Origin of the sequence: Streptomyces sp. GMY02 (assembly GCF_019056675.1) — a bacterium.
Classification (GTDB): domain Bacteria; phylum Actinomycetota; class Actinomycetes; order Streptomycetales; family Streptomycetaceae; genus Streptomyces; species Streptomyces odonnellii.
In genome coordinates, this window is sequence record NZ_CP077658.1 from 5,809,358 (window position 1) to 6,268,349 (window position 458,992).

415 protein-coding genes, 4 tRNA genes, 7 other RNA genes and 8 pseudogenes (2 of these 434 cut by a window edge) are annotated in these 458,992 nt (G+C 70.4%); 223 read left to right on the plus strand and 211 right to left on the minus strand.

Going from position 1 to position 458,992, the window contains the following annotated elements; translation table 11 throughout:
- On the plus strand, positions 1-329 hold the end of the coding sequence (dusB, locus tag KQY30_RS24580) for a tRNA dihydrouridine synthase DusB (protein WP_217308682.1). It extends 841 nt beyond the left edge of the window; 329 of the gene's 1,170 nt are visible here — the last part of the coding sequence; the start codon falls outside the window, past its left edge; its stop codon occupies positions 327-329.
- A gap of 9 nt (positions 330-338) precedes the next feature.
- Here the strand turns inward: dusB and KQY30_RS24585 are convergent, their stop codons facing one another.
- The gene (locus KQY30_RS24585) at positions 339-1,121 is read right to left on the minus strand and encodes a GntR family transcriptional regulator (RefSeq protein WP_217308683.1); all 783 of its coding nucleotides are present in this window, start codon (positions 1,119-1,121) and stop codon (positions 339-341) included.
- A gap of 332 nt (positions 1,122-1,453) precedes the next feature.
- Here KQY30_RS24585 and KQY30_RS24590 point away from each other — a divergent pair, with 332 nt between their 5' ends.
- The 7 genes from KQY30_RS24590 to KQY30_RS24620 all read left to right on the plus strand — a co-directional run bounded on the left by KQY30_RS24590 (position 1,454) and on the right by KQY30_RS24620 (position 10,909).
- Positions 1,454-2,575 (plus strand): ABC transporter substrate-binding protein, encoded by a 1,122-nt coding sequence (locus KQY30_RS24590; protein WP_254407681.1) that lies wholly within the window; start codon positions 1,454-1,456, stop codon positions 2,573-2,575.
- The gene (locus KQY30_RS24595) at positions 2,575-3,486 is read left to right on the plus strand and encodes an ABC transporter permease subunit (RefSeq protein ID WP_217308685.1); all 912 of its coding nucleotides are present in this window, start codon (positions 2,575-2,577) and stop codon (positions 3,484-3,486) included. The genes KQY30_RS24590 and KQY30_RS24595 overlap by 1 nt, the downstream gene beginning before the upstream one ends.
- Positions 3,474-4,445, plus strand: a complete 972-nt coding sequence (locus KQY30_RS24600) for an ABC transporter permease (protein WP_217308686.1) — start codon at positions 3,474-3,476, stop codon at positions 4,443-4,445. The genes KQY30_RS24595 and KQY30_RS24600 overlap by 13 nt, the downstream gene beginning before the upstream one ends.
- A 6-nt stretch (positions 4,446-4,451) precedes the next feature.
- Positions 4,452-5,591, plus strand: coding sequence for an ABC transporter ATP-binding protein (locus tag KQY30_RS24605; RefSeq protein ID WP_217308687.1), 1,140 nt, complete (start codon positions 4,452-4,454; stop codon positions 5,589-5,591).
- The gene (locus KQY30_RS24610) at positions 5,588-6,322 is read left to right on the plus strand and encodes an HAD family phosphatase (RefSeq protein ID WP_302185337.1); all 735 of its coding nucleotides are present in this window, start codon (positions 5,588-5,590) and stop codon (positions 6,320-6,322) included. Before KQY30_RS24605 ends, KQY30_RS24610 begins: the two co-directional genes overlap by 4 nt.
- Before the next feature lie 341 nt (positions 6,323-6,663).
- A complete protein-coding gene (gene ppdK / locus KQY30_RS24615; protein WP_217308688.1) occupies positions 6,664-9,390 on the plus strand; it encodes a pyruvate, phosphate dikinase in 2,727 nt (908 codons plus the stop codon).
- A gap of 466 nt (positions 9,391-9,856) precedes the next feature.
- Positions 9,857-10,909, plus strand: coding sequence for a helix-turn-helix transcriptional regulator (locus tag KQY30_RS24620; RefSeq protein WP_217308689.1), 1,053 nt, complete (start codon positions 9,857-9,859; stop codon positions 10,907-10,909).
- Here the strand turns inward: KQY30_RS24620 and KQY30_RS24625 are convergent.
- On the minus strand, positions 10,879-12,036 hold the full coding sequence (locus KQY30_RS24625; protein ID WP_217308690.1) for an alkaline phosphatase PhoX: 1,158 nt from the start codon (positions 12,034-12,036) through the stop codon (positions 10,879-10,881). The two genes, KQY30_RS24620 and KQY30_RS24625, sit on opposite strands and share 31 nt — an antisense overlap.
- 321 nt (positions 12,037-12,357) lie before the next feature.
- On the opposite strand from KQY30_RS24625, the gene KQY30_RS24630 reads away from it, so the two are divergent.
- Positions 12,358-13,779 carry an endo-1,4-beta-xylanase gene (locus tag KQY30_RS24630; RefSeq protein WP_217308691.1) on the plus strand — a complete coding sequence of 474 codons (1,422 nt, stop codon included), beginning with the start codon at positions 12,358-12,360 and terminating at the stop codon, positions 13,777-13,779.
- On the opposite strand, the gene nirD is transcribed toward KQY30_RS24630, so the two are convergent.
- The 3 genes and pseudogenes from nirD to KQY30_RS24645 all read right to left on the minus strand — a co-directional run bounded on the left by nirD (position 13,769) and on the right by KQY30_RS24645 (position 18,458).
- Positions 13,769-14,191 carry a nitrite reductase small subunit NirD gene (gene nirD, locus KQY30_RS24635; protein ID WP_217311300.1) on the minus strand — a complete coding sequence of 141 codons (423 nt, stop codon included), beginning with the start codon at positions 14,189-14,191 and terminating at the stop codon, positions 13,769-13,771. The genes KQY30_RS24630 and nirD overlap by 11 nt on opposite strands.
- Positions 14,192-14,298: 107 nt before the next feature.
- Positions 14,299-16,801 (minus strand): annotated as a pseudogene (gene nirB / locus KQY30_RS24640) (nitrite reductase large subunit NirB).
- Positions 16,802-16,928: 127 nt separating this feature from the next.
- Positions 16,929-18,458, minus strand: coding sequence for an NAD(P)/FAD-dependent oxidoreductase (locus KQY30_RS24645; RefSeq protein ID WP_217308692.1), 1,530 nt, complete (start codon positions 18,456-18,458; stop codon positions 16,929-16,931).
- Between the two features lie 220 nt (positions 18,459-18,678).
- On the opposite strand from KQY30_RS24645, the gene KQY30_RS24650 reads away from it, so the two are divergent.
- Complete coding sequence (locus KQY30_RS24650) at positions 18,679-19,458, plus strand: TSUP family transporter (RefSeq protein WP_217308693.1); 780 nt, start codon at positions 18,679-18,681, stop codon at positions 19,456-19,458.
- A gap of 53 nt (positions 19,459-19,511) precedes the next feature.
- Here the strand turns inward: KQY30_RS24650 and KQY30_RS24655 are convergent, their stop codons facing one another.
- On the minus strand, positions 19,512-20,348 hold the full coding sequence (locus KQY30_RS24655; RefSeq protein WP_254407312.1) for a class F sortase: 837 nt from the start codon (positions 20,346-20,348) through the stop codon (positions 19,512-19,514).
- A gap of 253 nt (positions 20,349-20,601) precedes the next feature.
- Positions 20,602-21,498, minus strand: coding sequence for an aminotransferase class IV (locus KQY30_RS24660; RefSeq protein ID WP_217308694.1), 897 nt, complete (start codon positions 21,496-21,498; stop codon positions 20,602-20,604).
- 127 nt (positions 21,499-21,625) lie between these two features.
- Here KQY30_RS24660 and KQY30_RS24665 point away from each other — a divergent pair, with 127 nt between their 5' ends.
- The 3 genes from KQY30_RS24665 to KQY30_RS24675 all read left to right on the plus strand — a co-directional run bounded on the left by KQY30_RS24665 (position 21,626) and on the right by KQY30_RS24675 (position 23,513).
- Complete coding sequence (locus tag KQY30_RS24665; protein WP_254407682.1) at positions 21,626-22,270, plus strand: NADPH-dependent FMN reductase; 645 nt, start codon at positions 21,626-21,628, stop codon at positions 22,268-22,270.
- Between the two features lie 329 nt (positions 22,271-22,599).
- Positions 22,600-22,896, plus strand: coding sequence for a divalent-cation tolerance protein CutA (cutA, locus tag KQY30_RS24670; protein ID WP_217311303.1), 297 nt, complete (start codon positions 22,600-22,602; stop codon positions 22,894-22,896).
- A gap of 110 nt (positions 22,897-23,006) precedes the next feature.
- Entirely contained in the window at positions 23,007-23,513 is a 507-nt protein-coding gene (locus KQY30_RS24675) for a gamma-glutamylcyclotransferase family protein (RefSeq protein ID WP_254407313.1), read from the plus strand.
- Here the strand turns inward: KQY30_RS24675 and KQY30_RS24680 are convergent.
- The 7 genes from KQY30_RS24680 to KQY30_RS24710 form a co-directional block, all read right to left on the minus strand.
- Complete coding sequence (locus KQY30_RS24680) at positions 23,422-25,725, minus strand: molybdopterin oxidoreductase family protein (protein WP_302185370.1); 2,304 nt, start codon at positions 25,723-25,725, stop codon at positions 23,422-23,424. The genes KQY30_RS24675 and KQY30_RS24680 overlap by 92 nt on opposite strands.
- Before the next feature lie 208 nt (positions 25,726-25,933).
- Complete coding sequence (locus KQY30_RS24685; RefSeq protein WP_254407683.1) at positions 25,934-26,653, minus strand: vancomycin high temperature exclusion protein; 720 nt, start codon at positions 26,651-26,653, stop codon at positions 25,934-25,936.
- A gap of 140 nt (positions 26,654-26,793) precedes the next feature.
- Complete coding sequence (locus KQY30_RS24690; RefSeq protein WP_217308698.1) at positions 26,794-28,596, minus strand: hypothetical protein; 1,803 nt, start codon at positions 28,594-28,596, stop codon at positions 26,794-26,796.
- Positions 28,593-32,234: a DUF5682 family protein gene (locus tag KQY30_RS24695; RefSeq protein ID WP_217311304.1), complete on the minus strand. Its 3,642-nt coding sequence runs from the start codon at positions 32,232-32,234 to the stop codon at positions 28,593-28,595. Before KQY30_RS24695 ends, KQY30_RS24690 begins: the two co-directional genes overlap by 4 nt.
- Positions 32,235-32,331: 97 nt before the next feature.
- The gene (locus tag KQY30_RS24700; RefSeq protein WP_217308699.1) at positions 32,332-33,537 is read right to left on the minus strand and encodes an AAA family ATPase; all 1,206 of its coding nucleotides are present in this window, start codon (positions 33,535-33,537) and stop codon (positions 32,332-32,334) included.
- Positions 33,538-33,566: 29 nt separating this feature from the next.
- The gene (locus KQY30_RS24705) at positions 33,567-38,651 is read right to left on the minus strand and encodes a hypothetical protein (protein ID WP_217308700.1); all 5,085 of its coding nucleotides are present in this window, start codon (positions 38,649-38,651) and stop codon (positions 33,567-33,569) included.
- On the minus strand, positions 38,648-39,550 hold the full coding sequence (locus tag KQY30_RS24710; RefSeq protein ID WP_217308701.1) for a DUF4132 domain-containing protein: 903 nt from the start codon (positions 39,548-39,550) through the stop codon (positions 38,648-38,650). Before KQY30_RS24710 ends, KQY30_RS24705 begins: the two co-directional genes overlap by 4 nt.
- A 150-nt stretch (positions 39,551-39,700) precedes the next feature.
- On the opposite strand from KQY30_RS24710, the gene KQY30_RS24715 reads away from it, so the two are divergent.
- From KQY30_RS24715 to KQY30_RS24735, 5 genes are all read left to right on the plus strand, one after another.
- A complete protein-coding gene (locus tag KQY30_RS24715) occupies positions 39,701-40,630 on the plus strand; it encodes a sirohydrochlorin chelatase (RefSeq protein WP_217308702.1) in 930 nt (309 codons plus the stop codon).
- Positions 40,631-40,781: 151 nt separating this feature from the next.
- The gene (locus KQY30_RS24720) at positions 40,782-42,077 is read left to right on the plus strand and encodes a deoxyguanosinetriphosphate triphosphohydrolase (protein WP_217308703.1); all 1,296 of its coding nucleotides are present in this window, start codon (positions 40,782-40,784) and stop codon (positions 42,075-42,077) included.
- Between the two features lie 341 nt (positions 42,078-42,418).
- Entirely contained in the window at positions 42,419-43,732 is a 1,314-nt protein-coding gene (locus KQY30_RS24725) for an NAD(P)/FAD-dependent oxidoreductase (protein WP_217308704.1), read from the plus strand.
- A gap of 66 nt (positions 43,733-43,798) precedes the next feature.
- Complete coding sequence (dnaG, locus tag KQY30_RS24730) at positions 43,799-45,751, plus strand: DNA primase (protein WP_217308705.1); 1,953 nt, start codon at positions 43,799-43,801, stop codon at positions 45,749-45,751.
- Between the two features lie 496 nt (positions 45,752-46,247).
- Positions 46,248-47,423, plus strand: coding sequence for an RNA polymerase sigma factor (locus KQY30_RS24735; RefSeq protein WP_217311305.1), 1,176 nt, complete (start codon positions 46,248-46,250; stop codon positions 47,421-47,423).
- Between the two features lie 132 nt (positions 47,424-47,555).
- Here KQY30_RS24735 and KQY30_RS24740 read toward each other — a convergent pair whose 3' ends face one another.
- The 4 genes from KQY30_RS24740 to KQY30_RS24755 all read right to left on the minus strand — a co-directional run bounded on the left by KQY30_RS24740 (position 47,556) and on the right by KQY30_RS24755 (position 53,467).
- Positions 47,556-49,484, minus strand: a complete 1,929-nt coding sequence (locus tag KQY30_RS24740) for an ABC transporter ATP-binding protein (protein ID WP_217308706.1) — start codon at positions 49,482-49,484, stop codon at positions 47,556-47,558.
- On the minus strand, positions 49,484-51,217 hold the full coding sequence (locus KQY30_RS24745; protein ID WP_217308707.1) for an ABC transporter ATP-binding protein: 1,734 nt from the start codon (positions 51,215-51,217) through the stop codon (positions 49,484-49,486). The genes KQY30_RS24740 and KQY30_RS24745 overlap by 1 nt, the downstream gene beginning before the upstream one ends.
- Before the next feature lie 375 nt (positions 51,218-51,592).
- Entirely contained in the window at positions 51,593-53,032 is a 1,440-nt protein-coding gene (locus KQY30_RS24750) for an FGGY family carbohydrate kinase (protein ID WP_217308708.1), read from the minus strand.
- A gap of 135 nt (positions 53,033-53,167) precedes the next feature.
- A complete protein-coding gene (locus KQY30_RS24755) occupies positions 53,168-53,467 on the minus strand; it encodes a hypothetical protein (protein WP_046505919.1) in 300 nt (99 codons plus the stop codon).
- 185 nt (positions 53,468-53,652) lie between these two features.
- On the opposite strand from KQY30_RS24755, the gene KQY30_RS24760 reads away from it, so the two are divergent.
- The 3 genes from KQY30_RS24760 to KQY30_RS24770 all read left to right on the plus strand — a co-directional run bounded on the left by KQY30_RS24760 (position 53,653) and on the right by KQY30_RS24770 (position 54,068).
- A tRNA-Asn gene (locus KQY30_RS24760) sits at positions 53,653-53,725 on the plus strand.
- A 5-nt stretch (positions 53,726-53,730) separates the two neighbouring features.
- A tRNA-Asn gene (locus tag KQY30_RS24765) sits at positions 53,731-53,803 on the plus strand.
- Between the two features lie 191 nt (positions 53,804-53,994).
- Positions 53,995-54,068: transfer RNA gene (locus tag KQY30_RS24770), tRNA-Ile, on the plus strand.
- A gap of 74 nt (positions 54,069-54,142) precedes the next feature.
- Here the strand turns inward: KQY30_RS24770 and KQY30_RS24775 are convergent.
- Both KQY30_RS24775 and KQY30_RS24780 read right to left on the minus strand, forming a co-directional pair.
- Positions 54,143-55,714, minus strand: coding sequence for a tyrosine recombinase XerC (locus KQY30_RS24775; RefSeq protein WP_217311306.1), 1,572 nt, complete (start codon positions 55,712-55,714; stop codon positions 54,143-54,145).
- A gap of 26 nt (positions 55,715-55,740) precedes the next feature.
- Positions 55,741-56,685: a helix-turn-helix transcriptional regulator gene (locus KQY30_RS24780; protein WP_217308709.1), complete on the minus strand. Its 945-nt coding sequence runs from the start codon at positions 56,683-56,685 to the stop codon at positions 55,741-55,743.
- A gap of 217 nt (positions 56,686-56,902) precedes the next feature.
- Here KQY30_RS24780 and KQY30_RS24785 point away from each other — a divergent pair, with 217 nt between their 5' ends.
- From KQY30_RS24785 to KQY30_RS25055, 57 genes and pseudogenes are all read left to right on the plus strand, one after another.
- Positions 56,903-57,097, plus strand: a complete 195-nt coding sequence (locus KQY30_RS24785; RefSeq protein WP_217308710.1) for a helix-turn-helix domain-containing protein — start codon at positions 56,903-56,905, stop codon at positions 57,095-57,097.
- Entirely contained in the window at positions 57,094-57,393 is a 300-nt protein-coding gene (locus tag KQY30_RS24790; RefSeq protein WP_217308711.1) for a DNA-binding protein, read from the plus strand. The genes KQY30_RS24785 and KQY30_RS24790 overlap by 4 nt, the downstream gene beginning before the upstream one ends.
- A gap of 80 nt (positions 57,394-57,473) precedes the next feature.
- Entirely contained in the window at positions 57,474-58,526 is a 1,053-nt protein-coding gene (locus tag KQY30_RS24795) for a hypothetical protein (protein WP_217308712.1), read from the plus strand.
- A 336-nt stretch (positions 58,527-58,862) separates the two neighbouring features.
- Positions 58,863-59,492 carry a hypothetical protein gene (locus tag KQY30_RS24800; RefSeq protein WP_217308713.1) on the plus strand — a complete coding sequence of 210 codons (630 nt, stop codon included), beginning with the start codon at positions 58,863-58,865 and terminating at the stop codon, positions 59,490-59,492.
- Positions 59,489-59,755, plus strand: a complete 267-nt coding sequence (locus KQY30_RS24805) for a hypothetical protein (RefSeq protein WP_217308714.1) — start codon at positions 59,489-59,491, stop codon at positions 59,753-59,755. Before KQY30_RS24800 ends, KQY30_RS24805 begins: the two co-directional genes overlap by 4 nt.
- Positions 59,756-59,851: 96 nt before the next feature.
- Positions 59,852-60,151, plus strand: coding sequence for a hypothetical protein (locus tag KQY30_RS24810; RefSeq protein ID WP_217308715.1), 300 nt, complete (start codon positions 59,852-59,854; stop codon positions 60,149-60,151).
- Positions 60,148-62,226: a bifunctional DNA primase/polymerase gene (locus KQY30_RS24815; RefSeq protein ID WP_217308716.1), complete on the plus strand. Its 2,079-nt coding sequence runs from the start codon at positions 60,148-60,150 to the stop codon at positions 62,224-62,226. Before KQY30_RS24810 ends, KQY30_RS24815 begins: the two co-directional genes overlap by 4 nt.
- A 219-nt stretch (positions 62,227-62,445) precedes the next feature.
- A complete protein-coding gene (locus KQY30_RS24820) occupies positions 62,446-62,862 on the plus strand; it encodes a hypothetical protein (RefSeq protein ID WP_217308717.1) in 417 nt (138 codons plus the stop codon).
- A 38-nt stretch (positions 62,863-62,900) separates the two neighbouring features.
- The gene (locus KQY30_RS24825; protein WP_217308718.1) at positions 62,901-63,392 is read left to right on the plus strand and encodes a single-stranded DNA-binding protein; all 492 of its coding nucleotides are present in this window, start codon (positions 62,901-62,903) and stop codon (positions 63,390-63,392) included.
- Positions 63,393-63,685: 293 nt separating this feature from the next.
- Positions 63,686-63,814, plus strand: coding sequence for a hypothetical protein (locus KQY30_RS37190; RefSeq protein ID WP_302185338.1), 129 nt, complete (start codon positions 63,686-63,688; stop codon positions 63,812-63,814).
- A gap of 65 nt (positions 63,815-63,879) precedes the next feature.
- Positions 63,880-64,068, plus strand: coding sequence for a hypothetical protein (locus tag KQY30_RS24830; RefSeq protein WP_217308719.1), 189 nt, complete (start codon positions 63,880-63,882; stop codon positions 64,066-64,068).
- Positions 64,061-64,747, plus strand: a complete 687-nt coding sequence (locus KQY30_RS24835; RefSeq protein ID WP_217308720.1) for a hypothetical protein — start codon at positions 64,061-64,063, stop codon at positions 64,745-64,747. The genes KQY30_RS24830 and KQY30_RS24835 overlap by 8 nt, the downstream gene beginning before the upstream one ends.
- A 47-nt stretch (positions 64,748-64,794) precedes the next feature.
- Positions 64,795-65,040 carry a hypothetical protein gene (locus KQY30_RS24840; RefSeq protein ID WP_217308721.1) on the plus strand — a complete coding sequence of 82 codons (246 nt, stop codon included), beginning with the start codon at positions 64,795-64,797 and terminating at the stop codon, positions 65,038-65,040.
- Between the two features lie 113 nt (positions 65,041-65,153).
- A complete protein-coding gene (locus KQY30_RS37195) occupies positions 65,154-65,534 on the plus strand; it encodes a hypothetical protein (protein ID WP_217311545.1) in 381 nt (126 codons plus the stop codon).
- Entirely contained in the window at positions 65,531-65,812 is a 282-nt protein-coding gene (locus KQY30_RS24850; RefSeq protein WP_217308722.1) for a hypothetical protein, read from the plus strand. The genes KQY30_RS37195 and KQY30_RS24850 overlap by 4 nt, the downstream gene beginning before the upstream one ends.
- Positions 65,809-66,033 (plus strand): hypothetical protein, encoded by a 225-nt coding sequence (locus tag KQY30_RS24855; protein ID WP_217308723.1) that lies wholly within the window; start codon positions 65,809-65,811, stop codon positions 66,031-66,033. The genes KQY30_RS24850 and KQY30_RS24855 overlap by 4 nt, the downstream gene beginning before the upstream one ends.
- A complete protein-coding gene (locus KQY30_RS24860; RefSeq protein WP_217308724.1) occupies positions 66,030-66,410 on the plus strand; it encodes a hypothetical protein in 381 nt (126 codons plus the stop codon). The genes KQY30_RS24855 and KQY30_RS24860 overlap by 4 nt, the downstream gene beginning before the upstream one ends.
- The gene (locus KQY30_RS24865) at positions 66,407-66,727 is read left to right on the plus strand and encodes a hypothetical protein (protein WP_217308725.1); all 321 of its coding nucleotides are present in this window, start codon (positions 66,407-66,409) and stop codon (positions 66,725-66,727) included. Before KQY30_RS24860 ends, KQY30_RS24865 begins: the two co-directional genes overlap by 4 nt.
- 79 nt (positions 66,728-66,806) lie before the next feature.
- On the plus strand, positions 66,807-66,959 hold the full coding sequence (locus KQY30_RS24870) for a hypothetical protein (protein WP_217308726.1): 153 nt from the start codon (positions 66,807-66,809) through the stop codon (positions 66,957-66,959).
- A 10-nt stretch (positions 66,960-66,969) separates the two neighbouring features.
- Positions 66,970-67,293: a hypothetical protein gene (locus KQY30_RS24875; RefSeq protein ID WP_217308727.1), complete on the plus strand. Its 324-nt coding sequence runs from the start codon at positions 66,970-66,972 to the stop codon at positions 67,291-67,293.
- Positions 67,290-68,048 carry a hypothetical protein gene (locus KQY30_RS24880; protein WP_217308728.1) on the plus strand — a complete coding sequence of 253 codons (759 nt, stop codon included), beginning with the start codon at positions 67,290-67,292 and terminating at the stop codon, positions 68,046-68,048. Before KQY30_RS24875 ends, KQY30_RS24880 begins: the two co-directional genes overlap by 4 nt.
- 148 nt (positions 68,049-68,196) lie before the next feature.
- Complete coding sequence (locus KQY30_RS24885) at positions 68,197-68,694, plus strand: hypothetical protein (RefSeq protein ID WP_217308729.1); 498 nt, start codon at positions 68,197-68,199, stop codon at positions 68,692-68,694.
- 480 nt (positions 68,695-69,174) lie between these two features.
- A complete protein-coding gene (locus KQY30_RS24890; RefSeq protein ID WP_217308730.1) occupies positions 69,175-69,753 on the plus strand; it encodes a DUF4352 domain-containing protein in 579 nt (192 codons plus the stop codon).
- Between the two features lie 15 nt (positions 69,754-69,768).
- Positions 69,769-70,041 carry an HNH endonuclease signature motif containing protein gene (locus tag KQY30_RS24895; RefSeq protein ID WP_217308731.1) on the plus strand — a complete coding sequence of 91 codons (273 nt, stop codon included), beginning with the start codon at positions 69,769-69,771 and terminating at the stop codon, positions 70,039-70,041.
- 26 nt (positions 70,042-70,067) lie between these two features.
- Positions 70,068-70,343, plus strand: coding sequence for a hypothetical protein (locus KQY30_RS24900; protein ID WP_217308732.1), 276 nt, complete (start codon positions 70,068-70,070; stop codon positions 70,341-70,343).
- A 26-nt stretch (positions 70,344-70,369) separates the two neighbouring features.
- On the plus strand, positions 70,370-70,807 hold the full coding sequence (locus tag KQY30_RS24905) for a hypothetical protein (protein WP_217308733.1): 438 nt from the start codon (positions 70,370-70,372) through the stop codon (positions 70,805-70,807).
- Positions 70,808-71,016: 209 nt separating this feature from the next.
- Positions 71,017-71,298, plus strand: coding sequence for a hypothetical protein (locus KQY30_RS24910; protein WP_217308734.1), 282 nt, complete (start codon positions 71,017-71,019; stop codon positions 71,296-71,298).
- A complete protein-coding gene (locus tag KQY30_RS24915) occupies positions 71,291-72,772 on the plus strand; it encodes a terminase (RefSeq protein WP_217308735.1) in 1,482 nt (493 codons plus the stop codon). The genes KQY30_RS24910 and KQY30_RS24915 overlap by 8 nt, the downstream gene beginning before the upstream one ends.
- Positions 72,754-72,972, plus strand: a complete 219-nt coding sequence (locus KQY30_RS24920) for a hypothetical protein (RefSeq protein ID WP_217308736.1) — start codon at positions 72,754-72,756, stop codon at positions 72,970-72,972. The genes KQY30_RS24915 and KQY30_RS24920 overlap by 19 nt, the downstream gene beginning before the upstream one ends.
- Positions 72,969-74,303 (plus strand): phage portal protein, encoded by a 1,335-nt coding sequence (locus KQY30_RS24925; protein WP_217308737.1) that lies wholly within the window; start codon positions 72,969-72,971, stop codon positions 74,301-74,303. Before KQY30_RS24920 ends, KQY30_RS24925 begins: the two co-directional genes overlap by 4 nt.
- Positions 74,304-74,305: 2 nt before the next feature.
- Positions 74,306-74,806 (plus strand): annotated as a pseudogene (locus KQY30_RS37485) (HK97 family phage prohead protease); the annotation flags it as partial.
- A 307-nt stretch (positions 74,807-75,113) separates the two neighbouring features.
- Positions 75,114-76,577 carry a phage major capsid protein gene (locus KQY30_RS24935; protein WP_217308738.1) on the plus strand — a complete coding sequence of 488 codons (1,464 nt, stop codon included), beginning with the start codon at positions 75,114-75,116 and terminating at the stop codon, positions 76,575-76,577.
- 69 nt (positions 76,578-76,646) lie between these two features.
- On the plus strand, positions 76,647-76,991 hold the full coding sequence (locus tag KQY30_RS24940; RefSeq protein WP_217308739.1) for a hypothetical protein: 345 nt from the start codon (positions 76,647-76,649) through the stop codon (positions 76,989-76,991).
- A complete protein-coding gene (locus KQY30_RS24945) occupies positions 76,988-77,410 on the plus strand; it encodes a hypothetical protein (protein WP_217308740.1) in 423 nt (140 codons plus the stop codon). Before KQY30_RS24940 ends, KQY30_RS24945 begins: the two co-directional genes overlap by 4 nt.
- A gap of 13 nt (positions 77,411-77,423) precedes the next feature.
- Positions 77,424-77,978 (plus strand): head-tail connector protein, encoded by a 555-nt coding sequence (locus KQY30_RS24950; RefSeq protein WP_217308741.1) that lies wholly within the window; start codon positions 77,424-77,426, stop codon positions 77,976-77,978.
- Positions 77,978-78,442: a hypothetical protein gene (locus tag KQY30_RS24955; protein WP_217308742.1), complete on the plus strand. Its 465-nt coding sequence runs from the start codon at positions 77,978-77,980 to the stop codon at positions 78,440-78,442. Before KQY30_RS24950 ends, KQY30_RS24955 begins: the two co-directional genes overlap by 1 nt.
- Positions 78,443-78,471: 29 nt before the next feature.
- Positions 78,472-78,696 (plus strand): hypothetical protein, encoded by a 225-nt coding sequence (locus tag KQY30_RS24960; RefSeq protein WP_217308743.1) that lies wholly within the window; start codon positions 78,472-78,474, stop codon positions 78,694-78,696.
- A gap of 3 nt (positions 78,697-78,699) precedes the next feature.
- Positions 78,700-79,689, plus strand: coding sequence for a phage tail tube protein (locus tag KQY30_RS24965; RefSeq protein ID WP_217308744.1), 990 nt, complete (start codon positions 78,700-78,702; stop codon positions 79,687-79,689).
- Between the two features lie 13 nt (positions 79,690-79,702).
- Positions 79,703-80,221 (plus strand): hypothetical protein, encoded by a 519-nt coding sequence (locus KQY30_RS24970; protein ID WP_217308745.1) that lies wholly within the window; start codon positions 79,703-79,705, stop codon positions 80,219-80,221.
- Positions 80,222-80,243: 22 nt separating this feature from the next.
- Positions 80,244-80,696 carry a hypothetical protein gene (locus KQY30_RS24975; protein WP_217308746.1) on the plus strand — a complete coding sequence of 151 codons (453 nt, stop codon included), beginning with the start codon at positions 80,244-80,246 and terminating at the stop codon, positions 80,694-80,696.
- A 463-nt stretch (positions 80,697-81,159) separates the two neighbouring features.
- A complete protein-coding gene (locus tag KQY30_RS36690; protein ID WP_254407317.1) occupies positions 81,160-86,523 on the plus strand; it encodes a LamG domain-containing protein in 5,364 nt (1,787 codons plus the stop codon).
- Positions 86,524-86,532: 9 nt separating this feature from the next.
- On the plus strand, positions 86,533-87,024 hold the full coding sequence (locus tag KQY30_RS24985) for a hypothetical protein (protein ID WP_217308747.1): 492 nt from the start codon (positions 86,533-86,535) through the stop codon (positions 87,022-87,024).
- Positions 87,021-87,524, plus strand: coding sequence for a hypothetical protein (locus tag KQY30_RS24990; RefSeq protein WP_217308748.1), 504 nt, complete (start codon positions 87,021-87,023; stop codon positions 87,522-87,524). Before KQY30_RS24985 ends, KQY30_RS24990 begins: the two co-directional genes overlap by 4 nt.
- A 64-nt stretch (positions 87,525-87,588) precedes the next feature.
- Positions 87,589-87,885, plus strand: coding sequence for a hypothetical protein (locus KQY30_RS24995; RefSeq protein WP_217308749.1), 297 nt, complete (start codon positions 87,589-87,591; stop codon positions 87,883-87,885).
- Positions 87,885-88,775 (plus strand): peptidoglycan-binding protein, encoded by an 891-nt coding sequence (locus KQY30_RS25000; protein WP_217308750.1) that lies wholly within the window; start codon positions 87,885-87,887, stop codon positions 88,773-88,775. The genes KQY30_RS24995 and KQY30_RS25000 overlap by 1 nt, the downstream gene beginning before the upstream one ends.
- Positions 88,776-88,834: 59 nt before the next feature.
- The gene (locus tag KQY30_RS25005) at positions 88,835-89,092 is read left to right on the plus strand and encodes a hypothetical protein (RefSeq protein WP_217308751.1); all 258 of its coding nucleotides are present in this window, start codon (positions 88,835-88,837) and stop codon (positions 89,090-89,092) included.
- Positions 89,093-89,479, plus strand: a complete 387-nt coding sequence (locus KQY30_RS25010) for a hypothetical protein (protein ID WP_217308752.1) — start codon at positions 89,093-89,095, stop codon at positions 89,477-89,479. It abuts the gene before it with no gap.
- Positions 89,480-89,618: 139 nt separating this feature from the next.
- Positions 89,619-89,846, plus strand: coding sequence for a hypothetical protein (locus KQY30_RS25015; protein ID WP_217308753.1), 228 nt, complete (start codon positions 89,619-89,621; stop codon positions 89,844-89,846).
- A 40-nt stretch (positions 89,847-89,886) separates the two neighbouring features.
- Positions 89,887-90,345 (plus strand): DUF6879 family protein, encoded by a 459-nt coding sequence (locus KQY30_RS25020; RefSeq protein WP_254407684.1) that lies wholly within the window; start codon positions 89,887-89,889, stop codon positions 90,343-90,345.
- Positions 90,346-90,360: 15 nt separating this feature from the next.
- Positions 90,361-91,209, plus strand: coding sequence for a helix-turn-helix transcriptional regulator (locus KQY30_RS25025; RefSeq protein ID WP_217308755.1), 849 nt, complete (start codon positions 90,361-90,363; stop codon positions 91,207-91,209).
- Between the two features lie 320 nt (positions 91,210-91,529).
- A complete protein-coding gene (locus tag KQY30_RS25030) occupies positions 91,530-91,745 on the plus strand; it encodes a hypothetical protein (protein ID WP_217308756.1) in 216 nt (71 codons plus the stop codon).
- 754 nt (positions 91,746-92,499) lie between these two features.
- Positions 92,500-92,859: pseudogene (locus KQY30_RS36695) on the plus strand (DUF6010 family protein); the annotation flags it as partial.
- A gap of 139 nt (positions 92,860-92,998) precedes the next feature.
- Positions 92,999-93,229 (plus strand): hypothetical protein, encoded by a 231-nt coding sequence (locus tag KQY30_RS25035; RefSeq protein WP_217308757.1) that lies wholly within the window; start codon positions 92,999-93,001, stop codon positions 93,227-93,229.
- A gap of 191 nt (positions 93,230-93,420) precedes the next feature.
- A complete protein-coding gene (locus tag KQY30_RS37200; RefSeq protein ID WP_217308758.1) occupies positions 93,421-96,111 on the plus strand; it encodes an NACHT domain-containing NTPase in 2,691 nt (896 codons plus the stop codon).
- 162 nt (positions 96,112-96,273) lie between these two features.
- Positions 96,274-96,888 carry a hypothetical protein gene (locus KQY30_RS25045; RefSeq protein WP_217308759.1) on the plus strand — a complete coding sequence of 205 codons (615 nt, stop codon included), beginning with the start codon at positions 96,274-96,276 and terminating at the stop codon, positions 96,886-96,888.
- Positions 96,889-97,078: 190 nt separating this feature from the next.
- On the plus strand, positions 97,079-98,491 hold the full coding sequence (locus tag KQY30_RS25050) for a tannase/feruloyl esterase family alpha/beta hydrolase (protein ID WP_217308760.1): 1,413 nt from the start codon (positions 97,079-97,081) through the stop codon (positions 98,489-98,491).
- A 51-nt stretch (positions 98,492-98,542) separates the two neighbouring features.
- Entirely contained in the window at positions 98,543-99,367 is an 825-nt protein-coding gene (locus KQY30_RS25055; protein ID WP_217308761.1) for a hypothetical protein, read from the plus strand.
- 9 nt (positions 99,368-99,376) lie between these two features.
- Here KQY30_RS25055 and KQY30_RS25060 read toward each other — a convergent pair whose 3' ends face one another.
- The 3 genes from KQY30_RS25060 to KQY30_RS25070 form a co-directional block, all read right to left on the minus strand.
- The gene (locus KQY30_RS25060) at positions 99,377-100,951 is read right to left on the minus strand and encodes a GAF domain-containing protein (RefSeq protein WP_254407685.1); all 1,575 of its coding nucleotides are present in this window, start codon (positions 100,949-100,951) and stop codon (positions 99,377-99,379) included.
- A 751-nt stretch (positions 100,952-101,702) separates the two neighbouring features.
- The gene (locus KQY30_RS25065; protein ID WP_217308763.1) at positions 101,703-102,746 is read right to left on the minus strand and encodes a rod shape-determining protein; all 1,044 of its coding nucleotides are present in this window, start codon (positions 102,744-102,746) and stop codon (positions 101,703-101,705) included.
- A gap of 174 nt (positions 102,747-102,920) precedes the next feature.
- The gene (locus KQY30_RS25070) at positions 102,921-103,532 is read right to left on the minus strand and encodes a hypothetical protein (protein ID WP_217308764.1); all 612 of its coding nucleotides are present in this window, start codon (positions 103,530-103,532) and stop codon (positions 102,921-102,923) included.
- 439 nt (positions 103,533-103,971) lie between these two features.
- Here KQY30_RS25070 and KQY30_RS25075 point away from each other — a divergent pair, with 439 nt between their 5' ends.
- A complete protein-coding gene (locus KQY30_RS25075) occupies positions 103,972-104,751 on the plus strand; it encodes a hypothetical protein (protein WP_217308765.1) in 780 nt (259 codons plus the stop codon).
- 123 nt (positions 104,752-104,874) lie between these two features.
- Here the strand turns inward: KQY30_RS25075 and KQY30_RS25080 are convergent, their stop codons facing one another.
- A complete protein-coding gene (locus tag KQY30_RS25080; RefSeq protein ID WP_217308766.1) occupies positions 104,875-105,312 on the minus strand; it encodes a MarR family winged helix-turn-helix transcriptional regulator in 438 nt (145 codons plus the stop codon).
- Positions 105,313-105,488: 176 nt separating this feature from the next.
- On the opposite strand from KQY30_RS25080, the gene KQY30_RS25085 reads away from it, so the two are divergent.
- The gene (locus KQY30_RS25085) at positions 105,489-105,917 is read left to right on the plus strand and encodes an organic hydroperoxide resistance protein (RefSeq protein ID WP_217308767.1); all 429 of its coding nucleotides are present in this window, start codon (positions 105,489-105,491) and stop codon (positions 105,915-105,917) included.
- Positions 105,918-106,114: 197 nt separating this feature from the next.
- Here KQY30_RS25085 and KQY30_RS25090 read toward each other — a convergent pair whose 3' ends face one another.
- On the minus strand, positions 106,115-108,685 hold the full coding sequence (locus tag KQY30_RS25090; protein ID WP_217308768.1) for a M14 family zinc carboxypeptidase: 2,571 nt from the start codon (positions 108,683-108,685) through the stop codon (positions 106,115-106,117).
- Between the two features lie 146 nt (positions 108,686-108,831).
- On the opposite strand from KQY30_RS25090, the gene KQY30_RS25095 reads away from it, so the two are divergent.
- Positions 108,832-109,623 carry an EI24 domain-containing protein gene (locus KQY30_RS25095; protein WP_217308769.1) on the plus strand — a complete coding sequence of 264 codons (792 nt, stop codon included), beginning with the start codon at positions 108,832-108,834 and terminating at the stop codon, positions 109,621-109,623.
- A 43-nt stretch (positions 109,624-109,666) separates the two neighbouring features.
- Here the strand turns inward: KQY30_RS25095 and KQY30_RS25100 are convergent, their stop codons facing one another.
- The 3 genes from KQY30_RS25100 to KQY30_RS25110 all read right to left on the minus strand — a co-directional run bounded on the left by KQY30_RS25100 (position 109,667) and on the right by KQY30_RS25110 (position 113,139).
- On the minus strand, positions 109,667-110,968 hold the full coding sequence (locus KQY30_RS25100) for a pyroglutamyl peptidase (RefSeq protein WP_217308770.1): 1,302 nt from the start codon (positions 110,966-110,968) through the stop codon (positions 109,667-109,669).
- 104 nt (positions 110,969-111,072) lie between these two features.
- Positions 111,073-112,044 (minus strand): aldose epimerase family protein, encoded by a 972-nt coding sequence (locus KQY30_RS25105; RefSeq protein ID WP_217311308.1) that lies wholly within the window; start codon positions 112,042-112,044, stop codon positions 111,073-111,075.
- 132 nt (positions 112,045-112,176) lie between these two features.
- Positions 112,177-113,139, minus strand: coding sequence for an SGNH/GDSL hydrolase family protein (locus KQY30_RS25110; RefSeq protein ID WP_217308771.1), 963 nt, complete (start codon positions 113,137-113,139; stop codon positions 112,177-112,179).
- Positions 113,140-113,507: 368 nt separating this feature from the next.
- Here KQY30_RS25110 and KQY30_RS25115 point away from each other — a divergent pair, with 368 nt between their 5' ends.
- Together KQY30_RS25115 and KQY30_RS25120 are read left to right on the plus strand one after the other, a co-directional pair.
- Positions 113,508-114,002 carry a DUF3145 domain-containing protein gene (locus KQY30_RS25115; protein WP_046502808.1) on the plus strand — a complete coding sequence of 165 codons (495 nt, stop codon included), beginning with the start codon at positions 113,508-113,510 and terminating at the stop codon, positions 114,000-114,002.
- Positions 114,003-114,101: 99 nt separating this feature from the next.
- The gene (locus KQY30_RS25120) at positions 114,102-114,977 is read left to right on the plus strand and encodes an NAD(P)-dependent oxidoreductase (RefSeq protein ID WP_217308772.1); all 876 of its coding nucleotides are present in this window, start codon (positions 114,102-114,104) and stop codon (positions 114,975-114,977) included.
- A gap of 186 nt (positions 114,978-115,163) precedes the next feature.
- Here the strand turns inward: KQY30_RS25120 and fabF are convergent, their stop codons facing one another.
- The 5 genes from fabF to KQY30_RS25145 form a co-directional block, all read right to left on the minus strand.
- On the minus strand, positions 115,164-116,426 hold the full coding sequence (fabF, locus tag KQY30_RS25125; protein ID WP_217308773.1) for a beta-ketoacyl-ACP synthase II: 1,263 nt from the start codon (positions 116,424-116,426) through the stop codon (positions 115,164-115,166).
- 87 nt (positions 116,427-116,513) lie between these two features.
- Entirely contained in the window at positions 116,514-116,765 is a 252-nt protein-coding gene (locus tag KQY30_RS25130; RefSeq protein WP_046502803.1) for an acyl carrier protein, read from the minus strand.
- A gap of 66 nt (positions 116,766-116,831) precedes the next feature.
- Positions 116,832-117,833, minus strand: a complete 1,002-nt coding sequence (locus KQY30_RS25135) for a ketoacyl-ACP synthase III (RefSeq protein WP_046502801.1) — start codon at positions 117,831-117,833, stop codon at positions 116,832-116,834.
- 12 nt (positions 117,834-117,845) lie between these two features.
- Positions 117,846-118,787: an ACP S-malonyltransferase gene (locus KQY30_RS25140; protein WP_217308774.1), complete on the minus strand. Its 942-nt coding sequence runs from the start codon at positions 118,785-118,787 to the stop codon at positions 117,846-117,848.
- Between the two features lie 89 nt (positions 118,788-118,876).
- Positions 118,877-120,076: a CdaR family transcriptional regulator gene (locus KQY30_RS25145; RefSeq protein ID WP_217308775.1), complete on the minus strand. Its 1,200-nt coding sequence runs from the start codon at positions 120,074-120,076 to the stop codon at positions 118,877-118,879.
- Between the two features lie 39 nt (positions 120,077-120,115).
- On the opposite strand from KQY30_RS25145, the gene KQY30_RS25150 reads away from it, so the two are divergent.
- A complete protein-coding gene (locus KQY30_RS25150; RefSeq protein ID WP_217308776.1) occupies positions 120,116-120,796 on the plus strand; it encodes a pirin family protein in 681 nt (226 codons plus the stop codon).
- A gap of 49 nt (positions 120,797-120,845) precedes the next feature.
- Here KQY30_RS25150 and KQY30_RS25155 read toward each other — a convergent pair whose 3' ends face one another.
- Entirely contained in the window at positions 120,846-121,670 is an 825-nt protein-coding gene (locus KQY30_RS25155) for a serine hydrolase (RefSeq protein ID WP_217308777.1), read from the minus strand.
- A gap of 19 nt (positions 121,671-121,689) precedes the next feature.
- Positions 121,690-122,160, minus strand: coding sequence for a GNAT family N-acetyltransferase (locus KQY30_RS25160; RefSeq protein WP_217308778.1), 471 nt, complete (start codon positions 122,158-122,160; stop codon positions 121,690-121,692).
- Positions 122,161-122,246: 86 nt separating this feature from the next.
- Between KQY30_RS25160 and KQY30_RS25165 the strand changes: the two genes are divergently transcribed.
- Together KQY30_RS25165 and KQY30_RS25170 are read left to right on the plus strand one after the other, a co-directional pair.
- Positions 122,247-122,711, plus strand: coding sequence for a MerR family transcriptional regulator (locus KQY30_RS25165; protein ID WP_217308779.1), 465 nt, complete (start codon positions 122,247-122,249; stop codon positions 122,709-122,711).
- 6 nt (positions 122,712-122,717) lie between these two features.
- Positions 122,718-123,737: an aldo/keto reductase gene (locus KQY30_RS25170; RefSeq protein WP_217308780.1), complete on the plus strand. Its 1,020-nt coding sequence runs from the start codon at positions 122,718-122,720 to the stop codon at positions 123,735-123,737.
- Positions 123,738-123,873: 136 nt separating this feature from the next.
- On the opposite strand, the gene KQY30_RS25175 is transcribed toward KQY30_RS25170, so the two are convergent.
- The 7 genes from KQY30_RS25175 to KQY30_RS25205 all read right to left on the minus strand — a co-directional run bounded on the left by KQY30_RS25175 (position 123,874) and on the right by KQY30_RS25205 (position 131,986).
- Entirely contained in the window at positions 123,874-125,100 is a 1,227-nt protein-coding gene (locus tag KQY30_RS25175; protein ID WP_217308781.1) for an acyltransferase, read from the minus strand.
- A complete protein-coding gene (locus KQY30_RS25180) occupies positions 125,097-126,275 on the minus strand; it encodes an alpha/beta hydrolase (RefSeq protein WP_217308782.1) in 1,179 nt (392 codons plus the stop codon). The genes KQY30_RS25175 and KQY30_RS25180 overlap by 4 nt, the downstream gene beginning before the upstream one ends.
- Positions 126,276-126,507: 232 nt before the next feature.
- On the minus strand, positions 126,508-127,191 hold the full coding sequence (locus KQY30_RS25185; protein ID WP_217308783.1) for a response regulator transcription factor: 684 nt from the start codon (positions 127,189-127,191) through the stop codon (positions 126,508-126,510).
- Positions 127,188-128,606 carry a sensor histidine kinase gene (locus KQY30_RS25190; RefSeq protein WP_217308784.1) on the minus strand — a complete coding sequence of 473 codons (1,419 nt, stop codon included), beginning with the start codon at positions 128,604-128,606 and terminating at the stop codon, positions 127,188-127,190. The genes KQY30_RS25185 and KQY30_RS25190 overlap by 4 nt, the downstream gene beginning before the upstream one ends.
- Positions 128,607-128,725: 119 nt before the next feature.
- Positions 128,726-129,640: a DUF4429 domain-containing protein gene (locus KQY30_RS25195; protein ID WP_217308785.1), complete on the minus strand. Its 915-nt coding sequence runs from the start codon at positions 129,638-129,640 to the stop codon at positions 128,726-128,728.
- A 156-nt stretch (positions 129,641-129,796) separates the two neighbouring features.
- Positions 129,797-131,023 carry an alpha/beta hydrolase gene (locus KQY30_RS25200; protein ID WP_217308786.1) on the minus strand — a complete coding sequence of 409 codons (1,227 nt, stop codon included), beginning with the start codon at positions 131,021-131,023 and terminating at the stop codon, positions 129,797-129,799.
- A gap of 273 nt (positions 131,024-131,296) precedes the next feature.
- On the minus strand, positions 131,297-131,986 hold the full coding sequence (locus KQY30_RS25205; RefSeq protein ID WP_217311309.1) for a TetR/AcrR family transcriptional regulator: 690 nt from the start codon (positions 131,984-131,986) through the stop codon (positions 131,297-131,299).
- A 166-nt stretch (positions 131,987-132,152) separates the two neighbouring features.
- Between KQY30_RS25205 and KQY30_RS25210 the strand changes: the two genes are divergently transcribed.
- Positions 132,153-133,757 carry an MFS transporter gene (locus KQY30_RS25210; protein ID WP_217308787.1) on the plus strand — a complete coding sequence of 535 codons (1,605 nt, stop codon included), beginning with the start codon at positions 132,153-132,155 and terminating at the stop codon, positions 133,755-133,757.
- A 184-nt stretch (positions 133,758-133,941) separates the two neighbouring features.
- The gene (locus KQY30_RS25215; protein ID WP_217308788.1) at positions 133,942-134,319 is read left to right on the plus strand and encodes a peptidase inhibitor family I36 protein; all 378 of its coding nucleotides are present in this window, start codon (positions 133,942-133,944) and stop codon (positions 134,317-134,319) included.
- A gap of 116 nt (positions 134,320-134,435) precedes the next feature.
- Here KQY30_RS25215 and aceE (KQY30_RS25220) read toward each other — a convergent pair whose 3' ends face one another.
- Positions 134,436-137,180 (minus strand): pyruvate dehydrogenase (acetyl-transferring), homodimeric type, encoded by a 2,745-nt coding sequence (gene aceE, locus KQY30_RS25220; RefSeq protein WP_217308789.1) that lies wholly within the window; start codon positions 137,178-137,180, stop codon positions 134,436-134,438.
- 541 nt (positions 137,181-137,721) lie between these two features.
- Between aceE (KQY30_RS25220) and KQY30_RS25225 the strand changes: the two genes are divergently transcribed.
- The 6 genes from KQY30_RS25225 (at position 137,722) to KQY30_RS25250 (ending at position 142,711) form a co-directional block, all read left to right on the plus strand.
- Positions 137,722-138,159, plus strand: a complete 438-nt coding sequence (locus tag KQY30_RS25225) for a DUF3052 domain-containing protein (RefSeq protein WP_066944466.1) — start codon at positions 137,722-137,724, stop codon at positions 138,157-138,159.
- Between the two features lie 380 nt (positions 138,160-138,539).
- Entirely contained in the window at positions 138,540-139,052 is a 513-nt protein-coding gene (locus KQY30_RS25230; protein ID WP_217308790.1) for a peroxiredoxin, read from the plus strand.
- A 152-nt stretch (positions 139,053-139,204) separates the two neighbouring features.
- A complete protein-coding gene (locus KQY30_RS25235; RefSeq protein ID WP_217308791.1) occupies positions 139,205-139,780 on the plus strand; it encodes a TerD family protein in 576 nt (191 codons plus the stop codon).
- Positions 139,781-139,995: 215 nt separating this feature from the next.
- Complete coding sequence (locus KQY30_RS25240) at positions 139,996-140,571, plus strand: TerD family protein (protein WP_046502757.1); 576 nt, start codon at positions 139,996-139,998, stop codon at positions 140,569-140,571.
- A 51-nt stretch (positions 140,572-140,622) separates the two neighbouring features.
- A complete protein-coding gene (locus tag KQY30_RS25245; protein WP_046502755.1) occupies positions 140,623-141,762 on the plus strand; it encodes a DUF475 domain-containing protein in 1,140 nt (379 codons plus the stop codon).
- 211 nt (positions 141,763-141,973) lie between these two features.
- Positions 141,974-142,711 carry a Tellurium resistance gene (locus KQY30_RS25250; protein WP_217308792.1) on the plus strand — a complete coding sequence of 246 codons (738 nt, stop codon included), beginning with the start codon at positions 141,974-141,976 and terminating at the stop codon, positions 142,709-142,711.
- An 85-nt stretch (positions 142,712-142,796) separates the two neighbouring features.
- On the opposite strand, the gene KQY30_RS25255 is transcribed toward KQY30_RS25250, so the two are convergent.
- Positions 142,797-143,690: a TerD family protein gene (locus KQY30_RS25255; protein WP_217308793.1), complete on the minus strand. Its 894-nt coding sequence runs from the start codon at positions 143,688-143,690 to the stop codon at positions 142,797-142,799.
- A gap of 218 nt (positions 143,691-143,908) precedes the next feature.
- On the opposite strand from KQY30_RS25255, the gene KQY30_RS25260 reads away from it, so the two are divergent.
- The 3 genes from KQY30_RS25260 (at position 143,909) to KQY30_RS25270 (ending at position 148,895) form a co-directional block, all read left to right on the plus strand.
- Positions 143,909-145,072: an HpcH/HpaI aldolase/citrate lyase family protein gene (locus KQY30_RS25260; protein WP_217308794.1), complete on the plus strand. Its 1,164-nt coding sequence runs from the start codon at positions 143,909-143,911 to the stop codon at positions 145,070-145,072.
- Between the two features lie 161 nt (positions 145,073-145,233).
- Complete coding sequence (locus KQY30_RS25265) at positions 145,234-147,948, plus strand: phosphoribosyltransferase (protein ID WP_217308795.1); 2,715 nt, start codon at positions 145,234-145,236, stop codon at positions 147,946-147,948.
- Between the two features lie 203 nt (positions 147,949-148,151).
- Positions 148,152-148,895: an HAD family hydrolase gene (locus KQY30_RS25270; RefSeq protein ID WP_367997486.1), complete on the plus strand. Its 744-nt coding sequence runs from the start codon at positions 148,152-148,154 to the stop codon at positions 148,893-148,895.
- Positions 148,896-148,998: 103 nt separating this feature from the next.
- On the opposite strand, the gene KQY30_RS25275 is transcribed toward KQY30_RS25270, so the two are convergent.
- The 4 genes from KQY30_RS25275 to KQY30_RS25290 all read right to left on the minus strand — a co-directional run bounded on the left by KQY30_RS25275 (position 148,999) and on the right by KQY30_RS25290 (position 152,477).
- The gene (locus tag KQY30_RS25275) at positions 148,999-149,226 is read right to left on the minus strand and encodes a zinc ribbon domain-containing protein (protein ID WP_217308797.1); all 228 of its coding nucleotides are present in this window, start codon (positions 149,224-149,226) and stop codon (positions 148,999-149,001) included.
- 33 nt (positions 149,227-149,259) lie between these two features.
- Complete coding sequence (locus KQY30_RS25280) at positions 149,260-149,952, minus strand: DUF4383 domain-containing protein (RefSeq protein WP_217308798.1); 693 nt, start codon at positions 149,950-149,952, stop codon at positions 149,260-149,262.
- Positions 149,953-150,129: 177 nt separating this feature from the next.
- Positions 150,130-151,464, minus strand: a complete 1,335-nt coding sequence (locus KQY30_RS25285) for a hypothetical protein (RefSeq protein WP_254407318.1) — start codon at positions 151,462-151,464, stop codon at positions 150,130-150,132.
- A 221-nt stretch (positions 151,465-151,685) separates the two neighbouring features.
- Positions 151,686-152,477, minus strand: coding sequence for a DUF4097 family beta strand repeat-containing protein (locus KQY30_RS25290; RefSeq protein WP_254407319.1), 792 nt, complete (start codon positions 152,475-152,477; stop codon positions 151,686-151,688).
- Between the two features lie 187 nt (positions 152,478-152,664).
- Here KQY30_RS25290 and KQY30_RS25295 point away from each other — a divergent pair.
- Together KQY30_RS25295 and KQY30_RS25300 are read left to right on the plus strand one after the other, a co-directional pair.
- A tRNA-Val gene (locus KQY30_RS25295) sits at positions 152,665-152,736 on the plus strand.
- 300 nt (positions 152,737-153,036) lie between these two features.
- On the plus strand, positions 153,037-154,098 hold the full coding sequence (locus tag KQY30_RS25300) for an HNH endonuclease (protein ID WP_217308800.1): 1,062 nt from the start codon (positions 153,037-153,039) through the stop codon (positions 154,096-154,098).
- A gap of 17 nt (positions 154,099-154,115) precedes the next feature.
- Here KQY30_RS25300 and KQY30_RS25305 read toward each other — a convergent pair whose 3' ends face one another.
- The gene (locus KQY30_RS25305) at positions 154,116-155,222 is read right to left on the minus strand and encodes a winged helix DNA-binding domain-containing protein (protein WP_217308801.1); all 1,107 of its coding nucleotides are present in this window, start codon (positions 155,220-155,222) and stop codon (positions 154,116-154,118) included.
- 20 nt (positions 155,223-155,242) lie between these two features.
- On the minus strand, positions 155,243-155,668 hold the full coding sequence (locus KQY30_RS25310; RefSeq protein ID WP_217308802.1) for a VOC family protein: 426 nt from the start codon (positions 155,666-155,668) through the stop codon (positions 155,243-155,245).
- 189 nt (positions 155,669-155,857) lie between these two features.
- Between KQY30_RS25310 and KQY30_RS25315 the strand changes: the two genes are divergently transcribed.
- The gene (locus KQY30_RS25315) at positions 155,858-156,877 is read left to right on the plus strand and encodes a YafY family protein (protein ID WP_217308803.1); all 1,020 of its coding nucleotides are present in this window, start codon (positions 155,858-155,860) and stop codon (positions 156,875-156,877) included.
- A gap of 245 nt (positions 156,878-157,122) precedes the next feature.
- Here the strand turns inward: KQY30_RS25315 and KQY30_RS25320 are convergent, their stop codons facing one another.
- Together KQY30_RS25320 and KQY30_RS25325 are read right to left on the minus strand one after the other, a co-directional pair.
- The gene (locus KQY30_RS25320; RefSeq protein WP_217308804.1) at positions 157,123-159,765 is read right to left on the minus strand and encodes a SpoIIE family protein phosphatase/ATP-binding protein; all 2,643 of its coding nucleotides are present in this window, start codon (positions 159,763-159,765) and stop codon (positions 157,123-157,125) included.
- Between the two features lie 766 nt (positions 159,766-160,531).
- Positions 160,532-161,650 carry an XdhC/CoxI family protein gene (locus KQY30_RS25325; RefSeq protein WP_217308805.1) on the minus strand — a complete coding sequence of 373 codons (1,119 nt, stop codon included), beginning with the start codon at positions 161,648-161,650 and terminating at the stop codon, positions 160,532-160,534.
- Positions 161,651-162,158: 508 nt separating this feature from the next.
- On the opposite strand from KQY30_RS25325, the gene KQY30_RS25330 reads away from it, so the two are divergent.
- The 7 genes from KQY30_RS25330 to KQY30_RS25360 are packed head-to-tail and all read left to right on the plus strand — an operon-like array spanning position 162,159 to position 170,088.
- Complete coding sequence (locus KQY30_RS25330; RefSeq protein ID WP_217308806.1) at positions 162,159-163,214, plus strand: xanthine dehydrogenase family protein subunit M; 1,056 nt, start codon at positions 162,159-162,161, stop codon at positions 163,212-163,214.
- 2 nt (positions 163,215-163,216) lie between these two features.
- On the plus strand, positions 163,217-163,744 hold the full coding sequence (locus tag KQY30_RS25335) for a (2Fe-2S)-binding protein (RefSeq protein WP_217308807.1): 528 nt from the start codon (positions 163,217-163,219) through the stop codon (positions 163,742-163,744).
- Positions 163,741-166,131 carry an aerobic carbon-monoxide dehydrogenase large subunit gene (locus KQY30_RS25340; RefSeq protein WP_217308808.1) on the plus strand — a complete coding sequence of 797 codons (2,391 nt, stop codon included), beginning with the start codon at positions 163,741-163,743 and terminating at the stop codon, positions 166,129-166,131. The genes KQY30_RS25335 and KQY30_RS25340 overlap by 4 nt, the downstream gene beginning before the upstream one ends.
- A complete protein-coding gene (locus KQY30_RS25345) occupies positions 166,092-167,183 on the plus strand; it encodes an XdhC family protein (protein ID WP_302185339.1) in 1,092 nt (363 codons plus the stop codon). The genes KQY30_RS25340 and KQY30_RS25345 overlap by 40 nt, the downstream gene beginning before the upstream one ends.
- Positions 167,180-168,070, plus strand: a complete 891-nt coding sequence (locus KQY30_RS25350) for a MoxR family ATPase (protein ID WP_217308809.1) — start codon at positions 167,180-167,182, stop codon at positions 168,068-168,070. Before KQY30_RS25345 ends, KQY30_RS25350 begins: the two co-directional genes overlap by 4 nt.
- A 46-nt stretch (positions 168,071-168,116) precedes the next feature.
- On the plus strand, positions 168,117-168,839 hold the full coding sequence (locus tag KQY30_RS25355; protein ID WP_217308810.1) for an SRPBCC family protein: 723 nt from the start codon (positions 168,117-168,119) through the stop codon (positions 168,837-168,839).
- Positions 168,826-170,088 carry a VWA domain-containing protein gene (locus KQY30_RS25360; RefSeq protein ID WP_217308811.1) on the plus strand — a complete coding sequence of 421 codons (1,263 nt, stop codon included), beginning with the start codon at positions 168,826-168,828 and terminating at the stop codon, positions 170,086-170,088. The genes KQY30_RS25355 and KQY30_RS25360 overlap by 14 nt, the downstream gene beginning before the upstream one ends.
- A gap of 64 nt (positions 170,089-170,152) precedes the next feature.
- Here KQY30_RS25360 and KQY30_RS25365 read toward each other — a convergent pair whose 3' ends face one another.
- The 5 genes from KQY30_RS25365 to KQY30_RS25385 form a co-directional block, all read right to left on the minus strand.
- The gene (locus KQY30_RS25365; protein WP_217308812.1) at positions 170,153-171,112 is read right to left on the minus strand and encodes a LysR family transcriptional regulator; all 960 of its coding nucleotides are present in this window, start codon (positions 171,110-171,112) and stop codon (positions 170,153-170,155) included.
- 185 nt (positions 171,113-171,297) lie between these two features.
- Positions 171,298-173,751, minus strand: coding sequence for a beta-glucosidase (locus KQY30_RS25370; RefSeq protein WP_217311312.1), 2,454 nt, complete (start codon positions 173,749-173,751; stop codon positions 171,298-171,300).
- A 62-nt stretch (positions 173,752-173,813) separates the two neighbouring features.
- A complete protein-coding gene (locus tag KQY30_RS25375) occupies positions 173,814-174,683 on the minus strand; it encodes a carbohydrate ABC transporter permease (protein WP_217308813.1) in 870 nt (289 codons plus the stop codon).
- The gene (locus KQY30_RS25380) at positions 174,680-175,534 is read right to left on the minus strand and encodes a carbohydrate ABC transporter permease (protein ID WP_217308814.1); all 855 of its coding nucleotides are present in this window, start codon (positions 175,532-175,534) and stop codon (positions 174,680-174,682) included. The genes KQY30_RS25375 and KQY30_RS25380 overlap by 4 nt, the downstream gene beginning before the upstream one ends.
- A 112-nt stretch (positions 175,535-175,646) precedes the next feature.
- Positions 175,647-176,990, minus strand: a complete 1,344-nt coding sequence (locus tag KQY30_RS25385; RefSeq protein WP_254407320.1) for an ABC transporter substrate-binding protein — start codon at positions 176,988-176,990, stop codon at positions 175,647-175,649.
- Positions 176,991-177,149: 159 nt separating this feature from the next.
- On the opposite strand from KQY30_RS25385, the gene KQY30_RS25390 reads away from it, so the two are divergent.
- Together KQY30_RS25390 and KQY30_RS25395 are read left to right on the plus strand one after the other, a co-directional pair.
- The gene (locus KQY30_RS25390) at positions 177,150-178,202 is read left to right on the plus strand and encodes a LacI family DNA-binding transcriptional regulator (RefSeq protein WP_217308815.1); all 1,053 of its coding nucleotides are present in this window, start codon (positions 177,150-177,152) and stop codon (positions 178,200-178,202) included.
- A 97-nt stretch (positions 178,203-178,299) separates the two neighbouring features.
- On the plus strand, positions 178,300-178,542 hold the full coding sequence (locus KQY30_RS25395; protein ID WP_217308816.1) for a DUF2277 domain-containing protein: 243 nt from the start codon (positions 178,300-178,302) through the stop codon (positions 178,540-178,542).
- A gap of 10 nt (positions 178,543-178,552) precedes the next feature.
- On the opposite strand, the gene KQY30_RS25400 is transcribed toward KQY30_RS25395, so the two are convergent.
- The 5 genes from KQY30_RS25400 to KQY30_RS25420 form a co-directional block, all read right to left on the minus strand.
- Positions 178,553-179,221 (minus strand): DedA family protein, encoded by a 669-nt coding sequence (locus tag KQY30_RS25400; RefSeq protein WP_217308817.1) that lies wholly within the window; start codon positions 179,219-179,221, stop codon positions 178,553-178,555.
- A gap of 276 nt (positions 179,222-179,497) precedes the next feature.
- On the minus strand, positions 179,498-179,944 hold the full coding sequence (locus KQY30_RS25405; protein ID WP_217308818.1) for a DoxX family protein: 447 nt from the start codon (positions 179,942-179,944) through the stop codon (positions 179,498-179,500).
- A 67-nt stretch (positions 179,945-180,011) separates the two neighbouring features.
- On the minus strand, positions 180,012-182,027 hold the full coding sequence (locus tag KQY30_RS25410; protein WP_217308819.1) for an FAD/NAD(P)-binding protein: 2,016 nt from the start codon (positions 182,025-182,027) through the stop codon (positions 180,012-180,014).
- A gap of 181 nt (positions 182,028-182,208) precedes the next feature.
- Positions 182,209-183,945 (minus strand): alkaline phosphatase D family protein, encoded by a 1,737-nt coding sequence (locus tag KQY30_RS25415; RefSeq protein WP_217308820.1) that lies wholly within the window; start codon positions 183,943-183,945, stop codon positions 182,209-182,211.
- A gap of 192 nt (positions 183,946-184,137) precedes the next feature.
- Positions 184,138-184,791 carry an HNH endonuclease family protein gene (locus tag KQY30_RS25420; protein WP_217308821.1) on the minus strand — a complete coding sequence of 218 codons (654 nt, stop codon included), beginning with the start codon at positions 184,789-184,791 and terminating at the stop codon, positions 184,138-184,140.
- Between the two features lie 481 nt (positions 184,792-185,272).
- On the opposite strand from KQY30_RS25420, the gene KQY30_RS25425 reads away from it, so the two are divergent.
- Positions 185,273-185,935 carry a PH domain-containing protein gene (locus KQY30_RS25425; RefSeq protein ID WP_217308822.1) on the plus strand — a complete coding sequence of 221 codons (663 nt, stop codon included), beginning with the start codon at positions 185,273-185,275 and terminating at the stop codon, positions 185,933-185,935.
- 71 nt (positions 185,936-186,006) lie between these two features.
- A complete protein-coding gene (locus KQY30_RS25430) occupies positions 186,007-186,744 on the plus strand; it encodes an ABC transporter permease (RefSeq protein WP_217308823.1) in 738 nt (245 codons plus the stop codon).
- A 192-nt stretch (positions 186,745-186,936) separates the two neighbouring features.
- Here the strand turns inward: KQY30_RS25430 and KQY30_RS25435 are convergent, their stop codons facing one another.
- Both KQY30_RS25435 and KQY30_RS25440 read right to left on the minus strand, forming a co-directional pair.
- Complete coding sequence (locus KQY30_RS25435) at positions 186,937-187,623, minus strand: HAD-IA family hydrolase (RefSeq protein ID WP_217308824.1); 687 nt, start codon at positions 187,621-187,623, stop codon at positions 186,937-186,939.
- Positions 187,624-187,776: 153 nt separating this feature from the next.
- Positions 187,777-189,036, minus strand: a complete 1,260-nt coding sequence (locus KQY30_RS25440) for a peptidoglycan-binding protein (protein ID WP_254407321.1) — start codon at positions 189,034-189,036, stop codon at positions 187,777-187,779.
- A gap of 207 nt (positions 189,037-189,243) precedes the next feature.
- Here KQY30_RS25440 and KQY30_RS25445 point away from each other — a divergent pair, with 207 nt between their 5' ends.
- Positions 189,244-191,295: an MFS transporter gene (locus tag KQY30_RS25445; RefSeq protein ID WP_217308825.1), complete on the plus strand. Its 2,052-nt coding sequence runs from the start codon at positions 189,244-189,246 to the stop codon at positions 191,293-191,295.
- 104 nt (positions 191,296-191,399) lie between these two features.
- Here KQY30_RS25445 and KQY30_RS25450 read toward each other — a convergent pair whose 3' ends face one another.
- Positions 191,400-191,921 carry a GNAT family N-acetyltransferase gene (locus KQY30_RS25450; RefSeq protein WP_217308826.1) on the minus strand — a complete coding sequence of 174 codons (522 nt, stop codon included), beginning with the start codon at positions 191,919-191,921 and terminating at the stop codon, positions 191,400-191,402.
- A gap of 100 nt (positions 191,922-192,021) precedes the next feature.
- Positions 192,022-192,690 (minus strand): O-methyltransferase, encoded by a 669-nt coding sequence (locus KQY30_RS25455; RefSeq protein WP_217311315.1) that lies wholly within the window; start codon positions 192,688-192,690, stop codon positions 192,022-192,024.
- A gap of 399 nt (positions 192,691-193,089) precedes the next feature.
- Between KQY30_RS25455 and KQY30_RS25460 the strand changes: the two genes are divergently transcribed.
- The gene (locus tag KQY30_RS25460; RefSeq protein ID WP_217308827.1) at positions 193,090-195,150 is read left to right on the plus strand and encodes a bifunctional glycosyltransferase 87/phosphatase PAP2 family protein; all 2,061 of its coding nucleotides are present in this window, start codon (positions 193,090-193,092) and stop codon (positions 195,148-195,150) included.
- 8 nt (positions 195,151-195,158) lie between these two features.
- Here the strand turns inward: KQY30_RS25460 and KQY30_RS25465 are convergent, their stop codons facing one another.
- Genes KQY30_RS25465 through KQY30_RS25485 form a run of 5 tightly spaced genes read right to left on the minus strand, consistent with a single transcriptional unit; the run spans position 195,159 to position 201,385 of the window.
- The gene (locus KQY30_RS25465; RefSeq protein ID WP_217308828.1) at positions 195,159-196,055 is read right to left on the minus strand and encodes an ECF transporter S component; all 897 of its coding nucleotides are present in this window, start codon (positions 196,053-196,055) and stop codon (positions 195,159-195,161) included.
- On the minus strand, positions 196,052-198,082 hold the full coding sequence (locus KQY30_RS25470) for an ATP-binding cassette domain-containing protein (protein WP_217308829.1): 2,031 nt from the start codon (positions 198,080-198,082) through the stop codon (positions 196,052-196,054). Before KQY30_RS25470 ends, KQY30_RS25465 begins: the two co-directional genes overlap by 4 nt.
- The gene (locus tag KQY30_RS25475; protein ID WP_254407322.1) at positions 198,079-199,287 is read right to left on the minus strand and encodes an energy-coupling factor transporter transmembrane protein EcfT; all 1,209 of its coding nucleotides are present in this window, start codon (positions 199,285-199,287) and stop codon (positions 198,079-198,081) included. Before KQY30_RS25475 ends, KQY30_RS25470 begins: the two co-directional genes overlap by 4 nt.
- Positions 199,288-199,328: 41 nt before the next feature.
- Positions 199,329-200,063, minus strand: coding sequence for an SCO2322 family protein (locus KQY30_RS25480; protein ID WP_217308830.1), 735 nt, complete (start codon positions 200,061-200,063; stop codon positions 199,329-199,331).
- Positions 200,060-201,385 (minus strand): prenyltransferase/squalene oxidase repeat-containing protein, encoded by a 1,326-nt coding sequence (locus tag KQY30_RS25485; RefSeq protein WP_217308831.1) that lies wholly within the window; start codon positions 201,383-201,385, stop codon positions 200,060-200,062. The genes KQY30_RS25480 and KQY30_RS25485 overlap by 4 nt, the downstream gene beginning before the upstream one ends.
- Positions 201,386-202,175: 790 nt before the next feature.
- Between KQY30_RS25485 and KQY30_RS25490 the strand changes: the two genes are divergently transcribed.
- Positions 202,176-204,596: a lamin tail domain-containing protein gene (locus KQY30_RS25490; protein ID WP_254407687.1), complete on the plus strand. Its 2,421-nt coding sequence runs from the start codon at positions 202,176-202,178 to the stop codon at positions 204,594-204,596.
- Between the two features lie 239 nt (positions 204,597-204,835).
- Here KQY30_RS25490 and KQY30_RS25495 read toward each other — a convergent pair whose 3' ends face one another.
- On the minus strand, positions 204,836-205,459 hold the full coding sequence (locus KQY30_RS25495) for a TetR family transcriptional regulator (protein ID WP_217308833.1): 624 nt from the start codon (positions 205,457-205,459) through the stop codon (positions 204,836-204,838).
- 232 nt (positions 205,460-205,691) lie between these two features.
- On the opposite strand from KQY30_RS25495, the gene KQY30_RS25500 reads away from it, so the two are divergent.
- The 4 genes from KQY30_RS25500 to KQY30_RS25515 all read left to right on the plus strand — a co-directional run bounded on the left by KQY30_RS25500 (position 205,692) and on the right by KQY30_RS25515 (position 210,069).
- Positions 205,692-207,173 (plus strand): glycosyltransferase family 4 protein, encoded by a 1,482-nt coding sequence (locus tag KQY30_RS25500; protein WP_217308834.1) that lies wholly within the window; start codon positions 205,692-205,694, stop codon positions 207,171-207,173.
- 184 nt (positions 207,174-207,357) lie between these two features.
- On the plus strand, positions 207,358-208,092 hold the full coding sequence (locus KQY30_RS25505) for a class I SAM-dependent methyltransferase (RefSeq protein ID WP_217308835.1): 735 nt from the start codon (positions 207,358-207,360) through the stop codon (positions 208,090-208,092).
- A complete protein-coding gene (locus KQY30_RS25510) occupies positions 208,089-209,252 on the plus strand; it encodes a prenyltransferase (protein WP_217308836.1) in 1,164 nt (387 codons plus the stop codon). The genes KQY30_RS25505 and KQY30_RS25510 overlap by 4 nt, the downstream gene beginning before the upstream one ends.
- Positions 209,253-209,274: 22 nt before the next feature.
- A complete protein-coding gene (locus KQY30_RS25515; RefSeq protein ID WP_217308837.1) occupies positions 209,275-210,069 on the plus strand; it encodes a maleylpyruvate isomerase family mycothiol-dependent enzyme in 795 nt (264 codons plus the stop codon).
- A gap of 305 nt (positions 210,070-210,374) precedes the next feature.
- On the opposite strand, the gene KQY30_RS25520 is transcribed toward KQY30_RS25515, so the two are convergent.
- The 4 genes from KQY30_RS25520 to KQY30_RS25535 all read right to left on the minus strand — a co-directional run bounded on the left by KQY30_RS25520 (position 210,375) and on the right by KQY30_RS25535 (position 215,195).
- Positions 210,375-211,202: a DUF5336 domain-containing protein gene (locus KQY30_RS25520; protein WP_217308838.1), complete on the minus strand. Its 828-nt coding sequence runs from the start codon at positions 211,200-211,202 to the stop codon at positions 210,375-210,377.
- Between the two features lie 249 nt (positions 211,203-211,451).
- Complete coding sequence (locus tag KQY30_RS25525; protein WP_217308839.1) at positions 211,452-212,414, minus strand: N-acetylmuramoyl-L-alanine amidase; 963 nt, start codon at positions 212,412-212,414, stop codon at positions 211,452-211,454.
- Positions 212,415-212,514: 100 nt separating this feature from the next.
- Positions 212,515-213,186 carry a class I SAM-dependent methyltransferase gene (locus tag KQY30_RS25530; protein WP_217308840.1) on the minus strand — a complete coding sequence of 224 codons (672 nt, stop codon included), beginning with the start codon at positions 213,184-213,186 and terminating at the stop codon, positions 212,515-212,517.
- Between the two features lie 143 nt (positions 213,187-213,329).
- Entirely contained in the window at positions 213,330-215,195 is a 1,866-nt protein-coding gene (locus KQY30_RS25535; protein WP_217308841.1) for an MFS transporter, read from the minus strand.
- Positions 215,196-215,493: 298 nt separating this feature from the next.
- Here KQY30_RS25535 and KQY30_RS25540 point away from each other — a divergent pair, with 298 nt between their 5' ends.
- The gene (locus KQY30_RS25540; protein WP_254407688.1) at positions 215,494-216,900 is read left to right on the plus strand and encodes an MFS transporter; all 1,407 of its coding nucleotides are present in this window, start codon (positions 215,494-215,496) and stop codon (positions 216,898-216,900) included.
- A 54-nt stretch (positions 216,901-216,954) separates the two neighbouring features.
- Here the strand turns inward: KQY30_RS25540 and KQY30_RS25545 are convergent, their stop codons facing one another.
- The 6 genes from KQY30_RS25545 to KQY30_RS25570 form a co-directional block, all read right to left on the minus strand.
- Positions 216,955-217,587 (minus strand): response regulator transcription factor, encoded by a 633-nt coding sequence (locus KQY30_RS25545; protein WP_046502702.1) that lies wholly within the window; start codon positions 217,585-217,587, stop codon positions 216,955-216,957.
- Positions 217,588-217,687: 100 nt separating this feature from the next.
- Positions 217,688-218,848, minus strand: a complete 1,161-nt coding sequence (locus tag KQY30_RS25550) for a sensor histidine kinase (protein ID WP_254407689.1) — start codon at positions 218,846-218,848, stop codon at positions 217,688-217,690.
- Between the two features lie 182 nt (positions 218,849-219,030).
- The gene (locus tag KQY30_RS25555; protein WP_217311317.1) at positions 219,031-219,762 is read right to left on the minus strand and encodes an ABC transporter permease; all 732 of its coding nucleotides are present in this window, start codon (positions 219,760-219,762) and stop codon (positions 219,031-219,033) included.
- A 47-nt stretch (positions 219,763-219,809) separates the two neighbouring features.
- Positions 219,810-220,805, minus strand: a complete 996-nt coding sequence (locus KQY30_RS25560) for an ABC transporter ATP-binding protein (RefSeq protein WP_217308844.1) — start codon at positions 220,803-220,805, stop codon at positions 219,810-219,812.
- Positions 220,806-220,990: 185 nt separating this feature from the next.
- Positions 220,991-221,170, minus strand: a complete 180-nt coding sequence (locus KQY30_RS25565) for a hypothetical protein (protein WP_217308845.1) — start codon at positions 221,168-221,170, stop codon at positions 220,991-220,993.
- Positions 221,171-221,319: 149 nt separating this feature from the next.
- A complete protein-coding gene (locus tag KQY30_RS25570; protein ID WP_217308846.1) occupies positions 221,320-222,582 on the minus strand; it encodes a hypothetical protein in 1,263 nt (420 codons plus the stop codon).
- Positions 222,583-222,860: 278 nt separating this feature from the next.
- Here KQY30_RS25570 and KQY30_RS25575 point away from each other — a divergent pair, with 278 nt between their 5' ends.
- From KQY30_RS25575 to KQY30_RS25590, 4 genes are all read left to right on the plus strand, one after another.
- Positions 222,861-223,937, plus strand: a complete 1,077-nt coding sequence (locus KQY30_RS25575) for an ABC transporter substrate-binding protein (RefSeq protein WP_217308847.1) — start codon at positions 222,861-222,863, stop codon at positions 223,935-223,937.
- 339 nt (positions 223,938-224,276) lie between these two features.
- Positions 224,277-225,116: a Nif3-like dinuclear metal center hexameric protein gene (locus KQY30_RS25580; protein WP_217311318.1), complete on the plus strand. Its 840-nt coding sequence runs from the start codon at positions 224,277-224,279 to the stop codon at positions 225,114-225,116.
- On the plus strand, positions 225,113-225,856 hold the full coding sequence (locus KQY30_RS25585) for a zinc ribbon domain-containing protein (protein WP_217311319.1): 744 nt from the start codon (positions 225,113-225,115) through the stop codon (positions 225,854-225,856). The genes KQY30_RS25580 and KQY30_RS25585 overlap by 4 nt, the downstream gene beginning before the upstream one ends.
- Positions 225,856-227,418 (plus strand): bifunctional RNase H/acid phosphatase, encoded by a 1,563-nt coding sequence (locus tag KQY30_RS25590; RefSeq protein WP_217308848.1) that lies wholly within the window; start codon positions 225,856-225,858, stop codon positions 227,416-227,418. Before KQY30_RS25585 ends, KQY30_RS25590 begins: the two co-directional genes overlap by 1 nt.
- A gap of 265 nt (positions 227,419-227,683) precedes the next feature.
- On the opposite strand, the gene eda is transcribed toward KQY30_RS25590, so the two are convergent.
- Both eda and yaaA read right to left on the minus strand, forming a co-directional pair.
- Positions 227,684-228,307, minus strand: a complete 624-nt coding sequence (gene eda, locus KQY30_RS25595) for a bifunctional 4-hydroxy-2-oxoglutarate aldolase/2-dehydro-3-deoxy-phosphogluconate aldolase (protein ID WP_217308849.1) — start codon at positions 228,305-228,307, stop codon at positions 227,684-227,686.
- Positions 228,308-228,377: 70 nt separating this feature from the next.
- Positions 228,378-229,184 carry a peroxide stress protein YaaA gene (yaaA, locus tag KQY30_RS25600; protein WP_217308850.1) on the minus strand — a complete coding sequence of 269 codons (807 nt, stop codon included), beginning with the start codon at positions 229,182-229,184 and terminating at the stop codon, positions 228,378-228,380.
- A gap of 108 nt (positions 229,185-229,292) precedes the next feature.
- Here yaaA and rnpB point away from each other — a divergent pair.
- Positions 229,293-229,695, plus strand: an RNA gene (rnpB, locus tag KQY30_RS25605) — RNase P RNA component class A.
- Positions 229,696-230,683: 988 nt separating this feature from the next.
- Here rnpB and KQY30_RS25610 read toward each other — a convergent pair.
- From KQY30_RS25610 to KQY30_RS25650, 9 genes are all read right to left on the minus strand, one after another.
- Positions 230,684-231,100 carry an NUDIX domain-containing protein gene (locus KQY30_RS25610; RefSeq protein ID WP_254407323.1) on the minus strand — a complete coding sequence of 139 codons (417 nt, stop codon included), beginning with the start codon at positions 231,098-231,100 and terminating at the stop codon, positions 230,684-230,686.
- Positions 231,101-231,183: 83 nt separating this feature from the next.
- Positions 231,184-231,510 (minus strand): hypothetical protein, encoded by a 327-nt coding sequence (locus KQY30_RS25615; RefSeq protein ID WP_217308851.1) that lies wholly within the window; start codon positions 231,508-231,510, stop codon positions 231,184-231,186.
- A gap of 51 nt (positions 231,511-231,561) precedes the next feature.
- A complete protein-coding gene (locus KQY30_RS25620) occupies positions 231,562-232,896 on the minus strand; it encodes a UDP-glucose/GDP-mannose dehydrogenase family protein (protein ID WP_217308852.1) in 1,335 nt (444 codons plus the stop codon).
- A 98-nt stretch (positions 232,897-232,994) separates the two neighbouring features.
- Entirely contained in the window at positions 232,995-234,221 is a 1,227-nt protein-coding gene (locus KQY30_RS25625) for a hypothetical protein (RefSeq protein WP_217308853.1), read from the minus strand.
- Between the two features lie 129 nt (positions 234,222-234,350).
- Complete coding sequence (locus tag KQY30_RS25630) at positions 234,351-234,890, minus strand: NUDIX domain-containing protein (protein WP_217308854.1); 540 nt, start codon at positions 234,888-234,890, stop codon at positions 234,351-234,353.
- A 3-nt stretch (positions 234,891-234,893) separates the two neighbouring features.
- Entirely contained in the window at positions 234,894-235,358 is a 465-nt protein-coding gene (locus KQY30_RS25635; protein ID WP_217308855.1) for an ATP-binding protein, read from the minus strand.
- 128 nt (positions 235,359-235,486) lie between these two features.
- Positions 235,487-236,335: a helix-turn-helix transcriptional regulator gene (locus tag KQY30_RS25640; protein WP_217308856.1), complete on the minus strand. Its 849-nt coding sequence runs from the start codon at positions 236,333-236,335 to the stop codon at positions 235,487-235,489.
- A 21-nt stretch (positions 236,336-236,356) separates the two neighbouring features.
- Positions 236,357-236,881 (minus strand): DUF6879 family protein, encoded by a 525-nt coding sequence (locus KQY30_RS25645; RefSeq protein WP_217308857.1) that lies wholly within the window; start codon positions 236,879-236,881, stop codon positions 236,357-236,359.
- Entirely contained in the window at positions 236,862-237,095 is a 234-nt protein-coding gene (locus KQY30_RS25650) for a hypothetical protein (protein WP_217308858.1), read from the minus strand. The genes KQY30_RS25645 and KQY30_RS25650 overlap by 20 nt, the downstream gene beginning before the upstream one ends.
- A gap of 212 nt (positions 237,096-237,307) precedes the next feature.
- Here KQY30_RS25650 and KQY30_RS25655 point away from each other — a divergent pair, with 212 nt between their 5' ends.
- Complete coding sequence (locus KQY30_RS25655) at positions 237,308-238,486, plus strand: helix-turn-helix domain-containing protein (RefSeq protein ID WP_217308859.1); 1,179 nt, start codon at positions 237,308-237,310, stop codon at positions 238,484-238,486.
- Here the strand turns inward: KQY30_RS25655 and KQY30_RS25660 are convergent.
- From KQY30_RS25660 to KQY30_RS25730, 15 genes are all read right to left on the minus strand, one after another.
- Entirely contained in the window at positions 238,476-238,904 is a 429-nt protein-coding gene (locus KQY30_RS25660; RefSeq protein WP_217308860.1) for a hypothetical protein, read from the minus strand. The two genes, KQY30_RS25655 and KQY30_RS25660, sit on opposite strands and share 11 nt — an antisense overlap.
- A complete protein-coding gene (locus KQY30_RS25665; protein WP_217308861.1) occupies positions 238,901-239,248 on the minus strand; it encodes a hypothetical protein in 348 nt (115 codons plus the stop codon). Before KQY30_RS25665 ends, KQY30_RS25660 begins: the two co-directional genes overlap by 4 nt.
- Positions 239,245-240,441 carry a hypothetical protein gene (locus KQY30_RS25670; RefSeq protein ID WP_217308862.1) on the minus strand — a complete coding sequence of 399 codons (1,197 nt, stop codon included), beginning with the start codon at positions 240,439-240,441 and terminating at the stop codon, positions 239,245-239,247. The genes KQY30_RS25665 and KQY30_RS25670 overlap by 4 nt, the downstream gene beginning before the upstream one ends.
- Positions 240,438-240,656: a hypothetical protein gene (locus KQY30_RS25675; protein ID WP_217308863.1), complete on the minus strand. Its 219-nt coding sequence runs from the start codon at positions 240,654-240,656 to the stop codon at positions 240,438-240,440. Before KQY30_RS25675 ends, KQY30_RS25670 begins: the two co-directional genes overlap by 4 nt.
- Positions 240,653-241,003 carry a hypothetical protein gene (locus KQY30_RS25680; protein ID WP_217308864.1) on the minus strand — a complete coding sequence of 117 codons (351 nt, stop codon included), beginning with the start codon at positions 241,001-241,003 and terminating at the stop codon, positions 240,653-240,655. Before KQY30_RS25680 ends, KQY30_RS25675 begins: the two co-directional genes overlap by 4 nt.
- Positions 241,000-241,467, minus strand: coding sequence for a toprim domain-containing protein (locus KQY30_RS25685; RefSeq protein WP_217308865.1), 468 nt, complete (start codon positions 241,465-241,467; stop codon positions 241,000-241,002). The genes KQY30_RS25680 and KQY30_RS25685 overlap by 4 nt, the downstream gene beginning before the upstream one ends.
- Before the next feature lie 31 nt (positions 241,468-241,498).
- Positions 241,499-241,804: a CHC2 zinc finger domain-containing protein gene (locus KQY30_RS25690; protein ID WP_217311321.1), complete on the minus strand. Its 306-nt coding sequence runs from the start codon at positions 241,802-241,804 to the stop codon at positions 241,499-241,501.
- 196 nt (positions 241,805-242,000) lie between these two features.
- Positions 242,001-242,147: a hypothetical protein gene (locus KQY30_RS25695; protein ID WP_217308866.1), complete on the minus strand. Its 147-nt coding sequence runs from the start codon at positions 242,145-242,147 to the stop codon at positions 242,001-242,003.
- A complete protein-coding gene (locus KQY30_RS25700; protein WP_217308867.1) occupies positions 242,144-242,524 on the minus strand; it encodes a hypothetical protein in 381 nt (126 codons plus the stop codon). The genes KQY30_RS25695 and KQY30_RS25700 overlap by 4 nt, the downstream gene beginning before the upstream one ends.
- A gap of 12 nt (positions 242,525-242,536) precedes the next feature.
- On the minus strand, positions 242,537-243,400 hold the full coding sequence (locus KQY30_RS25705) for an AAA family ATPase (protein WP_217308868.1): 864 nt from the start codon (positions 243,398-243,400) through the stop codon (positions 242,537-242,539).
- A 69-nt stretch (positions 243,401-243,469) separates the two neighbouring features.
- Complete coding sequence (locus KQY30_RS25710) at positions 243,470-243,892, minus strand: hypothetical protein (protein WP_254407324.1); 423 nt, start codon at positions 243,890-243,892, stop codon at positions 243,470-243,472.
- A 133-nt stretch (positions 243,893-244,025) separates the two neighbouring features.
- On the minus strand, positions 244,026-244,475 hold the full coding sequence (locus KQY30_RS25715; protein WP_217308870.1) for a hypothetical protein: 450 nt from the start codon (positions 244,473-244,475) through the stop codon (positions 244,026-244,028).
- A 75-nt stretch (positions 244,476-244,550) separates the two neighbouring features.
- Positions 244,551-245,288: a hypothetical protein gene (locus KQY30_RS25720; RefSeq protein WP_254407325.1), complete on the minus strand. Its 738-nt coding sequence runs from the start codon at positions 245,286-245,288 to the stop codon at positions 244,551-244,553.
- 202 nt (positions 245,289-245,490) lie between these two features.
- Positions 245,491-245,757, minus strand: a complete 267-nt coding sequence (locus KQY30_RS25725) for a hypothetical protein (RefSeq protein ID WP_217308871.1) — start codon at positions 245,755-245,757, stop codon at positions 245,491-245,493.
- Between the two features lie 245 nt (positions 245,758-246,002).
- On the minus strand, positions 246,003-246,473 hold the full coding sequence (locus KQY30_RS25730) for a cytochrome P450 (protein ID WP_217308872.1): 471 nt from the start codon (positions 246,471-246,473) through the stop codon (positions 246,003-246,005).
- Between the two features lie 123 nt (positions 246,474-246,596).
- Here KQY30_RS25730 and KQY30_RS25735 point away from each other — a divergent pair, with 123 nt between their 5' ends.
- Complete coding sequence (locus KQY30_RS25735) at positions 246,597-246,950, plus strand: hypothetical protein (RefSeq protein WP_217308873.1); 354 nt, start codon at positions 246,597-246,599, stop codon at positions 246,948-246,950.
- A gap of 46 nt (positions 246,951-246,996) precedes the next feature.
- Here the strand turns inward: KQY30_RS25735 and KQY30_RS25740 are convergent, their stop codons facing one another.
- The 14 genes from KQY30_RS25740 to KQY30_RS25805 form a co-directional block, all read right to left on the minus strand.
- Positions 246,997-247,206: a hypothetical protein gene (locus tag KQY30_RS25740; protein ID WP_217308874.1), complete on the minus strand. Its 210-nt coding sequence runs from the start codon at positions 247,204-247,206 to the stop codon at positions 246,997-246,999.
- Positions 247,203-248,006, minus strand: coding sequence for a CHAP domain-containing protein (locus tag KQY30_RS25745; protein ID WP_217308875.1), 804 nt, complete (start codon positions 248,004-248,006; stop codon positions 247,203-247,205). Before KQY30_RS25745 ends, KQY30_RS25740 begins: the two co-directional genes overlap by 4 nt.
- A gap of 66 nt (positions 248,007-248,072) precedes the next feature.
- On the minus strand, positions 248,073-248,408 hold the full coding sequence (locus tag KQY30_RS25750) for a DUF2746 domain-containing protein (RefSeq protein ID WP_217308876.1): 336 nt from the start codon (positions 248,406-248,408) through the stop codon (positions 248,073-248,075).
- Positions 248,405-249,655 carry a tail fiber domain-containing protein gene (locus tag KQY30_RS25755; RefSeq protein WP_217308877.1) on the minus strand — a complete coding sequence of 417 codons (1,251 nt, stop codon included), beginning with the start codon at positions 249,653-249,655 and terminating at the stop codon, positions 248,405-248,407. Before KQY30_RS25755 ends, KQY30_RS25750 begins: the two co-directional genes overlap by 4 nt.
- 78 nt (positions 249,656-249,733) lie before the next feature.
- Positions 249,734-251,692, minus strand: a complete 1,959-nt coding sequence (locus tag KQY30_RS36710) for a siphovirus ReqiPepy6 Gp37-like family protein (protein ID WP_367997487.1) — start codon at positions 251,690-251,692, stop codon at positions 249,734-249,736.
- 1 nt (position 251,693) lies between these two features.
- The gene (locus KQY30_RS25765) at positions 251,694-252,248 is read right to left on the minus strand and encodes a hypothetical protein (RefSeq protein WP_367997437.1); all 555 of its coding nucleotides are present in this window, start codon (positions 252,246-252,248) and stop codon (positions 251,694-251,696) included.
- A 288-nt stretch (positions 252,249-252,536) separates the two neighbouring features.
- Positions 252,537-255,848: a hypothetical protein gene (locus tag KQY30_RS25770; protein ID WP_217308878.1), complete on the minus strand. Its 3,312-nt coding sequence runs from the start codon at positions 255,846-255,848 to the stop codon at positions 252,537-252,539.
- A gap of 3 nt (positions 255,849-255,851) precedes the next feature.
- On the minus strand, positions 255,852-256,160 hold the full coding sequence (locus tag KQY30_RS25775; RefSeq protein ID WP_217308879.1) for a hypothetical protein: 309 nt from the start codon (positions 256,158-256,160) through the stop codon (positions 255,852-255,854).
- A gap of 65 nt (positions 256,161-256,225) precedes the next feature.
- Entirely contained in the window at positions 256,226-256,564 is a 339-nt protein-coding gene (locus KQY30_RS25780) for a phage tail assembly protein (RefSeq protein WP_217308880.1), read from the minus strand.
- A gap of 51 nt (positions 256,565-256,615) precedes the next feature.
- Positions 256,616-257,356 (minus strand): hypothetical protein, encoded by a 741-nt coding sequence (locus KQY30_RS25785; protein WP_217308881.1) that lies wholly within the window; start codon positions 257,354-257,356, stop codon positions 256,616-256,618.
- Positions 257,357-257,429: 73 nt separating this feature from the next.
- Positions 257,430-257,930, minus strand: a complete 501-nt coding sequence (locus tag KQY30_RS25790) for a hypothetical protein (RefSeq protein ID WP_217308882.1) — start codon at positions 257,928-257,930, stop codon at positions 257,430-257,432.
- Positions 257,930-258,289 (minus strand): DUF5403 family protein, encoded by a 360-nt coding sequence (locus KQY30_RS25795; protein ID WP_254407327.1) that lies wholly within the window; start codon positions 258,287-258,289, stop codon positions 257,930-257,932. The genes KQY30_RS25790 and KQY30_RS25795 overlap by 1 nt, the downstream gene beginning before the upstream one ends.
- Before the next feature lie 8 nt (positions 258,290-258,297).
- Positions 258,298-258,633, minus strand: coding sequence for a phage head-tail adapter protein (locus KQY30_RS25800; RefSeq protein WP_217308884.1), 336 nt, complete (start codon positions 258,631-258,633; stop codon positions 258,298-258,300).
- On the minus strand, positions 258,630-259,073 hold the full coding sequence (locus KQY30_RS25805) for a hypothetical protein (protein ID WP_217308885.1): 444 nt from the start codon (positions 259,071-259,073) through the stop codon (positions 258,630-258,632). The genes KQY30_RS25800 and KQY30_RS25805 overlap by 4 nt, the downstream gene beginning before the upstream one ends.
- A gap of 52 nt (positions 259,074-259,125) precedes the next feature.
- On the opposite strand from KQY30_RS25805, the gene KQY30_RS25810 reads away from it, so the two are divergent.
- Entirely contained in the window at positions 259,126-260,253 is a 1,128-nt protein-coding gene (locus tag KQY30_RS25810) for an ATP-binding protein (protein ID WP_217308886.1), read from the plus strand.
- Positions 260,254-260,275: 22 nt separating this feature from the next.
- On the opposite strand, the gene KQY30_RS25815 is transcribed toward KQY30_RS25810, so the two are convergent.
- From KQY30_RS25815 to KQY30_RS25840, 6 genes are all read right to left on the minus strand, one after another.
- A complete protein-coding gene (locus KQY30_RS25815; RefSeq protein ID WP_217308887.1) occupies positions 260,276-261,295 on the minus strand; it encodes a P22 phage major capsid protein family protein in 1,020 nt (339 codons plus the stop codon).
- Positions 261,296-261,829: 534 nt separating this feature from the next.
- Complete coding sequence (locus KQY30_RS25820) at positions 261,830-262,186, minus strand: hypothetical protein (protein ID WP_254407328.1); 357 nt, start codon at positions 262,184-262,186, stop codon at positions 261,830-261,832.
- Between the two features lie 147 nt (positions 262,187-262,333).
- Positions 262,334-263,452: a hypothetical protein gene (locus tag KQY30_RS25825; RefSeq protein WP_217308888.1), complete on the minus strand. Its 1,119-nt coding sequence runs from the start codon at positions 263,450-263,452 to the stop codon at positions 262,334-262,336.
- On the minus strand, positions 263,449-264,882 hold the full coding sequence (locus KQY30_RS25830; protein ID WP_217308889.1) for a phage portal protein: 1,434 nt from the start codon (positions 264,880-264,882) through the stop codon (positions 263,449-263,451). The genes KQY30_RS25825 and KQY30_RS25830 overlap by 4 nt, the downstream gene beginning before the upstream one ends.
- Positions 264,883-264,917: 35 nt before the next feature.
- Entirely contained in the window at positions 264,918-266,489 is a 1,572-nt protein-coding gene (locus KQY30_RS25835) for a terminase (RefSeq protein WP_254407329.1), read from the minus strand.
- Positions 266,490-266,960: 471 nt separating this feature from the next.
- Complete coding sequence (locus KQY30_RS25840) at positions 266,961-267,386, minus strand: hypothetical protein (RefSeq protein ID WP_217308890.1); 426 nt, start codon at positions 267,384-267,386, stop codon at positions 266,961-266,963.
- Positions 267,387-267,421: 35 nt separating this feature from the next.
- On the opposite strand from KQY30_RS25840, the gene KQY30_RS25845 reads away from it, so the two are divergent.
- From KQY30_RS25845 to KQY30_RS25855, 3 genes are all read left to right on the plus strand, one after another.
- Positions 267,422-268,027 carry a hypothetical protein gene (locus tag KQY30_RS25845; RefSeq protein ID WP_217308891.1) on the plus strand — a complete coding sequence of 202 codons (606 nt, stop codon included), beginning with the start codon at positions 267,422-267,424 and terminating at the stop codon, positions 268,025-268,027.
- Positions 268,028-268,652: 625 nt separating this feature from the next.
- Positions 268,653-269,627 (plus strand): helix-turn-helix domain-containing protein, encoded by a 975-nt coding sequence (locus KQY30_RS25850; protein WP_217308892.1) that lies wholly within the window; start codon positions 268,653-268,655, stop codon positions 269,625-269,627.
- Positions 269,628-269,665: 38 nt separating this feature from the next.
- Positions 269,666-270,472, plus strand: a complete 807-nt coding sequence (locus KQY30_RS25855) for a hypothetical protein (RefSeq protein WP_217308893.1) — start codon at positions 269,666-269,668, stop codon at positions 270,470-270,472.
- A gap of 1,824 nt (positions 270,473-272,296) precedes the next feature.
- Here the strand turns inward: KQY30_RS25855 and KQY30_RS25860 are convergent.
- On the minus strand, positions 272,297-272,521 hold the full coding sequence (locus KQY30_RS25860; RefSeq protein WP_217308894.1) for a hypothetical protein: 225 nt from the start codon (positions 272,519-272,521) through the stop codon (positions 272,297-272,299).
- A gap of 97 nt (positions 272,522-272,618) precedes the next feature.
- Here KQY30_RS25860 and KQY30_RS25865 point away from each other — a divergent pair, with 97 nt between their 5' ends.
- The 27 genes from KQY30_RS25865 (at position 272,619) to KQY30_RS25995 (ending at position 284,557) form a co-directional block, all read left to right on the plus strand.
- Complete coding sequence (locus KQY30_RS25865) at positions 272,619-272,885, plus strand: hypothetical protein (RefSeq protein ID WP_217308895.1); 267 nt, start codon at positions 272,619-272,621, stop codon at positions 272,883-272,885.
- Positions 272,886-272,903: 18 nt separating this feature from the next.
- An RNA gene (locus tag KQY30_RS25870) (hammerhead ribozyme type II) lies at positions 272,904-272,992 on the plus strand.
- 21 nt (positions 272,993-273,013) lie between these two features.
- Positions 273,014-273,796: a hypothetical protein gene (locus KQY30_RS25875; RefSeq protein WP_217308896.1), complete on the plus strand. Its 783-nt coding sequence runs from the start codon at positions 273,014-273,016 to the stop codon at positions 273,794-273,796.
- Between the two features lie 5 nt (positions 273,797-273,801).
- Positions 273,802-273,863: hammerhead ribozyme type II (locus KQY30_RS25880), an RNA gene on the plus strand.
- 16 nt (positions 273,864-273,879) lie between these two features.
- Complete coding sequence (locus KQY30_RS25885) at positions 273,880-274,347, plus strand: hypothetical protein (RefSeq protein ID WP_217308897.1); 468 nt, start codon at positions 273,880-273,882, stop codon at positions 274,345-274,347.
- A gap of 16 nt (positions 274,348-274,363) precedes the next feature.
- On the plus strand, positions 274,364-274,684 hold the full coding sequence (locus KQY30_RS25890; protein ID WP_217308898.1) for a hypothetical protein: 321 nt from the start codon (positions 274,364-274,366) through the stop codon (positions 274,682-274,684).
- 5 nt (positions 274,685-274,689) lie between these two features.
- Positions 274,690-274,756, plus strand: an RNA gene (locus KQY30_RS25895) — hammerhead ribozyme type II.
- Between the two features lie 19 nt (positions 274,757-274,775).
- Positions 274,776-275,522, plus strand: a complete 747-nt coding sequence (locus KQY30_RS25900; protein ID WP_217308899.1) for a DUF2786 domain-containing protein — start codon at positions 274,776-274,778, stop codon at positions 275,520-275,522.
- On the plus strand, positions 275,519-275,773 hold the full coding sequence (locus KQY30_RS25905; RefSeq protein ID WP_217308900.1) for a hypothetical protein: 255 nt from the start codon (positions 275,519-275,521) through the stop codon (positions 275,771-275,773). Before KQY30_RS25900 ends, KQY30_RS25905 begins: the two co-directional genes overlap by 4 nt.
- Positions 275,770-276,177, plus strand: a complete 408-nt coding sequence (locus KQY30_RS25910; RefSeq protein ID WP_217308901.1) for a hypothetical protein — start codon at positions 275,770-275,772, stop codon at positions 276,175-276,177. Before KQY30_RS25905 ends, KQY30_RS25910 begins: the two co-directional genes overlap by 4 nt.
- Before the next feature lie 11 nt (positions 276,178-276,188).
- An RNA gene (locus tag KQY30_RS25915) (hammerhead ribozyme type II) lies at positions 276,189-276,253 on the plus strand.
- 16 nt (positions 276,254-276,269) lie between these two features.
- Positions 276,270-276,812, plus strand: a complete 543-nt coding sequence (locus KQY30_RS25920; RefSeq protein WP_217308902.1) for an antirestriction protein ArdA — start codon at positions 276,270-276,272, stop codon at positions 276,810-276,812.
- Complete coding sequence (locus KQY30_RS25925) at positions 276,809-277,132, plus strand: hypothetical protein (RefSeq protein ID WP_217308903.1); 324 nt, start codon at positions 276,809-276,811, stop codon at positions 277,130-277,132. The genes KQY30_RS25920 and KQY30_RS25925 overlap by 4 nt, the downstream gene beginning before the upstream one ends.
- Positions 277,133-277,190: 58 nt before the next feature.
- Positions 277,191-277,258, plus strand: an RNA gene (locus tag KQY30_RS25930) — hammerhead ribozyme type II.
- Positions 277,259-277,276: 18 nt separating this feature from the next.
- The gene (locus KQY30_RS25935; RefSeq protein ID WP_217308904.1) at positions 277,277-277,510 is read left to right on the plus strand and encodes a hypothetical protein; all 234 of its coding nucleotides are present in this window, start codon (positions 277,277-277,279) and stop codon (positions 277,508-277,510) included.
- The gene (locus tag KQY30_RS25940) at positions 277,510-278,793 is read left to right on the plus strand and encodes a DNA cytosine methyltransferase (protein ID WP_217308905.1); all 1,284 of its coding nucleotides are present in this window, start codon (positions 277,510-277,512) and stop codon (positions 278,791-278,793) included. Before KQY30_RS25935 ends, KQY30_RS25940 begins: the two co-directional genes overlap by 1 nt.
- Positions 278,794-278,819: 26 nt before the next feature.
- The gene (locus KQY30_RS25945; RefSeq protein ID WP_217308906.1) at positions 278,820-279,389 is read left to right on the plus strand and encodes a hypothetical protein; all 570 of its coding nucleotides are present in this window, start codon (positions 278,820-278,822) and stop codon (positions 279,387-279,389) included.
- Entirely contained in the window at positions 279,386-279,709 is a 324-nt protein-coding gene (locus KQY30_RS25950; RefSeq protein ID WP_217308907.1) for a hypothetical protein, read from the plus strand. Before KQY30_RS25945 ends, KQY30_RS25950 begins: the two co-directional genes overlap by 4 nt.
- A gap of 5 nt (positions 279,710-279,714) precedes the next feature.
- Positions 279,715-279,781, plus strand: an RNA gene (locus tag KQY30_RS25955) — hammerhead ribozyme type II.
- A 14-nt stretch (positions 279,782-279,795) separates the two neighbouring features.
- Entirely contained in the window at positions 279,796-280,680 is an 885-nt protein-coding gene (locus KQY30_RS25960) for a hypothetical protein (protein WP_217308908.1), read from the plus strand.
- Positions 280,681-281,045: 365 nt separating this feature from the next.
- On the plus strand, positions 281,046-281,609 hold the full coding sequence (locus KQY30_RS25965) for a hypothetical protein (protein ID WP_217308909.1): 564 nt from the start codon (positions 281,046-281,048) through the stop codon (positions 281,607-281,609).
- 57 nt (positions 281,610-281,666) lie between these two features.
- On the plus strand, positions 281,667-282,134 hold the full coding sequence (locus KQY30_RS25970) for a hypothetical protein (RefSeq protein ID WP_217308910.1): 468 nt from the start codon (positions 281,667-281,669) through the stop codon (positions 282,132-282,134).
- Positions 282,131-282,559 (plus strand): hypothetical protein, encoded by a 429-nt coding sequence (locus KQY30_RS25975; RefSeq protein WP_217308911.1) that lies wholly within the window; start codon positions 282,131-282,133, stop codon positions 282,557-282,559. The genes KQY30_RS25970 and KQY30_RS25975 overlap by 4 nt, the downstream gene beginning before the upstream one ends.
- Before the next feature lie 14 nt (positions 282,560-282,573).
- The gene (locus KQY30_RS25980; protein WP_217308912.1) at positions 282,574-282,810 is read left to right on the plus strand and encodes a hypothetical protein; all 237 of its coding nucleotides are present in this window, start codon (positions 282,574-282,576) and stop codon (positions 282,808-282,810) included.
- A complete protein-coding gene (locus tag KQY30_RS25985; RefSeq protein ID WP_217308913.1) occupies positions 282,810-283,106 on the plus strand; it encodes a hypothetical protein in 297 nt (98 codons plus the stop codon). The genes KQY30_RS25980 and KQY30_RS25985 overlap by 1 nt, the downstream gene beginning before the upstream one ends.
- Positions 283,100-283,270, plus strand: a complete 171-nt coding sequence (locus KQY30_RS25990; RefSeq protein WP_254407330.1) for a helix-turn-helix domain-containing protein — start codon at positions 283,100-283,102, stop codon at positions 283,268-283,270. The genes KQY30_RS25985 and KQY30_RS25990 overlap by 7 nt, the downstream gene beginning before the upstream one ends.
- A gap of 213 nt (positions 283,271-283,483) precedes the next feature.
- A complete protein-coding gene (locus KQY30_RS25995) occupies positions 283,484-284,557 on the plus strand; it encodes a site-specific integrase (protein ID WP_217308914.1) in 1,074 nt (357 codons plus the stop codon).
- Between the two features lie 464 nt (positions 284,558-285,021).
- Here KQY30_RS25995 and KQY30_RS26000 read toward each other — a convergent pair whose 3' ends face one another.
- The 3 genes from KQY30_RS26000 to KQY30_RS26010 form a co-directional block, all read right to left on the minus strand.
- A complete protein-coding gene (locus KQY30_RS26000; RefSeq protein WP_217308915.1) occupies positions 285,022-290,526 on the minus strand; it encodes an Ig-like domain-containing protein in 5,505 nt (1,834 codons plus the stop codon).
- A gap of 326 nt (positions 290,527-290,852) precedes the next feature.
- Entirely contained in the window at positions 290,853-291,005 is a 153-nt protein-coding gene (locus tag KQY30_RS26005; RefSeq protein WP_217308916.1) for a hypothetical protein, read from the minus strand.
- 34 nt (positions 291,006-291,039) lie between these two features.
- Positions 291,040-291,327: a DUF1360 domain-containing protein gene (locus KQY30_RS26010; protein ID WP_254407331.1), complete on the minus strand. Its 288-nt coding sequence runs from the start codon at positions 291,325-291,327 to the stop codon at positions 291,040-291,042.
- A 138-nt stretch (positions 291,328-291,465) separates the two neighbouring features.
- Between KQY30_RS26010 and KQY30_RS37205 the strand changes: the two genes are divergently transcribed.
- Positions 291,466-291,597, plus strand: coding sequence for a hypothetical protein (locus tag KQY30_RS37205; protein WP_302185341.1), 132 nt, complete (start codon positions 291,466-291,468; stop codon positions 291,595-291,597).
- Between the two features lie 791 nt (positions 291,598-292,388).
- Here the strand turns inward: KQY30_RS37205 and KQY30_RS26015 are convergent.
- Positions 292,389-293,498, minus strand: a complete 1,110-nt coding sequence (locus tag KQY30_RS26015) for an IS630 family transposase (RefSeq protein ID WP_217308917.1) — start codon at positions 293,496-293,498, stop codon at positions 292,389-292,391.
- Positions 293,499-293,862: 364 nt separating this feature from the next.
- Positions 293,863-294,258, minus strand: coding sequence for a cupin domain-containing protein (locus KQY30_RS26020; RefSeq protein ID WP_217308918.1), 396 nt, complete (start codon positions 294,256-294,258; stop codon positions 293,863-293,865).
- A 52-nt stretch (positions 294,259-294,310) separates the two neighbouring features.
- Between KQY30_RS26020 and KQY30_RS26025 the strand changes: the two genes are divergently transcribed.
- Positions 294,311-295,303, plus strand: a complete 993-nt coding sequence (locus KQY30_RS26025; RefSeq protein ID WP_217308919.1) for a GlxA family transcriptional regulator — start codon at positions 294,311-294,313, stop codon at positions 295,301-295,303.
- Between the two features lie 418 nt (positions 295,304-295,721).
- On the opposite strand, the gene merB is transcribed toward KQY30_RS26025, so the two are convergent.
- Positions 295,722-296,423, minus strand: coding sequence for an organomercurial lyase (gene merB / locus KQY30_RS26030; RefSeq protein ID WP_217308920.1), 702 nt, complete (start codon positions 296,421-296,423; stop codon positions 295,722-295,724).
- Between the two features lie 294 nt (positions 296,424-296,717).
- On the opposite strand from merB, the gene KQY30_RS26035 reads away from it, so the two are divergent.
- Positions 296,718-297,368, plus strand: coding sequence for a dihydrofolate reductase family protein (locus KQY30_RS26035; protein WP_217308921.1), 651 nt, complete (start codon positions 296,718-296,720; stop codon positions 297,366-297,368).
- Between the two features lie 79 nt (positions 297,369-297,447).
- Here KQY30_RS26035 and KQY30_RS26040 read toward each other — a convergent pair whose 3' ends face one another.
- The 3 genes from KQY30_RS26040 to KQY30_RS26050 form a co-directional block, all read right to left on the minus strand.
- A complete protein-coding gene (locus KQY30_RS26040; RefSeq protein WP_217311328.1) occupies positions 297,448-298,590 on the minus strand; it encodes a Cmx/CmrA family chloramphenicol efflux MFS transporter in 1,143 nt (380 codons plus the stop codon).
- Positions 298,591-298,847: 257 nt separating this feature from the next.
- Entirely contained in the window at positions 298,848-299,408 is a 561-nt protein-coding gene (locus tag KQY30_RS26045; RefSeq protein ID WP_217308922.1) for a precorrin-3B C(17)-methyltransferase, read from the minus strand.
- A gap of 7 nt (positions 299,409-299,415) precedes the next feature.
- Positions 299,416-300,612, minus strand: a complete 1,197-nt coding sequence (locus tag KQY30_RS26050) for an MFS transporter (RefSeq protein ID WP_217311329.1) — start codon at positions 300,610-300,612, stop codon at positions 299,416-299,418.
- A gap of 178 nt (positions 300,613-300,790) precedes the next feature.
- Between KQY30_RS26050 and KQY30_RS26055 the strand changes: the two genes are divergently transcribed.
- Positions 300,791-301,549 carry a DeoR/GlpR family DNA-binding transcription regulator gene (locus tag KQY30_RS26055; protein ID WP_217308923.1) on the plus strand — a complete coding sequence of 253 codons (759 nt, stop codon included), beginning with the start codon at positions 300,791-300,793 and terminating at the stop codon, positions 301,547-301,549.
- A 197-nt stretch (positions 301,550-301,746) separates the two neighbouring features.
- Positions 301,747-302,193 carry an SRPBCC family protein gene (locus KQY30_RS26060; RefSeq protein ID WP_217308924.1) on the plus strand — a complete coding sequence of 149 codons (447 nt, stop codon included), beginning with the start codon at positions 301,747-301,749 and terminating at the stop codon, positions 302,191-302,193.
- Between the two features lie 126 nt (positions 302,194-302,319).
- Here the strand turns inward: KQY30_RS26060 and KQY30_RS26065 are convergent, their stop codons facing one another.
- A complete protein-coding gene (locus KQY30_RS26065) occupies positions 302,320-304,137 on the minus strand; it encodes a lysyl oxidase family protein (protein WP_217308925.1) in 1,818 nt (605 codons plus the stop codon).
- Positions 304,138-304,371: 234 nt separating this feature from the next.
- Between KQY30_RS26065 and KQY30_RS26070 the strand changes: the two are divergent.
- Positions 304,372-305,366: pseudogene (locus KQY30_RS26070) on the plus strand (aldo/keto reductase).
- 138 nt (positions 305,367-305,504) lie between these two features.
- On the opposite strand, the gene KQY30_RS26075 reads toward KQY30_RS26070, so the two are convergent.
- The 4 genes from KQY30_RS26075 to KQY30_RS26090 all read right to left on the minus strand — a co-directional run bounded on the left by KQY30_RS26075 (position 305,505) and on the right by KQY30_RS26090 (position 308,474).
- Complete coding sequence (locus KQY30_RS26075) at positions 305,505-306,077, minus strand: dihydrofolate reductase family protein (protein WP_217308926.1); 573 nt, start codon at positions 306,075-306,077, stop codon at positions 305,505-305,507.
- A 136-nt stretch (positions 306,078-306,213) separates the two neighbouring features.
- Positions 306,214-306,558 (minus strand): DUF397 domain-containing protein, encoded by a 345-nt coding sequence (locus tag KQY30_RS26080; RefSeq protein WP_217308927.1) that lies wholly within the window; start codon positions 306,556-306,558, stop codon positions 306,214-306,216.
- The gene (locus KQY30_RS26085) at positions 306,518-307,366 is read right to left on the minus strand and encodes a helix-turn-helix transcriptional regulator (protein ID WP_217308928.1); all 849 of its coding nucleotides are present in this window, start codon (positions 307,364-307,366) and stop codon (positions 306,518-306,520) included. The genes KQY30_RS26080 and KQY30_RS26085 overlap by 41 nt, the downstream gene beginning before the upstream one ends.
- Positions 307,367-307,535: 169 nt before the next feature.
- Positions 307,536-308,474: a PhzF family phenazine biosynthesis protein gene (locus KQY30_RS26090; protein ID WP_217308929.1), complete on the minus strand. Its 939-nt coding sequence runs from the start codon at positions 308,472-308,474 to the stop codon at positions 307,536-307,538.
- An 83-nt stretch (positions 308,475-308,557) separates the two neighbouring features.
- Between KQY30_RS26090 and KQY30_RS26095 the strand changes: the two genes are divergently transcribed.
- Entirely contained in the window at positions 308,558-309,220 is a 663-nt protein-coding gene (locus KQY30_RS26095; protein ID WP_217308930.1) for a hypothetical protein, read from the plus strand.
- An 82-nt stretch (positions 309,221-309,302) separates the two neighbouring features.
- The gene (locus KQY30_RS26100; RefSeq protein ID WP_217308931.1) at positions 309,303-309,476 is read left to right on the plus strand and encodes a hypothetical protein; all 174 of its coding nucleotides are present in this window, start codon (positions 309,303-309,305) and stop codon (positions 309,474-309,476) included.
- Positions 309,477-309,576: 100 nt separating this feature from the next.
- Here KQY30_RS26100 and KQY30_RS26105 read toward each other — a convergent pair whose 3' ends face one another.
- The gene (locus tag KQY30_RS26105) at positions 309,577-310,431 is read right to left on the minus strand and encodes an SDR family oxidoreductase (protein ID WP_254407332.1); all 855 of its coding nucleotides are present in this window, start codon (positions 310,429-310,431) and stop codon (positions 309,577-309,579) included.
- A gap of 168 nt (positions 310,432-310,599) precedes the next feature.
- Here KQY30_RS26105 and KQY30_RS26110 point away from each other — a divergent pair.
- The 4 genes and pseudogenes from KQY30_RS26110 to KQY30_RS26125 all read left to right on the plus strand — a co-directional run bounded on the left by KQY30_RS26110 (position 310,600) and on the right by KQY30_RS26125 (position 315,298).
- Positions 310,600-312,239, plus strand: a pseudogene (locus tag KQY30_RS26110) (alkaline phosphatase).
- 378 nt (positions 312,240-312,617) lie between these two features.
- Positions 312,618-313,322, plus strand: a complete 705-nt coding sequence (locus KQY30_RS26115) for a VanZ family protein (protein ID WP_217308932.1) — start codon at positions 312,618-312,620, stop codon at positions 313,320-313,322.
- Positions 313,323-313,446: 124 nt separating this feature from the next.
- Complete coding sequence (locus tag KQY30_RS26120) at positions 313,447-314,205, plus strand: response regulator transcription factor (protein WP_217308933.1); 759 nt, start codon at positions 313,447-313,449, stop codon at positions 314,203-314,205.
- Positions 314,198-315,298, plus strand: a complete 1,101-nt coding sequence (locus KQY30_RS26125) for a HAMP domain-containing sensor histidine kinase (protein ID WP_217308934.1) — start codon at positions 314,198-314,200, stop codon at positions 315,296-315,298. Before KQY30_RS26120 ends, KQY30_RS26125 begins: the two co-directional genes overlap by 8 nt.
- Before the next feature lie 56 nt (positions 315,299-315,354).
- Here the strand turns inward: KQY30_RS26125 and KQY30_RS26130 are convergent, their stop codons facing one another.
- Together KQY30_RS26130 and KQY30_RS26135 are read right to left on the minus strand one after the other, a co-directional pair.
- Complete coding sequence (locus KQY30_RS26130; RefSeq protein WP_217308935.1) at positions 315,355-316,146, minus strand: class I SAM-dependent methyltransferase; 792 nt, start codon at positions 316,144-316,146, stop codon at positions 315,355-315,357.
- Positions 316,147-316,224: 78 nt separating this feature from the next.
- Positions 316,225-317,403 carry a Cmx/CmrA family chloramphenicol efflux MFS transporter gene (locus tag KQY30_RS26135; RefSeq protein ID WP_217308936.1) on the minus strand — a complete coding sequence of 393 codons (1,179 nt, stop codon included), beginning with the start codon at positions 317,401-317,403 and terminating at the stop codon, positions 316,225-316,227.
- A gap of 353 nt (positions 317,404-317,756) precedes the next feature.
- Between KQY30_RS26135 and KQY30_RS26140 the strand changes: the two genes are divergently transcribed.
- A complete protein-coding gene (locus KQY30_RS26140) occupies positions 317,757-318,443 on the plus strand; it encodes a class I SAM-dependent methyltransferase (protein ID WP_217308937.1) in 687 nt (228 codons plus the stop codon).
- 199 nt (positions 318,444-318,642) lie between these two features.
- Positions 318,643-319,128 (plus strand): ricin-type beta-trefoil lectin domain protein, encoded by a 486-nt coding sequence (locus KQY30_RS26145; protein WP_217308938.1) that lies wholly within the window; start codon positions 318,643-318,645, stop codon positions 319,126-319,128.
- Between the two features lie 152 nt (positions 319,129-319,280).
- Here the strand turns inward: KQY30_RS26145 and KQY30_RS26150 are convergent, their stop codons facing one another.
- Positions 319,281-320,297, minus strand: coding sequence for a Gfo/Idh/MocA family protein (locus KQY30_RS26150; RefSeq protein WP_217308939.1), 1,017 nt, complete (start codon positions 320,295-320,297; stop codon positions 319,281-319,283).
- A gap of 79 nt (positions 320,298-320,376) precedes the next feature.
- Here KQY30_RS26150 and KQY30_RS26155 point away from each other — a divergent pair, with 79 nt between their 5' ends.
- Complete coding sequence (locus KQY30_RS26155) at positions 320,377-321,771, plus strand: Bcr/CflA family multidrug efflux MFS transporter (protein ID WP_217308940.1); 1,395 nt, start codon at positions 320,377-320,379, stop codon at positions 321,769-321,771.
- Between the two features lie 120 nt (positions 321,772-321,891).
- On the opposite strand, the gene KQY30_RS26160 is transcribed toward KQY30_RS26155, so the two are convergent.
- Positions 321,892-323,214, minus strand: coding sequence for a hypothetical protein (locus KQY30_RS26160; protein WP_254407333.1), 1,323 nt, complete (start codon positions 323,212-323,214; stop codon positions 321,892-321,894).
- 191 nt (positions 323,215-323,405) lie between these two features.
- Between KQY30_RS26160 and KQY30_RS26165 the strand changes: the two genes are divergently transcribed.
- Both KQY30_RS26165 and KQY30_RS26170 read left to right on the plus strand, forming a co-directional pair.
- The gene (locus tag KQY30_RS26165) at positions 323,406-324,494 is read left to right on the plus strand and encodes a small ribosomal subunit Rsm22 family protein (protein ID WP_217308941.1); all 1,089 of its coding nucleotides are present in this window, start codon (positions 323,406-323,408) and stop codon (positions 324,492-324,494) included.
- Between the two features lie 314 nt (positions 324,495-324,808).
- A complete protein-coding gene (locus KQY30_RS26170; protein ID WP_217308942.1) occupies positions 324,809-325,558 on the plus strand; it encodes a bifunctional DNA primase/polymerase in 750 nt (249 codons plus the stop codon).
- Positions 325,559-325,598: 40 nt separating this feature from the next.
- Here KQY30_RS26170 and KQY30_RS26175 read toward each other — a convergent pair whose 3' ends face one another.
- From KQY30_RS26175 to KQY30_RS26205, 7 genes are all read right to left on the minus strand, one after another.
- Entirely contained in the window at positions 325,599-326,543 is a 945-nt protein-coding gene (locus tag KQY30_RS26175; RefSeq protein WP_217311332.1) for a hypothetical protein, read from the minus strand.
- Complete coding sequence (gene efeU / locus KQY30_RS26180; RefSeq protein WP_217308943.1) at positions 326,464-327,447, minus strand: iron uptake transporter permease EfeU; 984 nt, start codon at positions 327,445-327,447, stop codon at positions 326,464-326,466. Before efeU ends, KQY30_RS26175 begins: the two co-directional genes overlap by 80 nt.
- A 21-nt stretch (positions 327,448-327,468) precedes the next feature.
- Positions 327,469-328,830 (minus strand): iron uptake transporter deferrochelatase/peroxidase subunit, encoded by a 1,362-nt coding sequence (gene efeB, locus KQY30_RS26185; protein WP_217308944.1) that lies wholly within the window; start codon positions 328,828-328,830, stop codon positions 327,469-327,471.
- A gap of 10 nt (positions 328,831-328,840) precedes the next feature.
- Complete coding sequence (gene efeO, locus KQY30_RS26190) at positions 328,841-329,986, minus strand: iron uptake system protein EfeO (protein ID WP_217308945.1); 1,146 nt, start codon at positions 329,984-329,986, stop codon at positions 328,841-328,843.
- A 285-nt stretch (positions 329,987-330,271) separates the two neighbouring features.
- Positions 330,272-331,102, minus strand: a complete 831-nt coding sequence (locus KQY30_RS26195) for a heme ABC transporter ATP-binding protein (RefSeq protein ID WP_217308946.1) — start codon at positions 331,100-331,102, stop codon at positions 330,272-330,274.
- Positions 331,103-331,178: 76 nt separating this feature from the next.
- The gene (locus tag KQY30_RS26200; protein WP_254407691.1) at positions 331,179-332,207 is read right to left on the minus strand and encodes an iron ABC transporter permease; all 1,029 of its coding nucleotides are present in this window, start codon (positions 332,205-332,207) and stop codon (positions 331,179-331,181) included.
- A gap of 103 nt (positions 332,208-332,310) precedes the next feature.
- Positions 332,311-333,363, minus strand: a complete 1,053-nt coding sequence (locus KQY30_RS26205; protein WP_254407334.1) for a hemin ABC transporter substrate-binding protein — start codon at positions 333,361-333,363, stop codon at positions 332,311-332,313.
- Between the two features lie 137 nt (positions 333,364-333,500).
- Between KQY30_RS26205 and KQY30_RS26210 the strand changes: the two genes are divergently transcribed.
- The 3 genes from KQY30_RS26210 (at position 333,501) to KQY30_RS26220 (ending at position 337,642) form a co-directional block, all read left to right on the plus strand.
- Positions 333,501-335,090, plus strand: coding sequence for an HtaA domain-containing protein (locus KQY30_RS26210; RefSeq protein WP_217308948.1), 1,590 nt, complete (start codon positions 333,501-333,503; stop codon positions 335,088-335,090).
- Between the two features lie 82 nt (positions 335,091-335,172).
- Positions 335,173-336,825, plus strand: coding sequence for an HtaA domain-containing protein (locus KQY30_RS26215; RefSeq protein ID WP_217308949.1), 1,653 nt, complete (start codon positions 335,173-335,175; stop codon positions 336,823-336,825).
- A 148-nt stretch (positions 336,826-336,973) separates the two neighbouring features.
- Positions 336,974-337,642: a PhzF family phenazine biosynthesis protein gene (locus KQY30_RS26220; protein ID WP_217308950.1), complete on the plus strand. Its 669-nt coding sequence runs from the start codon at positions 336,974-336,976 to the stop codon at positions 337,640-337,642.
- 84 nt (positions 337,643-337,726) lie between these two features.
- Here the strand turns inward: KQY30_RS26220 and KQY30_RS26225 are convergent.
- Both KQY30_RS26225 and map read right to left on the minus strand, forming a co-directional pair.
- Positions 337,727-338,371 (minus strand): annotated as a pseudogene (locus KQY30_RS26225) (heme oxygenase (biliverdin-producing)); the annotation flags it as partial.
- Positions 338,372-338,604: 233 nt separating this feature from the next.
- A complete protein-coding gene (gene map, locus KQY30_RS26230; RefSeq protein WP_217308952.1) occupies positions 338,605-339,342 on the minus strand; it encodes a type I methionyl aminopeptidase in 738 nt (245 codons plus the stop codon).
- Positions 339,343-339,519: 177 nt separating this feature from the next.
- On the opposite strand from map, the gene KQY30_RS26235 reads away from it, so the two are divergent.
- Positions 339,520-339,750 carry a hypothetical protein gene (locus tag KQY30_RS26235; protein WP_217308953.1) on the plus strand — a complete coding sequence of 77 codons (231 nt, stop codon included), beginning with the start codon at positions 339,520-339,522 and terminating at the stop codon, positions 339,748-339,750.
- Positions 339,751-339,976: 226 nt separating this feature from the next.
- Here KQY30_RS26235 and KQY30_RS26240 read toward each other — a convergent pair whose 3' ends face one another.
- The gene (locus KQY30_RS26240; protein WP_217311333.1) at positions 339,977-341,251 is read right to left on the minus strand and encodes an MFS transporter; all 1,275 of its coding nucleotides are present in this window, start codon (positions 341,249-341,251) and stop codon (positions 339,977-339,979) included.
- A 191-nt stretch (positions 341,252-341,442) separates the two neighbouring features.
- A complete protein-coding gene (locus tag KQY30_RS26245; RefSeq protein ID WP_217308954.1) occupies positions 341,443-342,048 on the minus strand; it encodes a hypothetical protein in 606 nt (201 codons plus the stop codon).
- Positions 342,049-342,142: 94 nt separating this feature from the next.
- Here KQY30_RS26245 and npdG point away from each other — a divergent pair, with 94 nt between their 5' ends.
- Positions 342,143-342,865 carry an NADPH-dependent F420 reductase gene (npdG, locus tag KQY30_RS26250; RefSeq protein WP_217308955.1) on the plus strand — a complete coding sequence of 241 codons (723 nt, stop codon included), beginning with the start codon at positions 342,143-342,145 and terminating at the stop codon, positions 342,863-342,865.
- A 182-nt stretch (positions 342,866-343,047) separates the two neighbouring features.
- Complete coding sequence (locus KQY30_RS26255; RefSeq protein WP_217308956.1) at positions 343,048-343,254, plus strand: hypothetical protein; 207 nt, start codon at positions 343,048-343,050, stop codon at positions 343,252-343,254.
- Positions 343,255-343,285: 31 nt separating this feature from the next.
- Here KQY30_RS26255 and KQY30_RS26260 read toward each other — a convergent pair whose 3' ends face one another.
- The gene (locus KQY30_RS26260; protein ID WP_217308957.1) at positions 343,286-344,092 is read right to left on the minus strand and encodes a site-2 protease family protein; all 807 of its coding nucleotides are present in this window, start codon (positions 344,090-344,092) and stop codon (positions 343,286-343,288) included.
- Between the two features lie 316 nt (positions 344,093-344,408).
- Here KQY30_RS26260 and KQY30_RS26265 point away from each other — a divergent pair, with 316 nt between their 5' ends.
- Complete coding sequence (locus KQY30_RS26265) at positions 344,409-347,954, plus strand: BTAD domain-containing putative transcriptional regulator (RefSeq protein WP_217308958.1); 3,546 nt, start codon at positions 344,409-344,411, stop codon at positions 347,952-347,954.
- 92 nt (positions 347,955-348,046) lie between these two features.
- Here KQY30_RS26265 and KQY30_RS26270 read toward each other — a convergent pair whose 3' ends face one another.
- From KQY30_RS26270 to panB, 3 genes are all read right to left on the minus strand, one after another.
- Positions 348,047-348,901 (minus strand): ABC transporter permease, encoded by an 855-nt coding sequence (locus tag KQY30_RS26270; RefSeq protein ID WP_217308959.1) that lies wholly within the window; start codon positions 348,899-348,901, stop codon positions 348,047-348,049.
- A complete protein-coding gene (locus KQY30_RS26275; RefSeq protein WP_217308960.1) occupies positions 348,898-349,923 on the minus strand; it encodes an ATP-binding cassette domain-containing protein in 1,026 nt (341 codons plus the stop codon). Before KQY30_RS26275 ends, KQY30_RS26270 begins: the two co-directional genes overlap by 4 nt.
- A gap of 254 nt (positions 349,924-350,177) precedes the next feature.
- The gene (panB, locus tag KQY30_RS26280) at positions 350,178-351,053 is read right to left on the minus strand and encodes a 3-methyl-2-oxobutanoate hydroxymethyltransferase (RefSeq protein ID WP_217308961.1); all 876 of its coding nucleotides are present in this window, start codon (positions 351,051-351,053) and stop codon (positions 350,178-350,180) included.
- Between the two features lie 250 nt (positions 351,054-351,303).
- Here panB and KQY30_RS26285 point away from each other — a divergent pair, with 250 nt between their 5' ends.
- The 4 genes from KQY30_RS26285 (at position 351,304) to KQY30_RS26300 (ending at position 356,806) form a co-directional block, all read left to right on the plus strand.
- Positions 351,304-352,950, plus strand: a complete 1,647-nt coding sequence (locus tag KQY30_RS26285; RefSeq protein ID WP_217308962.1) for an MFS transporter — start codon at positions 351,304-351,306, stop codon at positions 352,948-352,950.
- Between the two features lie 307 nt (positions 352,951-353,257).
- Complete coding sequence (locus KQY30_RS26290) at positions 353,258-353,863, plus strand: TetR/AcrR family transcriptional regulator (protein WP_217311334.1); 606 nt, start codon at positions 353,258-353,260, stop codon at positions 353,861-353,863.
- A 456-nt stretch (positions 353,864-354,319) separates the two neighbouring features.
- Positions 354,320-355,345 (plus strand): endonuclease/exonuclease/phosphatase family protein, encoded by a 1,026-nt coding sequence (locus KQY30_RS26295; protein ID WP_217308963.1) that lies wholly within the window; start codon positions 354,320-354,322, stop codon positions 355,343-355,345.
- 225 nt (positions 355,346-355,570) lie between these two features.
- Entirely contained in the window at positions 355,571-356,806 is a 1,236-nt protein-coding gene (locus KQY30_RS26300) for an MFS transporter (RefSeq protein WP_217308964.1), read from the plus strand.
- A gap of 241 nt (positions 356,807-357,047) precedes the next feature.
- Here the strand turns inward: KQY30_RS26300 and KQY30_RS26305 are convergent, their stop codons facing one another.
- Positions 357,048-357,743: a TetR/AcrR family transcriptional regulator gene (locus tag KQY30_RS26305; protein ID WP_217308965.1), complete on the minus strand. Its 696-nt coding sequence runs from the start codon at positions 357,741-357,743 to the stop codon at positions 357,048-357,050.
- A gap of 151 nt (positions 357,744-357,894) precedes the next feature.
- Here KQY30_RS26305 and KQY30_RS26310 point away from each other — a divergent pair, with 151 nt between their 5' ends.
- Positions 357,895-358,464, plus strand: a complete 570-nt coding sequence (locus tag KQY30_RS26310) for a hypothetical protein (RefSeq protein ID WP_217308966.1) — start codon at positions 357,895-357,897, stop codon at positions 358,462-358,464.
- Positions 358,465-359,198: 734 nt separating this feature from the next.
- Here the strand turns inward: KQY30_RS26310 and KQY30_RS26315 are convergent.
- The 5 genes from KQY30_RS26315 to KQY30_RS26335 all read right to left on the minus strand — a co-directional run bounded on the left by KQY30_RS26315 (position 359,199) and on the right by KQY30_RS26335 (position 364,144).
- Positions 359,199-360,989, minus strand: a complete 1,791-nt coding sequence (locus KQY30_RS26315; RefSeq protein ID WP_217308967.1) for an NAD+ synthase — start codon at positions 360,987-360,989, stop codon at positions 359,199-359,201.
- Positions 360,990-361,427: 438 nt separating this feature from the next.
- Entirely contained in the window at positions 361,428-361,853 is a 426-nt protein-coding gene (locus KQY30_RS26320; RefSeq protein WP_217308968.1) for a CBS domain-containing protein, read from the minus strand.
- 210 nt (positions 361,854-362,063) lie between these two features.
- Entirely contained in the window at positions 362,064-362,846 is a 783-nt protein-coding gene (locus KQY30_RS26325) for a DUF305 domain-containing protein (RefSeq protein WP_217308969.1), read from the minus strand.
- Between the two features lie 5 nt (positions 362,847-362,851).
- Entirely contained in the window at positions 362,852-363,499 is a 648-nt protein-coding gene (locus tag KQY30_RS26330; RefSeq protein ID WP_217308970.1) for a DUF3105 domain-containing protein, read from the minus strand.
- Positions 363,500-363,685: 186 nt separating this feature from the next.
- On the minus strand, positions 363,686-364,144 hold the full coding sequence (locus KQY30_RS26335; protein WP_217308971.1) for a hypothetical protein: 459 nt from the start codon (positions 364,142-364,144) through the stop codon (positions 363,686-363,688).
- A gap of 279 nt (positions 364,145-364,423) precedes the next feature.
- Between KQY30_RS26335 and KQY30_RS26340 the strand changes: the two genes are divergently transcribed.
- Both KQY30_RS26340 and glnA (KQY30_RS26345) read left to right on the plus strand, forming a co-directional pair.
- Complete coding sequence (locus KQY30_RS26340; RefSeq protein ID WP_254407693.1) at positions 364,424-364,936, plus strand: MarR family winged helix-turn-helix transcriptional regulator; 513 nt, start codon at positions 364,424-364,426, stop codon at positions 364,934-364,936.
- Between the two features lie 236 nt (positions 364,937-365,172).
- On the plus strand, positions 365,173-366,534 hold the full coding sequence (glnA, locus tag KQY30_RS26345) for a type I glutamate--ammonia ligase (protein WP_217308973.1): 1,362 nt from the start codon (positions 365,173-365,175) through the stop codon (positions 366,532-366,534).
- A 77-nt stretch (positions 366,535-366,611) separates the two neighbouring features.
- Here the strand turns inward: glnA (KQY30_RS26345) and KQY30_RS26350 are convergent, their stop codons facing one another.
- On the minus strand, positions 366,612-367,478 hold the full coding sequence (locus KQY30_RS26350) for a GNAT family N-acetyltransferase (protein ID WP_217308974.1): 867 nt from the start codon (positions 367,476-367,478) through the stop codon (positions 366,612-366,614).
- 204 nt (positions 367,479-367,682) lie between these two features.
- On the opposite strand from KQY30_RS26350, the gene KQY30_RS26355 reads away from it, so the two are divergent.
- Complete coding sequence (locus tag KQY30_RS26355) at positions 367,683-370,742, plus strand: bifunctional [glutamine synthetase] adenylyltransferase/[glutamine synthetase]-adenylyl-L-tyrosine phosphorylase (RefSeq protein WP_217308975.1); 3,060 nt, start codon at positions 367,683-367,685, stop codon at positions 370,740-370,742.
- Here KQY30_RS26355 and KQY30_RS26360 read toward each other — a convergent pair.
- Together KQY30_RS26360 and KQY30_RS26365 are read right to left on the minus strand one after the other, a co-directional pair.
- Complete coding sequence (locus KQY30_RS26360) at positions 370,727-371,758, minus strand: phosphatase PAP2 family protein (RefSeq protein WP_217308976.1); 1,032 nt, start codon at positions 371,756-371,758, stop codon at positions 370,727-370,729. The genes KQY30_RS26355 and KQY30_RS26360 overlap by 16 nt on opposite strands.
- Before the next feature lie 106 nt (positions 371,759-371,864).
- Positions 371,865-372,920, minus strand: a complete 1,056-nt coding sequence (locus KQY30_RS26365; RefSeq protein WP_217308977.1) for a LacI family DNA-binding transcriptional regulator — start codon at positions 372,918-372,920, stop codon at positions 371,865-371,867.
- A gap of 326 nt (positions 372,921-373,246) precedes the next feature.
- On the opposite strand from KQY30_RS26365, the gene KQY30_RS26370 reads away from it, so the two are divergent.
- The 6 genes and pseudogenes from KQY30_RS26370 to KQY30_RS26395 all read left to right on the plus strand — a co-directional run bounded on the left by KQY30_RS26370 (position 373,247) and on the right by KQY30_RS26395 (position 380,667).
- Complete coding sequence (locus KQY30_RS26370; RefSeq protein ID WP_217308978.1) at positions 373,247-374,521, plus strand: extracellular solute-binding protein; 1,275 nt, start codon at positions 373,247-373,249, stop codon at positions 374,519-374,521.
- A 104-nt stretch (positions 374,522-374,625) separates the two neighbouring features.
- Positions 374,626-375,627 (plus strand): carbohydrate ABC transporter permease, encoded by a 1,002-nt coding sequence (locus KQY30_RS26375; RefSeq protein ID WP_217308979.1) that lies wholly within the window; start codon positions 374,626-374,628, stop codon positions 375,625-375,627.
- 2 nt (positions 375,628-375,629) lie between these two features.
- On the plus strand, positions 375,630-376,517 hold the full coding sequence (locus KQY30_RS26380; protein ID WP_217311335.1) for a sugar ABC transporter permease: 888 nt from the start codon (positions 375,630-375,632) through the stop codon (positions 376,515-376,517).
- Positions 376,518-376,635: 118 nt separating this feature from the next.
- Positions 376,636-378,312, plus strand: a complete 1,677-nt coding sequence (locus KQY30_RS26385; RefSeq protein ID WP_217308980.1) for a glycoside hydrolase family 13 protein — start codon at positions 376,636-376,638, stop codon at positions 378,310-378,312.
- A 149-nt stretch (positions 378,313-378,461) separates the two neighbouring features.
- Positions 378,462-379,847 (plus strand): annotated as a pseudogene (locus KQY30_RS26390) (alpha-amylase family protein); the annotation flags it as partial.
- A gap of 148 nt (positions 379,848-379,995) precedes the next feature.
- On the plus strand, positions 379,996-380,667 hold the full coding sequence (locus KQY30_RS26395; RefSeq protein WP_217308981.1) for a DUF4230 domain-containing protein: 672 nt from the start codon (positions 379,996-379,998) through the stop codon (positions 380,665-380,667).
- A gap of 62 nt (positions 380,668-380,729) precedes the next feature.
- On the opposite strand, the gene KQY30_RS26400 is transcribed toward KQY30_RS26395, so the two are convergent.
- Complete coding sequence (locus KQY30_RS26400; RefSeq protein WP_217308982.1) at positions 380,730-381,425, minus strand: TetR/AcrR family transcriptional regulator; 696 nt, start codon at positions 381,423-381,425, stop codon at positions 380,730-380,732.
- 52 nt (positions 381,426-381,477) lie between these two features.
- On the opposite strand from KQY30_RS26400, the gene KQY30_RS26405 reads away from it, so the two are divergent.
- Entirely contained in the window at positions 381,478-381,804 is a 327-nt protein-coding gene (locus KQY30_RS26405; RefSeq protein ID WP_254407335.1) for a hypothetical protein, read from the plus strand.
- A gap of 110 nt (positions 381,805-381,914) precedes the next feature.
- Here KQY30_RS26405 and KQY30_RS26410 read toward each other — a convergent pair whose 3' ends face one another.
- Positions 381,915-383,882: a hypothetical protein gene (locus KQY30_RS26410; protein ID WP_217311337.1), complete on the minus strand. Its 1,968-nt coding sequence runs from the start codon at positions 383,880-383,882 to the stop codon at positions 381,915-381,917.
- Between the two features lie 319 nt (positions 383,883-384,201).
- On the opposite strand from KQY30_RS26410, the gene KQY30_RS26415 reads away from it, so the two are divergent.
- Positions 384,202-384,555, plus strand: a complete 354-nt coding sequence (locus tag KQY30_RS26415) for a hypothetical protein (protein WP_254407694.1) — start codon at positions 384,202-384,204, stop codon at positions 384,553-384,555.
- Between the two features lie 56 nt (positions 384,556-384,611).
- Here KQY30_RS26415 and KQY30_RS26420 read toward each other — a convergent pair whose 3' ends face one another.
- The 3 genes from KQY30_RS26420 to KQY30_RS26430 all read right to left on the minus strand — a co-directional run bounded on the left by KQY30_RS26420 (position 384,612) and on the right by KQY30_RS26430 (position 388,243).
- Positions 384,612-386,153, minus strand: coding sequence for a DUF1996 domain-containing protein (locus tag KQY30_RS26420; protein WP_217308984.1), 1,542 nt, complete (start codon positions 386,151-386,153; stop codon positions 384,612-384,614).
- A gap of 189 nt (positions 386,154-386,342) precedes the next feature.
- A complete protein-coding gene (locus tag KQY30_RS26425) occupies positions 386,343-386,996 on the minus strand; it encodes a response regulator transcription factor (protein ID WP_217308985.1) in 654 nt (217 codons plus the stop codon).
- Positions 386,981-388,243 carry a sensor domain-containing protein gene (locus KQY30_RS26430; RefSeq protein WP_217308986.1) on the minus strand — a complete coding sequence of 421 codons (1,263 nt, stop codon included), beginning with the start codon at positions 388,241-388,243 and terminating at the stop codon, positions 386,981-386,983. The genes KQY30_RS26425 and KQY30_RS26430 overlap by 16 nt, the downstream gene beginning before the upstream one ends.
- A gap of 253 nt (positions 388,244-388,496) precedes the next feature.
- On the opposite strand from KQY30_RS26430, the pseudogene KQY30_RS26435 reads away from it, so the two are divergent.
- Both KQY30_RS26435 and KQY30_RS26440 read left to right on the plus strand, forming a co-directional pair.
- Positions 388,497-390,684 (plus strand): annotated as a pseudogene (locus tag KQY30_RS26435) (MMPL family transporter).
- Positions 390,685-390,947: 263 nt separating this feature from the next.
- Positions 390,948-391,409, plus strand: a complete 462-nt coding sequence (locus KQY30_RS26440) for a DUF4259 domain-containing protein (protein WP_217308987.1) — start codon at positions 390,948-390,950, stop codon at positions 391,407-391,409.
- A gap of 157 nt (positions 391,410-391,566) precedes the next feature.
- Here KQY30_RS26440 and KQY30_RS26445 read toward each other — a convergent pair whose 3' ends face one another.
- The gene (locus KQY30_RS26445) at positions 391,567-392,553 is read right to left on the minus strand and encodes an SDR family oxidoreductase (protein ID WP_217308988.1); all 987 of its coding nucleotides are present in this window, start codon (positions 392,551-392,553) and stop codon (positions 391,567-391,569) included.
- Positions 392,554-392,683: 130 nt separating this feature from the next.
- On the opposite strand from KQY30_RS26445, the gene KQY30_RS26450 reads away from it, so the two are divergent.
- Both KQY30_RS26450 and KQY30_RS26455 read left to right on the plus strand, forming a co-directional pair.
- Positions 392,684-393,487, plus strand: a complete 804-nt coding sequence (locus tag KQY30_RS26450) for a hypothetical protein (RefSeq protein ID WP_217308989.1) — start codon at positions 392,684-392,686, stop codon at positions 393,485-393,487.
- Positions 393,488-393,543: 56 nt separating this feature from the next.
- The gene (locus tag KQY30_RS26455) at positions 393,544-395,064 is read left to right on the plus strand and encodes a PepSY domain-containing protein (protein ID WP_217308990.1); all 1,521 of its coding nucleotides are present in this window, start codon (positions 393,544-393,546) and stop codon (positions 395,062-395,064) included.
- A gap of 115 nt (positions 395,065-395,179) precedes the next feature.
- Here the strand turns inward: KQY30_RS26455 and KQY30_RS26460 are convergent, their stop codons facing one another.
- Positions 395,180-395,860 carry a winged helix-turn-helix domain-containing protein gene (locus KQY30_RS26460; RefSeq protein WP_217308991.1) on the minus strand — a complete coding sequence of 227 codons (681 nt, stop codon included), beginning with the start codon at positions 395,858-395,860 and terminating at the stop codon, positions 395,180-395,182.
- 512 nt (positions 395,861-396,372) lie between these two features.
- Positions 396,373-397,392 carry a glutamine synthetase gene (gene glnII / locus KQY30_RS26465; RefSeq protein WP_217308992.1) on the minus strand — a complete coding sequence of 340 codons (1,020 nt, stop codon included), beginning with the start codon at positions 397,390-397,392 and terminating at the stop codon, positions 396,373-396,375.
- A gap of 414 nt (positions 397,393-397,806) precedes the next feature.
- Between glnII and KQY30_RS26470 the strand changes: the two genes are divergently transcribed.
- Positions 397,807-398,721, plus strand: a complete 915-nt coding sequence (locus KQY30_RS26470; RefSeq protein ID WP_217308993.1) for a Gfo/Idh/MocA family protein — start codon at positions 397,807-397,809, stop codon at positions 398,719-398,721.
- A gap of 55 nt (positions 398,722-398,776) precedes the next feature.
- On the opposite strand, the gene KQY30_RS26475 is transcribed toward KQY30_RS26470, so the two are convergent.
- A complete protein-coding gene (locus KQY30_RS26475) occupies positions 398,777-399,499 on the minus strand; it encodes a septal ring lytic transglycosylase RlpA family protein (RefSeq protein ID WP_217308994.1) in 723 nt (240 codons plus the stop codon).
- A gap of 239 nt (positions 399,500-399,738) precedes the next feature.
- On the opposite strand from KQY30_RS26475, the gene KQY30_RS26480 reads away from it, so the two are divergent.
- Entirely contained in the window at positions 399,739-400,014 is a 276-nt protein-coding gene (locus KQY30_RS26480; RefSeq protein ID WP_046501478.1) for a hypothetical protein, read from the plus strand.
- Between the two features lie 231 nt (positions 400,015-400,245).
- Here the strand turns inward: KQY30_RS26480 and KQY30_RS26485 are convergent, their stop codons facing one another.
- The 3 genes from KQY30_RS26485 to glnA (KQY30_RS26495) all read right to left on the minus strand — a co-directional run bounded on the left by KQY30_RS26485 (position 400,246) and on the right by glnA (KQY30_RS26495) (position 404,778).
- Positions 400,246-401,991 (minus strand): SMI1/KNR4 family protein, encoded by a 1,746-nt coding sequence (locus tag KQY30_RS26485; RefSeq protein ID WP_217308995.1) that lies wholly within the window; start codon positions 401,989-401,991, stop codon positions 400,246-400,248.
- 214 nt (positions 401,992-402,205) lie between these two features.
- On the minus strand, positions 402,206-403,090 hold the full coding sequence (locus tag KQY30_RS26490) for a prohibitin family protein (protein ID WP_217308996.1): 885 nt from the start codon (positions 403,088-403,090) through the stop codon (positions 402,206-402,208).
- Positions 403,091-403,368: 278 nt separating this feature from the next.
- Entirely contained in the window at positions 403,369-404,778 is a 1,410-nt protein-coding gene (gene glnA, locus KQY30_RS26495) for a type I glutamate--ammonia ligase (protein WP_217308997.1), read from the minus strand.
- A gap of 267 nt (positions 404,779-405,045) precedes the next feature.
- Between glnA (KQY30_RS26495) and KQY30_RS26500 the strand changes: the two genes are divergently transcribed.
- On the plus strand, positions 405,046-405,513 hold the full coding sequence (locus KQY30_RS26500; RefSeq protein WP_217308998.1) for an RDD family protein: 468 nt from the start codon (positions 405,046-405,048) through the stop codon (positions 405,511-405,513).
- A gap of 101 nt (positions 405,514-405,614) precedes the next feature.
- On the opposite strand, the gene KQY30_RS26505 is transcribed toward KQY30_RS26500, so the two are convergent.
- The 4 genes from KQY30_RS26505 to lipB all read right to left on the minus strand — a co-directional run bounded on the left by KQY30_RS26505 (position 405,615) and on the right by lipB (position 408,983).
- Positions 405,615-406,313 carry a DUF4191 domain-containing protein gene (locus tag KQY30_RS26505; RefSeq protein WP_046501468.1) on the minus strand — a complete coding sequence of 233 codons (699 nt, stop codon included), beginning with the start codon at positions 406,311-406,313 and terminating at the stop codon, positions 405,615-405,617.
- A gap of 9 nt (positions 406,314-406,322) precedes the next feature.
- Positions 406,323-406,538, minus strand: a complete 216-nt coding sequence (locus KQY30_RS26510) for a hypothetical protein (protein ID WP_217311338.1) — start codon at positions 406,536-406,538, stop codon at positions 406,323-406,325.
- Between the two features lie 440 nt (positions 406,539-406,978).
- Entirely contained in the window at positions 406,979-407,944 is a 966-nt protein-coding gene (lipA, locus tag KQY30_RS26515) for a lipoyl synthase (RefSeq protein ID WP_217308999.1), read from the minus strand.
- A gap of 247 nt (positions 407,945-408,191) precedes the next feature.
- A complete protein-coding gene (gene lipB / locus KQY30_RS26520; RefSeq protein WP_217309000.1) occupies positions 408,192-408,983 on the minus strand; it encodes a lipoyl(octanoyl) transferase LipB in 792 nt (263 codons plus the stop codon).
- 295 nt (positions 408,984-409,278) lie between these two features.
- Between lipB and KQY30_RS26525 the strand changes: the two genes are divergently transcribed.
- Entirely contained in the window at positions 409,279-410,802 is a 1,524-nt protein-coding gene (locus KQY30_RS26525; RefSeq protein WP_217309001.1) for a regulator, read from the plus strand.
- Positions 410,803-410,921: 119 nt separating this feature from the next.
- Here KQY30_RS26525 and KQY30_RS26530 read toward each other — a convergent pair whose 3' ends face one another.
- Positions 410,922-412,283, minus strand: coding sequence for an NAD(P)/FAD-dependent oxidoreductase (locus KQY30_RS26530; RefSeq protein WP_217309002.1), 1,362 nt, complete (start codon positions 412,281-412,283; stop codon positions 410,922-410,924).
- 168 nt (positions 412,284-412,451) lie between these two features.
- Positions 412,452-413,336 (minus strand): TIGR01777 family oxidoreductase, encoded by an 885-nt coding sequence (locus KQY30_RS26535; RefSeq protein ID WP_217309003.1) that lies wholly within the window; start codon positions 413,334-413,336, stop codon positions 412,452-412,454.
- 42 nt (positions 413,337-413,378) lie between these two features.
- On the opposite strand from KQY30_RS26535, the gene KQY30_RS26540 reads away from it, so the two are divergent.
- Complete coding sequence (locus KQY30_RS26540) at positions 413,379-413,927, plus strand: GNAT family N-acetyltransferase (protein WP_217309004.1); 549 nt, start codon at positions 413,379-413,381, stop codon at positions 413,925-413,927.
- A 294-nt stretch (positions 413,928-414,221) separates the two neighbouring features.
- On the opposite strand, the gene KQY30_RS26545 is transcribed toward KQY30_RS26540, so the two are convergent.
- Together KQY30_RS26545 and KQY30_RS26550 are read right to left on the minus strand one after the other, a co-directional pair.
- Positions 414,222-414,770 (minus strand): DUF4240 domain-containing protein, encoded by a 549-nt coding sequence (locus KQY30_RS26545; protein ID WP_217311339.1) that lies wholly within the window; start codon positions 414,768-414,770, stop codon positions 414,222-414,224.
- An 87-nt stretch (positions 414,771-414,857) separates the two neighbouring features.
- Positions 414,858-415,730 (minus strand): winged helix-turn-helix domain-containing protein, encoded by an 873-nt coding sequence (locus KQY30_RS26550; protein WP_254407696.1) that lies wholly within the window; start codon positions 415,728-415,730, stop codon positions 414,858-414,860.
- Positions 415,731-416,004: 274 nt separating this feature from the next.
- On the opposite strand from KQY30_RS26550, the gene KQY30_RS26555 reads away from it, so the two are divergent.
- Positions 416,005-416,220, plus strand: coding sequence for a hypothetical protein (locus tag KQY30_RS26555; RefSeq protein WP_217309006.1), 216 nt, complete (start codon positions 416,005-416,007; stop codon positions 416,218-416,220).
- A 28-nt stretch (positions 416,221-416,248) separates the two neighbouring features.
- Here KQY30_RS26555 and KQY30_RS26560 read toward each other — a convergent pair whose 3' ends face one another.
- On the minus strand, positions 416,249-417,187 hold the full coding sequence (locus KQY30_RS26560) for a winged helix-turn-helix domain-containing protein (RefSeq protein ID WP_217309007.1): 939 nt from the start codon (positions 417,185-417,187) through the stop codon (positions 416,249-416,251).
- Between the two features lie 206 nt (positions 417,188-417,393).
- On the minus strand, positions 417,394-418,359 hold the full coding sequence (locus KQY30_RS26565; protein ID WP_217309008.1) for a YafY family protein: 966 nt from the start codon (positions 418,357-418,359) through the stop codon (positions 417,394-417,396).
- 166 nt (positions 418,360-418,525) lie between these two features.
- Between KQY30_RS26565 and KQY30_RS26570 the strand changes: the two genes are divergently transcribed.
- Positions 418,526-418,927 carry a DUF6221 family protein gene (locus KQY30_RS26570; protein WP_046501449.1) on the plus strand — a complete coding sequence of 134 codons (402 nt, stop codon included), beginning with the start codon at positions 418,526-418,528 and terminating at the stop codon, positions 418,925-418,927.
- Between the two features lie 110 nt (positions 418,928-419,037).
- On the opposite strand, the gene aceE (KQY30_RS26575) is transcribed toward KQY30_RS26570, so the two are convergent.
- From aceE (KQY30_RS26575) to KQY30_RS26615, 9 genes are all read right to left on the minus strand, one after another.
- Positions 419,038-421,710, minus strand: coding sequence for a pyruvate dehydrogenase (acetyl-transferring), homodimeric type (gene aceE, locus KQY30_RS26575; protein WP_217309009.1), 2,673 nt, complete (start codon positions 421,708-421,710; stop codon positions 419,038-419,040).
- Positions 421,711-421,925: 215 nt separating this feature from the next.
- Positions 421,926-422,549, minus strand: coding sequence for a GntR family transcriptional regulator (locus KQY30_RS26580; protein ID WP_217309010.1), 624 nt, complete (start codon positions 422,547-422,549; stop codon positions 421,926-421,928).
- Between the two features lie 132 nt (positions 422,550-422,681).
- A complete protein-coding gene (gene sucB / locus KQY30_RS26585) occupies positions 422,682-424,484 on the minus strand; it encodes a 2-oxoglutarate dehydrogenase, E2 component, dihydrolipoamide succinyltransferase (protein ID WP_217309011.1) in 1,803 nt (600 codons plus the stop codon).
- 56 nt (positions 424,485-424,540) lie between these two features.
- The gene (lpdA, locus tag KQY30_RS26590) at positions 424,541-425,929 is read right to left on the minus strand and encodes a dihydrolipoyl dehydrogenase (protein ID WP_217309012.1); all 1,389 of its coding nucleotides are present in this window, start codon (positions 425,927-425,929) and stop codon (positions 424,541-424,543) included.
- Between the two features lie 399 nt (positions 425,930-426,328).
- Positions 426,329-427,873 (minus strand): leucyl aminopeptidase, encoded by a 1,545-nt coding sequence (locus KQY30_RS26595; protein ID WP_217309013.1) that lies wholly within the window; start codon positions 427,871-427,873, stop codon positions 426,329-426,331.
- 161 nt (positions 427,874-428,034) lie between these two features.
- Positions 428,035-428,790, minus strand: a complete 756-nt coding sequence (locus tag KQY30_RS26600) for an adenosylcobinamide-GDP ribazoletransferase (protein ID WP_254407697.1) — start codon at positions 428,788-428,790, stop codon at positions 428,035-428,037.
- Positions 428,791-428,925: 135 nt separating this feature from the next.
- Positions 428,926-430,701, minus strand: coding sequence for a phosphatidylglycerol lysyltransferase domain-containing protein (locus tag KQY30_RS26605; RefSeq protein ID WP_217309015.1), 1,776 nt, complete (start codon positions 430,699-430,701; stop codon positions 428,926-428,928).
- 86 nt (positions 430,702-430,787) lie between these two features.
- The gene (locus KQY30_RS26610; RefSeq protein ID WP_217311340.1) at positions 430,788-431,891 is read right to left on the minus strand and encodes a nicotinate-nucleotide--dimethylbenzimidazole phosphoribosyltransferase; all 1,104 of its coding nucleotides are present in this window, start codon (positions 431,889-431,891) and stop codon (positions 430,788-430,790) included.
- Positions 431,892-432,029: 138 nt separating this feature from the next.
- Positions 432,030-433,238 carry a bifunctional adenosylcobinamide kinase/adenosylcobinamide-phosphate guanylyltransferase gene (locus KQY30_RS26615; RefSeq protein ID WP_217309016.1) on the minus strand — a complete coding sequence of 403 codons (1,209 nt, stop codon included), beginning with the start codon at positions 433,236-433,238 and terminating at the stop codon, positions 432,030-432,032.
- A gap of 92 nt (positions 433,239-433,330) precedes the next feature.
- On the opposite strand from KQY30_RS26615, the gene KQY30_RS26620 reads away from it, so the two are divergent.
- Positions 433,331-433,540, plus strand: a complete 210-nt coding sequence (locus tag KQY30_RS26620; protein ID WP_217309017.1) for a hypothetical protein — start codon at positions 433,331-433,333, stop codon at positions 433,538-433,540.
- A gap of 223 nt (positions 433,541-433,763) precedes the next feature.
- Here the strand turns inward: KQY30_RS26620 and KQY30_RS26625 are convergent, their stop codons facing one another.
- The 4 genes from KQY30_RS26625 to KQY30_RS26640 form a co-directional block, all read right to left on the minus strand.
- Entirely contained in the window at positions 433,764-434,852 is a 1,089-nt protein-coding gene (locus tag KQY30_RS26625; protein WP_217309018.1) for a S1C family serine protease, read from the minus strand.
- 196 nt (positions 434,853-435,048) lie between these two features.
- A complete protein-coding gene (locus KQY30_RS26630) occupies positions 435,049-436,758 on the minus strand; it encodes an ABC transporter ATP-binding protein (RefSeq protein ID WP_254407698.1) in 1,710 nt (569 codons plus the stop codon).
- Between the two features lie 225 nt (positions 436,759-436,983).
- Positions 436,984-437,718, minus strand: a complete 735-nt coding sequence (locus KQY30_RS26635; RefSeq protein ID WP_217309020.1) for a bifunctional 2-polyprenyl-6-hydroxyphenol methylase/3-demethylubiquinol 3-O-methyltransferase UbiG — start codon at positions 437,716-437,718, stop codon at positions 436,984-436,986.
- Between the two features lie 59 nt (positions 437,719-437,777).
- Positions 437,778-438,374 carry a DUF3043 domain-containing protein gene (locus tag KQY30_RS26640; RefSeq protein ID WP_217309021.1) on the minus strand — a complete coding sequence of 199 codons (597 nt, stop codon included), beginning with the start codon at positions 438,372-438,374 and terminating at the stop codon, positions 437,778-437,780.
- 294 nt (positions 438,375-438,668) lie between these two features.
- On the opposite strand from KQY30_RS26640, the gene KQY30_RS26645 reads away from it, so the two are divergent.
- The 8 genes from KQY30_RS26645 (at position 438,669) to KQY30_RS37210 (ending at position 447,720) form a co-directional block, all read left to right on the plus strand.
- Positions 438,669-439,448 carry a PspA/IM30 family protein gene (locus KQY30_RS26645; RefSeq protein WP_217309022.1) on the plus strand — a complete coding sequence of 260 codons (780 nt, stop codon included), beginning with the start codon at positions 438,669-438,671 and terminating at the stop codon, positions 439,446-439,448.
- Between the two features lie 20 nt (positions 439,449-439,468).
- Positions 439,469-439,750, plus strand: coding sequence for a hypothetical protein (locus KQY30_RS26650; protein ID WP_217309023.1), 282 nt, complete (start codon positions 439,469-439,471; stop codon positions 439,748-439,750).
- 177 nt (positions 439,751-439,927) lie between these two features.
- The gene (locus KQY30_RS26655; RefSeq protein ID WP_217309024.1) at positions 439,928-441,262 is read left to right on the plus strand and encodes a sensor histidine kinase; all 1,335 of its coding nucleotides are present in this window, start codon (positions 439,928-439,930) and stop codon (positions 441,260-441,262) included.
- A complete protein-coding gene (locus KQY30_RS26660; protein WP_217309025.1) occupies positions 441,259-441,945 on the plus strand; it encodes a response regulator transcription factor in 687 nt (228 codons plus the stop codon). The genes KQY30_RS26655 and KQY30_RS26660 overlap by 4 nt, the downstream gene beginning before the upstream one ends.
- Positions 441,946-442,227: 282 nt before the next feature.
- Positions 442,228-445,380: an efflux RND transporter permease subunit gene (locus KQY30_RS26665; RefSeq protein ID WP_217309026.1), complete on the plus strand. Its 3,153-nt coding sequence runs from the start codon at positions 442,228-442,230 to the stop codon at positions 445,378-445,380.
- A 227-nt stretch (positions 445,381-445,607) separates the two neighbouring features.
- Positions 445,608-446,687 carry a glycerophosphodiester phosphodiesterase family protein gene (locus KQY30_RS26670; RefSeq protein ID WP_217309027.1) on the plus strand — a complete coding sequence of 360 codons (1,080 nt, stop codon included), beginning with the start codon at positions 445,608-445,610 and terminating at the stop codon, positions 446,685-446,687.
- 403 nt (positions 446,688-447,090) lie between these two features.
- On the plus strand, positions 447,091-447,552 hold the full coding sequence (locus tag KQY30_RS26675) for an SMI1/KNR4 family protein (protein WP_217309028.1): 462 nt from the start codon (positions 447,091-447,093) through the stop codon (positions 447,550-447,552).
- A 42-nt stretch (positions 447,553-447,594) separates the two neighbouring features.
- Positions 447,595-447,720: a hypothetical protein gene (locus KQY30_RS37210; RefSeq protein ID WP_302185342.1), complete on the plus strand. Its 126-nt coding sequence runs from the start codon at positions 447,595-447,597 to the stop codon at positions 447,718-447,720.
- Positions 447,721-447,823: 103 nt separating this feature from the next.
- Here the strand turns inward: KQY30_RS37210 and nadA are convergent, their stop codons facing one another.
- Positions 447,824-449,011, minus strand: coding sequence for a quinolinate synthase NadA (gene nadA, locus KQY30_RS26680; protein WP_217311341.1), 1,188 nt, complete (start codon positions 449,009-449,011; stop codon positions 447,824-447,826).
- Positions 449,012-449,357: 346 nt separating this feature from the next.
- On the opposite strand from nadA, the gene KQY30_RS26685 reads away from it, so the two are divergent.
- Complete coding sequence (locus tag KQY30_RS26685; protein WP_046496510.1) at positions 449,358-449,714, plus strand: iron-sulfur cluster assembly accessory protein; 357 nt, start codon at positions 449,358-449,360, stop codon at positions 449,712-449,714.
- A gap of 218 nt (positions 449,715-449,932) precedes the next feature.
- On the opposite strand, the gene KQY30_RS26690 is transcribed toward KQY30_RS26685, so the two are convergent.
- Positions 449,933-451,462, minus strand: a complete 1,530-nt coding sequence (locus KQY30_RS26690) for a hypothetical protein (protein ID WP_217309029.1) — start codon at positions 451,460-451,462, stop codon at positions 449,933-449,935.
- A gap of 207 nt (positions 451,463-451,669) precedes the next feature.
- Here KQY30_RS26690 and KQY30_RS26695 point away from each other — a divergent pair, with 207 nt between their 5' ends.
- Positions 451,670-452,656 carry a carbohydrate kinase family protein gene (locus KQY30_RS26695; protein ID WP_217309030.1) on the plus strand — a complete coding sequence of 329 codons (987 nt, stop codon included), beginning with the start codon at positions 451,670-451,672 and terminating at the stop codon, positions 452,654-452,656.
- Positions 452,657-452,695: 39 nt separating this feature from the next.
- On the opposite strand, the gene KQY30_RS26700 is transcribed toward KQY30_RS26695, so the two are convergent.
- Positions 452,696-454,081 carry a cysteine desulfurase/sulfurtransferase TusA family protein gene (locus tag KQY30_RS26700; protein ID WP_217309031.1) on the minus strand — a complete coding sequence of 462 codons (1,386 nt, stop codon included), beginning with the start codon at positions 454,079-454,081 and terminating at the stop codon, positions 452,696-452,698.
- 224 nt (positions 454,082-454,305) lie between these two features.
- On the opposite strand from KQY30_RS26700, the gene coxB reads away from it, so the two are divergent.
- From coxB to KQY30_RS26720, 4 genes are all read left to right on the plus strand, one after another.
- On the plus strand, positions 454,306-455,268 hold the full coding sequence (gene coxB / locus KQY30_RS26705) for a cytochrome c oxidase subunit II (RefSeq protein ID WP_217309032.1): 963 nt from the start codon (positions 454,306-454,308) through the stop codon (positions 455,266-455,268).
- Entirely contained in the window at positions 455,265-457,001 is a 1,737-nt protein-coding gene (ctaD, locus tag KQY30_RS26710) for a cytochrome c oxidase subunit I (protein ID WP_217309033.1), read from the plus strand. The genes coxB and ctaD overlap by 4 nt, the downstream gene beginning before the upstream one ends.
- Complete coding sequence (locus tag KQY30_RS26715) at positions 456,998-457,396, plus strand: cytochrome c oxidase subunit 4 (protein ID WP_217309034.1); 399 nt, start codon at positions 456,998-457,000, stop codon at positions 457,394-457,396. Before ctaD ends, KQY30_RS26715 begins: the two co-directional genes overlap by 4 nt.
- A gap of 112 nt (positions 457,397-457,508) precedes the next feature.
- Positions 457,509-458,756, plus strand: a complete 1,248-nt coding sequence (locus tag KQY30_RS26720) for an Ig-like domain-containing protein (protein ID WP_217309035.1) — start codon at positions 457,509-457,511, stop codon at positions 458,754-458,756.
- 159 nt (positions 458,757-458,915) lie between these two features.
- Here the strand turns inward: KQY30_RS26720 and KQY30_RS26725 are convergent, their stop codons facing one another.
- Positions 458,916-458,992: the 3' end of a hypothetical protein gene (locus KQY30_RS26725; protein WP_217309036.1), read on the minus strand. The gene runs 325 nt beyond the window's last position; only the last 77 of its 402 coding nucleotides appear in the window; its start codon lies beyond the right edge, outside the window; the stop codon is at positions 458,916-458,918.

A 458,992-nucleotide genomic window follows, 5' to 3' on the forward strand; every position in this document is an offset into this window, starting at 1 on the left:
TGCGGCGCCATGCCGAGCTGCTGGGGGAGTGGCTCGGGAACGAGGCGCGCGGGGTGATCGACTTCCGTAAGCATGTGGCCTGGTATCTGAAGGGGTTCTCGGTCGGCTCGGGGCCGCGCAAGGAGCTGGCGGTCGCCTCGTCCCTCGCCGAACTGGACACGCTGCTGTCCCGTCTCGACCTCGACCAGCCGTGGCCGGAGGGCGCGGACGGGCCGCGCGGCCGTACGTCGGGCAACAACCGGGTCGTCCTGCCGGACGGCTGGCTGAAGGACCCGTACGACAGCTCCTGCGTCGGCGCGGACGCCGAACTGGACACCTCGGGGGGCTGATCGCTCCCGCTATTCCGGCTGTTCCGGGCGGGGCGGCTGCGGTGTCACCTCCGGGCCCGCGTGCCGCTCCAGCGGGGTGGCCGCCGCCGAGTTGCTGACGCTGAACGCCACACTGCCCGCGCGGTAGCGGTCGTCCGTCCACTCGATCGGGCGGCCCGCGGCCGTGTACGTGAGATGGCGCTGCCGCAGCAGAGGGCTGCCGCGGCGGACGCGGAGCAGCCGGGCGTCCTCGCTGCCCGCCGCGACGGCGTCGATGAGGTGCTCGCCGTAGTGCGCCACGATGTCCGCGTTCTCGGCGATGCTGTCCATGATCGATACGACATCGTCGGGCAGGGCGCGTACGACCGGTGCGACCCAGTCCGTGTACGCGGTCCGCTCGACCATGACCGGTTCCCCGTCCAGCCGCCGCACACGGACGACGTACAGCACCTCGCTGTCCGGGGCGACCCCCAGCCTCGACGACTCCTCCGCCGTGGCGGCCCGTGACGTACGGCTCAGTATCCGGCTGGAGACCTCGCACCCCAGCGCCTGCGCCCACTGCGCGAAGCTGTTGAGCTGCTGGAAGCTGTGGCGGCGCTCCTGGCGCAGGACCACCCGGCGCGCCCCCTGCCGCGAGCCGATCAGGCCGTCCGAGGCCAGCAGCCCCACCGCCTGCCGTACCGTCCCGCGCGACACCGACCAACGGGCCGCCAGATCGCTCTCCGAGGGCAGCCGGGCGCCGACCGGATACTCGCCGCCCAGAATCGACTTCCGCAGCGCCTCCGCGATCTCCAGATACCGCGAACTGCCCACGCCTGCCCCCATTGAATTCCGGAACTGTGCACAGGTGCGCTTATCCGCCGCGGACCCGGCCCTCACTCTAACCGCACGTCCCACCAGGTGTCCGGACCCAGGGATGCCCTATTGAGCGTCAATTCTTCCCGAAATCCTCCTGGAAAGGGTGTGCTGACCAGCTAGTTGCAAGGGCTGGTCTTCCTCGGGCCGTGCCGCCGCCGCCATCATTCGTTCACTGCGGAGTCATTTGGACCGGGCGAACTGATGCCAGCTTGTATGAACAAGTGACACCCTCTCTTCGCTCCGGGAGACACCGCGTGACCCGACTCCGCGCCCGCACCAACGGCCGGCTGGCAGCCGCCCTGGCGCTCAGTACCGCAGCCCTCACCGTGCTCACCGCCTGTGGTGCGGCACCCGAGGAATCCGCCGACACCGCCGACTCCGCGGCCGCCACCTCCGCCGCCGACTTCGGCGGGATGAAGGACCTGGTGGCCGCAGCCGAGAAGGAGGGCGAGCTGAACGCGATCGCCCTTCCGCCGGACTGGGCGAACTACGGCGAGGTCATCAAGGCGTTCGAAGCCAAGTACAAGATCAAGGTCAACAGCGAGAACCCGGACGGTTCCAGCTCCGACGAGATCGCCGCAGTCAAGTCCCGCAAGGGCCAGGACCGCGCCCCCGACGTCCTCGACCTGGGTATCGCCTTCGCCCGCAGCGGCGCCGCCGAGAACCTCTTCGCGCCGTACAAGGTCGAGGCCTGGGACAAGATCCCCGACTCGCAGAAGGAGAAGGACGGCCGCTGGTTCAACGACTACGGCGGCTATGTCTCCATCGGCTGCGACGCCTCCCGTATCAAGACCTGCCCCGAGACCTTCGCCGATCTGCTCAAGCCCGAGTACAAGGGCAAGGTGGCGCTCAACGGCAACCCCACCAAGTCCGGTTCGGCCTTCGGCGGCGTGTACGCGGCGTCCCTCGCCAACAAGGGCTCCTTCGCCGACATCCAGCCCGGTATCGACTTCTTCGGCAAGCTGAAGAAGAGCGGCAACTTCATCCCTGTCGAGTCCACCCCGGCCACGGTCGAGAAGGGCGAGACGCCCATCTCGATCGACTGGGACTACCTCAACGCCAGCTACGCCGACCAGTTCAAGAGCAAGGGCGTGGACTGGAAGGTCGCCATCCCGAGCGACGGCGTCTACGCGCAGTACTACTCGCAGGCCATCAACAAGGACGCGCCGCACCCCGCCGCCGCCCGGCTGTGGATGGAGTTCCTGTACAGCGCCGAGGGCCAGAACCTCTGGCTCAAGGGGTACGCGCGGCCCGTGCTGCTGCCCGCCATGACCACGGACGGCACCGCCGACAAGACCTTCGTCGGCAAGCTGCCCAAGGTCGAGGGCACCCCGGCCTTCCCCGAGTCGGCCGAACTGGACAAGGCCAACGCCACCCTCGCCGAGAACTGGGACAAGGCCGTCTCCTGATGACCGCCCCCACGTCCGTCCCCACCCCGCTCGCAGCGGTGGGCGCCGCCGACGGCAGTCGCCGTCGGCGGCGGGCGTCACGCGCCTGGCTCGGCGCCCTCCCGCTGCTCGTGTTCGCCGGACTCTGCTTCGGACTCCCGGTCGGCGCCCTGCTGTACGGGGCCGTCACCCGGGACGATCCGGCCACCGGCGCCACCTCCCTGACCGGCGAGCACCTCCAGCGCTCGCTCCAGGGCCCCTATCTGACCTCCATCCTCGGCAGTGTCGAACTCTCCGCGCTGACGGCCGTGATCGGCACCGTGCTCGGGATGCTGATCGCGCAGGCCGTCGTCACCTCGCGGGGCGGCGCGCTCCGCAACGGGGTGCTGACCGCCTCCGGTGTGCTGGCCAACTTCGGCGGTATCCCGCTGGCGTTCGCGTTCGTCGCCACCCTCGGCATCTCCGGGGTGGTCACCCAGCTCGCCCATCTCGACGGGCTCGGCTGGAACCTGTACTCCTTCACCGGACTCACCCTGATCTACCTCTACTTCCTGGTGCCGCTGATGGTGCTCGTCAGCGTGCCCGCGCTGGACGGTCTGCGCCCGCAGTGGCGGGAGGCCGCACAGAACGCGGGTGCCACCACCTGGCAGTTCTGGCGCCATGTCGGACTGCCGGTCCTCGCGCCCTCGCTGCTGGGCGGGTTCGTGCTGCTCTTCGGCAGCGCCTTCGCCGCGCACGCCACCGCCGCCGCGCTGGTCGGCGGCTCGGTCCCGCTGGTCACCCTGAAGATCGCGGACGCGCTCTCCGGCAACGTACTGGTCGGTCAGGAGAATGTGGCGCTCGCGCTGAGCCTCGACATGATCGTGATTGCCGGCCTGGTCATGGCGGTCTATCTGCCCCTCCAGCGACGGAGCACCCGATGGCTGCACTGACCCCCACCGCGCCCCCGGCCGCCCCCGCGGCCCCCCGTAGGACAGGGGACGTCAGGGCCGCGCGCACCCGCCGCCGGCCGCGTGTCTGGCGTGGCGTCGTCCTGTTCGTGGCCGGGCTGTACTTCCTCGTACCGCTGCTGTCCTCGTTCGTCTTCACGGTCCGCGTCCCCGGACAGGGCCTCACCTTCTCGGCGTACACCGGAATCCTGTCCGCCGAGGGCTTCACCCGGAGCCTGCTGCTCTCGCTCGGGCTCGCCGCCGCCACCATCCTGCTCTCCCTGCTGCTCACCGTGCCGGCGCTGGTGGCGGTACGGCTTGGCGCGCCGAAGCTGGCCCCGCTGGTCGAGATCGTCTGCATGCTGCCGCTGGTGGTGCCGCCGATCGCGCTGGTCACCGGGGTGACCACGGTGCTGCGCTGGGGACCGGAGCACTTCTCCCGCACCCCGCTCTACCAGACGTTCCTCGCGGTGCAGAACGAGTCGTTCCCGATTGTGCTGGTGCTCGCCTACACGGTGCTGGCGCTGCCGTTCGTCTACCGCTCGCTGGACGCCGGGCTGCGTGCCATCGATGTACCGACGCTGGTGGAGGCCGCACGCAACTGCGGTGCGAGCAGGCCGTATGTGATCCTGCGGGTCATCCTGCCCAATCTGCGCTCCGCGCTGGCCGGTGCCTCCTTCCTCACCCTGGCGCTGGTCCTGGGCGAGTTCACCATCGCCTCGCTGCTCGGCTTCCAGCCCTTCGCCGTGTGGATCGTCACCGTCTCGGGTGCGGAGGCGCGGATGTCGGTGGCGGTGTCCCTGCTCAGCCTGCTGATCACCTGGGTGCTGCTGCTGGTTCTGTCGCGGGCGGGCGCGCGTACCTCGGCCACCACTCCGGCCCCTCCGGCCACCCCCGCCCCGTCCACCGCTCCGGCCCCCGCGGCCTCTTCCGTCTCCGGCAACGTATCCGCCAAGGAGTAGTCCCCCATGTCATCCACCTCCACAGCGACCGCGGAGCGGCCGGAGCCGGCCGCGGCCGGCGGCGCCCGGGTCGAATTCCGGGGCCTGCGCCGGGCCTTCGGCCCCACCGTCGCCCTCGACGGCCTCGACCTGACGGCCGAGCCCGGCGAACTCCTCGCCCTGCTCGGCCCCTCCGGCTGCGGCAAGACCACGGCGCTGCGCGTCCTCGCCGGCTTCGAGCACCCTGACTCGGGCGAGGTGCTGGTGGACGGCGAGGACATCACCCGGGTCCCGGCCAACCGGCGCGACGCGGGCATGGTCTTCCAGTCGTACAGCCTCTTCCCGCACCTCAACGCCCGCGACAACGTGGCCTTCGGGCTGCGTGTACGGAAGGTGTCCGCCGAGGAGCGGCGCGCCCGTGCCTCCGAACTCCTCGATCTGGTCGGCCTGCCCGCCCATGGCGACCGCTTCCCGCACCAGATGTCCGGCGGCCAGCAGCAGCGGGTGGCGCTGGCCCGCGCGCTGGCGCTGCGCCCGCGCGTCCTGCTGCTCGACGAGCCGCTCTCGGCGCTCGACGCCAAGGTCCGGCTCACCCTGCGCGAGGAGATCAGGCGTCTCCAGCTCTCCCTCGGCATCACCACCATTTTTGTCACCCACGACCAGGAGGAGGCACTCTCCATGGCCGACCGGGTGGCGGTGCTCAACGCGGGCAGGCTGGAGCAGTGCGCGCCGCCCGCCGAGCTGTACGAGCGCCCCGCCACGGCCTTCGTCGCCGAGTTCGTCGGCGCGATGAACCGGCTGCCGGGGCGCCTCACCGACGGCGGTCTGGTCGCGGTCGCGGGCAGCGAACTGCCCGTGGACGGCGAGATCCCGGCCGGCCGCGAGGTGGAGGCGCTGATCCGTCCCGAGAACATCACAGCCACCGCCGATCCGGCGGGTACGGCCACGGTCGTCTCGGCGTCCTTCTTCGGCTCGGTGACCCGGGTCCTGCTCGATCTGCCCGGCGGCGGCTCGGTCAAGTCGGACGTACCGTCCCGGGACGCCGGTGAGCTGGTGCCCGGGGTGCGCGCGAGGGTGGAGCCCGCGCGGCGTCCGGTCCTCGTGGTGCCCGCCGCCGGTTCCGCCGGTGCCTCTGCCGCTGTTCCGGCCGCCGGCCAGGGCGCGTGAGGACGCCCGCGGCGGTCCTCTTCGACATGGACGGCACGCTCGTCGACACCGAGGTGCTGTGGTGGGAGTCGGCGGAGGAGGTCGCGGCCGGCCTCGGCCACCGGCTCTCCGCCGCGGACGCGCCCGAGGTCGTCGGCCGCGCGGTCGCCGATACGGCCGCTCATCTGGTCCGGGTCGCGGGCGGCGGCCATGCCGGTGCGGTCGCGGCCGAGCTGGCCGGGTCCTTCTTCCGGCGGGTGGAGGCGGGTGCGCCGCTGCGCCCGGGCGCCCGTTCGCTGCTGGCCGGGCTGGAGCGCGCCGGGGTGCCGTTCGCCCTGGTCAGCGCCTCGCCGCGGGCCGTGGTGGACTCGGTGGTGGCGGGCTCGCTGGCCGATGCCGGCTTCGCCTTCACGCTCTCGGCCGACGACACCGTACGGACCAAGCCGCACCCCGATCCCTATCTGGCGGCGGCCGAGCGGCTGGGGGTGCCGCCCGGAGCGTGTGTCGCGGTGGAGGACTCGCCGGACGGCACCGCCTCGGCCCAGGCGGCGGGGTGCGCGGTGCTGGTGGTGCCGTCGCTGCTGCCGGTGGAGCCGGCGCCCGGCCGGTATTTCGCACTGAGCCTGGAGGAGGTCGATCTCGCGGTGCTGAGCGGCTGCGCTCCCGGCGCGTGTGACGGCCGGGTTACGGGAACCGCGACCGGGTCCGGAGAGCGTCCGGATCCTGGAATCACGGAGCCGGTCGGGGCGTGATTCTCGCCACGTTTGATCGGCGTATAGCTCACATGAGCGACTTGTGAGTGCATGCATCTCTGGAAGGGGTGGCGCGGCGCGCCACCCTCTTCGTGTTCATCTCCTGAACTCAGACGTCGATGTCCTAGCTCAGATGAGCATGGCGCGTCATGGGCAGGTCATGTCCGCTTCGAGGCGTGAAGACGCCATCGTGAATGGGTCCGGCCGGTGCCACTTTCGATCTGCTGGCGGATGGGTGGTTAAGACCGTATGACAGGCAAGTGGACGTACCGAGGTACCTTCGAAATGGGTATGTTCCTCGCCGTCAGGGCAGCCACCGCGTCTTCGAGGAGTCGAGACCCGTGCCGGAAAAGAATGATCCACACTCAGACTCAGCCGAGAAATTCGTCTATGACTTCACCGAGGGCAACAAGGATCTCAAGGACCTCCTCGGCGGCAAGGGTGCCAATCTCGCCGAGATGACCAACCTCGGGCTGCCTGTCCCGCCGGGCTTCACCATCACCACCCGGGCCTGCAACATCTACCTCGACAGCGGCAAGGAACCGGCGTCCCTGCGCGACGAGGTGAGCGCCCATCTCGACGCGCTCGAACGGAAGATGGCCAAGAAGCTCGGCCAGCACGACGACCCGCTGCTCGTCTCCGTACGCTCCGGCGCCAAGTTCTCCATGCCCGGCATGATGGAGACCGTCCTCAACGTCGGGCTCTCGGACGCCTCGGTGGCCGGGCTCGCCGCCCAGGCCGGGGACGAGCGCTTCGCGTGGGACTCGTACCGCAGGCTCATCCAGATGTTCGGCAGGACCGTCCTCGGTGTCGACGGCCGGCTCTTCGAAGACGCGCTGGAGGAGGCCAAGCAGGCCAAACAGGCCGCCACCGACGTGGACTTGGAGGTCGGCGACCTCAAGAAGCTGGTCAAGCACTTCAAGAAGATCGTCTCCCGGGAGGCGGGACGCGACTTCCCGCAGGACCCGCGCGAGCAGATGGATCTCGCGATCCGCGCGGTCTTCGAGTCCTGGAACACCGACCGCGCCCGGCTCTACCGCCGCCAGGAACGCATCCCCGGCGATCTCGGCACCGCCGTCAGCGTCTGCTCCATGGTCTTCGGCAACCTCGGCCCCGACTCCGGCACGGGCGTCGCCTTCACCCGCGACCCCGCCAGCGGCCAGCAGGGCGTCTACGGCGACTACCTGCAGAACGCCCAGGGAGAGGATGTCGTCGCGGGCATCCGCAACACCGTCGCCCTCGCCGAGCTGGAGACCATCGACAAGAAGTCGTACGACCGGCTCATGGGCATCATGGAGACCCTGGAGACGCACTACCGCGATCTGTGCGACATCGAATTCACCATCGAGCGCGGCCAGTTGTGGATGCTCCAGACCCGGGTCGGCAAGCGCACCGCGGGCGCCGCCTTCCGGATCGCCACACAGCTCGTCGACCAGGGGCTGATCGGTGAGGCCGAGGCGCTCCAGCGGGTCAACGGCGCCCAGCTCGCCCAGCTCATGTTCCCGCGCTTCGACGAGGACGCCAAGCGCGAGCTGCTCGGGCGCGGGATCGCCGCCTCGCCGGGCGCGGCGGTCGGCAAGGCGGTCTTCGACTCGTACACCGCCATCAAGTGGTCGCGCTCCGGCGAGCAGGTCATCCTCATCCGCCGCGAGACCAACCCCGACGACCTGGACGGAATGATCGCCGCCGAGGGCATCCTGACGTCACGCGGCGGCAAGACCTCGCACGCCGCCGTCGTCGCCCGCGGCATGGGCAAGACCTGTGTCTGCGGCGCCGAGGAACTGGAGGTCGACACCAAGGCGCGCCGGATGACCGTCAACGGCACGGTCGTCGAGGAGGGCGACGTCGTCTCCATCGACGGCTCGACCGGCAAGGTCTACCGCGGTGAGGTCCCCGTCGTACCGTCGCCCGTCGTCGAGTACTTCGAGGGCCGGATGCACGCGGGCGCCGACGACGCCGACGAACTGGTCCAGGCCGTGCACCGGATGATGGCGTATGCGGACCGCCGCCGCAGGCTGCGGGTGCGCGCCAACGCCGACAACGTCGAGGACGCCCTGCGCGCCCGCCGCTTCGGCGCCCAGGGCATCGGCCTGTGCCGTACGGAGCACATGTTCCTGGGCGAGCGCCGCGAGATGGTCGAGAAGCTGATCCTCGCCAACACGGACGCCGAGCGCGAAGCGGCGCTCGGCGCGCTGCTGCCGCTCCAGAAGCGGGACTTCATCGAGCTGTTCGAGGCGATGGACGGGCTGCCGGTGACGGTCCGTCTGCTCGACCCGCCGCTGCACGAGTTCCTGCCCGACATCACCGAACTGTCGGTACGGGTCGCTCTCGCCGAGGCGCGCAAGGACCACAACGAGAACGATCTGCGTCTTCTCCAGGCCGTGCACAAGCTCCATGAGCAGAATCCGATGCTCGGGCTGCGCGGGGTACGGCTCGGCCTGGTCATCCCCGGTCTGTTCGCCATGCAGGTACGGGCCATCGCCGAGGCCGCCGCGGAGCGCAGGAACGCCAAGGGCGACCCGCGCGCCGAGATCATGATCCCGCTGGTCGGTACGGTCCAGGAACTGGAGATCGTCAGGGACGAGGCCCAGCAGGTCATCGCCGAGGTCGAGGCCGCCACCGGCACCGAACTCAAGCTGGCGCTCGGCACGATGATCGAGCTGCCGCGCGCGGCGCTGACCGCCGGACAGATCGCGGAGGCCGCGGAGTTCTTCTCCTTCGGTACGAACGACCTCACCCAGACCGTCTGGGGCTTCTCCCGGGACGACGTGGAGGCGAGCTTCTTCACGGCGTATCTGGAGAAGGGCATCTTCGGGGTGTCGCCGTTCGAGACGATCGACCGGGACGGTGTGGGCTCGCTGGTACGGAGCGCCGCGGAGGCGGGCCGCGCCACCCGGCCGGGGCTGAAGCTGGGCATCTGCGGTGAGCACGGCGGCGACCCGGAGTCGGTGCACTTCTTCCACGAGGTGGGCCTGGACTACGTCTCCTGCTCGCCGTTCCGTATCCCGGTGGCACGGCTGGAGGCGGGGCGCGCGGCGGCGGCCTCGGCCGGCAGTGACTCGCGGTAAGGCCTGATCCGCGCGGGGTCCGTCGCCGCCCAGGACCCCGGAGCGTACCCGCCGGTCCATCCCGACCCTCACCGGCCCGGCGGGCGGCTCCGGAAGAGGACGAAGGGGCGGGCGCCCTGTGCGGGGGCGCCCGCCCCTTCGTTCTGCCCCTGCTTTTGAATTGCGTTACGGGCTAACGCGGTGGAGCGCGGCCGGCGGATCCCCACCCACCGGCCGCGCTCCCTTTCCACGAGTCGGACACGGAGCCGCTGCCCCGGCCGGCCGCCGCCGAGCGCGCAAAGCCCCCCACGGCCTTCGCCGCGCCTATTCGGCCGTCCGGGATTCCTGCCCGACGCGGTACAGCCTTTCGGCTCGGACCCGGTGGCCGCGACGCGTTTCAACTGTGGCTGAAACACCGTGGTAACGGCCTGTGATGACATGCATACTCGGTGCGGGGGAAACGCTGGCGCAACAGGTGGGGGTGTCGATGCTGCGTATTCATTTTACCGGGAAGGACCTCGGCGGTGTCCGGATGGCCGCCGGTCCCGATCCGCTCTGGGAAACGATTCTCAGCTTTCATCGAATAAGGGATCGGCGGGGCCCACTTGTCTTCGGAGAATGGCGTGAGGAAACCCGGGCCCGGCTGAAAGGCGGGAAAGGCGAAACGGCTCTGCTCTCCGCGCTCGTTCCGCCGCGCGGCTATTTTCCGGATTTCCTGACGCCGATGGAGGGGCGGCTCGGCATGGACACGGGCCTCGAAGCGATACGCGCCACTCCGCCCGAGCGGGTCCGCGCCGAACTGGCGCTGCTGGCCGTCGAACGGGCCCGGCCGTCCCGGCCGTTACGAGGACAGCCGCCGGGCAAGCCGCCCATCGAGCCGTCGGCAGCGTGGCCGGACGGCACGCCGCCGCTTCCCGCGCTCGTCGAGGCCCTCCGTACGTACCACCGCGCCGCGATCGAACCGTACTGGCCGCACATCCGGGCCAGGACCGAGGCGGACCGCGCACTGCGCGGCCGGGCGCTGCTCGACGGCGGCGCCGACGAACTGCTGTCGACCCTGCCCCCGATGCTGCGCTGGCGTTCCCCCGTGCTGGAGGCCGACTACCCGGTCGACCGCGAACTGCGCCTGGACGGCCGGGGACTGCTGCTCCAGCCGTCGTTCTTCTGCCGCGGCACTCCGGTCGTCCACCGGGACCCGACGCTGCCGCCGGTCCTGGTCTACCCGGTCACCCACGCCGACCCGCCCGCCGTCACGGACCGCTCTGGGCCCTCGCTGGGACGGCTCGTGGGGCACACCCGGTCCGCGGTCCTGCGGGCCATCGAACACGGCTCGACCACCAGTGAACTGGCCCGCAGGACCGGGGTGTCGCTCGCCTCGGCCAGCCAGCACGCCTGTGTGCTGCGCGAGGCGGGTCTCGTCGTGACGCTGCGCCACGGCAACGCCGTGCTGCACACGCTCACCCCGCTGGGCGCCGCCCTGCTGAGGGGCGGCGCCACTGTGGACGGGTTCTACGCGCGGAACGGCCCGGTCACCTCGTAGGTGATGCCGCCCGACGAACTGCCGCTGGTGCCCCGCTGGCTGGAGAAGTAGAGGCGCTTGCCGTCGGGGGAGAAGGCCGGTCCGGTGATCTCGGAGCCGGACTGGCCGCCGATCCGCAGGAACGGCGCCACCACGTCGTCCGGGGTGATGACGCAGATCTCCATGTTCCCGCCGTCCTCGGCGACGAAGAGATCGCCGGACGAGGAACCGGTGACATTGTCGACCCCGGTCAGCGGCGCGGAACCGGACACCAGCGAGTCGTCGTAGGCCAGCTCGATGGTCCCCGCGGCCACGTTGTACTGCCAGACCCGGTTGTCGCCCTTGGTGGTGAACCAGCAGGTGTTGTCGGCGTAGTAGCAGCCCTCGCCGCCGTTGAACCGCTTCGCGCCGGACACCTGGTTGCGGGTGGCCGTCGAGGCGCCGCTCGGGTCGGGGACCGTCGCCCAGCTCACCGGGCCGCTGGTGGCCGAGCCGGCGACCAGCACCTCCAGCCTGCCCGACGTCAGATCGCCCCAGGTGGTGGGCGTGAAGCGGTAGAAGCAGCCGTCGGTGGTGTCCTCGGTGAGGTAGATGGTCCTGCGGACCGGGTCGGCCGCCGCCGCCTCGTGCTTGAAGCGGCCGAGGGCCTCCCGCCGTACCGCCGCCTTCGCGCCCCACGGGTCGGTCTCGTACACGTACCCGCGGTCCACCTCCTCGCAGGAGAGCCAGGTGTTCCAGGGCGTCTTGCCGCCCGCGCAGTTCTGGCGGGTGCCGGAGAGGATCCGGTACGCGGCGGTGATCGCGCCGGTCGAGGAGAAGCGGATCGCGCTCGCGCCGCCCGAGGGGTCGATCTCCGAGTTGGAGACATAGATCCAGCCGGTGCCGTCGGCGTAGCAGGCGCCGCCGTCCGGTGCGCTGTGCCAGGTGTACGAGGTGCCGGGGACCTGCTGTCCGGACCGGGCGACGATCCGGCTGGTGAATCCGGCGGGCAGACGGATGTTGTTGGCGTCCGCCGTGCCGAGTGCTCCATAGGGGCCCGCTCCGGGCTGGGCGGGGGCGGCGTAGGCCGCGCCGCGCCACAAGGTGCCGCCGAGGGCGGCCGCCGACGTGCCGATGACCGCTCCGCGCAGGAAACTGCGACGTTCCACTGGTCGCTCCATGGGGGTGTGGAGACCGCCCCGCGGCGCCGGCCGACGGCGCGGGGTCGCACGGCGTAGCAGCCTAGGGGCCCTGCGTGGCCGGTGGCTGAACGGCTGGTGAGACGGAGCCGTCCGCCCCGCCCCCTGCCGCCCGCCGCCGTTTGTTTCCGCCCGGTGTCGGTTCCGTTGACGAACACCCGGACCGCCTCTACCTTCCCAACAGCGCTCTCGAAAGTTTCTGTGAACTTTCCGAAATCACGTGAGAGAGGGACGATCGTGAGGAAACGTAGCGTCTTATCAAGAGCAGTATCCCGGGCGGGATCCAGAGCGGTGGGATCCCGGACCGCCGCGTCCCGGGTCGCGTCGCTGATCTCCGTACTGGCCGCGACCGCCGTCGCCCTGGTCGGACTCGCCGCCCCCGCGCAGGCCGCGGAACCGGTCCTGCGCGACCTCGCCTCGGCGAAGGGCGTCTACTACGGGACCGCCGTCACCGGCTCCAAGCTGAGCGGTACGTACGGATCCATCACCGGCGCCCAGTTCGATTCCATCACCCCCGCCAACGAGATGAAGTGGGGCTCCGTCGAACCGACGCGGGGCACCTTCAACTGGGCGGGCGCCGACCGGGTGGTGGACTTCGCCGAGGCCAACGGCCAGCAGGTGCGCGGCCACACCCTGGTCTGGCACAGCCAGATGCCCAACTGGCTGGCCAACGGCAACTTCAGCAACACCGAACTGCGTACGATCATGACCGACCACGTCACCACCGAGGTCGCCCGCTACCGGGGCCGTATCCACCACTGGGACGTCGTCAACGAGCCGCTCAACGAAGACGGCACCATGCGGACCAGCAAGTTCTACAACCAGCTCGGCGAGTCCTACATCGCCGACGCCTTCCGGGCCGCCCGCGCCGCCGACCCCGCCGCCAAGCTCTACATCAACGACTACAACACCGACGGCACGGGCCCCAAGAGCAACGGGATGTACTCCCTGGTCCAGCGGCTCAAGGCACAGGGCGTGCCGATCGACGGCGTCGGCTTCCAGGGCCATCTCATCCTCGGCCAGGTGCCGTCCACGCTGCGGGCCAATCTCCAGCGCTTCGCCGACCTCGGTGTGGAGGTGGCGATCACGGAGCTGGACATCCGGATCGCGCTGCCCGCCTCCGACGCCGAACTCGCCCAGCAGAAGGCCGAGTACAAGGCCGTTACCAGCGCCTGTCTGGCCGTGGCGCGCTGCGCGGGCGTGACCGTCTGGGGCTTCACCGACTCGGACTCCTGGATTCCGGACGTCTTCCCCGGCGAGGGCGCGGCCACGCCGTACGACGAGTCCTTCCGGCCCAAGCCGGCGTACTACGGGATCGCGGAGGCGCTCGGCTGGACCGATGACGGCGGCGACCCCGGTGACCCGGGCGACCCGGGTGATCCCGGCCCCACCACCGGGTGTGCGGTGAGCTATGCCGTCCAGAGCCAGTGGAACACCGGCTTCACCGCCAATGTGACGGTCAGGAACACCGGTTCCACCGCGCTCAACGGCTGGACCCTGCGCTGGACCTGGCCCTCCGGCCAGAGCGTGACCCAGGCCTGGAACGCGACCGTCACCCAGTCCGGCGCGCAGGCCACCGCCGTGAACGCCGCCCACAACGCGGCGATCCCGGCCGGCGGTTCGGCGAACTTCGGGTTCAACGGAGCCTGGAGCGGCGGCAATACCGCGCCGGGCGCCTTCACTCTGAACGGGGCGGCCTGCGCTACGTCGTAACCGCGCCGGTCCGTGGCGCGGCGGGGAGCGGTACGTGCCCGGGCGCTGCCGCCCGCCGTGCCCGCACGCGTACCTCATAGGTCTGGACGGCGGCCTCGTCGTCGTCCAGACAGCGGCCCGTCAGCAGGTCGAAACGCTGCTTGAGCAGCGGGGACGCGACAAAGGTCCGGCCCTCGTGGGTGCCGATCAGACCCCGGGACAGGACATGCGCGCCCGAGAACGGATCGCGGTTGCCGATCGCGTACGGGCGCCCCGACCGGTCCAGGAACACCGCGGCCTGGCGCCCGTCGGGCAGCAGCGCGGCGACTCCGCGGCCGGGGGTGAGGGCCGACAGCGCGCAGACGGTGAACCACTGGCCGTCGAGCCGGAGTTCCAGGGTGGTGTCCGTGTCCGAGTCCGAGCCCGTGTCCATGTGCGTGTTCGGCAGGTTGGCCATGTCCATGCCCGTGTTGGGCAGATTGGCGGTGTCCGTGTCCGTGTCCGTGTTCGGCAGGTTGGCGGTTCCGTTCGTGGTCCGGCTCATCGCGCGCTCACCGGTTCCAGCGTGAGGACCGTCAGATCCGGCTTGACCTGCTCGCGCTCCGGTACGAACTTCACGGACGGGTCAGGCACATCCGGCGCGTTGACGAAGGAGACGAACCGCCGCAGCCGGTCCGGGTCGTTGACGGTCTCCGCCCATTCGTCGCGGTAGCCCGCCACATGCGCCTCCATCAGCCGCTCCAGCTCCGCGCACAGCCCCAGCGAGTCATGGACCACCACGTCCCGCACATGGTCCAGGCCCCCCTCGATCCGCTCCAGCCAGGCCGAAGTCCGCTCCAGCCGGTCCGCCGTACGGATGTAGAACATCAGGAACCGGTCGATCAGCCGCACCAGACCGTCGTCCGTCAGATCCTGCGCAAGCAGATCGGCGTGGCGCGGATCGGTGCCGCCGTTCCCGCCGACGTACAGGTTCCAGCCGTTCGCCGTGGCGATCACCCCGAAGTCCTTGCCGCGCGCCTCCGCGCACTCCCGCGCGCACCCCGACACCGCCGACTTGAGCTTGTGCGGCGAGCGCAGGCCCCGGTAGCGCAGCTCCAGCGCGATGGCCATCCGTACCGAGTCCTGCACGCCGTACCGGCACCAGGTCTGCCCCACACAGGACTTGACCGTCCGCAGCGACTTGCCGTACGCGTGTCCCGACTCGAATCCGGCGTCGACCAGCCGTGCCCAGATGCTCGGGAGCTGGTCCACGCGGGCGCCGAAGAGATCGATCCGCTGACCGCCGGTGATCTTGGTGTAGAGGCCGAAGTCCCTGGCCACCTCGCCGATCACAATCAGCTTCTCCGGGGTGATCTCCCCGCCGGGAATCCGGGGCACGACCGAGTACGACCCATTGCGCTGGATATTCGCCAGGAAATGATCGTTGGTGTCCTGGAGTGCGGCCTGTTCGCCGTCCAGGACATAGCCGCTCACCCCCAGCTCGGGCGCGAGCGACGCCAGGACCGAGGCGACCGTCGGCTTGCAGATCTCACAGCCGTCCCCGCCGCGCGCCCCCTCCGCGCCGTGCGAGTCGAGCAGTGCGGCGTACGAGGTGACACGCAGGGTGCGGACGATTTCGTACAGCTCGCTCCGGGTGTACGGGAAGCAGCCGCACAGCCCCTTGGCGCCCGGGGCCGAGGGGGAGGAGCCGGCCGATGACCTTGACGCAACTGCCGCAGCCCGTCCCGGCCTTGGTGCACCGCTTGACCTCGGCGAGATCCGAACAGGCGCTGATCGCACCTTTGGTGACGTTGTGGCAGCTACAGATCACCGCACTGTCCGGCAGCGCCTCCGGGCCGAGCGCCGCCGGTGCCCCGGCGCCCGCGGGCAGCACCAGCCGCTCGGGAGGCACCGGCGGTACGGAGCCGGTGAGCGGGCGGAGCGTGCCGTACGCGTCGGCGTCGCCGACCAGGATCCCGCCGAGCAGCGTGCCGTCCGGGTCCATCACCAGCCGCTTGTACACCCCGGAGCGGGAATCCGCGTATACGACATCGAGCGAACCGGCCGCCGCGCCCCGGGCGTCGCCGAACGACGCCACATCCACCCCGAGCAGCTTCAGCTTCGCCGACTGATCGGCACCGGTAAAGGCGGGCCCTGTCTCCCCGGTCTCCCCGGCCAGCACCCGGGCCACCGTCGAGGCCATCTCGTACCCGGGCGCGACCAGCCCGTACACCCGGCCGTCCGCCGCCAGCGCACACTCGCCGATCGCGAAGACCGCCGGATCGGAGGTACGGCACTGCTCATCGACCGCGATTCCGCCGCGCTCGCCGATCCGCAGACCGGCCTCGCGGGCGAGCTGGTCCCTGGGCCGTACACCGGCCGAGAAGACCACCAGATCGGTGGCGACGACCGAACCGTCCGACAGCGCCATCCCGCTGACCGCGCCTTCGGAGTCCGTCAGCACTTCCTGGGTGCCCACGCCCGTGTGGACGGCCAGCCCCATGGACTCGATGGTGCGCAGCAGGGCCGCGCCACCGCCGTCGTCGAGCTGGACGGGCATCAGCCGCGGCGCGAACTCCACGATGTGCGTGTCGAGTCCGAGCCCCTGGAGCGCGCCCGCCGCCTCAAGACCGAGCAGCCCGCCGCCGACGACCGCCCCGGTACGGGCGCTCCGCGCGTACTCCTCGATGGCGAGCAGGTCCTCGATGGTGCGGTAGACGAAACAGCCGGTGGCGTCCTTGCCGGGCACGGGCGGTACGAAGGGGTACGAGCCGGTGGCGAGGACCAGCGTGTCGTACGCGACGGTACGTCCGGTCCGCGAGGTGACCGTGCGCGCGGCGCGGTCGACGGCCACGGCCGGGTCGCCGAGCAGCAGCTCGATACCGTGGCGCGCCATGAAGTCCGGCTCGACGAGGCTGAGTTCGTCGGGGGTACGACCGGAGAAGTACGAGGTCAGTCGGACCCGGTCATAGGCGGGCCGGGGCTCCTCGCCGAGGACCACCACCCGGGCCCGTTCGGTCACGCCCCGCTCGGCCAGGGCCTCCAGGAAGCGCTGGGCGACCATGCCGTGGCCTACGACCACGATGGTGGGGGTGGGGGCGGCCGGGGGCCTGGGGGCGGTGCCTGGCGTGGGGGTGGGCGTCGGCGTGGGGCCGGGGGCGTGTGCGGGGCTGGGGGCGGGCGCGGCCATCTCAGGAGCCTCCATCGGGGGTGAGCAGGTGGAGCGGCGCGGTGGCGGACGGCAGGACCTCGTCGGCCTCCCAGGCACGGGCGAGGGCCCCGACGGCGCCGAGATCGCCGAGCAGCACCCCGCCGACGAGACGGTCGCCGCGTACGACGACTTTGCGGTGGGCGCGCCGGGTGGTGTCGGTGAGCTGGACGACATCGTCGCCGGGACGGGGGGTGGTCTCACCGAAGACGGCGAGGTCGAGGGCGGTGCTTGTACGGGGGGCGGGGGCGGGGGCCGTACCCGGGGCGTTGGCTGTTCCGAGGGCGTGGGCCGTCACGGAAGGCGTTCGCGCCGGGGCCAGCGTGAGGCGGGTGAGGGCGCGGGTGCCGGTGTAGTGGGCCCCGGCCGATGGCGGTGGTGATGCCGATGCCGATGCCGGTGACGCTGTGGCCGGCGGCGCCGAGGCCGGTGATGCCGTGGTCAGGGACCGGGCCAGGGCATCGGCCTGTTCGAGGGCCGGTCCGGCGAGCGCGTACACCCGGCCCATGTGCTCCGCACAGTCCCCGATGGCACGGATCCATGGATCGGAGGTCCGCAGCTCGTCGTCGACCACGATGCCGTCGTGGACCAACAGCCCGGCGCTCCGGGCCAGCCCGACGCGGGGCCGTACGCCACAGGCCAGGACGGTCAGATCGACGTCGAGGGACGGCCCGCCGGTCAGATCGACGTCGAGGGTCCGTCCGCCGGTCGGCTCGTGGTCCGGCTGGTGGTCGGGCTGGTGGTCCGATGCGGAGGAAGGTCCGGCCGCCGGTCCAGGGGCCTTTTCGGTAGTCGTCTCGGGGGCTGCTTCGGGGTCTGTTTCCGGGGCCAGACGCAGGGTCGTGCGGCTGGAGGCGTGGGCTCCGGGCGGCGGTACGCGGACTCCTCGTACCCGGCAGCCGGTCCGTACCTCCACCCCCTGTTCCGCGAGGTGTTCCCGTACCAACGCGCTCGCGGAGAGGTCGAGCTGGCGCTCCATGAGGCGCTCGCCCCGGTGGAGGAGCACCACCTCCGCGCCCCGCCCGGCCAGCGCCGAGGCCACCGACACGCCGAGCAGCCCGCCGCCGATCACGGCCACGCGCGCTCCTGGACGTACGGCCGAGGCAATCGCCAGACAGTCGTCCAACGTACGGAACGGCCGTACGACGTCGGGCAGTCGGCCCGGCTCTCCGCCGCCGGGCAGTCCGGGCAGCGACGGGAGCACCGGGCGCGAACCGGTCGCCAGGACCAGCGTGCCGTACCGGGTGATCTGTCCGTCGGCACAGTGGACCGTCCGCGCGGCCCGGTCGATACGGACCACCCGCGCCCCGCGCCGTACCGGCGTGTGCGGCAGGGCGATCACTTCGGGTCCGTACCGTCCGGCGAGGACCTCGGCGAGCAGCACCCGGTTGTACGGGGCGTGCCGCTCCTCGCCGAGCACGGTCACATCCGCGCCGAGCTGCCGGGCGCGGGCCGCGAGCCGAGTGCCCGCGAGTCCGGCGCCGATCACCACGATGTCCGGGGTCGGGGTCATGGCAGGAAGCCTGCGGGGAGGCTGTTACCCGTTCGCATCCCCGCCGTTTCCCGCACGGAACGCTGCCCTCAGCGCGGCGTTCGCGGGGCTGTGAGGCTTCCGTGGCCCTGAGATCCCGGGCCTGCGAGGGGTGGGCGGACCAGGTGGCGGGGGCGAGTGAAGGCGGAGGCGGGCGAAGGCGGGGGCGGCGCGGACTGCGGCGGTCTATAGAGTCGCGATCGTGCCTGACATATCGCTGACCATGCTCGTTCTGCTCTGTGTCGCCGCCGGCGCGGCCGGCTGGATCGACGCTGTCGTGGGCGGTGGCGGGCTGCTGCTCCTGCCGGCCATGCTGCTCGGCCTCCCGCACCTCCCCGCCGCGCAGATCCTGGGCACCAACAAGGCGGTCGCGATCGTCGGTACCTCGGGCGCGGCGGTGACCTATCTGCGGAAGGCTCCGGTCGACGCGGGGACGGCGGTACGGATCGGACTCGCGGCCCTTGCCGGCTCGATGGCCGGAGCCTTCTTCGCGGCCGGGATCAGCAGTGAGGTGCTGCGGCCGGTGATCATGGTGGTGCTGCTGGGGGTGGCGGGCTTCGTTCTGCTGCGGCCGTCCTTCGGCCGGGTACACCCCGGCGGCCCGGTCACCCGGGCGCGTACCGTCCTGGCGATCGTGCTGGTCGGCGGCGGGATCGGTTTCTACGACGGGCTGTTCGGACCCGGCACCGGAACGTTTCTGGTGCTGGCCCTCACCGCCGTACTCCACCTCGATCTGGTCACGGCCTCCGCCACGGCGAAGATCGTGAACGTCTGCACCAACGGCGGGGCGCTGGCGATGTTCGCCTACCAGGGCACGGTGATGTGGAAACTCGCCGCGCTGTTGGCGGTGTTCAATCTGGCGGGCGGGATGGCCGGGGCGCGGATGGCGCTGAAGAAGGGGAGCGAGTTTGTGCGGGGGGTTCTGCTGGTGGTGGTGTTCTCGCTGGTCGCGAAGCTGGCGTTCGACCAGTGGAGCGGGTGAGGGGACAGCGGGTGAGGGGGCAGTCGGCGAGGGAGCGGCGGGTGAGGGGGTGGCTATTTCACATGGGTGAGATGCGCGGTCGCCACGATGTTGCTCCGGTAGCCGGTCGTCTTCGAGGAGCCGCCGCCGCAGGTGATCACCCGTAGCTCCGGGCGATCGGCGGATCCGTACGCCCTGCGCTTGGGGAAGTCGGTGCTCCCGTACGCCTCCAGGGCGTCGACCGAGAAGACGGCGGTACGCCCGTCCGCACGCGCCACTTCTATCCGGTGGCCCCTTCGGAGGGTGCTCAGCTTGTGGAAGACGGCGGGGCCGCGCGCGCTGTCGACATGGCCGGCGATGACCGCGGTGCCCTTCGCACCGGGGGAGGGGCCGTCCTTGTACCAGCCCGCGACATTGCGGATGCCGGGCGGCGGTACGTCCAGGCTGCCGTCGCGTCCCAGGCCCACCCCGAGGAGCGGGGCGTCGACCTGGATGTCGGGTATGCGGAGGGCGACGGGGGCGGCGGACGAGAGCGGGGCGGTGGCGGGCGCGACGAAGTGAGCGGAGTCGGAGTCGCGGTGGCCGGTACTGGAGCCGGGACCGGGGCCCGAGCCCGGGCCGGTTCCGCGGTGGCTTGAACGGGTGTCGGTGTCGCCGTGGCCGGAGCCGGTGTCGCCGAAGGCCTTCGAGGCGGACGGCACGGGCGTGGTGACCGGCTTGACCGGTTTGGAGCCGTTTCCCATCAGCCAGACGCCGATGCAGAGGGCCACGGCTATGGTCCAGCCCGAGCTGCCCCGGTGCCTGCTGCAGTAATAGCCGTAACCCTGCTGGTAGTTGTAGCCGTATTTGCTGTCGTAGTCGTAGTCGCAGGTGTCCTTGCAGCGCCGGCGGGCACCGCGGTAGAAGCTCATGAATCCAATCCTCCGGAAAGGCGTCCCGAGGGGTGAGGGAGATCTCGGGGGAGCGCGGTTCTTCGTCCTCTCAGAGATAACGGGCCCCACGGTGCGTACGCCTGCTGATGGGCGATCAGAAGCGTCGGCCCGGTTCAGAGCATCGCGCGGGCGGCCCGGCGTTGTCGCAGGTCACGGCTGTTGACGGCGGGTGACCGGGGCTGATTGTGCGCCGCGTGCCGAACGGGTGACGGACAGATGCGGGCATCGGTGGTCAGATGTCGTCCCACTCCACGCCCTCGTACACCTCTGTCACCGTCTTCAGCAGCTCCGCGTCCCCCGGGAAGACCGTTTCGTCGATCCGGCCCACCGGTGCGATTCCCTGCGAGTTGGTGACAAAGGCCGTCCGGAACAGCGGCAGGTCCGCCAGTGTGACCGCGCGCCGGACCGAGGAGATCCCGGCGGCCGGGAGGCGCGGTTCCAGCAGGGCCATGGTGACGCCGGTCAGGGCGGGGGCGTCCGGCCAGACCACGGAAGCGCCGTCCCAGAAGCCGATATTCGCGATCGCCCCTTCCGACACCACCCCGCCGGGACCGGTGAGCAGCGCGTCGGTGAAACCGGCGACCCGTGCGACCCGGCCGTAGTGGATCTGGGCGAAGCCGCCGAGATGCTTGATGTGCGGGACCGGGCGCTGGTACGGAACGGACATCATGCTCCTCGGCCGACGGTCCAGGACCGCCGGTGGCCGTACCGTCACCATCAGGCTCGGGTCACCCGCACCGGTCGGTCCGCCCGGCCCGGGCACGCCGTTTGCTTCGTCCCGCCAGTGGACATACACCCGGGCCGAGGCGTCCCGTACTCCGTCGAGCGCGTGCCGGAGCGCGGCCCGTACCCGCTCGCCGTCCAGACCGGCGCCGAACAGTTCGCGGGTCGCCGCGTCGAGGCGGGCGAGATGGAGGTCCATGCCGCGCGTCCGGCCGTCTCTGATCTGTAGGGCGGTGAAGTGCCCGTAGGTGTCGAGCGCGCGAAGGCGCAGGTCGGCCTCGGTGGCGGGGCGACCGTCGACCTCGATCAGCAGCCCGGGGCTGGTGCTCGGCGCGGTGCTCGGACTGGTGCCGGGTGCCAGGTCAGATGCGGGGTCGGGTGTGGGGGCCGATGCGGTTGTCGTCATGTTCATCACCGTACGACGCTGTGCCGAGTGCCCGACTTGACCTCAACTTTGGTTGATGTTCGACCCTCTCCATATGGACACCACGGACACCACCACCAACGTCACGACGAACACGAACACGAACGTCATGGCACCGGAAGCCACGACTTCCCCGGACCCCGGAACTTCATCGGGCCCCGGGACTTCATCGAGCCGCGAACCACTGAGGCTGGCCGTCATCCTGGGCAGCAACCGCCAGGGCCGCTTCGGACCTGTCGTCTCCCGCTGGTTCGTCGGCCGGGCCGCCGAGCGCCCGGACTTTATCACCGAACTGGTCGATCTGGCCGATACGGATCTGCCGACCGCCCTCTCCTCCCGCCCCGGCCCCGCCGTCAGGGCCGAACTCGCCAAGGTCACCGAGCGACTGGCCGCCGCCGATGCCTTTGTGGTGGTCACCCCCGAGTACAACCACTCCTTTCCCGCCTCCCTCAAAGCGCTGATCGACTGGCACTACACCGAATGGCAGGCCAAGCCCGTCGGCTTCGTCTCGTACGGCGGGATCTCGGGCGGGCTGCGCGCGGTCGAGCAGTTGCGCCAGGTCTTCGCCGAACTGCACGCCGTCACGGTCCGGGACACCGTCTCCTTCCACATGGCGGGCACGCACTTCGACGACCAGGGGCGGCACAAGGACCCTGCCCAGGCCGACGCGGCGGCCAAGTCGATGCTCGACCAGCTCGGCTGGTGGGGGCTGGCGCTGCGGGACGCCAAGTCGGTCCGGCCGTACGGTTCTTGAGGCGGCTGCCGGGACCGCGAACGGGACGGGCAGGGCGGGGCGGGACTGGGCGGGACGGGGTAGCGCGGGGCGGACCGGATCGGATCGGGCTTCGATGGGCTGGCTGGTGCGGTAGGCGGGCGGCTGACGGCCGGTGGCGGCCGGGCGGTGGTGCGGCCGGGGTGCGTACGGTGCTGTACTACCGCGCGGCAGGGACATACCGCCCCGCCGCGCGATCCGCCCGTACCGCCCGTCCCGCCAACGCTCGTACCGCCGCCCGCACCACCACCCGCATCGCGCCTTGAAGGAGCCCGCCCGTGATCCCTGCCGAGTATCTGACCGTGCTGACCATGATCGACAGCGCCACCAAGGCCCAGGAGATCGCCCGGGGAGTGATCGGGGCCCGCCTCGCCGCGTGCGCGCAGATCTCCGGGCCGGTCATCTCCGTCTACCGCTGGGAGGGCGTGGTCGAGACCGCCGAGGAGTGGCAGATCCTCTTCAAGACCACCGGTTCCCGCTACGAGGCCCTGGAGGCGCATCTCAAGGTCGTCCATGACTACGACACCCCGGAGATCATCGCCACACCGGTGGTGCGCGGCAGCGCGGACTATCTGACCTGGGTCACCGAGGAGACCGTCGCACGATGAGAGCGGGCAGCGAGAGCCCGGGGCCGGGGAGAGGGCAGGGTACGGGTAGCGGGCAGGGGGCGGAGCCGAGTCGGGAGCTGGGGCCTGGGCCGGGGACGGCGCCGGAGGCAGTGGGCGAGGGGGAGCTGCCCTTCTTCGTGTACGGCACGCTCCGGCCGGGCGAGCCCAACCACGACCTGTGTCTGCGCGGTCGTACCTCCCGCGAGGTACCGGCCCGTCTGGAGGGAGCCGTGCTGTACGACGGCCCCGGCTACCCGTACGCCGTCGAGGCCCCAGGAACGGTCCTCGGTGACCTGATCACCGCCAGGCCCGGCGCGTACGCCGAACTCCTCACCGTGCTCGACGAACTGGAGGACTACCTCGCCCCCGGTCACCCGCGGAATCTGTATGAACGCGTGGCCCGGGAGGTTCGGGCGGCCGACGGCACCCCGGTCCGGGCCTGGGTGTATTTCGCGGCGGCCCGGGTCGCCCGTGAACTGCGGGCGCGAGGGCGGCTGATCGTGAGCGGTGACTGGCTCGCCCACGTCACTCCGTACGCTTCCGGTCGCCGGGACCACCCGGGCCGCCCGGCCGGTCCACCTGCTCCGCCCGCTCCACCCGGACCGCGCACACTTTGAACTCCGGCATGCGCGAGGCCGGGTCGAGGGCGGGGTTGGTGAGCGTGTTCGCCCGTCCCTCGCCCGGCCAGTGGAACGGCATGAACACCGTGTCCGGCCGGATCCCCTCCGTGATCCGCGCGGGCGCCACCGCCCGGCCGCGCCGTGAGGTCACGGCGAGCAGATCGCCCTCCACCGCCCCCAGCCGCGCCGCGAGCCGGGGATGCAGCTCCACGAACGGCCCAGGCGCGGCGGCGTTCAACTCGTCCACCCGCCTGGTCTGCGCCCCGGACTGATACTGCGCCACCACGCGTCCGGTCGTCAGTACCACCGGATACGCCTCGTCGGTCTCCTCCGCCGGCGGCCGGTGCACCACCGGTATGAACCGTGCTCGCCCGTCCTCGGTCGCGAACCGTTCGAGAAAGAGCCGGGGCGTACCGGGGTGCGGACCGGCGTCGGCGCCGGTGCCGGTGCCTGGGGCTGCGCCTGGACCGGTTCCTGCGCCCGGGTCCGTGACGCCGGCGGCAGGACCTGTCCCCGGGCCCGGACCGGGGCCTGGGCCCTCCGGCGACGGGCATGGCCAGAACACCCCGTCCTCCTCCGCTATCCGGCGGTAGGTGATGCCCGAGTAGTCCGCAGGACCGCCCGCCGACGCGTGGCGCAGCTCCTCGAACACCTCCTCCGGGTCCGCCGGGAAACCCTTCTCATGACCCAGCAGACCGGCCAGCCCCCGCAGCACCTCCAGATCGCTCCGTACCCCCGCCGGGGGTGCCACCGCCCGGCGCCGCAGCAGCACCCTGCCCTCCAGACTGGTCGTCGTGCCCGTCTCCTCCGCCCACTGGGCCACCGGCAGCACAACATCCGCGAGCGCCGCCGTCTCCGAGAGCACCACATCCGCGACGGCCAGGAAGTCCAGCGAGCGCAGCCGCCCCTCGACATGGGCCGCGCGGGGCGCGGAGACCACCGGGTTCGAACCCAACAGCAGCAGTGACCTCACCTCCGTACCGAGCGCGTCGAGCAGTTCGTACGCGCTGCGTCCCGGGCCAGGGAGTGTCTCGGGGGCGACGCCCCACACCCGCGCCACATGCGCCCGCGCCGCCGGATCGTCCAACTTCCGATACCCCGGCAACTGGTCGGCCTTCTGACCGTGTTCGCGTCCGCCCTGGCCATTGCCCTGGCCCGTGAGCGAGCCGAAACCGGACAGCGGCCGGCCCGCCCGCCCCGTCGCGAGACAGAGGTTGATCCACGCGCCCACGGTGTCCGTGCCCTTGGCCTGCTGCTCGGGTCCGCGCGCGGTGAGGACCATCCCCGACGGCGCGTCGCAGAACAGCGCCACGGCGTCCCGCAGTTCGGGCACCCCGACGCCGGTGATCCGCTCCACCAGCTCCGGCCAGTGCGCCATCGCCCCGGCCCTCGCCTCCTCCCAGCCGGTCGTACGCTCCCGGATGAACTCCTCGTCCGTACGCCCCTGCGCCACCACCAGATGCAGCAGCCCCAGCGCGAGCGCCAGATCCGTGCCGGGCCGTGGCGCGAGATGGAGATCCGCCTGCTCGGCGGTCTTCGTACGGCGCGGATCCACCACGATCAGCCTGCCCCCGCGCTCCCGCAGCTCCGTCAGATACCGCAGTGCGGGCGGCATGGTCTCCGCGAGATTCGACCCGACGAGGATCACGCAGCCCGTGCGCGGGATGTCCACCAGCGGAAACGGCAGCCCACGGTCGAGACCGAAAGCCCTCTGATGCGCGGCGGCGGCCGACGACATACAGAAGCGGCCGTTGTAGTCGATCTGCGACGTGCCGAGCACGACCCGTGCGAACTTCCCGAGCGCGTAGGCCTTCTCATTGGTGAGCCCGCCGCCCCCGAACACCCCGACCGAGTCCGCCCCATGGGCTGCCCTCGTACGGGCCAGCCCGTTGGCGACGGCCCGCAGCGCCTCGTCCCACCCGGCCGGTTCGAGTCTGCCGGTGGCGGGACGCCTGATCAGCGGCTCGGTCAGCCGGACCCGGGAGGAGAGCACCGCGGTCGCGGTACGGCCCTTTCCGCAGAGTGCTCCCCGGTTCACGGGAAAGTCCGGGCGCTCCACCACCTCCAGTCCGCCGTTCATCACCTCCGCTCCATCGGGGCCCGCCACTCCGGTGGTGGGCCGCAGATTCATTCCGCACTGGAGCGCGCAGTACGGGCAGTGGGTCGGGACGGTTGCAGATACAGCGGATACAGCAGTTACAGGAGACAGCAGGGAAACCGGCACGGGACCTGGGACGGCGCTGGCGTCGGGCATGGGCCCAGAGTGCGGCGAGGGTGTTACGCGAATGCCCGCACCCGGTTACACGGCCGGTACGCCCACCTCAGCCCCGCGCTGTCGCCGCAGTGAGGACGCCCACCGCGCCGTGCTCGCCGGTGATTGGGTGGCCAGGTGGCCCAGTGGCCCGGCGGCCAGGTGGTCAGCGGGCGCGGACCGTGGTGAGTGCCTCCGTCACTCCCGTCTCGGCCGGCCCGAGGAAAGTGGGATCCGGCCGCAGGACCGCCTCGGCCGCCGCCTTGCCCGCCGCGAACATCTCCCGTATCCCGCCGTAGTACCACGTCACGTCACGCCGCTCACTGACCCCGACCCCGTACGACTCGACCCCCGCCGACCGGCAGAGCGCCACCGCCCGCCGCACATGGAAGCCCTGCGTCACCAGCACCGCGCGCTCGACCCCGAATATCTTTCTGGCCCGTACGCACGAGTCCCAGGTGTCAAATCCGGCGTAATCGCTGACTATTCGGTCGTCCGGCACGCCCTGCCCGACGAGATAGGTCCGCATCGCGTCCGGCTCGTCGTACTCCTTGCGGCTGTTGTCCCCGGTGACCAGCACGACCTTCACCTTGCCCGTGCGGTACAACTCCGCCGCCGCGTCGAGGCGGTGCGCGAGATACGGGCTCGGCCGGCCGGACCGCAGCCCGGCACCGAAGACCACAGCGACATCCCCGGCCGGGACATCGGCGACCGTACGCACCCGGCTGTCCGCGACCGCGTGCATCCAGGTCACCGGCATCAGCCCCAGCACACAGCCGAGCATCACCGCCTGCACGGCACGCCGCCGCCCGCGCCGGGTGCTGGGCCACCTCGGCCGCCATGGCCCGGCCGGCAGGTCCGTCAGCCGCAGCAGCCGCGCCGACATGCGCAGCCTCAGCACACGCAGGCGAGGCGCACGCGGCCCCGGCACCCGCGGGTGTGACAGCTTCGGCAGTGGCATGGTCGGTCCCCCTGATCGGATCTCGCTTTTCTCTCCCCTTTCTCCGCAACGATCGGCGGCGCCGATCAGTTCGCGGATATGTCCGGTGTCCAGGCGGCCAGCAGCAGCGACTCGGCCGCCGCCGACGCGTACACCGCCGCCGCCAGCCAGGCCAGGGCGAACCCCTCGGGATCGGCGGGCAGCAGCCGCCCGAGGACATCGTGGCGCCGGTCCGCCGCCGCCTCCGCCAGGGCCCGCACCCGCTCCGCGCCCGTGGCGAGGCCCACCGCCCGCAGCCTGCGCGGCAGTTCACCGTCCGCCGAGACGGCGGTCACCGCCCGGCCGCCCGCCACCGCGCGGTCCACCGTCCCGCGCAGCAGCTCCAGTTCGACCGGGAGCGCGGGCGGCGCGGCGGCCACTGGCAGGCCCGGAGGCGCGGCCGGTCCCTGATCCGGGGCGGGTACGGCCGGGAAGTGCGACCGGTTGAGCCGCCGCAGCCCCAGATCCGCCCGGACCGGCTCCCCGTCATGACCCGTCCAGGACGCCGCGAGCACCCGCACCCGGTCGGGCCGGTCCGGCACGAGCCGGGCGATCAGCCGCAGCGCCTGCCCGGGCCGTCCCGCGAGCAGCCGGAGATTCTCGGCGTACGGGAGTTCAGGCCGCTCGTCCGGCGCCGACAGCCGCAGCGTGGGGCCGCCCGACACGGCGAAGCCCGCGCCGGTGCACACCCCGTCCAGGAACAGCAGATCGCCGCCCGCTGCCCGGGCATCGGCGGGCTCGGCGAACCAGCGCAGCGCCGCCGCCAGTTGCGCGGCGGGCGCCCGCTCCCAGAGCGCGGCGAGCGGTGCCTCGTACCACCCCGCCCCCGTGGCCCGTACGGAACGGACCTGCGCGCCGCCACCGATCCGGCCGTCCGGTGAGACCGTCGGCGCCGTGAGGATCACCCCGCCACCGTCCCCCAACTCCCGCAGCGGAAGCGCACACCCGCCCGGCACCGGCGTACCCGACGCCTGAAGCGCCCGCTCCGGTCCGCCGGGCGCGACATCCGAGACCGTACGGAGCGTGCCGTCCGGCACGACGGCGTACACCGTGGCACCCGCGTACCCGGAGGTGGTCACCACCGGCTCGGTGAACAGCCCGTACAACCGGAGCGGTCCCTCCGGCCGGTAGCTCCTGCGCGCGGGGGAGAGCGCCTCTGCCGGCCGGCGCACCAGATCCAGCAGCTCCGCCAGCTCCGCGGAGAGCGCCGGCAACCGGAACGCCGGGCCGTCGGAACGCGCCTCGGCCAACTGCGCCGCGATCCGGACGGCGGTCGCGGCAGGGCGGTACAGCCCGGCCAGCCGCGCCGAGTGCGCGGCATGGAGCAGCTCCGCGCGATGCACGGCCCCGGAACCGGCAACACCCGCGACAAGAATCGCCGTCACAGCGGCCCGCAGGGCGTCGAGCGCGGTGGACTGGGCGGGCGTGAGGACGGGCTCGCCGGGAGCGTCAGGCGCGACGGCGCCAGGATCAGCGTCCTGGGGAGCAGTGGCCCGGTCCTTCGGCTCGTCCGCTGTTTCCTCCGCCTCCGCTGCCCCTTCGGGCGCTTCTTCCAGTGCGAGGGGAGCACTGGAGAGAACGGCCGCGCGGTGCAGACAGGCCGGAGCCAGCAGACAACTGCACACCGCGTCGTCCGCGCTGGCCACGATCCCGGCGGTGACCTTGAGCGTCACCGCCGTGTCGTCCGCGACCCGTACCAGCACACCGTCCGGATACGTCTCCACCGGCCAGCCGGCGGCCTTGGCCACCGCTCCGTCCACCCGCTTGCGCAGCCGCGCGGGCAGCAGATCGAGCGCGGCGGCGGCCACCTCGGCGGTCACCGGCGGCAGTACCGCCGTGGCATCGGTCATCGGTGCGCACCTCCCACGCGTTCGCCGACCCAGCGGGCCAGCTCCAGGGGGCTCAACGCCGCGACCGGCATCCCCGCCCCCACCAACTGGCCCGCCACACCGGCCGAATAGCGCGGCCGTCCCTCGTCGTCCAGCGAGGCGCAGCCCAGTACATGACACCCGGCGTCGACCAGCGCCCGCACCTCCGAGAGCAGCGGGGAGACCGGACCACCCTCCTCGAAGTCACTGATCAGCACGACCAGCGTGCGGGACGGTACGGTCACCAGGCCCCGGGCGTGGCGCAGCCCGCGCGCGATGTTCGTACCGCCGCCGACCCGGACCTCGAGCAGCAGCCCCAGCGGATCGTCCACCTGGTCCGTGAGGTCGAGCACCTCGGTGGAGAACGCCACGAAGTGGGTGCTCACCGCGGGCACTCCGGCCAGTACGGAGGCGGTGAGCGCGGCCCAGATCGTCGAGGCCTCCATCGACCCCGACACATCGACGACCAGGACCAGCCGCCAGTCGGCCGCCTTGCGGGCACGCGTACGGAACACGGGCCGCTCGGGCAGGACCGTCACCGAGCCGTTGTCCGGATCGCGGCGGGCAGTCGCCAGATTCGCGCGCAGCGTACGGGCGAGATCCAGCGGGCCGCCGGGGCGGCGGGTGGGACGCGGATGGGAGAGCCCGGTGAGCGCGGGGCGCATCCGGTTGGCCAGCGCCTCGGTCAGCTCGGCCACCAGCCGGGCCACCAGGGGCCGCAGCCGGGCGAGCTGATGCTCGGGAAGACCGCCGGCGTACGAGAGGACCGTACGCAGCAGCTCCACGGACGGCCGCGCCGAGGCCGGGTCCAGCTCCAGGGCGGCGTCGATCCGGCCCGTGTCGGCGGCAGCGGCGAGCACCTCCTCGCGCACGCCGGGCCCGAACAGCGCGGTCAGCTCCTCCGACCAGGCCCGGACATCGGGATACGACGGCCCGTCCCCGCCCCTGGACCCGCCGGTGTCCCGCTCCTCGCCCTGCGATCCCTCGCCGTGCCCGTATCCGTACAGCTCGTCCAGCGCCCCGGCCAGCCGGGCCGCCCGCCCGCTCAGCCCCCGCCCTCGCCCGAGCAGCAACCGCCACCGCTCGCCGGGGGCAAGACCCTCGGGTACGGCGCGGTCCTGGGCGACGGGCGCGGCCGTCTGTCCGGCTCCGGTCTGCGCACGGCCGGCCGGAGCGGTGGCTGTGACCGGCCTCATGGCCCTGTCATGAGCGCTGTCCGCGGCCCCGGCCTGTGGCATGTGCGAGGTGTCGGGCGACCGTGCCAGGCCCCGTGCCGCCAGGGCCTCCCGGCCCGCCAGATTCGCCGAGGCGAGGAGGGCCAGGGCCGCCGGGTCCGACAGGGAGGCCGGGAGCGCGCCGGCGGCGAGGCCGGTGCGGTCCTCGACCATGGCGAGCAGACGGGACCGGGCGGCGGGCGAGAGGGTGTCGAAACCCGCGCGCAGGGCGGGCAGCCGGTCCAGGAACGGACGGTCCGGAAGGGCCTCGATCCGCTCCAGCAGCGGGTCGAGCGCGGGGCCCGTCTCCAGCAGCGGGCCCGCCGCCAGCAGTGCCCCGCTCAGGAAACCGGCCAGGTCGGCACGGAACTCGGGCGTCGTCGCGCCGTCCACACGGGACGCCAGCCGGGTGCCGAACTCCCCCGTGTCCCGCTGCCCCAGCAGCACCCGCGCCGCCCCGGCCGCGCCCCGGATCAGGGCGGTCCCCTCCGCGTCGAGCCGGGCCAGCGCGTCAGCCAGCCGCAGGCCCCCGCCGAGCGCCGACGACGCCCTGTCCGCCAGCGAGACCAGCGCCCGCGCGTCCGCGGGGTCCGTGGAACCGGCGAGCCCGTCCAGCGCGCGGATCCCGGCCGCGGCCAGCTCCTCGTACGCCGCGTCGAGCGCGGCCCGCTCCCACTCCGGGGGCAGCCCCGGCAGATGCCCCGAGCCGATCCGGTCCAACAGGGCCAGGCCCGCCAGCAGTTCGGGCAGGGTGCCGGAGGCGGGCAGCAGCCCGGCGGCCTCGGCGAGCCGCTCGGCGGCGAGCGCGGGCAGTCCGCAGCGCGCCGCCTCCTCCAGTCCCGCGAGGACCTCGGCGGCCGTGGGCCCGCCGGCCCGGCGCTCCGTCGCCCACCGCCGGCGGAGCACCCCGGCCGCCGCCTGATCGAGCGTCACCCCGTGAACGCCCGCCACATCGAGCATCGCCGCCGTCGACGGAGACCAGGCCACGGCCCACCGAGTGGACAGCGGAGCGGCGTCGCCCACGCCCGCCACATCGGTCTCCTCGCCGTACGGCACTCGGCACACGGCCAGCCTGCGCAGACACAGCTCCCTGCGCCGGTCCAGATCGGCGCGGTGCGCGTCGAGGCGCAGCTCCCGGCGCTCGGGAGCGGCCGGAGTGGGCAGCGACAGGGCGCCGAGCAGGGCCTCGACGGCCGGTCCGAGCCCCGAGCGCGGCGTGCCGGGCGCGAGCCGGCCCTGCCGCGCTCCGACCAGGACCTTCTCCATCGCGGCGGCCACGACCCGGCCCCGCCCGAACAACTGCCCCTGGGTGAGCACGGTCTGCGCCGCCTCCGCCAGCTCCCCGCGCCCGGCCGCCGGCAGCCCGCGCAGCGCGGCCAGATCCCTGGCGACCCGTACGACCTCCCGGGCATCGGCCGGGCCGCTCGGATGCCCCTCGTCCCGTACCGCCGCGCAGATCCGTACCGCGGTCGCCGTCAGCAGCTCGTCCAGCAGCACCGGATCGCCCGCGGCGCGATGCACCCCCCGCTGCCACTCGGGGTCCTTGATCCCGGCCGGATATCCCGACCGCTCGTCCAGCAGCGCGTACGAATAGGGCACCAGCGAGGTGACCATCGCCTCACCGGCCGCATCCGCCCTGGACCTGCGACCGTTCCGGCCCACCGGGTGCGGTTCGGTCGCGGCCAACCCGTCCGCGGCTTCGTCCGCCGTCGCGCCCGGCAGCAGCGCGGGCGCGTGGAACGCGCCGATCAGCGCCGCCGCGCGGCGGCCCCCGTACGCGGCCAGCGCACGGCGCATGTTCGCCTCGCGGCGCAGGTCGTACGGGTCGACCGCGCCCGTGTCGGTCCGCAGCGCCCAGCCGACCAGCAGCGCGGCACGGCGCAGGGCCTCCGGACCCGAGCCGGGGGCGGCCGCCTCGACCAGGCGGTCCCACAGATCGTCCCCGGGCCGCCCGCCGGCCCGCGCCCGCAGCGCGGCGCCGAGCGCCCCGCCCGTCGAGCCCTCCCGTTCCCGTGCCGCCGGCCCCGGTGGCGCGGACGCGTCCTCCCGGGCCGCCAGCGGCAGATCGAACGGTACGACCTCCACCCCCGCGTCCCGCGCCCAGCGGATCGCCGCCAGCTCCGGCGAGAACTCGGCGAACGGCAGGAACACCAGACCGCCCGACGCGTCCCCCCGGCTGCCCGCCAGAGCGACCGGCGGCACCGTCTCCGGGTCGGCGAGATACGGCAGCCAGGGAGCGAACTCCTCCGGCAGCTCGATGAACAGCACCTCCGGCGCCGCCTCCGCCAGCATCGCCGGTACGGCCGCGGCCAGCGCCGGCGAGTGATGCCGTACCCCGATCAGATACGGCTCCCGGCACCCCGCGAGCCCGGCCAGCGCCTCCTCGACCGCCCCTTCGCCCGGCATGCCCGCGAGGGCTCCGGCATCCGGGACGACAACCGCGTCCGGAGCGTCCTGCGCGGATACGATGCCCGGCGCGTCCAAGGCCGCCACGGCGCCCCGCTCATCCCAGCTCATGGCGCAGCTCCCACAGCGTCCGCCAGAGCGGGGCACCCGCCTCCGCCCGGCGGCGCACCGGACCGTCCCAGTAGCCCAACAGCCGTGCGTGGTCCGCCGGATCGTCCTTGCGCACCGTGCCGAGCAGATGGCCGGGCAGCGTACGGACGACATCCCGCCCGTCGCTGAGATACGCCGCGCCCAGCGCCATCGAGGTGGCCACATGGACCGCCTCCGCCGTCGACATCACCGTCGAGGGGCGCTCGATCTCCCAGCCCTCCGCGCTCCGGCCGGTCCGCAGATCCCGGAACGCCGTGACCAGTGCCTGGAGCACCGTGTCGTCGACCGAGAACACGGCTCCACCGCGCGCCAGAGCCGCCGTCGCCTGGCCGCGCACCAGGGCGGTCTCCGCGTCGATGTCGTCGATCGGGCCGACCGTCTCGAAGTTGAACCGCCGCTTCAGGGCGGCGGACATCTCGGAGACGCCCTTGTCTCTGAGGTTGGCGGTCGCGATCAGGGTGAAGCCGGGAGAGGCGTGCATCGTGCCGTCACCGCCCTCCGGGCCTTCGGCGCCCGCCAGTTCGGGTACGGACATCCGGCGCTCGGAGAGGAGCGAGACAAGAGAGTCCTGCACCTCGGGCAGACAGCGGGTGATCTCCTCGATCCGGGCGACCGCCCCGCGGGTCATGGCCGTGAGCACCGGGGAGGGCACCAGGGCCTCCCGGCTGGGCCCCTTGGCGAGGAGCATCGCGTAGTTCCAGCCGTACCGGAGCTGGTCCTCCGTGGTGCCCGCGGTGCCCTGCACGGTGAGCGTGCTCGTACCGCACACCGCCGCCGACAGCAGCTCCGAGAGCATCGACTTGGCGGTGCCCGGCTCACCGACGAGCAACAGCCCGCGCTCGCCCGCCAGCGTCACCACACACCGCTCCACCAAGGCGCGGTCGCCCACGAACTTCCGCGATATCACCAGCTCCTCACCGTCCGGCGCGCGCAGCGGCCCGCCGTCGGTGCCACAGACGAAGAGCACCACGGCACGCGGTGTGAGCCGCCAGCTCGGCGGGCGGGGGCCGCGGTCGTACGACTCCAGAAACGCCAGCTCCGTCGCGTACCGGTCCTCCGGCAGCTCAAGCTGCCGTCCGGGCCGCACCGCCGCCCCCGCGCCGGTCTCTGTCGCTTCTGTCGCTTCCGTCGATGAACTCTGATCCGCTGCCATGTCCGCTGTCCCCGTTCCTGTCTCCGTCGTCATCGCCTGCCTCCTCGGCCGCCGCGGCCCCGGAACTCCTCGAACCCCGGTGCGTCGCCCGCCACGACCCGCTGCCACGCGGCCCGGTACAGCCCGGGCACCGGCCGGTCCGGCACCACGAAGCCCGGCCGGCCCCAGGGCACCAGCTCCGTCTTCCAGCTCTCCGACGGCAGCCTCGGTGTCTGCTGCTCCAGCCAGCCGCCGGGCAGGAAGAGCGTCCGCCCGGCCCGTGCCCGCTTGGCCTCCACCACCAGGTCGGTGGCGGCCAGTTCGGCCCGGGCCTTCTTCAGCCGGGCCGGCTTCCACCCCGTCCACGCGGCCTGGTGACGGTCGGTCGGGTCGGGCAGCGCGAGCAGCATCAGATAGAGCGCCGCCGCATCCTCCGACAGCCCGAACCGCTTCGCCGACTCGGCCACCAGCTCCGGGACGCTGTGGAGCGGATTCTGCGGTGCTCCCGGCGGGCCGTCCGCCGACACCAACTCCATGAACTCCTCGCTCAGCAGCGCCCGCAGCGCCTCCAGCGCCGGACCCGGGCCCGCCGTCGCCACCAGCAGCTTCAGATCCGGATGGTCCGGACCCCACTCGCCGGCCTCGTCCGAGCCGCCCGTCGGCAGCAGGGCCGAGGGCCGTACCCAGACCGAGTCCCAGTCCCGCCCGTACCGGGTCGGCGTCAGCACCAGCACCGGCGACAGCTCGACGATCTCCTTCTCGCCGCCCCCGCGCTTGGGCGTCAGCCCGTATGTCTCACGGAGCCGCGGTGACACGGCGTCGTACGCGGAGTCCCGGTCGACCCCCAGGTCGAGCAGCAGCCCGGGATCGGCCAGCCGCTCCCGCAGCATCCGCACCGTCATCGGCAGGACCGCGCGCAGCGGGTCGCCGTACGGCAGCCGGTACGCAAGCCAGCGCAGCGAGCCGACCACCGAGTTGAGCGAGGACCCGGTCGGCGCCAGGCGCGGATCCGCCGTCTCCAGCACGCCGTCGGCCATGCGCTGTTCGGTACGGCCCGTGAGCTGCGGTTGCCACTCGGGGTTGAGCGCGTCGTTCACGGCGGCGCCTGAGCCCTGCTCGGCCACCATCTGCCGGATCAGCCAGGGCGGGGTGGGCCGGCGCTTGCCGCGCGCCGCCGTCCAGGCGCCCACCAGCGGCTCCATCGCGAAGCCCGTGGTCCACAGATCCGCCACCCGCTCCGGCTCGCCGGGCAGCAGCAGGGCGGTGAACGCCCGCCGCTCCTGGACGCTCAGCGCGGTCAGCGTGCCGGCCGCCACCTGTGTCTCCGCGCTCTTGGCGCCCAGCGGCTCCAGATACTCGGCGACCAGCGCATCCCGGTCCGGGGAGTGGTCCAGCCCGGGGGAGCCGAGATGGAACAGTGCCCCGGCCGCCGGGGTGATCCCGACCCGCTCCGCGAAGTCCACCGCCCGCTCCGGCCGGTACGGCAGCGGCCCGCGCTCCCGTACCAGCTCCACCAGCCGCCGTACCGCCGGTGCCCGCACCGGGTCGTCCCCCGTGCCCAGCACCTCGGACTCGGTGATCAGGGTCCCGTCCCAGCCGCCGAACACCCCGGCCGGGTCGTACTCGACGCACTCCCAGTCCGCGTCGTCGTCCTCCACCCCCGCTTGGTCGAGGATCAGCAGCCGCCGGGCCCCCGCGTGCCGCGTCCCGCCGGTGAGCTCGGCCTCGGCGGAGCCGGGAATCCGCAGCTCCAGTAGGCGCAGCCGTCCGCGCGGGTCGATCAGGAGCGCGTCGCCGTTGCCGTCACTCCCACCGTCGGGCGTCCGCACCGCCAGCGCCGAGTCGAGGAACTCCAGGAGCGCGGTCCGGTGCTGGTCGGAGGTGACGGGGGAGGCGGCGCGCAGCGCGAGCGCCGCCATGCCGGCCCCGCACACGTTCATCCAATTCCCGCTCGCCTCCCGGAGAGCGACGGGTCCCGGAACGGCGTCCGCCGCCAGCACGCGGCTCAGCACCCGCATCTGTTCGAGGACCAGCGCGCTCTGCTTCGACGGCTGGTGGTAGTAGTAATACCGGTGCGTCTGACGGTTGAAGCCATGGAACGCCCTGCCCAGGACGCCGTCGAAGGCATGCTGGACCTTCGGTTCCGCGGGGTTCGAGCCCTGCTGGGCCTCTGCGGCCCGTTCGGCGAGGGTGCCGATCCGCCGGGCGTGGCGAGCCGCCTCGGCCAGTACTCCGGCGACCCCCGCCACCAGACGTGTATGAGTGATCTCCGGCAGCAGCTCGCGCACGGCCGCCTTCGCCGTCTTCCCCCCGGCAACGGCGGCCAGCAGCTTCCGGGCGTCCTCCTCGGTCACCGCGCGCAGCGCGGCGGAACCCCGCTCGTCACGCGGCCGCAGCGCGTGCCAGTAGGCCAGCGGCGCCACCAGCGGAGTGCCCTCCGCGTACACGCCACCGTGGCTGCCTTCCTCAACCTGCGCCAGGTGAAGGCCCTCCGCGTCGTGCAGGGCGAGCGAGGCCGCGAATCCGCGCGACTCCCGCAGGTGCAGCGCGGCCCCGCCGGGCAGCCGCAGCGGCGGTACGGGGAGACCGGAGCTGAAATGCTCCATCCGCGCGCCCGGCGGCACCGGCACGGCCGGACTGCGGCTTCCGTCCACCGAACAGGCCGTGAGCGTCCGCTCCTCGGGGTCATATGTCACCCACCAGCCGAGCAGTCCGTCCTTGGTACCGAACGGCGAGGATTCCAGGCCCGGTTGTACGGGAAGGAGCCGGCAGGCCCGCTCCAGCAGCCGTACTTCGCTGCCGGCCGGAACCGATTCCAGCGCCGAGTCGAAGAAGGCGGGCACCGAAATCCGGCCCCTGCGGGCCGACTCCGGGTCGTACTCCCACCACTGGTTCTCGTGCAGCACCCAGACGGAGATGCCGTCGGAGGCGACCTGGCGGCGCTCCCCGGCGAACGAGGTGTCCCCGGCGTACATCGGCCGGCCGCCGTAGCACCGGCCGCCGTCCGGCAGTTCGAGCGACGGCGTCTGGGCGTCGGTCCAGTGGTCGCGCAGCTCGCCCGCGGGCTTGAACACTTCGCCGGGACGGCCCGACCACAGAGCACGCCGCTCGTCCCCCAGACCGCTGGCGATCAGCCACTGGCCGCCCGCGTACCGGACCGTGGTCGTGTCCCAGGTCTGGGTCGGCTTCACCGGCAGGGGCAGGGTCCGCTGGTCGGTCACGGCGGTGGGCCCGACCGCCGCGACCTGGGTGTCGATCCGGACGAGCAGGGACGGCCAGGCGTCCCGTACCCGGTACCACTTCTCGTTGTGGTGGTAACGCTGCCCCGACGCCGCCCGGTTGACCTTGCCGAGTCCCGGCAGCGCCTCCTCCAGCGCGGGCCAGCCCAGCTCGTCGAGCAGACCCGCCCGCAGCGTCCTCGCCAGGGCGGGGGCGGGTGAGACCGCCGTGATCCTGGCCACCGCGTCGGGCGCCGTGGCCAGTACGGACGGCGCGGAGAACCGGGCCAGCCGCTCCAGCAGCCTGTCCATGCCGGGCAGTCCGAGGGGCCCCGACAGATCCTCGGCACGCTCCTCCAGCCAGCCCACCAGCGCACTGCGCAGAGCGGGGTGTTCGAGAACCTGGCTGAGCCGTTCGGCGGCGTCGCCGCCCTCGGCGAGCCTCTCCACGCCCATACGGACCAGCGGGGTGAACCGGGGGTCGGCGGCCAGCGCGGCCAGATCCCTGCGCCCCTCCTGCTCGTCGCCGAGCCAGTCGTCCAGATCCAGGCCCCGGCTCGCCTCGGGCGGATCGGCGACCGGCACTCCCCAGGCCAGACAGGCGTCCAGCAGATCCAGATCGGCCGTGACGCGCCAGCCGTGGCCGCCGAGCAGCCGTACGGGGGTGCCGTCGCCCACCAGCCGGTCCACCAGCCGCTCCACCAGGGCCAGTTCGGCGGCGAGCCGCTTGGAGGAACCCCAGCCGCGCTGCCGGTGCCTGGCCCAGGACGACAGCCACTCGGCCGCCGGAACCGTCCCGTCCACCAGCAGCTCCACCGCCCCGCACCGGTCAAGCAGGGCCAGCCAGGAGGCGTCGAACTGCTCCGGATGGTCGCCGCCCGCGGCCGGAAGCAGGGCCAGCAGCCGCTCCCGCACCGCCGGGTCGTCCGCCGCGATGGCGCTCAGCGCGGGCAGCGCCGACTTCCAGAAGCTCGCCGCCGCGCGGTTCATCGGCCCGGTGTGGATGATCTCCGCGAGCAGCGCCTGTTCCTCGGCCGCCGCGTCCAGGCCCGCGCTCTTCGCGAGGCGCCGCAGATCCTCCAGCATGCCCGCGTACGGGGCGAGCCCGGCCGCGCACCGCTCCAGCGAGACCGCCTTGAACTGTTCGTACGCCTCCTCGGCCGACAGCCGCTCGGTCAGCCCCTTGGCGTGCTCGCGCAGGGACTTGCCGGTCAGCGCTCCGGCCCCGGCGAACTCCAGGAAGACCTCGCGCAGCCGGTCCTCGTCCACCGCGAGCGCGTGCCGCTGCTCGGCAGCCCGTGCCTTGCCGAAGAACACGGACGCCTGCTGACGGGACTCGACCGCCAGGAAGAGCCGCGCCACCTGTTCGTAGAAGGTGGGCAGAAAATGCGGTACGGAACGGTCGAGGCGCTCGCCGATCTCGTCGAACCCCTCCTTCGCCAGACCCGGCTTGGTGGGGACGAGCCGGGCGAGCCGCTCCATCTCCTTGACCACGGCGAGCGCGTGATGCCCGTTCTCCGGGTCGTGCACCAGGGCCCAGGCGGGGAAGCCCAGCGACTGCCGCTTGACCCGGCCGACCTCGACCGCCTCCGCCGCGCCGAACCCCAGATACTCCAGGGCGAGATCCTCCGCCGCCCCGATAGCGCCGGGCACCAGCCGGACCACCGTCCGCTCGTCCAGGGCGGGATGGGCGTACGCGCGCGCCGTCAGCACATCGCCCCCGGCCCCCGCGGTGTCCCCGGAACCTCCAGCACTCCCGCGACCCGCAGCGCCGGCAGCCGCAGCGCTCTCGGCGCCACCGAGCGGCAGCACCGCGCCCGTCTCCAGCAGATCCCGCTCCCGGGCCTTCGCCGCCCGGGTCTCCCCGTCCCGCACTTCCGTGTCCGGCAGCGTGCCGCCCACCAGTCGACCGTTCACCGCGCCCCCTCCTCGTCGTTCTCGACCACACGGCCCGCGTACACCAGCGCGGCCATCCGCTCGCCCTCCGACCAGGCGACCGGCCCCACTTCGGCGAGCGGCAGTCGCCGCCCCGCCCCGTCACGCCACTCCAGCGAACCGGTCAGCGTCTCCCCGTCCGGATAGTCGTCCCCCACCCAGTACGCCGCCTCGACCTGCCGGCCCTCCTCCACCAGCGGGCAGACCGCATAGCCGCCGCGCACCCGGTAACCGAGTGAGACCGCCCGGGTCGTGGCATGCCGGAGCTGCGCGAACTTCCCATTGGCGTACGCACGCCAGTCCTGCGCCGCCGCGCTCCCGGGCGCGTCCGCGGCCGGCGCCGGCCGCCGCCACACCTCGCGGAACAACTGCTCGGCGCCCTGCTCCACACCCAGCTCGGCCGCGAACTCCCGCAGTTCCCCCAGGTCTTCGAGCAGCACCGGATGGGGTATCAGCACCGTCTCCACGGCGGCCGGGTCCAGCCGCACCGAGTCCCCGTCCAGATCGACGATCCCCAGCCCGCGCACCGGATCCGCGTCCCGCAGAAAACCCGCCCGCGCCGAGTCCGCCGAGCCGTCCCCGGCCACCGGCGCCACCACCAGATCCCGCAGCGCCGACTGCCACGCGGCGTCCGGCCACACCCGCGCCAGCAGTGCCACCGGCACCGGCAGCGAACGCACCAGCCAGGTGTCCACCTGCTCGCGGCACTCCCGCTCGTGCCGCTCCAGCCACTCGGCCAACTGCCGCAGCCGTACCACCTCGGCGTCGTCCTTGAGCTTCGACGGCACCTGTTTCAATGTGCGGCCCGCGGCATTGCGACACAGCACCCGCGTGCCGTCCAGCGCGACGGCATACCCGCCCGACGTCTCGATCCAGCCCATGGCAGGACCCCTCCCCGACCTTCCGGTTCCGAACGCTCATCACAGTAGGTGACGGGTCTGACAACGCTCGTCCGAAGCCTGTGAGGCTGTGGAAAACCTCCGTCACGGCCGCGCAACGGCCCGGCAACCGGGGCCCGGCAGGATCGCCCCATGACCATCCACGACCGGCCCGCGAACGACTTCGACAACCATGGATCCGCAGGTCCCAGCCTTGTCGTCGTCGCTCACGGCAGCCGCGATCCGCGCACCCGGGCGACCATCGCCACGCTCCTCGACCGGGTCCGCGAACTGCGCCCCGGTGTGGATGTACGCCTCGGACATCTCGGCATCGATGAGCCCCTGCTCTCCGACACCCTCGTCGGCCTGGGCACCGGCCGCGCCGTCCTCGTACCGCTGCTTCTGAGCCGTGGCACCCACATCAAGCGGGATCTGCCGGCCGCCCTGGCGTCCGCGCCCCGGCTCCACACCCGGATCGCCGCGCCGCTCGGCCCGCACCCCCTGTTGGTAGAGGTGCTCTACGCGCGATTGGCCGAAGCGGGCTGGCGAATGGACGCCACAAGCGAAAGCCGCGGTTCCGCCGACGCTCCGGCGGGTGCGGGTGCGGGTGCCGGTGCGGCCGCCGCTGCCGGTGGAGGCACGGGTACAGGCACGGGCACAGGTACAGGATCCGGTACGGGTTCCGCCGCCCGTACGAGACGAGGCGGCGCCGCGGTCGTCCTCGCCGCCGCCGGATCGCTCGACCCGGAATCCGCCGCGGACACCCGGCGTACCGCCGCGCTGCTCAGCGAGCGGCTCGGCGGTGTGCCGGTCGTCCCCGCCTACGCGTCCGCCGCCTCGCCGACCGTCCGCGAAGCCGTCCGCGCCCTTGCCGCCCGGGGTCACCACCGGACCGCTGTCGCCTCGTACTTCACCGCCCCCGGCCACTTCGCGACCCGCAGCGCCGCCGCCGCGCCCTGGATCGCCGCCGCCCCACTGGGCGCCCACCCGGCGATGGCCCGGCTGCTGCTCCACCGCTACGACCAGGCGCGGGACGCCCCGTACGACACGGCCCACCGCGACCTGGCCTCCGTCCGGGCCTGAGCCCAACAATCGAAGCCCGCACGCCGGCCGGCCCAACCTCCCGCACATCCCCCAATCCATCACCTTCCGCCACCTTTCTCACCAGTCCCGGGTAACCGCCTCGCTGCCCCTCGGACCCCCGTACGCCACCCGCTCCGGTTACCTTCGGTGCATGGCAGGCACAGCGGGCACATCGGGCACCTATGACGGAACGGCAACCGAACGCTGGGCACCCGAGCCCGACAAGCGTCCGGGCCGCACCGCCTTCCAGCGCGACCGCGCGCGCGTGCTGCACTCCGCGGCACTGCGCCGGCTCGCGGGCAAGACCCAGGTGGTCACCCCCGGATCGCGGAGCCAGGAGTGGGACGCCAGCCCGCGGACCCGGCTGACCCACTCCCTGGAGTGCGCGCAGGTCGGCCGTGAACTGGGCGCCGCGCTCGGCTGCGACCCGGATCTCGTCGAAGCGGCCTGTCTCGCTCATGACATGGGCCATCCGCCCTTCGGCCACAACGGTGAACAGGCCCTCAACGACTTTGCCGCGGACTGCGGCGGCTTCGAGGGCAACGCGCAGTCGCTGCGTCTGCTCACCCGGATCGAGCCCAAACGGTTCGTCCGCTTCGAGGAAACGGGCGACCTGGTCAGCGTCGGCCTCAATCTGACCCGCGCCACCCTGGACGCCGCCACCAAATACCCCTGGCCGCGCGGCGCCCACCCCACCCGGCCGGGCTCGCTGAAGTTCGGGGTGTACGAGGACGACCTGCCTGTCTTCGGCTGGGCACGCAAGGGCGCCCCGGGGGACCGTATCTGCTTCGAGGCGCAGGTCATGGACTGGTCCGACGATGTCGCGTACTCGGTCCACGACTTCGAGGACGGTCTGCACGCCGGCCATGTCGACCCCGCCGCGCTCTCCTCCGAGACGGAACGGCGTGGGATCTGGGCGGTGGCGATCGGACGTTATGTGCCACGGGACACCGATCCGGGGGAACTGTCCGCCGCGCTCGACCGCCTGATGGACCAGGAGTGGTGGCCGCGCGGTTATGACGGCTCCGCCGTCGCGCAGTCCCGCCTCAAGGACGCCACCAGCCAGCTCATCGGCCGGTTCTGTCTGGCCGCCGAGGCGGCGACGCGCGAGGCGTACGGTACGGGGCCGCTCACCCGGTACGGCGCGGAACTGGTCGTCCCGCGCGCGGCACGTCTGGAGTGCGCGGTCCTCAAGGCCGTCGCCGACCGCTATGTCATGCAGCGTGCCGAGCAGGAAGCGCTCCGCGCCGACCAGCGGATCGTGCTGGCGGAGCTGGCGGAGGCGCTCACCGCCCGCGCTCCGGAGGGCCTCGATCCGCAGTTCCGGGCGCTGTTCGAATCGGCCGGGGACGACCGGGCGCGCAAGCGGGTCATCGTCGACCAGATCGCGTCGCTCACCGACGCCTCGGCCCGCTCCCTGCACACGGGACTCACCGGCCGCGCCTGACGGACCTGCGTGCCTGACGGACCTGCGCGCCTGAAGGACCTGCGTGCCCGAAGGACCCGCGCGCCCGACAGCCGTGACGTGACGGACCTGGCAGAACCGAATCGGCCCGCTCCGCCCAGCCCCGTGCCCGCGCGCATCCCACGCGGCTCCCGCGCATCATGGACGGGTGACGCTCGTGGCCGGGCGACATGCGCCCCTCATGCCTCACCGCTCCAGGTCCGCGCCTGTACGAAGGTAGCCGGATCACGCAGTGATACATGCCCGTGGAGCGCTCCCTCTTTCGCCATCACGCTCCGTGCGGGAGGCTCGCAGATGGCGGCAGCGCGAAGAGGAGGCATCAAGTGGTCGACGCACATCAGACTTTTGTCATCGTCGGCGGTGGGCTGGCCGGGGCGAAAGCCGCGGAAACCCTTCGTTCGGAGGGTTTCACCGGCCGGGTGATCCTCATCGGCGACGAGCGCGACCACCCGTATGAACGTCCGCCGCTCTCCAAGGGGTATCTCACCGGCAAGGAGGGCAGGGACAGCGTCTTCGTGCACGAGCGCGCCTGGTACGCGCAGGCCGAGATCGAGCTGCACCTCGGCCAGACCGTCACCTCCATCGACCGCGATCTGCGGTGCGTGCACCTCGGCGACGGCACCTCCGTGCGGTACGACAAACTGCTCCTGACGACCGGCGCCGAACCGCGCCGGCTCGACATCCCCGGCACCGATCTCGCCGGAGTCCACCATCTGCGCCGGCTCGCCCACGCGGACCGGCTGCGCCGCACGCTGGCCGCCCTGGGCCGCGACAACGGCCATCTCGTGATCGCCGGCGCGGGCTGGATCGGTCTGGAGGTCGCGGCCGCCGCGCGCGGTTACGGCGCCGAGGTCACCGTCGTCGAGACCGCGCCGACCCCGCTCCACCATGTGATCGGCCCCGAGCTCGGGCAGCTCTTCACCGAACTGCACCAGGAGCACGGCGTACGGTTCCACTTCGGCGTCCGGCTCACCGAGATCACCGGCCAGGACGGCATGGTCCTGTCGGCCCGTACGGACGACGGCGAGGAACACCCCGCCCACGACGTGCTCGCCGCCATCGGCGCCGCCCCGCGCACCGCCCTCGCCGAGGCCGCCGGTCTCGATCTCGCCGACCGCGCCCTGGGCGGCGGTATCGCCGTGGACACCGCCCTGCGCACCTCCGACCCGGACATCTACGCGGCCGGTGATGTGGCCGCCCTGCCGGTCACCGGCTGGGGCGGGACGCTGTCCGTACCGCGCGTACGGGTCGAGCACTGGGCCAACGCACTCAACGGAGGCCCGGCCGCCGCCCGCGCCATGCTCGGCCAGGACGTCAGCTACGACCGCGTCCCCTACTTCTTCTCCGACCAGTACGACCTGGGCCTGGAGTACTCGGGATGGGCGCCGCCCGGCTCGTACGACCAGGTGGTGGTGCGCGGCGATGCCGGAAAGCGCGAGTTCATCGCGTTCTGGCTGAAGGACCGCAAGGTGCTCGCCGGGATGAACGTCAACGTCTGGGACGTCACCGAGGACATCCAGCGGCTGGTCCGCTCCGACGAGCCGCAGGACCCGGACGCCCTGGCCGACCCGGCCGTCCCGCTCGGATCCCTCGGTTCGCCCGGAGTCGGCGGGCAGGGCCGCACCCACCACGGCTGACCGGCGTCACCCCACGGCTGACCGGCATCGACCGGTCCGGCCCGTACGCCCCCGTAGTATTCACGCGTGGCAGGCAGGATCAATGATGACGACGTGAAGGCGGTGCGGGACGCCGTCCCGATCGACGCCGTCGTGTCCGACTACCTCCAGCTACGCAGCGCGGGCGGCGGCAATCTCAAGGGGCTCTGCCCCTTCCACGACGAGAAGTCCCCCTCCTTCCAGGTGAGTCCGGGCAAGGGTCTCTTCCACTGCTTCGGCTGCCAGGAGGGCGGGGACACCATCGCCTTCGTCATGAAGATCGACCATCTCTCGTTCTCCGAGACGGTCGAGCGGCTCGCCGCGCGCGCGGGCATCACCCTCCGGTACGAGGAGGGCGGCTACAACCCGGCGAGCCAGCGCGGCGAGCGCACCCGGCTGGTCGAGGCGCACAAGATCGCCGCGCAGTTCTACGCGGAGCAGCTCGGCGGCCCGGAGGCCGAGATCGGCCGTACGTTCCTGGCGGAGCGCGGCTTCGACCAGGCGGCGGCCGAGCACTTCGGTGTCGGCTACAGCCCGGCCGGCTGGGACCATCTCACCCGCTATCTGCGCGGCAGGGGCTTCACCGACAAGGAACTGCTGCTCTCGGGGCTCTCCCAGGACGGCCGCCGTGGCCCGATCGACCGCTTCCGCGGCCGGCTGATGTGGCCCATCCGCGATATCTCGGGCGAGGTGGTCGGCTTCGGCGCGCGCAAGCTCCGCGAGGACGACAACGGCCCGAAGTATCTGAACACCCCCGAGACCCCGATCTACAAGAAGTCCCAGGTGCTGTACGGGGTCGACCTGGCCAAGAAGGACATCGCCAAGTCCAGCCGGGCCGTGGTCGTCGAGGGCTACACCGATGTGATGGCCTGTCATCTCGCCGGGGTCACCACCGCCATCGCGACGTGTGGCACGGCCTTCGGCGGCGAGCACATCAAGATCCTCCGACGGCTGCTGATGGACAACGGCAGCGCCCGGGTGATCTTCACGTTCGACGGGGACGCGGCCGGCCAGAAGGCCGCGCTGCGCGCCTTCGAGGACGACCAGAAGTTCGCCGCCGAGACCTATATCGCCATCGCCCCCGACAACATGGACCCGTGCGACCTGCGGCTCGCCAAGGGCGACGAAGCCGTACAGGACCTGGTCGAACCGCGTACGCCGCTGTTCGAGTTCGCGATCCGCCAGATCGTCTCGCGGTACGACCTGGAGACCCCGGCGGGGCGCGCGGCGGCGCTGGACGAGGCCGCGCCGATCGTGGCGCGGATCAAGAACGGCGCGTCGCAGCACGAGGTCGCGGTCCAGCTCGCGGGGATCCTCGGGATCCTGGACACCCAGTTCGTGGTCGCGCGCGTGGCCCGGGTCGCGCGCTGGGCGCGCGACCGCGGCGGCAGGGGGCCGGCGCAGGGGCCGGGCGCGCGCTCCGGAGCGCAGACGCCCGAGAACCGGTCACAGCCGGGTGCGGCGGGACCCGGCGCGTACGGCCCCGGGTCCGCGGGACCGGCCGTGTCCGGGCCCGCGCTCAATCTGCGCAGCCCCGCCCACCGCACCGAGCGCGAGCTGCTGAAGCTCGCGCTCCAGCGGCCCGAACTGGTCTCCCCGGCCTTCGACGCGTACGGCGAGGACGAGTTCACCGCCCCGCCGTACGCCGCCGTACGCCGTGCCATAGCGGAGGCCGGCGGCGCCGAACAGGGATTGGCGTCCGCGCCGGAGTATCTGGCCCGGGTCCGCGAGGCCGCGCCGAACGACGCGGTGCGCGCCATGGTCACCGAGCTGGCGGTCGAGGTGTTCCACGGCAAGTCGATCGACGAGATCTACGCGGGCGAGCAGCTCGTACAGGTACGGCTGCGCGCCGTCGACCGGCGCGTCCGCGAGGTGACCGGCACACTGACCCGGCTCGGCACGCAGGCGGCGCCGGACCACCTCGCCGCCGTACAGAACGAGCTGTGGGTGCTCCAGCAGTACGGCCAGTCGCTCCGCGCCCAGGGCGCCGCCGCGCTCTGACGGGCGTGTCGGCAAGGCCGTGTCCGGTGGGGCAAGGCCGTGTCCGGCGGGCACCTCACCGTCGGCGCGTTCGCGCACTTACGCACCCCTGCGCACCCCCCTCGTACACCCTTCGCCCCCCTTGCGCGCCCCCCTCGGTAACGGCACGGTTACGCACGGGACGCAGAAAGTCATCGCACGCCCCTCGTGACAGCCATGTGTCGTACCCCACACTGGGGTGCGGTGCCTGAGTTCTTCCGGAGCGCGGCCGGCCTGCCGACGGTGGGCGCCTCACCCCCGCGGATCCGCTCATTGTGTACGGGACGGAGCAGGGCCCGGCCGCCTCCGTCCCGCTGCCGTACGCCCCCCGAACCGGCAGCGATCACCTTGGAGGTCGCCCCCCGTGCAGACCCAGACCCCGACTCCCACCCTGACCGTGCCACCGGACGTGCCCCCGAAGACGCCGCAGCAGGCGGTCCCGGACCTGGCCCCGGACCTGGTTCCGGCCGGGTTCGCGGTGGGCGTTCCGCCCCAGAGCCGCGCGGCGCACCACCCGGAGACGGCCGAGGCAGCCGCCCCGGATCCGCTCAGCGAGGGTGAAGGCCTTCTCCATGAACGCGAAGAACGCGAAAGCCCCCTGAGAGACGAATCGTTCCGCGAGCGCGAAGACTCCCTCCGCGAACACCCCCTCCGCGAAGAGCCCGTCCGCGAAGACCTCGTGGAACTGCCCGAGGAGAGCCCTCCGCCCCCGCCGCGCGGCAGCGCACGCGCCGACACCGGCGGCCCCTCCTCCGACCTCTTCCGCCAGTACCTGCGCGAGATTGGCCGCGTACCGCTGCTCACCGCCGTCGAGGAGGTGGACCTCGCCCGCCGTGTCGAGGCCGGTCTCTTCGCCGAGGAGAAGCTCAGCGGTGCCGCCGACCTGGACTCGCGGCTCGCCGTCGACCTGGACCGGCTCGTGGTTCTCGGCAGAATGGCCAAGCGCCGGCTGATCGAGGCGAATCTGCGGCTCGTCGTCTCGGTGGCCAAGCGCTATGTGGGCCGGGGCCTGACCATGCTCGATCTCGTCCAGGAGGGAAATCTGGGCCTGATCAGGGCGGTTGAGAAGTTCGACTACGCCCGCGGCTACAAGTTCTCGACATACGCGACCTGGTGGATCCGGCAGGCCATGTCCCGGGCACTCGCCGACCAGGCCCGTACGATCCGCGTCCCGGTCCATGTCGTCGAGCTGATCAACCGCGTGGTGCGGGTCCAGCGGCGGATGCTCCAGGAGCGCGGCTACGAACCGACCCCCGAAGAGGTCGCCGCCCAGCTCGACCTCACCGCCGAGCGGGTCACCGAGGTGCTGCGGCTCGCCCAGGAACCCGTCTCCCTGCATGCCCCGGTGGGCGAGGAGGACGATGTCGCGCTCGGCGATCTGATCGAGGACGGCGACGCCGCGTCCCCGGTCGAGTCCGCCGCCTTCCTGCTGCTGCGCGAGCACCTGGAGGCGGTGCTCTCCACCCTCGGCGAACGCGAACGCAAGGTGGTCCAGTTGCGGTACGGACTCGCCGACGGGCGGCCCCGCACCCTGGAGGAGATCGGCAGGCTCTTCGGTGTGACGCGGGAGCGGATACGGCAGATAGAGTCCAAGACCCTCAGCCGGCTCCGCGACCACGCCTTCGCCGACCAGCTCCGCGGCTACCTGGACTGAACAGCCGGAAGACCCGGGCTCCGAAGGGCCGAAAGGACCCCGAGGGCCGAAAGCCGGGCGCCGCGCCCCCGGAGGGACGCGGCGCCCGGTATCGCGTAAGCCCGCCTCGGCCGGCCTGCTCAGTCGACCTTGTCAGTCGACCTCCGCCACCGCCTGCGCGAATTGCGCCGCGTACAGGCGCGCGTACGCACCCTCCGCCGCCAGCAGCTCGTCATGCGTGCCCTGTTCGACGATCGAGCCGTTCTCCATCACCAGAATCACATCCGCGTCCCGGATCGTGGACAGCCGGTGCGCGATCACAAAGCTGGTCCTGCCGTGCGCCAGCCGCGCCATCGCCTTCTGGATCAGTACTTCGGTACGGGTGTCCACCGAACTGGTCGCCTCGTCGAGCACCAGGATCACGGGGTCGGACAGGAACGCCCGCGCGATGGTTATCAGTTGCTTCTCGCCGGCGCTGACCCCCGAGCCCTCGTCGTCGATCACCGTGTCGTACCCGTCGGGGAGCGTACGGACGAACCGGTCGGCGTGGGCCGCCCGCGCCGCCTCCTCGATCTCTTCCCGGGTGACCTCGCGCGCCGCGCCGTACGCGATGTTCTCCGCGATGGTGCCGCCGAAGAGCCAGGTGTCCTGGAGCACCATGCCTATCCCGGACCGCAGTTCGGCGCGCGAGATCCTGGATATGTCCATGTCGTCCAGGGTGATCCGGCCGCCGGTCACCTCGTAGAACCGCATCAGCAGATTGACCAGCGTGGTCTTGCCCGCGCCGGTCGGGCCGACGATCGCGACCGTCTGGCCCGGCTCCACCGACAGCGACAGATCGTCGATCAGCGGCTTTTCCGGCTCGTACCGGAACGAGAGGTGCTCGATCTCCACCCGTCCCCGCTGCTTGCGCAGCCGCTCGACGGACGGCGCGTCGGGCTCCTGCTCCACCGCGTCCAGCAACTCGAAGATCCGCTCGGCGGAAGCGACTCCGGACTGCACCAGGTTGGCCATCGAGGCGACCTGCGTCAGCGGCATCGAGAACTGCCGCGAATACTGGATGAACGCCTGCACATCACCGATCGACAGCGTGCCGGACGCGACCCGCAGCCCGCCCACGACCGCGATCAGCACATAGTTGATGTTGGAGATGAAGAGCATCAGCGGCTGCATGATCCCGCTGTTGAACTGCGCCTTGAAACCCGCCTCGTAGAGCTGGTCGTTCTGCTCGCGGAACAGCTCGGCCGACTCGTCCTGCCGCCCGAAGACCTTCACCAGCGCGTGGCCGGTGTACATCTCCTCGATATGGGCGTTGAGCGTGCCGGTGACCTTCCACTGCTGCACGAACTGCGGCTGCGACCGCTTGCCGACCTTCGCCGCGACGAACACCGACAGCGGTACGGTCACCAGTGCGACCAGCGCCAGCAGGGGCGAGATCCAGAACATCATCACCAGCACACCGACGATCGTCAGCAGCGAGTTGATGAGCTGGCCCATGGTCTGCTGCATGGTCTGCGAGATGTTGTCGACATCGTTGGTCACACGGCTGAGCACCTCGCCGCGCGGCTGCTGGTCGAAGTACGACAGCGGCAGCCGCGAAAGCTTCGCCTGGACGTCCTCGCGCATCCGGTACACCGTGTTGTTGATGATCCGGATGGAGAGCCGCGTCGACACCAGCATCAGCAGCCCGGCCGCCACATAGATCACCAGGACCACCAGCAGCACCTCGCCGACCGCGCCGAAGTCGATGCCGTGGCCGGGGGTGAAGTCCACCCCCGACAGCAGATCGGCCAGTCCGTCGTCGCCCTTCGCCCGCAGCCCCTCGACGGTCTCCGCCTTGGAGACGCCTGCCGGGGTCTGCCGGCCGATCACCCCCGCGAAGATCAGGTCGGTCGCCCGGCCGAGGATCTTCGGGCCCACCACCGACAGCGCCACGCTCAGCACGATCGTGCCGAACATCCACCAGAGGGTGACCCGCTCCCGGGTGAGCTGCCGCAGCAGCCGCTTTCCGGAGCCCTTGAAGTCCATGGACCGCTGGGTCGGGCCCGCGGCCATCATCATGCGTCCGCCAGGACCGCTCATCAGGCAGCCTCCGCCTCGGTCAACTGGGAGAGCACGATCTCCCGGTATGTCGTGTTCTCCGCCATCAGTTCGTGATGGCGGCCCGCTCCGACGACCCGGCCCTCGTCCAGGACCACGATCCGGTCGGCGTCACGGATCGTGGACACCCGCTGGGCGACGATCAGTACGGTCGCCTCCGCGGTCTCCCGCGCCAGCGCCGCGCGCAGCGCCGCGTCCGTCGCGTAGTCCAGCGCCGAGAACGAGTCGTCGAAGAGATAGATCTCCGGCCGCTGCACCAGCGTCCGCGCGATCGCGAGGCGCTGCCGCTGGCCGCCCGAGACATTCGTACCGCCCTGCGCGATGGGCGCGTTCAGCCCGCCCTCCAGACCGGTGACAAAGTCCCGCGCCTGCGCCACGTCCAGGGCGTGCCACAGCTCCTCGTCGGTCGCGTCGGGATTGCCGTACCGCAGATTGGTCGCGACCGTCCCGGAGAAGAGATACGGCTTCTGCGGCACCAGGCTCACGGTCTTCGCCAGCAGTACGGGATCGATTTCCCGTACGTCCTGCCCGTCGACCAGCACCTGTCCGCCGGTGGCGTCGAACAGCCGTGGTACGAGGCCGAGAAGTGTCGACTTGCCACTGCCCGTCGAGCCGATGACGGCGGTCGTCTCGCCGGGCCTGGCGATCAGGGACACGTCCCGCAGAACGGGCTCCTCGGCACCGGGGAACCGGAACTCCGCGTTCCGAACCTCCAGGTGACCGTGCCGGCGAAGCTCCCGTACCGGGTTCTCCGGCGGTACGACGCTCGACCTGGTGTCCAGCACCTCCTCGATGCGCTCGGCGCACACCTCGGCGCGCGGCACCATCATGAACATGAAGGTGGCCATCATCACGGCCATCACGATCTGCATCAGATACGCGAGGAACGCGGTCAGCGCGCCGATCTCCATCCCGCCGCTGTCGATGCGGTGCGCGCCGAACCAGACGACGGCGATCGACGACAGGTTCACCACCGTCATCACGGTCGGGAACATCAGCGCCATCAGCCGGCCGGTGGACAGGGCGACATCGGTCAGCCCGGTGTTGGCCTCGCGGAAACGGTCCTTCTCGTACTCGTCGCGTACGAACGCCCTGATCACGCGGTTTCCGGTGATCTGCTCGCGCAGCACCCGGTTCACCGTGTCGAGACGGGTCTGCATCGTACGGAACAGCGGCCGCATCCTCTTGACGATGAGGCCGACGGAGACGGCGAGCAGCGGGACGACGGCGAGCAGCACCACGGAGAGCGGTACGTCCTGGCCGAGCGCCATGATGATGCCACCGACACACATGATGGGCGCGGACACCATCAGCGTGAACGACATCAGGACCAGCATCTGCACCTGCTGGACGTCATTGGTGGTACGGGTGATCAGCGACGGGGCACCGAAGTGACCCACCTCACGCGCGGAGAAGCTCTGTACGCGCCCGAAGATGGCGGCCCGTACGTCCCGGCCGAGGGCCGAGGCGGTCCGCGCGCCGTAGTAGACGGCGCCGATGTTGCAGAGCACCTGGACCACACTGACGGCGATCATGATGCCGCCGAACTTCAGGATGTAACCGGAATCACCCTTCACCACACCGCTGTCGATGATGTCGGCGTTGAGAGTGGGCAGATAGAGGGTGGCGCAGGTCTGCAGAAGCTGGAGCGCCACCAGCAGGGCTATGGGTCTTTTGTACGGGGCGAGATGGGCTCGCAGAAGTCGTAGCAGCACGCGCAGTCTCTCGGGGTCGGCGGCGGGACGGGGGCCGCGAGATCGGGGGCAGAGGTCAGCCCCCATCTTGCGGCACGTCCGCCACGGAGCCCCAAGGATTTATGTCCAAGGACGGGTCAAGACAGCGAGCAGCCTGCCGGGCGCACGAAACCCTTCGACCCCGGCGCCCGCGCGCCCCGCCGACTTCCCGCGCCGCGCGACCGGCCGGCTTACCGCGCCCGTGCCACCCACCGGCCTCGCGGGCCGGCGCCCACCCACCAGCCTCCCACGCCTACCTGCGTTCCCATGCCGACGTCGGCGCCCGAGTTCAGGCCCGCGCTCGCGCTCGTGTTGTGGGCCCGCGCCTGCCAGGCTGGCCCGGCTCGGGCCGGGCGCTCAGGCGCCGAAGGCCGCCGGGTGGATCTGTTCGCGGGTGGCCACGTACTGCTGGCGTACCGCCGTGCCGACCGCCGCGTCGTCACCCGGCTCGAAGACCTGGGCCGCCGCGCCCTGCCAGAGCGGCGGGGTGTGCGGGGCGAGTGTGCCGTGCGCCACACCGAGCGCCCACGCCGCCTGCCGTGCCGCGCCGATCGCCGCGTAGTCGGCGGGCTGCGGTACGACGACCTGCGCCCCGAAGATCGCCGGGGCCAGGGCCTGTACGGCGGGCAGCTCGGCGGCGGCCCCCAGCAGGAACACCCGCCGCACCTCGACCCCGCGTCCGCGCAGTACGTCCATCGCGTCGGCGAGCGAGCACAGCATCCCCTCGAACGCCGCCCGCGCGAGATGCTCCGGCTTCATCGACTCGCGCCGCAGCCCGGTCAGCGTGCCCGCAGTGTGCGGGAGCTGGGGGGTCCGCTCGCCCTCCAGATACGGCAGGAACACCAGCCCCGACGAGCCGGGTGTCGACTTCAGCGCCAGCTCGGACAGTTCGGCGAGGTCCTCCGTGCCCAGCAGCTCCGCCGTACCCCGCAGCGCCCTGACGGCGTTCAGCGTGTGCACGACCGGCAGATGCATCCCGGTCGCGTCGGCGAAGGACGTGATCAGCCCGGCCGGATCGGCGAGCGCCTCGTGGTGCACGGCCATCACCGAACCCGACGCCCCGAGCGACACCACCGCGTCCCCGACCGCCACACCAAGACCGAAGGCGGCGGCCATGGTCTCGCCGGTCCCGGCCGAGATCAGCAGCCCCTCGGGCGTCGTCCCCGCCGTGTCCGCCGGTCCGAGCACCTCCGGCAGCTCGGCCTGGCGTCCGAGCGCCAGCTCCACGAGATCCGGCCGGTACGAGCCCGTACGCGCCGACCAGTAGCCGGTCCCCGACGCCTCGCCCCGGTCCGTCGTCCGGCGTGCCGGACGCCCGAGGAGCTGCCAGACCAGCCAGTCGTGCGGCTGGAGCACCAGCGCGGTGCGCTGCGCCGCCTCCGGCTCGGTCCGCGCCATCCACCGCAGCTTGGCGACCACCTGCCCCGACTGCGGTACGGAACCGACCGCCTCGGCCCAGGCCTGCCGCCCGCCCAGCGCCTCGGCCAGATCCGCCGCGGCGACCTGCGCGCGCTTGTCGTTGCCGAGCAGCGCCGGCCGTACGAGATTGCCCTGCTGGTCCAGCGCCACCATGCCGTGCTGCTGCGCCGAGACGCCGATGGCCTGCACACCTTCGAGCAGCCCGCCGGACGCGGCCTCGCCGAGGGAGAGCAGCCAGGCCTGCGGGTCGATCTCGGTGGCCTTCGGGTCGACCGGATGCTGCGCGTAACCCTGCCGCAGCACGGCACCCGTGTCCGCGTCGCAGACCACGACGCGTGTGAACCCGGACGAACTGTCCAACCCGGCGACTATTCCCATGAACCCGATTCTGCCGCACGCGCGACGCGCCGGACGCTGCCGGGACGGCGCGGGGCGCACCGCGGTGTGTACGGCGACGGGGCCCGGCGGGCGAGCCGCCGGGCCCCGGGGGCACGTGTGAGCAGTGGGGGACGGTCAGGTGTTGCTCGTACCCCAGTCGTCCTGCCCGTTCTGGCTGCGCTGCCGCAGCGAGCGCACCCGCTGTGCGACGGAGTCCGGCACCCGGTCTCCCATGACGCCGCTCATCGAGTGGTACGCCTTGCCCGCGACCTCGCGTCCGGTCTGCGCGGCGGTCTCGGCGGCGTTGCGCACGGCCGGGTTCTGGGACACCTCGCGTACCGACTTCTTGAGCTGCTCGTAGCGCTCGCGCCCAGCACGTGTGCCGAGCACGTAACCGCAAGCCAGTCCCGCGATGAATGCGAGGCGGTACCGCATGGCTCCACCCTTCCTAGTGTCCGTCTGTGCCTTCCGCCTACCCGTCGGGGCCCGGGATCACCCGAGCTGACCCGGGTCGATAGCGATTGGCGGAACACCCCCCTGCTTGCGCTAATGTATGTGTCGCAGCGGACGTTCGCCGCCCGGGGGGACCCCGGTAGGTACGTTCGGTGCACACGCAGCAATCCCCTGTAGCTCAATTGGCAGAGCAGCCGGCTGTTAACCGGCAGGTTACTGGTTCGAGTCCAGTCGGGGGAGCGCGATCCCCTGTAGCTCAATTGGCAGAGCATTCGGCTGTTAACCGGAGGGTTGCTGGTTCGAGTCCAGCCGGGGGAGCAGGAGAGCGGGAAGGGCCCTTCGGGGTCCTTTTTCGTCTGTTCTACAACTGTTCTACGACGTTCCCGGAACCGGGTGGGCCGCGCCGAAGTCCTCAAGGTCAGAGCGATGCCGACCATCCGAGGCAGGAGATCGTATGAGCGGCTATGCTGCGGCAGACGGCGCGCACAAATGTGCGCGACGCGCCGTTAGGGGCGGTAGCTCAGCCGGTTAGAGCAGCGGACTCATAATCCGTCGGTCGTGGGTTCGAGTCCCACCCGCCCCACCGGCACGAGTGTTCGAGGAATCGTTCCCACCTGGCATCCGAGCGCCCCACGTGGTTCAGACCACGTGGGGCGCTCAGTCGTCTACAGGGCCTTGCGTGAGCGGTGCGTGAGCGGGTGTGCCGGACGGCCGTTCACGGCGGGCACGGGGGACCACAGCTTCGGCATTCCTCGCAACCTCCTTGTCGACCTGGGGCAGAAGACTGGTGTACGTGTCGGACGTTAGCTGAATCGTTCCGTGCCGGAGCGTTTCCTTGATCGTGTGGATGTCACCTCCACCCGCATGGATCAACGTCGCAGCCACATGGCGTAGATCTCGGAGATTGATCGGAGGCAGATCCGCCTCACGGCACAGCCGGCGGAAGACGTCCGACACCTTCTCGGGGTGCAGCCAGGAACCGTCCTCCTGCACGAACACCTTGCCCGTCTCCGACCACGGCAGCCTCTTCCCGAGCCGCTCCTGCCGTTCGTCCATCTGCCTGACGCGGTGCTCCAGCAGGACCTGCGTGGTGCCGGGCCCGAGCGCGATCAGGGCCTCGCTGTCCTCCGTCTTCGGCTTGCTCTCCATCGGGGTCCAGCCGTCCTGCACGATCGTCTTCGAGACGCGGAGGATCTCGGCTCCGAGGTCGACGTCCGCCCACGCCTGACCGACCGCCTCGCCGCGGCGCAAGCCACGGAAGGCGATCAGGTGAAACAGCGCGTACAGCCGATCCCCTTCGGCATGGTCCAGGAACGCACCGACCTGTTCCGGCGTCCACACCATGACCGCTGACGGCTTCTCACCGGTCTCCCGCCAGCGCTCGACATGCTCAGCCGACCACAGGACCGCCTTCGGGCGCTTGCCAGACTCCAGCTCGACGTGCGCGGCCGGATTGAACGTGAGCAACTGCTGGGCGATGGCGGCGTTCAGCGCGGCGCGTAGGGTCGCGCGGATTCTCTGTTGGGTCGCCGGCCCCGTGATGCGCCGGTACGGGGGCATTGCCGCCAGCTTCGCGCGCTCGGCCTCCAGGCGGGCCGTCTCGGAGGCCGGAGGCCGGGACCGCTTCCCCCAGGTCGCCCGCTGCTCCTGCTCGCGCCGCTGCGCGTTCTCGGCCTCGATCGTTTCGTTCATGTCGTCGATGGCGTCGAAGAACTCGGTCAGATGCCCGACGTTCAGCCGGTCCAGGAGCAGGTGCCCGATGCCGGGTTTGAGGTGCACTTTGATGTGCGAGCCGTACCCGCGCAGGGTGGTCTTGCGCTTCTTCTTCGCGGCGTGCCACTCGTCCAGCCAGTCCCCGACGGTCAGTTGGCTGACGAGTGGTTGCCCCGCGCGGAAGCGGCGACGAGTCTGTTCGAGGTTGGGCAGTGGCGCCTTCTGGTCCTTGCTGACTGTCTCCAGCAGGTCGCCTATGCGGACCTGGCCCTCGGCGTCATCCCCGTCAGGCAGGGCGAGCAGAGCGCGAACCTGGTCCAGGACCTCTTGCGCCTTCTTCGCGGTCTCGTATCCGGACCGGCTGAAGCTGCGCCGGCCGCCGTCGCCGCGCGCGGGCAACTCCTGGCGTACGGCGTACACCCCGTGTCTGCGGCTGGTGAGCTGCGGGCAGGACTTGCCTAGCACTTTTCCTTCGTCGCTGCGACAGTAGCAGCGGCGGTATGTAGAGCCCTTCATGAGAAACCCCTCTAATGGTTGGGCCTTCATTGCCCCGATTGTCTGTCGCTCTCTTCGTAAACGGGATAGGACTGAATGATCAGATCGTCTCCGTTCGCTGCTCGGATGGAATCGATACGCCCGAGCAGGTATTGATAGCTTCGCTCAATATCTCGCTGTACCGCTTCGGCCTGTGTAAGAACAGCCATTGCGACCTGAGCTTGCCGTCGAGCAGCCGCCTCCGCCTGTCTGGCCTGCTCAAGCTGCATGCGGGCACCGTTCACGCGCATGCCCGCCTGGGTCATGCGCTGCTCCATGGCCTTCGCTTCCGTCTGTAGCTCATCGGCAGTGGGGGGAACTTTCATCGCGTCCGGCGCTTCATAAGCGAACCCTGATCCAACAATCCAATCCACTGTGCTGCCCAGAGCTTGGGCGATCAATTCACCCTCGTCTGGCCTCACGATTCGGGTGCCATTCTCCAGACGCTTCAGATCATTGACGGAAAGCTCTCCGCCGATCTCCGCAATCCGCTCCGCAAGCTCCTCGGGTGATACTCCTTGCAATTTGCGATAACGCTTCATCTGTCGCACAAATGCATCGTGTGCCAGCGCGCCAGACTCCAGCAGCTCCGCATTCATGAAGCCCGGCGCCTTGGGTTCGACAGAGCTCACGGCTGCTGGAACTGCCTTCGCGTGCTCTCCTGCAAGGCTGAAGAGGTCGGGCTGTCCGACGACCCATGCTGGATCGGTACCCGAGAGGATCTCTTGCACTGCGTCCGGCGGCCAGCCGAGGGCCTGCGCCACTCGCAAGAGGCCTGTCGGGATCCGTCGGCTCTGCGTCGGGCGCCCGCGCTCGTAGTTGCTGATCGTATTGGGCGAGTTCCCTGATCGGCGGGCAAGTTCTGCCTGGTCCCAGCCTTTGCCGCGCCGCGCCTTCGCGATCTGCTCGCCAAGGGTGGCCCAGTTCTCGACGGGCCAAGCCGTTGTGTCCATGACTCCTCATTTCTACTCAACGCTTAGCAACGTTACTCGCAAGACTGGGGCCGGTTGGTAGCGGACCGCAAGAGGGCACCAACCCCTAACGCTGGGGCTACCGTTGTGGAACTGGCACTGGGTTGCGGCTATCTGTTTGACAGCTCCCAACGTTGCTCATAATGTTGCGTCTTGTCTCGTTGGGGACCACTCCTCAACGGGCGCGCAAGGAGGGGAAATGCCCGATCAGGAAACTCCTGACCTGCTCACCACCAGCGAAGTTGCCGCGTACCTGCGCAAGCCCGTTGCCACCGTGCGCGGATGGCGCTACCGCAAGGTCGGCCCTATTGGGTTCCGTCTGGGCCGTGATGTCGTCTACCGGCGCACCGCTGTCGACGCGTGGCTCGCCGAACGCGAGAGGGCGTCGGTATGACGACATCGCTCACGATTGGCGAGATCTACGCCCGGCCGCCGCTGATGCCTCTGTGGCCCGACTTCGGACGCGGCGTTTGCCGGTTCTCCGAGTCGACCACCTACCTGCTCGCCGCTCAGAAGCGGCTCCCCGTGGAGACCGTCCGTCTCGGGCGTAAGCAGTTCGTCAGGACCGCCGACGTCCTGACCTGGCTCCACCTTCCCGAAAACAGCGAAGCCGCCACGGGTGCAACCGCGACGGCTTCGGACGAGCACAGCAACGAATCCACTGCGAAGAAGACTGGTGAGCACTCGTGAAGACAACGGTACCGCCCGCCGCCGACAGTCGACAGCCGGTCCCCAGTCAGTCCGTCAGCCTCGTTCTCGACGCCGAAATCATGACCGACAGCGACACCGGGCAGCCCATGCTCATCGCCTCCACCAGCCACAACCAACACGACACCCGCGAGATCACCCCCGCCCAGCTCCGCGCCAAGACCGCCGAGGCGCGCGCTCAGCTCACCGCGTTCGACGACCTCGCCGACCGGTACGAGTCCGCCCGGAGCGCCACCGCCGTCGGCGCGGAGATCGCCACTCAGGTGCTGACCGCGCTGCCCGGCCTCGCCGAGCGGATCGACCCGGCGGAGTTCGCCCAACTGACCACCGGCTTGCTCGTCAAGCACGGCCTCGTCCCGCCGCAGACCGTAGTAGAAGCCGCCCCGCCCGCCGTGTGCACGAAGTACGGCTGGTGCAAGGAGCCCGATGGCCACGACGATCTGTGCTGGTCCAAGCTCATCGCACTGCCGAGCGTGGACGGATACGGGGAACACCTGCTTCCGGTCGGCCTCCACGCGGAGGACGGCAAGGCGCCGGTGGTCGGGTTCCTCGACCTGGACCTCACCCCGGCGCAGGCCCGGGAGCGGGTGCGCGAGATCAGCCGCCACCTGGACGAGGTCCTCGCCCTTGCGGACCGTGCTGAGGGACCGCCCGCGCCCGCCAGCAAGGACCTGCTCACCGCTGCCCAGCGGGGCCCGGAGTGGATGGCCAAGCACCTGTGCCCCGACTGGTGCGTCATCAAGCACGGCGCGCCGTACACCTCCGAGACCCACGAAGGGCCGGAGGTCACCGCGCCCTCGCCCATCCCCTTCGCCGACAGGGATCCCGGCGACGGAGAGAGCCTCGTTCTCGCCGCCCGTGTAATCCAGCTCAACCAGGACCCGCACATCTGGGGCGTGAAGACCCAGGTCTGGGTGGACGTCGACCGGCAGACCCTCGAACTCGACGTCGAGGAGACCGACCGGCTGATCGAGCGGCTGGAGCAGTTCCTCCCCCAGCTCCGCGCGGTTCGGGACCACCTCGTAGAGGCGTCCGCCGGGGACTTCCCCGAGGACGAGGCTGCCGTAGCGGAGCGGCTGGCCACTCCGGCGGTTCCCAAGGACGAGCGCGCATGAGCGACTGCCCGACCGGCATCGGCTGGTGCACCGACCACATCAAGCAGGGCGACAACGGCGAGCCCGTACACCAGGGCCCCCGCAGGACCGTGGCCGACCCGGACCAGCCCGGTTCGTCCTTGGTCACCGTTGATCTGTACCAGGACACGGCGTTCGAGGGCCCGGCCAAGGTCTGGCTCAGCTTCTGGGCCCGGCACGAGATGACCCCCGACGACGCCCAGCTCGGCGCCCTGGCTGACCAGCTCATCCAGCTCGGCAACGACATCCACGCCATGCGAGCCGCCCTCAACGACGCGGCCACCCCCTCTCCCGGCCCAGCAGCACGGAGGCAGCAGCGTGAGCGAAAAGCAGCAGATCCGTCTCAGCCTCTCCGAGTCCAAGGGCGCCTTCCCCGGCGGCCCTCGACCGGTGTCCGACGGCGGCACCGTCCACACCGTGCCGTGGGGCAGCATCTGCCCCGGCTGCGACAGGATCCCGGCCGCCGGCCAGCAGATCACAAAGATCTTCCACGCCTGGTGGCACGCCTCCTGCGGCGCCTCCTACCTGCGATCGACCGCGGCGGACGAGGCGTGGCTCGCCCTCGCCCACCAGTTGGAGCGGTCCCCGTCGAAGTTCAACAACGCGGAGACCAAGGCCATCACCCACAACCTGCTGCGTATCGCCGGGCGCAGCTTCACCATCCCCGAGCACGGCCACAACAACCGCGTGCACGGCAGCCGTGCCGTCCTCGCGGCCGTACCCGACGCGGACGCCCAATTTGCAGACGTCGTCAGCGGCTTCGATGAATCGGACCTGTACGCCGCAGTCATGCAGAGCGAGCAGCGGCACCCAGGTGAACAGCCTGTGGTCGTCGGCGCCAGGGCGTGGGAACTCCTCAATGACGAGCAGCGCGAGACGCATCTGCCTGAACTGCTGCACTCCTACGTCGAACTCGTCCGGATCCAGCGCGACGGGGGCCAGCAGTGACCGACCGCAAGCCCGGCGAATGGCCGGTCACCACCACGGTTGATCTGTCCACAGCAGAACCCACACCTGTGGACGAGCAGGGCGAGCAGCACCTGAAGCTCACCGCCGCACGGGCACGCTTCGACCTCGTCCTCGGCAGCGTCCGGGCCGACCTCGAAGAGCAGCCCAGCGAGCGGAGCGTCCGTACCGCCGCGCGCCGCTGGTGCAACGCCATCACCGCGCTCGCCGACGAGACCGCACAGCGACTGAAGAAGACCGGATAGAGGGCCGCGCCGCTCGGGCCTGGCTCCGCCCCCACGGGGCCCGGCCCGAGCGCGCACCACGAACACCCCTACCGGCCCGACAGAAAGCCACCGTTCGTGAGAACCACCGCGGCCCCGGCCGCCACCCTCTTCGACGAGCCGGAGCCCGCCAGCCCGGCCGTCGCCCCCGCGCGCGGCCTCGCCCCGGCCGCCGCGCGGCTCGTCACCACCAGCAGCCCGGACATGAACGACCCCGAGCGGCGCCCTCTGCTGCTCCTTGTCGTCGACTGCACGTACTGCGGCCACCAGCACATCCACCCCGCTGGCCGGACCGGCGAACCCCGGTTCGGGAAGCGCCGCTCGCGCTGCGTCGGCACTCAGGGCGGCGACTACCACTTCCCGGTGGTGCATCAGTGACCGCAACCAAGCAGGCCGCAGCGCTCCCGCCAGTGATCGAGTTCGCGCAGTGGTACGGCAAGCGCGGCTGGCGAGTCCTGCCTCTGCACCACGTAGTCGACGGGCGCTGCACCTGCGGCAACCCGAAGCAGGACGCCAAGCACGACTACAAGCAGGGCGGCAAGCATCCCGTCTACTCCGCGTGGCAGGACAACGCCACCACCAACCCCAGCCAGATCGCCGCATGGTGGGGCGAGCGCCCGCTCGCGAACATCGGGATCGCCACCGGGGAAGCCTCCGGGATCTTCGTCCTCGACGTCGACCCGGACAACGGCGGGTTCGACAGCCTCACCGCTCTGGAGACCGAGCACGGGCCGCTGCCCGAAACCCGGCGCCACGAGACCGGGTCGGGCGGGCTGCATTTCTTCTTCGCCTGGCCCGGCTTCAACCCCCGCAACAGCTCGGGCAAGCTCGGGCCCGGCCTCGACATCCGCGCCGATGGCGGACAGGTCGTCGCCCCGCCGTCGATATCGGTCAAGGGGCCGTATGCACCGCAAGGCGGACCCGACCCCGTCGAGGCGCCCACCTGGCTCCTCGACCTCCTGCGACCGCCGGCCCCGCGGGAACCGCTGCCGCCCGGTACGTACACCGCGCCGGTGGGCAATCAGGACGCGTACACGAACAAGGCCGTGCAGGACGAGTGCGACGCGATCGTCAGCGCCCTGGACGGGATGCAGAACGACACCATCAACCGGGCCGCGTTCAACGTCGGCACCCTCGTCGGGGCGGGGGCGCTCAGCGAGGGCGAGGCGCGCGAGACGCTGCTTTCGGCTGCCCGAGCGGGCAACCACCCCGAAGGCAGAGCCCTCGCCACCATCGAGTCGGGGCTCCGCGCGGGCATGGCCCAGCCCCGGCACCCGTGGCCGCCGGTGTCCCGAACAGAAGACTGGCGGGACTTCTCCACGCTTCTCACGCCAGAGAACGAGCCCCGCGCTGCCTCCGCCCGCGCAGCCCCGGCCGGGGTGCAAGAGCAGAGAGAGACAACCGCGCCGCGCGGGAAATCAGGCGAGGGGCTGACCTCGGAGGAGCACTTCGAAGCCCGACTGCGGGCGCTCGACGAGGAACTCCTCGATACCGAGGACCTCGACCACATCCCCGCTCTCGAACCGATCGTCGAGGACGTCCTCTTCAAGGACACCCTCGCCCGGATCTACGGCGCGTCCGGCACCTTCAAGTCCTTCATGACCCTGGACTTCGCCGCGTGCGTCGGCACCGGCACACCGTGGCACGGGCAGCGCGTCCGACAAGGGGAAGTCATCTATCTGGTTGCCGAGGGCATCAAGGGCATCCGCAAGAGGGTGCGCGCCTGGGAGCAGCACCACGGCACCCGGATGACCGGGGTCAAGTTCCTGCCCCGTCCCGTACAGGCGATGGATCCCGAGTGGCTGGTGCTCATCGAGCTGTGCCGCCGCAGGCGGCCGTCCCTCATCGTCGTCGACACCCAGGCCCGGGTCACGGTCGGCATCGAGGAGAACTCGAACACCGAGATGGGCAAGGTCGTTGACCGCATGGAGCAGTTGCGTGGTTCGTCCGGCGCGTGCGTCCTGCTCGTCCACCACACCGGTCACGACAGCGACCGCGGGCGCGGGGCGACCGCCGTGAAGGGCGCGCTCCAGACCGAGATCGGTGTCGAGCGCAAGGGCAAGGGGCTCCTCGACTCCCAGGTCACCCTGAAGACAGGCAAGCAGAAGGACGACGAGGAGCTGGGCGACGTGGTGTTCGGCCTCCACCAGGTGCTCCTGGACGGGGAGGCGAAGGAGGACGGAACGCCCGTCTCGTCCATCGTCCTCGTCCAGTTGAACCCCGCAGGGGAGCCCCAGGCGCGCACCGGATATCAGGGCCGGGTCGAGGAAGTTGCGGCCGCCCTGGACGCCGCTGGGGTGCCGCCCGGGTACGGCCGGGACCGTCTCCGTGCCGAGTGCACCCGGCTCGGGATCAAGGTGGAGAACGGCCTCTTGACCGACGTCACGAGGCACCGCAAGAACCAGACAAACGCCGCAGATTACCTGTCCGCAAACCTGTCCGGAGTGCCGTAAGGACGCGGACAGCTATTTCGGGCAAATCGCCTGTCCGCAAATCGCGGACAGGTACTAGAGAAACACCAGGTCAGACCTGTCCCGGACAGGTTGCGGACAGGTGCGGACGGGGCAGTACGGACGACCTGTCCGCTCCCGCTCCCCTCCTTTAGGGAGCGGACAGGTCGGACAGCCGGACCGCACTGCCCGCAGACGCAGCCACCCAAGAAAGAGGACATCGTGCCCATTCCCGAAGAATCGCCGACCGGCTTTCACGCCCTCTACTGGACGCGATCCGACTTCGAGGACGGCCGGCCAGGACGCAGGCGCCCGATCCTCGGCTGGGACGAGAGCGGAGAACCGCTCACCGTTGACGAGCACGGCAAGCGGGTTGCCGCTTCATCGCTCCCCGACTTCCACAGCGTTGTGCAGCGTCCACGCATCCTCGCGGCTCTACCCGGCGCTGGGTGGGGAGTCGCGTGGAACGTATCGCCGGAGGGCGACCAGACAGCCATCGCGCCCGTTATCTCGTGGGTCGTCTACAGCGACGGGGCCGTTCTCCCGGTGGCGGATGTCATCGGCGGCGGCCACCTTCAGCCGCTCGATCTGACCGACGGGGATCTCAGGCTCATCCCGCCCATCGATTCCGCAGGCTGACCCGCCACCCGCCCAGAACACCACAGAAGGAGCCCGCCATGGCAGGCGAAACCACCATCACCATCGTCGGCAACCTGGTCGACGATCCCGAACTGCGCTTCACCCCGGCCGGCGCCGCAGTCGCCAAGTTCCGCGTCGCCTCCACGCCGCGCGTCTTCGACAAGCAGGCCAACGAGTGGAAGGACGGCGAAGGCCTGTTCCTCACCTGCTCCGTGTGGCGCCAGGCCGCGGAGAACGTCGCCGAGTCCCTCACCAAGGGCATGCGGGTCATCGTCCAGGGCCGGTTGAAGCAGCGCTCGTACGAGGACCGCGAGGGCGTCAAGCGCACGGTCTTCGAGGTCGACGTGGAGGAGGTCGGCCCGTCGCTGCTGCGTGCCTCGGCGAAGGTCAGCAAGAACCCGGCGGGCGGCGGTCAGCCCCGGGCCGCGCAGGCGCCCGCTGACGACCCGTGGGGTGCGGCCAAGACCGCGGGCGCTGCTGCTCCGGCAGGCGCCGCCGGCCGCAGCTACTCGGACGAACCGCCGTTCTGAGTCAACCACGAAGCTCGGTCCGTCCTACTCGGGCCGAAGCCGTGCCCGTCCCCGACATGCTCGCGGCGTGACACCAGAAGAACGAAGGCGCCTCCTCGGTGACGAAGTGATCGCACAGATCCACGCCCGCGTCGCCGAGGCTCCGCCGCCACCGCCGGAAGTGATCGCGATCCTGCGGCCGATCTTGACCAACCCAGCCGGACGCGTCACCAGGGCAGACGATCGAACACGGACGGACAGCCAGCCCTTCGACGTGCGGGACGACTTCCGTCCGGTACCAGAGGAGATGAACCATGAGCAGCCGCGAGGCACTGATAGGGACCTTCGGGGTCTACGCCGGGATCTTCCTGGTGTTCGCCTTCGAGTACCTCGACCAGCTCGTCGAGCGGGTTCGCGACCGCCGGACCGGACGGGGGCGGTGACCGTGTCAGACGACAAGAAGGGTCAGCAGATTGCGCTGGCCCCTGGCAGCGCGGAAGGTACCCAGATGGTGGGTACCCCGGGCGGTGACCGGCGCGAGCGGTATGCGGCAGCGATCCGGCCCGCCATGCTCATCGGGCTTCAGGGTGCTGACCTCTCCGGCCCGGCCGGCGCCGAGCGCATCAACGCGTGGGTCGACTGGATCGCCGACACCCTCGCGCTGCTCGGCGCGGGGACGGAGGCGGACCGTGGCTGACTGCCTGCTGTGCGAGCGCTCGATGGAGGACGGCTACCTGTGTGTCGGCTGCACGAAGGACACCCGAGTCCATCTGGAGTCCATGCCCGCCTTGTACGACGGCTTGGAGGATCTCCTCGCCCCGTCGTCTGGCAGCCCCACCCTGGGCCGCACGTCCACTGGCGGCTACCCGCCGCTGCCGATCTCCGAGGACGTCCTCGACCAGCGGGGGGAGGACGGGATGGTCAGGCTGCTGGAGAGCTGGTTGGACGCCATCCGGACCGAGCGCGGCTGGCGCGCGGCGGCGCACCCCGGGAGCCCGACCGGCCGGGTGCGCCGTGCGTCCGTCGAGCTGCTTGGGCATCTGCCGTGGGTGGCGGTGTCGTGGCCGGAGGCCGGCACGTTCGCGGCGGAGATCCGGGATCTGGCCGGGTCGGTCGGCTCGATGATCCAGCCGAAGGCGCGCGACAAGCGGATCGGGAACTGTCCGGCGAAGTTCGACGACGGCGGGATCTGCGGTGCGGCCCTGCGTCTGCCCGCAGGCGCCAAGGTCGTGGTGTGTGAGTGGTGCCGGACGACTTATCCGGAGGCTATGTGGCCGGGGCTGAAGGCGCTCATGGATGTGGACGCGAAGGCGAATGTGAAGACCAATTCGCAGACCAATGTGACGGCCAATGTCATTCGGTCGGTGGCGAGTTGACGGCAAGAGCTGGACTATCACACCCCGGGTGTGATAGCTTCCTCTCGATGGACACGAAGCCCTGGCGGGAACGGGTCCGTGGGGAAGACGCGCTGCTGGAACAGCTCGCCGCCCTCACCTCCGAATCCGCCGCACGCAGGGCGGCAGCCCTCGCCGAGGGCGTCGCGGAACTCGGCAGCGTCTACGCCGTGGCGAACGACATCGGCAAGAGCTGGACCGCCGTAGACAAGTCGATCAAGAAGCACGGCAAGAAGAAGGGGCCCGCTGGAACGGGCCCCGACACAACCGCATAACGCAGAGCGGGAGCCGGCCGACAGCTCCCCCGGTGCTGGAACACCGGAGGGGCGCGCGCGTCGCCCGACTCCCTGACCGAAGAACCCCCTGACTCAACCAGGAGGACTCGGCTATGGCCGATCTTGCCCAAGTTGTGCAGCCCTGCACAACTCCGATCAACCTTTCGCGACGCCTGGTAGCCGTCGGCAGCATCACCCGCCGCGACGGACGCACCACCACCGTCCGCGCCACCGAGGCCGGCGTCACCGGCACGATCACCCCCACCGCCCCGACGGACAAGGTGTGGTCGATCCGGGAACTGGACCACCTCTTCCAGACCCACGGCGGCACCGTTACCGTCACCGCCGCTACGGCGACCACCGTCACCCTGACCCTCACCGCCCCCAACGGGCGCGTCGTCAGTACGGACTGGGACCCGGCCGCCGAGCTGCATGGCCTCCGGCTGCCCGTCTACCGCGCGTACATCAAGCGCCACTGTGGCGGTGCCCGGTGAACGACACCCCCACCCCGGCCCCGCCCGGCGGCGACGCCCGCGAGATCCTCCTCAACATCGCCAACCGGCTCGCGTCCGTCCGGCCCACCCACGCGTTCACCGACGGCCGCCGCCTCGCGATGATCCTCACCGCGGTCACCGACCGGCGCGGCTACATGACCGACGCCGCCGACGTACTGGAGGCCGAAGTCCTTCGGTACGCCCCGCCCGTCGACCGCGCCATCACCCGCGGGGAATACGCCCTCCTGCTCCGCAAGGCCGCGGGGGGTGACCGATGAGCACCGTCACCGGCATTCACGACCCGCTCCACAACCCGGAGCGCGACGCCCGCACCTGGACCCCCAGCCTCAGCACCGCGATTGACCGCGCCCGCCGCGAACTCGTCGCGCACGCCGACGCGAACATCCACAGCCACGGCCAGATGCTCACCGCCGCCGTCAGCCTCGACCACGTCCTGCGCGACCTGCTCGCCGCCCTCGACCAAGAGGCCGCCCGATGAGCCACCCGCGCACCGTGACGATCGAGACGCTCGACCACGGGCAGATCACCATCCCCGAGCCCGACTGGTGCACCGGCCACGACGGGCCGCCCCAGTACCGGGTCGACATCACCCACGACGGACCCGACATCCCCTTCAACATGACCACCAGCCGCGGCCAGGTCACTTCCATGATCGCCGCCCTGTCCCAGCACCCCTTCAGCGAACTCCCCCACCCCGGCCGGACCGTCCACATGTGGGTGGAGATCGCGGGCGGCGGCCACCCCTCCAACCCCCAGCAGCTCCGGCAGATCGCCGCCGCGCTCACCTCCCACGCCTTCCACCTCCGCACGCTGGCCAACCAGCTCACAGAACTCCTCGCGGCAGGTGACCGGTGAGCACGCCGCCGCTGCCCGGCAAGGGCCTGTCCGTCAAGGTCGACGCCGAGCTGTATGACGACCTCGCCGTGATCATGAGAGCCGGTATGACCGGCGACCACGGAGGTATGACCGCCTCCGCCGCCGTGAAGCACGCGGTCTCCCTCATCGCCGGTACGTACCGCAACGCCTGGGAGGCCGAGGTCTACCCGCCCGGTGTCGAGCCGCAAATCATCGCCTGCCAGGTCGCCCCGTACGACCCCGCCGTTCACGGTCACACCGGCCCCGACCAGCCCGATCACACCGCCCCGGCCCCGCCCGCCGAGCCCGGCACCTGACCCGTCATACCGCCCGCACCCGCACGTCAGACCGCGAGGCGCGGGCGGTATGACCCGGCACACCCCACGGAGTACCACCGTGCTCGCCTACGCCCTCGGCTGGGCCGTGACCGCCTACCTGGTCATACGCGCCCTCGCGCTCCTCACCCCGCCGGTCATACGCGCCCGGCTCGCCACCTGGGCGATCTACGCCGCGTCCCTCACGACCATCGCCAAGCTCCTCGGCTTCTGAAAGGCCCACCGTGTCCAACAGCCTGACCGCCGCCATCGACACCGCCGCCCGGCACACCATGGCCGCACCGCCCCAGATCGCGCCCGCCCTCGACGTCAACGGCGGCGCCATGGGAGCCCTCATCGTCGGAATCATCATGTGCACGATCATCGTCGTGAAGTGGAAGAACAACGTCTACAAGGACGCCGAGAAGAAGGTCGTCATCACGACCGCCATCGCCGTCGCGCTCCTCGCCGGCAGCGCGGGCGGGATCGTCGCGGACATCTTCGGCACCGTCCAGCAGGTAGGCGGCACCGTCGGCACCACCATCACCCAGACCGGCGTCGGCCGGTGAACCTCCCCCTCGAACCCCTCGCCCGGCCGCTCGGCGAGGGGTCAGTGATCCTGTACGAGCGGATCACGGCCTGGGTCACGTCCCCGAAGTACCGGGCCCTCCCCGACGACGCCCCGAAGAACGCCAAGCCCGAGCTGGACAAGCGGGCCCCGCTCAAACGGCTCGCCCTCCTCGGCGCCGGCGGCTACCTGATCCTCGTCTCCGACTACACCACCTACGCAGTCGCCGCCGGTACGGTCGCCTGGGTCACCGGGGCCTGGGCCATCGGCTACCGCGAACTCCCCGACGACCAGGACGAGGAGGGGCACGTCGACACCGTCACCCCCGAGCCCGAGAAGGGTTTCGCCGACACCGAGACCCCCGAGCCGGTGTCCACCGTGGTGGACACCCCTCCGCCGGACCCCCGCGCGGTCTTCGCCCGCTGGCTCATCCAGACCATCGGCCCACGCACCGGAATCCACCTCTACGAGCTGTACCCCGCCATGCGCCAACTCCCCGGCCACCAGGGGCACGACGACGCCCGGCTCCGGGCCGCCCTCACCACCCTCCGCATCCCCATCACCCGCAGCCTCCGCGTCGGCGACGTAGAAGGCCGCTCCGGGGTCCGCCTCGCCGACCTCGCCCCCCTCCTCCCCCACGACGGAGAGGAACCCCTCTCCACGGATGGAGACGCAGGTCAGACCGCCGATTCTCCAGACGGAGAGCAGCCGGAGAGCGCCGGAGAGCACACCGGAGAGCAGGTGGAGAGCACATGATCCGCCGCCTCATCACCCTCACCGCCGAACTGGCCTACTGCGCCCGCTGCGGCTGGTGGTACCCGCCCCACACCCACTGACCGCGCTGAAACGAAATCCGTAACGAAAAGCCCCCGCCCGTCACTCCGGAGAAGGAGACGATGACTAAATGACCCAAGACGAGGACGACTTCCCGCCCGACTGCGGGGCGGCCACCCCCGAAGAGGAATGCGGGGAGTGCAGGGTTTGCAAAGAGGCCGCCGACCAGACGATCGAGAGCCAGGTCGGGTACGGCGAGATCCCCGACACCGTGGTCCGCGAGGCGCAACGCCTGATGCGCGAAGACGCTGAGGCCCGCGAGGCGAGACGCGGACTGCGCAAAACTTCCACCGGGGTCTTCTGGGTAGGCATCAGCATTCTCTTCGCGGCTTCCGTCATGTATGCCTTCGAGTGGACCGCCAGCTTCCAAGTCGACCCGTCCGACCCCTCAAGCCCTTCGCAGCCGGAGCCACCGGATTTAGTTGCGATCATCACCGCTGTGACTGGTCTGGTCACGGCGATCGGCGGCGCATGCGGCGGCGTAGCGGCTTTGATCCTGGCCAGGAGAACGACACTGCGGAACGGCGCCACCGGGGAAGACGCTCCCGCCACGCCGCCCGCCGAGTGACCACAAGCTCCTGAGCCACACTGGACCCATGTACGTACCGCCCGGCCACCTCACCGCCCACCAGACCGCCAACGCCCTCGGCATCGGCCTCGGCGGCGTCCGCCTGCTCGTCCACCGAGGCCGACTCAAGCGCGCCGGCGGGACCGAACGGCACCCCTACTACGCCAGCAGCGACGTCACCGCCCTCATCGCCGCCCGGCACCCGATCCAACGCCCCTTGACGCGCAGGTCAGAGCCGTGTAACGATCGCTCCGCAGGACTGTGTCCACAACCAGCCTGACACCAACTGCCGGGACAAGGCCGGAACCGGGCAACCGGATCCACCGCCAACAGGCGGCAGCGGCCCCCGGAGACACCACGAAGGCCCCGAACGCCCACCGCGACGGGGCCTTCGCCATGTCACGAACCAGTCACCGCGCGGACGCGCCTCATACCCACGCGCCACGATGGCCTCCTCATCTCACAGTCCTTGGGGGGACCATGCGCACCCGCACCACGACGGCGACCGCCGCCGCGTTACTGCTCGCCACACTCACCGCATGCAGCGACAACGGCCCTACCGTCACGAAGGCCGAAGCAGCGGCCGAGCCGACCCTCACCAGCGCCAGCCCCACGCCCGAGGCCCCACAGCAGACGACGTTCAAGTTCGGCGAGACGGCCAACGTCGAAGACACCAAGGGCATCTCCTTCGCAACCACCGCCTACTCCTACACGCAGCCCGTGAAGGGCCCGCAACCCCCCACCGAAGACCTCGGCGGAGACGTGTGGGCGACCATCGAGGTCAAGGTCTGCAACGTCAAGGGCGAGACAATCTCCGTCAGCCAGTTCCCCTGGTCCCTCGCCTACGCCGACGACACTCGCATCGAAGTCACCGGGCTCAACGGAGGCGACCTCCCCAAGCCCGAGTTCGCCCCCATGGGCGACTCCAAAGTCCGGGTCGGCGACTGCCTACGCGGGAAGATTCCCTTCGCTGTGCCGAGCGACAAGCGGCCCGAACGAATCCTGTACTCCCCGGAATCGCTCGATGACCCACTCGAATGGGCCGTCCCCGCCAAGTAGTTGGAGGTGGCGCCCGTGGCCGGCAACCCCCGAAACGGGCGCCCCTACCGCCGACTGGTCGCCGCGCTGAAAGCCCTCGGCCTCCCCTGCGCCCGCTGCGGCCACAACATCAACCTGAAGCTCAGCTCGCGGCACCCGATGTCGTTCACCCTCGACCACGTCATCCCGCTGTCCAAGGGCGGTTCGCTCCTCGACCCGGCCAACGCTCGCCCCATGCACCGCCGCTGCAACAGCTCCAAGGGCAACCGGACCGGCCCACAGCCGCTCAAGACCTCACGGAGATGGTGACCACGGCCATCGGCGATGATGAGCCCATGACGACCTACCACGGACCCGCCTCGGTCCTCATCGACAACGCCGAGTACGAAGTCACGGCACAGCTCGTGATCACCCTTGATCGGAACCTCAAGGAATGGCACGGCTCCTTGCAGACCGACGGCGAGGAAGCCGCCTGGAACATCTGGGACGCAGACCAGCCGCGACTGAGCATCAACGGTGGTACAGAGGGCGACTTCATCGTGACCAACTACCAGACCGGCTCGAACGAGCTCATCATTCAGGGAAGCGGGCCCGCGCCCTTCGGAGCCTGACGGACCGTAGCTGCGGAGGTGACGCCGTGCTGTACGTCGTCACCGGCCCGCCGACCTCCGGTAAGTCGTCCTGGATCCAGGCCCACGCCAAGCCGACCGACATCGTCATCGACCTCGACCTCATCACCCACGCGCTCTCCGGCCCCGGCGCACCCCAGTGGAACCAGGACCCGGTCCAGCTACGCGTCGCGCACAAAGCACGGTTCGCGGCCATGCACGAGGCGTTCGAGGTACGCGACCAGACCGACGTCTACCTCATCCACACCATGCCCAGCCGTAAGGCACTCGCCCGGTACAAACGCCTCGACGCACGCATCGTCACCGTTGACCCGGGGCGGGAGATCGTGATGCAGCGCATCGACGCCATGCGCGACCCGGACATGCGCAGGGTCGCCACCCGCTGGTACAGCACCCGACCAGCCCGGTCACACCAGGTGATGCCCCAGTCATCACGCGCCTGGTGATCACACAGCGGGCACGGTCACGGGCCTGATCGGCTGCCGGCCGGAGGGGGCCTTCGGCTGACGGGCTGCGGGTAGCGGGCGACCCAAACGCCCTTGTCGCCCGATTTTTTGCGCGGCCATTTTGAAGATCGTTTTCCCCGAAGCTCACTCTTGACCTTAATTGATCTTGGTCACCCTGTGTGACATCACGCTGCGTGACGGGGGTCGGGATGATCATTGCTGCCATCCGCGCCGAACTCGAAAGGCTTGGCGCCGAAAAGTCAACCCCCGGCCTGGCTTCTCTTGCCGAGCGTCTTGCTGAGGCTCTCGACGCGATTCCCGTGGGCGATGCACCGACATCACAGGCTGTCGTCGCGCGGGAGTTGACGGCCGTCATGACGAAGATCCGAGCTCTGGCGCCGGTGGAGTCGAAGGGGGATGCGGTCGATGACATTGCTGAGCAGCGAAAGAAGCGACGCGCTGCCGCCCGCGAGCAGGCCGCTGGTGAGTGACGACAGCGGTCGGGTGTACGGCTGGCAGACGCCGCCGATCGAGAGCGCCCCGCCGACGGCGTCGACTGCGGGTCAGGAGGCTATCGACCTCGCCACGAGGGCTGGTCTGAGGCTGGACCCGTGGCAGCAGCACATTCTGCGCGTGGGCATGGGAGAGAAGCCGGACGGCTCTTGGGCGGCGTTCGAGGTCGCTTTCAACGTCCCCCGCCAGAACGGTAAAGGGGGCGTGATCGAAGCGAGGGAGCTGTGGGGGCTGTTCATCGGCGGCGAGGAACTGATCCTGCACTCGGCGCATGAGTTCAAGACGGCGAAGAACGCCTTCAAACGGATCGAGCGGCTGATCCGGCAAACCCCTGACCTGCACAAACGTGTCAAGACGTACCGGCAGACTGTCGGCGAGGAAGGCATCGAGCTGTACACCGGGCAGTTGCTGCGGTTCATCGCCCGCTCGAAGGGCTCGGGCAGAGGCTTCACCGGTCACTGCAACATGATGGACGAGGACATGATCCTCGGCGACAACGAGATGGACGCCCTGCTGCCGACGATGGCGGCTGTCGAGGATCCGCAGATCTGGTACGCGGGCAGCGCCGGCATCGGTGCCCCGTCCGTGCAGTTGGGCCGCCTGCGGCGCCGGGCACTCTCTGCGATCGAGATCGGCACGCCGGACCCGTCGCTGGCCTACATGGAGTGGTCGATCGACCCGCACGTCGATGAGTGCCCGCAGGACTGCACGGCGCACGACGACGCGGCCTCCGATGAGGCTGTGCTGAAGTCCAACCCGGGTGTCGGTTACCGGCTGACGCTGGAGAAGGTCGCACGGGAGCGGGCCACGCTCAGCGCTGCCGGGTACGCCCGCGAGCGGCTGGGTGTGGGTGAGTACCCCTCGGATACGGCGGACACCTGGCAGGTCATCGGAGAGGACGTCTGGCGGGCTCTGGCGGCTGCGGACTCGCAGACGGAGGGCCCCGTGGCGTTCGCCATCGACATGACGCCCGAGCGGTCCCACACGGCGATCGCGGTGGCCGGAGCGTGGCGTGGGGGCGTGCATGTGGAAATCGCGGAACACCGGCCTGGCACGGGGTGGGTGCTGGACTGGGTGAAGGAGCGGCACACCATGTGGTCGCCGCGGGCCTGGGTCATCGATGCGGGCGGCCCGGCGGGGGCGCTCATCAAGGACATCGAAGATGCCCTGGGAATTGAGGTGGTGCAGCCCAGGGTGCGTGACGTCGCCCAGGCGTGCGGCCAGTTCTTTGACGCGGTTGCCACACAGTCGCTCTCGCACATCGATCAGCCGCCGCTGGCCTCGGCACTCGCTGGTGCCCAGAAGAGGACGTTGGGGGATGCGTGGGCGTGGGCCCGGCGCGGGGTGGGCGTGGACATCAGTCCGCTGGTCGCGGCGACCCTCGCCAAGTGGGGGCTGGGCGTGGAGATCGAGGAAGAGGAGGAGGTGGAGGCGTGGGCGATGTACGGATGAGGCGACTACGGCAGGTGACGGCCCTGACCTGGTCCCGGCTCGGATACGCGGCGGGCTGCCTGACCTCGTTCGCCGGCGTGACCGTCGAGTTCGGCGTGGGCTGGGGGCTGATGACGGCCGGTGCCATCGCCGCGGCGTCGTTCCTCCTCCTGGTCGATGTCGGCGGCGAGGTGACCCGTGCGGGTGGTGATGGCCGGTGAACCTCTTGCAGCGCGCGTTCCGGCGCTTCGACCTGTCCTCGGTCCTCGATGACGCCTCCTGGTCGATCGGCGGCAACACGTACTTCGGGATGGGCCGTCCGGTCGGCGGCGAAGAGCGCTCCTCGGCCTGGGACTTCGAGGCTGCGGTCCGCTTCGCGTACAAGCGCAACGGCCCGGTCTTCGCGTTGATGCTGGTCCGGCAGATGGTGTTCTCGGAGGCGCGGTTCCAGTTCCGGCAGATGCGTAAAGGCCGGCCGGGTGAGCTGTTCGGGACGGATGATCTCGCGATTCTGGAGACGCCATGGCCCAACGGGACGACAGGCGATCTGCTGTCGCGGATGATCCAGGACGCCGACCTGAACGGCAACGCTTTCATCACCGACTACAACCCCGGCCGGCTGAAGCGGCTACGCCCGGACTGGGTCATCATCGTCACCGGCAGTGAGGACGAGCCGCATCTGGCCGGTGACGCCATTGACGGTGACCTCGTGGGATACGGCTACGCCCCACAGGGCAACTGGGACGACCCGGTGTTCCTGCTGCCTCAGCAGGTGGCGCACTTCGCGCCGATCCCGGATCCGGAGTTCCACTACCGGGGCATGTCGTGGCTGACGCCGATCGTCCGGGAGATCACCGGCGATTCCGCGGCGACCACCCACAAGCTGAAGTTCTTCGAGAACGGCGCCACACCGCAGGTCATCGTCTCCTACGACAAGGACCTGAGCCCGGAGAAGTTCGCGAAGTTCAAGGCGGCCATGGACGCCGCCCACCAGGGCGTCGACAACGCGTACCGGACGCTGTACCTGGGCGGCGGCGCGGACGTCACGATCGCGGGCAAGGACCTGGGGCAGATCGACTTCAGGGCCACCCAGGGCGCGGGTGAGACCCGGCTCGCGGCGGCGGCCGGTGTGCCGCCGTCCATCGCGGGGTTCTCGGAGAGTCTGGCCGGGTCGAGCCTGAACTCGGGCAACTACACGGCCGCCAGGCGGCGTTTCGCGGACGCCACGATGCGCCCGCTGTGGCGCGAGGCAGCGGGCGCCCTGGCCACACTGGTCAACGTTCCTGCCGGCGCGGAGCTTTGGTACGACGAGCGCGACATCGCGTTCCTGCGCGAGGACAGCAAGGACGCCGCAGACATCCAGGGCATCAAGTCCCGCACCATCCGGCAGCTCACCGACGCGGGCTTCGAGCCCGCCTCGGTCATCAAGGCCGTAGAAGCAGACGACTTCTCGTTGCTCGTCCACACCGGCCTGTACTCCGTGCAGCTCCAGAAACCCGGCACCGGCCCCGGCACGGCCGCACCCACCCCACCACCCAACGAGGGAGCGTGATCATGGACGCGTTCATTCGCAGCTTCCCGCTGGAGGACATCCGTGTCCGCGCCGGCGGGGACGGCCGCACGGTCGAGGCGTACGCCGCGGTGTTCTCCACTCCCACGGAGATCTACGACCAGGACGGCCACTACAACGAGGACATCGACCGTAGGGCCTTCGACCGGACCCTGACCCAGCTCGCCCCGGCCGGCTCCCGCACGAACTGGCGCGTAGGGGTGCTGTACAACCACGGCCGGACCCTGTTCGGCACTCCCAGCGAGCGCGGGGCGATGCCGATCGGCGCCCCGGTGGAGATCACGGCGGACAGCCGCGGTCTGCTCACGGTCACCCGCTACAACCGCACCGAGCTGGCGGACGAGGTGCTGGAGAACATCCGCGAGGGCTCCATCACCGCGCAGTCGTTCAGCGGCGCGTTCGTCCGCTCCGACCCCGGCAGGCCGCCGCGCGGCGGCTGGCGCCCCGACAGCAACGGCAAGCTGCGCACGGTGCGGCGCCAGGAGATCAAGCTGCGGGAGTACGGGCCGACTCCTTTCCCCGCCTACCCCGACGCCGCCGTGATCGGCATCCGGGCCGAGCAGCTCGTCACGCTCCTGGGCCAGATGCCCGAGGACGAGCGCGAGCGGCTCGCCACCATGCTCCGGACCGGCACCCCCTGGATCCGCCCCCCGCGGGCGATCCGGCGGGCCCGCCGGCCGACGGCGACCCCACCCCGGGCCCCGCCGCCGAGGACCCGCCCGCAAGGCACTCCGCTCGGCAGAAGATCGCGTGGGCCGCCGTCCGCGCCGAGATCAAGGCCAGGAGGGCCCTGTGACCACCACCAAGCGCAAGAAGAAGAGCGAGAAGCTCAAGGAGCAGCACGAGGCGCTCCGCTCCGAGCTGCTGGAGCTGGAGGAGATCGAGGAGCCGACCGACGAGCAGGTGGCCCGGGCAACCGAGCTGCTCGGCCAGATCGACACCACCCGCCAGGCGTACGACGAGCAGGTCGACCACGAGCAGCGGGTGGAGGCCGTGCGCGCGGCGGCGCTCGTCCCGGGCGGCACCGAGCGCGAGCCCGCCGGCGACGGCCCGGCATTCCTGCGCCACCGCGGCAACCCCTACGAGGACCTGGACAAGGTCCGCGGCGCGAACGTCCACGACCGGGGCACCGTGGCCGACCTGCGGACCCGCGCCCTGTACGCGGTCGAGCTGGCTGCCGAGCTGATGCAGGAGGACCAGCAGGAGCGGGCCGAGAAGCTGGTCCGCGCGGACCGGCGCGGCCGGATCGCCCAGCACCTCCTCCTCACCGGCTCGGACGACTACATGCGGGCGTTCGAGGCGCTGCTCACCAACGGCGGCAACCCGGCCCTGCTGGAGGACGACGAGGCCGCGGCGTACAAGCTCGCCGAGGCGCACCGCCGGGCGATGTCCCTCACGGACAGCGCGGGCGGGTTCCTGGTGCCGTTCACCCTGGACCCGACGATCATCCTGACGAACGCCGGGTCGGCGAACCCGTTCCGGCAGGTCTCCACCGTCAAGACCATCACCACCGACTCCTGGAACGGCGTCAGCTCCGCGGGTGTGACCGCCGAGTGGCTCGACGAGGGCAGCGAGGTGTCCGACGGCTCCCCGACGTTCGCGCAGCCGTCCATCACCCCGAAGAAGGCCGGCGCCTACGTCCAGGGCAGCTTCGAGGTGCTGGCCGACTCCGGGTTCGGCACGGAGGTCGGGCCGCTCCTGGCGGACGCCAAGGACCGGCTGGAGGCGGAGGCGTTCGCCACCGGCAACGGCACCACCCGGGCCAAGGGCGTCGTCACCGCCGTGTCGGCCGTCTCCGGGTCGCTCGTGCCCTCGGCCACCACCGACACCTACGCGGTCGCCGACGTGTACGCGGTGGAGCAGGCCCTGCCGCCGCGCCACCGCCTCACCGGGAACCCGTCCTGGATGGCGAACAAGGCGATCATCAACAAGACCCGCCAGTTCGACACCGCGGGCGGCAGCTCGTTCTGGGCGAACCTGGGCATGGGCCAGCCCGAGCAGCTCCTCGCCGCGCCGATCTACGAGGCGTCCGCGATGGACGGCGTCATCAACGCCGGCGCGGACAACTACGCCCTGCTCCTGGGCGACTTCCGCAACTTCTACATCATCGACCGGGTCGGCATGACGATGGTCTACGAGCCGCTCGTCAAGGGCGCCAACGGCCGCCCCAACGGCCAGGCCGGCTGGTTCGCCTACTGGCGCGTCGGATCCGACGTCGTCAACGCGGACGCGTTCCGGCTCCTCAACATCACCTGATCCCCGGCCCGTTTCCGGCGCGGGCAGCACCCTGCTGCCCGCGCCCCGCTGTGTGAGGAGCACACGTTGATGTACCGCGCGAAGGACACGTTCTGGGCGCCGCTCAACCGGCGCATTGTCAAAGGTGACCTGGTCGCCGCCCACGACCCCGTCGTCGAGGGCAGGGAGTCCCTGTTCGAGGCCGTCGTCATCCCCCAGGCCCTGAGCCCCCAGCCCGCCGACGGCGGCACCGGGCCCGAGAACCAGGAGCCGCAGGACCCCGGCACCGACTCGGACCCCGCAGCCGGGTCCGACCCGGACCAGACCGGCCCGGTCGCCGAGCCGCAGGACGAGCCGCTGGCCCCGGCCGCCGCGAAGAAGTCCGCGGCCCGCAAGACCACGGCCGCCAAGAAGCCCCAGGGAGGCGACGCATGAGGCGCACCGTCTACAACCACGTCCGCGCCAAGGCCACCCTGGCGATCACCGCCCGCACCACGGCCGCCAACGGGACGACCGTCGACCGGGCCCTGTCCGGGGCGTCCGGCACCAACGAGTGGCACCAGTCCGCGATGCTGCTGGTGCACACCGGCACGATCACCGACGGCTCGCACGTCATCACCCTGGAAGTCAGCGACAACGGCTCGTCCTGGGCCGCCGCCGCGGCAGCGGACCTGCAAGGCGCGCTGCCCACCCTCGGGACCGCCGACGACGACAAGGTGTTCGAAGTCGGCTACACGGGCACCAAGCGCTACCTGCGCGCGGTCACCACCCCCTCGGGAACCACCACAGGCGGCGTATACGGCGCGACGATCCTGCTCGGCTTCCCCAACACCGCCCCCATCACCCGCACCTGACGAGGGGGCCGACATGGCGCTGCTGACCCTGGCCGATGCGAAGGCCCAGCTCGACATCGTCACCGACGGGCATGATACCGAACTGGCCGCGTATGTCGACGGCGTCACCTCCGCCATCGAGGCGCACGTTGGGCCGGTGGAGAACCGGTCGGTCACCGAGACCCACGACCTCCCCGCGTCGGGGGCCCGGGTGCTGGTGCTGCGCCAGACCCCGGCCGTCTCCCTGACCAGCGTCGTGCCCGTGCTCACGGGCGGAGTCGTCTACGACGTCGCCGGCCTAGACCTCGACCCGTCCACTGGCGAAGTCCGCCTGCTCAACGGCCGCCGCCTGTACGGCCCGCTGCGCTTCGTCTACACCGCCGGCCGGGGAACGGTACCGGCCACGATCAACCTTGCGGCCCGCATCATGCTTCAGCACCTGTGGCAGACGCAGTACGGAGCAGCCCGAGGTGCCGGCCGGGCTGACGACTTCGACGCGACGCAGCCCATACCGGGCTGGGGCTACGCGATCCCGGCCCGGGTGCTCGAACTCCTGGAGCCGTTCAAGCTGCCCCCGGCGGTGGCCTGATGGAAACCTCCCGCGTACCCGCCGCGGTCGACGCGCTGCTGGAGATCCTGCGCGCGGCGCCAGCCCTGGGGGATGTTCTGATCGTGGACGGGCCGCCCTCCACGAACCTCACCGAGCAGCGGCGGATCTACGTCGGCTGGCAGCCAAACGGCGGGGCGTCGGTTGCCCTGACGCAGTCGTTCAACGCGGCGGGGGCCAGAACCCGGGATGAGAACTTCACGATCTCCTGCTACGCGGAGTCCCGCTCCGGCGACAAGGACATGGCGCTACACCGCGGGGGCGTCTTCGAGATCGTCGCGGCGGTGGAGATCGCCCTGCGGGCCACGGATGCGGCACCGGAGGCGCCGACGCTGAACGGCACGGTGCTGTGGGCGCACCTGACCGCCGGGGACCTGATCCAGGACACCGACAACGGCTCGCTGGCCGGGCTCAGCTTCTCCGTGACGTGCCGCGCCCGCATCTGATCCACCCCACCTGAACTGAGGAGTAACCCATGGCGCGCGTGCGCTACATCGGGCCCGAGCCGGTCATCGTGCCGGAGCTCGGGCAGGGCCGGGTTGTCGGCCTGGACGAAGTCGTGACGGTCCCGGACAGCCGCTTCGACGCCTACGTCTGCCAGCCGCAGAAGTGGGAGCCGGTCGAGGAGCCGAAGGACGAACAGCCGCCGGCCGCTGCGCCGGTGAAGGAGACTGCGGCCAAGCCGCTGAAGGAGGGCTGAGGGATGGCGATCGGTTCGGGTCTCGGTGGCCAGCTCGGTATCGCGGCGGAGTCGACCTACGGGACGTTCGTTGCGCCGACGGTGTTCCCGGAGTTCACCAAGGAGTCGCTGGTCTTGAAGAAGACCACGGCGACCAGTGCGGGGGTGGCGGCGGGGCGTCAGCTTGCGTCGGCCTCGCGTCGTGTGGTGACCCAGCGGGAGGGGTCTGGCACGGTGGACATGGAGGTCATGAACAGGCTGATGGGCGTGATCTTCCAGGCGTTCATGGGGACCACCGTCACTCCGGTGCAGCAGGGTGTCACGGCCGCGTACCTCCAGACTCACACCCTCGCGGACGTGTTCGGCAAGTCGCTGACGATCCAGAAGGGCGTGCCGCTCACCACCGGGGTGGTGACCGACAAGACGTTCACCGGCTGCAAGATCATCAGTGCGGAGTTCTCCTGTGAGGTCGGCGGCATGCTGACCGTCAGTCTGGAGATCGATGCGCAGGACGTGGACGAGACGCAGACCCTCGCGGTCGCGTCGTACCCGACGGGTCTGGCGCCGTTCAACTTCGCGCAGATGGGTCTCAAGACTGGAAGCTTCGGGAGCGAGACGGCACGGGACGGGATCCGCAAAGTCACGGTGAAGTTCGAGCGCCCGCAGGCCGTGGACCGCTTCTACGCGAACTCGGCGGCGACGAAGGCGGAGCCGATCTCCAACGACCTGACGAAGATCACGGGCAGCTTGGAGACGGATTACGTCGACACCGTCCTGGACGACCTGCACACCTCGGACGGCGGGACGTCGCTGGTGTGGGAGTTCCTCGGGCCGATCATCGCGAGCACCTACCGGGAGACGTTCCGGATCAAGCTGCCGGTGGTGAAGTTCGACGAGGCGCCGCCATCGGTCGACGGGTTCGAGGTCGTCAAGCCGACTCTGGCGTTCACCGCGCTGTTCGATGGCACGAACCTTCCCGCCATTGAGTACATGTCCACGGACACCACGCTCTGATCGGAGGCGCGCCGTGGCCGGTGACGTCCGCCTCTTGAACACGGGCCAGTTGCTGGAGCTGTCCCGGCGTCTGCGCGCGGCAGGCGGGGCGCCGCTGCGCGCCAACTTCCAGCGCAGGATCCGGCGGGCGGCGGAGCCGCTGCACCGGGATCTGCAAGACGTGATGACGGGGATGACGATCCGGAGTCAGGGGCGTTCGACCCGGCAGGGTGGCCCGTCGCCGACGACGCGTCCGTTGCGGCGGACGATCGCGGAGGCGATCCGGATCAGCGTCCGTACCAGCGGGAATCCGGGTGCCCGGGTGTGGGTCGACAAGGGCCGTCTGCCGCCCGACCTGCAAGACATGCCCAAGGCCATGAACAAAGAACCCAGCGGGCGCGTGCGGCATCCGGTCTTCGACAATCCGAGCCGCTGGGTCAACACCTGGGTGACGCCCTTGTGGTGGACGAACACCATGCGCCGTCACGAGTCCCGGATGCGTGCCGAGGTGCTGCGCATCACCGACGACATACGCCGCCAGCTCGGCGGCTGAACCCCTTTGCGAGGAGAACCCTGTGATCATCGTCTACACGCCCGAGGGCGGCCCGGAGGAGCGGTACGACGTCCGGCAGCTCCGCACGTCCGAGGCAACCCGCGCGGCCGGTGCGATCGGCCTGCGGTGGGCGCAGGTCAAGGCGCTTCTGGCGGAGGACGACCCGGACGCGATGAGGGCGTGCGTGTGGCAGTTCAAGGCCCGCGAGCAGACAGGGCTCCGCTTCGGGTCGTTCGACCCCGGGGTGGAGGACATGGTCACCCGCTGGGACCGTCGCGAGGCCGAGCAGCTCATCGCCGAGGGTCTGAAGACCCCGGAGGAGAAGCCCGGCGAGCGCGCAGAGTTCTTCCGCGTGCTCGTCCGCAACTCGGCTGACCCGGCCGGTACCGAGGCCCTGCTCGCGGAGATGGTCGACGAGGACGGCGGCCCAAAAGCCGCCGCCGACCCGAGCCCGACCTCGCCGACCAGCGACTGACCTACCTCGGGCAGTTCGCCGAGGTTCTCCATCTCACCCCCGATGACGTCGACGCCCTGACGGTCGACGACTTCGAGTGGTTCATCGGCTACCTCGATCGCCGTGAGGCCCAACTGAAGGAGGCGGCGAGCCGTGGCTGAACGTATGAGCTTCATCCTTGACGGCCGCGACCAGCTCTCCCGGGTCTTCGACCGGGCGGCTGACGGCGCGGCCCGGATGCACCGCCGGGTCAGCGCCGCCATGACCAACACCTCCGCAGCGACCGCTCGGTTTGCCCGGAACGTGCGCGGCGACAGCAACCAGATCAACCGCGCCATGAACACGAACACGGCCGCGGTACGGCGGTTCACTGTTGACGCGAACGGACGGCTGCACGATTTGCGCGGCCGGTTCCTGTCCGCCGGACAGGCGGCCCAGCTCATGGGCCGCCAGACGAGCGGCCTGCCTCCCCGCCCTGCGCAACGTGGCCAGTTCCTCGGGGCAGGCGGCGGGTGCGCTCGGTACGGGCGGCGGCGGGCTGGGCTGGGCGCTGGGCATCGTGGCGGCGGTGCTGGGGCTGTCGTTGCTGCCGGCTCTGGGTGCGGTGGTGCCGATGATGGCCGGGGCCGGTGTCGCCGCGGGCACCCTGGCGCTGGGGTTCCGCGGTGTGGGTGACGCGGTTGCTCTGGCGTCGGAGGACAAGAAGGAGTACGCCAAAGCCCTCGCCAAGATGCCCGCGCCAGCACGGGAGTTCACCAAGGCCCTGGTCGGTCTGAAGGGCCAGTTCACGGACTTGGCGCCGAAGATCCAGGCGGCGATGCTGCCTGGCTTCACCCGGGCCGTGAAGGCTGCCGGACCGGTCGTCGACATCCTGGGCAAGTCCATGACGAGCATGGCCGGCGGGTTCGGTGACGCGGCGGACGGGGCCGCCCGGCTGCTGAAGGACTCCGGCTTTCAGAAGGACTTCGCAGCGACGCTGAAGCTCGGCAACGGTTTCGTCCGTGAGTTGACCAGCGGCATCGGCCCGCTAGTGCGGGGCCTGCTCGACTTCGGCGCGGCCTCCGGGCCGACCCTGCGGGCGTTCTCGACTGGGATTTCCGGGCTGCTCGGTAAGGGCGGCGGCGGGCTCGTCGGGATGTTCGATGGGCTGAAGGTCGGGATCTCCGGGAGCGCGAAGTTCCTGGACGGCTTCTTCAAGATGATCAATCAGCTTCTGCCTGCAATCGGCCGATTCTCGGGCGAGGTGGCCCGCGCACTGGGCCCGATGCTGGGTGAGCTCTTCGGTGTGATGGGCGAGCGGACGTCCACCCTGCTGGACACCCTCGGCAAGGGCCTGAAATGGCTGTCCCCTCTGTTCAAAGATCTTGGCTTCGGGATCAAGGCGGTCTCGCAGATCCTGGCCATCACCACGCCGATCATGACCGACATGGCTGCGGCGATCTTCGGTTCGCTCCTGCCCAGCTTCGGCGAGGTGGATAAAGCGAAGGGGCCCTTCCAGCGGCTCTCCGACGCGATCACCCGTAACAAAGGTGAGATCCAGCAGATGGCGCTGGTCTTCGCCAACCTGGTCCTCACCATGGTCGGTGTGGCTGTGGCGAACTTGCCCACGCTGGTCAGCCTCTTCCGGGTCGTCTCGGGCAGCATGGTGGTCGCGCTCGGCGGCATCCTGCACGCCTCGGCGTCCGCGTTCGGCTGGATCCCTGGGGTCGGTGACAAGCTGAAGCGAGCCGACGAGTCGTTCGGCCGGTTCAAGGACAGCTACTTGAGCGGCCTTGCCGCTGCCGAGCAGAAGACCCGCGACTTCGCTCAGAGCACCCTGCCCAAGCTGGAGCAGGGCCGGTTGAAGATGAACATCGACAACTGGAACAGCCAGATCGCCACGGCGAAGTCCCAGTTGAAGACTGTCCCGCCGAACAAGCGGGCGGACCTGCTGGCGCGGATCTCTGATCTTCAGGCGAAGGTCCGCCAGGCGAAGCGGGACATCGCGTCCGTGCAGGGCAAGACCGTCAGCGTGATGGTCCAGTACCGGGCCTCCCACTCCTCCGCATCCGCCTTCGCCAAGAGCATCGGCGGCTATGCGTCGGGCGGCAAGCCGAAGCCGGGCGAGCTGGCGTGGGTGGGTGAGCAGGGCCCGGAGCTGATGCGGTTCGGCGGGGGCGGCACCGAGATCTACGACCACCGCACCTCCATGCAGATGGTGGCCGATGCCCGGTCCGCCGGCCGGGACGCAGGCCTCGGGCTGCGCCGGGGCATGTCCGTGTCGACCGATGAGGTGGGCGCGGGCGGCCGGGCGATGGCGGCCGCGATCCTGAGCGGAATCCGCGACGAGCTGGAGATTGCGAGCCCGAGCAAGAAGACTGCGGCCCTGGCTGCGGACGCGGGCAGGGGCATGATCATTGGGCTGACCGGGTCCAAGGCGAAGATCTCCGCCGTGGCGAAGGATCTGGTCAAGGACATCTGGGCCGCGTGGAAGGGCAGCAAGTCCACCAAGGACTCCAGCCTGGTGGCGATGGTCAACCGCGACACGAACAGGCTCCAGACTCTGGCCACGCGGCGGGACGCGCTCGCCTCGCGGATTGCCGCGGCGAAGAAGTACGCCACGGAGATCCGAGACGCGGCTCGGCAGGGCAACGAGCTGGGGAACCTGGGGCTGGCGCCGGAAGAGGTTACGGCGGGCAGTATCAAGGCCGGGCTGGCGGGCAAGCTCACGCAGGTCAAGCAGTTCGCCAGCTACGTGAAGACCCTGGCGAAGAAGGGCCTGGACCCGGAGCTGCTCCGGCAGATCCTCTCCATGGGCCCGGACGCCGGGTACGCCTACGCGAGCGCGCTGGCCGGCGCGGACAAGGCGACGTTCGCGGCGATCAACAACACGCAGAAGAGTCTCGGTGCGGCCACCAGCGCGCTGGGCGGTCTCGCCGCGGACACCATGTACGACGCGGGGGCGCAGGCCGGCCGCGGCTTCCTGACCGGGCTTACGGCCCAGCAGAAGGCCATCGAGGCCCAGATGTTGAAGATCGCTCAGGGGATGCAGAAGGCGATCAAGAAGGCGTTGGGGATCAAGAGCCCCAGCCGCGTGATGGCCCAGATGGGCCGGTACACCACCGAGGGTCTGGCCGTCGGTATGCGCGAGCGGATGCCCGTCCTGGACACGGCGCTCGCCGCGGTGTCGGCCCGGGTGGCCGCCACCCGGCCGGCGATCGGCGCAGCGGCACTTCCGGCGCGCACAGGCGGCGGGGTCGTCTACGACGTCCACGTCGAGATCCACAACCCGATGGATCCGATGGCTGTCGCTCGGCAGGTGCAGAAGGCCTTGTTGCAGTTGGGGCGGGCCCAGGGCGGCTCCGTGCAACTGAACGTGAGGGGGAGTCTGATGGCGCTCCTGATGGAGGCCGGGTGGGGCGGCCGGATCCAGGACCAGACATCGATCCCGTGGACGGACATCTCCCGTTACGTCGACATGGTCCAGGGGATCCGGATCGACCGGGGTGCGGCCGACGAACTGGCCGAGATCCAGACCGGCACGATGACCGCGGTGCTGGACAATGAGGACGGCCGGTTCACTCCGGGCGCCCCGGGCCCGTATGAGCCGTTCGTCCGCAGGAACGCCCCGATCCGGTTTGCCGTCACCACGACCACTCCGCGCGGCGGGGGGTCCGGGCCGTGGCCGATCGAGCAGTTGGCCGACGACTTCGCTGACGGGGTCGTCGACCCGGTGCTGTGGAGCGGCGGCGCCGCGGGGGTGACCGAGGATCGGGGCATCGTCCGTATCCCGCTGGTGCCGGGTGTCTCCGCCACACTCCAGTCGGCCCGGGACTGGGTACTGACCGGCAGCCAGGTCTCCATCAAGGTCGCCACCCTGCCGACAGCGAACGGCAGTTCGGCGGCGGCGTCCCGGTTCATGGTCATCTCCACCACCAGCGGGACGAGGGTGGGCTTCACCTACAACGCCATCACAGGATCGCTCCGCCTGGTGTCCGAGGTGGGCTTCTCCGACGGGTCCGGTGTCACCCTGACGTACAGCCCCGTCGATCACCTGTGGCTCCGCCTGCGCGAGGACAGCGGGACTCTGTACTGGGAGACGTCGCCTGACGGCACCAACTGGACGGTCGGACGCTCCCTCGCCACCCCGGCCTGGATCACCTCCCAGCTCGTGGCAGTGGACCTGCCCGTCAGCCGGACCGGCGGCACTGCGGGCCACGCCGAGTGGGCCCTGATCGGGCACCGCGTCCGGCCCCGCTTCTACGGCACCCTTAACGACCTGCCTGTGTCCTGGGCAGGGCTTCAGTCCAAGGTCTCCATCACGGCATCCGACCTGTTCAAGCAGCTCGGCCGCCTGCCCGCACTGCTGTCGATGCTCGGCGAGGAGATCCTCACCGCCAGCCAGGTCATCCCCGTTTTCGACATGCTGTCCGCGTACTTCCCCCTCGCCGAACCCGCCGGCGCCACAGCGGCCGGCGACCTGTCCGGCCGCGGCGTGGGCGCGATCGCACAGACCCAGGTCTCCAGCGGCGGCACCCTGGAGTTCGGTACGGACGGGCTGCCCGCCACCGGCGACACCAGCCTCACCCTCACCCCGGCCAGCGCCACCGCCGGCCGGTATCTGACCGGGGACCTGGGCGCGGCCTTCCAGTCCGACAGCAACGTCACCGCCGACCACACCGCGATGCCCCCACTGATCGAGGTGTGGATCCAGACCAGCACGGCCGGTCGGGCGATCCTCGGACTGTGGGAACCCGGGCTGGACCATCAACTCGTCCTCGCCCTCAACGGGTCGGGCGTCCTGACGGTGGAGAGCACGGAGAGCGGCGAGGCCCTCTCGGTCGTCACCACATCCAGCGGCAACCTCGCCGACGGGCAGTGGCACCACATCATCCACGACAACAACGCGAAAACCGTCTGGGTGGACGGCGTCCAGGTCGGCGGGTCCATCGCCGCCGCCACCATGATCAACCATCGGATGCTGCACGTCGGCGGCTACCGGGGCGCACGCCTGTGGTCCGGGCAGATCGCCCATCTCGCGATCTACCACGCCACCGGCCCGGCCGCCGCCTCCATCGCCGACCACTACACCGCCGGCACCACCGGCTACGAGGGAGAGACCGCGGACCTCCGGATCGCCCGGCTCGCCCGGTACGCGGCCGTCGAGTCGGTCACCGTCTGGGGTGTCACCCACGACCCCATCGCCTCCCAGGGCCCTGGCGGCACGGGTGCACTCGCCCGTATGCAGGAGGTCTCGACGACCGAGTCCGCGCGGCTCTTCGCCGAGCGGGACTGGTACGGGCTGGCCTACCAGTCCCGCGATGTGCGCTACAACCCGGACCCGATGTCCGAGGTGTTCACGATCGACTACGCCGACCTGGAGACCGACGGCTTCGGGCTGGCCGACGACGACCAGAAACTCGTCAACAGCATCGAGGCGTCCCGGCCCGGCGGCGCGGTACAGCGGGTGACCGATCCCGCCAGCATCGCGGCGTTCGGGCTGTACCAGCCCAGCCCTCTCAACCTGCTGAAGACCAGCGACAACAGCGTGCTGTCCGCCGCGCATTGGACGGTCTCTCGTTACGCCGATCCCGCGCCCGAGCTGCGGGAGGTGGAGATCGAGGCGTTCACGCTGCCGTTCTACAGCGACATCCTCGACGCCGAAATCTCCGGCTTCTTCAGCGTCTACAACATGCCTGCCCAGACGGTCAGCGAGATGCGCGTCACCGTCGAGGGCTACACCGAGACGATCCGCGAGCAGTCCCACGTGATCACGTTCCGCACGTCTGCCTCCGCCCGGGATTCGGTTTGGGTCCTCGGAGACCCCGTCTACGGGCTGCTCGGGCAGACCACCCGCCTCGCCTACTGAGGAGACCCCTTGACCACCCTTGAAGTTGACCCCGGCCCCGTGCTGCGCGCGGAGACCTACTACCTCCCGCCCGGCCCCCGCCCCGGGCGCCCCGCCCCGGACTGGTCGGGGATCCCCGGCGCCGAGCTGGTGTACCACTGGATCGACTACCGGATGGGCCGCCGCACTCCCATCCCCACCGCGTTCGTGATCGGCGCCCCTCCCGTGTACGCGCGCATCAACCACAACAGGTGGCTGGGCGACTGCGCGAACTGCGGGACCGCCTGCCTTGTCTCGCTGACCGACCTGCGGTACGGCTGCACCGAGTGCAAGCGGGACTGGGTGGAGCTGATCGTCCCCTCCGACCCGGGCGCAGTCGAAGCGGAGATGCTGGCGCTGCCGCTGACCCGCGACCGCAACTGGTGGCACCCCGACGACCCGAACAACCCCTACACCCCCGAGCCCGAACCGGAACCCCCGGCCGAGCCCGAGCCCCCGACAGACCCGGAGCCACAGCCGTGACGTTCAGCCCCCGCACCTGGACGGTCGGCGAGATCGTCACCGACGTCATGCTGAACGAACAGATCCGCGACCAGTTCAACAGCATGTTCGACGCGTGGACCGCCTACACCCCCGCCTGGACCGCAGCCACCACCAACCCCGTCCTCGGCAACGGCAGCATCAACGGCCGCTACATGAAGATCGGCCGCACCTGCCACGTCAACATAGAGCTGACCATGGGCTCCACGACCACCTACGGCTCCGGAATCTGGAACTTCGCCCTGCCGTTCACCGCAGCGGCGGCAGTCGGCTCCCGTATCGGCAACGCCCAGGCAGCCATTCCCGCAGGCTCCCGCGTCCCCGGCCAGACCGTCGTCACCGCCGGCGGCAGCACTTTCTCCACCTTCTTCCCGGCGAGCACGTCCGTGTCCTTCCTCAGCAGCGGCAGCGCGCCGGTTCCCTTCACCTGGGCCAGCACCCACCAGCTCCGCGCCAGCCTCGTCTACGAGACCGCCGCCTGACCCACCCGAACTCCGAGCCCCGAGCCACCCCGGCCGGGGCTCTCGTCATGCCCTGGGAGGGCACATGCCCGAGCACCACCCGCCGTCCGTAGGACGGATAGTCCACTACGTCAGCCACGGCACCCCCATCCACGACGACGGAAGCCAAGCCCACCCCCCGGCCTGCCGCGTTGCCATCATCACCGAGGTACCGGAATACCTGACGGCGGAACCGCTGGACGGCTGCCCGAACGGCACCCAGGGCCAGTGGCTCGCCTCGCTGGCAGTCCTCAATCCCACAGGCGTGCTCTTCAGCCAGAACGTCGCACAGGACGAGAACACCCACACCGGCGGCACCTGGCACTGGCCGGAGCGTGTCTGATGGCCACACCACTGACCGCCGACCGGCTGCTTGCCGAACTTCGGGCTGAAGGCCTGAAGGTCGTCGAGGTCGACGGCTGGCGCACCCGGAACCGCAACCACAAGGGACCGTGGGGACCGGTCCACGGCGTGATGATCCACCACACCGTCACGAAGGGCACCGAGTCCAGCGTCCGCCTGTGCCGGGACGGGCACGCTGCCCTGCCCGGCCCGCTGTGCCACGGCGTCATCGACAAGGACGGCACGGTCTACCTCGTCGGCTACGGCCGCACCAACCACGCCGGGGCGGGGGACGACGACGTCCTGAACGCCGTCATCGCGGAGTCCGCATTGCCCGCGGACAACGAGGCGAACACCGACGGGAACCGCCACTTCTACGGCTTCGAGTGCATCAACATGGGCGATGGGAAGGACCCGTGGCCCGAAGCCCAACTGGAGGCGATCGAGAAGGCCTCGGCCGCGATCTGCCGGGCGCACGGCTGGGATGCGGCATCGGTGATCGGGCACCTCGAATGGCAGCCGGGGAAGGTCGACCCCCGCGGGTTCTCCATGGCGTCCATGCGTGGCCGGATCGACGGCCGCCTCGACGCCCCGGTTCCGGCCAAGCCGAAGCCGCCGGCCAAGCCGAAGCCGCCGGCGAAGCCCGCCCCGCGGCCGGCGTTCCCGGGCCGCGGCTACTTCGGGCCGGGCCAGAACAACTCGTACGTCACCAAGCTCGGGCAGCAGCTCGTGAAGAAGGGGTTCGGCCGCTTCTACAAGGTCGGCCCCGGGCCGCGCTGGGGCGACGCGGACCGCCAGGCGACCGCCGCGTTCCAGCGCTCCCACGCCCAGCTCAAGGGCGACGCGGACGGGCTGCCCGGCCCGCTGACCTGGCACCTCCTCTTCGCCTGACCATGACGTGCGTAACGCACGCCCTGCCCTCCTGACCTGCACGAATGAAAGGCTCCATCATGTCCGACTTTCCTCTGCCCGACGTCGACACCGTCATCAAGTCCGCCCGGACCTACGCGCGTGACTTGACCGAGCGCGTCGCGACGTCCTTCCTCGGCGGTGTCGTGAGCGGCATCGTCGTCACCCAGCCCCTCGACGCCAGCATGTGGTACGCCGCCCTGTCCGGGGGTGTCGCTGCCGTCGTCTCCCTTGCCAAGGGCCTCGCAGCCCGGCTGAAGGACGTCCGCAACTCGGCGTCCCTCGCGAGAGGAGTCTGAGTGGGCAAGACGGGTATCGCGGCCGTCGACGCCGCCGTGGTTTGGTCCGTCGCGGTCGTGGCCATCGTCGGGCTCGTCGGCCTGGTTGGGCGGGGGATTCTCCGGGCGGTGCGCGGAGTGGTCCGGGCAGCAACCCGGGTGGACCAGATCGCGGACGACTGGGCTGGCACTCCCGCGCGCCCCGGCGTCCCGGAGCGGCCGGGGGTGATGGAGCGACTTGGCGGCATCGAGGACCGGACCACCTCCATCGACGACCGAATCACCTCTATCGATGCCAGGCTCACGTCGGTGGAGCACGAGCTGCACCCCAACTCCGGGACGTCCCTGCGCGATGCGGTCGATCGCGTGGACGTCGCCCTGAACGGATCCCCGCCACCACCGCCCTGATACACAGGCGCCCCGTCTCCTTCGGGAGGCGGGGCGCTTTCGTGCGTCCGGAGCCTGCAAGTTCGCGCACACATCTGGCGAAGTATCGGCCCTTCCTCTCAAGCTCGGGCAAGATGCTGTCCCTGAAGAAGGAGCCACCGTGGCACTGCACAAGCTGGGTCAGGACCCCGAGTCCCCTGACGGCAAGTCACCGACGATCTACCTGGACGATGTGACCGGCAACTACGTCCTCCAGGGCTGGAAGGTCCTCGACCCCGAGCGGCTCGCACAGATGGACATCCCCGATCATGAGACCGTGATCGAGTTCCCGAAGCGGATGATGCCGTTCTTCCCGGAGGTGACCGGTGACGGAACCGACCCTCGCTGACCGCCTGCGCTCCTGCCGAAGGTCCGCCGTCCACTTGGAGATGCGCGACGGCTACATGCGCTCAGACCCCCGTTTCATCGCCTGGCAGGACGGCATCCGCAATGACCCGGCGGACCACGACCCGGAGCTACGGCCGTGGCTGGCACTCATCCGGGAGACCGTCGCGCGAGGGGTCGAGGTACGGCGTGCGCGGATCGTGTCGGAGCCGGTGAGCGACTACATCCGGTTCGAGCACCACGTCACCGCACCGAACGTCACCGCAGGCGAGCAAGTCCGGTGGCTGCCCCGGCGCCGCGCATCCGATATCGCCCTGGCCGGGAACGACTTCTGGCTCTTCGACGGCGAACTGGTGGTGTTCCTCCACTTCGACGGGGCTGGCGAGCTGGCGCCCGACGACGAGGAAGTCCGTACCGATGCAGGCGCGGTGAAGCTGTGCGCGGACGCGTTCGAGGCCGTGTGGGATCGCGCCGTCCCGCACGCCGATTACCAGCTCGCCTGATGGTGCCGGGGTTCCATGCCGTCTCCGTCGTCCAGCGTCCAGCAGGCCCGCCAGGCGCTCGGCTTGCGCCTGCGGGAGATCCGTAAGGACGCCGGGCTGACATCGCGCGAACTCGCCCGCCGGATCGGCTGGCACGAGTCGAAGGTCTCACGGTTGGAACACGCCAGAACACCACCGTCGGATGAGGACATCAGGTCTTGGACGCAGCACTGTGGCGTCCGGGACCTGGTGCCCGAGCTGATCGCTACTGCGCGCGGCATCGAGGGGATGTACATCGAGTGGCGGCGCATGGAGCGCGCCGGCCTCAAGCAGGTCCAGGAGTCGGTGGCCCCGCTGTTCGAACGCACCTACCGGTTCCGGTCCTATCAGTCGTGGGTCGTCCCGGGCCTGCTCCAGACGCCTGGCTACACGGCTGCGGTCCTCGGTACGGTCGCCGCCCTCCGGGAGGTCCCCGGTGACCTCGCCGCCGCGGTCGCGGTACGGATGGACAGGCAGCGCATCCTCCACTCGGGCAACCATCGCTTCGCGATGATCGTGGAGGAGTGGGTACTGCGGACGCTGATCGGCGACGTCGACGTCATGGCCGGCCAGCTCGGTCACCTGATCGGTGTGGCGGCCCTGCCTTCGGTCAGCCTCGGGGTCATCCCGCTGGGGCGCCCGCGGGCGCTGGGCTGGCCGGTGGAGTCGTTCACGATGTACGACGACGAGCAGGTGACGGTGGAGCTGGTGTCCGCGCATCTGACGGTCACCCAGCCGCAGGAGGTAGGGGGGTACGCACGGGCCTTCTCCGAACTGTCCGCGCTCGCCGTGTACGGGGCCGAGGCGCGGAGGCTGATCACGGCCGCGATTGATGCTCTCGGCTGAGTCCGTGCAAGTTCGTACACACTCGTTGAAGCGGCAGCGCGCCCCTTCCTACGGTCCTTGACATGGCCAGACAGACGAGCAGCGATACCCAGACCGACACCCCGTCGTACCGCTGGTGCGACTACCACAAGGGGTCGTCTGAGACGGCGCTCTTGGTGCAGATCATTGAGGCTGGCTCGGGGGCCGGCGGCAGTGTGTATGCCTGTGCTCCGTGCCGTGAGCAGCATTGGCTTACTCCCGTGTCCGAGGTCTCGGTGGAGGAGCTGGTTGCGGGTCTCCGGGCGGGTGCCGCGGCCTTCCAGCAGAGAGCCTGACCCTCCGTGCCAGCGACAGCTACCGGGCAGGAGCCCGCACCGGTCCCATGCGCCGAGGCGTCCGTACCGCCCGCGGGCGACCTGACGACGGAGCAGTGGGCGGGCCGGGCCTGCTACGCGTGCGGCCGGCCGCTGACGACCGGCGCGGTATACCGCGGCTGGGCGCGCGGCAGGCTGGGTGCCCACAGTCTCGACGCCGAGGTATGGGCCTGCCCCCAGTGACCCCCGTCGCGGCCGACGCGTCCCCTCCAGGAATCCGGCCGCGGCGGGCCCTACCCACTGAGCTGACGTCAGGAGCCCCGGCCGCACACGCGGCCGGGGCTCTTCTGCGTCCGCTGTTGCCGTCAGCGAAGGGGCTGCGGGACAATGGTGAATGCGCTGGTCAGGGCGCCCGGAGCCACCACAGATTGCGTGAGCGCTGCGTGAGCGGACGTCCCGGAGCGGCGCGGAGTGAGCCGGAGTGGGACGGAGTGGGGGGCCCGAAATGTGGGGCTATTCACCGCGAGCCGGAGTCTCCCGGAGTGAGCCGGAGTGAAACCTACCGACTCATAATCCGTCGGTCGTGGGTTCGAGTCCCACCCGCCCCACCGGCACGGGTTGTCGGAAAAACGATCTGACCTGCGTGAACGTAACCATGGGGGCCGCCGGGTAAACCGTGGCCGCTCTCATTTCACCCTAAGACCAAGATCATGTAGGTCAGCGGTGGCCCGCGTGTCGTGGCGGGGGCGAGGGGGCCGCGAGGACCGTGCGCCCCCCGATTGGCGGCTTCCGGTCCTCGGTCTGTTCTTGTACGGGATCTTGAACGTGGAGATCTTGTACTGGAGATCTTGTGCGCGGGGATCCTGTGCCCGGGATGCCGGAGGACCGTCGGCGGCGGGAACCCGTTGGAACCTGGCGGTCATGGCTCTGGGGGGCGAGCAGACCCCGGCCTAGCGTGAGCGGGCCGTCCCGTCACGCCGCAGGAAAGAGCTCACGCATGCAGTACCTCATACCCATCGGCATCGCCGTCCTCTATGTGGTGCTGATGTCTCTCATCCGCGAACCGCACCGGCGGCGGTTCAACGCCGTCATGGTCGCCGGAGCCGGTGCCGCCTATCTCAGCGGCGGCGGTCTGGGCGGCTGGGAGTTCGCGTTCACCGCGCTCATGACATACGTCGCCTACCGCGGTCTGGACTCATGGACCTTCATCGGCATCGGCTGGCTGCTGCACACCGCCTGGGACATCGTTCACCACCTCAAGGGCAGCCCCCTGATCCCCTTCGCCCACAACTCGTCGCTGGGCTGTGCGATCTGCGACCCGGTCATCGCGCTGTGGTGCCTTTGGGGAGGCCCCGCGGGCGGGGAGATTAAGGGCTTCCGGGGGGTCTCGCACGAAGTGTTCGGCCGATTGGGTGGTAAACGGGGCGAATCGGTGGATACGGGAGGTCGGCGGGGCACGCATGGGGTGTTCGCATCACCTGACGTAGGAGTTTCATATGCGTATCCGTACAGCGCTCGCCGCCACCGCCCTCGCCGCCACCGCCCTGCTGGGTGGCGCCGGTTCGGCGCTGGCTTGCGAAGATCATGACGCGACCGTCGCGGCGGGCGGCTTCCACAAGGAAGGCCACAAGGGTTTCTACGAGAATCTGGGCGGGCCCGCGGGCATCACCCACGCCGGCTCCGCGTCGCACAAGGGAGGCGGCTGGTTCGGCTTCCTGGACGCCTGATCTCCGTACCGCCGCTGATGCACCGCCCCCTGCGCCCCGGCGCCGGGGGCGGTGGCATGTCCGGGGGCCTCACCGCTCAACTCCGGTGGGAAATCACGGCATTGAGTGAATCCTGTGATCGGGTGCCCGACCAGTGTCCTACGCTGACGCGAACGCGGCCGAGTGTGCCGTACGGACATCCCGGGGAGCAGATGGAACCCGCCGTCATCGGGGCGCGTCTCGCGTCGAGTGTGGTGAGCCCGCTGATCAGGAAACTGTTCCTGACCGGCGGCCCCGGCGCCGGGCTGGTCGACAAACCCATCAGGGTTTCCGGACTCGTATCGTTCCGCGGTGAGAAACGCACGCTCTCGGACAAGGACCTGCACAAGATCTCGGAAGAACTGGTCAGACGGGCCGCGCAGTCGACCGGTGTGGAAGACCTGCTGCCCAATTTCGAGAAGCGGGCCGTCGCCAATGCCGTGGCCGATTCCTTACGGGTCATGGGAACGCTCGACATGGACGACGTACAGGCCGTGAAACTCGGCCACCTCGGCCTTTCCCGGCATCTCAGATCCCAGAGCAATACGGCCACCCTCGGACTGTCGAGCGACGCGGTCACCCTGCACGCGAGCGTGATGAACACCGCTTGTCTGCACATTCTGAATTTCTTCACCCAGCGGTCGACCTTCGTGCCCCGCACTCTGCTGGAACAGAGCCGCAGTATCGAAGAACTGACCCTGAAGATCGACTCCTTGATCGCCCGCGCGCCGTCCCCCGCGGACGGGCCCTTCGAGGACCGGTACGCCCGCTACATCGCGGCCAAGCACGGCAGGCTCAGCATCTTCGGCCTCGATCTGTCCGGGTCGCCGGAGTCCTGGCGGCTCGACACCGCGTATCTCAGTCTGGACGCGGCGGGCGACGCCACGAACGCCGTTCCCGCGCTGCTCTCGGCCGACCATGTGCTGGCCGGCCGCAACCGCGTACTGCTGCGCGGGGTCGCCGGCTCGGGCAAGACCACCCTCGTCCAGTGGCTGGCCGTCTCCACGGCACAGAAGTCCCTCGACGAACACCTGCTGTATCTCTACGGACTTGTGCCGTTCGTGCTTCCGCTGCGTACGCTGACCAGGGGCGGCGCGACGCTGCCCACGCCCGACGAGTTCCTGTCCGCGGTGGACTGCCCCATCGCCGGTCTCCAGCCTCCGGGCTGGTTCGACCGGGTGCTGCGGTCGGGCCGCGGGCTCATCCTGATCGACGGGATCGACGAGATCCCGGAGGACGACCGCAGCGACGCCCGCCGCTGGCTGCAGGAACTCATCGGCACCTATCCCGGCAACCGCTGGCTCGTCACGTCCCGGCCTTCGGCCGTACGGGAACACTGGCTGGTCAGCGACGATTTCGCCGAGCTGGATCTCGCGCCCATGAGCCGCGACAATGTCGCCGAGTTCATCAAGAGATGGCACAAGGCGGCCGGAATCAGTGACCAGTACGCCAATGAACTCCTGCGTGCCGTCCGCGCCAAACAGGATCTGGGCAGGCTCGCCACCAATCCGCTGATGTGCGGACTGATCTGCGCGCTCCATCAGGACCGCCGCGGCTATCTCCCCGAGGGCCGCAAGGAGATCTATGACGCGGCGCTTTCCATGCTGCTCTTCCGGCGCGACCGGGAGCGCGGGGTCTACAAGCCCGGCTCCGTTCACATCAGCGAGGCACACCATATCCAGCTCATCCAGAAACTCGCCTACTGGATGATCCGTAACGGCCGTTCAGAGATGGACCGCACCGACGCGGTCGAACTTCTGAGGCAGGCTCTGCCGACCATGCCGAAAGTCGCCGAACAGGGGACGGCGGAGGAAATCTACCGGCATCTGCTCATCCGCAGCGGGCTGTTGCGCGAACCGAGCGCGGATTCCATGGACTTCATCCACCGGACCTTTCAGGACTATCTCGGGGCCAAGGCGGCGGTGGAGGGACTCGACTTCGACTTTCTGATCGCGAACGCCCATCTCGATCAGTGGGAGGACGTCATCAGGATGGCCGTGGCCCACGCGCGGCCGACCGAGCGGACCCGGCTGCTCACCGGTCTGATCCGGCGTGACGACGCCTCGCCCCATGGCATGAACCGGCTCCATCTGCTGGCCGCCGCCTGCCTGGAACACGCGACGGAACTGGATCCGGCGGTACGGGCGGAGGTGCAGCAGCGGGCCGCGGCGCTGATCCCGCCGCGCTCGGCCGACCAGGCGCGTGCGCTGACCGAGGTGGGTCCGGTCGTACTCGATCTGCTGCCGGGGCCGCGGGAGCCGGCGTCCCACGAGGTGCTGCCGCTGAGCGAACAGTCCCGGGCCGAGCGTCAGTCGCTGGTCCACGAGGCGTACTTCACCGTGCTGGCCGCCACGCGTATCGCGACCGACGCCGCGATCACCGTGCTCGCGCAGTACCGCGGCCACCCGGATCTGCGGGTACGGAACGAACTGGTGCGGGCCTGGAGCCGGTTCGACACCGATACGTACGGACAGGAGGTCGTCGCCCATCTCGCGGAGGAGCAGCTCTACTTCCCGGTGTCGAACATGAGGGAGCTGCGGGCGCTGTACAGCTTCGGCGGGCGGTCCCGTATCAAGATCTCCGGCGAGTTCACGACCGCCGACTTCGTCAACGCGTGCCGCACGGACCGGCTCACACATCTGTGGGTGGAGGCGGACATGGGGCGCACCTGGTGGTGGCTGCACAGCTTCCCCAATCTGCGCTCACTCACCATCGAGACCCTGCATCCCCATATCGATGTCAGCACGCTGGCGCAGGTGGTCTCCCTGCGGACGGTCCGGCTGCCGGAGGAGACCGTCACCACCGGCGCGGATTTGCTGCCCCCGTCCATGAAGATCGTGCATGAGCGGCTGAGCGCCGTCTGACGGGCGTTCGACGGCAGTTCCACCGCGTGGGGAGCCTGCGTCCGGCTGTCTGGCGGAAACCATTCCGTGGGTTCGCGGCGTCCCTGTCTTCGCCCGAACCGGAGAGGCTTTCAGGAGCCTCACCATGCTGCTTCACCACGCTGCCCAAGGGGACTTGATCCGATGACGCGCACCCGTACTCGTACCCGCTCCGGTAGACGCACCGGCAGACGCACCCACCCGCTGCGGGCGGTGGCCATGGCGCCCCTGGCCCTGGTCGCGGTCCTCGCGCTCCAGGGGTGCCAGGCGCTGGATGACGAGCCCGACCCGGCTCCGACCACGAGCGATGCCCCGAGCAGCCCGACGGTGCCGGCGGAGCAGCCGCCGGAGGAGCCCGCGGCGAGCCCGGCCGCGAGCCCTTCGAGCGCGGTGGACACCGGCGATCCCTGTGCGATCGTCACGCAGGCGGAGGCCGAGAAGCTGGCCGACTCGAAGCTCAACCCGGCCAAGCCCCTTGCCGAGACGTGCACCTACACCGGTCTGGCCTCCGGTCCCTCGGCCCAGGTGGAGGTCTTCATCGCGGACACCGCGCGGAACTACCTCGACGCCGAACGCGGCATCGGCCACGACCTGAGCCCGCTCTCCGGCATCGGCGAGGAGGCGTATCTGGAGGACGGCTCGGTCTTCTTCCGCACGTCCGAGCAGTGGTTCTCCATACGGCTCGTGCGCTCGGTGCCCCCGGAGGAGACTCGCAAGCCCCTGGAAGACCTGGCGCGTACGGTCGCCGGCCGCCTCTGATCCGGCTGCCCCCACCCCCGGGCCACCAGGACCGGGGGTGGGCGGCGACCAGGACCAGATGTGGGCGGCGACGCCATGTTCCGCGGCTCGGAACTATGGGCCGTCCACATGGTTTGACCCTTGAGGGGCGCTGACGATGTGCGCCATGGCAGTGATGGAGCGTACGGGTCAAGCCAATCGGAGGGGATTCATGCGGGTGAGAACAGGCGTCACCGTGGTGGCCGCCATGGTGCTGGCGGTGGTCACGGCGACCGGGGCAGGGGCCGCGCCGCCCGGGTCCGCGTCCGTGTCCGCGGCATCGGAGAAGGCCGCGGCGTCGGAGAAGAACGGGGCGCCGTGCGGTGGGCGCGAGCGGGTGGCGGTGCCCGGGGCGGAGTTCCAGAGCACGGCCTGTCTGCCGGATCTGACCAGCACGGCCCTCGCCGGTACGCAGTACACCGACTCCACCGACTGGTCGCCGCTCTTCGCGCAGGGCACCAAGAACCCCACCGGTGTGCCCGGTGTCCAGATCGACGGCTACTTCCCCGACTCCTCGCGGCTCAACGCCACCCACGGCTGGAAGCACGACGCCCAGTTCGTGATCCGGCTGCCCGACCGCTGGAACGGCGGGCTCGTGGTGACCGGCGCGCCCGGCACCCGTAAGCAGTACTCGCTCGACCCGCTGATCTCCGACTGGGTGCTGGCCCAGGGGTACGCGTTCGCCTCGACCGACAAGGGCAACAACGGCCCCGACTTCTACACGGACGGCACCCGGCCCGGGGACGCGGTCGTCGAGTGGAACCGCCGTACCACCGAGCTGACGCGCGCCGCCCGCAAGGCCGTCCAGCGCGCGTACGGGCACGCCCCGCGCCGTACGTATATGACCGGAACGTCCAACGGCGGCTATCTGACCCGCTGGCAGCTCGAAAACCATCCCGAGCTGTACGACGGCGGAGTGGACTGGGAGGGCGTGCTCTGGACCGGGGGCGGCCCCAATCTCCTCACCTATCTGCCGACCACGGTCGCGTACCAGGCGGGGCAGGCGGGGGCCGACGAGATGTACGAGGCCGGGTTCGCGCGGGGCAGCGAGTTCCTCTGGCCGTACCACCAGACCGCCTACTGGGGGCTGACGCAGAAGGTCTACCGGGCCGAGTTCGATCCCACGTACGACCCCAACTGCCCCGGTGCCTCGGCCGGTTCGACGACCGCGGAGATCCTCGCGCCCTGCGCCTCGGACGCTTCGTACGACTATGCCTCCCGGCCGCGCTCCGTGCACCGGGCCGTCGAACGCGTCGCGCTGACCGGCAGGATCGGCAAGCCGATGATCACGCTCCAGGGCTCGCTGGACACACTGCTGCCGATCGCCACCGACTCGGACGTCTACACGCGCATGATCAAGGACCAACACCGGGCCGGGCTGCACCGCTACTACACGGTCGAGGGCGGGACGCATGTCGACGGGCTGTACGACAGTTATCCGGACCGGCTGCGTCCGATCCTGCCGTGCTACCGGAGCGCGTTCACGGCGCTGACCCAGTGGGTCGAGCGCGGGGCGGCGCCGCCGTCGAGCCGTACCGTACCGAGGCCCGCCTCCGGGGACGTGGTCAACTCCTGCGTACTGTGAGCCGGGTCCCCCGTCGGAGCCGACGTCCCCTCGATTCCTGTCAGGAGCACCGTGTCCGCGCTGCCGCACCGGCTTCTCTATGTCACCGATCTCGGCTACGAGGCCAAGGGGCGCAGGTACTGCGACGAGGACATCCGGCTCTCCGCCCGGCTGCGCCGCGACTTCGCCGTCGCGCTCTGCCATCCGCTCGACGCGGCGCGGCTGATGGCGTCCTTCGACGCGGTCGTGGTGCGCAACAGCGGGCCGGTGCTGCACTACCAGGAGGCGTACGACGCCTTCCGTGAGCAGGCGCGTGCGGCCGGGACCCGGGTCTACAACCCGCTCACCGGGCGGGCCGACATGACGGGCAAGCGGTATCTGGCGGAGCTGAGCGCCGCCGGATACCCGGTCATACCGACCGTCGAGCGCGCCGAGGACCTCGGGCTGCTGCCGGAGGCGGAGATGTACGTCGTGAAGCCGCGGGCGGGCGCGGACTCGATCGGGATGGAGTTCGTGCCGGGGGAGCGGCTGGCGGACGTCGTCCTCGGCGAGGTGCTGGTGCAGCCGCGGATACCGTTCCGCTACGAGGTCTCGTTCTATTTCGTCGACCGGGACTTCCAGTACGCCCTGTACGCGCCGGACCCCGGGCGGCGGTGGGAGCTGGAACGGTACGAGCCGGGGGCCGCGGATCTGGAGTTCGCGCGCCGGTTCATCGACTGGAACACGCTGGAACACGGCATACAGCGCGTGGACGCCTGCCGTGCGCCGGACGGGGAACTGCTGCTCGTTGAGCTGGAGGACCTCAATCCGTATCTGTCGCTGGACCTGGTGGACGAGGGGACGCGGGAGGCGTTCGCGGTACGGATGACGGCGTCGCTGCGGGATGTGCTGCGATGAGGAAGGTCGTCAGCGGGGGGACTCCCAGGTCAGGGTGGTGTCCCGGGCGCCGTCCTCGCGCAGGCCGTCGTCCCTGACGGTCAGCCGTACGCCCGTCCGGCCGTCCGGCAGCTCCGCCGTCGCGTCGACCTGCACCTCGATCGCCGTCACGCCCTCCCGGCGGTGGGCGGCGGCGAGGGCGCCGCGCAACTGGGCCAGGAGCCGGCGGCCGACCGGTTCGCCGACGAGCGTGTCCACCGGGCCCGTGAAGTGGACGGACGGCCTGAAGCCCAGCAGGACCGCCGCGCCGTCCGTCTCGCGCAGCACCTTGCCCCGTACGCTCGTCGGCGCGTCGGCGGGGGGCTGCTGGAGCGCGAAGATGGTGGTCCGTACCTCCTGGATGGTGGAGTCCAGTTCATCGACGGCGCGGCCCAGCAGTTCGTCCAGGCCGGTCGAGGCAGCACGCCGTCTGGTCGACTCCAGCATCATTTCGGTCGCGAAGAGGCGCTGGACGACCAGATCGTGCAGATCGCGGGCGATCCGGTCGCGGTCCTCGTACACCGCGAGCCGCTCGCGGTTGTGCTGGTGGTCCGCCAGCACGAGCGCGAGCGCGGCCTGCGAGGCGAACTGGGTGGCCAGCAGCCGGTCCACCGCGCTGTACGGACGGCCGCCGTGCCGGCGCGGCAGGGCGAGGGTGCCGATCAGCTTGCCGCCGCTCTGGAGGGGCAGCATCATGCTCGGGCCGAAACGGGACCGTACATGGGTGGTCATCCGGGGGTCGGTCGACGAGTCCTCGATGAAGACGGGCTCGCCGCCGAGGAGTTGGACGAGCACGGGAGAACCGGGCTCGATGACCGTACCGACGATGCCGGCCGGGTCGCCGACCGTGGACGCGGCGACGATCTCCATCCCGCCCTCGTCGGTGGGCTGGAGCACGACACCGGCATGGGCGTCGGCGAGGAGGCGGGCGGACTCGGCGACGGTCATGAGCGCGTCGGCCGCGTTCTCGCCGCGCAGCAGGGCCGTGGTGACGGCGGCGGCGCCCTTGATCCAGCGCTCGCGGCGGCGGGTCGATCCGTACAGACGGGCGTTGCCGATCGCGATACCGGCCTGGGAGGCGAGTACGCCGAGCAGTTCCTGGTCCTGCTCGGTGAAGGGGCCGCTCCGCTTCTCGGCGAGATAGAGGCTGCCCAGGACAACGGTGTCGACCTGGACGGGAACGCCGAGGAAGGAGCGCATCCGGGGGTGGCCGGGGAGGCTGCCGGAGAACCGGGGGTCGGCGGTCAGATCGTCCAGCCTGATCGGCCGCGCGTCCTTGATGAGCGCGCCGAGGAGGCCGCCGCGGCCCTCGGGGAGGTGTCCGATGCGCTTGCGGTCGCTGTCGCTGAGCCCGGCGGTGAACAGCTCGGTGAGCCGGCCGCGCTCGGGGTCGACGACGCCGAGGGCGCCGTAGCGGGCGCCGATGAGTTCGGTGGCGGTGTCGACGATGTGCTGAAGGGCGGGCCGCAGCTCAAGCTCGGTCCCGATGCCGAGGACGGCCTCCAGCAGAGCGGGCAGCAGGGGCTCGGCGGCGATGTCGTCGATGGGGGTGCCGTCGCCGGACACGGGCCTGGCCCGCTCGTTCCGGACGACGGGGCCGGCGTCGCCGGGGTCCGTGGCGGGGTTCCTGGCGGGGTCCGTGGTGGGGTTCACGGCTGGGTCCTTCGCGCTTCCGGGGCCTACGTCGTGGGTCCCTGGGGCGCGGTCTCCGGCCGTGGGGTGTATGTCCTCGGGCTCCGGGCCTCGGTCTCCGGGCGCCGGACCGCGGCCTCCCGCCGCCGGGCTGGCGGCTTGAGCCGCTGATTCTGTGTCGCTGGTGCGCTTGTCCGGCCGCGTCCCGGCCGCCGCCGGGCCTGCGTCGTCGGCTCCGGGCCTTGGGCGTCGGTCTCCGGCCGCTGGGTTTGCGGCTTGGGCTGCCGATCCCGGGTCGCTGTTGCGCTTGTCCGGGCTCACCCCGGCCGCCGGGGCCACGTCGTCGGTCCCTGGGCCCCGGCCTCCGGCCGTCGGGCTTATGCCCTCGGGCCCTCGGTTCTTCTTCCCGGGCTCGGGGGCCATGCGCCCGGAGGACTTGGCGGCCGTGCCGTTTCCGGGCCTTCCGGCTGCCGGTCTCCGGCCCCCGGCCGCAGGCGCTGGATCCGGCCCTGGATCTGGATCGATCCCGGCCGTCGGCCACGCGGCTTCCGCGCCCGCGCCCGGGCCCCGGCCCGGTCCGCCGGGCCCCCGGGCCTCCCCCCTGGCCCCCTCGCGGCTCTCTTTCGTCATCGCAGTGCCTCGCCTGCCCGTGCGCCGTCGGCCGCGGGCCCGCGGGCGTGATCGGTCAGCGGATCACCGGGAGCGGGTTCAGGACCAATGGCTGGATCTTTCCCTCCAGCATGGCACCGAGGCCCAGTACCGCGCAGATGTCGGGGCGTTCCGCGATCGCCACCGGCATGCCCGTCGCGTTGCGGAGCATCTCGTCGAGGCCCGGCATCAGCGCGCTGCCGCCGACCATCGTGATTCCGCCGTCCGCGAGGTCGGCCACCAGATCGGGCGGGCAGTCCCTCAGCACCTTGCCGATGCCGTCGAGCACGGCCGTCAGCGGGGAGTAGATCGCGTCCCGTACCGCCGCGGTGTCCACCAGCACCGAGCGGGCGACGCCGGTCGCCACGTCACGGCCGTGGATCTCGGTGGTGCTGGGGCCGTACGAGGTGAGGCCGTTGTCGCTGAGCGCCACTTGCAGCGGGCGTACGGACTGGCTGGGCAGCAGCAGCTCGTGCTGGTGCCGCAGATGCTGGATCACCGCGTGGTCGATCGCGTTGCCGCCGACCGGGATCCGCTGCGCCGTGACGATCGCCCCTAGCGAGAGCACCGCGACCTGCGTGGTCGCCGCGCCGCACACCATGATCATGGTCGCGGTGGGCTGCTCCACCGGCAGTCCGCAGCCGACAGCGGCGGCGATCAGCGTGTCGACCAGTTCGACCCGGCGCGCCCCCAGGCCGACCAGCGTCTCCACCGCAGCACGCTGGGCGAGCGGGTCGCTGTCGTGCGGCGTGGACGCGGCGGCGCGCAGCCGCGGCTTGCGGCGCAACTGGCGGCGGAGCTTGTCGCCGAGGAGATGACGGAGCATCCGCTGCGCCATCTCGATATCGACGACCGTTCCGCCCGAGACCGGCCGGACAACTCTGATGTAGTCCGGGGTACGGCCCGTCATCTGTTCGGCGAGTGCGCCCACCGCGATGAGCGCGCCCGTGCGGGTGTTCATGGCGGCGACGCTCGGTTCGTCGACCACGAGCCCCGCCCCTTTGACAAAGACCCGGGTCCTGGCGGCCCCCAGGTCGACGGCGATATGGCAACGTCGCAACTGCTCAAGACTGACGGTCACGGCAGGGTCTCCCGAGAGCGCTGATGGGGGTCACCGGCGGCCGCCGGCCCTGTTCGCATCGTGCGGCGGCGGCCCCCGCGGCGCGCGCTGGGCTGCGCCGCTCGGGCGTACGTAGTTGACGCCGTCCCGGGGCGCCTCACCGGTGTGCCGGGCCCCTCCGCCACTGCCCGGTCCTCAGGCGGCGCCCGGGCCGTTCGGCTCCGCGGACCAGTTCTGGAGCAGCCCCCAGGTGAAATCCGCCACGCCGGGACCGCCACCCGGGAGAGTGAACGCCAGCCGCATCCTGGTCGGGGCGGTGCCCTGCATCGGCCGGGCCGGCGGAAACGCCCGCGCGACCTCGTCGACCGTGCAGCACCACGGACGCAGATCCTCCCCGGTGCGCAGTTCCGGGCCGGCTTCCCCGGGTGCCCGCACCAGCCACTCGTTCCAGACCGCCCCGCCCGGCGCCACCATCACCTCGAACCGCAGACCGGGCCAGAGCGGTACGGGCCAGAGCAGGGCGTCGCACTCCAGATCGCCGACGGTCCGACGGAAGGTCAGTTCCGGTTCACCGAGGACGGAACGGTAGCGGGACAGCGCTCCACGGGCGCGGGGCGCGCGCACCATCGCCTGCCAGCGGCGGTTCGCCTCGCGCATCCCGGCCAGGGAGACGCCCAGTTCCTTGCGGGCGTCGTCGACGAGTTCCGGCTGATGGTCGGCCATGCGGCGCAGCAGGACGAGCTGGAAGTCGAGGGGGCCGAACGGGGCGCCGGAGGCACGGGAGGCGTTGGACGTCATACGGGCCATCCTGCCGGGTGCGTGCGTGTGGAGGCGCACATCCGCATGCGCGCACGGACGGGGACGGCGCCGCCCGGACCGGGTCCGAGGCGCCCGCGCGGACCGGGCCGAAGCGAGCCGCGCGGACCGGGCCGAAGCGAGCCGCGCGGACCGGGCCGAGGGCGTGTCTTGTCGATCGGGCAAGATCGGCGAGACACCCCCTCGGCACGTCGCGCGGACACAGTCCGACATGGGGCGGCATGGACCGGCATAGGCGGACCCGCGTGCCGGTCCGGAAGAGGCCGCGAGACTGGATTCCTGGTGCGACACGCCCAGGAAAGGGCAGTTCACACAAGACCCTCACAGGCTCGTCTATGCGCGTCGCCCCTGCCCCGCATAATCTGCGGGGCGCCATGGACTACTGCGACCAGTGCCGACGGCACCTCAACGGAGCACTGGCGTGCGCCGGATGCGGAACCCCCGCCGAGGTGCTGGGGCGCCAAGCACCACCCCCACCCCCGGGCCGCACCACAGCCGCCGCCCGGGACAGGGCGCCGGGGGCGAAGAAGATGACGGAGAGTACGGGGACGGGGACGCACCGGAGGATGAGCTGGTCCTGACCGGCCGCCATCCCGAGCCGCCGGAACCGGCCCGGCGCCGCAAGGCCTCGCGCCGCCGCAAGGCCGCGCCCCGGCCCCGTACCAAACCGCGCCGGGCGCGCAGCAGACGCGGACGCAGGGTGCTGATAGCCACCTTGGGCGTGGTGCTCGCGCTCGCCACGCTGAGTCTGGCCGAACTGGCCATGGAGTCGTCGGACCCGGACCGTGCCACCGCCGTGAAGGAGGAGAAGCCGGTCGACTTCGACGGCGGCCCCGACGACACGGAACGGCCCGCGGTCCCCTCCGACCCCGGGCCCGCGCCGTCCGAGGAGTCCGGCACGGGCGGTACGGGCGGCTCCGCGAGCCCGGGTGCCGGTGGCGCCAGTGGTGCGGCGGGTACGGGGGCGCCCGGCGGCGCCGAGGCGTCCGCGTCCTCCTCGGCGTCGCAGGGCGAGTCGGGGGAGGACCGCCCGGCCCCCTCCGAGTCGGGCTCACCCGGCCCCGGCGGTTCCGCGTCCGGGTCGCCCGGACCGTCGCAGCCCACCGGGAGCCCCACGTCGGGCAGCCCGACGACCACACCGGCCCCGCCGCCACCGCCCGAGCCGGACCCGGAGCCGACCGACAGTTGCTGGCTCTTCATCTGCTTCTGACCCCGGCACCCGAGTTCTGACTCCCGGTACCGGAGTTCTGACCCCGGCACCGGAATTCTCACTTCGGCAATGGAGTTCTGACCCCCGGCCCCCGGGACACACCACCCGCGAGCGGTACGCCCGTTACGCCGTATCCTCGCCCAGCATCCGCCTCAGCAGATCCCTCAGCACCCGCCGCTCCTCCTCCGACAGCCCGGCGAGCGGCTCCCGCGCGAAGACCCCCAGTGAGTCCCGCAGCAGCGCACCGGTCACCCGCCCCCGCTCGGTGACGGCCGCCAGCTTGACCCGCCGGTCGGCCGGGTCCGGGCGGCGTTCCACCAGTTCCCGCGCTTCGAGCCGGTCCACGATGCCGGTGACATTGGACGGCTCGCACTTCAGCTTCTGCGCGATCCGGCGCATGGGCATCGGTTCCAGGGAAAGAAGCGCCAGTACGCGCGCCTGCGCGCCGGTGAGGGAGTGCTTGGCCGCCGCCCGGTCGTACTCCTCGTAGTAGCGGGACACGGCCGCACCGATCAGCTCGATGACGTCGAGGGTCAATGGGTCCGCGCGTGTAGTGGCCATGGTCACGAGCATAACCATTTACTTGACAGCATGAAATATTCAGCGGCATCGTTGTTTCAGTTGCTGAAGTATTTTGGTACCGGAAAAATGATCGTTACTCTGAGCGGATAGGCTCGTCTCAGGCCGTCGCGGTCCGTGGGCGCGAGCCGCGGCGTACAACAGGAGGAACGCACCGCATGAGCATCCAAGAGATCGATGTCCTCTACACCGCCGTCGCCACCGCTGAGAACGGCCGTGACGGCCGGGTCTCCAGCGATGACGGCAAGCTCGACGTCGTCGTCAACCCGCCCAAGGAGCTGGGCGGCAGCGGCGCCGGGACCAACCCCGAGCAGCTCTTCGCCGCCGGTTACAGCGCCTGCTTCCAGGGCGCGCTCGGTGTGGTCGCGCGCAAGGCGAAGGCCGACATCTCCGGCTCCACGGTGACGGCCAAGGTCAGCTTCGGCAAGACCGAGGCCGGCGGTTTCGGCCTCGCGGTCGAGCTGACGGCGTCCATCCCGAATGTGGACGAGGCCACCGCCAAGGATCTGCTGGAGCAGGCGCACCAGGTGTGCCCGTACTCCAACGCGACCCGTGGCAACATCAAGGTCGAGCTGTCGGTCGCCTGACCCGCGATCGCGCGGCGGCACCCTGACAACAGCGCGTACCGCACCACCCGAACGACTTCAGCACCCGAACGACCCCAGCACCTGGACGACTTCAGCGTCTGAACGGTTTCAGCATGTGAACGACCGAGGGCCGGACCCCACTTGGGGCCCGGCCCTCGGGCTCTGAGCGGCAGGGCTCCGGCCAGGAGCCCTACGGCTTACACCGCCGAAGCCAGCAGCGCCCGGCCCACCTGCGCGAACACGCCCTTCGGGTGGTCACGGAAGAGCGGTTCGGTGCCGAACAGCACAACCGGCGCCCCCTGCGCGGACGTTCCGCTCACGATCGAGGCCTTGCCCGCCGCGTCCGTGGGCCCGCCCGTACCGCTGCCGTTCGCCCGCCAGTGGCCCGAGACCAGCGGGTTGCCGCCGCCGTACGACTGGTCGGCCCGCACCCCCGGTCCCAGGTCGGTGAACCAGCGCGGCGAGTAGACGAAGGTGTGCGGCAGCGCGCCGCCGGTGACCGGGCCGCCCGCGTTGGTCACCCGTACCACCCCGTTGGCATCGCCGTTGCCCGCCACCGCCTTGGCCGCGAGCAGGCCCGCCGCCGTATTGAAGGCGGCGCCGGCCGAGCCGAGGCCGACCACTCGGCCGCCCCCGGCGAGGAATCCGTTCAGCGCCTCGCGCGCGGCCGGGTTGAGCCCGCTGTACTGGAGACCGGAGGAGACATACAGCGCATCGGCCGCCGACCAGTCGAAGCCCGCGTTCAGCACCGCGGTCGACACCGGCACCACGTCGAAGCCCATCTCGCCCAGACCGGCCAGCTCCCCGGGCGTCACCGCCGCCGCGACCCGCGTACGGTGCAGCGCGCCGGTGCCCTTCTCCTTCGTCGCCGCGAAGACGACGCCGTACCGGTCGGCGAGGACGACGGCCTGGCGGCGCGCCGACGAGGGCACGATCGCGGAGCCGTCGGCGGCCCGCCGTACGTTCACGCCCTGCGCCAGCAGGGAGTTGAGGGCGGCCAGTTCCCTCGGGTCGTCCAGGCGCAGCCGCAGATCGCCATGGCCCCGACTGCCGCCCGCCACCGACCCGGTGGGCGCCGCGGAATCGACCGTACGACCGGGCACGTGCAGCCCGCCGTTCACCGTCGCCACCTTGTCGACGCTCGCACCCCACAGCAGCCCGAGGCTCCACCCCGAGATGTCGTACATGGTGGAGACGTCCGCGCTGATGTCACGGCCCTCGGACAGGATCACATTGGCGATCCCGCGCTTGGACTGGTGCATGTCGACGACATACGAACCCGCCGGATACGAACGCCCCGCCAGCCGGAAGCCGGCGACCGCCCGCTCCACCCGTACGTCATTGGCGATGAGATGGTCCACCAGTCGGGCCGCCGCGGTCGCGGAGCGCTGGCCCTCGCCCGCCGGGATCACATAGGCCCGCGGGAACGTCGTCGTGTACACGTCCTCAGGACCGATGCCCGGCACCCCCGGCACGGTCTCCTCGGAGACCGGCCGCTGGGCCTCGCCCGCCGCGCCCCGCCGGAAGGTCTCGATCTGGTCGGCGATCAGCGACGCGCGGTGCTCATAGGTGTAGGTGAGGGTCGCGCGCATCGCCGCGCCCGCGACATCGGTGTTGATCGCGGACCGGCGGCGCAGTTCCTCGACCGGGAGCGAATCGTACGACGCGTTGTTGACCCGCATGGGGATCTCGACGGTGTGCGAGGCCACCGCGCCCTGGAACGCCATGTACTGCGGAGTGAAGATCGGCGGCCAGTCGTCCCAGCCCTCCTGCTGGTCGCGGAAGGGGATGACGGGCGGCTCGACACCGTCCTTCTCGGGGGTGTAGCCGAGGTCGTTCACCGCCTTCTCCATGCCGAGGGCGTTGGCGTAGGTGTTCTTCAGGAACAGGTCGTACTCGTAGTTCTCGCCGTGCGGCGGAGTCGTCGGCTCGATTAGCGTGCCATTGACATAGCCGTGCAGATCGAGCATTACGGCCGGCTGCTTGTCGATGGCGATCTGCCGCATCGCGCGCGTCTCGGGCTGTGAGCCGGTGATGAAGTCCCGGTTCAGATCGAAGCTGTTGCCGTTGGCGCGGGTGCCGGCGATCCGGCCGTCCGGATTGGCGGTCACATTGAGATAGATCCGGTTCCTGGCGAGCAGATCGCCGGTCCTGGCGTCCTTCGCCTTCGCCAGCTCCTCGATGAGCTTGAGGGCCGCGTCGGTGCCCTCCCACTCGTTGCCGTGGATGTTGTTGTTGATGAAGACCGGGGTCTTGTACGACGACTTGATCCCGCGGTCCTTGGCGGCGGCCGCGGGGGAGTTCTCGATCAGCTCGCGCATCCGGTCCTGCTCGCGGGCCTCGCGCGCGCTCTCGGGGGCGGTGACGGTGACGAGATACAGCTCATGTCCGCCCGCGGAGCGGCCCGTCACCTCCACACTGACGCGATTGCCCAGCTTCTGGAGGGCGTTGAGGCGGGGTGCGAGCGAGTGGTACGGGGTGAGGCCGAGCTTGATCGCCTTGTCGGCCGGGTTCTCGGGGGGTGTGGTGAGGACGGTACGGCGGGGGTAGCCGCCGTCCTTGTGCGGCGTGGGGGTGGTGAGCGCGGTCAGCGGGGCCGCGCCGAACGCCGTGCCGTCGGCGGACGCCGCTGCCGGGCCGCCCTTCTCCCGCACGGGGTGCGGCACTTGGGCGGTGTGCCCCGGAGCGGCGGTGGCGGGGAGCGGGGCGAGCAGCAGAGCACCGGCCGTAACGGCGGTGGTCAGCAGGACGGGTCTGGGTATCCCCATACGTCTGTACCCTCCGAGCTTTTTGGGAAATGATCAAAAGTGATCACTGGTGGCGAGAATCGATCGGCGCTGATCGGTATGCAGGGTTTACAGGGTGTGCGCCAGAACGACAAGAGGGCGTCCAGCCCGTGGGTAGGGTGAACCCCATGCATGATCTCGGGGCCGGCTTCGGCTACTTGATGAAGGGCCAGCGGTGGGTCGCCCGCCACGGCAAGTGGCTCGGTTTCGGGCTGCTGCCCGGTCTGGTCACCTTGGTGCTGTACGCGGGCGCGCTCGTCGCGCTCTTCTACGGCGCCGACGATCTGACGGCCTGGGCCACCCCCTTCGCCGACGACTGGTCCTCGCCCTGGCTGGGCCTCTTCCGGGGCTTTCTGACCGCGCTGCTCTTCGCTCTCGGGCTCTTCCTCGCGGTGATCACCTTCACCGCCGCGACCCTGCTGATCGGCCAGCCCTTCTACGAGTCGCTCTCCGAGGCGGTCGACCGCGCCGAGGGCGGCGAGGTCCCCGAGTCGGGCCTGCCGCTCTGGCGCGAGCTGCTGATCTCCGCCCGGGACAGCCTGCGGATCCTGGTGCGGGTGACGCTGTACGGAGTGCTGCTCTTCGCACTCGGCTTCATCCCGGTGATCGGGCAGACCGTCATTCCCGTACTCGGCTTCTGTGTGTCCGGCTTCTTCCTGACGGAGGAGCTGACGGCGGTGGCGCTCCAGCGGCGCGGCATCGAGCTGAAGGAGCGGCTCGCGCTGCTCCGGGGCCGCCGGATGCTGGCGCTCGGCTTCGGCGTTCCGCTCACCCTCGCCTTTCTCGTACCGCTCGTGGCCGTGTTCCTGATGCCGGGCGCGGTGGCCGGGGCGACGCTGATGGCCCGCGAACTGGCGGACGTACCGGAGGGCGGCGAGGGTGCGCCCCACACGGGCGCACCCCTCACCCTCGACAAATAGGCGTGGTCCGGCCGTCGGCCGGGCCGAGGAGGCTCCGGCCGGGTCAGGAAGCCCCGGCGGCCACCGCGATGATCGACCTGATCTGGGCGATGATGTCGAGCCGGTTCTGTACGAATTCGGGGTCGGTCACCGTGCCCGTCGCCGGATCGGTGTTCCCCGCCCCGAACTGGAGGACCGGCGTGTGCACATGCCCGCCCGGGATCTCCAGGCCCAGCCGGTCGCGCAGCAGCGTCGCCCGGTAGGCGATCTCATTGGAGAGATAGTCCCCGCCGCCGCCCGCGCGGGCGGCGGAACCGGGCGTGGGCCCGTCGGGCCGTACCACCGGAGCGGTCGCGCCCGCCGGGATCTCGGTCACCGAGGTGTTGTCGTACACCGGGAACCGGCCGGTGTCCGCCGCCGTGATCGCCTGGTACGGCAGGCTGGTCACCGTCCACTGCGGCTGCGACGCGGGATCCGTCACCGGGACCAGCCCCGTCTCCCCGACGTTCTCGTTGTCCCCGAACCCGCCACGCCAGGCGCCGTTGAAGCGCTCGACATCGATCCGGCCCACCCGGCCCTGGCTCACCGTCGTGAAGAGATCGGCCTTCGACAGCGGTCCGCGCAGGGCCCGTTCGACCGTGCCGTCGGCGAAGTCCCGCCAGCGGACCGGGAAGACGGCCGTCTCGATCCTGGCGGGCCCGTCGGCGGTGCTGATGACCGTGCCGTCCAGCGCGAGCGCGGTCGCCCCCGACGGATTGCTGATCCGGATGTCGCGGTCCAGCGTGAACGGGTCGAAGCCCGTCATCACGATCCGCTTGAGGCCCCGGTGGCCCTTCCCGGCGGGGAAGTCCATGGAGTCCTGGCCGCGCGAGGAGCGCTCCAGCTTCCCGATCAGGGCCGAGCGCGCCGCCTCGGTGAGCCGGAACCCCGGCTCCCACGCGCGCAGTTCACGGGTCAGCCCGAGCCGTGCCCAGTACAGAGGCCGGTCGTCGTCCCGGCTCAGATCGCCGAGAGCGGGACCGCGCCCCTGCGCCCGGTCCACCGCCCGCTGCCACAGCCGTGCCCCCTCGCGCCCCACGGTCCGCTCGGCCTCGGCGTACGAGCCGGCGCGGCGCAGCGACCGTACGAACTCCGGTGCCACCGCGTCGAATCCGCTGCGCCGCAGGATCTCCTGCGGCACGGCACCGTCGAGGCGCTGCTCCTCCACGGTGAACGCCGCCGCGGCCGGGGCGGGTTGGGCCGGCCGGGCGCCGGCGAGCGGGGGCGGGGCGGTGAGGACGAGCGTGGCGGCGGTGAGCAGGACAAGCCCTGACAGGTCCGGGCGTATCCGTCCTCGTGTCCATATCCGTACACCTATACGGCTCATGGGCCTCATGAGTCTCACGGGAGTCCTTCCGGTTCGGGTGGCGGAAGTATCGCCTCCGTACCGGCTTCCTAATCCTGACGCCACCGTGGAGGCTCAGGGACGAGTCAGCGCACTCCGAAGCGGTACGTCGTCGCCGAGCGGAACACCTCGCCCGGGCGCAGCACCGTGTCCGGGAACGCGGGACGGTTGGGGGAGTCCGGGAAGTGCTGGGTCTCCAGCGCGATCCCGTCCCCCGGACCGTACGGCCTGCCGTCGAAGTGGTCCCCGGTGTAGAGCTGGAGCCCGGGCTCGGTCGTGGTCACGGTCAGCACCCGCCCCGACGCCGGGTCGTACAGCTCCGCCGCCGGATCGTCCCCGTCCAGCACGAAGTTGTGGTCGTAGCCGATGCCCACCGGGCGCGGCTTGCGGAAGTCGAAACGCGTGCCGTCGACCGGTGCCAGCTCCCCGGTCGGCAGCGCCGCCGCGTCCACGGGGGTGATCCGGCCCGCCGCGATCCGCAGTTCGTGCCCGGCGGCGCTGCCACTGCCCGCGCCGCCCAGATTCCAGTAGGTGTGGTTCGTCAGATTGACCGGCGTCGGGGAGTCCGTGACCGCGCGGTACGAGATCGTCAGCGCCCCGTCCGGCTCCAGCGCGTAGGTCGCCGAGACCTCCAGCCGGCCGGGGAATCCCTCCTCGCCGTCCGGGCTGGTCCGCGACAGCCGTACGCCGTGGTCACCGGCCCGCTCCGCGTTCCAGACCCGCCGGTCGAAGCCCCGCTCACCGCCGTGCAGTGTGTTCGGGCCGTCGTTGGGCACGAGCCGGTGTGTCCGCCCGTCCAGGGTGAACGAAGCGCTCGCGATGCGGTTCGCGTACCGCCCGACCAGCGCCCCGAAGTACGGTCCGCGCGAGCCCAGATAGCCCGCCACATCGGCGAAGCCGAGTGCCACATTGGCGGTCGTCCCGTCCCGCCCGGGGATCTCCACCGACTGCACGACACCGCCGTACGTCAGCAGATCCACCCGGGTCCCGGCGCGCTCCAGGGTCCACCGGTCGACGGGCGTACCGTCGGGGGCCGCACCGACCCGCTCCGTGCTCATGACAGTCACGAACGAGCACCCTACGCCGGAGCGGCGCGGGCGGCTACGGAGCCTCGGCACGGGCCGCCCACCCGCCGGTCACCCACTGCCGTCCCCCGGGCCACCGGCCATTTACTGTCGTCGGGCCACCGGTCACGCGGGCGGGTTCGCGGCGGTGATGTTGCGGTACGCGATCTCCGCGAGCCGGCTCTGCCCGTTCTTGCTCGGATGGAACCAGTCCCAGTGGCTGAGCTGCTCGCCGGTGAAGCGGTAGTCGAAGACGGCGCCGCCGTCGTACCGGCAGCGCAGGTCCTTCGCGCACACCTCGCCGAGCACCTTGTTGTACGCCACGACCCGCTCGTACACCTGGTCCCTGCGGCGCTGCGCGCGCTCGCTCATGTCCTGCGAGTCCCCGAGCATCGACGCGCAGATCCCCAGCTTCCAGATCTGCCGGCCCAGCGGATTGCCCCGCCCGGTCGACCAGAGGCGCTTGAGATCCGGCACGCTCGACACATACACCTGCGCCTTGGGCGCCCCCGCGCGCAACTGGCGCATCGACGCCTCGAACGAGGTCCGGAAGTCGTCGACCGACGTCATCTGCTTCGGCGAGTCACGGCAGGCGTCATTGGCACCGACCATGACCGTGACCAGCTCGGGCGCGTGCTGCGCGGCCTGGGCCATCTGGCCGGGCAGGTCGGACATCCGGGCGCCCGTCATCGCCAGGTTCCAGCTCCGCTGCTGCACCGCGGGCGCGCCGAGCAGCCGCAGTGAGAGACTCCGCACCTCCGCGTCCGTACCGGTCGACCACGACACCTCCGGGCAGTCCGCCAGCACCACACAGGCGTCGAAACCACGGGTGATCGAGTCACCGACCGCGGCCACCGAGGACGGGCTGCGGTCCCAGACGGGGGTGGGGCGCGGGGAGGGGCTGGTGCGCTTGGCGGCGGCGTCGGGCGAGGCACCGCCGAGGGAGTCGCAGCCGGCCAGCAGACCGGTCCCGGCGAGCACCGCGGCGGTGACGGCGGCGAGCCCGGCGCGCGAGCGGCGCCGTGCCGTGCCCGCGCCGGTACGCTCGCGGTCGCCGCGGCGGCCCCGGCTCCGAAGGCTGTTGTGCATATGGCCCCTCCCCGGTGGCTCCTCTGGCGATGTCTGCCGAAGCGTGTCTGTGCCTGTCGGTGCGTGTCTGTTGCCTGTCGGCGCTTGTTGGTGTCTTCGGTGCTCGTTGAAGTTTCGCGTCCTCAGGCTTCCGGCGGCGTCCTGCCGAGTGAAAGCTTCGCGCATATCGGGCCCGGGACCGACCGTACGTCACCCCGGGCACCCCGCCGCACGGTAGTTTTTCCCACGTCGAACCAGAGGCGCCTGATCTCTTCGGCTCCGGTAAATTACATCACGTCACAAGCTGTCCCTTTTGCGGAGTTTCACTCCCGATGCTGTTTACTGAGGCCGCTGGGAATGGCGAACCTCGTCCCACACTGGAGGTCCCGGTGACGACACGTGGAGTTCTGTACATTCACTCCGCACCGCGCGCGATGTGCCCGCACGTCGAATGGGCGGTGGCCGGGGTGCTCGGTCTGCGCGTCCAGCTCGACTGGATCCGCCAGCCGGCCTCGCCCGGCACCTGGCGGGCCGAGGTCTCCTGGAAGGGCCGTCCCGGCACCGCCTCCAAGCTCGCCTCCGCCCTGCGCGGCTGGCAGATGCTCCGTTTCGAGGTGACCGCCGAGCCCTGTCCGACCGCCGAGGGCGAGCGCTACAGCGCCACGCCCGACCTGGGCATCTTCCACGCCGTCACCGGAATGCACGGCGACATCCTGGTCCCCGAGGACCGGCTGCGCGCCGCGCTCGCCCGCGCCCAGCAGGGCGAGACACAGCTTGAGGCGGAGATCGCCAAGCTGCTCGGCAAGCCGTGGGACGACGAGCTGGAACCGTTCCGGTACGCCGGCGAGGGCGCCCCGGTCCGCTGGTTGCACCAGGTCGTTTGAGCGACCGCACCAGGTCCTGTGACCGACCGCACCAGGCTGTGTGAGCGGTTGCACAAGATCGTGTGAGCGCCCGGCACCACTTGGTCCTACGGTGGTCCCATGGCTGATCAACTCGTAGTAGCAGTCCTCGGCACGGGCATCATGGGCACCGCGATGGCCCGCAACCTCTGCCGCACCGGACATGACGTCCGGGTCTGGAACCGTACCCCCGCCAAGGCCGAAGCCCTGGTCTCCGACGGCGCGCGGTTCGCCACGACTCCCGCCGAGGCCGTGACCGGCGCGGATGTCGTCATCACCATGCTGTACGACGGGCCCGCCACCCTGGAAGCCATGACGGCCGCGGGGCCCGGTCTGCGTCCCGGCGCCATCTGGCTCCAGTCCACCACCGCCGGTGTCGAGGCCATCTCCCCGCTGGCCGATCTGGCCCGTCAGCAGGGACTGGTCTTCGTGGACGCGCCCGTGCTCGGGACCAGGGGGCCCGCAGAGAGCGGGCAGTTGCTGGTTCTGGCGGCGGGCCCCGAGGAGGCGCGCGGGCCGCTCGCCTCCGTACTCGACGCCGTCGGCAGCCGTACGGTCTGGCTCGGCGAGGACGGCAGCACCGCGGCGGCCACCCGGCTCAAGCTGGTGTGCAATAGCTGGGCACTGGCGCTCACCTCCGGCACGGCCGAGGCGCTCGCACTCGCCAAGGGACTGGGCGTCGACCCGCGCCACTTCCTGGACGCCGTCTCGGGCGGCGGTCTGGACTGCGGCTATCTGCACGCCAAGGCCAAGGTGATCATGGACGACGACTACGAGCCGAGTTTCACGGTCACCACGGCGGCCAAGGACGCCCGGCTGATCGTCGAGGCGGGTGCGGCGGAGGGCGTACGGCTGGACCTCGCGGAGGCGAGCGCGGAAAGGTTCCGCCGGGCGGAGGAACAGGGCCACGGCGAGGACGACATGGCGGCTTCGTACTTCGCCAGCTTCAAGGGCTGACCCCCGGACCCGGGGCGCCCGGGGCCAGGCATCCGGACCCGGGCACCCTGACACCTGGACCCGGGCGGTCGGACACCCGGACCCGGGCTCCCCGACATCCGGACCCGGCCCCCGGACACACGACCGCCGGACGGGCTCAGTGCGTTGAGTCCGTCCGGCGATCGGGAAGGTGGGGCGGCGTGGCGGTCAGACCGTACGGAGCGCCAGTACGACGTTGTGGCCGCCGAAGCCGAACGAGTTGTTGATCGCCGCGATCGTGCCGGCGGGCAGCTCGCGGGAGGTGTCGCGCACGATGTCCGCGTCGACATCCTCGTCGAGGTCGTCCACATTGATCGTCGGCGGCGCCACCCGGTGGTAGAGCGCGAGGACCGTCGCCACGGTCTCGATACCGCCCGCGCCGCCCAGCAGATGACCCGTCATCGACTTCGTGGCGGAGACGGCGACATGGTCCAGATCGTCGCCCAGGACCCGGCGCAGCGCCTTGACCTCGGCGACATCGCCCTGCGGCGTGGACGTCGCGTGCGCGTTGAGGTGCGCGATCTCGGCGGGCTTGAGGTCGGTGTTGTCGAGCAGGTTCTCCATGGCCTTCGCGATGCCGCGGCCGGTGGGCTCGGGCTGGGCGATGTGGTGGGCGTCGGAGGACAGGCCCTGGCCCAGCACCTCGCAGTAGATCCGCGCACCGCGCGCCGCGGCGTGCTCGGCCGACTCCAGGACGATCACACCCGCGCCCTCGCCGAGGACGAAGCCGTCGCGCGCGGTGTCATAGGGGCGGGAGGCCTTGGTGGGCTCGTCGTTGTTCTTCGACATCGCCATCATGTTGGCGAACGCGGCGACCGGCAGCGGGTGGATGGCCGCTTCCGTGCCACCGGCGACGACCACATCGGCGCGGCCGGTACGGATCATCTCGACGGCGTACCCGATGGCTTCCGCGCCCGACGCGCAGGCCGAGACCGGAGTGTGCACACCCGCGCGGGCGCCCACTTCCAGACTGACATTGGCGGAGGGGCTGTTCGGCATCAGCATCGGCACGGTGTGCGGGGACACCCGGCGCTCGCCGCGCTCCTTCAGCACGTCGTACTGGTCGAGCAGAGTGGTGACGCCGCCGATTCCGGAGGCGATCACGGTGCCGAGGCGGTCGGGGTCGACGGCGGTGTCCTCGCCGGCCTTGGCCGTGTAACCCGCGTCCGCCCATGCCTCCCGGGCCGCGATCAGCGCGAACTGCGCCGAGCGGTCCAGCCTGCGGGCCAGCGGACGGGGCAGTACATCGCCCGGGTCGACCGCCGCCACGGCGGCGATACGGACCGGCAGACCGGCGAACCGCTCGTCTTCGAGCGGGCGGACCCCGGAGCGGCCCGCGAGCAGACCTTCCCAGGTCGATGCGCTGTCGCCACCCAGTGGTGTGGTTGCGCCGATACCGGTGACGACCACGGTGCGATTGGTCGAGCTCACTGGAATTCTTTCTCCACGTGTAGAGGGTGCTGAATTTTTACGGCGCCACCACCGGGTGGCGGATGCCGCGCGATCCGGTCAGGCGGGTCAGGCGGCCTGGTGCTTCGCGATGTAGTCGGCGGCGTCGCCGACCGTCTTCAGGTTCTTGACGTCGTCGTCCGGGATCTTGACGTCGAAGCGCTCTTCGGCGGCGACGACGACCTCGACCATGGACAGCGAGTCGACGTCCAGGTCGTCGGTGAAGGACTTGTCCAACTGGACGTCCTCGACCGGGATACCGGCGATCTCGTTCACGATCTCGGCGAGACCGTCGACGATCTCTTCCAGGGTGGCGGCCATGTGGGCGCTCCTTCGATTGTACGCAGAGGGATATATCGGAACACGCTCCGGAAAGATCCGGTGTGCCTAGGGGAGGGTAACGACCGTCGCGGCATAGACGAGACCCGCCCCGAAGCCAATGACGAGCGCGGTGTCGCCGCTCTTCGCCTGTCCGGTCGCCAGAAGCCGCTCCATGGCGAGCGGGATCGAGGCGGCCGAGGTGTTGCCGGTGGTCTCCACGTCACGGGCGACCGTGACGCTGTCCGGCAGCTTCAGAGTCTTCACCATCGAGTCGATGATCCGCATATTGGCCTGGTGCGGAATGAAGACATCCAGGTCTTCCGAGGTGATTCCGGCCGCGTCCAGCGCCTGCTGGGCGACCTTCGCCATCTCGAAGACGGCCCAGCGGAAGACGGCCTGGCCCTCCTGCGTGATGGCCGGGAACTTCTCCACTGTGCCGTCGCGGTAATCGTCCCACGGCACGGTCTGCTTGATGGTGTCCGACTTGTCGCCCTCCGAGCCCCAGACCGTCGGTCCGATCATCGGCTCCTTGGCGGGGCCGACCACGACCGCGCCCGCGCCGTCGCCGAACAGGAAGGCCGTGGCGCGGTCCTCAAGGTCCGTCAGATCGGAGAGCCGCTCCACCCCGATCACCAGGACATGCTCGGCCGAGCCCTCGACGACCATGCCCTTGGCGAGGGTCAGCCCGTATCCGAAGCCGGCGCAGCCGGCGGAGATGTCGAACGCGGCCGGCTTGCCCGCGCCGATCTTGTCGGCGATCTCGGTCGCGACGGCGGGGGTCTGCTTGAAGTGCGAGACGGTCGAGACCACCACGGCGTCGATCTGCCCCGGGGAGATCCCGGCGTCCGCGATGGCCTTGCCGGACGCCTCGATGGACATCGCGGCGACGGTCTCCTCGGGCGAGGCCCAGTGGCGGGTGGCGATTCCGGAGCGGGAGCGGATCCACTCGTCGGACGAGTCGATCTTTTCGAGGATCACCTCGTTGGGCACGATACGGGTCGGGCGGTAGCCTCCTACGCCCATGATGCGCGCGTACGGGGCGCCCTTGCTGGGCTTGATCTTCGACATGCTCTCTGGCTCCTATTCGGCCGAGGAGGAGTGCTCGGCGATCAGCGTGCGGGCCGCGTCGAGATGGTCCGGGGTCTTCAGCGCGAGGGTCTTCACACCGGGCAGCGCCCGCTTGGCGAGACCGGTGAGGGTCCCGCCGGGGCACAGCTCGATCAGCGCGGTCACACCCCGCTCCTGGAAAGTCTCCATGCACAGGTCCCAGCGGACCGGATTGGCGACCTGACCGACCAGGCGCGTCACGATTTCGGCGCCCGTGCCGACGGCCTGCCCGTCCCGGTTCGAGACGTACGGCACGGCCGGATCGGCGACGTCCAGACCGGCGGTGGCCACTTCGAGCTTGGCGACCGCAGGGGCCATGTGGTGCGTGTGGAACGCCCCGGCGACCTTGAGGGCCACCACCTTGCGTACGCCCTCGGGCTTGTCCGCCTCCAGCGCGGCGAGCTGCTCCATGGTGCCCGCGGCCACCATCTGACCGGCGCCGTTCACATTCGCCGGTGTCAGACCGAGCTTCTCCAGATGGGCGACAGTGATGTCGGGATCCCCGCCGAGAAGGGCCGACATACCGGTCGCGGTGATCGCCGCGGCTTCCGCCATGGCCAGACCACGGGCCCGTACCAGCGCCAACGCCGCGTCGTCGGAGAGCACTCCGGCCAGCGCGGTCGCGGCCAGTTCGCCCACGCTGTGCCCGGCCGTGGCGCCGACCTCGCGCGCCACGTCCCCGGTGGTGGGGAAGAGCTGACGGGCCGACAGCAGCGCGGCGGCGACCAGCAGCGGCTGGGCGACCGCGGTGTCACGGATCTCGTCCGCGTCGGCGTCCGTGCCGTAGTGGACCAGATCCAGGTCGATGGCGGCCGACCAGGCCCGCAGCCGGTCTTCGGCACCGGGCAGTTCGAGCCAGGGAGTCAGGAAGCCGGGCGTCTGAGCGCCTTGGCCGGGAGCGACGAGTACGAGCACTCTCACACTCTCTCTTGTGGACGGGCCGGATAGCCCGTGATGACAAGGACGAAGAACCGTCAGGGGAATTGTTGGAGTACGACAAAAGTCTAGGTCTGGGGGTCTCCGTCGGCCAGACGCCCCAAGATGAGCGCAATCCGCAGGGTGAACGCGGATCGGACATCGGAGGGTGACCATCCGGTGACGTCAGTCACACGTCGGAGCCGGTAGCGCACGGTGTTGGGGTGAACGAAGAGCATCCTGGCCGCACCCTCAAGGCTGCTCGCCTGCTCCAGATAGACACTCAGAGTCTCCAGCAGCGCCGAGCCCGCCTCTTCAAGCGGTCTGTAGATCTCCTCCACCAACTGCTCACGAGCGGCAGGGTCTGAGGCGATGGCACGCTCCGGCAGGAGATCGTCCGCGAGCACCGGACGGGGTGCGTCCTGCCAGGCGAAGCACGCCTTCAGCCCGGCGGCGGCGGCCTGGGCCGACCTGGTGGCGGCCAGCAGATCGGGCACGATCGGGCCCGCGACGACCGGGCCCGCGGCGTACGGGCCGATCAGCGCCTTGGCGACCTGGAGCGGATTGTCGCTGCCGCCCGCGATCACCACGAGCCGGTCGCCGAGGACCCCGGTGAGGACCTGGAGCTTGGCGTGCCGGGCGGCCCGCCGGATCGCCTCGACGGTCAGTTCGCTGTCGCCGTCGGGGGCGGTGCCGAGCAGAACGCAGACATGTTCGGGGGAGTTCCAGCCGAGGGCGGCGGCCCGGGAGACCGCGCCCTCGTCGGCCTCGCCGGAGAGCACCGCGTTCACCACGAGCGATTCCAGCCGGGCGTCCCAGGCGCCGCGGGCCTCGGCGGCCTGCGCGTACACCTGGGCGGTGGCGAAGGCGATCTCCCGCGCGTAGACGAGCAGCGCCTCGCGCAGCGCGGACTCGTCGCCGGGCGCCGCGACCTCCTCGATTGCGGTCTCCATGACCTCGATGGTCGTCCGTACCATCTCGACGGTCTGGCGCAGGGTGATCGCCCTGGTCAGCTCACGCGGCGCGGTGCCGAACACATCGGTGGAGATGGCCTGCGGGGTCTCCGGGTGGCGGAACCACTCGGTGAACGCGGCGATTCCGGCCTGGGCCACCAGCCCGATCCAGGAACGGTTCTCCGGGGGCATCGCGCGGTACCACGGCAGCGTCTCGTCCATGCGGGCGATGGCGTTCGCGGCGAGACGTCCCGAGGACTGCTCCAGCCGGCGCAGTGTCGCCGGATGCGGATGGGGTTCGTTCGAGGGTTCAGGCACGGGACAAGAGTGCCTCATCCCGACAGCACGCCGATGGCTCGGGGCTACCGTTGAGCTGTGATTCTCGTACGGCGCGCAGCGCAGCGGTATGCCGGTGGTGACCCCGGCGCGGGCATCGAGTCCCTGCACGCCTTCTCGTTCGGGCGGTTCTACGATCCGGACAATCTCCGCTTCGGCGCGGTCCTCGCCTGCAACGAGGAGCGGCTCGCGCCGGGGGCCGGGTTCGGTGAACACCCGCACAGCCATACGGAGATCGTCACCTGGGTCGTCGAGGGCGAGCTGACCCACCGCGACTCGGCCGGGCACGCCGCGGTCGTCCGCGCGGGCGATGTCCAGCGGCTCGGCGCGGGCGGCGGGGTGCGGCACGTGGAGCGCAACGACGGCGACCGCCCGCTGGTCTTCGTACAGATGTGGCTCGCACCACTGGAGCCGGGCGGTGAGCCACGGTACGAGATCGTCCGCGGCATCGCCGACTCCACGCCGTACGCCCTCCCACAGGCCGGGGCGATGCTGCATGTACGACGGCTGTGCGACGGCGAGCGCACCGCGGTGCCGGACGCGCGGTTCGTGTACGTGCATGTGGTGCGCGGCGGGATACGGCTCGACGGGCCGGGCGGGGAAGCGAGTGCCGGGGCCGAGCTGAGCCCTGGTGATTCGGCGCGGGTCACGGACGCGGAGGGGCTCGAACTGACCGCGGGTCCGGCGGCGGAGGTGCTGATCTGGGAGATGTCGGGCTGAGCCGCCCCGCAGCCGAGCGCTTTCGTGCCCGACCGGCCCGGTGTTCCGGTCAGGCCGCGGGCGTGCGCAGCTCGGTGAGTATCGCGTCCGTGAAGGGCGGCCACGCCTCCACCGCCCAGGGCCCGAACGCCCGGTCCGCCAGCGCCACACACGCGGCCCCCGCGTCCGGGTCGATCCACAGGAACGTACCGGACTGCCCGAAGTGCCCGAACGTACGCGGCGACGACAACGCGCCCGTCCAGTGCGGGGACTTGGCGTCCCGGATCTCGAAGCCCAGCCCCCAGTCGTTGTTCCTCTGGTGGCCGTAGCCGGGCAGCACACCCGACAGCCCCGGATGCACGACGCTCATCGCCTCCAGCACCGTGCGCGGGTCGAGCAGCCGGGGTGCCTGGACCTCCGCCGCGAACCGCACCAGATCGTCGACCGTCGAGACGGCGTCCCTGGCCGGCGAGCCCTCGAAAGTGGTCGAGGTCATGCCCAGCGGTTCGAACACCGCCTCGCGCAGATAGTCCGCGAAGGGGATCTCGGTGGCCTTGGCCACATGGTCGCCGAGCACCTCGAAGCCCGCGTTGGAGTAGAGCCTGCGCGTACCGGGCGCGCCGGCCGCGCGGTGCTGGTCGAAGGCGAGACCGCTGGTGTGCGCGAGGAGATGGCGAACGGTGGAGCCCTCGGGCCCGGCCGGTTCGTCCAGGTCGACGGCGCCCTCCTCGTACGCCACCAGCACCGCGTACGCGGCGAGCGGCTTGGTCACGGAGGCGAGCGCGAAGCGCCGCGACGTCGGGCCGTACGACCCGGCGACGCTGCCGTCCGCTCGTACGACGGCGGCCGCCGCGGTGGTCACCGGCCAGTTCTCGATCAGCGCCAGGCTCTGCATGGCACAGAGCGTAGAGGACTCAGAAAGTCAGTCTCATGGAGGGATCGGGAGTACGGACGAACCCCAGCGACGCGTACAGCGGCTCGCCCTCCTGGGACGCGTGCAGATCGATCTTCCGTACACCACGCTCCCGGAACCAGCCGAGCAGCGCCTCCATGCACGCCCGCGAATAACCGCGTCGGCGCAGCTCAGGATCGGTGGCGACATTGAAGACATAGCCGAGGGCGCCCGTGGGGTTGCCGGGACCGCCGAGCCGGTACTCGATCGTGCCGGTCGCACAGGCGGCCAGCCCGCCCGGCCGGTCCGGGGTGTCGACGACGAACGCGATCAGGGTGGGATCCGGGTCCGCGAGCCTCTTCCGCAGGGTCTCGGCCGTGGACGCCTGCCAGCCGGTGTCGGGGACCGGCCCGCGGATGGAGTCGAGCATGACCTTGCGGAGTCGGACCAGTTCTTCGGCGTCTGCGGGCACTGCCCGGCGTGCTTGGCTCATGGCCCCGAGTCTCGTCCACTCCGCCACGAAACTCGTATCATTTTCCGCTTGCTTCGAGTGCACTCAAGGGATCTAGCGTTGAACGTATGACGCTGACCGAGAGCAGCCCGGCCGAGACCGATCGTGTGGAGCAGTGCGCCGCGGCGCCGCGGCGGCATCCACGCCCCGACGGCCAGGACCGCTACACGATCAGCGAGGTCGCCGCCTACACCGGACTCACCGCGCACACCCTGCGCTGGTACGAGCGGATCGGTCTGATGCCGCATGTCGACCGCTCGCACACCGGGCAGCGCCGCTTCAGCAACCAGGATCTGAACTGGCTGGCCTTCGTCGGCAAACTGCGGCTGACCGGGATGCCGGTCGCGGACATGGTCCGGTACGCCGAGCTGATCCGGGTGGGCGACGAGACCTTCGAGGAGCGGCAGGAACTGCTGGAGCGTACCCGGCGCGATGTGCTGAACCGGATCGCGGAACTCCAGGACACCGTCGCCGTGCTCGACCACAAGATCGGCTTTTACGCGGACGCCCGCTGGGCGTCGGAGAGGTCCTGAATCCCGATGAGCGAGAACACGATCGACACGGTACGGCTCGGGGCGGGCGGCCCGGAGGTCGGCGTCCAGGGGCTCGGCTGCATGGGCATGAGCTTCGCGTACGGGCCGACGGAGGACCCGGACGAGGCGCGGGCCACCCTGGAACGCGCGCTGGAACTGGGCGTGACGCTGTACGACACGGCGGACGCCTACGGCGCGGGCGAGAACGAGAAGTTCATCGCGCCGTTCGTACGGGCGCACCGCGACGAGATCGTGGTGGCCACCAAGTTCGCGCTGAGCATCGACCCGGCCGACCGCACCAAGCGCGTGATCCGCAACGACCGGCCGTACCTCCGGCAGTGTGTCGAGGGCAGCCTCCAGCGTCTCGGTGTGGACGAGATCGACCTCTATTACATGCACCGGCGCGATGTGAACATCCCGATCGAGGAGACGGTCGGCGCCATGGCCGAGCTGGTGGCCGAGGGGAAGGTCAAGCATCTGGGGCTGAGCGAGGTCACCAGCGGTGAGCTGCGCGCGGCCCAGGCGGTGCACCCGATCGCGGCCCTACAGTCCGAGTGGTCGCTCTTCAGCCGGGACATCGAGGCGAAGGTCGTCCCGGCCGCCGTCGAACTCGGCGTCACGCTCGTGCCGTACTCGCCGCTCGGCCGCGGCTTCCTGACCGGCTCGTTCGTCAACGCCGAACAGGAGCTGGGCGCCGACGACTTCCGCCGCCAGCAGCCCCGCTTCACCGGGGACAACGCCGCCGCGAACGCCGCGCTGCTTGAGCCGGTGCGCAGGATCGCGGAGGCGCGGGAGGCCACGCCAGGGCAGGTCGCGCTCGCTTGGGTGCAGCAGCGGGCGGCGGTGTACGGGCTGCCTGTCGTACCGATTCCGGGGACGCGGAAGCGGAGCCGGGTCGAGGAGAACGTGGCGGCCACGCGGCTGGTGCTGAGCGAGGACGAGCTGCGGGTGCTGGAGCCGATCGCGGGGCAGGTGGCGGGGGGACGGTACGCGGACATGGCGTTCACTTCGGCGGGGCGCGAGTAGCGCGAGTAGTACGTAGCCGGGGCAGCCGCCGTCGGCCGCTGCCCCGGCCGGCGGCTGCCCCGGCCGGGCGGATGCTCGGCCGGGGCTTTCGGCTGTGGCGCCTTGGGCTGTGACGCTTTGGGTCGGCGCGGGCGGCTCATGCCAGGCCGAGGGCGAACACCGCGAAGCCCGCCGCCAGCAGTCCCGCTGCCGCGCGGCGGGCTTTTGTCGTGCGGGTGCCGCTCGCCCAGGGGCCGTCGAAGCGGCGCGCGTACCGCCCGATCAGTACGAGCAGGACGGCGAACAGCGGCATCCAGGCGAGCCTGGCCGCGATCCAGACGAGCGAGTCGGGGGTGGCCGTCAGACCGGGCAGAGTGCCGAGGCCCGTCGCCGTACCGAGGAGGGAGCCGGGCACGGCGGCGGCGAGCATCGCCGTCTGGTGCCAGCACAGGATCGTCATCGCGGAGAGATTGATGACGACGACCGGCGCCCACAGGGCAGGCTTCTTCAGCAGCCGTCCGATCCGGTCCCGCAGCAGGATCGCCGCACCGCTCTGCGCGGCGGCGAGCGCCAGAACCAGCAGGGACGGCGGATGCGAGTTGGTACGGGCCTCGCCCGGGACACCGACCATCGACGCCGGATAGTGGAAGACCACCAGCAGCGCGGCGAACAGCAGCGTGCCGCCGATGAGCAGGACCCGGGCCCCGCGCCGGCCGATTCTCCCCTCGCCCCAGGACACTCCGAGCTGATAGGCGAAGAGCCAGCCCGGCAGGATGTTCACCATGCTCAGCCAGGACGGCATGGTGTCGGCATACGGTCCGTAGCGCAGGAAGTCGACGATCGCGACGGTCGTCAGCAAAGGGACAGCGGCCCAGGCGCCCAGCGTATGTGCGGCGCGCACACAGTACGGAGTGAGCGCGGTGACCACGGTATAGACGCCCACGAACCACAGGGGCTGGATCACCAGTGTCGATCCGGTGTGCAGGGTCGTGGCCGGCACACCGAGCGCGTACAGCACCGGGATCAGCGCCGCCCAGACGGCCGTCACGCCGAGGACTGGCCTGCCCAGCCGCACCACGCGCTGCCGTAGCCAGGCGGCGGTGGTGGAGGTGCGCCTGCGGTACGACAGGACCGAGGCGTAGCCGCCGACCAGGAAGAAGATGCCCAGCATCTGGAGCACCCAGCTCACGGGGGCGAAGCCGCCGAAGGCGGAGAGCGGGCTCGCGTTGTGCAGGGCGCCGCCGCTGTCCAGGGTGAAGCCGCCGAGCAGCCAGTGCCCGGTCGGTACGGCGAGCAGCGCGAGCGCGCGCAGCCCGTCGATCGCGCGGTCGCGGTGGGCGGGGGTCCGTGTCTCGATCTTCGCGATGGTCCCGGCGAGCGTCATCGGGTCCCTCCGGAGGTGGCGGGGGTGAGTGCGACCGGGCTCTGTGTGGTGCGGCGCCATGTGGTGCGGCGCCATGTGGTCCGGGGCCGTATGGCGCGGGGCCGTGTGGTGCGGGCCCATGTCGTCCGGGCCCATGTGGTGCGGCCTTCCGCGATCGCGGCGAAGGCGCGGAGCGAGTCGGTGCCGGGGGCGAAGTAGCCGGCGTGGCCCCGGGCTTCGGTGGCCGGCACCCGGCGGGCGCCGAAGGCGGGACCTGCCGGGTCGGCCCCGTGTCCCAGGCCCGCGAACTCGACGTTCGGGATCCTGGAGATCCAGTCGGAGGAGTTCTTGGTGGCCCAGACGCGCGCCTCGGTGTGGAGATCCACCACAGATCCGGCCCGCATACCGGGTGAGCCGAACACAACGATGTCCGAGGCGTGCACCTCATGGGCGGCGAGCCCGCAGACCACCGAGCCGTAGCTGTGGCAGAACAGCACGGGCTTCGCGGCTCCCACCGCGGCGAGCCCGCGGGTGAACCGCGCCAGCCGCCCGGCCCCCGCCTCCGCGAGATCACCGGTGGCCACGTCAAGACCGACCCCGACCGGGGTCGTGTAACCGACCCAGGCGATCACGGCGGTACGGCCGCCCGTCGCGGCCCGCAGCGAGGCGGCCATCCCGGCCGGGGTGCCGTAGCGGTCCTTCGTACGGTCGAAGGTCCCCGCGTCGATGCCCGAGCCCGGTACGACGACCGACACATGGCGGGCACCGGCCAGATCCCCGTACACCTCGGCGACCTGGCCGCGCCCGCGTGGATCGAAGGCGAGGATCTGCCGGCCGGGTGCCGCGAGCCGCTTGTACCGGGGGTCGCGTTCGGCCCGTACCGCAAGGGAGTTGGCCTCGTACCGCAGCGCGACCGGCACCCCGTCGAGATTGCCGACGACCAGCGGATGGCGGCGCAGGAGCCGCTGCCGCTGACGGGAAGTCAGCTCGGCGAAGAAGCGGGCCACCCGGGCGGGGGAGGCGGTCGCGGGATCGGGGAGCGGGCGCCCGAGCGAGCCGTCCGCGAGCCAGGCGGCACTGCCGGGCGGTGGCCCGGTCACCGGCCGCTGCGCGTTGCCGGAGGCCCAGCCCGCCGTCCCCCCGACCATGGCCGTCGCCAGTGCGACGGCGACCAGGGTCCTCTTGAAGCGCCGCATATGTGTCTCCTTCTGCTGCTCGTCCTCGATCGGGGCGAGCAGGAAGGTAAGGAGACGGTCTGCGCGGGAGCGTCACACCGGGGTGCCAACCAGCGGGTGATACCGGAGTAGGGGTGGTGCTGTTCCGAGGCCGATTCGGTGGCCGTGCCGTGCGGCGCCACGCCGTGGTGCGGTGCCGCGGTGCCGTGCCGTGCGTCGCGTTGGAGTGGAGTGGGGTGGAGTGGTGCGGGGCTCAGGCGGTCGCGTCGCCCGGGGTCACCAGCCCCGACTCGTACGCGAAGATCACCGCCTGCGCGCGGTCGCGCAGTCCGAGCTTGGCCAGGACCCGGCCGATATGGGTCTTCACCGTCTGTTCGGCGACCACAAGACGGCCGGCGATCTCCTGGTTGGACAGGCCCTTCGCGATCAGTTCGAGCACCTCGGTCTCCCGGGGCGTCAGCCCGCGCAGCCGCAGGGCAGGGCCCTTGCGCGGCGCGGGCCGCTGCTGGGCGAAGTCCGCGATCAGCCGCCGGGTCACGGACGGCGCGAGCAGGGCCTCTCCGGCGGCGACGATCCGTACCGCCGCGATCAGATCGGCCGGGGGCGCGTCCTTGAGGAGAAAACCGGAGGCTCCGGCGCGCAGCGCCTCGTACACGTAGTCGTCCACGTCGAAGGTGGTGAGCATCAGCACCCGGGGCCGGTGGATCACCCCGGCGGGCGGGTTCAGCACCTCGCGGGCCGCGGCCAGCCCGTCCATCTCCGGCATCCGGACATCCATCAGGACCACATCCGGGTGGACGGAACGGCTCAGCTCGACACCCCGGCGGCCGTCCGGCGCCTCGCCCGCCACATCGATGTCGGCCTGCGCGGACAGCAGCGCGGCGAACCCCGCGCGCACCATGGCCTGGTCGTCGACGATGATCACGCGGATGGTCAAGGAGTGTCCTTCGCAGCGGTGGGACTTGCGGGGCCGGCGGGACCGGTGATGCCGGTCGTGCCGCTCACGGAACCCGTGGTGGGGCTCACGGAACCCGCGGCGGTGGTGGTGTCGACGGTTAGCGGGAGCCTCGCGGCCACCCGGAAACCGCCGTCGGGCAGCGGCCCGGTGTCCAGGGTGCCGCCGGTCAGCCGTACACGTTCCCGCATACCCACCAGACCGTGCCCGGTCCCCGTGGTCTCCAGCGGTGAAGTGCGGGCGGCGGCCGGTTCGTTGACGACCAGAACGGTCAGCCAGTCACCGTCCGAGGCCACCGAGACCCGGGTCCGCGCGCCGGACGCGTGCCGCACCACATTGGCGAGGGCCTCCTGCACGATCCGGTACGCGGACAGATCCACGGCCGACGGTACGGGGCCCAGCTCGGCCGGCAGCGACAGTTCGGCCGGCACCCCGGCCCGTACCGTCGCCTCCACGAGCTGCTGCACCCGGTCGAGACCGGGCTGGGGCGCCCGCTCGCCGGCCGTGTCCTCCCGGCGCAGCACCGTCAGCAGCCGCCGCATCTCGGCCAGCGACTCCCGCGCGCTCGCCGCGATCGATTCGAACTCCTCCTGGGCCCGCGGCGACAGGTCCGGCAGCCGGTACGGAGCCGAGTCGGCCTGCACGGTGATCACCGACATATGGTGTGCGACCACATCGTGGAGTTCACGGGCGATACGGGTGCGCTCCTCCAGCAGGGTGCGCCGGGCGCGTTCCGTCTCGCTGATGTTCTCCTGCTCGGCGAGCCGCCGCTGCACCTCGCCGCGTTCCCGCAGCACCGCGCCGAGCAGCAGGATGACCCCGCTGAGGACGAAGAGCAGTATCGCGCTTCCGTTACTGCGGTCGGACGCCTCGGCATGCAGCACGAGTCCCGCCAGTCCGGTCGCGCACCATACGGCGATCACGGTGCGCCGGGTCTCGCGCAGCGCGAGCGCGAGCATCAGGAAGAGATAGCCGACGATGACGGGCGGGGTCCATGGCCATATGTCGTACTTCTGCTCGGGCTCCGTCAGCAGGGCCACGGCACCGAGGATGTCCGCGGTGAAGATGATCCACCAGGCTTGCAGCGGCCGGTGCGCCAGCATGAGCAGCGGCGCCGCCTGCGCGACCCCGATCGCTCCGGCGACACCGCCGTTCAGTCCGTACTCGGTGGTGAGGAGGGCGATGGTGCTCGGGACGAGCGCGGCGGTGAGCGCCAGGACGATCCCGTACGGCAGCAGCCGCTGCCAGAGCCGCGGCGCGTCCCCGAACAGGGGCGTCGGCGGATGGGAGGGATGTGCCAGGCCCCGTGCCAGTTCGCGCGCGTTGCGGCGCGCGGCACTGAGCAGACCGTCGGTCTGCGGTGGCGATGGCGGGGGCGGTGGCGACGTGTGGGACATGACCGGGCCAGCCTAGGCAGCCGGTGGCACATGGGCGTCATACCGGGGAGCTGGTAGGAACGTCATACCGAGGTATGAGATCCAGTGTTCCCGGGCAGCGGTGCGGGCCACTGCCCGCGTCACAGCTCCGCCAGCAGTTCCGCCTTCTTCGCCGAGAACTCCTCGTCCGTCACCAGACCCGCCTGGTGCAGCTCGCCGAGGTGCCGGATCCGGTCGGCGACATCCGCCGGGTCGCGGCGCAGGGAGGTCACGGCGGACACCGGCACCGTGGCCCGGTTCGGCGCCGCGTTCTGCACCGCCGCGAGGACGGCCGCCGCGAAGGGGAGGGACTCGTGCACCGGTCCGTAGCCGAGGCCGAAGACGACCGCCGCCGGGTCGTGGTCCGCCTGCGCGGGCTGCGGTTCCGTCCCCGTACTCGTACCCGTACCGGCACCCACCCCGGCCGCGTCCCGCCGCAGCAGCCGCAGATAGCCGTCGAACAGCTCGGGGGAGCGCCACTCGACCCCCAGCAGATCGCCGACCGGGAGGCTCTGGTCACCGGCTTTCCACTTGGTGGTGGACGCGCCCGTCCAGAACCAGCGGAAGGACACCCGGTCCCCGTCGAAATAGGCCTTGCCGTCGAACGCCTTGAAGTGCAGCGGAGGCGCCGGCGCGGCCACCAGATAGCGCTCGGCCGGCTCCTCCGCGTCCCGTACGGACCGGGCCAGCGCGGCGCGCAGCTCATCGGCGTAGTACTCCGCGAGGGTGTCGCGCTCGCCGGGCAGCACCAGCCGGTAGGGGTCGCCGCTCTCCCTGAGCTGTCCGGCCGCGGCCTCCACCAGCGGGTCGGCCCCGGCCCTGGGCACGGCACGCAGCACGACCGTCCCGCGCTTCCCCGGTGTGACCGTCACCGACGACAACGCCTCATGGGGGATACGTCGTTCGCCGAGCGCCTGGAACAGCTTCGGCGTCCTGTTCCCCCGTTCGAAGCGGATGAGCACGGAGTCGCTTTCGAACTCCCAGGTGGCATGAATCCCCGCGAGCACATCACCCATGTGCCTCATCGTAGGCGGCGGGCGCCCGCGCGTCGCCTGCCTCAACGGACGAATTCTACGCGCGTGGGGTGTGCGCCACCGGCGCTTGTCCGATCAAGTGACTGACACCGGATCAGGCGCCCGGGTGGTTTGGCGCACCGCGCATCCGGCCGGATGTCAGGCCTGGCCCGCTCCGCTTCCGGCCGCCTCGGAGATTCCGTTCACACAGTCGGCGTCGCCGTCCGCGCAGCTCACCGTGGTGTACGAACCGACGCCGATCTCCGCGAAGTTGTCGAGGCTCTCCGTCCCCGGTTGGAAGTAGCCGCTGTGTCCGGCGGCGCCGGACGCCGAGAGCACCCGGGCCCCGAAAGCGCGTTCCACCGGGTCCGCGCCGTGCCCGAGACCGCCGACCGCGAGATACGGAACGTCCTGAATCCAGTCGTCGTGGTCCCGCATGGCCCACACCCGGGCGTCGGTACGGAGCTGTCCCGCGTTCCCCACCCGCATCCCGGGGCTGCCCGCGACCGCCACGTCGACGACCCGCGCGGGCAGGGCGCGCGCGGCGACCCCGCACACCACCGAGCCGTAACTGTGGCAGAAGAGCGAGATCCTGGAGGTCCCCGGCAGTGCGCGGGTCAGCGCGGCGAGCCGTACGGCACCCTCCTCGGCGAGCTTGCCGATCGCCGCGTCCATGCCGAGCCCGGCGGGCGAGGTGTAGTCGGCCCAGGCGATCACCGCCGTACGCGCGTCGGGATCGGCGGCGCGCTCCGCGGAGTAGAGCGACTCGGCCATGCCCACCGGCGCCGTGTACCAGCGCTCCGTACGCTCGAAGGTCAGCACGTTCGTGTCGACACCCGGTACCACGACCGAGACCCGCTCGGCGCGTTCGAGATCACCGAGCACCTCCGCGGCCCGGCCCTTGCCCGACGGGTCGAACGCGAGGATCTGCCGGTCGCCGCCGAGCATCGACTCGTACCGGTGCATCCGGCGGCCCGCCTGTCTGCGGCCGTCGCTGGAGAGTCTGCTGTCGTGCATACGGCGCTCCTCCACCGTGCGCGCGCGCATCAGGGCCAGCCGGTTGGCGCGGTAACGCAGCGACACCGGCGCGCCGTTGAGATTGCCGACGACCAGCGGATAGGTGGTGGCGAGGCGTTCCTGCTCGGCGGCGGTCAGGGAGGCGAAGAAGGCGGCGAGCCGCTTCGGTGAGGAACGGGGGCTCGGCAGCTGCCGTACGCCTGTCCGGCCACGCTCCCAGGCGTCGAGCGCGGCCTGGAGGGGCTCGCCGGGACCGCGCTGGCGCTGGACGGCGGTCCAGCCGGTGGTCGACAGCAATACGAACACGACGGCGAGAGCGAGCAGGGCGCGCCATACGTTGAGGGAGGGAGAGGAATCGAAGGAGGTCACTGTTTACCAGACTAGGACGGGCGCGGGAGGCCTCGCGACGTGGGTGACGGGGATCACGGACGGGTGAGGGTTGAACCGAAGGTAACCGCACCGGGCGTACAAGAGAGGCGCACGCTCGGCGCGTTGCGGGCAGATGGCGGACCGTACGGGCATACGGGGGATCAGCTCGCTTACGCGGTCCGGGGGTTCCGGACGGCGCACGCGGGTGATGCGGCGCACGGGCGGACGTACTCGGGTGGACGCACTCGGGCGGACGTACCCGGGCTGGTGTACTCAGGCCGATGTACGAGTCGTACGAGGGGCCGGGCCGCCGGCCGTACCGGGCGTCCGCCAGTTCTCGGTGAGCGCGGGCCGGAGATGGTCGATGCAGCACTCGGACATCGCGCGCAGGGCGTCCAGACCGGTGTCCTGCCCCTTGCCCCAGAGCCGCCCGGTCATCCGCATCACCCCGGTGAACGCGGCGACGATCACCCGGGGCCGTGGATCGGTGTCCACATCGAGCCCCTCGCGGTCGGCGACGAGCCGCGAGAGCCCCTCCTCCAGCTCGACGGAGCGGCGCAGATGGACGGCGAGCAGGGCCGGGGTCGACTCGATCATCCGGTACGTCCGCATGTACAGCTCGACCGGTACGACCGATTCGATGGTCTCGCCGACCGTGGTCCAGGCGGAGGCGACGGCGTTGCGCATGGCCTCCATCGGGCCCTCGGCGGGCGGCCGTACGCGCAGCGCCTCGACGAACTTGCTCTCCACCATCTCCACCACGGCGAGGGCGACGTCTTCCTTGCTGGCGTAGTAGCGGAAGAAGGTGCGCTGCGAGACGTCCACGGCGTGCGTGATCTCGTCGATCGTGGTCTGCTCGTACCCCTGGGCGGTGAACCGTTCGAGTGCCACGCGCAGCAGGGCGTCTCGGGTGCGCTGCTTCTTGAGGGCGCGCAGTCCGGTCGGCTGTTCAGCCGCGGATATCCGCTCCTGCCCGGCGGCTGTGTCCTGCCCGAGGGTCACCGAATGGTCCTCATTCCACCGCTTTCCGCATTTTTCGCCCTGCTCAGCCGATCTGTGAGCTACGTGACAGTTACCAACTTGTGAAATGGTTTGTCAATTGTCAGTGGCTGACATTAGCGTAACCCGTATGACTAGTCAGACCGTCGACAAGGCGCCGCAGAGCCCGGAACACCCGGCGCCAGCGCCAACCAAGGGACTGCGTGGGCATCCCTGGCTGACCCTCTTCTCCGTGGCGATCGGCGTCATGATGGTGGCGCTCGACGGCACCATTGTCGCGATCGCGAACCCTGCCATCCAGAAGGACCTCGGCGCCACTTTCGCCGATGTGCAATGGATCACCAACGGCTACTTCCTCGCCCTCGCCGTGGCCCTGATCACCGCGGGCAAGCTCGGTGACCGCTTCGGCCACCGGCAGACCTTCCTCATCGGCGTCGTGGGCTTCGCCGCGGCCTCGGGCGCCATCGGGCTGTCCGACAGCATCGCCCTGGTGGTCGTCTTCCGAGTGCTCCAGGGCCTCTTCGGCGCGCTGCTGATGCCGGCCGCGCTCGGCCTGCTGCGGGCCACCTTCCCCGCCGAGAAGCTCAACATGGCCATCGGTATCTGGGGCATGGTCATCGGTGCCTCCACCGCGGGCGGCCCGATCCTCGGCGGTGTGCTCGTCGAGCACGTGAGCTGGCAGTCCGTCTTCTTCATCAATGTGCCGGTGGGCGTGATCGCCCTGGTCTTCGGCGTACTGATCCTCAAGGACCACCGGGCCGAGAACGCCCCGAGGTCCTTCGACATCCTCGGCATCGTGCTGCTCTCGGCCGCGATGTTCTGTCTGGTCTGGGCGATCATCAAGGCACCGGTCTGGGGCTGGGGTTCCGGTACGACCTGGCTCTTCATCGGCGTCTCGCTGGCCTGCTTCGCCCTCTTCGCCTTCTGGGAGACCCGGGTCAAGGAGCCGCTCATCCCGCTGGGGCTCTTCCGCTCCGTACCGGTCTCGGCCGGTGTGGTCCTGATGGTGCTGATGGCCATCGCCTTCCTCGGCGGGCTGTTCTTCGTCACCTTCTATCTGCAGAACGTGCACGGCATGGGGGCGGTCGACAGCGGTCTGCGGCTGCTGCCGCTCACCGGCATGATGATCGTCGGCTCGCCGCTGGCGGGGGTGCTGATCACCAAGGTGGGACCGCGGGTCCCGCTGGCCGGCGGTATGGCCCTCACCGCGGCCGCCATGTTCGGCATGTCCACGCTGGGCACCGAGACCGGCACCCTCACCATGTCGGTCTGGTTCGCGCTGCTCGGCCTGGGTCTGGCGCCGGTCATGGTGGGCGCGACCGAGGTCATCGTGGGCAACGCCCCGATGGAGCTGTCCGGAGTGGCCGGCGGGCTCCAGCAGTCCGCCATGCAGATCGGCGGCAGCCTCGGTACGGCCGTCCTGGGCGCCGTCATGGCCTCGAAGGTCTCCAACGACCTGCCGGGCAACTGGTCGGGCGCCGGGCTGCCCCCGCTCACCGGCGCGCAGGCCGACCAGGCGGCCGAGGCGGTCCAGGTCGGCGTCGCTCCCGTGGCGCCGGGCACCCCCGCCGCGATCGCCGAGAAGATCACCGGCGTCGCACACGACACCTTCATGTCCGGCATGAGCCTCGCCTGCCTGGTCGCCGCCGGTGTGGCGACCGTGGCGATCTTTGTCGCGCTGCTGACGAAGCGTGGAGACAACGCGGACGCGGCGGGCGGAGGGGTGCACATCTGAGGTCAGCCCCGGGGTTACCGCGCGTCAACTCAGCACCCGGAACAGCCCTGCCGGAAGGTTCCGGCAGGGCTGTCGCCTATCTGGGTGGACGGTGCCATGGACCCTTCCCCCGGCGCGGCAGCGCAGGCCAGAGTGCTGGTGACCGATATCGCACCACACGGGGACCGAACGGGGACCGATCCATATGCGCAAGATCATGTTCTGTACCGCGGCCGGCGGGATGCTGGCCGTCGCCGCCCTGCTGCCGCAGAGCGCCGCCTCGGCGGCTCCCTCGCCCCGCCTCGGGGCATGCGCCCAGGGCGAGCTGTGCCTCTGGGCGGGCGAGGACTTCCGGGGCACGCGGCACACCTACGAACTGGCCGGCACGGAGATCGGGAGCTGCGTCCCGCTGGCGACCGGCGTCACCGTCCAGTCGCTGGCCAACCGCACCGGCCGCAATGTGACCACCTATCAGTCCGCCGAGTGCGACGAGACGGGGGACTTCGAGACCTACCCGGGCAAGGGCACCTGGGTGCCCGGCTCGCCGTACCGGGTACGGGCCTTCAAACTCTGGGAACGCTGACCGTGCCGTCGGTACCGACCGTGCCGTCGGCCGTGACAAGGGCCGGGCACAGCGGGACCGGCGGTGTTCCCGCCGGTCCCGCCGCCCTCGGGGGCGTCTTCCGGTGGGGGCGGCCGTCAGGCGTCGCCGCCCGCCGTGCCGGGGTCCGCGGCCGACGCGTCCAGCAGCCGGTAGCGGTCCACGGCCTGCTTGAGCACCGAGCGGTCGACCCGGCCGTCCTTCGCCAGCTCGGTCAGTACCCCGAGCACGATCGACTGCGCGTCGATGTGGAAGAAACGGCGGGCCGCGCCGCGCGTGTCGGCGAAGCCGAAGCCGTCCGCGCCCAGCGACTGGTACGAGCCCGGCACCCAGCGCGCGATCTGGTCCGGCACGGACCGCATCCAGTCGGAGACCGCCACGAACGGACCCTCCGCGCCGGAGAGCTTCCGCGTCACATACGGGACGCGCTGCTCCTCCTCCGGGTGGAGCAGGTTGTACCGCTCCACCTCGACGGCCTCGCGGCGCAGCTCGTTCCAGGACGTCGCCGACCAGACGTCGGCCCGTACGTTCCACTCCTCGGCCAGCAGCCGCTGCGCCTCCACCGCCCAGGGCACGGCCACTCCGGACGCCATGATCTGCGCCGGGACCGCGCCCCGGTCGCCGCGCCGGAAGAGGTGGATGCCCTTGAGGATGCCCTCCACGTCGACATCGGCCGGCTCGGCGGGGTGCTGGATCGGCTCGTTGTACACGGTGAGGTAGTAGAAGACGTCCGGGCTCTCGCCGGGCGCGGGCTGTCCGTACATCCGGCGCAGCCCGTCCTTGACGATATGCGCGATCTCGAAGCCGTACGCCGGGTCGTAGGCGACACAGGCCGGATTGGTCGAGGCCAGCAGATGCGAATGGCCGTCCGCGTGCTGGAGGCCCTCACCGGTCAGGGTCGTACGGCCGGCGGTCGCGCCCAGCACAAAACCCCGGGCGAGCTGGTCGGACATCTGCCAGAACTGGTCACCGGTCCGCTGGAAACCGAACATCGAGTAGAAGACATAGACCGGGATCAGCGGCTCGCCATGGGTCGCGTACGCCGAGCCCGCCGCGATCAGCGACGCCGTGCAGCCCGCCTCGGAGATGCCGTCGTGCAGCATCTGCCCGGTCGGCGACTCCTTGTACGCGAGCAGCAGCTCACGGTCCACGGCCTCGTACTGCTGGCCCAGCGGGTTGTAGATCTTCGCGCTCGGGAAGAACGAGTCCATGCCGAAGGTGCGGTACTCGTCGGGGGCGATCAGCACGAACCGCCGGCCGATCTCCTTGTCCCGCATCAGGTCCTTGAGCAGCCGGACGAAGGCCATGGTGCTGGCGATCGCCTGCTGGCCCGAGCCCTTCTTGACCGCCGCGTAGGCCGGGTCCCCGGGGAGGTCCAGCGGCTTCGCCCGGACGATCCGGGTCGGCACATACCCGCCCAGCGACTTGCGCCGGTCGTGCATGTACTGGATCTCCTCCGAGTTCCGGCCCGGGTGGTAGTACGGCGGCGCGCCGTCCTCCAGCTCCCGGTCCGAGATCGGCAGGTGCAGCCGGTCGCGGAAGCCCTTGAGATCGGAGACCGTCAGCTTCTTCATCTGGTGGGTCGCGTTGCGGCCCTCGAAGTTCGGCCCGAGGGTCCAGCCCTTGACCGTCTGCGCCAGGATCACCGTCGGCTGGCCCTTGTGGGCCTTCGCCGCCGCGTACGCCGCGTACACCTTCCGGTGGTCGTGGCCGCCGCGGCCCAGATGCAGGATCTGGTCGTCGGTCATGTGCTCGACCATGGCGCGCAGCCGCTGGTCGTCGCCGAAGAAGTGCTCCCGGATGTACGCGCCGGTCTCGGTGGCGTACGTCTGGAACTGCCCGTCCGGCGTGGTGTTCAGCCGGTTGACCAGCACACCGTCCCGGTCCTGGGCGAGCAGCGGGTCCCAGGAGCGGTCCCAGACCAGCTTGATCACATTCCAGCCGGCGCCCCGGAACTGCGACTCCAGCTCCTGGATGATCTTGCCGTTGCCGCGCACCGGGCCGTCGAGCCGCTGGAGATTGCAGTTCACGACGAAGGTCAGATTGTCCAGGCCCTCCCGGGCGGCGATGGAGAGCTGGCCCAGCGACTCGGGCTCGTCCATCTCGCCGTCGCCGAGGTACGCCCAGACATGCGAGGCGGAGGTGTCGGCGATCCCGCGCGCCTCCATATAGCGGTTCATCCGCGCCTGGTAGATCGCGCCGAGCGGACCGAGGCCCATGGAGACGGTCGGGAACTCCCAGAAGTCCGGCATCAGCCGCGGGTGCGGATAGCTGGACAGCCCGTACGGAGCCTTCGACTTCTCCTGGCGGAACGCGTCGAGCTGCGCCTCGCTCAGCCGGTCCAGCAGAAACGCGCGGGCGTAGATACCGGGGGAGGCATGGCCCTGGAAGAAGATCTGGTCGCCGCCGTCCCCGCGGTCCTTGCCCCGGAAGAAGTGGTTGAAGCCCACGTCGTAGAGGGAGGCGGAGGAGGCGAAGGTGGCGATGTGGCCGCCGACGCCGATCCCGGGGCGCTGCGCCCGCGAGACCATCACGGCCGCGTTCCAGCGGGTCGCGTTGAGGATCTTGCGCTCGATCTCCTCGTTGCCGGGGAAGAACGGCTCGTCCTTGGTGGCGATGGTGTTGACGTAGTCCGTGCTGCGCATCTCGGGCACGGCCACGCGCTTCTCCCGCGCGCGCTCGATCAGCCGGAGCATCAGATAGCGGGCGCGCTCGCGGCCCCGCTCGTCGACAGCGGCGTCGAGCGAGTCGAGCCACTCCTGGGTCTCTTCGGGATCGAAGTCCGGGACCTGGCTGGGCAGGCCGCCAATGATGATCGGATTGCGATCGGATCCGGAAGCCACGCTTGTCCTTCGCTGTTCGGTCGTGTCGTGCCCCTGCACGCATCGATGCGGTGCACGCCGTCGGATGACTGCTGTTACGAGGGCCCGGGCATCCGAGGGTGTCTCACCGGAGCCCCCCAGGGAGTGGGCACGTACGCCGCCTCCATCGTGTACCGCTGGGCAGGAAACGTCATCTCTACCGGGGGGTAACGAGGAATATCCGGAGAATCCCGCCCCGGGCCCGGGCTTCACGCCGGTTCTCGCGTCGGTCAAATCGCAACCTTACGCCCAAGCCGACTATGTGTTTCGTTCGGCCGTTCGGACCTGATTGACGTATGGAACCGGCATAACATGGCGAAGGAGGAGCAAACGTATGGCCCGCGTTACAGGACACGGTGGCGAAGTGGCAGGAGATGCGGTGAAGAGCCCCGGAACGTCACCGTTTCGGCGGTCTCGGCGGCCGGGTACTTGCGCGATCCGCCCCGCCCGTGTGGACTACGGCCAATGCCCCGCGTGCGCGCGGGTCTGAAGCATTTTCCGAAACATGATCAGGAGGCAATCCGTGAGCGCGACCGCGGACCACGCGGAGGAACGGACCAACCTTGCCGCACGGCTGGGGTTCGAACCCGGACAGGTGGTCCAGGAGATCGGCTACGACGACGACGTCGAGCAGGAGCTCCGCGAGTCCATCGAGGCTGTCATCGGCCAGGAGCTCGTCGACGAGGACTACGAGGACGTGGCCGACGCCGTCCTCCTGTGGTTCCGTGACGAGGACGGCGACCTTACGGACGCGCTGGTGGACGCCATCGGTCTGATCGAGGAGGGCGGCGCGGTCTGGCTGCTGACGCCCAAGACCGGCCGTGATGGCTACGTCGAACCGAGCGACATCAACGAGGCCGCCCAGACCGCGGGCCTGTCCCAGACCAAGAGCATCAATGCTGGCAAGGACTGGACCGGCAGCCGGCTCGTCACCCCCAAGGCGGCGAAGTCGAAGCGCTGACCCCGGGCGCCTCACGGAAGGCGCAAGACGCGGCAGCGCACCCAGAGCGGCCTTGAGGGCCCCCGCCGATCTTTCGGCGGGGGCCCCGCGCGTCCCCGTACCGCTCCGGGCCTGTCTTCCCGCGAGCCGGGCGAGACCTTGCGGACACGCCCTAGGCCCTGTCCGGCGGATCTTCGCGGGCCCGGAACGCCTGGCACGGCACCTCGCTGCGTTGTCGGAGTCGTCCAAGTACGTCCAGTACGAGGACGATCCTCCGCCTTGCGATCCACCGCACCAGCCGCCCCGGGCTGATCCACGAAGATCCGCCGGACAGGACCTAAGCTGGGCGGCCTCAGGCGGCACGGCAGAGGCATGGCAGGCGACGCGGAAGGACGTATCCCATGGCGATCGAGGTCGGCGCTCCCGCCCCGGACTTCGAACTGAAGGACAACCACGGGCGGACCGTGCGGCTGTCCGACTTCCGGGCGGCGGAGGGCGGTGCCGGGGCGGACGCCGAGGGCGGTGCCGGCGGCGCGGGCGGCGGGAAGAACGTGGTGCTGCTCTTCTACCCCTTCGCCTTCACCGGGGTCTGCACCGGCGAGCTGCGCGCCCTGCGCGACGCGCTCCCCTCGTTCGCCAACGACGACACCCAACTCCTCGCCGTCTCGAACGACTCCATCCACACCCTGCGCGTCTTCGCCGAGCAGGAGGGCCTCGAATACCCGCTCCTGTCGGACTTCTGGCCGCACGGCGAGATCTCCCGCGCGTACGGCGTCTTCGACGAGGAGAAGGGGTGCGCGGTGCGCGGTACGTTCATCCTGGACAAGCAGGGCGTCGTGCGCTGGACCGTCGTCAACGGCCTGCCGGACGCCAGGGACCTCAACGACTACGTCAAGGCGCTCGCCGCGCTCTGACCGGGTGGCCCCGGGCCGGCCGGGGCGAGCCGGCCGCCCTCTGAACCATCCGAAATCGCCCGGTGGCGGGGAACCGGTCACTAGGATCCAGTCGTTGATCCGATGCAACGCTTCAGGGGCAGCGCCGCCCCGAGAAACCATAGGGAGGACTCGTGGGAGTCAGCCTCAGCAAGGGCGGAAACGTCTCGCTGACCAAGGCCGCGCCCAACCTGACCGCGGTCACCGTGGGTCTGGGCTGGGACGTCCGTACGACCACCGGCAGCGACTTCGACCTCGACGCCAGCGCCCTGCTGACCAACGCCGAGGGCAAGGTCGCCACCGATGGCAACTTCGTCTTCTTCAACAACCTCAGGAGCCCGGACGGGTCCGTCGAGCACACCGGTGACAACCTCACCGGTGAGGGCGAGGGCGACGACGAGGCGATCAAGGTCAATCTGGCCGCGGTCCCCGCCGATGTCGACAAGATCGTCTTCCCCGTCTCGATCTACGAGGCGGAGAGCCGCCAGCAGTCCTTCGGCCAGGTGCGCAACGCGTTCATCCGCGTCGTCAACCAGGCCGACAACAACGAGCTGGCGCGGTACGACCTGAGCGAGGACGCCTCCACGGAGACCGCGATGGTCTTCGGCGAGCTGTACCGCAATGGCGCCGAGTGGAAGTTCCGCGCCATCGGGCAGGGGTACGCCTCCGGTCTGCGCGGCATCGCGCAGGACTTCGGAGTCAACGTCTGAACCGCTCGTCTTTCCGTGTCCGGCGCCGCACACTTCTGTGCGGCGCCGTACGCGTCTCGCATTCGTACGGGGAGGGGTCCGTACGGGTTCGGGCACACCGGCCGTCGCATCGGTACGGATACGAACGGCATGAACAGGGTTTGAAGGGGCAGGACGTCAGGCGCGTCTTGACCTCGCTGTACAGCACCACATCACCTCGGGGAGGACTCACCATCATGGGCGTCACACTCGCCAAGGGAGGCAATGTCTCCCTCTCCAAAGCCGCACCTAACCTCACCCAGGTGCTGGTCGGGCTCGGCTGGGACGCGCGTTCCACCACCGGAGCGCCCTTCGACCTCGACGCCAGCGCCCTGCTGTGCCAGTCGGGCCGGGTGCTCGGCGACGAGTGGTTCATCTTCTACAACAATCTGACGAGCCCGGACGGGTCCGTCGAGCACACCGGTGACAACCTCACCGGTGAGGGCGAGGGCGACGACGAATCCCTGCTGGTCGACCTCTCCAAGGTGCCGGCGCACTGCGACAAGATCGTTTTTCCGGTCTCGATCCATGAGGCCGACAATCGCGGCCAGACATTCGGCCAGGTCAGCAATGCCTTTATCCGGGTCGCCAACCAGGCCGACGGTCAGGAACTGGCGCGGTACGACCTCAGCGAGGACGCCTCCACGGAAACGGCGATGATCTTCGGCGAGCTGTACCGGTATGGCGGCGAGTGGAAGTTCCGGGCCGTGGGACAGGGGTACGCGTCGGGGCTGCGGGGCATCGCTCTAGACTTCGGGGTCAACGTTTCGTAAAGCAGTGCTCTGCGCGGGGGAATACCCGTTAATCACCAGATGGGGTAGCCAGTGATCCTGAAAACCTTCGGCTGGTCGTTCGCCATTACGGCGCTCGGCCTTGCCTTCGCGGCCTGGCAGTGGGGGTGGGAGGCGTTCGGGATCGTACTGATCCTGTCGATCCTTGAGATCTCCCTGTCGTTCGACAACGCGGTTGTCAACGCAGGGGTGTTGAAGAAGATGAATGCCTTCTGGCAGAAGATCTTCCTCACGGTCGGCATCCTCATCGCGGTGTTCGGTATGCGGCTGGTGTTCCCCGTCGTGATCGTCGCCATCAGTGCCAAGGTCGGACCGATCGACGCCGTACAGATCGCGCTCGACGATCCCGACCGGTACGAGGCGCTGGTCACCGACGCCCACCCGGCCATCGCCGCCTTCGGTGGCATGTTCCTGCTGATGATCTTCCTCGACTTCATCTTCGAGGAGCGGGACATCAGGTGGCTGAACTGGCTGGAGCGCCCGCTGGCCAAGCTCGGCAAGGTCGACATGCTGTCGGTCTGCGTCGCGATGATCGTCCTGCTGGTCACGGCGCTCACCTTCGCCACCCACGCGCACACCAGCTCCGGCTACCAGGACAAGTCCGCCACGGTACTGCTCGCCGGTGTCGCGGGTCTGATCACCTATCTCGTGGTCGGCGGGCTCTCGGGCTACTTCGAGAACCGGCTGGAGGAGCAGGAGGAGCAGGAGCAGGAAGAGGAGGAGAAGGCCAAGGCCGAGGGCAAGCAGATCTCCGCGGTCGGTCTGGCCGGCAAGGCCGCCTTCTTCCTCTTCCTCTACCTTGAGGTGCTGGACGCGTCCTTCTCCTTCGACGGGGTCATCGGCGCCTTCGCCATCACCAACCACATCTTCTGGATGGCGCTGGGCCTCGGCATCGGCGCGATGTACGTCCGGTCGCTCACTGTCTATCTGGTCCGCCAGGGCACCCTCGACGACTACGTGTATCTGGAGCACGGCGCGCACTACGCGATCGGTGCGCTGGCCGTGATCCTCCTGATCACCATTGAGCACTCGATCAATGAAGTCATCACAGGTTTGATCGGTGTTGTCCTGATTGCTGCCTCTTTCTTGTCGTCCGTGCGCAGGAACCGGGCGCTGGAAGCAGAGGGCGGCGGCAAGGACCCGGACGACGACAAGGAGCCGCTGCACGTCTGAGGTGGCGCCGTACGTCTGAAGCGTGCTCCGGTGAGCCCTCTGGTGAGCCGGTCCTCCGGGTGTGACCAGGAGGGGTTTTCGGGAACGCTCTGAATGGGGCGGCCGTGAGGCGGAAGCCTGGCGGCCGCCCCATCGTTCGGTGTACTGACGGGCACCGGCGTCGGCCGACGGGGCCGACGGCGGCCGAGTGGAAGACAGGGGTGGGGCGGGCATGGCCTTCTGGGACAATCTGTGGCAGGGAAGGGCGTCGGATTTCGATTCGGGCAGCGCGGGCTCCAACTCCATCGAGCTGACCCGACGGCGTCCTTCGGTGTCGCTCACCAAGCAGGGCGCGGCCACGGGCAATCTGCGGGTCAATCTCTCCTGGCGGATGCGCAGTTCCGACATCGAGGGCCGGTCACGGCAGAGCAGCTCGCTGCTGCGGCATCCCTTCAAGCTCTTCAAGCCCGATGTGGTCCAGGCCCATACCCAGGGCATGGTCAATGTGGACCTCGATCTGGGCTGTATGTACGAGCTGACGGACGGCAGCAAGGGCGTGGTGCAGCCGCTGGGCGGCTTCTTGGGGGACCTCAACGATCCGCCGTACATCAAGCTCAGCGGCGACGACCGGTTCGGCTCGGGCTCCGGCGAGACGATCTATGCCAATCTCGACCACTGGGAAGAGATCAAGCGGCTGCTGTTCTTCGTCTACATCTACGACCAGACGCCGGCCTTTGACCGTACGCACGCGCATGTGACGCTCTACCCGAGCAGCGGGCCGCGGATCGAGATCGAACTCGACGAGGACGCGCCCCAGGCGCGGTCCTGCGCGGTGTTCTCGGTGCAGAACGTCAAGGGCGAGCTGATCGTGCGCCGCGAGGTGAAGTTCGTGTACGGCTTCCAGGCGGAGCTGGACCGGCTGTACGGCTGGGGCCTCCACTGGGGCCGCGGCTACAAGACGAAGACCTGAGCGGGCGGCCATGGGCGGGGGCGGCCGGGACTCAGGGGCTCCGTGGGGCCTTCCGGGAGCCGGTCCGCCCCCGGGGCCGGATCACTCAGGGGCGGATGAACTGCGGTCCCATCGGAGGCAGCCGGAAATTCGGGTCGGGCGCGGGCGCCGCCGCGGCGGCCGGCTGCGGGTAGCCATAGCCGGTCTGGGGCTGCGGCGCCGCCACCGGCTGCGGATAGCCGTAGCCGGTCTGAGCGGCGGCGGGCATCGGCGGATGCGGGTGCGGATAGCCGTACGCGGGGGCCATCGGCTGGGTGGGCGGCTGGGCCGGTGGCGGCGGTACCCGTACGGGCGGCTCGGCGGCCACCGTGGCACCGGGGTCGGACGTGACGGAGGGGGCGGAAGCGGCGGACGGGGAGTCGGCGGCGGGATCGCCGGGGGACTCCTCGCTCTCGTCCACCGAGATTCCGAACGCGGTGGCCAGACCCACCAGACCGGTCGGATATCCCTGGGCGACCGCACGGAATTTCCAGCCGTCCCCGCGCCGGTACAGCTCACCGCAGATGATCGCGGTCTCCTCGCCGGTCTCCGGCCGTACGTCGAAGACGGCCAGCGGCTCGCCGTCGGGCGCGCCCGCGTCGTACAGCAGGATCCGCAGATCGTCGACATGCCCGAAGCTCGCGCCGTCGGAGGAGGCCGCGAGCACCACCTGGTCGACCGAGGCGTCGAGCGCGGCGAGGTCCGCCTCGACCGCATCGGTCAGCTCGTCCCCCGCCTGCTTCTTGGGCAGTCGCCTGACCAGCCCGGACGGATGCCGGGGCTGGTTGTAGAAGACGAAGTCCTCATCGGAGCGCACCCGCCCGTCGGGGCCGAGCAGCAGGGCGGAGGCGTCCACATCCGGGATCCCCGCACCCGGGGACCACCGCAGCACGGCTCGTACGGCCATGGCGTCGAGAGGGACGTTCGAGCCCTTCAGCATCGCGTGCGTCATGCCTGTCATCCTGCCTTCCCGCCACCCGTACGGACAACGTGGGGCGGGTAGATCCCTGCAACTCCATCGAGCGGTACGGCCTCCCCCGGGGGACGGGGGCGAGGACATGGGCGCGAAGCGGACGAGTTACCTGGATTTCATGAACCGTGGGAACTCTTGACACCCGTCCGTACGTACTATTACCGGCCACATGCCCAGCGGCCACATCGGCAGTACGGGGGATTCACATGCGTCATTTCGGGCATATCCCGCCCGCTGCCCGGGAGGGTCTGTTCCATCAGGAGCCGTGCGAGTTCACTTCGGGCTCTCCGGCCCGTCTCCTGGCGGCCGCTCTCGGGGCCACGCTCTACTGCCCGGCCACCCGGCCGCGACTCGCCGACGACGTGGTCAAGCAGACCCGGTGCGGAGTCGTCTCCATGGTGCTCTGCCTGGAGGATTCCATCCATGACTCCGAGGTCGAGGCTGCCGAGGCCAATCTGGTCCGGCAGTTCGCCGATCTTGACGAGCGGGGCGTCGGGACCCCGCTGCTCTTCATCCGGGTCCGGGAGCCTGAGCAGATTCCCGATCTCGCCCGGCGGTTGGGTACCTCGATCCGGCTGCTGTCCGGATTTGTACTGCCGAAGTTCACCGAGGAGCGCGGGACACCGTTCCTGGAGGCGCTCGCGGAGGCGGAGAGCGTGACCGGCCATCTGCTCTATGCGATGCCGGTGCTCGAATCGCCCGAGCTGCTGCATCTGGAGACCAGGACCGAGACGCTCACCGGGATCGCGAATGTCGTCGACAAGTACCGCGACCGGGTGCTGGCGCTGCGCCTCGGCGTCACCGACTTCTGCTCGGCGTACGGACTGCGCAGGTCGCCGGACATGACGGCGTACGACGTGCGCATCGTGGCCGGGGTGATCGCGGATGTGGTCAATGTGCTGGGGCGTGCGGACGGCTCGGGGTTCACGATCACCGGCCCGGTATGGGAGTACTTCCGTCTGCAGGAACGTATGTTCAAGCCCCAGCTCCGGCGGAGCCCCTTCCTCGAAGGCCGCGCGGAGGAGCTTCGTACGGCCCTGATCGAGCACGACCTGGACGGGCTGCTGCGCGAGATCGAGCTCGACCGGGCCAATGGTCTGCTGGGCAAGACCTGCATCCATCCCTCCCATGTGCCGCCCGTGCATGCGTTGTCGGTGGTCAGCCATGAGGAGTTCAGCGACGCGCAGGACATCCTGCGACCGGAGCGGGACGGGGGCGGGGTGCTGCGCTCGGCGTACACGAACAAGATGAACGAGGTGAAGCCTCACCGGGCCTGGGCCGAGCGCACCCTTCAGCGGGCCGAGGTGTTCGGTGTGGCGCGCGAGGACGTCGGGTTCGTTGAGCTGCTCACGGCCGGTCTCGGCGAGTGAGCGGGGCGGAACGGTCCGGGGAGACACGGACACGGGCGGGGGCTTCGGCGGTGCCGGCTGCGTCGGCGGTGTCGTCTGTGCCAGCGGGGTCGTCTGTGTCGGCGGCCGTGTCGCCCGTGCCGGCCGTGTCGGAAGTGTCGTCTGTGTCGTCAGGGGAGAGTGTGTCCGTCGGGACGGAAGAGAACAGCGGGACGGTCTGGTCGGGTACATGGGTCGCCGAGCGGCTCGGTGTGCGGCTCGCGGGTGACGAGAGGCTGCCGGAACTCCTGGGCCTGGCGCTGCGCCGCAATCCCAAACGGGCCCATCTCCTTGTCTCGAATGTGCTGGGCAAACATGTACCGCAGCACCCCCAAGTCGTATACGGGACAGGGCTCCAACTCGGTGAGCGGGTACGGGAACTGCTCGGCCCGGATGTGGCGCGCGCGGTTGTGCTCGGGTACGCGGAGACCGCGACCGGCCTCGGCCACGCGGTCGCCGACGGGGTGCGGGACGCGCCGTACCTCCACTCCACGCGGCGGCCGGTGCCGGGGGTGCCCAGGGCGGGCGGGTTCGAGGAGTCACACTCGCACGCCACCTCGCATCTGCTGCTGCCCGAGGATCCGGCGCTGCTCGCCTCGGCCGGGCCGCTGGTCCTGGTCGACGACGAGTTCTCCACCGGGAACACCGTCCTCAACACCATCCGCGCCCTGCACGCGCGTTATCCGCGCGAGTGGTACGTGATCGTCGCCCTGGTCGACATGCGCTCGGCGGCGGACCGGGGGCGGCTGACGGACTTCGCGGAGGAGATCGGCGCGCGGGTGGATCTGGTGGCGCTGGCGTCGGGGACGGTGGAGCTGCCGGAGGGGGTGCTGGAGAAGGGGCGCGCGCTGGTGGCGGAACAGGAGGGCGAGGCCGCGGGGTCTGCCTTGGCTTCGGCCCCGGCTTTGGCCCCGGCCACGGCTTCGGCCGAAGCGCCGTCCGCCGCGGGACCCGTTCCGGCCGTGGCGGCCGGGATCCCGGCGCAGGCCGGTCCTGCTGGTTCGGACGGTTCGGTTGATTCGCCTGAGCCGGCTGCGGGAGCCGAGCCGGTGCGGGTGGGGCTGGACTGGCCCGGTGGCGTTCCGGACGGTGGGCGGCACGGGTTCACCCCTGCCCATCGGGACCGGCTGGAGTCGGCGCTGCCCGGTATGGCCGCCGCCCTGGCCGAGCGGCTCGACGGCGCCCGGCGCATCCTCGTCCTCGGCTTCGAGGAGCTGATGTACGCACCGCTGCGGCTGGCCGAGGCGCTGGAACAGTTTTGCAGTACGCGTATCTCCGACACGGGTGTTGTCGGCGCCGAGGTGCGTTACTCCACCACCACCCGGTCCCCGGTGCTCGCCGTGGACGACCCCGGATACGCGATACGCAGCCGCCTCGTCTTCCCCGCCCATGACACCGCCGCGTTCCCTGACGGCGACGGCACCGGCGACCGGTACGCCTACAACGTCGCGGGCGGTGGCTTCGACGCCGTCGTCCTCGTCGTCGACTCCCTGGCGGACTCCCCGGAGCTGCGCGCCCCCGGCGGTCTGCTGGCCCAGCTCGCCGCGCACATACCGCGCGTGGTGCTGGCCGTCGTACCCGCGTACGTCCCGTACCTCCCCGGCACCCCCTTGTACAACACGCCTCCGTACAGCAGGCCTTCGTACAGCACTCCTGCGCACGAAACCCTTGCGCACGAAACCCCTCCGCACCACGCCGAACGGCAGGAACCCCCCATGCTGCCCGAACCCCTCCGTGGGCCCGCCTTCTCCTCGTACGCGCCCGAGGACGTGGGCTGGCTCCTCCAGGACCTCTCCGACGTCGAGTTGGAGGCCCCGACCGAGGAACGCGAGGAGGCGATCCAGAGCGGCGGCGCGCACTACGCGGAGTCGCTCCCGGTCGAGTACCAGCCGAGCGCCGAGTACCAGGAGCTGTTCCTCTCCGCCCTGGAGACCTCGGCGGCCCGGATCGCGCGTGCCGTCGGCACCGTCACCGAGACCGTGCTCGCCGAGCGCGGACCCCGGCCCGTGCTGGTCTCCCTGGCCCGGGCCGGCACGCCCGTCGGCGTGCTGATGCGCCGCTGGGCCCAGCGGCGGCACGGTCTGGACCTGCCGCACTACGCCGTCTCCATCGTGCGCGGCCGGGGCATCGACACCAACGCCGTGCGCTGGCTGGCCGCCCACCACGACCCCGCCGATGTCGTCTTCGTCGACGGCTGGACCGGCAAGGGCGCCATCACCCGCGAACTGGCCGACGCGCTCGCCGGGTTCGAGGGCTTCGACCCGGGGATCGCGGTCCTCGCCGACCCGGGCGGCTGTGTACGGACGTATGGCACCCGTGAGGACTTCCTCATCCCGTCCGCCTGCCTCAACTCGACGGTGTCCGGGCTGATTTCGCGTACGGTCCTACGGGCCGACCTGGTCGGACCGTACGACTTCCACGGTGCGAAGCACTACCGCGAACTCGCCGCCGACGATGTCTCGGCGCACTTCCTGGACACCGTCGCGGCCCGCTTCGACGAGGTCGTGGACGCGGTGGACGCCGAGGTCAAGGAGTTGCTCACGGCGGACCGGGCGCCCACGTGGGAGGGCTGGGCGGCGGTCGAGCGGATCAGCGAGGAGTACGGGATCCACGATGTGAACCTGGTCAAGCCGGGAGTCGGCGAGACGACTCGGGTCCTGCTGCGCCGGGTGCCCTGGAAGATCCTCGCGCGGCGCGGCGTGGGGGCCGACCTGGACCACGTACGGCTGCTGGCCGGGCAGCGGGGCGTACCGGTGGAGGAGACGGACGGCCTTCCGTACTCCTGCGTCGGGCTGATCCACCCGAAGTACACCCGGGGCGCGACCGGGGCGGACGGCAGGGCGGTGACCGCGCTGTGAGTGACATTCCGGGTGTGTCAGGTGTGTCAGGTGCGTCAGTGGTTTCGGGGCTTTCCGGTGTGTCGGGGGTTTCCGGTGCTGCGGGTGCCTCCGGTTCTTTGGGGGTCCCTGGTGCCGCGGGGGCTTCCCGCGCGCCGCTCGCACTTGTCGCCAGTGATCTTGACCGTACGCTCATCTACTCGGCCGGTGCGTTGCAGTTGCCGATGCCGGACGCCGAGGCGCCGCGGCTGCTCTGCGTTGAGGTGTACGGGAGCCAGCCGCTGTCGTACATGACCGAGGCGGCGGCGGGGCTGCTGGACCGGCTGGCCCGTACGACCGTTTTCGTACCGACCACCACCCGCACCAGGGAGCAGTACGGGCGGGTCCATCTGCCGGGCCCCGAACCGCGGTTCGCGATCTGCGCCAACGGCGGGCATCTGCTGGTCGACGGTGTGACCGACGAGGGCTGGCGGGCCCGGGTGGGTGCCCGGCTGGCCGACGAGTGCGCCCCTCTCGCCGAGGTCCGCGCCCATCTGCTGTCCGCCGCCGACCCCGCGTGGCTGCTCAAGGAGCGGATCGCGGAGGACCTCTTCGCCTATCTGGTGGTCGACCGCGCGCTGCTGCCCGAGGGCTGGGTGAAGGATCTCGCCGGGTGGGCGGAGGGGCGGGGCTGGGCCGTCTCGCTCCAGGGGCGCAAGATCTACGCCGTACCGCGCCCGCTCACCAAGAGCGCCGCGATGCGCGAGGTCGCCCGCAGGACGGAGGCCGAACTCACCCTCGCCGCCGGGGACTCGCTGCTCGACGCCGATCTGCTGCTGGCCGCGGACCGTGCATGGCGGCCGGGGCACGGCGAACTGGCCGACAGCGGCTGGAGCGCACCGCATGTGGACGTACTGGAGGAGACGGGCGTGGCGGCGGGGGAGGAGATCCTGCGGCGGCTCGCTCTGGCCGCCGACGCCGTGGACTGATCAGGTTTGGTCGCTGCTGGCCGGTTGCGGGCCGGCTCCTGGTTGCCGGCCGGCTGTCGGCTGATCGGCTCCTGATGGGCCGATCAGCGGCTCTTCGGCGGGATCAGTTGCAGCAGCCCCCGCCGCAGCATCCGCCTCCGCCTCCGCCGCTTGGCGCGGCCGGCCCGGGGCTGTTGGCCCTGGCGGTGCCGGCGACCGCGACCGTCGAGAGGAGCTTGACGGTGTCGTCGTGCCCCGCGGGGCACGACGCCGGGGCGGCGGACTCGGCCATCGGGCGGCTCAGCTCGAAGGTGTCACCACAGGAGCGGCAGCGGTACTCGTAGCGAGGCATGAGGCCAGGCTATCCGGTCGGGCGGTCCGGCGGTCATGAGCCGGTGGTGTCCGGCTGGTGTTGTGCCTGTTGTGCCTGCTGTGCTTGTTCTGGCTGCTGGGCCTGCTGAGTGTGCTGCGCGTTGTGGGGGTGGTGGGGGTGCATATGCAGGTGAGGATGCCCGTAACCGTGCCCGTGGGACCGTACGTGTTCGATCTTGGCGCGCACGCGTTCCTCATGTTCCGCCTGTTCCGGGTGGCGGGCGCGCCAGTACGGATTGTCGTGCGGCAGGCTGCCGCTGACTCTCCCGTACATGCCGAAGAACATCAGCATCACCCCGACCACAAAGCTGAACAGCACATTCTGGATATGGAAAGCGAGGATGTTGTAACTGGTGTCCAGTAGCGCCAGATTGACGAATCCGCTGGCGATGAAGAGCACCCCGAGGACCATATTCAGGGTCGAGGCGATATTTCCGCCGACCACCATTCCGGCCAGGAGCAGCAGTCCGACACAGATGGACAGCACGCTCAGCGCACCGTTGGTGTTCAGACCCGCGACCCGGTCGCCGCCGGTGTCGAAGAAACCGATTTTGTCGATCACTCCGAGAATGCCGAAGACGATCAGGATCAGCCCCATCACTCCGGCGCCGATCCGGTAGACCTGGTTCAGCCGGTGGTCGACGGGGAGTTGTTCATCGAGCCTGACACGCCGCCGACGGGGGCGGCGGAGCGCTTGGGTGGCCATGGGCGGCCTCCTTTGGCGTACGGCGATGCGACATGGCGTACGGCGTAACTCCAGCATCCGCCCACCTGGGGCCGGGGACAAATCAGGCGACGGGCGAGGGGCGCCGGACGACGGGCGCCGGACGACGTCGGCGATCGGCCGGGTCGGCCGCTGTGATCGGCCAGCTGCTGTGATCGGTCAGCCGCTGTGGCCCGCTGCCGCGCCGCGTTCCTCGCGGATGTCCGAGACGACCCGGGCCACGGTGTTCCGTACCGCCTCGGTCTCGGTCAGGAAGTGCCAGTAGTCGGGGTGGCGGCCCTCCAGCGCGGCCACCGCCCGCTCCAGCCGGCCCACCGCGTCGTCCAGGGGCCGGGCGTGCCGCGGCTCGGGCGTGTTGCGGCCGGTCATCGCCAGCCGCTGGGCGTCACGGATCGCGAAGCGCGTACGGTCGATCTCCTGCTGGGGGTCCTTCGACACGGCGTTGAGGCGCTGGAGGCGGTCGCCCGCGGCGGAGACCGCCTCGTCCGTACCGTTCAGCAGGGCCCGTGCCGTACTGAGCAAGGACGTCGCGTCCGCCCACCGCTGCTCGTCGCGTGCCGCGCCCGCCTCCTTCAGCTTCTCCTCGGCCTGGCGGACGCTGGTCGCGGCATGGGCGGGGACCTGCTGGAGGTCCTGCCAGCAGGCGGCGGTGAAGCGGCGGCGCAGCTCGCTGAGGACCGGTTCCACGGTGCCCGCGCGGGTGGTCAGGGCCTGGGCGCGGGTACGGAGCGAGACCAGGCGGCGGTCGATCTCCCGGGCGCGCTCGGGCAGCCGCTCGGCCTCGACCCGTACGGCCTCGGCGTCGCGCAGCACCCGGTCGGCGCGTTGCAGGGTCTCGGTGACGCCGTGCTGGCCCGCGCCCTGGTTGAGCTTGGTGAGATCGGGGCCGAGGGCGGCGAGACGGGCGGCGAGATCGTCGGCGCGCAGCCCGGAGGCGCGTGCGGCATCGAGGGCGTTGCTCGCGGCAAGGAGCGCCTGCCGCGCACGCTCCACGGCGGGTGCCAGCCGGGCGAGCTGCGTCTCCGCCTTGTCGAGCAGTGGCCCGAGCCCCTGCTCGAACCGGTCCAGCTCGCCCTTCACCCGGTCCAGGTCGGCCTTGGCCTTGGCCAGCTCGCCGCGGGCCTTGGACGCGACGGACGGTTCCAGATCGTCCCGGTCGAGGTCATGGGCGTCGACGGCGGTGATGTACGTGTGGCTGACCTCGTCGATCCGCCGCCCCAGCGCCGCGAAGTCGGCGACGGCCTTGCGAGCGCCGGGCGAACTGTCCACGGCGGTGATCGTCTCTATGGAGATCCGCAGATCACGCTGGGCGGTGTCCAGCTCGTAGAAGGAGGCCGCGGCGGCGTCCTTGGCGGCCTGGGCGTCGGCCCGCTGACTTTCTGCCCGCCCGCCGAACCAGCGGCGCGTACCGCCGCCCCCGCCGGAGAAGGTGCCGGGCAGCGCCGCGATGAGCAACGGCACAGGCAGCAGCAACAGCGTCACGACATCACGCACATCACGAACACCGCGAACATCACGGGCGGCACTCGCCTTGGTCTGGGCTCTTGCGTGCGGCTGCTCGTGTGTCGCCGTCACATCCCTCTCCCGTACAGAGTCCGCCGTGCCTGGTCCATTCTCCCACCAGGTAAGGACGAACACACGGGTCGGTTAGTTCGCGCTTGAGGCCGCGGCTTCTGCCGGTCCCGCGGGTGCGCCAGGTCTGCTGGACAGCGGACCTAGCTCGCGTTCCGCACGGTGACCTCGCCGTTGTCGCTGCGGGCCTTCACTATGTGGGCGCTGGTGTCGTCGGTCGGTACGGTCACCTCGACGTCGCCGTTCTCGCTGGTCGCGGTCACCGCGTACTTCTCCTTGGACCTGGGCAGGTCGATCACGATCCGGCCGTTGTCACTGGCGGTGTCGACGGAGTCGGGCACGGCGGTCAGCCCGAGGTGCACGGATCCGTTGGCGGCGGTGGCGGCGACGGTCCTGGCGGTGAGGCCCTTCGCGGTGATCGTCCCGTTGTCGCTCTTCAGGTCGACGGGCCCGCTGGAGTTCCGTACGGTGACCGAGCCGTTGTCGGATGTCAGCTTCAGCACGGTGGTGAAGCCGGTGGCGGTGATCTTGCCGTTGTCCCCGTTGACGGTCACCGCGACGCCGCGCGGCACCTTCACCTCGTGCCGCGCCTCGCAGTTGCTCGCCAGGGCGCGGCACTTGACCTTGAGCGTGAGGGTGTCGCCCTTCATCCGCCAGACGCCGTCGGGGCCGCTGCCCGCGAACACCCAGCCGTCGATCTGCCGGGCCACCTCGACGTCCTTCACATCGGCCGGCACCAGCTCGACCACGGAATTCCCGGCGTCGATGGTCAGCGTCTTCCCGCCGAACGGGAATGCCTTCTTCTCCACGGGCGCGTCCGAGGCGTCCGCGTCGGCGCCGCACCCACTGACGGCGAGGGCGAGCAGCAGGACCCCGCCGGCGGCGAGGAGTGTGCGGGTGCGGGTGTTCCGGATACGGATACGGTGTGCGGCCACGGTGATCGTCCCCCAGGGAGTGCGCGTCTCGGCTGTCCTCCTACCGTAGGAACGCGCCCCTCCCAGTCCGATCCGGCCGCCCACCGTCTTACTGGTGGGGCTATCCCCCGTACCCCTCGGCCACCGGCCCTCGCACCTGGGTTTGCGGCCCGGCCCCCTGTGCCATGTACGCTGTTCCCTCGTCAACGGGTGCGTAGCTCAGGGGTAGAGCGCTGCTCTTACAAAGCAGATGTCGGCGGTTCGAAACCGTCCGCGCCCACCGGTAGTAGTGCCACGTCAGAGGCCCCTGCGCAGTTCTGCGTGGGGGTCTTCCTCGTAGCCAGATGCCACATGGAGTCCACATAGAGGCCACATCACCACGGCCCACAGCCGTGCGGCCGTCCGGCCAGCGGTCTGTATGCCGCACATCGAGCACTCGGCGTAGCCGATCTGTGGCCCATTGAGGTGGTAAGGCATGGGGTCGGGAGCGCCGGGCCGGGCGCCTGTTGATCGCTCCCCGCCCAAGTTGCTTCGGTTCGGTGCCGAGGGTGCTGTCAGTGCTCGGCATTACGCTGCCCGTATGCGTAGAGGCGCGATCACACGGGAGTCCGTGCTCAAGGCCCTTGGGGAGCACGACGAGTTGGGGCGTGATGCCTTCCTGGCCAAGTACGGCTTTGGGGAGGCACGGTCCTACGTTCTGGTGCATGAGGGGCGGGAGTACGACTCCAAGGCGGTCGCCGGGGTGGCGCACAAGTGGGGCCAGGGGCGGCCCCTCGCGCCGGACGAGTTCAGCGGGGGGAAAGACCATGCCGCGGCATGGCTCAAGCGAGTGGGTTTCCAGGTCAAGGCCATCAAGGACCCGGATTGGGCCCGCGATGAGATCATTCTCGCCTGCCACCTGGTGATGGAGAACAACTGGAAGGGGTTGGACACACAGGACAGCCGGGTGGTGGAGCTGTCCGCCCTGCTCCAACTGCTTCCCATCCATGCCGAAGCGGAGCGCAACGAGAAGTTCCGCAACTCCAATGGTGTCGCTCGCAAGACGTTTGACATCGCCACCCGGCACCCGGAGTACCAGGGCAAGCCCAACGGTGACGCGCTGGATGCCACGGTGCTGCACGAGTTCCTTGCCCGGCCGGAGGAGATGACCGAGGCCGCGCGACTCATCCGCCAGGGCATCGCGACGGGCGAACTGCAGTCCCTCGCGCCGACCGAGGAAGAGGAGTTCGACGACGACTTCAGCGCGCCCGAAGGGCGATTGCTGATGCGTCGGCACAGAGCGCGTGAACGGAATAAGGGCCTGCGCAAGAAGAAGATCGCTTCTGTTCTTGCGCGCGGCGGACGGCTCGCTTGCGAGGCATGCGGTTTTGACTTCGAGAGGGTCTACGGAGAGCGCGGCGCCGGGTATATCGAGTGCCATCACGTCCTTCCGCTCCATATGGCGGGGGAGGGACGGACCAAGCTCAGCGATCTTGCCCTCATATGTGCCAACTGTCACCGCGTGATCCATCGGCGCGCGCCATGGCCGACCCCTGCGGAGCTGCGGGCCTCCATTGAGCACAAGCATGCGGCTGACAGGCGTGCGGCGGAAGCCTTGGCACGACCGCGCAGGGCGGCTGACGAGCAGATGCCGAGCCCGTGACCTGCGGAAAGATGCTCTTACACACCAAATGTGGGCGGTTTGATCTGTACGCGGTCGCTGTTGTTGTCGGACAGGAACGATGCCAGGTTCTGGGCCTCCTCGGTGACGGCGGTGTGTTCGGCGCGGGTGAAGTCGCGTAGCGGGGTGATCGTCACGGTGTCTGCCTTGGTGGTCCAGGTCGCGGCGGTGCGGCCGTCTACCAGGACTACGCGGGCGCCGGCGACCGACAGGCCGCGGTGAGGGGCGTCGATGATGCGGCCGCGGTCGTGGTAGCCGAGGATCGCGTTGTCGAACGCCGGCAGGAACCGGACCGGGGCCGGTGTGTCGGGGTCGGGGCGTGGTGCGTCGGGCAGGTCGAGCAGTTCGCGGCCCTGCTCGTCGCGGAAGGTGACCAGTTCCCCGCGTATCGCGGCGACCGAGGCCGGCAGTCCGGCGAGGCCGCACCAGGCGCGCAGGTCCGATGAGGACGCGGGGCCGAACGCGGCCAGGTAGCGCCGTACCAGCGCCTGGCCCGCAGGGTCGGAGCCGTCCGGGGCCGGCGGGTCGATCTCGCGCCCCAGCCAGGACGAGAGCGGTACGTTGCGCACCCCCGCCCTGGTGCGCCACAGCCCGCGCGGCGGCAGTTGTGCCATCGGGATGAGGGCGGCGACCAGCATTTCGCCCAGTGCCCGCGGGCCCGGCGCGGGCCAGCGGTCGGCGAGCGCACGCGCGAGTTCGGTCATCGAGCGCGGCTCGCCGTCGGCCATGACCGCCCGGCCCGCCGCGGCGAGTTCGGCGAGGTCCGTCCCGTCGAGCTCGCGGCGGTAGGTCCCGAGCACCCGCTGACGCAGCATGGCGTCGTGGCGGGCCCGCCAGGCGAGGACGTCGTCGGCGGTGACGAGGTGGACGGTGCGGCGCATGAGGTGGGTCCGTACGACGTTCCGCCCGGTCAGCAGGGAGTCCAGCGCCGCCGGGTCGAACGCGCGCAGCCGGGACCAGAGCCCGGTGAACGGTTCCTGCGGTTCCTGTGCCTGGAGGCCGCCGAGGTGTGCGACGGCGTCGAGCACCGGTATGTCGGCGCGGTCGAGAAGCAACTGCCGGGCGAGCGTCGCGCGGTTGAGCGCCCGGGTGCCGAGAACGGTCATCGGGTCGTGTCGTCCCCCGGTCAGGACGCGTCGTACGCGACGGCGACGTCCACGACCCAGGTGACGCCGAACCGGTCCTTCAGCATTCCGTAGAGGGGCGCCCACTGCGCGGGGCCCAGCGGGCGCGGGACGGCCGCGCCGTCGGAGAGCTTCTCCCAGTACGCGGTGACCTCCTCGGCCGTCTCGCCGCGGAGCGAGACGAAGAACGCGTTCTCGCCCTGGTGCCACGGCAGGTGCGAGGGCACGTCGTAGGCCATCACGCCGAAACCGCTGTCGGCGGCGACCTGGCCCCACATCACCTGGTCCGCCTCGGACGGTTCCTGGACGTTTCCGGCGTCCTTGTACGTGACCACGGCCATGTTCCCGCCGAACACGGACTGGTAGAACGCGAGCGCCGCGCGGGCGTCGCCCCGGAAGTTCAGATGGGTCATGGCTTTGACGGACATGGTCGGCTCCCTGTCGCTGGAATCTGTCGTTGGAGTCTTCGGCCTTCTCGGCGTATCGGCCTGCTCGGTGCGTACGCGATTTGTACGCGGTACGTACGCGGTTCGTGCGCCTTGTCGGCCCTGCTCAATGACCACAGTTCCAGGAGTAGCGGCCAGGTTGTGGCCGCTACTCGGGGCAGTATGGGGTTCATGCAGAAGACCTCGGCGCGACTGCTGTCACTCCTCTCGCTCCTCCAGGCACGTCGGGACTGGCCGGGGGCACTGCTGGCCGAGCGGCTGGAGGTCAGCCCGCGCACCGTGCGCCGCGATGTCGACCGGCTGCGCGAACTCGGCTATCCCGTCGTGGCGGCCAAGGGCCCCGACGGCGGGTACCGGCTCGACGCCGGTACGGAGCTGCCTCCGCTGCTGTTCGACGACGAGCAGGCCGTGGCCCTCGCCGTCGCGCTCCAGATCGCCACCACCAGCGGCGCCGGGATCGAGGAAGCGGCGGCGCGTGCGCTGGCCACCGTCCGGCAGGTCATGCCCGCGCGGCTGCGCCGCCGGATCGACACCTTCCAGGTCACCGCCGTCGAGCGGCCCGCGGCCCGGCCGGCGCCGCGGGTCGACAGCGGGGTGCTCATGGCGCTCGGCGCCGCCGTCCACGCGCGCGAGGTGCTGCGCTTCGACTACACCCCCGCGTCTCCGCCCGGAGCCGGTGACGACGAGCCCGCCGTGGCCCCGCCGCGCCGGGTGGAGCCCCACCATCTCGTCACCTGGGGCGGGCGCTGGTACCTCGTCGCCTGGGATCTCGACCGCGAGGACTGGCGTACGTTCCGCGCGGACCGGATCGCGCCGCGTATCCCCACGGGTCCCCGCTTCACCCCGCGCGAACTGCCCGGAGGCGACGTGGCCGCGTTTGTCGCGGGCAGGTTCCAGGGCTCCGAGGGCTCGGACGGCTGGCCGTGCCGCGGTGAGGTGATCCTCGGTCTGCCCGCCGACGCGGTGTCCCGCTATGTGCGCGACGGGGTCGTCGAGGAACTGGGCGCGGAGCGGTGCCGGCTTGTGCTGGGCTCGTGGTCGTGGGTCGGGCTGGCCGCGACGATCGGCAGGTTCGACGCGGAGGTGGAGGTGGTGGGGCCACCGGAGCTGAGGGACGCGTTTGCCGCTTTGGCGCGGCGTTGTGCGGACGCGGTGGTGCGGGTGTCGCCTGCGGCGCGGCCGGGCGTGTGAGCCCGCACCGGACGGGCACGCGGCGGCGGGGCCGGCCGTTCCGTCCTCAATCGCCGGACGGGCTTGTTTTCGCGGGCCGGCGCCGTGTGGGTGCCCCGCGCCCGGGCTTGCGGTTTTGTCCTCAATCGCCGGACGGGCTTGGTTTTGCCCGCCCGACGGGCTTGGTTTGGCCGGCCTGCGCCGTGTGGGTGCCCGGCGCCCGGGGTCGCGGGTTTGTCCTCAATCGCCGGACGGGCTTGAATTCGTCAATCGCTGGGCGGGCTTGAATAATCGCCGGACGGCAGGGACTGTTCCGTCCAGATGACCTTGCCCGCCGTTGTGTATCTCGTACCCCAGCGTTCCGTGAACTGCGCCACCAGGAACAGGCCCCGGCCGCCCTCGTCCGTTGCTTTGGCGTAGCGGAGATGGGGGGACGTGCTGCTGGAGTCGGAGACCTCGCAGATCAGGGTGCGGTCGCGGAGCAGGCGGACGCGGATGGGGCCGGTCGCGTAGCGGATGGCGTTGGTGACCAGCTCGCTGAGGATCAGTTCCGTCGTGTACGCCACCTCGTCCAGGTCCCACTCCGTCAGCCGCCGCAGGACCTCGGCCCGTACCCGCGCGACCTCCGACGGGTGCGGGTGCACCTCCCACTCGGCGATCCGGTCCGGCGGGAGCACGCGCGTACGGGCGACGATCAGCGCGATGTCGTCGCTCGGGCACATCGGCAGCAGCGCGTCGAGCACCGCCGAGCAGATCTCCTCCGGGCCCCGGGCCGGGTGCGCCAGGGCGGTGCGCAGCAGGCCCAGGCCGGCGTCGATCTCGCGGTGACGGTCCTCCACGAGGCCGTCCGTGTACAGCACGAGATGGCTGGCCTCCGGCAGCCGCAGTTCCACCGTCTCGAACGGGAGCCCGCCCAGGCCCAGCGGAGTCCCGGCCGGCAGATCGAGGAACTCCACGCTCCCGTCCGTACCGACCAGCGCGGGCGGTGGATGGCCGGCCCGGGCCATCGAGCAGAGCCGGGTCACCGGATCGTAGATCGCGTACAGACAGGTCGCCCCGGTGACCACCGCGCCGCTGTCCGTGATCCCCTCGTCGTGGTCGGTACGGGCGGCCAGCTCGTCCAGCAGGGAGAGAACCTCGTCGGGCGGCAGATCGAGCGAGGCGAAGTTGTGGACGGCCGTACGCAGCCGGCCCATCGTCGCCGCCGCGAGCAGACCGTGCCCGACGACATCGCCCACGACCAGCGCCACCCGCGCGCCGGGCAGCGGGATGACATCGAACCAGTCGCCGCCGACCCCCGCCTCCGCGGGCAGATACCGGTACGCCACATCGAGGGCGTTCTGCTCCGGCAGCATCTGCGGGAGCAGGCTGCGCTGGAGCGTCTCCGCCATGGTGTGCTCGTGCGTGTAGCGCCGCGCGTTGTCGATGCAGACCGCCGCGTGGTTGGCCAGGTCCTCGGCGAGCGACACATCCTCCTCGTCGAACGGTTCGGGCCGCTCCGAGCGCCAGAAGTTGACGACGCCCAGCAGAACGCCCCGCGCCAGCAGCGGCGCGGTGACCATGGAGTGCACGCCGTACGCGATGACCCCGGCGCTGACCTCGGCGTCCTGGGCCCGCCAGCCGGCGGCCAGACGGAGATCGGGCTCGACCGCGCCTCGTCCGTGCTCCAGGCTCCAGGCCTGCGGGGTGTCCGGACGGAACAGGATGAGGGTGCCCAGCGCGTAGAACGGATGGTCGTCGCGGATGCCGACGACGGCGGTACGGCGTACCTCGGTGCGATTGCTCGTGCTCGCCGGTTCCTCACCGCTCAGGGTGGCCTCCGCCAGGTCCACCGTGACGAAGTCGGCGTAGCGCGGGACCGCCACCCGGGCCAGTTCCTCGGCGGTCCTGGTCACATCGAGGGTGGTGCCGATCTGGACCCCGGCGTCGTACAGCAGCTTGAGGCGTTTCTGTGCCGCCTCCGCCTGACCGGTGAGCGAGCGCAGTTCTGTGGTGTCGCGGAGCGTGGCCACGCTGCCGGGCGGGCCGCCGTCACGGTCCGTGGAACGGTTGTTGACCGCGAGCAGCCGGTCCCCGGTCGACAGCACCTCGTCGGTGGCGACCCGCCCGGAGGCGAGCAGACCGGCCATCTCCGGGTCCAGACCGAGGTCGGTGACATGACGGCCCTCCGGGCGCGCGGGCAGACCGAGGAGCCGGATCGCCTCGTCGTTGGCGAGGACGAGCCGGCCGTCGCCGCCGACGATGAGCACTCCTTCCCGTACGACATGCAGGACCGCGTCGTGATGGTCGTACATGCGCGTCATCTCGATGGGGTCGAGACCATGGGTCTGGCGCCGCACCCGGCGGCTCACCAGCGCCGTGCCGCCGGTGGCCAGGACGAGGGAGGCGCCGGCGGCGCCCAGCAGGAGTGGCACCTCGTGGTTGGCGAGGCTGTTCACCTTGTCGACGGTGATCCCCGCCGACACCAGGCCGGCCACCTTTCCGTGGGAGTCCTTGATCGGCGTCACCGCCCGTACCGAGCGGCCGAGGGTGCCCGGGACGGTCTCGGTTATGGTCCGGCCCTTCAGGGACGGCTCGATGGTGCCGATGAAGTGCTCGCCGATGCGCTCGGGGTTGGGGTGGGTGAGCCGGATCCCCTTGGTGGTCATGACGACGACGAAGTCGACGTCCGAGGCCTTGCGTACCGCCTCGGCGCGTGGCTGGAGAACCGCGGTGGGGTCGGGCGAGCGGATGGCCTGGACGATGCCCGGCGAGTTCGCGAACGACGTGGCGACGGCACGGCAGCGATTGCTCGCCTCGGTGGTGCTGTCGTGCCGGGACAGCACGACGAGCGAGACGAGCGAGGCGCCGATGAGCAGCAGCACTATCACCAGTTGCAGGATGAAGACCTGCCCGGCGACGGTACGCATCCTCAGCCACGACGTGCGGCGCCCCCCGACGGCATACGCGGGGTCAGGCGCTGGAACCTTCCTCGCCACCCGGCTGTGCCGCTCGGGTCGTGAAGCCGCCGACTCCGTGGGCGCCGGTCGGAGTGGGCAGACATGACCCGAGCCCAGGATCGACCCGTATGTCGGGTCATGTACCTACATCTACACCGCCTGTCTTCACAAGGCGAGTGGTCTCGGCGACGGATCGGGGCGCGGATGCGGGGCGGCCGGACATGGCGGGGGCGTGGGGGTGTCCCGCCGATCGAGCGCGGCACGATCGGCGAGACCGGCGAGATCGGCCGAGACACCGGCCAGGCCGCGTACGGTCACGGCGCGGATCCGGGGCGACGATGCCCGGCCCGGATCCCGGGCGCTGTCCCGGGCGCGGATGCCCGGCTCTGATCCCCGGCGCGGCTCTCCGGCCCGGATCCCGGGAGCGGACCTCTGCCCGGACCCGTGGCCCGGGCCCCGGCCCGGATGGCCGGCCCGGATTCCGGGCGCGGTCCCCGGGTGTGGACCTCGGGCGCGGATCCCCGGCGCGGCTCTCCGGCCCGGATCCCGGGAGCGGACCCCTGCCCGGACCCCTGGCCCAGACCCCCGGCCCGGATGGCCAGCTCAGATCCCGGGCGTGGATCCCGGGCCCGGACCCGTGGCCCGGATCCCGGGTGCGGACCTCGGGCGCGGTCCCGGGCTCGGATGCCCGGCCCGGATCCTCGGCCCGGTCCCCGGGTCGGTCCGGCCGTGGAGTTCAGTGGTGGATGGCCAGGTCCATGCCGGTCAGGCGCTCGCCCGTGCCTCCCCAGCGCAGCGCGATGATCTCCGCCATGATCGCCACCGCCGTCTCCTCGGGGGTGCGGGCACCCAGATCCAGGCCGATCGGGGCGGAGAGACGGGCGAGGGCGCTCTCGGGGACGCCTGCCTCGCGCAGCCGTGCCAGCCGGTCCTTGTGGGTACGGCGGCTGCCCATCGCGCCGACATAGCGGGCGGGGGTGAGCAGGGCGCGCTCCAGGAGCGGGACATCGAACTTCGGGTCGTGGGTGAGGACGCAGATCACCGTCGACTCGTCCACCGGATGCTCGTCGAGATAGCGGTGCGGCCACTGCACCACCAGTTCGTCCACGTCCGGGAAGCGCTGCCGGGTGGCGAAGACCGGGCGGGCGTCGCAGACCGTCACGTGGTAGCCGAGGAACTTGCCCATCCTGGCCACCGCGCCCGCGAAGTCGATCGCGCCGAACACCAGCATCCTGGGCGGTGGCGCGAAGGACTGGACGAAGACGGCGAGCTGGTCCATGCGCTGCTCGCCGTGGCGGCCGATGTGGACGACCCCGGTGTGGCCCTGCGCGAGCAGCCCGCGCGCCTGCTCGGTGACCGCCGCGTCGAGCCGGTCGTCGCCCAGGGTGCCCGTGGCCGGCGCCCCGGCGGGGGCATCGGCGGCATCCGGGGTAATCACCAGGTTTCCGCCGAGGGAATCGGTGCCCGACAGGACCGAGGCGACGGCGACCGGACGGCCCCCGGCGATCCGGCCGAGGACGTACGGCAGGCCCGGGAAGTGCTCGTCATCGGCCGGGCGTACGAGGATGCTGACGATCCCGCCGCAGGTCAGCCCGGCCTCCAGCGCTTCGTCGTCGCTCACTCCGTAGGTCTTCAGCTCCGCCTCGCCCGAGTCGAGGACCTCCCGCGCGACCTCGTACACCGCTCCCTCGACACAGCCGCCGGACACACTTCCGTACACCTCGCCGTTCTCCGCGACCGCCATGGCGGCGCCCGGCCGGCGCGGGGCCGACTTCCAGGTCTGTACGACGGTGGCCACCGCGAAGCGGACTCCGGCGGCCTGCCAGGTGGCGATCGATTCCGCGATGTCCCGCACGTGTGCGCTCCCTTCGCCCGGCCGGAACCGGCCCGACCGACGCTGCCCGGCGCGACCGGTGCTGCCCGGCCCGACCGGCGTGGTCCGGCGCGACGGTGCTGCCCGGCCCTACCGGCGCTGCCCGGCCGGAACCGGCCCGACCCCGCGTGGTCCCGCACGGCCCCGCGCCGCTCATGCCGCCCGGTGCCGCCCGGTGGCCACCGGGCCCGGCGCCCGCCGCCCCGCGCCCGCCGCCTCTCGGATCCGCCCTGCCCGCGCAGCTTGCGCAGTGGTCGCGGCCCTGTCAATGGCGACTTAAGCGAACGCTTAACCGCGCCCCGCAACCCCGGATCTCGCCCCGGATCTCGCCCCGGGTCTCACCTGGATCTGGCCCGGATCTCAGCCTGGACCTCACCCGGATCTCGCCGATCCGGGCGACCTAAGCGACACCTTAAGTCGCGGTTGACTTTCCGCATCCCGAAGAGCCCAATGACCGGGCGTCGACCGGACCGACGGAGAGGAATCGCTCATGCAGGTTCCCGCGCCATTCGAGTACGAACGTGCCACCAGCGTCGATCAGGCCATCGGGCTGCTCGACCGGCTGGGCGACACCGCCCGCCTGGTCGCGGGCGGCCACAGCCTGCTTCCGATGATGAAGCTGAGACTCGCCAACTTCGAGTACCTCATCGACATCAACGATCTCGCCGGCGAGCTGGGCCACATCACCGTCGAACCGGAGCGGATCCGGATCGGCGCGCTCACCCGCCACCGCGAGCTGCTGGAGTCCGCGGTGCTCGCCGAGACGTTCCCGATCTTCGCCGACGCCGAGCGGGTGATCGCGGACCCCGTGGTGCGCAACCGCGGCACACTCGGCGGCTCCCTCTGCCAGGCCGATCCGTCCGAGGACCTCTCCGCCGTCTGTACGACCCTCGGCGCGAGCTGTGTGATCCAGGGCGCGGGCGGCCGGCGGGTGGTGACGATGGAGGAGTTCCACCGGGGGCCGTACGAGACGGCCGTCGGCGACGCCGAGATGCTGATCGAGGTGCGCTTCCCGGTCCGGCCGAACGGTTCGAGCGCGTACGAGAAGGTCGAGCGGCGCGCGGGCGACTGGGCGGTGGTCTCGGCGGGCGCGGCGGTCTGGCTGGCGGACAGCGCGAGCACCGCCGGGGAGGCCGGTGCCGACGCCGGAGCGGCGGGTGGCGCCGGCCCGGTCATCGCCGACGCCCGCGTCGGCCTCGCCGCCGTCGGACCCAACACCACCGGACTCCCGGAGATCTCCCGTGCCCTGCGCGGCCTCCCGCCGTCCGAGGAGCTGTACGAGCGGGCCGGCACCATCGCCGCGGCCTCCTGCGAACCGGTCACCGACCGCCGCGGCAGCGCCGACTACAAGCGCCATCTCGCCAAGGAACTGACCGTACGAGCACTGCGCCGCTCCGTCGCCCGCGCCCAGCAGGCCCGTACCAACAGCGGCACGAACAGCGGCACGAACACCAGCACCAGCACCGGCAACGGCAGCACCGACAACGGCACCAACGGCACCGGTCACCGCACCGCACCCGGGAACGGACACCCCCAGGGAGACTGATCATGCAGGTCACCATGACCGTCAACGGCGACGAGGTCACCCGCGAGATCGAGGGCCGCCTCCTGCTCGTCCACTTCCTCCGCGACCATCTCGCGCTCACCGGCACCCACTGGGGCTGCGACACCAGCAACTGCGGCACCTGCGTGGTCTGGATGGACGGCGAGCCCGTCAAGTCCTGTACGGTCCTGGCCGCGATGGCGGGCGGCCATGACATCCGTACGGTCGAGGGCCTGGAGCACGAGGGCCGGCTCGACCCCGTACAGCAGGGCTTCATGGAGTGCCACGGCCTCCAGTGCGGCTTCTGCACGCCCGGGATGATGATGACCGCACGCGCCCTGCTCGACCGTAACAAGGAGCCCTCCGAGCAGGAGATACGGGAAGCCCTCTCCGGCCAGATCTGCCGCTGCACCGGCTATACGACCATCGTCCGCTCCATCCAGTGGGCCGCCGCCGAGGAAGCCGGCACACGCACCGCCCGCAGCGAGACGAGTACCGACCGGACGCCCGCAGCCGCCGGGAGCGAGTCATGACCACCACCGCGCCGCCCGTCACCGAGTTCACCGACAACGACAAGAAGCCCGTCGGCCACGGCCGGATGCTCCGCAAGGAGGACCCGCGCTTCATCCGCGGCAAGGGCCGCTACGTCGACGACGTACAGCTCCCCGGCATGCTCCATCTCGCCGTCCTGCGCTCCCCGATGGCCCACGCCCGGATCGTCGGCGTGGACACCTCGCTCGCGGAGGCGCACCCCAAGGTCAAGCTCGTCGTCACCGGCGCGATGCTCGCCGAGAAGGGACTCGCCTGGATGCCGACCCTCTCCAACGACGTACAGGCCGTCCTCGCCACCGACAAGGTGCGCTTCCAGGGCCAGGAGGTCGCCTTCGTCGTCGCCGAGGACCGGTACGCGGCGCGCGACGTGCTGGAACTGATCGATGTCGAGTACGAGCAGCTCGACCCGGTCGTCGATGTGCGCAGGGCACTGGAACCGGGCGCCCCGGTCATCCGCGACGACCTCGAAGGCAAGACCGACAACCACTGCTTCGACTGGGAGACCGGCGACGAGGCGGCGACCGCGGCCGTCTTCGACCGCGCCGAGGTCGTCGTCAGCCAGGACCTCGTCTATCCGCGGGTGCACCCGGCGCCGATGGAGACCTGCGGCGCGGTCGCCGACTACGACGCGGTCGACGGCAAGCTCACCCTCTGGTCCACCAGCCAGGCGCCGCACGCCCACCGCACGCTCTACGCGATCGTCGCCGGGCTGCCCGAGCACAAGATCCGGGTCATCGCCCCCGACATCGGCGGCGGATTCGGCAACAAGGTGCCGATCTACCCGGGTTATGTGTGCGCGATCGTCGGTTCGCTGCTCACCGGGAAGCCGGTGAAGTGGATGGAGGACCGCTCGGAGAACCTCACCAGCACCGGTTTCGCCCGCGACTACGTCATGCGCGGCGAGATCGCGGCGACCAGGGACGGCAGGATCCTCGCGATCCGTACGCACGTCCTCGCCGACCACGGCGCGTTCAACGGCACGGCCGCGCCCGTGAAGTACCCGGCCGGCTTCTTCGGGGTCTTCACCGGCAGTTACGACATCGAGGCCGCCTACTGCAAGATGACCGCCGTCTACACCAACAAGGCGCCGGGCGGGGTCGCTTACGCCTGCTCGTTCCGCATCACGGAGGCCGTGTACCTGGTCGAGCGGATCGTCGACTGTCTCGCGTACGAACTGGACATGGACCCGGTGGAGCTGCGGCTGCGGAACTTCATCAGGCCCGAGCAGTTCCCGTACCGCACCCGGACGGGCTGGGTGTACGACTCCGGGAACTACGAGCCGACCATGCGGCTGTCCATGGAACTGGCCGGGTACGAGGCGCTCCGCAGCGAGCAGGCCGAGAAGCGGGCACGCGGCGAACTGATGGGCATCGGCGTCTCGTTCTTCACCGAGGCCGTGGGCGCGGGGCCGCGCAAGGACATGGACATCCTCGGGCTGGGCATGGCCGACGGCTGCGAGCTGCGGGTGCATCCGACGGGCAAGGCGGTCCTGCGGATCTCCGTGCAGACCCAGGGGCAGGGGCACGAGACGACGTTCGCGCAGATCGCCGCCGAGGAGATCGGGATCCCGCCCGCCGACATCGAGGTGGTGCACGGGGACACCGACCAGACGCCCTTCGGGCTCGGTACGTACGGCAGCCGTTCCACCCCGGTCTCGGGCGCGGCGGCGGCGCTGGTCGCGCGGAAGGTACGGGACAAGGCGCGGCTGATCGCCTCCGGGATGCTGGAGGTCTCGGTCGCGGACCTGGAGTGGGACAAGGGGTCCTTCCATGTCGCGGGCGATCCGTCGAAGTCGGTGACGATCCAGGACATCGCGATGCGGGCGCACGGCGCGGGGGATCTGCCGGAGGGCGTCGAGGGCGGTCTGGACGCGCAGATCTGCTACAACCCGGAGAATCTCACCTATCCGCACGGCGCGTACATCTGTGTTGTCGACATCGATCCGGGGACGGCGCAGGTGAAGGTCCGGCGGTTCATCGCGGTCGACGACTGCGGGACCAGGATCAACCCGATGATCATCGAGGGCCAGGTGCACCGCGGGCTCACCGACGGCGTCGGGATGGCGCTGATGGAGATGATCGCGTTCGACGAGGACGGCAACTGCCTGGGCGGTTCGCTGATGGACTATCTGCTGCCGACCGCGCTCGAAGTGCCGGAATGGGAGACCGGGTTCACGGTGACGCCCTCGCCGCACCACCCCATCGGCGCGAAGGGGGTCGGCGAGTCGGCGACGGTGGGGTCGCCGCCCGCGGTGGTGAACGCGGTGGTGGACGCGCTGCGGCCGTACGGGGTGCGGCACGCGGACATGCCGCTGACGCCGTCACGGGTGTGGGACGCGATGCGGGGGCGGGCGGAGCCGCCGATCTGAGCGGCAGGTGCTGTGCCGTCGGTGATCGGACGCGGGAACACGAGCAGAAGCAGGGGCAGGAACAGGAACAGGAGCAGGAACAGAAGCAGGGGCAGGAGCCGGGAGTTACGGAGATGCCGATGGGGACGGAGCGGGTGGCGGCCCGCATGCTGGAGCTGTCCGCCGGGCGGGTGCCGTATGTGCACGCGACGGTGGTACGCGCCCAGGTGCCCAGCTCGGCCCATGCCGGTGACGAGGCGATCGTCATGCCCGACGGGTCGATCGACGGCTTCGTGGGCGGGGTGTGCGCCGAGAACTCCGTCCGTACGGCGGCGCTCGGCGCGCTGAACGGCGGCGGGCCCGTGCTGCTGCGGGTGCTGCCGGAGGGCGGGGCGGGGTTTCCCGAGTCGCCGGGGGCGCGGGTGGTGGTGAATCCGTGTCTGTCCGGGGGCGCGCTGGAGATCTTCCTGGACCCGAAACTGCCGCCGCCGCTGATCGAGATCGTGGGCCGGACTCCGGTCGCGGACGGTGTCGCGGCGCTCGCCGAGGTCCTGGGCTACGAGACGGCCCGCTCCCTGCCCGGCGGTCTCTCCGACCATGTGGACGCGGTGATCGTCGCGGGCCACGGCCGCGACGAACCCGCCTCGCTGCGCGCGGCGCTGGACGCGGAGGTCCCGTACATCGCCCTGGTCGCCAGCCGCCGCCGGGGCCGGGCGGTCCTGGACGATCTGTGCCTGTCCCCGGAGGACCGTGCCCGGATCAGCACCCCGGCGGGCCTGGACATCGGCGCCAGAACGGGCCCCGAGGTGGCGCTGTCGATCCTGGCGGAGGTGATCGAGTCGGTACGGAGGGGTACGCGGCGGGCGCCCCGGCTGCCGGACGCCGGGGCGGAGGCGGGAACGGGAGCGGGCGGGCTTCGGGCGGCGGGCTCTCCCCGTACCGTCGTCGATCCCGTGTGCGGGATGGCGGTCGTCGTCATGGACGACACCCCGCGTCTCACCGTCGACGGGGACGACTTCTGGTTCTGCGGCGATCTCTGCCGGGAGCGGTACGCACGGAAGGGGGCCGGATGACGGGCGTGTTCGGGGGCGCCGACGAGGTGCGGCGGCGGCTGGACGAGGTGGACTACCTGGTCGACGAGGGGACCGCGACCGCGCTCTATCTGGCGCTGGCCCTCGACCGACCGCTGCTCGTCGAGGGCGAGCCCGGGGTCGGCAAGACCACCTCGGCGAAGGCACTGGCCCGGGCCATGGGCGCGCCGCTGATCCGGCTCCAGTGCTACGAGGGCCTCACCGCGAGCGAGGCGCTCTACGAGTGGAACTACCAGCGCCAGCTCCTCGCCATCCGGCTCGCCGAGTCGCGCGACGAACGGCTCAGCGACGCCGACCTGTTCACCGAGGAGTTCCTCCAGGACCGGCCGATCCTGCGGGCGATCCGGTACGAGGGACCGGTGCCGCCGGTGCTGCTGATCGACGAGATCGACCGGGCCGACGACGAATTCGAGGCGCTGCTCTTCGAGTTCCTCGGCGAGGCCGCGATCACCGTCCCCGAACTGGGCACCTTCGTGGCCGCCCGCCGCCCGGTGGTCGTCCTGACCTCCAACCGGAGCCGTGAACTGCACGACGCCCTGCGCCGCCGCTGCCTCTACCACTGGATCGACTTCCCGGCCGCCGCACGGGCCGCGGAGATCCTGCGCCGGACGGTCCCCGCGGCCGACGAGCCGCTGATCGCCTCGGCCACCGATTTCGTCGGCCGGGTCAGACGGCTCGACCTCGACAAGGCGCCGGGCATGGCCGAGACCATCGACTGGGTCTCCGCGCTGTCCGCGCTGCGGGCCTCGGAGCTGGTACGCGCCGACATCGTCCGCACCCTCAGCGCCATCGCCAAGAGCCCGGACGACCGCACCACCATCACGGACGCGCTCGACGAACTGGGATACCCGGAACCGGCCTCGGCGTAGCCGCCCCGGCCGGGAACGGACGCCCGGTGTCATCAGGGAGGAACCCATGAAGATCGACAACGAGTTCACCGTCGGAGTGCCGATCGACCGCGCGTGGGAGGCGCTCACCGACCTGGAAGGCATCGCGCCCTGTATGCCCGGGGCACAGCTCACCGGTGTGGACGGGGATGTGTACAGCGGCAAGGTGAAGGTCAAGGTCGGCCCGGTGATCAGCCAGTACACCGGGACGGCTCGGCTCGTCGAGAAGGACGACACGGCGCACCGGGCCAGGATCAGCGCCAAGGGCAAGGACTCGCGGGGCGCGGGGAACGCGTCGGCGCGGATCGACGCGGTGCTGCGGGCGGAGGGCGGTACGACCGTCGTCACCGTGGCGACCGATCTCAACATCACCGGCAAGATCGCCCAGTTCGGCAGCGGAATGATCAAGGAAGTGTCGGTGAAGCTGCTGGACCAGTTCGTCGAGAATCTGGAGGCACGGCTGCACGAACCCGCGGCCCCGGAGCCGGAGGGCGTGCCGGAGCCGGTGGCAGAGCCGGAGCCGGTACGGGAAGCCGTGCCGACGACCGCACCGGCCGCGCCCGTGACCGTACCCGCGCAGGCCGCACCCGTACCGGCCGAGACCGCGCCCGCGCCCCGGCGCCCCGTGGAAGAGGCCGAGCCGCTCGATCTGATGGGGCTGGCGGGCGGGTCGGTGTACAAACGGCTCGCGCCCGTCGCCGTCGCCGCGGTCGTGGCCGCGCTGATCGTCTACTACGTTGTCCGCCGCTGACCGGGCCGCCGTACCCGTACCGCCCCTGCTGCGCGGCATCGACCGGGCCGCGTTCGCGGTGGCACTCGCCGCACGGCTGCGCTCGCGCGGGCTGTCCGTCGGGCTGACGGCGGTCGAGGATTTCGTACGGGCGCTGAAGGCCATGCCCCCGCGCTCGCGGGGCCGGCTCTACTGGACCGCGCGGATCTGCCTCGTACGCGACCATGCCGGGTTGGCGGTCTTCGACCGTGTCTTCGCCGCGGTGTTCGACAGCGCGGTCCTCGGCCTGGACCCGAACGCGCGCCGACGCGGGCCCGCCGGTCCGCCGGGCGAGGACGACGCGCTCGCCTCCGTACCGGCGGGGGCACGGGACGACGAACCGTACGGCTCCGGCGGGCTGCCTTGGGCGATGCTGCCGCGTGCTGTGGCCGCCGGGGACGACGGCGGCGAGCCGGACAGCGCGTCCCCGGCCGTGCCGCAGCGGCTGCCGACCGCGCTGGAGGGGCTGGTCGACGTACCGTTCGAGCGGCTGAGCCCGGAGGAGACCGCGCTGCTCGGGCGGTGGCTGGAGGCGGCGGTACGGAACTGGCCCACACGGCGTTCGCGGCGCCTCACCGCGGGCCGGGGCCGGGGCAGGACCGCGCTGCGGCCGACGCTGGCCCGCTCGCGGCGGACCGGGTGGGAGCCGATGGAGCCGGTACGTCTCGCGCCGGTGCGCACTCCGCGCCGGGTGGTGATGCTCTGCGATGTCAGCCGGTCCATGCAGGCGCAGGCGGTCGCGTATCTGCATCTGATGCGGGCGCTGGCGGTGACCGCCGACGCGGAGGTCTTCGCGTTCGCCACCTCGCTCACCCGGCTGACCGCCGTACTCGGCCACCGGTCCGCCGAGGTCGCGATCGACGAGGCGACGGCGCAGGTCACCGACCGGTTCGGCGGCACCAGGATCGCGACCAGTCTGCGCACACTGCTCGCCTCGCACCACGGCGGGGCGGTGCGCGGGGCGATCGTGATCATCGGCTCGGACGGATGGGACGGGGACGGCCCCGAGGAACTGGCGGCGGCGATGGGGCGTCTGCGGCGGCGGGCGTACCGGGTGATCTGGCTGAACCCGCGGGCGGGGGCGCGGGGCTTCGAGCCGCGGGTGGCGACGATGGCGGCGGCGCTGCCGTACTGCGACATGCTGCTGCCGGCGGACAGCTTCGGCGCGCTGGCGGGCGCCTTGACGCGGATCGCCGGCAGCCGCATTGTCCTCAATCGCCGGGCGGGCTGAGCTCTGCCCTCAATCGCCGGGCGGGCTCAGTTCTGCCCTCAATCGCCGGGCGGGCTTGGATCGATTAGCTCCACAGTGTGACGTGGATCGCCGGCCGGAAGCGGCCCGCCGTCACGCCCGCGCCCCGCAGCATCGCCTGGATCGCCCGCGGTGTCGTCACGAACCGGATCAGTTCCGCCGCCGCCGGAGGCGCTCCGTGCGACAGGGCCAGCACGCTCCACGCCCCCTTCGCCGGCAGCGACGGCCCCGCCAGCCTGGTGAGATCGCCGTCCGCGAGATCCTGGGTGATCGCGAAGGACAGCGCCAGCGCCACCCCCTTGCCGCGCTTCGCCTCCTCCAGCGCCGCCGCGTGGCTCTGGAAGATCCGCTGGTGCTCCTCGTCCACCTGGAGCTGGTGCAGCACGGTCGGGACAAGGCCGATCCGGCCCGCGGCCGACGGGCCGAGGAGCCAGGTCTGCTGTCGCAGCTCGCTCGCGGTGAGGCTCGCGCGCTGCGCGGCGAGCGGATGGTGCGGACCGACGACGGCCACCATCTCGTAGTTGAGGAACGGGGTACGGCTCAGCCCCTCGTCGGCCGTCGCCGGGCGCGGCCCGAGCGCCACATCGACCGCCCGCTCCAGCAGCAGCGTCCCGAACCGCTGCGGGCTGTGCACGCTCAGCTCGACATCCAGGTCGTCGGCGCGGCTCGCGAACAGTTCGATCAGACCGGGCGCCGCGTGCTCGGCGAAGAGGCTCGACGCGGCGACCCGCAGCAGTCTTCGCCCGGAGCCCGCCTGGCTGACTTCGAGGATCGTACGGTCCTGGAGCCCGAGCATCTCCGCCGCCCGGCTGGCGAGGCGCAGACCGCCCGGGGTGAAGGCGATACCGGCGCCGGTACGGGTGAACAGCCGGTCGCCCAGTTCCTTGCGCAGATGCGCGATATGCATCGACACCGCGGCTTCGGACACCGACAGATCCGCCGCCGCGGCCTTGACCGAGCCCAGGCGGACGACCGCGGCGAAGGCCCGGAGCTGGGTCGGCGTCATATCTGCCTCCCAGCGCGACCATGACAACCTGCGAGCTGACGACGTGACGACTGACGACCTGCCCGTCCACCCGCCACGCTATCCCCTGCGCTGTGGGGTGGCCACAGGGACGACAGGCGGACATGACAAAACGCGGACGGCGGCGGACGGGGAACGGGCAGGTCGTCAACGGCAGCACCCAGCGATCAGCCGGCCGCCTTTCCGCCCCCTTCCCGGCCCACCGTGAACCGCGCGTGCAGCTCCCGGGTGTGGTCGACCCGCCGTACCGGACCGGTCAGGGTGGCGGTGGCGGTGAGCCGTACGTCCGTACTGGACGCCCCGAGCCGCAGCTCCAGCTCGCCCGGCTCGACGATCCGCCGCCCGTCCCGCCCGGTGAAGGACGCGAGGTCCGCCGGTACGGTCACCGCGACCGCGGCCCGCTCGCCCGCCTCCAGCGGGATCCGTACGTACCCGATCAGCCGCTGCACCGGCTGTACGACCGAGGCGACCGGATCGTGCAGATAGAGCTGTACGACCTCGGCGCCCGCCCGGTCCCCGGTGTTGCGCACGGTGAAGGACAGCTCCAGCGAGCCGTCCGTACCGGCCGAGCCGCTCGCCACCAGGTCCGACCAGTCGAACGACGTGTACGTCAGACCGTGCCCGAAGGCGAACGCCGGGGTGGGGTCGATGCTGGACACCTCGCTGGCCCGGGCCAGCGGCGCCGCGAGATAGGTGGACGGCTGGGCGCCCGGCAGCCGGGGGACGCTGACCGGCAGCCGGCCCGACGGATTGATCCGGCCGCTGAGCACCCCGGCGACGGCGGGCGTGCCCTCCTGCCCGGGGAAGAAGGACTGCACGATCGCCCCGGCCTCCTCGGCGGCGCGGCCGAGCGCGTACGGGCGGCCGGCCAGCAGGGTCACCACCAGCGGGGTGCCTCTGCCGCCGACCGCGTCGAGCAGGGCGTCGAGGAGCTGCCCCTGCACACCGGGCAGGTCGAGGCTCTCCGCGTCGCAGCCCTCCCCGCTCGTACCGCGTCCGAAGAGCCCGGCGCGGTCGCCGAGGGCGACGATCACCGCGTCCGCCTCGCGGGCCGCCCGTACCGCCTCCGGGAAACCGCCGGTGTCGTACGTGTCGATGCCCGCTCCGGCGACGGTGACGATCTCGGCCCCGGGGAACTCGGCGGTGAGGGCCTCCCGGAGGGTGGGCAGTTCGATACCGGCGGGGGTGTCGGGGTGCTGGGCGCCGACATGCACGGGGAAGGAGTAGCAGCCCAGGACGGCGGTGGGGGTGTCGCCCTGTGGCCCGATCAGCGCGATCCGAAAGCCGTCGGAGGAACCGGAGACACCGGATGAATCCGATGTACCGGATGAACCAGACGAACCGGAGTCGCCGGAGGAGCCGGAGTACCCGCCCACGCCGCCCGGTCCGCCCACGCCGCCCGGTCCGCCCGCGCAGTCTTCCGTACGGGCCCGCGGCACCGCCAGCGGCAGCGTCCCCTCGTTGCGCAGCAGGATCACCGACCGCTCCGCGAGCCGGCGCGAGACGGCCCGGTGCGCGGGGGAGTCCAGATCGACCGTGCCGCGCAGCGCGTCGGCGTCGTACGACGTGCGCCCGTCCAGCACCGGCGGCACCGGGCTCCAGTCCGGGTCGAGCAGCCCCAGCTCCGCCTTCTGGGTCAGCACCCGGAGCAGCGCGCGGTCGATGACCTCCTTCGGCACCTGCCCGGACGCGAGCGCCTCCCGCAGGGGTTCCCCGAAGGTCTTCACCGTGGGGAGTTCGATGTCGACACCCGCCGTCAGGGCCGCCGTCGCGGCTTCGCCCCAGTCGGCCGCCACTCCGTGCAGGGACTTGAGGAAGGCGACACCGAAGTAGTCGGCCACCACTGTGCCCTGGAAGCCCCAGGTGTCCCGGAGCAGCCCGGTCAGCAGCTCCTCGTCGGCCGCGCAGGGCACCCCGTCGGTATCGGTGTAGGCGTGCATGACGGACCGTACGCCGCTCTCCCGTACGGCCATTTCGAACGGCGGGAGCAGCACATCCGCCCGCTCCCTGGCCCCCATGCTCACCGGCGCGAGATTGCGCCCGCCGCGGGAGGCGGAGTAGCCCACGAAGTGCTTGAGGGTCGCGACGATCCCCGCGGACTCCAGGCCCTGGATATAGGCGGTGGCGACGGTGCCCACCAGATACGGGTCCTCGCCGATGGTCTCCTCGACCCGCCCCCAGCGGGCGTCGCGCACCACGTCGAGGACGGGCGCCAGCCCCTGGTGCAGACCGACCGACCGCATGTCGCGGCCGATCGCGCCGCCCATCTCCCGGACCAGATCCGGGTCGAAGGCCGCACCCCAGGACAGCGGGACGGGATAGGTGGTGGCGCCCCAGGCGGCGAAGCCCGCGAGACACTCGTCATGGGCCATGGCCGGTATGCCGAACCGGTTGGCGGCGGCGATCCGTTCCTGAGTGCGCATCAGGGACAGTGCGCCCAGGGCCGGATCGACGGGCACCGTGCCGAACGGCCGGGTGAGCTGGCCGAGTCCGGTGGGGAGAAGCTCGTCGAGCGAGGGCGGACGGTCCATGTCGTGCTGGTGCGGGGCGACTTCGGCGCCGTCGGCGGAGGCCCCCGCCCACAGACCGTAGAGCTGGGCGAGTTTCTCCTCCGCGGTCATGGCGGAGATCAGATGGGCGATACGCTCCGCGCGGTCGCGCTCGGTGATCGCGGTGTGGTGGGTCACTTTCCTCCCACGCCCATCAGCCCCTGGACCAGGGCACGACGGGCGAACAGGTAGACGAGCAGGACCGGCAGCGTGGACAGGACCACGGCCGCCAGCAGCCCGGGGATGTCGATTCCGTACTGGGTCTGGAAGTTGTACAGGCCCAGGGTGAGCACCTTGGTCTCCTCCGACTGGGTCAGTACGAGGGGGAAGAGGAAGCCGTTCCACGCCTGGAGCGCGGAGAACACGACGACGGTCGCGATACCGCTCTTCGACAGCGGGACGACCAACTGGAAGAAGACCCGCCGGGTGCTCGCCCCGTCGATGGCCATGGCCTCGAACAGCTCATCGGTGATGTCCCGCATGGTGCCGGTGAGGATGAGCGTGCAGACGGGCAGGGCGAACGCGGCGGTGGGCAGGATGACCCCGATGAGGTTGTCGTACAGCCCCGCCTTGCTGATCACATAGAACATCGGGACGATCACGGCCTGCGCCGGGATGGCGAGACCGAGCAGGAAGAGCCGGAACACACTGGACGTGGCACGGCCCCGGTTCCGTACGATCGCGAAGGCCAGCGGCGGTACGAGAAGCAGCACGATCCCGACGACGCTCGCCGTGACGACCACGGTGTTGAGGAAGTAGCGGCCGAAGCCGTTGGAGAAGTCCTGTACGTAGTTGGAGAAGGTGAAGGAGCCGGGGAAGGAGAGCGGGCCGCCCTTGCCGTACTCGGCGCGGGACTGGACGCTGGCGCCGAGCATCACGTACAGCGGGAGCGCGACCAGACAGAGCCAGAGCAGAACGCCCAGCCCGGCGAGGTAGTTGGGGGTGCGGCGGCCGATCGGGCGTGTGGAGCTCCGGGTGCGCGCGGTGTGGTGCGTACGGCTCATGACAGGCCGTCCTTCGTCCCGGCCATCTTGTCGTAGCCCGAAACCCGCACCACGACCAGCGAGATGACGGTCGCGACGACGACCAGCAGCAGCGCGATGGCCGCTCCGGCGCCGAAGTCGAAGCTCTTGAAGGCCTTTGTGTACATGTAGTAGGCGCTGATGGTGGTGTCGGTGCCCGGCCCGCCCTGGGTCAGGATCAGTACGGTGTCGAAGGTGGTGAGCCCGCCCACCACCATCAGGATCACGGACGTGATGATCGAGTTGCGGAGCTGCGGCAGCGTGATGTGGAAGAACTGCCGTACGGTCCCCGCCCCGTCGATCGCCGCCGCCTGGTAGAGGACCTCGGGGATTGCCCGGGTCGCCCCCTGGTAGATCAGCGCGTGCAGCGGGGTGAACTGCCAGGCGCTCACCAGCACGAGCACTCCGATCGCCCCGGTGCGGTCGCCCAGCAGATTGCCGTCCCCGAACAGCCAGCGCGCCTGCGCCGGCACCCCGAAGTTGGGATCGAGCAGCGCCCGCCACAGCACGGACACCGCCGTGGCGGACAGCAGCAGCGGTACGAAGAAGACCGCGGACAGCACGGCCCTGTTGCGCTGGGGACCGGCCGCCCAGACCCCGAGCAGAATGCTCAGCGGGGTCTGGACCAGCACGCCGAGCCCGGTGAGCAGCACACTCAGCCAGAGGCTCTTGATCATCACGGGGTCGTGGAACAGCGTGACCCAGTTGTCGAAACCCGCGAACTCCGGGGCGCCGAGACCGCCCCAGCGGGTCAGGGACAGTACGGCGACCAGCACCAGCGGCACGATCGCGAACAGGCCGAAGAACAGCGCGGCGGGCAGGGCCCAGCCCACCCCGGGCCGGCTGACACCCGTCCGTCCGGCCGGACGCTTGCGGGGGCGCCGGCGGCGGCACCGGAGACGGTGCCGGGGGCGGCGGCCATGTCGGTTTTCATGCTCAGGGGCCTCAGGACGTGGTCAGGGCCTGCATGGCCTTGATGAATCCGTCGGCGTCGACCTGCCCGTTGAAGAACTGCTGGACCGCCGTGAGCAGGGGCGTGGCGTTCGTCTGGAGGTACGCCTGGTCCCAGGAGAGCTGGAACGAGGGCGCCTTGTCGACCAGGTCGAACTGGTACTTCAGATACTCCGCGTTGTCCGCCGAGTCCAGGAACGGGGCGGTGTTCGTGGTGGTGGGCAGATTGCCGATGGCGAGCTGCGCCTTGACGAACTCGTCGGAGTACATCAGCTTCAGGAACTCGGCTATGGCGTCGGCGTGCTCGGTCCGCTTGAGCACCGAGTAGAAGTTGTTGGTGTTGCCGACGACGGCCGCCGGATCGCCCTTGCCGCCCTCGACGGTGGGGAAGCTGCTGTAGCCGAGATCCTTCTTCGCGAAGTCGGGGTTGTCGTTCTGGTGGGTCGAGAACTCCCACGAACCCATCAGCTCGAAGCCCGCCTTGCCGGTCGCCAGCAGCGCCGCGGAGCCGCCGTCGGTGAACTTCACGGAGTCGTAGTTGGTGCCGAACGCGCCGGAGTCGACCAGCTCCTTGAGCATGCTCAGCGCCTTCCTGCTGTCGGCGCTCTCCCAGACGCTCTTGTCGCCGGAGAGGGCCTTCTGAAGCAGCTCGGGGCCGGCGATCCGGTCGTACAGGTACTCGAACCACATCAGGGTCGGCCAGCGGTCGCCGCCGCCGAGCGCGATGGGCGTGACGCCCTTCGCCTTCAGCTTGCGGACCGCGTCGAGCAGTTCGTTCCAGGTTTTCGGCGGCTGCACACCGGCGTCCGCGAGCACCGCCTTGTTGTGGAAGAGCAGTACGGGCTGGGTGCCGCGCATGGGGATGCCGTACGCCTTGCCGTCCACCTTGGCCGTGTCGTACACCGACGGCAGGAAGTTCGACTTGAGGCCGCCGAGATCGCCCGGGTTCTTCGCGATCAGGTCGTCGACCGGCAGCAGCAGGTCCGCCTTGACGAAGGGCTGGATGCTGCCGCCGCCCCAGTTGAAGAAGACATCGGGTGCCTGCGGGGTGTTGATGATGGTCTGGAGCTTCTGCTGGTAGTCGGCGCCCGGAACCGTGTCCAGGACCGCCTTCACCTCGGAGGTCTTGTTGAAGGTGTCGACGATCTGCTTCTCCACCTTGTTCGCGGAGTCGCCGTAGACCAGGACATGGAACTCCCCGGCGCCGCCGGCGGAGCTGTCGCCACCGCCGCAGGCCGCGAGGCTCAGCCCCAGGACGAGCGTCACCCCGCCCGCGACGGCTTTCGAGAACGGGCCGCGTGTCATCCGTGCGCGTGTCTTCGCTGCGCTTGTCTTCATCGACAGACCTCTGGACCTTTCGAAAGTATCGGCCACATTGCCGAAAGTATTCTGGCGAGTGACCGTAGAACCCCTCCACGGACCGGTCAACAGCCCGGTCGTCGCGCGACCAAACCGTTACCGACTTGCGGTGACTCCCGGTGGCTTATCCTTCGGTCCATGCGTGATGACAGGAGTGCAGGCCGCGTCACCCTGGCCCAGGTGGCTACGCAAGCCGGGGTTTCGCTCTCGACAGTTTCGAAGGTCCTCAACGGGCGTCCCGATGTCGCGGCGCCGACCCGGGTCAAGGTGGAGGCGCTGCTCGAAGAGCACGGGTACCGGCGCTCGGCGCCCGGCGCGCCCGAGGCACCCCTCATCGAGATCGTCTTCCACGAACTGGACAGCACCTGGTCGATGGAGCTGATCAGAGGCGTGCAGAACATCGCCAAGGAGACCGGGGTGAGCGTGGTCCTCACCGAGACCGGCACCCGGCACTCCCCGGGCGCCGACTGGGTCGAGGGGGTGCTGCGGCGGCGCCCGCTCGGGGTGGTGCTGGTCTTCTCGACGCTTCCGGACGACCTCAAGAAGAAGCTGTGGTCCCGGGCCATCCCGTTCGTCATCATCGACCCGGCGGGCGACCCCGAGCCCGATGTGCCCTCGGTCGGGTCGGCCAACTGGGCGGGCGGGCTCGCCGCCACCCGGCATCTCACCGAGCTGGGCCACCGCAGGATCGCGGTGATCACCGGGCCCGAGGACATGATGTGCTCACTGGCGCGGCTCGACGGCTTCCGCTCGGCGATGAGCATGGCCGGCCTCGACGTCGACCCCGAGCTGGTGCGCTTCGGCGACTTCCATGTCGAGTCGGGCCGTACGCACGCGATGGAACTGCTCAGCGCTCCCGACCGGCCGACCGCGATCTTCGCGGGCAGCGACCTCCAGGCGATGGGGGTGATGGAGGCGGCCCGGGTGCTGGGGCTGCGGATCCCGGCGGACCTGTCGGTGGTCGGGTACGACGACATCCCGCTGGCGCAGTGGTCGAGCCCGGCGCTGACGACGGTGGACCAGCCGCTGGTGGCGATGGCGGAGGAGGCGGCGCGGATGCTGCTGAGGCTGCGGAAGTCGGACCAGGCGGACGCGCGGATCGAGTTCGGGACGAGGCTGGTGGTACGGGACAGCACTGCGCGGCTGACACCGGGGCCGTCGGGGTCCGGCGAGATTGAGGGCGGCGGCTGAGGGGGCGCTTGGGGGTGGTGGGCGCTTGAGGGCGGTGGGCGGTGGGGGCGGTGGCCGGGCCGGGGCCACTGTCGTACCCATGGTTCACACTTGGGGCATGTGCCGAAGCATCAAGACCCTCCGTCCGCCCGTCCTCCCCGAAGAGGCCACCGAGGAGGACATCCGGGCCGCCGCGCTCCAGTACGTGCGCAAGGTCTCCGGCTTCCGTGCGCCCGCCGCGCACAACCGCGAGGTCTTCGACCGGGCCGTCGACGAGATCGCGGAGGCGACCGCGCGGCTGCTCCAGGACATCGAGATACGGGGCGCGGGCCAGGCCCGTACGGCTGCGGGAAGCGCCTGACGCGTGCCGGTCAGGCGGCCGGGGCCGGGGTCCGGTCCGGGCGCTTGACTATGTACGCCGCCAGCGCGCCCGCGGCGAACAGCGCCAGCACGGACACCGCCGTGCCGGTCCAGCTCGCGCCCAGCCACTGGCCGCCGAAGTAGCCGAGGCCCGCGCTGTAGCCCGTCCACGCCACGCCCGCCAGCGCCGACCACGGCAGGAACTCCCGCGCCTTGCGGTGCGCCACGCCCGCGCCGATCGAGACGATCGAGCGTCCCGCCGGGACGAAGCGGGCGAGGACGACGAGGATGCCACCGCTTCCGGCGAGCGCGCTCCCCAGCCGTTCCTGCGCGGTGGCCAGCCGGCGTGAGCGCGCGATGGCCAGGCCGAGCCTGCCGCCGCGCCGGGCGATACGGAACGCGAAGAGATCGCCGAGCACGGAGGCACCGGCCGCGCACAGCATCAGGATGAGCAGCGAGGGCACATCGGCGGGTACTTCGGTCGGCACCTGCGCCACCCGGCCCGCCGCTTCCGCGACGGTCACCTCGGCGACGGTCGTCGAGCCCGCCGCGGCTGTGGCGGCCGCCACCACCAGGACACCACTGGGCAGTACGGGCAGGAACACGTCCAGCAGGACGGAGACCCCCACCACCGCGTAGATCCATGGGCTGCCCGTCAGCGACCCCAGACTCTCCAGCACCTTCTCGACTCTCCCCGCCCGTTCCCCGCACGTGCCTGTGACAGTGCCGCGGTCGCAGGGAAGCGGCAGGGCGGCTGCCGTCGTACAGCGTACGCCTGTGCGGTACGGAGAGTGAGGGCGGGGTCGCACGACGCCGACGTCCGGACCTCGTACGGGGTCGGTCCGGTCGTCGGCGGGCGGGCGTGCCACCGGACTCGCCGGGTGTGCCATCAAACATGGCGGGTGTGCCGCCGGACGGAGCGGGTGTGCCACAAGGCCGTGCCACACGGCTCAGGCTCAGGCGGGTACCGCCGTACGCCGTTCCTGCCCGGTCCGCTCGCCCTCGCCGCCGGAGTCCCGCGAGGAGAACAGCCGGTCCAGCGAGAGCGCGCCGGGGCCGGTGAAGACGATCAGCAGGAACGCCCAGCAGAACATGGCGGCGGGCTCGCCGTTGTTCTGCATGGGGAAGAGGCCCTCGGGCTGGTGCACATTGAAGTAGGCGTACGCCATGGAGCCCGAGGACACCAGTGCCGCCACCCGGGTGCCGAGGCCCAGCAGGACAAGACCGCCGCCGACGAGCTGGATGACCGCGGCGAACCCGCCCGGCCACGAGCCCGCGGAAACGGTGTCCTTGCCGAAGAGGCCGAAGAGCGAGGCGGCTCCGTGGCAGGCGAAGAGCAGCCCGACCACGATACGGAACAGCCCTATGGCGTACGGCTGGGCATGGTTGAGGCGTGTGTACATGGGGGGTAGTACTCCTTCGATCGATTGGTCTGGACCGATGAGAAGCTCCCCCTCACGTTAGGCAGACCTAATCAATGCTTGCAAGTTCAACATTTTGCCGGGGATCATTTCGCGCCGAGTCTTCCGCCGGCTCCTCCGTGACCCTGATGTCCGGAGTGCGCAAGATGGCACGTGCCACCGCGTCGGTGTCCGAGAGCATCACCGAGTCGACGCCCGGCCGCGCTCCCGCCGCGGTCACCCAGTGGACCCCTTCCGTGGGCACCCCGAGGGCGAACCTCCGGGGGTGAGGTTCCCCCTGGCGGCCTATCAGGTGGTACGGACGGCGTGTTACATCCAGGCCGCCGGTTTCGTAACCGCCGACGCGGTGCGGCCGGCACTGACCGGTCTTCAGAAGGCGTGACAGCAGGGGGTCGCAGCTCCGTCTCAGATCCGGTTCCGGCAGCCGGGCCTCGATCAGGGTCGTGGCGCGTACGGCGGAGCCCGGCACATCGGGGGACTCGGCCACGAACGCGCCGTCCACCGCCCGTACGGCCGTGCGCGGCCCGATCACATCGAGCACCCCCGCCTCGATCAGCGCGGCCATCTCCTCGATACGGCGGCGCGGCGGGCCGATGGAGAGGAACGCGTTGAGCGGGGTGTACCAGCGGTCGAGATGGTCGCGCCGGGACGAGCCGGCCAGACCGGCGTGGTCCACGATCTGGCGCACCTCGTTCCGTACGTCCCGCAGCACGTCCAGGGCCGCCTTCACCGGGCCCGCGACATTGCCGAGCGCCGCCTCGGCCGCGTCCCGGCGCAGATGGGCCAGCAGCCAGGCGCGGTGATCGGCCGGGTCGCGGAAGGTCTCGCCGCGGTACGGGCGCGAGATCCGGTCCCAGGACCAGCGGGCGTCCGGGGCGATCCCGGCGGCGTCGAGGACGGCGGACTCCTGGGGGCTGCCGTGCGGGGTGGCGAGGAACCGGTCGAGGAACGCCTCCCGGGTGAGCGGTCCGGTGCCGGCGCCGTCCAGCCCGGTGGCGTAGAAGACCGCCTCGACCTCCTTGGCGACCAGCGGCCATATCTCGTCCAGGAAGTCCGGCGGGTCGCCCTCGTCCGCGCGCTTGCGGAACACCGCGATCACATCGGGCGTCAGCACCAGCGGCAGATGCCGCCCCGACGGCCCCTTCGCGTTGTCCCCGCGCGCCTGGTACGGGACTCCGCGCCGCGAACCCGCGTACAACTGCGGCTCGCGCCCGGACGGGTGGTATACGAGAACGCCCTCGGCGTCCCGCGCGAAGATGCCGCCGCGGCCGGCCGTCAGCAGCGCCATGTGGTCGAAGAAATTGAGACCGAGGCCCCGCAGCAGAACCGGTTCGCCCGGCGCGGCCCCGGACAGATCGACATCCGCGGGGTTGGCGGGCGGCAGATAGCGCAGCCGGTGGCGCTCGGCGTACTGCGCGAGGGTCGCCTGGGTCTGGCCGGAAACCACCGGTAGATGGCCCTGTGCGAGCACCACCGCAGAGAGGCCGGAAATCACGGTGCCATTGTCGAGGACGAGCGTTTGAGAGGGCCGGTACGGGGTGGACGAGCGGGAGGTACCGGTTGAACAGGACGCATCGGTGGGCGAGTTCAGGCCATTCGCGCCATCATCCGTGCCGTCGTCGAGGCGGATGGCGCGGGCCTGGTGGACCTTGACCGTCACATTCTCCGGCGCGTTCTCCACTGTTGTGCGGAACGCCCACTCCAGATAGCGGCCGTAGGCGGCGCGGCTCGGATAGTCGTCGGGGCCGAGCCGCTCCTCAGGACGGCTCGCGGCCCACTCGTGCAGGCTCGGGCCCGGACGTATCGGGCCCGCGCACTCGACGCTGGTGTCGGTGAACACGGTCACCTGCGAGGCCACGGTGTTCATCAGCAGCTCGGCCGGCTGATCCGTACGCCACACAAGACCCGCGCCCGGCGGCGCGGGATCGACGAGATGAACGGTCAGCGGCACGTCCGGCGCCAGCTCGGGCACGGACGCGCAAAGTCTTTCCAGGACCGAGGTGCCGCGGGGACCGGCGCCGACGACGGCGAATGAACGGGACTTGGAGGGCCGTGCATCGGACAAAACTGTGACTCCCGGGGCATGTGGGGTACGGGAAGCGGATGGTCCGCATCATCATGCCGCTGCCGACCCGGCAGCCGAAGCCTTGGGCCCAGGATCACGCCTTGTGTGAATGATCACTGAACGCCTGTCAGGACGCCGCCGGCACCGCGCCGCCCGGGGTCCCGCCGGGCACGGCCGGGGATCAGTCGGTCAGGGTTCGCCTGTCTGTGGTTGTCAATTCGGGTGTGCCTTCGTGGGCTTGGGCCTGGGCGAGGGTCAGTTCGGCTGAACGGCCGTGCAGGGTCAGGGTCATGAGCTGGTTGGCGAACCAGGGGCCGCCTGTTTTGTGCCAGGTCATGGGGGAGGCGGCGAGCCGGCCGTGGCGGGTCAGGGAGTGGCCCAGGCGGCGGGCCGCGCGGCTCCAGCCCAGGCGGAAGCCCAGTTTTATCCAGCCGGGGACGGAGTTGTGGACCGGGGAGCAGGTGAGCTGGAGGATCCTCGCGTCCGGGGCGGTGTCGGCCGGCCAGGTGGGTTCGGCCACATAAGCGTGGTGGACGTCGCCGGACAGTACGGACACCGTCGCCGGGGCTCCCGGTCCGCGGCCGGCCTCCGCGATCAGGGCGGACAGCCGCTCGAACGAGGCGGGGAAGGCGGCCCAGTGCTCCAGATCCGCCGCACGGCGCAGCTTCTCACCGAACCGGGCCCAGCGCGGGCCGCGTTCGCCCCGGCAGAGCGCCGCGTCCCAGGACTCGACGTCGTGGATGAAGGGCGGCAGCAGCCAGGGGAGCGAGGTGCCGATGAGGAGATGGTCGTACGGGCCGGGCTCGGAGACGTACGGGCCCGCCCCGGCCGGAAGCCGCGCCTCCTGGTCCTCCGGTGACCCGGCCGTGGCGCGGCCGTCCATTATCTGGTCGCGCACCCACTGCTCCTCGCTCTTGTCGAGCATCGCGCGGCGCGACTCCTCCAGGACCCGGGCGCCCCGCGAGTCGACCATCAGCAGCCGGGTGCGGCCGAAGTCGCGCCGGTAGCTCCAGCGCACACACGCCGGGTCGCGGTCGGCCTCGGCGGCGAACCGCCGTAGCGGAACGGTTCCGTCGGGTTCCGCCCGTACCGCCGCGTACAGCGGGTCCGCCGCCAGTTCCGCCGGGGAGAGGTTGCCGAGGTGCTGGTAGACCCAGTACGACATCAGCCCGCTGAGCAGCCGCTCCTGCCACCACGGCGTCGCCCGCATGTCCGCGAGCCACGCGGCGCTGGTGTTCCAGTCGTCGACCAGGTCGTGGTCGTCGAAGATCATGCAGCTCGGTACGGTGGAGAGCAGCCACCGAACGTCCGGGTCGCCCCAGGACTCGTCGTACAGATAGGTGTACTCCTCGTAGTCCGCGACCTCGGCGCCCGGCGGTTCGGCCGGATCGCGCCGCTCCGCCAGCCGGGCGCGGGTCGCCTCCGAGGTCTCGTCGGCGTACACCTGGTCGCCGAGGAGCAGCAGGACGTCGGGGCGGGCGGCCCCGGGGTCGGCCGCCAGGTGCTTGGCGAGGGTGCCCAGGGCGTCGGGGCCGACCGGATCGGGCTCGCCCTGCGCGGGCGACGCCCACCGGCAGGACCCGAACGAGACGCGCACCTCTCCGGCTTCGGCGGCGGGGTCCGGGCTGCGGATCAGGCTCGGCGGGAAGGCCGCGAAGGCCGGGTCCTCCGGCGGCCAGACCCGGCGGCCGTCGAGAAGCACGTCGTACGCGGTGGCGGTGCCGGGGGTGAGGCCGGTCACCTGGACGAGCGCGTAGTGGTGGCCGGCGACCTGGAACGTACGGGACGTTCCGTACGCGCCGTCCGCGCACCGGACCTCGGCCTCGGCGGGCCGGTCGGCCTCGACCCACACACTCGCCGTACCGCCGCCGTCGAAGTCCACGTACCGCAGCAGCGGTCCCAGGCGCAGTCCGGTCATGATTGCCCTCCTCCGTCGCACCGTAGGGTACGGAACGGCGGAGGAGGGCGGGGAGGCGGTCCCGGCCGGTGTGGGGGGCGGGGAAGAGCCGGGAGCCGGGCCGGTGGGCCCGCGGTGCGGCGGGCGGTGGCGGCCGGGTGCCGGCCGCCGTCCAGGACGGCGGCCGTCAGCGGCCGGTGTCAGCGGCCGGTGTCAGCAGCCGTTCAGGACGCTGGTGAGCGCGCTCTTCTCGGCCGAGTCGACGCTGAGGTTGTAGTAGTACTTCACCTGGACCCAGGCACGGACGTAGGTGCAGCGGTACGCGGTGCGCGGCGGCAGCCACTCGGCCGGGTCGCGGTCGCTCTTCGACTGGTTCACGTTGTCCGTGACGGCGATGAGCTGCGGGCGGGTGAGGTCGTTGGCGAAGGACTGGCGCTGCGAGGTCGACCAGCTACTGGCGCCGGAGGTCCAGGCCTCGGCGAGCGGCACCATGTGGTCGATGTCGACGTCGGACGCGGCGGTCCAGGTGGCGCCGTCGTACTGGGAGTACCAACTGCCGCTGGTGGCCTGGCAGCTCGAGTTCTGCACGACGTTTGAGCCGTCGCGCTTCAGCACGACCTCGCGGGTGTCGCAGGAGCCGGACTGGGTGATCCAGTGCGGGAACAGGTCACGGCTGTAACCGCTGGTGGAACCCTCCGCCCGGACGGTGAGCTGGCCCAGGTAGCTGCGGGCGGTCGCCGCGCTGACCGGGGTGGGCATGGCCGCCTGCGCCGAGGGCGCGGTGAGCAGGGTGGTGGCGGTGGCGAGGGCGGCCGAAGCGGCGAGGACGGCGATACGGGGCATTCGACGCGCGTAGATACCAGACATGCGAACTCCCTTGAGGTGGGGGGAAGCTGACGGGACCGTGCGGGGGGTGGGGTGTACGGGCCGGGCCGCGCGAGACCGCGCGGGTCCGGCCGCCATCGTGGTCGCGGCGGGTTTCCATGGGGTGGGTGCCAGGTAACAGGGTGGCGACATGAGCACGTCACATCAAGAGGCTATGGCCGCCTGGTAGTTCCTGACTGGTGGGCAAGTCGCCTCAATCGGGGCAAAGTTGACGGCGCGGAGGCGGCTGCGCGCGCGGGGGCGCGGGACGGCGCGCGGGGCGCGGGGCGGCGTCGAGGGTACGGGCGGGGCACGGGGGCGCTTGTTCCGCACCGTTCACGGGCACGAATCTGGTCGGCCTCGGAGGGCGGATCCTATACTCCGGCCCCGGCCGGAAACGGATCCGACGGCGTGGGGGTGGGGGATGGGCGTGCAGAGAGTGCCACGTGAATACAGAGTGCGGTCCGGCAGAACGACCGCGTTGATGGCGACCGCGGGCGTGGGGACGGTGTTCGCCGTGCTGCCGCTGTGGCTCGTCGGCATTCCTGTCTGGGCCTCGGCCGCGGTGACCCTGCTCGTGGTGGGACTTCTGGGCTGGCTCATCCATGCGGCGGGGCAGTTGGCCACCGTGGCCGACCTGAAGGGTATCGAGATCCGCGGGTACTTCGGCCGGCGCCGGATCGCCTGGGAGGACATACAGACCATCGAGGCCGCGCCCAATCCCGGTGCGCTCACACAGAACGACGCTCCTTCGATGATCGTCTACGTGTACTCCAGGGACGGCAAGCGGCGCCTGCTTCCCTACGTCGACGACATCCACGTGAACCTGGCGCGGGAGTACCAACTGCTCCACGAGATCTGGGAGGAGCTGCGCGGCCGGGAGTGGGCGCCCGACGCGGACGCGGCGGTTCACATCGCCCGCAGCCAGGCCCGCCATACGGCGCTGATGTTCGGCATGGTGTGCTCGATGCTCTCGTTCATCCCGCTGATGGTCGTGGCGCTGCTTCCCCTCTTCGTCGATTTTCCCGAGTGGGCGGAGCCGGTGATGAATCCCTTCGTCGTCATGGGCGCGGGGCTGCCCGCGGTCTTCGCCGTCACCGCCTTGCTCTCGTACCGGAAGAACCGGAAGAACCGCCCCGCGGGCTGAGTCCGCGGTGCGTGCGTGCCGGGCGTCGCGGGCCAGGGGAGACTTTGCGGACACGCCCTTAGGCTGGGGGCGTGTTGCTGCGGGTCGATGTCACCTTCTGGGTCGTGCTCGGGCTGCTGCTGGTGGCAGCCGTGGGCGTGGCCGCGTTCGCCCGGCTCGGGCGAGCCCGTGAGATCGCGCTCGCGGGGGTACGGGCCGCGGTCCAGCTCGGTGTGGTCTCGCTGCTGATCGGCTGGGTGATCGGGGCGGTCGCGCCCCTGCTCGGCTTTGTGGTGCTGATGTACGCCGTCGCCGTATGGACCGCGGGGCGGCGGGTCACCCGTAATCGGACCTGGTGGTGGGCCGCCCTGCCGATCGGGGCGGGGGTGGCGCCCGTCATGGCCGCGCTGCTGCTGACCGGCGTCGTACCGCTCAAGGGCATCGCGGTGATCCCGGTCGTCGGCATCCTGATCGGCGGCGCGCTCACCGCGACGGTGCTCAGCGGGCGGCGGGCGCTGGACGACCTGCACGCGCGGCGCGGCGAGGTCGAGGCGGGACTCGCGCTCGGGCTGCCGGAACGGGACGCCCGGATGGAGGTGGCCCGGCCCGCGGCGGCGGACGCGCTGCTGCCGGGCCTGGACCAGACGAGAACGGTGGGCCTGGTCACCCTGCCGGGCGCCTTCGTCGGCATGCTCCTGGGCGGCGCGTCCCCGGTACAGGCGGGCGCGGTCCAGCTCTTCGTGCTGGTGGCGCTGATGGCGGTGCAGGCGGTGGCGGTGGCTACGGTGCTGGAACTGGTCGCGCGGGGAAGGCTGCACCGGGACGAGTGAGACGGCGGGGCGATCGTCCGGTGGGGCATTCGTCCGGTGGGTGCGGGGCTGCCGCCGCCGAAGGGTGCGGTGGTCGTCCGGGGCGGTGGCATCGCGTACGTCTACGAGGGCCCCCGCCGGTGGCGGGCCGGGCCGTGCCGACGCCGCGAGCGTGCCGGGCCCCGCGAGCCCGGCAAGACCGGCGAGACCCCCCTACGACCCCGTGTGCAGGCGGATTTCGCCCGTCGGGAGCGCTTCCACCCGTAGTTCCGTCAGGTCCTGGACATGGATGTCCGGGGTCAGTGCCGCGGCCCGCGGGCCCACGCCCACCACGCGCATGCCCGCCGCGCGGGCCGCCGTGATGCCGGCCTCCGAGTCCTCCAGCGCCACACAGTCCTCCGGTGCGAAGCCCAACTCGGCCGCGCCGAGCAGGAAGCCCTCCGGGTGCGGCTTGCTCGCGGCGACGCTCTCGGCGGTGACGCGGATCTTTGGCATCGGGAGCGCGGCCGCCGTCATCCGGGCCTCGGCCAGGGGGACGTTCGCCGAGGTGACCAGGGCGTGCGGCAGCGCGGCGATGGCCGCCATGAACACGGGCGCGCCGGGGATCGGGACGACGCCCTCGGTGTCCGCGGTCTCCTCGGCCAGCATCCGCTCGTTGTCGGCGAGGTTCAGTTCCATGGGCCGGTCGGGCAGCAGGACGGCCATCGTCGCGTACCCCTGGCGGCCGTGGACCACCTTGAGCGCCTCGTCCGGGTCCAGCCCCTGGCCGACCGCCCAGCGCCGCCAGATGCGCTCCACGGCCGCGTCGGAGTTGACGAGGGTGCCGTCCATGTCGAGAAGGAGGGCGCGGGTGGTCAGGACGGAAACGGACGTCGTCGTGGTGGCGGTGGTGGCCGTCATCGGCGGACTCCAGAGGCGCGGGAGCGGGGCTTACGGAACGGAGCAGGCGGAACAGGGGGCGGGACGAGGCGGGCTGGGCAGACAGAAGCGGCTCCGCCCGCCGGTCAGGGTATACGGGCGGAACCACTTTGTTTCGATACTATACAAAGCGGCTCAGTGGCGTCGACCGCGCCCCCGGGTCTCAGCCTCGAGCGCCCGCCGCGTGTTCGGCCCGTACACGCCCTCCGGGTCGCCCTCGATGCCCCTGTACGACTGGTAGATGCGTACGCCGCGCTCGACGCGGTCGTCGTACTGCCCGTCCGCCTGGCCGTAGAACAGCCGGACCTCCTCCAGCCGGTGCTGCAACTCCACCACCTCGGGTCCCGAGTCCCCGGGCCCGAGCGATCCGCCCTGCGGTGCCTGGGAGGGGCGGCGCGTGGGCGGGGGCGGCGCGGACGAAGGGGTCTTCTCCGGGGTGCTGGACGGGAGCGGCGCGGAGGCCGGCGGCGGGTCGGCCGCGGGCGGTACCTCGCTGGGGGTGGGAGTCGCGGAGGGGGAGGGCGTGGCGCTGGGACTGGGGGAGACGGATCGGGCCGGGGACGCCGAGGACTCCGACGGGCCCGACGCTTCCGCGGCACCCACGGTCGGCAGGTCGCGCGTGCGCTCCGGCAGCGCCTGGTCCTGAGGCTCGTCCCGCGAGAACAGTCCGCCCGCGAACGCCGCCGTCCCGATCACCGCCAGTGCCGCCGCGCCGATCACCAGGGCCCGGTACCGCTTGCGGCGCGGCGCCGGCTGGGGGAAGCTCGCGGGCGGCGGTACGGCCGAACCGGGCACGGGGGCGAGGGGCGGCATCGGGCCCGCGGTACGGAGGACCGGCGGCGGCCCGGCGCTGTCGTCGTCCGCGTCGAGCGTCACGTACGGCCGTACGCGCAGCGGGTTGAAGTCCTCGGCCTCGGCGATCTCTTCGGCGGCGGCGCGCTGGAGGCCCGCCTGCCGGGCGGCCTCGGCCTCGGCGATTCCTTCGGCTCCGGCGCGGGCGGTCGCTTCCGCGGCCCCGGCGCCGGTTGCTCCGGCGGCCCGTGCTCCCGTACCCGCCTTGCCCGAGGGCGCCCCGGCTGCCACGCCGGCCGCCGCGGTGCCCTTCGCCGGCGCCACCGCCCCCGGCGCCACCGCCCGCAGCACCATCGTCGTCTCGGCGTCCTGCCGCGCCTCCCGCGTCCCCGCGTTCTGCCGAGCCTGAGCCTGCGTCTGTGCCTGAGTCTGCGTCTGTGTCCGTGCCTGTGTCTGCGACGGCTGCGCTTCCGCGTCCTGACGCACCTCCGCGTCCGGCCGCTGCCGCTCCGCCGCTTCCTTCCGTACCGCCTCGCACCCGCAGCCGGGTCCGCCTCCGGTGGTGCGCGGCGTACCGCATTCGGGACAGAGCTGTCCGGTCAACGTGGGTCCCCTCCCCTTGAACTGCCGCCGATTATGCAGGCCGTGTGAGAACGGTGATGCGCGCCCCCAATCCCTTCGGTCGCCCTCCGGCGGTCCTCCGACGGTCCTCCGGCAGTCCCATGACAGTCCTCCGGCCGCGCTCGGCGGGCCATAACGGGACACAACGGTCAGGATGGAAACCCCCGGTGGATCCAAGGAGATGTCCCGATGGTTCAGCATGTGAGCACCCCCACCGTGCGTCCGGTCCCAGGTGAGGACCGGAGCCAGCCCACCGTCCTGGTCATCATCGGCGCCCTGCTGCTGGGCCTGCTGCTCGCCTCGCTCGATCAGACCATCGTCTCCACCGCGCTGCCGACCATAGTCAGCGACCTCGGCGGTCTTGAGCATCTGTCCTGGGTGGTCACCGCCTATCTGCTGGCGTCGACCGCCGCCACCCCGCTCTGGGGCAAGCTGGGCGACCAGTACGGCCGCAAGCGGCTCTTCCAGATAGCCATCGTCATATTCCTGGCCGGCTCCGCGCTCTGCGGCACGGCCCAGGACATGCCCCAGCTCATCGCCTTCCGCGCGCTCCAGGGACTGGGCGGCGGCGGGCTGATCGTGCTGTCGATGGCGATCGTCGGCGACATCGTCCCGCCGCGCGAACGCGGCCGGTACCAAGGGCTGTTCGGCGCGGTCTTCGGCGTGACCAGTGTGCTCGGCCCGCTGCTCGGCGGCTTCTTCACCCAGGAACTGAGCTGGCGGTGGGTCTTCTACGTCAATCTGCCGATCGGCGTGGTCGCGCTCGCGGTCATCGCCGCCGTCCTGCGCATACCGGCGCACGCGACCCGGCACACCATCGACTACCCCGGCACCTTCCTGATCGCCTCCGTCGCCACCTGCCTCGTCCTCGTCGCCTCGCTCGGCGGTACGACCTGGGCCTGGGGCTCCGCCGAGATCATCGGCCTCGCCGCGCTCGGCGCCGTACTGCTCCTTCTGTTCATGGAAGTCGAGCGACGTGCGGCCGAACCCGTGCTGCCGCCACGGCTGTTCCGGCTCAGGACCTTCACACTCGTCGCGGTCATCAGTTTTGTCGTCGGCTTCGCGATGTTCGGCGCGATGACGTATCTGCCGACGTTCCTTCAGGTCGTCCAGGGCGTGTCCCCCACCATGTCGGGGGTGCATCTGCTGCCCCTGGTGGCCGGGCTGCTGATCACCTCCACCGTGTCCGGGCATCTCGTCAGCCGGACCGGCCGCTGGAAGGCGATACCCGTGCTCGGCGCGGCCGTCACCGCCGTCGGGCTGCTGCTGCTCCATCGGCTGACGGTCACCAGCGGCACCTGGGAGACCAGTGTGTATCTCTTCGTCTTCGGCGCGGGGCTGGGGCTGGTCATGCAGGTCCTGGTGGTGGTCGTGCAGAACGCCGCCAGCTACCGGGACCTGGGCGTCGCCACCTCGGGCGCGACCTTCTTCCGTTCGATCGGCGCGTCCTTCGGCGTCGCGACATTCGGCACGGTCTTCAGCAATCTGCTCGCCGCCCGGCTGACCCATACCCTGGCCGGCCAGCCGCTGCCGCCCGGCGTCGGCCCTGGCCGGCTGTCCTCCGACCCGCGCGCCATCGAACTGCTGCCGCCCGCGCTGCGCGCCGACGTACTGCGTGCGTTCTCGACGTCCATCACCGATGTCTTCCTCTATGCCGTGCCGGTCGTGGTGCTCGCCTTTGTCGTCGCCTGCTTCCTCAAGGAGGAGCCGTTGCGCGGCTCGGTGACGGCGCCCGAGGTCAGCGCGACCCTGGCGGTCAACCCGGTCGAGCGCTCCTCCCGCGACGAGGTCGCCCGCGCGCTCTCGGTGCTGGGCACGCGTGAGGGCCGCCGCCGTATCTACGAGAAGATCACCGCCAAGGCGGGGTACGACCTGCTCCCCGCGGCCAGTTGGCTGCTGCTGCGCATCCGGCGGCAGGGCTCCGTACGGCCCGGGCTGCTGGTGGAGACCCTGCCCGTACCGCTCAGGTCCGTCACCGACGCGTCCCGGCAGGTGGAGGAGCGCGGCCTGGCCCGGCGCGAGGGCCTCGAACTGACGCTGACCGCGCGGGGAGCCGAGACGGCCGAGGCGCTGGCGAAGGCGCGCGAGGAGTCACTGACGGATCTGCTGGGGGACTGGTGGCAGCCGGACCGGCCGGCGGCGGAGCTGGAGCGGCTCGTACGGGACCTCAACAGCGAGCTGTGCGGTTCCACCGGCGAACGCCCGTCGGCTCCGACCCCGCCGAGGGACCACGCGGCCTGAACCGCGGCGCTCACGGGATCACGGGGCCCGCCGTGTCACGGGGCCCGCGGCATCAAGGGGCCCGTCGCGTCATCGGGGCCCGCCGCGTCACCGCGCTCGTCGCGTCACAGGGCCCGTCGCCCGGTCCGGGCGGGGAGTTCCTTGCCGTACCAGATCTCGCTGTACGGGCCCGGCTCGCCGTACGGCGGGATCTCCCGGAAGCCGTGCTTCGCGTACAGCCCCCGCGCCTCGACCAGGTCGAGCCGGGTGTCGAGTACGAGCCGCCGGGCCCCGAGCCGTACCGCCGCCTCCTCCAGGGCGGCCAGCAGTGCCCCGCCGCCTCCGGTACCGCGTACGGCGGGGCTCACATACACCCGGGTCAGCTCCGCCGTCTCCCCGTCCCCGTCCAGCAGCCGCAGCCCGCCGCAGGCCTCGGCCCGACCGCCGTACCGGCCGACGACGAACTCCCCGGTGGGCGGCACGAGTCGGCCGACCGGGTCGGCCGGGTCGTTCATGAGGCCCTGGTCGATCTCGGCCTCGGTCGCGGGGCGCCCCCAATAACGGCCGGCCACCTCGGCGTAGTAGGCGCGGCGGAGGCGGGAGGCGTCGGGGGAGGCGAAGGGTTCGGGGTGTACGGACCAGGTCATGGCCGTATCGCTATCAGGCGGCGGGGCTTTCCGGCCAGCGGATTACGGGCCCACGAGGATCCGCCGTACAGGGCCCCGTCCGTACCGACGTACCGCCCGCTCAGGCAAGCACCCGCGCCAGCGCGAAACCGTCGTACCCCTTGGTGCCCACCGTCTGGACCGCGGTCGCGGAGAGACGGGGGTTGGCCGCCATCAGCTCGGTCATACGCCGGGTGCCCACCACTGAGGGGTCGTCGCTCGACGCGTCGGTGACGGCTCCGTTCCGTACGACGTTGTCCACGACGATGACGCTGCCGGGGCGGGTCAGCTTCAGCGACCACTCCAGATAGTGCGGATTGTTGCGCTTGTCCGCGTCGATGAACACGAAGTCGAACGGACCCGCGCCCTCGGCCTCCAGCACCGGGAGCGTCTCCAGCGCCGGTCCCGTCCTCACCTCGGCGATCTTGTCGAGCCCGGCCCTGGCGAGGCTGGCGCGGGCGACCTCGGCGTGCGCCGGGTCGTACTCCAGGGAGATCAGCCGGCCGTCGTCGGGCAGCGCGCGGCCGAGCCAGATGGTGCTGTAGCCGCCGAGGGTGCCGATCTCCAGGACTGTACGGGCGCCCTGGATACGGGCGAGGAGGTGCAGCAGTTTGCCTTGGTTCGGGGCGACATTGATGGCGGGCAGGCCGGCCGCGTCGGCGGTGGTGAGCGCCGCGGTGAGCGCTTCGTCGGCGGGGGCGAGCTGATCGGTGAAGTAACGGTCGACCGCGGTCCACTGCTCCTGGGACATGTGCGACATGGGTGCCTCTCGTCCGTACGCGGGTGTGCCGAGTTAGTTTCTGCTGGGAACATACCCCAGTGGCCGGTCGCGGCAATGGCCCCCGGCATACCGGCCGGTGGCCGGAACGTGCCTGTTCCGTCAGCATGTGACCTGCCTGGTGCGGTTACGGCTTCCGCCGCTCCCGGGAGCCGCGGCGCCGTCTCGCGTACCGTCCCCGTAGCCGTCCTAAACCCCGGAGCGAAGGGCATCGGCGCGAAACAGGGGTGACAGTCAGGCGAAGAGGGGGTTGCCTGAGTCTTCCCGAGGGGGCAGTGCGAGGCTCTTGCCCCAGGGACGGCGGTCACAGCCGGCGGACACGGCGGTCACGGCCGGCGGTCCCGGCGGTTTCGGACGGAGGGTCGGCGCGGCGTGGTGAATGCGGAGCACAGTGTGCACGGCGGTGCGGCGGCGGGCGGCGCGCGAACGGGCTTCGGCACGGCCCGCGCGATGCTCTGGCTGCTCGCCGCCGTACTGGCGGTCAGACAGGCGGCGGCCGTCCTGAGACAGCCGCCCGGCCGGCGGCTCACCGATCTGGAGACCTGGATCGGCGAGAACGGCGTGCTGCACATGACGGGCTCGCTGTACGACACCGAGAAGTTCACCGGGACGCCGTTCGCGGGGCTGGTGCTCAAACCGCTGTCGCGCGCGGCCCAGGAGAGCCTCGGCATCGCGTGGACCTTCGGGACGCTGCTGCTGGTCGTCGCTCTCGGCCTGGTCGTCGCCCGCGCGCTCCCGGGCCGGATCTCCCGCCGTACGGGACTGCTCGCCGCGCCCGTCACGATCAGCCTGCTCATGCTGTCCCTGCCCGTGCGCAACAGCTTCTATCTCGGCCAGACCAGCATCATCCCCGTCCTGCTGGTGCTGGTCGGCTGTTTCGTCGTACGCGGCGAACGCGGCTCCGGCGTTCTGGTGGGGATCGGCGCGGCCCTCCAGCCCGCCGTTCTGCTCTTCGCGCCCCTGCTCTGGCTGACGGGCCGCAAGAAGGCGGCCGTCGCGTCGGCGGGGACCTTCGCGGTCTGTACGGCGCTGGCCTGGACGGCACTGCCGGGCGACTCATGGGCGTACTGGGTGCACCATGTCGCGGGAGCGGGTCTCGGCGAGCGCCCCGACAGTCTCGCCAACCAGTCACTGCACGGCGCGCTGCTCCGGCTGGGACTGACCGGCCCGCTGGAGATCGTGCTCTTCGTCGCCCTCGCGGCGGCCGTCGTCTTCTTCGGGCTGCGCCGCGCGGTCCGTTACGCCAGGGACGGGCAGCTTCTGCTCGCGGTGGCGCTGACCGGCTGTGCGGCGATCGCGGTCTCGCCCACCGCCTGGCAGCACCAGCTTCTGTGGGTGCTGCTGGCCCTCGTCGGCCGGGTCGGTACGCGGGCCAGGGACCGGCTGGTGTGGCCGGCGGTGGTGGTGCTGGTGATGACCCTGCCGGGGAAGATGCTGCTGCCGAATCTGGAGGCGCTGTATCCGCTGCGGGACAACGTACCGCTGCTCGCGGCGCTCGCGGCGGCCTGCGCGGTGCCGTTCCTGACCCGCGCCTCGCCGTACTTCGAACAGCCCGTCGCGACCGAGTACGCGCGGCCGGTGCCCGCGCGCTGGCGCCGGATCCCGCTGCTGCCGTTCTGGCGGCGGCTGCTCGGCCGCCCCAATCTGCTGCTCGAACTGCTCGTTATCCGCGTCGGCTACTCCGTCTACTCCCATATCCGGCTCGCCGCGACCGGGGGGCGCGAGGCCGCCGAGGCGCACGGCCGCGAGATCGTCGCCGTCGAACGGGCACTGGGCATCGACATCGAGCACACGCTCAACCACGCGGCCGTGAAGGCGGAGTGGGTGGGGAACTTCCTCAACTTCTACTACACCTCCTTCCACTTCGTGGTGCCGCTGACGATCCTCGGCGTCCTCTACGTACGCCGGCCCGCCGACTACCGCTGGGCCCGTTCCTCGCTCGGCTTCGCCACCGTCCTGGCGCTGCTCGGCTTCTGGCTCTACCCGCTGGCGCCGCCGCGGCTGATGCCGGGGATGGGGTTCATCGACACGGTGCACGGGCCGCAGGATCTGACGAACCCGGACTACGGGGCGCTGACCGCGCTCACCAACCAGTACGCGGCGATGCCCTCGCTGCACTTCGGGTGGTCGCTGTGGTGCGGGCTGGTGATCGTGGTGCTGGCGCCGAAGACCTGGATGAAGCTTCTCGGGCTGCTCCATCCGCTCTTCACGGTCTGCGCGATCGTGGCCACGGCCAACCACTGGGTGCTGGACGCGGTGGGCGGGGCGGCGGTCGTAGGGGCGGGCTTCGGGCTGACGTACGTACTGGCGGGGCCGAGGAAGCTGCTGCCGAAGGCGGCGGAGCGGCCGGATCCGTTCCCGAAGGGCGCGGGTGCGGGTGTTCCTGCCGGCGGTGATGTTCCTGCCGGCGGTGCGATACGGGAGTCGGGGTAGTCCGGCGCTCAGCTCAGCGCGGCGGGCGGCGCGGGCGCATCGGGCCCCTCGGGCGCCGCGGGCGGCTGCGGCTCGGGTGGCTCCGGTGCCTCGAAGACCGGTTCCGCGTCGAACACCGCCCTGCGGGTCGCCCGGCGCAGCGCCTTGAGTACGGTCGCGCCGACCGTCAGTGTCAGTACGACCGTGAGCACGGCCCGGCCCAGGTCCCAGCCCAGCGAGGTCGCCGCACAGTACGCGAGGAAGCGGACCAGGTTCTCGTGCAGCGGGTCGCCCGGGTGGAAGGAGATCCCGGACGAGGGCCCGCCGAGCCCGCCGATGGTGGTCCAGCCCTGGAGGTTGGTGACCGTACCGTACGCGAACGCCGCGCCCGCCCCGTACAGCGCCAGCATCAGCAGCTCGCCGCGCCCGCGCAGCCGGTCGGGCCCCGGCAGCAGCCCCGCGCCCATGGTGAACCAGCCCATCGCCAGCATCTGGAACGGCATCCACGGCCCCACCCCGCCGGTCAGCAGCGCGGACGCGAACAGGGTGACCGAGCCGAGCACGAAGCCGAATCCGGGCCCCAGGACCCGGCCGCTCAGCACCATCAGGAAGAACATCGGCTCCAGTCCGGCCGTGCCCGCCCCGAGCGGGCGCAGCGCCGCGCCCACGGCGGCCAGTACCCCGAGCATCGCCACGGCCTTGGCGTCGAGACCGGAGTCGGCGATCGTCGCGACCACGACCGCGACGAGGAGGGGGAGCAGGGCGGCGAAGAGCCAGGGCGCGTCCTGGGAGTGGGCGAGGCCGGACGCCGGGTCGGCGAGCAGCGGCCAGCCGAAGGCGGCGATCCCGATCGCGGTGACGAGGACGAGGGCGCAGACGGCACGGGGGCCGAGACGTACGGGGCGGGCCCGCCGGGTCGACGTCACTCGGGGGCCTCGCCGTATTCCCGCAGGGCGGCGCGTACCTGATTGACCGTCAGCCACGCGCTCGGCGCCATGACCTTCGCGACCTGGGGTGCGAACGCCGGTGACGACACGACCACGTGGGCCGTCGGGCCGTCCGCGACGATCTCTCCGTCGGCCAGGATGACCACACGGTGGGCCAGTTCGGCGGCCAGTTCGACATCGTGCGTGGCCAGGACGATCGCGTGCCCGTCGGCGGCGAGTGCGCGCAGCACACCGACGAGGCGAGCCTTGGCGGCGTAGTCCAGACCGCGGGTCGGCTCGTCCAGGAGCACCAGGCGGGGCCGCCCGGTCAGTACGACGGCGAGGGCCAGCGCGAGCCGCTGCCCCTCGGACAGATCACGCGGATGCGTCTCGTCCGCCACCTCCGGCAGCAGCTCCCGCACCAGCTCCCGGCAACTGCCCGGCGCGGCGCCCGCGTCGGCGTCCGCCGCGGCGCACTCGGCGGCGACGGTGTCGGCGTACAGCAGATCGCGCGGCTCCTGCGGTACGAGTCCGACCTCGCGGATCAGCTCGCGCGGCGGGGTACGGTGCGGCGCCCGGCCGCTGACGAGCACGGAGCCGGCTGAGGGCGCGACCATCCCGACCATGGTGCCGAGGAGGGTCGACTTCCCGGCCCCGTTGCGCCCCATCAACGCGACGGCCTCCCCGGCGCCGACGGTCAACGACACCTGCCGCAGAGCCTCGACGCGCCCACGCCGAACGGTGAGCCCGGCAACGGCGACGAGGGGCCCGCCCGACCGCGCGGACGGCGCCGCGCCGCCGCCACGCCGCCACAACAGCCGCCCGAACCGGGCCCGCCGGAAGGCAACGCGCGGCTCGGCGCCAGGCGCCACCTTGTCGGGTGCCACGTCGACAGGTGCCTTTCCGGCTGTCGCTACCTCGGCGGGCGCCACCCCGCCCGGGGGTGCCGTGGCGGGTGGGGCCCCGTCACGGGGTGCTTCGCCGGTGGCGGTCTCGCCGGTCGGCGCATCAAAGGAGCTGGCCGGGGCGGATGCCTTCCCGGCGGGCGCCACCCCGTCCGGGGCGGGACCGGCCGGTGCCTTTCCAGCGGGCACCACCTCGGCGGGTGCCACCCCGGCGGGCGATGCGGCATCCGTCGGCGCGTCCTCGGCGGCACGCGCCGCCCCGGCACGCACGGTCGCAGCCGACGGCCTCCCCGGTGTCGGTTCCCGGTTCGCCAGGTGGTCGCGCAGTGCCGTCGCCCTGCGTCTCGCGTCCCGGACCGACAGCGGCAGCGGGTCCCAGGCGTTCAGGCGGCCCAGGGCCACCACCGGGGGGTGTACCGGGGACATCGCCATGATCTCGGTCGGGGTGCCCGCCACCGGGGCCTGGCCGGGGCCCGGGAGCAGGATGACCTGGTCCGCGTACTGGACCACGCGTTCCAGGCGGTGTTCGGCCAGCAGGACCGTTGTGCCCAGGTCGTGGACCAGGCGTTGCAGGACCGCCAGGACCTCTTCCGCCGCCGCGGGGTCCAGCGCCGAGGTCGGTTCGTCGAGGACCAGGACCCTGGGGTGCGGGGTCAGGACCGAGCCGATCGCGACGCGCTGCCGCTGGCCTCCCGAGAGCGTGGCGATCGGGCGGTCGCGGAGGTCGGCCAGGCCCAGCAGGTCGAGCGTCTCCTCGACCCTGCGCCGCATCACATCGGCCGGCAGGCCCAACGACTCCATGCCGTAGGCGAGTTCGTCCTCGACCGTGTCCGTGACGAAATGGGCCAGCGGATCCTGGCCCACCGTGCCGACCAGATCGGCGAGTTCACGCGGCCGGTGGGTACGGGTGTCGCGCCCGCCGACCGTGACCCGGCCGCGCAGGGTGCCGCCGGTGAAGTGCGGGACCAGGCCGGACACCGTACCGAGCAGCGTCGACTTGCCGGAGCCCGACTCGCCCACCAGCAGCACGAGTTCGCCCTCGGGCACCGTGAGGTCGACCCCGCTGACCGCGGGCGCGGCGGCGTCGCCGTACACCACCGACACCTGATCGAACCGGATCACGGACCACTCTCCCCGGCCGGAGGTACGGGCGTGATCCACGCCGGCAGCAGCCCCAGCAGCACCCCCGCCGCCGGCCACAGCGGCAGCGCCGGCGCCGTCAGCGGTACGACACCCGGGTGCAGCGCCCCGGGATCCACCGTGTCCGCGACGGCCATCAGCGTCGCGACCGCCGCGCCCGACCCGGCGACCAGCCACGCGCGTACGCCCCACCGGTCGGGCCGGTAGCGGGTACGGACCGACCGCCGGCCGCCCAGCCACAGCCCGCCCACCGCCGTGGCGAGCCCCGCGGCCAGCAGCGGCAGCCCGTATCCCGCGCCCGCCGTGGCGAGCAGACCGTACGAACCCGCGCAGACACCCAGCAGCCCGCCGAGGGTGAGCGCGGTGGTGGTGTGCCGTACGAGGGGCGGGACTTGGGCCGTACGTCCGTACCCCCGCGCGTCCATCGACGCCGCGACCGCCACCGAACGCTCCAACGCCCCTTCCAGCACCGGCAGTCCGATCCGCAGGAGAGCGCCGAACCCGCCGGCGGGACGGCCGCGCAGTCTGCGGGCGGTGCGCAGCCGGGCCGCGTCGGCGACCATGTTCGGCGCGAAGGTCATGGCCACCACGACCGCGACCCCCGCCTCGTACAGCGCGCCCGGCAGCGACTTGAGCAGCCGGGCCGGATTGGCGAGCGCGTTCGCGGCGCCGACACAGATCAGCAGGGTGGCCAGCTTGGCGCCGTCGTACAGCGCGAAGACGAGCTGTTCGGCGGTCACCCGGCCGCCGATCCGGATCCCCGCCGCCCAGCCGGGCAAGGGCACTTCGGGCAGGGTGAACAGCGGATGCGAACCGGGGACCGGCGAGCCGAGCAGCACCGAGAACAGCAGCCGGACGACCAGGACCGCCAGCCCGAGCCTGACGAACGCGGCGTACGAACGGGCCCAGGGCGCGTCGGTACGGCGGGCCGCCACCACATAGCCCGCCACCCCGACGAGCAGCGCCAGGAGGAGGGGGTTGGCCGTACGGGACGCGGCGGTGGCCAGACCGAGCGCCCAGAGCCACCAGGCCCCGGCGTGCAGGGCGTTGGAGCGGGTGGCCTCGGGCGCGCGCAGCGCGGAGGGACGGCCGGGACGGCTCGCGGTACGGCCCGCCGCACGGAGCGCGGAGGTACGCGGCGCGGTCGTACGCGGCGTGGAGGTTCGCGGCGTCGTGGGCCTGGTCATGGCGTACGGCTCGGGCTCATCGCGGACGCCTCGCGGGCCGGTCATCCGCGCCGGCGACGGGCCCGGCGGAGACCGGCGGCGGCGAGGACGAGAACGGCGGCGGCCCCGGCGACCAGGCCGAGGGAGGGACCGCTGTCGCCCTCGGGCTCGGGATGGGAGCCGGGCTCGGTGGGTGCCGGGGCGCCGGAGGACGTCGCTGCACCGGAGTCCGTGGCAGTGGCGGACGCGTCGGTCCGGGTCGTACTGTCGTCCGCCACCTGCTCTCCGCACCCCGACTCCGGATACCCGGATATCGCGCAGAGCAGGGCGTTGGCGTCGTACCGCAGCGGCTTCGCGACCGCCGCCAGCGCCTCCGCCGCCGTCGCGTCCTCGCCGAGCCGGGCGCACCCGGCGCGGGAAGCGGGCGGGCGCTCGCCGTCCGGGGCGTCGGCGGCCGTGCCGTAGTCCACGACCACGGCGACCCGCTTGCGCCCGGCTTCCCCGGGAGTGGCGCCGCAGACCGCCGTGAAGCCGGACTCGTCGCGCGGCCGGGACGCGTCCGCGCTGTCCGCGCTCACCGCGAAACGGAAGCCCACGACTGTGCCGTCGGCGGGGCGTGCCGTGGCCGGGCCCTGGGTGGCATAGGTCCAGGCGCCGCCGTCGCTCTCCCAGAACGACCAGTAACGGTAGCCCGCCGCCTGGGCGTTCCCGGTCCCCAGGACCAGCGTGGTGCCCAGGACGAACGCGCCGACCAGAGCCGCGTACACCAGCAGCCGGGAGTGCCGCGCGCCGCTCATGGCTGCTCGCTTCTCTTGCGCTCGCTGATCAGGAAGGGCACGCTCGCGCAGACCACCACCGCGATCCCGAGTATCCACAGGATTCCGCCGTCACGACCGCTGTTGCCGACGCTGCCGGTGACCGCCGCCGCGGGGGCGGGCACGGAGGCCATGGCCGTCGGCCTGGGCCCGGTCGCGTTCAGCCGTTCGACGAGGTCGATCCCGCCGAAGTTGCGCGGGTCCGTGCCCGTGGCGTGCGCGGCGAAGATGAGCTGGGCGTAGGCGGCCGGGCCGTTCTCCTGCGCCCAGGCACCCGAATTCTCCTTCAGCCACTCCAGGGCGCCCGAGGCCTGGTCCCCGTATCCGGCGGCCGTCAGCGCGACGACGGCGTCCGCCGTGTTGCCCGTGTCCGGCAGCGGCTCGCTCTCCTCCGCGCCCGGCATCGGCGGCTGGTCGAGATGCCCCTTCGCGGCGAGCGCGGACGCCAGATAGGCGGCGCCGTTCCGGGCGACCCGCTCAGGACCGGGATCGGCCGTCGGCACACAGACCGGCGCGGGGCCCGCCTGTACCGGCCACGCCATCATCCGCTTGCCGAGTCCGCCGAGCACCGCCGCGGCGGTGGCATCGTCATTGGCGGTCAACTCGCCCGCCTTGTCCGGCTGGTACGCGAAGGCCCCCGCGTCCGCGCCCTCCGCCGCGTCGCACGGAATGGCGAGGGCGACCAGCGCGTCGTACGCGTTCCTGCCCTCGGACGACCGGACGGCGCTGGGCCGTACCCCGGAGGTGGTCAGCGCGCCGATCACCAGCGAGGTGGAGTTCGTGTCGGTCGGTGTGCCGGGCAGATAGCCCCAGCCGCCGTCCTTGTTCTGCACGGACCGCAGCCAGCCCAACGCCCTCTCCATGGCGGGCCGTTGACCGCCGAGCGTGGAGAGCGCCTGGACGGCGGCGGCGGTGGCGTTGGAGTCGACCGCCGTCTTCGCGTCGCAGGGGACGGCGGGGTCGGGGCGGTACGCGGGGAACGCGCCGCTGGCGCACTGCTGGCCCTTCAGCCAGGCGACGGCCCGGTCCGCCGGGCGCACCCCGGCCGCGAACTGCGCCGTCATCGCCAGGGACTGGCGCCACACACCGTCGTAGGCGGGGTCCTTCTTGCCGTACAGCCCCGGCGGGAGGGCGGCGGGCGCGGGGGCCGGTACGGAGGGGGACGGCGAGGCGTCGGGGGAGCCGGTGGGGGAGGGGGCCGGGGAGACGGGGACATCGCCTCCCGCCACGGCGGCCGGCGCGAAGGCCACACCGAGCAGGGCGGATACGGCGAGCGCCGCTGCACAGCGGCGAACGGTGGTCATGACGGGCCTCTCCTGCGGGAGCCGGCGCGGGCACACCACCGCCCCTTCCGGCGGGGCCGGCCCGCGCCATGACGGGCCGTTCACCCCTGCCGGTCGCGGCACTGGGCACCGGACTCCGGCTCCGTAATCCTCGACGATGCCGGCCACCGGCGGTTTCCGGTGGCACGAGCCGGTCACGACCGCGTACGAGGCGTTCCGGCTGCGCCACCGGGCGGGGGCGGCTCACGGTTGCGGGTCAGCGCCGGTTTCGCACCGGCTTTCCCCCGTACGGGCATGATGACGACCCGTCCACTCTATCGGCCGCGTACGACGCTCCGGCGCCGGGACCGCCGGGACCGCCGGGACCGCCGGGCGTACGGGCCGGGGGTGCGGACCGGGCTCCCGTACTGCGTCCGGCGGGCGCCCGGTCCGCACCCCGGCCCCCGCGCACCGCGCCCCGGCGCGTACTCGTCCCGTACCCCCTGACCCGCCCCGGCCCCGCACCCCGGGGCGAGTCCGACATCTCCGTATCCGGTGCGCCATGTCGTCCGACGGGCGGGTTAATTCCGGCGAACAGTCGGGAAACACTTGCCCGTTGCGGTGTGGTGCCTCTTGTTGGCAGTGTGTCTACGCGCGTATCTTGAGCCGGCTTTCAGGCTTCTCGTACCACTCCTTCACAGCATGTCCGCCGTACCGTCACGGCTGTACCGCACCCCCCGCGCGAGCACGCACCCGACAGAACCCGTAGCAGAAAGAGCCCATCGTGCCCCAGTCCATACCCCCGGCCCTGCGCGGTCGGCGCGCCCGTCGCATCGCCCTGGCGCTCCCCGTCGGCCTCGTCGGAACGCTTATCGCGCTCCCGTTCACCGCGCAGGCGGCCCCGTCGGCCGATGCCGTGATCGCCGAGGTCTACGGCGGCGGCGGTAACTCCGGCGCTTCCCTCACGAACGACTTCATCGAGCTGGGCAACGCCGGCAGCGGGTCCTTCGACCTCACCGGCTGGTCCGTCCAGTACCTGCCCGGTGCGCCGACCGCCAGCTCCAAGTGGCAGGCCACCCCGCTGTCCGGTGTCATCCCGGCCGGCGGCAGCTACCTCGTGGCGGAGAGCAAGGGCACCGGCGGCGACACCCCGCTGCCCACCCCCGACGCGAGCGGCTCCATCGCGATGTCCGCGACCACCGGCACGGTCGCGCTCGTCCACTCCACCACCCCGCTGACCTGCCTCAACGCCGCCGACTGCGCGGCCGACGGCAGCATCAAGGACCTGGTGGGCTTCGGTACCGCGGCGGTCCGCGAGACCTCGCCGGTCGCCGGCGCGAGCAACACCGCCTCGGTCTCCCGCAACGCGGCCCTCGCCGACACCGACAACAACGGCGCCGACCTGACCGCGGGCGCGCCCTCGCCGCGCAACGCCGCGGGCAGTGGCGGCGAGCCGGGCGACCCCGGTGACCCGGGCGACCCGTCGCCGTCGCCGAGCCCCAGCACCTCGGAGCCGACGCCCGACCCGACCCCGGGCGCGCTGCGGATCCACGACATCCAGGGCAACACCCGGATCTCCCCGCACAACGGCGAGGCCGTCACCAATGTCCCCGGTGTCGTCACCGGCGTACGCTCCACCGGCTCCTCGCGCGGTTTCTGGATCCAGGACCCCAGCCCGGACAACGACCCGGTCACCAGCGAGGGCGTCTTCGTCTTCACCGGCTCGACCACCCCGCAGGTCAAGGTCGGCGACTCGGTGCTGGTCTCCGCGAAGGTCGCCGAGTACTACCCGGGCGGCGCCTCCTCCGGCGCGCAGTCCCTCACCGAGCTGAGCGGCCCGACCACGGTCGTGCTGTCCTCCGGCAACGCGGTGCCCTCAGTCGAGCTGGTCAGCTCCAAGACGCTGCCCAGGGAGTACGCCCCGAGCGCCGGCAGCGAGAGCATCGACTCGCTGACGCTCCAGCCCTCGGTGTACGCCATGGACTGGCTGGAGTCCCGTGAGGGCATGGTCATCCAGGTCGGCGACAGCCGGGTGGTGGGTGCCTCCAACTCGTACGGCGAGACCTGGATCACCACTCACCCCACCAAGAACCCGACCCCGCGCGGCGGTGTGATCTACACCGACTACGACGACCCGAACCCGGGCCGTCTGCTGGTCACCGCGCTGACCGCCGACAAGCCGGCGGCCAATGTGGGCGACACCCTCAAGGGCGCGACCGGTCCGGTCGACTACGGCACGTACGGCGGCTACAGCATCCAGGCAACCACGCTCGGCGCGGTCACCAAGGGCGGTATCCAGCCGGAGGTCGCGGAGAAGGGCGACTCGGACGAGCTGTCGGTCGGCACGTACAACGTCGAGAACCTCGACCCGACGGACCCGCAGGAGAAGTTCGACCGGCTGGCCGAGGGCATCGTCAAGAACCTCGCCTCGCCCGACATCGTGAGCCTGGAGGAGATCCAGGACAACAACGGCGCGAAGAACGACGGTACGGTCGCGGCCGACCAGACCCTCGCCAAGTTCATCGAGGCCATCAAGGCGGCGGGCGGCCCGGCGTACGAGTGGCGCTCGATCGACCCGCAGGACGGGACCGACGGCGGTGAGCCGGGCGGCAACATCCGTACGTCCTTCCTCTACAACCCGCTGCGCGTCACCTTCGTGGACCGCCCGGGCGGCGACGCCACGACCGGCGTCGAGGTCGTCACCTCCGGCGACCGGAAGGACCAGGACATCTCGCTGTCCGTCTCCCCGGGCCGGATCAACCCGGGCTCGGACGCCTGGCGCAGCAGCCGTAAGCCGCTGGTCGGCGAGTTCTGGTTCCGCGGCTCGCAGGTCTTCGTGATCGGCAACCACTTCAACTCGAAGGGCGGGGACCAGCCGGTCCACGGCCGCTTCCAGCCCCCGGTCCTCAGCTCCGAGACCCAGCGCCTGGCCCAGGCCAGGGAGGTCAACGCCTTTGTCTCCGACCTGGTCGACAAGGACAAGAACGCCAAGGTCGTGGTCCTGGGTGACATCAACGACTACCAGTTCTCGGCGCCGCTGGACGTCCTGACGGGCAAGGTCCTCAAGGACCTGATCAACACGCTCCCGAAGAACGAGCGTTACAGCTACGTCTACGACGGCAACTCGCAGACCCTGGACCACATCCTGGTCAGCAAGGGCATCAAGAACCCCGAGTACGACGTGGTCCACATCAACGCGGAGTTCGCCGACCAGGCGAGCGACCACGACCCGCAGGTGGTCCGCTTCAAGTAAGCGCCCCTGAGGGCATTCCCCGCCAGACGTGGCGTGTACGCGGTCCCCTCCCCGGGACCGCGTACACGCCACAGGCATGTCCGGGCTCCGCTGTCTGTGAGCCGTCGTAGGCGCTGATGACGCCGCGTGCCACACCCGCACCGGAGCTGGAAATGGTGTAGATGGCTCCGCCGCTGTCGCCGTTGATGGACGGACCCTCGTAGACGGCGTTTCCGCACTCCCGGGCGGGCCCCGGACCGCTACCGCTCCGGTGGGGGGAGGAGGCGGCAGGCTGTCCGGATGTCCGTTCTGACTTGGGCCGTCGAGGCGCGGCCCGAGAGCCAGGTGATCAGGGCCGCGTGCCAGGTGTGTTCGATGACGCGGATCGCGGAGAGCTGCTCGGGGGTGGGGGGTGTGCGGGACGGGGGCGGGGTCATGGCGTCCACGATGATCGCCGTCGTACGGCGCGAGACCTCGTCGACCTCGCGGCTGACGCTGCGGTCCGCGAACGTCAGGGCGCGGACCATCGCCTCCGCGAGACGCGGGTCGCGCTGGAGGGCGCGGAAGGCGCGCATCAGGGTCTCGGCGACCCGTTCCGCGGGGTCGTCCGCGCTCGGCGGGCGTTTGCGGAGGGTGGCGTGCAGATGATCCAGCCGGTCCTGCATCGTGGCGACCAGCAGATGGATCTTGGACGGGAAGTAGCGGTACAGCGTGCCCAGGGCGACCCCCGCCTCCTCGGCCACCTCGCGCATCTGGACCGCGTCGAAGCCGCCCCGGCAGGCCAGTTGGTGCGTGGCGGCCAGGATGTCCCTGCGGCGGGCCTCCTGACGTACCGTCAGAGCCGGCGCGGGACCTGACACCGCCCGGGCTGCTTCCGCTGTCATCCGTCCGTCCCCAACCCCATCGCGCCGCACCGCCTCCGGACCGCACAGCATGGCAGGGGCCCGCGTCGTGGCGCGAATCACCCGATCCCGCCGGTACAGCCACGCTACTTGCCGGTAAATTCGAAACCTGTGACCGGACAAGTCTGAAACTTGTTCTAGATCGGAGCCGCCGGTTACGCTCCGGCGAAACATGGACCGCGCGGTGAATTCGTGCTGGGAGAAGGGGGCCGGAGTGACCGCTGAGGCCATGGAGGCGGGCACCGGGGACCCAGGCCCCGTCCGCGCCCCGGACAGCGAACGGCCCCTCCGTATCGCCCTCCTCAGCTACAAGGGCAATCCTTTCTGCGGCGGCCAGGGCGTCTATGTCCGCCACCTCTCCCGTGAACTCGCCCGCCTCGGCCACAGCGTGGAGGTGATCGGCGCCCAGCCCTACCCCGTGCTCGACGAGGGCGTGCCGCTCACCGAACTGCCCAGCCTGGACCTCTACCGGCAGCCCGACCCCTTCCGTACGCCGAAGCGCGACGAGTTCCGGGACTGGATAGACACGCTCGAGGTCGCCACGATGTGGACCGGCGGTTTTCCCGAGCCGCTGACCTTCTCGCTGCGTGCCCGGCGCCATCTCGCCGCCCGCGCGGGCCAGTTCGACATCGTCCACGACAACCAGACGCTCGGTTACGGACTTCTCGGCGACCTCGGCGCCCCGCTCGTCACCACCATCCACCACCCCATCACCGTCGACCGGCGGCTCGATCTGGACGCCGCCGAGGACTGGCGCAGACGCGCCTCCGTACGCCGCTGGTACGGCTTCACCCGTATGCAGAAGCGCGTCGCGCGCCGGCTGCCGTCCGTCCTGACCGTCTCCGGCTCCTCGAAGCAGGAGATCACCGAGCATCTCGGGGTACGGCCGGACCGTATCGATGTCGTGCACATCGGCGCCGACACGGAGCTGTTCTCGCCCGACCCGGCGGTGCCGGAGGTCCCGGGCCGTATCGTCACCACGGCCAGCGCGGACGTCCCGCTCAAGGGTCTCGTCCATCTTGTCGAGGCCCTCGCCAAGGTCCGCACCGAGCACCCCGCCGCGCATCTTGTCGTCGTCGGCACGCGCCCCGAGTCGGGGCCGGTGGCGCGGGCGATGGAACGGTACGGGCTCGAAGGCGCCGTCGAGTTCGTCAAGGGCATCTCCGACGCCGAACTGGTCGGGCTGGTGCGGGGCGCGCGGATCGCCTGTGTGCCGTCGCTGTACGAGGGGTTCTCGCTGCCGGCGGCGGAGGCGATGGCCACCGGTACGCCGCTGGTCGCCACCACCGGAGGCGCGATCCCCGAGGTCGCGGGCGCGGACGGGGAGACCTGTCTGGCCGTACCGCCCGGCGACGCGGGCGCGCTGGCCGCCGCGCTGGGGCGGCTGCTGGGGGACGCGGAGCTGCGTGCCCGGTTGGGGGCGGCGGGGCGCGAGCGGGTGCTGAACCGGTTCACCTGGGCGCAGGCCGCGCGGGGGACGGCGGAGCTGTACCGCGAGGCGATCGCCCGCCGGTCGCAGCCGCGGAGCCGGGACCGGGACCGGAGCCGTGACGGGAACGGGAATCAGGGCCGGAGCCGTGCTTGGAATCGGGACCGGTACGAGGACCAGTCCCGGCCCGAGTCCCCGCTGCGTTCGCAGCCCCGGCCGCGGTGCGACGACGCCACTGCCCGGGCGGCCTGCACCGGCGCCCGCTGATGCCTATGCCGTACCGGGCGAGCGCGCCCGCGCCCGCGTTACCCGCCGCGCCGTAACCGCGCCCGCCGTACCCGTACGCCCGTACCCCCGCTCGTACGTCCGTACCCCCACCCGTACCCCGCTCCACACCGACCGCGACCCGAACCGACGGGACCCGAACCGACCGCGAAAGCAGGACGACCCTGTGCTGACCGTGGACTTCACCCGCTTCCCGCTCGCCGCGGGCGACCGCGTGCTCGATCTGGGGTGCGGCGGGGGCCGGCACGCCTTCGAGTGCTACCGGCGCGGGGCCAGGGTCGTGGCGCTCGACCGGAACGGCGACGAGGTCCGCGAAGTCGCCAAGTGGTTCGCCGCGATGCGGGAGGCAGGGGAGGCGCCGGAGGCCGCCACCGCCACCGCCATGCAGGGCGACGCGCTCCAACTCCCCTTCCCCGACGCCTCGTTCGACGTTGTCATCGTCTCCGAGGTGATGGAGCACATACCCGACGACAAGGGAGTGCTCGCCGAGGTGGTCCGGGTGCTGCGGCCCGGCGGACGGATCGCGGTCACCGTTCCGCGGTACGGCCCGGAGAAGGTCTGCTGGGCGCTCTCCGACGCGTACCACCAGGTCGAGGGCGGCCATATCCGGATCTACAAGGCCGACGAACTGCTGGGCAGGATAAGGGAGTCCGGACTCAGGCCGTACGGTACGCACCACGCGCACGCCCTGCACGCGCCGTACTGGTGGCTCAAGTGCGCGTTCGGGGTGGACAACGACAAGGCGCTGCCGGTCCGCGCGTACCACAAGCTGCTGGTCTGGGACATCATGAAAAAACCGGCCGTCACCCGGGTCACCGAGCAGTTGCTGAACCCCGTGGTGGGCAAGAGCCTTGTTGTGTACGCGACGAAGCCGCGCGTTCGCCCGGCGGACGCCAAGTGACCTTGCCGAGCCGTGGGCCCGACGCCACGGAACATCTCGTCCTGCCCGGAGTGCTCACCGCGGAACAGGCCGCGGAGACGGTCGCCGGGATTCTCGCCGTACAGCGGAGGGACGGCGCGATCCCCTGGTTCCGGGGGCACCATCTCGACCCCTGGGACCATGTCGAGGCGGCGATGGCGCTGGACGCGGCGGGCGAACACGGGGCGGCGGCGCGGGCGTACGAATGGCTCGCCCGGCACCAGAACGAGGACGGGTCGTGGTACGCGGCGTACAGCGACGCGGGTGCGGGTGCGGGTGCTGGTTCGGGTGCCGGTGCTGCCGGTGTTGGTGCGGCCTCCGCCGCGGCTGTGGCCACCGCACCGTTGCTCGTCCCCCGCGACCTCGGGCGCGAGTCGAACTTCGTCGCCTACACGGCCGTTGGCGTCTGGCACCACTATCTCGCCACCGGCGACGACGCGTTCCTCGACCGGATGTGGCCCGTCGTGCACGCGGCGATCGAGTTCGTGCTCGTACTCCAGCGGCCCGGCGGCCAGATCGGCTGGAAGCGCGAGGCGGACGGCACGCCCCTCGACGACGCGCTGCTCACCGGGAGTTCGTCCGTGCACCAGGCCCTGCGCTGCGCGCTCGCGATCGCCGAGGAACGCGAGGAGCCGCAGCCCGACTGGGAGTTGGCGGCGGGCGCGCTGGGCCACGCGATCCGCAGCCACCCCGAGCGGTTCCTCGACAAGAGCCGCTACTCGATGGACTGGTACTACCCGGTGCTGGGCGGCGCGGTGACGGGCGCACAGGCCACCGCGCGGATCGAGGCGGGCTGGGACCGCTTCGTCGTGCCGGGGCTGGGCGTGCGCTGCGTGGTGCCCAACCCCTGGGTGACCGGCGGCGAGAGCTGTGAACTCGCCCTGGCGCTCTGGGTGATGGGCGAGTCCGACCGGGCGCTGGAGGTGCTCCAGTCCATCCAGCATCTGCGCGCGGAGGACGGGATGTACTGGACGGGCTATGTCTTCGAGGGCAACCGCGCCGTCTGGCCGGAGGAACGCACCACCTGGACGGCCGGCTCACTGCTGCTGGCGGTGGCCGCGCTGGGCGGCGACGAGGCGACGACGGCGGTGTTCGGCGGCGAACGCCTCCCCCGCGGCCTGGAACCGGACTGCTGCCGCTGACCTCACGGATTAGGGTGCCCGCATGACGCTTCTCGGGCATGACCGCTACTGCGACGAGATCGTGGCGCAGACCGAACGGCTGCGGGCCGTACTCTCCGGCGCCGATCTCTCCGCGCCCGACCTCTCCGTGACCGTGCCGAGCTGCCCCGACTGGACCCTTGGGCAGCTTGTACGGCATCTCGGCGCGGCCCACCGCTGGGTCGAGAAGACCGTACGGATCCGGGCGCGGGAAGAGATTCCCGACGAGGGGGTGCCCGAGTTCGAGGGGCCTGACGACTCCGATCCGGCCGCGCTGGCCGCCTGGCTCACCGAGGGGGCGGAGATGACCGCCGCCACGCTGCGGGCGGCCGGGCCCGCGGCCGAGGTGTGGAGTTGGGGCTGGGAGCGGAACGCCGGATTCTGGGCGCGGCGGATGACCCATGAGACGGTGATCCACCGGGCGGACGCGGCGCTGGCCGCCGGGGGGGCGTACGAGGTCGATCCGGCGGTCGCGGCCGACACGATCGACGAGTTCCTCCAGTGCATGACCTTCGCCCTGGCCGCCGGTGACCCGGAGGCCGCCGAACTGCGCGGCGCCGGCCGCAGCATCCATCTGCACGCGACGGACGTGCCGGACGCCGAGTGGCTGATCGAGTTCGGGGACGACGGGTTCACCTGGCGGCGCGGGCACGAGAAGGCGACGGTCGCGCTCCGGGGCCCGCTCACGGAAGTGCTGCGGGTCTTCTATCGGCGGCTGCCGGCGGACAGCGAACTGGTGGAGGTGCTGGGGGACGCGAAGCTGCTGGACTTCTGGCTGGAGAGGGCGTCGTTCGGCTGAGGCAGGCGGGGCGGGCGTGGCGTGGGGGCATGGCGGGCGGCTGTTTGTTCGTACGGTGTACGGGCCGCCGGTGCGGATGCGGCCCGCTGGTACGGGCATGCGCAGCCGGTGCGGATGCGGGCTCCCGGTGCGGGCACGGGCCGCCCGTACGGCTCGGTCCGCCCGCAGTTGCCCCCGTAAAGCCCGGTCCGCGCACGGACCCTCCGTACCGCCCATCACCCGCACACGACGACGGCCCCCGCCGTAAGGCGAAGGGCCGTCGTCGTGGTGTGAACCCGCGAGCCTGCGCATCGCGGAAAGCGCGCTCAGCCGCGCTGGATGCCCGAGGTGTCCTGGAGCACGCCCCGGCGGCCGTCCTGGGTCTGGGCCACCAGGCCCTGGCCGCGCTGCTCGACCGCGAGGTACCACGTGCCGGGCGCCAGTTCCGCGATCGGCGACGGCGAACCGTCCTCGCCGAACAGCGGACGCGCCACCGGCACCGCGAACCAGAACGGCGCGAAGTCCCCGGCCGGTGCCGCGCCGCCCGCCGGCGGCTGGCCCTGCTGGCCGCCCTGCGGCTGGCCGCCGCCGAACAGACTGCCCTGCCCGCCCTGCGCGCCGAACGGCTGGGCCTGGCCCTGCGTACCGTACGGCTGCTGGCCGCCCGGATATCCGTACCCCTGCTGCGGACCGCCCGGCTGCCCGCCGTACGGCTGCGGCGTCCGCGGCCTCGGCGCCCCGACGAGCGCGCCCTTCAGCGCCGGTACGAGCGGAGTCGCGACGGCCGCGCCGGCCAGTACCAGCGCGGCGATGAAGCCGAGGATCAGACCGCTGCCCGCGTCGATGCCGTCCAGGCCGATCAGCGACCAGAGCGCCGTCCAGGCCGCGAATATCGCGAGCGCCACACCGAACTGCCCGAGGTCGAGCCCCACGATCTTCCGCGGCTGCGGCAGCGCGCGGGCGGCGACGATCAGCCCCGCGGCGATGACCCCGGCCAGGTGGATGCTCATCACGGTGCCCAGCGAGTCCCAGGCGTTCGGGGCCGAGGACCCGAGGACGCTGGAATCGTACAGATTGAGGAACGAGGCGATGAACAGCAACACCGCTGCTCCGATCACCACGCCGTCGCCTCGAGTGAGGGAGCGGATGTTCACGTGAAAAGTCCTTCGCTGTCGTCTCGTCGGGCGGTCGGGGCGGTCGACGCGGCCGCCGGGATGCGGCGGTGCGCGGTGTGAAGCCCGGGGGCGGCTCCGTATCGTACGGATGAATGTATCGTCTGCCCGGTCGGGCCGTCCGCCCGGTATCGGGCCCGGTAGCAGGGCTGTTACGGGTCCGATGGCAAGGCTGTTACCTGGTCAGGGCCGTGGCAGGACCTTCACGATCACTCCATGGATCTCCCATGGTCACTTCATGAGAAATCCCTTGATTCCGTCCGCGAGCCCCTGCGCCGCCTTCTGCCGCCATTCCGCGGTGGTGAGCAGGGCGGCGTCGTGCGAGTCGCGCATGTTGCCACACTCGACAAAGACCTTGGGAACCGTTGACAGGTTGAGTCCGCCGAGATCCTCGCGGACGTCGAGGCCCGTACCGTCGCCGATGTAGTTGGCTGGGGCGCTGCCGGTCTCGCGGGCGAAATTCCCGGCGATCCGCTCGCCGAGTTCGCGGGACGGGCCGACGATGGCGGTGGTGTCGGCCGCCCCGCCCTTGACCAGGGCCGGAAGAATGACATGGAATCCGCGGTTTCCGGACGCCGAACCGTCGGCGTGTACGGAGACGACGGCGTCGGCCTTCGCCTTGTTGCCGATACGGGCGCGCTCGTCGACGCAGGGGCCGAAGGGGCGGTCGGCGTCCTGGGTGAGGGTGACCTTCGCGCCGAGTTCCCGGAGCAGGGTGCGCAGCCGGTGGGAGACATCGAGGGTGAAAGAGGCCTCGGCGTAACCGGAATTGGTTGCGGTGCCGGTGGTGTCGCATTCCTTGCTGGTCGGTCCGATATTCACCGGTTTATTGATTTCGGTGGGATGGTCGCGATTGGTGGGATTGTGCCCGGGGTCGATCACGATGACCTTGCCGGTGAGGGGCCGGTCGGGCGGTGCCGGGGCGCCGGGAGGGCCGGAGTCGGGACCGGTGGAAGGTGTGGCGGAGGGCGTGGCTACGGACGGGGTGGCCGCGGACGGGGTGACGGGAGCGGTGGCCACGGAGGGGGTTCCGGCCGTCGCGGCGGAGGGCGGACCTCCGCTTTCCGGTCCGCTCGTGCCCTGGTAGACGAGCCATCCCGCCAGCGCGCCGGGCACCAGCGCGGCGACCGCGACGGTGAGGGTGCTCCGGCCTGGACGGCGGCGGACGGACTGGGGGCTCTCGTCGTACGACACCTCGGCGATGCTAGTGCCGTGACCGGGGAGTGTTCACCGCTTGCCCGGCCTTCGGCCGTGCTGTGTCCTCAATCGCCGGACGGGCTGCTGTGTTGTGTCCTCAATCGCCGGACGGGCTTTTCAACCCCGTGCGGCGCAGTACGCGGAGGGAGTCGGTCGGGGGGAGTTCCGTGAAGGCGCCGGACGCGAGGGCCCGTACGTACACGCGGTAGGGCGCCTGCCCGCCGTCCGCCGGGTCCGGGAACACGTCGTGGATCACGAGCAGCCCGCCCTCGGCGAGATGCGGCACCCAGCCCTCGTAGTCCCCGGTCGCGTGCTCGTCGGTGTGGCCGCCGTCGATGAAGACCAGCCCGAGCGGGCCGCCCCAGACCTTCGCGACCTGCGGCGAACGGCCGACGACCGCGATCACGTGCTCCTCCAGACCCGCCCGCTGGAGGGTGCGGCGGAAGGCGGGGAGCGTGTCCATCAGGCCGGTGTCCGGGTCGACCAGACCCGGATCGTGGTACTCCCAGCCGGGCTGCTGCTCCTCGCTGCCGCGGTGGTGGTCGACGGTGACCGCGACCGTACCGGCCTCTCGGGCGGCGCCCGCCAGCAGCAGGGTCGAGCGCCCGCAGTACGTGCCCACCTCCAGGAGGGGCAGGCCGAGGGCCGCCGCGTCGGCCGCCGCCGCGTACAGGGCGAGCCCTTCGTGTACGGGCATGAACCCCTTGGCGGCCTCGAAGGCGGCGAGGACATCGGCTGCGGGTACGGTCCCGGCGGTCCCTGCGGGCATGGGCGGCGGCTCTCCTCGGGTCGGGCTGACGCTGACGCTTTTGGTGCTGGTGCTGGTGCTGGTGCTGGTGCTGGTGCTGGTGCTGGTGCAGGTGCAGGTGGTGCTTGTGCCGCTCCGCTGTTCCTGCCCGTGCGGGCCGTCGGTCAGACCGACGGCACCGCGGCCGTCCGCTCCGGCGACGGCGCACTCTCCGTCAGCACCAGATCCGCCTCCACCGGCACCCCGTCGCCCGGATACACCGCCGGGCGCGCGTGCGGCGCGTACCCCGTGGCCGTCCCCGCCAGTACGTAGTGCCCGCCGGCCGGCGGGAGCAGCGCGTACCGGCCGTCCTCGTCGCTGGTGGTGAGCCCCGCCTGCCGGCCCCCGCCGTCGATGAGCGTGACATTGGCCCGCGCCACCGGCGTACCGTCCGCGTCCAGCACCCGCCCCCGGAACCCGCCGGAACCGGCGACGAGCGTGCGCGGCCTGACCCGCTCGTCTGACCCCAAGCCCGAGCCGGAGCCCGAGCCCGAGCCCGCCTCCGAGCCCGCATCCGCCGCAAGAGCCGTGGCAGCCCCGACAGCCGCGGCGGACTTCGCCGGCCGCTGCGACGGCAGGAACACCGCCAGCGCCAGTCCGATGACCACCGCGCCCGTGGCGATGGCGAACGAGATACGGAAGCCGTGCAGCGTGGGCACCGCCACCCCGCCCGAGACGACCGAGGTGTGGGCCAGCACCATGCCGATCACCGCGCTGGACACCGAGGTGCCGATGGAGCGCATCAGGGTGTTCAGACCGTTGGCCGCGCCGGTCTCCGACGGGTCGACGGCACCGATGATCAGGGCCGGGAGCGAGGAGTACGCGAGACCGATGCCCGCGCCGACGACCACCGAGATGACGACGGTCTGCCATGCGGCACTCATCAGGCCGAGCCCCGCCCCGTACCCGACACCGATGACGAGCATGCCGATCATCAGCGAGACCTTGGGGCCGCGCCGGGCGGAGATCCGGGCGTACACCGGCGCGGTCAGCATCATCGCCAGTCCGAGCGGCGCCACGCACAGCCCCGCGACCACCATCGACTGACCGAGACCGTAGCCGGTGGCCTTGGGCAACTGAAGGAGCTGCGGGAGTACGAGGGAGATCGCGTAGAAGGCGACTCCGACCATGATCGAGGCGAGGTTGGTGAGCAGCACCTCACGGCGCGCGGTGGTACGGAGATCGACCAGCGGCGCGGAACTCCGCAGCTCCATGAGGCCCCAGAGCAGCAGGATCACCACGGCCAGACCGAACAGCCCGAGGGTGGTGGCCGAACCCCAGCCCCAGTCGCTGCCCTTGGTGATGGGCAGCAGCAGGGCGACGAGCCCCGCGGACAGCCCGATCGCGCCGAGCCAGTCGAACCGGCCGGTTGCCCGTAGCGAGGACTCCGGTACGAACCGGACGGTGAGCAGCATCGAGAGCACACCGAGCCCCGCCGCGCAGAAGAACAGCGCGTGCCAGTCGGCGTTCTGCGCGACCAACGCCGCGCCGGGCAGGGCGAGTCCGCCGCCCACACCGATCGAGGAACTCATCAGCCCCATCGCGGAGCCGAGGCGCTCGCGCGGCAGTTCGTCGCGCATGATGCCGATACCGAGGGGTATCGCGCCCATGGCGAAGCCCTGGAGGGCCCTGCCGACGATCATGATCACGAGGTCATCGGTGAATCCGCAGATCAGCGAGCCGATCACCATCACCGCGAGGCTGGCGAGCAGCATCCGGCGCTTGCCGAAGAGATCGCCGAGGCGGCCCATGATCGGCGTGGAGATGGCGCCGGCGAGAAGGGTCGCCGTCATGACCCAAGTGGCGTTGGCGGGCGCGGTGTGCAGAAGTTCCGGCAGGTCCTTGATGACGGGGACGAGCAGGGTCTGCATGACCGCGACCGTGATGCCCGCGAAGGCGAGTACGGGGACGATGGCGCCGCCGGGCCCGGCCTTGCCGGTCCGCGGATCCGGGAGCGCCCCGGTGGGCTGGTCGGTCGTCGTTCGTGGCATACGTGCGGCCTCCGGGCAGGAAGTATTCGGGCGAGTTCGGGGTGTGCGTGTGACGGCAGAGGGATACCCACCGGCGGACCGTGCGGGTCGCCAGGTGGGTGCAGTGTGAAACCTTCCCGGCCGTGCGGTTATTCCGGCGGCCGGGAGGGCGCCTTTCTCTGACGGATCGTCATGTCTGTTATGTCCGTTAGGTCGGCAGGGTGGGCGGATAACCCGATGTACGGACCGCTGCTGGGCTGCGACCATGACGCGCATGGTCCGAGCCGCCGACGAAGCCGAGCCCGTTCACATATCCGGGATGTCCGGGGCCGCCCGGCCCCACACCCGTACGCGTACCTGGGCGGTGGTCCTCGCCGCCTGCGCGGGGCAGTTCCTCGTCGTCCTCGATGTGTCCGTGATGAATGTCGCACTGCCCTCGCTGCGCGCGGATCTCGGGCTCTCCGCCACCGGCCTCCAGTGGGTCCTCAACGCCTATTCGATCGCCTTCGCCGGCTTCATGCTGCTCGGCGGCAGGGCGGCGGATCTGTTCGGCAGGAAGCGGATGTTCCTGACCGGGCTCGCGGTCTTCACCCTGGCGTCCGTCGCGGGCGGACTCGCGCAGGAGGGCTGGCAGTTGATCAGCGCCCGCGCCGTACAGGGGCTGGGCGCGGCCGTTCTGGCGCCCGCCACTCTCACGCTGCTGACCTCCGCCGTACCGGCGGGACCCGCCAGGACCCGGGCCGTGGGCACCTGGACGGCGGTCGGCGCGGGCGGCGGGGCGGCCGGCGGGCTGGTCGGCGGCGCGCTCACCGATCTGCTGTCCTGGCGCTGGGTGCTGCTGATCAATGTGCCGGTCGGGGTGCTGCTGCTGGCCGGGGCCGCGGTGTGGCTGGCCGAGAGCCGTACGGACGCGGCGCGGCGGCGCGTCGACCTGCCCGGCGCGATCCTGGTCACGGCCGGTCTGGCGGCGATCGCGTACGGCATCGTGCAGACCGAGGAGCGCGGCTGGGGCGCGGCGGCCACCCTGCTGCCGCTGGCGGGAGGAGTGCTGCTGCTCGGGGTGTTCGTGGTGGTCGAGTCGCGGGCGAGGGTGCCGCTGATGCCGTTGGGGCTGTTCCGGGTACGGAGTGTGTCCGCGGCCAACGCGGCGATGTTCATCAGCGGTTCCGCGTCCTTCGCGGTGTGGTTCTTCATGACGATGTACGCGCAGAACGTGCTGGGGTACGGGCCGCTGGAGGCGGGTCTCGCGCTGGTGCCCAGCTCGCTGAGCATTGTGTTCGGCTCGAAACTGGCGCCCCGGCTGATTCCGGTGACCGGCGCGCGTGCGCTCGCGGTGCTGGGGGCGCTGGTGGCGGTGGCCGGGTTCGGCTGGCAGTCGGCGATGACCGCGGACGGACCGTACTTCTCGGTGATCCTCGGCCCCGGTCTGCTGATCATGACCGGTCTGGGGGTGGCGGGCACCACGCTGGCGGCGCTGGCCACGGCGGGCGCGGAGCCGGGCGACGCCGGTCTGGTCTCCGGCCTGATCAACACTTCGCGGACCATGGGCGGAGCGCTCGGGCTGGCGGTCCTGACCACGGTGGCGGCCTCCCGTACGGCGGGCGGCACCAGCGCGCAGGCGCTGACGGACGGATACGCGCTGGCCTTCAGGACGGGCGGCGCGGTGCTGCTGGCGGGGACACTGCTGATGGCGCTGTGGCTGCCGCGCGGCTCGTCGGAGGCGTGAGGTCGGCTTGTGCGGGTTTGATAGGGGCGCCCAGAGTCGGCTTTGGCGCCGGGCTCAGAGCCAGCCCTGGCGGCGGGCGGCCCGTACCGCCTCCATCCGGTTGCGGGTGCCGGTCTTGCCGATGGCCGACGAGAGGTAGTTCCGTACGGTCGACTCGGACAGCCGCAGCCTGGCCGCGATGTCGGCGACCACCGCGCCGTCCGCCGAGGCGTTCAGTACGTCACGCTCGCGGGCGGTGAGCGGGCTCGGGCCCGCGCTCAGCGCCGCCGCCGCGAGGGCGGGGTCGATGACGGTCTCGCCGGTCAGCACCCGGCGGATCGCGGCGGCCAGTTCCTCCACCGGCCCGTCCTTGACCAGAAAGCCCGCGGCCCCCGCCTCCATGGCGCGGCGCAGATAGCCGGGCCGGCCGAAGGTGGTCAGGATCAGCACCCGGCAGCCGGGCACCTCGTCCCGGAGCAGGGCGGCGGCGTCGAGACCGCTGATCCCGGGCAGTTCGATGTCCAGCAGCGCCACATCGGGGCGCGAGTGGTGCGCGGCGTCCACGATCGCGTCGCCGCTCGCGACCTGCGCGACCACCTCGATGTCCGGCTCCATGCCCAGCAGCAGGGCGAGCGCGCCTCGCAACATCCCCTGGTCCTCGGCGAGAAGGACGCGTACGGACGTGGCCGGCCTGTGGTCCCGGGGCATCTCTGTCACGTGCTCAGGGTAGGGCGGCGGGTGCGGTCGTGATCAGGCGCGATCAGGCGTGATCAGCGCGCGGGAGGGGGCGCGCGGAGTGCCGCTCCGCTCAGGTGCCGACGGTGCCCGCGGTGCCGACGGGGAGGAGGGCGGTGACCTGGAAGCCCCTGCCGCCGGGAGCCTGTGCCGGGCCCGCTTCGAGGGAGCCGCCCGCGGCGGCGAGGCGTTCGGTGAGGCCTTTGAGACCGGTGCCGCCGAAGGCCGGGGTAATGCCGGTACTGGTGCTCGTACCCGTGCCCGCACCAGCATCCCCGCCAGCATCCCCGCCCGTACTCGTACTCGTGCCTGTACTTGTACCGACGCCGTCGTCCGTGACAGTCAGTCTGACCCGCTCCGGCGAGCCGTCCACCGCTATCACGCAGCGGGTCGCGGCGCTGTGCCGTACGGCATTGGTGACGGCCTCCCGTACCACCCAGCCGAGCAGCACCTCCGCCCACGGCTCCAGCGGCGGCCCGGACTGCCGTACGACCGGTTCGATCCCCGCGGCCGCCAGCGCCGAGCGCGCCCGGTCCAGATCCGTGGCGAGGCTGCCCTCGCGATAGCCGGTGACCGCCTCCCGGATCTCGGTCAGCGCCTGTCTGCCGACGGACTCGATGTCGGAGACCTGCGCCATCGCCGCGGCCGGATCGCGCGGCCCCAGCCTGCGCGCGGCCTCCGCCTTGACCACGATCACCGACAGCGTGTGGCCGAGCAGATCGTGCAGATCGCGCGAGAAGCGCAGTCGCTCCCGCTCCACCGCCGAGCGCGCCAGTTCCTGGCGGGTGGCGCGCAGCTCCGTCACCGTCTCGGTGAGCGTGAGGATCGCGGCGGTCACCATCATCGAGATGAAGGTGCCGTACGCCACGGTGATCGCGCCCCAGCCGTCGTGGTACGCGCCGATCGCCCCGGCGGCGGCGGCCAGCGGCACCCCCACCCAGGCGAGGGCGCGCCCGCGCACCACACTGCCGCAGGCCAGGCCGAGGAGCGGGAAGAACAGCAGCCAGCTCCCGCCGTAGAGACCGCCGAGGCCGAACGTCATCAGCCCCATGCCGACGAGCGACCACCTGGTGGCGGCGCTCTTCTGGTGGGCGGGCACGAAGGACCTGAACACCACCGATACGTAAAGGGAGTTGAAGACCAGCAGGCCGATGCCGCCGAACCAGGGGTTGGGGGTCCTGCCCTGTACGAGATTGGAGAAGGAGCCGAGTCCGAGGAGCAGCCAGGGCAGCATGGCATAACCGTTGGGCGGGCCGGGCCGCTCGCAGTCCTTGTCCGGCGCTTCGTGGTCGCGGCTGCCGTAGTCCGGGCTGCCGTACTCCCGGTTTCCTTGGTCCCGGTTTCCTTGGTCCCGGCTGCCGTTGGCGTGTATGTGCCGGGCCTTGGCCCGCTTGCCCCATCCGTCTCTGATCCGTGTCATGCCGTCCTCGCCGACCTGCGGTACGAGACCACAGCGTACGAACCGAACACGAACAGCCAGCCCAGCAGAACGGCCACGGTCAGGGCACCGGGGGCCGAGCCGCGGGTGACGGACCAGCCGAGATCGGCGAACCGGTTGGCCGGGGTGTAGCCGGCCAGCGAGCGCAGCCAGCCGGGGAACAGCTCGACCGGGAACCAGAGCCCGCCCACCACCGCCATGCCCATCAGACAGCCCACGTTCACCACGCCGGTCGTCTGCGCGGTGAACCGGTAGCCGTTGCCGATGCCCAGCAGGGTGAAGGGCAGCGCGCCCGCCCAGAGCAGCACGACCAGCGCGGCCCACTGCCCGGCCGCGAGCCGTACACCATTGATCAGACCGCCCGCCGCGAGCACGGCCAGCAGCGCGGGCAGCACGGTCACGGACCCGGCGAGCGCCCGGCCGAGCACCACCTGCCGGGGCGGTATCGGGGTGATCCGCAACTGGCGGAGCCAGCCGAGCGACTTGTCCTCGGCGATACCGGTACCGGTGCCGACGGCCGAGCTGAGCGCTCCGTACGCGGCCATGCCGACCATGGATGTGATCTCCCAGTCCGCACCGCCGTCCCCGTCCCCCGCGCCGCCCACATTGGTGAACAGCAGATACATCAGGACCGGCATGGCCGTTCCGAAGATCACAAAGCCGGGGTCGCGGAGGGTCCTGCGCACTTCGAGCAGGGCGTAGCGCAGCAGTATGGGCGGTGCGGGCAGTACGGGTGGTACGCGCGGTGCGGGCGTTCTCATCGCGCCACCTCCTCCCGGGTCAGGGCCAGAAAGGCGTCTTCGAGCGTCGCCGGGACCACTTCGAGCCGGCGGACCGCGCCCAGCCGGGCGAGGGCGAGGACCGTGGCGTCGGAGTCGTCGGTACGGAGCAGGGCGCGGCCCCCGCGTACCTCGGCCGAGACGACACCGGGCAGCAGCGGGAGATCTTCGGCGCGGATGGGCAGGTCCTCCCCGCTGTCCTTGATGCCCTCGGTGTACTCGGCGTCGTTGGCGTACTCGGTGTCGTCGGTACGGAGGCCGGCCGCCGAGGCCAGGTCGAAGGAGACGAGATGGCCGCCGACCGTGCCCTTGATCAGTTCGCTGGTGCCGTCGGCGACGATCCGGCCGTGGTCGAGGACGACGATCCGGTCGGCGTAGCTGTCGGCCTCCTCCAGATAGTGGGTGGAGAAGAGCACGGTGTTGCCGCGGTCGGCATAGGCCCGCATGGACGCCCAGAAGGCGCGCCGGGCCTCGACGTCGAGGGCGGCGGTGGGCTCGTCCAGGACGACCAGTTCGGGGCCGCCGGCCAGCGCGACCGCGAACCGGACCCGTTGGGTCTGGCCGCCGGAGAGCTTGTCGACCCGGCGGTCGGCGAGATCGGTGAGCCCGGCGAGCGCGAGCGCCTCGGCGACGGGCAGCGGGCGGGGAAAGGCGCTCGCCACGAACGTGACCAACTCCCTTACGGTCACCCGCCTGATGGGCCGCCCGTCCTGAAGCATCGCCCCCACCCGGCCGGCCGCGACAGCCCGCGCGGGCGGCCCGCCGAACAGCCGCACCGTACCCGCGTCCGGCTCGTCGAGCCCGAGGAGCAGGGCGATGGCGGTGGACTTCCCGGCGCCGTTGCGCCCGAGAAGCGCGACGGTCTCACCCCGCGGAATGCCGAGCCCGACCCCGTCGACGGCCAGAACCGCCCCGAAGGCCTTGCTCACCCCGTCGAAGCTCACGGCAGGCGCGGAGCTTTCCCTGTACGTCATGCCAACGACGGTACGGAGCAGCCCTGTTGCCCGGCAGATGCGGATGTACGAACTCGCCCAGTACAAATGTCCTAGGGCACGGCGCCCCTCCCGGCACCGGCCGCGCACGTCCCCACAGGAAGAGGCCGCCGCGTACAAGCCGCGACGGCCTCTTCTTGTGTGTCAGACCGTGTGCCGGAGACGGCCTAGGCCGCGTTGCTGTGTTCCCCCTCCGCAGGGCGGCGGTGGCGGCCGTGGGCCGGAGACATCGAGTCCTCCGTCGACGCCGCGCCGCCCCGGTGCTTTCCGAGACTGCTCAGCTCGCCCTGGTCGGCGGCCGTCCCCTGCGGGCGCTGCTGGGTCGTGTCGGTTCGAGCTTCAGACATGTGGGAAGTCACCCCGTCGTGATCGCTTCTGTTGTGACGCAGGGCTCCGGCTTTCCCTGTACCGCCCCGGCAGAGTGACGGTCACCGTCCACACATCACAGCCCCCGACAGTGCCCGGTCGGTACGGCCGCGCAGCCCCGGACGAAAGTCTATCCAGGTGCCCCGCGCCCGCTGAGAGGCGCCTGCTGCAAGGGAACCGGCCTGCACATCACAGGAGTTCGGGATGGCGCGGACGGTTCCATCACCAGGGATTCCGTTTGTGAGAGTTCCGCCGACCCGCGCGGCCGTGACGCGACGGGACGGACGGGTTCCAGGGATGCCGCCGAGGTCACCGGCTCGGGAGGCGCCGGGATGCCGGCCACTCCGCACGGCACCTCCCGCGTCGCGTACGGCAGCCGCAGCACACCGTCCCGGGTCCAGAGCCCGGTACCCGCCAACCACCCCCGGGGCACGGGCAGTCGGTGGAGCCGACGGCCCATCGGACGCCACACCCCCAGCCCGGTGCCCGCCGCGCCGTCGATCCGCAGCGCCACCGCGCAGCTCTCGGGCATCAGCACCTGCCCCGGCTGTACGGCGAACGGGGTCACCGCGCAGTCCGGCAGACGCAGGCACTCCGGGAAGCGCACCGGGAGCAGACTGCCCAGCACCCCCCAGCCCAGCCGGTCGTGGCCCGGCGCGTCCGAGCGGATCAGCAACAGCCCGCTGTCGGGGTCGGCCAGCAGCAGCCGGTCATTGCTCTCCTCGGTGATCTGGAGCAGGGGCGTCACCTCGCCACCGCGCCCCAGATCGACGGCGACGGCCTTCACCACACCGTCCCGCTCCCGGTCCAGGGCCAGTATCCGACCCGTACGGTCGAGCCACACGCCCCCCGAACAGCGGCCCGCGATCTCCGCCACCCGCTCGGGTCCGAACGCGCCGCCCGCCACCAGCCAGACCGTGGTGGAGTGCTCGCCGGGGGTCAGGGCGTACGCGCTGCGGCCGTCCGGGGAGGGCGGCAGCAGCGTCAGCCGGTCGCAGGCCAGGGCGCCCACCGGCACCTGGCCCGTACCGGGACCGGTCGGGTAGAGCAGCGAGAAGTCGTGGCGGTCCGCAACCCGGCGGCGGATCAGCACCCGTCCGTCGGCCAGCGGCAGGACATCGGTGCCGGGTTCCTCGGGCTGGTCGAGGGGGAGGGGCACGGCGTACGGTTCCGGGCCGTCGAGGGTCCACCGCTCGGGGAACCAGGCGTCCGCGCCGCCGGTCCCGCCTCCTTCTCCCGCCCCCTCCCCGCCGCTCCCGCTCCCGCTCCTGTTCCCGCCACTTCCGCTTCCGAGCGTCAGTCGCGCCGCGTAGGTCCCGTCCGCCGTGATCGCGAACCCCGTACGCCGTGGCGCTCCGACCTCCGCAGCCGTCTCGATGGCACAGGCCGTCATCGGTTCGTCACCTCCGGCGACGAAGCTAGTTTTCGCACTTCCTGCCGAACAACACGAGGTCGGCCACTTCACCTATATGGGTGGCCATGACGGGATTTGGCGCGAGGTGCGGGGGCGGGTGTGCTGGCCGAGGAGAGGCATGCCTAAAGTTAGGCACACCTAAGTCGGCATCCGGGCCGACATCGGACCCGGTACCGCTTCCGGATCCGGCAGCGGCGACCAGGCCGGTGCCGGGCCAGAGCCGGCACCCCGGCCAGTACCTCTCAGGAGCAATCAAGATGTCCATACGACGCCGTGGCCCAGCCGCAGTACGCCGTGGCACAGCCGCCGTGGTCGCTCTCGCCGCCGCGCTCACCCTCGCGGCCTGCGGCGGCGGCGGTTCCGCCGACTCCGGCAGCGGCTCCGCCTCCTCGGGCGGCGCGGCGGACGGCGCGGGGAAGAAGGCCGCCGTCGCCACCGGCGGCAAGGACTTCGCCGACGCCGCCAGGAAGACGGCCACCTTCGGCACCGACGCCGCCCCCGGCCAGTTCCCGCGCACCATCACCCACGCCATGGGTACGACCGAGCTGAAGGCGCGCCCCGAGCGGGTCGTCGTCCTGGACGTCGGCGAGTTCGACAACGTCGTGTCGCTGGGCGTCGAGCCGGTCGGTTACGCGCCCACCGAGGGCGACGAGGGCATCCCGAGCTATCTGAAGCAGGGCGCGGGCAACCCCAAGGACGTCGGCACCATCAACAGCCTCAACCTGGAGGCGATCGCCGCGCTCAAGCCCGATCTCATCCTGGGCAGCCAGCTCCGCGCCGCCGACAAGTACAAGGAGCTGTCCTCGATCGCCCCGACGGTCTTCTCCATCAGGCCCGGCTTCCCCTGGAAGGAGAACTACCTCCTCAACGCCCAGGCGCTGGACCGTACCGCCGAGGCGAAGGCCGCGCTCGCCGCGTACGACAAGAAGGCGGCGGCCCTCGCCGCGGACCTCGGCCCCGACAAGCCGACCGTCTCGATGGTGCGCTACATGCCGGACAAGCTGCGGCTGTACGCGAAGGCGTCCTTCATCGGCACGATCCTCGACGACGTCGGCCTGCCGCGGCCGAAGAACCAGCAGATCGAGGATCTCGCCGTGGAGATCAGCCCGGAGAAGATCGACGACGCGGACGCCGACTGGATCTTCACCGGGGTGTACGGCGACCCGTCCAAGACCCAGCGGGACACGGCGCGTTCCAACCCGCTCTGGAAGAACCTGAAGGCGGTCAAGGAGGGCCGGGCCAAGGACGTCAAGGACGAGACCTGGTACCTGGGCCTGGGCGTGACGGCGGCGGGCCTGGTCCTGGACGACCTCCGGGGGTACCTGGTCAAGTAGCGTCCTGCGCAGGAGAGTGCGGGGCGGTGTCCGGCAGGCCGGAGCTGCGCGCAGGCGCGGCCCGAGCGGCGAAGAAGCAGGTCGCTGATGGCCGGCGGGGCGTGGCGGCCTGACCGGCTCGCAATCGGCAGGCCCGAGCCGGACGGCTGCCGGGCCGGAGCCGGACGCATGCGCGGCCCGAGCTGGACGGCTGCCGGGCCGGAGGTGGACGTATGCCCGGTCCGAGCTGGACGGTTGCCAGGCCCGAGCTGCGCGCACGCGCGGCCCGAGCCGTGAAGAAGCAGATCGCTCATGGCCGGTGGGGCACGGAGGACAGGTAGCCTTTGCTCCGTGCCCTCCGTGCCCCGACTGTCCGAAGTGATCACCGCCCTCGACGCCCTGTGGCCCCCCGAACGGGCCGAGGACTGGGACGCCGTCGGTACGGTCTGCGGTGACCCGGACGCCACGGTCACCCGGGTCCTCTTCGCCGTAGACCCCGTCCAGGAGATCGCCGACGAGGCCGTCGAACTGGGCGCCGAGCTGATCGTCACCCACCACCCGCTCTATCTGCGCGGTACGACGACGGTCGCCGCCTCCACCTTCAAGGGCCGGGTCGTGCACACCCTCATCAAGCACGACATCGCGCTCCATGTCGCTCACACCAACGCCGACAGCGCCGACCCCGGAGTCTCCGACGCGCTCGCGGGCGCCCTGGACCTGCGGATCGTACGGCCCCTCGTACCGGACCCCACCGATCCGGCGGGACGGCGCGGACTCGGCCGGATCTGCGAACTCGACCACCCCGCCACCCTCCGCGACTTCGCCGCCCGCGTCGCGCACCGGCTGCCCGCCACCGCGCAGGGCGTACGGCTGGCCGGTGACCCGGACGCGCCCATCCGTACGGTCGCGGTCAGCGGCGGTTCCGGCGACGGCCTGTTCGACCAGGTCAGAGCGGCTGGCGTGGACGCGTTCCTGACCGCGGACCTCCGCCACCACCCCGCCTCCGAGGCCACTCAGCACTCCCCGCTGGGACTGGTCGACGCCGCGCACTGGGCCACCGAATGGCCCTGGTGCGAACAGGCCGCCGCCCAGCTCGACGAGATCTCCGACCGCCATGGCTGGGACCTGCGGGTCCATGTCTCGAAGACGGTCACCGACCCCTGGTCCGCCCACCACCATTCTTCAGGAGCCCCCAACTGAACGCCGCGCCCGCCGACCAGATCCGACTCCTCGACGTCCAGGCCCTGGACGTACGACTCTCCCAGCTCGCCCACAAGCGCGGCGCGCTGCCCGAGCACGCCGAGATCGAGTCGCTCACCAAGGACCTCGCGCAGCTCCGCGATCTGCTGGTCGCCGCCACCACCGAGGAGAGCGACACCGCCCGCGAGCAGACCAAGGCGGAGCAGGATGTCGACCAGGTCCGCCAGCGCGCCGTACGCGACCAGCAGCGTCTGGACTCCGGCGCGGTCACCTCGCCCAAGGACCTGGAGAACCTCCAGCGCGAGATCGTCTCGCTCGCCAAGCGCCAGGGCGATCTGGAGGACGTCGTCCTCGAGGTCATGGAGCGCCGTGAGTCCGCGCAGGAGCGGGTCGCCGAGCTGACGGAACGTGTCTCCGCCGTCCAGGCCAAGTCCGACGACGCCGCCGCGCGCCGCGACGCCGCGCTCCAGGAGTTCGACGGGCAGGTCGCGGCCGTCACCAAGGAGCGCGAGGTCATCGCCGCGTCCGTACCGGCCGATCTGCTCAAGCTGTACGAGAAGCTGCGCGTCCAGCAGGGCGGGGTGGGCGCGGCCCGGCTCTACCAGCGCCACTGCGAGGGATGCCGGCTCGAACTGAACATCACCGAGGTCAACGAGGTCAGGGCGGCGGCGCCGGACACGGTGCTGCGCTGCGAGAACTGCCGCCGGATCCTGGTCCGTACCGCCGAATCGGGTCTGTGATGGCACGGGTCGCACGCTTCGTCGTGGAAGCCGACGGCGGTTCCCGGGGCAACCCGGGGCCCGCGGGGTACGGCGCGGTCGTACTCGACCCGGTCACCGGCGAGGCGCTGGCGGAGGCGGCCGAGTACATCGGGATCGCGACGAACAACGTCGCCGAGTACAAGGGGCTGATCGCGGGCCTGAAGGCGGCGAAGGCGCTGGACGCGGACGCGTCGGTGCGGGTCAGGATGGACTCCAAGCTGGTCGTCGAGCAGATGTCCGGGCGCTGGAAGATCAAGCACCCGGACATGAAGCCGCTGGCGGCGGAGGCGGGCCGGATCTTCCCCGCGGGGCAGGTCAGTTACGAGTGGATCCCGCGCGAGAAGAACAAGCACGCGGACCGGCTGGCCAACGAGGCGATGGACGCGGGCCGGAAGGGCAAGCAGTGGGAGCCGTCGTCGTCCACGGCGGCGCTGGACGCGGGAGCGGCGAGATCGGCGGCCCGGGCTTCGGGTGCTTCCGGTGGCGCTTCGGCGGGGGCCTCGGGGGCTTCGGGGGCTTCGCGTACGCCGGGTGACGCCGCGGCGGGCGCGGCGAAGGCCCGGGCGGCACTGTCGGGCGGGCGCGGACGCGAGGCGGACGGGGGTACGGGCTCGGGCGGTACGGGGCGGGGGCAGGGGCGTCCGGCGGGGACGCCGGCGTCCGGTGCGCGGGGTACGTCCGGCGCGTCTGGTACGTCGGCCGGTGCCGGTGCTGGTGCCGGTTACGCCGAGCCGGGTGCGCCCGGTGCGCCCGGTGAGACGGCTGCGACCGGCGGCGACCTGATGACCGTGGCCGAGACCGCGGCGGCCGCCCCGGCCGAGGCGGCCCCCGGCGCGCGGCGCCCCGGAACACCGGCCGAGGCGCCCGGCGCCAAGGCCACCCCCACCGTCGGCTGGGGCGCCTCCGCCGATCTCGGCACCCCCGCCACCTTCGTCCTGCTCCGCCACGGCGAGACCGCCCTCACCCCCGAGAAGCGCTTCTCCGGCAGCGGCGGCAGCGACCCCGAACTGTCCGCCGTGGGCCGCCGCCAGGCCGAGGCGGTCGCCGCCGCACTGGCGGCGCGCGGCACCGTACAGGCCATCGTCACCTCGCCGCTCAGGCGCTGCCGCGAGACGGCGGGCGCCGTCGCGGCCCGGCTCGGCCTCGACGTCACGGTCGAAGAGGGCCTGCGCGAGACGGACTTCGGCGCGTGGGAGGGGCTGACCTTCGCGGAGGTACGGGAGCGCCACCCCGACGACCTCAGCGCCTGGCTCGCCTCACCCACCGTCGCGCCGACGGGCGGCGGCGAGAGTTTCACGGCGGTCGGCCGCCGGGTCAGGGCGGCACGGGACCGGCTGCTGGAGCGGTACCAGGGACGTACGGTCCTGCTCGTCACGCATGTCACCCCGGTGAAGACACTGGTCAGACTGGCGCTGGGGGCACCGCCCGAGTCGCTGTTCCGGATGGAACTGTCGGCGGCCTCGCTGTCGGCGGTGGCGTACTACGCGGACGGCAACGCGTCGGTGCGGCTGCTGAACGACACGTCCCACCTGCGCCACTGACGAGTCTGGGTCGGCGGGGGCGCGGGCGACGCGTCCGGGGCCGACGGGGGGCTCAGACGGCGAGGGGCGCGGGCGACGCGTCCGGGGGCCGGCGCGGGGACTCAGACGTGAGGGCTTCAGGCGACGCGTCCGGGGCCGGCGGAGGGCGCAGATGGTGAGGGCTCAGACGGCGGGGGCTCCGGCGTGCCCCTGCGTGCTCTGCTCAGACAGCGCCGCGTCCGCCGCGCGGTCAGACCGTGCCGCGTACCGCCGCGCGGGTTCGGGCTCATACCGCGCCGCGTACCGCCGACGCCTCGCGGGCCAGCGCCTCCACCCGGTCCCAGTCCTTCGCGGCGAGCGCGTCCCGAGGGATCATCCACGTACCGCCGACGCACCCCACGTTCGGGAGGGCGAGGTACGACGGGGCCTTGGCGGCGGTGATCCCGCCGGTGGGGCAGAAGCGGGCGCGGGGGAGCGGGCTCGCGAGGGACGAGAGGTACGCCGTACCGCCCGCCGCCTCCGCCGGGAAGAACTTCATCTCCGTCACCCCGCGCTCCAGCAGCGCCACCACCTCCGAGACGGTCGAGACCCCCGGCAGGAACGGCACCCCGGAGTCTCGCAGCGCGTTGAGCAGCGTGTCCGTCCACCCGGGGCTGACCAGGAAACGCGCGCCCGCCGATACGGCGTCGGTGACGGCCGCGCCGGTGAGGACGGTACCCGCGCCGACCACCGCGTCCGGCACCCCGGCCGCGATCGCGCGGATCGCGTCCAGCGCGGCCGGGGTCCGCAGGGTCACCTCGATCGCGGGCAGCCCGCCGTTGACCAGGGCGCGGGCGAGGGGCACGGCGTCGGCGGCGTCGTCGAGGACGACAACGGGGACGACGGGGGCGAGGTCGAGCACGGAGGTCATGGCGTCATCCTGCCGTGCGCTCGCTATCCTCCGCAATGAGCGTTGCGCAGGCTGCAACGATTCCACGTACTCAATGGATCTCCGTGACGACCACGTCCAGGGCCCAGGTCCGTCCGGCCCTTCCCGGACCGGTCGCCTCGACCGTATGGCCGAGGTCCCGGAGCGTCTCCACCAGCGCGGCGGGATTCCTCGGCCGGGCGCCGGCCGTCAGCAGATCCCGTACGATCCGGCCCTTGGTCGCCTTGTTGAAGTGGCTCACAACGGACCGTTTCTCGGCGCCGGTCACCGGGTCGGTCTGCGAGTGGAGGACCCGTACGGTCGCCGTACGCGCGGCCAGTTCGCCGGTCGGCCGCCAGGCCGCCGCGTACGCGGACGACCGCAGGTCGAGCACCATTCCGCCGCCCGCCGCCTCGGGCAGTACGGTCTCCATCGGCTCGCGCCAGTACGCGCCCAGCGCGCCGAGCCCCGGCAGCCGGACACCCATGGCGCAGCGGTACGGGGGGATGCGGTCGCCGATCCGTACCGCACCCCAGAGCCCGGAGAACACCAGCAGCGACTTCCCGGCCCTGCGGCGCGCGGCGGTGTCGAGGGTGGCCAGGCCCAGCGCGTCGTACAGCACCCCGGTGTAGATCTCCCCGGCCGGCCGCGTACCGGCGGTCCGCAGCTCCGCGTTCTTCGCGACCTCGCCCCGCAGCCCCTCACTCAGCCCGAGCACCTCGCGTGCCTTCTCCTTGTCACCGGCGCACAGCTCGACCAGCCCGTCGAGCACGGCGGCCCTGGCCGGGGCGAGCCCGGGCAGCGACAGGGATTCGAGCCTGAGCGAAGCACCGCGCCCGGCAGGGGCCTTGCCTTCCGACGGCGGCAACAGCACGAGCACGTGACTTCTCCTCAAGGGGTACGGGGACGGCAGCCTGCGCCAGGGTAGGCGACGCCCACCGAGGTGATCGGGCCCGGCTCCGGCGGGTACCATGACCATTACGGCAGACGAGCCGGGCGGACGGCCGCGTGAAGTCCCCAGGGGCTTCCCGAGGAACGTCCGGGCTCCACACGGCAGGGTGGTGGGTAACGCCCACCCGGGGTGACCCGCGGGACAGTGCCACAGAAAACAGACCGCCAGGGATCTCGGTCCCTGGTAAGGGTGAAACGGTGGTGTAAGAGACCACCAGTGCCCAGGGTGACCTGGGCAGCTAGGTAAACCCCACCCGGAGCAAGGTCAAGAGGGAGCACCTTCGGGCTGCTCCTGCGCGGACGTTCGAGGGCTGCCCGCCCGAGTCCGCGGGTAGACCGCACGAGGCCGACGGCAACGCCGGCCCTAGATGGATGGCCGTCTCCCCGGCCGCCGCAAGGCACCGGGCGAACAGAACCCGGCGTATAGCTCGGCTCGTCTGCCGCACAGACAGTAGAAGCCCCTGATCTGGAAAAACACCAGGTCAGGGGCTTCTGCGTCGTTGAAGTGATCCTTGAGACTGCTCACTCTTTGTGACTGATCCCGGGTGTTTCTGGCTGCTGTGTGGCGATCGTGTGGCGCTGAACGGCCCGCCGGACGCGTCACTGGGGCAGAAGTCTGAGCGCGAATGCAGCCAGGCGCATCGTCCCGTGGTGTCGGCACTTATGCGACTGGAGAACGAGTTTCAAGATCCGAAAAGTCACCCTACCTCCGCTTTAGTTTGAATGATTTACTAAACGGAATCAGTCATTCCAAACCTTCAGGGGGGTACCTGTGTCCGGTCGCCGTAGATCTTCGTCCCGAGCGCTTCACAGGAGTGTGCCGACGACGAAGCGGACGCTACTTCTTGGCCTGGCGGCCACGATGATTGCCACGGGCGGTGCCATAGGCATAGCGGCCAGCGAATCGATGCACGAGGCGAGAGACGGGGCCAGACCCGAGACGTCCGGTAATGATCGTGTCAGTTTGTCGCAGGACCAAATTGATGCTCTGATCGCGGCTGCCGTGCGGAGTGGAATGACTCCGACTGAGGCCCGTACGTACATCATTGAGGGCGCCGCTGGGAAGGCCGGAACTCAAGAGGCTCAGAAGGGTGGAGGGCGCAGTCTGTTGCACCTTGACGAGGACGACGACGGAAAGATCGGCGACGACCTGGTGGATATGATCCCTGGGGCCCCCGACCTGCCTCCAGTCTTCGCGCCCTTCCCGGGCAGCAACGATGACGTGACGCCGCCAAATAGTGGAGCGTTGCCGCCCGGTCCGGCAGGGCCGTGCGACCCTACCGGCGATTTCCCTGCCTGCACGCCCGAGCCCGACCCTTCCGGAGAGCCAATGCAATTCCCGGCTCCCGCGCCATCCGCTGTCCTCGACCCCGTTCCAGCCCCTGAGTCCGTACCGGAGGCCGATCCGGTCTCGGACCAACCTCAGGTTCAGGAAACGGCGGCCGTGAGCTGACGAATGTAGTGCCGGATATGGGGCGGGACCTTCTCCGGAAGCTTGTCCAACGGGAAGAGTCGTAGGGCCTGGCCCTCGCCAAGGACAAGATCACTCTCCCGTCCATCCCAGGTGCCGTAGAACACATGAGGCGGATTCTTTTCCGACCCGTGAGGGACGACTGCGGCTTCTTCGATGGTGTCCGGTGTGATGCCGGCCTCTTCTTCGATCTCCCGGAGTACGGTGTCCATCCAAGATTCGCCCAGCTCCTGTCCGCCACCGAGGAGTGACCAGTACCCGGGCCAGCAAATGTCGGGCTTCTCGTCTCGGAGGTGCAGAAGGATCTCTCCACGGCTGGTGACGATGACAGCGACGCATCCAGGATCCTTCTTCACGGGCTCATCGGTGGTCACGGCAATCCTTCTTCGGTGTGCACGACAACGGCGGCCCCTACCGTAGTGGCAGGTGCCGCCGTGTCTCAGGATTGCGATGTGCTCTAGGCGTTCTCTCGCTTCGCGCGGTCGTAGCCGTAGTCCAGGTACCGCTTCCACACCTCGTCGGCAGTGCCGCCGGGAGAGATGCGATCGAGCGCGACCATCCCCGCCATGATCGCGGCACAGATCTCGTCCTGGACCTCGGGGAGGGTCGCGTTCACAGCCCCGTTGGTACCCCACCCCTTGTACCGCCGGTACAGCTCCGCGGCCTCGTTGGACTCCTCGGAGACCTTTGTGACGAGGAGTAGTTCCTTAACCGGCTCCTCAGCGCCGCTGCGGCGCTCGTCCCGGCTGCGCAGTTCTCGAATCTTGGTCCACAGGTCTGTCATGTGAGTCTCCAATCTCGGGAATGCCCAGCGGGTTTGCCGGGACAGGTGGCGCTACACCTTGGGGAGCTGCTCGGGCCGGCCTAGCTGCCAGACCTCCCAGCCCGCCGCGACCCACGCATCCGAGTCGACGGCGTTGCGTACATCGACAAGAACCTTGCGCTGGACGACTTCGCCGGCCGAAGAGGGGAACTTGGCGTCGTGGGTGAACTGCGGCCACTCGGTGGCCAGTACGACGACTTCGGCCCCTTCAAGAGCCGTCGCTGCGTCACCCGCATATGCGTATTCCGGGTGGAGACGCCGGGCGGCGTCGTTGGACTCGGGGTCATAGATGACTGCGCGGGCGCCAGCTTCGTGCAGACGGCCAGCAAGGCGGAGGGCCGGGGAGTTGCGGACATCACTGGTCCCGGCCTTGAAGGACGCTCCCAAGACGGCGATCCGGGCGCCATCGACCGGGGCACCGTAGGCCCGCTCGACGAGCCTGGTGGCCGCGTCCAGCCGTGAGTGATTGACGTCTTCAACGGCCTGGAGCAAGGCGTGGGCATGCGTGGCACCGAGGTCGCCCACACGCCAGGTAAAGGCCCCGGTGTCCTTGGGCAGGCAGCCCCCGCCGTACCCGATGCCTGGCCGCATCCCGCCATGCCCGATCCGGGGATCGATACCGAGGCCGTAGGCGACGGTGCTCACGTCGGCACCGACGAGTTCACAAACCTCGGCCATGGCGTTGATGTAGGAGATCTTCGTGGCTAGAAAGGCGTTGGCGGCAGACTTCAGCACCTCGGCGGTGGGCGGGTCAGTGACGATCAGTGTCACGTCGTTCCGGGCGAGGATCGGCGCGTACACCTCTTCGATCGCCTTCTGCGCCGCGGATGAGGTGAGGCCGGCAACGATGCGGTCCGGGTACAAGCTGTCCTCTACGGCATGTCCCTCGCGCAGAAACTCGGGGTTCCATACGAGATCGACGCCATCAGCCGCCTCGGCAGTCACGATCTCCTGGAGGCGGGCGACGGTTCCCACGGTCACCGTGGACTTGCCGACGATCGTGCATGGACGCCTGAGCAAGGGGGCAAGCGACCTGACCGCGCCAACAACCTGGTCCACGTCGTAGCCTCGGCCGTCTTCGCGGAGTGGCGTGCCAACCGCGATGAAGTGGAGGTCGGCGAACTCTGCGGCCTCGGCCAGATTGCTGGTGAATCGCAGACGACCTGTGGGGACGTGCTTTGCCAGCAAGTCATCAAGGCCCTTCTCGTAGAAGGCGCCACGTCCACTTTGCAGAATCCGGCACGTCTCCGGGTTCAGTTCGACACCGATAACTTCGTGCCCGAGTTCCGCCATCGCAGCGGCGTGCGGAGCGCCAAGGTGGCCGCAGCCAATCACCGAAACGCGCATTGCTGTCCTGTCTTTGGATTCGTGGGGCGCACTTTGCTCGTGCGCCCCACGACGCTACCGCGCCCCGAACTCCTGTCTGTGCGGCCTCTGTTGGCCGGTCAGACCTTCAGCAGCTCGCACAGGTGCGTCAGGGCCGGGATTGCCTCTTGCCGGACGACGACATCGCCCTCCCTGGCCCCTTCGATGGGGTACGCCTTGAAGACGCCGTTCTCCACCAGCCCTTCTGGATCGACGAAGAAGACCTTCATGCCCCTCGCGCGAGCCCGCGCCTGGACCGCCCTCCGGTCCGCGTGGAGTCCGACGACCAGCAGCGCCTTCGCGTCGTCCAGGAGCGGAACCGGCGGAATCTTCTGGTCGTACCGGCGTACGAACACCTCTTCCAGCCCAGCCCGCGCCGACAGCACGTCAAAGTTGTGGGTGATGACGGGCCCGACCATGTGTCCGGCCTCGTGGAGGGCCTTCAACGACTCATGGGCGGGGGTGGGCCGGGCTACGAAGCACGCCGCGAACATCCGCGTCAGGTCGTGGGCCTTGCTGGGAGCATCCAGGAGCATCTCCTGAACAAGGGTGTCTGCCTGGGGGCTCAGGGTGAACGCGTGAGACTGCGTGAGCGAGTTGTCCTTCCTCTCGGTCACCCGGTAGACCTCGTGGAGGTAGTGCAGGGGTGGTATGCCTGCCTCGATCGACGTGCCGCACCCGACCTCGACTTGGAAGGGCAGGAAATCGAGCAAACCGCTGAGGTCTTCGGCCATGGTTGGAGTGCCGCGCTGCTCCTTGACGCGCATGCCACCGGCCAGCACGTCCCAGGGCAGATTTCGCAGTGCGCGCGGCACCTCGAAGCCCTCGGAAGTGATCTGCACGTCAAGCGAACGGAAGCCCCCGGGCGTCTCCCGGTCCGCCCGCTCGTCCTGTGGGTGGATCTCATGGTCAGCGATGTTGACCACCAGGTCACCCTTGTGCCAGCCGTCCGACCTCTCGCGCCAACGGCCCTCGATGAGCGACGCGTTGATGTCCTTGGCGTACGAGTCGATCTCGCTGGACGGGGCGAGGTGCGATACGAAGAGGTACAGCTCGGACAACACCAGCCGCGGAACCGGGTGGGTGTAATCCAGGTCGTACCCGTACCGATAGTGGACGACTCGACGGCGGCCGGCACTGTCCTTACTCCAGCCCGACTGTTCTGCGTTGGCCGGGTCCTGAGTGCGACGCCAGATGCCTTCCTCGATCGAACGGGGCCGCTCGTGGCGGTTTCCGGCGAAGTGCTTATTCCAGGTCTCCACCTGACGGTCGGACATCTGCTCGATGACGGGGTGGGGAAAAAACACGATCGTTCTCCTCACGGTTGGTGGTGCGAAGTGGAAGAGGCCAGGAGCCTGCGGCGAACTGCCCGGCCCGCTACGCGTTCGGCTGCTCGTACATCGGGAGCCTCATCAGCAGCTCCCGGCGCGGGGGGCTCAAACGGCGCTCCCGAGCCGAGTGGTGATCCGCTCCCGGAGGAGGGGGTTGCCCACGCCCGACAAGGGGAGCCAGGTTGCTTCACCCGTTTCGATCAGGCTGGGCGCAAGCGCACCCGAGTGAGCGCAGAAGAAATAGCGGAAGCCCACGCGTAGTCGGGGTCCGTCCTCCGGGGCGGCTCTCGACACGTCGACTACCAGAGGAGTCGGTTCGCCGGGCATTGTCCACACGTCGTAAACGCCAGCGAATTCCTCCAACACACGAAGGGCTGTCCGACTCAGAGACTCGTCTTCGCTATCTGGGACGCCCTCGGCGAAGGCCCAGCCACCACCATTCCTCAAGACGAGAACACGATCCTGCTCGTCCAAGAGCAGTGCTCCCGCCTTCACCACCGGGCACCGCCCGTTGTGGAGACAGCGCCCCTGCCTCGAATGTTCTATGGCTGCGTCATACAACGGCATCAAGGCCATCGTCTCGCCGGGATGGAGATGCAGGTACTGGTTGAGTTCCTTCACGATTTTGCTGTCTACGACGCTCACGAGTCACGCTCTCGCGACTCTGTCGTGCTGCGTCAACTCGGTGACGTCGTCGAATTCGAACCAGACGAACTTGCCGAACGGGCGGGAGCCAACACCCCACCGAGATGTGAGGGCTTCTACGAGGAAGAGGCCCCTGCCCCCCTCGTCGACGGCGGAAGGGGCCCGAAGCTTGGGCCTCTTGCGTACGGGGTCGTGGCACTCGACTCGGACGTTGAACCGCTCGACTTGGATGGCCAGTTGAAAGCTGCCGTCGCGCGGAGTGCCGTGCTGAATGGCGTTGGTGGCGAGTTCTGAGACGCACACCACGATGTCCTCGATGGTGTCGGCTTGGAGCAGGCCGGCAAGAGCGTGTCGAGTGAAAGCGCGAGCTTCGCTCACGGACTCGTTGCTGGGCTTGAATACTTTGACCGCGCTCACCCCAGCGAGCGCGTCGTCGCGCTGCCGCGGATTCAGCCCCGTGCTTGCCATGGGCGAAGCCATAGGTCCCCTCCGAGTGCTGGAACCCGCGGCCGAGCCGCGAGTCGTCCGATCCGTACCAACGACGCTAGGAAATGGCGAAGTTGAGGGTCCACTCGGTTGCACGTGGTTGCACGATTTCATCCAAGGGCATCGATGGCACGCGTGATACGGGTACGGGCTTCTGGCCCACGCAGGGCATGTTGGGATAGCTGATTGAACGCTCGAAGGTAGGTCTGGATCTCTCCCGGACTACTCACGTTGATCTCTGCCGTCAGAGTCTCAACAGCCACCTGAGCCTCGTCGAAGGCGTAGAACGCCTCCAGCGGCCAGACCGTACGCCGAGCTTCGAAGGGGATGATCCCGAGTGACACGTTCGGCCTGGCCATGACGGACAGAAGCGATCCGAGCTGGGCGGCCATGGCGGCCTCGTCGCAGACGCGGTAGTACAGCACCGTCTCTTCGAGCAGCAGAGCGAAGCGATGCTCCCCCTCAAAGATGACGCGAGAGCGGGCGAGGCGGGCGGCCACTGCCTGCTTGACGTCGTCGGGAGTGCCCTGAAAGGTCGTGATCGAGCGCAACAATCCCGTGGCGTACTCGCCGATCTGGAGCATTCCAGGTACGAGATTCGAGGCGTACACGCGGAAGGTACGGGTGCGCTGATAGAGCGGGGTGGTCTCCTCGTGCACCCGCCGCATGCCGTCACGGTGGAGTTGGCGCCACTCGACGTACATCGATTCGGCAGTACGGGACGCTGCGATGAGGTCGGCGGCCAACTCGGGAACAGAGCACGCGTTGCACCAGGCGCGGATGTCATCGTCCGAGGGCGGCGTGATGCCTCGCGCGATGCGCGAGGACTTCGACTTGTGCCAACCGCAGAGATCAGCCAGCTCCAGCCCCGTCAGGCCGGCATCGAGCATCGCCTGTTTCAGGCGTTCGGCAATCTTCGCGCGAGCTGCCCGAGCTGACGAGAGGGGGGACTTGGACATGAGCTGGCTGATCGTCCGCCGTCAGATGCTGTACTTCTCGTGAGGGATGGCGCGCTCCCACACGTCCTCGAATGCCGTGGCGCATCGGGTGGCGGCAGTCGAGTCTTCGGTCTGGTCGGTCCGGATCCAGCGGCCGGCATCGTCGAAGATGTTGAACTGGACGAGACGCCCATCGAAGAGCCAGAAGTCGTGGTCCGGGAGCACGATGTCCGACGCACTGCCCCTCGGCAGCCAGCGCACCTCTTCGCCTGCGGCTACGTTCGTGAAGGTGAACGAGTGCTCGTAGCGGATGTACTCGCTCGGAGGCTCCGAGATGACGCGAGCGCGGCGGATGAGCACACCCTTGGCGGTCACTTCCTGCACCAGGTCGAGCCAAGGGCGCCACCACGATGCACGGTCGGACGGGTCGAGCCTGTGTCCCTGCTTCCAGGCGTCGAAGCCCGCTGTCTCGTTCCCCATGTCGTAGGTGTCGCGCAACTCCAGATGAACCGCAGTGTGCTCGACAGCACGGAGCAGGTCTGCAAAGCTACTCAAGCTCTGCGACATCAAGCGCCTCCCTGAGAAGCGGGATCATCCGCTTCGGTACTCGGACGATCCCCTCATAAGAGGGCATCGCAACATCCTTATTACAGGTCGCCTCCGTCTGCGAGTCGACCTTCACACCCTGAAACAGCAAGTCCTTGGCGTCCTCGTCCACCCAGACGGCCGGGGAACCGTGGTCCCCGGATTCCGGGTCCTTCCCGACGAACCGTAGTGCCACGCTGACCTCCGATGTCGAGCGGGTTGCAGTCGGTTGCACGGGCGTTGACATGCGGGCCAAGAACGTCAAGGCCAGCAGCATCCCGTGCAACGCGGCTTTACCCGGCGTCACGTTGTTGGGACAGTAAGTGAACTCTCTTTGCGTCAAGATCAGTTCACACAAGACCCGCACAACCGGCCGACGACCCGCCGCAGCCTGGAACAGTGGGAGCCATGGACAGCACACCTGCCGCCGGTGAGAACATCTCGGTACTGCGCAAGGCCCGCGGAATGGGCCAGACGAAACTGGCCCGTCTGTCCGGGATTTCGGTTTCGTATCTGAGCAAGATTGAGAACGGCAACCGCCCGGCGACGCCCCCCGTGGTCGCGGCCCTCGCCAAGCCCCTGCGCGTATCGACCGCACGGATCTACGGGCAGCCCTTTCTCGGCCTCACGGAACAAGCCGATCTGCTCAATGATCTCCGGGACGCTGTTCGACGACACACTCTTCCCAGGGAAGACACTCCGGCCCCCGAGGAGTTGGCGGAGGGACTGCGCAGGGCCGCTCGGCTGCGGTCGGACACGAAGTACCTCGAACTGCTGCGGGAGTTGCCGACACTGCTCGGGCAGGCCACAGCCACAGCACTCGATGCCGGGGGAGACGCACTCGCTTGGGGGCAGCTCGCTGACCTGTACGGCTGCGCATACACAGTGACACATCGCTTTGTGCAGCCCGATTTGGCTGACATCATCGTTGCTCGGCAACAGTGGGCGGCACAAAGGACATGGAACCCTGCCGCCGAGGCAGCCGCCGCCTGGAACGAAGCGGGAACGTACCAGAGTGCCGGTGCATATGAAGACGGCTTGGCGATCGTCGAGCGGGCTCTAGGCCAGTACAGGGGCGGGCGAAGCAGCGGGCCTGAATCGGTCGTCGTTCTTGGATCACTGCATCTGCGTGGGGTTGTGCTCGCCTCGCGGCATCGGGACAAGAATGCGACCGAAGAGCACCTTCGGCACGCCAAGCGATACGCCTCTCAGATTGACGGGGACGTGCTGATGCACAACCTCACCTTTGGCGTGGGCAATACGGCCCTGTACGAACTCGCGGCTCACGTCGAACTGGACCAGCCGAACAAGGCCGTGGAGATGTCGACCACGCTTGTTGAGGAGCCGCCCCCTGGGCTGAAGCCGAACCGGCTCGGGCGACTCTTTATCGACCTTTCGCGGGCCCGGCTGGCGGTGAAGGATGTGTCAGGAGCGGAGGAGGCGCTTAAGGCCGCCTTCCGGGTGTCGCCGCAGATGGCGGAGATTCACCCGATGAGCCGCGAGGTCTTGCGGGTGCTGTTCGTCATGCACCAGCGCGCCCGGCCTGATCTTCTGACCATGGCCGAACGCGCTGGTCTCACCGCGTGAAGGCTGTCGCGAGTTCGCGTGACTCTGAGGCGAGCATGGCGGCAGCCGACTCCAAGGCGTCATAGCTGTCAACGTAGTTCGTGCCATTCAGGTGTGCGGCGAGCTTCCCGATGCCACGCTCGCAGCGGTAGCGCACGGCCCTCCCCGTGACGCCCTGAAGTGCTCCGGACTCGTCGTCCGGTAGGTCCGCGCCGAAGCGCAGAACGAGGGCCTGGCGCTCGCCGATGGAAAGAGGAGCTGTTGCCCAACCCCGCCGGATGTCGGCGAGGTGGGCGAACAACGTTCCCGCGGCCTTTGCGTCGACGCTGCCCTTGGGCATGTCCGCGTCCGGAGCGATGGGGCTGCGGATGCCGTACGCCGCCTCCGGGTCCCACACCGCTGTTAGAAGGTGCTCGACGAGGCGTCGGTCGTAGGTCATAGGCCGCTTCTTTCGACCGCATGCCGGGCAGCCTCGTATGAGATATGCCCAGTTCGGCGCTTCGCCTCCGTCAGCCATCGGTCGCGCAGCCGCTGAGACATCCAGCGGTGCAGCATGCCGGCACCTGCTTCCGCGAGAATGCGACGCACCTCGCTGGCTCGTTCCGCAGTCACCATGACCGCTTCCTGGAAGGCGTCCTCGTACTCCAAGGTCAGGCCGTAGTCCCGGGCGAACCCGCGGGCAACGGCCTGGGCGACGCGCTCGACCTGCGGCTCGGCGAGGACGGACCAGTCGACTGCCGTTGCGGCTTCGGCTGGTTCGACATGACCGAGTTGCGTGGTCATCGGACCACCTCCTTGACCGGCACCTCGCCGTCCTTGGTCACAGCGACGACCAGGCCCGGCGCTCCGGTGGTGCCCCGGGAGTGCCGCCACCAGGTTGATTCGCTCTCCATGGCCGGTGGCTGGATGAAGGTGCGGGGACCGTCCGTGTCGACGAACTCGTGATGCAGGTGCCCAGCGATCAGAAGGTCCGCTTGGTGCATCGCGCTCGCCTTGTTGAATGCCTGGCCCTTCCACCATTCGAAGTGCTTGCCAGGGCGCCACTGGTGGCCGTGGGCGTGGGCCACGACGGTGCCGGAGCAGTCGACGACGACCGTCAGTTCATCCGTGTCGGGCACGTAGCACTCGACGTGGCCGTAGAGGTCCGGATTCAGTTCTAGGGCGTCGCGCACAGAGATCAGGGCTTCGGTGTCGTGGGAGTCGTCGTATCTCGTCACGCCCCGGCCCGCGAAGCGCACCGCCTCGCCGTGGTTGCCTGGCACTGCCGCCATGGTGAGCCTCTGCGCAAGCGGAGCCATGGTCATCGCGCCATGCAGCATCACTCGGCGGGTGAGACGGATCTGTTCGGTAAGGGTGAGCTGGGTCCGCCACGCGTTCGCCCCGCCCTGTGACTGGAAGCCCTCGACGTGATCGCCGAGCCAGGCCAGGTGCACGTGCCCGATGCCGAACCGTCTGCGATAGACCTCCAGCAACTCGGCCGTCTGGTTCAGGCAGTCGATCGTGCGTTGAAGGGTGCCGGCCGGGCCGTCTCCATCGAGCTTGCCGAACTGCATGTCGCCGATCGCGACAACGAGAGTGTGATCGCCCTGGGGCAGCCCGCCCGCAGGCCAGCGAGGCTCGTACACCTCGACGGCTTCGAGCAGCTCGGTGATGTCCGGGCGTTCGTCGTCCGGAGCGATCACGCTGCGGGCGAAGGAGAAGCGAGTGCTCAGCCCGGTCTCCCCGTTGGGCATCGTCCACTCGGAGGAGCGGAAGCCCTTTACCTCCCACTCGGCCGGGTCGAGCCCCTGCGAGCGCAGGACGGTGGCCGCGGTGCCCTTCGGGTTCATCCCGGCCGGACCTCGGACGGTGACCTCGGCAGCGTCCCCGGCCACCTCGATCTGCCGGGTAAAGTCGCGGTCAGGGTCGGTCTGTCGGGCCGGTACGGAGGGGCCCACGGGCTTGGAGAGAAGCTCGTCGAGCAGGGTGTCACTCAAGCGTGGTCGCTCTCTTCCTGGCGCAGTCGGCGCCGGTACGTGCGGATGGTGGATGCGGACACGTGATGCCCGTAGCGGTCGAGGATCCAGACGAGATCCTCGGCGGCCGTACCCTCAAGGAGGTGCCGCTCGAACGCTTCTCGCTCGCGTTCGCCGAGGGCCTCCCAGATCTGCTGAAGTCGGGGTCCCGGATTGCCTGGCAAGGCCCCGCTCACGGGGCCGCCTGGTCGAGCGACTCGACCGCCGCGACGGCGACCGCTGCGAGACGGACCAGGCCGGAGCGGTTGTGCTCCGGGTCGGTCTCGGCGAGCGCGCCGAACGCGGCAGCCAGGACGGCGGAGTCCCAGCCGGAGGTCTCCGCGAGCGTGCGGCTGTGCTCGATGGCACGCCATCGGTTGGACTGGCGCTGGTGATACGCCTGTCCCTTCGCTGGGCGCTCGCCTCCCGCGACCGGCAGGTGCCGGGTGCCGAGCACCTTGCGTGCGGCTTTCACCTCTGCCAGGACGGCCGTGGTCGGATCGGCCTTGCGTGCCGACTGCTTCGTCGGCGTCGTCTCGGTCAACTCACCATCTCCTTGCTCATCAGGCTGTACAGGGTTTCGGCTCCGCCCCGCATATAGGTCTCGGTCACGTCACCGCCGCGCAGGCGGATGCCTTTAGCGCGCCGCAAGGCCCGGCAGATCCTGTTGGTGAGTTCGGCGCCCGAGTCATCGGGGTCGCCCCACACCCAGATCTTCGAGAACCCGGCGAGCATCCGGCGGTGCCGGCCGAGCCAGAGCGCGGCTCCGGGGATGGCGACGGCGTGGAAGCCGACTTTGCGAAGGATGATCCGGTCCAGCTCGCCTTCGGTGACGTGGATTTCCTCACCGGCCGCGTGAATGGAGTCGACGCCGTACATGCGGGGCGGGTCGTCTTTGACGGTGTAGTACTTGCCGTGCCCGAGGGCCCGGTGATCGTGCTCTTCCAGGCAGCGGAACCGGATTGTCAGCGGCTGGCCGTTGCGGTCGAGGTAGGGGATCGAGAGCATCCCCCGGTAGCGGGCGTGACCGGGGGCGGGGTCAGCGACGACGCCAAGCCGGAACGTATCCGCCTCGGCTGGCCCGATCCCGCGAGCGAGAAGGTACCGAGCGGCGTCTGCCGTAAGCGCTGCCTGATAGGTGCTCGTCGCCTCCTCCAGCGTCGCGCACTGCGAGGGCGAGAGAGGCCGCAAGGGATTTCGCTCCGACAAAGGTGGTCGGCTCCTTTTCCATGATCAGTTCGTAGCTGTCTCCGCCCTTGTGGCAGGAGTGGCACTTCCACACCTGCCGGTCGAGGTTGTAGGAGAGTGAGGGGGTGTTGTCCTGGTGCAGGGGGCAGCGGGCCATGCCGTAGGACCGGTGTGGGTTGAAGCCGACCTCGTAGTGTTCGAGCACTGCTTCCAAGGTCGGCCTCGTGCCGTCCTCGTCGTCGAAGGTGCGGCGCCCCGGGTGGCCAAACCTCACGGGAGCATCCAATCCAGGTCGCGCGTGTTGATGTCGAAGAACTCCTCTTTGGCGAGGAGGAGTTCAGCGTCGAATTCGGTCATGCGACCCGCCGGCCCCTGAAGCAGTCGCTCTCGCTGTCCCAGCCCAGCTCGGTCAGACCGTCCGGTTCGTTGGTCTCGTCCAGGAGTTCGGCCAGCTCGCGGGCCAGTCGCCTGTGCTCGGCGATTTCCTCGAAGAGCCTCATGCCGCCTCCGGTGGCAAGTCGAAATACTCCTCGACGGTGGTCAGGACGTACGCCCGGCGCCAGCTCGCTCCCCGGCGGCGGACGATCACGATCACGTCCACGTCCTTCGGCTCCAGGCCACGGTGGAGCGCGAAGTTGTCGCGCTCCCGGACGGCCTCTTTGATGAACGCGCCCGGCTCGAAGGCGGCGTTCTTGGCCTCGATGACCAGGTGTCGGCCGTCGTCCCAGCGCACGACGTGATCGCCCTCGTCGTCCTTGCCGACCAGCCGCAGCCGTTCGATGTCGACCCTGGCCTCTCGGAGCCGGTCGCGGATTTCCGCTTCCCAGTCCGCACCCCTCCGCTTGTTCCTGCGGTTCCGCGCTGCTACGTCGTTCAACTCTTACAATCCTCACTGCCTCAAGGCGTCGAGCGGCGACCACGCGCGGGCCGCGGGCTGGGATGGGAGGCGGGGTTCCAGCTTGGAGAACCTCGTGGTCTCCGGATGGCACCGCAGCGTCGCGTACCGACGCGCGGTCGGGTCACTCGGGCCCATCCTTTGTTTGATCACAGCGATCTTGAATTCGAGCGAAGTCGGGTCGAGCGCGACGGAGAGCGACAGCTCGGGCTTCTCGCTCAGGCCACCCTTCACCTGGTCCCGGCTGGGCGGGGTCCACGGATCGCTCTTGGCTTCCCATGACTTGTCGGATGCGTGATGGAGGACAATGACCGTGGCCTCGGTGGCACGAGCCAGCTCAGCCAGCCCGCTCATCACCGCCATCTGCTCGTTGTAGTCGCTCTCGGCGCCCTCGAAGTCCATCAAGTTGTCAAAGACCAGCACGGCCGGATACGCGTTCCACAGCTCGACGTACGCTTCCAGTTCCTCGTCGACGGCCCGCCAGGTGATCGGCGAGCCGAACGAGAAGGTGATCCGGCTACCACTCAGCGCGTTGAGGTACGTCTCGCGGTACCGGCCGCCCTCGGCCATCCCCGCCTCGACCATCTCGGTCGTGTCGCCGGTCGCCAGGCTCGCGAGTCGGGAGGACGCAGTGAAGGCACTCATGTCAGCGCTGAAGTACAGCGTCGGCAGGTTCATGCTGGCGACCCAGAACAGGGCCAGCCCGGACTTCTGGGTGCCGCTTCGGCCAGCGATCATCACGACTTCGCCGTGCCGGGGCCGGCAGCCGAGGTTGTAGAGCGCGTCGAACGCCTCGACGCGAGGAAGTTCCTTGCCCGACTCCGAGTGCAGAGTCAGGGACCTTGCAGGGGTGAGCACTCCGCGGTGCCTCCTTCCATCGGTGAAGCCGGGGGCGGCCAGGGCGACCGCCCCCGTACTGGCCACTGCTCAGTCGAAGTCGGGAGCGTCCGTCACGGCCGCGTCGACCGCCGCGTCCCGCTGAGAGGCATAGGTGACGACCTGATTGCGAATGCCCGGGTCGGTTATCTGCCTCCAGACCCACGCCGGGTGCGCGCCCGGCTTTGTCGCGGGTACTTGCGCCACGGTGACTAGGACGGCACCGCCGACGACGGTTTCGAGATCGCGGGCAAGAACGGTCTGCTCGATGCGCTGCCCCTTCGAGACCTCGGGCGCGAGCCTTTCGAGCTGTTCCGGGGTCTTGAAGACGGTCACATCACACAGAACTGAGTCCTTCGGTCCGTTGGGCGTCGGCCGCTGCCGGTCGAATGCCTTGACCTCCACGAGAATCGCGACCGCATCGGCTACTTCCTTTGGCTTGAACCAGCCACCGTTAGCGGTTGGGATGTCCATGAGGTTCAGGGGCACTACTGGTCTCCACTCTGTCGGTGAACGGGGTACGGGTGGTGCTGCGCGGGAGCGCGGAGTATGAGCGAGCCCGCTGCGATATAGGCGGCTACAGCCGCACTGAGGATGCGGCGGGCCATTACGAACCCTTGAGGGCCCGACCGCGCGCCTTCCAGACGTCCATGACTGCCTGGTCGCCGAAGGCGGTCTGGTTCGTCGCCCACAGCCGCCGCAGCTCGTCCGTGTTCTTGCAGGCCGCGATCTGCTCAAGTACCGCGCTGACCGTCGACTGCGCGGCGGCTGGGGTCGCCTCTGCCGCCTTCCCCGCGGCGGTGGGCTCCGGGGTGGTCTGGGGCACGATCTGTGCGTTCAGCCCCTTCACCACGGTTGTCGTGCTCTGCGCGATCTGGCCGGCCTCGACGACGAGTTCGTGTAGCGAGAGACTCGCCACACTATTACCATCGAGGCTGAAAAAATCCGTGATGTCCTTGCGGACCTCGACCGGGCTGCCGCGAAATACGGCCCACGAGTCGTCATGGCCCCGGCCGTACTTGATGGTGACGGTGGTAGATCGGCCTTCGTTGGCCACTCGCTGCGCCCCTCTCTGTTCTCGCCGCGCGGACTCTGCGGCCATTGCCACACTATCTCAATCGTCGAGCAGAAGCTAGCGTTGGTTGAACTGAACCAGGGCACCCTTCGCGGATCGCATCCGGCGGAGGTCCAGCGCCAACCGCGCGGCCTCCCAGCCGAGGCGGAGATCCGCCCAGTACAGGGTGCAGCGCGCTTCCCCGGCGGGCAGGTGGATGATGATGCCCCAGTCCTTGTTCACGGCCGGGACGGGGGCGTACGCGGCGGATGCCACGTTGGCCGGCACCACCGACTTCTTCCAGGCCGCGAGCGCCTTCTTGTCACCGTCGTCCACGGGGCACAGCGTGTGGTCGTACAACTCTCCGCGCGAGTAGACGGCGAGCTGGGCTGCCATCTTCAGGCGGCCGTGCCGCACCGATCCGGTCTTCAGGTCGCCGATGAACAGGCCCTCGATGTGCTCTCCGTCGGGGCCGGGCCCGGAGTACCGGAGCATGCGGTCGAACGTGCCCCCCGCTCCGAGTTCATCGACCACGACGAACTGTTCGACCGCCACCACGTCGAAGTCGACGGTCTCCACCTTGTAGGCGGCCATGTCCGCAACGTCGCTCGGCGAGCTGCTGGCGGGCAGCTCCTCGCCTCGGTCGACGTACTCCGACAGGGCGTGCAGGTGAGTGCCTCTCTTCCGCTTCACGCTGGCCCCTGCGAGGTCGGCCGCCTGTTCGGCGAGGGTGTTCAGGCGACGCTTGTCACTCGCGTCGTCCGGGTCGAGTTGCCTCACCATGTCCAGGAGGGCGGGGCGCCTCGCGGTCCCCATCAGTGTCATGCGTTGGCGCCAGTCGGACAATGCCGACTTGTCTTCGATGCAGTCGATGAACGTGGTGGTACGGGTCAGGCTCCGCGGCTTCCCTCCGCCCTTCGGGACGACCAGGGGGCGACCCCATCCGTCGCGGGGGACGCTCGGACTCGGGGTCGGTAGCTCTTTCAGGTCAAGCGGCACTCTCGGTACCTCCGGATGGTCAGGCGATGGACTTCAAGTAGAGACGAATGGAGTCGTCCGGCAGGACTTCCGGCTCACAATCGTCTTGGTCGAGCAGGCTCAGGCCCAGAGCTTCGGCGGCCCGAAGGACTTCGGTGAGGTCCTCCGTCGTGTGGTCGGGGCTCGCCGTGATGTGGAAGTCGAGCTGCTCCTCGTCGACGTAGAGCGTGACACCCGGGCGACAGATCAGCCGAGCAGTCCTCGGCTGGTCGACAGTCCCGGAGTCCGCCCCACGGCCGTGCGTCATGCACTGGCTCCTCTCCCTCACCGACGCGTCCCCAGCCCCGGCGTTCGTTCGATTCCTGTTCCCTAGTTGTCTCGCCTGTCGAGGACGGCAAGGTCAACCCTTTCAAAAACTACCGGAAGCATCCCCTCCGCCTAGTGCCGTATGGGAGGGGTTGACGCTCCGCCTCGGGTACGACGAAGCCCCAGGGATGTCATCCCTGGGGCTGATTTCGGTGCAACGAGAAAGGGCCCCGCAGCGGGGCCCTTTCAGTCTTCCGTCTTCACCTCGGCCGCTTTCCCTTTCGCCTTGAGTTCCTTCGGCGCGCGAATCAGGTCAGTGTCCGTCTCTTCGCGCGGCACGAGAAAGAAACCGGCCTCGGTGTCGGGGTCGTAGTAGACGACCCGGTTCTTCTCTTCCAGCGTCGCCTTCCAGTTGTCGAGGCGTTCTCGCTGGTCAGGCTTAAGTTCGTGCCCCGCTCGACTCCGCGCTTCATAACGCAGCATTGTCAGCGGATACTTCCAACGGTGCTTAGTGTCGACAGCCCACGGAATCAAGTCTGTGTCCCTGGTGATCTGCCGATCGAGTCCCTGGCGGTGTCGAAAGGTTGCCCACATTGAGGTGGTCGTTTCAATGCCGTACTTCTCAAGGTACTTCGCGACAATCCAGGAGTAGGACTTGCCCTCCTCGATCCAGCGGACGGCTTCGCCCGTGTTCTGTACCTTGGACCTGGCCGGCATGTCGTCCTTCCCTTGATGGCGTCGTCAAGCAGCGTGAATGGGATGGTCCGATCACGCTGGCTCTACTGTGCCATGTAAGAGTTGAGCCCGTCAAGCAGAGACCAGTGAGCAGGTGTAAGGGTTGTGCTCGTCGAAGTGAAAGTTCGGGTGTGCGACACGTGCAAGCGTGTCGGGGTGCCCACCAAGAAGTACACCATTACAGACGACGATGGCCGCGCGGGCGAAACCGACCGGTGCATCGACCACGCGGAAGCGTTCGAGGGGGTGCTCACCGAGTCCCGGCCGGAGGACACCCCCGCTTCGCCTGCACCCGCCGCCAAGGCCACGGTGAAGAGGGCCCCGGCGAAGAAGACCGCTGCCAAGAAGGCCCCGGCGAAGAAGGCCCAGGCGAAGAAGTCTGCGTCTCGCGGGCACAGCAAGACGCCGGAGATGACGATCGACGAGATCAACGCCGCCAAGGCGGCCGGCAAGGCGTAACGACGAGAAGCCCCCGCCAGCCAAGCGGGCCAGCGGGGGCTTCGAGCTACTCTGCGTCCTCGGAGTCGTCCGGGACGACCACGCCGAGCGCGGTCAGGAACTGCACGATCACGGCCACCTCGGGCTGGTCAGTGAAGACGACGGCCCCGATGCTGACGAGGACGCCTAGAGCGGCTATGACGGCTCCCACTCTGGTGCGATAGCGCACCGGGAGAGCGTTCACAACGGCCGCGATCGGGCCGCGGATCTTGCTCACTTGCGTCCCGCCTCCTTCTGAAGCTCCTTGAAACCGCTCGGTCCGATCGCAGGGTCGTATGACTTTCCCTTACTCCGGTACTTGGGGTTCTTGTTGTGGAAGCGTCCTACGGCCTTCTGGGTCTCGGGCCCGTACAGATCGGTCACGGAGCCTGGAATCGGGCCGTAACCAGCCTTGATGAGGAGCTGCTGAAGCTCCTTCACCTGCTTGTGCCGAGCACCGGGCTTCACGGCGGATGCCAGTGCGACGATGGCCGAAGCGGGCTTCGCCGGGGCGCTCGGCTTGGCAGGCTTCGGGGCCTGCTTCTTCCATGCCGGGTCAGCGGATGTGATGCCCTCGGCGAAAGCCGGGTAGCCGTATCCGAACACGTATGTATCCCGGCGCTTCCGCTTCTTCAGATAGACGCCGTCACCCTCGGCGGAGCCGTTCGCGTTGGTGTTGCCTTCCACCGTGTAGATGTAGGTGTCGTCGTAGTTGTAGACAAGGCCGGTGTGCGATCCGCCTCCCGAGCCGTAGAAGACCTGGGCCCCCACCGCCGGATATGCGCTGAACCGCTTGCGCTGCTTGAACCAGGCCACCCCGCTCTCGCACGAAGCCGTACGCGGGTACAGGCCAGCGAGGCCGGCCTTCATCGCGCACCACGAAACGAACGTGGCGCACCAGGGCTGGAAGTCACTCCACTCCAGTCCGGGGACCTGATCCGAATACTTCTGGTTGTTGTTCCAGTGGCCGGACTTCTGGCCTTCTCGGTAGCCGTTCTCGGCCTTGGCTATGCCGATGATCTTCTGGGCTTCGCCCATGCTTTTGCTCCTTAGGACACACGAAAGGCCCTGCCACCGTGTGTGGCAGGGCCAATGAGAATGGGGCTAGTTGGCTATGTGCTCGTCCAGTCGTTCGGCGACGGCGAGGCGTTCGGCGCGTTCGTGCGCCAGCTCGGTGCGCAGGGCGGTGATGCTGCGGCTGTGCTCGGCCTGGCCTTCGAGTACGCGGCCGAGGTCCGCGAGGACTCGGTCCAAGTCGTCGCGGAGATTCGTCGAGTGGGTGTTGACGACCTGCTCACGGGCTTCCTGCGCGTGCTCGGCAACTTCGGCGATGGTGCTGCCCTGGCGGCGCAGCAGCTCGACCAGGACGCCGAATCCAGCGGCAACGATCATTCCGCCCGCCGAGACGGCAGCGACTTGAACGGAGGGGTCGAGACTCACTGCCTCAGCTCTTCGACGAGGGCCTCCAAGCGCTCGATCCGCTTCGCCTGGTTTTGGACGACAGGCAGGAGCGCCACCCCGAGGAGGTCGTACCGAAGGGCGTCGACTATGCCGTTCTCGTCTCGGGTGACGATCTCCGGGAGATGCTCGGCGACTTCCTCAGCGATCAGGCCGAACTCGTTCCGCTGATAGTCGTCCGAGCCCTCCTTCGGGCGCCGGTCGTAGATCCGCGGGCGCAGTGCAAGGACGGCCTTGGGGGCGATGCCGTGGTCCCGCACGTTCTGCTTGAACCTGAGCGAGCTGGTGTTCCGCGCGAAGGTTCCGTCCCCCTGCACCCATACGGCGTAGTACGTGCCCGAGCCGCTCACACTGTCGTTGTGAACCCGCTTGGTGCCGTTGGCCCAAGAGATGGTGTCGCCCGCTTCCAGATACGAACCGTGGGAGTGTGAACTCGGCGCGAAGGTAGAGGGGCGGCCCGTGATGGACGACCACGAGTGCGAGTGGGTGACGGGCGGAAAGGTCGTCGGCTTCCCCGATACCGCTCCCCAGTCGTGCGTATGGCTCGATGGCGGAAAGGTCGTCGGTTTGTCGGTGAGATCGCTCCAGCCATGAGAGTGCGCTGCGGGGGCGAAGGCCGTGGGACGGCCGGAGATGTTCGACCACGTAACCGTGGGCGCGAGGTCGGCCCAGGCCGCGCCATCCCAGTACTCCCACGCCTTCGTGGTCCGGTTGAGTCCGAGCTGACTGACGCGAGGAGTGGCCGGCCGAGTGTTCGTGGTCCACGTGCCGACGCGTGAGCCGGAATAGCGTCGCCCCTCAATGATGGCGTCAGCCGCAACGTTCGTGACACCGGGCGAAACTCGGACGAGGCCGAGTGACAACTCGTAGATGCCGGTGTCGGTCTGTGTCACATCGATCGCTTCGCCACCGGCCACCCCCTCCAGAACCGTCAGGGCGATGCTGTTCGCGGTGGGATCGAGCCGGAGCACCACGCGATCCCGGCGCTCCGAGCTGTCGGCTGCCGCGATATCGAGTGGCTCGATGCCCGTGGAGAAGAAGGCGTGCCCGCGCAGAATTGCGAAGCCGGGCTGCACGAAGACCTTCATGCCGGACCCGTCCGCGAAGACTTTGAGATCGGTGCTTTCCGCCGACCCGACGACTCCCGAGTCCTGAAATTCGCGGAAGAGGCGGCTGTACTGGGATTCGGTCGCGGCCTGCCCATCGAAGGGGTACGAGCTTTTTGCCACTAAGCAGTTCCTTTCTGTGGCAACGGAAAAGCCCCCGGCATGCGCGGAGGTCGGTGGAGGGGCGAGGGGTTGGCGGGCTCATGCTGCAAGGGCGACCCAGAAGCGGTTCGGGCCGCCTTCGAACGCAGCGAAGTTGAGCGTGCTCGGGAAGCTCGACACGGAGCCGATCACACCGAACCGGTGGACGTTGTTCAGCCCGAACCGGCCCGGTGGAGCGCTCGCGGCCGAGTCGGCAACGAGCAGTGCGGGGCCGTCGATCGGGCTCGTCGTGTATTTGAACCACCAGGCCACGTAGTAGATGCCCGGAGGCAGTGACACGCTCGCGGTGAGTGGGGCGGCGACCGTGGCGCCCCCGATGTTGTGGACGCCGGGGAGCTTGGTCTCTCCAGTCATGTCGCCGACCAGAGCAACGCGCGTGCCGGCCGAGTTGAAGATGCCTGCGTTGCTGCCCGCCAGAAGGCCGCCTGCGTACCCGAAGACGTGCCAGACGATCTTTGACACCGTGGTGGTGGCGTGGATCGGTACGGCTGTGATGCGGAGCGACCCGGACGAGGGGTACTTGTAGTCGGACATTCCCAAGCCGGGGTCGAATGCCCAGGACTTGAGGCCGAGATCGCTTGGGAGGAACACCTCGGGTAGCTCGGTGAGAGGGACCTTGCCCGCCCCGTCGAGCGAGGCCACGCCATTCGCAGTGCCCCTCGCGGTTGTAGCGATGGCTCCTACCTGCGCGGCGGTGTGCGTGTGCGCAGCAGGCGAAGCGCCGACATCGGCCGCGGTGAGCGTAATGCTCGGCGCACTGAATCCGTTGACGGATTGGATGACACCGGGATCGCCCTTGGGCCCCTGCGGCCCGGGAGTGCCGCCCGTCCCTCCCCCCTCGGATGTCCTCTCCAGCGCGGAAACGCGCTGTTCGGTGCTCTGCGAGCGTTGCCCGGAAGCCGAGTTCGGATCGAAAGCATTCGGGTCACCAAGCAGGGCTCCGGCCTGGAAGCCACTGTCATTGGCCTTGATGACCATCCCGGTGACGGGTGCTGTCAGCTCCTCGCCTCCCGCGATCACGGTCACGCGATCACCGAGGCCCCAGTCGACGCCGAACTCGGCTGTGGAGTCCTCGACCGGTACGGCCTGCACGGCGGTCGCCGTGAAGCCTTCGTCCGCCAGGACCTCGTTGCCAGCCTGGGTGAGTTCATCGAGGTTGTCGGTGTTGCGCTGGTCGACGAAGCGCTCAATGCGGCGGCCCCAGTCCTCCTCGGCGCCGACCGAGGTCGTGTTATCGACGGGCACAAACGTCCGGTCTACCTGTGCACCTTGGCCTGCGACGATCACTCGGGTTGCCCCGGGTGTTGAGACCGAGACGCGTTGACCGGCGAGGCTGCCGGCCAGGACGTCGAGCCGTACCTCCTTCGTCCGGTCGATTACCTGGTATGTCTCGAAGACGAGTTGGCTCCCGCGCTGGACGATACGGAAGCCGAGGTCCGCGACGACTGCGATGGCTGTGAGCAGTTCGCCCAGGGTGGGGAAGCGGGCCGACTTGGAGATGACCGGGCCTCGTCCCTGGTCCACGCCCATGATCAACCCAGCCTTGCGTCGAGCCGCAGGTGCGAGGGGCCCGCAGTTCGCGGAGACATAGGCGTGCATCAGGGTTTCGGCCGGTCCGGTGCGCTCGTCATGCCCGGCCGCCTGGGTGGTTACGTCGGGATTGGAGGGCTGGGGCCAGGCGAGTATGTCGGCGAGGATCACCGAGTCGGAGACCCCGTCGAAGACGATGCTCCCGCGCCGGTCCTCCGGGGTGGCCGCGTACTGGGAGGAGACAACCGGCCCGGATATCAGCACGTCGCCGGGGCCTGTGACGATCAGCCCGGCCCCCGGTGTGCGGAGCGCGCTCGCGAGCGGGTGTTCCGAGGCCATTGTCAGTTTCCACGTACCGACGTTGTTGAAGGCGTTTGCGACCTCGAAAGCGAGGTCTTCGGGGCGGATGAGGCCGATACGGGTCAGGGTCTTGTCCCTGACCTCGACTGTGAGATCCGCGAGTTTCAGTTCAGATCACCAACCATCGCCGCGGCCTCCAGGAACACACGATCTTCGAGGCCGCCGTGGTGTCGAGGAGCTGCACGTTGGCGGTCGACAGCCCAGGCGGCACCGTCCAGAAGCGAGGCGCCGACGCGAGATCGGCGTACCGGTTCACGCCCTGGCCGTCCGTGACCGTTCCGGCGCGCGTGTCGACCGTGAGCCGCTCTGTCGAGGTGAGGACTCCAGCCCACCGCAGGACATCGCCGTCCGGTGCTGTCAGGGTGAGGTCCCGGCCCGGCCCGTAGATCTCCCACACCGGGTAGGCATCGGCGTCTCCGGTGTTGTCGAGCTGTATCTCCCCAATGGCCTGCGAAGCGGCAAGCGGAAGAGAGGCCATCGCAGACAGGAAAGGCGTGCCGGCGTCGCCGCCGACCGCCTGTCTAGAGACCTTGTCGGCCGTGAAGAAGGGGTCAGGTGCCCGCCAAGTGATCACGGTCTCAACGTCGTACCCACCGTCCAGCTCTATGTCTCCGCCGCCCGTGCGGACAATCGATGTGGACCAACGTGCGCCCTCGTCGTCCACTGCGACGAGTGTGCAGGGGCCGGCGACAGCCCGAGCCAGTCGGGAGACGAGTGTGCCGAGGTGTCGCCTGTCGCGACCCACGATGTCCAACGGCATGTCAAGGGTCCGGGACAGGGCCCGTTGGCCTCGGTAGCGTGCGCCGTCCCCGGCCCCCTCCAACCACTGAACTGCGACGGGTGGCAGGCCGAGACCGGTGAGCCCTGCGGTGGCTTGGTACCCGACACCGGTCTTGGCGACCTCGTTGAGGTCGAGCTGATCGCCTGGGGTTTCCAGCAGGAGCGCAGTCACTCACCACCCCGCCATTCGTGCCCTGTTGGCTGCGGCGAAGAGGTCCTCCTCGGAGTCGAGGGAGGAGCCCGGGGCCGCGTAGTAGTTGAGAACCCGCGTCGTGCCGCCGCCCCCTTCGGAGCGGGCGTTCAGCGCGGTGGACAGGGCCGTGTTGATGGCGTGCGAAGCACCGGTCTGCCTCATGCTTGGCAAGGCGAACGAGGTGTCCGCCACCTCGTCGGTCAGTCCGCTGAGTGACTTGCGAACGGCGTCGTACCGGGATTCGAGGCCCTTGATGAACCCGTCGATGACGAGTTGGCCGGCGCCCACCAGGAGCACCCGGTCGAGGGACTCTGGACCTTTCCAGTCGGTCAGTTTGGACGTCAGCGACCCGAGCTTGTCTTTCACCGTGCCGAACATCGAGGTGATGCCGTCGATGAAGCCGCGGATCAGGGCTTTGCCCGCGCTGACGAGCGTGGAGCCGAGGCTCGAAAGAGCGGCCCTCGCCCGGCCGGGCAGTTCCCTGACGAATCTGATCGCGTTCGTGACGCCGGTAGAGATGGCCCGCCCCAGGGCGGACATCGCAGAACCGGCCGCCGACTTGATTGCTTCCCAGCCCGCCGAGAAGAGCCGGCCGAGGCCGGACATCATCGAACTGCCGAGGCCCGACAGGGTGGAGCCGAATCCGGTGAACGCCGATTTGATGGCGTCCCAGATGACGACGCCCGCCATGCGGATGCCGCCCCAGGCCGCGTCCCACAGGGCGCGAATCGCCTTGAGCGCCTTGCCCGCTAGACCGAGAATTCCGGCGTTTAGGAAGACTTCCAGCGCACCGAGGATCACGTCCCAGACGCCCTTGAGCATCCCGAGGATGCCGTCCCACAGATCCTCGAACCCCTGCTTGAAGGTGTCCCAGTTGCCTGTGAAGATGCCCTCGAAGAGACCCCAGAAGATCTCGAAAACGCCCTTGACCGTGTTCCAGACGCCCTTGAAGAACTCAACGAATCCTTCGAGGACCAAGGCGACACCGTTGATGCAGGCGACGAGCGCGCCGCCCAAGATCTGGATGACGAACTGGATCACCGGTACCAGGATCGGCATCAAGAAGTTGACGACCGCGAGCAGCGCCTCAAGGAGGGGCTGCACAGCTTCGGCAACGCGCTGAAACGCGTCCGCGAGCGGAGGCAGGATCGCCGAGACGATGCTCTGGAGCATCGGGATCAGCGGGGTGATGACGGCCGAGACGATCTCGATCAGGATCGAGACCACCGGCATCAGCGCGGTGAGCACCTGGGAGATGAACCCGGCGATCACGGGCAGGACCGGCGCGAGTCCGGAGATGAGCTGTTGGACCAGCGGGGCCACCGCCGTGACGATCTGCTGGAACAACTGGGCAACGACGGGCAGGATCGCTTGGAGCAGACCGAACGCCGCAGCCAGCATCGCGCCGACGACCGGGACCAGTTGGGCGACGATCGGGGCGAGCGCCTGTATGGCCGTGGTGAGCGCGCCGCCGAGGAGCTGAACAATCGGGATGATTGAGGGGGCCAGCGCTGTGAACGCCTGGGCAAGCGGTACGAGCGCGGCGGCGACGAGCGGGCCGAGCATCGCGGCGAACGCACCGACGACCGTCATCAGCGCACCGAGCGCCTGGCCGAGCGGGGCCATCGCGGGGGCCAGCGCCATGACGGCGAGCTGGAGCCCGTTGAGCAATGCGACGACGCCCGAGAAGATCGCGGGCTGAGCCAGCGCGCCGGCCACCGCCGAGAGGGCCTGGCCGATGATGGCGCCCACCTGTGGCAGGACGGCCGTCAGCAGCCCCGCCAGCATCGTGAACAGGGATTCGACCGCAGGACCGGAGACGGTCGCGATCTGCTGCATCGCCTGATGCGCGGCCGAGAAGACACCAACGAGCCCGGCCTGAAAGCCCGAGCTGTCCACAACGCTGTGGATACGGGCGAGGGTGTCGGCGAGCATCCCCAGCGAGGAGCCACCCGCGGCCTCGGCCGCCCGCGCGATGCTGGCCAGGATGCCGCCAACATTCAGGAGAACCGAGCCGAGATCCTTGAGGGCCTGAATGCCCTCGTCGATCCAGCCCTTGAGGTTGCCGTTCCCCTCCGACCTTGTGAGGAAGTCGGAGAACCGTGTGCTGATGTCGACGAACCACTGAGCCAGCGCGGGCAGGTAGGACGTGCCGACCCGGCCGAGGACAGCGATGATGTTTGCGAAGGCGCCCGTACCTGTGGTCGCGACGGTGATCGACGCGGACAGGTCCGTGAACATCTGCGTCAAGGCCGGGTTCAGCGCGCCCTGTAGAGATGTGGAGAAACCAGCGAAAAATCCACCGAGTTGGATGGAGGTCTGGGCGACCCCGGCCGTGAACTCCGGGAGGAGTTCGTCGACCATCGTGCGGATGGGCTCCGCGGCCTTGGCCCAGAAGTTCTCGCTGATCGAGTCTTGGAGACCCGACAGGGCCGCCTTGACCTCAGGAAGGATCTTGTTGAAGTCTCGGAAGGCGGCGATGGTGACGCCGAGGCCGACCGCCATGCCGCCGAGCAGGCCGGGCAGAAGGAGCGCGGTCGCGCCGATCGAGGCGAGCGACGCCGACAGGGCAGCCAAGTTGGAGGCCGCCGAGAGCCCCCACCCAGCGAGGCCGGCAACCGCAAGCGAGAGCGAACCGATGATCGGGACGCTCTTGTCGAGGTTCTTGATGGTGTTGCCGAGCTTCTCGAAGATGTTGTTCAGGACCCGTGCTCCGGACAGCGCGGCCAGGGCTGTCGCCACCTTCAGGACGGCCGTGTTGTCCAGCTCGGGGACGATCGGCACCGTCCGGGGGCGGGTGAGGACTTGCAGCCGCGCAGACACTGCGGCACCGGTCCCGTTGGCGATGTCAAGCTCGACCCTCACCTTCAACGGTGAGACGTCGTCGAGCCAATCCTTGAGTTTCTGCTTGGTCTGATCCGCAGAGCGCTGGTCGAGTTCCACCTCGATCCTGCCGGTGGCCTTGAGGTCGTCGACCTTGAAGGCGACCTTCTGGCTGTTCGCCCGGTTCTGGAGTTCACGGGCCGCTTGGCGTACGGCCGTTGCCATGCCATCGGTGGCGATCTTTGTGTAGAAGCGGATCTTCCGGGAGTCGACCTTGTTGTCTCGGTTGATGTCCCGGACAGCTTCGAGGACGCCTCTCCGCGCGCCGGTCGTGTCGATCTTCGTATTGATCGTGACCGTGAGCTGTTGCTCGATACGGCGAAGCTGCTTCTTCGCCTCTTCTTTGAAGTCGGAGGTGTCCGGTAGGACGCGCACAGAGATGCGCCCGATCACCTGGCCCGCAGGCATGGGCTACCTCCCCGTGAACCGCTTGTAGATCTCGGCCACCGATATGGGGCGGCGCTTGTCGGTCCTCTTCGCCGTGGCCTTCTTGGGGCGCGGATACGGGGGGATCTTCGGGGCCTTACCTCTGCCCCACTGACCTGTGGCCCGGGTGTTGGCGTTGATGGCGTCGTAGAGGTCCGCAGTGAGGTGGCGGTCCTGACCCCAGCCGAAGAACTCCCTGCCGCCCGAAGCCAGGGCGACGGTCAGGGACGTGTCGGGGAGCCTCCGCACAAGCGCGAGGACCAGCGCGGGCGAGGGTCCCCGTCCGGCGATCACCTCGGTCAGATCGACGCCGAAGTGATGCAGCAGATCGGGGTAGAGGCCCTCCCCGTACTGGTCGATCAGGCGGCAGAGGCCGAGGCTTCCCCCACCTGGGTTCCCTTGCCATAGCGGTCGAAGATCTCCGCCAGGACGGCGAGGTCACCGCTGACCGCGCTGAGCAGCTTGTCAGCGGCCTTGCCGGAGTCGGCGACGAGCCGGATCGCCTCGGACATGAGCGCTTCCTGATCGGCGTCCTCGGCACTGAGCTTGTCCTGTAGGTCAGTGAGGTCGTCGCGCTTCTGCTTCGGCAGTCGCAACGGGTTGAGCAGCCGCACCGTGCTGGCGCCGAGCACGATGTCCGTGCTGCCGTACCGGGCCTCGGCTGCGGCGCGGATTTCGTCGAGAGAGTAAGAAGCCATGGTTGCGGAACCTCCGGGGGAGTGAAGAGAACGGAAAGCGGACCCGGGAGGTCAGGCCGCGGGGTCGGTCACCCAGGCGGAGCCGGACCAGGACGCCTTCGAGGAGTCGCCGAGGATGACGTATTGTCCGGTCGTCCATGCGGTCGACGGGGTGGCGATCACCGAGACCAGTTCGGCCAGGTTCGCCGGGGCGACCGCGCCGGCCGGAGTGAAGGACCCGGGAATGCCTGCGGTCGCGCCGGTCGCGACTGTGCCGCCAAGCGGAGTGACCGCGTACGTCCATGAGTTGGATCCGAACGTCATCGGCTTAACTCCGAGGGGCAAGCCTGCGAGGGATTCCGTGTCGCCGATGGCCATGTCGTCGTTGCGGTAGATCTCTGCCTTCGGAACATAGAAGGCGAAGTGGTTCTCGCCATCGATGAAAATCGCCATGAAGGCGGCTTGGGTGGGCTGCGGATTGGCTGGGACACCCACGCTGCCGTCCGGCAGGATTGGGGCGTTCGCACCGAAGTAGAGACGTAGTGCCGCGGCGTCGAGCTGTTGCAGCGTAAACGTCATTGTTTCGGTTCTCGCGCTGTATTTCGTGCGGAGAGACTTGTTCTGAAGCGTGCCGATGGTGGTGGCCTCGCCACCTTCGGAGGTGATTCCGAAGACGTCTTCAAGGCTGGTGTGGCCGACGTTCTGCCAAGGAGACACCGGGACCAGAAGGTCATCCGGCATCGGGGTGCCGGTCGGGGCGGTGAGGTAGTTACCGGATCCGACGACTAGTGTCGCGGCGTCGTTTATGGGCAAAGAGGGAGTCCTTACTCGCGCACGCTAAAGACCCCGGCCGCTGGAAAGCTGACCGGGGTCCTGTGCGGAATGGTTACTGAGGGAGGGGATAGGGACGCGTGCGCGGCTTCCTGATCTGGATGTCGTAAATCGACTCGTACCTCCACACGCCCGTGGGGAGATTCGCGTACTGCACCGGCCCCGTCGCGGTGGCCCAGTCCGAGGCTCGTCGCGGCGAACTGTTCATGTCCACGCGGGTGATGTGGCCTCGCCCGGGTACGGCCACGTTGTTCAGCCAGGCGTCCCGTAGGACGACTCGCACAGCCTCGGAGAGGATCGCCGCGTCCTCGTCTCCGTCCGGGTCCTGCGCGAAGCAGTTGATGACGACCCGGGCCGCGTCGGTGAAACGGGTATCTCCGCTCCACGCGCCGAACGAGGGATCGCGGCGAATAAGGACCAGCGGGAACATCTCATGCTGGTCGACGAGAGACTTCACACGGATACCCGGCAACCGGTCCCGCAGGATGGAGAGCAACAGGTCTTCGACGGGGCTGAGTTCGGCGAGCGCCTTGATGTGATCGGGTACGCCGGCCACTAGTCGAGCTTCACCCTGCCCTTGCGTTTCTTCGGAAGACCGGATGCCGTCGCCAGCACATACAGGCCGTCCATCCCCGGGACTTCAACTTCGAATTCATTGCCGAAGGCGTCCTTGCGGGTCACTGTGGAAGCCGCGCGACCGTACTCGATACTGAGAGCCGCCTTCTGCCCGCGCTCGTCGCTCAGAACAACGTATTTATCCACGTCACCCTCTTCGACCTCGATCGAGGAGTCACCATCGGCACGGTGCTGAATGAGGATCTCCTCGGCCCTGACAGCGATCTCGAAGGCAACGCGTTCCAGCTCGTCTTGCACGTCCTGGTGCCGGGACAGGACGCGAGGGGTCTTGGCGTACATGAAAACCATCAGGGCCGCTCCCGGATGTCGATCGACCAATGCCGGGTCCGGCGGTCGCCATGGTGATAGGCGGGCGGAGAAACTACGTCCCACTGACGGCCCGCGTGTTCGACCAGGGACCAGAGAGAAACGCCTTCGAGATGGGAGTCCACGATCATCCGCGTTACGTTGATCTGTTGCTGACCGGGTACCTCTGCCCGCGCGCTGCGCTGAGGAATGAAAGCCGCGGTGACCTCGATCGGCCCCTCCGGGTCCGCGACGATCACTGTGTTGCCCCGGTTGTCGACGATCTCGGTCGTCTTCCAGACGCGGGCCTTCTGGCCGCGCCTTCGTTGGACGCTCACCAGGGGCTCATCTCGTCACCGAAGAGGGGGAAGCCGTCGCCGCTGTAGTCCACCGGTACGTATCCGCCGGCACCGCGCCTGGGCTTTGTGCCCCACGCGGAGACGATCACGCTGGAGATACCGCGCTTGCGCCCGGCGAGGTCTTCCAGGAGCCGGATCTCCTCGCGCGTGAAGTAGACGGACCCGGCGTCACGGCCGTGTGCGTCGGACCAAGCGAGGGTCTCGTCCCCGGCCCGGCTCTGTGTATAGCCGTTCGGGTTGCGCATGTACCGCGCCGCGGCCTTCAGGACCAGCGTGCGCACCAGGCGCGGAACGGTCCCCTCGGGCCACTCGCGGCCGTAGGTGGCGGCTAGGTCGGAGGCATCGTCCAGCGCGCCGGTTGCGATGCGCAGCTCGTCTTCGTCCAACTCCCAGTCGAGGCGGCCCTTCAGTTCATCCAAATTTGCGTACGGAACTGGGAACCTCCGTTATCGTATTCCGTGAGGGGGTGTGATGCGAACCGTAAAGATGGAACGCGGAGGCGAGTCGCTCATCACGAGCAAAAGAGACTGGCCGATGAGGGACACGGCAGACGGCTTTATCGCCCATGAAAGTGACTTGGGAGACGTAACAGCCACCGACTTGCAGACGGCCCTCCGGTCCTACTGCAAATACATGTGGGGGGACCCTTGCGGAGGCGAGGTAGACCTTGCGGTGGCGGACGTACCTGAGGAGTATTTGGATGACGAGGCGCCGCCGAGCGGGATCGCGTTTTCTCTGAACAAGGGACAGCTTCGCCTGTCTTTGACGGTATGGCTGGATGACTACCTTGATGAGGGCTATGACGACGGAGAGGCAGAAGCCTACAAAGAGTCTCTAACCCTCATGCTGGAGCGACTGGGGTGCGAGCTGCTCCATGTGGGGGCTCATCCGAATGTCGGCTCTGCACCCCCGTACTTCACTGAAGTCCACATCCGCACGCCGATTCGCGGCAAGAGCTTGGCTGACATGCATGCGATCGGCCAAGATGTACTGGCCTTCATAGATGCTCTACAAGGGGGTGTACTCACTAGGGAGACCGCTGTCAGCTTGCTCAGGGCGGAGAAGGGTGATCTGCTAATCGGTCAGCCAGAGGGGCCATGGCTGGATGTAAAGGTCGACCACTACGACCTGTCGGAACGCTCAGGAAAAATTTCCCTTGCTCAGGCCGTGGCTAGATTCGCGAACGCCGAGCACGGCGGCGTAATTGTGGTCGGGATGAAAGCCAAGAAGGTTCCGAGCGGAGAAATCATTAAGGCTGTACAGCCGGTTCCCCTGGATGCTCGTATGCAGAGGAAATATGAGATAGCGATTGAGCAGCACCTGTACCCGCCCCCTGATTACTTGAATATCGAGATGGTGCCGCACGGGAAAGGCATGCTTGTCGTACTGAGCCTGCCCCCGCAGCCGGAGGAATTGAAGCCATTCCTTGTCCACGGGGCCATCGTCGACGGGGCGGTTGAGGGGGCATTCATCAGCATCGTCCGCAGGTGCGGAGAAGCATCAATCCCCATCACCGCCCCATCGATCCACGCGACGATGGCCGCCGGAAGGGCGCTACTGCGGAGGGGCGAGGTACGCGGGCTGGATAACGAGGACTAAAGCCTGCGCTCTCCAGCCTAGATCAGGTGTTGGCGGGGTCGGTTTCGGCGGCGCGGCCGGTTGGGGTCCACACCTTCGTGTCCGAGACACCGGTGATCTTTGCGAGTTCAGAGGCCGCAGCCGGATAGTCCGACATGCCGTCGAGCTGAATCCTGATGCCTCGTACGAAGTGCTCCTGTGAGCTGATGACTTCCTTCTCGTTCACCTCGTCCCAGCCGACGAGAATGTCTGTCACGGACCGGAATCCGTTATACGTATTCACGACGGAACGATCCTGCAAGTACAGGGAGTCGTAGTCGCGAATCCAGCGCAGGGCGATTCCTTCAAAGGAAGTCGTCGCGCCGTAGGGAACGGACTGCGGTACGGAAGGGGCGCCGGAAAGGAAGATGAAGCCGGAGCTGGCGAAGGCGTAGGCCGCATCGCTTGGGATTGTCTGGTCGACCACGATGCGGAAACCGAACCGTTCGCCCAGCGTCGCAGTGCGAAGAGCCGATTCAGCCTCCGAGTCACCGACATTCTGGGCCAGGTTGAGCTTCTCGTCGTTTAGAAGCGCCGACTCGAAGTCGGAGCCGACGAGGAGGTAGCGGCCCTCCTTCGGTGCGTGGAACGCATTGAGAACGCGCCGCGCCTCGATCAGCGCGCTGCGAAGGTTCTGACTCGCGTTGCCGATTGTGACGGCGTACTGCTGGCTGGTCAGGGTCTTCACGGCTCGGCGTTGAAGGCCGCGTGATACGGCCTTGACCTGCGGGCGGAGCAGCTTGCTCCACTGATCGATGTCGAAGTCGTTCTGCTCGTCGGTGAGCTTCACTGCGCTGTATGAGTTGCCACCGAAGGTGACGGCGATCTTGCGTTCGCTGTACTCATCGAACTGGATCGGCGTGCTGCGGTCGTTGCGCCACGCGTAGTCGTGGAAGGGGAGGATTCCCTCGACCTTCATGCTGATGGTGTCGTTGTCGGCACCCTTGAACTGGTCGATCCCCTGCTTCTGGAACAGGTTCGGGATGAGTAGCTCCTGTTCGAGCATGCCGACTGCTGTGTTCACGAGCTTCTGCGGCTTGACGACCTGATGCTGAGCGGTGGGAATTTCGACAACCTCCGGCGTTCGGCACCCACTGTGGGGCGAGGGGGTTCAAGGGGTGGGATTGGGGTGACCAGCGGGCTTGCCCGCGCGACCTTGCGGGCGCTAGCGTCGGCACGTGCCCTCCCGAATCTCCCGGGGCACCGGAAGCCATTGGCTCCGTTATGAGAGAGCGGGAGAGCGCTAGGAGAGCAACCTGGCGCAGGGCATCAGTGATTGGCCGTAGTGAGGCCGTCTCCTGGTGCTCCTGCGCGCCGAGGCGGTCTCACCTGATGAAGGGACTGCGCGAGTGAGCGCACCGGGCTGCAAGGCGCACTACGTTGTGATTGTTCTGCTGACTTCTGCCGTAGTGGCGTTGACGGCCGTTGTATTGGCGGCGTTCACGGGAAGCGGGGCATGGGATGCCCTGCGCTACGGGGCTGTTACTTTCGCAGGGGCGTTCGCCATCGCGCTGTCAGCCGCGAGGTCCCTCGGCCTATTCGAGACCGCGGGTGGCGACTAGAAACGCCGGGTACGCCGCGCGAGCTTGCGCGGGTCCATTTCTCCGTCGTCCTCGTCGGACGGGGTGAGGCCACCGCCGAGGGACTCTGGAGCAGCCGGGGCGAGGAGGGCTTGCAGGGCCTTCGCGTCGGTCTCCAGCTCCTGAGACGTTGAGCCACGCAGTCGGCCGGCCAATTCGTCGGGAAGTTCGAACTTCCGGGCCACCGAGGCGACGACGAGGGAGTGCTCCAGTTCGGCGTTCTTTGCCTTGACCTCGGTGAGCGCGGCCTCGAACTCCTCAGGACTCTTCGCTTCGGAGAGCTTCGACTCGGCATCGCGTAGCCGAGTGCGGTACGAGGCGGCTTCGCCACGCACCTTGGTCAGCTCCTTGCGGGCCCACTCAGGGAGGGCGTCTTCCGGGGTGCCGGCCAGTGTCTCCGCCGACTGCCGCTCGCCCTGCGGCTGCTCGCTTTCGCCGGTCTTCTGGTCATCGTTCGGGGCAGGGGTCTGCTCGGACAGGGGTCACGCCTCCCGGGCTGTGATCGTGGATTGCCGCGCCTCCTGGGCTGCGGCTCGTTGCTTCTGGCGGATGAAGCGCCGCCAGGCGCTCACGGCAGACTTGCCGCTCAGACCCTTGGTGACCTGCGGCCACAGGGCCTCGTACTCGCGGGAGAGGGCGGTCAACTCCGAGCCTTGGTACTGCTGCATGGAGAAGACTGGGGCCGCGTAGCAATGACAGTTGTCGTGGTAACGGTCGCCGTCGATGAACGTCGCGGACTCGCGCGATTTGTAGACCGGGCCCCGACTGATCAACATGGCGCACCAGCCGCACGGAGTGCCCGTACGGGACAGCCGTACGTACCCCAGTGCTCGGCGGTCGCGACGCATGTGGTCCCAGGCCGTCGACCGCGCCCCGTTCATGGCGACGCGGGAAGCCGCGGCGGCCTGCTGCGCGCCCGCTTGGCGGTGTGCATCCTCACGGACTTTGTCAGCGTCCTTGGCTGGCTGCTCGTCGCCGATCTCGTCCAGGCGGCGATTCAGGTTCTGCGAACCGAGGGCGTCGAGAACCGTACGGAGTTCTTCCTCGGCCTCGCGCTCGATCCGCTCCTCGTCCTCGCGGAGCCCTTCGAGTTCCTCGACGAGGATGCGATCCCAATCTTCGTCCTGGTCCTGGCCCTCGTCGGCGTGCGTCACCTGGACGCTGTCGGCGACGGGGCTGGAGCTGTCCCCCGAGTCGGGCGCAGCGTCTCTGGACTCGTCGGTCGCCGTCTGGCTCGTACTGCTGGCGGAGGGCGGGGCCTCGTATGTGCCCGCCAGCTCGGCGAACTCGCGGCGGAGGTCGGCGAGGGAGACGTACTCCGGCTCCGGGTGGTACGGGTCTGCCACTGTGCTGCCCGTTTGCAGAGCCCGCGCAAGTCGGTAGTACGCGCGGGCCAGATCGCGGGACTGCCGCCTACGTCCCATCACGAGGGAGATGGCCCGGCGCAGCCAGCCAGATGCCGTAGCTGCCCGTTGTACGGCCGGGACCTCGTGCCACAAGGACAGGGCATCGGTCACGGCCGCGGCGCCGATCTGTGACAGCGCGACGTGGAAGGCGGCCGACGCCTGGTCGGTCTCCCTCTGCCGTGCTGGGCTGGTCACGCTGCGACCCCCAGTTCCGTCCTGCGTTGAACGTCGGGCGTTGCCCGTTGTAGGGCGCTCGCGAGCTGGCCCAGTGAGTCGTCGTCCTCGGCGAGCTGCTCCCAGTCCTCGAACTCGTTCTGCGTGACGCCGGGCACCCTGCGCCACAGTCCCTTCGCCGGGATTCCGAGCTGCTCGCGCAACTTCCCGAGCGCGTCAGCGGCCTGCGCGAGACTGCGCTGCTCCATGTCGCGCCAGATGACCTCGCCCTTGTAGTCCTCGGCGGAAGTGCCGTTGCCGGCCAGTTCGGCGGCCAGCCTGAAGACCCGTTCCCAACACTCCCCGAAGGCGGTACGGAACTCCGCGATCTTGCGGCTCAACGCCGTCTCGGCAGCGAGGAGGGCCTCGGCACTCAGGTTGGCGATCTGGCCGAGTAGGTGGTGCGGTGGGGTCTGGCTGACGGCGGCCAGGTGCCTTATGGACATGTCCACCGACTCGATGAACCCGCCGAGCGGCGTTTCGTCCAGCGAACCGAACTTCACGTCCGGGTCCTCGGCGAACAAGAACCTCTTGGCGTTGTGGTTGATCGCCAGTGGGATCGGATTGCCCTCGCCGTCGAGGACGGCCTCGCCTGTCTCAGGGTCGCGCTGGACCGGCGGAGCCATGCCGGTCACGGTCCGCACCTTCACGGAGGCGTATGTCTGAGCAACCAGCAGATCGAAGATCGTTTGATTGATCCGGTCCTGCAACGCGATCATCGGCTCGATGACACCGAGGGTCCGGCCTTCCAAATCGACGCTCGCGGCGAAACGGGTCACCGGGCACTCCGACGCGCCGTGCCGACGCCCGGCCGCCACCGTGATGCCCTTCTCATCGTCGAGCGACTTGAAGGTGACCGCGTACTCGTACTGCGCGTCCCACATCCGAGCCTTGCCGAGCGACTCGCCAGAGGGCCAGGTTGTGACCGTCAGCGCCGTGTACGGTGTGTCGTCGTTGGCTGCGTCCTCGTACAGGGCAGCCGTGCGCAGGGCAGACAACCCCTTCGTGCGCACCGTGCCCGTGCGGGACTTCTCGGTGACGGTGAACGAGTGCCCGTACGTCAACGCACCTCGGTACACCGCGGCTTGGCGGGCGTCGAGCCGTGAGCGTTGCCAGTGAGCCCACTCGACCGTGGTCGTCTCGGCGGGGGCTGGGAGGCCGCCGCCCGCCTCGCCCGACCGGAATCCGTCGACATAGAGGGCCTGGGCCGGGGTACCGACGAGCAAGGGCAACCAGTTCGATACCGACCGGCGCGCGAGAAGCCGGTACTCGTCGTCGGCCTGGGGCGGCATGTACGGGTCGTCGTGGTGGCCGTGGAGGTAGTCGTCGATCCGCTTCAGTCGGTCGCCGTCCCGGTTCAGGATGGCGAGGAGTTGTCGTGCGAGCGAGACGGGAGACAGAGGGGTGGTCAAGCAACCACCACCCTTGCCACACTCTTACAATTGGGTCACAGGAAATAGCCACGACCGGTCCGTTTCCTGACCTTTTTGCCTCGTGCTCGGAGGTCGACGAGGGCCTCGTGCGCGAGCATCAGAGCGGCATACGCGTCGACCTTGCGCGGGGACTCGCGCCCCTCCTTGCCGAAACTGATGCCGTAGTTGTTGGTCCGGCGGCGTGCGTTGAGCGCGTGCCGGCGGAGCTTGCGGTCGCCATCGTGGACGAGCTTGCGGTCGAACACCGACCTCATCAGCCGTTCGTGCGCCATGGTCGACGATTTCAGACTCGACCGCATGTCCCAGCCGATCGCGTCCTTGCCAGGTGCTTTCACGGCCAGGCCCTCGCCGTACGTGTCCGACCACTCGGATATGTAGCTCTCCCAGAGAGCCACATCGGCGTAGAAGCCATGCACCTCGAAAGTGCGGAACGCGTCGTGCACGGCACTGTCGACCTGGGCGCGCGGGACGGCCCAGTCGTCACCACGCGGGCCATCCAGCTTCTCCCACAGGCCCAGAACGCAGGCGTACATGTCGCTGATGCGCAGTGCCACCAGAGCAGTTGCGTCATCCTTGAGACCGCCGTCGAAGCCCATCACGATTTCGTCGCCGGGCTGGAGCATCCTGCTGTCGTCCCGGAGGACGTCCCATTCGGCCGGCCCATAGAGGGCGTCTTCGCTCGCGACGATCTGGTTTAGCCACATGCGCCGGGACCGGCTCGGCGCAATCGTGGTGTCGAGGATCGACTGAAGGATGGTTTCGACCCGCAGCCACACCGCGTCACCGCGGATCTTCGGCAGAACGATCCGGATCGCCTCTGGCGTCAACGGCGTTGCCGGGTGAGCCTCGATCGAGTCGTACATGAAGCCGACATCGGCCGCGCGGCCGTCGAGGATTTTCTCGTACGCCTCGCGCATCCGCTCAGCAACGCTGTCCTCGCCGGGGAGGTACGCGTTCGTGATCGCCAGGTAGCGCGAGTCCTTCTTCGTCGCGTTGCCATCGATCGTCTCGTACATGTGGTCGCCGTTGTTGCCGATGACCCAGTGGTGCGTCTCGTTGAGCACCACGAACGTCACTCGCCCGCCTTCGAGCGCACGGAACGAGCTGGTGACCGCTTCGAGCCGCTGCCGGCCGCCGTTCGCGCGGATCAGCTCGGCCCCGGCTTTGATGCCGTACGTCTCGATCAACTTGTCCGAGATCAAGGACGGCATCAGCGTCATGGTGTTGCGGGTCTGGTCGCGGCTAACGGCCGCGATCTGCACCCAAGCTTGAGGGTGCGGGACGCCGACCGGCTGTCCGTCAGGTCCCCAGTGTGAGAGGCGGCTCGGACCGACGAACTCGACAAGCGAGATGACGGCCAAGAGGGGGTCCTTGCCCCAGCCCTTGAGGCGCTGAAGGACGCCCTTGCGGTAGATGAAGCGGCCGTTCTCGTCGACCGCGTACCACCAAAGCACGAACCGCATTTGCTCGCGCGTGAAGCGCCAGGGGCCGCCGTCTTCCGCCTTCAGGAACTCGGCACACCAGCCGGCGATCTGCCATCCGAGCGTGTGCTCGGGGAGGATCCAAGAGCCGTCCACCTCGCGCACCCATGTGGGGCCAAGGAAGGTCGGCTCCAGAGCTTCGATCTCGTCAGGGGTCAGTGTGGAGATGGCGCACCTCCCCGGTACCTAAGACAGGAGGTGCCGAGGACCGATACTCTTAGCTCGACCCGAAAAGTCGTGTAGTTGCCGATTGAGTGCTGCGCGGGTTCGGGGATGAGCGCCGCTTACCGGCATGAGGGGAGCCGGGGGGCGGGCCTTCCCGGTTCCGCGTGTCAACCTCTCTCGAAAGGCGCTATATGGAACTAGCGGGTTGGGTGACTTTCGTTGTGGCCTCGGTCGCGGGAGGTGTTGCCGTTGTTGGGCACCTCTTCGACCAAGTACCGGCGCTGTCACAGAAGATGATCACGGCCATCCGCTCTGTTCGCGCGGTGCGCGACGAAGTGAAGCGGAGTGGCGACAATTGATCACTGGCCGCGCCAGGCGTCTCCCCCTCTCGGCCCGGCGCGGCCTCCATTTTCAGCTCAGTCCGAGATCCTTCTTGTAGTCGGCGATGGCGAGCACTGCCGCGGACTTCTCCTCTGGCTCCGGCTCATGCAGCTCGATGCGTACGCGGCGCCGGTCGCCCTCGGCGACGAGCAACCGTTCGAAGGCGCTGTAGATGGTTTGAAGCATCTGCCCCGACCTCTTGCCTGCCTTCTTGTAGTGGCTCAGGTCTTCGCACAGTGAGTAGGCCAAGGCCCAGTCGCTCGCCTGGTAGAAGTCGGCCTGCCCAGAGTCCTTCAACGAGTCCCACAGCCGCTTCGCGATCGGGTGCCAGGTGCGGTCGCCGTTGGGGGCCCTCGTCGGCCGGGAGACGCCTCGCGTCACTGGCTGGACGTCACTGCCCTTGCGCTTCCGTGGACGGGCGAGGTCGGTCTCACGGCTGGGGACCGGTCCGGGCATGAGCGGCCTCCGTTCAGGTGCGAGAGCATGTCGGCATGATGACCGTGCTCCCGCCTTTGCTTGCTGCGCTTCTCGGCTATCTGACCCACTGGGCGCAGGTGGCATTGGAGCGGCGACATGAGGAGAAGAAAGCGGAAATTGATCTTTTGATGAAACTGCATGAGGAACTGCATCTTCTGAGGGACGGCGGTCCGGACAGTAGTGAATTCGAGGATAAGGCGCGAGACCTCAAAAGAATGATGTCACTCGTCAAGGACGAGAGGGTGTCATCACCCTTGATTGTGGACCTTCTCCATGCCGAGCGCGCTTCGGACTTCTGGCCCAGCCTTCCGTGGCGTTACACGGGAGAGATGTTGATCTCCAATTCGATCAATATCTTGTCAAGCGCATTGCGCAAAGAACGTCCACGCGGCAACTTGGAGGAGCGGGATCGTTTGATCTTCTTCAATTCGCGCAGAGCTGTAAGTCAACTCGATAGCTACGAAGCTCAACTTGAGCGGATAGGGGTTCAGGCGCGGGGGCGCGTGCGGTTCGACGAGAAGGCTGAAGCTGATTATCAGGCATGGCAGCGAAGGCGGGCGGTTGCTCGGAGGCGTAGGTGGTTCAGTTGGGTCAGTTTCAGTCACCGCAGACCTGGATGAATCTCCGTGCGACGGAACCGCGCGCCGATGTGCTTCCTCCGAGCGGCTAGAGCCAGCGCTCCCTCACGTGAGGATTTGACCCGGTGATGCCACTCGCAGAGTGATCGCAAATTGGTTTCTCGATGGTCGTCACCGGGTCTGATGTGGTCCACTTCGGTGGCAGGTTCGGCACACCGCACGCCGTATTGATCTCTAGCTGTGCACTGGTGGCCGTCGCGCCGCAGAACGCGGAGGCGCAGTTGAGGCCAATTCGCCGGTAGGCGTTGCCTACGGCCGGAACTCGACCAGGTCATAAAGCCTCCAGGCGTACAAATAAGAGGCTTTAGGCACCGGCGGAGGGGCATCAGAAATGGGCCCCCGGGAGGGGGGCCCACTGTCGAAGCTCTCAAGCCGTAGAGGCTCAACCTTCTACTTATATATACGGAGCCGGGCAGTGATCTCGGAACGTAGTCACCCGTGAGCCCCGCCACACTCTTGTGGGCTGCGGCCCGGGGAGGGTGCCGAGCCAACTCTTGCAATCAAGCCACACTCTTGCGTATGGTGCACAGCACAGCAAGCAAACGACCCCGGTTCAACGGTGCGCTAACACCTGGCCGGGGTCGTCGACCGAGAGGGGTATCTCTCGATGCGAGTGCATCGTAACCGGCACGACCGCGCGTTCGTGGTCGTGCCGAACGCCGCCGCACGCCACCGCGGCTTGTCCCTGTCCGCCCGAGGGCTGCTCGTCACCCTCCTGTCGCTCCCGGACGGCACCCGCGCCACCGTCGACACCGTGACCGATCAGGTCGAGGAAGGCCGTCGCGCCGTGGCCAAGGCGTTCACCGCGCTGGAGAAGGCGGGCTACCTGCGCCGCGAGCGCGGCCAGGATCCCGGCACCGGACTCTGGGGAACGCAGACCCACATCTCTGACCTGCCGATGGACTGCATCCCGGCGGTCGGTGCACCGAAGAGCCGGAGCGTCGGCGATTTTCCCAAGGAGGAAAAGAACCGGGAAAAGGACCTCCTCCCCGAGCCACGACCCCACGGCGAAGAGGCGGCGCCGCCGCGAACCGAGGAGGAGGGAGATGCCTCCGACGACAACGACCACCCCGTGACCGCCCGCGCCGCTGCGACCCTCGCGCAGCTCGGCGACGCGGACCGTCGCCTGGCACTCAGCACTAGCGAAGTTCTCCGCCTGGCCCCGCTTGCCGCCGCCTGGCTCGCCGAAGGCCACAGCGCTATGAAGATCGTGGCGGCCCTGACCACCCGCCTGCCGGAGTGCGTCGACTCCGCCGCCGCCCTGATCTCGTACCGGCTGAAGAACCAGATGCCGGCCAAGCCTGCGCCGAAGGCGCTGCCTGCCCCGGACACCCGCCATCGCTGCCAGTCCTGCGACGCCGTGTTCCCCGCCGGGGTCACGCAAGACCTGTGCAAGCTGTGCCGTGCCGAGATGGAACGGGCCACCGCCCACATCCTCGGAACCCCGGCTCCGGCAGCCGAGGACCAGTCCGCACCCATCAGTGGCGAGGCGGCCGGCCTGATTGCCGCCATCCGGCAGCGACGTGCCAGCGCGACTGCCACCCACCGCCGCCACGGCCGCCCGGCCTTCGCCGCCGCCTGATCCTGCCAGCGCTTGAACCCAAGGGAACACTCATGTCTATGTCCATGCAGATGCCCTGGTACGCCAGGACCGTCTTCGTGGCTGGCAGGCCGCTCGTCCTGGTGGCGGCACTCGCCATGTCAGTGCCCGGAGAGATCCAGATGGCACAAGCCGCGGGTTGGCACGGCTGGGTCGCCTGGCTCATGCCGGTCTGCATCTCCGCCTACGCCGCCGCAGCGGCCGTCATTGCCGAAGTCCGGCGCCGGATGGCACTGCCAGGCCGCCTCACTGCCACCATCGGAGCTGGCGCCGCCCTCGGCCTAGCACTGTCAGCACAGGTCGTGGCGCACCTCATCGAGCAGAGCTACATGCACACCTCGGCCGTCCTGGTGGCGCTTGTCTCCGCCGTGCCGCCGCTCGTCGTGGCACACATGCTGCATATGGCGGCGACCCCGGCTGGCGAGATGACCGCCTCTGCGCAGATCCGACAACTGGAAGAGCTGGTCGCCGCGATGGCGGGCGAGATGGCGGACGCCTTCGAGCGCGAGGGCAATGCCTTGGTGTCCAAGGCCCACTGTGTGAAGAACTCCTACGAGGAGCTGGCCGCCGACATCGAAAGGCTGGTGGCCCAAGCGGACGCGATGGCAGACGAGTTTGCTGGGGACCTGGCGGCAGCCAAGCAGGTGGAGCCGAAGCCGCGCCGACAGGGCAGTGCGCGCAAGGCCATACCGGTGAAGGTGGTCAAGGAAGCTGTAGCCGCCATGCAGGCCGAGGGGAAGAAGGTCACCGGTCTGACGCTGGCGGAACGGCTCGGCTGCTCGGAGCGCTCCGGTTACCGCTACCTCGGCGAGATATCGATTGCCTAATTGGATTTACGGCTGTGCAGTTGACGCTGCCTGCGGGACGAGCGTACCGAGTCGTGCCGTCCGCAGTACCTCGGCGTTAGGCGGCCCGACGGGATGATCTCCGCAGGCGCGGCGACCACGCACGGATCGCTGCTGAGGCGCGGGTCGCCAGGGGACCACCCCGCACAAGCGGGGAGCACAAACATGTCATAGCTGAGACGACTGGTTTCCCCGGACCACCCCCGCGTGCGCGGGGACATCGCTACAGTGTTCCTTACAGCGACACAAGTACCTTGATCAATATCGACTGTCAGGTGTTGATCAAGTAGGTCGCGGAGCCGCGCCCTGCATGGCGCGGCCCCGCGAGGACGGGTTCGTCAGACCCGCCCAACTGACCGCCTAGGCGGTCAGCGATGGTGATCAGGGGTCAGCTACAGGCCATGTCGCTTCCTCCAGTCGTTGAACCAGTCGGCAAGTACTCGACTGGCCAGCGCTGCGAAGAAAGCGATCAAGACCTTTGCTGGCCCCTTTCCCTTCTCGCGAGACTTCCCGTCGCCCATGCTCTCCTCCGATGCATCGATAGGCGCAGCTTTAGCCGCGAACATGTATGCCGATGCTTGAAGTCGCACGCGTCGGACGGGCCGACGTCGCAGAGATGACGATATGCCTTGCGGTTGAGGTGAGGAGTCGCCTTCCTGGAATGTGTCACATGTCGCTTATAATCCCTATATTGCATAAGCGGTTCCGGGCTGTGCGCCACGTGCGCGACATTGCGCATAAGGCGCGCAATAGGGAATCGGGGCCGTCTTTCCTGCCGGAAACCTTCACAAACGGAGGGGGAGTCGTCGCCCCTCCCGGCCCCGTTTGGTTGCCGGTGCCCTCGGCTGGCGCTCTGAACGACTCTGGAACCGTGGCAGATTCCGAGCTGCTAAGACGTGGCGGTGCCGGCCTTCGCGTACCGGGGGTCATACCCCCACCCCGCCGGGCCTGGTCTAAGATCGCGCGCCACCTGCGGACGCACTCACCCCCCGCACCCCCCAAGGCGGTACCCCGCCCGGATCGCGGGCCGTTCGCCTGCCTGTCCTGCCTGCCTGCCAACAGGGCCGAATCAGGCTCGAATCAGGCCCGCAGAACGGCGCAGAGAGCTACTCAGGTGGGCCGCCAAACAGGCTCTGACCTGCTGCTTTGTGGCCACGTTTGCAAGAGTGTGGCTGTTGCCGTAATGTTCTCCTCGTCGCCGCAACGGGACGCCAGCCGCAAGGCAGGCCAACGGGGTGGAGGCAGGAACTCGAAATGATTGCAAGAGTTGCGTACAACGGGACCGACCCGCGAGGGTTGGGACCAACGCCGAACGGGAACACCGGGCAGCGGTCAGGACACTGGGATTGCCTGGCCGACCGGCTCTCATGGCGGGTAGCAACGCAGCGATTGTAAGAGTTGCGCAGAACGGCCGAGGCCCGCTAGGGTCGGAGCCAAGCCAGACCGGCTCAGGCCGGTACGGCGCACGAACTGAGCTTGTCGCTCACCCGGCCCCGCCTCAAAGGCGGATGTCGCAACCGCATCGCGGTGTGGGTGGGTACGCAGGGCACAGGTGGGCTTGAAGGTGCGTGATCCGGAGGCGGGGCATCCTGCCGATGATGGGAGCGTGTCGGAGACGACGCCGAACCCCTGGGGTACAGCCAACGTGACAGGCAGTGGCGCGGATTCTCTTTGTCCGCAGTCCCGCCCGTACGGTCCTGGTGAAGCCTGCGAACCACCCTGTTCTTCGGGGTAGGCGCTGGGTGAGAAGCAACCCTCGGATGCCCGTGGGAAGCGATGTCAGGGCAGCCGTGTGGACTTCGGAGGTCAGGGCTCACCGTTCATTCGAACGGGCCGGGAAACCGGCCGGAACGAACCGAACGGGCCGGAGAAATCCGGCCGGTTCGAGAGGTGGTGGAACGGTGAGCCCGATGGCTTGAGCAATCCGCCATCGTTACCCGAAATGATCACCTGACAGAACATCCGGCCCGATGGTCGGGCCTCCCGGACGCCTTGGGCGTAGGTGCGAAGCCGCTGGGAGGCGCTGATCACAGCCCCATTGTAAGAGTGTGGCTGTGACTCATTGTCGCCCGAAGGCGGCGAATCTAATGCTGGACGACCGTCCGGCGAGTCCTGGAAGGGGACCGACATGGCCGTCACCATCAAGCCCGTGAACCTCGTCAAGTCCGACTGCATCGGTACCGGCCCGAGCCTGATCGGGCAGGCCGACAATCTCGCCGAGCGGGCGTTCGGCCTGGCCCTGGAGCTGGACGCCGCGAAGGCCGAGCTGGCGGAGCTGGAGAACGTCGAGATCGGGTGGATCAAGATCGCCCTTGGCCTGATGGTCGAGCGGGACGCCTACGCCGTGGCCCTGTATGAGGTGACGCGGGAGCTGGAAGCGCTGACTGCTTCGTAAGGGCCCATTGTAAGAGTGTGGCGAAACGTGACCCCTCCGGCCTCATGCCGGCTGAGGGGGAACGTCGTCGCGGGGTGGTGCCCGCGGCCTGACGATGCCAGCCGCGTCCCTCCGACTGTGGGGAGCACATGTCCCGTACGTTCCGCATCACCCTCGACGAAGTGTTCGGCGGGGAGACGCTCGAAGCGTCGAGCATTCGTGAGCTGTGTGGAGAGGTCGCCCGATACGAACACGGGCAGTGCCAGGACAACTCGTGCGAGATCCCGAGCATGATCGAACACGGCCATTACCTCGCAGCCGTGCACGCCCTTGCCGGTGCCTCGGAGTTCCCGGCCGTCGATGCCCTGTACGCCAAGTACGCCAAATCGCTGACGATCAAGAGGTGCGACAAGGACGCCACCGAGTGGTGGGACTTCGTCTCCCCGTTCAGCGTCAGGTGTCACGACTGCGGCGCGATCGTGTACGGCGATCCGGTGGACGAGGCCTTCCCGCAGAACGGCTGCGGTTCGTGCTGGAAGCCGCTCGACGTCGAGTCCTTCATCGACACCTTCCGTGACTCGGTGATCGAGTCGCTGCTCTGGGCCACCCTCGTCTGGAACGCCGAGGGCTGCGACGAAGGCAACGCCGAGGACCACTTCGACGCGAGCGACATCCCCTCCGAGAAGTACGACGAGATCGACGGCATGTGCCGATCCTTCGTCTCTGAGAACTGGGAGACGCTCGGCCACTACCAGCGCGAGGCACACAACCTCGGTCACGAGTACCTCGTGATGGCCGCACACCTGGACTCCGGCTTCTACCGCTACGTGTCCGCCGAACACGGCGAGACCCTGCGCGAGATGGCCAGGGCCGACACCCTTCCCGAGCTGCACGCCTACGTCGGCGACGACGGCGAGCTGTACCTCGACTGAGGCGAAGGCGAAACCCCCTCGGGGGTCGGCGGGAGGTGGTCCCTCCCCCTGACGATGCCAGCCAGCATTCATTGAGGACGCACATGCACATCCCCTTCATCACCCCTGCCCTGAACCGACGACGCGCTCGGGCCGAAGTCCAACTCATACTGCAAGAGGTGTACTTCGAAGCCATCGACAAGAACGAGCGCTTGAACAATGAGCTTGACGCGCTCCGCCGCAGTGCCGCCGAGGTTGCCGAGAAGGGTTCCGCTGTCCTGGCGACCCGCTCCGCAATCGAAGACGCGGCTCACCACTTTGCGAGCGTCTTCGACGACGGGATGTTGGCCTCCATGGTCGGCACCTCATTCAACTGCGCGGAGGTCGACGCCATCGCGGGCCTGCTCCTCGCGGTCGGCCGGGAAGAAGCCGGTGTGTCGTGGCTGGAGTGCCATGCCGAGGGCGACGAGTACGGCGACGACCACAACCAGGGAACCGAGGTCTTCGACGAGGAAGATCCCTTGCCGACAGCCGTTGACATCCGTCGATACGCCCACGCCCTCGCGGCCTGAGTCGGGAGTCTGCCGAATGAGCGAGTGTGACTTCTGCTGCCTGCCCGGAGCCCGGTGGCTCTACGTTCCCAGGGACAGGGCCCTCGTTGCCCTGATGACCGACGACGGGGTGGTCTCCCCGCTCCCGAACGACGGCCGTTGGCGAGCCTGCGACTTGTGCTCGGATCTCGTCGACACGGACGACATGGAGCGCCTGATCGTCCGCTCCCTGAGCATGATGCGCGTCCTCGGTATTCCGCTGCCGGACGACGAGCCGGAACTTGAGGCGCTGACCGTGGTCGTGATGGCCAACTTCGCCACGGTGCTCGCCGGTAGGCCCACGAAACAACCGCTGTAGGTGATCGGCGAAACCCCCTGACGCGGGGGTCGGAGCGGGGTGGTGCCCGCTTCCTGACGATGCCAGCCGCATCACGTTCCAAAGAGGCCACATGAACAAGGACGAGCAGCGCAGTCCGATGCTCGCGAAGATCCGTGCCCTTCTCGCCAAGGCGGAGGCGACGGAGTACCCCGAGGAGGCGGAGGCGCTCACCGCCAAGGCCGCTGAGTGGATGGCCACGTACGGGATCGAACAGGCCATGCTCAACGAGGCCGACCCGTCCTCGGACAACGCCGAGGACCGGTTGATACCCGTGTCCGGCAAGTACATGACCGAGCGCCGCATCCTGCTGTGCACGATCGCGGAGCAGTTCGGATGCAAGGCGTACTACGGCTCGAAGGATGCGAAGCGATACGGCGAGTACCGAGTTCGCGTCTTCGGCTTCCGTTCCGACCTTGAGCGCGTCGAGATGATGTTCACCTCGCTGGTGCTCCAGGCGTTCAGCGGCATGGCGAAGGCGTACGTGCCGTACGGGGAGAACGTTGCCGCTTACCGCCGGTCGTGGCTGCGGGGCTTCACCATCGCCATCCGCGACCGGATCAAGCAGGCGGAGACCAACGCGGCCGACGCCGCGGAGGAGGAGCGGGGCAGTGAAGGGCGGTCTGTCGCCCTGGTGCTCGCCGACCGTCGCGGCGTGGTGGAAGCCCTGGTCAAGAAGACGTACACCAAGATCGGGACAGCTAGGCCCAGTTTGCTCACGGGCGGCGGCCAACGGGCCGGATACAAGGCGGGGGAGCGGGCCGACCTTGGCGGCACCCGTATCTCCTCAGCCACGAAGCGCCCGGCGGTCTCGGCGTGAGCGACCGCATCAAAGAGAAGGTCCGCGAGGTGCTGGTGGTCATCCGCGAGGTCGAGAAGTGGCGGGAGGACCACGACCCCGGTACGGACGAGTGGTACACGCTGTGCAACCTCGCCGACCTCGCCGAGCAACTCGTGTTCGCGCTGCCCGTCGAGATGCTTCCCGATGAGGAAGTCCGTACCCCAGACCCGCGTGAGTACGGGGTGATCGACGAGATCCTCGCCGCCCTGGGAGAGGCGGAAGCCACGTGACTTGGCCCTACGACCTCTACATCTGCGACTGCGGATACGAGCGTCCCGAAGATCACGACGGCACGTGCGGTGCGTGGCAACACGGCGGCACCTTCTACGACTACGGCTATCGCGAAGCACTCCGAGCCGCCGCCAGGGAGAAGCACGCCTACGTCGAGAGCACCAGCCCGCACAACGGCGTGAAGGCCGTGGTCTTCCAGCACATCGAGGGCGGGGGGCTCTGCGAGCTGTGCGGTCCGACGACCGGCCGGCGTGGGCCGTGGACCCGATCGCCGTCCAACCGCCAGTTCCTGTGCGAGGTGTGCGTCCGTGATCTACAGGGCGCGCTCGATGACCTGCACAAGTCGATTGGCACTGCGCGGTCGCGGGACCTCTGGCCCGTCCTCGAAGACGCCGAAAGCTGACCGACTCATCAAGGCGAAACCTCCGAAAGGAGGTCGCGGGGCAGTGGTGTGCCCCGTCTGACGATGCCAGCCGACATCACGAGCGAGGACACATGATCACCCTTACCCGCATCGACACGCCCCGCGCATGGATCGGGTGCCTGGCCTGTTACAACGCGGGCCGCTTGACCGGCGAGTGGTACGACGCCGACACGGCCGACCTGGTGACCCCTGCGGACCTTCACGGCGGGGAGACCGAACACGAGGAGCTGTGGGTCATGGACCACGAAGGCTTCCTCGGTGCCATATCCGGCGAGTGCTCGCCGGACTACGCGGCCGAGGTTGCCGATGCCCTGGCCGGCCTGCGCGACGATGAGGCCGAGGCGTTTGCCGTGTGGCTCTCCGAACTGGGCGCCGACATCGACCGCCTCCACTGGGTCGACCAGTTCCGCGACGAGTACCGCGGATTCCACCAGAGCGAAGCGCATTACGCCCAGGAGTGGGCCGAAGAGACCTCGACCGACGAGGACAAGGAGCGCATGAAGCGCTGGCCCTTCAACGAGATCGACTGGGACCGCGCGGCCGAGGAACTGTTCTCCGGCGGCTTTCACACCGAGCGTGTCAGCGGCGGCATCCACGTCTTCTCGTCGCGATGATCACCGAACCTTGCGTCGAGTGCGGCGACGTGCCCGACCTCCTCGACGAGGACCTGACCTGCGGTCCCTGCCGCATCCAAATCCACCTGGGAGCAACCGTTTTGGAGACGAAGACCGTAACCGTCCGATTCGAGGTTCAGGAGATCTCGACCGTGGACGTGGAAGCGGAGCTTGAGGTGCCCGTCGACATTATCGACGACGACGAGGCCCTTCAGCAGTGGCTTGACGAGCACGAGGACGACTGGGCCAGCGAGGTCGACGTGGACGACGCCCACGACATCGCCCGCGAAGTTGTCGACGTGTACGGCGCGAGCGCCTGACCGTCCGAGATCCCAAGCTCTCGTTCCCTGCCACCCGAAGTGACAGGGAACGAGAGCCCGGCGAAACCCGCTGGTGAGGCGGGTTGCGAAGCGGTGGTGCGCTTCGCCTGATGATGCCAGCCAGCATCGCCCCCAAGGATACCGATGCCCGATACCCCTGCCCTCGTGCAGACCGAACCGCCCCTGAACGTCGTCCGCTGTGTGGAGTGCAGCGGCCCTATCCGATACGTCGACCGGAAGCCGTACGAGTGCGCCGACTGCGGACGCAACGTCTATGGGCACGACGGACTGATACGCCCCGGTTATCACTGGGAGATCGTCGGAGACTGGCTGACCAGCGTGGAGACCGTCGACATCGACTGGGGCGAGGACGAGTGATGTCCTTCCGATCTCTGGAGACGGCCGGCGCGCTCATCCCGACCTCCGAGCTGAGCCTCGACCAGCTCTCCGCCGACGAGCTGGAGCAGCTCGCCGCACCCTGGCCGGTGCGGTGGCTCTACCCGCCCGAGGAGGGTGGCCCCGACCGTGTGGTCTACCTCTTCTGCGGTCCTGGTGGCCTCGACGTTGGAGTCCGGGACGTTCTCGGCCACCAACTCGACACCGTGGGCGTCGAACTCAACAAGGACGCCACCGCCACGGCCCGCGCGGCAGGGTTCCAGCGCATCGTCATGGACGTGCGGCACCTCGACCCCAAGCACCCCGCTCTCCGCTGGGTGCGCGGACTGATTGTCACGGCGCCATGCCAGTGCTGGACCCCAGCAGGTAAGCGAGCTGGGCAGGACCCGCGCAATCAGGAACTCCTCTTGGACGTGTTCACCGCGGCCTTTGAGGCGACCTTCGGGCACTGGCACGACTCCGGCCCCTGCGAATGGGAAGGCGAGTGCCTGATCTGTGCCGACCCGGAGTGGGACGGGTTCGGTGGGTTCACCGGCCCTCTTCTCACGCTGGACGAGGTTCGGGCACCGATTGCGCAGATGACGGATGAGCGGATCGGCCTGATCGCCGAGGTGCTGATCTGGTCGCTCAGCCTGACCGCGCAGTGGGACAACCTCCGATGGCTGGCCATGGAGCAGTCCAGCGCACTGCCGGAGCTGGTCCTCGATGGCCTCCGCGAGGAGTTGTGGTCGGCGGACTGGTGCAGTGCGGAGTACCGCGTGCTGGACGCCGTGGACTACGGACTCGCCTCCCGCAGGAAGCGTGTGTTTCTCATGGCTGCCCGGCACTCCTACGTCGACCTCGACGCCCTCACCCCCAAGGCGCCGATGCCGACCACGACCGCAGCCGAGGCCCTCGACTGGCCGACCGGTATCCGGGTCAACACGCGGGGCGTCCGCAAGACGGCTGGCGGGAACTGCTGGAGCGCGGACAAGCCAGCGACCGGCATCACCTCGAAGATCAGGGGTTGGTACTGGGAGCACGACAAGGACCGCCGGTTCAGCCTCGACGAGGCGGCGCTCCTGGTCGGCTTCCGCCCCGGATACCCGTGGACCGGCTCTCGGTCGAGCTGCACCCAGCAGATCGGCGATGTGGTCGCCCCACCGATGGGCGGCGTCGTGATCGGCAGTCTGCTCGGCCTTGACTGGGAGCCCCAGCTCCGTGCCTACCTCGCCGAGATCTACTCCACCACGGCAGGACGGCCAGCTCACGCGCTGGCCGCCTGAACCCAACTCACCTGCAAGGAGACACCATGCACGACATCATCGACACGACCGAGGACGGCCGCTTCCGGGTCCGCCTGGTCCAGGACGAGGATGCGATCAACCCGCGCGAGGACTTCGACCACTTGGCGCACGTGATCACCATCGACACCCACCTCGGTTGGTGCGCACCCGTCGATAAGGACGGCGGCCCGCTCGCCGACGCCTGGGACCGCGTGAGCTGGAACCGGTGGAAGGGCGTCGAGACCTTCATGCGCTGGGCCCGAATCTTCCACAACGCCATCGTCATCGAGTCCCGGCCCGAGCGCGGCGCCGTCTCCCTCTGGTACCTGATGGGCGAGGACTCTGAAGATCTCGGCATCCTGCCGGAGGCGTACCTCGACGCCGAACGCGCCGAGTACCAGGCCTGGGCCGACGGTGAGGTCTACGGGTACATCGTCGAGGAGGCCGTCGACTGGGTGCGCGCCGACGACGCGACCGAGACCAGAACCGAGTGGGAGGAGGTCGACTCCTGCTACGGCCACTACGGGTTCGAGTGGGCCGCCTCGGCGGCGCGCGACGCGCTCCGCTTCTACACCGCGAAGGCGATGGTCGCATGAGCACCGTCAGCTTGTCGGACGGAGCCAGCCTGCGCGTCCGCATCGAGCGCGGCCTCACCGGGGACGCCGTGTTCCATGAGCGGAACGCCAACAACCCGAGTGGGGGTGGCCGGATCTACTGGCGCGGCGAGCGCCTGTACCTGATGTTCAATGACGAGCTGCTGGCCATGCAGGACCCGCGCTTCGAGTTTGCCGTCAGCGAGGCCGACGCCGCCGAGAAGGCTCTCGCCTTCTTCGTTCAGTGCGCCGAGGGCTGCATCGCCCATGCAGCGGAGTGGGGCATCCCCGTCGAGCAGTGCTATTCGCAGACCCCATTGTAAGAGTGTGGCGAAACCTCCTGGGGGGGAGGTCGTCGCGGGGTGGTACCCGCGGCCTGATGAAGCCAGCCAGCAACGAGGAGAGCAAGATGACGACGAATCCGCCGGCCACCCGGATCGAGACCGAGTACGGCACCATGCACGTGAGCCGCGTCCCCGACGCCCAGGTTGACCCCGCCAAGAAGGACTGGACCGCCTCGTACGAGGTTGCGGGCCGCCGCGTCACCGGCCTCGTCCACATTCGGCCGCAGTACCACCGAGAGTTCGAGCTGCTGCCCACCTTCTTCGAGGTGTTGGTCGCCGGAGGCAAGTACGAGAAGACCCCGGCCCACTTCACCGTCAACGGCGTCGACATCGACGACATGCGGATGCTCAGCGTCGCCGAGCCCGACGACGCGAGCCGATTCCGGTTCCGCCGCGCTCTGGCGAACTACAGGACCGAGGAGATCTCCGATGCGGCAAGTGCTCGGACGCACGCCGCACTGCGCGCCGTCCTCGAAGTTCACATCACCGACGCCCGTCTGGTCTGGGAGCACGCCACCGCGTACGCCCGCTACCGCCTCCCCTCGCGGCGCCAAGAGACCACCTTGGCCATGAAGGAGGTGGAGAAGAAGGTCGCCGAGCTGGAGGACGGTATCGAAAGGCTCCGCCAGCAGCTCGCCCTTCTGGCGAACTTCGACGCGTTGGCCGAGGCGCTCCGGCCGGCCGCTCCCGAACCCCGGCGGATCGACATCGCCACCCTCGCGGCCGGGGAGCGGGTGACGGCCACCGGCAACGACACCCGAGGGCACACCGTGACCCGCGTCGGGCGGCTGCTCGCGGCCCCCGAGCTGGTGACGGTCCAGGACTGGGGCAAGCGCGTCCAGAAGTGGCGCCTACACATCTCCGATGAGCCGGACGCCACGCCTGCCCGCTCCAACTCGGTGACGCTGTACGCGGACGGAGTGTTCGACCGCCTCCCGGCAGCCGCGTGAAACACCACCTGCGGAAGCGGCCCGAGCAGCGTCTTCAGTGTCTGCGCTGCCGGGCCGCCTTCACCGACCATGAATCTGCCCGCGCGTCGATCTTCCCGTGTCCCGGCGAGCCCCTAGTGCACGGACTTCTAGGCCGCCGCGAACACATCCGGTACCCCACCTGGTCCAAGGACCGGAGCTGCGAAAGCTGGGGCTGCCCGGACCCCGACCCAATTCACCAGTGGCACGGGCCTGACCCGTACTGCGACGAACTCGGCTGCTCGATCTGCCTGCACGACTGCGACTGCGACGTCTGTGAAGGCTCCGTTCATGCCCCCGGCCTGTACCGGCTCGTTGACAGCCTCGAAGGATAAGGAACCCAAATCATGAAGATCCCGCTGCTCGGACTGGCGGGCGCGGCCCGCTCCGGCAAGGACACCGCGGCCTCCTCCCTCGCGGACTGGGGCTGGCAGCGCCGGGCGTTCGCCAACCCCGTTCGAGAGGTGCTGTACCGCCTCAACCCAGTGCTGATCGACCCTCTGAGTGAGGCTGGCACGACCACCGTCGCCTGGGAGGTCGACAATCACGGCTGGGACTACGTGAAGAGTGAGTTCCCCGAGGTCCGTGGATACCTCCAACGGCTCGGCACCGAGGCCGGACGACAGGTAATCGACGAGCGGATCTGGGTCGACACGCTCTTCAAGGGCTACGGGAGCTGGGCGAGTCCGACCGTCATCACTGACGTGCGGTTCCGCAATGAGGCCGAGGAGATCAAGGCCCGTGGCGGCCTGGTGGTCAAGATCGTCAGGCCGAGCCAGGCCCTGATCGACGAGGCCGAGCACATCAGCGAGAACGCCCTCGGTGGGTGGGAGTTCGACGCCACGGTGTTCAACGTCGGCACTATCGACCAGCTCGGCGCCAGCATCCGTTCGATCGCGAAGTCAATGTAAGAGTTGTTCAACCGGCATCATTGAGATAGTGTGGCATTCTGAAGGAGGGTACACCCCATGAACGCAACCACCACCCTTATCGGCAGCCCCGCCGTGCTCGATGAACTCCCTGCCGGCACGGAGGTCCAGGACGCGGACGGCGACAGCGGAACCAAGACCCGAGACGGCGGCTGGAAGGTCGTCGGCTTCGGCTGGGCTTTGGACCCGGACTGGTTCCGCTTTCCCGTCCACGTCGTCAACCCGACCGCCGCGACCGCTGAACTCGTCGCCGACCTCGCGGGCCCGCAGACGACCCACATTCTCAAGTCAGAGATCCGCGGCATCCTCGCGGCAGTCCGGAAGCTGTGGGACGAGCAGGAGGCCGAACTCGACGAGCTTCGCGACGAGGACGGAGACGTACCCAGCGGCAACTTCCGCGAATGGGACGGGCTCCGGTACGACGCTCACCCCGAGCAGGACTCCGAGATGCTCAGCACCGTCGTGAGCCGCTTGGAGAAGCTCCTCGACCCCTCTGGTGGCGCGTGAGGATCACCCCCCGCAAGGAAGAGGTCGAGGCGGTCAAGGCGCTGCTCGAAGACCCCGGCTTCGACAGCGCCGACCAGATGGCCAAGGCCCTCATCAAGGAGATCGGCGAGATTCTCCAGATGCGCGACTGGGTGGCCCTTGTCCACACCTGGAACGACGGAAGCCGGGGCCTCAACTGGGCCCCGTTCGGAAACGAATCCGAGGCCCGCGCCTTCGCCTCGAAGCTCTCCATCGGCGGCACCGGCCGCCTGGTCAAGCTCTACGCCCCCGGCGTGATGCTCGCCAACGTGGACGGCAAGAAGGGCTGGAAGGGGTACTGCCAGCATCCCGATTGCGCCCACGCACCCTTCACCCACTCCGCCGCCAGCGCTGCCCGAGGCGCCTGCCAGATACCCACCTGCCCATGCGACAAGTTCAGGAAGTGAGCAAGGAGAAGCGTATGTCCATCACCACAGTCGAGTTCAGAACGTGTGAATGCGGAGCCAAACGAGGCTACGAGGATGAGCGGCTGGCCGCCAAGGCATTGGGCAAGGCTCAGGCCAAGCGCCACCGCGCGGGAGATCGCAAGGGGACGCGGCGCGGGCTGCTTCGCGAGAACCGCTTCTACGAGTGCGACTATGGCATGTACCACCTGACCTCCCAGTCCCGCGCTGCTCATTTCGGAGCCGCCGCCTGATGGAGTACAGCGAGAAGGCCCTCAAGAACGGATGGGGCTGGGTGCTCGGAGTGTCCGGTCAGGAATGCCGGGTGTACTCGCGCCACGTCCAGCAGTCTCCGGCGGAAGATCCGGCGGAGTTGCTCGGTCGAGTCGCGAAGCTCCTTGGCGTTGAGGACCCCCTACTCGTGCCGGCCGCCATTCGAGCCCTTCGGACGGACCGGAGGAGGGCGCTCGACTCGGCGGACTTGGCGTGGCGAGCGGTCCATGACCTCACCGCGGCCGAACTGCGTGAGCGGGGGCGGCCCGAGTGCTGACCAAGATGCTGACGCTCGACGAGGTGGCCGCCTACCTCGGTAAGCCCCGTAGCTGGGTCTACGGCAACTGGCGGCGTGCCGAGATCCCGTTCCGCCGCATCGGCAACCAGCTTCGGTGCCGCCCCGCTGACCTTGAGAAGTGGATCGACCGGCAAGCCACCTGACGGCCCCGGCATCCGCCTACCCCCACCACCCAAAGCGAAGGGAGAGACATGTCCGTAAGCAAGCGCTGCAAATGTGCCTGCCTCTGCGCTGAGAAGTGCAGACACAAGAATCCGGCGAAGTGCATCTGCTTGAGGCGCTGCGATTGCGAGCGGTTGAACTGCACGCATGGATGGACGGCACGAGTCCGAGACGCCAACGGTGACCCGGCCGACATGACGTTTGAGAAGAAGGGAGATGCCCAGGCGTACGAGAGGAAGGTACTCGATGCCAAGGACAAGGGCGTCGCGGTAAGGCCCAAGCATCTTCGAACGACGTTCTTGACCTACTCGGAGGAGTGGCTCGGTCGCCCTGGACGGCGGCCCGGCACGCAGGAGTCCTACGAGATGAACATGCGAAAGCACATACAGCCAAGGTTCGGCGGCACGCTGCTTCACCGCATTGATCCGCTGGAAATTCAAAAGTGGGTCGACCATGACCTTATGCCGAAGGGGCTGTCCGCCCGAACCGTCCATCTGATCTACAAGACCTTCCGTGCCTGCATCAACAGCGCGGTGCGGAAGAGGATTATCCCCTTCACTCCCTGCGTGGACATCGTGCTTCCGGAAATCTTGCGGAAAAGGATCGTCCCTGCCACGCGCGAGCAGGTCTGGGCGCTCTACCAAGCCATGCCCGAGCACAGCAGGGCACTGATCATGCTGGGTGTCGGCTGCGGACTCCGGTCGGGTGAAGCCTTCGGCCTATGTCGGGATGCCGTCGACTTCGAGGCCGGGACGTTGACCGTCAAGCGGCAGGTAATCGTCATGAAGCACAAGAAGGTGATGCTCGTCGACTACAACAAGACGAAGACCTCGCACGGCCGTGAGGTGCCTCTCCCGGCATTCGCTCACCGAGCCCTGTTGGATCACCTCGACACCCAGTCGGTGTTGGTCGATATGGAAGGCCGTGAGATCCTCTTCCGCTCCTCCAGAGGTAACGTCATCCGCAGGGGTGCCTTTTATAAGACCTTCAAGCGGGCCCTGGCTGTCGCCGGGCTTCCCGGCGACTTTCGATTTCACGACCTCCGTCATTCTTTTGCGTCACACGCATTGGATCAAGGCGTCGCCGAGTCGACCGTCCAGCTCTACATGGGGCATGCCTCCCCGGAGGAGCTTCGGGAGGTGTACCGCCACCAGGTGAAGGGCGCGGCGGCGCGGGACCGGAAGGCTCTGGAGACGGTGTTCTTTGAAGAGACTGAGGATGTTGAGATCCCAGCCGAGGTGTTCGAGGATGGGGAGGCCGCCGCGTAGGAGTGGCGGCGAGCAGTCACCTCCGCCGGGGTGTGGCGATGACGTGGCGATCGGCAGTTCCCGAACCACGTTTCCGCAGGTGAGAACCCCCAAGCGGACAGTTCCCGGCGTACAGCCCGACTCGTCTGCCATCGTGGCTCTGACCAGGAACAATGACCTGGGCGGGGCCACATTGCGTCCGGTGGTGCTTCCCGCTGGATGCCTTGACGACGTCGGCCGGCGGCGGGCCGTTGGGCGCGCTGGACGATCCGGTCGCGGTGAAGTGCGCGGCAGCGGCCGTCATCGCCGCGAACGCGGCCCGGGTGAACTGGTTGGCGTAGATGGCCAGGGAGACCCGGCCTCGCCCAGCTCCTTCGCCAGGTCGGGCACCTGACCCCATGGTCAGGTGCCCGACCTGTTCGGCGGCTGCACGCCCGCGTCGGGCCGCAGCGTGCGTCCCGACGCGGTCTGTGCCGCTGGGTGGGTTACGGGACCGGCGGGAGCGGGACGAAGGTCAGGCCCGCCGTGACCGAGGACCCTGCGAAGCAGCCCGCTGCGGCGAACGACGCCGTGTAGCTGGCCGCCGTCACGATGGTGCTGGGAACGGTGACGTTGGGCGGGGCGAGGGTCGCCACACCGCTGGCGTCGGTGACGGCCGTGCCGATCAGGATCGGCCCGGTCACCGCGTTGGCGGTGAAGGTCACCGTCATGCCGGGGATCGGTGCGTTGGTCGCGGCGTTCCTCAGCGTCGCGTTCATGGTCTGGATGACGAAGGTGCCATTGAGCCGCAGCCGGACCTGCCGGGGTGCGGCCGTGAGAGTGGTGGCCACGCTCGTCGCGTTGATGACCACGGAGCCCGTTGACGCCCCGAAGCACGGGGCGCCGTTGTAGTGGGCGGTGATGGTGCCGGAGGACAGGCTGGTGGAGCTGAAGCAGGCTTGGCCGGCGGCGTTGAGGGCGACCGTCGCGTTCAGTCCGCCGGGGCCGGTGAATGTCACTGTGCCGGTGGGTGTGCCCGAGCCGGGCGCGTTGGTGGTCACCGTCGCGCACACTGTCACCGTCTGCCCGCAGACGGACGGGTTCGGCGTCGCCGTCACCGTCGTGGTGGTCGTCGCCGGGTTGACCGTGGCGGTGGCCGTGCCGGTGGAGCCGGTGAAGCACGGGGCGCCGTTGTAGTGGGCGGTGATGGTGCCGGAGGACAGGCTGGTGGAGCTGAAGCAGGCTTGGCCGGCGGCGTTGACGGCGACCGTCTGGTTGAGCCCGCCCGGGCCGGTGAACGTCACCGTCCCTGTCGGCGTACCCGAACCGGGCGCGTTGGTGGTCACCGTCGCGCACACCGTCACCGACTGCCCGCACACAGATGGGTTCGGCGTGAGTGAGACCGCGGTGGTGGTGGCGGCGGGGTTGACCGTGACGGCGACGGTGCCGGACGAGCCGGCGAAGCAGGGGCCCTCACCGTTGTACGTGGCGGTGATCGTGCCGGTGGACAGGGAGGTGGTGGTGATGCAGGCCTGACCACTCGCGTTCAGCGGCACCGTCTGGTTCAGTCCGCCGGGGCCGGTGAATGTCACCGTGCCGGTGGGCGTGCCCGAACCGGGCGCGTTGGTGGTGACGTTGGCGCAGACCGTCACCGACTGACCGCAGACGGACGTGCCGGGGGTCGCGGTCACGGTCGTGGTGGTCGCCGCCTCGTTCACGGTGACGGCGACGGAGCCGCTGGAGCCGCCTGCACAGCTGGAGCCGTTGTACGTGGCGGTAATCGTGCCGGTGGACAGGGAGGTGGTGGTGATGCAGGCCTGACCACTCGCGTTCAGCGGCACTGTCTGGTTGAGCCCGCCCGGGCCCGTGAACGTCACCGTACCGGTGGGCGTGCCCGAACCCGGTGGGGTGATGGTGACCGTCGCGCAGAGTGTGACGGACTGGCCGCACACCGATGTCGCCGGTGTCGCAGTCACCGTCGTGGTGCTGGCGGCCGGATTGACCGTGAGGGAGGCGGCGCCGGTGGACGGCAGGAAGCAACTGCTGCCGTTGTAGACGGCGGTGACGGTGCCGGTGATCAGCGAGGTGCTGGAGAAGCACGCCTGGCCGGCGGCGTTCAGCGGCACCGTCACGTTCAGCCCACCGGGTGCGGTGAAGGTGACGGAGCCGGTCGGCGTGCCGGAGCCCGGCGTGTTGGCGGTGACGGTCGCGCAGAGCGTGACCGACTGGCCGCAGACGGATGGGTTCGGCGTGGCCGTCACGGTCGTGGTGGTGGCGGCCGGATTGACGACGAGGGCGACGGAGCCTGAGGATGCCGCGAAGCAGGGGCCCTCGCCGTTGTACGTGGCGGTGATCGTGCCGGAGACCAGGGACGTACTGCTCAGGCATGCCTGGCCGCTGGCGTTCAGCGGCACCGTCACGTTCAGGCCGCCGGGGCCTGTGAACGTCACCGTGCCGGTGGGTGTGCCCGAGCCGGGCGCGTTCGTCGTCACCGTCGCGCAGACCGTCACCGACTGGCCGCAGACGGACGGGTTCGGCGTCGCCGTCACCGTCGTGGTGGTCGTCGCCGGGTTGACCGTGGCGGTGGCGGTGCCGGTGGACGCGGTGAAGCAGGCTGCGCCGTTGTACGTGGCGGTGACCGTGCCGGTGGCCAGCGACGTGGTGGTGATGCAGGCCTGGCCACTTGCGTTCAGTGGCACTGTCTGGTTGAGGCCGCCGGGTCCGGTGAATGTCACTGTCCCTGTGGGTGTGCCCGAGCCGGGCGCGTTCGTCGTCACCGTCGCGCACACTGTCACCGTCTGTCCGCAGACGGACGGGTTCGGCGTGAGCGAGACCGCGGTGCTGGTCGAGGCCGGGTTGACCGTGGCGGTGGCGGTGCCGGTGGACGCGGTGAAGCAGGCTGCGCCGTTGTACGTGGCGGTGACCGTGCCGGTGGCCAGCGACGTGGTGGTGATGCAGGCCTGACCGCTGGCGTTCAGCGGCACTGTCTGGTTCAGTCCGCCCGGGCCGGTGAAGGTCACTGTCCCTGTGGGTGTGCCCGAGCCGGGCGCGTTCGTCGTCACCGTCGCGCACACTGTCACCGTCTGTCCGCAGACGGACGGGTTCGGCGTGAGCGAGACCGCGGTGCTGGTCGAGGCCGGGTTGACCGTGACCGTGACGGTGTCGCTGGACGCGGCGAAGCACGGGCCCTCGCCGTTGTAGACGGCGGTGACGGTGCCCGAGGCCAGGGTGCTGGTGGTCAGGCATGCCTCGCCGGTGGCGTCCAGGGTGACCGTCTGGTTGAGGCCGCCGGGGCCGGTGAACGTCACCGTGCCGGTGGGTGTTCCCGAGCCCGGCGCGTTGGTGGTCACCGTCGCGCACAGCGTCACCGTCTGCCCGCACACCGACGGGTCGGGGGTCGCGGTGACCACCGTGGTCGTCGACGCCTCGTTCACCGTGACGTCGACCGTGCCGGTGGAGGGCGCGGCGCAGTCGTCACCGCTGTAGGTGGCCGTGACGGTGCCGGAGAGCGTGGCGGGGGCGGTGAAGCAGGCCTCGCCGGCGGCGTTCAACGGCACAGTCTGGTTCAGCCCGCCCGGGCCGGTGAAGGTCACGGTCCCCGTGGGCGTACCCGAGCCGGGCGGGTCGATGGTGACGCTCGCGCAGAATGTGACCGTCTGGCCGCACACCGACGGGTCGGGGGTCGCGGTCACGGTCGTGGTGGTCGCGGCCTGGTTGACCGTGACGTCGACGGTGCCGGTGGACGGGTTGGCGCAGGAGCTGCCGTTGTAGGTGGCCGTGATCGTGCCGGTCTCCAGCGAGGTGGTGGTCAGGCATGCCTCGCCCGTGGCGTCCAGGGTGACTGTCTGGTTCAGCCCGCCCGGGCCGGTGAAGGTCACGGTCCCTGTCGGCGTACCCGAGCCGGGCGGGTTGATGGTGACGCTCGCGCACACCGTCACCAGCTCACCGCAGACCGAGGGGTCGGGCACTGCCGTCACCGTGGTGGTGGTGTCGGCGGGGCCGATCGTGACGGCGATGGTGCCGGACGAGCCGGCGAAGCAGGGTCCGTCGCCGTTGTACGTGGCGGTGACCGTGCCGGTGGACAGGGAGGTCGTCGTGAGGCAGGCCTGGCCGGCGGCGTTCAGAGCCACCGTCTGGTTGAGCCCGCCGGGCCCGGTGAAGGTGACGGTGCCGGTCGGGGTGCCCGAACCTGGCGGGTCGGTCGTCACCGTGGCGCACAGGCTCACCGTCTGGCCGCAGACGGACGGGTTCGGGGTGGCGGTGACCACCGTGGTCGTCGACGCCTCGTTCACCGTCACACCTGCCGTGCCGGTGGACGGGTTGAAGCACGCCGCACCGTTGTAGACGGCCGTGACCGTCCCGGTGGCCGGCGTGGTGGTGGTCACGCAGGCCTGTCCGGTGGGGTCCAGCACGGCGGTCTGGCTGAAACCGCCCGGAGCCGTGAACGTCACCGTGCCCGTCGGAACGCCGGAACCGGGGGCGTCGGTGGTGACCGTCGCGCAGAACGTCACCAACTGGCCGCACACAGACGGGTCCGGGGTGACGGTGAGGGTGGTCGTGGTGTCTGCCGGGTTGACTGTCACGTCCGTGCTGCCGGTCGAACTCAGTGCGCAGCTGTCGCCGTTGTAGGTGGCCGTGATCGTGCCGGTGGCCAGCGCGCTGGTCGTGACGCATGCCTCGCCGGTGGCGTCCAGGGCGACCGTCTGGTTCAGCCCGCCGGGACCGGTGAAGGTCACGGTCCCCGTCGGCGTACCCGAGCCGGGCGGGTCGATGGTGACCGTCGCACAGACCGTCACCGACTCGCCGCAGACCGACGGATCGGGGACGGCGGTGACCAAGGTGGTGGTCGCGGCCTGGTCGACCGTGACCGCGACCGCTTCGGCGGAGCCCGCGAAGCACGGGTCCTCGCCGTTGTAGACGGCGGAGACCTCTCCCGTGACCAGCGTGGTGGTGGTGACACAGGCCTGGCCACCGGCGTCGAGGGGGACGGTCTGGTTGAGACCGCCGTCTGCCGTGAAGGTCACCGTGCCCGTCGGTGTGCCCGAACCCGGTGGCTGGGCGGTGACCGTCGCACAGATGGTGACGCTCTGTCTGCACACGGACGGGTCGGGGGTGACCGTGACGTCGATGTTCGTCAGTGCCTCGTTCACCGTCACGTCGACCGTGCCGGTGGACGGCGCGGCACAGGAGTCGCCGTTGTAGGCGGCGGTCACCGTGCCGGTGGCCAGCGAGCCGGTCGTCACGCAGACCTGGCCGGCGGGGTCCAGCACGGCGGTCTGGCTGAAGCCGCCGGGACCGGTGAAGGTCACCGTGCCCGTGGGGACGCCGACGCCGGGCGGCTCGATGGTGACCGTCGCGCAAAGGGTGACTGGCTGGCCACAGACCGACGGGTCAGGGCTGGCCGTCACCACCGTCGTCGTGTCCGCCTGGTTGACCGTGACGTCGACGCTGCCCGTGGAGCTCGCGGCGCAGTCGTCACCGTTGTAGGTGGCCATGACGGTGCCGGTGATCAGCACCGCCGTCGTCACGCAGGCGTTGCCGCTGCCGTCGAGCACGGCGGTCTGGTTCAGCCCGCCGGGACCGGTGAAGGTGACGGTGCCGGTCGGGGTGCCCATGCCGGGCGGGTCGATGGTGACGGTCGCGCAGAGGGTGACGGTCTCGCCGCAGACCGAGGGGTTCGGGCTGGCCGTCACGACGGTGGTGGTGTCCGCGGCATTGACGACCTGGTTCACGAGGCCGGACGACGACGGGTCGAAGGTGCCGTCGCCGCTGTAGGCGGCGATCGCCTGATGGGTGCCGACGCTCAGGTCGTCGATGGTGACCTGGGTCTGGCCGGAGACGTCCAGGGTGCCGACTAGCGTGGGCCCGTCGTCGCTGATGATGACGCTCACGGTGCCGGTCGGGGTGGCGGTCTCCGGCGGTACCGGGGAGACCTGGACGGTAAAGGTGACCGACTCCCCGCAGACCGAGGGATTGGGAGACGATGTCAGCGTGGTGATGGAACTGGCCATGGTGCAGCCTCCTTTGGGAGTGTACGAGGCCAGAGCGACCCGACGCCCTCCGGGTGACAGCGGAAATGGCACGCCGCAACGAGAGAAGCTGTGCCGGTGCATTACTCACCCGGCCACACGGGCGTCGGGGATTCACTCTCCAGCGCTTCCCAGTAGGCGCCCTGGTCCCGTTCATCCGCCATACGGGTGCACGCAATTTCACCCGTATGGCGGAGCTTCCGGGGGAGGGCGGGGGCGTAATTCAGATATTCTCCGGTACCCACCCGCGCGGAAATACCCAAAGGCCGTCCACCCCGTTCACGGAAAGCGCACCGGCGGTACGGCGACTACTGGTTGACGACGATGACGGTGCCGCCGCCGCGCCGCCGCGCGGCCTCGGCCTCCTGGCGGGTGGGGTAGTCGCGCATGACTCCGTTCGGCAGGACCAGCCGGTAGATGGTCGCTCGTCCGCTGGCACGTGCACCGCAATTGCATCCCATGGGAACTCCTCCTCCGTACTCCGTCGTACTTCCTTCAGTCGAGCCAGGCGGACGCCAGGCCCACCAGGTAGGACAGCGTCAGGACCATGGCGACCGCCTGGAAGACGGTGGTGTCGCCGACCAGGAAGGCAAGCGGTACGACCGATGCGGCGACCCAGATCCCTGTGCACCAACCGCAGGTGACCAGATAGGCGGGACCGGATTCGTCCCCGAAGCGATCGGCCACCCACGTGCGCAACCCGGCAGCCAGTACGTCCTTGGTTATGAATCTGGTGATACGACAAATTGCACCGAGAGACAAAAGAAACACCACCGGGTCCATGCAATTCATCGTAAGACGAGCCATATTCGTGCGGTAGGCCCTTGCGCAAGCATTTCCATGACAGGAATACGCAAGGAAAACAAGTGCTGTTGTGGTGCTTATGGGGCGCACTCCTCCGGGCCGCGGGCCCGGACGCGCGTGATCGCCGTCTTCGAGGCCAAGGTCCGCTTCTACGACACCACGGACGCCGCGCCGATGGACGGCGTGGTGCGCAAGGACTGGCGCGAGGCGGTCGTCGACGACAAGGGCAAGGTCGAGCGCATCCCTTGAGCTGTGCGTCCTGGTCGCGCTGCGGGACGCGGTCCGTCGCCGCGAGATCTACGTCGAGGGTGCTGCCCGCTGGCGTAACCCGGAGGACGACGTGCCCGAAGAGATCGTCCCCCGATACCGACTGATGGTCTGGTTCGGCGCTCTCCAGGGACTGCGCTCCATGGAAGCCGCTGGGGTGCGCCGTGCGGACATGGAGGCCGTTCCGGGGAAGCAGTTGGTCGAGGAGCAACGTCGGCGCGGAAGTGCTGCGCCGCTGAAGACCGACGCCAGTCGTGCGCCGCTTGCGGTGGCGGAGTTTCCGCTGGACGAGTACTGGGCGCACTTGGCGCGGTGCCGGGCTCCGCTGTCGTGCGCGGCGCTCCGGAAGCGGGAGCGGCGTGGGCTGCCACCAACCCCTGCGGTGTACAGCGGCTTTGTCACTGTGACGCGGTACTGGACTCCGGTGCGGGAGAACACTCTGTGCCGTGAATTCGATCTGGCCAAGGGACGGGCCCCGGGCACGAGGGACCGGGGTCCCGGCCAAAGCAACGTTTCGGGACCTGCGCCACGAACTGTACGGAATCTCCGTACCAGCCGGTCTGCCGAAGGCCGCCCCAGGCCCTGTCCGGCGGATCTTCGCGGGCCCGGAACGCCTGGCACGGCACCTCGCTGCGTTGTCGGAGTCGTCCAAGTACGTCCAGTACGAGGACGATCCTCCGCCTTGCGATCCTCCCCCGTAGCCCGAAAGGCACGGGAGGGACCCCCTCCACCAGCCGCCCCGGGCTGATCCACGAAGATCCGCCGGACAGGGCCTAGTGTCCTGAGTCGCTAATTCGTCGGCAGTATGAGGCGAGGGATTCGAGGATCTGGTCGGCGGTCCTGGTCCAGATGAACGGCTTGGGGTCCTCGTTCCATGAGTCGATCCAGGTGCGGATGTCCTTCTCCAGTGCCTGGACCGACTTGTGGACGCCTCGCCGTATCCGCTTGTTCGTCAGCTCGGCGAACCATCGCTCGACGAGGTTCAGCCAGGACGAGCTGGTGGGCGTGAAGTGCATGTGGAACCGGGGATGGGCCAGCAGCCACTTCTTGACTGCCGCGGTCTTGTGGGTCGCGTAGTTGTCGCAGATCAGGTGGACCTGGAGCCCGGCAGGGACCTCTCTGTCGAGTTTGCCCAGGAACTTCTTGAACTCCTCGGCCCGGTGCCTGCGGTGGAGCGAACCGATCACCTTGCCGGTGGCCGCGTCGAACGCGGCGAACAGGGTGGTGGTGCCGGCGCGGACATAGTCGTGGGTCGCCCGCTCCGGCACCCCGGGCATCATCGGCAGCACCGGCTGAGACCGGTCCAGTGCCTGGATCTGCGACTTCTCGTCCACACACAGCACCAGCGCCCGCTCCGGCGGGTCGAGATACAGTCCCACCACGTCGTGGACCTTGTCGACGAAGAACGGGTCCGCGGACAGCTTGAACGTCTCGGAGCGGTGCGGCTGCAGCCCGAACGCCCGCCAGACCCGCGAAACGGTCGACTGGGAGAGTCCCGTCCTCTTCGCCATCGACCGCGTCGACCAGTGCGTGGCATCCTCCGGCCCCGACTCCAGAGTCCGCGCGATCAGATCGGCGACCTGCTCATCCCCCACCGTGCGGGGCCGGCCCGGACGGGGCTCGTCCGACAGCCCGTCCAGACGGTCCGCGAGGAACCGCCGACGCCACTTCGACACGGTGTCACGCGACACCCCGACCCGCTCCATCACCACACGCGTCGACACAGGGAAACCGTCCTCCCCGACCTCGTCACAGGCCAGGACCACACGAGCCCGCATCGCCATGTCCTGCGCGGACTTACGCCGCCGAACCCAACCCTCCAACACCGACCGCTCAGCATCAGTCAGATCCAACGGCACAAGCTTCGGTCCCGGACGCACCATGACCCAACCCTACGGAAATTTAAGACTCAGAACACTAGTGCCGAGGGCCGAGCGGGGGAGTGGCGTAGCGGTGATGCTGTACGCGTCGGATGATTCAGGCGCGGGGCGTGCGGCTGTGACCTACGCCAGCGGGCGCGGTTGTGCACGCGCTGTGCATCGCAGTCGTCTGATGTGGCGTCACCGCAGGTCAGGCCAGTTGCGGTGAGGTCCTGACAGTCCCCGGCGTATAGCCCGACTCGTCTGCCACTGGGGCCCTGACCGGGGAGAACGACCTGGTTGGGGCCGCGTTGCGTCCGCTGGTTCTTCCCTGTGCTGCGGCCTGCTGGCTGCGGCCGCACGCTTGAGCCCATTCCAGGCCGTGGGCTCAGGTGTTGAGTGCGTGCCCGGTCGTTGCGTCCACGTGGTCCGGGATCTCGTCGTGGCGATCGCCCACGGTCGGTGTGCCGGCGGGTTCGAACATGAGGATTGCGGCACCCGACGGAGCGTACGGCTTGTGCTCCGTGCCTCGGGGGACGGTGAAGACCGCCCCCTGCGGGAGCAGGACCGTGCGCTCTCCAGCGGGCTCGCGCAAGGAGATGTGCAGCTCTCCGTCGAGTACGAGGAAGAACTCGTCGGTGTCGTCGTGGACGTGCCAGATGTGTTCGCCCTCGACCTTGGCGATGCGGACGTCATAGTCGTTGACGCGCGTGACGACACGCGGGCTCCACAAGGCATCGAACGAGGCCAGAGCCTTGCTGAGGCGGATGGGTTCATTGCTCATGGGCTCATCCTGAGCCGTTTCGCATGGCTGGCGTGAGTGCTAGAAATCGCATATGGCGAAAGAATCCTCGCACGAGGCTCACGCCGGGGGCGTACACCGGGTTGTCGTGATCGTGGACGAGAACTCGAACCCCTTCGAACTCGGCTGTGCAACCGAGGTCTTCGGTCTGCGCAGACCGGAGATCGGCCGTGATCTCTATGACTTCAGGCTCTGCTCCCCTGCGCCCCGCACCCTGATGAGGGACGGATTCTTCACGCTCACGGGAGTCGCCGATCTGGAAGCGGCCGACGCGGCGGACACCTTGATCGTCCCCAACCGCCCGGACATCGAGGTGCCCCGCCGCCCCGCCGTGCTCGATGCTGTGCGACGGGCGCACGCGCGCGGTGCGCGCCTGGTCGGCTTCTGCAGCGGCGCCTTCACGCTGGCCGAGGCCGGAGTCCTCGACGGGCGCCGGGCCACCGCGCACTGGCAGTGGGCGGATTCCTTCCGGGCCCGCTTCCCGTCCGTCCACCTCGAATCAGACGTGCTGTTCGTGGACGACGGTGACATCCTCACCGCTGCGGGGAGCGCGGCCGCGCTCGATCTCGGGCTGCATGTGGTCCGCCGCGACTACGGCGCGGAGGTCGCCAACTCTGTGAGCCGGCGACTGGTCTTCGCGGCGCACCGGGACGGCGGGCAGCGGCAGTTTGTGGAGCGCCCCATGCCCGACCTGCCTGACGAGTCCCTGGCGCCTGTCCTGGCTTGGGCCCAGGAACGGTTGGACTCACCGCTGACGGTCTCCGATCTCGCGGCGCGCGCGGCGGTCAGTCCGGCGACGCTGCATCGTCGCTTCCGGGCAGAACTGGGAACGACGCCCTTGGCGTGGCTCACGGGGGAGCGACTCGCTCTGGCATGCCGGTTGATCGAGCGAGGTGAGTCCCGCTTCGAGACGGTCGCGCGGCGCAGCGGGCTTGGCACCGCTGCCAATTTGCGCACGCTGATGCGCCGCGAGACGGGCATCACCCCGTCGGCGTACAAACGTCGGTTCGGCCCGGAGACGAATTGATGGCGGGCGTCCTTGTCCGGCGGACCACCGAGATGTGCCGTCGATAGCGCTGCCACCGTTTGACGAGGCCTGTCGATCGGTGCGACACATGGCTGCGGCGGGAGTGGGCACGGCCGTCCGCGTCTCATGCCTTTCTCGCCTGCGCGCCTTCGTGAGCTGCCGCGATGCGTCGACTGTCGTGCATGTAGATACGACGCCCCGTATGGATATGCGGCAAGTTCCCTTTGGCAGGCGTGCGGTGAGCAGGGTGATCGTTGGCCCGCCGAGGACCACACCGAGACCGTACGCGGTGACCGTCTGGCGGCCGCACCCACCGACACGTTCAAGTCCCGGGCCACCTGGGGAAGCAGGCCGGCGATTTGGTACTCGGACGTGCCCACCACGAAGACCACTGCTCGCGCAGCCCCGTTGTCGCGGTTCAGTCGGGGAGTCCCCAGAAGGCTCCGTGCAGTCCGACCTCGGCGAAGTAAGACGCGGCGGACACGGGGTCGCGGCGGATGTATCCCCGCTCCATGCGGCCCGCGTACCAGCCACGGGCCAGCCGCCACAGTGTGGGCAGATCCATGACGTAGCCGCGTTCCTGTCCCGTGGTGTGCAGCCAGGCGTCGACGCAGTCGACCGAGCAGAACAGACGCTGGTTGGCGCAGGTGTGGACGACGTCGTCCCAGATACGGCGAGCGGGGACGAGGAAGTGGGCCACCTGTTCGCCCTCCGGCGGAGCTTCCCGGCCCACGACCCACGCGTGCGGGGTGTCGCACGCCGGGCAGCGTGTGGCGACCAGGACGTCCGGCTCCGTGGCCACGAGGTGGGGGACGGCGAAGGAGTCCCAGGCGCAGCCGCCCCACCACAGCGTCCTCGCGCCCATGACGGAGAAGCCGAGGGGGATCGAGGCGAACGGGTGGGCCATCACGATCCGGTCCCGGTCGCGGCTGTCGAGCACCACATCATGGCGCGCGTGCAGGACTTCCAGCGCATAGCGTGCCTCGTCCGCCGTGACACCGATGCCGTGGGCCAGGTCCTGCGGGGTGGGGGCTTCGCCGGTGCGGGCGAAGTGCGAGTAGACCGCGAGCCGGACCGATTCCGTACGGGCTGCCTGTGACGGGTCGACGGAACCGCTCATCTTCTCCGCACCTCCGGTACGTCCTGGCCTCCGGTACGTCCTGGTGAGTGTACGCAGAGTACGAGCCGCACCACGGCCGGGCGGGCGAGCGCGCTACGGCCCCCGCACGACCCGCGGCGGAGAAGGCTCAGGGGGAAGGGCTGTCCTGGCAGGTATGCTCTCGGCCGCCCTGCTCTCGTGTGTCGGCTCCCGTGTGTCGGCGCGGGCCGATTCTTGACTGGTCGCGGATTCAGCGATGAGTTTGTGCGGCTCGGACAGTCTCACTATTTGTTGTTGACAGCACAGGAGGAGCGCATGGCGCAGCTACTGAGAGTTCAGAACTTCAACGTCTCCAGTGACGGCATCGGTGCCGGGCCCGCGGAGGACCAGACCCTGGAGAGGCCGTTCGGGTTCGAGCGGCACGACAGGCTGTTCGCGTGGTGCGGGGCCACCGCGAGCTGGCCCATGCGTACCGATCCCGGCGGCAGCCGGGGCCTTGACGACTACCTCACGCGGGACTACGAGCGCAATATCGGTGCCGAGATCATGGGCCGCAACAAGTTCGGGCCCCAGCGCGGGCCCTGGCAGGACGACGAGTGGCGTGGCTGGTGGGGGGACAGGCCGCCGTTCCGTACGCCGGTGTTCGTCATGACCCACCACCCGCGTCCGTCGTTCACGCTCTCCGACACCACGTTCCACTTCGTCGAAGGAGACCCGGCCACGATCCTTGAGCAGGCGCGCGAGGCGGCGCAGGGCAAGGACGTCAGGCTCGGCGGCGGGGCCTCCACCATCCGGCAGTTCCTTGACGCCGACCTCGTGGACACGATGCATGTGGCGGTCTCGCCGCTGAAGCTCGGGTCCGGAGTACGGCTCTGGGAATCGCCCGAGGAACTGCTCGACCGGTTCCACATGGACGTCGTGCCCAGCCGGAGCGGCGTCACGCACCACCTGTTCTGGCGGAAGTAACCGGCCCGCTTTCCGGCGGAAGCAACCGGCCCGCCGCGCCGACCCGGGTCGGCTGTCCGTCCCTCGCAGGCGGACAGTCCTACCCGGGTGTGCGCAGCGATGCCGTCGTCAGCCCGATCGCCACCACCGCCATGGCCGCGCCCGCCCAGGCCGTTGACGCGAAGCCGAAGTCCGCGTCGATGACCACTCCGCCCAGCCAAGGGCCGGCCGTATTGCCGAGGTTGAAGGCGGCCGTGGTGGTGGCCGCGGCGAGGGTGGGGGCCGCGGCGGCGATGTTGAACATACGGGCGTTCAGCGCCGGGGCCGTGTAGAACGCCGAGACACCGAGCAGGAACGTTAGCGTGACCACGGCGTACGGATTCGACGCGGTGAGCGCCAACAGGACGAGCAGTACCGTCGACGCGGTGATGCCGCTGAGCGTGACGCCGAAGAGATGGGCGTCCGCGTACCGGCCGCCCAGCGCCGCGCCCACCAGCGCGCCGACGCCGAACAGTCCGAGCACGCTCGGCACCCAGCCGCTGTCCAGCCCGGCCACGTCCGTGAGCAGCGGGGCGAGATACGAGAACGCGCAGAAGACAGCGCCCCCGGAGAGCGCGGTGACGGCGATGGAGAGCCAGATCTGACGGTCGCGGTAGATGGTCAGCTCCCGCTTGACCCGCGGCTTCTCGGGCGGTGCCGGGATACGCGGGATGAGCGTCACCACACCGGCCAGCGCGACCGCGGAGGCCGCGCCGACGGCCCAGAACGCCGAGCGCCAGCCGAGGTGTTCGCCGAGGAACGCGCCGGCCGGTACGCCGAGTACGTTCGCGATGGACAGCCCGCCGATCATCACGGCCATGGCGCGGGCGCGCGCGTGGAGCGGCACCATCGCGATGGCGACGGCCGCGCCGACGGCCCAGAATCCGGCGCAGGCCAAGGCGCTGATCACCCGGGACACGAAGAGCACCTCGTACGTCGGGGCGAGCGCGCCCATGATCTGGCCGAGGCCGAAGACGGAGATCAGGGCGATGAGCGTGGCACGGCGGGGCAGCCGCAGGGTGGCGACGGCGAGCAGCGGGGCGCCGACCACCATGCCGATCGCGAAGGCGGATATGAGGAGGCCGGCGGTGGGAATGGAGACGTCCAAGTCGTCGGCGAGCGGCGGCAGCAGGCCGGACAGCATGAACTCGCTCGTACCGAGGGCGAAGACGGCGAGACCGAGGACGTAGACGGCGAGCGGCATGGACGTACGAGCACGCGCGCCCGCACCGGCGCCGGGAAGTTCGCGGGCAAGTTTGTCGGTGCTGGTGCTGGTGCTGGTGCTGGTGCTGGTGCTGGTGCTGGTGCTCGTGCCGGGCTCGGCGTCGTGGCTTGCGGCGTGGGTGCGGGCGTCGGTGTCGGCGGAGTCCGGCATGACATGCGTCAACATCGCAGTAGGGCGTTACATTCCCGGGACCCGTTCGTCGCCCGTGGCGTTACGTCGCGTCCGCCCGCGGTCCGTCAGTGTCCGCCCAGGCCCGGCAGACAGGTCCCGTCGTTCGTGCGGCCGACGACCTCCGCTTCGGCCTGGCCCGTACTGTCGACCCTGCCGTTGACGCAGACCTTGCCCTCGCCCCCGCCGACCAGTACGTCGCGGAGCGGAGCGAATGTGTCCCCGCGTGTCTCGATCTCCACGGGCCGCAGCCCGAGCGCGTCGGCGGCTGCGGCACGGAGACCGTCTTCCGTGGTCCCGGTTTCCGCGAGCTTCCGCAAGGCCGTGGCCAGCGCCTCCGCCCGAGGTGTGGCCTGCTTCTTCTGCTCTTCGGTGATCTGCATCGGCTCGCGGTACGCGTGGTTCTCCGCCACCCGCGCGTCCCAGTCGAACGTGATGCAGGGGGACGGCGTCGCCCGCTGCTCTTCGGGAAGCGGGCAGTAGCCCTTCGGCTCACCCGGCGCGTTCCTCGATTCCGGTCCGTTCGCGCGGGGGTCGGACGCCGGATCGGCGCACCCCGTCGCCACAACGGCGAGCAGGAGCAGGGCCAGGGGAAGGGTGGAGGCGAGCCGGGGAGGTGTCCATGCCATGGTCCGATCATGTCACCCGGCCGGACCATCGCGGGAGGATGCGTGTCGCTGTGCAGGCCGCTATTACGCAGAAGGTCACCGGGAGGAAGAAGGTGAGGTTCAGTGGGATGAAGTGGGTGAGTGGGCCGATGATCGCCGGGCCGGCGAGCATGCCGAGATAGCCGAGGCCCGCCACGCGGGAGACGTTCGTGCCCGCGCTCTCCTGGTCGGCGTGGCCCGCCGCGCTGAAGAGCTGGGGCACACAGCCCGAGAGGCCGATCCCGAAGACCGCCCAGCCGACCAGGGCCAGGGGGATCCACGGGGAGAGCGCGACTGCGGTGAGGCCGATGGCGCCCAGGGCCGCGCCGTACTGGACGACGGCCACCGGGCCGAAGCGTGCCGCCACCCGGTCCGTGAGCAGGCGGCCGACCGTCATGGCCGTCGAGAACGCGCCGTACGCGAAGGCCGCCGTGGCGGCCGGGGCGTCGAGGACGTCCTGCAGGGCCAGCACACTCCAGTCGTTGGCGACGCCTTCGCAGAGCATGAGCATCAGGGCGAGTGCGGCGAGGGCCCAGATATGGGGCGGCGTTTTGCGCGGCGCCGTGTCGGCCTGTTCCGTGGCGTGCCGCGCCTCCTCGTGTGATCGCCGGCCGCGCTTCTTCTCCGCCGGCGGCCGCAGCAGCAGCGGCGTCGCCAAAGCCGTCACCACCAGCGCGAACACGCTCACCGCCGCCAGCGTCACAGGTGCGCTCCAGTGCCAGCTCAGTGTGCGGGCGCCGACCAGCGCCGCCAGGACTCCGCCGACCGAGAAGAAGGCGTGGAAGGCGGACATGACAGGGCGTCCGTAGCCGCGTTCGACCTGGACGGCATGGGTGTTCATGCTGACGTCCAGGCAGCCGTTGCCGAAGCCGAGCACCAGCAGGGCCGCGCCCAGCGTCCAGACGTTCGTGGCCAGTCCCGGCAGGGCCAGCGCCGCCCCGCACAGCGCCGCGCTCACCGGTACGGCCTTCCGCGCGCCGTAGCGGTCGGTGAGCGGTCCGACGAGCTGCATGCCCGCGAAGGCGCCCGCGCCGAGCAGCAGCAGGAGCCAGCCGAGCACGGCGTGGCTGACCCCCGCCCGGTGTTCCACGACCGGGATGTGGACCACCCACATGCCGAGCACAAAGCCGTTGAGGGTGAAGAAGCCGAAGGTGGCCAGCCGGGCGGCCCGCAGCGATCTCTCCACGCCGGTCTTCCGCGTGCCGGACTCCGTCACGCCCGTTTCCGTCACGCCTGTTTCCGCCATACCGGCCTCAGTCACGCCAGTCTCCGTCACGCCGGTTCTCTCCATGCCGGCGAACATAACAAACAAACTCGCTGTTCGTAAGATTGCCTATCGCACATCCATTGTGTTCAATGGCGGAATGGCAAGCACAGACCGACTGAGGCAGATCACCGATGCCGTACGCGCCGGCGGCCAGGCCAGCGTTGCCGAGCTGGCCGAGCTGACCGGCGCCTCGGAGATGACGGTCCGCCGCGATCTCGAAGTCCTCAGCGACCAGGGCGTCCTGGAGCGCTACCGCGGCGGCGCCAGAAGCCTGCTGCTGCGCGGCGAGGAGCCGCCCTTCGCGCTCCGGGCGCAGGAGGGGACGGAGGCGAAGCGGCGCATCGCCGTCGCCGTCGCCGAGCTCATCGCCGACGGCGAGTCGGTCGTCGTCGACAGCGGCACCACCTGCCTGGAAGTGGCCCGCGCGCTGGAGCACCGCAGGCTGACCGTCATGCCGCTCTCCCTGCACGCCGCCAACGCGCTGACCGGTGCCCCCCGCCTGAAACTGCTGCTGCCCGGCGGGGAGCCCCGTACGGGCGAACTCGCCCTGACCGGCCCCCTGACCGAGGCGTCACTCGCCGCGCTGCGCTTCGACACCGCCGTCATCGGCTGCTGCGGACTCACCGCCGCGGACGGTCTGACCGCGTACGACCTGTCCGACGCCGCGGTCAAACGCGCCGCGATCGCCTCCGCCCGCCGGGTCATAGCGGTGGCGGACGCCGCGAAGTTCTCCCGTACCGCGCTCGCCTTCGTCGCACCGGTCTCCGCGCTGCACGCCGTCGTGACGGACGAGGAGGCGCCGTACGAGGAGACGGGCGCGATGGCCGCGGCGGGTGTGACCGTACGGCGAGTCTGAGCGCGCGACGGTCTGACCGTACGGCCGGTCCGGCCGTGTGGCGGGTGTGAAAAGGGTGATCCTCCAGTGGTGGGAGGGGCTGCCGAGCCATGACAATGGGTGCGCGACGGCGGCCCGGTACCGGCGGCGGCCCTCGCGTACGACGGGCAGGTTCCGCGTACCCCATGTCACGTCGGCCGATTGCGCGAGGAGCGACCATGACTGGACAGTTCGAGGCGACCACGGAGATCGACCGTCCCATCGAGGAGGTGTTCGCCTTTCTCGCCGACGGTACGAACGACCCGAAGTTCAGCCCCCGCGTACAGGCGATCCAGAAGACCCCGGACGGGCCCACGGCCGTCGGGACCGTCTTCCGCAGCACGGTCAAGGACGCCGGGATGACGACCAAGCGGGAGATCCGGATCACCGAGCTTGAGTCGCCCACGAAGATCCGCTGGACGGAGACGTCCAAGAACCTCGTCACCTCGGCGGACGGCGGTTACGACCTGGAGAGCACCGGCGCGGGCAAGACGCGCGTACGGATCTTCAACGCCCTTGAGGGGCACGGGATCGGCAAGCTGCTGGTCGGTGTCGCGCTGAGCGCGGCGCGGAAGGACGCGCCCGCGTTCGCGGCGCGGATCAAGAAGGCCGCCGAGGCGTCGTAACCCCGCTGCCCGCCGGGCCCCGGTCCACCCCGGGGTCCGGCCCTCCGGCCGTGTGCATGCGCGGACGGCGGACCGGGCCCCGGTCATGGTCTTACGGGTCAGCGGTTACGTTTCACCGGTCACGGGTTACGGCGCGTCGATCAGGTCGTGCGGCGGTACCGTCACCTCGCGGGCGCCCGGCGTGCCCGACAGCACGACCTCGCGCAGCGCGACATTGTTCGTCAGCGACGTCTCGTACAGCCGGTTCTCCGGGTTGGCGATGACCTCGATGTAGTACGTGCCGTTCGGCAGGTCCGTGATGTCGAAGGACTGGCCCGGGCGGTACTGCGTGTACGTGTCACCGGAGCCGACGTCCAGCACCTCGCGCACGGAGATGGCGCTCTCGGTGCCGCACGCGGTGGACAGATCGGTGTTGTTCGGGTGCCAGTTGGCGTTCTTCACCGTGTAGTCGATCGCGTCGGTGTTGGCCAGGCAGAACGCCTCCTTCTCGCTGCGCACGATCTCCTTCTGGTCGGCGCGGAGCAGGCGGTAGCTGGCGAAGTCGGTGAAGTGCCAGTGCTCGTGGCCCACGCGGGCGTCCCACTCCATGGTGCCGGCGGGGGAGTAGCCGACCTGGGTGCCCTTCGCGTCGTAGAAGTACTGGTACGCGTCCATCAGGTCCTTGCCGGGGGTACGGAATCCGTCCACCACGAGGGGTGCCGGACCGGCGTTCCACACGTTGGCGCTGAAGGCCAGGTAGTCCTTGCCGGGGATGTCGCCGTCCTCGCCGTCCGTGACGGAGATGTCCCAGGCGGGCAGGGCGCGCAGGTCGGGCTTGGGCACGTCGGGGACGGAGGCGCGGCCGGTCGGACGCTTGGCGTTCGCGGCGAGCGCGGGCGCGATCCGGGAACCGTCGGTACGACCGGGCCCGTCACCCGGAGCGACCGCCCTGCCTGCCGCGTCTGGCCCGGCGGGTCCGGCCGGCCCCGCGGCAAGCGCGTGCGGGTGCGCGGGCGGCGCCGGGGCGTCGGCACCGCGGCCCTCGTGGTAGGCGTGGCCCTTCGCGTTCACCATGAACCCGGGCAGAGCGGCACCCGAGTGCGCGGAATGCGTGGAGTGAGCGGAGTGCGCGCCGTGGTCCGTCCTCGTAGCGGCGGCCCCAGCAGCCCCAGCGGTCCCACCAGCCCCGGCGCTCCCGGTGGCCCCGGCCGTCCCCGTCCCCGCGATTCCCCGTCCGCCGCCGCTCTCGTCCCAACTGCGTTCCCGCACAGTCAGCTTGAGCGTCCGTTGCTCCTCCGGCATGCCGAACAGATCGCGGTACGGCTTCGTCACCTCCACCCGCGCCGTGTACTCGCCCGCCGGCACATCGACCGGTTCCGCGTAGTAGCCCAGGTTCGTGTTGGTGGCCCAGCCGTTCTCGATGCCCCACACCGACCCCAGGGTGAACGGGTTCGTCGGGCAGCTCTCGGGATACTTCGAAGTGGCCGGGGCGTCGGGCCGGACGCGGCCCGACGCGTTGTTCGGGCAGAACGTCTCCGTACGGTCCAGGACCTTCGTACCCGCCGTGTCCGTCAGCGTCACCCGCAGGAAGTCCGGCAGTCCGCCGAAGTCCTTCACCAGCCCCTCGGGCAGGGCCCTGACCTTCGTCTTCTTCCCCTCGCGGATGATCTGCTCCGCGACCACCGGGTCCTTGTACGACGTGCGCGTCACCCGGAACTCCAGGGGCGCGCCGTCCGCCGTCACATACGTGCCGAGGTCCAGATAGACCCCCGGTTCGCCCTCCCAGCGGTCGATCGTCACCGAGCCGGACGCGGCGATCAGGCTCAGCCGCGGACCGGCCGGGGTCGCCGCTCCGGCGACGGGTGCCGCCCCGGCCACACCGGCCACCACGGAGAGCGCCGCCGCGGCGGCCATCACCGAACGGCGGGTACGGCCGCGGCCGTGTTGCTGGAGGTGTCTGCGCATCGGTTCCTCTTCTCTCACAGGTCACTCGCAGTTCCGAGTGACCTGTGAGAGAGGAAGCCGCTGGGCCGGGTTGCCCGGCCGCCCCCAACTCGCCGACCAATGGCCGGATCCGATCGCCGCGACGCCGTGCCGTACCGGCGATCCCGCCACGATCCGGCCGCCCCCACCCCCGCTCCCAGCCCAGCCCCGCCCTGGCTTGCCTTGGAGTGTGCTCCAACTCCTACCGTTCGCCCCATGACCACCTTGGAGAGCAGGACTCTCGGACAGAGCGGTATCACCGTCGGCGCCCTCGGCTTCGGCTGCTGGGCCATCGGGGGCGAGTGGCAGGACGCCGCGGGCAACCCCCTGGGCTGGGGCAAGGTCGACGACGACGAGTCCGTCGCCGCGCTCCACCGCGCCCTCGACCTCGGTGTCACCTTCTTCGACACCGCCGATGTGTACGGTGCGGGCCACAGCGAGCGCGTCCTCGGGCGCGCGCTGCGGGGGCGGCGGGACGAGGTCGTCATCGCCACCAAGTGGGGCAGCCTCTTCGACGAGTCCACCCGCACCCACGCCGGCTCCGACGCCACCCCCGCGTATGCCCGGCAGGCCCTCACCGCCTCCCTCGGCCGCCTCGGCACCGACTACATCGACCTCTACCAACTCCACATCTCCGACGCGTCGTTGGAGTCGGGCGCCGAACTGCGGGACGCCTGCGAGGAGTTCGTACGGGAGGGCCTGATCCGTACGTACGCGTGGTCCACCGACGACCCCGAGCGGGCCGGCGTTTTCGCCGAGGGCGAGCACTGCGTGGCCGTGCAGCACGCCTGCAACGTCCTGGAGGACGCGCCGGAGATGCTCGCGCTGTGCGAGGACCGGGGACTGGCGAGTGTGAACCGCAGCCCGCTCGCGATGGGCCTGCTCACCGGCAAGCACGGCTCCGGCAGCCGGGGTACCACCGGTGACATCCGGGCCGTACCGCCGTCGTGGCTGCGGTGGTTCGGGGAGGGCGGGTGCCCGCGCCGGAGTGGGCGGCGCGCGTGGACGCCGTACGGTCCGTCCTGACCAGCGACGGCCGCACCCTCGCGCAGGGCGCGCTCGCCTGGCTCTGGGCGCGCAGCCCGCAGACGGTGCCGATCCCCGGCTTCCGCTCGGTCGCCCAGGCCGAGGAGAATGCGGGGGCACGTGCGTACGGACCGCTCAGCGCCGAGCAGTTGGCGGAGATCCGGACCGCCCTGACGGCCGACTAGACCGGCCGGGCCGGGCAGGTCGAGTCGGCCGAGCGAACCGGTCCGTCGGCCGGGGCTCGCAAGGGGAGCCCCGGCCGACGGACCGGCCGGTCACGTCACCAGCCGGTCGCGCGGAAGCCTGTAGCCCTTGCAGCCCCGTCAGCGGACGACGTCGAAGACGTTCTTCTGGATGCCGTTGGCGTACGCCTCGTACTCGACGAGCTTCAGCTTCTGGGTGTCCTTGTCCGTGGCGCTGAACAGACGCTTGCCCGCGCCGAGCAGAAGCGGGAACACGAGCAGGTGATAGCGGTCGATCAGGCCGGCGTCCGAGAGGCTGTGGTTCAGAGCGACGCTGCCGTGAATGATGATCGGGCCGCCCTCGGTCTCCTTCAGCGCGGCGACATCGTCGAGCGACCGCAGGATCGTGGTCTCGCCCCAGTTCGACACCAGCTTGTCGTCGGTGAGGGTGGTGGAGACGACGTACTTCGGCATCGCGTTGTACTCGGGGAATTCCTTCATGTCCGGCCACACCTGGCTGAACCCCTCGTAGCTGACGCGGCCCATCAGCATCGCGGCCGCTTCCTGCTGCTCCCGGCCCTTGATTTCGTAGGCGTCAAGGAGGAAGTCGACCTCCTTGAAGGTCCACCCGGAGTTCCGGTAGCCGGGTTCGCCGCCCGGTGCCTCCATGACGCCGTCGAGCGAGACGAAGGCTGTGCTGATCAGAGTGCGCATCTAAGGTTCCTCGGTGATCGTGTCTGGGTCTCAGCCGGTCGGCGCGCGCCGCGCCCACACGCGTGGGCGCGGTGCACCAACCGTCATCTATGACCGTGGATCACTGAGAAACTCATCGGTCGTTCCCACACATGTTCTAGACCGAGGCGCGGATGTGGGTGGTGAAGGTGGCGAAGGCGTCGGTGGTGACGGTGAAGACCGGGCCTTCGGGGTTCTTCGAGTCACGGACGGCGACGGCGGCGGTGCAGGCGGCGACCTCGACGCAGTCGCCGCCGGTGTCGGTGCTGTGGGTGGACTTGTGCCAGGCGGCGGCGCCGACCGTGGTGCACTCGACGCACTCGCCCCCGGTGCTGCTGCTGTGGCTCGACTTGTGCCAGGCGGCGCCTGCGAGCGGCGCGCATTCGACGCAGTCGCCGCCGGTGCTTCCGCTGTAGCTCGACTTACGCCACTGTGCCCCCGTCAGGTACGGGTTGCTCCCCATAACACTCCTCCATCACGCGGGCGATCAGTGCCGCCGAATCCTTGATGGAGAGGGCGGCAGCCTGCAAGTGATGGTAACGGAGTGAACGTGCCCTGGCAGCTTGCGGATCGGCCGTCGCATGGGCTGTCTCGTAGTCCTCGCTGTAGGCGATGTCCGGGTCATCGTCGGAGCGGAGGATGTTGTAGGAGCCCATCAGCCCCGAGTGCTCTCCGGCCGAGAGAGGCAGGACCTGGATCTGCACCCACTCGTTGTCCTTGAAGGACAGCAGGTGCGCGAGTTGGTTCCGCATGACCTTACGACCACCGATCGGCCGCAACAGCACCGCCTCGTCCAGCACGACCCAGATAAGTGGCGGAATCTTGCGCTTCAGGACCTGCGCGCGGTTCATTCGAGCCGCGACCAGGTCTTCCAGGTTGTCCGGCCAGTCGGTGGCCAGCACCGCCCGTGCGTACTCCTCCGTCTGGAGCAGCCCGTACACCAACTGCGTCTGAAACGTGCTGATGTGCGTCGCCTTCGCTTCCATGTCCGCGTACGGCTGGAACCACGACGGCAGTTGGCTCTTCAGCACCAGCGGCAGCAGCCGCGTGAAGCTGCCGCCCGTACCCAGCGCCATGTCAACCGCCTCGGCGAACTGGCGCGTTGGCAGCTTGTGCGTCGTCTCGACCTGGCCGACCAGTGAGCCCGTACAGAAGATGATCTCGCCGAGCTGCCTCTGGTTGAGGCCGGCCGCCTCACGCAGTCGCCGCAGCTCACTGCCGAAGTAGGCGAGGGGAGAAGCGCTCGGGTCCAGTTCGCGGGTGTTCTTCAAGGCAGCCTCCAACGGCAGGAATGGTTCTCTGCGATTGGTAGCCCAGAGTAGTCACTCGATTGCGCTTCGGGTGCTTAATCATCCAACGGGGCCGACGGTTGGCTGCCGGAGCGGTAAGTACCGTCGCTTTCCACTAGGTTGAGCCTCACTCTCAGTGATTTCCGGGCGCTCAGGCCGTGTTCGGGATACGGGTGCCCGTACCGCTCACCCGGACCCGCGCGTCGCCCGCCCGTAGCTCCACCGTCAGCACGCCGGGCCGTCCCATGTCGTCGCCCTGGTGCAGGGTGAGGACCGACTCATCGGCCACGAGGCCGAGTTCACGGGCGTACGCGCCGAACGCCGCAGCCGCCGCGCCCGTTGCCGGGTCCTCGACCACGCCGCCCACCGGGAACGGGTCACGGACGTGGAAGACGGTCGGCGACTCGCGCCAGACAAGCTGAAGGGTCGTCAGATCCAGTCGTCGCATGAGGGTTTCGAGCTGTTGGAAGTCGTACGAGAGATCCGCGAGCCGTTCCCGGCTTTTTGCGGCCAGGACAAGGTGACGGGCTCCGGCGAAGGCGATACGGGGCGGCAGGGCCAGGTCGAGATCACCGGCTGGCCAGCCGAGCGCGGCGAGGGCTTCCCGTACGTCGGGCTCGTCCACGTCGGCGACGTACGGTACGACGCTGGTGAGCGTGGCGCGCGGTGCGCCGTCCTCGCCGCCGGTGGCAGTGACCGTCACCGGTACCGTCCCGGCGCGGGTCTCGAAGACCAGGTCGCCCGGACCCAGGCGCTCGGCCAGGGCGACGGCGGTGGCGACCGTGGCGTGCCCGCAGAAGGGGACCTCGGCCTTGGGGCTGAAGTAGCGGACGGTGAAGGCGCGGCCGGGGGCCGGTTCGCCGAGCCCCTCCGGCGGCGCGGTCAGGAACGCGGTCTCGCTGTATCCGACCCGCGCGGCGATCGCCAGCATCTCGTCGTCACCGAGCCCGGACGCGTCGAGGACGACACCGGCTGGGTTGCCGCCGTCGGGGTCGGCCGAGAAGGCGGTGTAGCGGAGGACCTCGGCGGGGGCCGTACGGGGACCGGGTGCGGGCACGGGACCGGGCGCGGGGGCGGGGTGCTGGCTCATGCCTTGGCCAACGGCCCGGACGCCCGGGGGCATTCCCGCGCCCGCGTGGGTACGCTGGGAGAGCGGGAGCAGAGGTATCGATCATGGACATTCGCGGCTACGACACCGGTCCGATCGCGGCTGAGGCGGCCTTCACCTCGGACTTCGCCCTCCCCGACGGCATCTCCACGCAGCGCCTGGTCGACATGGTGGAGACCGAACGGCGCACCATGGACGTCCGCCCCGGCATGCGGCACAAGTACATGCCGCTGCGCTTTGACCCGGCCACGGGCGCCCGTCAGGTCGGCGGCCGGTATCTCTTCGATACGTGGGACGACGCGGTCGATTACGACAGGTTCACGACGGAGCTGGAGTTCGAGCCCGGGGTGCCGTTCTGGGACCGGCCGTTCTTCCTCGGGGTCGACCGGCATGTGTGGCGGGTGGCGGGTGCGTACGACCTGACGCCGCTGGCGACCACGCACTTCGCGAACCGCCTGGAGCGCTGGACGTACAGCGGTGGCGGGGGAGGCGGGCCGGGCGCTGGAACAGGTGTGGCCGGTGGTGTGCGAGGAGGCGGGGCGGCAGGGGCTGGCCGGCGTCTGGCTGCTATATCAGCCGGAGGAGCGGCAGCTCGGCGTGGTCACGGTGGCCGCGCGGGCGGCAGCCGGTGGGGCCGGGGATGGCGGGGCCGGGGATGGCGGGAACGCGGGCGGTGGGAACGCGGGCGGACTTCAGAGCACGCTCGGCGCCGACCCGGCGGTTACTGACCCGGCGGTTGCCGACCCGGCGTTCGCCGAGCCGGCCGTCGTCGCCTCGCGTTCTGTCACCGCGCTGGAGCGGACCGTGTCCATGGGGCGCTTTCTCCCGGCCGCGCTCGGCGCGGAGAAGGTCTTCGACCGTACGAGCCTGATCCTGAGCATGTGGCTGCCCCGGTCGCGGCTGGCCGGCGGCGCCCCGGTCGCGTACCCGACGGCCCCGGTCCACCCGCTGCCGCAGGCGACCGGGGAACGGTCCGCCGCGTAGCGCCGCTGTGAGCGGCGCGTGGTGCGGTGAGCGTCGGGTGTTCCTCTGTTCCTCTGTTCCTCTGTTCCTCAGGCGCCGGGCGGGCTGATGCTGATGCTGCTCAGCCCCTACCGACGTACGGCATGGTCGTCGCCAGCACTGTCGCGAACTGGATATTTGCCTCCAGTGGGAGTTCGGCCATGTGCAGCACCGTTCTGGCCACATCCGCCACGTCCATCACCGGCTCCACCGCCAGTTCGCCGTTCGCCTGCTTCACGCCCTGCCGCATGCGCGCGGTCATGTCCGTCGCCGCGTTGCCGATGTCGATCTGGCCGCAGGCGATGCGGTACGGGCGGCCGTCCAGGGAGAGGGACTTGGTGAGACCGGTGAGGGCGTGCTTGGTGGCGGTGTAGGCGACCGAGTCGGGCCTCGGGGTGTGGGCGGAGATGGAGCCGTTGTTGATGATCCGGCCGCCCTGCGGGTTCTGAGCCTTCATCAGACGGAACGCGGCCTGGGCGCACAGGAACGCGCCCGTCAGATTCGTGTCCACCACTTTCTGCCAGGCCGAGAGCGGGAGATCTTCGAGCGCGGTGCCGCCGGGGCCGAAGGTGCCGGCGTTGTTGAAGAGCAGGTCGAGCCGGCCGTACCGTTCGTTCACCGTCGCGAACAGGCGTGTCACATCGTCCGGTTGGGAGACGTCCGTCCGTACGGGCAGCGCCTGCACCTGCGCCTCGACGCTCATCGCCGCCGCCGTCTCCGTAAGCGTTTCCGTACGGCGCCCGGCCAGTACGACCGTCCAGCCCGCGCCGGCGAGCGCGAGCGAGACCGCCCGGCCGATACCGGAACCGGCGCCGGTCACGACGGCCGTCCGTACCGTACGGGCCGAGGAGCCCGACGTGGTCGGCGCCGTACCCACCTCCGCACTCACTGATTCCGCCGTTCCCCGGATGGTGTTGAAGTTCCGCATGGCGTTCATGTGGCGGAGCGTACGTGAGGTATGAACATGGCGCGTGCGGCGAACACAGTGAGCACACGGTTCTCATCACTCCGCCATGCGCATGTTGTGTACGCGACAGCAGGGGGCCGCCGCTTCCGACTGCAATTGCCAGTGAGTCAGTGACAGCCGCCGTCAGGGGAGGGGCACATGACACCCGTTCACCACCGGAAAGACCATGCAGCCGAACTGAGAGCAGCAGCGGCTCATCTCGGCAGGCGCCGGTTCCTCACCGGTACCGCTGCCGCCGCCGCGCTCGCCTTCTCCGTCAATCTGCCGGCCGCGGGCGTCGCGGGCGCCGCGGAGCTGGACGGCAGGAAGATCGACGAGGATCCCTTCACGCTCGGCGTCGCCTCGGGCGACCCGCGCCCCGACACCGTACTGCTCTGGACCAGGCTGGCGCCCCGGCCGTACGAGCCGGGCAGCGGGCTGCCGCGCAACAGGGTCTCCGTACGGTGGGAGGTGGCGCAGGACGCGCGCTTCGCCAAGATCGTGAAGAGCGGGAACGCGGACGCGCATCCCGAGTTCGACCACAGTGTGCATGTCGAGGTACCGGGGCTGGCGGCGGGCCGGGTGTACTACTTCCGCTTCCGCGCCGGTAGTTGGATCAGCCCGGTGGGCCGTACGCGTACGGCTCCCGCGCCTTCCGCGAAGCCGGGCTCGCTGAAGTTCGCGGCCGTGTCGTGCCAGGCGTACCACGACGGGTACTTCACCGCGTACGGGCACCTGGCCAAGGAGGACCTCGATGTGGTCTTCCACCTCGGCGACTATCTGTACGAGTACGCCGTGAACGCGGTCGGCGGCTCCCGCAACTACACCGGCATCCAGCTTCCCGCGCACTTCAACCGGGAGACGACGACGCTGGAGGACTACCGGCTGCGGTACGGCCTCTACAAGTCGGACGCGGACCTGCGGGCGGCGCACGCCGCGCACCCGTTCGTGGTGACGTGGGACGACCACGAGACCGAGAACAACTACGCGGGGGACACCCCGGAGAACGATGTGCCGCCGGAGGAGTTCCTGCTGCGCAGGGCCTCGGCGTACCGCGCGTACTGGGAGAACCAGCCGCTGCGCGCCCCGCAGCGGCCCCAGGGCGCGGACATGCGGCTGTACCGGCGGCTGGAGTTCGGGCGGCTCGCGCAGTTCGACATCCTGGACACCCGGCAGTACCGCTCGGACCAGGCGTACGGCGACGGCTGGCAGACGCCGGGGCCGGAGTCGGAGGACCCGTCGCGCACGCTGACGGGCGGGGCGCAGGAGCGGTGGCTGCTGGACGGCTGGAAGAAGTCGGCGGCGACCTGGAACGTCGTACCGCAGCAGGTGACCTTCTCGCAGCGGCGCAATCTCACGACTCCGGACTTCAAGCTGTCGATGGACTCGTGGGACGGGTATCCGGCGTCGCGGGAGCGGCTGTTGAGGGGGTGGAGGCGGCGGGGATCAAGAACTTCATGGTGCTGACGGGCGACGTGCACACGGGGTACGCGTACGACATCAAGAAGGACTGGAACGACGCGGCGTCGCGGACGCTGGGCACGGAGATCGTGGCGACGTCGATCTCCAGCGGCAGGGACGGTGCGGAACGCCCGTCCAACTGGGCGACGTTCATGGCCGCCAACCCGCACATGAAGTTCTACAACGGGCGTCGGGGATACGTGACGGTGTCGCTGTCCGCGGCACGCGCGCGGGCGGACTTCAAAACGGTGAACGCGGTGACGACACCGGGCGCACCGCTCACGACGGCGGCGTCGTTCGTAACGGAAGCGGGGAAGCCGGGCCTGAAGCCGGCGTAGGGCTTTGCGGCGCGCTGAGGTTGTGCGGCTGTGCGGTTGTGCGGCGATGAGGCTGTGCGTCTGTGTGGTTGTGCGTCTGTGCCGCGATGAGGCCGTGCGGCTGTGTGTCTGTGCCGCGATGAGGCCGTGAGTTGACGGCCGCGATGAACTGAGGGCCCCGCCCGGCTACGGCTGGGCGGGGCCGACCAGGGTTTCGGTGAGCATCCCGTCCTGCTTCGGCAGGCTTGCCACCGGCGTGTCGTGGTCGACGCCCACGCGGGCCGCCACGTGCGCGATGAGCCGCCCCGGGCTGATCCACGAAGACCCGGGGGTCGTGTATCGCGGGTGTATCGAAAAACGCATACGTCGCCGCAACGTGGCTGCGGCTCCAATGGGTCCATGAACCACAACGCATCCCTGTCAGCACCGTCCCGCCGCGCGCGTGGGGGTGTGCTTCTCGGTCTGGCGGTCCTCGGACTGGTGGGCGGTCTGTTCGTTGTGCGGCGGCCGCTCATGATGGCCGCTCCGCGGTGCGTGGCCGGGCGGTGGCACGGTTGCTTCGACACGTTCAACGGTGTGGTGCTCATCACGTTGGTCACACTGCCGCTGGCCGCGCTGGTGGTGTGGGCGCTGGCGCGTCGTCGGCGTGCCGCCGGTGTCACAACGGCGTGGCGGATGTCGCTGGCCGAGGTGGGCATGGTCCACGGGACGGTGCCGTTCGTGTGGATGACCATGATGCCGGGCTCCGGGGCAGGCACCGCGCCCGCCCGGGTGAGCCTGGTACCGCTGCGGGACCTGGTCGTGATGGGGGCGGGCGGGATCGTCGGCAACCTGCTGATCTTCGCGGCGCTGGGGTTCTTCGCCCCGATGCGGTTCGCGGCCCTGGCGTCCGTACCGCGGATCCTGGCGCTCGGGGCGGGCTGTTCGGCCCTGATCGAAACCGCGCAGTACGTCCTGCGGCTGGACCGGGTGTCCTCCGTGGACGACGTACTGGTCAACGCCGCCGGTGCCGTGCTGGCCGCGCTGGCGTCGCGCCGCTGGTGGCGCACTACGGCGGAAGCGCCGTCGGACCGGTCCCACCCCGCGTTGGCACCGGCAGGCTGAGCCGTGTGTCCGGTGTGCGGTTGTCCTCGCTCCGGTGCGCGCATGTCTTCGTACAGTCGCCTTCACACAGGTCGGCTCGTCTTCGCATACGTCGGCGATATGTTGTGCTGCCTAGGCTTCGGGCATGCGCGTACTGATCGTGGAGGACGAGCCCTACCTGGCCGAGGCCGTCCGTGACGGTCTGCGGCTGGAGGCGATCGCCGCCGACATCGCGGGCGACGGCGACTCCGCCCTGGAACTGCTCAGCGTCAACTCGTACGACCTCGCGGTCCTCGACCGCGACATCCCCGGCCCCTCCGGTGACGAGGTCGCCCGGCGCATCGTCGCCTCCGGCAGCGGTATCCCGATCCTCATGCTCACCGCCGCCGACCGGATCGACGACAAGGCCTCCGGGTTCGGGCTCGGCGCCGACGACTACCTGACCAAACCGTTCGAGCTGCGGGAACTCGTCCTGCGGCTGAGAGCGCTCGACCGCAGACGCGCGTACGCCCGGCCCCCGGTCCGCGAGATCGCGGGCCTGCGGCTCGACCCCTTCCGCCGGGAGGTTTTCCGCGACGGACGCTACGTCGCGCTCACCCGTAAACAGTTCGCCGTGCTGGAAGTCCTCGTCGCCGCGGAGGGCGGGGTCGTCAGCGCGGAAGAGCTGCTGGAACGGGCCTGGGACGAGAACGCCGACCCCCTCACCAACGCCGTGCGCATCACCGTCTCCGCGCTGCGCAAACGGCTCGGCGAACCATGGATCATCGCCACGGTGCCCGGCGTCGGCTACCGGATCGACAACGGCACGGACACCATCGCCCCCGGTACGGACACCACCGGCACCATCGCCCCCGGCAGGGTCACCACCGACCCCGGCGGTACGCGTGGCGGTACGCATGCGTAGGCGCCCACGGCTCAGCGCCCGGCTGAAACTCACCCTCAGCTACGCCGGATTCCTCGCCGTCGCCGGCGCTCTCCTGCTGGCCGTGGTGTGGGTGTTCCTGCTGCGCTACGTACCCGACACCCCCAAGGGCCTGCTCGGGATCTCGCCCAACCGCTACCTCCTTGTGCACACCTTCGCCCCCGCCGCGGCCGTGGCCATGGCCTTCCTGCTCGTGTTCGGCCTTCTGGGCGGATGGATCCTCGCCGGCCGGATGCTGGCGCCGCTCACACGGATCACGGATGCGGCACGGATGGCCGAGAACGGATCGCTGTCCCACCGGATCCGCATGAAGGGCCGCCAGGACGAATTCCGTGAACTCTCCGACGCGTTCGACTCGATGCTCGAACAACTGGAGTCCCATGTCGCGGAGCAGCGGAGGTTCGCCGCGAACGCCTCCCACGAACTGCGCACCCCGCTGGCGATCTCGCGTACGCTCCTCGACGTCGCCCGCAAGGACCCCACGCGGGACCGGGGCGAACTCATCGAACGCCTGGACGCCGTCAACAAGCGGGCCATCGACCTGACCGAAGCCCTCCTGCTGCTCAGCCGCGGCGACCGCGGAAACTTCACGCGCGAGAGCGTCGACCTCTCCCTCCTCGCCGAAGAAGCCGCCGAAACGCTGCTCACCCTCGCCGAACAGCGCCGGATCACGCTCGACGTCACCAGCGGGGCGGCCCGGACCAGCGGCTCCGCGGAGCTTCTGCTGCGGATGGTGACGAACCTCGTCCAGAACGCCATCGTCCACAACCTTCCCGCCGACGGCACCGTGACGGTCCACACCGAGGCACACGGCGACGCGAGCGTGCTGCGGGTCGAGAACACGGGTCGCCGGCTTCCGCCGGAACTGGTACCGACCCTCACGGAACCCTTCCGGCGCGGAACGGAACGCGTACGCACCGACGAGCACGCCGGTGTGGGCCTCGGCCTGGCCATCGTGCACAGCATCGTCCGCGCCCATGACGGGACCCTCGACCTCGTCCCCCGCCCCGCCGGCGGTCTCCGCGTCACGGTCCGGCTTCCCGGTACACCGGTACGGCTTCCCGGCACGTCGTAGGCATCGTCCGCGAGGTCATCGTCCCCGAGGTCGCTCGACGTGGTGTCCGCGGTGCTTCACAGCCGCCGGACGCGCAGTACGCCGGTCCGCATCGGGAGAGTGAACTCGCCCCGGGCGGTCTCCGGTCTGCTCGCGAGGAAGGCGCGGATCCGGCCCAGCGTGGCTTCTCGTTCCTGTTCCGGCATGACCAGCACCCCCGCGCGCGTCGCGATGGTCGCGACGAGCGAGTCCGCGGTGCGGCGCTGCCCCTGCGGGAACTCGGCCTGCTCCGGCGAGCCGAACCGGGCGGGCGCGCCGGTCTTCGGAAGGTGCATGCCGGCCGTCTCGGCGCGCCAGCCGGCAGGCGTGTCACGCGGGCCGACGGCCGCGCTCCCACCGACCCGGGCGAGCCCGGCGACCCACTCGACCTCGTCGTCCATGACGTTCCACAGGCCGGCCAGGACGCCACCGGGTGCGAGGACCCTGGCGATCTCGGGTCCCGCGACGGCCATGTCGAACCAATGCATGGCGTTGCCCGCCAGCACGGCGTCGACAGAAGCGTCCGGCAGCGGAATCGCCTCGGCGCCGCCCGGCAGGGCACGGGCATCAGGCAGTGAGCGGCGCAGCTCGGCCAGCATCTCCGGGTCGGGCTCGACCGCGATGACCTCCCCACCCAGCGCGGCCAGCGTGGCGGTCAGGGTGGCGGTCAGCTTGCCGGTTCCGGCGCCGAGGTCGAGCACGCGCGGGCCGGGCGCGGGTTCAAGCGCCCAGCGCACCGCGGCCCGCGCGTAGCCCGGACGGTGCTCGGCGTAGGAGGCCGCCGCCGCGCCGAACGACGAGGCGTGCAGCAGCCGTTCATCCTGATCCACGCAATTGACGCTATCGGCGCTGCCGGTGGATCGGCCACCCCGCCTCTCGTACTGGTCGACGGCACGGACGAGGAGGGCTCACGGGAGCACCTCGGTGTTCCGGCCGGCCGCGATCATGGTGCGGAGCGGGAACGCGATGAGCAGTGTGACCGCGACGAGCAGGCCGCTCGTCCACAGCGGCCCCAGGTTCCCGGCGGCGGTGCCGAGGGTGGTCGCGGCGATGAGCGGGCCGACGGCGGCGCCGACGTTGAGTGCCGCGGTCGCGTACGAGCCGGCCATGGTGGGGGCTCCCGCGGCCTCGTACAGGACGCGGGTGATCAGCGTGCTGCCCAGCGCGAACGACAGCGCGCCCTGCATGAACACGAGGGCGAACAGGGCCACCGGCTCGTCGGCCAGTACCGCCAGGGCCGGCCAGCCGATGAGCAGCAGCGGACCGCCGACCGCGATGACCGGACCGGGACGCCGGTCGGACAGCCGGCCGGCCACGGTGACGCCCGTGAAGGAACCGGCACCGAAGAGCACCAGGACGACAGAGATCCACAGCTCGCCCAGGCCGGCGGTGCCGGTCACAACGGGCGCGAGGAAGGTGAAGCTCCCGAACGTCGCCGCGTTCACCAGCGCGCCGAGCAGCATCACCAGGATCAAGCGCGGCCTGGCGAGCTGGGCCAGCTCCGTCCGCAAGGCCGGCCCGTCGGCCGGCCTTTCCCGCGCACGCCCCGCCGGCATCGCCCTCAGAATGCCGAGAGCCGCAGGCAGGCAGAGAACGGCGACAGCCCAGAACGTGGCCCGCCAGCCGAGCAACGTGCCCAGTACCGACCCACCGGGAACACCGGCGATCGTGGCCACCGTCGTGCCCGAGAGCAGTACGGCCAGCGCGCGTCCCTTCTTGTCGGGTGGGACCAGCGCGGCGGCAGCGGTCAGAGCCACGGCGAGGAACCCCGAGTTGGCGAGCGCGGCGACGACCCGCGTGGTGAACAGGACCGGGAAGCTCGTGGTGACGGCGCCCACGGCGTGAGCCGCCGCGAAAGCGAGGATGAACCCCAGAAGGCTGGAGCGCCTGGGCCAGTTGCGGGACAGCGCGGCCACCAGGGGTGCTCCGACGATCATGCCGATCGCGAAGGCGGAGATGAGCGCGCCCGCGGTCCCGACCGTGACATCGAGATCCGAGGCGATGTCCGGCAGCAGGCCGGCGAGCATGAACTCCGAGGTGCCCATGGCGAAGACCGCCATGGCAAGCAGATACAGCGGAAGAGTCATCGAGTGGCTCCGAGGTGAGGAGAGGAACGAGAAGGTCTTCTCGTCACCGCGGCCAGCCCCGAGGGCAGCCCCGTCCCGCCGCGGAACGCGGCGTGACGACAGGGCTACGAACTCAGTGGTTCAGGGGGCTGACGGCGTGACCGGAAGCCCCCACCGTGTCCGATTCGGGACTCGACATGGCCCGCACGCTACCCGACCGCCGCCCGCCGGGGCATCTCGCTTTCACCGGCGTGGACCCGTCGGGCGCGCCGCTGGCTCGTTATTGACTACAAGATGTGGTGAGGCGATTCCACAATGTGATGTCCCGGGTGCGGCGACCGCCATGCCTCTGTAGCGGAACAGGAGTTCGCGCGATGACCGAGGAACCACCGGCCGCACCGGTAACGGGCGGCAAGGTCGACGGCTCGGAGGAGGCCGCCCGGCCCTTCGACGCTCTGGGGCTGACGTACGAGAAAACGTACGCGCACCTGCCCGAGCAGCTCGCGGCGATCGACTGGCTGCTGGCCGAACTGCCCGAAGGCGCACAGGTGCTGGACATCGGCTCGGGCACCGGGCGGCCGACCGCGGAGCGGATCTCGGCGGCCGGGCACCATGTCTCGGGGTACGACGTCTCGCAGACCATGGTTGACCTGGCCCGTGCCCAGGTGCCCGCGGCCCGCTTCGAACTGTCGGACGTGCGCGCCCTGCCCGACACTCCGGGGGCCTGGGACGCCATCACCGCGTTCTTCTCGCTGCACCAGATGCCGCGCGCCGATCTGGTCGCCACCTTCGGCCGGATCGCCGACTGGCTTGCTCCCGGGGGCCTGTTCGTCCTCGCCGCCGTTCCGCTGGACGTCGACGACGCGCCGTACGAGTGGATGGGGCAGACCATCCGCGCCACCAGTTACCCCGCGGAGGTCTACCCCGAACTGCTGCGCGGGGCCGGACTGGAGATCGTCCACAACCAGCTCAGCGTCTTCCATCCCGACTTCCCCGGCATGGGGGCGGAGGAGCACCAGTTCCTGTACGCGCGCAGGCCGCGAGTCCCGGAGGGACCCTGAGGACCCGGAGGACCGAAGGATCGGAGACCTCTGAGGTCCTTCCTCGCGCGTCGGTGCCGGCCGTTGATCGCGCGCATATGACTTCAAAAATGAGGGGAACCATTCAGGGCCCGTAATCACCCAGATCCGTTGGCCGGGACAGGACCAGCAGATACGACCCGGCTGATGCGGATCTGCCGATCGTGAAGGGTTCCATCTCGTGGCTGACGCCTTTCGTAAGCTCCTCGTACCTGTCCTTCTCGCACTGACGTCCTTCGCGCTGCCGTCGGCCGCCGCCGTGGCCGTCACACCTGTGGAAGCGGCCCCGGCCGTCGGCACCATGTGCCTGGCCAACGACTATCCGAGATCTCGGATAGTCAATGTGGAGTCGTGCAACACTTCGAGTTCCAGCCAGCGTTGGACCATCGTCGGGGAATTGATTTCCTCGACGGTGAACCCCGGTATGTGCCTGGCCAATGACTATCCGAGATCCCGGATTGTCAATGTGGAGTCGTGCAACTCCTCCAGTTCCAGCCAGCGTTGGACGATCTTCGGCGAGGCGATTTCCTCGACGGTGAACCCCGGTATGTGTCTGTCCAGCGACTACCCGAGAACCCGCATAGTCAATGTGGAGTCGTGCAACCCCTCCGGGATCCGCCAGCACTGGACGGTGCAGGGAGAGCAGATCAGCATGACCTTAGTGTGACCCTGTGATCCTGACCCCCTGATCCACTTCAGCGGCTTCTCGTCCGCTGACAGGCGCCGCCACGCCGATGCGTGTGGCGGCGCCTGCCGGTGTCCTGGGGTGCCCGCCGGGACGTGTTCCCCGGGTGCCCGCCGAGGCAGGCCCAGTCGTGTCTAGCCGTCCGCGGGGAAGCGGACGCCGATACGGTCTCGTACCGCGTCCAGCGTCCGCATGACCGCCAGAGTGCCGTTCAGGGGGACCAGGGGGGATTCCGTTTCGCCGGAGCGCAGGCAGCGCATGACCTCGGCCGCTTCGTACTGGAGACCGTACAGACCGCCGTCCGCCGTGAATTCCTCCGGTTCCGTGTCCGGGCGGTGGAGGGTGAAGCGGTCCGCCGAGAAGAAGCCGGAGGGGATCTCGATCCGGCCGGTGGTACCCGAGACGGTCGCCGTGACGGGGGTGGGGGAGGTCAAGGAGCAGGTCAGAAGGGCGGTGGCGCCGGAGTCCCAGCCCAGCAGGATGCCGGTGTTGAGATCAACGCCCTCCGGTGAGAGCAGTGCTTCCGCCTGTACGCGGTCGGGCTCGCCCAGCAGCATTTGCGCGAAGGAGATCGGGTAGACACCGAGGTCGAGCAGCGCGCCGCCGCCGAGGGCCGGGTCGCGGAGGCGGTGCGTGGGGTCGGTGGGGCCGGGGAAGCCGAAGTCGGCCTGAATGGTGCGGATGTCGCCGATCGCGCCGTCCCGTATGATCTCGACCAGACGCAGGATCACGGGGTTGCAGTACGTCCACATGGCCTCCATCAGGAAGAGGCCGCGCTCCCGGGCGAGAGAGACCAGTTCCTCGGCCTCCCGCGCGTTGAGGGTGAACGGCTTCTCGCAGAGCACCGGTTTTCCGGCGGCCAGCGCGAGCCCGGCGGCGGTCCGGTGCGCGGAGTGCGGCGTCGCCACATAGATGACATCCACCTCCGGATCGTTGACCAGCCCGACCCATTCGCCGTACGCGCGCGGGATGCCGAACCGGCCGGCGAACTCCTTCGCGGACGCCTCGGAGCGTGAGGCCACGGCGACGACTTCGGCGTCGGGCAGTTCCCGTACCTCGGCCGTGAAGCGGGCGGCGATTCCGCCGGTGGCCAGTACACCCCAGCGCACAGCGCGCCCCTGCGCTTCTTGTGCTCTCTGTCCCGCTGTCATCGCTGCCCCATTTAATAGGTCTCGGCCGTTCCGGTTGAGCTGAGAGCATAGATAAGAATTCAACGATATGGAGACTGGAATGCCGGACGGCGGTCGGACCACCGAAGGACATATAGGGAGTGAAGGGCTCATACCGCCCGATGGGTGGGTGAGTGGTTCGGCGTCCGCCCCGCCGGTTGCAGCTCCGCCGGCCGTGCCTGCGCAGCCGGTCGCAGCACAGTCGGTCGCGGCCCAGCCGGTCACCCCCTCGCCCGCTCCCGCTCCCGCGCCCGTTGCCGCCGCGCGCCGCGCCGGGCTGCTCGTCACCCTCGTACTGGGCGGGCTCACCGCGCTGCCCCCGCTCTCCATGGACATGTACCTCCCCGCCCTCCCGGAGGTCACCCGCTCGCTCAGCTCCCCCGCGGCCACGGTCCAGATCACCCTCACCGCCTGTCTGGCGGGCATGGCCCTCGGCCAGATCGTCGTCGGACCGATGAGCGACAAATGGGGCCGGCGCAGGCCGCTGCTGCTCGGCATGATCGTGTACGTCCTGGCCACGGCGGTCTGCGCGCTGGCCCCGAACGCCGAACTCCTCATCGCCTTCCGCCTGTTGCAGGGCCTCGCGGGCGCGGCGGGCATCGTCATCTCCCGCGCGGTGGTACGCGATCTGTACGACGGCGACGAGATGGCCCGCTTCTTCTCCACCCTGATGCTGATCTCCGGGGTCGCACCGGTCATCGCGCCGGTGATCGGCGGACAGGTGCTGCGCCTCACGGACTGGCGCGGCATCTTCGTCGTCCTGACCGTGGTCGGTGTTCTCCTCACCCTGGTCGTGTGGAAGTGGCTGCACGAGACGCTGCCGCCGGAACGGCGGCACAGCGGCGGGGTCGGCGCGGCGCTCCGTACGATGCGCGGGCTCCTCGCCGACCGGATCTTCACCGGCTACACCCTGGCGGGCGGGCTCGCCTTCGCGGCGCTGTTCGCGTACGTCTCGGCCTCGCCGTTCGTGGTGCAGGAGATCTACGGGGCCTCGCCGCAGACCTTCAGCCTGCTCTTCGGCATCAACTCCATCGGCCTGATCGCCACCGGCCAGATCAACGGCAAGGTGCTGGTCGGGCGGGTCAGCATGGACCGGGTGCTGGGCTTCGGGCTCGCGGTCATCGTCGTCGCCGCGGTGGCGCTGCTGCTGATGACGGCCGGGGTGTTCGGGGAGGTGGGGCTGGTGCCGGTCGCGGCGGGGCTGTTCGTGCTGATGTCCGCGATGGGGCTGGCGCTGCCCAACACCAACGCGCTGGGGCTGATGCGTACGCCGCACGCGGCGGGGTCGGCGTCGGCGCTGATCGGTACGTCGTCGTTCCTGATCGGTGCGATCGCCTCACCGCTGGTGGGGATCGCGGGCGAGGAGACGGCGGTGCCGATGGCGCTGGTGCAGGTGGTGTGCTCGGTGGGTGCGGTGGGGTGTTTTGTGGGGATGGTGCGGCCGTGGCGACGGTGAGGTGTGGCGGGGCGCGCAGTGGGGTGGGGCGCGCTGGTTTGTGCCGGGGCCGTCCGGGGCCGGTTCGTCCTCAATCGCCGGACGGGCTTGATTTGTGCGCCCGGCGCCGGGTGGACGGGCTTAGTTTTTTTCGCGGTAGGGGTAGCCCGTCAGGTGCTGGATGTCCTTCGCGTCCGTCCAGCGGAACAGGCCGGCCGAGCCCGTCTCGCCGGTCGGCAGGCTGACATTGGGCTCCAGCGGTTCCGGAGTCGCGGTGGTCAGGTCCACGATGACCGGGCTGCCGCGCCCCGCCAGCGCGTCCGCCATATTGCGGGCGTTCATCGCGCCGTACGCCGTACCGTCGTTGCCCACGCTCGTCAGGGTCAGCGGCTGCGTGCCGTCCGGCTCCTCGAAGCAGTACGCCTTTTTCGCGTCCAGATCGAAGGCGAGCCGCCCCGCGATCAGGAAACGGCCGTCCGGGGAGGCGATCAGCTTCGGGTCGTCGGCCGGTACGATCGCCGGCTTCCGGCACCGTACCTGCGCCACCGCCTTGCCCGTCGCCGCCTCGTGCAGTGCCCAGACGTCGTGCGTGGTTGCGTCCTTGGCACCCTTCTTCTTCTGCCACTTGGCGAGGACGTAGTCGCGCGCCATCGAGGCGGGCACCCCGGAGGCCGGGTCGGTGTCCTTCGGCGCGACCTTCCGGCTGTACCAGCCGCCGCGCACCCAGAACTCCTTGACGCCGCTCACCAGCAGCCCCTTGCCCGTCACCGAGCGCACCTCGGTCAGCTTGCGGCAGTTCGCACAGCCCTTGGGGTAGCCGAGCTGGCCCGGCGGGACCTTCACCACGTCACCGCTCGCCGGGTCGACGACCGCGCTGACCGCCTTGCCGTCGCTGATCAGGATGCCGGGCCCGGCCGCACTGACGATCGGCGCGTCCGTCCAGGGGACCTCGACACGCGTACGGGTGCCGTCGGTCGCCGTGTACACATCGAGGGAGACGATGGAGTCGGCCGGGCCCAGCGCCTCCGGGTCGACCTTTCCGTACGACCAGGTGACGAAGTACTCCACCCCGTCCTTGGTGACCGAGAGGAGCCGGGGGAAGCGGTCGGGCGCGAACAGCGGCCGCCAGGGCTCGCCGTCCCAGCCGCGCTCGCCGGTCCCCGGGCTGAGCGTACGGATCCGGAAGCGGGTCTCGCCGACCCGTTCCAGATAGGCGAGACGGCTGGTGGCCTCGGCGACCGCGTACTCGGGGGAACCGCCGAGGATCTCCCAGCCGCGCACGGTGTCGTACGCGGGCGGGACGACGGGCCGGTGCGTCGAGACGGCACGGCTCTGCGGGGGCTTGCCGGGCTTTTCGTCGCCCTTGGCCTTCGGCTGCTTGCCGCCGCAGGTCGCGAGGAGGAGCAGCAGCGCCAGCACGACGATCCCGGACAGCAGGATCATGCGCACGACTCGCTGTCTCACGGTCCTCACGGGCCCCTGGTGAAAACGCGTGGTGCCCCAGTGAGACCAGTGAGGTCGCATGGTCCCCCCGTGGAGAGCGGTTGCCGGACAACGGGCGTCAGCGTAGCAACACCGTCTGAACGGTTCGCAGTTCGCTTCCGCATTGCGGCCGGGCGCCCGCGTGAACTGGTCGTACACCTAGAATTCGGCCGGTGAGTGCAACTCTTCCCACCACCGCCGAGACTCTGCGGGCCGCGCTTGCCGGGCTGCTCGACGGGGTGCCGCCGCGGCAGGCCGCCCAGGCCGTCGAGCGGCTGATCGCCAGCTACCGGGGCGCGACCCCGACGGACGCGCCCGTGCTGCGCGACCGGTCGGACGTGGCCGCGTACGCCGCGTACCGCATGCCCGCGACCTTCGAGGCGGTACGGGCGGCGCTGGCGGGACTGGCGGACGCGGCGCCTTCGTGGGTGCCCGGGAGCCATGTGGACGTGGGCGGGGGGACGGGGGCGGCGGTGTGGGCGGCGGACGCGGTGTGGGGAGCCGCGGAGGCCGGGGCCGGGGGCGGTGTCGCGGGGGCTGAGGCTTCGGGGGCCGGGGCCGGGCCTCGTAGCACGACCCGTAGCACCACCGTCCTGGACTGGGCCGAGCCCGCGCTCGCGCTCGGCCGCGAACTGGCCGCTTCGGGTACGGCCGGACCGCGCGCCGCCGAGTGGCGCCGGGCCAGGATCGGCGCGGCGCTGCGACTGCCGGACAGCGACCTGGTGACCGTCTCGTACGTCCTGAACGAACTCCCCGAGCCGGACCGTGCCGCGCTGGTCGCCGAGGCGGCGCGGGCGGGCCGGGCCGTGGTGATCGTGGAGCCGGGTACGCCGGACGGGTATCTGCGGATCATGGCTGCGCGGGACGGGCTGACCGGGGCGGGGCTGCGGATCGCCGCGCCCTGTCCGCACAGCGGGGCGTGCCCGATCGAGCGGGGGACGGACTGGTGCCACTTCGCGGCGCGGGTGAGCAGGTCGTCACTGCACCGGCAGGTGAAGGGCGGGTCGCTGCCGTACGAGGACGAGAAGTTCAGCTATGTGGCGGCCGTACGGCCGGACGTGGCGGAGGTTCCGGGGCGGGCGCGGGTGGTCCGCAAGCCGCAGATCCGGAAGGGGCAGGTGCTGCTGGACCTGTGCGAGCGGGATGGCGGGTTGAGCCGGGCGACGGTCACGAAGCGGCAGGGGGTGCTGTACCGGGCGGCGCGGGACGCGGGGTGGGGGGACAAGTGGCCGCCGGCCGCGGCTGACGGCGCGGAGCTGTAGCTCCAACTCCATCGTGCGGGGCCGATCGTGCACCACGGCGCCGGGCTGTCCTCAATCGCCGGACGGGCTTGGTTCTGCCGGCCGGGCGAGGGGGCGCGGTGGGGGGCGCGTGGAGGCATGCGGGGCGGGCGGGCCGGGATCCGCCGGGTCCGGACCGCCGTGGCGGGCCTGCATTCCGGCACATACGCGGCAATGAGCCCCCTGATACACCCCCGGCCCTCATACCCCGGTGGGGACTCCGTCCACCCGGGGAGCAGGATGGTGGGACCATGGAAATGTCCGCAGGGGCCGAGCATGAAGTGTGGAGGGGATAGATGGGCGAGGATTTCGGCCGCTACCGCGGCACGGAGAGCAGGATTCCCCAGTGGCTGCGCAGGCGTCCGAAGAAGACCGCCGCGAACTCCGCGCCCGACGACACGGCCGGCCGGGAGGCGCTGCTCCTCGCGGTCGCCGGTGCCGGTATGCCCCTCTCGCCCGCCGCGCATCCGGTCGGCTACCGGTGTTCCTGCGAGCGGATCGGCTGTCCCACCCCGGCCAGGCACCCCCTCTCCTTCGCCTGGCAGACCCAGTCCACGACCGACCGGGCCCAGATCGAGCGCTGGGCGCGCAGCCAGCCCGAGGCCAACTTCATCACCGCGACCGGCATGGTCCACGACGTGCTGGACGTACCGCTGGAGGCGGGCAGCCGGGCGCTGGAGCGGCTGCTCGAGCAGTCCGTCGAGGTGGGTCCCGTGGCGGACTCCGGCGACGACCGGATGCTCTTCTTCACCGCCACCCGGGGCACCCCGGAGGACGAGGACGAGTGGTGGCCCTGTGAGCTGGACTGCCACCCCGAGACCATGGACGAGCACCCGGGACTGCGCTGGCACTGCCGGGGCAGCTATGTGCTCGTACCGCCGGCGCGGCTCCCGGGGGAGCTGTCCGTACGGTGGCTGCGCGGCCCGGAACACCCGCTTCCGGACCCGCTGACCCTGCTGGAGACCCTCACGGACGCCTGCGCCTGGTACGCGGTCGAGAACGACGAACTGGACCATCACGCGGTCGCCTGGCCCCTCGGCCGCTGAGCCCGCCCGAGGAAAACCCCGGCCGGACCCCGCCGAGCCCCTACGACCCCTTCGCGGCCGTCACTCCCTGGAGGCGGCCCTCCACCACCACTTCCGGGGCCGCCGCGTCGCTCCCCGGCACCAGGACCGTCTGGCTGGAGAGCCACTCCTTGGTGATCGTGTCCGTCACCTGGCCCTCCAGCAGCGCCCGTACGTCGTCGTTCACCTGGAGCCGCACCTCCTTCGCCGCCGTCTGCCGCTCGAAGAAGCGCGTCGCGAAGAAGACCAGCGCGTTGCCCTCCTTCGTCCGCAGGCCCAGCGGCGCGAAGTCGCCCTCGGTGACCGGCTGGTCCACGTACTGGGTGGTGAGGCCCGGCAGCCGGGCCTTGTCCGCGCGCTCCTTGCGCCAGGCGTCCGTGTGCGGGCCCGCCGCGAAGTGCTCCGGTTTGCCGGTCGAGAGGTACGAGGCGTACTCCTGGCTCAGATCGCGCGGCGCCACCGACACCTTCGTACTGTCCGGCTCCACCGCCTCGCCCCAGCCGTCCTTGTCCGTCCTGAACTCGGGCACCTGGTCGGGGGCGAGGATCGTCAGATAGGCCGCTTCCCAGCGCTTCTCGGGGGCGGAGCGCAGAAAGACCACCAGCCACCGGAAGGCCGGGCCGTCCGCCGTGTCGCGGTTGCTCCTGGTGTCCGCGACGAACCAGCGCGGCCAGCCCGCCTTCTTGGGGATCGTGAACTTCGCGTCGGTCAGCTCCAGCGGCTGGTGTGCGGAGTTGCCGTCCGGGTTCGTGATGCTCCGCGCCTTCAGCCCGGCCTGGTTGATCAGGCCGAGCGCGCCGGTGACATGGTCCGCGTCGAGGGTCGGATCGTACGCCTTGTCCGCCTTGTTGTACGCCTCGGTGAAGTCCTTCAGCGCCTGCGCGGCCTCACTTCGCTTCGCCGACGGTACGACCGCCAACTCCCCGTGCACCGTCACGCACCCGCTCGCCGTCAGCGACAGCGCCATCACCGTCGCGAGCCCCGCCGCTGCCCGGATCGGCCTGCTCAGCCTGCTCATCGGTCGCCTTCTGCTCCTGAGACCGGTCGGTCTTGACCCCCACTGACCGTCCGAACCCTACCGGGGCCAGGAACAGTGCGAGCGTCGGGACCAGATACAGGCCCCAGACAATGACCTGAAGCACCGTCGGGTCGGGCTGGAAGTTGAACACGCCCTTCAGCAGCGTCCCGTACCAACTGTCCGGCGGAATCGTCGTGCTGATGTCGAACGCCTTGTCCGCGAGACCGCCCAGGAAGCGCGCCTCCTGGAGGTCGTGCACGCCGTACGCCAGCACACCCGCGGCGACGATCACCAGCATCCCGCCGGTCCAGGTGAAGAACTTGGCGAGATTGATCCGCAGCGCGCCCCGGTAGAAGAGCCAGCCCAGCACCACCGCGCTGGCGATCCCCAACAGGACGCCGATCAGCGGGGCATGGGTGCCGTCCGAGGACGCGCGTACCGACGCCCAGACGAACAGCGCCGTCTCCAGACCCTCCCGGCCCACAGCCAGGAAGGCCGTCGCCACCAGCGCGCCCGTACCCATCTGGAGCGCCGCGTCCAGCCTGCCGTGCAGCTCCGACCTCAAGTGCCGTGCCGTACGCCGCATCCAGAAGACCATCCAGGTCACCAGCACCACGGCGAGGATCGACAGCGAACCGCCGAGCGCCTCCTTCGCCTCGAACGTCAGCTCCTGCGAACCGAATTCGAGCCCGAAGCCGAAGGCGAGCGCGAGGACGACCGCCACGCCGACACCGGCCCAGATCGGGCGCAGCGCGTCGCGCCGCTCCGTCTTCACCAGATACGCGACCAGGATGCAGACGACGAGACTGGCTTCAAGTCCCTCGCGCAGACCGATCAGATAGTTTCCGAACACGTCGGAACTCCTTTCCGGGGATCAGGAGATCAGGGCCCGGCCCCACCAGTCGTCCTTGTCCCGGACGCCCGGCGGGATCGCGAAGACCGCTGAACCCACGTGCTGGATGTACTCGTTGAGCGCGTCGGAGCGCGCGAGGGACCGCTGTACGGGGATGAAGGCGTCGCGGATGTCCCGCTGGTACGCCAGGAAGAACAGCCCCGCGTCGAGCCGGCCCAGACCGTCGGTGCCGTCCGTGAAGGAGTAGCCGCGCCGCAGCATCCGCGCCCCGTGGTGGGAGTCCGGGTGCGCCAGCCGTACGTGCGAGGTCGGCAGCATCGCCCGCAGATCGGGCTTGTCGTGCTCGCGCGCCCTGCCGACCGCCGCGCCCTCGCCCTTGTCCCGGCCGAAGACGTCCTCCTGCTCCTGGAGGGACGTGCGGTCCCAGGTCTCGATCCGCATCGAGATCCGCCGGGCGACCAGATAGGAACCGCCCGCCATCCAGTCGGGACCGTCCTTCCCCGCCACCCACACATGCTTGTCGAGCGCGGCGGTGTCGGTGCCGGCGATATTGCTGGTGCCGTCCTTGAAACCGAAGAGGTTACGGGGCGTCTGGGCGTCCGGCGTGGTCGACGAGGTCTTGCCGAAGCCGAGCTGCGACCAGCGGACCGCGACCTTGCCGAAGCCGATCCTGGCCAGATTGCGGATCGCGTGCACGGCGACCTGGGGGTCGTCCGCGCAGGCCTGGACACAGAGATCGCCACCGCCGCGCGCCGGGTCGAGATTGTCGCCGGGGAACTTGGGGAGGTCGACGAGGGCGGCGGGGCGGCGGGCGGTGAGACCGAACCGGCCGTCCGCGAAGAGGCCCGGACCGATGCCCAGGGTCAGGGTGAGCCGGGACGGCCGCAGGCCGAGTGCCTCGCCCGTGTCGTCGGGCGGGGCCTCGGGCAGCCCGCCGTACGCCCCCTCGCCCACCGCGTGCCCGGCGGTCATCCGCTCGGCGGCCCGTGTCCAGTCCTTCAGCAACTGGGCCAGCTCCGCACGGTCCTTGGTGGTCACGTCGAACGCGGCGAAGTGGAGTCGGTCCTGGACCGCGGTGGCGATCCCGGACTGGTGCGGACCGTGGAAGGGGACGGCCGCGCCCGTGTCGGCGGCGGGTGCCGCGGAGTCGCCGTCCCGGACGGCGGCGACCGCGCCCCCGGCGGCGACCGCGCCGAGTGCGAGCCCGGCGCCGCCCCAGCCGAGGAGGGAGCGCCGGGACGGCCTGGTCCTGTTGGTCCCTTCGACGGCGCGGGCGTCGCCCCCGCTCGGAGCGTCGCCCTGGTTCCGGGGACTGTGCCCGTCCTGTCCGCCGGCCCTGTTCCGTGTGCCGTCCGTCATGGCGTTCTGCGTGTCGTCCGTCATGGCGCGAGCCCTACTTGACGACGGCGGCGGCGAGCTTGGAGAGCGGCTCGGCCAGTGCGTTCACACCGTCCGACAGCTCCTTGCGCTGCGCCTTGCCGACCTTCTCGTACGAGGTGAAGTCGTACGAGTCCGGGGCGTCGCGGTACTTGTCGAGCAGTGTGTTCAGCGCGGCGAACTGCTTGTCCAGCTCGGTCACCAGCGCCGGGTCGTTCTTCGACGCGACCGGCTTGAGCAGTTCGTACGACTTCTGCGCGCCCTCCACATTGGCCTTGAAGTCGACCAGGTCCGTGTGGCTGTAGCGCTCCTCCTCGCCGGTGACCTTGCCCGCGGCGACCTCGTCGAGGAGTTCCTTGGCGCCGTTGGCCATGGAGGTCGGGGTGATCTCCGCCTTGCCGACGCGCTTCTGCCAGTCGGCGAGGTCCTTGTCGAGCGTGTCCGCGAGGGCCGTCGTGTCCGGGCCCAGCTTCTTGTCCTGCCAGAGGGCCTTCTCCAGGCGGTGCCAGCCGGTCCACTCCTGGCCGGGCTCCAGACCGTCGGCGCGTACGTCGACCTTCGGGTCGATGTCGCCGAAGGACTCGGCGACCGGCTCGGTGCGCTCCCAGCCGATGCGCGAGGGGGCGTACGCCTTCTTCGCCGCCTCCAGATCACCGGCGCGCACGGCGTCGGTGAAAGTCTTCACCTTCGGCAGCGTCTCATCGGCCTGCGCCTGGACGTACGTACGGTACGCGGCGACCGCGGCGTCCATCTCCGGGCTGCGCTTGACGGGCGTACCGCCGGTGGCCGTGACCTTCTGGCGGATGCCGTCGCCCTTCATCCCGGGCTTGCACACGATCTCGTACGAACCGGCCTTCACCTCGGCGGTGACCTTCGCCTTGGTGCCGGGGCCGATGTTCTCGCGCTCGGTGACGATGCGGTCGTCCGGGAAGAGGACATAGACCTCGGTGACCTTGGAGCCCTTGTTCTCGACGGCCAGTTCCACATGGCCCGCGGGGAACTCGTTCGTGGACAGCTCGCAGGCGTCGTCCTTCGCGGTCACCTCGACGGTGCCGGCGCCCGAGCCGGCCTTGGCGTCGCTCTTCTCGGCGCAGCCCGTGACGGCGGTCAGGGCGGCCACCGCCGCGGCGGCGGTGACGACGGAGAGACGGGCAGGTCGCATGCGGGGCTCCACGATGGCTGGAAAGTGAGGTGACGATGGCTGGAGTGCGGAGGTCAGGCGCGCCTAACCTAACTGAGGCTTACCTTGGCTGCGCTCGTTAGTCCAGTGATTCAGCTCTCACTCCCTGTGTGGGGCCGGGTGCGGATACGGAGAGGTCACGGGGGGCTTTCCGGTAGACCGGGGTTGAGTAAAGGGCGGGTCAAGTGGTCGGTTTCGGGGGCGAGGGCCGGGGGGGCAGGGCCGGGGGCGGGGGTCGGCCTTCCGGGACGCGTCACCGTTCCTGCGTCACCGTTCGGGGATGACAAGCGGGACGCCCGTGCGGGGGTGCGGGAGCACTTCGACGGGCTGCCGGTAGACACGGCTCAGCAGCCCGGCTCCGAACACCTCGGCGGGCGGGCCCTCGGCCGCGACGCCCCCTTCGTGGAGTACGGCGGCCCGGTCCGCGTGCGCGGCGGCGAGCCCCAAGTCGTGCAGGACGACCACGACGGCGTCGCCCGCCGCGGCCCGTTCCCGGCAGATCCGCAGCACCAGTTCCTGATGGCGCAGATCGAGCGCGGCGGTCGGCTCGTCGAGCAGCAGCAGCGGGGCGCGCTGGGCGAGGACCCGGGCGAGCGCGACGCGGGCCCGTTCGCCGCCGGACAGCGCGGAGAAGGGGCGCGCGGCGAACCCGGTGACCTCGGTCGCCGCCATCGCCGCCGCGACGGCCGTCTCGTCCTCGTCCTCCAGCGGTGTCCCGGCCCAGGGCGCGCGGCCCATCCGTACGACCTCGGCGACCGGGAAGGGGAAGGAGAGCGCGGCGGCCTGGGGCAGTACGGCGCGGCGCAGGGCGAGTTCGGGCGCGGACCACTCCTGTGCGGGGCGGCCGTCGATCCGTACCTCGCCGCGGTCGGGCCGCAGATCGGCGGCGAGTGCGGCGAGCAGGGTCGACTTCCCGGCCCCGTTGGGCCCGACGAGCGCGAGCACCTCACCGGCGCGCGCGGCCAGCCCGACCCCGGCGAGCACCTCGCGCTGCCCGAGCCGGACATGGAGGTCCCGGGCTTCGACGAGGGGGGTCCCGGAGGGGACGGGCGCGGGCAGCGAGCGCCGGCGCGCGGCGAAGAGGGCCGTGATGCTCATGGGCGCTTACCTTGTCCGCGGTGGGTTCTGTGTGGCGGCGGGCTGTGTTTGCCGCAGTCGCAGGGCCCGTGTGTGCTCATGCCCAACCGCCTTGCCCGCGGCGCGTTCTGCGTAGCAGCAGGAAGAAGAAAGGGCTGCCGAAGAGTGCGGTCAGGACGCCCAGGGGGAGTTCCGCCGGGGCCGCGACCGTGCGGGCCGCCAGGTCGCCCGCGAGCAGCACCAGCGCGCCCCCGAGCGCGCTGCCCGGGACGAGGAAGCGATGCCCCGGACCGTTCGCCATGCGCAGCAGATGCGGTACGAGCAGCCCCACGAACGTGATGACCCCGGCCACCGCCACCGCCGCCGCCGTGAGCAGCGCCACCACCAGCACCAGCACAACACGGAGCCGCTCCACGTCCACCCCGAGGTGCCGGGCCGGCCGTTCACCGAGCGCGAGGAGGTCCAGCTTCCGTGCGTAGAACGGCGCCACCGCCAGACCCGCCACCGCGCACGGCAGCACCGCCAGCACCTTCGGCCAGGTCGCCTGCGCCAGCGAACCGAGCTGCCAGAACGTGATCTGCGTGATCTGCGCGTTGTCCGCGAAGAAGATGAACAGCCCGATCAGTGCCCCGGCGAACGCGTTCACCGCGATGCCGGTGAGGATCAGCGTCACCACTTCCGTACGGCCGCCCGAGCGGGACAGCGCGTACACCAGCAGGACCGTCGCGAGGCCCGCGACGAACGCGCAGACCGTCACCGTCCAGTTGCCGAGGAAGCTCAGACCCAGCGCGATCGACGCCACCGCGCCGACCGCCGCGCCCGACGAGATCCCGATCACGCCCGGCTCGGCGAGCGGATTGCCGAACACGCCCTGCGTCAGCGCGCCCGCGCAGCCCAGCGAGGCACCGACGAGCAGCGCGAGCACGACCCGGGGCAGCCGGACGTTCCACAGGACGCTCTCGCCGACGCGGTCGAGCGCGGCGCCGCCGAGCCCGGCGCGGTGCAGTACGGAGGAGAGGACATCGCCGAGCGGGATTCCGTACGCGCCGGTCCCGGCGGAGAGCAGACAGAGCAGGACGAGGGCCGCGAGCAGTCCGCCGGTCAACAGCGTCGCCCGGCCCGGCAGTTGCTTTCCGCCGGTGCCGGGAGGCGTCGCGGCTTCCTCCGTGGGCGGCTGCTTCCGTACGGCCGGTGCCGGTGCCGGTACCGGTGTTGGTGTCGCCGTCACCTCAACTCCCGCTCGGATGAGCCGGATAGAGCTGCTCGACGATCGACCGCAGCACCTCGTCCGTACGCGGCCCGTAGTTCAGCAGCACCCCGTCGTCGACCGAGACGACCCTGCGGTCCATCCCGGCCGGGGTCTCCGCGACACCCGGGATCCTCACCAGGCCGTCCACCCCGCCCACGGACTCAAGTCCCTTGGTCATCACCAGGATCGCGTCCGGCGCGGCCTTGGCGAGCGCCTCACTCGTGATCGCGGTGAAGTCTTTCCGCAGCCCCGACTCCTTGCCCGCGTCCACCGCTCCGGCCGCCTCCAGCAGGGAACTCGCCCCCGAGCCGGCGCCGCCGAGCAGATAGACCGAGGCCGAGCCGCGCAGATAGAGGAACGCGACGCGCGGTTTCCGCTCGCCGTCGCGCGCCGGGATGTCCTTCTGTACGGCGGCGATCCGCGCGGCCGTACGTTCCTTCAGCTCCACGCCCGCGGGCCGGACACCCAGTGCCCCGGCCACGGTGTCGATGCGGCGGGCGATGTCGTCGAGGCTCTTCGCCGGTTCGACGACCACGAGGGGAATGCCCGCGTCCCGGATCTGGCCGATGGCCTCGGCGGGGCCGGTGGTGGTGTCGGCGAGGACCAGGGTCGGCTTGAGCGACAGCACGCCCTCCGCCGAGACATCGTGTGCCCGGGTCACCACCGGCAGGTCCGCGGCCTGTTCGAAGGTGGCGGTGATGTCGCGGGCCACGACCCGGTCGCCGAGACCGAGGGTGAAGACGATCTCGCTGAGCGAGCCGGTCAGCGGCACGATCCGGTCGGCCGAGGTGACGGTGACCTCGCGGCCGTCCGCCGAGTCCACGGTGACCGGGAGGCCGGGCCGGGGCGTACGGGGGAGGGGTTCGACCCGGTCGGCGGTCGCCGCCGCGGCCGTCTTCGTATCTCTGCCGCTGCCGGAGGCGCCGCTGTCGCCGCTCCCGCTTCCGCTGCCGTTGCCGCAGCCGGTCAGAGCCAGGGCGAAAACGAGGACGAGCGCACAGGGGAGCGCACTCGTCAGGCGTGATCTGCGCACGGAGTGCACCGTCCTGTTCGGTCTGTCTGTTGCTGTCTGTTGTTTCCCCCGGCGGATTTAGCTTAGGTTAGCCTTACCTTGCTTGCCCAGTCCTGGGTCGGGCATATTCCGGTCCGTTTCTCCGCGGGAGTCACCCCATGCCGCCCTTCAGACCCGTACGCCCCGTTCGCCTCTGTCTCGCCCTGCTCCTGCTGGCGCTGCCGGTGGCGCTGCTGCCGGCCGCCGGCGCGCAGGCGGCGGACCGTACGGTGCGGGGCGGGAGGCTCGACTGGGGGATCAAGTCGTCGTTCCTGAGCTACATCACCGGCCCGGTCGCGCGGGGAGGCTGGGCGCTCAACGGGGGCGCGGCCACGGTGGGCAGCGCGTTCCGGTTCCACTCGGCGAACGGTTCGTACGACCCGGAGACCGGGGCGTTCCGGGCCGGCTTCTCCGGCGGGGTCCGCTTCACCGGCCATCAGAAAGTGGACGGTACATATGAGCTGGACCTCACGATCAGCCGTCCCGCCGTCCGTATATCCGGCGGCAGCGGCACGCTCCTCGCCGATATGACGAGCAGGGCGAAGGGCTCGGGCAAGCTCACGCGCGCCTCGCAGGTGCCGCTCGCCTCGCTCGATCTGTCGGGGATCGACATGCGGGGCGGCGGGAGTCCCGTAACCCTCAACAACGTTCCGGCAACGCTGACTTCACAGGGCGCCACCGCCTTCGCCGGGTACTACACGGCCGGTACGCCGCTCGATCCGGTGAGCCTGTCCGTGGATGTGGCGGCGGCGGAGAAGCCCGCGAGCCCGGCCACGAGCGATCCGTCCGGGAGCGAGCGGTCCGAGAACAAGGCGCCTGGGAGCGAGCCGTCCGGGAAGCGGCGCGAGACCGCCGGGCGCTTCCTGACCGCGGCCGTCGACTGGGGTGTGCGCCGCACCTACCGCGAGTACGTCACCGGCCCCATCGCCAAGGGAAAGTGGACCCTGAGCGGCGGTGCCCAGGACGGCGGCGCGTTCTTCCGCTTCCCGCGCGGCACCGGCTCGTACGACGCCGCGAAGGGCACGCTCGACGCGGACTTCGCCGGTACGGTCCGTTTCACCGGCACCGGCCTCGATCTGACGCTGACCCGGGTCGCCGTCCGCGTCGGCGGCGGCAAGGGCACGCTGTACGCCGATGTCACCGACGCGGCCGAGGGCAGTCCACCGCGCAAGGGCGTGCCGCTGATCACCTTCGCGGCCAAGGACTTCACCCCGCAGCGGGGCCTCGCCGTACTCACCGAGGTGCCCGCGGCCCTGACGCCCCAGGGCGCCACGGCCTTCGGCGACCTCTACGCGGCGGGTACGGCGATGGACCCGGTCTCACTCGCGGTCGCCGTCGACGGCCAGGCCCGACTGCCCGCGCTGCCCGACCTGGGCAGCGACGCCTCGGCCGGCGGGCAGCCGGCGCAGGCGCCCTCGGGTGCCGCCACGGGAAGCCCGGAGAGCCCGGGGAGCCCGGAAAGTCCCACCGCCCCCGGCGCGGAAGCCGCCGCCTCGCAGTCCTCGGTGTCCATCGGGGCGGGGGCGTACGCGGCGATCGGCGCGGGAGTGCTCGTCGTCGCGGGAGCCGCGGTCGTCGTGGTCCGCGCGGCCCGGGCGCGCGGGCGCCACGGCACGTCCGCCCCCGCGTCCGCCCCTGCCTCCGCCGCCGACACCGCGTCCGGCACAGGCCCCACGTCCGGCCCCGCGTCCGCCTCCGACGAGAGCTGACCTCCCCCACGTGTCGCACGGGTGTCCCCGTGCACCCCGTACCACCACTACACGCACCACACCATCGAGGAGAACACCGCCCATGGCTGCCATACGCCGCCCCATCACCCTCGCCGCCGCCATCGCGACGGCCGCCGCCCTCGGCGCTTCCGCTTTCGCGCTCCCGGCCCTCGCCGCGGGCGCCCCCGCCTCCACCCCTGCCTCCGTCCCCGCCGGGAGACCCCTGGCCGTACCGGCCGCACTCGCCGCGCCCGCCGCCGCGCCGGTCCTCGAACTGAAGGACGGCACCCTGGAGTGGGGGCTGAAGGAGTCCTTCCGCAAGTACGTCACGGGCATCGCCGGCGGCACCGTCACGGCCGCGGACGGCGCCACCCAGGCCGCGGGCAACGGCCCCTTCACCTTCACCAACGGCACCGGCGCCTATGACCCGGCGACACACAACGTGACCACGGACTTCGACGGCAGCGTCCGGTTCGTCTCCACGGCCCATGGCTTCGACATCCGCGTCGCCGATGTGAAGTTCGTGACGGAGGGCACGGCCGGGGCGATCGAGGCAGATGTCAGCCTCAACGGCACGACGCAGAACGACATCGCGCTCGCCTCGGTCGATCTGGCGGGCATCCGGCCGGAGACCGGGAACGGCTCGATGGTCTTCAAGGACATTCCGGCCAAGCTCACGGCGGACGGCGCGAAGGCGTTCAACGGGATGTACGCGGAGGGCACGGAGCTGGACAAGGCGACACTCGGCGTCTCGTACTCCACACCGTCGCCGAGCCCCACGCCCACCCCGACCCCCACGCCCACTCCCACGCCGACCCCGACGCCTTCGGTGACACCGCCCACCGAGCCGCCGACCGGTGAGCCCACCTCCTCCCCGACCACCTCCGCCCCCGGGACACCCCCGGCGGCCGAGGACGGCACGATCGTCGACGGCAATCTGGACTGGGGCGTCAAGGAGTCCTTCCGCTCGTACGTCACGGGTCCGATCGCGCACGGCACGGTCGAACTCGGCGACGGCGCCGCGCAGTCGGGGGCGGCGTACCGCTTCCCCAAGGGGACCGGCTCCTTCGACGCGGACGCGGGCACCCTGTCCGCGGCCTTCGGCGGTACGGTCCGCTTCCTCGGGCACGAGGAGGACGGCGAGTATGTACTCGACCTCAAGCTCAGCGGGCTGCGGGTGGAGGTGGCGGACGGCGAGGGCACGCTCGTCGCGGATGTCAGCACCAAGGACCGCGAGACGCACGAGGTCGCCACGTACCAGGACTTGGGCCTCGCGGCGCTGGACCTCCCGGCGGGCGCGCTGACGGCCGAGGACGGTGTCGTGAGCCTGGACGCGGTCCCGGCGACCCTCACGGCGGACGGTACGAAGGCCTTCGGCGGCATGTACCCGGCGGGCACGGCACTCGACCCGCTGACGGTCGCGGTGTCACTGGACGAGGACGCGAACCTGCCGGGCGGTACGGGCGGTTCGGACGGTGGTACGGGCGGTACAGGCGGTACGGGTGGCTCCGACGGTGGTACGGGAGGCACGGCCGGGTCGGGCACCGCGGGCGGTTCGGGAACGGCCGGCGGCGGTACGGTCGGCGGCTCCGGCTCTCTCGCCTCCACCGGCTCCGACCTTCCGACGGGCGCCCTGTTCACCGGCGCCGCCGCGATCGCCGCGGCGGGCGCGGCAGCGGTCTTCGCGGCACGGCACCGCCGTATGGAACCGGAACTGGACGAGCCGACCGCGTGAACGACGCGCCACGAGCCGTCGGCATGGGGCCGTACGACCGCGAAGAGCGGTCGGTACGGCCCCACTTGCTTGCTCCCCCTCGCTTGTCCCGCGCGCCCCGCCGTCCGCTCGATTCGGTGCGCCCCGGCCGCGGTGCTTGAATGCGGGGATGACTGAAATCGACGTACTCAGCGTCTTCTGCGGGGCAGACGGGCGGTACGGCAACAGGCTCGGCGTCGTCCGCGACGGGCACCGGCACCCCGACCGGGCGGGGCGGCAGGCGCTCGCGTCCAGGCTCGGCTACAGCGAGACCGTGTTCGTCGACGACCCGGAGCGCGGGGTGGTCGACATCTACACCCCCGGGCTGCGCCTCCCGTTCGCCGGGCATCCGCTCGTCGGCGCGGCCTGGCTGCTCGATCTGGAGACCGTGAACCCGCCCGCGGGCGAGGTGTGGGTGCGTCAGGACGGCGAGTTCACCTGGATCACCGCCCGCCCCGAGTGGGCCCCGCCACGTACGCTCCGGCGGTACGCGACCGTCGCCGAGGTCGACGCACTGCCCGCTCCGCCGCCCGGCGAGGGCTGGCTCTACGCCTGGGCCTGGGAGGACGAGGCGGCGGGCCGGGTCAGGGCCCGTGCGTTCCCCCGGCGCGACGACGGCATCGTGGAGGACGAGGCGACCGGCGCGGCGGCCCTGCTGCTCACCGCGGAACTGGGCCGTGCACTGAACATCACCCAGGGCCGGGGCTCACAGTTGATCACGGCCCCCGGCCCGGACGGCACGATCGAAATGGGCGGCCGGGTAAGGCTGTTGACGGCGCAGCGGCCCGTACCGGACTGAGCGCTCGCCACGGAGCGGTACGGGTGGCACCGAGGCGGCACCAAGGCGGCACCAAGGCGGGCGGCACCCAGGGGCCCGCCCTGCTCAGGCCGTCAGGGGAAAGTGCGCGCCCAGCTCCTGGAACACCGCGCTGTTGAAGTCGAATGCCCGCTTGCACTCGTCGACGATCCGCTGCTTCTCCAGGTCGTCCACCGCCAGCCCGTCCAGCAGCTCCCGGTAACCCCGCTTGAACGCCGCCGGGTTGGGGATCCCCTCGAAGACATAGAACCGGACGCCGTCGCCCTTGCGCGAGAAGCCCCACGTCTTCTCGGCCTTGTCGCGGATGATCTGACCGCCGGAGAGATCGCCGAGATAGCGGGTGTAGTGATGCGCCACATACCCGCCCGGCCAGGTGCGCGCGCACTCCTCGACCCGCGCCGCGTACGCGGCCGTCGCGGGCAGCGGTGCCAGCCCCTCGCGCCACCGCTCGCCCCGCAGATGAGCGAGATCCCGCTCCAGCTCCGGCGTACGAGCCAGCTCCGGCTGGATGAAGGGCCCGGCCGCCGGGTCCGTTCTCAGCGTGTCCATGGCGCTCTCCAGCGCTCTGTAGACGAACCAGAGCTGCTCCGTATAGCGCGTGAAGGCCTCCACGCCGAGCCGCCCGCCCAGCAGGTCGCTCATGAAGGTCGAGGTCTCCGCCGCGGTGTGCTGTTCGTGCGAGGCGACCCGGATGAGCGTCGAGAACGGCGTGGGGGGAGGCGTGGGGGGAGGGAGTGGCGGTGGCGGCGGTTGCGTCCAAGGCGGGCCTCCGGAGGCGAGAGGGGACGGAACGGAAGGGAAACAGGCAGGTACCGACGGCGGCGGCAGCCCACGGGCAGCCGCCATCGCATTACCGCGATACTCTTACTTAGGCTTACCTAAGTCAACTGGTTCCCGACGTCCTGTCGGTAAAAACGCTACCCCGCATCAGCCGCGCGGCAACTTCACGGAAGAGTGAGAATCTCCGTCCCCGTGTCCGTCACCACCAGCGTGTGTTCGAACTGCGCGGTCCGCTTCCTGTCCTTCGTGACCACGGTCCAGCCGTCGTCCCACATGTCGTGCTCGTACGTGCCCAGCGTCAGCATCGGCTCGATGGTGAAGGTCATGCCCCGCTCGATGACGGTGGTCGCGTGCGGGCTGTCGTAGTGCGGGACGATCAGCCCGGAGTGGAAGGACGAGTTGATCCCGTGCCCGGTGAAGTCCCTGACGACTCCGTAGCCGAACCGCTGGGCGTACGACTCGATGACCCGCCCGATCACATTGATCCGCCGCCCCGGCCGTACCGCCTTGATGGCACGGTTCAGCGCCTCGCGGGTCCGCTCCACCAGCAGCTTCGACTCCTCGTCGACGTCGCCGCAGAAATAGGTCGCGTTGTTGTCGCCGTGCACGCCGTTGATGTACGCGGTGACGTCCAGGTTCACGATGTCCCCGTCCTGGAGCACCGTGGAGTCGGGGATCCCGTGGCAGATCACCTCATTGACGGAGGTGCAGAGCGACTTGGGGAAGCCGCGGTAGCCGAGCGTGGACGGATAGGCGCCGTGGTCGCACATGAACTCGTGCGCGACCCGGTCCAGTTCGTCCGTGGTCACACCGGGCGCGATGTGCTTGGCGGCCTCCTCCATCGCCTGCGCGGCGATGCGGCCCGCGATCCGCATCAGCTCGATCGTCTCATCGGTCTGCACCTCGGGCCCGGTGTACGGGGCGGGCGCGGGCTTCCCGACGTACTCGGGGCGCCGGATTCTTCCGGGTACGGAACGGAGGGGGAGATCTCCCCCGGTACGAGCAGTGACTGGCCAGACATGCCAGCGAGTCTAACCAGCGGGTGTGGGGCAGCATGGCGGGAGAGGAAGGAGCCGACGATGGCCCTGTTCAAGAAGCGCACGGCCGGCAAACCCGGCGAGTGGTACTACTGCCTCCGCCACCAGACGGTGGAAGAGGGACCGCAGTGCCGCGCGGCGGACCGCTTCGGGCCGTACGCGAGCCCGGAGGAGGCGTCCCACGCGATGACCACGGCGCAGGAACGCAACCTGGAGTGGGAGACGGACCCGAAGTGGCACGACAAGCAGGGCGACACCCCGTCCGACAACTGACGGGTGTTCGGTGCGGTCCGGTGGTGCCGGTGCCGGTGCCGGTGCCGGTGCCGGTGCCGGTGCGCGGTGCGCGGTGCACGGACCACCCGCGTCCGTCCGGTGCCGGTCACCCGGGTCCGTCCGGTGCGCGGATCACCCGGGTCCGTCCGGTGCCGGTTCGTCCTCAAGCGCCGGACGGGCCTGGTTCTGCCCGGCGACGCCGGGCGCTCCGGGCGGGCCCGGGACATCAGGCCGGGGTCGCCGCTTCCTTCGCGGCGCGCCGCCGCAGCGCGTCCTCGTCCGTCGTCGCGTCGTACGTCAGCAGCCTCGGCAGGACCGCCGCCAGCAGCCCCACCGAGGCCACGCACGCCAGGCCGCCGCTCCAGATCGCGGGGCGTGTCCCCGTCCAGCCCGCCATCGTGCCCGCGCGCACCTGCCCGAGCTGGGGTCCTACGCTGTACGAGAGCACCTCGATCCCCGCGAGCCGGCCGCGCAGCTCCTCCGGGATCGTCTGGTTCCAGATCGTCGAACGGCCCAGACCGCTGAGCATGTCGCCCGCGCCCGCGAACGCGAGGCACACCAGCACCACCCAGATGTTCGAGAACCATCCCGCGGCCGTGATCGCCAGCCCCCACGCGGCCGCGCCGAACACCACGAACAGCCCGTGCCGCCGCACCCGCGAGGTCCAGCCGCTGGTCAGTCCGAGCACCGCGGACCCGACCGACCCGGCCGCGTACATCAGCCCCAGTGCCCACTCGGCGTTCAGATCGTCCGCGAGGAACGGGAAGACCGAGTTGGGGAAGGCGAAGAACATCGCGGCCAGGTCGATCGCGTAGGTCCCGAGCAGCACCGGCCTGCTCCAGGCGTACCGCGCGCCCTCGGCTATGCCCCGCAGGGACGGCTTCTCCGCGTCGCGCGCGGCGGGTGCCGCCGACAGCCGCGAGCAGAGCAGTACGGAGGCGAGGAAGCCCAGGGTGGTGGCACCGTACGCGGTGGCGTGACCTGAGTACGCGACGACGAGCCCCGCCAGCGAAGGCCCCACGATCGAGCCGGCCTGCCAGCGCAGACCGTTGAGCGCGGCCGCGGCGGTGAGCTGGTCGTGCGGCACGATACGGGCCAGCAGCGAGTCCAGCGCCGGACGCTGGAGCCCCACCAGCGCGGACACACCGCCCGCGACGAGATAGAGGGGCCACAGCATCGGCCGCGGCAGCAGCGCGTTGACCAGCAGGACGACGGCCAGCAGCCCGAGCCCGGCCTCGGTGAGCAGAATGACCTTGCGCCGGTCGACGGCATCGGCGAGGGCGCCGCCGTACAGCCCGAAGACGACCAGGGGCACGAGTTCCACCGCGCCCATCACACCGACGGCGAACGGCGAGCCGGTGAGGTCCTTGATCTGGAGCGGCAGCGCGATCAGCGCCATGAAGCTCGCGATGGTGGCCACCAGCCCCTGCACCCAGAGCAACCGGAAGTCCCGGGAGGAACGCAGTGGTGAGAGATCCGGCAGGATCGCGCTGAGCTTCATGGTCACGAGGGGCCATGTTCGGTGCCGACGGACGCGCTGGGCAAGCGGATTTACGGGGCGATGGTGCGCGGACTCGGCGCGTCCGGCGTCCGAGGACGGAACCGCCGGCCCCGGTGCCGGGTGACACTTCCGCCCGTCCGGCGATTGAGGACGTCAGGTGCGGACGTCAGGTACGGACCTCATTGAGGACGTCACCACCGGGACGGCGGCGGGGCCGTCAGATGGTCGGCCAGGCGGGACAGCCGGTCGCGGAAGCGGCGGCGGCCCCGGGACGGCGGCAGGCTGGTCTCGCCGGCCGCCGCGCTGACCAGGTGCTGCACTGTGTCCAGGTCCACGGCGTCCGCCCCGTCCGGCACCGCCAGCCCCTCATGCGCGAGCCCGCTCAGCTCCGTGTCCCCGTCGCCCAGGGACAGCACCATCGCCCCGGCGCGCCGCGCGCCGTACACCCGTTCGAGGAGTCCGGAGTCCGGCTGCTTCGGCGCCACGACCAGCAGTGTCTCGCCCCGGCCCGCTGCTTCGAGCCGGCCCAGCCCGACGGCGAGGTGCGCCGGGTCGCCCGGCCGCACCTGGTGCCGTACCAGCGTGGGGTTCAGCTCCGGCTGCCCCGACCACGCCGCCTCGTCCACGAGATGCGCCGCGAGGTGCCACGGCTCGTACTCCTCCGTACCGACCAGCAGCAGCCCGCCCCCCTGCGGTACGACGGACGAACGCAGGGCCCCGGCGAACCGGCGGGTCGCGGCCGGCCACTCCGTACCCGCGAGGACTTCACGCAGCAGTGCGACGCGTACGGCATCCATGGGCCCGCATCCTGCCGCAGCGCGGGGCGCCGGGAGGGGGATGCCCGGCGGCTCACCCGAACGGGATCCCGTACCGCCCAGTAGGGTCGGTTCCATGACTTCAACCGACAGTGGCAGCACCCCCAAGCCCCCCGCCCGGGACCCGTGGGACCTCCCCGATGTGTCCGGGCTCGTCGTCGGCGTCCTCGGCGGCACCGGCGACCAGGGGCGCGGCCTCGCCTACCGGCTGGCCAGGGCCGGACAGAAAGTGATCATCGGATCACGGGTGGCCGAACGCGCCGAGACGGCCGCCGCCGGACTCGCCGAGATGGGGGTCGAGGGCGTCGAGGGCCTGGACAACGCGGCGTGCGCGCGGAGCAGCGATGTGGTGATCGTCGCGGTGCCGTGGGAAGGGCATGCCAAGACCCTGGAGTCCCTCAAGGACGCGCTGGCGGGGAAACTGGTCATCGACTGCGTCAACCCGATCGGTTTCGACAAGAAGGGCGCGTACGCGATCACTCCCGAGGAGGGCAGCGCGGCCGAGCAGGCCGTCGCGCTGCTCCCGGAGTCCCGGGTGACCGCCGCGTTCCACCATCTCTCCGCCGTACTGCTCCAGGACCCGTCCGTGGAACGGATCGACACGGATGTGATGGTGCTGGGCGAGGCACGGGCGGACACGGACCTCGTACAGGCACTGGCGGGCCGTATCCCCGGCATGCGCGGCATCTTCGCGGGCCGGCTGCGCAACGCGCACCAGGTGGAGTCGCTGGTGGCCAATCTGATCTCGGTAAACCGCCGTTACAAGGCGCACGCTGGACTGCGCGTAACGGACATCTGACCCGCCGCCCCGGCGTGCCCGGCCCGCCGCCCCACCGGCGGCCGGGCACGCGCCGGGCATGGGGGACACTGGACGGCGCACCCCGAAGTCCCAGGAACCCTCCGGAAGTCCCAGCAACTCCCCGGAAGTCCCAGGCACACGCCCCGCAATTCCACAGGCACACCCCGACAGGAGCCGCCCCCGTGCCCCGCCTCGCCCTCTACGCCATCGCCGTCTGCGCCCTGGCCGCCATCGCGGCGGTCGTCTCCTTCGTCCAGGGCAGTTGGCTCGGCGTCGTCTGGATCCTGCTCGCCGGGCTCTCCTCCAACATGGCCTGGTACTACCTGCGCCGGGCGAAGCTGGAACGGGCCCGGCAGTCCCCGCAGCAGTCCCCGAGCGCCACGGGCTGACCCTGCCCCGGCCTTGTGGCCCTGTCCGTTCCTAGGAGTTGGCCGGGCCGCAGATGAACTCGTCGCGGGACTCCCAGAACGTGAAGAAGTTCCGGCCGCAGTAGGTGTCCAGATCGGTCACGCCGAGTGCGCGCAGGACCGCGTCTATCGCGTCGAAGAAGACCGCGTTCACGCTCGGGATCAGGATGATCACAAAGACGGCGAGCAGTCCGAACGGCGCGTACGGCTCGACCTGCCGGCGTATCCGGTACGACAGCCACGGCTCGATCACCCCGTAACCGTCCAGGCCCGGCACCGGCAGGGAGTTCAGGATCGCCGCCGTGACCTGGAGAAGGGCGAGGAAGCCGAGCGCGTAGCGGAAGCCCGTCGGCACGCCCGAGAGCGCGCCCAGCCAGAAGGGGGCGGTGCAGGCTATCGCGAACAGTACGTTCGTGAGCGGGCCCGCCGCGGAGATCAGGCTGTGCTTCCAGCGGCCCCGGATTCGGTGCTGCTCGATGAAGACCGCGCCGCCCGGCAGACCGATACCGCCCATGATCACAAAGATCACCGGCAGCACGATGCTCAGCATGCCATGGGTGTATTTGAGCGGATTGAGGGTGAGATATCCCTTCGCGCCGATCGAGATGTCCCCGCCGTACAGCGCGGTGCGCGCGTGCGCGTACTCGTGCAGACAGAGCGAGACGATCCAGCCGCCGGTGACGAACAGGAACAGGGCGATCCGGATGTCCGCGGCGAAGCCCGTCCAGGTGGCCCAGGCCGCGACGGCCGTGATGGCGACGATGCCCAGGAAGACGGGGGAGACCCGCCGGTCGCCGGCGCGGGTGGTGGCGGTGGTCATGGAGGGCGCTCCCCGGGAGGGTGAGGTGGGCGATCGGGCCTGCCCGACCGTATAGCCGCCGTGCCTGCCGCGTCGAAAACGTTTCACGGTCCGGTCCGAGTTCCGGTTCGCGGCCCCTTCCGTTCCGGTCTGCCCGGTCCGGCCGGTCCGGCCGTTCCGGTTTGCTCGGCAGGTCTGCCCGGTCCGGTCTGCTTCCGGACTGCTCGGTTCCGTCTTCCTCGGTCCGGCCGGTCTGCTTTGGTCCGGGCGGGGACCTGTTCCGGGGGAGGCGGGACGCGGGGCGACCGGTCCCGCGGGCGTCACGGACAATGGGCGGATGCGCTACCGCCTTCTCGGCACCACCCGGGCCCTGCACGACGACGGCACCCCCGTCGCGCTCGGCGGGGCGCGGCTGCGTGCGCTGCTGACGGTCCTCGCGCTGCGGCCCGGCCGTACGGTCCCGGTCGGGGAGCTTGTCGCCGGGGTGTGGGACGGCGATCCGCCCGCCGACGCGGTGGGGGCGCTCCAGGCCCTCGTCGGGCGGCTGCGGCGGGCGCTCGGGCCCGGCGCGGTGTCCTCGGCGGACGGCGGGTACCGGCTGTGCGCGGACGAGGACGAGGTGGACCTCCACCGGTTCGGCCGGCTCGCGGCGGAGGGGGCGCGGGCCCTGGGGGAGGGCGACGCGGCCAAGGCGGCGGTCCTCCTCGACGACGCTCTGGCGCTCTGGCGCGGTCCGGCGCTGGCCGATCTGCCCGGCCGTACGGGGACGCCCGAGACGACCCGCTGGGAGACCCGCCGCCTGGAGGCCCGCAGGACCCGGCTCGCGGCGGCGCTCGCGCTGGGGCGTGCTGAGGAGGCGCTGCCGGAACTGGCCGCGCTCTGCGGTGAGTTCTCCCTCGACGAACCCCTCCAGGGCCTGCGTATCCGCGCGTTGCGCGACGCGGGCCGGCCCGCGGAGGCGCTGGCGGCGTACGAGGACGTACGCCGCGCACTCGCCGACCGCCTGGGTACCAGCCCGGGGCCGGAACTCCGCGCGCTGTACGGGGAGTTGCTGCACGCGGACGGATCCGGCGGTAGGGGACACGAGGTGGTGCGCCGCGGTGATGTGCCTGGCAGTGCTGTGACGCGCGGCGCCGTGCCCCGCGATGCCGTGCCCCGCAGCGCCGTGTCTCGCGATGCCGTGCGGGACGGTGTTGTGCGGGAGGGAGCCGTGCCGGAGGGAGCCGTGCCGGACGGTGTTGTGCGGGACGGTGTTGTGCGGGACGGTGTCGTGCCGGGCAACCTCCGCGCGCGGCTGACCAGTTTCGTCGGGCGCGAGGCGGACATCGAGGCCATCCATGACGACCTCGGGCGGGCCCGGCTGGTGACGCTCCTCGGGCCCGGCGGAGCGGGCAAGACCCGGCTCTCGCAGGAGGCCGCCGAGCGGATGGCCGAGAACTGGCCCGACGGCGTATGGCTCGCCGAACTCGCGCCCGTGACCGACCCGGAGACCGTGCCCGAGGCCGTACTGACCGCGCTCGGGGCGCGCGAGACGGTACTGCGCGGGGCGGGCGGCGAGGAACTGCGGGCCGCCGACCGGCAGGCGGGCGAGCCCCTCGTACGCCTCGCCGAACACTGCGCGCGCCGCCGCATGCTGCTCCTGCTCGACAACTGCGAGCACGTCGTCGGGGCCGCCGCCGCCCTCGCCGAGGAACTCCTCGCCCGCTGCCCGGACTTGACCGTACTGGCGACGAGCCGGGAGCCGCTGGGGGTGTGGGGTGAGGTGGTGCGTCCGGTGGAGCCGTTGCCGCCGGATCCGGCGTTCCGGTTGTTCGCTGAGCGGGGCCGGGCGGTGCGGCCGGGGTTTGAGGCGGGTGAGGACGCGGGTGCGGTGGGGGAGATCTGTCGTCGGCTGGATGGTCTGCCGTTGGCGATCGAGCTGGCGGCGGCGCGGTTGCGGATGTTGTCGCCGCGGCAGATCGCGGACCGGTTGGACGACCGTTTCCGGTTGTTGACGAGTGGGAGCCGGACGGTGCTGCCGCGTCAGCAGACCCTGCGCGCGGTCGTCGACTGGTCCTGGGACCTGCTGGACGAGCGGGAGCGCGCGGTCCTCCGCCGGCTGTCGGTCTTCGCGGGCGGCTGCGCCCTGCCCGCCGCGGAGTTCGTCTGCGCGACGGATGACGGGCCGGGCCCGGACGGCGCCCGGCACGCTGTCCACAGCCGGGTCGCCTCCCGGGACGTCGCCGGGATCCTGGGGGCGCTCATCGACAAGTCGCTGGTCGCCGCCGCGCCTTCGGCCGACGGCGGAATGCGCTACCGGTTGCTGGAGACCGTCGGCGAGTACGCCGCCGAGCGGCTCGACGAGGCCGTCGAGCGGGGCGCCGTCGAGCGGCGGCACCTGGTCCACTACCGGGAGCTGGCCCGGACCACCGATCCACTGCTGCGCGGGCCCGGGCAGCGGAGCGGGATGGCCGTGCTGCAACGGGAGTACGAGAATGTGCGCACCGCCCTGCGCCGCGCACACGCCGCCGGCGACGAGCAGGAGATGCTCTGCCTCGTCCTGTCCCTCGCCTGGTTCTGGCTGATGCTCGATCTGCGCGCCGACGCACGGCAGTGGGCCAGGGCCGCCGCGCTGCTCGGGCCCGATCCGTTCGCGGCGCCCGTCGTGCCGGCCCCGCCGCTTCCGGCGCGGTGCACGGACGCGCCCCCGCCCATGAATCCCGAGATGCTCCAGGAGGCCCGGCGCGAGGTACGGCTGATCGAGATGGTCAGCATGGACCACGACTCCGAGGACTGGACCACCCCCGAACGGCGCGCCTGGCTGGGGCGGGCGGCCTCCGCCTACCGGCCCGGCCTGCCGCAGACCTGCCGGTTCCCCGGCACCCTGATCTTCATCACCATCATGCTCACCGGCGACACCGACCGGCTCCGCCTCATGCTGGACGAGACCGTGCGGGCCTGTGAGGAGTTCGGTTACGAATGGGAGCTGGCCGGCGCGCTCCACGTACGGGCCAACGTCCTGGCCAACCGGAGCGCCTCGGCCGACGAGGCCGGCCGTGACGCCGACCGCAGCCTGGCCATCTACGACCGGCTGGGCGACGCCTGGGGCGCGGCCGAGGCGCTCTCCGCCCGGGGCGAGGCGAGGGACAAGCGCGGTGAGTACGCACTCGCGGCCGAGGACTACGTGGCGGCCATCCGTCACGCCGAAAGCCTCGGCGCCCAGAGCCAGGTCGTCCTGCTCCGGTCCCGCCTCGCGGCCACGTTGTTCGAGACGGGCCGCGGCGAGGAGGGCGAGCGCATGCTCCGCGAGGTGCTGGCCGAGGGCCGCGAGACGGCACACGACGCGATGCCCGCCGCCCGGCTCTTCCTCGCGCTCTGGCTGGGCCGTACGGGACGCGTCGCCGAGGCGCGTGAGCAACTGGCGCTGCTGCTCGAAATCTTCCGCTCCCGGACCCTGCTCATCTTCGAGGGCTTCGTGAACGGCGCCTTCGCCCATCTGGACTGCACGGAGGGCAACTGGACGTCGGCGCTGGAGTCGTCCCTCAAGGCCGTGGAGACCTCGCGAATGCCGCTCTCGCAGATGATCGCGCCGGAGATGGCCGCGGTCCATCTGCTCACGGCCGCCTGGGCGCTGGGCGGTCTGGCGGGCGAGGACGTACGCGAGGGCGGGGGGACGGAGCGGGCCCGTGCCGCCGCCCGGCTGATCGGCGCCTACGAAGGGCAGCTACCCGCGGGGCACTTCAGAAACTCCGTCGAGCGGGAGCTGCTGGAGCACGCCTGCGAGGTCGTCGATGCCGTCCTCGACGGCACCGCCGCCACGAAGGCCCGCGCCGAGGGCGTCGGCCTCACCGTGGAGGAGGCCGTCGCCCTCGTACGGACCGCGATGGCCGAGCGGCCCGCCTGAGCCGGCCGGCCGGACGCGCCCCCGCGCCCCCCGTCGGACCGCGGGCCCCGGGACCTCCGGACGTCGGACCGCAGGCCCCGGACCTCCGGACCTCAGGACTTCTTCCGGAACTTCGCCACCGCCAGCGGCGCCGTCACCACCGTGATCCCCGCCGCCCAGGCCAGCGTCATCCACACCGAGTGCGCCACCGGGCCGCCGTTTATCAGGCTCCGAGCCGCGTCCGCCAGATTCGACAGCGGGTTGTAGTCCGTGAAGGTCTGGAGCCAGCCCGGCATCGTGGACGGCGGAGCGAAGATCGACGAGCCGAACTGCAGGGGCATCAGGACCAGCATGGCCACCCCCTGCACCGCTTGGGCCGTCTTCATCGTCAGCCCCAGCAGGATGAAGATCCACATCAGCGAGGCACCGAAGGCCAGTGAGAGCCCGACCGCCCCGGCCAGGTCCAGCACCGAGGTCTTGATCTCCATGCCGAGCAGAAAGCCCATGCCCAGCAGGATCGCGGTGGCGACCAGCATCCGGCCGATCTCGACGACGATCTTCGCGATCAGCACGGAGGACCGCGCTATCGGCATCGTACGGAACCGGTCCATGACTCCCTTGCGGAAGTCGTCGTTCATCCCCGTGCCCACCGCCATCGCGATGTTCATGCCCATCATGGCCATCAGACCCGGGATCACGTAGTTGACGTAGGCGTCCCGGCTGCCGCCCAGACTCGCGCCGACCGAGCCGCCGAAGACATATACGAACAGCAGCGTGAAGATGACCGGCATCAGCAGGACGTCGAACATCGACTCCGGATCCTGCTTGATCTGAAGGGCGTTGCGGCGCACCAGCGCGCCGATGTGCCGGAGATTGGCGCGCAGGCCGATCCGGCCCTCGTCGGCACGCACCGGGGCGGGCGTGGGCGTCCGCTCGGGGGCGGAGGTGGACAGTGTGGTCGCGCTCATGCCGCGATCTCCTCGGGTGCGGTGTCGGACGCGGAGCTCTTCTGGCCGGTGATGGCCAGGAACACCTCGTCCAGGCTGGGCAGATGGGTGCCGATGTGGGCGATGCCGAAGCCGCGCTCGCCCAGCAGGCCGACGACCGCGGTGAGCTGCTCGTCGCTGAGGATCGGTACGTACAGGAGGCCCTCGTCGGGGACGGCCTGGGTGCCGGAGATCCCGTCGAGGCCGGTCTCGGTGATCGCCCGCGCCATCGCCGGGAGCTGCGCCGGATCCACCGGTCTGATCTGGAGGGTGCGACCGCCGACCTTGGCCTTCAGCTCATTGACCCCGCCACTGGCGATGACCCGGCCGCGGTCGATGACCGTCAGCTCGCTCGCGAGCTGCTCGGCCTCCTCCATGTACTGCGTGGTGAGCAGGACGGTGGCGCCCTCGGCGACCATCCGCTGCACCTCGTCCCAGACTTCGTTGCGCGTACGGGGATCGAGCCCGGTCGTCGGCTCGTCCAGATAGAGCACCGACGGGCGGCCGATCATCGACGCGGCCAGGTCGAGCCGGCGCCGCATACCGCCCGAATACTGCATCGCGGGCTTCTTCGCCGCGTCCGTGAGCGAGAAGCGCTCCAGCAGTTCGTCGGAGCGGTGGCGGGCGTCCTTGCGGGAGAGATCGAGGAGACGGCCGATCATATAGAGGTTCTCCCAGCCGGAGAGCTTCTCGTCGACCGAGGCGTACTGCCCCGTGAGGCCTATCGTGCGCCGCAGTTGGCGGGGCTGGCGCAGCACGTCGTATCCCGCGACCATCGCGGTGCCGGCGTCCGGCTGGACGAGTGTGGAGAGGATACGGACGAGCGTCGTCTTGCCGGCGCCGTTGGGCCCGAGCACACCGAGGACGGTGCCCTCGCGCACATCGAGGTCGATTCCGTCGAGTGCGCGGGTGCCCTGCGGTCCGCCGTACTGCTTGACCAGCCCCCGCACCTCGACGGCATTGCCGGTGCGGCCGCCGTTGGGGTTCTTGTCGATTCGCGTCATGGCATCAGTGGACCATCCGCCACCGACAATCCACCGACAGTCCGCCGACAAGCCGCTGTCGGCGGGCCGTCAGGCTGTGGACAACCGCATGCGGCAGCCCGCCGACGGGGGATGATCGGCGGGCTGCCGCTCGTGCGGGCAGTGGCTTGGGGGCCGTGCCGCGACCGGCGTTCCGGGCCTGCGCACCCGGCCGTCCGGCCGGCCGGAGCCGAGGGCGTACACACCCGGCGTCCATCCAGGCCGCGGTGCGGCCGCTAGTGGAAGGTGTGCTCCTCCTGAGGGAACGTTCCGCCAATGACCTCGTCGGCGAACGCCTTCGCCGCGTCGCCCAGTGTCCGGCGCAGATCCGCGTACTGCTTGGTGAACCGCGGCACCCTGCCGCCCGTCAGCCCGACCATGTCCGTGTAGACGAGCACCTGCGCGTCCGTCTCGGCGCCCGCGCCGATCCCGATGGTCGGGATGTGCAGGATGCGGGTGACCTCGGCGGCCAGCTCGGCCGGAACCAGTTCGAGCACCACCGCGAAGGCGCCCGCGTCCTGGACCGCCTTGGCGTCGCGGAGAAGCTGCTGGGCGGCCTCCTCGCCGCGCCCCTGCACCCGGTACCCCAGGGTGTTGACCGACTGCGGGGTGAGCCCGATGTGTCCCATCACCGGGATACCGGCCTGGACCAGCAACTCGATCTGGGTGTGCGACCGCTCGCCGCCCTCCAGCTTGATCGCGCCGACACCCGCGTCCTTCACCAGCCGGGTGGCGCTGCGCAGGGCCTGGGCCGGCCCTTCCTGGTACGAGCCGAAGGGCAGGTCGGCGACGACCAGGGCGCGCTTCGTACCCCGTACGACGGCGGCCGACAGCATCGCCATCTCGTCGAGGGTGACGGGCACCGTGGTGTCGTAGCCGAGATGGCAGTTGCCCATGGAGTCGCCCACGAGCATCACGGGGATACCGGCCTCGTCGAAGACCGAGGCGGTCATGGCGTCATAGGCGGTGAGCATGGGCCACTTCTCGCCACGCTCTTTGGCCGCGGCGATGTCGTGGACGGTGATACGACGGGAACTCTTGCCGCCGTACAGCGCCTTCGCACTGTCGACGGTGCTCCCCGCGGGCGGCTTCTGCGCAGCCTGAAGAGTCATGGCCGATGGCCCTTTCGTCATCTCGAGGCGCCCTGACGGCGTCCCCGGACCGTATCCATGGTGGCATCCCGAGGCCGTCCTCGGGAAGTGGGCCCCCCTCACAGGACCCACAGGCTCCGCGAGGGCCTCGCCCCATCCAACCGGACGCCGTGCTCGGCGATTCCCCGGCCGGACTCGGTCGAACGTCCGCTCGGTAAAGGTTCTCCAATACGAGACGGTCTCGTATCGAAATCGGTCTAGCCTGTGCGTCATGTCCACACCGTCCGGCGCCCCTGCCGCCGCACCTCGCACACCACAGCCCGAACCGCCCCGCATACCCGAGGCCGTCCACCGCCGCCGCTGGCTGATCCTGGGCGTGCTCATGTTCAGCCTGCTCATCATCGTGCTGGACAACTCGATCCTGAACGTGGCGGTCAAGACCATCGCGGCCCCCGCACCCACCGGCATCGGCGCCACCCAGAGCGAGCTGGAGTGGGCGATCAATTCGTACACCCTCGTCTTCGCCGGACTCCTCTTCACCTCCGGCCTGCTCGGTGACCGTATCGGCCGCAAGAAGGTCCTGCTCTTCGGCATCTTCGTGTTCGGCGTCGGCTCGGCGCTCGCCGCCCTGTCCGGATCGCCCGCCGAACTCATCGGCTACCGCGCCCTGATGGGCTTCGGCGCCGCCTTTGTGATGCCTGCCACCCTCGCCGTCCTGATGAATGTCTTCGAGCGCGAGGAGCAGCCCAAGGCCATCGGCATCTGGGCGGGCAGTGTCGGTCTCGGTATCGCCATCGGCCCGATCACCGGTGGACTACTGCTCGAACACTTCTGGTGGGGCTCCATATTCCTGGTCAACGTGCCCGTCGCCGTGGTCGCGCTGGTCGCGATGGTGCTGCTCGTCCCCGACTCCAGGGACCCCCGCCCCGGCAAGGTCGACCCGCTGGGTGTCGTGCTCTCCATCGTCGGACTCGTCCTCCTGGTGTACGGGATCATCCGCGGCGGCGAACTGGCCGACTTCGGCGACACGTCCGTGCTTCTGCCGCTGCTCGCGGGCCTCGCTGTCCTGGCCGGCTTCGTCTGGCACGAGAAGCGCAGCAGCCATCCGGCCATCGACATCTCGTACTTCAAGAAGCCGGCCTTCGCGGCCGCCGTCGCCGCCATCGCGCTGGTCTTCTTCGCGCTGATGGGTGTGACGTTCTTCTCGGCCTTCTATCTCCAGAGCGTGCGCGGCTACAGCGCGCTCGACTCCGGGCTGCTGATCGTGCCGCTGGCGGCGGCTCAGATGATCTTCGCGCCGAGGGCCCGGCTGGTCGTGGACCGGTTCGGTGCCCGCGCGGTCTGCACGGCGGGCATGCTGCTGGTCGCGGTCGGCCTCGCGGCCTTCGCGTTCTTCGACGAGGGCACCCCGGTCTGGGTGCTGTGCGTCGTGTTCTTCGTCCAGGGCACCGGAATGGCGCACATCATGCCGCCGGTGACCGTCGCGGTGATGCAGGCGCTGCCCCGCGAGAAGGCCGGCTCGGGCTCGGCGATCAACAACACATTCCGGCAGGTCGGCGGCGCCCTGGGCATCGCCGTACTCGGCTCGGTGCTCTCCGCGACCTACCGCGGCTCGATCGAGGGGCACCTCGACGCGGTCCCGGCCGCCGCGCGGGACGCGGCGGGGGAGTCGATCGAGGCGACGCTCGCCGTCGCGGAGAAGCTGGGCCCGGCGGGCAGGCCGCTGATCGGCCCGGCGTACGACGCGTTCCTGCACGCCATGCATGTCACGGCGCTGGGCTCGGCGGTGGTGGCGCTGATCGGCGCGGCGGTCGTCGCGTTCTTCCTGCCGAGGCTGCCGCCGGCGCAGCGGCTCGACGGAAGCGGCGAGGCGGACAAGACGGGCGAAACGCCTGAGCCCGCCGCCACCCGGGGCTGACACCCGCCGTTCCCGGCCGCCCGGACCGCCCGTACAGGCGGCCGGTGGCCGGGAACGGAGGGATCACACCCCCGCCATGTACGAGAATCAGCGCGGCGGCGGTACTGCGGTACGGCGGTGGTGCCGCGGACGAAACGGCTGACGGGGGCCGACGGAGAGGCGGAACGACGTGCGGGAGCGGGTCCACGAGGTTCGCGAGACCGGCGGGGACGAAGAGGCCCATGAGGCTCCTGAGCCCCATGAAGCCCATGAAGCCCATGAGACCGGCGAGTCCGGTGCGGTCGGCGGGGCCGGTGGGGTCCGTGAGATCCGTCAGGTCCGTGAGAAGGAGCTCCGGCGCGGCAGGCCACGCAGCGAGGCCGCAGAGCGGGCGATCCTCGAAGCCGTCGTGCATCTGCTGGAGGACGGTGTGCCGCTCGGCTCCCTCTCCATCGAACGCATCGCCCGCACGGCGGGCGTCGGCAAGGCCACCATCTACCGCCGCTGGCTCGGCAAGGAGGAACTCTTCGTCGACGTCCTGCGGGAGATCGAGCCCCCCGAGCCCGAACTGCCCGGCACCTCCGCCCTCGACGACCTCCGGACCATGCTGGAGTCGATGCGCCGGCGCGGACTGGCCCAGCGCTCCTCCACCTTCCTCCACAACGTCGTCGTGGAGATGAAGAGCCGGCCCAGGCTGTGGCAGGAGTATCACCGGACGGTGGTCGACCCCCGGCGGGAGGCCATGCTCGCGGTGGTACGCCGGGGGATCGCCTCCGGCGAGCTGCGCGACGATCTCAGCGCGGAGCTGATGCAGGACATGCTGTCCGGCCCCATGCTGCTCCGTACGCTGCACCAGCCCGGCTCGCCCCTGGACGACGATCTGGCCGACCAGATCATCCGCGCGGCACTGGAGGGCCTGGCGCCCCGCCCCTGAGCCCCTGTGCTTGTGCCACCGCCCCTGGGCCCCCGGCCTCAGTGTCACTGCCCCTGAGTGCCCGTACCCGAGCTGTTCCGTTTGAGGGGACGGGAGGGGTAATCCCCGGTACCGTACGGGAGTCGCGGAACGTACGGGAGGCTGAATCGCCCCCACGGCGGACGCGGTCGCGCTGCCCGCAAGGCCACGATCCGGTACAGAACGGCCCATGCCGCCCGTACCGGCTCGTATCACGGTGAACGTCCGGCCTGCCGGACCGATCGCACCGGAATCCGGACGGGACGGTCCATGCGTGATCCGTCACAGCCGCCCGTGATTCGTCCTTGATCGGAACCCGCCGCGCCGCGGTCTTCGTCTCCGGGACAGTACGGCCGTCCCCCCGACGGCGGAGTAGCGCTCGTAGATCGCCTAGGGTCAGGGGCGGGCGTGCACGGCAAGGCAGTGAGGGCAGCGGACATGACGCAGGAGTACACGGCGCACTCGGTGACGGCGGACGGGGCGGCGCCCCGCACCGGATCCCGCGTCAGAACCCTGCTGGGCCGGTGGCGCCGGGATCCCGGCATCTGGCGGCGCGGCATCATTCTCGCCATCCTGGCCGTACTGGTCGCGCTGCTGATGAGCTTTCACGCGCAGATCCCCAACAGGATCGGCAATCTGGGCAGTCTTATCGAGACCTTTCTGCCCTGGTTCGGGCTGTTCGTTCCGCTGCTTCTCATTCTGGCGCTGGTACGGCGCTCGGCCACCGCGCTGATCGCTCTGCTGCTGCCCGCCGTGGTCTGGCTCAACCTCTTCGGCGGCCTCCTCACCGACAAGTCCGGCGAGGGCGGCGATCTCACCGTCGCCACCCACAATGTCAACGCCGGAAACCCCGACCCCGAGGGCACGGCGCGCGACCTCGCCGAATCGGGCGTGGATGTCCTGGCGCTGGAGGAGCTGAAGGACAGCGCCGTACCGACGTACGAGAAGGCGCTGTCGGACACCTACGCGTACCACTCGGTGCAGGGCACCGTCGGGCTGTGGAGCAAGTACCCGCTGAGCGCCACCGAGCCCGTCGACATCCGGCTCGGCTGGGTCCGCGCGATGCGCTCCACGGTCACCACCCCGCACGGGAAGGTCGCCGTCTATGTGGCGCATCTCCCGTCCGTACGGGTCAAGCTGAACGCGGGCTTCACCGCCAACCAGCGCGACGACAGCGCGGACGCCCTGGGCGAGGCCATCTCCCATGAGCAGATCGAGCAGGTGATCCTGCTCGGCGACCTCAACGGCACGATGAACGACCGCTCCCTCAGGGCCGTCACCTCCCAGATGCGCTCCACCCAGGGCGCCGCGGGCCATGGTTACGGCTTCAGTTGGCCGGCGTCGTTCCCGCTGGCGCGGATCGACCAGATCATGGTGAAGGGCGTCGAACCGGCCTCGTCCTGGACCCTTCCCCGGACCGACAGCGACCATCTGCCGATCGCGGCCCGGGTCCAAGTGCGCTGAGGCGAGGGTCCACGTGCGCTGAGGCGCGGGTCCATGTACGCCGAGGACCGGGTCCATGTGCGCGGAGGACCGGGTCCACGTGCGCGGAGCGGTGCGTCGGGCGCAATCCGGAGTTCATCTCCCGGAACAAACGGCCTGAGAGACTTTGTTCAGACGAGGTACTAACTCCTGGTCCCTCACTGCTGGATCCCTCGCGGGTTCCTCACCGCTGAAAGGTCTCTTTTCATGCCCCTGGCCCTGCTCGCCCTCGCTGTGAGCGCCTTCGGCATCGGTACGACCGAGTTTGTGATGATGGGCCTGCTGCCCAATGTCGCGGACGATCTGGGAACGTCCGTGCCCACCGCCGGCCATCTCGTCTCCGCGTACGCCCTCGGCGTCGTCATCGGCGCCCCGCTGCTCACCGCCATCGGCTCCCGTATCCCGCGCAAGCGGATGCTCCTGCTGCTGATGGCACTCTTCGTCGTCGGCAATCTCGCCTCCGCGCTCGCGCCGGGCTTCGGCTGGCTGCTGGCGGGCCGGGTGCTCGCCGGGCTGCCGCACGGCGCGTTCTTCGGCGTCGGCGCGGTCGTCGCCGCCCGCATGGTGCGCGAGGGGCGGCAGGCGCGGGCCGTCGCGACCATGTTCCTCGGCCTGACCGTCGCCAATATCGTCGGCGTCCCGGCGGCCACCCTGCTCGGCCAGCACCTCGGCTGGCGCGCCACCTTCCTGGTGGTGACCGCGATCGGGCTGCTCTCGCTGGTGGCCCTGGCCCGGCTCGTACCGTACGTACCGCTCGACGCGCACCAGAGCCTCGGCCGGGAGGTGCGTGCCCTCGGGAACCGGCAGGTGCTGCTCGGTCTGGCCACCGCGGTGTTCGGCTTCGCCGGGGTCTTCGCGGTCTACTCGTACCTCGCCTCGATGACCACCGAGGTCATGGGCTTCGGCGAGTCCTCCGTGACGCTCGTCCTGGCGCTGTTCGGCATCGGTATGACACTCGGCGCGCTGGCGGCGGGGCCGCTGACCGACCGGGCGCTGCGGCCGACGCTCTACGTCTCGCTGGCCGCCCTGGCGGCTGTGCTGGTCGGTTTCCGTTTCACGGCGCACGTCCAGTGGGCGGCGCTGGTGATGGTGGTCCTGCTGGGCGCGATCGGCTTCCTGACCACCACCCCGCTCCAGATGCTCGTCATGAACAAGGCCAAGGACGCCCCGACCCTCGCCTCCGCCTCCAACCACTCGGCCTTCAACCTCGCCAACGCGGGCGGCGCCTGGGCGGGCGGCACGGCGATCGCGGCCGGCTGGGGCTGGATGTCCCCGGCCCTGGTCGGCGCGGTCCTCGCGGTGGCCGGCCTGGCGATCGCGGCGACGGCGGGCCTGCTGGACCGTACCGACAGGGGCGCGCCGGCGCGGGCTTCACGCGTGGTGGCGGAGGGCCCTGTCCGGCACGAGGAGCGGTCGCTCAGCTCCTCAGTGCGGGACATGTAGCACCGCACGCGTCTGCCGGTCGCGAACCTGGCCCTTCGACAAGGGCTCGGCGGATTCGTGACCGGCACTCCGGCCCTGCGTGTTCGCGTGATGCCCTTACGGCGAGGCGCTTACGGCGACGCCCCTACGACGACGTGCTTGCGCCGACGCGGCTGCGCCGACGCGACGACGGCACCGCGACCAGGGCCGCACTGAGACCGCGTTCACGACACTGCGCCGCCGGTCGCGCCCCCGCCGGCGGCTACGGGCCGGGCGGCGCGCACTCGATGCCGGAGACCGTCGTGACCACCGAAGGCGTCTGGTGGCCGGGGGCGTCGGGCGCCGGGGCGGCGCCCTCGTCGAGCCCGCGGCCGCTGTGGATCCGCAGCAGTCCCTCGATGCCGCGCAGCAGGGTCTCGCCGGCCTGGACGGGGTCGCCGAGGTAGCCGGCGCTCATCGCGCCGTCGCGGAGCATGACGTAGTGCCGTCCGGCGTGTTCGGCGGGCGCGTCGGAGGTCCCGGCGAACAGTCCGGTGATCGTCTCCAAATACCACTCGCGGTGCGCCACGACGGCCCGGTGGACCGGGTGGTCGGGAGCGGGGAATTCCGCTGCCGCGTTGAGGAAGGCGCATCCGCGGTAGCCGGGCGACCGGATCTGCTCGACCAGGGACGCGCCGATGCCCCGCAGGATGCCGTCGGTCGGCTGGTCCGCGGCCATCAGGGAGCCGATCTGGGCGCGGATCGCCTGGTCGACGCTTCCGATGTAGGCGACGACCAGGTCCTCTTTGCTGCGGAAGTGGCGGTAGAAGGTGGCGTTGGTGACCTTCGACTCGGCGACCAGACGGTCGACGCCCACCGCGTGGATGCCCTCCGTGTAGAAGAGCTGCCCGGCGGTCCTCAGGAGCCGCTCGCGCGCCTCGGAGACCCTTCTGCCGGTGACGGCTTCCGTCTGTGTCATATCGCTCACGGTAGCAGGCGAAAGCCTCAGATGTAGAACGTTCTCTCTTGTTCCGGTGGCAGGAGTGTGTCAGGCTGCGTGCGTACAAGAGAGATCGTTCTCTCTACTTCGAGGCGTCTCGTACGCCTCCCCGCACTCACAGGAGAACTCCATGACATCCGCCGCCCCTGCCTCCGCCTCCGCCAAGCACGTCGGCGCCACGGCCGCCCTGCGCCGGCTGTACGTCATCCGCTTCGTCTTCGCCCTCGCGTGGGCGGCGCTCCTGCTGGTGTCCGGCTCGGACCTCACCACCGGGGCCAGGGTGCTGCTGTTCCTCTATCCCGCCTTCGACGTGGTCGCGGCCGTCGTCGACGCCAGGTCGGCGCGCGCCGCCGGGTCGGTGAAGGGCCTGTACGCCAACATGGCCGTCAGCGCGCTCGCCGCCGTCGGCGTCGCGGTCGCGGGTGCCTCGGGCACCGCTGACGTGCTGCGCGTCTGGGGCGCGTGGGCGATCGTCTCCGGCCTGGTCCAGCTTCTCGTGGGCGTCGCGCGCCGATCGCTGGGCGGCCAGTGGGCCATGATCGTCAGCGGCGGCATCTCGGTGCTGGCGGGCGGGTCCTTCATCAGCGGCGCCTCACAGGACAACCCGTCGCTGACCACCCTCGCCGGCTATGCCACGCTCGGAGGGATCTTCTTCCTCGTCTCGGCGATCCGCCTGTCCCGCTCGACGGCCAGGGGCTGACCGGTGCCGACCGGGGCCGCGGCCACCGGGCCCGGCGCGCGAACCGGAACGTCCCCGACAAGCTCCGGCCCGGCGACGGGCCGGAGCGACGGACGGCGTTCCACGCCATGAGACCGGCCGAGCCGGGGAGTTGGGCCCTTTCCGGCGGATCTTCGCGGCCCGGAACGCCGCAGTGACATCAGCCGCTGCCGCGGCGGGCGGCACCTCACCGCGTTGCCGGAGTCGTCCCAGTACGTCCGGGCCATCGACAACGCGGATCCTCCGCGCCTCGCGATGCTCCCTCGTAGCCCGAAAGGCACGGGAGGGACTCCCTCCGCCAGCGGTCCCGGGCTGATCCACGAAGATCCGCCGGAAGGACCTGGCGGCCGTCGGTGGACCGGGGCCGCTCGGTTCGGGCGGACCGGCGGGGGAGTTCGGTGTCGATCACCTCGACGCGGCTGGCGCCCACGGCTTCGCCCTCGTCGAGGACATCCTGCGCGAGGCACCGCGTCCGTACTCCGACCGCCTGTGCCTGGCCACGAAGGCGGGCCAGGCGCGACCGCAACCGCTGCGCGACGTGTGGGCGCCGCCCGGGCGTCCCGACCTTCCGTGCCGACGGCGCGGGACGATCCCGCGCCGCCGCGCCGTCGGACGACCTGCGGTCCCGGGCTGACGCCGGCCACCGCCTTGTGTGCGCCACGGTTTCGGAGGCGGCAGTGAGGGCGCCGCTGGAGCGGTTCGCTCAGCCCCCGCCCTCAGCCGCCCTGGTGCGGCGACTCGCGCCAGCGGTTGGTGATCGGGAGGCGGCGGTCCTTGCCGAAGCCCTTCGCCGAGATCTTGGTGCCCGGCGGGTACTGGCGCCGCTTGTACTCCGCCGTGTCCACCATCCGCAGCGTCCGCGCGACCAGCTCCGCGTCGAAACCGGCCGCCACGATCGCGTCCTTGCCCTGGTCCCGGTCGACGTACAGCTCCAGGATCCGGTCCAGTACGTCGTAGTCCGGCAGTGAGTCCGTGTCGACCTGGCCGGGGCGCAGTTCGGCGCTCGGCGGCTTGGAGATCGAGTTCTCCGGGATCGGCGGGATCTGGCCGCGCTCCTCGGCGGCGCGGTTGCGCCAGCGGGCGAGCCGGAAGACCGAGGTCTTGTAGAGGTCCTTGATCGGGCCGTACGCGCCGACGGCGTCGCCGTACAGCGTCGAATACCCCACCGCCAGCTCGGACTTGTTGCCCGGCGCGAGCACGATCTGGCCCTCCTGGTTGGAGAGGGCCATCAGCATCGTGCCGCGCAGCCGGGCCTGGAGGTTCTCCTCCGCGAGCCCGGTGAGCGCGAGCGAGCCCATGTACGCGTCGAACATCGGCTCGATGGGGATCGTACGGAAGTTGAGTCCGGTACGGCGGGCCAGCTCGGCCGCGTCGCCCCTGGAGTGGTCCGAGGAGTACTTGGACGGCATGGCCACGCCGTACACGTTCCGCGCGCCGACCGCGTCACAGGCGATGGCGGCGACGAGCGCGGAGTCGATCCCGCCGGAGAGGCCGATCAGGACGGAGCGGAAGCCGTTCTTGGCGACGTACGCGCGCAGGCCCACGACCAGCGCCGAGTACACCTCCTCGTCGTCCTCGAGGCGGTCCGCGTAACCCCCGGACACCTCGGGCTCATAGGCCGGAAGGGGCTCCTCGGAGAGCACGACCCGGTCGATCCGCAGCCCGTCGTCCACAACCTGTCCATGAGCGGCCCCGCCGCGGGCGCTCTCGCTCTCGGGGGAGGCGGCCGGCAGATCGAGGTCCAGGACCACACAGCCCTCGGCGAACTGCGGTGCCCGCGCGACGACTTCGCCGTCCTTGTCGACGACGATCGAGTCTCCGTCGAAGACCAGCTCGTCCTGGCCGCCGATCATCGCGAGATACGCGGTGGTGCACCCGGCCTCCTGGGCACGCTTGCGCACCAGCTCAAGCCGGGTGTCGTCCTTCTCGCGCTCGTACGGGGAGGCGTTGATGGAGACCAGCAGCCCGGCCCCGGCGGACCGCGCGGCCGGCACCCGGCCGCCGTCCTGCCAGAGGTCCTCGCAGATCGCGAGCGCGATGTCGATCCCATGGACCCGGACGACGGGCATGGTGTCGCCGGGCACGAAATAGCGGAACTCGTCGAAGACGCCGTAGTTGGGCAGGTGGTGCTTGGCGAAGGTCAGCACGACCGCACCGCGATGCAGGACCGCGCCGGCGTTCTGCGGGGCGCCCGCGGGCTGGCCGTACCGCGGCTGGGCCTTCTCGGAGCGGTCGAGATAGCCGACAACGACGGGCAGCTCCCCGAACCCCTCCTCGTCGAGCCGGACCGCGAGCGCGCGCAGCGCGGCACGGGACGCCTCGACGAAGGACGAGCGCAGGGCGAGGTCCTCGACGGGATAGCCGGTCAGCATCATCTCGGGGAAGGCGACGACATGCGCGCCCTGCTCGGCGGCGTGCCGGGTCCAGTGCACGATCGCCTCGGCGTTCGCGGCGAGATCGCCGACGGTCGAGTCGATCTGATTCAGGGCGAGACGTAGTTGAGGCACGGGCCCAGTGTAATCGTCTGACTGACGCGATGTCCCGGGGTGCGGAATGTGGGGCGGCCCACTCGCACGGGGCGAGCGGGCTGCGGTTCCTCGGGTTCCTCAATGGGCCGGATATGGATACGAGTACCGGGTACGGCTTCCGGGGCCGACCGGTGCCGAGTGCCGGGAGCCGGGTGCTGAGTACGGCTTCCGGGGCTGCCTCGGCGGGTGCCGGGTGCCACGTACGGCTCCCGGGCTTCCCGGCTTCCAGGTGCCGGTGCCGGTGGCACGTACGGCTGTACGGCTAGCGAGGCCGCCGGGAACCGGCCGCGGTACGGCGGGCCAGAGGCAGCCGCGGGCAGCCAGGGATCGGCCGGGTACGGCGAGCGGCGAGCCGCGGGCAGCCGGGATCCGGCCGCGGTACCGGCGAGCCGGAGGCGGCAGAGGTACGGCGACAGCTCAGCGGTTCGTGGACGCGTAGACCTGCTCGGCCCACGCCCCGACCTGCTCGTCGCTGAGATGGCGCGCCAGATCGGCCTCGCTGATCATGCCGACCAGCCGCTTGTCCTCGATCACCGGAAGCCGGCGGATCTGGTGGCCCTGCATCTCGTACAGCACATCCTCCACATCCGCGTCCGACTCGATCCAGCGAGGCGTGCCGTGCGCCATCTCGCCGGCCGTGGTCTGCGCCGGGTCGTGGCCCATGGCCACACAGCCGACGACGATGTCGCGGTCGGTGAGTATGCCGGTCAGCCGCTCGTTCTCGTCGGCTATGGGGAGCGCGCCCACATTGAGCCGGCGCATGAGCTGCGCGGCGCGGTCGAGGGTCTCGTGGGCCGGGATCCACTGGGCTCCCGGGTGCATGATGTCTTTGGCGGTGGTCATCGGACTCATGCCTCCTGAGTGGTGTCGCGTGCGTTCCGTCCACCCCGAGTCAGCTCCATCATCATCCAGCCGTTCGGGTGACGCGACCGCTGCGCGCGCTCCGGGGCAGTACGGGTCCGGGCAGTACGGGTACGCGGCGGTACGGGTACGCGCAGGGGCCGCGGGTTCGTCGTCACGAACCAGCGGCCCCCGGATCCGCCCGTGCGGAGATCAGCTCGCGGTACGGGGCTTCGCGCCGCGTGCCTTGAGCAGGTCCGCCATCAGCCGCATCTCCGACTGCTGAGCCGCGACCATCCCCTCGGCCAGAGCCTTCTCCGTACCGTCCTCGCACCGCTGGACGCAGCCGCGCGCCATGGCCACCCCGCCCATGTGGTGGTCGGTCATGAGCTGGAGATAGAGGATCTCGGCCTGCTTGCCGCGCGCCTTCCCGAGCTGCTCCAGCTCGGTCTTGGTGGCCATGCCGGGCATCAGCGAGCCGTCGCGGACCTCATGGCCGGCGCTGCCGTGATCCATGCCCTCCATGTCCGTCCCGCTGTCCATTCCACTGTGGTCACCGGAGCCCATGTCCATGCCGGCATCGGCGTCGGCACCGGCATTGGCGTCGGCGTCGGTACCGGCTTCCGGGGCCATCCAGGCCATCGGTTCCCGGCCCGCCTCCACCTTCGGCAGCCCCCACATGTCCAGCCAGCCCAGCAGCATCCCGCGCTGGTTCGCCTGCGTGTTGGCGATGTCGTACGCCAGCCGGCGCACCTCTTCGTCGTCCGTGCTGTCCCGCACGATGAAGGACATCTCCACCGCCTGCTGATGGTGGACCGCCATGTCACGGGCGAAGCCCGCGTCCGCGGAGCCGGCCGTCGGGGTACGGTCGTCCGCCCCCGCTCCGCTGTCGCGTCCCGCGGACGCCACCGTCGCCGTACCGGCGAACAGCAGCGCCAGGACGACCGCGGTGATCGCCGCCCACTGGGTGCGGGTGACCGAGCGCGCGGCGCTCATCGCGCTCACTGCGCGCCCATTCCGCCCGTGCAGGCCGCGCCCGGCTCAGGGGTCTGCGGGCCCTGGACGTACTTCGTGAAGAACTGGTCCACCCGCGGGTCGTCCGCCTTCTCCACCGAGACCTGCTTGCCCCAGGCGCTCAGCATGATCGTGCCGGTCTGCTCCTTGACCGGGCTCATGAAGGAGTACGGGGTCTTCCCGACCTTCTCGGCCAGCGCCTCCACATCGGCGTCGGCGGCCTTGTCGTTGTAGGTGATCCAGATCGCCCCGTGCTCCAGCGAGTGCACGGCGTTGACGTCCGGGATCGCCTCCTTGTAGACGTCGCCCTGGCAGTTCATCCACACCTGGTTGTGGTCACCGCCCACCGGCGGTGTCATCGGGTAGGTGACGGGCGTGGTGACATGGTTGCGGCCGAGCTTCTTGGCGTCCCAGGACTTCTCGTCCTTGATGGGCGCCTTGGCCGCCGCCTGCTGCTCCTCCTTCTTGTCGGACTCCTTGTTGAGGATGAAGGCGCCGAAACCGACGAGGGCGACCACCACGACGGCGCTCACCGTGATCGTGATGATGCGGCTGCGCCGTTCACGGGCGTGCTCGGCCCGGCGCATCTCCTCTATTCGGGCCCTGCGTTCGGCGGACTGGGACTTGGAAGCCATGGTGTATGTCCTTCTGCGACAACTGCGGAACGGAACGCGGATAAACACGGAACGCGGATACGGAACGCGGATAAACGCGGATGACTGCGGAACAGCGCGACGTGCTGGATGAGGACCGGGATCCCGGCGCTCCCGGTGCCCCGAACACGGTGCTCCCGGTACGGGGTGCGGGCCCGGCCGGGTCCGTTACGTGCGCAGTACTTGAAGGACGTGAAGGTCCGGCGCGCGGGCGTGCGCCCCGGAGCGCGGCGCCTGACCGGTGGGGTACGGAAGTGCCCGCGGCTGAAGCTGTACACCGGCGGCGAGCGGCGGGGCCGGCGGCGGCACGGTGAGGACGGCCGGGCTGTGATGTGCGAAGAGGCCGCAGTCACCGCCGTCGTACGGGCAGGTGAACCGGGCCTCGGCATGGTGGCGCACGGTGCCGGCCCGCCCGGCGGAGCTGCCCGCCCCGGTCTTCGCGGCCGTGCTCACGGCGGCGGGGGAACCGTTCCTGCCGTGACCCCCCGCCGTACCGCGCCCCGGGTCCACGGCGGACCCGGCTCCGGGTGCCAGGCAGATGAAGAGTGCCGCGTACAGCGTCGCCACGGCGCTCACCAGAGCCGTGGGACGCGTGCTGCGTATGTGGCCGCGCCGCGTACCCCCCATGGGCGCGATCGTAGTGCGTACACCCCCGGTCAGCAGCAGTGCGGAGCTGTTGTGCGGCTCCTTGGGCTCCCGAGACGGTACGAACCGGACGGTAGCGCGGTACAAAGAGGCATGGCCGACCATCCGGAGCCGCCCGGCGGCCCACAGGACACCGACCGTCCGGCGGGTCCGGACGAGGCGTGCGCCGGCGCGGACGACACGGAAGGCGCAGAGGGCACGGACGGCACGGACGTCGGCGCGGACGGCGCAGACCGTACGGACGGTACGGACGCCGACGCCGTGACGCATGCCGTGCTGGCCGCGTCCCGGCTGCTGGTCGCCGTGTCCGCCCGCTCCCTCGCGGCGGTCGAGGAGCGCGTCGGCGAACGGGTCACCCTCCCGCAGTACCGTCTCCTGGCCGTCCTCGCCGCCCATGGCGACGCCAAGCTGGTGGAGGTCGCCGACCGGCTCGGGGTCAACCCCTCGACCGCCATGCGCATGCTCGACCGCCTGATCGCCGCGGGCCTGGCCAGCAGGCAGAGCAACCCCGACAACCGCCGTGTGACGATGCTGCGGCTGACCCCGGCGGGCCGCGAACTGGTCGAGGAGGTCACGGCCGCACGCCACCGTGAGATCGCCGCGATCGTCGGGCGGCTGACCCCCGGACAGCGTACGGCCCTGGTCCGGGCGCTCACCGCGTTCACCGAGGCGGGCGGGGGGCGGACCGTACGGGGCGAGGACACCGAGCCGTACCCCCTGGGCTGGTCGGACACCCACACCGGCCACGCGCCGCGGGCGAGGCACGGGCCGTGAGCGAGCCATGGGCCACGGGGCGCCTCTTCAGCACCATAGGTTGCGGTTACCTGTTACATGGGCACCAGTCGTACGGGCACTATGGGCAGGTAACCCGTACATGCGCACGATGCGGAGCGTTGGACGGGGGTTCGCAACGTGCCCGAAATCGTGTGGTGGGATGCTCGTGTGCCCCAGGGTGCCCCGCGGCATGGGAGCAGGTGGCCTGACCAGCAAGGATGGGTAGGACGGCTAATATGGACAAGCAGCAGGAATTCGTGCTCCGTACGCTTGAGGAGCGCGACATCCGCTTCGTACGCCTGTGGTTCACCGACGTGCTCGGCTTCCTGAAGTCGGTCGCGGTCGCGCCCGCCGAGCTGGAGCAGGCCTTCGACGAGGGCATGGGCTTCGACGGCTCGGCCATCGAAGGATTCGCTCGTGTGTACGAGTCCGACATGATCGCCAAGCCCGATCCGGGTACGTTCCAGATACTGCCCTGGCGCGCCGAGGCTCCCGGTACCGCGCGGATGTTCTGCGACATCCTGATGCCCGACGGCTCGCCGTCCTTCGCGGACCCGCGTTTCGTGCTCAAGCGGATGCTCGCCAAAACCTCGGATCTGGGATTCACCTTCTACACTCACCCCGAGATCGAGTTCTTCCTGCTGAAGCACAAGCCGGTGGACGGCACCCGCCCCACCCCGGCGGACAGCTCGGGCTATTTCGACCACACCCCGCAGAATGTCGGTATGGATTTCCGGCGCCAGGCCATCACGATGCTGGAGTCGATGGGCATCTCGGTGGAGTTCAGCCATCACGAGGGCGCCCCGGGCCAGCAGGAAATCGATCTGCGGTACGCGGACGCGCTGTCGACGGCGGACAACATCATGACGTTCCGTCTGGTGATGAAGCAGGTCGCGCTGGAGCAGGGCGTGCAGGCGACCTTCATGCCGAAGCCGTTCTCGGAATACCCGGGCTCGGGCATGCACACGCACCTCTCCCTTTTCGAGGGCGACCGCAACGCGTTCTACGAATCGGGCGCGGAATACCAGCTCTCCAAGGTCGGCCGCTCCTTTATCGCGGGCCTGCTGAAGCACGCGGCGGAGATCTCGGCCGTCACCAACCAGTGGGTCAACTCGTACAAGCGCATCTGGGGCGGCTCCAGCCGCACCGCGGGCTCGGGCGGCGAGGCCCCCTCGTACATCTGCTGGGGTCACAACAACCGCTCCGCGCTGATCCGCGTCCCGATGTACAAGCCCGGCAAGACGGGCTCGGCCCGGGTGGAGGTCCGCTCGATCGACTCGGGCGCCAACCCCTACCTGACCTACGCGGTCCTCCTCGCCGCCGGCCTCAAGGGCATCGAAGAGGGCTACGAACTCCCGGCCGGCGCCGACGACGACGTCTGGGCCCTCTCCGACTCCGAACGCCGCGCCATGGGCATCGAACCCCTCCCGCAGAACCTCGGCGAGGCGATCACCCTCATGGAACGCAGCGAACTGGTCGCGCAGACCCTGGGCGAGCATGTCTTCGACTTCTTCCTCCGCAACAAGAAGCAGGAATGGGAGGAATACCGCAGCGAGGTCACGGCCTTCGAGCTGCGCAAGAACCTCCCGGTGCTCTGAGACACCAGTTGACGTTGAACACCGGTTGACGTTCCGGGCGAGCTGATCGAGCCTGCCCGGAACGGCAGTCGGCGGGATCACCCCCGTCCCTCCATGAACGTTGCCGTGCGGCGGAAGCCCAGGCGGGCGTAGAGGCGCGCCACCGTTTCGTCCGTCGCGCAGAGGAAGACCGTCCGCAGTCCCGGAGCCCGCGCTTCGACTGTCAGGGCCGCCGTCACCGCGAGGGCGAGTCCTCGGCGGCGGGCGGCAGGGAGGGTGCCCACGGCGCAGATCTCGGTGGTGCCGGCCGCGGTGCCGGGGAGCAGGCCCGAGCTGAGTGTGACCCCGTGCTCCACCGCCGCGACCAGCGTGGTGCGGCCCGCGCGGACGCGGGCGGCCGTTCTGGCTATGTCGGCCCGGTGTGCGTGTACCGCCTCGGTCAGTTGCTCCGTGCCCGTCGCGCCGACGGCCGTCCCGAGTTCTGCGAACGCGAGGTGGGGGGTGGCGACGGCGGTGGCGAGGGCCGGGTCGTCCGCGGTGAGGGTACGGACCGTCACCCCATCGGGTACGTTACGGGCCGCCGCGACCGGTGCCGGGGCGTCCTCCGGGAGCACCAGCAGAGGTCGTTCGTCGAGCGTCAGCCCTGCCGCCTTCGCAGCCGCGCGCATCCCCGGCGCGGAGTCGGCGACCCATTCGAAGACTTCCGGAACCCCCAGTTCGCGCTGCCGGGCGCGGACGCGGCCGACGTCGTCGGCGGTGACCGTACGGCCTCGCCAGGCGCGGGTCGGGCGCGCGTGGAGCGGCGGGCCGCCGTCCCGTACGAAGAGCGTCAGCGGGCCGAAGTCCTCGGCCCGGGCGTCGAGCCGGGGGAGCGCGTCCTGGTAGCGATCGATGCGGTCCAGCAGGCCGCCCAGCGGGTTGCCCGGATCGTCGGCCGGGGCGCTCACGTCGTCGGTGTGCGTCATGCCCGGCAGGGAATCACCCTTCTGTACGGTGCGACCAGCCATTTTCGTCCGTGGCGGTGACGATCCGGATGATCACGTCTGGTGACGGCCGGAGAAAGCAGATTTTCTCGTACGCCGCCCTCCGTGCCGACAAGGCCTAGGCTCGAATCCTGGAGTCGGCCGGGCAGGCCGACATGTACACGGGTTGCGGACAGGAGACGGCGTATGACGGTGCCGGGACGCAGGAGCAGTACGTTCATCCGCCTGCTGCGGCACGGCTTCACCGATCCCTCCGCCGCCGAGCGGCTTCTCGACGCGCCCGAGATGGCGCCCGTACGGTCGGATCCCCTGCTCCTCGACGCGTTCGGCGCCACCGCCGACCCCGATCTCGCGCTGCACGGGCTCGTCCGGCTGGTCGAGGCGCAGAAGCCCGACGAGCGGACGATGCTGCTGGACACCCTGGTGACGGCCAAGCCGCTGCGGGACCGGCTGCTCGGGGTGCTCGGCGCGTCCGAGGCGCTCGGCGACCATCTCGCCCGGCACCCCAAGGACTGGCATGCCCTGGTCACCTATGAACTGCCCGATCTGCATCCGGGCGTCGACGAGTTCGAGCGCGCACTGGCCGGCGCCGACGACCCGGTCTCGCTGCGGATCGCGTACCGCCGCTGTCTGCTGGCCATAGCGGCCAGGGACGTCTGCGGTACGACGGATGTCGCCCAGACCGCCGCCGAACTGGCCGACCTGGCCACCGCGACCCTGCGCGCCGCCCTCGCGATCGCCAAGGCCGCCGCGCCCGAGGACGCCGCCGCGTGCCGGCTCGCGGTCATCGCGATGGGCAAGTGCGGCGGCCACGAGCTGAACTACGTGTCCGATGTGGACGTCATCTTCGTGGCGGATGTCGCGGAGGCTCCTGTCGCCGACACCGACACCGACACCGCTCCGGTCGGCGAGACCGCGTCCGCCGACGCCATGCCCCGCCCCGACGAGGGCCAGGCCGTCCGCGCCGCCACCCGCCTCGCCTCCCATCTCATGCGCATCTGCTCCGAGTCCACCGTCGAGGGCACCATCTGGCCCGTGGACGCCAACCTCCGCCCCGAGGGCCGCAACGGCCCGCTCGTCCGCACTCTGAGCAGCCATCTCGCCTACTACCAGCGCTGGGCCAAGACCTGGGAGTTCCAAGCCCTGCTCAAGGCCCGCGTGGTGGCCGGGGATCCGCTCCTCGGCGCCGAGTACATCGACGCCGTGTCACCGCTTGTCTGGAAGGCCGCCGAGCGCGAGCACTTCGTCTCCGACGTCCAGAAGATGCGCCGCAGGGTCGTCGACAACCTGCCCGCCGGACAGGCCGAACGCGAGCTGAAGCTCGGCCCCGGCGGACTGCGGGATGTCGAATTCGCCGTCCAGCTCCTCCAGTTGGTGCACGGCCGCAGCGACGCCTCACTGCGCAGCAGCTCCACCCTCGAAGCCCTGGGCGCGCTGGCGGCGGGCGGCTATGTGGGCCGTACCGACGCCCGGCAGCTCGACGAGGCGTACCGGTTCCTGCGCGCCATGGAGCACCGGCTCCAGCTCTACCGGCTGCGGCGAACGCATCTCGTACCCGAGGACGAGGCCGATCTGCGCCGCCTCGGCCGCTCGCTCGGACTGCGCGGCGATCCGGTCGCCGAGCTGAACAAGGCCTGGAAACGCCATGCCTCGGCCGTACGGCGGCTGCACGAGAAGCTCTTCTACCGGCCGTTGCTCGACGCGGTCGCGCAGCTCACCCCCGGCGAGACCCGGCTCAGTCCGAAGGCCGCGCGCCAACGGCTGGAAGCGCTCGGTTACGGCGATCCGGCGGTGGCGCTGCGGCATCTGGAGGCACTGTCGTCCGGGGTGAGCCGCAAGGCGGCGATCCAGCGCACGCTGCTGCCCGTCCTGCTGGGCTGGTTCGCGGACTCGGCCGACCCCGACGCCGGACTGCTCGGCTTCCGCAAGGTGTCGGACGCGCTCGGCAAGACCCCCTGGTATCTGCGGCTGCTGCGCGACGAAGGGGCCGCGGCGGAGAATCTGGCGCGGGTGCTGTCGGCCGGGCGGCTCGCCCCCGACCTGCTGCTGCGCGCGCCCGAGGCGGTCGCGATCCTCGGCGACCAGGGCGGGCTCGTACCGCGCGACCGCGGCCATCTCGAACAGGAGGTCCTCGCGGCGGTCGGCCGCGCGGACACCGCAGAGGGCGCCGTCGCAGCGGCGCGCGGGGTGCGCCGGAGGGAGCTGTTCCGTACGTCCGCGGCCGATCTGATCTGCTCGTACGGCACGGAGGACAGCCCCGCCGAGAAGGACCCCGGCGCGCTGGTCGACCGGGTCGGCGCCGCGGTCACCGACCTGAACGCGGCGACGCTCGCGGGCGCCCTGCGCGCCGCCGTGCGCGCCGAGTGGGGCGACACCCTGCCGACCCGGTTCGCCGTCATCGGCATGGGCAGATTCGGCGGGCACGAGCTGAGTTACGGTTCCGACGCCGATGTCCTCTTCGTCCACGAGCCGCGCGAGGGCGACGACGAGCACGAGGCGGCCCGGGCCGCGAACGCGGTGGTCGGCGAGATGCGCCGGCTGCTCCAGATCCCCACCGCCGACCCGCCGCTGCCGATCGACGCGGATCTGCGCCCGGAGGGCAAGAGCGGCCCGATGGTACGGTCGCTCGCCTCCTACGCCGCGTACTACCGGCGCTGGTCGCTGGTCTGGGAGAGCCAGGCGCTGCTGCGGGCGGAGCCGATGGCGGGCGACGCGGAGCTGGGGGCGCGCTTCATCGACCTGATCGACACCCTCAGATATCCGGCGGAGGGGCTCGGTGACGACGCGGTACGGGAGATCCGCCGGCTCAAGGCACGAATGGAGCGGGAACGGCTGCCCCGGGCCGCCGATCCGACACTCCACACCAAGCTGGGCCGGGGCGGGCTCTCGGACGTGGAGTGGACGGTCCAGTTGCTCCAGATGCGGTACGGCTGGGCCGAACCGGGGCTGCGGACGACCCGTACCCGCGAGGCGCTCGCGGCGGCGCAGGCCGCGGGACTGCTCTCCGCGCGGGACGCGCAGATCCTGGACGACGCCTGGGTGCTGGCCTCACGGGTGCGGAACGGCGTGATGCTGGTCAGGGGCAGGCTCGGGGACACCTTCCCGTCCGACGGCCGCGAACTGGCCGCGATGGGGCGCTACCTGGGGTACGGGCCCGGTCACGTGGGGGACATGCTCGACGACTACCGCCGTACGACCCGCCGGGCACGCTCGGTGGTCGAGGAGCTGTTCTACGGCGCGGTGTGAGCGCCGCGCGAGGCCGCCACAGCCGGGGTCTCGCGCGTCTCACGCGCCGTCTCGGGCACGCCGTCGGGCGCGTCAAGCACACCGTGTACATCGCGTACACCGCCGTTCCGCACCCACAGCCGCCGGCGCGGCGGAGCCTCCCCGGTGGCGCGCGGCAGGCCGGCCGGGAGCGACCCGTACCAGACGTACGAGACGGCGAAGCCGAACATCAGGCAGACCGTGCCGCCCACCGCGTCCAGCCAGAAGTGGTTCGCCGTGGCCACGATCACCACCAGTGTCGCCGCCGGGTAGAGCAGCCCGAGGAGCTTCGTCCAGGGCGCCTTGGCCAGCGCGAAGATGATCAGACCGCACCACAGTGACCAGCCGATGTGCATCGACGGCATGGCCGCGTACTGGTTCGACATGCTCTTCAGATCGCCCGAGGCCATCGAGCCCCAGGTCTCGTGATGCGCGACCGTGTCGACGAAGCGACTGCCGGTCATCAGCCGGGGCGGTGCCAGCGGATACAGGTAGTAGCCGAGGAGGGCCACACCGGTGGTCGCGAAGAGCACCAGCCTGGCCGCCGCGTACCGGCCGGGATGACGGCGGAAGAGCCAGATCAGCACACCGATGGTGACGATGAAGTGGAGGGTCGCGTAGTAGTAGTTCATCCCCACGATGAGCCACGTCACAGAATTCACCGAGTGGTTGATTGACCGCTCGACGGCGATGCCGAGAAGCTGTTCCGTGTGCCAGATCCAGTCCGCGTTCTCCAGAGCCTTCGTCCGCTGCTCCGGTACCGCGTTCCGGATCAGTGAGTACGTCCAGTAACTCACCGCGATCAGGAGGATTTCGAACCAGATCCGGGGACGGCGGGGTGACCGCGCCCGCGCCAGCCAGGAGCGCTCGTGCGCCGGGTCCGCAGCCGGTTCGCGGCTCGCTTCGGTCGGCGCTCCGGTCGCGTCGGCCTCCTCGTCAGTGATGGGTGACGGGGTGGCACTTCGGCCTTCCTTTGTCTTCACTGTCGGTTCACCCATAGCGAGAGAGTCTGCCAGATTCGCGTCCCTCGACCGATCATCCCCCGGTCGGGTTCCTCTCGCATGCGCTACTACCGCAGGACGACACCGCCAGCGCCCGAGCGCACTATGGGCGGACCCGCGACCCTGAGATTCCCGGGGGTCCCGCCCCTGGCCGGGAAGCGGTTGAACCGCGGACCACCAATTCGGGCTCGAAGACGAACTCGCTGTGCGGCGCGGGCGTACCGCCGATCTCCTCCAGGAGCGTACGGACGGCCGCCTGCCCCATCGAGGGCACCGGCTTGCGGACCGTGGTGAGTGGCGGATCGGTGAAGGCTATGAGCGGCGAATCGTCGAAACCGACCACCGACAGATCCGCCGGCACATCCAGACCGAGCCGCCGCGCGGCCCTGATCGCGCCCAGCGCCATCATGTCGCTGGCGCACACCACCGCCGTACAGCCGCGGTCGATCAGCGCGGCGGCCGCGGCCTGTCCGCCCTCCAGGGTGAACAGCGACTGCTGGACCAGCTCGTCCGCCTCCTCGGGAGGCAGCCCGAGCAGCTCCTTGACGGTGGCGCGGAACCCCTCGATCTTGCGCAGTACGGGGACGAACCGCCGCGGGCCCACGGCCAGGCCGATCCGCTGGTGGCCGAGCGAGACGAGATGGGTCACCGCGAGCCGTACCGCCGCCCGGTCGTCGGGGGAGATGAACGGCGCCTGGACCTTCGGCGAGAACCCGTCGACGAGGACGAACGGCACGCCCTGGGCGCGCAGTCTCTCGTACCGCCGCATGTCGGCGGAGGTGTCGGCGTGCAGTCCGGAGACGAAGATGATGCCGGAGACGTCCCGCTCGACCAGCATCTCCGTCAGCTCGTCCTCGGTGGATCCGCCGGGGGTCTGGGTCGCCAGCACCGGGGTGTAGCCCTGCCGGGTCAGCGCCTGCCCGATGACCTGCGCCAGGGCCGGGAAGATGGGGTTCTCCAGCTCCGGGGTGATCAGGCCGACCAGCCCCGCGCTGCGGCGGCGCAGCCGTACCGGACGTTCGTAGCCGAGGACATCGAGCGCGGCGAGTACGGATTCGCGGGTGGCCGCGGCTACCCCGGGCTTGCCGTTCAGTACGCGGCTGACCGTCGCTTCGCTGACCCCCGCCTGAGTTGCGATATCGGCAAGCCGTGCGGTCATGTCAGTGGACTGTACCGGGCGTCTGTCGGATTGCCCACCGCGCTCCGTGACCGGCCGTCGGGACCCGTTCTTGCAAGATCTTGCGAAACCTTCCTGCGACCTGTGCGAGCGCCCCGGAGCCGTCCCCCAACGGCGAAATCCTTCTCTGCCAGGGTTCCTGGTACCGCGTCAAGGGGTACGACACCAATCGGCGAGACTCGTCACGGTGGTGTCCGGCGCGGCTTGCGGAAATATTCCGCAAGGTCTTTCGGCCTTCTTTCATCGCTGTTACCTTCACGTCCGACCCGGCGCCGCGACGGAGCGGTACGGCAGTTGAAGGAGTTCGGATGCGACGTGGCATAACGGCCACCGCCCTGGCCGCGACCCTGGCCCTCGGGGCGACCGCCTGCGGCGATGACGGTGAGCCGGCGAGCGGGAAGAGCGCGGGCGGCGAGCTGTCGGGGACGGTCACCTGGTGGGACACCTCCACGGTCGGCAGCGAGGACAAGGTCTTCAAGAAGCTTGCCGAGGACTTCGAGACGAAGCATCCGAAGGTCGACGTCAAATATGTGAACGTGCCGTTCGGAGAGGCCCAGAACAAGTTCAAGAACGCGGCCCAGTCCGGCTCCGGCGCGCCCGATGTGATCCGCTCCGAGGTCGCCTGGACCCCCGAGTTCGCCGATCTCGGCTATCTCGCGCCGCTGGACGGCACTCCGGCGCTGAAGAACGGTACGGACTTCCTGGCGCAGGCCGCGGCCTCGACCGAGTACAACGGCAAGACCTATGCCGTGCCGCAGGTCATCGACTCCATGGGCATCTTCTACAACAAGAAGATCTTCAAGGAGGCGGGAGTCGAAGTGCCCACGACCGTCGCCGAGTTGAAGAGCGTGTCGAAGACCATCCAGCAGAAGACCGGGAAGACGGGCCTGTATCTGCGCGGCGACGACGCCTACTGGTTCCTGTCGTTCCTGTACGGCGAGGGCGGCAATCTCGTCGACGCCGAGTCGAAGACCGTCACGGTCGACAACGCGGCCGGGGTCAAGGCCATGACCGTCGTCAAGGACCTCGTCGACTCCGGGGCGGCCAAGACCGACGCCACCGACGGCTGGGAGAACATGCAGTCGGCCTTCAAGGACGGCAAGGTCGCCATGATGATCAACGGTCCCTGGGCCGTCACCGACACCTATGGCGGTGCCGAGTTCAAGGACAAGGCCAACCTGGGCATCGCCCCCGTACCGGCCGGATCCGTCGCGCAGGGCTCTCCGCAGGGCGGCCACAACCTCGCGGTCTACGCGGGCTCCCCGAACCTCGACGCCGCGTACGCCTTCACCGAGTACATGACCTCCGTCGAGAGCCAGGCGAAGGTCGCCAGGGAACTGAGCCTGCTGCCCACCCGTACCTCCGCGTACGCGCTGCCCGGGGTCTCGGACAACGAGATCGTCGGATTCTTCAAGCCGGTCGTCGACAAGGCCGTCGAGCGCCCCTGGATCCCGGAGACCGGCAGCCTGTTCGCGCCACTGGTGACCGAGTACACCAAGGTCCTCACCGGCCAGACCACACCGGAGAAGGGCGTCGGAACCACCGGCGACGCCTACCGCGAGCTGCTCAAGGGCTGGAAGTAGGCGAAGCGGCGCCGAGGCGGCGAAATATACGAAGCCAACGAAGCATACGAAGCAGACGAAGCGACCGGAACAGAGCGGGCCGGAGAAGAGGAGGGGCGGGCCGGATGGCTCTCCACACCAGCCAGTCGGTGCCGAAGGCCGAGGCCGCGGCCGGCACACCACCCGGCCGGCCCCGGCTGTCCGTACGGCTCCGCCGGGGCCTCGCGACCCACTGGTACGCCTGGGCCATGGTCGCCCCGGTGGTGGCCGTGATCGGCGTGATCATCGGCTATCCACTGGTGCGCGGCATCTATCTGTCGCTCACCGACGCCAACGAACGCAATGTCGCGCGCAGCATCGGCGTCAACCACCTGCCCGCCACCTACGAGTTCGTCGGACTCGACAACTACGCCGACGCGCTGACGGGGGACCAGTTCCTCGCCACCCTCGGCTGGACCCTGGTGTGGACGGTCTCCTGCGTCACCGTCACCTTCGGTCTCGGCCTGGCCCTGGCGAACATCCTCAACCGCCGGATCGCCGGCCGCTCCGTCTACCGGATGCTGCTGATCCTGCCCTGGGCCGTCCCCGGCTTCGTCTCCGTGTTCGCCTGGCGCTTCCTCTACAACGAGGACCGCGGCTTCCTCAACAGACTGCTGGCCGGCGGCGGGATCGACGCGGTGCCCTGGCTCAACGACCCGGACTGGGCCAAGTTCTCGGTCATCGCCGTGAACGTCTGGCTCGGCGTCCCGTTCATGATGGTCGCGCTGCTCGGCGGACTCCAGTCCATCCCCGGGGAGATGTACGAGGCCGCCGAGATGGACGGCGCGGGCGCCTGGCAGCGCTTCCGGCACATCACCATGCCGGGGCTGCGCTCGGTCAGTACGACCGTGATCCTGCTCTCCACCATCTGGACGTTCAACATGTTCCCGGTGATCTTCCTGCTGACCCGCGGCGGACCCGGCGAGGCGACCCAGATCCTGGTCACCCAGGCGTACAAGTTCTCCTTCGAGATCAGCCCGCGCGACTTCGCGCAGTCCTCCACCTGGGGGGTGCTGATCCTTGTCCTCCTGATGGCCTTCGCCGCCGTCTACCGGCGAGTCCTCCGTACCCAGGGAGATACCTGGTGACCATCACCGCGACCGCGCCCGGAACCACCGCGGCCGATGCCGCGCCGGCCGCCGATCCGCCGCGCCGGGGCCGCCGTTCACCGCTGGCCTCCGTCGCCCTGCACACCACCCTGACCGTGGCGTCCGTGATCGCGGTCTTCCCGGTGCTCTGGGTCCTGCTGACCTCGCTCAAGCCCGCGAGCCAGGCGACGACCACGGACTTCTTCAAAGAGACCACCTTCGAGAACTACACGAACCTGCTGCGGGACACCCCGTTCCTCACCTGGTTCGGCAACTCCCTGCTCATCGCCGGACTCACCACCCTGCTCGGCGTGTTCACGGCCGCGACCACCGGCTACGCCGTCAGCCGCTTCCGCTTCCCCGGCAAGCGCGGGCTGATGTGGACGCTGCTGGTCACCCAGATGTTCCCGGTCGCCGTCCTCATCGTGCCCATCTACAACATCATGGCCGGGCTCGGGCTGCTCAACCGGTCGGCCGGCCTGGTGATCACGTACCTCACCATCGCCGTGCCGTTCTGCGCCTGGATGATGAAGGGCTTCTTCGACACCATTCCGCGCGAGATCGACGAGTCGGGCCAGGTCGACGGACTGACCCCGTTCGGTACGTTCTTCCGGCTGGTCCTGCCGCTCGCCAGGCCCGGCCTCGCGGTCACCGCGTTCTACTCCTTCATCACCGCGTGGGGCGAGGTGGCCTACGCCTCCGCCTTCATGGTCGGCGACGAGAACCTCACGCTGGCCGGCGGCCTCCAGAAGTTCGTCAACCAGTACGGAGCCCAGTGGGGCCCGATGACGGCCGCGTCCGTGCTCATCGCCGTCCCCGCCGCGCTCGTCTTCCTGTTCGCGCAGCGCCACCTCGTCACCGGCATGTCCGCCGGTGCCGTCAAGGGCTGACCTCCCTTGGCCGTACCGCTCATGCCCGCACTGCTCATGCCCGTACCTGTCCCGCCCGTACCACCGTGCTTGTACGAACGACAACGCTGCTCCCTTCCCCCAGACACCCAGGGATGACATGACCCAGCACCTCGCTGCCCCTCTGACCGGCACGTCCGACGACGCCCCGGGCCACCGCCACGGCTGGTGGCAGGACGCGGTGATCTACCAGGTCTACCCACGCAGTTTCGCCGACGGCAACGGCGACGGAATGGGCGATCTCGACGGGGTACGCCGCCGGCTGCCGTATCTCAGGGAGCTGGGCGTCGACGCCGTCTGGCTCAGCCCCTTCTACGCCTCCCCGCAGGCCGACGCGGGCTATGACGTCGCCGACTACCGTGCCATCGACCCGATGTTCGGCACCCTGCTCGACGCGGACGCGCTGATCCGCGACGCCCATGAACTCCAGCTCAGGGTCATCGTCGACCTCGTGCCCAACCACTCCTCGGTCGAGCACGACTGGTTCAGGCGGGCGCTGCGGGAGGGGCCCGGCTCCGCGCTGCGGCAGCGCTACCACTTCCGCCCCGGCAAGGGCGCGGCCGGCGAACTCCCGCCCAACGACTGGGAGTCCATCTTCGGCGGGCCTGCCTGGACCAGGACCGTCAACCCGGACGGCACGCCCGGCGACTGGTATCTGCATCTCTTCGCCCCCGAGCAGCCCGACTTCAACTGGGAGCATCCGGCCGTCGCCGACGAGTTCCGCTCGATCCTGCGCTTCTGGCTGGACATGGGCGTCGACGGCTTCCGGGTCGATGTCGCCCACGGCCTGGTGAAGGCCGAGGGACTGCCCGACATCGGCGGTTCGGGACAGCTCAGGCTTCTCGGCAACGACGTCATGCCGTTCTTCGACCAGGACGGGGTGCACGAGATCTACCGGCAGTGGCGCACGATCCTCGACGAGTACCCGGGGGACCGGATCGCCGTCGCCGAGGCCTGGACGCCGACGGTCGAGCGCACCGCGAACTACGTACGCCCCGACGAGCTGCACCAGGCCTTCAACTTCCAGTATCTGAGCACCTCGTGGGACGGGCCCGCGCTGCGCGAGGTCATCGATGTCTCGCTGGCGGCGATGCGGCCGGTGGGCGCGCCCGCCACCTGGGTGCTCTCCAACCACGATGTGACGCGGCACGCGACCCGGTTCGCCGGGCCGCCCGGCGGCGGTACGCAGACCCGCGAGCCCGGCGACCGGACACTCGGGCTGCGGCGGGCCCGCGCGGCGACGCTGCTGATGCTGGCGCTGCCCGGCTCCGCGTATGTCTACCAGGGCGAGGAGCTGGGGCTGCCCGATGTCACCGACCTGCCCGACGAGGCGCGGCAGGACCCCTCGTACTTCCGGGCGGACGGGCAGGACGGCTTCCGCGACGGGTGCCGGGTGCCCATCCCCTGGACGCGGGAGGGGAGTTCGTACGGTTTCGGGTCCGGCGGGAGCTGGCTGCCGCAGCCGGACGGCTGGGGCGAGCTGAGCGTCGAGGCGCAGACCGGCGACCCGGACTCCACGCTGGAGATGTACCGGTCGGCGCTGGCCGTACGGAAGGAGCACCCGGGTCTGGGCGGCGGCGCGGCGGTGGAGTGGCGGGAGGCGCCCGAGGGCGTGCTCGCCTTCGGCCGCCCCGGCTTCCTGTGCACGGTCAATACGACGGACGCGGCGGTACGGATCGCGGTGCCGGGCACGCTGCTGCTGGCGAGCGGGCCGGTGGCGGCGGACGGCCCCGAGACCGAACTCCCCGCGAACACGACGGCGTGGTGGACGGTGTAGGGCCTCTTCCGCCGTTGGTGCCGGCGGTACGGAGGACCCGTACCGCCGACACCGGGCCGGAGCACCGGACCGCCGCGCCGCGCAAGGCCGCACGTACGCACCATGTGTCACTGTCACCCGCACCTCCCCCCACCAGTGCAGGAGGAACCATGGTCCGCAGATTCCCGGCCGCCGCTGCGGCGCTCGCCCTCGTGGCCGGCGCGGCAGCCGCCCTCGCGGTCCCCGCCGGGACCGCCCAGGCCGCGCCGCCCGGCTCCAAGGACGTCACGGCCGTTCTCTTCGAGTGGAAGTTCGCCTCCGTGGCCAGGGCGTGCACGGACACCCTCGGCCCGGCAGGCTACGGCTATGTCCAGGTCTCGCCGCCCCAGGAGCACATCCAGGGCGGCCAGTGGTGGACCTCGTACCAGCCCGTCAGCTACAAGATCGCCGGGCGGCTCGGCGACCGCGCCGCCTTCTCAGCCATGGTGAACACCTGCCACGCGGCGGGCGTCAAGGTCGTCGCGGACACCGTGATCAACCACATGGCGGCCGGCGACGGCACCGGCACGGGCGGCTCCTCGTACACCAAATACACCTACCCCGGCATCTATTCGGGCTTCGACATGGACGACTGCCGCTCCCAGATCAGCAATTACGGCGACCGCGGCAATGTCCAGAACTGCGAACTCGTCGGTCTCGCCGACCTGGACACGGGCGAGGAGTACGTCCGCGGGCGGATAGCCGCGTACATGAACGATCTGCTCTCGCTCGGTGTCGACGGCTTCCGGATCGACGCGGCCAAGCACATGCCCGCCGCCGATCTCGCCAACATCAAGAGCAGGCTGAGCAATCCGGGCGCCTACTGGAAGCAGGAGGTCATCTACGGCGCGGGCGAGGCCGTCTCGCCGAACGAGTATCTCGGCAACGGCGATGTGCAGGAGTTCCGTTACGCGCGTGACCTCAAGCGGGTCTTCAACAACGAGAACCTCGCGTACCTCAGGAACTACGGCGAGGGCTGGGGCTATATGCAGTCCGGCCGGTCGGCGGTCTTCGTGGACAACCACGACACCGAGCGCGGCGGCGACACCCTCAGCTACAAGGACGGCGCCAACTACACGCTCGCGAACGTCTTCATGCTGGCCTGGCCGTACGGGGCGCCGGATGTGCACTCCGGGTACGAGTTCAGCGACCGGGACGCGGGTCCGCCCAACGGGGGCACGGTCAACGCCTGTTACAGCGACGGATGGAAGTGCCAGCACGCCTGGCGCGAGATCGCGTCCATGGTCGGCTTCCGCAACACCACGCGCGGGCAGGCGGTCACCAACTGGTGGGACAACGGCGGGGACCAGATCGCGTTCGGGCGGGGCTCGGCGGGTTATGTGGCGATCAACCACGAGGGCTCCTCGCTGACCCGTACGTTCCAGACCTCGCTGCCCGGGGGTGCCTACTGCGATGTGCAGAACGGCAGGACGGTCACGGTGAACGGCTCGGGGCAGTTCACGGCCACGCTCGGCGCGAACACGGCGGTGGCGCTGCACGCGGGGGCGCGTAGCTGCTGAGGGGCGGCGGGCGCCGATGAGGGGGCGGCGGGTGCCGAACCGGCCGGAGCGGGGCGGAGCGCGCCGGACCGAGGCGGACCCGGGACAGGGGAAAGCCGAGGCGCGCGGCGGGTGTGAACCGGTCCGTGCGGGACATCGGTCAGGTATGACGTCCACCGACGTGAAAGACGCGACACCGAGGGCGCCCCGGCGGTCCCGGTGGACCAGGATCCCGCTCACCCTGGCCGCCGTGGCCGCGCTCCTCTTCCTCGGCAGCCGGATCGACCTGCTGCCCGGAATCGGCGATCTCTTCGGCGAGGAGACCCATGACCGGACGGGACCGACCCTGCTCGAATCAATTCAGGATCTCGACCGGTACGAAGCGGCTTCCGGCAATTTCCAGGTCGTCGTCGATCTGGAGAAGGACGCCAAATACCTGCCGGACGCGCTCCGCGGCACCCGGACCCTCTATGTGGGCGCGGGGACCGTCGGCGCGTATGTCGACTTCGGGTCCCTCGGCGCCGAGAGCGTACGTACGAACGAGGAGCGCACCTCCGCGACGATCCGGCTGCCGCACGCCCGGCTCGGCAAGCCCGCGCTGGACCCGGAGCGTTCGTACGCCGTGTCCAAACAGCGCGGGCTGCTCGACCGGCTCGGGGATCTCTTCTCCGACAACCCGGCCGACGAGCGTGCGGTGAACCGGCTGGCGGCGCAGCACATCGCGGACGCGGCGAAGGAGAGCGAACTCACCGGGCGCGCGGAGGAGAACACCACGGGGATGCTCCAGGGGCTGCTCCGCTCCCTGGGGTTCACGGAGGTCACGGTGGTCTATGCCTGAGACCGTGAGATCCGGGCCCGGGTCTCAGCCTGAGGTCTGTGCGTGGGATCCAGACCTGACATCTACGCCTGACCGCTGAGCTTCGCGAGCCGGCCGACGAGATCGCCGAAAGGCCCGTCGGCCGGCTCGTCGGCGACGATACGGAGCAGGATCGCCGCCATCTCGTCGTCGTACGCGGCGCTCACCGCGGCCAGTGCGGCGAAGTCGTGCACGAGCTGCAACTCCAGCTCGGCGCGGGGGACACGCCGCCCGTCCAGCCAGATCAGCGCGGTCGTCTCGGCCAGCGACACCCAGGACCGTACGACCAGCTCCAGGCGCGCCGGCGGGCGGCCGACGCCGAGATGGGCCACGATCTGCTCGTACGCGGCCTGCCGTACCTCGTCGACCATCGCGGTCGTGGTGGACGAACCCACGGCGGGGCCGCCGCGCATCAGGGCGGAGAAGCCGGGGCCGTGCTCCTCGACGAAGTCGAAGAACCGCCCCATGACCCGGAGCAGCCGCGCCCCGAGCGGGCCTTCGCGCGGCTCCACGAACCGGTCGGCCAGATCGTCGGCGGCGCGGCGTAGGGCGGCCTCGTACAGGCTCTGCTTGCCGGGGAAGTAGTGGTAGACGAGGGGGCGGGAGATACCGGCGGCAGCCGCGATCTCGTCGATCGACACGTCTTCCGGCGACCGGTGGCTGAACAGCTCCAGCGCCACGCCGATGAGCTGCTGCTTCCGCTCCTCGACGCCCATCCTGCGGCGCACTACGGTCGTCATATGAACAGCCTAACCGGCGGATCTGCGGGGATGTCCGTTACGCTCCCGGTCCATGAGCGCATCTGACCAGGACGAGGCCGTGGACACCCCGACACCGGACCAGGCCCCGGACCCCGAGCGCGAGGGTCTGACTCCCCGTCAGGCCCGCCTCACCGGAATCGCCCTGGCCGCGACTCTGCTCGCGGGACTGGCGGTCCTGCTCCTGATCCGCCTGGCGCAGCGGCAGTCGGTGCTGGTGGTGGGGGTGTACGGGCTGGCGATGATCCTGTGCGGCATAGTCATAGAACTGAACCGGCACGGCCGGACGAGGCTGGGGGGCTGGCTGCTGGCGGTGGGCCTTGCGTCGGCGCTCGGAGCGGACTGGCTACTACTGCCCTGACGGAGCTGCACTGTCCTCAATCGCCGGACGGGCTGGATTCGGCCCGCCGCTGCGGCATCTCCAGCCCGTCCGGCGTTTGAGGACGAACCGGCCGCCGGGCGGGACCGGCGCTAGCGCAACCCGCGCACCCGCTCGCCCTCCTCGTTCCGGCCCGACAGATTCGCCCGCGCGCCCTCCTCCGCGCGTACCGCCAGCACCCGTCCCCGCGCCTCGCCCCGTACCCCGCCCGACAGCTCCAGCGACGTCACCTTCTCGCTGCCCGCCGCCAGGACGTACCAGTGGCCCGCGCGGGATTTCCACAGGACGCCCGCCAGGACCTGCGGGGAGCGGACGCCGCACGCCGGGGAGTCCTCCGCGCGGGCGGCGACCGCCGTCGGGGCCGACTCATGTCGCGAGGGGGCCTGGAACTGGGCCAGGACGCGGCTGCCCGTACCCCGCCAGGTTTCCGCGCGGGTGCACAGCCACCGTGCCGTGCCGTTGGACTCGGGCAGGGTCTGCCGCGCGAACTCCCAGGAGTTCACCGAGCGCACCCCGTGCGACCGTACCGCCGGCAGCAGGCAGGCCGTCCGTGCCCAGGCCGCCCGGTCGCCCGCCCCGGAGACGTCCCTCGGCGACGACGGCGGTCCGGACGTCAGCCTCGCGGGGACCAGCTCGCCGAGATCGGTGAGCAGCCGGTCCGTACCGCCATCGCCACCACTGTCACCGTCAGCGCCGCCCGCACTTTCGGTCCGTACCTCCAGCGCGTCCCACGACGCGCAGTCCCGCGCCATCGCCGGACTCACCAGCGGCCCGGTCACCCCGTCCGCGCCGCGCGGCAGCGGACGCGTCGCCCCCGCGGGCGCGAGCAGATCGCGTACGGACACCTTCCGCACCCACGGCGCCGTCAGATAGCGCACATTGGTGTCCGAGCGGCCGACGACCACCGCCGCCGAACCCGTCCCGTCCGCCCCGTCGACCCGTGCGAAGTCGAGCGCGACGGCCGCGTCGTCGCCCGCGCCGGACGGCGGCTCCGCGTACCGCACCACCCGCAGCCCGTCGTGGAAGAGCACCACCCGCGCCCCGTCCACCCGCCCCGCGTACAGCAACTGCGGCGGCCCCATCGGCGGCCCCGGTGGGGTGGTGGGCGTGGCCGTGACCCGTACCGCCGCGCCGGGCCGCGCCCACACCGCGAGCGCCCGGCGCAGCAGCCCCCGGTCCCCGGTCAGCGCCCCGCGCACGGGCCAGACCGAGAAGTCCGTACGGGCGGAGGTCTGCCACACGCCGGGCACGACCCGCCGTACCCGCCCCGGATCGAGCGCCGCCTCGGCGGCGGGATTCCGGGCGTACGACGGCGCCGCCGCGCCGTCCGGACCCCACCCGCCGTCCGGCAGGACGACCAGCGCGGAGCCCACGAGCACCGCCGCGACAGCGGCCAGCCCGGCCCTTACCCGCTGGCGGCGGCGCATCAGATCCGTCGGCCTGGCCTGGAGCGAGCAGGGGTCGAACTCCGGCGAGCCCAGCAGTTCGGCCGCGTCCGCCCCGCCGATCGTCCCCACACCGGCCGCCTCCTCCACCGCACCGGCCGGGGCCGGCGCGCCCGCGGCGCCCAGCACCCGCCGTACCTCGGTGTCCGGCAGCCGCTCAAGACCGCGCAGTACGAATGCCGCGCGCCCCGCGCAGGAGAGGGCGGACAGCCGCTGGTCCAGGGCGAGTTCATCCGCACCGCCCGAGCGCGGGAACAGCCGCAGACCCCACACCCGGGGCAGCGGCGGCGGCAGTTGGGCCCGGCGGGGCAGGGCGAACCGGCGTACCGGACGCCCGGCTTCCAGCGCCTGGCTCAGCACCCGCCCGCGTACGTACGCGTAACCCGGGTCCTCCGCGGGCCCGTTCGTACGGCGCGGCGCCGGAATCCCCGACGCGTCGGCCGAGTCGCGGCGGCGCGGCAGCGACCGCTGCACCAGCGCGTGTGCGGTGAGCACCCGCCGGTTGCGGCCGAGCGCGGGCGGCAGGACCAGATAGGCGATCCGCACCAGGCGTGGATAGTGCTCGACGAGGGCCGCCTCGGCCTGTTCGACGCCGATGGGGGCGGCGGGAGGCACAGGAGAGGTCGCGGAGGCGGTGACGGCTTTGTCCTGGGGCACGTTCAGCAGAACGAGCGATACGTCGGATGGTCACCACATCACGCAGAGCTCCGCGTCCCGTACGCCCCGCTCGCGCAGTGCGCCGGATCCCGTCCATCCCGCCATTCCCGCCCGCACCGTGGGCCCCAAGGGGCACCATGGCCCCATGCGCAAGGAACGATCCCGAGTGGTACTCGCGGCCCTGGCCCTCCCCCTGACCCTCGCTCTGGCCCTGACGGCCGGCTGCGGCGCGGGCGGCGGCGCCGACCACGACGCGAACGACAACAAGGCCCCCGAGATGCCGAAAACGGCGACCGGGAGCCTCGAACAGCTTGCCTCGCAAGCCGAGTGCGAGCCCAATATCCAGACCGACGCCGCCGAACTGCGCCAGGCCAACTGCACGACGGGCGACGGAAAGTATGTGCTCGCCACCTTCGCCACCGACCGCGGCCAGCGCGAGTGGATCAACGAGGCCAAGGACTACGGCGGTTCGTATCTCGTCGGCAGGAGGTGGGTCGCCGTCGGTGACGCGAAGGTGGTCGCGGCGCTGCGCGGCCGGCTCGGCGGGACCGTGGAGACCGGCTCGTCACACCACTCCGGGGGAAGTGGCACGGGGGAGAACGAGGGTCACTCGGGTCACCACATGAGCTGACCGCGCAGCGCGCGTGGGGGGTGGAAAGTGGAGCGGGGGAGCGGCGGGCAGGTGCCTCAGCGGCACCTGCGCCCGCTGTTGATGCAGTTCACCACCTTGTTCATCAGGTTCTCGTCGAAGACATTGATGAAGTCACCGTGGTCGGTGACGGGCTTGTGGAGCTGCTCCGGGAAGGAGTCCAGCGCGAACCCGGGCCCCGGCGGCACGTCGTACACGATCCGCTGCTGGAGCTGCGGAATCGCCCGGAATCCGTTCTGGCAGCGGCCGTTCTCGTCGGCGAACGCCACATGCGTACGGTGGTTGGCGCTGTCGCTGTTCTGACCGTCCCAGCAGCTCTGGAACTTGAAGGTACGGACGACCTGGCTGCCTTCAGGGCAGATCGGGTATTTGTCCTTGAGCTGGCGGTCCTCGAATCCGGTGCAGCTCCAGGACGCATTCGCGTTGGCATTGCCATTGACGAATGCCTTCGCGTCACCGGTGATGATCCGCAGGAACCGCGGCATCGCGGTGACCCTGGACACCGGGCTGCCGGCGAATTTCAGGGTGACCTGCGTCGGAGTCTGGATCTCTCCGACATTGCCTTCCTTGCCGCCGCCGTCCACATTGGCGTCGTCCTCGGCCTGTCCGTTCTGGAGGCGCAGGACCGGCCAGTAGTACGTCGACTTGTCACCCTGATTCCGGCAACTGGTCTCCGCCGCGGCAAGGGAGTCGTCGGTCGCGAAGGCGTCATTGGCCTGATTGCCGACGTAATCGTGCATATGGTGGGCGCCATTGGTCACACCGGGCGCGACAATGACATTGTCCGAATTGAACTTTCCAGCCTCATTGCGACCGCAATCGGTGGTGAAGGTGCCCTTCGAGCCGCCGCGGCGCTGCCGGGGCTGGTTCACATTCGGCTGGACGGTCGTGATGTCGACGAAGTCGGACGCCTCGGGGCCGTTGCCGGCCTGGCCGCCACCGCCCTGACCGCCGTCCTGTCCATCGCCCTGGCCGCCGTCCTGCCCGTCACCCTGACCGCCGTCCTGGCCCGGATCCTGGCTGGGATCCTGCCCGGGGTCCTGGCTCTGGCCGCCGTCCTGGCCGCCGCCGTTGTCCGTGCCGTCGCCGGTGCCCTCGCCGCTGCCACTGTCGTCGGCACGCAGGGTGCAGGGCGCCAGCGCCTCCAGGCCCTGCGGCCGCTCGCCGACGCGGTCGATCGCGTTCGCGATGCGCTCCAGCGAAGCCAGCCGCTTGTTCTTCAGCGGATTGAGAATGGCATTCTCGGCGAGTGCCGGGTCCTGCTCGATCTGTTCCTTCTGATCGGCGAACTTCCGGTACGCCTGGGTGATCTGGCTGTCGATCCTGGCCAGCTCACGGTCGACCTGCCAGCGTGCTCCTCTCGGCACGTCCGTCAGTTCGTTCGCCACATCCGGACAGTCGATGGTCGACATGGCCTGTCCGGCATTCTCGCTCTGCGGCGGACGCTGGTGGGACCTGCCCTCACCCGCGGATGCGTAGACATTCACCGCTACCAGCCCACCCCCACCCAGGAGCAAGGCGGCCGAGGCGGCGATCGCCCGGTTCGCCAGTGTGGAGCGTTTTCTCGATGTGCGTCCCATGGAACTCCTCAAGCTTCGTTTGCCGGTTACAGGGAAATCTCGGCAGGGGGAGAAGCGAAGCGCTCCGTTCCATACGGACCTCATTCGCGGCGTGTTCAACCGCCGCGTGAATTCATAGAAATCTCCATCAACAAACCGGGTGGATATGCCTCATTGGGGACGATGCCCTCACGTCGGCCTGACTCGCCGTCATCTGCCGCCGCGGTCCAGATATGCGAGCACCGCCAGCACCCGCCGGTTGTCGTCGTCCGACACCGGCAGCCCCAGCTTCCCGAAGATGTTGGAGGTGTGCTTGGCCACCGCCCGCTCCGTGATGACGAGTTGGGCGGCGATGGCGGTGTTGGAGCGGCCCTGTGCCATCAGCTCCATCACCTCCCGCTCACGCGGCGTCAGACCGCCCATCGGCTCGTCCTTGGCGCGCCGGGAGAGCAACTGCGAGATGACCTGGGGATCCATCGCCGTACCGCCCGCCGCGACCCTCCGTACCGCGTCGATGAACTGGTCCGCGTCGAACACCCGGTCCTTGAGCAGATAGCCCACCCCGCCCCTGCCGTCCGCCAGCAGCTCCCGCGCGTACAACTGCTCCACATGCTGGGACAGTACGAGCACGGGCAGGCCCGGCCTGGCGCGCCGCGCGGCGAGTGCGCACTGGAGGCCCTCGTCCGTGTGGGACGGGGGCAGCCGGACATCGACGACCGCCACATCCGGCTCCAGCTCCGCGAGCGCCGTGGTCAGTTCGGGCCCGCTCTCCACCGCCGCCAGGATCTCGAAGCCGTACGCCTCCAGCATCCTGACCAGACCGTCGCGCAGCAGGAAGAGATCTTCGGCTAGGACAACTCGCAAGGGATCTCCATGGTCACCATGGTGGGACCGCCCGCGGGACTGCTGACGGCCAGGACGCCGTCGAATGTACCGAGCCGACGCTCCAGACCGCTCAGCCCCGAGCCCTTCCCCGTCTCCGCGCCCCCGCCCCCGTTGTCGGTGACCGCGATACGCAGCATCCCCTCCCCGTACGAGACATCGACCCAGATCCGGTCGGCGCCCGAATGCTTGACCGCGTTGGTCAGGGTCTCGCTCACCGCGAAGTACGCCGCCGACTCGACCGGCGCCGCCGCGCGCCCCGGCAGCTCCACATTCACCTCGGTCTCCACCGGCAGCCGCAGCGCCAGCGCCTTCACGGCGTCCCCGAGCCCGCGCTCGGCCAGTACCGGCGGATGGATGCCCCGTACGAGATCACGCAGCTCGGTGAGCGCCTCCGCGGAGGACTGACGGGCCTTGCCTATCAGCTCCTTGGCCCGCGCCGGGTCCCGCTCGATCAGCGCCTCGATGGTCCCCAGGTCCATCCCCATCGCGACCAGCCTGGCCTGCGCGCCGTCGTGCAGATCGCGCTCTATTCGGCGCAGCTCGGCCGCCGAGGTGTCGACCGCGTCGTGCCGGGACTCGGTGAGCTGCTCGATCCGCAGACTCAGTTCCCGGTCATGACCGGGCGCGAGCAGCGGCCTGGCGAGGGCGAAGTGGAGCCGCAGCAGATCGGGGCTGAAGCGCAGGCCGACGGCGAGCACCGCCAGCCCCAGCGCGGCGGCGGCGAACCCGGTCGCCTGGCTGTCGACCGGCACGAACCCGTACCAGTACGGATCGTCCCTGAACACCCGCCACAGCCCCGCGGCCAGCACGAATCCCTCCAGGGGATAGACGGTCAGTGCAAAGGCCAGCAGGGCGACGACGGAGCCCACGGTCATATCGATCAGCAGCCACTGGAGATCGCGCCAGGTCGCCGGGTCCTTGAGCAGCAGGGTGCAGCGCTCGACCTGGCCGGTGACACCGCCGCGGACATCGGGCGGGAACGGCCGGTACGGAACGGCGATCCGTATGTCCGACCAGGTGGCGGCCCAGAGCCGGCGCTGATTGGCATGGCTCCTGACCAGCATCAGCAGCGCGGGCGTGGTGAAGACCCCTATGCCCAGCGGGATGAGCGTGATGGAGACCACGGCCAGCACGAAGAGGGTGACCGACCCGGCGAGCGCGACGACCGCCAGCGCCAGCCCCCGGAAGGCCGCCGTCAGCGACGCTCGGATCTTCGATCTGTCCATGGGAACTCTCCTTGCCCTTGTGACCGGCTTCGAGTCTGACCGGTCGCGGCGGGCCGGGGCATCCGGGCGGCCCCCCGATCCGTGGTGTTGCCAGCACCACCCCCGATCAGGGGTTTCGACGGCTGGGGTTGACGGCCCCGGATTTCTAGCGTCGTAGACGACTTTTCCACAGGCCTCATCCGCCCTTCCCCGCTTGCTCGCATAATTTTGGAGACGAAACGCCGTGAAACAGAATCTCGCCGCCCGTATCGGTGTGTGGAGTGCACACCATCGCAAGACGGCCGTTATCGGCTGGCTGCTGTTCGTCGTCCTGGCCGCTGCCCTCGGTGGCGCGTCGGGCCTGGTTGAAATGTCCGATTCGGAAAATGGTGCCGGCGATTCCGCGAAGGCGGAGAAGATCCTCGACGAGGCCGGTATCGACGATCCGGCCGGGGAACTGGTCATGGTCAGCAGCCGGACCGCCGGCGGCTGGCGTACGGCCGCCGGCGACCTGACCGAGGCCGTACGGGGGACGGGCGAGACGGGCCCGATCGCGCCGCCGCTCGCCTCCCGGGACGGTAAGGACGCACTGATCCGCTTCGAGATGAAGGGGGACTCCAAGACCGCGCCGGACCGGGTGCAGCCGGTGCTCGACGCCGTACGGGACACCGGGGACGCCCACCGGGACGTACGGATCTACCAGTTCGGGGAGGCCAGTTCGGGCAAGTGGCTGAACGATCTGCTGGCCGACGACTTCCGGCGGGCCGAGTTCACCGCCGTACCGCTGGCGCTCGGCATCCTGCTGGTCGCCTTCGGCGCGGTGGTGGCCGCGCTGCTGCCGGTCGGGCTCGCGCTCACCGCGTGCATGGCGGCCTTCGGGCTGCTGTCGCTCGCCAGCCACCAGCTCCATCTCTTCCAGACGACCTATTCGGTGATGTTCCTGATGGGGCTGGCCGTCGGTGTCGACTACTGCCTGTTCTATCTGCGGCGCGAGCGCGACGAGCGGGCCGCCGGGCGGGACGCCGAGACCGCGCTGCGGATCGCGGCGGCCACCAGCGGGCGGGCCGTCCTGGTCTCCGGGGTGACGGTCATGGTCGCGATGGCCGGGATGTTCCTGTCCGGGCTGATGCTCTTCAAGGGCTTCGCCCTGGCCACGATCATGGTCGTCTTCATCGCGATGCTCGGGTCCGTGACCGTGCTGCCCGCGCTGCTGGCCTGGCTCGGCGACCGTATCGACGCGGGGCGGGTGCCGTTCCTGAACCGGCGCAAGAAGAAGGGCGCGCACGAGAGCGGTGCGCTGGCGGGGGGCGCTGCTGGGGCCCGTACTGGCCAGGCCGAAGCTGTTCGCGGTGGCGTCCGTCGCGGTGCTGGTGGCGCTGGCGGCACCGGCGCTCGGGATGAAGACGGAGTCGCTGGGGATGGAGAAGCAGTTCGGCTCGGAGGCGTCGCTGACCGTCGCGTACCGGAACATCACTGAGGCGTTCCCGGGCGGTCCGGCCCCGGCGCGGGTGGTCGTGAAGGCGGACGACATCGGGTCGGACGGGATACGGAAGGCTCTCGCGGAGTTCGAGGGAACGGGGTCGGGGCCGGGCGGTGCGGCTTCGGTGACGGTGCACGCGGAGCGGAATGTGGCCGAGATCGAAGTCCCGCTGCCGGGCAACGGCAGTGACGAGCGCTCGAAGGCCGCCCTGTCCGAACTGCGTGACAAGCGGCTGCCCGCCGCGTTCGCCGGCACCGGCGCCGAGGTCCATGTGACCGGTGATCTCGCCGGGTCCGTCGACTTCAACGATCAGCTCAAGCGCGGCATCGTCCCGGTCTTCGCCTTCATCACCGCCGTGACGTTCCTGCTCATGCTGTTCTGCTTCCGCTCATACGTCATCGCCCTCACCTCGATCCTGCTCAATCTGCTGTCCGTGGTGGCCGCGTACGGCGTGATGGTCGCGGTCTTCCAGCACGGCTGGGGCGCGGACCTGCTCGGTACGGAGAAGGTCGGCGCGATCGAGAGCTGGATGCCGCTGTTCGTGCTGGTGGTGCTGTTCGGGCTGTCGATGGACTACCACGTCTTCGTGGTCTCCCGGATCAGGGAGGCCCGCGACCGCGGCCTGGACACCCCGTCCGCGATCCGCCAGGGCATCCGGCGCACGGCGGGCGCGGTGACCGGCGCCGCGGCCATCATGGTCGCCGTCTTCGCGGTCTTCGGGACGCTGTCCATGCAGGACATGCAGCAGATGGGCGTGGGCCTGGCGGTGGCGGTACTGCTGGACGCGACACTCGTACGGATGGTCCTGCTGCCCTCGGTGATGGCGCTGCTGGGGGAGCGGAACTGGCGTACGCCGAAGGGGCTGGGATGGCTGCCGGAGCTGGAGCACGGCGACGTGGCCGACGACACGGAGGGAACCGGCGGGGGAGCCGGGCCGTCGCCACTGGGCGCGCGGCACGCGGCGCCGGTGCGGACGCGCTGACCGCGGGCCGGTCCCGGCCGTGTCCCGGGCCGGTCCTGGCCGTGTTCCGGGCCGGTCCCGGCCGTGTTCCGGCCTCGGCTCCGGTCCCGGCAATCGGCTCCTGTACCGGCTTCGGCCCCGGTTCCGGTCTCGGTCCCCGTCCCGGCTCGGTCCCGGTCGTTGGGGACGGGCGTGGGGTGGGGCGAGGCCGGGACCGGGGTCGATTGTCAGTGGTGCCTGGCACGATCTCCGTAACGGGATGAAGAACGACCAGGGGGCAGACCATGGGCACATGGGACACCGGCCACTTCGACAATGACACCGCGGCGGACTTTGCCGCGGACCTCGACGACGCGACCGAGGCGGGCCGTACGGACCTGGTGCGCGCGGCGCTTCTTCGCGTGATCGAGACGCGGGACTATCTGGACAGCGACGAAGGGGCGTCGGCCGTCGCGGCGGCCGCGCTCGTCGCCGAGCAGTGCCCGGGCGGACCGCCCGTGGAAACGGTGTACGGCCCGGACGAGCCCCTGCCCCGCTTCCCCGCCGATCTGCGCCTTCTGGCCCTCCGTGCCCTGGACCGCGTGATGGCTGACGAGTCCGAACTACGCGATCTCTGGCTCGAAGCGGACGGCGACGACGGCGAGTGGCACGCCGGGATAGCGCGGCTGAGGACGACCCTGACGGCGGCGATATCCACAGGGACGTCCACGGAGATGTCCACACCCCGGCCGGACGGACTCCCGTAACCCGCACCCCCGCCCACCCGCCGTACCTACTGGCGGTCACGGCACCGGCAAGCCCGTCCGGCGGCCAAGGACACCCCGGCCGCCGGACGGACCCGCCGGACGGACCCGCCGGACGGACCCGGCGAAACCGCCCCGGCATACCGGATAGCCGCGCGGATCAGTCCGCCAGCAGCTTCGCCTCCTGCTCGGGGGACAGACCCACCGGCAGCCGGTCAGGACGCTGCGGTGCCTCGCCGCCGACCGAGGTCAGCCAGGACCAGGTGTCCGCCACTGTCTCGGCCACCGGCCGGCACCGCAGCCCCGAGGCCAGCGCCTTGGAGACATCGCCACGGTGCAGCATGTCGTGGAGTTCGCCCGGCGGCAGCCAGATCGGCAGGTCGGTCCAGGGCTGGATCCCCGCCGCGAGGATCGGTTCCGGCGCCGTCCAGCACAGTTCGGCGTCGGAGCCGGTCACCCGTACACAGGCGTCCAGCAGTTCGCCCATCGTGGTGTGCCCGGCGGGGCTCACCAGGTTGTACGGGCCGCCCAGGCCCTGCCGTACCGCGTCCAGGGTCCATTCGGCGAGATCGCGCACGTCGATGTACTGGAGCGGGTTGTCGCGGGGGCCCGGGGCGAGGACCGGGCCGCCCCTGGCGATCCGGCCCAGCCACCAGGGCAGCCGGCCGATGTTCTCGTGAGGGCCGAGGATCAGACCGGCGCGGACCAGCACCGCCCGGTCGCCGAAGACCGCCTCGGCGGCGAGTTCACCGCCGCGCTTGTCCTTGGCGTAGTCGGTCTGCCCGGCCTCCGGGGACGCGCCCGTCACCACCGGGCCGTCCTCGTCCAGTCCGGCCGGGGTGGGCTGTTCGTACACCGAGCGGCTGGAGATGTACACGTACCGGCCCACGCGGTCCGCCAGCAGCCGGGCCGCCGCGAGCACCACGGACGGGGCTGCCGACCAGGTGTCGACGACCGCGTCCCACTCGCCCTCGGCGAGCGCGGCCAGACCGTCGGGGGCAGTGCGGTCGCCGAGCAGGGTGACCGTCCCCGCCGGTGCCTTATGACGGCCGCGATGGAAGACCGTCACCTGCCAGTCCCGGGCGAGCGCCGCCTCCGCGACCGCGCGCCCGACGAATTCCGTACCACCGAGGATCAGGAGTCTCATGGCACCGACCATGCCCGTGAACGGGCGACGAGAACAGAGAAATTCGCGGTCAGGGAAATTCGCCGTCAGGAGAATCATGTGCCTCTGGGATCTGCCGCGCGGCCCCACGGGATGGCAGCATGAGCGGACCATGACAGATGCCCGGTCGCCCTTGCGCGCCTTGCGGGCCGCGGCCTTCGCGGCGGTATGCGTGACACTCGCGGCGCTGGGGCATTCCTTTGCATCCGGTGCGCATGGCGCCTCCGGCATGTCCGGCACCTCCGGGCATGACATTCCGCCCGGGGCGCTGTGGGCGGCGTTCGGGGTGACCGCGGGTCTGGCCTGGCTCGCGGGCGGCCGACGGCGCGGGGCCGTTTCGATCGGCGCGGCCCTGCTCACCGTCCAGGGCGTCCTGCACCTGCTGTTCGCCGGGGCCCTGCCGTACGGACCGTCCGCGCATGGACCGGGGCCGCGCCCCGGCGGTGTCACGAACATGACCACCGGCTCGGGCATGAGCCCCTCCGGCATGGGCGCCTCCCGCATGAGTCCCTCCGGCATGGGTGCCGGAATGACCATGAGCGGCGCGGACACCGGCGCCTATGGGCGGGTCGGCGTACTCGACGCCCTCACCGACGTCTCCGCCGGCATGCTCGCCGCGCATCTCGTCGCCGGCGCTCTGTGCGCGCTCTGGCTGGCCCGGGGCGAGGCCGCGCTCTTCCGGGTCGTACACGCCGTCGGAGCCCTGGCCTTCTCACCGCTCCGGCTGCTGCTCACCGCCGTACGGCTGCCCACCGTACCCCGGCTGATACGCCCGCGCCCCGGAGCCTCCACGGCACACCGCGCCCATGGCGTCGTCCTGGCGCACACGCTGTCGCGGCGTGGCCCGCCCCCGTTCCGTACCGCTCGTACCACGGCCCCTGGAGCCGCTGTCAGCACCGCCACCATCCCTGTCTGAGGTCGGCGGCGGCCGGGGCCGGTTCCCCCATGCCAACGCCAACACCTAGGACAGTCATGGCCATTGACGATCCCGTACAGGGCGCCGCCGCGCAGGACTCCGACGTACAGACACAGACCGAGCGGCAGACGCAGACCGAGACCGAGACCGAAAGCGCGGCCGCGTCCGCGGCGGGCACGCCCTCCGCCTGGAGTGCCCTGCGGCCCCTGGTGCTCCGGCTCCACTTCTACGCGGGCCTGCTGATAGCACCGCTCCTGCTGATCGCCGCCACCAGCGGGTTCCTCTACGCGCTCTCGTTCCAGGCGGAGAAAGTGATCTACCGCCACGAACTGTGGGCACCGGTCGGCGACCGTATGTACCCGCTCGCCGATCAGATCAAGGCCGCCAAGGCCGCCCGCCCCGACGGCACCGTCACGTCCGTGCGTCTCCCCTCCGAAGAGGGCGCCACCACCCGGGTTCTGATGACCGTGCCGGGCCTCGGAGAGAGCAAGTCGCTCGCCGTCTTCGTCGATCCGTACACCGCGGAGATACGGGGAGAGCTGACCAGCTACGGCAGTTCGGGCGCCCTGCCGCTGCGTACCTGGCTCTCCGAGCTGCACCGCCATCTCCACCTGGGCGAACCCGGCCGTATCTACAGCGAGCTCGCAGCGAGCTGGCTGTGGGTCGTCACCCTCGGCGGAGTACTGCTCTGGACCGCGCGCAGACGCTCCTCGAAGCGCGCGCTGCTGGTGCCCGAGCGCGAGGCCACCGGCCGGCGCCGGACGCTCTCGCTGCACGGTTCTGCCGGGCTCTGGGCCGCGACCGGTCTGGTACTGCTCTCCGCCACCGGTCTGACCTGGTCCACGTACGCGGGCGAGAACATCGGCGCGGTCCAGGACCAGCTCGGCGGCGCCACCCCGGCCGTCTCCGCCGCCCTCCGACCCGGCTCGGGCACGGCGGGCGGCGGCGGTCACGAGGGCCACGAGGGCATGGAGGACATGCCCGGAATGGCGGGCCCGGACATCGGCGTCGATCTGGCGGTCGTCGCCGCACGCCAGGCCGGTCTCGACGGGCCGATCGCGGTGACCCTGCCGAAGGAGGGCACCGGCTATGTGATCGCGCAGACCGACACCCAGTTCCCGGTCAGGCTGGACTCGGTCGCCGTCGATCCCGCCAACGGCCTGATCATCGACGAACTGCGGTTCGCCGACTACCCCCTGCTCGCCAAGCTCACCCGCTTCGGGATCGACGCCCACATGGGGCTCTTCCTCGGGGTGGTCAATCAGCTCGCGCTCGCGGCTCTCGCCCTCACACTGATTCTGATCATTGTCTGGGGCTACCGGATGTGGTGGCAGCGCAGGCCCACCAAGGCGAGCGCGCTGACCATGGGCCGGGCGATACCGCGTGGCGCCTGGCGCAAGGTGCCGCTCACGGTCCTGCTGCCGCTGGCGGCGGTGACGGCGCTGATCGGCTGGTTCGTTCCGCTGCTGGGCATCAGCCTGCTGGTGTTCCTGGTGCTGGACGGCGCGCTGGGCCTGCGGTCCCGCATACGTACGGGAAGTACTGATACCCGTACCGGAACCCGTACCGGGACATAACGTACGGACGCGGTGCCGTACCACTGCACCGCCGTACCGTCATGTCGCCGTACGCATGAAGCCCCGCCGTTCCGGGTCCGGGAAGTCCGGTCCGGCCGGCGGGGCCCATGCCCGCTCAGGGCGTGTACTTGTAGCCGACGCGCCGTACGGTCTGGATGGTGTGCCGGTACTCGGCGCCCAGCTTGCGGCGCAGCCGTGCCACATGCACATCGACGGTCCGGCCGTCGCCCACATGCCCGTAGCCCCACACCGTGGTCACCAACTGGTCGCGGGTGTGCACCCGGTGGGGATGCGCCACCAGGTGGGCGAGCAGTTCGAATTCGAGATAGGTGAGATCGAGCGTCTTCCCGTCCACGACGGCGATGCGCTGGGCGCTGTCGATCCGTACCGGACCGCCGTCTCCGGCCCGCGCGCCGAAGCCGTCGGCCGTGGTGTCACCGGGCCCGGGCCCGTCCCCCGGCTCGGCGCCCGGCGCCGCGGGGTCCGTGCCGGCGGGACGGTACGGAGCCGAGGCGGCCAGCACCGCGGCCTGCTGATCGGCCGGTACGAGGACGAGATAGCCGATCATCGGCGGCTGGCCGGGCAGCGCCGGCAGGGTGTGCTGCGGCGCGGGCAGCCAGGTCGCTCCCGGCGGCAGGAAGTCCACGACCTGTCCTCCGGCGGGGACAGCGGCGGGGCGGGCGGCCGGAGCGGTCTCGTCACGGTCGACGGCCCGCAGCCGGTGACGGCCGGGGGCGGCGGGTTTCTGGTTGAGTGCGGCGGCGGACGCGGCGGAGAGGGAACGGGAGTTCGCCATGAGGGGTCAGCTCTTTCGCGCGAAGGAGTCGTCGAGTCGACAGGACGGACGGGACGTACGTCATGCGCGGCGGCCGAAGGCCTCGAAGGAGGTTTTAGAGGGCCGACGCGTTCCTCGCGCGGCAACACACCCGGTCGAAGTCGTGATGCTGCCGGGACGGCCAGAACGGCTCCAGGTCGCTGGGACCTGACGCGGGGTGCTGGTGGCTGGCCATGCGTCCATTGAAGCAGATAGCGGTGCGCCGCAGCAGGGCACTTTCCGCTGTCCGTACGCTCCGGCGGCGTGACAGTCAGCACAGGGCCCCACAGGCACGGCGCTCGGGAGCGGCGTGCTTCCGGAGGCGAACGTGACGGTCGGCACAGGGCGGCGGGGAAGCACGGCGAGGGAGCGCGGCGGGGGAGCACGGCGAGGGAGCGCGGCGGGGAGGCGCGACGGGGGAGCGCGGCGGAGGGGGCGGCCACCGTGCGGCGGCCGCCCCCTCCGGGAGCTGCGGGCGGAGCGGACCGGTCCGGTCAGACCTGGCCGGCCTTCTCCAGGGCCGAGCAGCAGGTGTCGACGATCAGCCGCGTCACCACATACGGGTCGACGTTGGCGTTCGGACGGCGGTCCTCGATGTAGCCCTTGCCGTCCTGCTCGACCTGCCACGGGATACGGACCGAGGCGCCGCGGTTGGACACGCCGTAGCTGTACTCGTTCCACGGGGCGGTCTCGTGCAGACCGGTCAGGCGGTCGTCGATGCCCGCGCCGTAGTTCTTGACGTGGTCGAGCGGCTTGGAGCCCTCGCCCAGCGACTCGCACGCGGTGATGATCGCGTCGTATCCCTCGCGCATCGCCTTGGTGGAGAAGTTGGTGTGCGCGCCGGCGCCGTTCCAGTCGCCCTTCACGGGCTTGGGGTCGAGTGTGGCGGAGACGTTGAAGTCCTCGGCGGTGCGGTAGAGCAGCCAGCGCGCGATCCAGAGCTGGTCCGCCACGTCCAGCGGCGCGAGCGGGCCGACCTGGAACTCCCATTGGCCGGGCATGACCTCGGCGTTGATGCCGGAGATGCCCAGGCCTGCCTTGAGGCAGTTGTCCAGGTGTGCTTCGACGATCTGGCGGCCGAAGATCTCGTCGGCGCCGACACCGCAGTAGTAGCCGCCCTGCGCGGCGGGGAAGCCGCCGACGGGGAAGCCCAGCGGACGCGAGCCCTCGAAGAACGTGTACTCCTGCTCGATGCCGAAGATCGGCTCCTGGCCCGCGAACTTCACCGCGACCTCGGTGAGCGCCGCACGGGTGTTGGACTCGTGCGGAGTCATGTCGATGTTCAGGACCTCGCACATGACCAGGACGTTGTCCCCGCCGCGGATCGGGTCCGGGCACGAGAAGACCGGCTTCAGCACACGGTCGGAGGCGTGACCCTCGGCCTGGTTGGTGCTCGACCCGTCGAAGCCCCAGATGGGCAGCTCGGCGCCGTCCGTCAGGATCTTGGTCTTCGAGCGCAGCTTCGCGGTCGGCTCGGTGCCGTCGATCCAGATGTACTCAGCCTTGAAGGTCACGGGCCTCATCCTTTGCGGGTGCAGCAGTTTGAGTGCGGCAAGAGTTTGAGTGCGGCAAGTGTGTCCCGAAGCTTGGCAATCCGGGATTTCCCGGCTGTTGCCCATCCATGAACCACGTGTTACTCAGGGTTCTTTTGTTTCGCGGGCGTTGTGCGGGGAAGCGCCCGAGAGGCCTGTGGCGTCCCGGAAGCGCGCCGCAGGCATGTTCGATGCCTGGTGCCGCGCGTCGGACCACGCGTGTCGCGTCACGTCGTATACGGGGTCGAGACGAGGGGCCGCACACCTCGTACCGGCGTCGTACTGGCCTCGCACTGGCCTTGTGCCGGCCTCGTACCGGCGTCGTACTCGCCGTGTACCGGCTCCGTACCGCCCCGCGCCTCCTGTGCCGTGCGGCGACGGGGCACACTGAGCGCCATGAGCAAGCCACGTATCGGACTCCTCGGCACCGGCCCCTGGGCGGAGCGTACGCACGCCCCCGCCCTCGCCGCCCACCCCGGCATCGAATTCAGCGGCGTCTGGGGGCGCCGCCCCGAGGCCGCCGCCGCACTCGCCGCCGCCCATGACACCACCGCCCACTCCGGTGAGAGCGGCCTCGACGCCCTCTTCGCCGAGAGCGACGCCATCGCCTTCGCCCTGCCGCCGGACATCCAGGCGCCGCTCGCGGTACGGGCCGCCGCGGCCGGCTGCCATCTGCTGCTGGACAAACCGGTCGCGACGACCGTCGCCGCCGCCCGTGAGGCCGCCGACGCCGCGACGGGCGCGGGCGTCTCGTCCGTCGTCTTCTGCACCCTGCGCTTCGCCGCCGGGACCGCGGGCTGGATCGACGAGCAGGCGGCGAAGGGCGGCTGGTTCACCGCCCACGCCTACTGGATGGGCGCGCTGTACGGGCCGGGCGCGAACAGCCCGTACGCCGAATCCCCCTGGCGCCGCGAGAAGGGCGGCCTGTGGGACGTCGGCCCGCACGCGCTCTCCGCGCTGATCCCGGTGCTCGGCGAGGTCACCGGGCTGACGGCCGTACGGACCGGGCCCGACCTCACCCACCTGGTGCTCCGGCATGTGTCCGGGGCGGCCAGCACGGTGGCGCTGAGCCTGAGCGCGCCGGAGGCCGGGTCGGGGTCGAGCGTCGAACTGCGCGGCGAGAACGGTACGGCGGTGCTGCCGACCGAGTGGGGAGACCCGGTCGACTCGTTCCGCGCGGCGACCGACGCGCTGCTGGAGTCGGTCCGTACGGGGCAGCCGCACGCCTGCGACATACGGTTCGGGCTGCGGCTGACCGAGATCCTGGCGGAGGCGGAGGCCGAGGTGCAGCAGGCGGGGGCGGCGAACTAGGGACCGGAGCCCAGGGACCGGAGCCCAGGGCCTCGCCGGCAGGCGGGCTTGCCAGCTAGCCGGCGCTCTGGACGCGTTCGATCCGGGCGTTGCGTATCAGGAACTTGCCCGGCTCGCGGACCTGCTCGAACGCCGCGTCGTTCAGCAGGGCGCAGCTCCCGGAGACCGAGGTGACCTGGACCGTGGTCGACTTGTCGTTGTCGAGATTGGTCACGCGGAGCGTGGTCCCGGCCGGGAACTGATTGCTGGACGCGGCCGGGGCGCCCGCTTCGCCGGAGAGCGTGACGGTGGAACCGGCGCAGACGACCTCGCCGACGCCGTCACCTCCACCGCTTCCGGCGTTGCCCGCGCCACCGGCGCCCGCGTCTCCGTTACCCGCGTCACCGTTCCCGGCGTTCCCGGCGTCGGCGGGCGGTTCGGCGGCAGGCGGTTCGGCCGCAGGCGGTTGCTGCTCCACCGGGGCCTGCGCCGGGGGCTGCTCCGCCTGCGGCGGCCGGTTGCTCTCCCCGGCCTGGCATCCGGACGCCGTCTGCTTGCGCTTGATCTCCTCGATGACCGCGACGCGGTTGGCGATCCGCGCCTCGGACAGCGCGTCCGGCGCGGCCTTCTGCGCGGCGATGAAACTCTCGTTGTTGCCGAGGGCCGTGGCCAGCCCGTCACAGACCACCGACGCCTGGCTGGTCCCGGTCATCACCACCGCCGTACCACCCACCAGCGCGGCGGCGCCGGCGAGCAGGGCGATCTTCTTCCGGGTACTGAAGGTCTTCTTGCGGGACACGTGTGGGGGCTCCTGTCCCCGGCCGTACGGGGGCGGCCGGCTGGGTTCCGTGTTGCCGTTGGGTACGGGCGAGCCCTCCGTACCGTTCAGCCGTCACACCCGTAACTTCGGTCCGTACCCCCGCGCGGGAGCTTCCCCAGTGACCGTCAAATGCCCTCTGGCCAGGGGCGATTGTCAGTGGGGGGCGGTAAAATGGGGGTAGTTCGTGAGGGTCCAACCACCGCGCCGGGAGGTCGCCGATGGCCGTTGCCACAATCACGACGAAACTCTTCGAGATCCAGCCGACCGCGCCCACCATCGTCCGTAAACCACTGCCGGCGGGTCAGCCGCGGGAGTGGTACGAGACCCATAACCGCCGGCTCAAGGCCATGCGCCTCGCCATCGCCCTGCTCGACTCGGGGGTGTACCACCCGGCGAACGCGACCAACCGCCGGATCCGCAGCACGGCGTCCCGGATCGGGGTCCACCCGCCGTCCGACACCACCTGCCGCATGGTGCGCGCTCTGATCCGCTGAGGTGCGGCGCGAGGCACGGCGCCGATGTACGGCACTGAGGTACGGCGCCGATGTGCACGGCCCGGCTGAGTCACTGAGGTACGGCTCGGCCGGGCACGGCCGTACACCGGCTCTCCGACCCGACAGGGCCGGAGAACCGGAGCCGGATCTCATGCCGGCCGGCCCTGACGGGCCCTAACGCTGTTGCCCCGTTATGCCTTGCGCCTTTGCGGCATGGGCGCCGCGCGGGCGTCAGGCGCCGGTGAACCAGGGCTCGGTTCGTACGGTGTGGAGCCGCCCGCGCGTGAGCGCGAACCGGGGCAGGGACACCCCGTACTCGTCCGTGATGGCGGCGAGCGCCTCGTACTCGTCGTCGGGGTCGAGCGCGAAGTCCTCCGGGTCGGGGAAGAGTTCCTCGGGGTCGAGGGATTCGGGAAGCGTGCCCCACTCCTCGATCTCCCCGTCGTGCACGGTGAATCCGTACTCGCGCCGCCCGTCCTCCGCGTACGAGAAGTGGAACGTGCCCGCCTCCTCCTCCGCCTCGCTGCCCCGCTCCACCCACACCGTGATGGACGCGGTGCCCCGGGACGCCTTCTCGCCGAGCCCGCCCGCCGGGAAGGACTCCTGGAGGGACTGGAGCGCGGACTCCTCCAGGGGCCCCGCGAAATCGGTGTCACGGCGGCTTTCGAACACGAAGCTCCACCCGCTGTCGCCGCCGCAGGAACCGATACGGGCGGCGTCCCCCGCCTCCCGCTCATCGGCCGGCGCCGACAACGGCCCTTCCTGGCCCGTGCCTTGCCCGACACGTACGGCCAGCTCCTCCGGCGATATGCCCTCGACGAGGACGAACCGGTAGGAGCCGCCCTGCTCCCCGTCGTCGGCGAGCCAGCCGAGCCCGTCGCCATCCGACGCGAACACTTCGCCGCTCGACACGACTCCTTCCTCGCGCTGCTCCCCACGGGGCGTTTCGAGGATGTACCGGCCGCGCTCCGGTGTGATCACCGGCCCGAGGAACGGATCGGCGAGCAGACCGACGGGGGCTATGTGCTCACTGCTGTTGGGCTCCCAGTCGGCCACGGCGTCCGCGATCGTCTCCCAGGCGGCGTCCGTATCACCCCACCGTGCGTGCTCGCGCGCGGTCGCGACGGCCTTGCCGAAGGTGCCGGAGGGCTCGTACCGGTACGTACGCGCGCCACCCTCGCCCTCCGCGCCACCCTCGCCCTCCGCGCCACCCTCGCCCTCCGCGCCGAACCCGGCCTCCGTGCCGCTTTCGGCCCCCGTGTCGCTTTCGGCCCCGCGCGGATCGAGCCGCTCCAGTGCGGCCAGCGGCCCCAACTCCCGTACGTCCAGCGGACCGCCGTCCAGCATCGCCTCCACCTGGAGCCGCAGCCCATGGGCACGGCTCCGGCCGTGGGCGTCCGCCTCTATGAAGAGGTCGAGCCGGCCGTCGATGTCGTCCCCGGCGAGGCAGCCCGTACGTGCCTCCTCGACATCGGCGTCAAGTTCGCGGGTGGTGGCGTTCGTGAAACCGGGGGAGTCCGCGTGCGCGCGGTGGAACTCCCTGAACAGCTCCTGCATCAGGTCCAGGAACGATTCGTACCGCTCCTCGGAACCGCCGTCGGCCCGGCTCCGGTCCAGATACGCGGCCCACTCCCCGTCGGCATCCACATCACCGGGATCGAGCAGCACATCGATGTCCGCCCCCGTGACGGCCAACTGAAGCCGCGCGCCCGGCTCCGCGTCCTCGTCCCCGTACCACCGGACCCCCTCCACAGCCCCGACCACCCCGACCTCGGTCCCGGCAGCGCGCCACCCGTCGGTGACCGCGAGGAACGACCGGTAGGTCAGTGGCAACCCGACTCCGAGCCGCTCCTCCACCTCCCGTATCCGCTGCTCGTCCACCCCCGCGAACCCCGGCCACGGCTCACTCCCCCCGACCAGGTCCTCCCAGTCAGCACTCCACCGCTCAAGAAAGGGCCGCCAGTTGTAGATCTTCATGCCCCCATCGTGCCAGCGCCCACTGACAACCGACACCCGCCGAAGCACCGATACACCAGAACGCCACCCCGCGGTCGGCGAGGCGGCGTTCGGAGGTGGCGTTCACCGGACAACTCGGGCAGCGGCCGGCGGCACGCTCGCGGTACGGCGTCGGTGCCCGCGGGCGCGGCCGGCCGATGTACACGTGCCGTCGGGGCCGACGCCGATCCGCGTGTCAGTTCCGCGTACCGTCCACGATGACCGGCGTACCGTCCGACCCCGAACCGCACGGCACCGCGTACACGGGGTTGGCCTTGGCGGCTTCCTTGAAGGCGTCGATGCACTGGTTCCGCAGGACCCGGTCGGTGAGCGACCGCTCCAGGATCCCGTTGGCCCTGGCGATGCCCTCGGCCTCGATACGCCTGCGCTCCGACTCGGCCTTCGCGGTACGCGCCGCCTCGACCGCACGCTCGGTGGCCTGCTCCTGCTGGAGCTTCTTGTCTATCTGCTGCTGAAGCTGGTCGGACGGCCGCACATTGCGCAGATTGACATTGGTGACATCGATGCCCCGGGGCTTCAGCCGCTCCTTGATCTGCGCCTCGATCTCGGCGGCTATGGTCTGCCGCCCGGAGGCATAGCCCTCCTCGCTCTTGTGCTTGGCGAACACATTCCGGATGATCTCCCGGCTGTCCGGCAGCACCAGCCGCTCCTGTATCGCGTCCTGACTACCCGCCAGCCGGTACAGCTCCACGGCGTTGGCCGGGGTCACCGCCCACTTGACGGTGACATCCGCGTACAGCACCCCGCCCTGCGACGAGCGGACCTCGACCACGTCCTTGTCGTTGAGATTGAGGTCCACGGGCCGCGTGGAGAAGCTTGTCACCTCGGTGAACGGCGTCTTGAGATGCATCCCGGACGTCAGCGGCGCCCCGATCTTCCCGAAGAGCACGGGCACCCCGACCTCGTACGCGCTCACCACATACACACAACTGACAACCCCGAACCCCACCCCCGCCACCCCGGCCAGCGCGGCCCAGACCTTCAGCCCACCAGCCCGGCTCCGCCCCACCACACCCAGCACGACGGCCGTGACGATGAGCAATATGGCCAGCACAAACATCGAAGGGTCCTCCCCCGTCAACACAACCCCCACGGCAACCCCGCAGGCCGGCGCATCCTAGCCAGCCAACCACCCCCACCACGCGACCACCTGCCATACAACCCTCAACAACCCCGTCACAACCCGTGCCACGTCACACCACCCCGCGCGCCGACCTCCGACGCCCGCCGGCGAGCAGCAGAGGAGCACAGGAGCACACGAAGAAGGCCGCCGACCGCGCCCTGACGGCGACGGTCGACGGCCTGATATCTCGGGGAAGCGCCCCGCGCTGCTTCGGCCTAGATGTCGAAGTACAGCTCGAACTCGTGCGGGTGCGGGCGGAGCTGGATGGGGGCGATTTCCTTTGTGCGCTTGAAGTCGATCCAGGTTTCGATCAGGTCCGAGGTGAAGACGCCGCCGGCCTGGAGGTATTCGTTGTCGGCTTCCAGGGCGTCGAGGACGGCCGGGAGGGAGGTGGGGACCTGGGGGACGCCGGCGTGCTCTTCCGGGGCCAGTTCGTAGAGGTCCTTGTCGATCGGCTCGGCCGGCTCGATCTTGTTCTTGATGCCGTCCAGGCCCGCGAGGAGGAGGGCCGAGAAGGCGAGGTACGGGTTCGAGGACGGGTCCGGGGCGCGGAATTCGACGCGCTTGGCCTTCGGGTTCGAGCCGGTGATCGGGATGCGCATCGCCGCGGAGCGGTTGCGCTGGGAGTAGACCAGGTTGACCGGGGCCTCGAAGCCGGGGACCAGGCGGTGGTACGAGTTCACCGTCGGGTTGGTGAAGGCCAGCAGCGACGGGGCGTGCTTGAGGATGCCGCCGATGTAGTAGCGGGCGGTGTCGGAGAGGCCCGCGTAGCCCTGCTCGTCGTAGAAGAGCGGGCTGCCGCCCTGCCACAGGGACTGGTGGACGTGCATACCGGAGCCGTTGTCACCGAAGATCGGCTTGGGCATGAAGGTCGCGGTCTTGCCGTTGCGCCAGGCGACGTTCTTCACGATGTACTTGAAGAGCATCAGGTCGTCGGCGGCGGCGAGCAGCGTGTTGAACTTGTAGTTGATCTCCGCCTGGCCGGCGGTGCCCACCTCGTGGTGCTGGCGCTCGACCTGGATGCCGGACGCCGCCAGCTCCAGGGAGATCTCGGCCCGCAGATCGGCGAAGTGGTCGACCGGCGGTGCCGGGAAGTAGCCGCCCTTGTAGCGGACCTTGTAGCCGCGGTTGTCCTCGATCGCTCCGGTGTTCCAGGCGCCGGCCTCGGAGTCGATGTGGTAGAAGCCCTCGTTCGCCGTGGTGTTGAAACGCACGCTGTCGAAGACGTAGAACTCGGCCTCCGGGCCGAAGTACGCGGTGTCCGCGATGCCGGTCGAGGCGAGGTAGGCCTCCGCCTTCTTGGCGATGTTGCGCGGGTCGCGGCTGTACTGCTCGCCCGTGATCGGGTCGTGGATGAAGAAGTTGATGTTCAGCGTCTTGTCGCGGCGGAACGAGTCGACCCGGGCGGTCGACAGGTCCGCGCGCAGCGCCATGTCCGACTCGTGGATGGCCTGGAAGCCACGGATCGACGAGCCGTCGAAGGCCAGCTCGTCGGCGGGGTCGAACGCCTTCGCCGGGATCGTGAAGTGCTGCATCACGCCAGGCAGATCGCAGAAGCGGACGTCCACGAACTTGACGTCCTCGTCCGCGATGAACTTCTTGGCCTCGTCGGCGTTCTGGAACATCCAGCTCCTCCTCCTCCCGTCCCGGGGTGGGGCGGGGGTTGTCGCTCGGTCGTGCGGCCAGTGCGGTGGCACACGCTGAAGCCGACCATAGGTATCCGGCATTTCTCAAGCGTGACCCATTTGTTTCGGTGAAGTTAACCGGGCCGAGTGCGCGCCGGGGCGCACGCTGCCCGCACACCGCCCGCGTACCCCCTCCGTATGCCCCCGTCACAACCCGTCCGTACCCCCGTTCCCGGGGCTCCGGGACCCCCGCAGTACCGTGGTCGGGTGGACAACAGGCAAGCAATCGGATCCTGGCTCTCCGGGCCCCGCGCGGCCGCCGAGGACATGGGAGTCGACTTCGGCTACCGCGGCGAACGGCTCGGCCTGCCCGAGCACGGCCCCGGTTCCGTCGCGCCCCTCGGCCGCCGCTTCGGGGCCATCTTCGCCGACTGGGCGCTGTGCGTACTGATCGCATACGGGTTGCTCGCCGGCCGTGACTGGCAGGCAGCGGGCAACTGGGCCCTCGGTGTCCTGCTCGCGCTCAGCCTGCTCACCGTCGGTACGGTCGGCTTCACCCCCGGCAAGCGCCTCTTCGGCCTCCGGGTCGTCGCCGAGGAGGGCGGCCGGGCCGGCATCGTCCGTGTCCTCGTCCGCAGCGTCCTGCTCTGCCTCGCCATCCCCGCCCTGATCTGGGACCGCGACGGACGCGGACTCCACGACCGCCTTTCCCGTACCGTCCAGGTGCGGATCTAGCGGATCCAGTAGAAGCATCCAGTAGAAGCAAGGGCAACAAGCAAGAAAAGAGGAGGGCGGCCGCTCACCGCGGCCGCCCTCCTTCATGTCTCTACCGTCGGCTAGCGCATCTTCCCGCCCCGCGGCATCCGCATGCCCTTCGGCATCGGCCCCTTCGGCAGCGGCATATTGCTCATCAGGTCGCCCATCGCGCGCAGCCGGTCGTTGGCCGCCGTCACCTGCGGGCCCGCCAGTACGCGCGGCAGCTTCAGCATCGTCGTACGGATCTTCTTCAGCGGCACCTGGCCCTCGCCGTCGCCGACGATGATGTCGTGCACCGGCACATCGATCACGATGCGCTGCATCCGCTTCTTCTCGGCCGCCAGCAGGCTCTTCACCCGGTTCGGGTTGCCCTCGCCCACCAGCACGATGCCCGCCTTGCCGACGGCCCGGTGGACGACGTCCTGGTTACGGTTCATCGCCACCGCCGGGGTGGTCGTCCAGCCCCGGCCCACGTTCTCCAGAACCGCGGCCGCGGCGCCCGGCTGGCCCTCCATCTGTCCGAAGGCCGCCTTCTCGGCACGGCGGCCGAAGACGATCGCCATCGCGAGGAACGCCAGGATGAAGCCCAGGATGCCCAGATAGATGGGATGGTTGATCAAGAAGCCGACCGCGAGGAAGACACCGAAGGTGACGATTCCCACACCCGCGACGACAAGACCGACCTTCGAGTCGGCCCGCCGGGTCATCTTGTAGGTAAGGGCAATCTGCTTCAGTCGCCCCGGGTTCGCAGCAGTGTCTGCGCTTTCCTTCCTCGCCATGCGAGAAGTTTACGTGGCGCGGGAAGTGGCCTTCGACACGGCCTCCATTACGTGCTGGGCCTCGACCCGGTCCTTGGCCCTGCGGCGGTCCTCCAGCACGGCCGTCCAGGCGTTGCGGCGGGCCGTGCGCTGGCCTCCGCTCAGGAGGAGGTACTCCACGGCGCGCAGCGCGCCGGCGACGGAGGGGCGGACCGGGGCGGTCCTGGCGGCCATGGCCCGGGCCATCACGGTGCGCGCCGGGGCGGACCGGGCGGTGGACGCCCTGGCTTTGGTGACGGGTCGTACCGGCGCGTCCTGCATGATGTCGATCCCCTCACGTGCGGGTCTGGTGCGGTGTGCACGAGCGTGCGCGGTGCGTGGAACCAGGCGCGGTGCGCAGAACCAGGCTGGTTCACAGGTTCATTCACTGGTGTTACCAGGGCGTGACCGAGTGGTCAAACGCGAATGAAACCCCGGCAGGTGGTCCGCGAACGGCCGTGAAAACGGCGGCGCGGCCCGTACCCGCCCCCGACCTGCGGGGAGGGTGCGGGCCGCGCTTCGGCCGGCCGCTACTGCTCAGTAGTCACTTGTGCCCGGATTCACAGAACGCTTGCGCCGGGCGGGTGGGATTCAGCGCCCGCACGCCGGAACGGCGACAGCCTCCGCCTCGGCCGACAGCCTCCGCCTCACACCGCCTGGCCCGCCACCGCCGCGCCACGCCGCTCGACCGCCTGCTGGTACAGCCGTCCCGCGCGGTACGAGGAGCGCACCAGCGGTCCCGACATCACGCCGGAGAAACCGATCTCCTCGGCCTCCTCCTTCAGCTCCACGAACTCGTGCGGCTTCACCCAGCGCTCGACCGGGTGGTGCCGTACCGAAGGCCGCAGGTACTGGGTGATCGTGATCAGCTCGCACCCCGCCTCGTGCAGATGCCGCAGCGCCTCACTGACCTCGGCGCGCTCCTCGCCCATGCCCAGGATCAGATTGGACTTGGTCACCAGGCCCGCCTCACGGGCACGCGTGATGACCTCGAGCGAGCGCTCGTACCGGAAGCCGGGCCTGATGCGCTTGAAGATGCGCGGCACCGTCTCGACATTGTGCGCGAGCACCTCGGGGCGGGACGAGAAGACCTCGGCGAGCTGCTCGGGCACCGCGTTGAAGTCGGGGATCAGCAGCTCGACCTTCGTACCGCCCGCCGCGCGCTCCGCCGTAAGGGTGTGGATCTGGCGCACGGTCTCCGCGTACAGCCACGCCCCGCCGTCCTCCAGGTCGTCACGGGCGACACCGGTGATCGTGGCGTAGTTCAGGTCCATCGCGACGACGGACTCGCCGACCCGGCGCGGCTCGTCACGGTCCAGCTCGGCCGGCTTTCCGGTGTCGATCTGGCAGAAGTCGCAGCGCCGCGTGCACTGGTCGCCACCGATGAGGAAGGTCGCCTCGCGGTCCTCCCAGCACTCGAAGATGTTCGGACAGCCCGCCTCCTGGCAGACCGTGTGCAGACCCTCGCTCTTCACGAGCTTCTGGAGCTGCTGGTACTCGGGACCCATTTTCGCCCGGGTCTTGATCCACTCGGGCTTGCGCTCGATGGGGGTCTGGCTGTTCCGGACCTCCAGACGCAGCATCTTGCGTCCGTCGGGTGCGACAGCGGACACGTCCGGCACCTCTCTCTGCTGGCGCGGCATTCGATTCTTCGGCGAACACCAGGTTACGCCCGATATTTACGTGGCATTACGTCTGGCCAACCCATGGCCAGAGGGGCGCATTCCCCCGCACAGGAACCCCCTGGAGCCCCTCGGCAGGAACCCCTGCACAGGAACCCCCGCACAGGAACCCCCGCTCGGGAGCCCCTGGACCGGGAGGGCCGGCGGCGGACCCGGCGGAGTCAGGCGCTCGGCGGAGTCAGGCGCTCGCCCGCTCCCGCGGTCTCAGTTCCGCGTGCGCGAGCACGTCCCGCAGATGCTCCTCCAGTACGGGAAGGACCTCCGCGATCGTGATGTCCCGGCCCAGCTCGTTCGAGAGCGAGGTGACCCCCGCGTCCCGGATCCCGCACGGCACGATCCGGTCGAACCAGGTGTTGTCCGGATTCACGTTCAGCGCGAAGCCGTGCATCGTCACGCCCTTGGCGACCCGGATACCGATCGCCGCCAGCTTGCGGTCCTCGCGGCGCTGGCCGGCGTTGGACGGGGCGTACTCCGGCCCGTTCAGCCGCGGGTCGAACTCCTCGTCCGCCACCCGCGGATCGAAGTCCAGCGACAGCCCGCCCAGGGACGGGCGTTCGCTCACCGGGTCCCCGAGCACCCACACCCCGCTGCGCCCCTCGACCCGGGTGGTCTCCAGGCCGAACTCGGCGACCGTACGGATCAGCGCCTCTTCGAGCCGGCGGACATGTGCGACGACATCGACCGGGCGCGGCAGCTTGAGGATCGGATAGCCCACGAGCTGGCCGGGGCCGTGCCAGGTGATCTTCCCGCCCCGGTCCACATCGATGACCGGGGTGCCGTCCAGGGGGCGCTCGCTGTCGGCCGTGCGCCGTCCCGCCGTATAGACCGGCGGATGCTCCAGCAGCAGACAGGTGTCGGGGATCTCGTCGGCGAAGCGGGCCGCGTGGACCCGGCGCTGCTCCTGCCATGCCTCCTGGTACTCGACGGCCTGCTCGCCGAACCCCAGTCGGACGTACCGAAGCTCACTCACCGCTCACTCACCAGCTCACTCACGGCCGCCTCCTCAGAACGTTCATCGTGCACGGGTCACGCCCCCGCCACTGTACGGCGGCTCCCCGCGGAGCGGCCGGGCAGGTGTTCCGGGGCCGGAGCACGGGGCTTCCGGCGGCCGGTACGCGGTGCCTCCCGTCAGCGGAGCCCTTGATCCTCACACGATCGGATGAATGTGGGGCGAAGGCAGCGGCGGAAGCGTTCGCGACCGCTAAATTCGCGCCGTTCCATATGGGCTGCTCCCCGGGCCCGGAAGGCAGGAGACCGCACAGCTAATGTCGGAACGACCTCCGCAGCGCATCCCCAACCGCCAGCTCGCCGCGCTCATCGCGGAAGCCGGATTCTCCAACGCAGGTCTCGCTCGCCGGGTGGATCAGCTCGGTCTCGAACACGGCCTGGATTTGCGGTACGACAAGACATCGGTGACGCGGTGGCTGCGCGGGCAGCAGCCGCGTGGCACGACCCCCGCGCTGATCGCCGAGGTGTTCACCCGCAGACTCGGCCGCCGGCTCACCGCGCAGGAGCTGGGGCTCGACGCCTGCGCGCCGGTCTACGCGGGCCTGGAATTCGCGTCCACCCCGGAAGAGGCGGTCGACATCGTCGCCGGGCTGTGGCGCAAGGACTCCGGCAGCCACTCGGAGCTGCGCAAGATCGCGTTCACCCCGGCCGGTCTTGTCGTCCCCAGCCGCGACTGGCTGATCGGACGAGCGGACGAACGGGTCGGCTCCGCCGGCCTCGAACCGTACGGGGCCGGCCGCGCCGCGGAGAACGGCGCCCGCGAGGCCGCGGGCCGTACCGGCGACAGCGGCGCCCCCTCGCACGAGGCCGGGCACCGGGTGCCCCTCCAGGGGCGGCAGGGCACCCTCCCCAGGCCCCGTACCGAGCGCGCGGCGGGCCAGCGGGTCACCCTCGGCGATGTCGCCGCCCTGCGCTCGGTCGGCGACCTGTTCAGCACCCTCGACCAGACCTACGGCGGCGGCCACGCCCGCCAGGCGCTCGTCCGCTATCTGGAGCACGAGGCCGAACCGATGCTGCGCGGGGTGTACGGAGAGGCCACCGGCCGCCGTCTCTTCGCCGCGGCGGCCGAGCTGACCCGGCTCGCGGGCTGGACCTCGTACGACATCGCCGCCCATGGCCTCGCCCAGCGCTATTTCGTACAGGCTCTGCGGCTGTCCCAGGCGGCCGGGGACCGCGCGTACGGCTCGTACATCCTGATCACCATGAGCCGCCAGGCCGTCTATCTGGGCCACGGCCGGGAGGCGGTCCAGCTCGCGCGGGTCGCCCAGCAGGGCGTCGGCGGTTCCGCGCCCCCGGTCGTGCAGGCGCTGCTGCACTCCGCCGAGGCGCGCGGGCACGGAGTGCTGGGGGAGGCGCGCGCGTGCACGTCCTCGCTCGTACGGGCCGAACGCGCGCTGGAGTCGGCGCGGCCCGGGGACGAGGTGCCGCACTGGGCGCGCTTCTACGACGAGGCGCAGCTCGCCGACGAGTTCGGGCACTGCCACCGCGATCTCCAGCAGTACCGCGCCGCCGCGCAGTACGCCGAGCGCTCGCTCCAGCTCCGCGCGCCGGCGTACGCCCGCAGCCGGCTCTTCTGCCGGGTGGTGCTCGCCTGCGCCCGGCTCGGGCTCGGCGAGCTGGACCAGGCGTGCCTGCTGGGAGCGGAGGCGGCGAAGCAGGTGACCGAGATGCGGTCGGCGCGGGCGGCGGAGTACGTACGGGACTTCGAGCGGCGGCTGGAGCCGTACCGGGACGCGGCGGCGGTACGGAACTATCGCGACCGGATCGCCTCGTTGGGCTGAACCGGCCGCACCCGGGGCCCGTCCGGCGACCGAGGACGAACCGCCGGCCGGGCCGGCTGTGTTCTGTCCTCAATCGCCGGACGGGCTCAAAATCTGCCCGTCCGGCGAACCGGCACCCCCTACGCCACCGCGGGCAGTTGCTCAGGCCCCTCCGGCCCCTCCTGTCCCGTCGTCTCCGCCGTCTCCTCCGCCGGGCGCACCCCCAGGTCGCGCAGGATCGCGTGCGCGGCGCGGCGGCCCGAGAACAGGGCGCCCTGGACCGTGTTCGTGTCCCGGTGGTCCCCGCACACGTACAGCCCCGACAACAGCCGCACCGGGCGCCGCAGATCGTGCGGCGGAGGCATCGCGGGCACCGCCTCCGGGTTGTGGTACGCGGCCAGCAGCTCCCAGTCGTCGGTCGGCGTCCCGTACAGCTTCGCGAGATGCGCGCGGACCGTACGGTCGAGTTCGGCGGCCGGGGGAGGGGTGCCGAGCACCGTCGACGAGATCAGCACCCGGCCCTCGGGTGCCCGCGCCGGATCGACCGCGCTCATCACGGCGGTGTGCGCGACCGGACCGCCCCGGTCCGCGTCCAGCAGCAGCGCCGGATCGGTCATCGGCGGCTCCGGCGCGGTGTGGTGCAGGACCGTCACGGGGTGGAAGTCCGGTGCCCGGAGCCCCGGCAGCAGCTCGGCCGCGGCCCGCGCGCCGGTCGCCAGGACCAGCGCGCGGCAGGTGATCTCGCCGTGCTCCTTGGTGGTGACACTGCTGATCGACGCGTCCGTGACGCACACATCCGTACGGACGGTGCCCTCCGGCAGGGCCCGCGCCAGCAGTTCGGGCAGCGCCGAGGCACCGCCCGCGGTGACGAACAGCCGGCCCCGCGCGAACGCCTGAAGCGCGAGATCGGCGCACCGGCTGGACGTCCCCAGATCCGGGTCGCAGAGCAGCGCGGACAGGAGCGGGCGGAGAAAGCCGTTGACGGTACGGGCGGGCAGGCCGCGGGCCGACAGGGCCTCCAGTGCGGTGCGTTCGGGGCGGGTCAGCAGCCGGCTCGTCGGGGTCGCCGCCAGCCGGCCCAGGACGGCGCTGAGCCGGGCCTGGTCGACCGCGCCGCCCAGCGGCGGGCGGGGGGCGCTCGCCAGGGCGCGTGCCACCGTCAGTGCGCTCCGCGCGCTCCCCACAGCCCCCGTCCGGTAGTTGCGCCCGTCGCTGTGCACGAGCACGCCCGGAGAGAACTTCCGCAGGCCCGCGCCGTCCAGACCCGGTGTACGGAGCAGCTCCGGATACGAGGTGGTGAGCAACTGCCCCTGGCGGTCGAGCCGGAAGCCGTCGACCTCGTCGGTCGCCATCCGGCCGCCCACGTGAGGGGCGGCCTCCAGGACGGTGACTCTTACTCCTGCGCTGGTCAGATGACGGGCCGCCGACAAACCCGCGATGCCGGCTCCGATGATGACGACGTCCGCCTGCTGAGCGGTCGAGTGGTGTGCGGTGCTGAGCACGTGCCCCTCCCCGATGTCGGCGCGGCCGGCGCCCGGCGACACCCGGGCGAGGCTCAAGTTCCGGTCGAGCGTAGAAAGAGGAGGGCCTCTCCGCTGCCGCGCGTGTGCGGGGTCACCGGTGCATGGGGGGTGCGCGCAGACCTCCGTACGAAGGCTGCCCGAGGGCCGTCAGGCCGCGCGGATCGCCTCGTCGATCGTGGGGAACGCGAATGTGAAGCCGGACTCCAACAGGTGCGCCGGCCGCACCCGTTGACTGCTCAGCACATCCTCCGAGAGATCGCCCAGCGCCACCCGCAGCGCCACCGCCGGGACCGGGAAGGGGGTCGGCCGGCGCAGCACCCGCCCCATCGCCGCCGTCACCTCGCGATTGGTGACCGGCTCGGGCGCCGTGAGGTTCACCGGGCCCTCCAGGCTCTCCGTGTCGATGAGATGCCGCAGCGCCGCCACTTCGTCGTGCAGGGAGATGAAGCTCCAGTACTGCTGCCCGCTGCCGAGCCGCCCGCCCAGACCCGCGCGGAAGACCGGGAAGAGCCGCCCCCACGCGCCGCCCGCGCGCGAGACCACCAGCCCGGTCCTGGCGTACACCGTCCGTACGCCCGCCTCCTCCGCGGCCGCGGCGGCCTCCTCCCACGCCAGGCAGAGCGACGGCAGGAAACCGTCCCCCGGCGGCGCGCTCTCGTCCACCGCCCGGCCGCCGGTGTCGCCGTAGAAGCCGATCGCCGAGCCGCACACCAGTACCCGGGGCGGCTCGGCGAGGGAGGCGACGGCCTCGGCGATCGCGGCCGTACCGAGGATCCGGCTGTCCCGGATCTCCTTCTTGTACGCCTCGGTCCAGCGCCGTCCGCCGATGGCCGCGCCCGCGAGATGGACGACGGCCTCGCAGCCGTGCAGCCGGCCGGTGTCGACGTACTGCCGCAAGGGGTCCCATTCGGCCTCGTCGTCCGCGCGCGCGGGGCGCCGCACGAGCCGTACGACCTCGTGGCCGTCAGCGCGCAGAGAGCGTACGAGTGCCGTACCGATGAGCCCGGTGGAGCCGGTGACCGCGATCCTCATGGCCCCATCCTGCCCCGGAACGCCGCGTGGCACAGTGGCATCATGCCCGTGCCTCCGCCGCCTCCTGCCAGGTCCGAACCGCGCACACCGCCCCGGATCCGCCCCGCCGCCCTCGCGGACGGTGACGTCCTGTCCGGTCTGAGCCTGCGGACCTGGTCGCCGCTGCATGCCGTGACGCCGAGGCCGGAGCCGCCCTTCGGCCCGTTCTTCGACGCCGTGCACGCGCCCGAGGACTATCTCGTCGCGGAGGTGGACACGTACGGCGGCGAGGACCGGATCGCCGGGTACATCCGGGTGGTACGGCCCACCCCGCTCGCCACCAACGCGCATGTACGGCAGATACAGGGACTGGCGGTGGACGAATGGGCGCGCGGCCGGGGCGTGGCACGCGCCCTGCTGCGCGCGGCGGTCCTGCACGCGCGCAACCAGGGCGCGCGGCGGCTGACACTGCGGGTGCTGGGGTACAACACGGCGGCGCGGACGCTGTACGAGGCGGAGGGCTTCGCGGTGGAGGGAGTGCTGCCGGAGGAGTTCTGTGTGGAGGGGACGTACGTCGACGACGTGTGCATGGGCCTGTCGCTGACGGAGTGAGCGAACGGCGCCGCCGGGCAGGTGACCGTAGGGCCGGGGCGGGCAGGTGACCGTACGGCCGGGGTCAGGCGTGACCGTACGACCCGGGCGCGGCGGTCGCACGAATACGAGTACGGGCCGGGCGCCGGGCCTAGGTTCTGTCCGGCGGATCTTCGTGGATCAGCCCGGGGCGGCTGGTGCGGTGGATCGCAAGGCGGAGGATCGTCCTCGTACTGGACGTACTTGGACGGTCCGACAACGCAGCGAGGTGCCGTGCCAGGCGTTCCGGGCCCGCGAAGATCCGCCGGACAGGGCCTAACGGCCCTTCCTGACCTCCCCCGCCGTCTGGGCCCCGAAGCGCTCCCAGAGCCGGGGAAAGCGCTCCGCCAGCGCCGTCTCGTCCTCGAAGTCCAGCGGTGCGCCCTGCGGCTCCGCGGTCTGCGGCGGGATGCCCAAGTCCGGTGCCACCACCCCGGTGAGCTGTTCGTACGCCTCGTCCGCCGCGTACCCCAGCTCCTCGCCGTCCCCGTCGAGGTCCTCGTCGAACTCGTCGAGCAGTTCGGCGAGGCTGTCGGGATCGTGCACCCCGCCCTCGAAGATCTCGCGGCCCTGCCCGATGAGCCAGCAGCGGAAGTAGTCGAACGCGTCGTCGCTCGCGCCGCCCAGCAGAACGGCGGCGGCGCCCCACAGATCCCAGCGGTAGGCGCGGTTGTAGCGGGACTCGAAGTGCCGGGCGAAGTCCAGGACGGAGTCGGGATCGAGCGTCAGCAGCCGTTCGACCAGCAGGTCGGCGTGGTCCTCGGGGTCGCCCTCGGCGGCCTCGCGAGTGCTGTCGACGATCTCCCAGAACTCCGTCTCGTCCATCACGGGTCAAGCATCGTGCTTGGCGGAGGGCCGCGCACGCGGAGCCGCCGAAATCACGCCCCTTTCTCACACGCGCGAGGCACGGGCTCAGGACCCCGGCTGGTCCGCCAGTGGCAGCGGCTGCGCGACCTGCTCCCAGCGCGACTCGAACCAGCGCGCGATCTGCTCGAACCGGGCCCGCTCCACCGCGCTTGTCCCCTCCGCCGTCAGCGAGGACGCGAACAGATCGCCGCTGCGCAGCTCCAGCACGTCCAGCGAGGCACCGTCCGGATTGTTCTGCATCTGACCGCGCTCCAGCCAGTAGTACCCGGTCAGCAGCTCCGTACCGTTGATCAGATAGCGCTTCTCGCCGGGGATCGTCGGCAGCCCGCGGACGGCCACCGAGACCTGCTCGACCAGCCCCCGTTCGGCCAGCAGGGTCAGCGAGTGCTCCAGCGCCCCGGCGTATGTACGGATCACATGGCGCAGCCTCGCCAGCGGCCTGGGGTCGGCGGGGTCGTCGGCGTGGCGCGGATACGGGTGGCTGGTCACCAGGTCGGGCAGGAGCACCCGTACGGTGATCGACTCCGGCGGACGGCGGCGGCCCTCCCGGATCGCCTCGACCTCGTTCTGCACCGCCTTGCTGAGCTGCTCGGTGGTCAGCGACCAGACATCGAGGGTGACATGCCGGGCGGCGAAGGCACGGGTGATGTGGTGGGCCAATGGCTGGAGGTTGGCAGTCCGGTTGGCGACCCGGGCGGCCCGGCCGGGCGCGCCCTCCTCCAGGAGGCCCTCGTCGCGGAGCATCTGCTGGGCGCTCTGGATGGTGCCGCGGCCCACGCCGTACCGCCGCTGGAGCTGATGCTGCTTGGGCAGCGCCTGGCCCGCGGGCAGCCGGCCCTCCAGGATCTGGCTGCGCAGATCGTCGGCGATGGAGCGGTACTGGGGGAGGTCGTCGCCTCCTCCCCGCTCGGTGGGCATCACACTGCCGAGGCTACAACCGCTGTTCAAGCCGGGACAGATACCTGCGTCCACCGGTCAACTCGTCCCGTCGGCCGGTGAAGTGACCGGCCGAACGGTCAGGCCGGACGGCCTGCACCACAATGGCCGCCATTGCCGGCGGGTATGGGAAGGGGACTGATACCCGACCATTGGCCTTCTCTCCGCAGCATTTCTCTGCCAACGGGGTGCCAACCGCAGGGTGTCCCGTTCATGCAGGGTCGAAGCGCGATGAAACGGAAGCGGAGGAGATGCCATGGGGGCACTGACACGAATCGAATGGCTGGTGGAACTGGTGACCCGGGCCGCGCAGTTGGCGGGGATCCTGGGGCCCCAGGGGTCGATGGGCGTACTGGTCTGCGCCCTGCTGCTCCGCGCGGCACGCGCCGACCGCGCCGACCGGACACAGACCGTCAATCTGCTCTGCGCGGCCTCGGTGCTGCTGATCCTGCTGCTCGTGGCCTCGGGCTGACCGGCGGCGGCGCGGGGCCGGTGCGCGGTCAGGAGTCCCAGGGCACCGCGATGGTGTTCCACAGCGAGTCGAACCACTGCTGGGTCTGGTCCACATAGGCCGCCGTGACATGGTCGTCGTCGACCGCGGTGTGCCGGAACAGCATGCCTTCCACGCCGAGCATGTCGTAGATCTCGATCGGGTCGTCCCGGTCGAGGTCCACCCGGCGGGACTGCACCTGGTAGTGGCCCGCCAGTACTTCCTGCCCATTGAGGATGTAGACCTTCTGGGTCGGGCTGATCGAGACCTTCCGCGCCTCCACCGAGACCTCGGGGACCAGTCCGCGGACGGTCAGCATCCGCAGGGAGTGGCGCAGCGAGCCGTAGATGTGGGCGGTGGTCTCCCGGAGCCGCTCGCGCGGCCGGGTGTTCGCCGGCTCGCCGACGACCTGGGGGAGTGCCAGCGGATCGTCCGCGTTCGGCAGCAGGATCCGTACGGCGATCCGCTCCGGGTTCCGTACGCCGGCGGTGCCGAGCGCGACGAGCGGTCCCGCGAGGGCGGAGGCGAGGGTCTCGCCGTTGAGGCAGTACGCGTCGATGGTCACCCGCCGGTGCCGGAAGCACTGGGCGACCCGCTCGCCGAGGAACACCCCGGCGGGGCGCGGCGGATGGCGGCGCGGCGCGGGTACGTCGTCGGCGCGGCCATGGCCGCGCGGCTCCGCCGGGAGCGGGGAGGCCAGCGGGGTGGTCCTGGCGACCGTCGCGGGGGTGCCCTGCTGGGCGCGCTTGATCAGGCCCTCGTGTTCGAGGAGCTCCAGGGCCCGGCGGACCGCGCCGCGCGGCACTTTGTACTGTTCGCTCAGCTCGGCCTGGGTGGGAATCCGCTCGCCGACGCGCAGCTCCCCCTGGGAGATGTGATGGCGCAGCGCGTCCGCGACCACATCCCGTGGACGCTGTTGTCCCTCGGTCAGGGCGCTGTCTCCGGACACAGCCAAACTCTACAACAGCCTGCCAATGGAGGAGAGTTGCCGGAAGCGGACATCTCGCCACTGCCAATGCCCGGCCATTGAGGCCGTTTTGGCGCGCGGGGATGCGTGCGCGGGAAGCCGTGCGCGGGGGGCGCGTGCAGGGCGCGCTCAGGGCGTGTACGTGGGGCGTGTGCGGGGGCGTGTATGTGAGCGTGTACGGGGCGCTCTCACCCGTACAGCGCGCGCATCCGTTCCGCCGCCTCGGCGAACCGGCCGCGCAGCGAGGCCGGTTCCAGGATCTCCGCGTCCGGGCCGAGGGTGAGCAACTGCGTGAACGCCACGTCTTCGGACTCCACCGGCAGCGTCACGGTGAGCAGGCCGTCGGCGCCGACGGGACCGGCCGCGGCGACGGCCTCACGGGCGGCGGCCCGGTCCACGACATACGGCAGCCTGCGGGCGCCGTCCGCGGAGAGCCGTACCACGATCTCGGCGCGCAGCAGCGAGCGCGCGAACTCCGCCGACTGCTCGTCCCAGAAGGTGGGCAGATCGAAGGATTCCTCCCTGACGAAACGTTCCTTCTGAGGCTCGACCGTGGTGAACCGGTCGATCCTGTACACCCGGAACGTCCCCTGCACACAGGCGCACAGATACCAGACCCCGGCCTTCAGCACGAGACCGTACGGCGCCAGCTCCCGCTCCACCTCGGTGTCCCCGCGCCGGTAGCGGGCGCCCAGCAGCCGGTTGTCCCACACCGCCTCCGCGATGGCCGGAAGCAGTTCGGGCGTCTGCGGCTCCTGGTACCAGCCGGGCGCGTCGAGATGGAAGCGCTGCGCCGCCGACTCCGGGGCGTCCCGCAGCGACGGCAGCAGCGCCGCCGACACCTTCAGCCGGGCCGCCGACGACACGTCGTCGAGCCCCATCTCCCGCAGCGCGCCCGGCACTCCGGAGAGGAACAGCGCCTCGGCCTCGCCGCGCGCCAGACCGGTCAGCCGGGTGCGGTAGCCGCCGATCAGCCGGTATCCGCCGCTCCTGCCCCGGTCCGCGTAGACCGGCACGCCCGCCTCGGACAGCGCCTGGGCGTCCCGGGTGATGGTCCGCTCGCTGACCTCGAGCTCCCGTGCCAGCTCGGCAGCGGTCATGGAGGGTCTGGACTGGAGCAGGAGAACCATCTTGATCAGCCGGGCAGCGCGCATGACTCCATGATGCCGGGGGGCCCGGCGGGCCGTGGAAGCGGTTGGCCAATTCGCGTGGCCGGATTCCATGACAAGTGGCGTATACGCGGCCAGATCCCGTATAGATCACACACAGACGGCTGGATCACATACAGACCGCGTACGGGACGGCAAAGGACCGGAACTGATGACAGACCACGACACCGACCTGGTGGCCTTCGTCCGGGCACGCCTCGACGAGGAGGAGCGGATCGCGCGGGAGGCCGGCGAGGAGGACTGGCGGTGCCCGCCCGAGCTGCCGGGCGAGATCCACGACCGTACCGGCGGGATCGCCTTCGCCGTGCGCACGCGCGGCTACGACCGGCACATCGCCCGCCAGGACCCGGCGTACACCCTCCGCCGGATCGAGACGAACAGGGTGCTCCTCGACGAGTACACGGAAGTGGCCGCACTCGACATCGACCGACCGGTCCGCGACTTCGCCTCGGGGCGGGCCGTCGGGCTGGGCTTTGTCGTACGGCAGTTGGCCGCCGAGCACGCGGGACACCCGGACTACCAGGTCAAGTGGCTGCCCCGGTTCGCGCGGTGAGCACGCGGGGCCGCACGGACGGCGCGGGCCCGCACGGACGGCGCCCCTCCCGGATCCTGTGAACGGGAGGGGCGTCGCGTCCCGGGGTGTCGGCCGGCCGGCCTTCCGGATCAGAGGCCGTAGCGCTCGCGGGCCTCGACGACCCGCTCAGGCTTGATCTCGCCCCTGCGGGCGAGCTGCGCCAGCGCCGCCACCACGACCGACCGGGCGTCCACACCGAAGTGGCGCCGGGCCGCGTCACGGGTGTCGGAGAGGCCGAAGCCGTCCGTGCCGAGCGAGGTGTAGTCCTGCTCCACCCACTGGCTGATCTGGTCCGGGACCTGGCGCATCCAGTCGCTGACCGCGAGGACCGGGCCCGGCGCGCCGGAGAGCGTCCGGGTCACATACGGCACCCGCTCCTCGCCGCGCAGCAGCGCCGCGTCCGCCTCCATGGCGTCCCGCCGCAGCTCGCTCCAGGAGGTCGCGGACCAGACATCGGCCGTGACACCCCAGTCGGCGGCGAGCAGTTCCTGCGCCTCCAGGGCCCAGTGGATCGCCGTACCCGACGCGAGGAGCTGGGTACGGGGGGAGTCCGCGGCCGCCGGGGTGCCCTCCCTGAAGCGGTACAGGCCCTTGACGATGCCCTCCTCGACGCCCTCCGGCATCGCGGGCTGCGGCATCGGCTCGTTGTAGACCGTCAGGTAGTAGAAGACGTCCTCGGCGTCCGGACCGTACATCCGGCGCAGGCCGTCCTTGACGATCACGGCGATCTCGTACGCGAACGCCGGGTCGTAGTTGAGCGAGGCCGGGTTGGTGGACGCGATCAGATGCGAATGCCCGTCCGCGTGCTGGAGCCCCTCGCCCGTCAGGGTCGTACGGCCCGCCGTGGCGCCCACGATGAAGCCCTTGCCGAGCTGGTCGGCGAGCTGCCACATCTGGTCGCCCGTACGCTGCCAGCCGAACATCGAGTAGAAGATGTAGAACGGGATCATCGGCTCGCCGTGCGTCGCGTACGACGTGGCGGCGGCGATGAAGTCGGCCATCGAACCGGCCTCGGTGATCCCCTCGTTGAGGATCTGGCCGTCCTTGGCCTCCTTGTAGTACATGATCTGGTCGCGGTCGACCGGATCGTACGTCTGGCCCAGCGGCGAGTAGATGCCGGCCGACGGGAACAGCGCCTCCATACCGAAGGTGCGCGCCTCGTCCGGGACGATCGGGACCCAGCGCCTGCCGGTCTCCTTGTCCCGCATCAGGTCCTTCATCAGCCGTACGAACGCCATGGTGGTCGCCACCGGCTGCTTGCCCGAGCCCTTGTAGACCGTCTGGAACGGCCGGTCGGACGGCTCGGGCAGCACGACCGGGTGCACCCGGCGGGCCGGCGCGGGACCGCCCAGCTCCGCCCGGCGCTCCTGGAGGTACCGCACCTCCGGGGAGTCCGCGCCCGGGTGGCCGTACGGCATCAGGTCCTCGTTGAGCTTCGCGTCCGGGATGGGCAGCCCGAGCAGGTCCCTCATCGAGCGGTACTGCTCGCCCGAGAGCTTCTTCATCTGGTGGTTGGCGTTGCGCGACTCGAAGCCGGGGCCGAGGGTGTAGCCCTTCACGGTCTGCGCCAGGATCACCGTCGGGGCGCCCTTGTGCGCCAGGGCCGCGCGGTACGCCGCGTACACCTTGCGGGCCTCGTGGCCGCCGCGCGAGGTGAAGAAGCACTCGGCGATCTTCGCGTCGGACAGCAGCTTCGACATCTCGATCAGCGCCGGGTCGACACCGAAGAAGTGCTCGCGGATGTAGGCGACGTCCCGTGCCGCGTACGTCTGGAACTGCGCGTCCGGCACCTGGCGCAGCCGGCGCACCAGCGCGCCCGTGGTGTCCAGGGCGAACAACTCGTCCCAGGCGGAGCCCCACAGCGACTTGACGACATTCCAGCCGGCACCGCGGAACTGGGCCTCCAGCTCCTGCACGATCTTGAAGTTCGCGCGGACCGGGCCGTCGAGGCGCTGGAGGTTGCAGTTGATGACGAAGGTCAGATTGTCGAGCTGCTCGCGGGACGCCAGGGCGAGTGCCGCCGTCGACTCGGGCTCGTCCATCTCGCCGTCGCCGAGGAAGGCCCACACGTGCGAGGCGGAGGTGTCCTTGATCCCGCGGTTCGACAGATAGCGGTTGAAACGCGCCTGGTAGATCGCGGAGAGCGGGCCGAGGCCCATGGAGACGGTCGGGAACTCCCAGAGCCAGGGCAGCCGCCGCGGATGCGGGTACGAGGGGAGCCCCTGGCCGCCCGCCTCCTGGCGGAAGTTGTCGAGGTGCGCCTCGGTCAGCCGGCCGTCGAGGAAGGCGCGGGCGTAGATACCGGGGGAGGCGTGGCCCTGGATGTAGAGCTGGTCGCCGGAGCCGTCCCCGCCCTCCTTGCCGCGGAAGAAGTGGTTGAAGCCGGTCTCGTACAGCCAGGCGGCCGAGGCGAAGGTCGCGATATGGCCGCCGACCCCGAGCCGGGAGCCGCGGGTGACCATCGCCGCCGCGTTCCAGCGGTTCCAGGCGGTGATCCGGGACTCCATCTCCTCGTCACCGTCGAAGTGCGGCTCGGCGGCGGTCGGGATGGTGTTGACGTAATCGGTCTCCAGGAGCGCCGGCACCGGGACCCCGGCCGTTCCGGCGTGCTGGAGGGTGCGGCGCATCAGATACGCGGCGCGGTGGGGGCCGGCGTGCTCGGTCACGGCGTCGAGGGAGGCCGCCCATTCGGCGGTCTCCTCGGCGTCACGGTCCGGGAGCTGGTCCAGCTCGCTCGGAAGCTTGCCTACGGGGTCGGGCATGGTCGCCGCCTTCCGACAGGAGGGGGTGGAGAAAAGCCTTGTCTGGCAGGACAGGGCGGAGGGGCTGGGTGCAGCCCGCCTCCGACTGTAAGTCGCTGATCGATGATCGATCAAAGGGTTGCCGGGCAAAACTTCTCGATCGGAAGAAATTGGCATTCCGTGCCCCAGAAGGGGGCACCCAGTGACGGGTGACAAAGCATTGCGGAAGGGGCGGATCAGGCGCGCGGCGCACATCCGAGCACATGGTCCTTCACCAGTGTGCCGATGAGCGGATCCCGCCGGCGGAACGCCTCGACCAGTTCCTCGTGCTCCTCGGCGTACGACTGCTGTACGGTCCCGAGCCAGCGGATCGACAGGGCCGTGAACACCTCGATGCCCAGCCCCTCCCAGGTGTGCAGCAGGACGCTGTTCCCGGCGGCCCGCACCAGCTCCCGGTGGAAGGCCACGGTGTGCCGCACCTGGCCCGTACCGTCCGCCTTGCGGTCCGCCTCGTACAGCGCCGCCACATGCGGCTCCAGCGTGGAGCAGTCCAGGGCCAGCCGCTCGGCGGCCAGTTCGGCGGCGATCTGCTCCAGACCGGCCCGTACGGGATAGCTCTCCTCAAGGTCGGCCGCGGTCAGATTCCGTACCCGTACGCCCTTGTTGGGGGCCGATTCGATCAGCCGCAGGCTCTCCAGCTCACGCAGCGCCTCACGTACCGGGGTCTGGCTGACCTGTAGTTCCGTGGCGATCCGGCGCTCCACGATCCGCTCGCCCGGCTTCCAGCGGCCGCTGACGATCCCCTCCACGATGTGCTCGCGGATCTGCTCGCGGAGCGAGTGGATGACGGGCTGGACCATGAAACGCTCCTCGGTGGCAGCGGTCGATGTGTAGACAATACGGCGCGTGCCCCGCACGACAGCGCCCCCGCCCGGAGCGGATCCGGGCGGGGGCGCTGTGTCATGCCGACTCGTACGGGCTGTCCGTGGGACCTACAGTCCCAGCTCCACCTCGAACTCGCCCGCTTCCAGGATCGCCTTGACCGCCGTCAGATAGCGGGCGGCGTCGGCGCCGTCCACCAGGCGGTGGTCGTAGGAGAGGGCGACATACGTCATGTCGCGCACCGCGATCGTCTCGCCCAGGTCCGGGTGGTTGATGACCACCGGACGACGGACCGTGGCACCGATGCCCAGGATGGCGACCTGGCTCGGCGGCACGATGATCGTGTCGAACAGGGCGCCGCGCGAACCGGTGTTGCTGATGGTGAAGGTCGCGCCGGCCAGATCGTCCGGGGTGATCCGGCTGGCGCGGACGGCCGCCGCCAGCTCCGCGGTCTTCTTGGAGATACCGGCGATGTTCAGATCGCCCGCGCCCTTGATGACCGGGGTCATCAGGCCCTTCTCGGAGTCCACCGCGATACCGATGTTCTCGGTGTCGAAGTAGGTGATCGTGCCGTCGTCGTTGATCCGGGCGTTGATGACCGGGTGGGCCTTCAGCGCCTGGGCCGCGGCCTTGACGAAGAACGGCATCGGGGACAGCTTGACGCCCTCGCGGGCGGCGAAGGAGTCCTTGGCCTGCGCGCGCAGCCGCATCAGCTTGGTGATGTCCACCTCGACCACCGAGGTGAGCTGGGCCTGCGTGTGCAGGGCCTTCATCATGTTCTCGCCGATGACCTTGCGCATCCGGGTCATCTTGACGGTCTGGCCGCGCAGCGGGGACGCCTCCAGCTTCGGCGCCCTGGACACCGCGGCGGGAGCGGCGGCCGGGGCCTTGGCCTGGGCGGCTGCCTGTGCCGCGGCCGCCTTCGCGGCCTGGGCGGCGGCTTCCGCGGCGGCGATGACGTCCTGCTTGCGGATACGGCCGCCGACGCCGGTGCCCTTGACCGTGCTCAGATCGACACCGCTCTCGGCGGCGAGCTTCCGTACCAGCGGGGTGACATACGCGCCCTCGTCCTCGGCGGCCGTGGGGCTCACCACGGGCGCCGCCGGAGCGACAGGGGCGGGCTGCTGCACCACGGGCGCGAGGGCCGGCGGAGCCGGGGGCGCGACCGGAGCGGCCGGGGTCGGGGGAGCCACCGGCGCGGGCGCCGGGGCCGGGGCGGGCGCGGCGGCGACCGGAGCGGGCGCCGGAGCGGCCGGGGCCGGGGCAGGCGCGGCCGGGGCGGCGGGCGCCGCGGGAGCGGCACCCGGGGCGCCGATCACCGCGAGCTTGGCGCCGACCTCGGCGGTCTCGTCCTCGCCCACCACGATCTCCAGCAGCACACCGGAGGCCGGGGCGGGAATCTCGGTGTCCACCTTGTCGGTGGAGACCTCGAGCAGCGGCTCGTCGGCCTCGACCGACTCGCCGACCTCCTTCAGCCAGCGTGTGACCGTGCCCTCGGTGACGCTCTCGCCGAGCGCCGGAAGGACCACATCGGTCCCGGACGCAGCGCCCGCCGGAGCGGCGGCCGGTACGGGAGCGGGCTGGGCGGCCGGAGCCGGAGCCTCGGCCACCGGGGCCGGGGCGGGTACGGGGGCGGGCTCGGCGACGGGGGCCGGGGCGGCCGCGGGAGCGCCCGTACCGTCGTCGATGATGGCCAGCTCGGCGCCGACCTCCACGGTCTCGTCCTCGGCGACCTTGATGGACGCCAGCACACCGCCGGCCGGGGCCGGGATCTCGGTGTCGACCTTGTCGGTGGAGACCTCGAGCAGCGGCTCGTCGGCCTCGACGCGCTCGCCCTCGGCCTTCAGCCAGCGGGTGACAGTGCCCTCGGTGACGCTCTCGCCGAGCGCCGGCAGGGTTACGGAAACCGCCATGGTTTCAGTTGCTCCTAACGAATGTGCGGTAGGTGGTCGTCAGCGCCCGGACTGAATCAGTCGTGGGAGTGGAGGGGCTTGCCGGCGAGGGCGAGATGGGCCTCACCGAGCGCCTCGTTCTGGGTCGGGTGCGCGTGGATGAGCTGCGCGACCTCGGCAGGCAGAGCCTCCCAGTTGTAGATGAGCTGAGCTTCGCCGACCTGCTCGCCCATACGGTCACCCACCATATGGACACCGACCACGGATCCGTCCTTGACCTGGACGAGCTTGATCTCGCCCGCGGTCTTGAGGATCTTGCTCTTTCCGTTGCCCGCGAGGTTGTACTTGAGGGCGACGACCTTGTCCGCACCGTAGATCTCCTTGGCCCTGGCCTCGGTGATGCCCACGGAGGCGACCTCGGGGTGGCAGTAGGTCACCCGCGGCACACCGTCGTAGTCGATCGGTACGGTCTTGAGACCGGCCAGCCGCTCGGCCACGAGGATGCCCTCGGCGAAGCCGACGTGCGCGAGCTGGAGGGTCGGGACCAGGTCGCCGACGGCCGAGATGGTCTCCACGTTCGTCCGCATGTACTCGTCGACGAGGACATAGCCGCGGTCCATCGCGACGCCCTGCTCCTCGTACCCGAGCCCCTGCGAGACCGGGCCGCGGCCGATCGCGACCAGCAGCACCTCGGCCTCGAAGGCCTTGCCGTCGGCCAGCGTGACACGGACGCCGTCCTGGGTGTACTCGGCCTTCTCGAAGAACGTACCGAGGTTGAACTTGATACCGCGCTTGCGGAAGGCGCGCTCCAGGAGCTTGGAGCTGTTCTCGTCCTCGACCGGGACGAGATGCTTCAGGCCCTCGACCACGGTGACGTCCGTGCCGAAGGACTTCCACGCCGAGGCGAACTCGACGCCGATCACACCGCCGCCGAGGATGATCGCGGACTGCGGGACCCGGTTCAGCTTCAGGGCGTGGTCGGACGAGATGATCCGCTCGCCGTCGATCACCAGGCCCGGCAGCGACTTCGGCACGGAGCCGGTCGCGAGGAGGACGTGGCGGCCCTGGACGCGGCGGCCGTTCACATCCACGGAGGTGGGGGAGGACAGCCGGCCCTCGCCCTCGATGTAGGTCACCTTGCGGGAGGCGACCAGGCCCTGAAGGCCCTTGTAGAGGCCGGAGACGACCTCGTCCTTGTACTTGTGGACCCCCGCGATGTCGATGCCCTCGAAAGAGGTCTTGACACCGAACTGGTCGGCCTCGCGCGCCTGGTCGGCGATCTCGCCGGCGTGCAGCAGGGCCTTGGTGGGGATGCAGCCGTTGTGCAGGCAGGTGCCGCCCAGCTTGTTCTTCTCGATCAGGGCCACGTCCAGGCCGAGCTGCGCTCCGCGCAGGGCCGCGGCGTAACCACCGCTACCGCCGCCGAGGATCACTAGGTCGAAAACGGTGCTGGCGTCGTTCGCCACGTCACGTCCTCCATGCATGTGCGCCGGGCGCGGTCTCCATGACCGGGCGGCGGCTGGTGTTCGGCCGCTTCTCTTCGGCCCTGTGGTGGGGGCCCTGTCCTGCCGAGAACCCATCTTCGCACTTGTTCGGTGCCTGTGGGACGCGGGGCCGGTTACCCCTGCGTACAACCTCCCGCCCCGGACGCAGAACGCGCCGGGGCGGGACTGTATTCCAGCCGCCACAAGCCGTACCGGCCACGCACGGCCGCCCGGCGAGTGAGCCGAAGGGCGCCGGGCGCTGTCGAAAGGGAGAGCGCGCGCAGGCCCCGAGGTACGAGGGGGCGAGCACGGTCGACCGTCGACAGGGTCTTGAGGCGCCCGGAGGCGAACCGAGCCCTTAAAAAGAAGAGAGCCGAGCCCTTAAAAAGATTCAGCGAGCTTTACGAGCGTGCGGATCGCGGAGCCCGTGCCGCCCTTCGGGGTGTAGCCGTACGGCGCCCCCTCGTGGAAGGCCGGGCCCGCGATGTCCAGGTGGGCCCAGGTGATGCCCTCCGCGACGAACTCCTTCAGGAACAGTCCGGCGACCAGCCCGCCGCCCATCCGCTCGCCCATGTTCGCGATGTCGGCGGTCGGGGAGTCCATGCCCTTGCGCAGATCCGCCGGGAGCGGCATCGGCCAGGACGCCTCGCCCGCCTCCTCGGCCAGCTCGTGGATGGTCGTACGGAACGCGTCGTCGTTCGCCATGATCCCGAACGTACGGTTCCCCAGCGCCAGCACCATCGCGCCGGTCAGCGTCGCCACGTCCACGATCGCGTCCGGCTTCTCCTCGCAGGCGCGGGTCAGCGCGTCCGCCAGGACGAGCCGGCCCTCGGCGTCGGTGTTGAGGACCTCGACGGTCTTGCCGCTGTACATGCGCAGGACGTCACCGGGGCGGGTGGCCGAGCCGGACGGCATGTTCTCCGCCAGGGCCAGCCAGCCGGTGACATTGACGGTCAGGCCGAGCCGCGCGGCGGTGACCACGGCCGCGAACACCGCGGCGGCGCCGCTCATGTCGCACTTCATGGTCTCGTTGTGGCCGGCCGGCTTGAGCGAGATGCCGCCCGAGTCGTAGGTGATGCCCTTGCCGACGAGGGAGAGCGTCTTCTCCGCGTCGGGGTGCGTGTACGACAGCCTCACCAGGCGGGGCGGATTGGCCGAGCCCTGGCCGACGCCGAGGATGCCGCCGTAACCGCCCTTGGCGAGCGCCTTCTCGTCGAGGACCTGGACCTTGATGCCGTTCTCCTTGCCCGCGGCGGTGGCCACGGCGGCGAACGCCTCGGGGGTCAGATCGTTCGGCGGGGTGTTGACCAGGTCACGGGCGCGGTTGACCTCCTCGGTCAGCGCGATCGCGCGGTCCGCGGCGGCCTTGACCGCCTTGTCGCGCGACTTGGCACCGACCAGCAGGACCTCGCCGAGCGGCAGCTTCGGACCGTTCTCGGCCTTGCCGTTGCCGCCGTTCTTGCCGTTCTTCCCACCGCCGTTGTGCTCGCCGCCCTGGTACGCGAGGAAGGCGTACGCGCCGAGCAGCGCGCCCTCGGCGACCGCCTCGACCGCCTCGGCCGTCTCGACGGGCAGTGCGAACGCGGCCTTCTTGCGTCCCGAGAGCGCACGGGCGGCGGACCCGGCGGCGCGGCGCAGCGGCTCGGTGCCGTACGAGTCGTCCTTGCCCGGCACCGGGCCGAGCCCGACCGCGAGGACGACGGGGGCCTTCAGCCCGGAAGGCGAGGGGACTTTGGTCACCTCGCCCTCGGCGCCCGAGGCACCGAGGGTCTCCAGGACGCTGCCGAGCTTTCCGTCGAACGCCTTGTCCACGGCTTCGGCGCCCGGCGCCACGACCGGCCCCTTTGCGCCCTTCGCGACGCCGACGACGATCGCGTCGGCGCGCAGGGACGCCGCGCCGGAGGTGCTGAGAGTGAGAGCAGTCACGGTGGTGAAATCTCGCTTCCGTTGTGTTCATTGGCGGTCGAAGGGTGGGCCGACCGAGCCCGCCATATCGTATTTCGGCCCGAACAGCGGCGGGAACGAGCCTACGCTGAGTGATGGACGCTCTCGACGGGGGCCGTGGTTCACCCGTGCGTGGCCGCGTTTTAACCGAGTGACAGTACGACCAGGGCCGCCGTCGCCGCGGTCTCCGCGAGGGCGCCGAAGACATCGCCGGTGACCCCGCCGAAGCGCCGTACGCAATGCCGCAGGAGCAGGTGCGCCGCACCCAGGGCGGCCAGAACCGCCAGCGTGTGCCGTACGGAGCCGAGGATCCCGAAGAGTCCGCCGGCCGCCGCGCAGAGCGCCGTGACGACGACGGCCGCGAGGACGGCGGACCGTACCGGCACCGTGCCCGCGACCGCCGCGCCCAGTCCGTCGGGACGGGCCGGGGGCACGCCCGTACGGCAGGTGAGGGTGAGCGCGAGCCGGGCCGCCACCGCCGCCACGGCCACGGCCACCGCGCCGCGCGCCCAGCTCTCCCCGTACAGCCCGGACACCGCCGCGACCTGGGCCAGCAGGGTCAGCAGCAGCGTGATCACCCCGAACGGGCCGATGTCCGAGCGCTTCATGATCCGCAGCGCCTCCTCGGCGGGCCGGCCGCTGCCGAGGCCGTCGGCGGTGTCGGCGAGCCCGTCGAGATGCAGCCCGCGGGTGAGGACGGCGGGCACGGCGACGGTGGCCACGGCCGCGAGCAGCGGCGTCGCGCCCGCCAGGAGCAGCAGTCCGCCGAGGGCCGCCGAGGCCAGGCCGACGACCAGCCCCGCGGCCGGCGCGCCGAGCATCCCGGCGCGCGCGGCGGCCCGGTCCCAGCGGGTGACCCGGACGGGGAGGACGGTGAGGGTGCCGAAGGCGAACCGCATCCCGTCCACAAGAGCGCGGACGGCACCGGCCTGGGTGCGGGCGCCCGCGCCGTCGGCTCCGTCGGCCGGTATGCCGTCCGTACGATCCTGGGAGGTCATCGCGCGAGCGTAGCCCGGGTCCGGCCGGGCCCGGGGTCAGCGGGCGGACTCCAGCCGGCCGCGGCGCAGCCAGCGCGGGAGTCCGGGGGCCTCCAGGAAGCCTTCGGCGCGGCCCGCCGCGACACCGATGCGCGGCAGGTCGGCGCTCTTCTCGAAGAGCATGAAGCGCGGCTCCCAGATGGGCCGGTACTTGGCGTTGGCGCGGTACAGCGACTCGATCTGCCACCAGCGCGAGAAGAAGCTCAGCAGCGAACGCCACAGCCGGAGCACCGGGCCCGCGCCCAGCTTCCCGCCGCGCTCGAACACCGACCGGAACATCGCGAAGTTCAGTGAGAGCTGAGTGATCCCGATCTCCCCGGCGCGCTGGAGGAGTTGGATGACCATGAACTCCATCAGACCGTTCTCGCTGTCGCGGTCGCGGCGCATCAGATCGAGCGAGAGTCCCTTGGGGCCCCACGGTACGAAACTCAGCACGGCGCGCAGCCGCCCGTCGTGCCCGCCCGGTTCGCCGAGCCAGCATTCGAGCATCACACAGCGGCCGTCGCCCGGGTCGCCGAGCCGGCCGAGGGCCATGGAGAAGCCGCGCTCGGTGGCGCCGTCGCGCCAGTCCTCGGCGCGGCGCAGCAGTTCCGCCATCTCCTCGGCGGGGATGTCCTCGTGACGCCGGATCCGGACCTGGTAGCCGGCCCGCGCGACCCGGTTGTACGCCTGGCGCACGGTCCGCATCGCCCGGCCCTCCAGGGCGAAGTCGGCCGTTTCGACGATCGCCTCGTCGCCCAGCTCCAGCGCGTCGAGTCCGTACCGGGCGTAGATGGTGCCCGCTTCCTCGCCCGCGCCCATGACCGCCGGGATCCAGCCGTGTTCGCGGGCCTCTGCGAGCCAGGGCACGATCGCGCCGGGCCAGGCCTCCGGGTCGCCGATCGGATCGCCGGAGGCCAGTGAGACGCCGCCGACGACCCGGTAGGTGATGGCGGCCTTGCCGGTCGGGGACCATACGACGCTCTTCTCGCGGCGCAGCGCGAAATAGCCCAGGGAGTCGCGCTCGCCGTACCGGTCGAGCAGCAGCCGCAGCCGCGCCTCGTCCTCGGGGGTGAGCGGATCGACGGCGCGTGTCGAGCGGAACGCCGCGTACAGCACGGCGAGCAGCAGCAGGGTCGACAGGACGTTGATGGTGACATTGGCCCAGCCGGGGGTGGCGATGCCCGGATAGCGGGCGTCGTCCGCGGTCAGGGAGACCAGCCGGGTCGCTCCGTACCGCCAGCGCTCGGCGAAGGTCGAGCCGCCGGGGGCGGTGTTGGTGACGGTGACGAGCAGCGCGGCCAGCAGCGAGGTGACGAGCAGTCCGCCGGCGGCCACGGCCGCGGCCAGCCTGGGATTGGACCGGTCGCCCTTCGCGTAGAACTCCCGCCGGCCGAGTACCAGCGCGCCGACGAAGGCGGCGGTCAGGGCGATGGAGATCCAGTTCTGCGGATAGCGCCTGATCTCCGGGAAGGCCATGCCGAAGGCGAACAGCACCAGGAAGAGCCCGGACAGTACGAGATTGAGGATCCAGGCGGCGCGCTTGCGGCGGCGCATGGTGACGGCGAGGAAGAGGGTGAACGCGCCGGAGGCGAAGCCCGCGGTGAGGAGATACGGGGTGAAGTAGTCGTCGGTGTTGTGGCGCCGCAGATCCTGGCCGAGGGAGACCCAGACGGCGCTGAGGAAGTTGACGAAGGTGACGGCGCGCAGGTACCAGACGGCGGACACCGCGGCGCGCTGCGAGCGGTCGCCGCCTCGGCTCGATCGATCGGGGGCCAAACGGACTTCTCCCATAAAAACGATCATATGGGGCAGTTGTCGTCCATGGGATGGCTGAGGCCGCCGTCAGTGGCGGCGGCCTCCGTCGATGTGCCGGTGCCTCAGCCGGCGGCGCTGTCCTCGGTCCTGACGGTCTCTCCGGAGTCGAGGCTCTCCTCGGCGGGCTTCGGCTCGCGCTCCGGCAGCTCGGCCGCGAGGGCGGCGGCGGCCTGGACGAGCGGCAGCGCGAGCAGCGCGCCCGCGCCCTCGCCCACCGTGACGCCCTGGTCCAGCAGCGGCACCAGCGCCATCCGGTCCAGCGCCTTCGCCTGCGCGGGCTCCCCGGTCGCCTGCCCGGCCAGCCACCAGTCGGGGGCGCGGAACGCGGCCCGCTGTCCGACCAGCGCGCAGGCCGCCGACACCAGACCGTCCAGGATCACCGGCGTCCGCCGTACCGCGCACTGGAGCAGAAAGCCCGTCATCGCGGCCAGATCCGCGCCGCCCACGGTCGCCAGCAGCTCCAACTGGTCGCCGAGCACGGGCCGGGCGCGGCGCAGCGCGTCCCGGATCGCCGCGCACTTGCGCATCCACGCCAGGTCGTCGATACCGGCGCCGCCCCGGCCGGTGACGACGGACGCGTCCGTGCCGCACAGCGCGGCGACCAGGGTGGACGCGGGGGTGGTGCCGCCGACGCTGAGATCGCCCAGGACGATCAGATCCGTGCCGGAGTCCGCCTCCTCGTCGGCGATCGCCATCCCCAGCCGTACGGCCTGCTCGGCCTCCTCGACGGTCAGCGCGTCCTCGATGTCGATCCGCCCGCTGCCGCGGCGGATCCGGTGGCGCCCGATGTCCTCGGGCAGCAGCGCCGGATCGCAGTCGAGCCCGGCGTCCACGATCCGTACCGGTACGCCGGCGCGGCGGGCCAGGACGGCGACGGGGCTCGCGCCGTCCAGTACGTCGCGCACGAGCCGGTACGCGCCACCGGCCTGCCGGCCCGACACCCCGAGCCCCGCGACCCCGTGATCCCCCGCGAACAGCACGACCCGCGGCTGCCGTACGGCCTTGACCGGTACGGATCCCTGCGCGGCGGACAGCCACTCACCCAGCTCGTCCAGCCGCCCCAGCGCCCCCGCGGCCACGACGAGCCGCTCCCGCCGCTCTTCGGCGTCGCGCCGCGTCCCGCTGTCGGGCCGCTCGATCAGGTCGGAGAAGTCATCGAGATTCAGCACCTCTGAAGATTACCGGGGGCGCGCTGTCTTCCCGGGGCCCGCCCGGGGTGGGTGGTGCGGGCGGCGAAATCCAGCCCGTCCGGCGATTGAGGACGAAGCGGGCGGCGGACGCAACCGGCGCACATCCGCGCGCCCTTACCGCAGCGCGAGCACCTGGCCCGCGACCACCAGCAGGACCGACTCGCACTCGTCCCCCACCCCCGCGTTCAGCCGCCCCAGTTCGTCCCTGAAACGGCGGCCCGACGCCGTCGCCGGGACCACGCCCGAACCCGTCTCGTTCGTGACCAGCACCACCGTCCGCCGTGTCTCGCGCACAGCGGTCACCAGTTCCCGTGTGCGCTTGCGGAGCGCGTCCGAGCCGCCCGCCGCCCACGCCGCGTCGTCCCACGCGTTCACGCGGTCCATCGCGTCGGTGAGCCAGAGGGACAGGCAGTCGATGAGCAGCGGCGGGCCCTCGGACGCGAGCAGCGGGACGAGGTCGCAGGTTTCGGCGGTGGACCAGGAGGCGGGGCGGCGGTCGCGGTGGGCGCGGACGCGGGCCGCCCACTCCGCGTCGTCCTCGCGGCGCCCGCCCGTCGCCACGTACAGCACCCCCGGGAACGTCGCCAGCCGTCGTTCCGCCTCCCACGACTTGCCGGAGCGCGCCCCGCCCGTGACCAGGGTGCGCCGGGGCACCTCGGGGCCCGGCCGGTACGCGCCGACCGTCAGCGTCGTACCGTCCGGGACCGCCCGCGCCCCCGCCGCCGCGAGCCGCCGGTCCAGTTCGGCGCCGGGCGGCACGTCGTGGTCGAGATGGACCGCGACGACATCGGTCGTGGGACCGACCGCCCCCGCCGCCCGCAGCCGCGCCACCGCGTCCGGCCGGCCGACGACATCCGCGGCGACCACGTCGTAAGGGGCGGGCGCCGTGAGGCCGTCGGTGGAGAGCCCGGCCGGCGCGCCGCCCGGCGGGAGGTGGAGCAGCCGGTCGCCGCCGGGTCCTGTCACCTCGTACCCCGTGCCCGGCGCGTCCATCGCCAGCGCCCGCACCCGGTGCCCGCTGAGCAGTGTCAGCACCCGTCCGTCCGCGACCCGCCCCGCCGGGGGCAGTCCGGCGGGCAGTTCGACCGCGGGGCCGTCGTGCGGATGGGTGAGCAGGACCTGCCGTACGCCCGCGAGCGAGTGCCCGGCGCGGGCCGCGGCGAGCGCGGCGCCCGGGGTCAGGTCCAGCAGCAGCACCCCGTCCACCAGCAGCGAGGTCGCCGCCCGCGCCCGGTCACCGCGAGCGGACGCGCAGGCGGCGCAGGGGCAGTGCGGGCGGGGGAGCCCGGCGGGGGCACCGGTGCCGAGCAGAGTCAGTTCCACGGGGTGATCCTCCCGTGTCACCGCCGAGGGTGCGCGCCCGGCTACGCTGCGGGCAGGAAATCGATCAGTTCCGCGGGAACCGGGAGGCGCATATGGCGTGGACGTGGCGGTTCGAGAAGGCCGACGGTACGGAGGTCCCGCCTGCGGTGGAGCCGGAGGAGTTCTCCACGCAGGGCGACGCCGAGTCGTGGGTCGGCGAGGCGTGGAAGGAGCTGCTGGACGGCGGCGCCGAGCAGGTCTCGCTGTACGAGGACGGCAGCAAGATCTACGGCCCCATGAGCCTGCGCGCCAACGAGGCCTGAACGAGAGCCGACCGCACACGCGACAGCGCCCGCGCCCGGATGACCGATCGGGGCGCGGGCGCTCTCCCGCCCGGCGCGGGCCGCGAAATCCAGCCCGTCCGGCGTTTGAGGACGGACCCCCGCCCCGGCGCCGGGTGCGCAATCGGTGCCGCCCGGCACAGCCAGCCCGTCCGGCGCTTGAGGACACGGCACGGCAGCCCGACCGGCCACCGAGGGGCGCTCCCTACATCTCCCCCAGCGTCACCTCCGTCGTCTTCGTTCCGCCCGACCGGACATACGTCACCTTCACCTTCTGGCCCGGCTTGTGCGGAGCCAGCGCCTCGGACAGTGATGTGATCGTGGTGATCCCGGTGCTGTCGACCTTGACGATGATGTCGCCCGCCTTGATCCCCGCGCGGTCGGCCGCGCCGCCCTTCGTCACCTTGACCACCGCGACGCCCGCGGGCTGGAAACCGGCGCCCAGGACCGTACGGCCCGTGATGCCCAGGGCCGCCCGGCCCGAGTCGGTGACCCGGCCGTGCTTGATGATCTGGTCGGCGACCGTCTTCACCATCGAGGCGGGGATCGCGAAGCCGATACCGGGCGCGGCACTGTTGCCGAGCTGCGGGTCCGTCGCCGCCAGGGTCGGGATGCCGATGACCTGGCTGTCCAGATTGACCAGCGCGCCCCCGCTGTTGCCCGGGTTGATCGCCGCCGACGTCTGCACCATGTCGGCGATGGTGGCGCCGGTCCCGCCGCCCGCCGCGCTCTCGCTGACGGTCCGTCCGACCGCCGAGACGATGCCCTGGGTGACACTGCCCGACAGACCCAGCGGAGAGCCCATGGCCAGCACGATCTGACCCACCGCCACCTTCGACGTGTCGCCGAACGTCGCCGCCCTCAACTCGCCCGGGACCGTGTCGAGCTTGATGACCGCGAGGTCCTGCTGCGGAAAGCTGGAGACCAGCTTCGCCCCCAACTGCCGTTCGCTGTTGGCGACCGTGACCGCGAACGTCCGCTGTCTGCCGATCACATGGGCGTTGGTGACGATATGGCCCTTGTCGTCGTAGACGACGCCCGAGCCCAGACTGTTCCCCGCGTCGATCTGTACGACCGACGGCAGTACGTCCTTGATGACGGCCTCGTACTCGCTCTGGAGGCTGTTGGCGGAACGCTGAACGGCGGCGGGCCGGGGCGTGGCGCTGGGCTGGGGACCGGGGCCCGGGCCCGCGGCGGCGCCGGCGCAGCCGCCCGCCAGGACGGCCGCGCAGACCACGGAGGTCAGGGGCGGCAGCAGCCGGCGCGGGCGCCCGCGGCGAAGGGAAGCATTCATGCCCGGAGTATCCCTTTCGCCCTGTTGATGCGGCGGGTGATACGCCGCCGATCAGGCGGTACGGGCGAGGGCACGCCCTGATCGGCGGACACCCCGGAAAGAGTCCGGGCCCGTCAAGTGCTCACGCCGCCGGCCCGGCCCGGCCCGGTCCGAGGGCTCAAGCCGCCGGCGCGGCGCGGCCCGGGCCCCGGTCCCCTCACCGCGCCGCCGTCAGGAACTGGGTCGCCGCCAGCTCCCCGTACAGCGGGTCCTTCGCCACCAGTTCCTCGTGCGTGCCCACCGCCCGTACCCGGCCCGCGTCCATCACCACGATCCGGTCCGCCAGCGTCACCGTCGACAGCCGGTGCGCCACCACCAGCACCGTCACCTCACGGGCCGCCTCCGCCACCGCGTCCCGCAGCGCCAGCTCATTGACCGCGTCGAGCTGCGAGGTCGCCTCGTCCAGAAGCAGCAGCCGCGGTTTGCGCAGCAGCGCCCGGGCGATCGCCACCCGCTGCCGCTCGCCGCCCGACAGCTTGGAGCCGCGGTGGCCGACCAGGGTTTCGAGACCGTCCGGCAGCCGCTCCACGAGACCGTCCAGCCTGGCCCGTACGAGCACCTTCCGTATCTCCTCGTCCGAGGCGTCCGGCGCGGCGAAGACCAGATTCTCGCGGAGTGTCCCGGCCAGTACGGGCGCGTCCTGCTCGACATAGCCGATCGCCGCGCGCAGCCCGGTCAGCGGCCAGTCCCGTACATCCCGGCCGTCGATCAGGACCCGGCCGCCGGTCGCCTCGTAGAACCGCTCGATCAGCCCGAAGACCGTGGTCTTGCCCGCGCCGGACGGGCCGACGAAGGCCGTCATCCCGGGGCCCGGCACCTCGAAGGTGACACCGTGGTGGACATACGGGAGATCGTCGCGGTAGCGGAAGGTGACGTCCTCGAAGGTCACGGTCGCGGGACCGCGGCCCCCGACGGCTGCCGGCTCCGCGGGCTCCAGCGTCTCCGTCTCCAGCCGCTCCGCCTCCGCGATCCGGGCTATCGCCGCCGACCCCACCTGGTACTGCGTGACCGCCGTCACCAGCTTCGACACCGGGTCGATCAGGAAGAACAGATACAGCAGGAACGCGACCAGCGTGGAGACCGCGATGGCCCCGGAGGCCACCCGTGCCCCGCCGATCCCCAGCACCGCCAGGAACGACACCTGGACCGCGAGGCCGACCGAAGTCCCGGCCACCGACTGCCACTTGGCGGACCGTACGCCATGCCGCCAGGCCTCCTGCGCCGCGGCCGCCACCACGGCAGTCTCCCGCTCCTCCGCGCCCGACGCCTTGACCGTGCGGAACGCTCCGAAGGCCCGCTCCAGCACGGTGGATATCTCGCCGACCGCCTCCTGCGACTGCCGTGTCGCCCGCGCGATGTGGGGCATCACCAGGGCCACCGCGCCGCCGATCAGCACGATCACCCCGAGCGTGACCCCGAGCAGCACCGGATCCAGCAGACCCATCAGTACGACGGTCGCCACGAAGGCGAGACCGCCGGTGGCCGCCGAGACGATCGACTGGGTCGTCACCGCGCGCAGCAGGGTGGTGTCCGAGGTGACCCGGGACATCAGATCGCCCGGCTGGGTCCGCTCCACCTCGGGCAGCCGCAGCCGCAGCAGCCGCCCGATCAGGGTGCGGCGGGCGGCGAGGACGACGGACTCGGCGGTCCGCTCCAGGAGGTACGAGGCGACCGCCTCGATCGCCGTACCGGCCAGCACCAGACCGGTGAGAAGCAGCAGGATCCCGGTGACCGAGCCGTCCTCGCCGAGCCGGTCGACCAGGGACTTGGCGGCGAGCGGCTGGGCCAGTCCGCTCGCGGTGCCGATCAGCGCGAGGAATCCGCCGAGGGCGACGGTGGAGCGGTGCGGCCGGAAATGCCGGTACAGCGCCCGCCAGGTCTCCCTCGCGGAAAGACTCTCCGCCGTACCGTCCTTCGCCCTGTCCTTCGCCGTGCCGGGGCGCGGCTCCCGCTCTTCGCCGGCTCTGCCGCCGCGCTGCGTGGTCCGGGCCTCACGCCGCGTGCTCTGGGTGTCACTCACTTCCATGAGGACGCGGCCCGGGCCCGATCACCTGACTCGGCGGCCATGCTCTCTCAGCCGCCGCGCGGTCGCTCAGCCGCGGACTCCGCAGAGATGAAGCAGCGCGGCGACCCGGCGGTACGGTTCCGTGCGCCCCGCGCGGTCCTCCGCGGCCAGCAGCCGGTCCAGGTCGTCACCGTCCGGTGGTTCCGTACCGTCCGCCGCCCCGTCCGTGAAGACCCGCACCCCGTACCAGGCGTGCAGCGGCGCCGCGATCCCCGCCAGGGTCGCGGTCAGCCGGTCCAGCCGGTCCGCGCGCACCCGCAGTCCCAGCCGGTTGGTGTACGTACCGGCCTCGAAGGCGTCCAGCGCCCCGGCCCAGTCCCCGGCCAGCCCGGGCCGCAGGGCGAGGGCGTCCCCGTTCCGTACGAGCAGCGAGAGCAGCCCGCCCGGTGCCAGCACCCGGGCCAGACCCGCCAGCAGAGCGTCCGGCTCGTTCACGTACATCAGCACACCGTGGCAGAGCACCACGTCGAAGCTGCCCGGCAGGAAATGGACGCCGGTCTCCAGACCGTCGCCCTCGATCAGCCGGACCCGCTCCTGGATGCCCGCGGGCTCGTCGGCCAGCGCCTCCCGGGCCATGGCGAGCATGCCCGCGTCGGGCTCCAGGCCGGTCACCGAGTGCCCCGCGCGCGCCAGCCGCAGGGCCTGCGTGCCCTGCCCCACACCGACATCGAGGACACGCAGCCGCCGCCCCACCGGGAAGCGCCCGGCTATCTGCTCGTCGAGCTGCCGCGCGACCAGCTCCTGCCGTACGACGTTGCGCACGCCGCCGAGCCCGGCGAGCCAGTTCGCCGACGCTCCCGCGAAACCGGGGATCTCCGCGCTCAGGGCCGCTCTCCGCGCTTGACCTGCGGCTTGGGCAGCCGGAGTCGGCGCATCTGGAGCGTACGCATCAGGCCATAGGCCACGGCACCGCGCTTGGGGGTGTCGGGGAAGCGCTCGGCGAGCTCCTTGCGCAGCCGGAACCAGATTCCGGCGGAGTCCACGACGATCAGCACGATCACCACCAGCCACAGCAGCAGCGCGACGGTCTGGAGCTGCGCGACCCGGATCATGCTCAGCACGAGGATCACCACGGCGAGCGGCAGGAAGAACTCCGCCATGCAGAACCGCGAGTCGACATAGTCCCGGACGAACCGGCGCACCGGGCCCTTGTCGCGGACGGGCAGGTACCGCTCGTCCCCGCTCGCCAGCGCCTCCCGCTGCCTGGCCAGATCCGTGCGGCGCGCCTCCCGCTGCCGCTTCATGGCCGTCTTGCGGTCGGCGGGCACGGTGGAGGCGCGGCGCCGCTGCGACTGCGCCTCACTGCGCTTGGGGGTCGGGCGGCCCTTGGGTGCCTGCGGGTCGCGCTGCTGCGTGGAGGAGTCCGGCGTCACCTGGGTGGCGGGGGCCTTCTCTTCTTTGGAACGGCTACGGAACACAAAGCCCAAGGGTACGGGGTGCCGTGGTTGGACCCCACCCCGCCGGGGAACGATCCCGCAACGGCACGCGTCCTTCCTTGCGGACAGTGCGAACGTACCGGGACAGAGGGGACGCAGCCCTCACTGTCCCCGATGGTCCTCTACTCCTTGCGCCGGAGCGGGACCGGGCAGCAGTCGTCCTTGGGGAGGAGCGCATCCGCACTTGAACAGTGCGGTAATAGAGGCAGGGCCCGTACTGTGGGTTCTGTTGGAGTGCTGGAGCCGGAGTCCGTCAGAAGGGGGCGCGCGAAGCCCATGAGCGGTGTCATGAAACGTATGGGGATGATCTTCCGCGCGAAGGCGAACAAGGCCCTTGACCGGGCCGAGGATCCGCGCGAGACCCTTGACTACTCGTACCAGAAGCAGCTTGAGCTGCTCCAGAAGGTACGCCGCGGGGTCGCCGATGTGGCGACGTCGCGCAAGCGGCTGGAGCTGCAGCTCAACCAGTTGCAGGGCCAGTCCTCCAAGCTGGAGGACCAGGGCCGCAAGGCGCTGGCGCTCGGGCGTGAGGACCTGGCGCGTGAGGCGCTGTCCCGCCGTGCGGCGCTGCAGCAGCAGGTCACCGACCTGGAGACCCAGCACCAGACGCTCCAGGGCGAGGAGGAGAAGCTCACGCTCGCCGCGCAGCGCCTCCAGACCAAGGTCGACGCCTTCCGTACGAAGAAGGAGACGATCAAGGCCACCTACACCGCGGCCCAGGCGCAGACCCGGATCGGGGAGGCCTTCTCGGGCATCTCCGAGGAGATGGGCGATGTCGGCATGGCGATCCAGCGGGCGGAGGACAAGACCGCGCAGCTCCAGGCGCGGGCCGGCGCGATCGACGAACTGCTCGCCTCCGGCGCGCTGGACGACCAGTCCGGGATGGCGAAGGACGACATCGCGGCGGAGCTGGACCGGATCTCCGGCGGTTCGGACGTGGAGCTGGAGCTCCAGCGGATGAAGGCGGAGCTGGCGGGCGGCTCGGCACCGAAGCAGGCGATCGAGGGCGGTCCGGCCCAGACGGAGGACACGCCGCCGAATCTGCGCAAGCAGTGAGCGAACGGTAGGGACTCGTCATGATCGTAAGGATCATGGGGGAGGGCCAGGTGAGGCTGGCGGACAGCCACTTCGCCGAACTGAACGAGCTCGACGACGAACTGCTGGCCGAGGTCAGGGGCGGCGACGGGGACGGCTTCCGCCGTACCTTCCACGCGCTCCTGGCCAGGGTCCGGGAACTGGGCGAGCCACTGCCGGACGATGCGCTGGAGCCGTCCGAGCTGATCCTCCCGGCGCGGGACACGACGCTGGAAGAGGTCCGCGCGCTCCTGGACGACGAGGGCCTGATCCCCACGCTTTAACCCGGGCGGCGCCCCGGGTGCCGCTTCGTCCTCAATCGCCGGACGGGCTGGAATTCGCGGCCCGCGCCGGAAAATCGCCACCCGGCGCCCTGTGTCCTCAATCGCCGGACGGGCTTGGTCTTCGAGGACGAACCGGCTCCGGGCGGACCCGGCAGGGCGACCCGTACCGTTGCTCGGGTGACTGCTATCGGCGCCGCGTTCGCCCGTACCCGGTACTGGGCCCGTACGCATCCGCTCGTGTCCGACGCCGCCCTCGCCGCCCTCCTGCTCGGCTGCATGCTCCTCGGCTCCTTCGCCGGGCCCCGCGGCAGCAACGGCGGCCCGGACTTCGGCGCCCGTACCCCCGGCGCGCTGAGCGTCGTGCTGATGGTCCTCGGGGCCGCCGCGCTCGTGTTCCGGCGGCGCGCCCCCATGCCCGTCCTGGTGTGCACCGGCGGCGCCACCGTCGTGGAGCTGATCGCGGTCCGGTCGCCGGCCCCCGTCGTGGTCAGTACCGTCGTCGCGCTGTACACCGTCGCCGCGCACACCGACCGCTCCACCACCTGGCGGGTCGGCCTCGCCACCATGGCCGTGCTGACCGCGGTCGCGATGATGTCCAGCTCCGACGTCTGGTACGCCCAGGAGAATCTCGGGATCTTCGCGTGGGCCGGGATGGCGAGCGCCGCGGGCGACGCCGTACGGAGCCGGCGCGGCTTCATCGACGCCATGCGTGAACGCGCCGAACGGGCCGAGCGCACCCGCGAGGAAGAGGCACGCCGCCGCGTCGCCGAGGAGCGGCTGCGGATCGCCCGCGATCTGCACGATGTCGTGGCCCACCACATCGCCCTGGTCAACGTCCAGGCCGGGGTCGCCTCGCATGTCATGGACAAGCGCCCGGACCAGGCCAAGGAGGCCCTCGCCCAGGTACGGGCGGCCAGCCGCTCCGCGCTCAGCGAGCTGCGCGCCACCGTCGGGCTGCTGCGCCAGTCCGGCGACCCGGCGGCCCCCACGGAACCGGCGCCCGGCCTGCTCCACCTCGAAGGCCTGCTGGACACCTTCCGGAACGCGGGACTGCCCGTACGGTTCGCCGCGACCGGCCCGGAGTTCGAGGAGCCGGACGGCCACCCCGGCGCCGCGCCGCGCCCCCGCCTCCCCGCCGCCGTCGACCTCGCCGCGTACCGGATCATCCAGGAGGCCCTCACCAATGTGCGCAAGCACGCGGGCCCCGCGGCCACGGCCGAGGTCAGTGTCGTACGGATCGGCGCCGCCCTGGAGATCACCGTCCTCGACGACGGCAAGGGCACCGGCGAGCCCGCCGACGGCGGCGGCCACGGCCTCATCGGCATGCGCGAGCGTGTCAGCGCCCTCGGCGGCACCCTGACCGCGGCACCCCGCCCCGGCGGCGGTTTCCGCACCCGGGCGATACTTCCGGTGAACACCCCCGCGGGCGGAGCCCGGGACACCCGGGACCCCCGGCGCACAGCGGCCGCCCGGCCCGTCGGCGGTACGGGGAAGAGCGCGGAGGACGCATGACGATCAGGGTGCTGCTCGCCGACGACCAGACACTGCTGCGCAGCGCGTTCCGGGTCCTGGTGGACTCGGAGCCCGACATGGTGGTCGTCGGGGAGGCCGCCGACGGCGCGGAGGCCGTGGCCCTCGCCCGCTCCACCCGGGCCGACGTGGTCCTGATGGACATCCGCATGCCCGGTACGGACGGCCTCGCCGCCACCCGTGCGATCAGCGCCGACCCCGATCTCGCCGGGGTGCGGGTCGTGATGCTCACCACCTTCGAGGTCGACGAGTACGTCGTGCAGTCGCTGCGTGCCGGTGCCTCCGGTTTTCTCGGCAAGGGCGCGGAGCCCGAGGAACTGCTCAACGCCATCCGGGTCGCCGCGGCCGGCGAGGCACTGCTGTCGCCCGCCGCGACCAAGGGCCTCATCGCCACCTTCCTCGCGCAGAGCGCCGCGCCCTCCGACGACCGGGGCCCGGCCCGGCACACCGAGCGGCTGACGGCCCTCACCGGGCGTGAGCGCGAGGTCCTCGTCCTGGTCGCGGGCGGCCACTCCAACGACGAGATCGCCGAGCGCCTGGCCGTCAGCCCGCTGACCGTGAAGACCCATGTGAACCGGGCCATGGCGAAACTGGGGGCCCGGGACCGTGCGCAATTGGTGGTGATCGCGTACGAATCGGGCCTGGTACGCCCAAGGGTGGAGTAGCCGCCCACCCTCGCGTACTACAGGCGCGGTATGCGGCGGATAAGGAAATGGACCTGGGGCCTACGCGCGGGCGCCCTCGCATGGCTGATCGTATAGGTGGGGCCGCAATCCCAGAGGGGCCCAGGTCCTGTCCGGCGGATCTGCGGGCCCACGAAGATCCACCGGACAGGGCCTTGATCCCGACCGTCGCCGGGCGACCCGTGGCCGGACATCCAGGGACGGGCCACCCGGAACCGGGTCGCCGCGCCAAACTGCCGCGTACACCACAGAAGAGAGACCCCAATGTCCTGGCTGTCCAGATTCAGCCTCGCGCAACGGGCCCTGATAGGGCTGATGTCGATCATCGCGATCGTCTTCGGAGCGATCGCGATACCGCAGCTCAAGCAGCAGCTCCTGCCGTCCATCGAACTCCCGATGGTGTCGGTGCTCGCCCCCTACCAGGGCGCCTCCCCCGATGTGGTCGAGAAGCAGGTCGTCGAGCCGCTGGAGAACTCCCTCAAGGCCGTCGACGGCATCAGCGGCGTCACCTCCACCGCGAGCGAGGGCAACGCCCTGGTCATGGCCAGCTTCGACTTCGGGAGCGAGGGCACCAAGCAGCTCGTCGCCGATGTCCAGCAGGCCGTGAACCGCGCCCGCGCCCAGTTGCCCTCCGAGGTCGACCCGCAGGTCGTCGCCGGTTCGACGGACGACATCCCGACCGTCGTCCTCGCCGTCACCTCCGACAAGGACCAGCAGGCGCTCGCCGACCAGTTGGAACGTACGGTCGTCCCGTCCCTGGAGGGCATCGACGGCGTCGGACAGGTCACCATCGACGGTGTCCGCGACCTCCAGGTCGCCGTCACCCCCGACGACAAGAAGCTCGCCGCGGCCGGTCTGAACACCATGGCCCTCTCCGAGGCGCTCAGGTCGGGCGGCGCCGCGATCCCCGCGGGTTCGTTCTCCGAGGACGGCAAGAGCCGTACGGTCCAGGTCGGCGGCGGCTTCACCTCGCTCAAGCAGATCGAGGACCTGCGGATCGTGCCCCAGGCGGGCGGCCAGCCCGGCGCCGGCGCGGCCAAGCCCGTACGCCTCGGTGACATCGCCACCGTCACGCAGAAGCCGGCCGCCGCGGCCTCGCTGACCCGTACGAACGGCAAGCCCAGCCTCGCGGTCATGGCCACCATGGACAACGACGGCAGCGCGGTCGCCATCTCCAACGCGGTCAAGGACAAGCTGCCCGGCCTCCGTCAGGACCTCGGCGCCGGCGCCACCCTGACCGTCGTCAGCGACCAGGGCCCGGCCGTCTCCAAGTCCATCTCGGGTCTGACCACCGAGGGCGCGCTCGGTCTCGTCTTCGCCGTGATCGTGATCCTGGTCTTCCTCGCCTCGATCCGCTCCACGCTGGTCACCGCGGTCTCCATCCCGCTCTCCGTCGTTCTGGCGCTGATCGTGCTGTGGACCCGGGACCTCTCCCTCAACATGCTCACCCTCGGCGCGCTGACCATCGCGATCGGCCGCGTCGTCGACGACTCGATCGTCGTCCTGGAGAACATCAAGCGGCACCTGGGCTACGGCGAGGAGCGCGAGAGCGCCATCCTCAACGCGGTCAAGGAGGTCGCGGGCGCGGTCACCTCCTCCACCCTCACCACCGTCGCGGTCTTCCTGCCGATCGGCCTGGTGGGCGGCATGGTCGGCGAGCTGTTCGGCTCGTTCTCGCTGACCGTGACCGCGGCGCTGATCGCGTCGCTGCTGGTCTCGCTCACCGTGGTGCCGGTGCTCTCGTACTGGTTCCTGCGCGCGCCGAAGGGCACGGAAGGACTCGACGCGGAGGAAGCGCGCCGCCAGGCGGAGGAGAAGGAGGCCCGCAGCCCGCTTCAGCGCCTGTACGTGCCGGTGCTGCGCTTCGCGACCCGCCGCCGCCTCACCAGCGCGGCCATCGCGATCGTCGTGCTGCTCGCGACCTTCGGCATGGCGCCGCTGCTCAAGACCAACTTCTTCGACCAGGGCGAGCAGGACGTGCTCTCCATCAAGCAGGAGCTGGCCCCGGGCACCAGCCTGGAGGCGGCCGACGCCTCCGCGAAGAAGGTCGAGGCCGTCCTCGGCGGTATCGACGACATCAAGGACTACCAGGTCACCGTCGGCTCCTCCGGCTTCATGGCGGCCTTCGGCGGCGGTACGGGCGCCAACCAGGCGTCCTACCAGATCACCCTCAAGGACAACGCGTCGTTCGACGCCACGCAGGACCGGATCGAGAAGGAGCTGGCCGGGCTCGACGGCATCGGCGAGACGACCATCTCCGCCGGTGACGGCTTCGGCAGCCAGGACCTGAGCGTCGTCGTCAAGGCCGCCGACGCGGCCACGCTGCGCACGGCGGCGGACCAGGTACGGGACTCCGTCGCGGGCCTCAAGGACGTCACCGACGTACAGAGCGACCTCTCGCAGAGCGTCCCGCGCATCTCGGTCAAGGCCAACTCCAAGGCCGCGGACGCCGGGTTCACCGATGCGACGCTGGGGCTCGCCGTCGGCCAGGCGGTACGGGGCACCACCTCCGGCAAGGCGATCCTGGACGACACCGAGCGCGATGTCGTGGTCACCTCCGCCAAGCCGGCCAAGACGATCGCCGAGCTGAAGAACCTGCCGCTCGGCCCGGTCAAGCTCGGCCAGATCGCCGATGTGAAGCTGGTGCCGGGCCCGGTCACCATGACCAGGATCGACGGCTCGCGCGCCGCGACCATCACGGCCAGGCCGACCGGTGACAACACCGGCGCGGTCAGCGCCTCACTCCAGTCGAAGATCGACGCGCTGGATCTGCCGGAGGGCGCGACCGCGTCCATCGGCGGTGTCACGGCCGACCAGGACGAGGCGTTCGTCAACCTTGCACTGGCCATGCTGGCGGCCATCGCGATCGTCTTCATGCTGCTGGTCGCGACCTTCCGCTCGCTGATCCAGCCGCTGATCCTGCTGGTGTCGATCCCGTTCGCGGCGACCGGCGCGATCGGACTGCTGGTCCTGACCGGTACGCCGATGGGTGTCCCGGCGATGATCGGCATGCTGATGCTGATCGGCATCGTGGTGACCAACGCGATCGTGCTGATCGACCTGATCAACCAGTACCGCAAGCAGGGGCTCGGCGTGGTCGAGGCGGTCGTCGAGGGCGGCCGTCACCGACTGCGCCCGATCCTGATGACCGCGCTGGCGACCATCTTCGCGCTGCTGCCGATGGCGCTGGGCATCACGGGCGAGGGCGGCTTCATCGCCCAGCCGCTCGCGGTCGTGGTGATCGGCGGTCTGGTGACCTCGACGCTGCTGACGCTGCTGCTCGTACCGACGCTGTACGCGATGGTCGAGCTGCGCAAGGAGCGCCGGGCGAAGAAGAAGGCGGCGAAGCGGCACGCGCGGTCGGGCGGCGCCCCGGCCCCGGAGCCCGCTCCGGACCCGGAACCGGCCAACGTCTGACGGTCTGAACGCAGTTCCCTGGCACCGTTCGCCCCGGAGCGCCCGCGATACGCGGGCCGCTCCGGGGCGATGGCGTTGTGTGGGGAACATTTGTTTTGTGGGCAACATTTATGGGGAGCAATCGTTCCCTTGGCGTTCATGGCTTCCTCATGTCCGGGCTCCATACGCACGGGACCCGGCGAATTAGCGTCACCGAGTCCAGTCCGCCCGAAACAGATGAGGTTCAGATGTCCCTCTGGCATGGATTCGCTGCCCTGGCCGTCGTGCCGGCGCTCGCCCTCCCGGCGACCGCGCAGGCCACCACGCCCCATGGCCCCCACGGCCACGTACCGCCCCAGAAGACCCACTTCGACCTCCAGGCCCACCGCGGCGGCCTCGGCCTGACCACCGAGGAGTCCCTGGAGGGCTTCGGCAAGGCGCTGCGCCTCGGCGTCACCACGCTGGAGCTGGACACCCACGTCACCAAGGACCAGAAGGTCGTCGTCAACCACGACCGGCAGATCAGCGCCCAGAAGTGCAAGGACACCGCGCCGGTCGTGCCGGGTGACCCGATGTACCCGTACGTCGGGAAGTACATCAAGGACCTGACGCTGGCCCAGCTCAAGACGATGGACTGCGGCTACCAGCAGTTGCCCGGCTACCCCGAGCAGGAGCAGATCAAGGGCTTCCGGATGGTGGAGCTGAAGGACGTCCTCAACCTGGTCAAGAGCTACAAGGCCAAGCAGGTCAAGCTGAACATCGAGACGAAGGTGGAGGCCGGCGCCCCCGAACAGACCGCCCCGCGCGAGCTGTTCGTCCGCCGTGTGTACGAGGAGATCCACCGCTCGGGCATCGAGAAGCAGGTCACCATCCAGTCCTTCGACTGGGGCGCGCTGAAGGAGATGCACAAGCTGGCGCCGAAGTACCCGCTGGTGGCGCTGACGAACTACGACTTCCTCCAGGTCGGCAAGGAGGGCGCCTCCCCGTGGCTCGGCGGCATCGACGCCGACGACTACGACGGCGACTTCGTCAAGGCCGCGTCCACCGTCCCCGGTGTCACCGCGCTCTCCCCGAACTACGGCTTCCCGCAGAACGGCACGATCGCGGACCCGAACTTCCGCTTCTACCCCGACAAGAAGATGATCGCCGACGCCCACAAGCGCGGTCTGAAGGTCATCCCGTGGACGTGTGACGACCCCGCCACGATCGAGGCGCTCATGGACATGGGGATCGACGGCATCATCACGGACTACCCGGACCGCGTACGCGACATCATGACGGAGCGCGGCATGCGCCTGCCGAAGTCGTACCACGCACCGCGCCACTGACCTGACTGCGGGTCAGAACCAAGAGGTAGCCGGGGTGGGCCGACAGGTTTCGCCTCGGGCGGTGGCCGCCCCTCCTGTTTGAGTGCCGCGGGGCCGAGCCGAGCGCCAAGGGCGCTCCTGCGTCGCATCGCTGCGCGATGACCTCCGGTTACCCCTGACCCCGCCCGCCCCCGCAAGTGCGCCCTTATGGGAGGGGCGGGCCGGGGGAGGGGTCCACGGGGGAGGTCGTTTGCGGGGCCCGGTTACTTTGCCGGGCGCGGTCCGGTGCCGTCCCATCGGCCTGGTCGGCAATTTCGAGGCCTGCGGCTCGTGCCAGGATGCGTTCCAGCAGTTCAATGAGTGCTACCCGAACATCGGGTTGCGCATCGGGATCTCCTGAGCGGTGGCGAAGGACGGGCTACAGGTGAAGCTGTTCCGCAAGCCGCGCGTGTACCCGGAAGGACCGTTCTGGTCGGTGTACGCGCGCCTGGTCGATGAAGGGTTTGTCGACGACCGTCAGTCCCAGGGGCTCACCGAGAGTGCGATCGAGGAGATCTCCCGGGACCAGGGGGTGTTGCTGGTGCCCCAGTACGCCGACTTCCTGCGCTGCATGGGTGCGGGATCCGGGCGGACGCTCATCGGCGAGACCATCTTCCATCCGGCGGTGCTGGGCATCCGGGCCAATGCCGAGGCGATGTGCGCGGAGTTCGGCATCGACTGCGACTTTCGCGATGCCCTGTTCGTCGCCTCCCACCAGGGCTATATCTACTACTACGTCGACCTGCGCGACGGCGGAGTCCACTGCCTCACCGAGGACTCCGTCGGCGCGGTCCGGGTGGCAGACTCCTTCAGCGCGTTCCTGTACGACTTCGTGAAGTCTGCCTGAACCTCAGCGGCGAGGACGGCTTCTGGTGTCCAACGGACGCAAATGGCCGACGAGGCCGAGGAAGAACTGCTCATCTCTGTCGACTGGCCGCTGGACGAGACCGAGCCGCTGCTCACCGCTCCGCCCGTCGATGCGCAAGAAGTCATCCGGCTGTCCGCGTCCCTTTGATCAGTCCGGTCGGTCGCCGTTGGCGACGGGTGACGCAGGGCGGTGCGGGGGCGCTCCGTCTGTGGGCGCCCCCGACGCCGTACGGGGCCGGGGCCCGTGCCGCCTACGGCAGTGCCAGCATCCGTTCCAGTGCGAGTTGGGCGAAGTCCGCTGTCTCCTTGTCGACCTGGATGCGGTTGACCTCGTTGCCCTCGGCCAGTGACTCCAGTGCCCAGACGAGATGCGGCAGGTCGATCCGGTTCATCGTCGAGCAGAAGCACACCGTCCTGTCGAGGAAGACGATTTCCTTGTCCTCCGAGGCGAAACGGTTCGCCAGTCGCTGGACCAGATTCAGCTCCGTACCGACCGCCCACTTCGAGCCCGCCGGCGCCGCCTCCAGTGCCTTGATGATGTACTCCGTCGAGCCGACGTGGTCCGCCGCCGCCACGACCTCGTGCTTGCACTCGGGGTGCACCAGTACGTTCACGCCGGGGATCCGCTCCCGTACCTCCCGTACGGAGTCCAGCGAGAACCGGCCGTGCACCGAGCAGTGCCCGCGCCACAGGATCATCTTCGCGTTCCGCAGCTCCTCGGCCGTCAGGCCGCCGTTGGGCTTGTGCGGGTTGTAGAGGACGCAGTCCTCCAGGGACAGGCCCAGCTCCCGTACCGCGGTGTTGCGGCCGAGGTGCTGGTCGGGCAGGAAGAGGACCTTCTCGCCCTGCTCGAAGGCCCAGTTGAGGGCGCGCGCGGCGTTCGACGACGTACAGATCGTGCCGCCGTGCTTGCCGGTGAACGCCTTGATGTCGGCCGAGGAGTTCATGTACGAGACGGGCACGACCTGCTCGGCTATGCCCGCGTCGGTCAGCACGTCCCAGCACTCCGCGACCTGCTCGGCCGTGGCCATGTCGGCCATGGAGCAGCCGGCCGCGAGGTCCGGCAGTACGACCTTCTGGTCGTCCGAGGTCAGGATGTCCGCGGACTCGGCCATGAAGTGCACACCGCAGAAGACGATGTACTCCGCGCCGGGCCGCGCCGCGGCGTCCCTGGCCAGCTTGAAGGAGTCGCCGGTGACATCCGCGAACTGGATGACCTCGTCGCGCTGGTAGTGATGGCCGAGGACGAACACCTTGTCCCCGAGCTTCTCCTTGGCCGCGCGGGCGCGCTCGACCAGGTCCGGGTCGGACGGGGCGGGCAGATCGCCGGGACACTCCACGCCCCGCTCGCTCCGCGGGTCGGCCTCCCGGCCGAGCAGCAGCAGGGCGAGGGGCGTCGGCCGGACGTCGAGGTCCTGTCGGGGCTGGGCGGTGGTCACGTCACGCACCCTTTCTTCTCTGCGAACGCTTCTCTGGAACGAAGCCTGGACCAAGCCTTTTCGTCGAATTGACGCTATCTATCATAACTCCTTTCGTGTCACTTTGACGATGGCGATAGCGTCGATGTGACGCATTCCCGTGGCGGCCCGGCCGGGCCCCCGTCGAGCCCCGTCGAGCCCCATCGAGCCCCTGGCCACGGCCGACCGCTGACGATCAGCGAGCGGGTGTGCGAGCATGAAGGCGGCAAAGGAACGGCAACACACACGCGCCAGCGCCCGGAATGAATCCGCGGCCGAGCCGGTTGCACTGTCGGCAAGCAGTCCGTACAACCCGGGAGAGAAGACGATGTCCGTATCGGACGAGACCACCACCGTGAGCGACGGCATCCTCCTGTCCGACGCCGCCGCGAGCAAGGTCAAGGCCCTGCTGGACCAGGAAGGCCGGGACGACCTCGCGCTGCGGGTCGCCGTACAGCCCGGCGGCTGCTCCGGCTTGCGTTACCAGCTCTTCTTCGACGAGCGCTCGCTGGACGGCGACGTCGTCAAGGAGTTCGGCGGTGTCAAGGTCGTCACCGACCGGATGAGCGCCCCGTACCTCGGCGGTGCCTCCATCGACTTCGTCGACACCATCGAGAAGCAGGGCTTCACGATCGACAACCCGAACGCGACGGGCTCCTGCGCCTGCGGCGACTCCTTCAGCTAAGCCTCCGGCCGGCTGAGCCCCTCCGGCCCGGCCAGGCCGGGCCTCTCCGGCAGCCGGACAGGGCCTGAGCCCCTACGGCGGCCGGGCCTCCGGCCAGGTCCAGTCGTCCAGGCATACAGGAAGGCGGCGGTCCCCCCTCGGGCCCGCCGCCTTCCCTATGCGTGCCCGGATGGCACGCACGTCCCGTGGCCCGGCCGTTCTCCCCGGCCGGGCGTCCGTCAGAGCCTGGGCATCCGCTCGCCCGACGCCCGGTCGATCACCTGCCGGCCGCCCAGCGGCTCCGCCAGCCTCACTGACACGGTCTGCTCCTTGGCGAGGGTGATGCAGACCGTGCCCGGCGCCGGCTCGGTGTGGGACAGCCGTACGGTCACCGCCGTACCGCTCTCGTCCGCCACGGCCGCGTACGAGCCGCACACCCCGCCCATGAAGCGCAGGTCCAGGGTCCGGCCGCGCACACCGTACGAGGTGAAGCCCAGGCCGCCGCCCGGCTCGCGCTCCGGCGCGGGCGAGGACTCCGGCGCGGCCTTCGTCAGAAACTCCGGAGCCACCGCGGTCTGCGCCAGGGTGTACGGCGGGGTACCGCCGCCCGGCACCACCTCGAACAGCCACGCCGGTACGAGCACCCCCTGCCCGCCCGAGGACCGCAGCGCCAGACCGAACACCGCCCGGCCGATATCCACCGGTTCCGCGTCCACCACGGTCCGCGGCGCGCACGGATCCGTGGACCGGCCGCCGTCCACCGGCTTCTCCAGCGGCACCGAGGTGGCGCAGTCCACGATCGGGCCGGAGCCACGCAGATCGCCGGAGACCCTGTTCAGCTCTTCGAGCGCCTTGTCCGCGCCGATCACCGGATACGCGGCGCCCTCCTGCGGCGCCGCCAACTGGCCCGTACCGCCGACGACTTGGCCGTCCGCGCCGACCTGGATCCCGGTCGACCAGCCATGGGTGGGCAGCCCGCCGACCACCGGGTCCGCGTTCACCACCCGTACCGCGCCCATCAGTTGACCGGCGTCGAGCGCGGCACCGCCCTGGCCCGCCGCCCTCAGCACCGGAGCCGCCGCCTTCTTCGCGACCGCCTCGCTCACGGCGCCCGCCCCGGAACCACCGGAACCGCCAGTGCCACCGGAGTCACTCGTGCCCCCCGGGCCGCCGCCCGCGCAGCTCGCGACCTTCACGCAGTCGTCACCGCCTGTCGCCGGGCCGAACCGGGCGAAGGTCCAGGTCCCGGGCGCCTGCCGGGCGACTTGGAGCAGCGGCCCCGAACCGTCCTTGTCCGTGCCGACCTTCCAGTACGCGCCGTCCGGGCGCGGAGCGCCCGCCAGCCCGAGCGCCCCGGCCAGCCTGGCCACCTCGGCCGACGTGACCTCGTTGGACGGCCGGTACACCCGGGCCGTACCGGGGCCGTCGGGCAGCGGGCCCGTCGCGCGGTAGACGAACCCCCGCGGATCGGGCTCGCCCGGCGCGATCCCCGGCGCACCGCCCTCGGTGGCGCCCGCCGGCTCGTCCAGGGCGAGCGGCGACGGGTTGCGGTCACCACGGTCACCCTTCGGCGTACCGCTCCCGCCGCCGCCGTCCGCGCCGCTTTCGCCACCGGCACCGCTCGTGGCCAGATACGCGCCACCGCCCCCGGCGATCAGTACGGCCGCCGCCACCGTGGCGACCGCGAGCGGCGAAAACCGCCGACGCGCCCGGTCCGCGCGGTCCGTGCCCTGCCCGGGGCTTCGCTGAGGCCGCTCCGTACCGCTCATCGCTGCTCTCCCTCGACCGCGATCCGCCCACGACACCGGTGGGACGGAACGGCGGCCCGGGCGGTTCCCCGCAGCACAGCGACCGGGGATTGCGCTGGAGACCCGCTATCGGGTCGGTCTCGGAGTTGTCCAGGCCTTAGGAACGGGGCTGCTCGACCGGGTAGCGTGAACCGTCCACCGTTCTCCTTCAGCAGGAGCGTTCACGCCGTGCGAATCGCAGTCACCGGCTCCATCGCCACCGACCATCTGATGACCTTCCCCGGCCGCTTCGCCGACCAGTTGGTCGCCGAGCAGCTCCACACGATCTCCCTCTCCTTCCTCGTGGACAACCTTGAGGTGCGCCGGGGAGGCGTCGGGGCGAACATCTGCTTCGGCATGGGCCAGCTCGGCACCCGGCCGCTCCTGGTCGGCGCGGCCGGCGCGGACTTCGACGAGTACCGCGCGTGGCTCGACCGCCACGGGGTGGACACCGAGTCGGTCCGGATCTCCGAGGTCCTGCACACCGCGCGGTTCGTCTGCACGACGGACGCCGACCACAACCAGCTCGGCTCGTTCTACGCGGGCGCGATGAGCGAGGCCCGCCAGATCGAGCTGAAGAAGGTCGCCGACCGGGTCGGCGGGCTCGACCTGGTGCTGATCGGCGCGGACGACCCCGAGGCCATGCTCCGCCACACCGAGGAGTGCCGTACCCGCGGGATCCCGTTCGCCGCCGACTTCTCGCAGCAGATCGCGCGGATGGAGGGCGAGGAGATCCGTACCCTGCTCGACGGCGCGACCTACCTCTTCTCCAACGAGTACGAGAAGGGGCTCATCGAGTCCAAGACCGGCTGGAGCGACGCCGAGATCCTCTCCAGGGTCGGCCACCGCGTCACCACCCTCGGCAAGCAGGGCGTCCGGGTCGACCGGACCGGCGAGGAGCCGATCATCGTCGGCTGCGCCGAGGAGGAGACCAAGGCCGACCCGACCGGCGTCGGCGACGCCTTCCGCGCCGGTTTCCTCTCCGGCCTCTCCTGGGGCGTCGGACTGGAGCGCGCGGCCCAGGTCGGCTGCATGCTCGCGACGCTGGTCATCGAGACCGTGGGCACGCAGGAGTACACCCTGCGCAGGAACCACTTCATGGAGCGCTTCACCAAGGCGTACGGACACGACGCCGCGGCCGAGGTCCACGCGCACCTTCCCGAGACGGCCGCCTGACCCGCCGCTGCCCGGGATCCTGAGCGCCGCTCCCCGGGGTCACGAGACCCGGCGGACCATATAAGCGACACCGTGGTCCGCCGGCTGCTCGCCCAGATACTCCTGGCCGCGCATTTCGCACCACGCCGGGATGTCCAGCCGCGCCGCCTCGTCGTCCGACAGGACGGTCACCGTCCCGCCCACCGGGACCCCGCCGAACACCTTCGCCAGCTCGATCACCGGGATCGGGCACCGCTTGCCGAGCGCGTCCACCACCAGCGCCGGCCCGCCGCCCGGCCCTGCGGCGGGGGAGACCGGGGCGCCGAGCCGCTCCCGTACCCCGGACACCGCGCCCGGCAGCACCTCCAGGAACCGGTCCACCTCCGCCTCCGGCGTACCCGGCGGCAGCGAGACCCGGACATTCCCCTCCGACAGCACCCCCATCGCCCGCAGCACATGGCTCGGGGTCAGCGTGCTGCTCGTACAGGACGAGCCCGAGGAGACCGAGAAGCCCGCCCGGTCCAGCGCGTGCAGCAGCGCCTCCCCGTCGACATAGAGACAGGAGAAGGTGACGAGATGGGGGAGCCGGCGCTCCGGATCGCCCACCACCTCGACATCCGGCACCAGCTCCGGCACCCGGGCCCTGATCCGGTCCACCAGCGTTCGCAGCCGTACCGCCTCGTCCGCCGCCTCCGCGCGCACCGCGCGCAGCGACGCCACCGCGGCCACGATCGCCGGGATGTTCTGGAAGCCCGGGGCACGCCCCGACTCCCGCTCGTCGGCCGGACCCCGCGGGGCGAACCTGACACCCTTCCGTACGGCGAGCAGTCCGACCCCCGCCGGGCCGCCCCACTTGTGCGCGCTCGCCGTCAGCAGCGACCAGGCGCCCTCCACCGGACCCCAGCCCAGCGACTGCGCCGCGTCCACCAGCAGCGGCACCGCCCGGCTCCGGCACGCCTCGGCGACCGCGGCCACCGGCTGCTCCGTACCCACCTCGTGGCTGGCGGACAGGAGACAGGCCAGCGCGGTGTCCTCGCGCAGCGCTTCGGCGTACGTCTCCGGCGCCACCGCCCCGTACCGGTCCACCGGCACCTCGGTCACCGCCCCGCCCGTCGCCTCCGCATGGGCCGCCGCCGCGTGCAGCACCGAGGAGTGCTCGACCGCGGAGACCACGAGATGCCGTCCGGTCCGACGGCGGCCCGCGAGCGCGCCGGCCATCCCGGAGTGCACCGCGTGGGTCCCCGAAGGGGTGAACGTCAGCTCGTCGGGACGGCAGCCGACCGCCTCCGCGGCGGCCTCCCGCGCCGTGTTCAGCAGCAGTACGGCCCGCCGCCCTTCGCGGTAGAGCCGGGCGGGGTCGGCCCACCCCTCGTCGAGCGACGCCTGGAGCGCCTGCCGGGCGACGGGGTGCAGCGGAGCGGAGGAAGCGACGTCGAAATAGGACACACCACCACGCTAATACGGTGCGCCGGAGCCCCTCCGGCGCGGGGCGGCACGGTGCCGGGACGGGCCCCCGGCGCGTTGGGCACCCTCCCCGCACGGCCCCAATTCGCGTCCAGTAGGGTTTGGTCCGCATAAACATCCAAACCCCTGCCCGCGTCAGGGCCGGCGACCGACCAGCGAGACGGCCGCGGCCGGCCGCGCGGGCGAGACTCTCGGGAAGGCGCTACGTGAGTCCCAACGGCTCCGACCGCTCGTCGCGGCGCCCGATGCGGCGGAAGCTGCCGCAGGTGCTGACTGCGGGCCTGATCCTCGCGACCGCCACCGGTTGCACATACAAGGACTTCCCCCGCCTCGGAATGCCCACCCCGGTGACGGAGGAGGCGCCCAGGATCCTCTCCCTCTGGCAGGGCTCGTGGGCGGCAGCGCTCGTCACGGGCATCCTGGTATGGGGTCTGATCCTGTGGAGCGTGATCTTCCACCGGCGCAGCCGCACCAAGGTGGAGGTACCTCCGCAGACCCGGTACAACATGCCCATCGAGGCGCTGTACACCGTGGTCCCGCTCATCATCGTCTCGGTGCTCTTCTACTTCACCGCGCGTGACGAGTCGAAGCTCCTCTCGCTCTCCGAGAAGCCCGCCCACACCGTGAACGTGGTCGGCTACCAGTGGAGCTGGGGCTTCAACTACATCGAGAACGTGGACGGCAACCCGTCGACGGGGACCACGGTCCCCAAGGAACTCGACGCCATTCCCAACCGGTTCACCAAGCAGTTCCCGCAGGGGGCCGAGGGTGTCTATGACGCCGGTGTCCCGGGCGAGCGCAACCCCCAGACCGGCAATCCGGGCCCGACTCTCTGGCTCCCCAAGGGGGAGAAGGTCCGGTTCATCCTGACATCGCGTGATGTCATCCACTCCTTCTGGGTGGTGCCGTTCCTGATGAAGCAGGACGTCATCCCGGGGCACACCAACTCCTTCGAGGTGACCCCCAACCAGGAGGGCACCTTCCTGGGCAAGTGCGCCGAGCTGTGCGGCGTCGACCACTCGCGGATGCTCTTCAACGTCAAGGTGGTCTCCCCGGAGCGCTACCAGCAGCACCTCGAAGAGCTGGCCAAGAAGGGCCAGAGCGGCTACCTCCCGTCGGGCATCGCGCAGACGGATCCGGCCAAGAACGCGGAGACGAACAAACTGTGAGCATCCTCAACGAACCCCAGGGTGCCGCCGCAGCAGCAGACGACTCGTACGAGAACGAGCTGCCGGTACGGCGCAAGCAGCCGGGCAATGTCGTCGTGAAGTGGCTGACCACCACCGACCACAAGACGATCGGCACGATGTACCTGGTCACGTCGTTCGTGTTCTTCTGCATCGGCGGTGTGATGGCGCTCTTCATGCGCGCCGAGCTGGCCCGCCCCGGTACGCAGATCATGTCGAACGAGCAGTTCAACCAGGCGTTCACGATGCACGGCACGATCATGCTGCTGATGTTCGCGACGCCGCTCTTCGCGGGATTCGCCAACTGGATCATGCCGCTCCAGATCGGCGCGCCGGATGTGGCGTTCCCGCGGCTGAACATGTTCGCGTACTGGCTGTACCTCTTCGGCTCGATCATCGCCGTCAGCGGCTTCCTCACCCCGCAGGGCGCCGCCGACTTCGGGTGGTTCGCCTACGCGCCGCTGTCGGACGCGGTCCGGTCGCCGGGTATCGGCGCCGACCTGTGGATCATGGGTCTGGCCTTCTCCGGCTTCGGTACGATCCTCGGCTCCGTCAACTTCATCACCACGATCATCTGCATGCGCGCCCCCGGCATGACGATGTTCCGGATGCCGATCTTCACCTGGAACGTGCTGCTGACCGGTGTGCTGGTCCTGCTGGCCTTCCCGGTGCTGGCCGCCGCGCTCTTCGCCCTGGAGGCGGACCGCAAGTTCGGGGCGCACGTCTTTGACGCGGCCAACGGCGGAGCGCTGCTCTGGCAGCACCTCTTCTGGTTCTTCGGCCATCCAGAGGTGTACATCATCGCCCTGCCGTTCTTCGGCATCATCTCCGAAGTGATCCCGGTCTTCAGCCGCAAGCCGATGTTCGGCTACATCGGCCTGATCGGCGCGACGATCTCCATCGCGGGTCTCTCCGTCACGGTGTGGGCACACCACATGTATGTGACCGGCGGCGTACTGCTGCCGTTCTTCTCGTTCATGACCTTCCTGATCGCGGTACCGACCGGTGTGAAGTTCTTCAACTGGATCGGCACCATGTGGAAGGGCTCTCTGTCCTTCGAGACACCGATGCTCTGGACGATCGGCTTCCTGGTCACCTTCACCTTCGGTGGTCTGACCGGTGTGATCCTGGCGTCGCCGCCGATGGACTTCCATGTCTCCGACTCGTACTTCGTCGTCGCGCACTTCCACTACGTCGTCTTCGGCACCGTGGTGTTCGCGATGTTCGCCGGATTCCACTTCTGGTGGCCGAAGTTCACCGGCAAGATGCTCGACGAGAGACTCGGGAAGATCACCTTCTGGACGCTGTTCATCGGCTTCCACGGGACCTTCCTGGTCCAGCACTGGCTGGGTGCCGAGGGCATGCCCCGCCGGTACGCGGACTATCTCGCCTCGGACGGCTTCACCGCGCTGAACACGATCTCCACGATCAGCTCGTTCGTCCTCGGCCTGTCGATCCTGCCGTTCCTCTACAACGTCTGGAAGACCGCCAAGTACGGCAAGAAGGTCGAGGTCGACGACCCCTGGGGCTACGGCCGTTCGCTGGAGTGGGCGACGTCCTGCCCGCCCCCGCGGCACAACTTCGTCTCGCTGCCGAGGATCCGCTCGGAGTCCCCGGCGTTCGATCTGCACCACCCTGAGATCGCCGCGCTCGAAAACCTCGGCCACGAGGCCGAGACCGCGGCCCTCGTCGGCGGAAAGGAGGCCGCGAAGTGAAGGTCCAAGGCAAGATGTTCATCTGGCTGAGCGTCTTCATCCTGGCCGCCGCCGTGCTGTACGGCGTGTGGTCGAAGGAGCCGGCCGGTACGACCGCGCTGTTCCTGGCCTTCGGGCTGAGCGTCATGATCGGCTTCTATCTGGCCTTCACTGCCCGCCGGGTGGACGCGATGGCCCAGGACGACAAGGAAGCCGATGTCTCGGACGAGGCCGGTGAGGTGGGGTTCTTCGCCCCGCACAGTTGGCAGCCGTTCTCACTCGGTATCGGTGGAGCGCTCGCGTTCCTCGGAATCGCCATCGGCTGGTGGCTGCTGTACTTCTCGCTGCCGCTGATCCTGATCGGCCTGTGGGGCTGGGTCTTCGAGTTCTACCGGGGCGAGAACCAGAACCAGTAGGACGCCGCGGAACGGTTCACCGGGGGCCCTGCCTACTCCTTCAGAGTAGGCAGGGCCCCCCGTTTGCTCCGCTCGCCGCGCGGTCCCGGAAAGATCTTCCTACCGTGTGCTCATGAACCACACGCCACGTCTGCGCGCCGTCCTCACCTGCACTCTGCTGGTCGTGTCCCTAGGGGCGAGCGCGACCGCGTGCGGTGAAGACGGGCCGCACCCGCTCTCCGGGAAGCCGCGCGAAGCCGCCCCGGGGAAGATCGTCTTCAGCACGCCCGCGGGCGCCGCGAAGGTCGATCCCAACAAGCCGCTCGAAGTCACCGCCAAGGGTGAGCGGATCACGGACGTCAACGCCGTCGACAAGGCGGGCCACTATCTGGCGGGTGAACTCACCGCCGACGGGCTGCGCTGGCACTCCACGGCACCGCTGGCGGCCGGCTCCCGCTACACCGTCAGGGTCGCCACCGAGAACAAGAAGGGCAAACCCGGTACGCGGACCCTCACCTTCGAGACCCTCCCGGCCAAGCGGACCCTGACGGTCGAATTCGGTCCGGACAAGGGCGAGTACGGGGTGGGGCAGCCCATCACCGCCACGCTCAGCCAGCCGATCACCAACAAGAAGGCCAGGGATGTCATCGAGCGGTCACTGAAGGTCCGCTCCAACCCTCCCGCCGAGGAGGGCGCCTGGTACTGGGTGGACGACGAGGAACTCCACTACCGCCCCAAGGAGTACTGGCCCGCCAACGGCAAGATCACCGCGTTCAGCACCCTCCAGGGTGTGAAGATCAGCGACAAGCTGTACGGCGGCCAGGTCAAGCCGCTCCAACTCACCACCGGCGACCGGGTCGAGGCCATCGTCGACGCCAGCTCGCACTACATGACGCTGTACCGCAACGGCGAAGAGGTCACCAGCATCCCGGTGACCACCGGCAAGCCCGGCTACTCCACCCGCAACGGCATCAAGGTCATCCTGGGCAAGGAGTACTTCGTACGGATGCGGGGCACCAGCGTCGGCATCGGCGGCGGCGAGGGCTACGACCTGCCGGTGTACTGGGCGACCCGGGTCACCTGGAGCGGTGAGTACGTCCACGCCGCGCCCTGGTCGGTGGGCTCGCAGGGATCCGCGAACGTCAGCCACGGCTGTGTCGGCATGTCCACCGGAAACGCCGCCTGGTTCTTCGAGAACGTGCAGGAGGGCGATCTCGTCCAGGTCATCAACAGCGCCGGTGACTACATGGAGGAGTTCGGCAACGGCTTCGGCGACTGGAACGTCGACTGGGAGGACTGGCGCAAGGGCAGTGTCCTGCTGGCCGGCACCAGGGAGGGCACCAGCCCCGCCGACCCGGCCCGCCTCCGCCCCCTCGTCTGACCCTGACCCCGGCTCCGTACCGTACGGCCTCCCCGTACGCGTACGGTCCGCCGTACACCCGGACCCGCCGACACCCGGGCCCCGCTGCCACTGCGGCAGCGGGGCCCGGTTCCGTACGGTGTGCTCGGCCCGGCCGTGTGCTCGGGCGGCTCGGCCGGCTCAGGCGCTGATGGCCAGCCGCTGGCGGAGCAGGGCGGCCAGGGCGTCCGCGAAGCCGACCGGCTCGACCGGCAGGG

Coding starts and splice junctions, on each gene's coding strand:
- KQY30_RS25960 (WP_217308908.1), top strand. CDS start 279,796: ATGACGACGAATCCGCCGGCCACCCGGATCGAGACCGAGTACGGCACC.
- KQY30_RS25355 (WP_217308810.1), top strand. CDS start 168,117: ATGAAGATCGACAACGAGTTCACCGTCGGAGTGCCGATCGACCGCGCG.
- KQY30_RS24620 (WP_217308689.1), top strand. CDS start 9,857: ATGCTGCGTATTCATTTTACCGGGAAGGACCTCGGCGGTGTCCGGATG.
- KQY30_RS25375 (WP_217308813.1), bottom strand. CDS start 174,683: ATGAGCCGTACGCACCACACCGCGCGCACCCGGAGCTCCACACGCCCG.
- KQY30_RS26665 (WP_217309026.1), top strand. CDS start 442,228: ATGTCCTGGCTGTCCAGATTCAGCCTCGCGCAACGGGCCCTGATAGGG.
- KQY30_RS26565 (WP_217309008.1), bottom strand. CDS start 418,359: ATGCGCGCTGCCCGGCTGATCAAGATGGTTCTCCTGCTCCAGTCCAGA.
- KQY30_RS26510 (WP_217311338.1), bottom strand. CDS start 406,538: ATGGCCCGGGCCATGGCCGCCAGGACCGCCCCGGTCCGCCCCTCCGTC.
- KQY30_RS25270 (WP_367997486.1), top strand. CDS start 148,152: ATGCCGGACGCCGAGGCGCCGCGGCTGCTCTGCGTTGAGGTGTACGGG.
- KQY30_RS26195 (WP_217308946.1), bottom strand. CDS start 331,102: ATGAGCATCACGGCCCTCTTCGCCGCGCGCCGGCGCTCGCTGCCCGCG.
- KQY30_RS26325 (WP_217308969.1), bottom strand. CDS start 362,846: ATGAGCGCCGCGCGCTCGGTCACCCGCACCCAGTGGGCGGCGATCACC.
- KQY30_RS25445 (WP_217308825.1), top strand. CDS start 189,244: ATGGTTCAGCATGTGAGCACCCCCACCGTGCGTCCGGTCCCAGGTGAG.
- KQY30_RS25240 (WP_046502757.1), top strand. CDS start 139,996: ATGGGCGTCACACTCGCCAAGGGAGGCAATGTCTCCCTCTCCAAAGCC.
- KQY30_RS26455 (WP_217308990.1), top strand. CDS start 393,544: ATGGCCATTGACGATCCCGTACAGGGCGCCGCCGCGCAGGACTCCGAC.
- KQY30_RS26305 (WP_217308965.1), bottom strand. CDS start 357,743: ATGACACAGACGGAAGCCGTCACCGGCAGAAGGGTCTCCGAGGCGCGC.
- KQY30_RS25250 (WP_217308792.1), top strand. CDS start 141,974: ATGGCCTTCTGGGACAATCTGTGGCAGGGAAGGGCGTCGGATTTCGAT.
- KQY30_RS26370 (WP_217308978.1), top strand. CDS start 373,247: ATGCGACGTGGCATAACGGCCACCGCCCTGGCCGCGACCCTGGCCCTC.
- KQY30_RS26580 (WP_217309010.1), bottom strand. CDS start 422,549: ATGGTCCAGCCCGTCATCCACTCGCTCCGCGAGCAGATCCGCGAGCAC.
- KQY30_RS26365 (WP_217308977.1), bottom strand. CDS start 372,920: ATGACCGCACGGCTTGCCGATATCGCAACTCAGGCGGGGGTCAGCGAA.
- KQY30_RS26210 (WP_217308948.1), top strand. CDS start 333,501: ATGCCGCCCTTCAGACCCGTACGCCCCGTTCGCCTCTGTCTCGCCCTG.
- KQY30_RS25395 (WP_217308816.1), top strand. CDS start 178,300: ATGTGCCGAAGCATCAAGACCCTCCGTCCGCCCGTCCTCCCCGAAGAG.
- KQY30_RS25305 (WP_217308801.1), bottom strand. CDS start 155,222: ATGACCGTTCTCGGCACCCGGGCGCTCAACCGCGCGACGCTCGCCCGG.
- KQY30_RS24855 (WP_217308723.1), top strand. CDS start 65,809: ATGAGCACCGTCACCGGCATTCACGACCCGCTCCACAACCCGGAGCGC.
- KQY30_RS25180 (WP_217308782.1), bottom strand. CDS start 126,275: ATGCGGCGCTTCAAGAGGACCCTGGTCGCCGTCGCACTGGCGACGGCC.
- KQY30_RS26625 (WP_217309018.1), bottom strand. CDS start 434,852: ATGAATGCTTCCCTTCGCCGCGGGCGCCCGCGCCGGCTGCTGCCGCCC.
- KQY30_RS24785 (WP_217308710.1), top strand. CDS start 56,903: ATGCCCGATCAGGAAACTCCTGACCTGCTCACCACCAGCGAAGTTGCC.
- KQY30_RS25365 (WP_217308812.1), bottom strand. CDS start 171,112: ATGACGCCGACCCAGCTCCGGGCCTTCGCCGCGGTCGTCCGCCTGGGC.
- KQY30_RS25995 (WP_217308914.1), top strand. CDS start 283,484: ATGACGTTTGAGAAGAAGGGAGATGCCCAGGCGTACGAGAGGAAGGTA.
- KQY30_RS26350 (WP_217308974.1), bottom strand. CDS start 367,478: ATGACGCACACCGACGACGTGAGCGCCCCGGCCGACGATCCGGGCAAC.
- KQY30_RS26605 (WP_217309015.1), bottom strand. CDS start 430,701: ATGGGAGAAGTCCGTTTGGCCCCCGATCGATCGAGCCGAGGCGGCGAC.
- KQY30_RS26360 (WP_217308976.1), bottom strand. CDS start 371,758: ATGGGTGAACCGACAGTGAAGACAAAGGAAGGCCGAAGTGCCACCCCG.
- KQY30_RS24720 (WP_217308703.1), top strand. CDS start 40,782: ATGGCAGGCACAGCGGGCACATCGGGCACCTATGACGGAACGGCAACC.
- KQY30_RS25810 (WP_217308886.1), top strand. CDS start 259,126: ATGCGAACCGTAAAGATGGAACGCGGAGGCGAGTCGCTCATCACGAGC.
- KQY30_RS25105 (WP_217311308.1), bottom strand. CDS start 112,044: ATGAGCACGGAGCGGGTCGGTGCGGCCCCCGACGGTACGCCCGTCGAC.
- KQY30_RS25565 (WP_217308845.1), bottom strand. CDS start 221,170: ATGTCTGAAGCTCGAACCGACACGACCCAGCAGCGCCCGCAGGGGACG.
- KQY30_RS24795 (WP_217308712.1), top strand. CDS start 57,474: ATGACCGACAGCGACACCGGGCAGCCCATGCTCATCGCCTCCACCAGC.
- KQY30_RS25485 (WP_217308831.1), bottom strand. CDS start 201,385: ATGACCACCGTTCGCCGCTGTGCAGCGGCGCTCGCCGTATCCGCCCTG.
- KQY30_RS24660 (WP_217308694.1), bottom strand. CDS start 21,498: ATGACGACAACCGCATCGGCCCCCACACCCGACCCCGCATCTGACCTG.
- KQY30_RS26045 (WP_217308922.1), bottom strand. CDS start 299,408: ATGGCATGGACACCTCCCCGGCTCGCCTCCACCCTTCCCCTGGCCCTG.
- KQY30_RS26535 (WP_217309003.1), bottom strand. CDS start 413,336: ATGAGGATCGCGGTCACCGGCTCCACCGGGCTCATCGGTACGGCACTC.
- KQY30_RS25770 (WP_217308878.1), bottom strand. CDS start 255,848: ATGCCTGCGGGCCAGGTGATCGGGCGCATCTCTGTGCGCGTCCTACCG.
- KQY30_RS25890 (WP_217308898.1), top strand. CDS start 274,364: ATGAGCGAGTGTGACTTCTGCTGCCTGCCCGGAGCCCGGTGGCTCTAC.
- KQY30_RS25450 (WP_217308826.1), bottom strand. CDS start 191,921: ATGACCTGGTCCGTACACCCCGAACCCTTCGCCTCCCCCGACGCCTCC.
- KQY30_RS26170 (WP_217308942.1), top strand. CDS start 324,809: ATGGGCGAGGATTTCGGCCGCTACCGCGGCACGGAGAGCAGGATTCCC.
- KQY30_RS25090 (WP_217308768.1), bottom strand. CDS start 108,685: ATGGGGATACCCAGACCCGTCCTGCTGACCACCGCCGTTACGGCCGGT.
- KQY30_RS26175 (WP_217311332.1), bottom strand. CDS start 326,543: ATGGCGCTGTCGCTGACGGCGAGCGGGTGCGTGACGGTGCACGGGGAG.
- KQY30_RS26025 (WP_217308919.1), top strand. CDS start 294,311: ATGGCGAAAGAATCCTCGCACGAGGCTCACGCCGGGGGCGTACACCGG.
- KQY30_RS26545 (WP_217311339.1), bottom strand. CDS start 414,770: ATGGACGAGACGGAGTTCTGGGAGATCGTCGACAGCACTCGCGAGGCC.
- KQY30_RS24775 (WP_217311306.1), bottom strand. CDS start 55,714: ATGAAGGGCTCTACATACCGCCGCTGCTACTGTCGCAGCGACGAAGGA.
- KQY30_RS26155 (WP_217308940.1), top strand. CDS start 320,377: ATGCCGGACGGCGGTCGGACCACCGAAGGACATATAGGGAGTGAAGGG.
- aceE (WP_217309009.1), bottom strand. CDS start 421,710: ATGCCCGACCCCGTAGGCAAGCTTCCGAGCGAGCTGGACCAGCTCCCG.
- KQY30_RS25665 (WP_217308861.1), bottom strand. CDS start 239,248: ATGACCACGCAACTCGGTCATGTCGAACCAGCCGAAGCCGCAACGGCA.
- KQY30_RS25310 (WP_217308802.1), bottom strand. CDS start 155,668: ATGTCCGTCAAAGCCATGACCCATCTGAACTTCCGGGGCGACGCCCGC.
- KQY30_RS25720 (WP_254407325.1), bottom strand. CDS start 245,288: ATGGGGACCGCGAGGCGCCCCGCCCTCCTGGACATGGTGAGGCAACTC.
- KQY30_RS26300 (WP_217308964.1), top strand. CDS start 355,571: ATGCCCCTGGCCCTGCTCGCCCTCGCTGTGAGCGCCTTCGGCATCGGT.
- KQY30_RS26020 (WP_217308918.1), bottom strand. CDS start 294,258: ATGAGCAATGAACCCATCCGCCTCAGCAAGGCTCTGGCCTCGTTCGAT.
- KQY30_RS24830 (WP_217308719.1), top strand. CDS start 63,880: ATGGTGGGTACCCCGGGCGGTGACCGGCGCGAGCGGTATGCGGCAGCG.
- sucB (WP_217309011.1), bottom strand. CDS start 424,484: ATGGCGGTTTCCGTAACCCTGCCGGCGCTCGGCGAGAGCGTCACCGAG.
- KQY30_RS26600 (WP_254407697.1), bottom strand. CDS start 428,790: ATGCGGTTCGCCTTCGGCACCCTCACCGTCCTCCCCGTCCGGGTCACC.
- KQY30_RS26450 (WP_217308989.1), top strand. CDS start 392,684: ATGACAGATGCCCGGTCGCCCTTGCGCGCCTTGCGGGCCGCGGCCTTC.
- npdG (WP_217308955.1), top strand. CDS start 342,143: ATGACTTCAACCGACAGTGGCAGCACCCCCAAGCCCCCCGCCCGGGAC.
- KQY30_RS25340 (WP_217308808.1), top strand. CDS start 163,741: ATGACCACCACCGCGCCGCCCGTCACCGAGTTCACCGACAACGACAAG.
- KQY30_RS24700 (WP_217308699.1), bottom strand. CDS start 33,537: ATGGCAGCGGATCAGAGTTCATCGACGGAAGCGACAGAAGCGACAGAG.
- KQY30_RS25940 (WP_217308905.1), top strand. CDS start 277,510: ATGTCCTTCCGATCTCTGGAGACGGCCGGCGCGCTCATCCCGACCTCC.
- KQY30_RS24710 (WP_217308701.1), bottom strand. CDS start 39,550: ATGGGCTGGATCGAGACGTCGGGCGGGTATGCCGTCGCGCTGGACGGC.
- KQY30_RS26245 (WP_217308954.1), bottom strand. CDS start 342,048: ATGGATGCCGTACGCGTCGCACTGCTGCGTGAAGTCCTCGCGGGTACG.
- KQY30_RS25020 (WP_254407684.1), top strand. CDS start 89,887: ATGCGCGACGGCTACATGCGCTCAGACCCCCGTTTCATCGCCTGGCAG.
- KQY30_RS25130 (WP_046502803.1), bottom strand. CDS start 116,765: ATGGCCGCCACCCTGGAAGAGATCGTCGACGGTCTCGCCGAGATCGTG.
- KQY30_RS26150 (WP_217308939.1), bottom strand. CDS start 320,297: ATGACAGCGGGACAGAGAGCACAAGAAGCGCAGGGGCGCGCTGTGCGC.
- KQY30_RS24960 (WP_217308743.1), top strand. CDS start 78,472: ATGGCGCGCGTGCGCTACATCGGGCCCGAGCCGGTCATCGTGCCGGAG.
- cutA (WP_217311303.1), top strand. CDS start 22,600: ATGATCGACAGCGCCACCAAGGCCCAGGAGATCGCCCGGGGAGTGATC.
- KQY30_RS24600 (WP_217308686.1), top strand. CDS start 3,474: ATGGCTGCACTGACCCCCACCGCGCCCCCGGCCGCCCCCGCGGCCCCC.
- efeB (WP_217308944.1), bottom strand. CDS start 328,830: ATGACGGACGACACGCAGAACGCCATGACGGACGGCACACGGAACAGG.
- KQY30_RS25855 (WP_217308893.1), top strand. CDS start 269,666: ATGTCCATGCAGATGCCCTGGTACGCCAGGACCGTCTTCGTGGCTGGC.
- KQY30_RS25635 (WP_217308855.1), bottom strand. CDS start 235,358: ATGGCAAGCACGGGGCTGAATCCGCGGCAGCGCGACGACGCGCTCGCT.
- KQY30_RS26015 (WP_217308917.1), bottom strand. CDS start 293,498: ATGGTGCGTCCGGGACCGAAGCTTGTGCCGTTGGATCTGACTGATGCT.
- KQY30_RS24605 (WP_217308687.1), top strand. CDS start 4,452: ATGTCATCCACCTCCACAGCGACCGCGGAGCGGCCGGAGCCGGCCGCG.
- KQY30_RS25840 (WP_217308890.1), bottom strand. CDS start 267,386: ATGCCCGGACCGGTCCCCAGCCGTGAGACCGACCTCGCCCGTCCACGG.
- KQY30_RS26445 (WP_217308988.1), bottom strand. CDS start 392,553: ATGAGACTCCTGATCCTCGGTGGTACGGAATTCGTCGGGCGCGCGGTC.
- KQY30_RS24860 (WP_217308724.1), top strand. CDS start 66,030: ATGAGCCACCCGCGCACCGTGACGATCGAGACGCTCGACCACGGGCAG.
- KQY30_RS25320 (WP_217308804.1), bottom strand. CDS start 159,765: ATGCGTACCGTCGCCGGGCAGGTCTTCATCCTGCAACTGGTGATAGTG.
- KQY30_RS25660 (WP_217308860.1), bottom strand. CDS start 238,904: ATGACCTACGACCGACGCCTCGTCGAGCACCTTCTAACAGCGGTGTGG.
- KQY30_RS26240 (WP_217311333.1), bottom strand. CDS start 341,251: ATGAAGCTCAGCGCGATCCTGCCGGATCTCTCACCACTGCGTTCCTCC.
- KQY30_RS25480 (WP_217308830.1), bottom strand. CDS start 200,063: ATGAGCGGCGCGCGGCACTCCCGGCTGCTGGTGTACGCGGCTCTGGTC.
- KQY30_RS25745 (WP_217308875.1), bottom strand. CDS start 248,006: ATGGGCGAAGCCCAGAAGATCATCGGCATAGCCAAGGCCGAGAACGGC.
- KQY30_RS25900 (WP_217308899.1), top strand. CDS start 274,776: ATGAACAAGGACGAGCAGCGCAGTCCGATGCTCGCGAAGATCCGTGCC.
- KQY30_RS26505 (WP_046501468.1), bottom strand. CDS start 406,313: ATGGCGAGGAAGGAAAGCGCAGACACTGCTGCGAACCCGGGGCGACTG.
- KQY30_RS25255 (WP_217308793.1), bottom strand. CDS start 143,690: ATGACAGGCATGACGCACGCGATGCTGAAGGGCTCGAACGTCCCTCTC.
- KQY30_RS25980 (WP_217308912.1), top strand. CDS start 282,574: ATGTCCATCACCACAGTCGAGTTCAGAACGTGTGAATGCGGAGCCAAA.
- glnA (WP_217308997.1), bottom strand. CDS start 404,778: ATGTTCCAGAACGCCGACGAGGCCAAGAAGTTCATCGCGGACGAGGAC.
- KQY30_RS25655 (WP_217308859.1), top strand. CDS start 237,308: ATGGACAGCACACCTGCCGCCGGTGAGAACATCTCGGTACTGCGCAAG.
- KQY30_RS26400 (WP_217308982.1), bottom strand. CDS start 381,425: ATGACGACCGTAGTGCGCCGCAGGATGGGCGTCGAGGAGCGGAAGCAG.
- KQY30_RS26330 (WP_217308970.1), bottom strand. CDS start 363,499: ATGGCTTCCAAGTCCCAGTCCGCCGAACGCAGGGCCCGAATAGAGGAG.
- KQY30_RS25300 (WP_217308800.1), top strand. CDS start 153,037: ATGCGTAGAGGCGCGATCACACGGGAGTCCGTGCTCAAGGCCCTTGGG.
- KQY30_RS26420 (WP_217308984.1), bottom strand. CDS start 386,153: ATGGGACGCACATCGAGAAAACGCTCCACACTGGCGAACCGGGCGATC.
- KQY30_RS24825 (WP_217308718.1), top strand. CDS start 62,901: ATGGCAGGCGAAACCACCATCACCATCGTCGGCAACCTGGTCGACGAT.
- KQY30_RS25165 (WP_217308779.1), top strand. CDS start 122,247: ATGACGCTGACCGAGAGCAGCCCGGCCGAGACCGATCGTGTGGAGCAG.
- KQY30_RS24900 (WP_217308732.1), top strand. CDS start 70,068: ATGACGACCTACCACGGACCCGCCTCGGTCCTCATCGACAACGCCGAG.
- KQY30_RS25950 (WP_217308907.1), top strand. CDS start 279,386: ATGAGCACCGTCAGCTTGTCGGACGGAGCCAGCCTGCGCGTCCGCATC.
- KQY30_RS26525 (WP_217309001.1), top strand. CDS start 409,279: ATGTCGGAACGACCTCCGCAGCGCATCCCCAACCGCCAGCTCGCCGCG.
- KQY30_RS26035 (WP_217308921.1), top strand. CDS start 296,718: ATGGCGCAGCTACTGAGAGTTCAGAACTTCAACGTCTCCAGTGACGGC.
- KQY30_RS26310 (WP_217308966.1), top strand. CDS start 357,895: ATGACATCCGCCGCCCCTGCCTCCGCCTCCGCCAAGCACGTCGGCGCC.
- KQY30_RS26460 (WP_217308991.1), bottom strand. CDS start 395,860: ATGGCGAACTCCCGTTCCCTCTCCGCCGCGTCCGCCGCCGCACTCAAC.
- KQY30_RS25725 (WP_217308871.1), bottom strand. CDS start 245,757: ATGACGCACGGCCGTGGGGCGGACTCCGGGACTGTCGACCAGCCGAGG.
- KQY30_RS25425 (WP_217308822.1), top strand. CDS start 185,273: ATGGCGACCGCGGGCGTGGGGACGGTGTTCGCCGTGCTGCCGCTGTGG.
- KQY30_RS25515 (WP_217308837.1), top strand. CDS start 209,275: ATGACGCTTCTCGGGCATGACCGCTACTGCGACGAGATCGTGGCGCAG.
- KQY30_RS26440 (WP_217308987.1), top strand. CDS start 390,948: ATGGGCACATGGGACACCGGCCACTTCGACAATGACACCGCGGCGGAC.
- KQY30_RS26265 (WP_217308958.1), top strand. CDS start 344,409: ATGCGCTACCGCCTTCTCGGCACCACCCGGGCCCTGCACGACGACGGC.
- KQY30_RS37195 (WP_217311545.1), top strand. CDS start 65,154: ATGGCCGATCTTGCCCAAGTTGTGCAGCCCTGCACAACTCCGATCAAC.
- KQY30_RS25875 (WP_217308896.1), top strand. CDS start 273,014: ATGTCCCGTACGTTCCGCATCACCCTCGACGAAGTGTTCGGCGGGGAG.
- KQY30_RS25885 (WP_217308897.1), top strand. CDS start 273,880: ATGCACATCCCCTTCATCACCCCTGCCCTGAACCGACGACGCGCTCGG.
- nirD (WP_217311300.1), bottom strand. CDS start 14,191: ATGGACACGGGCTCGGACTCGGACACGGACACCACCCTGGAACTCCGG.
- KQY30_RS24950 (WP_217308741.1), top strand. CDS start 77,424: ATGGCGCTGCTGACCCTGGCCGATGCGAAGGCCCAGCTCGACATCGTC.
- KQY30_RS25535 (WP_217308841.1), bottom strand. CDS start 215,195: ATGCCACGAACGACGACCGACCAGCCCACCGGGGCGCTCCCGGATCCG.
- KQY30_RS26645 (WP_217309022.1), top strand. CDS start 438,669: ATGAGCGGTGTCATGAAACGTATGGGGATGATCTTCCGCGCGAAGGCG.
- KQY30_RS25475 (WP_254407322.1), bottom strand. CDS start 199,287: ATGACCAGGCCCACGACGCCGCGAACCTCCACGCCGCGTACGACCGCG.
- KQY30_RS26570 (WP_046501449.1), top strand. CDS start 418,526: ATGACAGACCACGACACCGACCTGGTGGCCTTCGTCCGGGCACGCCTC.
- KQY30_RS25405 (WP_217308818.1), bottom strand. CDS start 179,944: ATGTACACACGCCTCAACCATGCCCAGCCGTACGCCATAGGGCTGTTC.
- KQY30_RS26080 (WP_217308927.1), bottom strand. CDS start 306,558: ATGGGGAGCAACCCGTACCTGACGGGGGCACAGTGGCGTAAGTCGAGC.
- KQY30_RS25945 (WP_217308906.1), top strand. CDS start 278,820: ATGCACGACATCATCGACACGACCGAGGACGGCCGCTTCCGGGTCCGC.
- KQY30_RS24665 (WP_254407682.1), top strand. CDS start 21,626: ATGGCACCGGAAGCCACGACTTCCCCGGACCCCGGAACTTCATCGGGC.
- KQY30_RS26660 (WP_217309025.1), top strand. CDS start 441,259: ATGACGATCAGGGTGCTGCTCGCCGACGACCAGACACTGCTGCGCAGC.
- KQY30_RS25620 (WP_217308852.1), bottom strand. CDS start 232,896: ATGCGCGTTTCGGTGATTGGCTGCGGCCACCTTGGCGCTCCGCACGCC.
- KQY30_RS25415 (WP_217308820.1), bottom strand. CDS start 183,945: ATGACCGGACTGCGCCTGGGACCGCTGCTGCGGTACGTGGACTTCGAC.
- KQY30_RS24945 (WP_217308740.1), top strand. CDS start 76,988: ATGAGGCGCACCGTCTACAACCACGTCCGCGCCAAGGCCACCCTGGCG.
- efeO (WP_217308945.1), bottom strand. CDS start 329,986: ATGCGACCTGCCCGTCTCTCCGTCGTCACCGCCGCCGCGGCGGTGGCC.
- KQY30_RS25100 (WP_217308770.1), bottom strand. CDS start 110,968: ATGAGCCGTATAGGTGTACGGATATGGACACGAGGACGGATACGCCCG.
- KQY30_RS25145 (WP_217308775.1), bottom strand. CDS start 120,076: ATGAGGCACTCTTGTCCCGTGCCTGAACCCTCGAACGAACCCCATCCG.
- KQY30_RS25925 (WP_217308903.1), top strand. CDS start 276,809: ATGATCACCGAACCTTGCGTCGAGTGCGGCGACGTGCCCGACCTCCTC.
- KQY30_RS26415 (WP_254407694.1), top strand. CDS start 384,202: ATGCCGAAAACGGCGACCGGGAGCCTCGAACAGCTTGCCTCGCAAGCC.
- KQY30_RS26355 (WP_217308975.1), top strand. CDS start 367,683: ATGACGGTGCCGGGACGCAGGAGCAGTACGTTCATCCGCCTGCTGCGG.
- KQY30_RS26620 (WP_217309017.1), top strand. CDS start 433,331: ATGGCGTGGACGTGGCGGTTCGAGAAGGCCGACGGTACGGAGGTCCCG.
- KQY30_RS24885 (WP_217308729.1), top strand. CDS start 68,197: ATGACCCAAGACGAGGACGACTTCCCGCCCGACTGCGGGGCGGCCACC.
- KQY30_RS25155 (WP_217308777.1), bottom strand. CDS start 121,670: ATGCAGAGCCTGGCGCTGATCGAGAACTGGCCGGTGACCACCGCGGCG.
- glnA (WP_217308973.1), top strand. CDS start 365,173: ATGGACAAGCAGCAGGAATTCGTGCTCCGTACGCTTGAGGAGCGCGAC.
- KQY30_RS24995 (WP_217308749.1), top strand. CDS start 87,589: ATGCCCGAGCACCACCCGCCGTCCGTAGGACGGATAGTCCACTACGTC.
- KQY30_RS25970 (WP_217308910.1), top strand. CDS start 281,667: ATGAACGCAACCACCACCCTTATCGGCAGCCCCGCCGTGCTCGATGAA.
- KQY30_RS25615 (WP_217308851.1), bottom strand. CDS start 231,510: ATGACAGACCTGTGGACCAAGATTCGAGAACTGCGCAGCCGGGACGAG.
- KQY30_RS25350 (WP_217308809.1), top strand. CDS start 167,180: ATGACGGGCGTGTTCGGGGGCGCCGACGAGGTGCGGCGGCGGCTGGAC.
- KQY30_RS25420 (WP_217308821.1), bottom strand. CDS start 184,791: ATGTCTGGTATCTACGCGCGTCGAATGCCCCGTATCGCCGTCCTCGCC.
- KQY30_RS26335 (WP_217308971.1), bottom strand. CDS start 364,144: ATGGGGGGTACGCGGCGCGGCCACATACGCAGCACGCGTCCCACGGCT.
- KQY30_RS25690 (WP_217311321.1), bottom strand. CDS start 241,804: ATGGCCCGCTGCCCCCTGCACCAGGACAACACCCCCTCACTCTCCTAC.
- KQY30_RS26260 (WP_217308957.1), bottom strand. CDS start 344,092: ATGACCACCGCCACCACCCGCGCCGGCGACCGGCGGGTCTCCCCCGTC.
- KQY30_RS25160 (WP_217308778.1), bottom strand. CDS start 122,160: ATGAGCCAAGCACGCCGGGCAGTGCCCGCAGACGCCGAAGAACTGGTC.
- KQY30_RS25920 (WP_217308902.1), top strand. CDS start 276,270: ATGATCACCCTTACCCGCATCGACACGCCCCGCGCATGGATCGGGTGC.
- KQY30_RS25210 (WP_217308787.1), top strand. CDS start 132,153: ATGACTAGTCAGACCGTCGACAAGGCGCCGCAGAGCCCGGAACACCCG.
- KQY30_RS24685 (WP_254407683.1), bottom strand. CDS start 26,653: ATGTCGGCGCGGCTGCTGCGGCTGACGGACCTGCCGGCCGGGCCATGG.
- KQY30_RS26065 (WP_217308925.1), bottom strand. CDS start 304,137: ATGCGCAGACACCTCCAGCAACACGGCCGCGGCCGTACCCGCCGTTCG.
- KQY30_RS24690 (WP_217308698.1), bottom strand. CDS start 28,596: ATGACCGATGCCACGGCGGTACTGCCGCCGGTGACCGCCGAGGTGGCC.
- KQY30_RS25935 (WP_217308904.1), top strand. CDS start 277,277: ATGCCCGATACCCCTGCCCTCGTGCAGACCGAACCGCCCCTGAACGTC.
- KQY30_RS26055 (WP_217308923.1), top strand. CDS start 300,791: ATGGCAAGCACAGACCGACTGAGGCAGATCACCGATGCCGTACGCGCC.
- KQY30_RS26385 (WP_217308980.1), top strand. CDS start 376,636: ATGACCCAGCACCTCGCTGCCCCTCTGACCGGCACGTCCGACGACGCC.
- KQY30_RS26040 (WP_217311328.1), bottom strand. CDS start 298,590: ATGCCGCTCGCCGTCTACGTCCTCGGTCTCGCCGTCTTCGCCCTCGGT.
- KQY30_RS25495 (WP_217308833.1), bottom strand. CDS start 205,459: ATGACAGCGGAAGCAGCCCGGGCGGTGTCAGGTCCCGCGCCGGCTCTG.
- KQY30_RS26650 (WP_217309023.1), top strand. CDS start 439,469: ATGATCGTAAGGATCATGGGGGAGGGCCAGGTGAGGCTGGCGGACAGC.
- KQY30_RS26395 (WP_217308981.1), top strand. CDS start 379,996: ATGACGTCCACCGACGTGAAAGACGCGACACCGAGGGCGCCCCGGCGG.
- KQY30_RS24755 (WP_046505919.1), bottom strand. CDS start 53,467: ATGCGGTACCGCCTCGCATTCATCGCGGGACTGGCTTGCGGTTACGTG.
- KQY30_RS25850 (WP_217308892.1), top strand. CDS start 268,653: ATGCGAGTGCATCGTAACCGGCACGACCGCGCGTTCGTGGTCGTGCCG.
- KQY30_RS26090 (WP_217308929.1), bottom strand. CDS start 308,474: ATGAGCCAGCACCCCGCCCCCGCGCCCGGTCCCGTGCCCGCACCCGGT.
- KQY30_RS24645 (WP_217308692.1), bottom strand. CDS start 18,458: ATGACCCCGACCCCGGACATCGTGGTGATCGGCGCCGGACTCGCGGGC.
- KQY30_RS26685 (WP_046496510.1), top strand. CDS start 449,358: ATGTCCGTATCGGACGAGACCACCACCGTGAGCGACGGCATCCTCCTG.
- KQY30_RS25385 (WP_254407320.1), bottom strand. CDS start 176,990: ATGAAGACAAGCGCAGCGAAGACACGCGCACGGATGACACGCGGCCCG.
- KQY30_RS24655 (WP_254407312.1), bottom strand. CDS start 20,348: ATGAGCTTCTACCGCGGTGCCCGCCGGCGCTGCAAGGACACCTGCGAC.
- KQY30_RS24740 (WP_217308706.1), bottom strand. CDS start 49,484: ATGAGCGGTCCTGGCGGACGCATGATGATGGCCGCGGGCCCGACCCAG.
- KQY30_RS26275 (WP_217308960.1), bottom strand. CDS start 349,923: ATGACGCGAATCGACAAGAACCCCAACGGCGGCCGCACCGGCAATGCC.
- KQY30_RS26270 (WP_217308959.1), bottom strand. CDS start 348,901: ATGAGCGCGACCACACTGTCCACCTCCGCCCCCGAGCGGACGCCCACG.
- KQY30_RS25275 (WP_217308797.1), bottom strand. CDS start 149,226: ATGCCTCGCTACGAGTACCGCTGCCGCTCCTGTGGTGACACCTTCGAG.
- KQY30_RS26550 (WP_254407696.1), bottom strand. CDS start 415,730: ATGCCCACCGAGCGGGGAGGAGGCGACGACCTCCCCCAGTACCGCTCC.
- KQY30_RS26075 (WP_217308926.1), bottom strand. CDS start 306,077: ATGCGCACTCTGATCAGCACAGCCTTCGTCTCGCTCGACGGCGTCATG.
- KQY30_RS25695 (WP_217308866.1), bottom strand. CDS start 242,147: ATGAGGCTCTTCGAGGAAATCGCCGAGCACAGGCGACTGGCCCGCGAG.
- KQY30_RS26100 (WP_217308931.1), top strand. CDS start 309,303: ATGGGGCGCTTTCTCCCGGCCGCGCTCGGCGCGGAGAAGGTCTTCGAC.
- KQY30_RS25985 (WP_217308913.1), top strand. CDS start 282,810: ATGGAGTACAGCGAGAAGGCCCTCAAGAACGGATGGGGCTGGGTGCTC.
- KQY30_RS25000 (WP_217308750.1), top strand. CDS start 87,885: ATGGCCACACCACTGACCGCCGACCGGCTGCTTGCCGAACTTCGGGCT.
- merB (WP_217308920.1), bottom strand. CDS start 296,423: ATGAGCGGTTCCGTCGACCCGTCACAGGCAGCCCGTACGGAATCGGTC.
- KQY30_RS26320 (WP_217308968.1), bottom strand. CDS start 361,853: ATGACCACCGCCAAAGACATCATGCACCCGGGAGCCCAGTGGATCCCG.
- eda (WP_217308849.1), bottom strand. CDS start 228,307: ATGACCTCCGTGCTCGACCTCGCCCCCGTCGTCCCCGTTGTCGTCCTC.
- KQY30_RS24955 (WP_217308742.1), top strand. CDS start 77,978: ATGGAAACCTCCCGCGTACCCGCCGCGGTCGACGCGCTGCTGGAGATC.
- KQY30_RS26720 (WP_217309035.1), top strand. CDS start 457,509: ATGAACCACACGCCACGTCTGCGCGCCGTCCTCACCTGCACTCTGCTG.
- KQY30_RS25640 (WP_217308856.1), bottom strand. CDS start 236,335: ATGTCCAAGTCCCCCCTCTCGTCAGCTCGGGCAGCTCGCGCGAAGATT.
- KQY30_RS25135 (WP_046502801.1), bottom strand. CDS start 117,833: ATGTCGAAGATCAAGCCCAGCAAGGGCGCCCCGTACGCGCGCATCATG.
- KQY30_RS25550 (WP_254407689.1), bottom strand. CDS start 218,848: ATGCTGCCCTGGCTGCTCCTCGGACTCGGCTCCTTCTCCAATCTCGTA.
- KQY30_RS25390 (WP_217308815.1), top strand. CDS start 177,150: ATGCGTGATGACAGGAGTGCAGGCCGCGTCACCCTGGCCCAGGTGGCT.
- KQY30_RS26295 (WP_217308963.1), top strand. CDS start 354,320: ATGACGCAGGAGTACACGGCGCACTCGGTGACGGCGGACGGGGCGGCG.
- KQY30_RS25645 (WP_217308857.1), bottom strand. CDS start 236,881: ATGTCGCAGAGCTTGAGTAGCTTTGCAGACCTGCTCCGTGCTGTCGAG.
- KQY30_RS25120 (WP_217308772.1), top strand. CDS start 114,102: ATGGCTGATCAACTCGTAGTAGCAGTCCTCGGCACGGGCATCATGGGC.
- KQY30_RS25560 (WP_217308844.1), bottom strand. CDS start 220,805: ATGACGTACAGGGAAAGCTCCGCGCCTGCCGTGAGCTTCGACGGGGTG.
- KQY30_RS25965 (WP_217308909.1), top strand. CDS start 281,046: ATGAAGATCCCGCTGCTCGGACTGGCGGGCGCGGCCCGCTCCGGCAAG.
- KQY30_RS25335 (WP_217308807.1), top strand. CDS start 163,217: ATGCAGGTCACCATGACCGTCAACGGCGACGAGGTCACCCGCGAGATC.
- KQY30_RS26285 (WP_217308962.1), top strand. CDS start 351,304: ATGTCCACACCGTCCGGCGCCCCTGCCGCCGCACCTCGCACACCACAG.
- KQY30_RS25230 (WP_217308790.1), top strand. CDS start 138,540: ATGGCGATCGAGGTCGGCGCTCCCGCCCCGGACTTCGAACTGAAGGAC.
- KQY30_RS26095 (WP_217308930.1), top strand. CDS start 308,558: ATGGACATTCGCGGCTACGACACCGGTCCGATCGCGGCTGAGGCGGCC.
- KQY30_RS37200 (WP_217308758.1), top strand. CDS start 93,421: ATGGAACCCGCCGTCATCGGGGCGCGTCTCGCGTCGAGTGTGGTGAGC.
- KQY30_RS26125 (WP_217308934.1), top strand. CDS start 314,198: ATGCGTAGGCGCCCACGGCTCAGCGCCCGGCTGAAACTCACCCTCAGC.
- KQY30_RS24840 (WP_217308721.1), top strand. CDS start 64,795: ATGGACACGAAGCCCTGGCGGGAACGGGTCCGTGGGGAAGACGCGCTG.
- KQY30_RS25545 (WP_046502702.1), bottom strand. CDS start 217,587: ATGCCCCGGGACCACAGGCCGGCCACGTCCGTACGCGTCCTTCTCGCC.
- KQY30_RS25780 (WP_217308880.1), bottom strand. CDS start 256,564: ATGGCTTCTTACTCTCTCGACGAAATCCGCGCCGCAGCCGAGGCCCGG.
- KQY30_RS24910 (WP_217308734.1), top strand. CDS start 71,017: ATGATCATTGCTGCCATCCGCGCCGAACTCGAAAGGCTTGGCGCCGAA.
- KQY30_RS25575 (WP_217308847.1), top strand. CDS start 222,861: ATGTCCATACGACGCCGTGGCCCAGCCGCAGTACGCCGTGGCACAGCC.
- KQY30_RS37190 (WP_302185338.1), top strand. CDS start 63,686: ATGAGCAGCCGCGAGGCACTGATAGGGACCTTCGGGGTCTACGCCGGG.
- KQY30_RS24965 (WP_217308744.1), top strand. CDS start 78,700: ATGGCGATCGGTTCGGGTCTCGGTGGCCAGCTCGGTATCGCGGCGGAG.
- KQY30_RS26555 (WP_217309006.1), top strand. CDS start 416,005: ATGGGGGCACTGACACGAATCGAATGGCTGGTGGAACTGGTGACCCGG.
- KQY30_RS24715 (WP_217308702.1), top strand. CDS start 39,701: ATGACCATCCACGACCGGCCCGCGAACGACTTCGACAACCATGGATCC.
- panB (WP_217308961.1), bottom strand. CDS start 351,053: ATGACTCTTCAGGCTGCGCAGAAGCCGCCCGCGGGGAGCACCGTCGAC.
- KQY30_RS25025 (WP_217308755.1), top strand. CDS start 90,361: ATGCCGTCTCCGTCGTCCAGCGTCCAGCAGGCCCGCCAGGCGCTCGGC.
- KQY30_RS25070 (WP_217308764.1), bottom strand. CDS start 103,532: ATGGCCCGTATGACGTCCAACGCCTCCCGTGCCTCCGGCGCCCCGTTC.
- KQY30_RS26480 (WP_046501478.1), top strand. CDS start 399,739: ATGGCCGTTGCCACAATCACGACGAAACTCTTCGAGATCCAGCCGACC.
- KQY30_RS25190 (WP_217308784.1), bottom strand. CDS start 128,606: ATGTCCCACACGTCGCCACCGCCCCCGCCATCGCCACCGCAGACCGAC.
- KQY30_RS25435 (WP_217308824.1), bottom strand. CDS start 187,623: ATGACGGCCACCACCGCCACCACGACGACGTCCGTTTCCGTCCTGACC.
- KQY30_RS26375 (WP_217308979.1), top strand. CDS start 374,626: ATGGCTCTCCACACCAGCCAGTCGGTGCCGAAGGCCGAGGCCGCGGCC.
- KQY30_RS26005 (WP_217308916.1), bottom strand. CDS start 291,005: ATGGGATGCAATTGCGGTGCACGTGCCAGCGGACGAGCGACCATCTAC.
- KQY30_RS26490 (WP_217308996.1), bottom strand. CDS start 403,090: ATGTTTGTGCTGGCCATATTGCTCATCGTCACGGCCGTCGTGCTGGGT.
- KQY30_RS26540 (WP_217309004.1), top strand. CDS start 413,379: ATGCCCGTGCCTCCGCCGCCTCCTGCCAGGTCCGAACCGCGCACACCG.
- KQY30_RS26235 (WP_217308953.1), top strand. CDS start 339,520: ATGGCCCTGTTCAAGAAGCGCACGGCCGGCAAACCCGGCGAGTGGTAC.
- KQY30_RS25330 (WP_217308806.1), top strand. CDS start 162,159: ATGCAGGTTCCCGCGCCATTCGAGTACGAACGTGCCACCAGCGTCGAT.
- KQY30_RS25455 (WP_217311315.1), bottom strand. CDS start 192,690: ATGTCCCAGGAGCAGTGGACCGCGGTCGACCGTTACTTCACCGATCAG.
- KQY30_RS24695 (WP_217311304.1), bottom strand. CDS start 32,234: ATGCCGGGCGAAGGGGCGGTCGAGGAGGCGCTGGCCGGGCTCGCGGGG.
- KQY30_RS26470 (WP_217308993.1), top strand. CDS start 397,807: ATGAGCAAGCCACGTATCGGACTCCTCGGCACCGGCCCCTGGGCGGAG.
- KQY30_RS26060 (WP_217308924.1), top strand. CDS start 301,747: ATGACTGGACAGTTCGAGGCGACCACGGAGATCGACCGTCCCATCGAG.
- KQY30_RS25075 (WP_217308765.1), top strand. CDS start 103,972: ATGCGGAACCCCCGCCGAGGTGCTGGGGCGCCAAGCACCACCCCCACC.
- KQY30_RS24595 (WP_217308685.1), top strand. CDS start 2,575: ATGACCGCCCCCACGTCCGTCCCCACCCCGCTCGCAGCGGTGGGCGCC.
- KQY30_RS26215 (WP_217308949.1), top strand. CDS start 335,173: ATGGCTGCCATACGCCGCCCCATCACCCTCGCCGCCGCCATCGCGACG.
- KQY30_RS25865 (WP_217308895.1), top strand. CDS start 272,619: ATGGCCGTCACCATCAAGCCCGTGAACCTCGTCAAGTCCGACTGCATC.
- KQY30_RS26000 (WP_217308915.1), bottom strand. CDS start 290,526: ATGGCCAGTTCCATCACCACGCTGACATCGTCTCCCAATCCCTCGGTC.
- KQY30_RS25570 (WP_217308846.1), bottom strand. CDS start 222,582: ATGACGGCCTGTGCCATCGAGACGGCTGCGGAGGTCGGAGCGCCACGG.
- KQY30_RS25370 (WP_217311312.1), bottom strand. CDS start 173,751: ATGACCGCGGAGGAGAAACTCGCCCAGCTCTACGGTCTGTGGGCGGGG.
- KQY30_RS24890 (WP_217308730.1), top strand. CDS start 69,175: ATGCGCACCCGCACCACGACGGCGACCGCCGCCGCGTTACTGCTCGCC.
- KQY30_RS26670 (WP_217309027.1), top strand. CDS start 445,608: ATGTCCCTCTGGCATGGATTCGCTGCCCTGGCCGTCGTGCCGGCGCTC.
- KQY30_RS24780 (WP_217308709.1), bottom strand. CDS start 56,685: ATGGACACAACGGCTTGGCCCGTCGAGAACTGGGCCACCCTTGGCGAG.
- KQY30_RS25315 (WP_217308803.1), top strand. CDS start 155,858: ATGCAGAAGACCTCGGCGCGACTGCTGTCACTCCTCTCGCTCCTCCAG.
- KQY30_RS25845 (WP_217308891.1), top strand. CDS start 267,422: ATGATGACCGTGCTCCCGCCTTTGCTTGCTGCGCTTCTCGGCTATCTG.
- KQY30_RS25280 (WP_217308798.1), bottom strand. CDS start 149,952: ATGGCCACCCAAGCGCTCCGCCGCCCCCGTCGGCGGCGTGTCAGGCTC.
- KQY30_RS26120 (WP_217308933.1), top strand. CDS start 313,447: ATGCGCGTACTGATCGTGGAGGACGAGCCCTACCTGGCCGAGGCCGTC.
- KQY30_RS25795 (WP_254407327.1), bottom strand. CDS start 258,289: ATGTACGCCAAGACCCCTCGCGTCCTGTCCCGGCACCAGGACGTGCAA.
- KQY30_RS26485 (WP_217308995.1), bottom strand. CDS start 401,991: ATGAAGATCTACAACTGGCGGCCCTTTCTTGAGCGGTGGAGTGCTGAC.
- KQY30_RS25085 (WP_217308767.1), top strand. CDS start 105,489: ATGAGCATCCAAGAGATCGATGTCCTCTACACCGCCGTCGCCACCGCT.
- KQY30_RS25045 (WP_217308759.1), top strand. CDS start 96,274: ATGACGCGCACCCGTACTCGTACCCGCTCCGGTAGACGCACCGGCAGA.
- KQY30_RS25175 (WP_217308781.1), bottom strand. CDS start 125,100: ATGACGCTCGCCGGGACCATCGCGAAGATCGAGACACGGACCCCCGCC.
- KQY30_RS26690 (WP_217309029.1), bottom strand. CDS start 451,462: ATGAGCGGTACGGAGCGGCCTCAGCGAAGCCCCGGGCAGGGCACGGAC.
- KQY30_RS25050 (WP_217308760.1), top strand. CDS start 97,079: ATGCGGGTGAGAACAGGCGTCACCGTGGTGGCCGCCATGGTGCTGGCG.
- KQY30_RS26135 (WP_217308936.1), bottom strand. CDS start 317,403: ATGACTCTTCCGCTGTATCTGCTTGCCATGGCGGTCTTCGCCATGGGC.
- KQY30_RS26430 (WP_217308986.1), bottom strand. CDS start 388,243: ATGGACAGATCGAAGATCCGAGCGTCGCTGACGGCGGCCTTCCGGGGG.
- KQY30_RS25005 (WP_217308751.1), top strand. CDS start 88,835: ATGTCCGACTTTCCTCTGCCCGACGTCGACACCGTCATCAAGTCCGCC.
- KQY30_RS25095 (WP_217308769.1), top strand. CDS start 108,832: ATGCATGATCTCGGGGCCGGCTTCGGCTACTTGATGAAGGGCCAGCGG.
- KQY30_RS26105 (WP_254407332.1), bottom strand. CDS start 310,431: ATGAACGCCATGCGGAACTTCAACACCATCCGGGGAACGGCGGAATCA.
- KQY30_RS25685 (WP_217308865.1), bottom strand. CDS start 241,467: ATGCTCTCGATCCCCTACCTCGACCGCAACGGCCAGCCGCTGACAATC.
- KQY30_RS25170 (WP_217308780.1), top strand. CDS start 122,718: ATGAGCGAGAACACGATCGACACGGTACGGCTCGGGGCGGGCGGCCCG.
- KQY30_RS25110 (WP_217308771.1), bottom strand. CDS start 113,139: ATGCACAACAGCCTTCGGAGCCGGGGCCGCCGCGGCGACCGCGAGCGT.
- KQY30_RS25710 (WP_254407324.1), bottom strand. CDS start 243,892: ATGGACATCCCAACCGCTAACGGTGGCTGGTTCAAGCCAAAGGAAGTA.
- KQY30_RS26115 (WP_217308932.1), top strand. CDS start 312,618: ATGAACCACAACGCATCCCTGTCAGCACCGTCCCGCCGCGCGCGTGGG.
- KQY30_RS24790 (WP_217308711.1), top strand. CDS start 57,094: ATGACGACATCGCTCACGATTGGCGAGATCTACGCCCGGCCGCCGCTG.
- KQY30_RS26140 (WP_217308937.1), top strand. CDS start 317,757: ATGACCGAGGAACCACCGGCCGCACCGGTAACGGGCGGCAAGGTCGAC.
- KQY30_RS26405 (WP_254407335.1), top strand. CDS start 381,478: ATGAGCGCATCTGACCAGGACGAGGCCGTGGACACCCCGACACCGGAC.
- KQY30_RS25215 (WP_217308788.1), top strand. CDS start 133,942: ATGCGCAAGATCATGTTCTGTACCGCGGCCGGCGGGATGCTGGCCGTC.
- KQY30_RS24750 (WP_217308708.1), bottom strand. CDS start 53,032: ATGGGAATAGTCGCCGGGTTGGACAGTTCGTCCGGGTTCACACGCGTC.
- KQY30_RS25080 (WP_217308766.1), bottom strand. CDS start 105,312: ATGGCCACTACACGCGCGGACCCATTGACCCTCGACGTCATCGAGCTG.
- KQY30_RS25730 (WP_217308872.1), bottom strand. CDS start 246,473: ATGCCGGCCAGGTCCAAGGTACAGAACACGGGCGAAGCCGTCCGCTGG.
- KQY30_RS37210 (WP_302185342.1), top strand. CDS start 447,595: ATGGCCGACGAGGCCGAGGAAGAACTGCTCATCTCTGTCGACTGGCCG.
- KQY30_RS25540 (WP_254407688.1), top strand. CDS start 215,494: ATGTCCGGGGCCGCCCGGCCCCACACCCGTACGCGTACCTGGGCGGTG.
- KQY30_RS25590 (WP_217308848.1), top strand. CDS start 225,856: ATGGCACGGGTCGCACGCTTCGTCGTGGAAGCCGACGGCGGTTCCCGG.
- KQY30_RS26220 (WP_217308950.1), top strand. CDS start 336,974: ATGACTGAAATCGACGTACTCAGCGTCTTCTGCGGGGCAGACGGGCGG.
- KQY30_RS25195 (WP_217308785.1), bottom strand. CDS start 129,640: ATGGGTGATGTGCTCGCGGGGATTCATGCCACCTGGGAGTTCGAAAGC.
- KQY30_RS25035 (WP_217308757.1), top strand. CDS start 92,999: ATGCGTATCCGTACAGCGCTCGCCGCCACCGCCCTCGCCGCCACCGCC.
- KQY30_RS25260 (WP_217308794.1), top strand. CDS start 143,909: ATGCGTCATTTCGGGCATATCCCGCCCGCTGCCCGGGAGGGTCTGTTC.
- KQY30_RS26010 (WP_254407331.1), bottom strand. CDS start 291,327: ATGGACCCGGTGGTGTTTCTTTTGTCTCTCGGTGCAATTTGTCGTATC.
- KQY30_RS25530 (WP_217308840.1), bottom strand. CDS start 213,186: ATGCCCGCAGGGACCGCCGGGACCGTACCCGCAGCCGATGTCCTCGCC.
- KQY30_RS24940 (WP_217308739.1), top strand. CDS start 76,647: ATGTACCGCGCGAAGGACACGTTCTGGGCGCCGCTCAACCGGCGCATT.